General features: G+C 68.5%; 415 protein-coding genes, 3 tRNA genes and 6 pseudogenes (2 of these 424 cut by a window edge). 189 read left to right on the top strand and 235 right to left on the bottom strand.

Annotated elements, in window-relative coordinates; genetic code table 11:
- The 4 genes from ROP_RS29640 to ROP_RS29625 form a co-directional block, all read right to left on the bottom strand.
- A protein-coding gene (locus tag ROP_RS29640) for a serine hydrolase domain-containing protein (protein WP_015889707.1) crosses the window boundary here: on the bottom strand, positions 1-712 show its 5' portion. 497 nt of this gene lie to the left of the window's left edge; the window shows 712 of its 1,209 coding nt (coding positions 1-712); its start codon is at positions 710-712; its stop codon lies off the left edge, out of view.
- Positions 713-878: 166 nt separating this feature from the next.
- Positions 879-1,778, bottom strand: a complete 900-nt coding sequence (locus tag ROP_RS29635; RefSeq protein WP_005253670.1) for a restriction endonuclease — start codon at positions 1,776-1,778, stop codon at positions 879-881.
- A gap of 71 nt (positions 1,779-1,849) precedes the next feature.
- Complete coding sequence (locus tag ROP_RS29630) at positions 1,850-3,262, bottom strand: chloride channel protein (RefSeq protein WP_015889705.1); 1,413 nt, start codon at positions 3,260-3,262, stop codon at positions 1,850-1,852.
- Positions 3,259-4,890 (bottom strand): amidohydrolase, encoded by a 1,632-nt coding sequence (locus ROP_RS29625; protein ID WP_015889704.1) that lies wholly within the window; start codon positions 4,888-4,890, stop codon positions 3,259-3,261. The genes ROP_RS29630 and ROP_RS29625 overlap by 4 nt, the downstream gene beginning before the upstream one ends.
- A gap of 138 nt (positions 4,891-5,028) precedes the next feature.
- Here ROP_RS29625 and ROP_RS29620 point away from each other — a divergent pair, with 138 nt between their 5' ends.
- The gene (locus ROP_RS29620; protein ID WP_043825541.1) at positions 5,029-6,159 is read left to right on the top strand and encodes an NADH:flavin oxidoreductase; all 1,131 of its coding nucleotides are present in this window, start codon (positions 5,029-5,031) and stop codon (positions 6,157-6,159) included.
- Positions 6,160-6,167: 8 nt separating this feature from the next.
- On the opposite strand, the gene ROP_RS29615 is transcribed toward ROP_RS29620, so the two are convergent.
- Entirely contained in the window at positions 6,168-6,686 is a 519-nt protein-coding gene (locus ROP_RS29615; RefSeq protein ID WP_015889702.1) for an OmpA family protein, read from the bottom strand.
- 304 nt (positions 6,687-6,990) lie between these two features.
- Here ROP_RS29615 and ROP_RS43620 point away from each other — a divergent pair, with 304 nt between their 5' ends.
- Positions 6,991-7,128 carry a hypothetical protein gene (locus tag ROP_RS43620; protein ID WP_167315969.1) on the top strand — a complete coding sequence of 46 codons (138 nt, stop codon included), beginning with the start codon at positions 6,991-6,993 and terminating at the stop codon, positions 7,126-7,128.
- A gap of 325 nt (positions 7,129-7,453) precedes the next feature.
- Positions 7,454-8,698: an esterase/lipase family protein gene (locus ROP_RS29610; RefSeq protein ID WP_015889701.1), complete on the top strand. Its 1,245-nt coding sequence runs from the start codon at positions 7,454-7,456 to the stop codon at positions 8,696-8,698.
- A 6-nt stretch (positions 8,699-8,704) separates the two neighbouring features.
- Here ROP_RS29610 and ROP_RS29605 read toward each other — a convergent pair whose 3' ends face one another.
- Positions 8,705-9,475, bottom strand: a complete 771-nt coding sequence (locus tag ROP_RS29605) for a CPBP family intramembrane glutamic endopeptidase (protein WP_015889700.1) — start codon at positions 9,473-9,475, stop codon at positions 8,705-8,707.
- A 167-nt stretch (positions 9,476-9,642) separates the two neighbouring features.
- Here ROP_RS29605 and ROP_RS29600 point away from each other — a divergent pair, with 167 nt between their 5' ends.
- Positions 9,643-11,340, top strand: a complete 1,698-nt coding sequence (locus tag ROP_RS29600) for a fumarate hydratase (RefSeq protein WP_015889699.1) — start codon at positions 9,643-9,645, stop codon at positions 11,338-11,340.
- 60 nt (positions 11,341-11,400) lie between these two features.
- On the opposite strand, the gene ROP_RS29595 is transcribed toward ROP_RS29600, so the two are convergent.
- Positions 11,401-12,069: a L,D-transpeptidase family protein gene (locus tag ROP_RS29595; protein WP_043825537.1), complete on the bottom strand. Its 669-nt coding sequence runs from the start codon at positions 12,067-12,069 to the stop codon at positions 11,401-11,403.
- A gap of 55 nt (positions 12,070-12,124) precedes the next feature.
- Positions 12,125-12,934, bottom strand: coding sequence for a class I SAM-dependent methyltransferase (locus ROP_RS29590; RefSeq protein WP_015889697.1), 810 nt, complete (start codon positions 12,932-12,934; stop codon positions 12,125-12,127).
- Positions 12,935-13,064: 130 nt separating this feature from the next.
- On the opposite strand from ROP_RS29590, the gene ROP_RS29585 reads away from it, so the two are divergent.
- The gene (locus ROP_RS29585; RefSeq protein ID WP_015889696.1) at positions 13,065-14,459 is read left to right on the top strand and encodes an acyl-CoA dehydrogenase family protein; all 1,395 of its coding nucleotides are present in this window, start codon (positions 13,065-13,067) and stop codon (positions 14,457-14,459) included.
- A 10-nt stretch (positions 14,460-14,469) separates the two neighbouring features.
- On the opposite strand, the gene ROP_RS29580 is transcribed toward ROP_RS29585, so the two are convergent.
- The 6 genes from ROP_RS29580 to ROP_RS29555 form a co-directional block, all read right to left on the bottom strand.
- Complete coding sequence (locus ROP_RS29580) at positions 14,470-14,820, bottom strand: hypothetical protein (protein ID WP_015889695.1); 351 nt, start codon at positions 14,818-14,820, stop codon at positions 14,470-14,472.
- A gap of 25 nt (positions 14,821-14,845) precedes the next feature.
- Entirely contained in the window at positions 14,846-15,415 is a 570-nt protein-coding gene (locus tag ROP_RS29575) for a mismatch-specific DNA-glycosylase (protein ID WP_015889694.1), read from the bottom strand.
- Positions 15,412-16,401, bottom strand: a complete 990-nt coding sequence (locus ROP_RS29570; protein WP_015889693.1) for an SDR family NAD(P)-dependent oxidoreductase — start codon at positions 16,399-16,401, stop codon at positions 15,412-15,414. The genes ROP_RS29575 and ROP_RS29570 overlap by 4 nt, the downstream gene beginning before the upstream one ends.
- 6 nt (positions 16,402-16,407) lie before the next feature.
- Positions 16,408-18,336: a molecular chaperone HtpG gene (gene htpG, locus ROP_RS29565; protein ID WP_015889692.1), complete on the bottom strand. Its 1,929-nt coding sequence runs from the start codon at positions 18,334-18,336 to the stop codon at positions 16,408-16,410.
- Between the two features lie 106 nt (positions 18,337-18,442).
- Positions 18,443-18,655: a DUF4287 domain-containing protein gene (locus ROP_RS29560; protein WP_015889691.1), complete on the bottom strand. Its 213-nt coding sequence runs from the start codon at positions 18,653-18,655 to the stop codon at positions 18,443-18,445.
- A 10-nt stretch (positions 18,656-18,665) separates the two neighbouring features.
- Positions 18,666-19,004 (bottom strand): type II toxin-antitoxin system death-on-curing family toxin, encoded by a 339-nt coding sequence (locus ROP_RS29555; protein WP_015889690.1) that lies wholly within the window; start codon positions 19,002-19,004, stop codon positions 18,666-18,668.
- 1,080 nt (positions 19,005-20,084) lie between these two features.
- On the opposite strand from ROP_RS29555, the gene ROP_RS29550 reads away from it, so the two are divergent.
- A complete protein-coding gene (locus ROP_RS29550) occupies positions 20,085-21,740 on the top strand; it encodes an alkaline phosphatase D family protein (protein ID WP_015889689.1) in 1,656 nt (551 codons plus the stop codon).
- Here the strand turns inward: ROP_RS29550 and ROP_RS29545 are convergent.
- Positions 21,734-22,204, bottom strand: coding sequence for an SRPBCC family protein (locus ROP_RS29545; protein WP_015889688.1), 471 nt, complete (start codon positions 22,202-22,204; stop codon positions 21,734-21,736). The genes ROP_RS29550 and ROP_RS29545 overlap by 7 nt on opposite strands.
- A gap of 138 nt (positions 22,205-22,342) precedes the next feature.
- Here ROP_RS29545 and fusA point away from each other — a divergent pair, with 138 nt between their 5' ends.
- Together fusA and ROP_RS29535 are read left to right on the top strand one after the other, a co-directional pair.
- On the top strand, positions 22,343-24,376 hold the full coding sequence (gene fusA, locus ROP_RS29540) for an elongation factor G (RefSeq protein WP_015889687.1): 2,034 nt from the start codon (positions 22,343-22,345) through the stop codon (positions 24,374-24,376).
- Between the two features lie 124 nt (positions 24,377-24,500).
- Complete coding sequence (locus tag ROP_RS29535; RefSeq protein WP_043826880.1) at positions 24,501-24,887, top strand: hypothetical protein; 387 nt, start codon at positions 24,501-24,503, stop codon at positions 24,885-24,887.
- 7 nt (positions 24,888-24,894) lie between these two features.
- Here ROP_RS29535 and ROP_RS29530 read toward each other — a convergent pair whose 3' ends face one another.
- On the bottom strand, positions 24,895-25,938 hold the full coding sequence (locus ROP_RS29530) for a helix-turn-helix transcriptional regulator (protein ID WP_015889685.1): 1,044 nt from the start codon (positions 25,936-25,938) through the stop codon (positions 24,895-24,897).
- 86 nt (positions 25,939-26,024) lie between these two features.
- Here ROP_RS29530 and ROP_RS29525 point away from each other — a divergent pair, with 86 nt between their 5' ends.
- Genes ROP_RS29525 through ROP_RS29515 form a run of 3 tightly spaced genes read left to right on the top strand, consistent with a single transcriptional unit; the run spans position 26,025 to position 27,814 of the window.
- On the top strand, positions 26,025-26,486 hold the full coding sequence (locus ROP_RS29525) for a hypothetical protein (RefSeq protein ID WP_015889684.1): 462 nt from the start codon (positions 26,025-26,027) through the stop codon (positions 26,484-26,486).
- Entirely contained in the window at positions 26,483-26,887 is a 405-nt protein-coding gene (locus ROP_RS29520; protein ID WP_015889683.1) for a DUF1304 domain-containing protein, read from the top strand. Before ROP_RS29525 ends, ROP_RS29520 begins: the two co-directional genes overlap by 4 nt.
- 57 nt (positions 26,888-26,944) lie before the next feature.
- Entirely contained in the window at positions 26,945-27,814 is an 870-nt protein-coding gene (locus ROP_RS29515; protein ID WP_080512534.1) for a cutinase family protein, read from the top strand.
- 3 nt (positions 27,815-27,817) lie between these two features.
- Here the strand turns inward: ROP_RS29515 and ROP_RS29510 are convergent, their stop codons facing one another.
- Complete coding sequence (locus ROP_RS29510; RefSeq protein WP_015889681.1) at positions 27,818-28,345, bottom strand: winged helix-turn-helix transcriptional regulator; 528 nt, start codon at positions 28,343-28,345, stop codon at positions 27,818-27,820.
- Positions 28,346-28,406: 61 nt separating this feature from the next.
- Between ROP_RS29510 and ROP_RS29505 the strand changes: the two genes are divergently transcribed.
- Positions 28,407-29,807, top strand: a complete 1,401-nt coding sequence (locus ROP_RS29505) for an MFS transporter (RefSeq protein ID WP_015889680.1) — start codon at positions 28,407-28,409, stop codon at positions 29,805-29,807.
- Here the strand turns inward: ROP_RS29505 and ychF are convergent.
- A complete protein-coding gene (gene ychF, locus ROP_RS29500; protein WP_015889679.1) occupies positions 29,797-30,876 on the bottom strand; it encodes a redox-regulated ATPase YchF in 1,080 nt (359 codons plus the stop codon). The two genes, ROP_RS29505 and ychF, sit on opposite strands and share 11 nt — an antisense overlap.
- Positions 30,877-30,923: 47 nt before the next feature.
- Complete coding sequence (locus ROP_RS29495; protein WP_015889678.1) at positions 30,924-31,331, bottom strand: CD225/dispanin family protein; 408 nt, start codon at positions 31,329-31,331, stop codon at positions 30,924-30,926.
- Between the two features lie 120 nt (positions 31,332-31,451).
- On the opposite strand from ROP_RS29495, the gene ROP_RS29490 reads away from it, so the two are divergent.
- From ROP_RS29490 to ROP_RS29475, 4 genes are all read left to right on the top strand, one after another.
- Complete coding sequence (locus ROP_RS29490; RefSeq protein WP_015889677.1) at positions 31,452-33,029, top strand: FMN-binding glutamate synthase family protein; 1,578 nt, start codon at positions 31,452-31,454, stop codon at positions 33,027-33,029.
- A 126-nt stretch (positions 33,030-33,155) separates the two neighbouring features.
- Entirely contained in the window at positions 33,156-35,459 is a 2,304-nt protein-coding gene (locus ROP_RS29485; protein ID WP_015889676.1) for a carbon starvation CstA family protein, read from the top strand.
- A complete protein-coding gene (locus ROP_RS29480) occupies positions 35,452-35,643 on the top strand; it encodes a YbdD/YjiX family protein (RefSeq protein ID WP_043826878.1) in 192 nt (63 codons plus the stop codon). The genes ROP_RS29485 and ROP_RS29480 overlap by 8 nt, the downstream gene beginning before the upstream one ends.
- A 77-nt stretch (positions 35,644-35,720) precedes the next feature.
- A complete protein-coding gene (locus tag ROP_RS29475; protein ID WP_015889674.1) occupies positions 35,721-36,932 on the top strand; it encodes an AI-2E family transporter in 1,212 nt (403 codons plus the stop codon).
- Between the two features lie 7 nt (positions 36,933-36,939).
- Here ROP_RS29475 and ROP_RS29470 read toward each other — a convergent pair whose 3' ends face one another.
- On the bottom strand, positions 36,940-39,921 hold the full coding sequence (locus tag ROP_RS29470; RefSeq protein ID WP_015889673.1) for an AAA family ATPase: 2,982 nt from the start codon (positions 39,919-39,921) through the stop codon (positions 36,940-36,942).
- Positions 39,918-41,099 carry an exonuclease SbcCD subunit D gene (locus ROP_RS29465; RefSeq protein ID WP_015889672.1) on the bottom strand — a complete coding sequence of 394 codons (1,182 nt, stop codon included), beginning with the start codon at positions 41,097-41,099 and terminating at the stop codon, positions 39,918-39,920. Before ROP_RS29465 ends, ROP_RS29470 begins: the two co-directional genes overlap by 4 nt.
- 294 nt (positions 41,100-41,393) lie before the next feature.
- Between ROP_RS29465 and ROP_RS29460 the strand changes: the two genes are divergently transcribed.
- On the top strand, positions 41,394-42,263 hold the full coding sequence (locus tag ROP_RS29460) for a DUF6542 domain-containing protein (RefSeq protein WP_015889671.1): 870 nt from the start codon (positions 41,394-41,396) through the stop codon (positions 42,261-42,263).
- Positions 42,264-42,291: 28 nt separating this feature from the next.
- On the opposite strand, the gene ROP_RS29455 is transcribed toward ROP_RS29460, so the two are convergent.
- On the bottom strand, positions 42,292-43,302 hold the full coding sequence (locus ROP_RS29455) for a 4-hydroxy-3-methylbut-2-enyl diphosphate reductase (RefSeq protein ID WP_015889670.1): 1,011 nt from the start codon (positions 43,300-43,302) through the stop codon (positions 42,292-42,294).
- Between the two features lie 142 nt (positions 43,303-43,444).
- Between ROP_RS29455 and ROP_RS29450 the strand changes: the two genes are divergently transcribed.
- The 3 genes from ROP_RS29450 to ROP_RS29440 are packed head-to-tail and all read left to right on the top strand — an operon-like array spanning position 43,445 to position 45,565.
- Positions 43,445-44,077 (top strand): lipid droplet-associated protein, encoded by a 633-nt coding sequence (locus ROP_RS29450; protein WP_015889669.1) that lies wholly within the window; start codon positions 43,445-43,447, stop codon positions 44,075-44,077.
- On the top strand, positions 44,074-45,330 hold the full coding sequence (xseA, locus tag ROP_RS29445) for an exodeoxyribonuclease VII large subunit (RefSeq protein WP_015889668.1): 1,257 nt from the start codon (positions 44,074-44,076) through the stop codon (positions 45,328-45,330). The genes ROP_RS29450 and xseA overlap by 4 nt, the downstream gene beginning before the upstream one ends.
- 4 nt (positions 45,331-45,334) lie before the next feature.
- Entirely contained in the window at positions 45,335-45,565 is a 231-nt protein-coding gene (locus ROP_RS29440) for an exodeoxyribonuclease VII small subunit (protein ID WP_015889667.1), read from the top strand.
- A gap of 15 nt (positions 45,566-45,580) precedes the next feature.
- Here the strand turns inward: ROP_RS29440 and ROP_RS29435 are convergent, their stop codons facing one another.
- A complete protein-coding gene (locus ROP_RS29435) occupies positions 45,581-46,150 on the bottom strand; it encodes a DUF4245 domain-containing protein (protein WP_015889666.1) in 570 nt (189 codons plus the stop codon).
- Positions 46,151-46,339: 189 nt separating this feature from the next.
- Between ROP_RS29435 and glpX the strand changes: the two genes are divergently transcribed.
- Entirely contained in the window at positions 46,340-47,380 is a 1,041-nt protein-coding gene (glpX, locus tag ROP_RS29430; protein WP_015889665.1) for a class II fructose-bisphosphatase, read from the top strand.
- A gap of 97 nt (positions 47,381-47,477) precedes the next feature.
- Positions 47,478-48,881: a class II fumarate hydratase gene (locus ROP_RS29425; protein ID WP_015889664.1), complete on the top strand. Its 1,404-nt coding sequence runs from the start codon at positions 47,478-47,480 to the stop codon at positions 48,879-48,881.
- 61 nt (positions 48,882-48,942) lie between these two features.
- Here ROP_RS29425 and ROP_RS29420 read toward each other — a convergent pair whose 3' ends face one another.
- Entirely contained in the window at positions 48,943-49,800 is an 858-nt protein-coding gene (locus ROP_RS29420; protein WP_015889663.1) for an acyl-ACP desaturase, read from the bottom strand.
- 156 nt (positions 49,801-49,956) lie between these two features.
- Between ROP_RS29420 and ROP_RS29415 the strand changes: the two genes are divergently transcribed.
- A complete protein-coding gene (locus tag ROP_RS29415; protein ID WP_015889662.1) occupies positions 49,957-51,570 on the top strand; it encodes a serine hydrolase in 1,614 nt (537 codons plus the stop codon).
- A gap of 27 nt (positions 51,571-51,597) precedes the next feature.
- Positions 51,598-52,029: a limonene-1,2-epoxide hydrolase family protein gene (locus ROP_RS29410; RefSeq protein WP_015889661.1), complete on the top strand. Its 432-nt coding sequence runs from the start codon at positions 51,598-51,600 to the stop codon at positions 52,027-52,029.
- Between the two features lie 74 nt (positions 52,030-52,103).
- Here the strand turns inward: ROP_RS29410 and ROP_RS29405 are convergent, their stop codons facing one another.
- The 3 genes from ROP_RS29405 to ROP_RS29395 all read right to left on the bottom strand — a co-directional run bounded on the left by ROP_RS29405 (position 52,104) and on the right by ROP_RS29395 (position 56,363).
- Positions 52,104-53,471, bottom strand: a complete 1,368-nt coding sequence (locus ROP_RS29405; protein ID WP_015889660.1) for a PhoH family protein — start codon at positions 53,469-53,471, stop codon at positions 52,104-52,106.
- 309 nt (positions 53,472-53,780) lie between these two features.
- Positions 53,781-55,076 carry a serine hydroxymethyltransferase gene (gene glyA, locus ROP_RS29400; RefSeq protein ID WP_015889659.1) on the bottom strand — a complete coding sequence of 432 codons (1,296 nt, stop codon included), beginning with the start codon at positions 55,074-55,076 and terminating at the stop codon, positions 53,781-53,783.
- A 66-nt stretch (positions 55,077-55,142) separates the two neighbouring features.
- Positions 55,143-56,363: a hypothetical protein gene (locus ROP_RS29395; protein ID WP_015889658.1), complete on the bottom strand. Its 1,221-nt coding sequence runs from the start codon at positions 56,361-56,363 to the stop codon at positions 55,143-55,145.
- A gap of 169 nt (positions 56,364-56,532) precedes the next feature.
- Here ROP_RS29395 and coaA point away from each other — a divergent pair, with 169 nt between their 5' ends.
- The gene (coaA, locus tag ROP_RS29390; RefSeq protein ID WP_005238987.1) at positions 56,533-57,465 is read left to right on the top strand and encodes a type I pantothenate kinase; all 933 of its coding nucleotides are present in this window, start codon (positions 56,533-56,535) and stop codon (positions 57,463-57,465) included.
- A gap of 41 nt (positions 57,466-57,506) precedes the next feature.
- On the opposite strand, the gene ROP_RS29385 is transcribed toward coaA, so the two are convergent.
- Positions 57,507-58,274, bottom strand: coding sequence for an isoprenyl transferase (locus tag ROP_RS29385; protein ID WP_015889657.1), 768 nt, complete (start codon positions 58,272-58,274; stop codon positions 57,507-57,509).
- Between the two features lie 161 nt (positions 58,275-58,435).
- Between ROP_RS29385 and trhA the strand changes: the two genes are divergently transcribed.
- Positions 58,436-59,104, top strand: a complete 669-nt coding sequence (gene trhA, locus ROP_RS29380) for a PAQR family membrane homeostasis protein TrhA (RefSeq protein ID WP_015889656.1) — start codon at positions 58,436-58,438, stop codon at positions 59,102-59,104.
- A 3-nt stretch (positions 59,105-59,107) separates the two neighbouring features.
- Here trhA and ROP_RS29375 read toward each other — a convergent pair whose 3' ends face one another.
- The 3 genes from ROP_RS29375 to mca are packed head-to-tail and all read right to left on the bottom strand — an operon-like array spanning position 59,108 to position 62,333.
- Positions 59,108-61,123, bottom strand: a complete 2,016-nt coding sequence (locus tag ROP_RS29375; protein ID WP_015889655.1) for a thioredoxin domain-containing protein — start codon at positions 61,121-61,123, stop codon at positions 59,108-59,110.
- Positions 61,124-61,140: 17 nt separating this feature from the next.
- On the bottom strand, positions 61,141-61,458 hold the full coding sequence (locus ROP_RS29370; RefSeq protein WP_015889654.1) for a hypothetical protein: 318 nt from the start codon (positions 61,456-61,458) through the stop codon (positions 61,141-61,143).
- On the bottom strand, positions 61,455-62,333 hold the full coding sequence (mca, locus tag ROP_RS29365) for a mycothiol conjugate amidase Mca (protein ID WP_015889653.1): 879 nt from the start codon (positions 62,331-62,333) through the stop codon (positions 61,455-61,457). The genes ROP_RS29370 and mca overlap by 4 nt, the downstream gene beginning before the upstream one ends.
- 190 nt (positions 62,334-62,523) lie before the next feature.
- On the opposite strand from mca, the gene ROP_RS29360 reads away from it, so the two are divergent.
- Positions 62,524-62,949 carry a DUF4307 domain-containing protein gene (locus ROP_RS29360; protein WP_015889652.1) on the top strand — a complete coding sequence of 142 codons (426 nt, stop codon included), beginning with the start codon at positions 62,524-62,526 and terminating at the stop codon, positions 62,947-62,949.
- 227 nt (positions 62,950-63,176) lie between these two features.
- A complete protein-coding gene (gene greA, locus ROP_RS29355; RefSeq protein WP_005238978.1) occupies positions 63,177-63,671 on the top strand; it encodes a transcription elongation factor GreA in 495 nt (164 codons plus the stop codon).
- Positions 63,672-63,746: 75 nt separating this feature from the next.
- Here greA and ROP_RS29350 read toward each other — a convergent pair whose 3' ends face one another.
- Positions 63,747-65,096 carry an NlpC/P60 family protein gene (locus ROP_RS29350; protein WP_015889651.1) on the bottom strand — a complete coding sequence of 450 codons (1,350 nt, stop codon included), beginning with the start codon at positions 65,094-65,096 and terminating at the stop codon, positions 63,747-63,749.
- A 146-nt stretch (positions 65,097-65,242) separates the two neighbouring features.
- Positions 65,243-67,135 carry a YecA family protein gene (locus ROP_RS29345; protein WP_043826876.1) on the bottom strand — a complete coding sequence of 631 codons (1,893 nt, stop codon included), beginning with the start codon at positions 67,133-67,135 and terminating at the stop codon, positions 65,243-65,245.
- Positions 67,136-67,298: 163 nt separating this feature from the next.
- Between ROP_RS29345 and ROP_RS29340 the strand changes: the two genes are divergently transcribed.
- Both ROP_RS29340 and ROP_RS29335 read left to right on the top strand, forming a co-directional pair.
- Positions 67,299-67,490 carry a hypothetical protein gene (locus tag ROP_RS29340; RefSeq protein ID WP_015889649.1) on the top strand — a complete coding sequence of 64 codons (192 nt, stop codon included), beginning with the start codon at positions 67,299-67,301 and terminating at the stop codon, positions 67,488-67,490.
- Positions 67,491-67,515: 25 nt separating this feature from the next.
- Positions 67,516-68,286 carry an FAD:protein FMN transferase gene (locus tag ROP_RS29335; protein WP_015889648.1) on the top strand — a complete coding sequence of 257 codons (771 nt, stop codon included), beginning with the start codon at positions 67,516-67,518 and terminating at the stop codon, positions 68,284-68,286.
- A gap of 7 nt (positions 68,287-68,293) precedes the next feature.
- Here ROP_RS29335 and ilvA read toward each other — a convergent pair whose 3' ends face one another.
- The 4 genes from ilvA to ROP_RS29315 form a co-directional block, all read right to left on the bottom strand.
- Complete coding sequence (gene ilvA / locus ROP_RS29330; RefSeq protein ID WP_015889647.1) at positions 68,294-69,526, bottom strand: threonine ammonia-lyase; 1,233 nt, start codon at positions 69,524-69,526, stop codon at positions 68,294-68,296.
- Between the two features lie 71 nt (positions 69,527-69,597).
- On the bottom strand, positions 69,598-70,770 hold the full coding sequence (locus ROP_RS29325) for a cystathionine gamma-synthase (RefSeq protein ID WP_015889646.1): 1,173 nt from the start codon (positions 70,768-70,770) through the stop codon (positions 69,598-69,600).
- Between the two features lie 21 nt (positions 70,771-70,791).
- Entirely contained in the window at positions 70,792-71,319 is a 528-nt protein-coding gene (locus ROP_RS29320) for a hypothetical protein (RefSeq protein ID WP_015889645.1), read from the bottom strand.
- Between the two features lie 87 nt (positions 71,320-71,406).
- The gene (locus tag ROP_RS29315; RefSeq protein ID WP_005238969.1) at positions 71,407-72,792 is read right to left on the bottom strand and encodes a cystathionine beta-synthase; all 1,386 of its coding nucleotides are present in this window, start codon (positions 72,790-72,792) and stop codon (positions 71,407-71,409) included.
- Positions 72,793-72,927: 135 nt separating this feature from the next.
- Between ROP_RS29315 and ROP_RS29310 the strand changes: the two genes are divergently transcribed.
- Both ROP_RS29310 and ROP_RS29305 read left to right on the top strand, forming a co-directional pair.
- The gene (locus ROP_RS29310) at positions 72,928-73,935 is read left to right on the top strand and encodes an SGNH/GDSL hydrolase family protein (RefSeq protein ID WP_043825527.1); all 1,008 of its coding nucleotides are present in this window, start codon (positions 72,928-72,930) and stop codon (positions 73,933-73,935) included.
- Between the two features lie 108 nt (positions 73,936-74,043).
- Entirely contained in the window at positions 74,044-75,261 is a 1,218-nt protein-coding gene (locus ROP_RS29305; protein ID WP_015889643.1) for an acetyl-CoA C-acetyltransferase, read from the top strand.
- A 65-nt stretch (positions 75,262-75,326) separates the two neighbouring features.
- On the opposite strand, the gene ROP_RS29300 is transcribed toward ROP_RS29305, so the two are convergent.
- The 3 genes from ROP_RS29300 to ROP_RS29290 form a co-directional block, all read right to left on the bottom strand.
- Positions 75,327-76,181 carry a Bax inhibitor-1/YccA family protein gene (locus tag ROP_RS29300; RefSeq protein ID WP_193384873.1) on the bottom strand — a complete coding sequence of 285 codons (855 nt, stop codon included), beginning with the start codon at positions 76,179-76,181 and terminating at the stop codon, positions 75,327-75,329.
- A 163-nt stretch (positions 76,182-76,344) separates the two neighbouring features.
- Positions 76,345-77,487: a class I SAM-dependent methyltransferase gene (locus tag ROP_RS29295; protein ID WP_015889641.1), complete on the bottom strand. Its 1,143-nt coding sequence runs from the start codon at positions 77,485-77,487 to the stop codon at positions 76,345-76,347.
- A gap of 1 nt (position 77,488) precedes the next feature.
- Positions 77,489-78,196: a nitroreductase gene (locus ROP_RS29290; RefSeq protein ID WP_015889640.1), complete on the bottom strand. Its 708-nt coding sequence runs from the start codon at positions 78,194-78,196 to the stop codon at positions 77,489-77,491.
- A gap of 103 nt (positions 78,197-78,299) precedes the next feature.
- Between ROP_RS29290 and ROP_RS29285 the strand changes: the two genes are divergently transcribed.
- Genes ROP_RS29285 through ROP_RS29275 form a run of 3 tightly spaced genes read left to right on the top strand, consistent with a single transcriptional unit; the run spans position 78,300 to position 83,478 of the window.
- Positions 78,300-81,797 carry a serine/threonine-protein kinase gene (locus ROP_RS29285; protein ID WP_015889639.1) on the top strand — a complete coding sequence of 1,166 codons (3,498 nt, stop codon included), beginning with the start codon at positions 78,300-78,302 and terminating at the stop codon, positions 81,795-81,797.
- Between the two features lie 58 nt (positions 81,798-81,855).
- The gene (locus ROP_RS29280; protein WP_015889638.1) at positions 81,856-82,584 is read left to right on the top strand and encodes a flavodoxin family protein; all 729 of its coding nucleotides are present in this window, start codon (positions 81,856-81,858) and stop codon (positions 82,582-82,584) included.
- Between the two features lie 24 nt (positions 82,585-82,608).
- Positions 82,609-83,478: a class II glutamine amidotransferase gene (locus ROP_RS29275; RefSeq protein ID WP_015889637.1), complete on the top strand. Its 870-nt coding sequence runs from the start codon at positions 82,609-82,611 to the stop codon at positions 83,476-83,478.
- 5 nt (positions 83,479-83,483) lie between these two features.
- On the opposite strand, the gene ROP_RS29270 is transcribed toward ROP_RS29275, so the two are convergent.
- Both ROP_RS29270 and ROP_RS29265 read right to left on the bottom strand, forming a co-directional pair.
- Positions 83,484-84,533: a ferredoxin--NADP reductase gene (locus ROP_RS29270; RefSeq protein ID WP_015889636.1), complete on the bottom strand. Its 1,050-nt coding sequence runs from the start codon at positions 84,531-84,533 to the stop codon at positions 83,484-83,486.
- A gap of 181 nt (positions 84,534-84,714) precedes the next feature.
- Positions 84,715-85,476: an SDR family NAD(P)-dependent oxidoreductase gene (locus ROP_RS29265; RefSeq protein WP_015889635.1), complete on the bottom strand. Its 762-nt coding sequence runs from the start codon at positions 85,474-85,476 to the stop codon at positions 84,715-84,717.
- A gap of 113 nt (positions 85,477-85,589) precedes the next feature.
- On the opposite strand from ROP_RS29265, the gene ROP_RS29260 reads away from it, so the two are divergent.
- Positions 85,590-86,363: an SDR family oxidoreductase gene (locus ROP_RS29260; protein ID WP_015889634.1), complete on the top strand. Its 774-nt coding sequence runs from the start codon at positions 85,590-85,592 to the stop codon at positions 86,361-86,363.
- 76 nt (positions 86,364-86,439) lie between these two features.
- Here ROP_RS29260 and ROP_RS29255 read toward each other — a convergent pair whose 3' ends face one another.
- Genes ROP_RS29255 through ROP_RS29230 form a run of 6 tightly spaced genes read right to left on the bottom strand, consistent with a single transcriptional unit; the run spans position 86,440 to position 92,071 of the window.
- Positions 86,440-87,252 carry a MaoC/PaaZ C-terminal domain-containing protein gene (locus tag ROP_RS29255; protein ID WP_015889633.1) on the bottom strand — a complete coding sequence of 271 codons (813 nt, stop codon included), beginning with the start codon at positions 87,250-87,252 and terminating at the stop codon, positions 86,440-86,442.
- Between the two features lie 2 nt (positions 87,253-87,254).
- On the bottom strand, positions 87,255-88,433 hold the full coding sequence (locus ROP_RS29250) for a lipid-transfer protein (RefSeq protein WP_015889632.1): 1,179 nt from the start codon (positions 88,431-88,433) through the stop codon (positions 87,255-87,257).
- Positions 88,430-88,861: a MaoC family dehydratase gene (locus ROP_RS29245; protein ID WP_015889631.1), complete on the bottom strand. Its 432-nt coding sequence runs from the start codon at positions 88,859-88,861 to the stop codon at positions 88,430-88,432. Before ROP_RS29245 ends, ROP_RS29250 begins: the two co-directional genes overlap by 4 nt.
- The gene (locus tag ROP_RS29240) at positions 88,858-89,970 is read right to left on the bottom strand and encodes an acyl-CoA dehydrogenase family protein (protein ID WP_015889630.1); all 1,113 of its coding nucleotides are present in this window, start codon (positions 89,968-89,970) and stop codon (positions 88,858-88,860) included. The genes ROP_RS29245 and ROP_RS29240 overlap by 4 nt, the downstream gene beginning before the upstream one ends.
- A complete protein-coding gene (locus tag ROP_RS29235) occupies positions 89,970-90,908 on the bottom strand; it encodes a bifunctional MaoC family dehydratase N-terminal/OB-fold nucleic acid binding domain-containing protein (protein ID WP_015889629.1) in 939 nt (312 codons plus the stop codon). The genes ROP_RS29240 and ROP_RS29235 overlap by 1 nt, the downstream gene beginning before the upstream one ends.
- The gene (locus ROP_RS29230) at positions 90,905-92,071 is read right to left on the bottom strand and encodes an acyl-CoA dehydrogenase family protein (RefSeq protein ID WP_015889628.1); all 1,167 of its coding nucleotides are present in this window, start codon (positions 92,069-92,071) and stop codon (positions 90,905-90,907) included. The genes ROP_RS29235 and ROP_RS29230 overlap by 4 nt, the downstream gene beginning before the upstream one ends.
- 139 nt (positions 92,072-92,210) lie before the next feature.
- On the opposite strand from ROP_RS29230, the gene ROP_RS29225 reads away from it, so the two are divergent.
- Positions 92,211-92,651: a nuclear transport factor 2 family protein gene (locus ROP_RS29225; RefSeq protein ID WP_043825524.1), complete on the top strand. Its 441-nt coding sequence runs from the start codon at positions 92,211-92,213 to the stop codon at positions 92,649-92,651.
- Here the strand turns inward: ROP_RS29225 and ROP_RS29220 are convergent.
- Genes ROP_RS29220 through ROP_RS29210 form a run of 3 tightly spaced genes read right to left on the bottom strand, consistent with a single transcriptional unit; the run spans position 92,635 to position 96,423 of the window.
- Positions 92,635-93,522, bottom strand: coding sequence for an LLM class F420-dependent oxidoreductase (locus tag ROP_RS29220; protein ID WP_015889626.1), 888 nt, complete (start codon positions 93,520-93,522; stop codon positions 92,635-92,637). The genes ROP_RS29225 and ROP_RS29220 overlap by 17 nt on opposite strands.
- A gap of 13 nt (positions 93,523-93,535) precedes the next feature.
- Complete coding sequence (locus ROP_RS29215) at positions 93,536-95,203, bottom strand: AMP-binding protein (protein ID WP_043826874.1); 1,668 nt, start codon at positions 95,201-95,203, stop codon at positions 93,536-93,538.
- Between the two features lie 26 nt (positions 95,204-95,229).
- Entirely contained in the window at positions 95,230-96,423 is a 1,194-nt protein-coding gene (locus ROP_RS29210) for an NADH:flavin oxidoreductase (protein WP_015889624.1), read from the bottom strand.
- 154 nt (positions 96,424-96,577) lie between these two features.
- Between ROP_RS29210 and ROP_RS29205 the strand changes: the two genes are divergently transcribed.
- The gene (locus ROP_RS29205; RefSeq protein WP_015889623.1) at positions 96,578-98,239 is read left to right on the top strand and encodes a class I adenylate-forming enzyme family protein; all 1,662 of its coding nucleotides are present in this window, start codon (positions 96,578-96,580) and stop codon (positions 98,237-98,239) included.
- A gap of 71 nt (positions 98,240-98,310) precedes the next feature.
- On the opposite strand, the gene ROP_RS29200 is transcribed toward ROP_RS29205, so the two are convergent.
- From ROP_RS29200 to ROP_RS29175, 6 genes are all read right to left on the bottom strand, one after another.
- A complete protein-coding gene (locus ROP_RS29200; protein ID WP_015889622.1) occupies positions 98,311-99,126 on the bottom strand; it encodes a mycofactocin-coupled SDR family oxidoreductase in 816 nt (271 codons plus the stop codon).
- A gap of 22 nt (positions 99,127-99,148) precedes the next feature.
- Positions 99,149-99,799, bottom strand: coding sequence for a PaaI family thioesterase (locus ROP_RS29195; protein WP_015889621.1), 651 nt, complete (start codon positions 99,797-99,799; stop codon positions 99,149-99,151).
- Positions 99,796-100,668, bottom strand: a complete 873-nt coding sequence (locus ROP_RS29190; protein ID WP_015889620.1) for a MaoC/PaaZ C-terminal domain-containing protein — start codon at positions 100,666-100,668, stop codon at positions 99,796-99,798. The genes ROP_RS29195 and ROP_RS29190 overlap by 4 nt, the downstream gene beginning before the upstream one ends.
- 1 nt (position 100,669) lies before the next feature.
- The gene (locus ROP_RS29185) at positions 100,670-102,871 is read right to left on the bottom strand and encodes an acyl-CoA dehydrogenase (protein WP_015889619.1); all 2,202 of its coding nucleotides are present in this window, start codon (positions 102,869-102,871) and stop codon (positions 100,670-100,672) included.
- Between the two features lie 23 nt (positions 102,872-102,894).
- On the bottom strand, positions 102,895-104,058 hold the full coding sequence (locus ROP_RS29180; protein WP_015889618.1) for a steroid 3-ketoacyl-CoA thiolase: 1,164 nt from the start codon (positions 104,056-104,058) through the stop codon (positions 102,895-102,897).
- Between the two features lie 187 nt (positions 104,059-104,245).
- Positions 104,246-104,857 (bottom strand): TetR family transcriptional regulator, encoded by a 612-nt coding sequence (locus ROP_RS29175; RefSeq protein WP_015889617.1) that lies wholly within the window; start codon positions 104,855-104,857, stop codon positions 104,246-104,248.
- Between the two features lie 184 nt (positions 104,858-105,041).
- Here ROP_RS29175 and ROP_RS29170 point away from each other — a divergent pair, with 184 nt between their 5' ends.
- Positions 105,042-106,580 carry an FAD-dependent oxidoreductase gene (locus ROP_RS29170; protein WP_015889616.1) on the top strand — a complete coding sequence of 513 codons (1,539 nt, stop codon included), beginning with the start codon at positions 105,042-105,044 and terminating at the stop codon, positions 106,578-106,580.
- On the opposite strand, the gene hsaA is transcribed toward ROP_RS29170, so the two are convergent.
- Positions 106,581-107,747, bottom strand: a complete 1,167-nt coding sequence (gene hsaA, locus ROP_RS29165) for a 3-hydroxy-9,10-secoandrosta-1,3,5(10)-triene-9,17-dione monooxygenase oxygenase subunit (RefSeq protein WP_015889615.1) — start codon at positions 107,745-107,747, stop codon at positions 106,581-106,583.
- A gap of 167 nt (positions 107,748-107,914) precedes the next feature.
- Between hsaA and ROP_RS29160 the strand changes: the two genes are divergently transcribed.
- Genes ROP_RS29160 through ROP_RS29150 form a run of 3 tightly spaced genes read left to right on the top strand, consistent with a single transcriptional unit; the run spans position 107,915 to position 110,140 of the window.
- Positions 107,915-109,078: a Rieske 2Fe-2S domain-containing protein gene (locus tag ROP_RS29160; protein WP_015889614.1), complete on the top strand. Its 1,164-nt coding sequence runs from the start codon at positions 107,915-107,917 to the stop codon at positions 109,076-109,078.
- Positions 109,056-109,310, top strand: coding sequence for a hypothetical protein (locus ROP_RS29155; RefSeq protein ID WP_015889613.1), 255 nt, complete (start codon positions 109,056-109,058; stop codon positions 109,308-109,310). The genes ROP_RS29160 and ROP_RS29155 overlap by 23 nt, the downstream gene beginning before the upstream one ends.
- A 38-nt stretch (positions 109,311-109,348) precedes the next feature.
- Positions 109,349-110,140: an SDR family NAD(P)-dependent oxidoreductase gene (locus ROP_RS29150; protein WP_015889612.1), complete on the top strand. Its 792-nt coding sequence runs from the start codon at positions 109,349-109,351 to the stop codon at positions 110,138-110,140.
- 6 nt (positions 110,141-110,146) lie between these two features.
- Here the strand turns inward: ROP_RS29150 and ROP_RS29145 are convergent.
- Positions 110,147-110,930, bottom strand: a pseudogene (locus ROP_RS29145) (SDR family NAD(P)-dependent oxidoreductase).
- 220 nt (positions 110,931-111,150) lie between these two features.
- Between ROP_RS29145 and ROP_RS29140 the strand changes: the two are divergent.
- Positions 111,151-111,966: an alpha/beta hydrolase gene (locus tag ROP_RS29140; protein WP_043825520.1), complete on the top strand. Its 816-nt coding sequence runs from the start codon at positions 111,151-111,153 to the stop codon at positions 111,964-111,966.
- 70 nt (positions 111,967-112,036) lie between these two features.
- Positions 112,037-113,263: a low temperature requirement protein A gene (locus ROP_RS29135; RefSeq protein ID WP_050785239.1), complete on the top strand. Its 1,227-nt coding sequence runs from the start codon at positions 112,037-112,039 to the stop codon at positions 113,261-113,263.
- Here the strand turns inward: ROP_RS29135 and ROP_RS29130 are convergent.
- The 9 genes from ROP_RS29130 to ROP_RS29090 form a co-directional block, all read right to left on the bottom strand.
- Positions 113,260-114,105: a DUF427 domain-containing protein gene (locus tag ROP_RS29130; protein ID WP_015889607.1), complete on the bottom strand. Its 846-nt coding sequence runs from the start codon at positions 114,103-114,105 to the stop codon at positions 113,260-113,262. The two genes, ROP_RS29135 and ROP_RS29130, sit on opposite strands and share 4 nt — an antisense overlap.
- 66 nt (positions 114,106-114,171) lie before the next feature.
- Positions 114,172-115,326, bottom strand: coding sequence for an alpha/beta hydrolase family protein (locus tag ROP_RS29125; protein WP_015889606.1), 1,155 nt, complete (start codon positions 115,324-115,326; stop codon positions 114,172-114,174).
- A complete protein-coding gene (gene bphC / locus ROP_RS29120; protein WP_015889605.1) occupies positions 115,323-116,234 on the bottom strand; it encodes a biphenyl-2,3-diol 1,2-dioxygenase in 912 nt (303 codons plus the stop codon). The genes ROP_RS29125 and bphC overlap by 4 nt, the downstream gene beginning before the upstream one ends.
- Positions 116,235-116,321: 87 nt before the next feature.
- Complete coding sequence (locus tag ROP_RS29115) at positions 116,322-117,500, bottom strand: acyl-CoA dehydrogenase family protein (protein WP_015889604.1); 1,179 nt, start codon at positions 117,498-117,500, stop codon at positions 116,322-116,324.
- Positions 117,501-117,540: 40 nt separating this feature from the next.
- The gene (gene dmpG / locus ROP_RS29110) at positions 117,541-118,599 is read right to left on the bottom strand and encodes a 4-hydroxy-2-oxovalerate aldolase (RefSeq protein ID WP_015889603.1); all 1,059 of its coding nucleotides are present in this window, start codon (positions 118,597-118,599) and stop codon (positions 117,541-117,543) included.
- Between the two features lie 36 nt (positions 118,600-118,635).
- On the bottom strand, positions 118,636-119,541 hold the full coding sequence (locus ROP_RS29105) for an acetaldehyde dehydrogenase (acetylating) (protein WP_197535779.1): 906 nt from the start codon (positions 119,539-119,541) through the stop codon (positions 118,636-118,638).
- A 7-nt stretch (positions 119,542-119,548) separates the two neighbouring features.
- Positions 119,549-120,334, bottom strand: a complete 786-nt coding sequence (locus ROP_RS29100) for a 2-keto-4-pentenoate hydratase (protein WP_043826873.1) — start codon at positions 120,332-120,334, stop codon at positions 119,549-119,551.
- On the bottom strand, positions 120,334-122,037 hold the full coding sequence (locus ROP_RS29095; RefSeq protein ID WP_015889600.1) for an FAD-binding protein: 1,704 nt from the start codon (positions 122,035-122,037) through the stop codon (positions 120,334-120,336). The genes ROP_RS29100 and ROP_RS29095 overlap by 1 nt, the downstream gene beginning before the upstream one ends.
- Positions 122,034-122,909: an alpha/beta fold hydrolase gene (locus tag ROP_RS29090; RefSeq protein ID WP_015889599.1), complete on the bottom strand. Its 876-nt coding sequence runs from the start codon at positions 122,907-122,909 to the stop codon at positions 122,034-122,036. The genes ROP_RS29095 and ROP_RS29090 overlap by 4 nt, the downstream gene beginning before the upstream one ends.
- 197 nt (positions 122,910-123,106) lie before the next feature.
- Here ROP_RS29090 and ROP_RS29085 point away from each other — a divergent pair, with 197 nt between their 5' ends.
- Positions 123,107-123,643 carry a flavin reductase family protein gene (locus tag ROP_RS29085; protein ID WP_015889598.1) on the top strand — a complete coding sequence of 179 codons (537 nt, stop codon included), beginning with the start codon at positions 123,107-123,109 and terminating at the stop codon, positions 123,641-123,643.
- A gap of 192 nt (positions 123,644-123,835) precedes the next feature.
- Here the strand turns inward: ROP_RS29085 and ROP_RS29080 are convergent, their stop codons facing one another.
- Positions 123,836-124,729: an IclR family transcriptional regulator gene (locus tag ROP_RS29080; protein ID WP_015889597.1), complete on the bottom strand. Its 894-nt coding sequence runs from the start codon at positions 124,727-124,729 to the stop codon at positions 123,836-123,838.
- A 199-nt stretch (positions 124,730-124,928) separates the two neighbouring features.
- Between ROP_RS29080 and ROP_RS29075 the strand changes: the two genes are divergently transcribed.
- Both ROP_RS29075 and ROP_RS29070 read left to right on the top strand, forming a co-directional pair.
- A complete protein-coding gene (locus tag ROP_RS29075) occupies positions 124,929-125,825 on the top strand; it encodes a TIGR03619 family F420-dependent LLM class oxidoreductase (protein WP_015889596.1) in 897 nt (298 codons plus the stop codon).
- Complete coding sequence (locus tag ROP_RS29070) at positions 125,822-126,304, top strand: nuclear transport factor 2 family protein (protein ID WP_015889595.1); 483 nt, start codon at positions 125,822-125,824, stop codon at positions 126,302-126,304. The genes ROP_RS29075 and ROP_RS29070 overlap by 4 nt, the downstream gene beginning before the upstream one ends.
- A gap of 62 nt (positions 126,305-126,366) precedes the next feature.
- On the opposite strand, the gene ROP_RS29065 is transcribed toward ROP_RS29070, so the two are convergent.
- On the bottom strand, positions 126,367-127,830 hold the full coding sequence (locus tag ROP_RS29065; protein WP_015889594.1) for an MFS transporter: 1,464 nt from the start codon (positions 127,828-127,830) through the stop codon (positions 126,367-126,369).
- Between the two features lie 244 nt (positions 127,831-128,074).
- On the opposite strand from ROP_RS29065, the gene ROP_RS29060 reads away from it, so the two are divergent.
- From ROP_RS29060 to ROP_RS29040, 5 genes are read left to right on the top strand one after another with little or no spacing between them, the layout of a single operon-like run.
- Positions 128,075-129,013, top strand: a complete 939-nt coding sequence (locus ROP_RS29060; protein WP_015889593.1) for a 3-oxoacyl-ACP reductase — start codon at positions 128,075-128,077, stop codon at positions 129,011-129,013.
- Positions 129,010-129,753 (top strand): SDR family NAD(P)-dependent oxidoreductase, encoded by a 744-nt coding sequence (locus ROP_RS29055; RefSeq protein WP_015889592.1) that lies wholly within the window; start codon positions 129,010-129,012, stop codon positions 129,751-129,753. The genes ROP_RS29060 and ROP_RS29055 overlap by 4 nt, the downstream gene beginning before the upstream one ends.
- A 22-nt stretch (positions 129,754-129,775) precedes the next feature.
- The gene (locus ROP_RS29050) at positions 129,776-130,609 is read left to right on the top strand and encodes a mycofactocin-coupled SDR family oxidoreductase (protein WP_015889591.1); all 834 of its coding nucleotides are present in this window, start codon (positions 129,776-129,778) and stop codon (positions 130,607-130,609) included.
- 54 nt (positions 130,610-130,663) lie between these two features.
- A complete protein-coding gene (locus ROP_RS29045; RefSeq protein WP_043826871.1) occupies positions 130,664-131,203 on the top strand; it encodes a MarR family winged helix-turn-helix transcriptional regulator in 540 nt (179 codons plus the stop codon).
- 16 nt (positions 131,204-131,219) lie between these two features.
- The gene (locus tag ROP_RS29040) at positions 131,220-132,191 is read left to right on the top strand and encodes a helix-turn-helix domain-containing protein (RefSeq protein WP_015889589.1); all 972 of its coding nucleotides are present in this window, start codon (positions 131,220-131,222) and stop codon (positions 132,189-132,191) included.
- Here ROP_RS29040 and ROP_RS29035 read toward each other — a convergent pair.
- The gene (locus ROP_RS29035; protein WP_043825514.1) at positions 132,174-132,608 is read right to left on the bottom strand and encodes a hypothetical protein; all 435 of its coding nucleotides are present in this window, start codon (positions 132,606-132,608) and stop codon (positions 132,174-132,176) included. The genes ROP_RS29040 and ROP_RS29035 overlap by 18 nt on opposite strands.
- A gap of 170 nt (positions 132,609-132,778) precedes the next feature.
- Between ROP_RS29035 and ROP_RS29030 the strand changes: the two genes are divergently transcribed.
- The 3 genes from ROP_RS29030 (at position 132,779) to ROP_RS29020 (ending at position 134,487) form a co-directional block, all read left to right on the top strand.
- Entirely contained in the window at positions 132,779-133,219 is a 441-nt protein-coding gene (locus tag ROP_RS29030) for a hypothetical protein (RefSeq protein ID WP_015889587.1), read from the top strand.
- Positions 133,220-133,317: 98 nt separating this feature from the next.
- Entirely contained in the window at positions 133,318-133,689 is a 372-nt protein-coding gene (locus ROP_RS29025) for a hypothetical protein (RefSeq protein ID WP_043825512.1), read from the top strand.
- A 12-nt stretch (positions 133,690-133,701) separates the two neighbouring features.
- Positions 133,702-134,487: a class I SAM-dependent methyltransferase gene (locus tag ROP_RS29020; RefSeq protein WP_015889586.1), complete on the top strand. Its 786-nt coding sequence runs from the start codon at positions 133,702-133,704 to the stop codon at positions 134,485-134,487.
- Positions 134,488-134,496: 9 nt separating this feature from the next.
- Here ROP_RS29020 and ROP_RS29015 read toward each other — a convergent pair.
- From ROP_RS29015 to ROP_RS28990, 6 genes are all read right to left on the bottom strand, one after another.
- Positions 134,497-134,570 (bottom strand) — tRNA-Leu (locus ROP_RS29015).
- Between the two features lie 50 nt (positions 134,571-134,620).
- A complete protein-coding gene (locus ROP_RS29010) occupies positions 134,621-135,565 on the bottom strand; it encodes a Ppx/GppA phosphatase family protein (RefSeq protein ID WP_015889585.1) in 945 nt (314 codons plus the stop codon).
- On the bottom strand, positions 135,562-136,116 hold the full coding sequence (locus ROP_RS29005; protein WP_015889584.1) for a DUF501 domain-containing protein: 555 nt from the start codon (positions 136,114-136,116) through the stop codon (positions 135,562-135,564). Before ROP_RS29005 ends, ROP_RS29010 begins: the two co-directional genes overlap by 4 nt.
- The gene (locus ROP_RS29000) at positions 136,113-136,835 is read right to left on the bottom strand and encodes an FtsB family cell division protein (RefSeq protein WP_015889583.1); all 723 of its coding nucleotides are present in this window, start codon (positions 136,833-136,835) and stop codon (positions 136,113-136,115) included. Before ROP_RS29000 ends, ROP_RS29005 begins: the two co-directional genes overlap by 4 nt.
- Before the next feature lie 33 nt (positions 136,836-136,868).
- Positions 136,869-138,155: a phosphopyruvate hydratase gene (gene eno / locus ROP_RS28995; RefSeq protein WP_015889582.1), complete on the bottom strand. Its 1,287-nt coding sequence runs from the start codon at positions 138,153-138,155 to the stop codon at positions 136,869-136,871.
- A gap of 195 nt (positions 138,156-138,350) precedes the next feature.
- Positions 138,351-139,121 carry a lytic transglycosylase domain-containing protein gene (locus ROP_RS28990; protein ID WP_015889581.1) on the bottom strand — a complete coding sequence of 257 codons (771 nt, stop codon included), beginning with the start codon at positions 139,119-139,121 and terminating at the stop codon, positions 138,351-138,353.
- A 246-nt stretch (positions 139,122-139,367) separates the two neighbouring features.
- Between ROP_RS28990 and efeU the strand changes: the two genes are divergently transcribed.
- The 3 genes from efeU to efeB are packed head-to-tail and all read left to right on the top strand — an operon-like array spanning position 139,368 to position 142,742.
- Entirely contained in the window at positions 139,368-140,303 is a 936-nt protein-coding gene (efeU, locus tag ROP_RS28985) for an iron uptake transporter permease EfeU (protein WP_015889580.1), read from the top strand.
- A gap of 16 nt (positions 140,304-140,319) precedes the next feature.
- Positions 140,320-141,459: an iron uptake system protein EfeO gene (gene efeO, locus ROP_RS28980; protein WP_015889579.1), complete on the top strand. Its 1,140-nt coding sequence runs from the start codon at positions 140,320-140,322 to the stop codon at positions 141,457-141,459.
- A gap of 2 nt (positions 141,460-141,461) precedes the next feature.
- Complete coding sequence (efeB, locus tag ROP_RS28975; protein ID WP_015889578.1) at positions 141,462-142,742, top strand: iron uptake transporter deferrochelatase/peroxidase subunit; 1,281 nt, start codon at positions 141,462-141,464, stop codon at positions 142,740-142,742.
- Here efeB and ROP_RS28970 read toward each other — a convergent pair.
- The 26 genes and pseudogenes from ROP_RS28970 to ROP_RS28850 form a co-directional block, all read right to left on the bottom strand.
- A complete protein-coding gene (locus tag ROP_RS28970) occupies positions 142,735-146,703 on the bottom strand; it encodes a bifunctional diguanylate cyclase/phosphodiesterase (RefSeq protein ID WP_015889577.1) in 3,969 nt (1,322 codons plus the stop codon). The two genes, efeB and ROP_RS28970, sit on opposite strands and share 8 nt — an antisense overlap.
- A gap of 159 nt (positions 146,704-146,862) precedes the next feature.
- Positions 146,863-147,009 carry a hypothetical protein gene (locus tag ROP_RS43245; RefSeq protein ID WP_158306519.1) on the bottom strand — a complete coding sequence of 49 codons (147 nt, stop codon included), beginning with the start codon at positions 147,007-147,009 and terminating at the stop codon, positions 146,863-146,865.
- 44 nt (positions 147,010-147,053) lie between these two features.
- The gene (locus tag ROP_RS28965) at positions 147,054-147,893 is read right to left on the bottom strand and encodes a glycoside hydrolase family 16 protein (RefSeq protein WP_015889576.1); all 840 of its coding nucleotides are present in this window, start codon (positions 147,891-147,893) and stop codon (positions 147,054-147,056) included.
- A 56-nt stretch (positions 147,894-147,949) separates the two neighbouring features.
- Positions 147,950-150,058 carry a hypothetical protein gene (locus ROP_RS28960; RefSeq protein WP_015889575.1) on the bottom strand — a complete coding sequence of 703 codons (2,109 nt, stop codon included), beginning with the start codon at positions 150,056-150,058 and terminating at the stop codon, positions 147,950-147,952.
- Positions 150,051-150,887, bottom strand: coding sequence for a glycoside hydrolase family 16 protein (locus ROP_RS28955; protein ID WP_015889574.1), 837 nt, complete (start codon positions 150,885-150,887; stop codon positions 150,051-150,053). The genes ROP_RS28960 and ROP_RS28955 overlap by 8 nt, the downstream gene beginning before the upstream one ends.
- On the bottom strand, positions 150,880-151,551 hold the full coding sequence (locus ROP_RS28950) for a DUF998 domain-containing protein (protein ID WP_015889573.1): 672 nt from the start codon (positions 151,549-151,551) through the stop codon (positions 150,880-150,882). Before ROP_RS28950 ends, ROP_RS28955 begins: the two co-directional genes overlap by 8 nt.
- Positions 151,552-151,553: 2 nt before the next feature.
- Entirely contained in the window at positions 151,554-152,795 is a 1,242-nt protein-coding gene (locus tag ROP_RS28945) for a hypothetical protein (protein ID WP_015889572.1), read from the bottom strand.
- Positions 152,782-154,152 (bottom strand): lipopolysaccharide biosynthesis protein, encoded by a 1,371-nt coding sequence (locus ROP_RS28940; RefSeq protein ID WP_015889571.1) that lies wholly within the window; start codon positions 154,150-154,152, stop codon positions 152,782-152,784. Before ROP_RS28940 ends, ROP_RS28945 begins: the two co-directional genes overlap by 14 nt.
- 2 nt (positions 154,153-154,154) lie before the next feature.
- The gene (locus tag ROP_RS28935) at positions 154,155-155,930 is read right to left on the bottom strand and encodes a serine aminopeptidase domain-containing protein (RefSeq protein ID WP_015889570.1); all 1,776 of its coding nucleotides are present in this window, start codon (positions 155,928-155,930) and stop codon (positions 154,155-154,157) included.
- The gene (locus ROP_RS28930; protein ID WP_015889569.1) at positions 155,920-157,230 is read right to left on the bottom strand and encodes a glycosyltransferase family 2 protein; all 1,311 of its coding nucleotides are present in this window, start codon (positions 157,228-157,230) and stop codon (positions 155,920-155,922) included. The genes ROP_RS28935 and ROP_RS28930 overlap by 11 nt, the downstream gene beginning before the upstream one ends.
- Positions 157,227-158,177 carry a glycosyltransferase family 2 protein gene (locus tag ROP_RS28925; RefSeq protein ID WP_015889568.1) on the bottom strand — a complete coding sequence of 317 codons (951 nt, stop codon included), beginning with the start codon at positions 158,175-158,177 and terminating at the stop codon, positions 157,227-157,229. Before ROP_RS28925 ends, ROP_RS28930 begins: the two co-directional genes overlap by 4 nt.
- 6 nt (positions 158,178-158,183) lie before the next feature.
- Complete coding sequence (locus tag ROP_RS28920; RefSeq protein WP_015889567.1) at positions 158,184-159,011, bottom strand: glycosyltransferase family 2 protein; 828 nt, start codon at positions 159,009-159,011, stop codon at positions 158,184-158,186.
- 298 nt (positions 159,012-159,309) lie between these two features.
- Positions 159,310-160,176 (bottom strand): MazG family protein, encoded by an 867-nt coding sequence (locus tag ROP_RS28915; protein WP_015889566.1) that lies wholly within the window; start codon positions 160,174-160,176, stop codon positions 159,310-159,312.
- A 4-nt stretch (positions 160,177-160,180) separates the two neighbouring features.
- Complete coding sequence (gene mfd, locus ROP_RS28910) at positions 160,181-163,828, bottom strand: transcription-repair coupling factor (protein ID WP_015889565.1); 3,648 nt, start codon at positions 163,826-163,828, stop codon at positions 160,181-160,183.
- A 119-nt stretch (positions 163,829-163,947) separates the two neighbouring features.
- Positions 163,948-166,383 (bottom strand): glycosyl hydrolase 2 galactose-binding domain-containing protein, encoded by a 2,436-nt coding sequence (locus ROP_RS28905; RefSeq protein WP_015889564.1) that lies wholly within the window; start codon positions 166,381-166,383, stop codon positions 163,948-163,950.
- Between the two features lie 32 nt (positions 166,384-166,415).
- Positions 166,416-167,381, bottom strand: a pseudogene (locus ROP_RS28900) (DUF1839 family protein).
- Positions 167,378-168,328 (bottom strand): amino acid--[acyl-carrier-protein] ligase, encoded by a 951-nt coding sequence (locus tag ROP_RS28895; protein ID WP_015889561.1) that lies wholly within the window; start codon positions 168,326-168,328, stop codon positions 167,378-167,380. Before ROP_RS28895 ends, ROP_RS28900 begins: the two are co-directional and overlap by 4 nt.
- On the bottom strand, positions 168,325-169,530 hold the full coding sequence (locus ROP_RS28890) for an acyl-CoA dehydrogenase family protein (protein ID WP_015889560.1): 1,206 nt from the start codon (positions 169,528-169,530) through the stop codon (positions 168,325-168,327). The genes ROP_RS28895 and ROP_RS28890 overlap by 4 nt, the downstream gene beginning before the upstream one ends.
- Entirely contained in the window at positions 169,527-169,769 is a 243-nt protein-coding gene (locus tag ROP_RS28885) for an acyl carrier protein (protein ID WP_015889559.1), read from the bottom strand. Before ROP_RS28885 ends, ROP_RS28890 begins: the two co-directional genes overlap by 4 nt.
- The gene (gene acpS, locus ROP_RS28880; RefSeq protein ID WP_015889558.1) at positions 169,766-170,203 is read right to left on the bottom strand and encodes a holo-ACP synthase; all 438 of its coding nucleotides are present in this window, start codon (positions 170,201-170,203) and stop codon (positions 169,766-169,768) included. Before acpS ends, ROP_RS28885 begins: the two co-directional genes overlap by 4 nt.
- Before the next feature lie 196 nt (positions 170,204-170,399).
- Positions 170,400-171,830 (bottom strand): sugar transferase, encoded by a 1,431-nt coding sequence (locus ROP_RS28875; protein ID WP_231869007.1) that lies wholly within the window; start codon positions 171,828-171,830, stop codon positions 170,400-170,402.
- 297 nt (positions 171,831-172,127) lie between these two features.
- On the bottom strand, positions 172,128-173,972 hold the full coding sequence (locus tag ROP_RS28870) for a putative bifunctional diguanylate cyclase/phosphodiesterase (protein ID WP_015889556.1): 1,845 nt from the start codon (positions 173,970-173,972) through the stop codon (positions 172,128-172,130).
- A gap of 14 nt (positions 173,973-173,986) precedes the next feature.
- Complete coding sequence (locus tag ROP_RS28865; RefSeq protein WP_015889555.1) at positions 173,987-176,110, bottom strand: Rv1355c family protein; 2,124 nt, start codon at positions 176,108-176,110, stop codon at positions 173,987-173,989.
- The gene (locus ROP_RS28860) at positions 176,107-176,883 is read right to left on the bottom strand and encodes a hypothetical protein (RefSeq protein WP_015889554.1); all 777 of its coding nucleotides are present in this window, start codon (positions 176,881-176,883) and stop codon (positions 176,107-176,109) included. Before ROP_RS28860 ends, ROP_RS28865 begins: the two co-directional genes overlap by 4 nt.
- 192 nt (positions 176,884-177,075) lie before the next feature.
- Positions 177,076-177,501, bottom strand: coding sequence for a hypothetical protein (locus tag ROP_RS28855; RefSeq protein WP_015889553.1), 426 nt, complete (start codon positions 177,499-177,501; stop codon positions 177,076-177,078).
- 8 nt (positions 177,502-177,509) lie between these two features.
- Positions 177,510-177,962 (bottom strand): GyrI-like domain-containing protein, encoded by a 453-nt coding sequence (locus ROP_RS28850; RefSeq protein WP_015889552.1) that lies wholly within the window; start codon positions 177,960-177,962, stop codon positions 177,510-177,512.
- A 350-nt stretch (positions 177,963-178,312) separates the two neighbouring features.
- Here ROP_RS28850 and ROP_RS28845 point away from each other — a divergent pair, with 350 nt between their 5' ends.
- Genes ROP_RS28845 through ROP_RS28830 form a run of 4 tightly spaced genes read left to right on the top strand, consistent with a single transcriptional unit; the run spans position 178,313 to position 182,050 of the window.
- The gene (locus tag ROP_RS28845; protein WP_015889551.1) at positions 178,313-179,569 is read left to right on the top strand and encodes a class I SAM-dependent methyltransferase; all 1,257 of its coding nucleotides are present in this window, start codon (positions 178,313-178,315) and stop codon (positions 179,567-179,569) included.
- A complete protein-coding gene (locus tag ROP_RS28840) occupies positions 179,569-180,354 on the top strand; it encodes a glucose-1-phosphate cytidylyltransferase (RefSeq protein WP_015889550.1) in 786 nt (261 codons plus the stop codon). Before ROP_RS28845 ends, ROP_RS28840 begins: the two co-directional genes overlap by 1 nt.
- 3 nt (positions 180,355-180,357) lie before the next feature.
- Positions 180,358-181,008 carry a PIG-L deacetylase family protein gene (locus tag ROP_RS28835; RefSeq protein WP_015889549.1) on the top strand — a complete coding sequence of 217 codons (651 nt, stop codon included), beginning with the start codon at positions 180,358-180,360 and terminating at the stop codon, positions 181,006-181,008.
- Between the two features lies 1 nt (position 181,009).
- Positions 181,010-182,050, top strand: a complete 1,041-nt coding sequence (locus ROP_RS28830) for an NAD-dependent epimerase/dehydratase family protein (RefSeq protein WP_015889548.1) — start codon at positions 181,010-181,012, stop codon at positions 182,048-182,050.
- A 19-nt stretch (positions 182,051-182,069) separates the two neighbouring features.
- Here the strand turns inward: ROP_RS28830 and ROP_RS28825 are convergent, their stop codons facing one another.
- A complete protein-coding gene (locus ROP_RS28825) occupies positions 182,070-182,636 on the bottom strand; it encodes a dTDP-4-dehydrorhamnose 3,5-epimerase family protein (RefSeq protein WP_043826869.1) in 567 nt (188 codons plus the stop codon).
- 62 nt (positions 182,637-182,698) lie between these two features.
- On the opposite strand from ROP_RS28825, the gene ROP_RS28820 reads away from it, so the two are divergent.
- Positions 182,699-183,817, top strand: a complete 1,119-nt coding sequence (locus ROP_RS28820; RefSeq protein ID WP_015889546.1) for a transferase — start codon at positions 182,699-182,701, stop codon at positions 183,815-183,817.
- A 36-nt stretch (positions 183,818-183,853) separates the two neighbouring features.
- Here the strand turns inward: ROP_RS28820 and ROP_RS28815 are convergent, their stop codons facing one another.
- Complete coding sequence (locus ROP_RS28815; protein WP_015889545.1) at positions 183,854-185,908, bottom strand: heparinase II/III family protein; 2,055 nt, start codon at positions 185,906-185,908, stop codon at positions 183,854-183,856.
- Positions 185,909-186,106: 198 nt separating this feature from the next.
- Between ROP_RS28815 and ROP_RS28810 the strand changes: the two genes are divergently transcribed.
- Together ROP_RS28810 and ROP_RS28805 are read left to right on the top strand one after the other, a co-directional pair.
- Positions 186,107-187,372 carry a phenylacetate--CoA ligase family protein gene (locus ROP_RS28810; RefSeq protein WP_231869006.1) on the top strand — a complete coding sequence of 422 codons (1,266 nt, stop codon included), beginning with the start codon at positions 186,107-186,109 and terminating at the stop codon, positions 187,370-187,372.
- Between the two features lie 72 nt (positions 187,373-187,444).
- The gene (locus tag ROP_RS28805; RefSeq protein ID WP_231869005.1) at positions 187,445-188,767 is read left to right on the top strand and encodes a putative glycoside hydrolase; all 1,323 of its coding nucleotides are present in this window, start codon (positions 187,445-187,447) and stop codon (positions 188,765-188,767) included.
- A gap of 57 nt (positions 188,768-188,824) precedes the next feature.
- Here the strand turns inward: ROP_RS28805 and ROP_RS44350 are convergent, their stop codons facing one another.
- Genes ROP_RS44350 through ROP_RS28775 form a run of 5 tightly spaced genes read right to left on the bottom strand, consistent with a single transcriptional unit; the run spans position 188,825 to position 197,232 of the window.
- Positions 188,825-190,756: a glycosyltransferase gene (locus tag ROP_RS44350; protein WP_015889542.1), complete on the bottom strand. Its 1,932-nt coding sequence runs from the start codon at positions 190,754-190,756 to the stop codon at positions 188,825-188,827.
- Complete coding sequence (locus ROP_RS40570; protein WP_015889541.1) at positions 190,753-193,026, bottom strand: glycosyltransferase; 2,274 nt, start codon at positions 193,024-193,026, stop codon at positions 190,753-190,755. Before ROP_RS40570 ends, ROP_RS44350 begins: the two co-directional genes overlap by 4 nt.
- Complete coding sequence (locus tag ROP_RS28785; RefSeq protein WP_015889540.1) at positions 193,023-194,093, bottom strand: glycosyltransferase family 4 protein; 1,071 nt, start codon at positions 194,091-194,093, stop codon at positions 193,023-193,025. Before ROP_RS28785 ends, ROP_RS40570 begins: the two co-directional genes overlap by 4 nt.
- Entirely contained in the window at positions 194,090-195,598 is a 1,509-nt protein-coding gene (locus tag ROP_RS28780) for an O-antigen ligase family protein (RefSeq protein WP_015889539.1), read from the bottom strand. The genes ROP_RS28785 and ROP_RS28780 overlap by 4 nt, the downstream gene beginning before the upstream one ends.
- Complete coding sequence (locus tag ROP_RS28775) at positions 195,595-197,232, bottom strand: hypothetical protein (RefSeq protein ID WP_015889538.1); 1,638 nt, start codon at positions 197,230-197,232, stop codon at positions 195,595-195,597. The genes ROP_RS28780 and ROP_RS28775 overlap by 4 nt, the downstream gene beginning before the upstream one ends.
- Positions 197,233-197,285: 53 nt before the next feature.
- Between ROP_RS28775 and ROP_RS28770 the strand changes: the two genes are divergently transcribed.
- The 5 genes from ROP_RS28770 to ROP_RS28750 are packed head-to-tail and all read left to right on the top strand — an operon-like array spanning position 197,286 to position 204,149.
- Positions 197,286-198,662, top strand: a complete 1,377-nt coding sequence (locus ROP_RS28770; protein WP_231869004.1) for a nucleotide sugar dehydrogenase — start codon at positions 197,286-197,288, stop codon at positions 198,660-198,662.
- A gap of 2 nt (positions 198,663-198,664) precedes the next feature.
- Positions 198,665-199,705, top strand: coding sequence for a glycosyltransferase family A protein (locus ROP_RS28765; RefSeq protein ID WP_015889536.1), 1,041 nt, complete (start codon positions 198,665-198,667; stop codon positions 199,703-199,705).
- A gap of 26 nt (positions 199,706-199,731) precedes the next feature.
- A complete protein-coding gene (locus tag ROP_RS28760; RefSeq protein WP_231869003.1) occupies positions 199,732-201,258 on the top strand; it encodes an oligosaccharide flippase family protein in 1,527 nt (508 codons plus the stop codon).
- Positions 201,259-201,289: 31 nt separating this feature from the next.
- Positions 201,290-202,807 (top strand): GNAT family N-acetyltransferase, encoded by a 1,518-nt coding sequence (locus tag ROP_RS44345; protein ID WP_015889534.1) that lies wholly within the window; start codon positions 201,290-201,292, stop codon positions 202,805-202,807.
- Between the two features lies 1 nt (position 202,808).
- Positions 202,809-204,149 carry a glutamate-1-semialdehyde 2,1-aminomutase gene (locus tag ROP_RS28750; protein WP_015889533.1) on the top strand — a complete coding sequence of 447 codons (1,341 nt, stop codon included), beginning with the start codon at positions 202,809-202,811 and terminating at the stop codon, positions 204,147-204,149.
- A 90-nt stretch (positions 204,150-204,239) separates the two neighbouring features.
- Here the strand turns inward: ROP_RS28750 and ROP_RS28745 are convergent, their stop codons facing one another.
- Together ROP_RS28745 and ROP_RS28740 are read right to left on the bottom strand one after the other, a co-directional pair.
- Positions 204,240-204,881, bottom strand: coding sequence for a ScbR family autoregulator-binding transcription factor (locus ROP_RS28745; protein WP_015889532.1), 642 nt, complete (start codon positions 204,879-204,881; stop codon positions 204,240-204,242).
- A 112-nt stretch (positions 204,882-204,993) separates the two neighbouring features.
- Positions 204,994-205,608 (bottom strand): TetR/AcrR family transcriptional regulator, encoded by a 615-nt coding sequence (locus tag ROP_RS28740; RefSeq protein WP_231869072.1) that lies wholly within the window; start codon positions 205,606-205,608, stop codon positions 204,994-204,996.
- Positions 205,609-205,846: 238 nt separating this feature from the next.
- Between ROP_RS28740 and ROP_RS28735 the strand changes: the two genes are divergently transcribed.
- The 14 genes from ROP_RS28735 (at position 205,847) to ROP_RS28665 (ending at position 220,866) form a co-directional block, all read left to right on the top strand.
- A tRNA-Gln gene (locus ROP_RS28735) sits at positions 205,847-205,917 on the top strand.
- A gap of 76 nt (positions 205,918-205,993) precedes the next feature.
- Entirely contained in the window at positions 205,994-207,496 is a 1,503-nt protein-coding gene (gene glmU, locus ROP_RS28730; RefSeq protein ID WP_015889530.1) for a bifunctional UDP-N-acetylglucosamine diphosphorylase/glucosamine-1-phosphate N-acetyltransferase GlmU, read from the top strand.
- Entirely contained in the window at positions 207,493-208,473 is a 981-nt protein-coding gene (locus tag ROP_RS28725; RefSeq protein WP_015889529.1) for a ribose-phosphate diphosphokinase, read from the top strand. The genes glmU and ROP_RS28725 overlap by 4 nt, the downstream gene beginning before the upstream one ends.
- Positions 208,474-208,544: 71 nt before the next feature.
- Positions 208,545-209,180 carry a DUF2461 domain-containing protein gene (locus tag ROP_RS28720; RefSeq protein WP_015889528.1) on the top strand — a complete coding sequence of 212 codons (636 nt, stop codon included), beginning with the start codon at positions 208,545-208,547 and terminating at the stop codon, positions 209,178-209,180.
- Positions 209,181-209,334: 154 nt separating this feature from the next.
- On the top strand, positions 209,335-210,009 hold the full coding sequence (locus ROP_RS28715; protein WP_193384872.1) for a hypothetical protein: 675 nt from the start codon (positions 209,335-209,337) through the stop codon (positions 210,007-210,009).
- A 43-nt stretch (positions 210,010-210,052) separates the two neighbouring features.
- Complete coding sequence (locus ROP_RS28710; protein ID WP_015889526.1) at positions 210,053-210,439, top strand: hypothetical protein; 387 nt, start codon at positions 210,053-210,055, stop codon at positions 210,437-210,439.
- A gap of 54 nt (positions 210,440-210,493) precedes the next feature.
- On the top strand, positions 210,494-211,714 hold the full coding sequence (locus tag ROP_RS28705; RefSeq protein ID WP_043825498.1) for a cytochrome P450: 1,221 nt from the start codon (positions 210,494-210,496) through the stop codon (positions 211,712-211,714).
- Positions 211,711-212,304: a TetR/AcrR family transcriptional regulator gene (locus tag ROP_RS28700; RefSeq protein WP_015889524.1), complete on the top strand. Its 594-nt coding sequence runs from the start codon at positions 211,711-211,713 to the stop codon at positions 212,302-212,304. Before ROP_RS28705 ends, ROP_RS28700 begins: the two co-directional genes overlap by 4 nt.
- 574 nt (positions 212,305-212,878) lie before the next feature.
- Positions 212,879-214,942 carry an acetate--CoA ligase family protein gene (locus ROP_RS28690; protein ID WP_015889523.1) on the top strand — a complete coding sequence of 688 codons (2,064 nt, stop codon included), beginning with the start codon at positions 212,879-212,881 and terminating at the stop codon, positions 214,940-214,942.
- Positions 214,943-214,976: 34 nt separating this feature from the next.
- Complete coding sequence (locus ROP_RS28685; RefSeq protein ID WP_015889522.1) at positions 214,977-215,807, top strand: SDR family oxidoreductase; 831 nt, start codon at positions 214,977-214,979, stop codon at positions 215,805-215,807.
- Complete coding sequence (locus tag ROP_RS28680) at positions 215,804-217,237, top strand: aldehyde dehydrogenase family protein (protein WP_015889521.1); 1,434 nt, start codon at positions 215,804-215,806, stop codon at positions 217,235-217,237. The genes ROP_RS28685 and ROP_RS28680 overlap by 4 nt, the downstream gene beginning before the upstream one ends.
- A gap of 63 nt (positions 217,238-217,300) precedes the next feature.
- Positions 217,301-218,461, top strand: coding sequence for an acyl-CoA dehydrogenase family protein (locus ROP_RS28675; RefSeq protein WP_015889520.1), 1,161 nt, complete (start codon positions 217,301-217,303; stop codon positions 218,459-218,461).
- Between the two features lie 90 nt (positions 218,462-218,551).
- The gene (locus ROP_RS28670; protein ID WP_015889519.1) at positions 218,552-220,153 is read left to right on the top strand and encodes a thiamine pyrophosphate-binding protein; all 1,602 of its coding nucleotides are present in this window, start codon (positions 218,552-218,554) and stop codon (positions 220,151-220,153) included.
- Positions 220,154-220,230: 77 nt separating this feature from the next.
- The gene (locus tag ROP_RS28665; protein ID WP_015889518.1) at positions 220,231-220,866 is read left to right on the top strand and encodes a TetR/AcrR family transcriptional regulator; all 636 of its coding nucleotides are present in this window, start codon (positions 220,231-220,233) and stop codon (positions 220,864-220,866) included.
- A gap of 77 nt (positions 220,867-220,943) precedes the next feature.
- Here ROP_RS28665 and ROP_RS28660 read toward each other — a convergent pair whose 3' ends face one another.
- The gene (locus ROP_RS28660) at positions 220,944-222,413 is read right to left on the bottom strand and encodes a cytosine permease (protein WP_043825492.1); all 1,470 of its coding nucleotides are present in this window, start codon (positions 222,411-222,413) and stop codon (positions 220,944-220,946) included.
- Positions 222,413-222,574 carry a hypothetical protein gene (locus ROP_RS43600; RefSeq protein ID WP_043825489.1) on the bottom strand — a complete coding sequence of 54 codons (162 nt, stop codon included), beginning with the start codon at positions 222,572-222,574 and terminating at the stop codon, positions 222,413-222,415. Before ROP_RS43600 ends, ROP_RS28660 begins: the two co-directional genes overlap by 1 nt.
- 129 nt (positions 222,575-222,703) lie before the next feature.
- Between ROP_RS43600 and ROP_RS28650 the strand changes: the two genes are divergently transcribed.
- Together ROP_RS28650 and ROP_RS28645 are read left to right on the top strand one after the other, a co-directional pair.
- Entirely contained in the window at positions 222,704-224,104 is a 1,401-nt protein-coding gene (locus ROP_RS28650; protein ID WP_015889516.1) for a flavin monoamine oxidase family protein, read from the top strand.
- Positions 224,105-224,220: 116 nt separating this feature from the next.
- Entirely contained in the window at positions 224,221-225,096 is an 876-nt protein-coding gene (locus ROP_RS28645) for a cyclase family protein (RefSeq protein WP_015889515.1), read from the top strand.
- Positions 225,097-225,106: 10 nt separating this feature from the next.
- On the opposite strand, the gene ROP_RS28640 is transcribed toward ROP_RS28645, so the two are convergent.
- The 5 genes from ROP_RS28640 to egtA form a co-directional block, all read right to left on the bottom strand.
- On the bottom strand, positions 225,107-226,300 hold the full coding sequence (locus tag ROP_RS28640) for a PQQ-dependent sugar dehydrogenase (RefSeq protein WP_015889514.1): 1,194 nt from the start codon (positions 226,298-226,300) through the stop codon (positions 225,107-225,109).
- A gap of 73 nt (positions 226,301-226,373) precedes the next feature.
- Complete coding sequence (gene egtD / locus ROP_RS28635; RefSeq protein WP_015889513.1) at positions 226,374-227,348, bottom strand: L-histidine N(alpha)-methyltransferase; 975 nt, start codon at positions 227,346-227,348, stop codon at positions 226,374-226,376.
- Positions 227,345-228,091 carry an ergothioneine biosynthesis protein EgtC gene (gene egtC, locus ROP_RS28630; protein WP_015889512.1) on the bottom strand — a complete coding sequence of 249 codons (747 nt, stop codon included), beginning with the start codon at positions 228,089-228,091 and terminating at the stop codon, positions 227,345-227,347. The genes egtD and egtC overlap by 4 nt, the downstream gene beginning before the upstream one ends.
- 1 nt (position 228,092) lies before the next feature.
- Entirely contained in the window at positions 228,093-229,397 is a 1,305-nt protein-coding gene (egtB, locus tag ROP_RS28625; protein ID WP_015889511.1) for an ergothioneine biosynthesis protein EgtB, read from the bottom strand.
- Positions 229,397-230,611 (bottom strand): ergothioneine biosynthesis glutamate--cysteine ligase EgtA, encoded by a 1,215-nt coding sequence (gene egtA, locus ROP_RS28620; protein WP_015889510.1) that lies wholly within the window; start codon positions 230,609-230,611, stop codon positions 229,397-229,399. The genes egtB and egtA overlap by 1 nt, the downstream gene beginning before the upstream one ends.
- Positions 230,612-230,756: 145 nt before the next feature.
- On the opposite strand from egtA, the gene ROP_RS28615 reads away from it, so the two are divergent.
- The 3 genes from ROP_RS28615 to ROP_RS28605 all read left to right on the top strand — a co-directional run bounded on the left by ROP_RS28615 (position 230,757) and on the right by ROP_RS28605 (position 233,984).
- Entirely contained in the window at positions 230,757-231,932 is a 1,176-nt protein-coding gene (locus ROP_RS28615) for an aminotransferase class V-fold PLP-dependent enzyme (RefSeq protein ID WP_015889509.1), read from the top strand.
- Between the two features lie 40 nt (positions 231,933-231,972).
- Positions 231,973-232,377, top strand: a complete 405-nt coding sequence (locus ROP_RS28610; protein WP_015889508.1) for a PPOX class F420-dependent oxidoreductase — start codon at positions 231,973-231,975, stop codon at positions 232,375-232,377.
- Positions 232,378-232,511: 134 nt separating this feature from the next.
- Complete coding sequence (locus ROP_RS28605) at positions 232,512-233,984, top strand: FAD-dependent oxidoreductase (RefSeq protein ID WP_015889507.1); 1,473 nt, start codon at positions 232,512-232,514, stop codon at positions 233,982-233,984.
- A 6-nt stretch (positions 233,985-233,990) separates the two neighbouring features.
- On the opposite strand, the gene ROP_RS28600 is transcribed toward ROP_RS28605, so the two are convergent.
- Positions 233,991-235,193, bottom strand: coding sequence for a helix-turn-helix domain-containing protein (locus tag ROP_RS28600; protein ID WP_015889506.1), 1,203 nt, complete (start codon positions 235,191-235,193; stop codon positions 233,991-233,993).
- 294 nt (positions 235,194-235,487) lie between these two features.
- On the opposite strand from ROP_RS28600, the gene ROP_RS28595 reads away from it, so the two are divergent.
- Together ROP_RS28595 and pth are read left to right on the top strand one after the other, a co-directional pair.
- Complete coding sequence (locus ROP_RS28595) at positions 235,488-236,114, top strand: 50S ribosomal protein L25/general stress protein Ctc (protein WP_015889505.1); 627 nt, start codon at positions 235,488-235,490, stop codon at positions 236,112-236,114.
- Between the two features lie 108 nt (positions 236,115-236,222).
- Positions 236,223-236,795, top strand: a complete 573-nt coding sequence (gene pth, locus ROP_RS28590) for an aminoacyl-tRNA hydrolase (RefSeq protein WP_015889504.1) — start codon at positions 236,223-236,225, stop codon at positions 236,793-236,795.
- 58 nt (positions 236,796-236,853) lie between these two features.
- Here the strand turns inward: pth and ROP_RS28585 are convergent, their stop codons facing one another.
- A complete protein-coding gene (locus ROP_RS28585; protein ID WP_015889503.1) occupies positions 236,854-238,488 on the bottom strand; it encodes a fatty acyl-AMP ligase in 1,635 nt (544 codons plus the stop codon).
- Positions 238,489-238,710: 222 nt separating this feature from the next.
- Here ROP_RS28585 and ROP_RS28580 point away from each other — a divergent pair, with 222 nt between their 5' ends.
- Entirely contained in the window at positions 238,711-240,414 is a 1,704-nt protein-coding gene (locus tag ROP_RS28580) for a peptide chain release factor 3 (protein ID WP_015889502.1), read from the top strand.
- A gap of 21 nt (positions 240,415-240,435) precedes the next feature.
- On the opposite strand, the gene ROP_RS28575 is transcribed toward ROP_RS28580, so the two are convergent.
- Positions 240,436-241,341 (bottom strand): 5-dehydro-4-deoxyglucarate dehydratase, encoded by a 906-nt coding sequence (locus tag ROP_RS28575; RefSeq protein ID WP_015889501.1) that lies wholly within the window; start codon positions 241,339-241,341, stop codon positions 240,436-240,438.
- A 52-nt stretch (positions 241,342-241,393) separates the two neighbouring features.
- Complete coding sequence (locus ROP_RS28570; RefSeq protein WP_015889500.1) at positions 241,394-242,473, bottom strand: ABC transporter ATP-binding protein; 1,080 nt, start codon at positions 242,471-242,473, stop codon at positions 241,394-241,396.
- 176 nt (positions 242,474-242,649) lie between these two features.
- Here ROP_RS28570 and ROP_RS28565 point away from each other — a divergent pair, with 176 nt between their 5' ends.
- On the top strand, positions 242,650-243,474 hold the full coding sequence (locus ROP_RS28565) for an NAD-dependent epimerase/dehydratase family protein (protein ID WP_015889499.1): 825 nt from the start codon (positions 242,650-242,652) through the stop codon (positions 243,472-243,474).
- A gap of 40 nt (positions 243,475-243,514) precedes the next feature.
- On the opposite strand, the gene ROP_RS28560 is transcribed toward ROP_RS28565, so the two are convergent.
- Entirely contained in the window at positions 243,515-244,696 is a 1,182-nt protein-coding gene (locus tag ROP_RS28560) for a hypothetical protein (protein ID WP_015889498.1), read from the bottom strand.
- 57 nt (positions 244,697-244,753) lie between these two features.
- On the opposite strand from ROP_RS28560, the gene ROP_RS28555 reads away from it, so the two are divergent.
- The 7 genes from ROP_RS28555 (at position 244,754) to ROP_RS28525 (ending at position 251,951) form a co-directional block, all read left to right on the top strand.
- The gene (locus ROP_RS28555) at positions 244,754-245,866 is read left to right on the top strand and encodes a hypothetical protein (RefSeq protein WP_015889497.1); all 1,113 of its coding nucleotides are present in this window, start codon (positions 244,754-244,756) and stop codon (positions 245,864-245,866) included.
- Between the two features lie 239 nt (positions 245,867-246,105).
- The gene (locus tag ROP_RS28550) at positions 246,106-247,068 is read left to right on the top strand and encodes a carbohydrate ABC transporter permease (RefSeq protein ID WP_015889496.1); all 963 of its coding nucleotides are present in this window, start codon (positions 246,106-246,108) and stop codon (positions 247,066-247,068) included.
- Positions 247,069-247,073: 5 nt separating this feature from the next.
- Positions 247,074-247,955 (top strand): carbohydrate ABC transporter permease, encoded by an 882-nt coding sequence (locus tag ROP_RS28545; RefSeq protein WP_015889495.1) that lies wholly within the window; start codon positions 247,074-247,076, stop codon positions 247,953-247,955.
- Positions 247,956-247,957: 2 nt separating this feature from the next.
- Entirely contained in the window at positions 247,958-249,304 is a 1,347-nt protein-coding gene (locus ROP_RS28540) for an ABC transporter substrate-binding protein (RefSeq protein ID WP_015889494.1), read from the top strand.
- Positions 249,305-249,331: 27 nt separating this feature from the next.
- A complete protein-coding gene (locus ROP_RS28535) occupies positions 249,332-250,492 on the top strand; it encodes an enolase C-terminal domain-like protein (RefSeq protein WP_015889493.1) in 1,161 nt (386 codons plus the stop codon).
- A gap of 72 nt (positions 250,493-250,564) precedes the next feature.
- Positions 250,565-251,362 (top strand): IclR family transcriptional regulator, encoded by a 798-nt coding sequence (locus ROP_RS28530; protein ID WP_050785144.1) that lies wholly within the window; start codon positions 250,565-250,567, stop codon positions 251,360-251,362.
- 97 nt (positions 251,363-251,459) lie between these two features.
- Entirely contained in the window at positions 251,460-251,951 is a 492-nt protein-coding gene (locus tag ROP_RS28525; protein ID WP_015889491.1) for a hypothetical protein, read from the top strand.
- Between the two features lie 19 nt (positions 251,952-251,970).
- Here ROP_RS28525 and ROP_RS28520 read toward each other — a convergent pair whose 3' ends face one another.
- The 13 genes from ROP_RS28520 to ROP_RS28460 all read right to left on the bottom strand — a co-directional run bounded on the left by ROP_RS28520 (position 251,971) and on the right by ROP_RS28460 (position 263,535).
- Positions 251,971-252,648 (bottom strand): pyridoxine/pyridoxamine 5'-phosphate oxidase, encoded by a 678-nt coding sequence (locus ROP_RS28520; protein WP_043826859.1) that lies wholly within the window; start codon positions 252,646-252,648, stop codon positions 251,971-251,973.
- Between the two features lie 38 nt (positions 252,649-252,686).
- Positions 252,687-253,100 (bottom strand): VOC family protein, encoded by a 414-nt coding sequence (locus ROP_RS28515; protein ID WP_043826858.1) that lies wholly within the window; start codon positions 253,098-253,100, stop codon positions 252,687-252,689.
- 46 nt (positions 253,101-253,146) lie between these two features.
- Positions 253,147-253,623 (bottom strand): nuclear transport factor 2 family protein, encoded by a 477-nt coding sequence (locus ROP_RS28510; RefSeq protein ID WP_015889488.1) that lies wholly within the window; start codon positions 253,621-253,623, stop codon positions 253,147-253,149.
- 466 nt (positions 253,624-254,089) lie between these two features.
- A complete protein-coding gene (locus tag ROP_RS28505; RefSeq protein ID WP_015889487.1) occupies positions 254,090-255,874 on the bottom strand; it encodes an ABC-F family ATP-binding cassette domain-containing protein in 1,785 nt (594 codons plus the stop codon).
- Positions 255,874-256,809, bottom strand: coding sequence for a 4-(cytidine 5'-diphospho)-2-C-methyl-D-erythritol kinase (locus ROP_RS28500; protein WP_015889486.1), 936 nt, complete (start codon positions 256,807-256,809; stop codon positions 255,874-255,876). The genes ROP_RS28505 and ROP_RS28500 overlap by 1 nt, the downstream gene beginning before the upstream one ends.
- Before the next feature lie 138 nt (positions 256,810-256,947).
- Complete coding sequence (locus ROP_RS28495; RefSeq protein ID WP_015889485.1) at positions 256,948-258,090, bottom strand: RNA-guided endonuclease TnpB family protein; 1,143 nt, start codon at positions 258,088-258,090, stop codon at positions 256,948-256,950.
- Positions 258,091-258,203: 113 nt separating this feature from the next.
- Complete coding sequence (locus ROP_RS28490) at positions 258,204-258,857, bottom strand: urease accessory protein UreD (protein WP_015889484.1); 654 nt, start codon at positions 258,855-258,857, stop codon at positions 258,204-258,206.
- A 2-nt stretch (positions 258,858-258,859) separates the two neighbouring features.
- Positions 258,860-259,546 (bottom strand): urease accessory protein UreG, encoded by a 687-nt coding sequence (gene ureG, locus ROP_RS28485; protein ID WP_015889483.1) that lies wholly within the window; start codon positions 259,544-259,546, stop codon positions 258,860-258,862.
- Between the two features lie 33 nt (positions 259,547-259,579).
- Positions 259,580-260,212: an urease accessory protein UreF gene (locus ROP_RS28480; protein WP_015889482.1), complete on the bottom strand. Its 633-nt coding sequence runs from the start codon at positions 260,210-260,212 to the stop codon at positions 259,580-259,582.
- On the bottom strand, positions 260,212-261,933 hold the full coding sequence (locus tag ROP_RS28475; protein ID WP_015889481.1) for an urease subunit alpha: 1,722 nt from the start codon (positions 261,931-261,933) through the stop codon (positions 260,212-260,214). Before ROP_RS28475 ends, ROP_RS28480 begins: the two co-directional genes overlap by 1 nt.
- Entirely contained in the window at positions 261,930-262,244 is a 315-nt protein-coding gene (locus ROP_RS28470) for an urease subunit beta (RefSeq protein WP_015889480.1), read from the bottom strand. Before ROP_RS28470 ends, ROP_RS28475 begins: the two co-directional genes overlap by 4 nt.
- 8 nt (positions 262,245-262,252) lie before the next feature.
- Positions 262,253-262,555, bottom strand: a complete 303-nt coding sequence (locus tag ROP_RS28465; RefSeq protein WP_015889479.1) for an urease subunit gamma — start codon at positions 262,553-262,555, stop codon at positions 262,253-262,255.
- A 137-nt stretch (positions 262,556-262,692) separates the two neighbouring features.
- Positions 262,693-263,535 (bottom strand): YdcF family protein, encoded by an 843-nt coding sequence (locus tag ROP_RS28460; protein WP_015889478.1) that lies wholly within the window; start codon positions 263,533-263,535, stop codon positions 262,693-262,695.
- Positions 263,536-263,760: 225 nt separating this feature from the next.
- On the opposite strand from ROP_RS28460, the gene ROP_RS28455 reads away from it, so the two are divergent.
- Together ROP_RS28455 and ROP_RS28450 are read left to right on the top strand one after the other, a co-directional pair.
- On the top strand, positions 263,761-264,729 hold the full coding sequence (locus ROP_RS28455) for a helix-turn-helix transcriptional regulator (RefSeq protein WP_015889477.1): 969 nt from the start codon (positions 263,761-263,763) through the stop codon (positions 264,727-264,729).
- 107 nt (positions 264,730-264,836) lie between these two features.
- Positions 264,837-265,271, top strand: a complete 435-nt coding sequence (locus ROP_RS28450; protein WP_015889476.1) for a hypothetical protein — start codon at positions 264,837-264,839, stop codon at positions 265,269-265,271.
- 100 nt (positions 265,272-265,371) lie between these two features.
- Here the strand turns inward: ROP_RS28450 and ROP_RS28445 are convergent, their stop codons facing one another.
- The 4 genes from ROP_RS28445 to ROP_RS28430 all read right to left on the bottom strand — a co-directional run bounded on the left by ROP_RS28445 (position 265,372) and on the right by ROP_RS28430 (position 268,989).
- Positions 265,372-265,575, bottom strand: a complete 204-nt coding sequence (locus tag ROP_RS28445) for a cold-shock protein (RefSeq protein WP_015889475.1) — start codon at positions 265,573-265,575, stop codon at positions 265,372-265,374.
- A gap of 247 nt (positions 265,576-265,822) precedes the next feature.
- On the bottom strand, positions 265,823-266,713 hold the full coding sequence (gene rsmA, locus ROP_RS28440) for a 16S rRNA (adenine(1518)-N(6)/adenine(1519)-N(6))-dimethyltransferase RsmA (RefSeq protein ID WP_015889474.1): 891 nt from the start codon (positions 266,711-266,713) through the stop codon (positions 265,823-265,825).
- Between the two features lie 10 nt (positions 266,714-266,723).
- On the bottom strand, positions 266,724-267,851 hold the full coding sequence (locus tag ROP_RS28435; protein ID WP_015889473.1) for a resuscitation-promoting factor: 1,128 nt from the start codon (positions 267,849-267,851) through the stop codon (positions 266,724-266,726).
- A 22-nt stretch (positions 267,852-267,873) separates the two neighbouring features.
- Complete coding sequence (locus ROP_RS28430; protein WP_015889472.1) at positions 267,874-268,989, bottom strand: resuscitation-promoting factor; 1,116 nt, start codon at positions 268,987-268,989, stop codon at positions 267,874-267,876.
- A gap of 241 nt (positions 268,990-269,230) precedes the next feature.
- Here ROP_RS28430 and ROP_RS28425 point away from each other — a divergent pair, with 241 nt between their 5' ends.
- Both ROP_RS28425 and ROP_RS28420 read left to right on the top strand, forming a co-directional pair.
- Positions 269,231-270,700, top strand: a complete 1,470-nt coding sequence (locus ROP_RS28425) for an amino acid ABC transporter substrate-binding protein/permease (protein ID WP_015889471.1) — start codon at positions 269,231-269,233, stop codon at positions 270,698-270,700.
- The gene (locus tag ROP_RS28420; RefSeq protein ID WP_015889470.1) at positions 270,697-271,467 is read left to right on the top strand and encodes an amino acid ABC transporter ATP-binding protein; all 771 of its coding nucleotides are present in this window, start codon (positions 270,697-270,699) and stop codon (positions 271,465-271,467) included. Before ROP_RS28425 ends, ROP_RS28420 begins: the two co-directional genes overlap by 4 nt.
- Positions 271,468-271,517: 50 nt before the next feature.
- On the opposite strand, the gene ROP_RS28415 is transcribed toward ROP_RS28420, so the two are convergent.
- Positions 271,518-271,958 carry a DoxX family protein gene (locus ROP_RS28415; protein WP_015889469.1) on the bottom strand — a complete coding sequence of 147 codons (441 nt, stop codon included), beginning with the start codon at positions 271,956-271,958 and terminating at the stop codon, positions 271,518-271,520.
- A gap of 138 nt (positions 271,959-272,096) precedes the next feature.
- Positions 272,097-272,939: a TatD family hydrolase gene (locus ROP_RS28410; RefSeq protein WP_015889468.1), complete on the bottom strand. Its 843-nt coding sequence runs from the start codon at positions 272,937-272,939 to the stop codon at positions 272,097-272,099.
- 36 nt (positions 272,940-272,975) lie between these two features.
- Here ROP_RS28410 and ROP_RS28405 point away from each other — a divergent pair, with 36 nt between their 5' ends.
- From ROP_RS28405 to ROP_RS28395, 3 genes are all read left to right on the top strand, one after another.
- A complete protein-coding gene (locus ROP_RS28405) occupies positions 272,976-273,869 on the top strand; it encodes an SDR family oxidoreductase (RefSeq protein WP_015889467.1) in 894 nt (297 codons plus the stop codon).
- 53 nt (positions 273,870-273,922) lie between these two features.
- Entirely contained in the window at positions 273,923-275,482 is a 1,560-nt protein-coding gene (gene metG, locus ROP_RS28400) for a methionine--tRNA ligase (protein WP_015889466.1), read from the top strand.
- Between the two features lie 107 nt (positions 275,483-275,589).
- A complete protein-coding gene (locus tag ROP_RS28395; RefSeq protein WP_193384871.1) occupies positions 275,590-276,765 on the top strand; it encodes a DUF2786 domain-containing protein in 1,176 nt (391 codons plus the stop codon).
- 15 nt (positions 276,766-276,780) lie between these two features.
- Here ROP_RS28395 and rsmI read toward each other — a convergent pair whose 3' ends face one another.
- Entirely contained in the window at positions 276,781-277,611 is an 831-nt protein-coding gene (rsmI, locus tag ROP_RS28390) for a 16S rRNA (cytidine(1402)-2'-O)-methyltransferase (RefSeq protein WP_015889464.1), read from the bottom strand.
- 74 nt (positions 277,612-277,685) lie between these two features.
- Here rsmI and ROP_RS28385 point away from each other — a divergent pair, with 74 nt between their 5' ends.
- Positions 277,686-279,194 (top strand): dolichyl-phosphate-mannose--protein mannosyltransferase, encoded by a 1,509-nt coding sequence (locus ROP_RS28385; RefSeq protein WP_043826856.1) that lies wholly within the window; start codon positions 277,686-277,688, stop codon positions 279,192-279,194.
- A gap of 61 nt (positions 279,195-279,255) precedes the next feature.
- Here ROP_RS28385 and ROP_RS28380 read toward each other — a convergent pair whose 3' ends face one another.
- The 4 genes from ROP_RS28380 to ROP_RS28365 all read right to left on the bottom strand — a co-directional run bounded on the left by ROP_RS28380 (position 279,256) and on the right by ROP_RS28365 (position 282,643).
- The gene (locus ROP_RS28380) at positions 279,256-280,887 is read right to left on the bottom strand and encodes a BCCT family transporter (RefSeq protein WP_015889462.1); all 1,632 of its coding nucleotides are present in this window, start codon (positions 280,885-280,887) and stop codon (positions 279,256-279,258) included.
- A gap of 90 nt (positions 280,888-280,977) precedes the next feature.
- Positions 280,978-281,409 (bottom strand): DoxX family protein, encoded by a 432-nt coding sequence (locus tag ROP_RS28375; RefSeq protein ID WP_015889461.1) that lies wholly within the window; start codon positions 281,407-281,409, stop codon positions 280,978-280,980.
- 48 nt (positions 281,410-281,457) lie between these two features.
- On the bottom strand, positions 281,458-281,832 hold the full coding sequence (locus ROP_RS28370; protein WP_015889460.1) for a GntR family transcriptional regulator: 375 nt from the start codon (positions 281,830-281,832) through the stop codon (positions 281,458-281,460).
- Positions 281,833-281,959: 127 nt separating this feature from the next.
- The gene (locus tag ROP_RS28365; protein WP_015889459.1) at positions 281,960-282,643 is read right to left on the bottom strand and encodes an NAD(P)H-binding protein; all 684 of its coding nucleotides are present in this window, start codon (positions 282,641-282,643) and stop codon (positions 281,960-281,962) included.
- Between the two features lie 97 nt (positions 282,644-282,740).
- Between ROP_RS28365 and arsC the strand changes: the two genes are divergently transcribed.
- Positions 282,741-283,088 (top strand): arsenate reductase (glutaredoxin), encoded by a 348-nt coding sequence (gene arsC / locus ROP_RS28360; RefSeq protein WP_015889458.1) that lies wholly within the window; start codon positions 282,741-282,743, stop codon positions 283,086-283,088.
- Positions 283,089-283,156: 68 nt separating this feature from the next.
- On the opposite strand, the gene arcA is transcribed toward arsC, so the two are convergent.
- A complete protein-coding gene (gene arcA / locus ROP_RS28355; protein WP_015889457.1) occupies positions 283,157-284,374 on the bottom strand; it encodes an arginine deiminase in 1,218 nt (405 codons plus the stop codon).
- 107 nt (positions 284,375-284,481) lie between these two features.
- Here arcA and ROP_RS28350 point away from each other — a divergent pair, with 107 nt between their 5' ends.
- Complete coding sequence (locus ROP_RS28350) at positions 284,482-285,012, top strand: FABP family protein (RefSeq protein WP_015889456.1); 531 nt, start codon at positions 284,482-284,484, stop codon at positions 285,010-285,012.
- 42 nt (positions 285,013-285,054) lie between these two features.
- Positions 285,055-285,534, top strand: a complete 480-nt coding sequence (gene soxR, locus ROP_RS28345) for a redox-sensitive transcriptional activator SoxR (protein WP_015889455.1) — start codon at positions 285,055-285,057, stop codon at positions 285,532-285,534.
- Between the two features lie 3 nt (positions 285,535-285,537).
- Here soxR and ROP_RS28340 read toward each other — a convergent pair whose 3' ends face one another.
- The gene (locus tag ROP_RS28340) at positions 285,538-286,032 is read right to left on the bottom strand and encodes a DUF2505 domain-containing protein (protein ID WP_015889454.1); all 495 of its coding nucleotides are present in this window, start codon (positions 286,030-286,032) and stop codon (positions 285,538-285,540) included.
- 168 nt (positions 286,033-286,200) lie between these two features.
- Here ROP_RS28340 and ROP_RS28335 point away from each other — a divergent pair, with 168 nt between their 5' ends.
- Genes ROP_RS28335 through ROP_RS28325 form a run of 3 tightly spaced genes read left to right on the top strand, consistent with a single transcriptional unit; the run spans position 286,201 to position 291,375 of the window.
- Entirely contained in the window at positions 286,201-287,655 is a 1,455-nt protein-coding gene (locus tag ROP_RS28335) for a wax ester/triacylglycerol synthase domain-containing protein (RefSeq protein WP_043825467.1), read from the top strand.
- A gap of 17 nt (positions 287,656-287,672) precedes the next feature.
- Positions 287,673-289,931, top strand: coding sequence for a glycerol-3-phosphate 1-O-acyltransferase (locus tag ROP_RS28330; RefSeq protein WP_015889452.1), 2,259 nt, complete (start codon positions 287,673-287,675; stop codon positions 289,929-289,931).
- A 4-nt stretch (positions 289,932-289,935) separates the two neighbouring features.
- Entirely contained in the window at positions 289,936-291,375 is a 1,440-nt protein-coding gene (locus tag ROP_RS28325; protein WP_015889451.1) for an HAD-IB family hydrolase, read from the top strand.
- An 18-nt stretch (positions 291,376-291,393) separates the two neighbouring features.
- Here the strand turns inward: ROP_RS28325 and ROP_RS28320 are convergent, their stop codons facing one another.
- Positions 291,394-291,696, bottom strand: coding sequence for a hypothetical protein (locus tag ROP_RS28320; RefSeq protein WP_015889450.1), 303 nt, complete (start codon positions 291,694-291,696; stop codon positions 291,394-291,396).
- Positions 291,697-291,856: 160 nt separating this feature from the next.
- Between ROP_RS28320 and ROP_RS28315 the strand changes: the two genes are divergently transcribed.
- Positions 291,857-292,486, top strand: a complete 630-nt coding sequence (locus ROP_RS28315; RefSeq protein ID WP_015889449.1) for a hypothetical protein — start codon at positions 291,857-291,859, stop codon at positions 292,484-292,486.
- A gap of 50 nt (positions 292,487-292,536) precedes the next feature.
- A complete protein-coding gene (locus ROP_RS28310; protein ID WP_015889448.1) occupies positions 292,537-294,552 on the top strand; it encodes an ABC transporter ATP-binding protein in 2,016 nt (671 codons plus the stop codon).
- Positions 294,553-294,555: 3 nt separating this feature from the next.
- Here the strand turns inward: ROP_RS28310 and ROP_RS28305 are convergent, their stop codons facing one another.
- A complete protein-coding gene (locus ROP_RS28305; protein WP_015889447.1) occupies positions 294,556-295,395 on the bottom strand; it encodes an SDR family oxidoreductase in 840 nt (279 codons plus the stop codon).
- 139 nt (positions 295,396-295,534) lie between these two features.
- Positions 295,535-295,678 carry a hypothetical protein gene (locus ROP_RS43595; RefSeq protein ID WP_005561362.1) on the bottom strand — a complete coding sequence of 48 codons (144 nt, stop codon included), beginning with the start codon at positions 295,676-295,678 and terminating at the stop codon, positions 295,535-295,537.
- A 643-nt stretch (positions 295,679-296,321) separates the two neighbouring features.
- On the opposite strand from ROP_RS43595, the gene ROP_RS28300 reads away from it, so the two are divergent.
- Positions 296,322-296,738 (top strand): helix-turn-helix domain-containing protein, encoded by a 417-nt coding sequence (locus tag ROP_RS28300; RefSeq protein WP_005238699.1) that lies wholly within the window; start codon positions 296,322-296,324, stop codon positions 296,736-296,738.
- Between the two features lie 132 nt (positions 296,739-296,870).
- Complete coding sequence (locus tag ROP_RS28295) at positions 296,871-298,289, top strand: glucose-6-phosphate dehydrogenase (protein WP_015889446.1); 1,419 nt, start codon at positions 296,871-296,873, stop codon at positions 298,287-298,289.
- A 22-nt stretch (positions 298,290-298,311) separates the two neighbouring features.
- Here the strand turns inward: ROP_RS28295 and ROP_RS28290 are convergent, their stop codons facing one another.
- The 8 genes from ROP_RS28290 to ROP_RS28255 form a co-directional block, all read right to left on the bottom strand.
- Complete coding sequence (locus ROP_RS28290) at positions 298,312-299,325, bottom strand: hypothetical protein (RefSeq protein WP_015889445.1); 1,014 nt, start codon at positions 299,323-299,325, stop codon at positions 298,312-298,314.
- Entirely contained in the window at positions 299,325-299,825 is a 501-nt protein-coding gene (locus ROP_RS28285) for an ImmA/IrrE family metallo-endopeptidase (protein WP_015889444.1), read from the bottom strand. The genes ROP_RS28290 and ROP_RS28285 overlap by 1 nt, the downstream gene beginning before the upstream one ends.
- 2 nt (positions 299,826-299,827) lie before the next feature.
- The gene (locus tag ROP_RS28280) at positions 299,828-300,814 is read right to left on the bottom strand and encodes a hypothetical protein (RefSeq protein WP_015889443.1); all 987 of its coding nucleotides are present in this window, start codon (positions 300,812-300,814) and stop codon (positions 299,828-299,830) included.
- A 504-nt stretch (positions 300,815-301,318) separates the two neighbouring features.
- Positions 301,319-301,391, bottom strand: a tRNA-Ala gene (locus ROP_RS28275).
- A 97-nt stretch (positions 301,392-301,488) separates the two neighbouring features.
- The gene (gene glpR, locus ROP_RS28270) at positions 301,489-302,229 is read right to left on the bottom strand and encodes a divisome protein SepX/GlpR (RefSeq protein WP_015889442.1); all 741 of its coding nucleotides are present in this window, start codon (positions 302,227-302,229) and stop codon (positions 301,489-301,491) included.
- A 319-nt stretch (positions 302,230-302,548) separates the two neighbouring features.
- Positions 302,549-303,184, bottom strand: a complete 636-nt coding sequence (locus ROP_RS28265; RefSeq protein ID WP_015889441.1) for a GNAT family N-acetyltransferase — start codon at positions 303,182-303,184, stop codon at positions 302,549-302,551.
- 19 nt (positions 303,185-303,203) lie between these two features.
- Positions 303,204-304,463, bottom strand: coding sequence for a molybdotransferase-like divisome protein Glp (glp, locus tag ROP_RS28260; RefSeq protein ID WP_015889440.1), 1,260 nt, complete (start codon positions 304,461-304,463; stop codon positions 303,204-303,206).
- 19 nt (positions 304,464-304,482) lie between these two features.
- Complete coding sequence (locus ROP_RS28255; protein ID WP_015889439.1) at positions 304,483-305,403, bottom strand: UTP--glucose-1-phosphate uridylyltransferase; 921 nt, start codon at positions 305,401-305,403, stop codon at positions 304,483-304,485.
- Positions 305,404-305,508: 105 nt separating this feature from the next.
- Here ROP_RS28255 and ROP_RS28250 point away from each other — a divergent pair, with 105 nt between their 5' ends.
- From ROP_RS28250 to mscL, 4 genes are all read left to right on the top strand, one after another.
- Entirely contained in the window at positions 305,509-306,087 is a 579-nt protein-coding gene (locus ROP_RS28250) for a 5-formyltetrahydrofolate cyclo-ligase (RefSeq protein ID WP_015889438.1), read from the top strand.
- A 104-nt stretch (positions 306,088-306,191) separates the two neighbouring features.
- Positions 306,192-306,500 carry an FmdB family zinc ribbon protein gene (locus ROP_RS28245; protein ID WP_015889437.1) on the top strand — a complete coding sequence of 103 codons (309 nt, stop codon included), beginning with the start codon at positions 306,192-306,194 and terminating at the stop codon, positions 306,498-306,500.
- 98 nt (positions 306,501-306,598) lie between these two features.
- Entirely contained in the window at positions 306,599-307,282 is a 684-nt protein-coding gene (locus ROP_RS28240; protein ID WP_015889436.1) for an SAF domain-containing protein, read from the top strand.
- A gap of 83 nt (positions 307,283-307,365) precedes the next feature.
- On the top strand, positions 307,366-307,833 hold the full coding sequence (gene mscL, locus ROP_RS28235) for a large conductance mechanosensitive channel protein MscL (protein ID WP_015889435.1): 468 nt from the start codon (positions 307,366-307,368) through the stop codon (positions 307,831-307,833).
- Between the two features lie 67 nt (positions 307,834-307,900).
- Here the strand turns inward: mscL and ROP_RS28230 are convergent, their stop codons facing one another.
- The 11 genes from ROP_RS28230 to mrf all read right to left on the bottom strand — a co-directional run bounded on the left by ROP_RS28230 (position 307,901) and on the right by mrf (position 318,373).
- The gene (locus ROP_RS28230) at positions 307,901-308,614 is read right to left on the bottom strand and encodes an MspA family porin (protein WP_015889434.1); all 714 of its coding nucleotides are present in this window, start codon (positions 308,612-308,614) and stop codon (positions 307,901-307,903) included.
- 84 nt (positions 308,615-308,698) lie between these two features.
- On the bottom strand, positions 308,699-309,319 hold the full coding sequence (locus ROP_RS28225; protein WP_015889433.1) for an MspA family porin: 621 nt from the start codon (positions 309,317-309,319) through the stop codon (positions 308,699-308,701).
- Between the two features lie 251 nt (positions 309,320-309,570).
- The gene (locus ROP_RS28220; RefSeq protein WP_015889432.1) at positions 309,571-310,284 is read right to left on the bottom strand and encodes an MspA family porin; all 714 of its coding nucleotides are present in this window, start codon (positions 310,282-310,284) and stop codon (positions 309,571-309,573) included.
- Between the two features lie 65 nt (positions 310,285-310,349).
- Complete coding sequence (locus tag ROP_RS28215; protein WP_015889431.1) at positions 310,350-310,970, bottom strand: MspA family porin; 621 nt, start codon at positions 310,968-310,970, stop codon at positions 310,350-310,352.
- An 803-nt stretch (positions 310,971-311,773) separates the two neighbouring features.
- Positions 311,774-312,334 carry a MogA/MoaB family molybdenum cofactor biosynthesis protein gene (locus ROP_RS28210; protein ID WP_015889430.1) on the bottom strand — a complete coding sequence of 187 codons (561 nt, stop codon included), beginning with the start codon at positions 312,332-312,334 and terminating at the stop codon, positions 311,774-311,776.
- A complete protein-coding gene (locus ROP_RS28205) occupies positions 312,334-313,818 on the bottom strand; it encodes a S1C family serine protease (protein ID WP_015889429.1) in 1,485 nt (494 codons plus the stop codon). The genes ROP_RS28210 and ROP_RS28205 overlap by 1 nt, the downstream gene beginning before the upstream one ends.
- A gap of 129 nt (positions 313,819-313,947) precedes the next feature.
- Positions 313,948-315,426 (bottom strand): sensor histidine kinase, encoded by a 1,479-nt coding sequence (locus ROP_RS28200; RefSeq protein ID WP_043825464.1) that lies wholly within the window; start codon positions 315,424-315,426, stop codon positions 313,948-313,950.
- Positions 315,426-316,112, bottom strand: coding sequence for a response regulator transcription factor (locus ROP_RS28195; RefSeq protein ID WP_005238656.1), 687 nt, complete (start codon positions 316,110-316,112; stop codon positions 315,426-315,428). Before ROP_RS28195 ends, ROP_RS28200 begins: the two co-directional genes overlap by 1 nt.
- 67 nt (positions 316,113-316,179) lie before the next feature.
- The gene (locus ROP_RS28190; RefSeq protein ID WP_015889427.1) at positions 316,180-316,788 is read right to left on the bottom strand and encodes a trimeric intracellular cation channel family protein; all 609 of its coding nucleotides are present in this window, start codon (positions 316,786-316,788) and stop codon (positions 316,180-316,182) included.
- Between the two features lie 68 nt (positions 316,789-316,856).
- The gene (locus tag ROP_RS28185; RefSeq protein ID WP_015889426.1) at positions 316,857-317,111 is read right to left on the bottom strand and encodes a type B 50S ribosomal protein L31; all 255 of its coding nucleotides are present in this window, start codon (positions 317,109-317,111) and stop codon (positions 316,857-316,859) included.
- Positions 317,108-318,373, bottom strand: coding sequence for a ribosome hibernation factor-recruiting GTPase MRF (mrf, locus tag ROP_RS28180; RefSeq protein WP_015889425.1), 1,266 nt, complete (start codon positions 318,371-318,373; stop codon positions 317,108-317,110). Before mrf ends, ROP_RS28185 begins: the two co-directional genes overlap by 4 nt.
- 97 nt (positions 318,374-318,470) lie before the next feature.
- On the opposite strand from mrf, the gene rpmB reads away from it, so the two are divergent.
- From rpmB to rpsR, 4 genes are read left to right on the top strand one after another with little or no spacing between them, the layout of a single operon-like run.
- Positions 318,471-318,707, top strand: coding sequence for a 50S ribosomal protein L28 (gene rpmB, locus ROP_RS28175; RefSeq protein ID WP_015889424.1), 237 nt, complete (start codon positions 318,471-318,473; stop codon positions 318,705-318,707).
- Positions 318,707-318,874: a 50S ribosomal protein L33 gene (gene rpmG, locus ROP_RS28170; RefSeq protein WP_015889423.1), complete on the top strand. Its 168-nt coding sequence runs from the start codon at positions 318,707-318,709 to the stop codon at positions 318,872-318,874. The genes rpmB and rpmG overlap by 1 nt, the downstream gene beginning before the upstream one ends.
- Positions 318,875-318,886: 12 nt before the next feature.
- Positions 318,887-319,192, top strand: coding sequence for a 30S ribosomal protein S14 (gene rpsN / locus ROP_RS28165; protein ID WP_005259913.1), 306 nt, complete (start codon positions 318,887-318,889; stop codon positions 319,190-319,192).
- A 9-nt stretch (positions 319,193-319,201) separates the two neighbouring features.
- Positions 319,202-319,456: a 30S ribosomal protein S18 gene (rpsR, locus tag ROP_RS28160; RefSeq protein ID WP_005238639.1), complete on the top strand. Its 255-nt coding sequence runs from the start codon at positions 319,202-319,204 to the stop codon at positions 319,454-319,456.
- A gap of 61 nt (positions 319,457-319,517) precedes the next feature.
- Here rpsR and ROP_RS28155 read toward each other — a convergent pair.
- Both ROP_RS28155 and ROP_RS28150 read right to left on the bottom strand, forming a co-directional pair.
- Positions 319,518-319,844 (bottom strand): annotated as a pseudogene (locus ROP_RS28155) (DUF305 domain-containing protein); the annotation flags it as partial.
- A 123-nt stretch (positions 319,845-319,967) separates the two neighbouring features.
- The gene (locus ROP_RS28150) at positions 319,968-321,020 is read right to left on the bottom strand and encodes a serine hydrolase domain-containing protein (RefSeq protein ID WP_015889421.1); all 1,053 of its coding nucleotides are present in this window, start codon (positions 321,018-321,020) and stop codon (positions 319,968-319,970) included.
- 141 nt (positions 321,021-321,161) lie between these two features.
- Here ROP_RS28150 and ROP_RS28145 point away from each other — a divergent pair, with 141 nt between their 5' ends.
- The 5 genes and pseudogenes from ROP_RS28145 (at position 321,162) to ROP_RS28125 (ending at position 327,555) form a co-directional block, all read left to right on the top strand.
- Positions 321,162-322,091 carry an AEC family transporter gene (locus ROP_RS28145; RefSeq protein WP_015889420.1) on the top strand — a complete coding sequence of 310 codons (930 nt, stop codon included), beginning with the start codon at positions 321,162-321,164 and terminating at the stop codon, positions 322,089-322,091.
- Positions 322,092-322,105: 14 nt separating this feature from the next.
- Positions 322,106-322,570, top strand: coding sequence for a hypothetical protein (locus tag ROP_RS28140; RefSeq protein WP_015889419.1), 465 nt, complete (start codon positions 322,106-322,108; stop codon positions 322,568-322,570).
- 1 nt (position 322,571) lies between these two features.
- A pseudogene (locus ROP_RS28135) lies at positions 322,572-322,757 on the top strand (MFS transporter); the annotation flags it as partial.
- A gap of 200 nt (positions 322,758-322,957) precedes the next feature.
- Positions 322,958-326,140, top strand: coding sequence for an NAD-glutamate dehydrogenase domain-containing protein (locus ROP_RS28130; RefSeq protein WP_015889417.1), 3,183 nt, complete (start codon positions 322,958-322,960; stop codon positions 326,138-326,140).
- Between the two features lie 53 nt (positions 326,141-326,193).
- A complete protein-coding gene (locus tag ROP_RS28125) occupies positions 326,194-327,555 on the top strand; it encodes a flavin monoamine oxidase family protein (RefSeq protein WP_015889416.1) in 1,362 nt (453 codons plus the stop codon).
- A 24-nt stretch (positions 327,556-327,579) separates the two neighbouring features.
- On the opposite strand, the gene ROP_RS28120 is transcribed toward ROP_RS28125, so the two are convergent.
- The gene (locus ROP_RS28120) at positions 327,580-329,106 is read right to left on the bottom strand and encodes a PucR family transcriptional regulator (RefSeq protein WP_015889415.1); all 1,527 of its coding nucleotides are present in this window, start codon (positions 329,104-329,106) and stop codon (positions 327,580-327,582) included.
- A gap of 289 nt (positions 329,107-329,395) precedes the next feature.
- On the opposite strand from ROP_RS28120, the gene ROP_RS28115 reads away from it, so the two are divergent.
- Together ROP_RS28115 and ROP_RS28110 are read left to right on the top strand one after the other, a co-directional pair.
- On the top strand, positions 329,396-330,634 hold the full coding sequence (locus ROP_RS28115) for an MFS transporter (RefSeq protein WP_015889414.1): 1,239 nt from the start codon (positions 329,396-329,398) through the stop codon (positions 330,632-330,634).
- Between the two features lie 17 nt (positions 330,635-330,651).
- Positions 330,652-332,298, top strand: coding sequence for an amidohydrolase (locus ROP_RS28110; protein WP_015889413.1), 1,647 nt, complete (start codon positions 330,652-330,654; stop codon positions 332,296-332,298).
- Between the two features lie 9 nt (positions 332,299-332,307).
- Here ROP_RS28110 and ROP_RS28105 read toward each other — a convergent pair whose 3' ends face one another.
- The gene (locus ROP_RS28105) at positions 332,308-332,931 is read right to left on the bottom strand and encodes a TetR/AcrR family transcriptional regulator (RefSeq protein ID WP_193384869.1); all 624 of its coding nucleotides are present in this window, start codon (positions 332,929-332,931) and stop codon (positions 332,308-332,310) included.
- 104 nt (positions 332,932-333,035) lie between these two features.
- Here ROP_RS28105 and ROP_RS28100 point away from each other — a divergent pair, with 104 nt between their 5' ends.
- From ROP_RS28100 to ROP_RS28065, 8 genes are all read left to right on the top strand, one after another.
- The gene (locus ROP_RS28100) at positions 333,036-334,466 is read left to right on the top strand and encodes an APC family permease (protein ID WP_015889411.1); all 1,431 of its coding nucleotides are present in this window, start codon (positions 333,036-333,038) and stop codon (positions 334,464-334,466) included.
- Entirely contained in the window at positions 334,466-336,139 is a 1,674-nt protein-coding gene (locus tag ROP_RS28095; protein WP_015889410.1) for an amidohydrolase, read from the top strand. The genes ROP_RS28100 and ROP_RS28095 overlap by 1 nt, the downstream gene beginning before the upstream one ends.
- Positions 336,140-336,265: 126 nt before the next feature.
- A complete protein-coding gene (locus ROP_RS28090) occupies positions 336,266-337,696 on the top strand; it encodes a gamma-aminobutyraldehyde dehydrogenase (RefSeq protein ID WP_015889409.1) in 1,431 nt (476 codons plus the stop codon).
- Positions 337,697-337,748: 52 nt separating this feature from the next.
- The gene (gene gabT / locus ROP_RS28085; RefSeq protein WP_015889408.1) at positions 337,749-339,089 is read left to right on the top strand and encodes a 4-aminobutyrate--2-oxoglutarate transaminase; all 1,341 of its coding nucleotides are present in this window, start codon (positions 337,749-337,751) and stop codon (positions 339,087-339,089) included.
- Positions 339,090-339,170: 81 nt separating this feature from the next.
- Positions 339,171-341,129: a primary-amine oxidase gene (locus ROP_RS28080; protein ID WP_015889407.1), complete on the top strand. Its 1,959-nt coding sequence runs from the start codon at positions 339,171-339,173 to the stop codon at positions 341,127-341,129.
- Positions 341,122-342,576, top strand: a complete 1,455-nt coding sequence (locus tag ROP_RS28075; protein WP_015889406.1) for an NAD-dependent succinate-semialdehyde dehydrogenase — start codon at positions 341,122-341,124, stop codon at positions 342,574-342,576. Before ROP_RS28080 ends, ROP_RS28075 begins: the two co-directional genes overlap by 8 nt.
- 34 nt (positions 342,577-342,610) lie before the next feature.
- Positions 342,611-343,501: a universal stress protein gene (locus ROP_RS28070; protein WP_015889405.1), complete on the top strand. Its 891-nt coding sequence runs from the start codon at positions 342,611-342,613 to the stop codon at positions 343,499-343,501.
- Positions 343,502-343,567: 66 nt separating this feature from the next.
- Complete coding sequence (locus tag ROP_RS28065) at positions 343,568-345,148, top strand: APC family permease (protein WP_015889404.1); 1,581 nt, start codon at positions 343,568-343,570, stop codon at positions 345,146-345,148.
- Here the strand turns inward: ROP_RS28065 and ROP_RS28060 are convergent.
- Positions 345,108-345,719: a TetR/AcrR family transcriptional regulator gene (locus ROP_RS28060; RefSeq protein WP_015889403.1), complete on the bottom strand. Its 612-nt coding sequence runs from the start codon at positions 345,717-345,719 to the stop codon at positions 345,108-345,110. The genes ROP_RS28065 and ROP_RS28060 overlap by 41 nt on opposite strands.
- A gap of 191 nt (positions 345,720-345,910) precedes the next feature.
- Here ROP_RS28060 and ROP_RS28055 point away from each other — a divergent pair, with 191 nt between their 5' ends.
- Together ROP_RS28055 and ROP_RS28050 are read left to right on the top strand one after the other, a co-directional pair.
- Positions 345,911-346,891: a nitrilase-related carbon-nitrogen hydrolase gene (locus ROP_RS28055; RefSeq protein ID WP_015889402.1), complete on the top strand. Its 981-nt coding sequence runs from the start codon at positions 345,911-345,913 to the stop codon at positions 346,889-346,891.
- Complete coding sequence (locus ROP_RS28050; RefSeq protein ID WP_015889401.1) at positions 346,891-347,922, top strand: agmatine deiminase family protein; 1,032 nt, start codon at positions 346,891-346,893, stop codon at positions 347,920-347,922. The genes ROP_RS28055 and ROP_RS28050 overlap by 1 nt, the downstream gene beginning before the upstream one ends.
- A 39-nt stretch (positions 347,923-347,961) precedes the next feature.
- Here the strand turns inward: ROP_RS28050 and ROP_RS28045 are convergent, their stop codons facing one another.
- From ROP_RS28045 to ROP_RS28035, 3 genes are all read right to left on the bottom strand, one after another.
- Positions 347,962-349,935 (bottom strand): vWA domain-containing protein, encoded by a 1,974-nt coding sequence (locus ROP_RS28045; RefSeq protein WP_015889400.1) that lies wholly within the window; start codon positions 349,933-349,935, stop codon positions 347,962-347,964.
- Entirely contained in the window at positions 349,935-351,320 is a 1,386-nt protein-coding gene (locus ROP_RS28040; protein ID WP_015889399.1) for a sigma 54-interacting transcriptional regulator, read from the bottom strand. The genes ROP_RS28045 and ROP_RS28040 overlap by 1 nt, the downstream gene beginning before the upstream one ends.
- Before the next feature lie 154 nt (positions 351,321-351,474).
- Complete coding sequence (locus ROP_RS28035) at positions 351,475-351,786, bottom strand: hypothetical protein (protein WP_015889398.1); 312 nt, start codon at positions 351,784-351,786, stop codon at positions 351,475-351,477.
- A gap of 199 nt (positions 351,787-351,985) precedes the next feature.
- On the opposite strand from ROP_RS28035, the gene ROP_RS28030 reads away from it, so the two are divergent.
- Positions 351,986-352,951 (top strand): alpha/beta hydrolase, encoded by a 966-nt coding sequence (locus ROP_RS28030; protein ID WP_015889397.1) that lies wholly within the window; start codon positions 351,986-351,988, stop codon positions 352,949-352,951.
- Here the strand turns inward: ROP_RS28030 and ROP_RS28025 are convergent, their stop codons facing one another.
- The gene (locus ROP_RS28025; protein WP_043825463.1) at positions 352,952-354,043 is read right to left on the bottom strand and encodes an N-acetylmuramoyl-L-alanine amidase; all 1,092 of its coding nucleotides are present in this window, start codon (positions 354,041-354,043) and stop codon (positions 352,952-352,954) included.
- 205 nt (positions 354,044-354,248) lie between these two features.
- Positions 354,249-355,115 carry a DUF559 domain-containing protein gene (locus ROP_RS28020; protein ID WP_015889395.1) on the bottom strand — a complete coding sequence of 289 codons (867 nt, stop codon included), beginning with the start codon at positions 355,113-355,115 and terminating at the stop codon, positions 354,249-354,251.
- Positions 355,116-355,518: 403 nt separating this feature from the next.
- Between ROP_RS28020 and ROP_RS28015 the strand changes: the two genes are divergently transcribed.
- Positions 355,519-355,752: a hypothetical protein gene (locus ROP_RS28015; RefSeq protein ID WP_015889394.1), complete on the top strand. Its 234-nt coding sequence runs from the start codon at positions 355,519-355,521 to the stop codon at positions 355,750-355,752.
- A gap of 55 nt (positions 355,753-355,807) precedes the next feature.
- On the opposite strand, the gene purH is transcribed toward ROP_RS28015, so the two are convergent.
- From purH to ROP_RS27995, 4 genes are all read right to left on the bottom strand, one after another.
- On the bottom strand, positions 355,808-357,364 hold the full coding sequence (gene purH / locus ROP_RS28010; protein WP_015889393.1) for a bifunctional phosphoribosylaminoimidazolecarboxamide formyltransferase/IMP cyclohydrolase: 1,557 nt from the start codon (positions 357,362-357,364) through the stop codon (positions 355,808-355,810).
- Positions 357,357-358,037: a phosphoribosylglycinamide formyltransferase gene (purN, locus tag ROP_RS28005; RefSeq protein WP_015889392.1), complete on the bottom strand. Its 681-nt coding sequence runs from the start codon at positions 358,035-358,037 to the stop codon at positions 357,357-357,359. Before purN ends, purH begins: the two co-directional genes overlap by 8 nt.
- Positions 358,038-358,092: 55 nt before the next feature.
- Positions 358,093-359,658, bottom strand: a complete 1,566-nt coding sequence (locus ROP_RS28000) for a cell division protein PerM (protein WP_419789317.1) — start codon at positions 359,656-359,658, stop codon at positions 358,093-358,095.
- Positions 359,659-359,769: 111 nt separating this feature from the next.
- The gene (locus ROP_RS27995; protein WP_015889390.1) at positions 359,770-360,831 is read right to left on the bottom strand and encodes a DUF5336 domain-containing protein; all 1,062 of its coding nucleotides are present in this window, start codon (positions 360,829-360,831) and stop codon (positions 359,770-359,772) included.
- Between the two features lie 126 nt (positions 360,832-360,957).
- Here ROP_RS27995 and ROP_RS27990 point away from each other — a divergent pair, with 126 nt between their 5' ends.
- Entirely contained in the window at positions 360,958-361,584 is a 627-nt protein-coding gene (locus ROP_RS27990) for an IMPACT family protein (RefSeq protein ID WP_015889389.1), read from the top strand.
- Positions 361,585-361,644: 60 nt separating this feature from the next.
- On the opposite strand, the gene sucD is transcribed toward ROP_RS27990, so the two are convergent.
- The 3 genes from sucD to ROP_RS27975 form a co-directional block, all read right to left on the bottom strand.
- The gene (sucD, locus tag ROP_RS27985; RefSeq protein WP_015889388.1) at positions 361,645-362,547 is read right to left on the bottom strand and encodes a succinate--CoA ligase subunit alpha; all 903 of its coding nucleotides are present in this window, start codon (positions 362,545-362,547) and stop codon (positions 361,645-361,647) included.
- A 15-nt stretch (positions 362,548-362,562) separates the two neighbouring features.
- Entirely contained in the window at positions 362,563-363,732 is a 1,170-nt protein-coding gene (gene sucC / locus ROP_RS27980) for an ADP-forming succinate--CoA ligase subunit beta (RefSeq protein WP_015889387.1), read from the bottom strand.
- A gap of 169 nt (positions 363,733-363,901) precedes the next feature.
- Positions 363,902-365,851: a hypothetical protein gene (locus tag ROP_RS27975; protein ID WP_043825462.1), complete on the bottom strand. Its 1,950-nt coding sequence runs from the start codon at positions 365,849-365,851 to the stop codon at positions 363,902-363,904.
- Between the two features lie 231 nt (positions 365,852-366,082).
- On the opposite strand from ROP_RS27975, the gene ROP_RS27970 reads away from it, so the two are divergent.
- Positions 366,083-367,144 carry a M23 family metallopeptidase gene (locus ROP_RS27970; protein ID WP_015889385.1) on the top strand — a complete coding sequence of 354 codons (1,062 nt, stop codon included), beginning with the start codon at positions 366,083-366,085 and terminating at the stop codon, positions 367,142-367,144.
- Between the two features lie 78 nt (positions 367,145-367,222).
- Here ROP_RS27970 and pcrA read toward each other — a convergent pair whose 3' ends face one another.
- Entirely contained in the window at positions 367,223-369,706 is a 2,484-nt protein-coding gene (pcrA, locus tag ROP_RS27965; RefSeq protein ID WP_015889384.1) for a DNA helicase PcrA, read from the bottom strand.
- A 273-nt stretch (positions 369,707-369,979) separates the two neighbouring features.
- Here pcrA and ROP_RS27960 point away from each other — a divergent pair, with 273 nt between their 5' ends.
- Complete coding sequence (locus ROP_RS27960) at positions 369,980-370,276, top strand: chorismate mutase (RefSeq protein ID WP_005238528.1); 297 nt, start codon at positions 369,980-369,982, stop codon at positions 370,274-370,276.
- A gap of 36 nt (positions 370,277-370,312) precedes the next feature.
- Here ROP_RS27960 and ROP_RS27955 read toward each other — a convergent pair whose 3' ends face one another.
- Positions 370,313-371,767 carry an NAD-dependent succinate-semialdehyde dehydrogenase gene (locus tag ROP_RS27955; RefSeq protein ID WP_193384868.1) on the bottom strand — a complete coding sequence of 485 codons (1,455 nt, stop codon included), beginning with the start codon at positions 371,765-371,767 and terminating at the stop codon, positions 370,313-370,315.
- Between the two features lie 69 nt (positions 371,768-371,836).
- Between ROP_RS27955 and pgi the strand changes: the two genes are divergently transcribed.
- A complete protein-coding gene (gene pgi, locus ROP_RS27950) occupies positions 371,837-373,489 on the top strand; it encodes a glucose-6-phosphate isomerase (protein WP_015889382.1) in 1,653 nt (550 codons plus the stop codon).
- Position 373,490: 1 nt separating this feature from the next.
- On the opposite strand, the gene ROP_RS27945 is transcribed toward pgi, so the two are convergent.
- Positions 373,491-374,270 carry an FAD:protein FMN transferase gene (locus ROP_RS27945; RefSeq protein WP_015889381.1) on the bottom strand — a complete coding sequence of 260 codons (780 nt, stop codon included), beginning with the start codon at positions 374,268-374,270 and terminating at the stop codon, positions 373,491-373,493.
- A 105-nt stretch (positions 374,271-374,375) separates the two neighbouring features.
- Here ROP_RS27945 and ROP_RS27940 point away from each other — a divergent pair, with 105 nt between their 5' ends.
- Complete coding sequence (locus ROP_RS27940; protein ID WP_015889380.1) at positions 374,376-375,635, top strand: hypothetical protein; 1,260 nt, start codon at positions 374,376-374,378, stop codon at positions 375,633-375,635.
- A 3-nt stretch (positions 375,636-375,638) separates the two neighbouring features.
- Here the strand turns inward: ROP_RS27940 and ROP_RS27935 are convergent, their stop codons facing one another.
- Together ROP_RS27935 and ROP_RS27930 are read right to left on the bottom strand one after the other, a co-directional pair.
- Complete coding sequence (locus ROP_RS27935) at positions 375,639-377,003, bottom strand: NAD(P)/FAD-dependent oxidoreductase (protein WP_015889379.1); 1,365 nt, start codon at positions 377,001-377,003, stop codon at positions 375,639-375,641.
- 9 nt (positions 377,004-377,012) lie between these two features.
- On the bottom strand, positions 377,013-377,765 hold the full coding sequence (locus ROP_RS27930; protein WP_015889378.1) for an SDR family oxidoreductase: 753 nt from the start codon (positions 377,763-377,765) through the stop codon (positions 377,013-377,015).
- Positions 377,766-377,853: 88 nt separating this feature from the next.
- Here ROP_RS27930 and ROP_RS27925 point away from each other — a divergent pair, with 88 nt between their 5' ends.
- From ROP_RS27925 to ROP_RS27910, 4 genes are all read left to right on the top strand, one after another.
- Positions 377,854-379,287, top strand: a complete 1,434-nt coding sequence (locus ROP_RS27925; protein ID WP_015889377.1) for a dihydrolipoyl dehydrogenase family protein — start codon at positions 377,854-377,856, stop codon at positions 379,285-379,287.
- 63 nt (positions 379,288-379,350) lie between these two features.
- Positions 379,351-380,880 carry a carboxylesterase/lipase family protein gene (locus tag ROP_RS27920; RefSeq protein WP_015889376.1) on the top strand — a complete coding sequence of 510 codons (1,530 nt, stop codon included), beginning with the start codon at positions 379,351-379,353 and terminating at the stop codon, positions 380,878-380,880.
- Positions 380,841-382,343 carry a carboxylesterase/lipase family protein gene (locus ROP_RS27915; protein WP_050785142.1) on the top strand — a complete coding sequence of 501 codons (1,503 nt, stop codon included), beginning with the start codon at positions 380,841-380,843 and terminating at the stop codon, positions 382,341-382,343. Before ROP_RS27920 ends, ROP_RS27915 begins: the two co-directional genes overlap by 40 nt.
- 101 nt (positions 382,344-382,444) lie before the next feature.
- A complete protein-coding gene (locus ROP_RS27910) occupies positions 382,445-383,338 on the top strand; it encodes an SDR family oxidoreductase (RefSeq protein WP_015889374.1) in 894 nt (297 codons plus the stop codon).
- 6 nt (positions 383,339-383,344) lie between these two features.
- Here the strand turns inward: ROP_RS27910 and ROP_RS27905 are convergent, their stop codons facing one another.
- A complete protein-coding gene (locus ROP_RS27905) occupies positions 383,345-383,722 on the bottom strand; it encodes a VOC family protein (RefSeq protein WP_015889373.1) in 378 nt (125 codons plus the stop codon).
- A gap of 145 nt (positions 383,723-383,867) precedes the next feature.
- On the opposite strand from ROP_RS27905, the gene ROP_RS27900 reads away from it, so the two are divergent.
- Positions 383,868-384,965, top strand: a complete 1,098-nt coding sequence (locus ROP_RS27900) for a CaiB/BaiF CoA transferase family protein (protein WP_015889372.1) — start codon at positions 383,868-383,870, stop codon at positions 384,963-384,965.
- A 47-nt stretch (positions 384,966-385,012) separates the two neighbouring features.
- Here ROP_RS27900 and ROP_RS27895 read toward each other — a convergent pair whose 3' ends face one another.
- On the bottom strand, positions 385,013-386,497 hold the full coding sequence (locus ROP_RS27895; RefSeq protein ID WP_043825456.1) for a PLP-dependent aminotransferase family protein: 1,485 nt from the start codon (positions 386,495-386,497) through the stop codon (positions 385,013-385,015).
- 62 nt (positions 386,498-386,559) lie between these two features.
- Here ROP_RS27895 and ROP_RS27890 point away from each other — a divergent pair, with 62 nt between their 5' ends.
- Positions 386,560-386,745, top strand: coding sequence for a hypothetical protein (locus ROP_RS27890; protein WP_015889370.1), 186 nt, complete (start codon positions 386,560-386,562; stop codon positions 386,743-386,745).
- A 101-nt stretch (positions 386,746-386,846) separates the two neighbouring features.
- A complete protein-coding gene (locus ROP_RS27885; protein WP_015889369.1) occupies positions 386,847-387,383 on the top strand; it encodes a methylated-DNA--[protein]-cysteine S-methyltransferase in 537 nt (178 codons plus the stop codon).
- Between the two features lie 459 nt (positions 387,384-387,842).
- Here the strand turns inward: ROP_RS27885 and ROP_RS27875 are convergent, their stop codons facing one another.
- Positions 387,843-389,132 carry an adenylosuccinate synthase gene (locus ROP_RS27875; protein ID WP_015889367.1) on the bottom strand — a complete coding sequence of 430 codons (1,290 nt, stop codon included), beginning with the start codon at positions 389,130-389,132 and terminating at the stop codon, positions 387,843-387,845.
- A gap of 218 nt (positions 389,133-389,350) precedes the next feature.
- Here ROP_RS27875 and ROP_RS27870 point away from each other — a divergent pair, with 218 nt between their 5' ends.
- On the top strand, positions 389,351-390,004 hold the full coding sequence (locus tag ROP_RS27870) for a hypothetical protein (protein WP_015889366.1): 654 nt from the start codon (positions 389,351-389,353) through the stop codon (positions 390,002-390,004).
- Positions 390,001-390,774, top strand: coding sequence for a site-2 protease family protein (locus tag ROP_RS27865; protein ID WP_015889365.1), 774 nt, complete (start codon positions 390,001-390,003; stop codon positions 390,772-390,774). Before ROP_RS27870 ends, ROP_RS27865 begins: the two co-directional genes overlap by 4 nt.
- A gap of 32 nt (positions 390,775-390,806) precedes the next feature.
- Here ROP_RS27865 and ROP_RS27860 read toward each other — a convergent pair whose 3' ends face one another.
- Positions 390,807-391,778 (bottom strand): helix-turn-helix transcriptional regulator, encoded by a 972-nt coding sequence (locus ROP_RS27860; protein WP_015889364.1) that lies wholly within the window; start codon positions 391,776-391,778, stop codon positions 390,807-390,809.
- Positions 391,779-391,841: 63 nt separating this feature from the next.
- Here ROP_RS27860 and ROP_RS27855 point away from each other — a divergent pair, with 63 nt between their 5' ends.
- Positions 391,842-392,303, top strand: coding sequence for a pyridoxamine 5'-phosphate oxidase family protein (locus ROP_RS27855; RefSeq protein WP_015889363.1), 462 nt, complete (start codon positions 391,842-391,844; stop codon positions 392,301-392,303).
- Between the two features lie 3 nt (positions 392,304-392,306).
- On the opposite strand, the gene ROP_RS27850 is transcribed toward ROP_RS27855, so the two are convergent.
- The 4 genes from ROP_RS27850 to ROP_RS27835 form a co-directional block, all read right to left on the bottom strand.
- Positions 392,307-392,711: a hypothetical protein gene (locus ROP_RS27850; RefSeq protein WP_015889362.1), complete on the bottom strand. Its 405-nt coding sequence runs from the start codon at positions 392,709-392,711 to the stop codon at positions 392,307-392,309.
- 67 nt (positions 392,712-392,778) lie between these two features.
- On the bottom strand, positions 392,779-393,705 hold the full coding sequence (locus ROP_RS27845) for a cation diffusion facilitator family transporter (RefSeq protein WP_015889361.1): 927 nt from the start codon (positions 393,703-393,705) through the stop codon (positions 392,779-392,781).
- A gap of 72 nt (positions 393,706-393,777) precedes the next feature.
- Positions 393,778-394,845: an FUSC family protein gene (locus tag ROP_RS27840; RefSeq protein ID WP_080512589.1), complete on the bottom strand. Its 1,068-nt coding sequence runs from the start codon at positions 394,843-394,845 to the stop codon at positions 393,778-393,780.
- A gap of 64 nt (positions 394,846-394,909) precedes the next feature.
- A complete protein-coding gene (locus ROP_RS27835) occupies positions 394,910-395,326 on the bottom strand; it encodes a DUF3151 domain-containing protein (protein ID WP_015889359.1) in 417 nt (138 codons plus the stop codon).
- A gap of 138 nt (positions 395,327-395,464) precedes the next feature.
- On the opposite strand from ROP_RS27835, the gene ROP_RS27830 reads away from it, so the two are divergent.
- The gene (locus ROP_RS27830; protein WP_015889358.1) at positions 395,465-396,610 is read left to right on the top strand and encodes an Rv0361 family membrane protein; all 1,146 of its coding nucleotides are present in this window, start codon (positions 395,465-395,467) and stop codon (positions 396,608-396,610) included.
- Positions 396,611-396,669: 59 nt separating this feature from the next.
- On the opposite strand, the gene fbaA is transcribed toward ROP_RS27830, so the two are convergent.
- Positions 396,670-397,704, bottom strand: a complete 1,035-nt coding sequence (fbaA, locus tag ROP_RS27825; protein WP_015889357.1) for a class II fructose-bisphosphate aldolase — start codon at positions 397,702-397,704, stop codon at positions 396,670-396,672.
- Between the two features lie 153 nt (positions 397,705-397,857).
- Here fbaA and ROP_RS27820 point away from each other — a divergent pair, with 153 nt between their 5' ends.
- Positions 397,858-398,640 carry a VTT domain-containing protein gene (locus ROP_RS27820; protein ID WP_050785139.1) on the top strand — a complete coding sequence of 261 codons (783 nt, stop codon included), beginning with the start codon at positions 397,858-397,860 and terminating at the stop codon, positions 398,638-398,640.
- 25 nt (positions 398,641-398,665) lie between these two features.
- On the top strand, positions 398,666-399,331 hold the full coding sequence (locus ROP_RS27815; protein ID WP_015889355.1) for a DedA family protein: 666 nt from the start codon (positions 398,666-398,668) through the stop codon (positions 399,329-399,331).
- A 124-nt stretch (positions 399,332-399,455) separates the two neighbouring features.
- Here ROP_RS27815 and ROP_RS27810 read toward each other — a convergent pair whose 3' ends face one another.
- The 4 genes from ROP_RS27810 to ROP_RS27795 all read right to left on the bottom strand — a co-directional run bounded on the left by ROP_RS27810 (position 399,456) and on the right by ROP_RS27795 (position 403,328).
- The gene (locus ROP_RS27810; protein ID WP_015889354.1) at positions 399,456-400,811 is read right to left on the bottom strand and encodes an LLM class flavin-dependent oxidoreductase; all 1,356 of its coding nucleotides are present in this window, start codon (positions 400,809-400,811) and stop codon (positions 399,456-399,458) included.
- Between the two features lie 67 nt (positions 400,812-400,878).
- The gene (locus tag ROP_RS27805; protein WP_015889353.1) at positions 400,879-401,997 is read right to left on the bottom strand and encodes a glycoside hydrolase family 76 protein; all 1,119 of its coding nucleotides are present in this window, start codon (positions 401,995-401,997) and stop codon (positions 400,879-400,881) included.
- 34 nt (positions 401,998-402,031) lie between these two features.
- Positions 402,032-402,724 (bottom strand): TrmH family RNA methyltransferase, encoded by a 693-nt coding sequence (locus ROP_RS27800; protein WP_015889352.1) that lies wholly within the window; start codon positions 402,722-402,724, stop codon positions 402,032-402,034.
- Positions 402,725-402,728: 4 nt separating this feature from the next.
- Entirely contained in the window at positions 402,729-403,328 is a 600-nt protein-coding gene (locus ROP_RS27795) for a hypothetical protein (RefSeq protein ID WP_043825451.1), read from the bottom strand.
- 114 nt (positions 403,329-403,442) lie between these two features.
- On the opposite strand from ROP_RS27795, the gene ROP_RS27790 reads away from it, so the two are divergent.
- Positions 403,443-403,889 (top strand): hypothetical protein, encoded by a 447-nt coding sequence (locus ROP_RS27790; protein ID WP_015889350.1) that lies wholly within the window; start codon positions 403,443-403,445, stop codon positions 403,887-403,889.
- Here the strand turns inward: ROP_RS27790 and ROP_RS27785 are convergent.
- Positions 403,873-404,601, bottom strand: a complete 729-nt coding sequence (locus tag ROP_RS27785; protein ID WP_015889349.1) for a lysoplasmalogenase — start codon at positions 404,599-404,601, stop codon at positions 403,873-403,875. The genes ROP_RS27790 and ROP_RS27785 overlap by 17 nt on opposite strands.
- A gap of 102 nt (positions 404,602-404,703) precedes the next feature.
- On the opposite strand from ROP_RS27785, the gene ROP_RS27780 reads away from it, so the two are divergent.
- A complete protein-coding gene (locus ROP_RS27780) occupies positions 404,704-405,345 on the top strand; it encodes a ScbR family autoregulator-binding transcription factor (RefSeq protein WP_015889348.1) in 642 nt (213 codons plus the stop codon).
- Position 405,346: 1 nt separating this feature from the next.
- Here ROP_RS27780 and ROP_RS27775 read toward each other — a convergent pair whose 3' ends face one another.
- Positions 405,347-405,643, bottom strand: a complete 297-nt coding sequence (locus tag ROP_RS27775; RefSeq protein WP_043825448.1) for a hypothetical protein — start codon at positions 405,641-405,643, stop codon at positions 405,347-405,349.
- Positions 405,644-405,885: 242 nt separating this feature from the next.
- Here ROP_RS27775 and ROP_RS27770 point away from each other — a divergent pair, with 242 nt between their 5' ends.
- Positions 405,886-407,154: a benzoate/H(+) symporter BenE family transporter gene (locus ROP_RS27770; protein ID WP_015889346.1), complete on the top strand. Its 1,269-nt coding sequence runs from the start codon at positions 405,886-405,888 to the stop codon at positions 407,152-407,154.
- 4 nt (positions 407,155-407,158) lie between these two features.
- Here the strand turns inward: ROP_RS27770 and ROP_RS27765 are convergent, their stop codons facing one another.
- The 3 genes from ROP_RS27765 to ROP_RS27755 are packed head-to-tail and all read right to left on the bottom strand — an operon-like array spanning position 407,159 to position 408,685.
- Positions 407,159-407,656 (bottom strand): DUF1992 domain-containing protein, encoded by a 498-nt coding sequence (locus ROP_RS27765; protein ID WP_015889345.1) that lies wholly within the window; start codon positions 407,654-407,656, stop codon positions 407,159-407,161.
- Positions 407,657-407,672: 16 nt separating this feature from the next.
- Positions 407,673-408,317 (bottom strand): SRPBCC family protein, encoded by a 645-nt coding sequence (locus ROP_RS27760; RefSeq protein WP_015889344.1) that lies wholly within the window; start codon positions 408,315-408,317, stop codon positions 407,673-407,675.
- The gene (locus ROP_RS27755; RefSeq protein ID WP_015889343.1) at positions 408,314-408,685 is read right to left on the bottom strand and encodes an ArsR/SmtB family transcription factor; all 372 of its coding nucleotides are present in this window, start codon (positions 408,683-408,685) and stop codon (positions 408,314-408,316) included. Before ROP_RS27755 ends, ROP_RS27760 begins: the two co-directional genes overlap by 4 nt.
- A gap of 150 nt (positions 408,686-408,835) precedes the next feature.
- Between ROP_RS27755 and ROP_RS27750 the strand changes: the two genes are divergently transcribed.
- The 4 genes from ROP_RS27750 (at position 408,836) to ROP_RS27735 (ending at position 412,655) form a co-directional block, all read left to right on the top strand.
- On the top strand, positions 408,836-410,383 hold the full coding sequence (locus ROP_RS27750; RefSeq protein WP_015889342.1) for a flavin-containing monooxygenase: 1,548 nt from the start codon (positions 408,836-408,838) through the stop codon (positions 410,381-410,383).
- A complete protein-coding gene (locus tag ROP_RS27745; protein WP_015889341.1) occupies positions 410,380-410,835 on the top strand; it encodes an SRPBCC family protein in 456 nt (151 codons plus the stop codon). The genes ROP_RS27750 and ROP_RS27745 overlap by 4 nt, the downstream gene beginning before the upstream one ends.
- Positions 410,836-410,919: 84 nt before the next feature.
- Entirely contained in the window at positions 410,920-411,360 is a 441-nt protein-coding gene (locus tag ROP_RS27740; protein ID WP_043825445.1) for a MarR family winged helix-turn-helix transcriptional regulator, read from the top strand.
- A 32-nt stretch (positions 411,361-411,392) separates the two neighbouring features.
- Positions 411,393-412,655 carry an MFS transporter gene (locus ROP_RS27735; RefSeq protein ID WP_043825443.1) on the top strand — a complete coding sequence of 421 codons (1,263 nt, stop codon included), beginning with the start codon at positions 411,393-411,395 and terminating at the stop codon, positions 412,653-412,655.
- 57 nt (positions 412,656-412,712) lie between these two features.
- On the opposite strand, the gene pyrE is transcribed toward ROP_RS27735, so the two are convergent.
- The 6 genes from pyrE to ROP_RS27705 form a co-directional block, all read right to left on the bottom strand.
- Positions 412,713-413,243 (bottom strand): orotate phosphoribosyltransferase, encoded by a 531-nt coding sequence (pyrE, locus tag ROP_RS27730; protein ID WP_015889338.1) that lies wholly within the window; start codon positions 413,241-413,243, stop codon positions 412,713-412,715.
- Positions 413,244-413,263: 20 nt separating this feature from the next.
- Positions 413,264-414,058, bottom strand: a complete 795-nt coding sequence (locus ROP_RS27725) for an SDR family NAD(P)-dependent oxidoreductase (protein WP_015889337.1) — start codon at positions 414,056-414,058, stop codon at positions 413,264-413,266.
- A 67-nt stretch (positions 414,059-414,125) separates the two neighbouring features.
- On the bottom strand, positions 414,126-414,971 hold the full coding sequence (locus tag ROP_RS27720; RefSeq protein WP_015889336.1) for a hypothetical protein: 846 nt from the start codon (positions 414,969-414,971) through the stop codon (positions 414,126-414,128).
- 112 nt (positions 414,972-415,083) lie between these two features.
- Positions 415,084-416,034 carry a hypothetical protein gene (locus ROP_RS27715; RefSeq protein ID WP_015889335.1) on the bottom strand — a complete coding sequence of 317 codons (951 nt, stop codon included), beginning with the start codon at positions 416,032-416,034 and terminating at the stop codon, positions 415,084-415,086.
- Between the two features lie 144 nt (positions 416,035-416,178).
- On the bottom strand, positions 416,179-418,731 hold the full coding sequence (gene clpB / locus ROP_RS27710) for an ATP-dependent chaperone ClpB (protein ID WP_015889334.1): 2,553 nt from the start codon (positions 418,729-418,731) through the stop codon (positions 416,179-416,181).
- A 167-nt stretch (positions 418,732-418,898) separates the two neighbouring features.
- Positions 418,899-419,981 carry an alpha/beta hydrolase gene (locus tag ROP_RS27705; RefSeq protein ID WP_050785138.1) on the bottom strand — a complete coding sequence of 361 codons (1,083 nt, stop codon included), beginning with the start codon at positions 419,979-419,981 and terminating at the stop codon, positions 418,899-418,901.
- A 149-nt stretch (positions 419,982-420,130) separates the two neighbouring features.
- Between ROP_RS27705 and ROP_RS27700 the strand changes: the two genes are divergently transcribed.
- Positions 420,131-421,351, top strand: coding sequence for a globin domain-containing protein (locus tag ROP_RS27700; protein WP_050785137.1), 1,221 nt, complete (start codon positions 420,131-420,133; stop codon positions 421,349-421,351).
- A gap of 60 nt (positions 421,352-421,411) precedes the next feature.
- Positions 421,412-422,164: an FAD-binding oxidoreductase gene (locus ROP_RS27695; RefSeq protein ID WP_015889331.1), complete on the top strand. Its 753-nt coding sequence runs from the start codon at positions 421,412-421,414 to the stop codon at positions 422,162-422,164.
- Between the two features lie 9 nt (positions 422,165-422,173).
- Here the strand turns inward: ROP_RS27695 and ROP_RS27690 are convergent, their stop codons facing one another.
- Positions 422,174-423,340, bottom strand: coding sequence for an FAD-binding oxidoreductase (locus tag ROP_RS27690; RefSeq protein WP_015889330.1), 1,167 nt, complete (start codon positions 423,338-423,340; stop codon positions 422,174-422,176).
- A gap of 111 nt (positions 423,341-423,451) precedes the next feature.
- Positions 423,452-425,029: an AMP-binding protein gene (locus tag ROP_RS27685; RefSeq protein WP_015889329.1), complete on the bottom strand. Its 1,578-nt coding sequence runs from the start codon at positions 425,027-425,029 to the stop codon at positions 423,452-423,454.
- Positions 425,030-425,203: 174 nt separating this feature from the next.
- Here ROP_RS27685 and ROP_RS27680 point away from each other — a divergent pair, with 174 nt between their 5' ends.
- From ROP_RS27680 to ROP_RS27665, 4 genes are read left to right on the top strand one after another with little or no spacing between them, the layout of a single operon-like run.
- The gene (locus ROP_RS27680) at positions 425,204-425,698 is read left to right on the top strand and encodes a CinA family protein (RefSeq protein ID WP_015889328.1); all 495 of its coding nucleotides are present in this window, start codon (positions 425,204-425,206) and stop codon (positions 425,696-425,698) included.
- A gap of 58 nt (positions 425,699-425,756) precedes the next feature.
- On the top strand, positions 425,757-426,164 hold the full coding sequence (locus tag ROP_RS27675) for a ChaB family protein (protein ID WP_015889327.1): 408 nt from the start codon (positions 425,757-425,759) through the stop codon (positions 426,162-426,164).
- Positions 426,161-427,342, top strand: a complete 1,182-nt coding sequence (locus ROP_RS27670) for a zinc-dependent alcohol dehydrogenase (RefSeq protein WP_015889326.1) — start codon at positions 426,161-426,163, stop codon at positions 427,340-427,342. Before ROP_RS27675 ends, ROP_RS27670 begins: the two co-directional genes overlap by 4 nt.
- A gap of 26 nt (positions 427,343-427,368) precedes the next feature.
- Positions 427,369-427,932, top strand: coding sequence for a type 1 glutamine amidotransferase domain-containing protein (locus ROP_RS27665; RefSeq protein WP_015889325.1), 564 nt, complete (start codon positions 427,369-427,371; stop codon positions 427,930-427,932).
- A 16-nt stretch (positions 427,933-427,948) separates the two neighbouring features.
- Here the strand turns inward: ROP_RS27665 and ROP_RS27660 are convergent, their stop codons facing one another.
- Positions 427,949-429,136 carry a sensor histidine kinase gene (locus tag ROP_RS27660; protein WP_015889324.1) on the bottom strand — a complete coding sequence of 396 codons (1,188 nt, stop codon included), beginning with the start codon at positions 429,134-429,136 and terminating at the stop codon, positions 427,949-427,951.
- 1 nt (position 429,137) lies between these two features.
- Positions 429,138-429,764 carry a response regulator gene (locus tag ROP_RS27655; RefSeq protein WP_197535778.1) on the bottom strand — a complete coding sequence of 209 codons (627 nt, stop codon included), beginning with the start codon at positions 429,762-429,764 and terminating at the stop codon, positions 429,138-429,140.
- A 260-nt stretch (positions 429,765-430,024) separates the two neighbouring features.
- On the opposite strand from ROP_RS27655, the gene ROP_RS27650 reads away from it, so the two are divergent.
- Both ROP_RS27650 and ROP_RS43585 read left to right on the top strand, forming a co-directional pair.
- Positions 430,025-430,501, top strand: a complete 477-nt coding sequence (locus ROP_RS27650) for a hypothetical protein (RefSeq protein ID WP_015889322.1) — start codon at positions 430,025-430,027, stop codon at positions 430,499-430,501.
- 47 nt (positions 430,502-430,548) lie between these two features.
- On the top strand, positions 430,549-430,695 hold the full coding sequence (locus ROP_RS43585) for a hypothetical protein (RefSeq protein WP_167315968.1): 147 nt from the start codon (positions 430,549-430,551) through the stop codon (positions 430,693-430,695).
- A gap of 88 nt (positions 430,696-430,783) precedes the next feature.
- On the opposite strand, the gene ROP_RS27645 is transcribed toward ROP_RS43585, so the two are convergent.
- Genes ROP_RS27645 through dnaK form a run of 4 tightly spaced genes read right to left on the bottom strand, consistent with a single transcriptional unit; the run spans position 430,784 to position 434,892 of the window.
- Positions 430,784-431,191, bottom strand: coding sequence for a heat shock protein transcriptional repressor HspR (locus ROP_RS27645; RefSeq protein ID WP_015889321.1), 408 nt, complete (start codon positions 431,189-431,191; stop codon positions 430,784-430,786).
- Positions 431,191-432,378: a molecular chaperone DnaJ gene (gene dnaJ / locus ROP_RS27640; RefSeq protein WP_015889320.1), complete on the bottom strand. Its 1,188-nt coding sequence runs from the start codon at positions 432,376-432,378 to the stop codon at positions 431,191-431,193. The genes ROP_RS27645 and dnaJ overlap by 1 nt, the downstream gene beginning before the upstream one ends.
- 22 nt (positions 432,379-432,400) lie before the next feature.
- Positions 432,401-433,051: a nucleotide exchange factor GrpE gene (gene grpE / locus ROP_RS27635; protein WP_015889319.1), complete on the bottom strand. Its 651-nt coding sequence runs from the start codon at positions 433,049-433,051 to the stop codon at positions 432,401-432,403.
- Positions 433,048-434,892 carry a molecular chaperone DnaK gene (dnaK, locus tag ROP_RS27630; protein ID WP_015889318.1) on the bottom strand — a complete coding sequence of 615 codons (1,845 nt, stop codon included), beginning with the start codon at positions 434,890-434,892 and terminating at the stop codon, positions 433,048-433,050. Before dnaK ends, grpE begins: the two co-directional genes overlap by 4 nt.
- 273 nt (positions 434,893-435,165) lie before the next feature.
- On the opposite strand from dnaK, the gene ROP_RS27625 reads away from it, so the two are divergent.
- On the top strand, positions 435,166-435,732 hold the full coding sequence (locus tag ROP_RS27625; protein ID WP_015889317.1) for a hypothetical protein: 567 nt from the start codon (positions 435,166-435,168) through the stop codon (positions 435,730-435,732).
- Between the two features lie 19 nt (positions 435,733-435,751).
- Here ROP_RS27625 and ROP_RS27620 read toward each other — a convergent pair whose 3' ends face one another.
- The gene (locus tag ROP_RS27620; protein ID WP_231868998.1) at positions 435,752-436,012 is read right to left on the bottom strand and encodes a hypothetical protein; all 261 of its coding nucleotides are present in this window, start codon (positions 436,010-436,012) and stop codon (positions 435,752-435,754) included.
- A 302-nt stretch (positions 436,013-436,314) separates the two neighbouring features.
- Here ROP_RS27620 and ROP_RS27615 point away from each other — a divergent pair, with 302 nt between their 5' ends.
- Complete coding sequence (locus ROP_RS27615; protein WP_015889315.1) at positions 436,315-436,857, top strand: DinB family protein; 543 nt, start codon at positions 436,315-436,317, stop codon at positions 436,855-436,857.
- 67 nt (positions 436,858-436,924) lie between these two features.
- Here ROP_RS27615 and ROP_RS27610 read toward each other — a convergent pair whose 3' ends face one another.
- The 4 genes from ROP_RS27610 to ROP_RS27595 are packed head-to-tail and all read right to left on the bottom strand — an operon-like array spanning position 436,925 to position 442,395.
- A complete protein-coding gene (locus tag ROP_RS27610) occupies positions 436,925-439,189 on the bottom strand; it encodes an alpha-galactosidase (RefSeq protein ID WP_015889314.1) in 2,265 nt (754 codons plus the stop codon).
- Positions 439,186-440,121 carry a carbohydrate ABC transporter permease gene (locus tag ROP_RS27605; protein ID WP_015889313.1) on the bottom strand — a complete coding sequence of 312 codons (936 nt, stop codon included), beginning with the start codon at positions 440,119-440,121 and terminating at the stop codon, positions 439,186-439,188. Before ROP_RS27605 ends, ROP_RS27610 begins: the two co-directional genes overlap by 4 nt.
- Positions 440,121-441,044, bottom strand: coding sequence for a carbohydrate ABC transporter permease (locus ROP_RS27600; RefSeq protein ID WP_015889312.1), 924 nt, complete (start codon positions 441,042-441,044; stop codon positions 440,121-440,123). Before ROP_RS27600 ends, ROP_RS27605 begins: the two co-directional genes overlap by 1 nt.
- A gap of 55 nt (positions 441,045-441,099) precedes the next feature.
- Positions 441,100-442,395, bottom strand: coding sequence for an ABC transporter substrate-binding protein (locus tag ROP_RS27595; RefSeq protein WP_015889311.1), 1,296 nt, complete (start codon positions 442,393-442,395; stop codon positions 441,100-441,102).
- Positions 442,396-442,624: 229 nt separating this feature from the next.
- Between ROP_RS27595 and ROP_RS27590 the strand changes: the two genes are divergently transcribed.
- From ROP_RS27590 to ROP_RS27560, 7 genes and pseudogenes are all read left to right on the top strand, one after another.
- Positions 442,625-444,703 carry a beta-galactosidase gene (locus ROP_RS27590; RefSeq protein WP_050785136.1) on the top strand — a complete coding sequence of 693 codons (2,079 nt, stop codon included), beginning with the start codon at positions 442,625-442,627 and terminating at the stop codon, positions 444,701-444,703.
- Entirely contained in the window at positions 444,700-445,506 is an 807-nt protein-coding gene (locus tag ROP_RS27585; RefSeq protein ID WP_015889309.1) for a DeoR/GlpR family DNA-binding transcription regulator, read from the top strand. The genes ROP_RS27590 and ROP_RS27585 overlap by 4 nt, the downstream gene beginning before the upstream one ends.
- A complete protein-coding gene (galT, locus tag ROP_RS27580; RefSeq protein ID WP_015889308.1) occupies positions 445,493-446,659 on the top strand; it encodes a galactose-1-phosphate uridylyltransferase in 1,167 nt (388 codons plus the stop codon). Before ROP_RS27585 ends, galT begins: the two co-directional genes overlap by 14 nt.
- A complete protein-coding gene (gene galK / locus ROP_RS27575; RefSeq protein ID WP_015889307.1) occupies positions 446,656-447,846 on the top strand; it encodes a galactokinase in 1,191 nt (396 codons plus the stop codon). Before galT ends, galK begins: the two co-directional genes overlap by 4 nt.
- 28 nt (positions 447,847-447,874) lie before the next feature.
- Complete coding sequence (locus ROP_RS27570; RefSeq protein ID WP_015889306.1) at positions 447,875-448,957, top strand: ABC transporter ATP-binding protein; 1,083 nt, start codon at positions 447,875-447,877, stop codon at positions 448,955-448,957.
- Positions 448,958-448,971: 14 nt separating this feature from the next.
- Positions 448,972-449,965 (top strand): annotated as a pseudogene (gene galE / locus ROP_RS27565) (UDP-glucose 4-epimerase GalE).
- Between the two features lie 27 nt (positions 449,966-449,992).
- Positions 449,993-451,312 (top strand): DUF2252 domain-containing protein, encoded by a 1,320-nt coding sequence (locus tag ROP_RS27560; protein WP_015889303.1) that lies wholly within the window; start codon positions 449,993-449,995, stop codon positions 451,310-451,312.
- Between the two features lie 91 nt (positions 451,313-451,403).
- Here the strand turns inward: ROP_RS27560 and tnpA are convergent, their stop codons facing one another.
- Entirely contained in the window at positions 451,404-451,820 is a 417-nt protein-coding gene (gene tnpA / locus ROP_RS27555; RefSeq protein ID WP_015889302.1) for an IS200/IS605 family transposase, read from the bottom strand.
- Positions 451,821-451,842: 22 nt separating this feature from the next.
- On the opposite strand from tnpA, the pseudogene ROP_RS41535 reads away from it, so the two are divergent.
- Positions 451,843-452,916: pseudogene (locus ROP_RS41535) on the top strand (RNA-guided endonuclease InsQ/TnpB family protein); the annotation flags it as partial.
- A gap of 159 nt (positions 452,917-453,075) precedes the next feature.
- Here ROP_RS41535 and ROP_RS27545 read toward each other — a convergent pair.
- The 3 genes from ROP_RS27545 to ROP_RS44890 form a co-directional block, all read right to left on the bottom strand.
- Positions 453,076-454,572, bottom strand: a complete 1,497-nt coding sequence (locus tag ROP_RS27545) for a dynamin family protein (RefSeq protein WP_043825433.1) — start codon at positions 454,570-454,572, stop codon at positions 453,076-453,078.
- Positions 454,569-456,413, bottom strand: coding sequence for a dynamin family protein (locus tag ROP_RS27540; RefSeq protein ID WP_015889300.1), 1,845 nt, complete (start codon positions 456,411-456,413; stop codon positions 454,569-454,571). Before ROP_RS27540 ends, ROP_RS27545 begins: the two co-directional genes overlap by 4 nt.
- 170 nt (positions 456,414-456,583) lie before the next feature.
- Positions 456,584-459,985, bottom strand: a complete 3,402-nt coding sequence (locus ROP_RS44890) for an IniB N-terminal domain-containing protein (RefSeq protein ID WP_043825430.1) — start codon at positions 459,983-459,985, stop codon at positions 456,584-456,586.
- A gap of 358 nt (positions 459,986-460,343) precedes the next feature.
- Here ROP_RS44890 and ROP_RS27530 point away from each other — a divergent pair, with 358 nt between their 5' ends.
- Positions 460,344-461,373: the 5' portion of an Hsp70 family protein gene (locus tag ROP_RS27530; RefSeq protein WP_015889298.1), read on the top strand. 818 nt of this gene lie beyond the right edge of the window; 1,030 of the gene's 1,848 nt are visible here — the first part of the coding sequence; the start codon lies at positions 460,344-460,346; the stop codon falls past the right edge of the window.

The following is a 461,373-nucleotide window of genomic DNA, read 5'->3' as shown; positions in this document are numbered from 1 at the left end:
ACGTCGCTCCCCACGGAACACCGAACGGGTTGATGTGCGGAAAGGTCCTGGCGATCCGGTCGCGTTCGGGCAGCGGCACCTCGTACCAGAATTCCTTCACCCCGAGCGGCTCGGCGACCTCCGTCCGAACGAGGTCCGTGAACGGTGTTCCGGCCGCACGGGACGTCAGTTCGGCGACGAGCGAGCCGAACGTCACCGCGTGATAGCCGGGGACCTTCAGCCTGCGCTGGTCGGGGGTCGCGGCGGCCAGCGCGGTGCTGACCAGCGAATGGTCCATCAGGCTCAGCGGGCCGGGCACGAGTCCGCGGACCCGGTGCAGCCCGGCGCGGTGCGACAACAGCTCACGGACCGTGATCTCATCCTTGCCCTCGGCGGCGAACTCGGGCCAGTACCGCGCCACCGGCGCGTCGTAGTCGATGATCCCGCGACTGGCGAGTCGGTGCAGCACGGTGGACGCGACGCCCTTGCCGGTGGAGAACGTGAGGGTGACGGTGTCGGCCTGCCAGAAGGTGTCGCGGCTCGACCACCCCGCCCATACGTCGACGACGGGTTCGCCGTGGAGGTAGACGGCCAGCGCGCCGCCGCCCTGGCTGCTGTCGCGGAAGAGTCCGAAGAACTGGTCGACGAGCATCCCGAATCGCCGGTCCGCCGTCATTCCGGCGGGCGGCTGCGCCCCGTGGCCCTTCAACGGCCACGGCGTCGTGGTCGTCATAGCGACTTCCCTCGATCGTCTTTCACGTCGATGACATGTGCATTTAACTTCCTATTTACACAGGGGAAGACGCCGGTGGCACCGCTTCAGGGCCGGTGTGATCGCTTCGTGGCCATACCGCAACGGGAAAGAGTGTCCGGGCCCCGGGACGGTGACACGACGCTGATCATTTCGGCTCGAGGGAGTGGAAGTAATCGGACCTGACCTCGACGTCCTCGACGAGACGGGTGGTGGTCTGAACCCCGAGTGAATGCTCTTTCAGCAGGTCGCAGAGCCGGTCGCCGTCGATGAGGTCGATCGGCGGGGCACCGTCCCGCTTGGACTCCGTGCGGGCGTCGCCGGTGAAGGTTCCGGTCGTGATGAGCAGGCCCTTCTCGCCGCGACCCGCCATGGCGCCACGGAAATCGCGCACCGCCCCGGCCCCGACACTGCCGCTGTAGCGCTTGCACTGGAAGAACACGGGGAAGCTGAGCAGCGACAACTGGTACACGCCGAGCCCCTCGATGTCCCCGTCACCGCCCCGACCGGTGACGGATGCGCTCGAGAATCCGGCCTCCCGCAGCAACCGCTGGGTCAGCCGCTCGAACGCGGGCGGCGACATCTTCAGGACCGTGTCGAGCAGCAGATCCTTCCAGTCCGCGTCGTTCTCGGCCTCCGCGATGTTGGCGTCCGGTTCGTCGTTCCTCCGGGATGCGGCCTTCGCGGATTTGCGGGCGGCATTCTTCTTGCGGTTCTCGGCGGAGAATTCGGCGTGCAACGGGCGGATCTCACTCTCGGCCACCTCGCGGCCCTTCTCCGTCACGCTCCACACCCCGCGACGGCTGTTGGTGAGCAGACCCATCCCCTTGAGATAGGTGCGGGCCCACGCCAGCCGGTACTCGATCTCGGTGCTGGGACCGTCACCGTGCAGCACGCCCTGCACGTCCGACGAAAGACCTTCCCGCTCAACGACTGCGCTGTCGAGCTCCTCGTTGGACGCCGAACCACCGAGAGCAATGGCAGCCTGAAGCGCTGGCCAGAGGAGGTCGACGTACTGAGGAACGTGAACAGTCATGGCCACAAGCATGCCCGAATCCTCCGGGCACTCCGCACACGGACCCGAATCCTCCGGGCACTCCGCACACGGACCCGGCCCGATCACCCCGGCGAACCCTGGGCGAGCCGAGCCACCGCCCGGTTCTCGAGCTGCGCGCGGTAGATCGTCTTCCCCGATCGGCGCACGATGAGATAGGAGAGTCCGACGGCGATCATCCCCGGCACGAGCACGCCGATGCTTCCCGTCATCTCCGCGACCATCAGCATGACCGCGAGCGGGGCGCGGGCGATGCTCCCGAAACACGCCATCATGCCGACGATGACGAAGGGCGCCGGATTGTCGGGAACCCCCGGGGCGATAGGTTCCAGCAGTCGCCACACCGCGGCACCGGTGAACGCCCCGATCACCATGCCCGGGCCGAAGATGCCGCCCGATCCGCCCGATCCGATGGACAGCGACGTCGCGAGGATCTTCGCGAACGGCAGCAACAGCACCACCCACAGCGGGATGGCCGCGAGGTCGTCGCGGGCCATCGACTGCTGGATCCAGCCGTATCCGCTGCCCAGCACCTCCGGTAGCACCAGCGCCATCAGGCCGACGAGCAGCCCGCCGACCGCCGGCTTGACGATCCGGCTGCCCGGCAGACGGTGGGTGAGGTCGACGGCGGTGTAGAACGTCCCGCTGTACAGCAACCCGATCAGGCCGCCGAGCACACCGATGAGCGCGAACCACACCAGCTGCGCCGGAGTGTCGAAGACGTAGTCCTGGGCGGCGTACCCGAACAGCGGCCCGAAGCCGAGGAAGCTGCCGAACACGGTGTAACTGACGATCGACGTGACCAGCGCCGGCACGAGCACCTCGAAGTCGAAGTCCTCCTTGTACGGGATCGTGCAGCACAGCACGGCACCACCGAGCGGGGCGCCGAAGATGGCGCCGATCCCGGAGCCGATGCCGATCGCCACGGCGATGCGGCCGTCCCGCGGGGACAGGTTCAGCCTGCGGGCGAGGAGCGATCCGAAACCCGCCGAGATCTGCGCGGTGGGTCCCTCCCGGCCACCGGACCCGCCGGACCCGATCGTGATCGCCGACGCAACCAGCTTCACCAGCACGACGCGGACGCGGATCATACGGGGGTCCCGGTGCACGGCCTCGATCGCCGCGTCGGTGCCGTGCCCCTCGGCCTCGGGCGCCAGGGTGAACACGAGGATGCCGGACACCAGTCCGCCCAGGCACACCACGAGCGGAATCGCCCACGGTCTCGTGAATTCCCTGCTGCCGCCCGCGCCGCCGTCACCGGCCGCGGTCGGCGGGTGGTAGCCGCCGATGTCGACGATCAGCAATTGCGTCGCCTCCGACAGCGCGACGTAGAACACGACCGCGCCGAGCCCGGCGACGATGCCGATCACGACACCGAGGACCAGCCATTTGCGGGTGTAGCCCGCGGAGCGGATCCAGGCGCCGGCCGACGCCCCGATCGACCGCAGAGCCCGCGACCCGGACCCCACCCGGGTCACGCCAGCTTTCCGAAGACCGTTCGACCCTCCAGGATCGTGGCGAGCACTTCGAGGTCCGCGATGTCGTCGGGATCCACCAGAAGCGGATTGGCCGACAGCACGACGAGATCGGCGTGCAGCCCGGGGACGATTGCCCCGATCGCGTCCTCGCTCCGGAGGTGCCACGCCGAGTTGATCGTCTCCGCGCGCAGGGCGTCCGGGACGGAGATCCGCTCCTCGGGAGCGAGCACCCGCCCCGACCGGGTGCGGCGGGTGACGGCGTCGGCGATGTTGCGCAGCGGGTTGGTCGGGGTCACCGGGCCGTCGTTGTGGAACGAGATCCGCTGGCCCGCCGCGATCGCGGAAGCTGCAGCGGCCCAACGTGCTCCGCGTTCGGGACCGAACAGGTCGTCGACGAGCACGTCGCCCCAGTAGTAGAGGTGGTCGACGAACAGGCTGCACGTGACGCCGAGTTCGGTCGCACGGCGGAACTGCTCCGGGGTCATCGCCCCGACATGCTCGAGGCGCAGTCGGTGATCTTCCCGCGGCGAGTCGGCGAGCATCCGCTGCCACGCATCGAGGACCAGGGTGACCGCGGCGTCACCGTTGGCGTGGCAGGAGATCTGCCAGCCGTTCTCGAAGTACGGCTTGCTGATCTCGAGAATCTCGTCCTCGGTGTAATTGGCCTCGCCGCGCGATCCGGCGAGGCCGAGCGACCGGGTGACCTCCGTGTCGAGGTACGGGAAACTCGTGGCCGCGTTGCCCACCCACGGCGAGCCGTCCGACCAGATCTTGATACCCACCTGGCGCAGCAGGTCGTCGCCCACTCCGGGTGACACGTCCGTGGAGCGCTCCGGATTCGACATCTCGTACAGCCGCAGCCGGGTGGTGAGACCACCGGACCGGGCGATCGCGGTCAACGCGCTCCGGAAGCGGGGGTCGAATGCCATCTCGCTGGCGGTGGTGATGCCCGCCGCGTTCATCCGCGCGCATTCCGCGGCGAGGAGTTCCGGCAGCCGGGCGGACGCACCGGCGAGGATCGAGGCGGCCACCGCCATCACCGCGGGTGCCTCGAACGCCGAACCGTTCAGATCACCCGACTCGTCGCGGCCGAAGCTGCCGCCTTCCGGGTCCGGTGTCTTCCCGGACAATCCGGCGTCCCGTGCGGCGACGTCGTTGAAATACGCAACGTGACCGGTGTTGTGCAGGATCACCAGGGAGGTGTCGGGAGCGACGGAGTTGAGCCATTCCCGGGACGGTTCCGGCAGCCCCTTCTGGAGCAACGGGTCCCAGCCGTTGAGCACGGCGCCGTCGGGGTGCTCGTCGACGGCGCGGCGGACGGCGTCGACCACCTCGTCCGCGCCGGCGATGGTCACGGGCCGGATGTCCACGACCGGTTCGCCGAGCAGCACCGCCGAGTTCAGCGGGTGACCGTGCGCCTCGATGAACCCGGGGAGGATGCAGGCGCGGTGCAGGTCGACCGCGATCGTTGCCGGTCCGATCAGCGGAAACACCGCGGCGTCGTTGCCGACGGCGGCGATCCGCCCGTCCCGCACCGCGACCGCCCGAGCGCGTGGCGCGGCGTCATTCATGGTGACGACGTCACCGAACAGCACCAGATCGGCAGGTTTTCCGTCGTTCGTGCCCATCAGTGCACCCTCCCGTCAGACCGGGCGCGGGCGAGTGCCCTTGCGCCGGCAGCGAGTGTCGACTGTGACTTCAGATTACAACTACGCAGCAGGTCATATGCAGGAATAGTGCGTACCCGCGACCGGTTACAGACAGGCATGACCGAAACACCGCTGCCCGTGGACGGCCTCTTCGAGCCGTTCGCCGTCAAATCCCTCCAACTCCGGAATCGCTTCGCGATGGCGCCCATGACCAGGGCTTTCTCCCTCGACGGCATTCCAGGGGAGGACGTGGCGGCGTATTACCGGCGGCGCGCGGCGGGCGGGGTCGGCCTCGTCATCACCGAGGGGACGTACATTCCGGACCCGGCCGCCGGATCCCACACCCGGGTGCCGCTCCTCTACGGCCAGGACAGCCTGGCGGGCTGGAAGTCGGTGGTGGACGCGGTCCACGATGAGGGCGGGCAGATCATTCCGCAGCTGTGGCATCTGGGCGTCGAACGCGGCCCGCAGCCCCGCATGAACCCCGAGGTGACGACGGCCAGCCCGTCCGGAATCGCCCTGGACGGAACCCGTCTGGGACGCGAGTTCACCGGGCCCGACCTCGACGCGCTGCGCGAGGCCTGGGTGGCGGCCGCGGTCAACGCGCGTGACGTGGGCTTCGACGGCATCGAACTGCACGGCGCCCACGGCTACCTGCTCGATCAGTTCCTGTGGGACCGCACCAACGTCCGCTCCGACGGATACGGCGGATCCCTCGCAGCCCGCACCCGCTTCCCGGTCGAGGTGGTCGCAGCGATCCGCGAGGCCGTCGGGGACGACTTCGCTATCGTCTACCGGTTCTCGCAGTGGAAGTCGAACCACTACGACTCGCGCATCGCGCAGACTCCGGGCGAGCTCGCGGCCGTCCTCGCACCCCTCGTCGACGCCGGCGTCGACGTGCTGCACCCGTCCACCCGCAGGCACTGGGAACCGGCCTTCGCCGAGTTGTCCGGCGAGGACGGAGAACTCGGCCTGGCCGGATGGACCAAACGGCTGACGGGACTGCCCACGATCACGGTCGGATCGGTGGGTCTCGACGACGTGTTCACGACGGCCTTCACTTCGGACGGCGCCTCGAACACCGCCGGCATCGACCGGTTGCTCCGGCAGTACGAGAACGGCGAGTTCGATCTCGTGGCCGTCGGCCGCGCACTGCTGTCCGATCCCGAGTGGGTCCTCAAACTCCGCGACGGCAGGACCGCCGAGCACATCCCGTACAGCAACGAGCACCGGGCGGTCCTGCACTGACCGCCCGGTCAGCTGTCCTCGACGGTGATCTCCACCTGATCGACGTTCACTCCTTCGGGTGGATTCGCCGTGCCCTCGGTCGAGATTCGGCTCTTGTCGACACCCTGCGCCTCGAGAGCGTTCGCGACGGCCTGGGCGCGCTGGTCGGCCAGGAGTTCGGCGGCCGCCTCGTCCGTGTTGCTCGCGTACGCCTCGATCTCGATCTTGCTGTCGCCGGCCTTCATCGCGGCGGCCACCGCCTTGATGGTCACGTCCGAGATGGCATTGAGTTCGGCGGTTCCCGACTCGAATCCGATCGGGACCGCCGCGATGGCCGAGTTGATCGCGTTCTGGGTGGCCTCGCGCGCGGTATTCACGGCGGACGACGCCGTGGCCTGCACACTGCTGATCGCGCCTTCCACCCGATCGGACGGGGAGGACGTCGTCGTGGTCGCGATCGGAGCCTCGTTCGAGTCGTCTGAACAGCCGGTCACGCCGAGCAGCGCGAGGGCCGCGACCGCGATGCCGGTGACGATGGTCTTGCGCATGATGGTTTCCCCTATACGTCCGTATGTCCGGAAAGCGCTACACGTCGTGGGACGAGGATAGCCCCGCCCGCGCCCCTCGAAGGTGGGATTCGGACACGGCCCGTCCTCCCACATAGTGGGATTCATCGGACGGATGTGAATCCGGACACAGGCTTCTCACCTGCCCGGAGACCCGTTGGTTCGCCTTCCGTTTCAAAATGGTTAAACCCACGGATTGCGATCTCATTTCAATAACGGTAGGAATGAATCCGGCGCCCGCTCAGCGCCGACATAAATGCCCACAACCGAGCAAGGAGTTAAACGCATGGATCTCGCCTTCCTGTCCGAATTCTTCTCCGCCTTCTCCGACCTCGCCGGTGCCCTGGACTTCTTCTCGGGTTCCGCCGACGCAGTGGGCGGTGGCGCAGACGCCGCAACGGCGGCCGCAGCCACGCTCGGCTAGCATTTACGCTGGCACAAGGCTTGAACACCCGCGACGGGGTTCGTGCGCCCAGGCGCACGGACCCCGTCGCGGTGTTGTCGGAAGCATAATGGTCGCCTCAATCACGTATCTATCACGATGAATAATTCCGTGCGTGAACATGTTCATTATCCACGCCACCAGCATTTACGCCGGAATTGGTCGGTCGACCAAATGTCTCTCCATTCGCAAGATCAACTTTTCCGTTTCACCGTTGGTTTATTCGCGAAATAATCCTGTGCGCTGCATATTCTCGACATCTCACACCACGCGCACATCCCAGTGCACATGCGTACACTCAAATCTCGTGACCGACCCTCAGATCCGACGCCGCTCCGAGGTGCGGGCACTCGCCCGGCTGGCTCTCGACGAAATCGGGTCCGCCGCCGCCGGCATCGGCAGCATCCACCGCGCCGTCTCGGACCGCGTCTTCGCCGGAGCACAGCTCGGCGTCGGCGCCCACGTCCTCCCCGCCAAAGTGCTCCACGACGAGATCTCCGGCGCCGTGTACGCACTCGTCGCCGACACCGCCCGACTCGGCGGCTCCGTCGCAGGACGGTTCCTCGACCTCCCGTCCACGGAGAACGTGCCGCCGTCCCAGACGCGCCGTGGCGCCCGGGTCATCGCCGCGATCCAGGGGCTGATCGGCGACGTACTGGAATCGGACGGATCCGTGCTCGCCGAACCCCTGGCGATCCGGGTGGACGGTGCCGCGCTCCCACCGGACGAGTCCACGCTCGCCGACGCCTTCCCCCGTGCCCACCCGCGCATCGTCGTCTTCCTGCACGGACTCGTCGAGACCGAGGACGCGTGGTCGCTGGGCGGCCGTCCCACGTACGGCGAACGACTCGAGACGGACCTCGCCTGCACGGCGCTGCAGATCCGCTACAACTCCGGCCGGCACATCTCCGACAACGGCAGGAGCCTGTCCGACCTTCTGGACACGGTCACCGAGCACTGGCCGGTGGAGGTCGAGTCGATCGCACTCGTCGGGCATTCCATGGGCGGCCTCGTCGCCCGCAGCGCCTGCCGAATCGCCTTCCTCGACGACCGGCCGTGGGTGCGGCGGGTGCGGCAGGTCGTGAGTCTCGGCTCACCGCACCTCGGCGCCCCGCTGGAGCAGGCCGTCCACTATGCGAGCGCCGGCCTCGCCGCACTGCCCGAGACCCGCGCGATCTCCGGCCTCCTGCGCCGAAGGAGCGCCGGCATCCGGGATCTCAATCAGGGTTCGCTCGTCGACGAGGACTGGCGCGGTCGCGATCCGGACGCACTCCGTGCCGCGGCCGTCAGCGAGGTCCCCCTCCTCGACGGCGTGACGTACTGCTTCGTCTCCGCGACCGTCACGCGAAGCCCGAGACATCCGCTGGGCCGCCTGCTCGGCGACGGCATGGTGCTCGTGCCGTCCGCGTCCGGGCGGAACCGGACCCGGATGATCGGCTTCCGCAACGAGGACGGCATGCATCTGGGGTCCGCGAACCATTTCACGATGCTCAACCACGAGTCGGTGTACGAGAAGCTGCTCGAGTGGCTGGGTGCCCCGGAGGCCGGCTGACCCAGCTCAGGCCATGGTCGTGTGCCACACGACGGCGGCGGCGAGTGCACCGGCGCCGTTCAACGACCAGTGCAGCGCGATGGGCGCGATCAGACTGCCGCTGCGGCGCCGGAGCCAGGTGAACACGACACCCGCGGCTGCGGTGGCGACCACCGCCGCGAGGATGCCGAGCACCTGCCCGGCCACGCCGCCGCCGAGAAAGCTCGACAGTCCCTTGTTGCCCGACGTCAGTCCCAGCGAGGACGCGATGTGCCACAGACCGAACATCAGCGATCCCGCCGCGAAGACGCCGCGGGCGCCGTACACGCGGTCGAGGGTGCCGTGCAGCACGCCGCGGAACGCGAGTTCCTCGGGAATGACGGTCTGCAGCGGGATGACGATCATCGACGCGATCAGTGCGCCGGAGAGGGTGGCGTACCGGTCGGCCATGAAGAAGGGGCGGGTGATCGGCAGGGCGGCACCGATCGCGACGACGCCGATGACGAGGCCCATCGCCGCGAGGGCGTACAGCGACCCCTTGCGCCAGTGCCGAGGCGAGAGGCCCAGTTCGGCCCAGCCGAGTCCGCGGCGCCGGGTGAGCACGAGCAGCACGACAGCGGCGATGGGGACGGTCGCGATGCTGGCCCACGCGGTGGTGAAGTGCGCGATCAGATTCGTGGCCGCGAGGACGACCACCACGATCGCGATGTCCAGGTAGGCGTGCAGTACGGGCCGCTTGGCACGTGCACCGGACTTCTCGTCGTCGACGGCTCCGGCGTACTGGACTGGGAGGGTCATTCGGCCGGCCGATCTCGTTCCGTGTTCAAGCATCCAGTCAAGTGTACGGATTTGTTTGTGAAAACCCTGTGACAGCCGCCACAACACGGGGCCCGGCCTCTGCCGCCTCACGAACCCGCGTCTAGCCTGAAGACGAACTTCACACAACCCGCTGTCCAGGAGATAGAATGGCCGACTTCCTCTACGAGGACTTGCTGCCGATCGGTGAGGACCCCACCGAATATCGGCTGCTGACCACCGAGGGGGTGTCGACTGTCGAAGGACCGGGCGGCCGCACCTTCCTGTCCGTCGAGCCCGAGGCGCTGCGCCTGCTCACCGAGACCGCCCTCCACGACATCTCGCATTATCTGCGCAGCGATCATCTGACGCAGCTCGCGAGCATCCTCGACGATCCCGAGGCGTCGGGCAACGACAAGTTCGTGGCACTCGATCTGCTCAAGAACGCCAACATCTCGGCCGCCGGTGTCCTGCCGATGTGCCAGGACACGGGCACCGCGATCGTCATGGGCAAGCGCGGCCAGCACGTCCTCACCCCCGGCGACGACGAGAAGGCCGTCGCGCGCGGCGTCTACGACGCCTACACCCGGCTCAACCTGCGGTACTCGCAGAACGCGCCGATCACGATGTGGGACGAGAAGAACACCGGCAGCAACCTGCCCGCCCAGATCGAGCTGTACGCCGACACGGCGACCGGTCACGAGAACACGTACAAGTTCCTGTACATGGCCAAGGGCGGCGGCAGCGCCAACAAGTCGTACCTGTTCCAGGAGACCAAGGCGATCCTGAACCCGGACGGCATGATGCGGTTCCTCGAGGAGAAGATCCGCGCCCTCGGCACCGCGGCCTGCCCGCCGTACCACCTCGCGATCGTCGTCGGTGGCACGTCCGCGGAGTTCGCGCTGAAGACGGCCAAGTACGCGTCCGCGCACTACCTCGACGAGCTCCCCAACGAGGGCGCGATCACCGGCCGAGGCTTCCGCGACCTGGAACTCGAGGAGAAGGTGCTCGAACTGACCCGTCAGATCGGCATCGGCGCACAGTTCGGCGGCAAGTACTTCTGCCACGACGTCCGCGTCATCCGGCTCCCCCGCCACGGTGCCTCGCTGCCCGTCGCTCTCGCCGTGTCCTGCTCGGCGGACCGCCAGGCCAAGGCGAAGATCACCCCCGAGGGCGTCTTCCTCGAGCAGCTGGAGTTCAACCCGGGCCGGTTCCTCCCCGAGGTCACCGACGCCCAGCTCGACGCCGAGACCGACGGCGTCTCCGGCACCGGCAAGGGTGCCGCCGTGAAGATCGACCTCACCAAGCCGATGCCCGAGATCCTCGCCGAGCTGTCGAAGCATCCGGTGAAGACCCGGCTGTCGCTCACCGGCCCGCTCGTCGTCGCCCGCGACATCGCCCACGCCAAGATCAAGGAACGCCTCGACGCCGGCGAGGACATGCCGCAGTACTTGAAGGACCACCCGGTGTACTACGCCGGTCCCGCCAAGACCCCCGACGGCATGGCGTCCGGGTCCTTCGGCCCCACCACCGCCGGCCGGATGGACTCCTATGTGGAGCAGTTCCAGGCCGCGGGCGGCTCCATGGTGATGCTCGCGAAGGGAAACCGGTCCAAGCAGGTCACCGACGCCTGCAAGTCCTACGGCGGCTTCTACCTGGGGTCCATCGGTGGTCCCGCGGCGCGTCTCGCCCTCGACTGCATCAAGAAGGTCGAGATCGTCGAGTACGAAGAGCTGGGCATGGAGGCGGTCTGGAAGATCGAGGTCGAGGACTTCCCCGCGTTCATCGTCGTCGACGACAAGGGCGAGGACTTCTTCGCCGGCGTGTCCACCCCCACCCTCACCATAGGCAAGCGCCCCGGCCTGTAGGCGGCTCCGCCGCCCGTGCGCCTTTTTGGTAGCTGGAGCTACCAAAAAGGCGCACGGGCGCTACGCGCCTACCGCGATCTCGATGACCGGATTCTTCGCCGGGTCGAGTCGGCCGAGGAGGGTGATCAGCGTGTCGCGGTCGATGGCGACGCACCCTTCGGTGGTGGTGCCGTCCGTGACGTGCAGGAACATCGCCGAGCCGAGGCCGGGGACGCGGGCGGCGTTGTAGCCGATCGCGAGCGCGTAGTCGTAGAGCGGTCCGGCCGAGTAGAGGTTCTCGCTGTTACCGCCGGGGCTCGCGTCCTGCCGGACGTGCGTGTTGTACGTCGGTGAGAGAGGATTCGAATCCCACCAGTCACGCCGATCCGCCTGGAAGTACGGCATCGCCGTCTCCGGTGCGGGCTGTCGGCCGAACGCCTGCGACAGCGGGAAGACACCGGCCGGCGTGCGGGTGGAGAATTCGTTCGCCGCGCCGATTCCTTCCGCGCCGACATCGGCGGCGACGGGACCGGCGAACACCTGCCACGTGCCGTCCGAGCGTCGTTCCCAGGCGGTCAGTTCGGCGCTCACCGACCCGGCCGACGGGGCGTAGACGGTGATCACCTGGTCCGACACTCCGGAGAAGACCGCCCGGTCGGGGGCCGCGGAGGCGCCGGGTGCGAACAGCAGCCCGATCAGAAGCACCATCAGCCCCGGCAACCACAGTCGACCCACGCGCAACGTCAGCATGGGGCGAGTGTTCCATTCCCGGGCGCGCGTCGCGAGATTTTCGTCTCGCGCCGCTCTACACGCGGCAGAGGATCTCGCTGTGCAGGAGCGCGAACCAGCCGTCGTTCTCCCGCACCCATGCACGCCAACCGGCCGCGATGCGGTCGAGGTCTGCCTCGGTGGCGAGCCCCAGCGCGAGCGCCCGGTCTGCGTAGGCCGATCGGAGAGAGCGGTCGGCCCACGACCCTCCCCACCACTCGCGATCCTCGTCGGAGGAGAAACACCAGGTGCTCGCCGTGGTCGCGACGTCGCCGAGACCGGCCTCGTGCGCCCATGCCCGCAGGCGGCGGCCGGCGTCCGGTTCACCGCCGTTCGCCCGGGCGACGGCCGTGTAGAGCGTCAGCCATTCGTCGAGTTCCGGTGTCGGCGGAAACCACGTGAACGTGCCGTAGTCCGCGTCGCGGGCGGCAACGATCCCGCCGGGTTTGCACACCCGCTTCATCTCGCGCAGTGCCTGCACCGGATCGCCGACGTGCTGCAGGACCTGATGCGCGTGCACGACGTCGAAGGTGTCGTCGGGGAAGTCCAGCGCGTGGACGTCCGAGACGACGGCCGCGACGTTCACGATTCCCCGCCTGGCGAACTCGTTCCGCGCGAGCGAGAGCGCCTCGTCGTCCTTCTCGACGGCGGTGACGACTCCGGGCGCGAGAAGTCCGGCGAGGTCGGCGGTGATGGTGCCCGGCCCGCACCCGACGTCGAGCAGCGTCATGCCCGCGCGCAGGTGCGGGAGCAGGTAGCCGGCGGAGTTCTCCGCGGTGCGCCATCGATGGTTCCGCAACACGGACTCGTCGTGGCCGTGGGTGTAGACCGTCTCGTCGGCGTCCATACCTCGACGCTAGCAACTCCGATCAGATAATGGGATTGCCATCCCATTGCTCAGGATTCTGTGATCGACGGTTCTCGCAGGCCGTGAGTGTTACGTTGTTGCACACCAACACGGCCACCGAGGGACTGCCATGACTTTCAGCCTCGCGCTCACCCCCGCGCAGAAGGACCTCGTCGAGCGGACGCACGCATTCGCTGAGAACGTGATCCGGCCGGTGGCCGCCGAGCACGACCGCGCGCAGGAGTTCCCGTGGGACGTTCTCGAGAAGGCCGCGGAAGAGGGTTTCTACAGTCCACTGTTCTACCGCGATCTCATCGGCGACCCGACCGGTCTGTCCCTCCCCCTGTTCATGGAGGAGCTGTTCTGGGGTTGCGCCGGAATCGGGCTCGCCGTCGTGATGCCCGCGCTGGCGCTGTCGTCGATCGGGCAGGCCGCGACGCCGGAGCAGATGCTGCGCTGGGCACCGGAGTGCTTCGGCGAGCCCGGCAACCTGAAACTCGCCGCACTGTGCATCTCGGAACCCGAGGGCGGCAGCGACGTCCGCAATCTGCGGACCACCGCGACGCGCGACGGCGACGACTGGGTCATCGAGGGCCACAAAATGTGGATCGGCAACGGTGGCATCGCCGACGTGCACGTCGTGAACGCCACCGTCGATCCGGACCTCGGACACCGGGGGCAGGCCCTCTTCGTGGTTCCCGGCGGCAGCCCGGGTATCGAACTCGTCCGCAAGCTCGACAAGCTGGGCTGCCGCGCGTCGCACACGGCGGAGCTGAAATTTCATCGGGTGCGGGTGCCCGCCGACCACCTGCTCGGCGGCGACGACAAACTCCAGCACCGCATGCGGAAGGCCCGTGAGGTGCAGGAGGAGGTGGCCACCGGCGCGCCGCGGCGGAAATCGGCCACCCTCGGCACGTTCGAGCAGACCCGACCGATGGTCGCGGCTCAGGCGCTGGGCATCGCCCGCGCGGCACTCGAGTACGCCACCGAGTACGCGAATCGACGGGAGGCGTTCGGCGGTCCGATCATCGACAACCAGGGCATCGCCTTTCCGCTGGCCGACCTCGCGACGCAGATCGACGCCGCACGACTACTGACGTGGCGGGCGTCGTGGATGGCGGCGACGGGCGTGGAGTTCCGTCACGGCGAGGGATCGATGGCGAAGCTCGCGGCATCGGAGGTCGCGGTGAAAACCACCGAACGTGCGCTGCAGACGATGGGCGGGTGGGGGTACATCAGCGACCACCCGGTGGAGAAGTGGTACCGGGACGCCAAGCTGTACACCATCTTCGAGGGCACCAGCGAGATTCAGCGGATGGTGATCGGGCGTGCACTCGGCGCCGCGGACGGCGCCCCGCCGCTGCACTTCGATCAGCCGACCGAGGGATCGGCGTTCAACCGCCAGTTCGGCCGGGGCACGTCCGTGCGCACGAAGGCCGGCGAGTTCGCGATGTCGGTGAAGGACCGGATGCCCGAGTCCGCGCAGCGGCTGGCGATGAAGATTCTTGCCCCACCGAAGAAGTGAACGGGCCTGATCAGGTCCAGAGGGCGGCCACCAGCACGGTGACGATGCCCAGCCCACCGACCACGTGGGCGAGGTTCGGGCGCTCCTGCCCTCTTTTCTGCTTGCCCCGGCCGATCTCGGCGAGCGCCACCACCACCAGCGAGAGCACGAGCTTCACACCGATCTTGATGTGGTTGTAGTCCTTGTCGAGCGCGGCCTCGCCGAGCCCGACGAGGATCAGTCCCGTCACGAACTGGAGCCTCGCACCCCACACCATCACCTCGGAGATCCGCGGCGCCGCGAGCACCGCGAAATAGCCGCCGACGAGGGCGGCCATGCCGAGCAGGTGGCAGACGAAGAGGAGGTTGTAGACGACGGTCATCTCCGCAGCCTAGCGACCTGCCCGGTCAGCTCGAGACGATTCCGGCCTCGATCGCCGCCTCCCGGTACGACGCGGCGAGAGTGGCGACGGTTTCGTGGGCGTTGAGACCGCTGGGATTGGGTACCAGCCACAACTCCGCGCCCTCGAGCGTGCGCGGTTGCTTGCCCTTCTTCGCTGCACGCTCCCCGAATGCCGTGCGATAGGCGGTGATTCCGGCGACGGCCACCACCCGGGGAGCCGTGTCGCGGACGACGCCGCGCAGGCGTTCGGCGCCGACCGCCAGTTCCTCACCGGTCAGCTCGTCGGCCTTTGCCGTGGCGCGCGGGGCCAGATTGGTGATGCCGACGCCCCGCTCGATCAGGTGATCGCGGTCCGCGTCCGACATGCCCGCCGTCGGGTCGATCGGTCGCTCGATGATGCCGGCGCCCAGCAGCGCCGGATAGAAGCGGTTGCCCGGACGTGCGAAATGCGCTCCCGTCGCGGCCGTCCACAGTCCCGGATTGATGCCGACGAACAGCAGGCGGCATCCCGGTCCGATGAGGTCGGGAACCTCGGCGTCCCGGAACGATTCCAGTTCCGCCCTCGTGAAACTCACAGCCGGCCGGCCTCGATGAGCCCGGCAACGGTGTCGGCCAGCGTCTCCACGGAATCGCGGTACTTCACACCCAGTTCGCTCTCGCTCGGACTGTCGTCGGTGTCCGGCATCCGCGTGTAGTACTCCATGGCGGCCTCCGAGACGGGCGTGTCGATGGAGACGAACCGGTCGATCACGTCCACCAGCCTGCCCACCAGGCGCAGCGCGGAGTCCGGCACCGGGTACACACCCATCCGTCTGCCGGTGATCGTGGCGAGCATCCCGGCGATCCCGGCGATCGGGATCCGGGGACCACCGAGCATGAACCGGCGGGCGCCGCTCCCCTGCCGGAGGAGGGCGGCGTGCGCCGTGGCCACCTCACGCACGTCGACCATCGTCCATGCGGCACCTCGCCCGGGCAGACCCCGCAGGTGGACCGCGGCCTCGACTGCCTGGGCGGCCTCACCGAACTGGTTCCCCGCGGGCGGGCCGACGATCATGCCCGGGTAGGTGATCGCGATGGGTGCACCGTCGGCCTGCAGGTCACGCGCGTACTGCTCGACGCGCGCCTTGCTTCGGCCGTAGGCGTCGGAAGGCCCGCACACCGGAAGGTCGGGGGTGAGGAGCCGGGCCCCCGGCTGGAACAGGGCGGCGATACTGGAGACGTAGACGATCGGGTCGAGGCCGAGTTCGACCGCGGTTCCCAGCACGTTCTGTGCGCCGGCGAGATTGGTTTGCAGCATCTCCTCCGCGCGCCGCGGGTCGACCGCGACCACGGCCGCGGCGTGGATGACGGCGTCGCAGCCGTCCAGGGCACGCCGCACGGACGCGGCATCCGTGATGTCACCGACCACGTGATCGGACGTGTCGAGCCCGAGCGCCGCCGCACTGGTCACGAGGCGAGCAGGATCCCGCACGAGGAAGCGCACCCGGTGACCGGCGTCCACCGCCGCCTTCGCGCTCCACGCCCCGACGAACCCTGTTCCCCCCGTGACCAATACCAGCAAGGGGACTTACACCGTCCTGGCGAGACGGTTGGCGAGCATCGTGGTGAACCGGGCGGGATCGTCGAGTTCGCCGCCCTCGGCCAGCAACGCCATCCCGTAGAGAAGCTCCGCTGTCTCCCCCAGCGCAGGATCCTCGTTACGTTCGCCGTGAGCCTCCCGCAGCCCGGTGACGAGCGGGTGGGAGGGGTTGAGCTCGAGGATGCGCTTCGTGGTGGGCACGGGCTGCCCGGACGCCCGGTACATCCGCTCGAGTGCCGGGGACATACTGAACGCATCGCCGACGATGCAGGCCGGTGACGTCGTCAGCCGCGTCGACAGCCGCACCTCCTTGACCTGCTCGCTCAGCGCGTCGGCCATCCAGGAGAGCAGGCCGGCGAAGTCCTTCTCCTGCTCCTCCCGCTCCGACTCGTGTGCCTTCTTGTCTTCCTCGGTGTCGAGATCGACCTCACCCTTGGCGATCGACTGGAACGACTTGCCGTCGAATTCGGGAACCGCTCCGACCCACATCTCGTCCACGGGATCGGTGAGCAGCAGCACCTCGAAGCCCTTGGCGCGGAAGGCCTCCATGTGCGGGGAGCTCTCGAGCAGCTGCCGAGATTCGCCGGTCGCGTAGAAGATCTGCTCCTGGCCGTCCTTCATCCGCGCCACGTAGTCCTCGAGCGAGGTCAGCTCCTCCTCGCTGTGGGTGGACGCGAACGACGAGATACCCAGCAGGATGTCCCGGTTGTCGGTGTCCGACATCAGGCCTTCCTTGACCGCGCGGCCGAACTCCGCCCAGAACGTGCGGTAGTCGTCGGGCCGCTCGGCCTTCAGGTCCTTGATCGTGGTGAGGACCTTTTTGGTGAGCCTGCGGCGGATGGCACGGATCTGCCGGTCCTGCTGCAGGATTTCACGAGAGACGTTGAGAGAGAGGTCCTGAGCATCGACCACACCCTTGACGAAGCGGAGGTATTCCGGCATCAGCTGGTCGCAGTCGTCCATGATGAAGACGCGCTTGACGTACAGCTGCACACCCGTCTTCCCGTCCCGCATGAACAGGTCGAACGGCGCGTGGGACGGGATGAACAGCAGGGCCTGGTACTCGAACGTGCCCTCGGCCTTCATCGGGATGACCTCGAGCGGCTCGTCCCAGGCGTGGGCGATGTGCTTGTAGAACTCCTTGTACTCGGCCTCGGACACCTCGTCCTTCGACCGCGCCCACAGTGCCTTCATCGAGTTGATCGTCTCGGACGTGGTGGTGACCTCGTCCTCGCCGTCGCCCTCTGCCGGGACGGTGCGCTCGACGTCCATCCGGATCGGCCACGCGATGAAGTCGGAGTACCGCTTGACGAGTTCCTTGACCTTCCGTTCCGACGTGTAGTCGTGCAGGTGATCCTCGGCGTCCTCGGGCTTGAGGTGCAGGGTGACGGAGCTGCCCTGCGGGGCGTCGTCGACGGCCTCGATCGTGTACGTGGCCTCGCCGCTCGACTCCCAGCGGGTGGCTTCGCTCTCGCCGGCCTTCCGCGTCAGCAGTGTCACCTTGTCTGCGACCATGAACGTCGAGTAGAAGCCGATGCCGAACTGTCCGATCAGTTCCTCGGACGCGGCGGCATCCTTCGCTTCGCGCAGTTTGCGGCGCAGATCCGCGGTGCCGGACTTGGCCAGCGTGCCGATGAGGTCGACGACCTCCTCGTGGGACATGCCGATGCCGTTGTCACGGACGGTGAGTGTGCGGTTCTCCGCGTCGACCTCGATCTCGATGTGCAGATCCGACGTGTCGACGTCGAGGTCCTTGTTGCGGAACGCTTCGAGCCGCAACTTGTCCAGCGCGTCCGAGGCGTTGGAGATGAGCTCCCGCAGGAACGAGTCCTTGTTGGAGTACACCGAGTGGATCATGAGGTCCAGGAGCTGGCGGGTCTCCGCCTGGAACTCCAGTTGTTCGATTTTCGTGCTCACTTCGATTCCCTTCGACAGCAGAACCCTCGACACCAGATTCGTCGTCGGAATGATAGCCCGCGGCCGAACTCCGGATTCATCGCGGCGAGCTACCGCCGGTGACCCGTCAGCCGGCGGCGTCTTCCTTCAGGGTGTGCGCCACCAGCGCGTTGGCATGACCGTGACCGAGCCCGTGTTCGGACTTCAGCCAGCTCACCAGCTCCATGTGCTTGGTCAGCTCGGACGAACGGATCAGCGTCTGCCACTCGCTGATCGGCCGTCCGTACTTCGCCTCGATCGACGGAAAATACGACGCGGGACCCTTCACTGGTTCAGCCATGCGCGACAGGCTAGCCGAACCCTCCGACACGTACTGTCCGACAAGCATCTTCGGGGTCATAGGCCGGATCTTCGGGAGCGTCCAGATCGTAGCCGTTCAAGCCATGGAACACCTGAACCGCCAGCCAGGACAACCTCTTGTCTCCATCGACGAGCGCGTGCATTCTCGTCAAGGACTCCAGCAAGACGGCAGCCTCGTCATGTATCGACGCGTACGCATCCTCTTCGCGCAGGGAGGTCTGCGGACGATGGGCCGCCGAATCGAGCGGCCCGAGATTCCTGATGGAAGCGACACTCAGATCTTCGGCCAGCGAGAGCAAGTCCTCGAGAGTGAGATAGCTGATTGTCACTGGGCGAGGCGGTCCAGCAACGCGGCGTACCGGTCGCGGCCGCGACGGGACAGCGCACGAACCTGCTCGTCTGGGTATGCCGAGCAGCAGCCTCGACGATCGCGCGGACAGTCGCTTCCTGCTTACTTACGCCTCGAGCGTCAGCAAGAAGTACTAGCGCGCGTTCCTGCTCCTCCATCAGTCGCAGTGTCACGGCCATGAAGTCATGCATACCAGATTGGTAGCACGCCGGCTCTGTGATCAATTCCTTGGATGCAAAACTCCAAAACTGCCTTCGCCGTCGTTCGGGAACAACCTTGCAAGCTTCCTGTCGGTCACATCTGTCAACATATGCGCGATTGACCACGTCCCATCTTTCGGAACGTTTGGGGGAATTTATGTCATACGAGTGCGAATGCGGACGTACGCCACCGGCGGACTACGAATACTGCGGGTGCGGTTCAATAAATCCAGCGTTTACCTCCGTCGCTGTCGTTGCGCCACCGACCCTCCACTTCGGATCTCACAACGACGGCATACAGGCTGGTAACGACATCACGGTAGGGGGCGGCTTCATCGTCGGGAAGTCCCCGAGAGATCCGTTCGAACACCGAACCGAGGTATCGCCGTTGCCATAGTGGATCTGAACCTCGATCACAGCAACTATTTCGCGACTCTCACAGCCTCGACTGTCGTGGCCTCGATCGGATTTATCCTGGCAGTCAATTCCACATTGAGCGCGAAAGGCTTTCGACCCTTCCGGTTCGGCTTACCGGGCTGGGCCCTCGAAAGAGACACAGAGGGCAAACTTTTCTCACAGTTCCGAAGGCCGCCCGCTGCCTCTGGTGCCCAACCGAAAGTGACATGCGGCTCCAACCTCTGGAAGGTCGGTCGGAGCGGAATTGGGTCTGCCCCAAAAACCCTGTTCATCGTCAGATCGGATTCGACTTCACCCAGCTATCAAGACGCGACACCGTGTAGCCGGAACAAGCGCCTGCCCGAACCACTCTTCTATGGACAGAAGCCCCCTCGCCGTCGCGCGGGGGTCGTAGGCTGATCGCATGTATCGGTCACGCGCGAATTTTCCGGTCCGGTGACGTCGTGGCGGAGCTGATTCTGGGACCGCTGCTCAGGCATGTCGGCACGTGCGATGCGACGCTGTGGGTCGAGACGTCCGAGGCGTGCACCGTCCGGGTGCTCGGCCACGAGGAACGGACGTGGAATGTCTCGGGCCACCACTATGCGCTCGTCGTCGTGGAGGGTCTGGAGCCCGGATCGAGCACGCCGTACGAGGTGACCCTCGACGGCCGCCCGGTGTGGCCGTTGCCGAACGCAGGTCCGTCCCGCATCCGCACCCTCGGCGAGGACGACGATGCGCTGGTGCTGGCGTTCGGGTCGTGCCGGTTCGCGACGATGTCCACGACGGAGGACAACCGGCATCTCGGCGCCGATGCCCTGGACGCGTACGCGGTGCGGATGGCCGGACAGTCGCCCGAACAGTGGCCGGACGCCCTGTTGCTGCTCGGCGATCAGGTGTACGCCGACGAACTGTCCCCGGAGACGGAGGCCCGCGTCGCGGAGATCCACGACGTGAAGGAGCCACCCGGTCCGCAGGTGCGCAATTTCGAGGAATACACCTGGCTCTACGCCGAGTCGTGGTCGGACCCCCAGGTGCGCTGGCTGATGTCGACGGTGCCCACCTCGATGATCTTCGACGACCACGACGTCCGGGACGACTGGAACACCTCCGAGTCCTGGCGCGACGAACTCGAGGCGACGTCGTGGTGGGAGGAGCGGATCGTCGGCGCTCTGTCCTCGTACTGGGTCTATCAGCACCTCGGGAATCTGGCGCCGAGCGACCTCGCCGAAAACGAACTGTTTCAACGGGTCCGGAAGGACGGCGGCGACGTCGAGCCGATGCTCCGCGAGTTCGCGTCCGCCGCCGACGAGGAGGCGGACGGGGCCAAGGGCACGCAATGGTCGTATCGACGGGACCTCGGCGTCGCGAGGCTCCTCGTCATCGACTCGCGGTGCGGTCGCGTCCTCGCCGACGGTCGCCGCGAGATGGTGTCCGACCCCGAATTCTCGTGGATCGAGCGTCAGACCGAGGGCGACTACGACCATTTGCTCGTCGGAACGTCACTGCCGTGGCTGCTGCCGCGCGCCCTGCACGACCTGGAATCGTGGGACGAACGTCTCGCCGGCGGATCGCGTGGTCCGCGCGTGGCGGCCTGGGCGGAGAAGATCCGCCGGGGTGCCGACCTCGAGCACTGGGCGGCGTTCCGCGATTCGTTCGACCGCCTCACCCGCCTCTTCGCCGAGGTCGGACGTGGCGACAAATCAGGCCCCGGTGGCCGGGCGCCCTCGACCATCTCGGTGCTGTCCGGCGACGTCCACCACGCCTACGCCGCGCAGGCGCACTACCCCGAACCGCTGCAGTCACTGGTGTATCAGCTGACGTGCTCGCCCCTGCACAACTACGTACCGGCCGCCATGAAGGTGACGTTCCGGATATCGTGGCGGCGCGCCACCGAGCGGACCGTGCGCTTCGTCCTGAGCCGGGTGTCGCGGGTGCCGCCCGTCCCCCTCGACTGGTCCAAGATCGCCGGGCCGTTCTTCGGCGATCAGGTGGCCACCCTCCACCTGAAGGGAAGGTCGGCCCGCCTCGTGATGGAACAGGCCCGTAACGACCGCGACGGCACACCGCGATTCAAGACCATGACCGACCTCGAACTGGCGAAAAGAACGGGCTACTGACGCTGTTCGGCCGCCGCCTTCAGCTGCGCGAGCCCCTTCTCGAAGTCTTTGCCCACCATCTTGTCCATCGGGAAGACGACTCCCACGATCCTGAAGAAGAGGTTGTTCTTGCCGGTCATCTGCCAGCGGACGGTGGTCCCGGCGCCGTTCGGTTCGAGGAGGAATGTGGTGACGTTCTCCGCCTTGAAGGGTTTGAGGAATGTCAGGTCGAGCACGACCTTCGAGCCGGGCACCGACTCCGTGATCACCATCGATCCGGCACCCGCCTTGCGGTTGCCCTCCCAGGCGTAGGAGGCGCCCACTCCCGAATCCGGGCCGGAGTACGTGCGCTTCAGATCGGGATCGACGTCCTCCCACGGCGACCACGACTGCCACTGCCGGAAGTCGTCGAGAAGTGGCTGAACGACATCGGGGCTCGCATCGATGACGGTGGAACGTTCGACGAGGAACTCGGCCGAAGCCATGCGGTCTCCATTCGATGTGGGGTGTGGCGGACCGAGGTCGCGACCACCTCTTCACGTGGAAGATAACGCCTCGCCACCGGTCGCGCGCGCGGTATCGTCGGGAGCGACCCATACGACAGTGCTGTGGTGGGGGTGGCAGTGACGACCGAGACGGATCTGATCCGCAATATCGCTCTGGTGGGACATCAGGGCAACGGGAAGACGACGCTCGCGGAGGCGATGCTCTTCCGCGCCGGTGTCGTCACGCGCCCCGGCCGTGTCGAGAGCGGTAACACCGTGCTCGACACCCAGCCCGAGGAACACGACCGCACCCAGTCGCTGACGCTCGGGTTGGCCTCGTTCTCCTGGGGCGACTACCGGATCAATCTTCTCGACCCGCCGGGCTACGCCGATTTCGCCGGCGACGCGATGACGGCGCTCCGGGTCGCCGACGTCGCCGTGTTCGTGATCGACGGGGTCAGCGGTCTGCAGGTGAACGACGAACTGCTGTGGCAGGCGGCCGCCGAGCGAGCCATCCCCCGCATTCTGTTCGTGAACAAGATGGACAAGGAGCGGGCGTCGTTCGACGCCGTTTTGGCGGGGATCCGCGACCATTTCGGGTCCGGAGTCGAACCGGTCGACCTGCCCGTCGGTGAGGCCTCCGCGTTCACCGGCGTCGCCGACCTGCTCACCGAGCACGTCATCCTCTACGACAGCGGGTCCGCGAACACGAGCGACGAACTGCCCGCCGACATTGCCGACCGCGAACACGAACAGCACGAGCACCTCGTGGAAGACGTGGTCGAGATCGAGGACGACCTGCTCTCGAAGTACCTCGACGGCGAGGACATCTCCGTGGCCGAACTCGAGCACGCTCTCCGCGCGGGTTTCGCCGCGGGGTCGCTGTGGCCGGTGCTGTGCGGGTCGGCCGTCGACGCGATCGCCGTCGACCGGTTGCTCGACTTCGTCTGCCGGATCGCGCCCGCACCGTCGGAGGTCCCGGGCACCGAGGTCCGGGGTGACGGGGACCGTGTCGCCGAGGTGCGGTGCGATCCCTCCGGCGATCCACTCGCGTACGTCTTCAAGACGCAGACCGACGAATACGTCGGGCAGGTGGCGTTGGTGAAGGTCCTCTCCGGCACCGTGCATGCCGACGACGTCCTCGTCAACCAGCGCACCGGCGCGAAGGAGCGCCTGCACAATCTCCTGCGTGTCCTCGGCAGCAAGCACACCGCGATCGACACCGCGGAGGCCGGCGACATCGTCGGCGCCATCAAACTCACCGATGTCGCGACGGGTGACACTCTCGCGCCGATCGGCTCGTCGCTCACCGTGCCGCCGATCGTGCACCGACGCCCCGTGTACGGGATCGCGGTGGCCGCCGAAAGTGCGGGCGACGAGGACAAACTCGCGACTGCCCTGGCCGAACTGGTCAGCGATGATCCGACGCTGGAAGTGTCGCGCGACAGCGAAACCCACCAGACGGTGGTCCGGGGTGCCGGCGACGTGCACGTGCAGGTGGCGCTGACCCGGTTGAAGCGGCGGTATGGCATCACACTCCAGACCGAACCGGTCAAGATCGCCTATCGCGAGACGCTGCTCGCCCCGGTGGAGACGGAGGGTCGTCACAAGAAGCAGAGCGGCGGGCACGGCCAGTTCGGGGTGGCGACGGTCCGGTTCGAGCCGCTCCCCCGGAACGAGGGCTACGACTTCGTCGACGAAACCCGCGGCGGTGTGATTCCCAAATCGCTCATTCCGGCGGTCGGCAAGGGCATCGCCGAATCGATGGGACGCGGTGGCCGGCACGGGTTTCCGCTCGTCGACCTGCGGGCGACGGTGCTCGACGGCAAGCATCATTCGGTCGACTCCGACGACTTCAGCTTCCGGATGGCGGGGGCACTCGCTCTCCGCGCCGCCATCGACAAGGTCGGCACCCTCGTCCTCGAACCGGTCGACCACGTCGAGGTCACGGTGCCCACCGCGCTGCAGGGCGACGTGATGGCCGATCTCGGGCGACGACGCGGCCAGATCGAGGGCACCGAACCGGCGGGCGACGGCGAGGTCACGGTCATCGCCTCCGTCCCGACGAGCGAGATCACCGACTACCCCGTCGCTCTACGCTCGATGACGCACGGGCGGGGCCGCCTCGCGTTGGAATTCAAGTGCTACCAGGAGCGACCCGAACCCCGCTGACAGTGTCCTTCCAGCGTGCACGCAGCGTTCTCCCAGCTTCCCGCGGTGTAGTGGTGTCTCACTCACAGAGGGAAGGGCATCGATCATGCGTTCACAATTGGTTCGCGGCATCGGTGGAGCGGCGATGGCAGTAGGTCTCGCATGTTCCGTCGTCGCGTGTAGTTCGGGCGAGTCCTCGTCCGGCACTTCGTCGACCGGCTCCGCCGGCACCGCCGTGCAGGGCAGCTCCGCGGAGGGCGGCGGCGCCCCTGCGGCGATGAGCAACGAACTCCAGGCCTGCCTCGAGGAGAACGGCGTGCCCGCACCGCCCGAGCAGACCGGCGGCGGGGCACCGGGTGCGATGACCCCGCCCAGCGGCGAGATGACACCGCCGGACGGCGGCGCCGGTTCCGCTCCGCCGCAGGGTGGGGCGCCGGACGAGTCGTCCGCACCTCCCGGGGTGGACAGTTCGACGTGGGCGGCGGCGCAGGAGGCCTGTTCCTCGCTGGCGACGGGCACCACCGGGTCGTGAGCGGCCGCTAGGTCTCGCGACCGGTCCGCAGCCGCGCGGCGAGTTCCGCCCGGCTGCGGACCCCGGCCTTCGCATAGACCGATTTCAGGTGGTCCTGGACGGTGTTGACGGTGATGCCGCGACGGTCCGCGATCTCGGACGTCGCGTAGCCGGCCAGCACGTCGGCGCACACGTCACGCTCGCGTGCGGTCACCGCGTACGCCGCGAGCAGCAGTCCGGTGAGCTCGTCGTCGGCGGCGGGTTCCAGGGTGACAGCCGTCTGCGGTTCCGCGCCGCCGGTCAAAGCCGTGGCGCGCACCAGGATCCAGCCGCCATCCGCGTCGCGGACACGGGCCTTGAAGACGCCGGAACTGCTCGACTTCGCCCCGAACGTCGCGGCCCGCAACACCACGGTCAACCTGCCGGGGGCCACGTCGTCGAAGCGGTCCCGCCAGCCTCGGGCAGCGGCCGTGAGCGCAACCGGTTCGCCTGCGGCATCGGTCAGCACCACCGCCGGACCCTGGTCGCCGGTGCCGGACACTGTCGGAATGTGCACGGACGCGGCCCGCGTCGCGACCGCGAGACCGGGCGCCACGAGCGAGAGGAACTCGAGTTCCCGGTCGGTGAAATCAGGTCCGGACCGCACGAATCCGGCTGCACCCCAGCACACCCCGTCGACGCGGAACACGATGCGGACCTCACTGCCGAGCCCCATCGGCGCCCACACCGCGCCGTGCCGGAGACTGTGCGCGACCTCGGCCGGAGGCAGGTCCGAGGCCCGGGCGACAGTCCGGCCACTGCGGGCGAGTTCGGCGAAGGTCCCCGGGTCGTCACCGTTGTACTCGGATTCGGCGAGCAGCGGTTCGAACTGCTGCGGGATCCGGCTGCGCCCGCTCGTCATCGAACTGATCGCGAGTGTCTCCGGGTCGAGCATCGCCCAGCACGTGAGGTCGCTCCGCACCGTCTCACCGACCAGTTCGATGGCGCGCTCGTGCAGCTGCGTGACGCCGGCGCCCTCTCCCGCGAACGCGAGCACCTCCCGGCGCAGCTTCTCCGCCCGAACTTCCAGCATCAACCCAGTATGCGCTGGTCAGAGGGGCACCACCATCCCAGATTCCTGGGATGGGCACCCTGTTGTGCGCGTCATAGCGTCGCAGTATGTCCACTCACGTTCACGTAGTCAGAGCAGGCGACGGCCGGCGCCTCACCGTGCCGGACGCCGACATCACGGTCCTGGTCGGCGGGGGTCACGTCGGCGGGGCATACGAAGTGTTTCTCGTCGAAGCACCCCGCAGGACGCCCGGCCCTCTCCACGCGGAACCGTGGTCGAAGTCGTATCACATGCTGCGCGGCCGGATTCTCGTCCAGGCCGGGGACACTGGATACGAGCTCGCGCCGGGCGAGACCATCGTCATCGAGGCGGGGACGATCAATACGTTCACGGTCCTCTCCCCGACCACCGCCTTCCTCCTCGTCGTCGCCGGGGCCGCCAACAGTGGCTTCTTCGCCGAACTCGACGCGGTCGGGCACGGCCACCGGCCCGAGGATGAGCCCCGAATGCTGCACGAGGTCGCGGACCGCTATGGCGTCGCGCTGGCGACCGGGGCGGGTGCATCATGATCGTCGTCGCGCAGATCGCCACCCTGGTCGCCGCCGCGGTGCACCTGCTGGCGTTCGCGTGGGAATCGCTCCTGTTCCGCAGACCGTCGGTGCACGAGGGCGTCTTCCGGATTCCGGACAGCGACGTGCCCGCCGCCCACCTGTGGGCGTTCAACGTCGGGTTCTACAACCTGTTCCTCGGTTCCGGAGCAGTCGCCGGCGTCGCGCTCTGGTGGGCCGGTCACGACGTTCAGGGCCGCACGCTCGTCGTCTACACCTGCCTGTTCATGTTCCTGGCCGGCCTCGCCCTGGCCGCGTCGGATCGCATGGCGCTCAGCAGGCCGCGCGGCGACGGCGTCGTCGGCGCGCTGTCACAGAGCGGGCCGCCTTTGGTGGCGCTGATCGCGCTGGCGGTCGGGTGATAAGGATTGCCAGGAACTTCTCAGGATCGGCCGATCGAATCCTTATCGTCCGTCGGCATGATGGACGTCATGCCCCTGGTGACCCTTCTCGCCGTCGGTGGTACCGGTGAGTCCCACCCCGATGACCACCGGCGCCACGTCTCCGGGCTTTTGCGTGAGGTCACCGACGCCCTCGACGACCGTTTCGCATGTCGGTGGGTCGGCTATCCGGCGTCGTACGGCCCGGTCGCCGCGGGCGGGCTCAGCTACCGGCAGAGCACCGAGGTCGGAGTCCGCCGGTTGATCGACGCCATGGAGGACGTTCCCGGACCCGTCATGCTGATCGGGTACTCGCAGGGATGCACCGTGATCCGCGAGGTGCTCGGGCAGATCGCCACCGGCGCCCTGCCCGCCGGCAACCTCGCCGCCGTGGGTCTCGTCTCCGACCCCGAACAGCCGGCGGGAGTGGTACCGGCGTGCCGCGGGCGCGGAGTCGCGGGCGTCGGCGCACCGATACCCGAGTCGGTACCGGTGCAGTGGATCGCGCACCCGGACGACATGATCTGCAATGCCAGCGAGGACAGCTACGTCCGCGACATCGCCGACCTCACCCGGTGGATGTCGTTCCGCTCGCTGCGGACGTGGCTCTCCCAGACGTGGGAACTGATCCGCAGCAACAGCTTCCAGAATGCGACCAAGACACGCTTCAGCCCACGGCAGTGGCGCACCGACCTCGGCCGGCTGCGGACCGCGATGATCGAGGTACTCGGTTACCTTCCGCCGCGCCTCACCTTTCGCGGTGTGCGCGTCGTCAACGCGCGCGGCGGGCGGCACATCGCGTACGCCAGCGAACCACTCGACGCGAGCGGACTCACCGGATGTCAGATCCTCGCCCAGTGGCTGCAGGTGCGGGCGACGTTCGAACCACCACTGCGCGTCGCGGCGTGACGGTCAGGCATCGCTGCGGGGCCGCAGCGGGGTGAGCATCCTGCGGGGTTCCCGCAGGGCCACGGCGACGGCGTCGTTGCGAGGGTGGACGGCCTCCCCCGGCCCAGGTGCGACGACGAGGTCTTCCGGTCCCGGGATCGTGCCGCAGCCGGGGCACCGCCCGAAACGGTCGAGTTGGGTCCCGCATTCGGCGTGCGAGAACACCCGGCCGGGGTAATTGCCGGGCGACACGTACTGATCGCCCCACTGCGAGAGCGCATAGATGCTCGGCCACAGCGCCTTTCCGGCCTCGGTGAGTTCGTACTCTGGATGACCGCGTCCAACGCGGACGAGGACTCCGGCCTCGACGAGGGCGGCCAGCCTATCCGTCAGGACGGCGCGGGAGATGTCGAGGTGGGCGAGGAGATCACTGAAGCGGCGGACGCCGTAGAAGCAGTCGCGCAGCACCAGCATCGTCCACCGCTCGCCCACCACCTCGAGCGCGCGAGCAAGGTTGCAGTTCTGCTGCGAGTACCCGGTTCCCAGTGCCACTTCCCCATGCTACCGCAGCCTGGTCTTGTCACCAGACCAAAATAGTTCTAAGTTCAGTCTTGTGAACAGACCAACTGCGGTTGCCCCGGCGATCTCCACACACTCACCCCGCCCGGGCACCACGCTGTCCGTCGCGTCGCTCGGCACGTTCGTCGCCCTGGTCGCGTTCTGTGCCCCACTCGGCAACATGCCCACCGTCGCCGCGGCGTTGTCGGCAGGCCCCGCGGCGCAGACGTGGATTCTCAGTTCGATGAGCGTGGGCCTCGCCGCAGTCCTGCTGACGGCGGGCGCACTCGCCGACGACTACGGCCGCCGCCGGGTGTTCCATTGGGGCGCCTGGCTTCTCGCACTGGGCGCCGTGGTCGGCGCGGTCAGTTCGGAACCCGTCCTGTTCATCCTCGGACGACTGGTCCAGGGTGTGGCGGGCGCAGCGCTCATCGCGGCCAGCCTCGGAGCCGTCGCCCACGCCTTCACCACACCGGCGGCGCGTGCGACGGCGAGCGGAATCTGGGGCGCGAGCGTCGGCGCCGGCATCGCCGTCGGTCCCGTGCTCGCGGGTCTCCTCGACCTCGCCGGATGGTGGCGCGGCCTGTACTGGGCACTCGCGGTCGCGTCGGTCGCGATCGGACAGGTCGCGACGCGTGCGCTGGCCGAGTCGCGGTCCGCCGTCCCGAAGCGGATCGACGTCCCCGGAGCGGTCACGTTGTGCGCGGCGATGGTTCTGGTCCTCGTCGCCCTGGTCGAAGGCCGGCAGGGCAACACCGCCGCGACCGTGTTGTGCGGTGTCGGCGCCGCCGCATTCACCCTTGCGTTCGTGGGCGTCGAGCGGCGGCGTCCATTCCCGATGCTCGACCTCGCGTTGTTCCGCCGCCGCGACTTCCTCGCCGCCACCCTGGCCGCACTCGCGACCGGGGCGGGCATCATCGGTCTGATGTCGTTCGCGTGTACGTTCCTGGTCAAGACGATGCACGTCAGCACACTCGCCGCGGCCGGCGTGATCGCGCTGTGGTCGGGCACGAGCGTCGTGGCGTCACTGCTGGCGCGGACACTCCCCGCACGGCTCGCCGGCTCACCGCAACTGGTCATCGGACTCGCCGGAGTCGGCGTCGCCATGCTCACGATGACGGGACTCTCCCCCGAATCGTCTCTGCTGCGACTCGTCCCGGGACTGCTGCTCGCCGGCGTCGCCAGCGGCCTGCTCAACGCCGGCCTCGGCCGCCAAGCCGTCGCCAGCGTCCCCGCCGACCAGGGCGGCCTCGGAAGCGGAGCCAACAACACCGCCCGCTACCTCGGCTCCTCCATCGGCGTCACCGTCGTCAGCATCATCGCCCTCGACCCCTCAGGCACCATCGACGGCATGGTGACGGGATGGAACCATGCCGCCGTCGTAACAGGGCTGATCTCACTCCTCGGCGCAGGCGTCGTCGCAGTTCTCGTGCGGGGAGACGCGGTCAGACGTTGAAGCGGAACTCCACCACGTCGCCGTCGGCCATGGTGTAGTCCTTGCCCTCCATGCGGACCTTGCCTGCGGCCTTGGCGGCGGCCATGGATCCGGCGGCGACGAGGTCGTCGAAGGAGACGATCTCGGCCTTGATGAAGCCGCGCTCGAAGTCGGTGTGGATGACGCCGGCGGCCTGCGGGGCGGTGTCGCCCTTGTGGATGGTCCAGGCGCGGGATTCCTTGGGACCTGCGGTGAGGTAGGTCTGCAGGCCGAGGGTGTGGAAGCCGGTGCGGGCGAGGGCGTGCAGGCCCGGCTCGGACTGCCCGATGGAGTCGAGCATCTCCTGCCGGTCCTCTTCGTCCAGTTCGAGGAGTTCCTGCTCGACCTTGGCGTCGAGGAACACGGCATCGGCGGGGGCGACGGAGGCGCGCAGTTCGGCGACCTTCGCCTCGTCGGTGAGCACCGACTCGTCGGCGTTGAACACGTACAGGAACGGCTTGGTGGTGAGCAGGCTCAGCTCGCGCAGCAGCGTGAAGTCCAGCTTGTCCTTCGCGCTGAACAGGGTCTTGCCCGAGTCGAGGACTTCCTGCGCCTTCAGCGCCTCCTCGTGGATGGGCTTGAGCTCCTTGTTCTTCTTCGCTTCCTTCTCCAGCCGCGGCAGGGCCTTCTCCAGGGTCTGCATGTCGGCGATGACGAGCTCGGTCTCGATCACCTCGATGTCGGACGCCGGGTCGACGCGGCCGTCGACGTGCACGACGTCGTCGTCGTGGAACACGCGAACCACCTGGCAGATAGCGTCGGCCTCGCGGATGTTGGCGAGGAACTTGTTGCCGAGGCCGGCGCCCTCGGAGGCGCCCTTGACGATGCCGGCGATGTCGACGAACGACACCGTGGCGGGCAGGATGCGCTCGGAACCGAAGATCTCGGCGAGCTTGGACAGCCGCGGATCGGGCAGTTCCACCAGGCCGACGTTGGGTTCGATGGTCGCGAACGGGTAGTTCGCGGCCAGCACGTCGTTGTTGGTCAGCGCGTTGAACAAGGTGGACTTGCCGACGTTGGGCAGTCCGACGATTCCGAGGGTAAGGCTCACGGTCGTTGGATTCTACGGCGTCGGCGCCGGATCAACGACCATCGCCCTCACCAGCTGTTGGTATTGCTGTTCGCGACGAGGGCGATGATCAGGATGGCGTACCCGATCACGAAGACGACGATCAGCGCCACCCAGATCCACAGGGCGATCTTGCCGAGTGCCTTGGCGCGGTCGGACGCGTACTGGGCGCCCTGGTAGTCGCCCATCGCCCACTTCGGGTAGACGTCGTGGACGTGGTTGAACGCGGCGAACGCGAGCGGCCAGAAGAAGAGAACGGCGGCCACCGCCCACCCGGCATTCGACGGCGGCAGCGGCGGCGGCCCGTACTGCCCCGGGTACGGCTGCGACTGCGCCGGTTGTTGCTGCTGCGACGGGTACTGGTAACCGTAGGCGCCCGTGTCCCCCGGCTTCGGCGGCACCGGATTGCTCGACGATTCCGGATTGATCTCCGACATGACATCCCCCTGATGTGACAGCTGACCTCGTGCCTCCACTATCCCACCCTCTCCCCCACGTGAGTGGGAAAGTGCGCCGGAGTACGCGTCGGCACTCACGTGAGGTTCTAGTCTCAGCACGTGACCCGATGGTTGATCGTCCTCACGCTATGGATCCTCGGCCTGGGCGCTCTCGCCCTGACCGTCGGTGTGGCCACCGGATGGTGGTTCGCCGCCCTCCTCCTGCTCGCGGCGGCCGCCCTGGGCACGTGGGACCTGCTGCAACGGCGGCACAGCATCCTGCGGAACTACCCGGTGCTGGGGCACGCGCGATTCCTGCTGGAGAAGATCCGCCCCGAGATCCAGCAGTACTTCATCGAATCGTCCACGGATGGAACGCCCTTCGACCGCGACACCCGCGACCTCGTCTACGAGCGCGCCAAGGGCACGCTCGCCGAGGAGCCGTTCGGCACCGAACGGGACGTCCACGCCGTCGGCTACGAGTTCATGGTCCACTCGCTGCGCGCACGTATGGCCCCGCCCGAAGCGCCGACCGTGCGCCTCGGCGGCCCCGACTGCGAACAGCCCTACGACATCGCGCTTCTCAACGTGTCGGCGATGAGCTTCGGCTCGCTCTCCGCCAACGCCATCGAAGCCCTCAACGCCGGGGCCGCGCGCGGCGGGTTCGCGCACGACACCGGCGAGGGCGCGATCAGCCCCTACCACCGCAAGCACGGCGGCGACCTGATCTGGGAGATCGCGTCCGGCTACTTCGGCTGCCGGACCGACGACGGCCGCTTCGACCCCGCCAGATTCGCCGAGCACGCCGCTCTCGAGCAGGTGAAGGCGATCTCGATCAAACTGTCGCAGGGCGCGAAACCCGGGCTCGGCGGTGTGCTGCCCGGCGCGAAGGTGTCGCGGGAGATCGCCGAGACGCGCGGCGTGCCGGTCGGGAAGACGGTGATCTCCCCGCCCGCGCACACCGCGTTCTCCACCCCGAACGAGCTCATCGACTTCATCGTCACCCTGCGAAAGCTGTCCGGCGGAAAACCCGTCGGGTTCAAGTTGTGCGTCGGATCGCGCATCGAGTTCCTCGGCATCTGCAAGGCCATGCTCGAACGCGACGTCACCCCGGACTTCGTCATCGTCGACGGATCCGAAGGCGGAACCGGTGCGGGTCCAGTGGAATTCGAGGACAACATGGGCATGCCCCTCACCGAAGGGCTGATGCTGGTGCACAACGCGCTGACCGGCACCGGCCTGCGGGACCGCGTCAAGATCGGCGCGTCCGGGAAGGTGGCCAGCGCATCCGACATCGTCAAACGGATCATCCAGGGGGCCGACTTCACCCTGGCCGCCCGCGCGATGATGTTCGCCGTCGGGTGCATCCAGGCGCAGATGTGTCACACCAACCGCTGCCCCGTCGGGGTGACCACGCAGGACCCGGCCCGGACCCGCGCACTCGACGTCCCCGACAAGGCGGCCAGGGTGTTCCGGTTCCAGAAGTCGACGGTGGCAGGCGCCCGTCAGATGGTGGCGTCGATGGGTCTCGACAGCTTCGACCAACTGACACCAGCGATGCTCAACCGCCGGATCGACGGCGTCACCACCCGCACCTACGCGGAACTGTACGAGTGGCTGATGCCCGGCGAGCTACTCGAGGACCCGCCGTCGGATTGGCTCACCGACTGGATCGATGCCGACTCGACTCGCTTCTGACGTCGTTTTTTCGTCGAACCGAACGTCGGCGCAATAGGGTGACGGGGGCCACAAAAGATGTGGCACCTGTCGACGGCGTCGCCCCTGGCACACAATGACGACGGGGACGCCGGGAAGGAGTTCGCGATGGCCCTGAGAGCCGCCCCCGAATCCGAGGTCGAGTACCTGAAGACCGATCCGGATCTGCCGCCGGTCGGCGTCGTGGACCGCACCCCGATCTCGCCGGCGGCGCGGATCACGTTCGCCGTCCTCGGCCTTCTCGGCGGCATCGCCTGGGTGATGATCGCGTTCGTCCGCGGCGAGAACATCAACGCCGTCTGGTTCGTGGTGGCCGCCGTCTGCACCTACCTCATCGCCTACCGTTTCTACGCGCGGATGATCGAGCGCAAACTCGTCCAGCCCCGTGACGACCGGGCCACCCCCGCCGAGATCCTCGAGAACGGCAAGGACTACATGCCGACGGACCGGCGGGTGCTGTTCGGTCACCACTTCGCCGCCATCGCCGGCGCCGGCCCCCTCGTCGGCCCCGTCCTCGCCGCCCAGATGGGCTACCTGCCGGGCACGCTGTGGATCATCATCGGCGTCGTCTTCGCCGGGGCCGTCCAGGACTTCCTCGTCCTGTGGATCTCGACGAAACGCCGCGGCCGCAGCCTCGGCCAGATGGCCCGCGACGAACTCGGCGTCGTCGGTGGCATCGCCGCCATGATCGGCGTCTTCGTCATCATGATCATCCTCATCGCGGTGCTCGCGCTCGTCGTCGTCAACGCGCTCGCGGAGAGCCCGTGGGGTGTCTTCTCCATCGCCATGACCATCCCGATCGCCCTCTTCATGGGCGTCTACCTGCGGTACCTGCGCCCGGGCAAGGTCGCGGAGGTGTCGCTGATCGGCGTCGTGCTGCTGCTCCTCGCCATCGTCTCCGGTGGCTGGGTGGCCGACACCGGCTGGGGCGCCGACTGGTTCACGCTGTCGAAGGTGACCATCGCCTGGCTGATGATCGCCTACGGTTTCGCCGCCTCCGTGCTGCCCGTGTGGCTGCTCCTCGCTCCGCGTGACTATCTGTCGACGTTCATGAAGATCGGCACGATCGTCCTGCTGGCGATCGGCATCCTGGTCGCGCAGCCCGCCATCAAGATGCCCGACGTCACGACGTTCGCCATCCAGGGCAACGGTCCCGCCTTCGCGGGCTCACTGTTCCCGTTCCTGTTCATCACGATCGCGTGCGGCGCGCTGTCCGGCTTCCACGCCCTCATCTCCTCCGGTACGACGCCCAAACTGCTGGCAAAGGAAAAGCAGATGCGGCTGATCGGATACGGGGGCATGCTCACCGAGTCGTTCGTCGCGATCATGGCGCTCGTCACCGCGTGCATCATCGACCAGCACCTGTACTTCGCGCTGAACGCGCCGGCCACCCTCACCGGAGGCACCCCCGAAACGGCCGCGACGTATGTGAACAGCCTCGGACTGTCCAGCCCGAACATCTCCGCAGACACCCTCTCGCAGGCCGCGGCGGGCGTCGACGAGGAGTCGATCATTTCGCGCACCGGCGGTGCCCCGACGCTCGCGTTCGGCATGTCGGAGGTGCTCAGCCAGTTCCTCGGCGGCGCCGCCCTCAAGTCGTTCTGGTATCACTTCGCGATCATGTTCGAGGCGCTGTTCATCCTCACCACCGTCGACGCCGGTACCCGGGTCGCCCGGTTCATGCTGTCGGACTCCCTCGGCAACTTCGGCGGACCCGCCCGCAAGTTCAAGGATCCGTCGTGGCGCATCGGAGCGTGGGTGTGCTCGCTCGCCGTCGTCGGACTGTGGGGCGCCATCCTCCTGATGGGCGTCACCGACCCGCTCGGCGGCATCAACACCCTCTTCCCACTGTTCGGCATCGCGAACCAGCTGCTCGCCGCGATCGCCTTGACGGTGGTCCTCGCCATCGTCATGAAGAAGGGCCTGTTCAAGTGGGCGTGGATTCCGGGCGTTCCCCTCGTCTGGGACCTGATCGTCACGATGACCGCGTCCTGGCAGAAAATCTTCTCCGGCAACACCTCCGTCGGCTACTGGTCCCAGCACGCCGCGTTCAAGGAGGCGAAGGAAGCAGGCAAGACCAGCTTCGGATCCGCCAAGACCCCCGAGGCCATCGACGCCGTCATCCGCAACACGTTCATCCAGGGCACCCTGTCGATCGTGTTCGCCGGCCTCGTCCTCATTGTCGTGGTGGCCGGAGCGCTCGTGTGCCTCAGGGCGTTCCGGGCCGGTGGACTGCCGACCACCGAGGCACCCGAGGAACCGTCGAAGATCTTCGCACCGGCCGGGTTCGTCACCACCGCCGCCGAGAAGGAACTCGACAAGGAATGGAACGAACTCATCGCCTCGGGCGCGGTCCGCGCACCCGGCGCGGCACACACCCACACGGACAGGGCACACCATCATGATGAATAGGGTCGTGGGGGCCGTCCGGACCGCCTGGTGGTGGACGGGAGCACTGATGGGCGACCACGACTACAGCAGGTACGTCGAGCACCTCCGCCGCCACCATCCGGATGCCGAGGTGCCCAGCGAGCGGGAGTACTGGCGAGCGCGCTACGCGGACGCCGACGCCAACCCGGGCGCCCGCTGCTGCTGACCGCACCGTGCCGTCCCCGCGTTCCCCAGTACTGTCAGTACTGATCGGCTGAGCAGACACGGCAGGGAGGACCATCTGTGACGGAGAAGGAAGCCCCGGCACCGTCCGGGAGCACGATCACGAAGCCGGACCGCGGGCACCTCATCGGGTTGGGTGCGATGTGGCTGGCCAAGTGGTCGCTGGTCCTCGTGGCAATCGCGCTGGGCGCGTTGCTGTTCGGATGGATCATCGAGAAGCTGTGGGTGATCGTCCTCCCGGTGCTGCTGGCGGTCGTGGTGTGCACGGTGCTGTGGCCGCCGACGCGGGCGATGACGAAGCGGCGCATCCCACCGGCGGCGGCCGCCGCGACGACGCTCGTCCTGTTCATCGCCGTCGTCGCCGGGATCATCGCCGGCATCGTGCCGTCCGTCGTCAGGCAGGCCCCCGAGCTGGCCAACAAGGCCACCCAGGGCATCAACCAGGTGCAGGACTGGTTGAAGGGCCCGCCGATCAACCTGCAGGACGATCAGATCGACCAGGGCATCCACACGATCATCGTGAAGGTCCAGGAAAGTGGAACGGTCATCGCGTCCGGGGTGTTCACCGGTGTCAGCACCGCCAGCTCGCTGCTCATCACGCTCGGCCTGGTGCTGGTGCTGTCGTTCTTCTTCATCAAGGACGGTCCCCGGTTCATCCCGTGGCTGCATTCCGTCAGCGGTGGTCGCGCCGGCCGTCACCTCGAAGAGGTGCTGGGCCGCATGTGGGACACGCTCGGCGGGTTCATCCGCACGCAGGCTCTGGTCGCCCTCGTCGACGCCGTCTTCATCGGCGCCGGACTGCTGATCCTCGGTGTTCCGCTCGCACCGGTCCTCGCGATCCTGACGTTCATCGGTGGCTTCATCCCGATCGTCGGTGCATTCGTCGCCGGCGCGCTCGCAGTGTTGGTCGCGCTGGTCGCCAACGGTCTCACCACCGCGGTGATCGTGCTGATCATCATCCTCGTGGTGCAGCAGATCGAGGGCAACGTGCTGCAGCCCGTCCTCCAGAGCAAGAGCATGAAACTGCACGCCGTCGTGGTTCTGCTCGCCGTCACCGCCGGTGGCTCCGTGTTCGGGATCGTCGGAGCCTTCCTCGCGGTGCCCGCAGCCGCCGTCGCCGCCGTGGTGGTGCGCTACATCGGTGAGCAGATCGACGAGCACAGCGCCGAAAGCAACATCCCCGACGCCGTCGCCGCGAACGAAGACCTCGACGACGCCGAACGGGAGGGCGTCACCGTCGACGAGGCCGCCGTCTCGTCCAAGCCGGACTGACCGACGGTCAGCCGGCCACCACCTCCAGGGTGGAGCCGGTGCGTCCGCGGATCACGTGCAGCCTGCTCGGGATCCGCTGACGCATCTCGTCGACGTGACTGACGATCCCCACCACCCGGCCGCCGTCGCGTAGCTCGTCGAGGACACCCATCACCGAGTCGAGGGTGTCCGCGTCGAGGGTGCCGAATCCCTCGTCGATGAACACCGTGTCGAGCACGACCCCACCCGACTCGGCCGCCACCACGTCGGCGAGACCGAGCGCCAGCGACAACGACGCCAGGAACGACTCGCCACCGGACAGGGTCTTGGCCGACCGCACCACCCCGGTGTAGTCGTCGCGGATGTCCAGTCCCAGACCGCCGCGGCGGCCTCGCGGACCGGCCTCGTCGCTGTGGACGAATTCGTAGCGCCCGTCCGACATCCGGCCGAGCCGCGCAGACGCCGACACCGCGACCTCTTCCAGCCGGGCCGCCAGCACATACGACCGCAGCGACATCTTCCTGGCGTTCTGACCCCGGCCCGCGATCACCTCCGCCAGCGCGGCCAGTTCTTCGTGTGCGGCCTGCACCGGGGCAATCGCCTCGGCGGTCTGGTCGAGGTGCCCGACGTACCGTTCCAGATCGAGCAGTCGGCGCTCGGCGTCGGACGCAGCCGCGACGGCGACGTCCACGAGCTCCGCCGCCGCGTCGTGCGCGTGCTGGACGGCCGCCAATTCCACCGGTTCCGCGTCGGCGACAGCGGCGACCTCAGGGTCGTCGAGCACGCGGCGCGCCCCCACCTCGGCGTCCCGCGCCGCCGTGAGGGCAGCCTCGATCTCACTCCGGCGGGCAGCCGTCCGGACCGCGGCCAGGGCGTCGTCGATGCTGCCGAAACCGGCGTCCCCGGCGAGCGCGTCGGCCTTGGCCGCGAGTTCACGGGCCGCGGACTCGGCGCCGGCTCCGGCGTCCCGCGCGTCCAGCAGTTCCGACGCCGCCTCGGCGAGGGTGTCGAGGCGTGCGCGCCGATCCTCGACGCTCGGGTCGTCGCCCGACGCCCGATTCACCCGGGCGCGAATCTCGCCGAGCTGCGTCGTGCTCGCGGTGATCCTCTCGGCCACCGTGGCGGCGTCGGCACCGACCCCCCGCGACCGTTCCTGCAGCCGGCGCTCGCGGTCCCGCAGTTCGGTGAGAGTCGCGGACCGGCGCTCCACCTGGTCGCCGAGCGCAGTCGCCTCCCCCACCGCCGCCTCCGCGGCCGAGAGTGCCTGCGCGAGTTCGTGCGCTTCGCCGTCGCCACCGCGCTGCACGAGCACGTCGATCGCGCGCTCGGCCGCGCCCAGGTTCTCGGTCGCGGTCGTCAGCGCCGCCGCAGCTCTCTGCTCCGCCGCACGCGCGTCGTCCTCGTCGGCCTTCGTGACCGACAGATCGGACGGTTCGGCGGGCCGCGGGTGCTCGGGTGAACCACACACCTGGCACGGGACACCGTCCGCGAGCGTGCCCGCCAGCTCGGCGGCCATGCCCGCGATCCGACGTTGCAGCAGGTCGAGCCAGTGTTCCCGCGCGTCCTGATGCCGCTCCCGGGCCTCGTGCACCGCCCGTTCGAGCCGATCCCGCTCGACTCGGCGGGTGCGCAGATCCGCCGCAGCGGAGGCGGCGTCGGCTGCGCGGTCCCTCGCGTCGACGAGTCCGGGCAGCGCGGCGCGGGCCTTCTCCGCCGAGTCGAGCGCCTTCTCCGCGTCCCGCAGCGCGAGCGGCAGCTGGTCCCGCTCCCGCGACAGCGCGTCAGCGGCCTCGGTGAGTTCGATCTGCCGGGCCCGCAACTGCTCCACCTCGACGGCGAGCCGTTCTGCGGCAACGGATTCGGCGAGTGCCCCGTCGAGGCGCACGATCTCGTCACGCCAGGTGCGGATACCGGCCCGGATGCGTTCGCGTTCGTCCGCGGTCGGCGGCCAGGACAACTCCGCGACGAGGTCGGCGCCGCCCACCGTCGCGCGCAGTCCGGCGGTGATCGTCCCGACATTCCGCGCCGCTGCGGCGGCGTCGGCCCGGGCGGCGTCGGCGTCCCGCACCGCCGCCGCGACGGGATCGGCCCGGCGCGCATCCGCCAGTTCGGCGGCAAGTACGGCTCGCTGGCCGGCACCCGACGCGAGGGCGTCGAGTTCGATCTCGGCTCGCCGCCTGCGGTTCTGCAGTTCGAGGACGCGGCGCGCCTCCGTGAGCGCGTCGCGGGCACCCGCCGCCCGGCGCCTGGCCTTCTGCAGCTCGTCCGCTGCGAGGTCGCGGGTTTCGCGCGCCTCGTCCTCGAGCTTGTGGGCCCAGGTCACCGGATCGGCGTCGGCGCCGCCCTCGATCCCGGCGGCGGTGGCGACCCTCGCGAGCAGCACGTCGACGGCCCGCTGGTGCTCGTCGAGTTCGTGGGCGCTGGTGCGCCTGCGGTCGAGGAACCATTCCTCCACCGTCCCGAATCGGGTGGTGTCGAACAGCCGTTCCAGCAGCTGACCGCGCTCCTCTGTGTCGGCGCGCAGGAACTTCGCGAACTCGCCCTGCGGCAGCAGCACCACCTGGAAGAACTGGTCGGCGCTCATGCCCATCAGCCGCCCGACCTGGTCGGCGATGTCGGGGATCCGCGACAGGTTCTCGCCGCGACCGTCGAGCCAGGTCAGCGTGGCCTTCGCGTTCTCCTTGATCGTGCCCGACCCACGACGCTTGGGCCGCTCGAACTCCGGGCTGCGGACGAGCCGCAGATGCCGGCCGGCGATCGTCGCCTCGAGGGTCACCGTCGGGACGGATCCGGTGGGCGCGTGATCGGACAGGAGGCGCTTGCCCTCCTTCCGCGCTCCGGGCACGGTGCCGTACAACGCGAACGCCACCGCGTCCAGGACCGTCGTCTTTCCGGCCCCGGTATGACCGTGCAGCAGAAACAGCCCGTCGGCACCGAGCCGATCGAAGTCGACTTCCACGGATCCGGCGAACGGCCCGAAGGCTTCGACCTCCAGTCGATGCAGCCTCATGCCGTCTGTTCCAGCGCGACCTCGGCGGTGTCCTCGCCGGCCCGGTCGGCGAACCCGAGGGCTGCCTCCACCAGCCGGATCTCGCCCGTCGACGGTTCGCCGCGCACATCGGTGAGGAAGCTGCGGGCGATCTGCAGATCACTGCGCCCGTGCACCTTGTCCCGGTACCGCAGATCGTCGGCGCCGTCCGGGCGTTGCCACTCCAGGTGGACGGCGAACGGGAACCGGGTCTGCAGCGAGCGCATGGCGTCGACCGGACGTTCCGGGTCGGTGAGCACCGCCGACACGTAGCAGTCCTCGGCGTCGCGGAAACTGTCGTCCTCGAGCAACTGCTGCACCGTGCCGGTCAGCTGCTTCAGACCGCGGACCACCGGCAGATCGACCCGCTCGACGGAGTGCAGGCCGTCGGCGTCGAGATCCACCAGGAAGACGGCCTTGCCGTGGGTGCGCTCACCGAACGAGTACGGCAGCGGCGAACCCGAGTACCGGATGTTCTCGGTGAGGGTCTGCGGGGAGTGGAGGTGGCCGAGCGCGACGTAGTCGGCCCCGCCGAACGCGGAAGCCGGCACGGTCTCGACGCCGCCGACGGAAATGGACCGCTCCGACCCGGTGGCCTCCGCCCCCACGACGAACGCGTGGGCCAGCACGACCGATCGGGTGCGCGGCGCGTGCTCACAGCGCACGGCGAGGTCGGTGCGGACTCGGTCCATCGCGGCGTCGAGGATCTCGGCGTGCGACCGGGCGGCAGGCACGTCGAGTTGGACGCGTGTGATCTCGGGCTCGAGATACGGAATGCCGTAGAACGCGACGGGTCCGTGCGCGTCCTCGAGCACGACGGGCGCGCCGATCCCGGCGACCGTCGTCATGAGGTGCAGCCCACCCGCCCGGGAGAACGCGGCACCCGCGCCGAGGCGCGCAGCGGAATCGTGGTTGCCGGACGTGGCGACGATGACCGCGCCCGCGTCGCGGATGGCTTCGAATCCGCGGTTGCACACGGTGACGGCGTCCGCGCTGGGGATCGACCTGTCGTACACGTCGCCGGGAACGACGACGACGTCCACACGCTGCTCGGCGACGAGAGCGGCGATCGCGTCGAGCACACGGGCCTGGTCGGCGAGCAGGTCCACCCCGTGGAACGTGCGTCCGATGTGCCAGTCCGAAGTGTGCAGGATCCTCATGTCCCGAGACGGTAGAGCACCGTGCCGACAACCTCGAAGACCTCGCCCGCGTGGCGTCCGGCCGAAGCGACTGTCGGTGGGCGGGTGCACCATGAGTCACGTGAGTCACGCGCCGATGGAGTCCCGGGTCACAGTCTCCGCCCGCGAGCTCCACGACCTCGACGTCTTCGACGGCGACGCTGCCGAGGTCAGCGCCCTCGATTCGTGCCCGCAACACACAAATCTCCAGGATCTCTCGGGCTCCACCGGTCACGCCAACGGAGCTAGCCGACGAGTTGCCGCTACTGTCGTTGTGTGTCTGCAACCCAACGTGCTCGCTCTGGGGTGCCGCTCGACAGGCGGTCGATTGTCCCTACGGTCCCCGGTCTCCCCTGGTGGGGTGTCATTCTCCTGGCCGTCGGAGTCACCTTTGTCGGATTCGCTGTCGATGCGGCTCGTGGCACCGAACTCACGGCGGCGTTCTCCACTTTCTACTTCCTCGGCTGTGTCCTCGCCGTGGCCGCTGCCGGCAACCGTGCGCTGTTCACCGCGATCGTCCAGCCGCCGCTGATCCTGTTCGTGGCGGTGCCGCTCGGCCAGAGCCTGATCGCGGACGAGAACAGCACCGCGCTCAAAGATCTGGCGATCAACGTGGCGTATCCGCTGGTCAACCGATTCCCGGTGATGCTCGCCGCCACCGTGGTAACACTGCTGATCGGTGGGCTCCGCCTCTTCCTGCTGCAGCAACGCAAGACCGGTCCCGCGCGGACCTCGGAGCGTCGCCGTGCGCAGCGGGCGCCGCGCACCGCCCGCCCCCGGCTCGCAGCCGAAGAGTCGGAGCAGGCCCCGCCGCCGCGGCGCCGGGCGCGGGACAGGGACGGGGTCAGGGACACCGCAAGGGACGCTGCACGGGAGCATCCCCGATCGGCGCGGCGGGCGGCCACACCGCCACCCCGCCGCTCGTCCTCGTCGGGCGGGCGCACGGCACCCCCACCACCCATGGTCGACCGGGCAGCGCAGGCACCCCGTTCGGCGCCGCCGCGGACCACGCAGGCACCGCGCTCGGTCCCGCCGCGGACCACACCGCGGCCGCGGCCCAACCCCGACGTGCCTGCCCACCCCATTCCGCAGGTGCGCTACCGCGACCGGTACGAGCCGCCGTTCGAGTCGGAGCAGCCCCGCTAGAGCGGGAACAGCCCCGGTAGCGGACCGATCAGGTCCGCGCGGCGCGAAGCTCGCGCGGCAGCGCGAAGACCAGCGTCTCGTTGGCCGTGGTGACCGGCTGGACGTCGTGGAATCCGTGCTCGTCGAGCAGATCGATCACCCCCCGCACCAGGATTTCCGGGACCGACGCACCCGACGTGATCCCGACCGTCCGGACGCCGTCGAGCCAGGCCGGATCCACTTCGCGGGCGTAGTCGACCAGGTACGACGCCTTCGCGCCCGCACCCAGCGCCACCTCGACGAGACGAACCGAGTTGGAGGAGTTGCGGGATCCGACGACGATGACGAGATCGCATTCGGGGGCCATCGCCTTGACCGCGACCTGACGGTTCTGGGTGGCGTAGCAGATGTCGTCGCTCGGCGGGTCCTGCAGACTCGGGAAGCGCTCCCGCAGGCGGGCGACCGTCTGCATCGTCTCGTCGACGCTCAACGTGGTCTGCGACAACCAGATGACCTTCGATTCGTCGCGGACCGTCACGGCGTCGACGGAATCGGGGCCGTCCACGAGTTGCACGTGATCGGGGGCCTCGCCGGCCGTGCCCTCCACTTCCTCGTGGCCCTCGTGGCCGATGAGGAGGATGTCGAAGTCGTCGCGGGCGAACCGCTTGGCTTCCTGATGGACCTTCGTGACCAGCGGGCACGTGGCGTCGATGGTGCGCAGATTGCGGGCCGCGGCCGACTCGTGGACCGCAGGAGACACGCCGTGCGCGGAGAACACGAGCAGCGCACCCTCCGGAACCTCGTCGGTCTCGTCGACGAAGACCACGCCCTGGTCGCTCAGCGTCTCGACGACGTGCCGGTTGTGGACGATCTCTTTACGCACGTAGATGGGGGCGCCGTGCTTCTCGAGCGCCTTCTCCACCGTCTCGACGGCGCGGTCGACGCCGGCGCAGTAGCCGCGGGGCTCCGCGAGCAGTACGCGCTTCTCGCCGTCGGCACGCGACGCTCCCGAATCTGCCGAACGTGTGATACCCACATTGAGTGGAACAGCCGAAGACATGGCTCCAGACTACGGGTCACCCCGGACGGACGACACTTTCGCGGGGCCTCGGCGGGGTAGTGTGCGCATCGTCGCACCGAAGTCGTCGACACTGTAAGCACGTCGGCTACCCAAACGTGCCGTTGTCAGGCAGGCTGTGGGAATGATTCGTCCCCCGTTCATGGCGCGCGTCGCCGCTGGAATCGCCGTCACGGCCGTCGAAGAGGCCAGGAAACTACCGACAACCGCGGCGACCCTGCCCATGACCGCGGTCAGCCAGGTGCTGCAGACCACGATGCGCGTTCAGCAGTCCATGACGGCGCTGGCCATCAAGGGCGACCAGGCCTTCGCACTGATCAACTGGACCCACGACGACGAACAGCCCGTCTGGGCCGTCTTCGACGAGGACGTCGAACCGGCATCCGGCGCCGACGGCGCCGCCGAGGAGCGATCTGCCGGACCGGGCCGGTTCGCGCTGTACTCGCTGAGCCCGCAGGACGACGGCGCACCCGAGAAGATCACGGCCCCGAAGGCAGCACCCGTCGCCACCAACGGCGCCGCCACCACGAAGCCGGCGAGCACGAAGCCCGCCGCCGCCAAGCCCGCCGTCGCCGAACCCGAGATCGCCGTCGTCCTCGACTACGGCACGCTGACCCTCGCCCAGTTGCGGGCGCGTCTGCGCAGCCTGTCGGTCGAAGACCTGACGACGCTGCTGGACTACGAGAACGCGACCCTGGCCCGCGCGCCGTTCCAGACCATGCTGACCAACCGCATCACCACCGCCAAGGCCAAGTGACCTCCGCACAGCCCCGCGCAGCCAGTACCGCACCGAGCACCGCCGAGCAACCCTGGCCGGTCCGCACCGTGTCGGCCAAGGTCGCACAGTGGATCGACCGACTCGGGAGTGTCTGGGTGGAGGGACAGATCACCCAGATCAACGCGCGTCCGGGCACCCGGACGGCGTTTCTCGTGCTGCGAGATCCGTCCGTCGACATGTCGCTGTCGGTGACCTGCTCCCCGCAACTGCTGCAGAACTCCCCCGTCCCGCTCACCGAGGGCAGCCGGGTGGTGATGTTCGGCAAGTTGTCGTTCTACACCGGCCGCGGGTCGGTCTCGTTGCGGGTCACGGAGATCCGCGCGATCGGGATCGGCGAACTCCTGGCCCGGATCGAGCGGTTGCGCGCGCTGCTGGCCGCCGAGGGTCTGTTCGACCCTCGGCTGAAGCGTCCGCTGCCGTTCCTGCCCGGCACCATCGGGTTGATCACGGGACGCGCCAGCGCCGCCGAGCACGACGTCCTCAGCGTGGCGCAGCGCCGCTGGCCCGCCGTGCGCTTCGAGGTGCGCAACACTCCGGTGCAGGGCGCGACCGCGGTGCCGCAGATCCTCGACGCGCTGAAGGAGCTGGACGCCGACCCCCACGTCGACGTGATCATCCTCGCGCGCGGCGGCGGCAGCGTGGAGGACCTGCTGCCTTTCTCCGACGAGACCCTGTGCCGCGCGATCGTCGCGTGCACGACCCCGGTGGTCAGCGCCATCGGGCACGAGCCGGACAGTCCGCTCAGCGATCACGTCGCCGACCTGCGGGCCGCGACACCGACGGACGCCGCCAAGCGGGTGGTGCCGGACGCCGTCGCCGAGCAGGCACTCGTCGGCGAACTGCGATCGCGGAGCGCGGCCGCCCTGCGCAACTGGGTGCAGCGCGAGTCGCACCTGATCTCCCAGCTGCGGAGCAGGCCGGTCCTCGCCGACCCGGTGCGCGCACTCGACCACCGGTCGGACGAGGTCGAGCGACTGCGCGAGGCCGGGCGACGCGACATCAGCCGGGCGATCGCCGTCGAGGGCACCACGATCGAACACCTCCGGGCACGGCTGACGACCCTCGGACCCGCCGCGACCCTGGCCCGCGGCTACTCCGTGGTCCAGCGGATCGTGCCGGACGGCGACCCGGAGGTACTGCGTTCGATCGACGACGCCCCGCCGGGCACCCAGATTCGCGTTCGAGTCGCCGACGGCGCAATCCGCGCCGCGGTGATGGGAAAGGACAAGTAGGAACATGAGCAACCCCACCGGAAACGACACCGACATCGCGGAGCTCGGTTACGAGGCGGCCCGCGACGAACTCGTCGACGTGGTCAAGGTGCTCGAACAGGGCGGCCTCGACCTCGACGCGTCACTCGCGTTGTGGGAGCGGGGCGAGGCGCTGGCCAAACGCTGCGAGGAGCACCTCGCGGGGGCCCGCAAGCGCGTCGAGACCGCGCTCGCCCATGCCGAGGACGAGGGCTGATCCTCGCCCCCGCAGTCAGGCAGCGAGGATCGGGGCGTCGGCCGCGGCGGTGGTGAGCTGCTCGAACGCCTCGGGTGGCGCGCTGCCCGTGACGAGGAGCCGGACGTCGCCGAAGTCGGACACCCAGATCGGCTCGACACCCTCCCCGCCGTACACGATCCAGCTGTGACCTGCGACGTCCTCGGTGCCCGTCGCCGTGCGCGGACCACCCGCGACGAACGGCACGAGCACCGTCTCGACGGCGTTGCTCTGCGTCAGCTGGATGTAGCGGCCGGCCTCGGTGATGAATCCGACGGTGCTCGAATCACCGCCGCCGTCACCGCTGACGATGCTGCGGCTACCCGAGTTGGGCGTCCAGCCCTCCGGCGTCTCCGGCTTGCGCACCGGGAACGGCAGGTCCTGCGCGTCGTACTTCAGCGCCGCGTCCACGTCGAAGCTGGGAATCGGGCCACTCGTCGGACCGCCCGGGCTGAACGTGCACTGGCTGGCGATACCCGCGATCAGCACACAGAACAGGACAAGGGGTACGAGCGACCACACCATGTCGCGGTTGTTGTGCAGGATGCGGGGTTTATCAGATGCCACGCCCACCAGTATCCAGGGTCGGTCCCGGAACAACGATTCTCGGTCCCGTGAATCGCGCCCCAGCAGCGCACGTCACACTTCTTTCTGGGAGAATCAGCACCGAGATCCACCCGACAATCGGCGGCCGACGGCCACCGACACAGCGTCGGCGTACAACGTCGACCGTGACTGCACCAGGAGGCACTGCCCATGACGGCTAGCACCACTTCGAGTCGCCGCGAGGCCCCGGACCGAAATCTTGCTCTGGAATTGGTCCGAGTCACCGAGGCTGGTGCGATGGCTGCCGGTCGCTGGGTCGGCCGTGGCGACAAGGAGGGTGGCGACGGCGCCGCCGTCGACGCCATGCGCCAGCTCGTGAGCTCGGTCTCGATGCGCGGCGTCGTCGTCATCGGCGAGGGCGAGAAAGACGAAGCGCCGATGCTGTTCAACGGCGAAGAGGTCGGCAACGGTGACGGACCGGACTGCGACTTCGCCGTCGACCCGGTGGACGGCACCACCCTGATGTCGAAGGGCATGCCGAACGCCATCTCCGTTCTCGCGGTCGCCGAGCGCGGCGCGATGTTCGACCCGTCCGCGGTGTTCTACATGGAGAAGATCGCCGTCGGACCGGACGCGGCCGATGTCATCGACATCACAGCCCCCGTCGCCGAGAACATCAAGCGGGTCGCGAAGGTCCGCAAGGCGTCGCCCTCCGACGTCACGGTCTGCATCCTCGACCGTCCCCGGCACGCCCGGCTGATCGAAGAGGTCCGGGACACCGGAGCGCGGATCCGCCTCATCTCCGACGGTGACGTCGCGGGTGCGATCGCCGCCGCGCGTCCGGAGTCGGGCACCGACATCCTGCTCGGCACCGGTGGCACGCCCGAGGGCATCATCGCCGCCGCCGCCATGCGCTGTATGGGTGGTTCGCTGCAGGGCCGGCTGGCCCCGACCGACGACGCCGAGCGGCAGAAGGCCATCGACGCAGGCCACGACCTGGACCGCGTGCTGACCACCGAAGATCTCGTGTCCGGTGAGAACGTCTTCTTCTGCGCCACCGGCGTCACGGACGGCGACCTGCTCCGCGGTGTCCGCTACTACGGCGGCGGCGCCTCGACGCAGTCGATCGTGATGCGGTCGAAGTCGGGCACCGTCCGCATGATCGACGCGTACCACCGTCTGGAGAAGCTCCGCGAATACTCGTCCGTGGACTTCACGGGCGAGGACGGCGCCATCCCGCCGACGTTCTAGGCGCTCCGCGCTCGTGCGCCTTTCCGGTAGCTGCGGCAACCGGAAAGGCGCACGGGGAGCACCCCCACGACGCGCTCGAAAGTGGCATGTTTGACGCATGACCGAGAGCAACGAGCAGCAGTACCGGATCGAACACGACACCATGGGCGAGGTGCGGGTGCCCGTGGATGCCCTGTGGCGCGCGCAAACTCAGCGCGCGGTCGAGAACTTCCCGATCAGCGGTCGAGGCCTCGAACGCACCCAGATCCGCGCGATGGGTCTGCTGAAGGCAGCCTGCGCGCAGGTCAACAAGGATCTCGGCCTCCTCGACGCCGAGAAGGCGGACGCCATCATCGCCGCGGCGGGCGAGATCGCCGAGGGCAAGCACGACGACCAGTTCCCCATCGACGTCTTCCAGACCGGTTCGGGCACCAGTTCCAACATGAACGCCAACGAGGTCATCGCGTCGATCGCAGCGGCGAACGGTGTGGTCGTCCACCCCAACGACGACGTCAACATGTCGCAGTCGTCGAACGACACCTTCCCCACCGCGACGCACGTCGCGGCCACCGAGTCGGCGGTGAAGGACCTGCTTCCCGCCCTCGACCACCTGCGTCTGGCCTTGCTCGACAAGTCCACCGAGTGGAAGACCGTCGTGAAGTCGGGCCGCACCCACCTCATGGACGCCGTGCCGGTCACCCTCGGTCAGGAGTTCGGCGGGTACGCCCGTCAGATGGAGGCGGGGATGGAGCGGGTGGTGGCCTGCCTGCCCCGGCTCGGTGAGCTGCCCATCGGCGGCACCGCGGTGGGGACGGGGCTCAACGCCCCCGACGGATTCGGCCCGAAGGTCGTGGCCGAGCTGGTCACGGCGACGGGCATCGACGCCCTGACCCCGGCAAAGAACAGTTTCGAGGCGCAGGCCGCCCGTGACGGTCTGGTGGAGGCGTCCGGCGCGTTGCGCACGATCGCGGTGTCCCTGACCAAGATCGCCAACGACATCCGCTGGATGGGGTCGGGTCCGCTCACCGGTCTCGGCGAGATCCGTCTCCCCGACCTGCAGCCGGGCAGTTCGATCATGCCCGGCAAGGTCAACCCGGTTCTTCCGGAAGCCGCCACCCAGGTCGCCGCACAGGTGGTCGGCAACGACGCCGCCGTCGCCTGGGGCGGGGCCGCGGGTGCCTTCGAACTCAACGTGTACATCCCGATGATGGCGCGGAACCTGCTCGAATCGCTGACGTTGCTGGCCAACGTGACACGGCTGTTCGCCGACCGGTGCGTCGTGGGGCTCGTCGCGAACACCGAGCACCTCAAGACCCTGGCGGAGTCGTCGCCGTCCATCGTGACGCCGCTGAACTCCGCGATCGGGTACGAGGAGGCGGCGGCGGTCGCGAAGCAGGCGCTGAAGGAGAAGAAGACCATCCGCGAGACCGTCGTCGACCGCGGTCTGATCGGCGACAAGCTGAGCGAGGAAGAACTCGACAAGCGTCTCGACGTGCTGGCGATGGCGAAGGTGAAGGACTGACCCTACTGACGCGAGAGGGCCCGCACCCGAAACCGGGTGCGGGCCCTCTCGCGTCGACGTCCTACAGCAGCGCGGACAGTGCGTCGCGGGCCTTCTCGCCCTCGGTGCCGAGGTCGGTGCGTCCGGCGATGTTCCACGAGCGGAGCAGCGGGGCGAACACCTTCTCCCCCTGCTGGGCGGGGTCGTAGATACCGGCCTCGGCGAGCACCGCGGTGCTGTCGGTTCCGCCGGGCAGTGCCACGCTCGGCACGTCGAACGCGGCGATCCGCGAAGCGATGGCGCGCATCGTCTGGTCGGGGACCAGCTCGAACGCGGCCTCGACGAGGTTGCGGTAGAACAGCGACTGCAATTCGTCGTCCGAGGCCAGCCGCTCGGCGATCACGGCCACCAGCGGGTCCTCGCCGAGTGCCGCCGTGTTGTGATGACGCACGGCCGCGGCCTTCTCCTCGAACGCGGAGTTCGCGAGCATCTCGATCAGATGCATCGGCGGCATCGCGTAACCGCGGACCATCTCGTCCATCCGGGCGCGCTCGAGTGCGACGGGATCGACGGCACGCGTCACCATCAGGTAGTTGCGGAGCACGATGGAGTGCCGGTTCTCCTCCGCGGTCCAACGGCCGACCCAGCGCCACCACGGGCCCACCAGGGCGAGGTGCTTGGCGATCTCACGGTGGTATGCGGGCACGTTGTCGGCCACCAGCACGCCGACCGTCAGCGCGAGCGCCTCGACGTCGCTCAGGGTCGACTGATCTGCCGACCAATCGGTTCCACCCATGAACGCGAAGTTCTTGCCCTGGTCCCAGGGAACCAGATCGTGCGGCTGCCAGCCATCCGCCTCGGCGATGTGACGTGTGAGGTTCTCGTCCACCACCGGGGCCAGCTCACTGAGCAGCTGCGAGTCGTTTTTTTCAATCGGCATCCGCACACCGTAGCGTCCGCGACCCGGAGCCGGGTCGACCACCGGTGGATTCGACGTGAACAACGCCGGTGTTGTGACGAAAACAGCCAGGTCATGGGCTTGTCATCGCTAGGCTGACAGTTCACAGCTGCCCCGGGCCCGAGCAGAGGATCACCAATGCGCAGACTTCGGAACCTGACGATACTTCTCGCGGCACTCGCCCTCGGCGGGTCACTCGTGACCGGTTGCGGCTCCGACGCGGACGATGCGGGCTCCTCCGACGCGTCCGGCGCGAACCCCACCTCGGAGTCGTCCGGACCGCCCAACCCGGCCGCCTTCTCGGGCGTCGACATCCCCGACGGCCGGATCGACGAGGCCGTGGGCCGTCTCGACGAACTGGCGAACGAGTTGATGGAGAGTTCGGGACTGCCGGGCATGGCGGTCGCCGTCGTCCACGGCGGGCAGACCGTCTACGCGAAGGGATTCGGGGTGCGCGAGGCGGGCACCGATCAGAAGGTGGACGCCGACACCGTGTTCCAGCTGGCGTCGATGTCGAAGCCGGTGGGGTCGACCGTGGTGGCCCGTCAGGTCGATGCCGGAGTCGTCGGCTGGGACACCCCCGTGGTGTCGAAGCTGCCCGGTTTCGCCCTCGCCGACCCGTGGGTCACCGAGCACGTCACGGTGGGCGATCTGTACTCGCACCGGTCGGGGTTGCCCGATCACGCCGGCGACCACCTCGAGGACCTGGGCTACGACCAGCAGCAGGTGCTCGACAAACTCCGGCTCGACCCGCTGAACCCGTTCCGGATCACCTACGACTACACCAACTTCGGTCTCACCGCGGCGGCCGAGGCCGTCGCGGCGGCATCGGGGACGGATTGGGCGACCCTCTCCGAGCAGGCAATATACGGGCCGCTGGGGATGTCCTCCACGAGTTCGCGGTTCGCCGACTACGAGGCCCGCAGCGACCGCGCCGTCGCACACCAACTCGTCGACGGCAAGTACGTCGCCGATGCGGTGCGCAACCCGGACGCGCAGTCCCCCGCGGGCGGGGTGAGCTCGTCCGTCAACGACATGGGCAGATGGCTGGCAATGCTGCTGGCCGACGGAACGTTCGAGGGTAAGGAGATCGTGTCGCCCGAGGCGCTGCAACCGGCGGTCAGTCCTCAGATCGTGTCCAGCCCACCGCGTTCGATGGACAGCCGTCCGGGATCGTACGGGTACGGGTTCAACGTCTCGACCACGTCGGCCGGCCGGGTCTCCCTCAGCCACTCCGGCGCATTCCAACTCGGGGTGGCGACGAACTTCGTCGCCATTCCGTCCGCCGACGTCGCGATCGTCGCCCTGACCAACGGGTCACCCATCGGAATCCCCGAAACCCTCACCGCCGAGTTCGCCGACCTCGTCCAGTACGGCGAGATCCGCGAAGACTGGAGATCGTTGTACCGGCAGGCCATCTCGCCGATGCTCGACCCCGAGGGCAGCCTCGTCGGCCAGACGGCACCAGCGAACCCGGCGCCACCGCAGCAACCGCTGCCGACCTACGCGGGCACGTACGACAACCCGTACTGGGGCCCCGCGATCGTGACCGAGAGCAACGGCGCGCTGTCGCTCGGGCTCGGACCCGCCGGGCAGACGTACCCCCTGACCCATTGGGACGGTGACACCTTCACCTTCACGCTGAGTGGGGAGAACGCCCCGCCCGGAACCATCTCGAAGGCCACGTTCACCGGCAACGACGTCACACTCGAGTACTACGACACGGAAGGCCGGGGGACATTCGTCCGCTGAGCCGACACAACCGACGGGGAGAAGATCATGAGCACGAACTCGCATGCACCGACGGGAACCGATCGCACGGACACGGCGGACGTCGAGGTGGTCCGGGCATTCCTGGACGCCCTCGTCGCCGGCGACCCGGACACCGCGCAGCAGTATCTCCACGACGACATCGTGTGGCACAACGTGTCGCTGCCGAAGATCCGCGGCATCGGGGCCGTCATGCGGATCTTCCGCGGAATGAGCCGTCCCGGTTTCGGTTTCGACGTGCGCCTGCACCACATCGCGGGCGACGGAACGGCCGTCCTGACCGAGCGCACCGACGTACTGATCTACAAGCGGCTGCGCAGCGAATTCTGGGTGTGCGGCACGTTCGAGATGAGGGACGGCAAGATCGCCGTCTGGCGCGACTACTTCAGTAACCGGGATGTCCTGTGGGGCACCCTCAAAGGCATCGTGCGCGCGTTCTGACGAGTCCGCCCGATGTCACCTCGGTCTGATCGGACCGTCGCGACATCGGGCGGATCACGCTGCGGGGCAGGCGCCTACGGCGTCGGCCCGAACTCCTCCAGCATCTCCGTCACGAGCGCCGCGATCGGCGAACGCTCACTGCGCGTCAACGTGATGTGCGCGAACAGCGGGTGCCCCTTGAGCTTTTCGATCACCGCGGCCACGCCGTCGTGACGTCCGACCCTCAGGTTGTCGCGCTGCGCGACGTCGTGAGTGAGGACCACCCGAGACCCGGTACCCAGCCGGGACAGCACCGTGAGCAGCACGTTGCGTTCCAGCGACTGCGCCTCGTCCACGATCACGAACGAATCGTGCAGCGACCGTCCGCGAATATGCGTGAGCGGCAGCACTTCCAGCATGCCGCGGCTGATCACCTCGTCCATCACCTCGGTGCTGGCCAGTCCGTCGAGGGTGTCGAAGACCGCCTGGGCCCACGGGCCCATCTTCTCGCTCTCACTGCCCGGCAGATAACCGAGTTCCTGGCCGCCCACCGCGTAGAGCGGCCGGAAGACAACGACTTTCCGCTGAGTGCGACGCTCGAGCACCGCCTCCAGCCCCGCCGTCAACGCCAGCGCCGACTTGCCGGTGCCCGCCTTGCCCCCCAGCGACACGATGCCCACACTGTCGTCGAGCAGGATGTCGAGGGCGATCCGCTGCTCCGCCGAACGTCCGTGCAGGCCGAACGCTTCGCGCTCCCCGCGCACCAACTGCACCCGCTTGTCGGCGTTCACCCGGCCAAGCGCACTCGACGAACCACCCAGCAGCCGAATACCCGTGTGGCACGGCAGCTCCCGGGCCTCCTCCAGGTCGACGACGCCTTCGGAGAACAGTTCGTCGATCGACGACGATGCCACATCCATTTCCGTCATGCCCGTCCACCCGGACGGAACGACGTCGTGGGCGTGGTACTCGTCGGCGGGCAGGCCCACCGCACCGGCCTTGACCCGCAGCGGGATGTCCTTGCTGACCAGGACGACGTCACCGCCCTCGGCCTCGAGGTTCAACGCGCAGGCCAGGATCCTGGAATCGTTGCTGTCCGTGCGGAATCCGACCGGCAGAACCGACGGGTCGGTGTGATTCAACTCGACCTGCAGGGTTCCGCCCTCCGTGCCGATCGGCACGGGCTGGTCGAGTCGGCCGTACTCGAGACGGAGGTCGTCGAGCATGCGCAGCGATTCTCTTGCGAACCATCCCAACTCGTGGTGATGCCGCTTCCCTTCGAGCTCGCTGATCACGACGAGGGGAAGCACCACGCGGTGCTCGGCGAACCTGGTGACGGCCCAGGGGTCGGACAGCAGTACGGAGGTGTCGAGCACGAACGTACGCACTGCAGAATCCGAAGATTTCCTGGGGGCGACGGACGACTGTCCGGCGCGGGCTGAGACGGAGCGTGAAGCAGTCACGTTGGCTCCTAGGTCTGCGCGGCACCCACGCAAACTCGGTTCGCTGGACCGGTCCGTCCCTGGTGTGTCACCACACGAGGGCCGGGCGCCGGCCCCCTCGCACTGAGTGTGTCAGCCACGATCAGGACCTCCCGTACAAGCAACTTCCCCGCTGCCTGTTACCCCCGACGGTACAGCCGAACACGCCGATCGGCTGACCGAGCGGCGGGCGTGTCGGTGAACATCGCGTTACGCGGAGAAGGCGCTCCGCGCCCGTGCGCCTTTCTGGTCGTTGGAGCAACCAGAAAGGCGCACGGGCGGCGGAGCCGCCTAGATCAGGCGCCAGTCCTCGAGACCCTCGTACAGCGGGAAGTCGGCGGCGAGCTTCGACACGCGGGACTTCAGCGTCTCGACGTCGGACGCACCGGCGAGCGCGGTGCCGATGATGTCGGCGACCTCGGTGAACTGCTCGTCACCGAATCCGCGGGACGCGAGCGCGGCGGTGCCGATCCGGAGGCCGGACGTGACCATCGGCGGGCGCGGGTCGAACGGCACGGCATTGCGGTTGACGGTGATGCCGACCTCGTGGAGGAGGTCCTCACCCTGCTGGCCGTCGAGCTGGGAGTTGCGCAGGTCGACGAGCACGAGGTGCACGTCGGTGCCGCCGGTGAGGACGCTGACGCCCTTGTCCACGACATCCGAGCCGGTCAGGCGCTCGGCGAGGATCTTCGCACCGGTGAGGGTGCGCTGCTGACGGTCCTTGAACTCGTCGGTGCCCGCGATCTTCAGGGACACGGCCTTCGCGGCGATGGCGTGCATCAGCGGCCCGCCCTGCTGGCCGGGGAACACGGCGGAGTTGAGCTTCTTCGCCCACTCCTGCTTGGCGAGGATCAGACCGGAGCGGGGTCCGCCGAGCGTCTTGTGGACGGTGCTGGACACGACGTCGGCGTAGGGCACGGGCGACGGGTGCAGCCCGGCCGCGACCAGGCCGGCGAAGTGCGCCATGTCGACCCACAGGTACGCCCCGACCTCGTCGGCGATGGACCGGAACGCGGCGAAGTCCTCGTGCCGCGGGTACGCGGACCAGCCGGCGACGATGACCTTCGGCTGGGCGGCGACGGCGATCTTGCGGACCTCGTCCATGTCGATGCGGTGGTCTTCCTTGCTGACCCCGTACGACTCGACGTCGTAGAGCTTGCCGGAGAAGTTCAGCTTCATGCCGTGCGTGAGGTGACCGCCGTGCGCCAGGTCGAGGCCGAGGAGCTTCTCACCCGGGTTCATCAGGGCCATCAGGACCGCTGCGTTGGCCTGTGCGCCGGAGTGCGGCTGGACGTTCGCGAAGTCGGCGCCGAACAGTTCCTTCGCCCGGGTGCGGGCGAGGTCCTCGACGACGTCGACGTGCTCGCAGCCGCCGTAGTAGCGGCGTCCCGGGTACCCTTCGGCGTACTTGTTGGTGAGGACGCTGCCCTGCGCCTGGAGGACGGCGCGGGGAACGAAGTTCTCCGAGGCGATCATCTCCAGCGTGTCGCGCTGACGGGCCAGCTCACCTGCCATGGCCTGGGCGACTTCGGGGTCGAGTTCGGCGAGGGGGGCCGTGTTGACGTCGGTACCGGGCACAGCGGTCATCGAGGAATCTCCAAGCTGGATGCGGAAACGAATGCTCCCAGTCTACGAACTACCCGTGAGGACTTCCTAACCGCCCGCGGTGAGGTATCCCTCACCGGCACGCAGGACGCTGGGGACGAGGGGCTCGTCGAGCAGCCGCCGGAACCGTTCCGACCGCTCCGCGCCGACCGGCACCTCGGCCAGCCAGCCCCCGAGCAGGCGGTACCCCTCCACGTAGGTGCTGGTGTAGGCCCGCCACAGCGGCGAGGACAGGAAGCGCAGCGACTGCCGGGCCCGCTCGGGGGTCGACAGGCTCCACCGCTGCAGGAACGCCGCGACGTCGTCGTGGCTGCGGCCTTCGTCGTGCAGCATCATCGCCGCGTCCTGCCGTACCCCGAGCAGCTGTCCGGACGCGCCGGACAGGCGCTGCGCCTGCTCACCGTCGAATCGCAGACCGAGGTCGGCGTAGATTTCCTGCGCCCACAGCCCCCAGTCGGACCCGACGATCGCCTCGAGCGCGAGGTCGGCGAGGCCCTCGGCCATCAGGCACTGCGGGGTGTTGACGACGAACAGCGTCTGCTCGAGTTGTCCCGCGCCGACCAGTCCGGCCTCCTTCCGGCAGTGCTCGGTGTGGTGACCCGGGTACGACTCGTGCGCGATCAGCCGCGGCAGGTTCGCCATGTGCTGCTCGAGATCGGAATTGATCGCGACCTTCGAGCGGTAGTCGCCGAGGTAGTAGTTGAACCCGGACCACGGTTTGTCGCCCACCACCTCGTACTCCACCACCTCGGACTCGGGCAGCGCGTAGTGCTGCCGCACCAGGTCACGCAGGGCGCTCGAGAAGGCGTCCACACATTCCTGCAACCGGTCGGCGGGAATCGCGTCCTTCGCCCGGTGCACCCGGATGCGTTCGGCCAGCGGTCCCGGCCCGGGCAGCACCGCGTCCATCTTCCGGTGCGCCTCGCGGTACTGCTCCTCGTCGCCGCGTTCGATCCGGACGTCGAAGTACGCCTCGACCTCGTCGACGAAGCCCACGTCGTCACCGGCGAACTTGCGTCCCGAGCATTCGAGCGCGCGCAGGTGGACGTCGAGGAACCGCGTCCGCTCCTCGGACAGCCCGGCCGACGGCAACTCCGCGCGGAGGTTCGCCGCCGTGCGCGCGAGGTCCCGCGGATCGGGCTTCGGCGCGTTCTCCACCTGCCTGCGCAACGCGGGATCGCCGGTGTACGCGTCGACGAATCCTTCCTCCAGCCGGTCGAAACCCAGCCCGAGCAGCAAGTATTCGCGGACGAACGAATCGGATTCCATGCCGTCCGACCTTAGTCGCAGACGCGTCTGCCCGACCCGCCGACAGCGCAGCCTGTGGCACCAAGCACAATCCGACTATGCAACCGCTACTCGCCAGCGCGACGACGACGGCAGAGATTCTGGGCATGTGCCGCTCACTCCCCCTGGTACCCGAGTGTGAGCGGAACTGATGGCGCGGACGAGCGAGTCCAGTCCGTACGTCGAATTCGACCGGAAGCAGTGGCGCACACTGCGTAAGTCGACGCCGCTCGTCCTCACCGAGGAAGAGCTGTACGGACTGCGGGGCCTCGGCGAGCAGATCGACCTGGAGGAGGTCGCGGAGGTCTACCTGCCGCTGTCGCGTCTCATCCACCTGCAGGTCGCGGCCCGGCAGCGACTGTTCGCGGCGACCGCGACGTTCCTCGGCGAGAAGCATCCCGACCAGCAGGTGCCGTTCGTGATCGGCGTCGCGGGCAGCGTGGCGGTGGGCAAGTCCACCACGGCGCGTGTCCTGCAGGCGCTTCTCGCGCGCTGGGAGCACCATCCCCGTGTCGACCTGGTGACGACGGACGGGTTCCTGTATCCGACGGCCGAATTGAACCGTCGCGGGATCATGCACCGCAAGGGCTTCCCCGAGAGTTACGACCGACGCAAGCTGCTGCGGTTCGTCACCGAGGTGAAGTCGGGGGCCGAAGAGGTGGCCGCACCGGTCTATTCGCACATCTCGTACGACATCATCCCCGGCCAGTATCACCTGATCCGGCAGCCGGACATTCTCATCATCGAGGGTCTCAACGTGCTGCAGACCGGTCCCCGGCTGATGGTGTCGGACCTGTTCGACTTCTCGATCTACGTCGACGCCCGCATCGAGGACATCGAGAACTGGTACATCCAGCGGTTTCTGGCGCTGCGGAAGACGTCGTTCTCCGATCCCGACGCGCATTTCCACCACTACGCCGGACTGTCCGATCGGGACGCGACGTCTGCCGCGCAGGAGATCTGGCACAACATCAACCGGCCGAATCTGGTGGAGAACATCCTGCCGACGCGTCCCCGCGCGACACTCGTGCTCCGCAAGGATGCGAATCATTCGATCAACCGGCTGCGGCTCCGCAAGCTGTAGGTGAGCGGCGAAGTGTGTTCCGGCACGCTTCGCCGCTCACGTCAGACGCCGAAGCGGCGGTGCCGGGCGGCGTAGTCGCGCAACGCCCGGAGGAAGTCGACGCGGCGGAACTCCGGCCAGTACGCCTCCGTGAACCAGATCTCGGAGTACGCGCTCTGCCACAGCAGGAACCCCGACAGCCGCTGCTCCCCCGACGTGCGGATGACGAGGTCCGGGTCGGGCTGGCCGGACGTGTAGAGGTGGCCGTCGATGCCGTCGACGGTGATCGATTTCACGAGTTCGTCGCCCGCCAGTCCGGCGAGAAGTTTCTCGCTGAGCAGCGACTGCACGGCGTCGGCGATCTCCTGGCGGCCGCCGTAGCCGATCGCGACGTTGACGTGGGTGCCGGTGCGACCCTCGGTTCCGGCGGCCGCGTCCCGCAGGCGGCGGGACTGTTCGGCGGGCAGCAGGTCGAGGGCGCCGACGATCTTGACGCTCCAGTTCTTGTCCGGTCCGGAGATTTCCTCGACGACGTCCGTGATGATCTCGAGCAGCGTGTCGAGTTCCTCGGGGTCACGGCGCAGGTTCTCGGTGGACAGCAGGTAGATGGTGGCCATCTCGATGCCCGCGGCGTCGCACCAGCCGAGCATCTCGGAGATCTTCAGGGCGCCCATGCGGTGGCCGTGGCTGACGTCCTCGAAGCCGTTCTCCCGGGCCCACCGCCGGTTGCCGTCGCACATCACGGCTATGTGCCGGGGGTGCTGCAGACCGTCGAGCCGCTTCAGTAGCCGACGCTCGTAGATGCTGTACAGCAGTCCTCGCGCACTCACCTGGAGATCACCATGACACGCAAGACTACGCCGCAGCCGAAGGTGATCCGCGACGGCCGTCACACAGCGCACGACATCCTGCTACCGACGGGTACGCTCTCACCACAAGCTAACCTACGGTTGCGTAGGTTAGCGCCACGCACAGCGAGAAGAGGTGTTCGGTGACCGCTTTCGGCCTCGACGAATTGCCCGTCAAGCCCCGAATGCGAGGGTGGATCCACCTGTGGGCGTTCGGCGTCTCCGTGATCGCCGGCCTCGTCCTCGTCACACTGTCCGGTACCCAGGTGTCCGGGGAAGCGGCGCTCGCCACCGCCGTCTACAGCCTCACGGTGTGCGGGGTGTTCGGTGTCAGCGCGACGTACCACCGCATCCACTGGAGCACCGTCTCGGCCCGCACGTGGATGAAACGCGCGGACCACTCGATGATCTTCCTGTTCATCGCGGGCAGCTACACCCCGTTCGCGGTGCTGGGTCTTCCGGCCGAGACGGGCCGGACGCTGCTGATCGTCGTGTGGGCGGGGGCACTCGCCGGCGTCGCACTGAAGATGCTGTGGCCGACGGCGCCGCGCTGGGTCGGGGTGCCGCTGTACCTGCTGCTCGGCTGGGCCATCGTCCCGGTGGCACCCGAACTGACGCACGAGGTCGGCGTCCTCCCGATGCTGCTGCTGCTGATCGGCGGCATCCTGTACTCGGTCGGGGCGATCCTCTACGCCACCAAGTGGCCCAACCCGTGGCCCACGACGTTCGGGCATCACGAGTTCTTCCACGCCGCCACCGTCATCGCGGCGCTGTGCCACTACATCGCGGTGTGGCTGGTGGTGTTCCGGTAGGGACTACCGGCTCATCGCGGCGGCGAGACCCTCGACCGTCGACACCGGGCGGTCGCACACGAACCCGCGGCACACGTACGCCGCCGACGCGCCGCCGACCAGCGGCCGGTCGGCGAGCAGCGGCGACGAATCCGGTTGGCCGCCGACCACGACGGCACCGCCGGGAGCGAGCCGGCGCGCCTCCCGCAGCAGGGCGGAATCACCGTCGGCGGCCACCGCCACCTGGATCGGGCCCCGCACCGAGGCCTCGGCCACCGCGAGCCAGTGCCCCGCCGATCGCGGTGCGCGTTCCAGCAGCAGCGCCACCCGGTCGAGCGATGCGGCGGCCGCGGTCGCGTACCGGCCCGAGGCGTCCACGTCGGCCACCGCGGAGGCGGTGAGCAACGCCTCGGCCAGGCACGACGCCCCGGCCGGCGTCGCACCGTCGACCGGGTCGCGCGGACGGGTCACGAGGGTTTCGGCGTCGTCGGCGGTGTCGAACCAGCTGCCCGGACGCTCGTCGTCGGCGAAATGGATCAGGGCGCGATCGAGCAGCGACTGCGCGTGCGCCAGCCACTCGGCGCCGCCGGTCGCCTGATACAACGCGAGCAGCCCGGTCGCCAGGCAGGCGTAGTCCTCCAGCACCCCGGCCGAGTCGCCCACCGACGCTCCCAGGGACGCCCGCCGCAGACGACCGTCCACGACGTGCAACTCCAGCACCGCACGCGCGCACTCGGCGGCGGCGTCCACCCAGTCCGGTCTGCCGAGTCCGGCGCCTGCTTCGGCCAGTGCGGTGATCGCGAGGCCGTTCCAGGCGGTGACCACCTTGTCGTCACGGCCCGGCTGCGGCCGCGTCGCACGCCGGGCGAGCAGCGTGTCCCGGATCCGGCGCATGCGGTCCCAGTCGTCCGGGTCGCGCGAGAGCTGCAGCACCGACGCGCCCGCCTCGAACGTCCCGTCCGCGGTCACGGCGAACACCCGGGCCGCCCACTCCCCGTCCTCCGATCCGAGGACCTCGACGAGCTGCTGCGGGGTCCACACGTACGTGAGTCCCTCGACGCCCTCGGTGTCGGCGTCGAGGGCGGACGCGAACGACCCGTTGTCCGTGCGCAGATCGCGCAGCAGGAACTCGACGGTCTCCTCGGTGACGCGGAGGGCCATCTCCGAGCCCGTGCGCCTGCCCAGGTGCGCGTAGGCGCGCAGCAGCTGGGCGTTGTCGTAGAGCATCTTCTCGAAGTGCGGCACCACCCACGCGGCGTCGACCGAATAGCGGGCGAAACCACCACCGAGCTGGTCGTAGATGCCGCCGCGCGCCATCGCCGACGCCGTCCGCGACACGACGCCGAGCACATCCGCGTCACCGGACCGCTCGTACGTGCGCAGCAGACCTTCCAGCAGCGCGGACGGCGGGAACTTGGGGGCTCCCCCGAACCCGCCGCGTTCGGCGTCCTCGTCCCGCAGCACGGTCCCGGCGGCCGCGTCCAGCAGGGCCGCGGTCACCCGGACCTCACCCTCGGGGATGCCGCCGGCTCCGCGCCGCAGTTCCGCGACCACCGAGGCGGCCGCGTCGTCGACGTCGCCGCGGCGGTCCCGCCACGTGTCTGCGATCGCGCCCAGCAGTTGGGTGAACGACGGCATCCCACCACGCGGCTGGGCCGGGTAGTAGGTGCCGCAGTAGAACGGGGCCCCGTCCGGGGTGAGGAAGCACGTCATCGGCCAGCCGCCCTGGCCGGTCATCGCGACGGTGGCGTTCATGTAGACGGCGTCGAGGTCGGGTCGTTCCTCACGGTCGACCTTGACGCACACGAAATGCTCGTTCATCAGCGACGCCACCTGCTCGTCCTCGAAGGACTCGTGGGCCATCACATGGCACCAGTGGCACGCCGAGTATCCGATCGACAGCAGGATCGGGACGTCCCGCTCCCGCGCCCAGGCGGTCGCCTCCGGACCCCACTGCTGCCAGTGCACGGGGTTGTCCGCGTGCTGTCGCAGATAGGGGCTGGTGGACCCACCGAGCGTGTTGTGTTCGCGCGGGTCCATGTCCAGCTCCTGTTCGACTACTTCTGCAGGTTCGGCGGGGTGTCCGTGGGCTTCGGCGGTTCGGTCTTCCCCGCGCCGCCGTGGATCGCACCGCGGTCGGTGCCCTCGTCCACTTCCTGGTCCGGCTCCGGGTGTTCCGGCTCGAACGTCTCGGGCAGGTTCTTGAGTTTCTTGTTCATCGAACGCACCAGCAGCACCACGCCCGCGAGCAGCGCGAGAATGACGACGAGGCCGATGGGCGACGCCTTGCCGAACTCGGGACCGGACGGGGTGCTCGGCGTCTGCGCCAAGACGTCCGCCGCGCCGGCCACGAGGTGCACCGTCAACGCATTCACTGCTGTCCGTCCTCGTGGATGCCCGCGAACAGATCGCTCTCCGGGATGGAGGTGGTGACCCGGGTCTTGGCCAGCTCGAATTCCTCGGTCGGCCAGATCTTCTGCTGGATCTCGAGCGGAACCGCGAAGAACGAGCCGTTCGGGTCGATCTGCGTCGCGTGCGCGCGCAACGCGTCGTCACGCTGCGGGAAGTAGTCGCCACACGTGATCTGGGTGGTGACGCGCGCCATCAGATCACCCTGCTCGGTCTTCCACTTCTTGAGCCACTCGGCCATCGGGAACTCTTCGCCGCGGCGGTCGTACTCCTCCTGGAACTGCAGGAGACGTTTCCGGATGAAGCCGTGCGAGTAGTAGACCTTCTGCACCTTCCACGGCTCACCGGCGTCCGGGAACTGCTCCGGGTCGGCGGCGGCCTCGTAGGCGGCCATCGACACCTCGTGGCACCGGATGTGATCGGGGTGCGGGTACCCGCCGTTCTCGTCGTACGTGGTCATGACGTGCGGACGGAACTCGCGGATGGCACGTACCAGCGCCTCGGTCGACTCCTCGAGAGGAACGAGCGCGAAGCAGCCCTCCGGCAGCGGCGGCTTCGGGTCGCCCTCCGGCAGGCCGGAGTCCACGAATCCCAGCCACTGGTGCTGGACGCCGAGGATCCGCGCGGCCTCGGCCATTTCCTCGATGCGCACCTCGTGGATGCGGTCCCGCACCCCGGGCACGTCCATCGCGGGGTTGAGGATGTCGCCACGTTCACCACCGGTCAACGTCACGACCTTCACTTCGTTGCCCTCTGCGGCGTAACGGGCCGTTGTCGCGGCACCCTTGCTCGACTCGTCGTCGGGATGCGCATGGACGGCCATGAGCCGGAATCCGCTCACGTATTCGTTCACCTCAACTTCGCCAGTAGCCGTTGCCGGCTTGTCCGTGTCGCGCGCTCTCGCCTCCGCCATCGCTGACGGCGCACCGACGCACGTCCTCTATAGTTCCACCCGAGAGTTCCGCTTGCAGCCGTGCCCCCGCTCGAGTGCTGTGAGTTACGTGGAACCGGAGCGGTACGAGAGTTGAGAGATGACGAGAACGCTTCCCCCGGGCCGATACACAGCCGCGGCAAAGCCCGCGCGCCCGAAGCGCTGGCTCGTGTGGGCGCTCTCCGCGGCGGTCGTCGTCGTGGGCGTGATCGTGGCGCTCGTCGCTTACGACAAGTTCGCCGTCTCCGAGATCGACAGTGAAGCCACGTCATTCGATCTGGTGAGTGATTCGCAGCTCGACATCACGTTCACCGTCACCCGGGAGGATCCGTCCCGGGCCGCGGTGTGCATCGTCCGCTCCCGGTCCAAGGACGGTTCCGAGACCGGCCGGCGCGAGGTGTACATCGCCGGCGGCGACAGCCAGACGGTGAAAGTCACCGCTCCCGTCTACACGTCGCGCCCCCCTGCGATGGGCGACATCTACGGCTGCAGCCTGGACGTTCCGGCGTATCTGACCGGCGGCTGACCCGAGCGCAGCCGAGCGACCGTTCGGCTTATTCGGGGTTTGCGCTCCCCGATCGTGCTAGAATCGCCTGGTACACGGTTCCGGTTTGGAACCGTGTATTGCTGCATTGGCGGCAAGGCGGAAGACGAACGGCCCCGGCCGTCGAATCCCGCCGAGCCGTTGATCACTGCTGTTGCAGTGGTCTGTCGAGGGAGCCCGGCGGCTCCAACTACGAGGGAGTGATCGAGATGACCGAGACCCAGGTGACCTGGCTGACCCAGGAGTCACATGACAGGCTCAAGAGCGAACTCGACCAGCTCATTGCCAATCGTCCGGTCATCGCCGCCGAGATCAACGAGCGTCGCGAAGAGGGCGATCTGAAGGAGAACGGTGGCTACCACGCGGCCCGCGAAGAGCAGGGTCAGCAGGAGGCGCGCATCCGTCAGCTCCAGGAACTGCTGAACAGCGCGAAGGTCGGCGAGGCCCCCACCCAGTCCGGTGTCGCACTGCCCGGTTCCGTGGTGAAGGTCTACTACGACGGCGACGAGAAGGACACCGAGACGTTCCTGATCGCGACCCGTGAAGAGGGTGCCCGCGACAACAAGCTCGAGGTGTACTCGCCCAACTCTCCGCTGGGTGGCGCACTGCTCGAGGCGAAGGTCGGCGAGACCCGCGAATACACGCTGCCCAACGGCAGCAGCATGAAGGTGACGCTCGTCAGCGCGGAGCCTTACCACAGCTGATCTCGGATCAACCGCCGAAAACTCCGGTCCGGGCCCAGTGCCCGGGCCGGAGTTTTCTGCATCGACCCCTGCCGATCAGAAGACCCGGCGGGCCTTCATGTCGGCGAACACGGGACCGATGCGCACCACGTCTCCCGTCGTCGGGGCGTGCAGCATCTGGCCGTTTCCGACGTAGATCGCCACGTGACCCGGCCCACCGGACTGCCAGTTGCCGAACAGCAGGTCTCCCGGCCTGGCCTCCGACAGCGGCACCTCCACACCGACACCCCACTGCGTTTCCGACGTGCGGGGCAGTTTGACGCCGGTGGCGGCGTACACCGCGAACGAGGTCAGCCCCGAGCAGTCGAACCCGCCGCCGGACGGTCCGTTGATGTTGCCGCCGCCCCACACGTACGGCAGGCCGATGAACCGCATGGCCGCCTCCACGACGCGGCTCGTGTCGCCGGCGGCCGCACCGTAGAAGAACGGCGACAGCATCCGCGCGAACGACTCCTCGAGCGATCGGATGCGCGCGACGTACGGCTGCGTTTCGTGCTCATAGTCGAACTTTCCGGCGGGCATGCCCCCTGCGGTCCGGACCGCACCCCCACCGGCGTTGTACGCGGCGATCGTGAGGTCGAGGGTGTCGCCCTTGACCACGCCCTCCTTCTTCCACCCGTCGATCTGCCCGAACAGGTCGCACAGCATCTGCCCGGACGCCATCATCGGGTCGGCGACGCCGTTGATGTCCACCTTGCCGTCGCCGTCCGCGTCCTTGCCGTACCGGGCCCAGGCTTCGGGCATGAACTGGCCGGGGCCGCGGGCACCCGCCCGGGACACCGGTGAGGTCGCGCCGTAGCGGAACCCGTTCTCCACCGAGTACAGGGCCGCCAGCGTCGGGGGCTTGATGCCCTCGCACAGCGATCCGGCCTTGCGGATCCACGGCGCGAAGACGGCGATGGCGCCGACGGGCGCGAGCGAGACACCGGGAAACCCGGCGGGCACGGACGGGATCAGCGATCCGAGACCACTGATGAGGGCCGGGACCCCCGGCAGTGCGGCGAGGCCCCCGATCGCGGTTCCGACGTCGGGGGCATTCATCACGGGGGGCTGGTCGAGCGGGCCGTCCGGCAGGACCGGCAGCGGCACCGGGGCGGGCGGCGGCGCCGCCTCGACGGCGGGTGGCGGCGGGATGTAGGGGTCGGTTGCCTGCTTCACGACATCCGAAGCCTGGGCCACCATCTGCTCGGCCTGCACGCGGGCCGGTTCCGGGAGGGTCGACAGTGCGTCGTTTACTTGTTTCTGAACGTCGGGTGAGGCCTGCTCGACCACCTGAATTGCTTCTGCTGCTTGATCTTTCACCGGCTGCGGTATGTCCGCTCCCTGAACGATGGCCCCCGCTGCGGTGGTGATCGCCACGATGATCGCCGCTGCATCAACTGACATACGTGCGCTCCTCCTCCTCGGTGCACCTAACCGAGTGAGTTCACGTTACGACGGGGCACAGCCGATGCGAGGCGATTCTGCGGGATTGATCCGTTTCCTACCGTGACCTGCGGGAGAACGGCACCCGGCGAATTCCGTCGCCTCGATCACCCACTCACCGGCGCGAATCGTTCGCTGAGGATCTCGACCAGATCTGCCGGATCCGTGGTTTCGTCGTCCAGCGCCGCGAGGAGCGACGGGCGCCGATCCTGCGAGATCGGTTCGATTCCCCCGAAGATCTGCCACGTGTCCCCCGCCGGGACGACGCGGGCACAGATCATATTCCCGACGTGCAACATGCGGCTCGCGGTGACTTCCCTGATGTCGCGACGGTCGCCGGTGCGCAGGTCCCGCAAGGTCAGACCCTCGCCTGGCCGGACCTCCTCCACCTCGTGCAGCGACCGTTCGACTTCCTGCCACTGTCGTGCGAGTGCGAACTCGTCCGGGGGCAGCAAGTCGCCGCGGCATTCGACGAAGTCGGCGAACGCACCGCCCTCGAAGAGTGCGACATCGGTTACCAGAGGGTCCTCCAACGCCTGGAACAGCGCTGCGTCCCCGGCCCAGAACTCCGACCGGATTTCGGCGTACTCGACGATCTGGTCCCGCCAGCCGAGTTCCTGCGCGTGCAACTTCGCTTTCTGGTACAGCCACGCGGCCCGCTCGGACAGAGCATGGTCGCCCTTGCCGAGGTGGCACGTCTTGTACTTCCTTCCCGACCCGCACCAGCAGGGATGGTTGCGGCCCAGCCCCGGCCGCGGCGTGGGCTGGAAGTGTTCGAGGACCGCGTGCAGCGGCTCCGCGTCCCCGGCGGCCATCCGGTTCAGTAGCGACAGCCCGCGGACGGCATCGCCGCGGTCCGAGGCGAAACGGGCAAGGTCGAAGAGAGCGAGATCGAACGCTCCGTCCAGGACGAGAGCGTGTCCGTAGTGATCTTCGGCCTGTGTCGGGAAGCCCTGCATCTCGGTGGCCCTCCCGGCGATCCACGACGCGGCGGCTTTCACTTCGCGCGGTCCCGACGCGAGCAGCCGCTGCGCGGTGAGCAGGAGCACCTCGGGATCGATGTCCAGGTCGAACAACTCCTGAGCGGCGACTTCCATGACCGCCGGATCGGCGAGGGCTGTGTAGAGCTCCGGCCTCGCGAAGAACGTCGCCTGGATGTCCTCTTCCCCGTCTTCCTCGAGCGCGGTGGCCAGCGACACGAGCGTGGCGACGGCCAGCGCGGCATCCCTGGGCACTCCGAGCTCGTCGCCGTAGACGCCGACCATCAGGTCTCGGCCGTAGGCCTCGAAATCGAATCCGCGAGGGGCGACGAGTTGCCCGGAGCGGTCGAAGCCGGCGGCCTCGACTATGTCCGCCAACGGCAGCCCCGGCACGGTGAACGCCGCCGGATCGTCGACCAGCAGATGCCAGACCTCCTCCTCGAGATCGATCACCACACTCTCGCGCAGCCGGCGAGTGAGCCGCAGCGCAAGCTCGGGAGCGTCGGCAACCGGCCCGCCGACGAAGTCGAGGCGCACCCCGCTGTCCGTGGCGATCATCGCCAGAAGATCCCCGGGAGAACGGTGCGCGAGGGTGCCCCGGGGAAGGGCGAGCACTTCGTCGTCCGACCAGTTCGCGCTTTCGCCCCCTCTCGCGGCGAGTTCGTTGGCCTCGTCATCGAGGAACACGACCTCGAAGCCGTCGACGTCGGGCTCCCCGGATGCGAGGTGCAGGAGTGAGCCGTAATCATCCGGCTCCACGACGTCGGCTGCGATCTCCTCCGCAGTGAGGCGATGCGTGAGGACGCGTCCCGCGAGCAGAACGTCGAGCGCCACCTTCCGGTCGTCGGGGAGGATTCCGAGAAGCGGCGCGTCGAACTCCTCCACGTATTCGATCAGCTCGTCGACACCTCCCCAGCCTGCATCCGCAAGCGCGACCGTCAGCTCCCGGTCGGACAGGGGGCCTCGTTCCCGCAGCAAACCCAGAGCGGCATCGAGCAGTTCGTCATGGTCCGCGATCACGGATCCGATCGTAGTGACGACTCCGTCACTGCGGTGGCTGTCGGGCACGACTGCACACAACCGCAGGCGACACGCCGGGGACACCCTGCACGACTGCGCACTGGGCGCGGAGAGCCAGATTCTTCCCAGGTTGTTCTAAGGTTCGTCGGGGAAGCTGGTCGGCATGAGTGAAGACCGACGGAATTCCCGACTGCTTCCCGTTCGCCGCGTGTTGGCGGCAGCCGGAATCGCCGGACTGGTCGCCGGTGGCGGTATGGCGGGGGCCGCGGATCCCGCGACCCCCGATTCGACGGTGGCAGCGCCCCTCGTCTCGGCCGGATTCGGCGCACCGGACGCCGTGTCCAGCGGTTCCTGAGATCCCGCCACCGGAGAACCTCCACATGACCAGCGCACGGAGCGCAACCGAATGGTCCACCTGGGGTGTGCACGCGCGGATCGTCGTCACCGATCCCGATGCCCTGAGTTCGGCGTCGAACCTGATCCGCGGTTACCTCGCGGCCGCCGACGCCGCCGTCAACCGGGACCGCGCCGACGCCGAGATCCGCGCGCTCGACGAGGGCCCGAACACGGTGACCCCGATGTTCGCGCGGTTCCTCACCGACGCCCTCGCCGCAGCGCGCACCACGGACGGCGCCCTCGACCCCACGGTGTCGGCGCCCGCACTCCACTCGTGGCGGTCGATCACCGTCGACGGCACCGAGGTCACGCTCCCCGCCGGGGTGGAACTCGACCTGACGGCCACCGCGCGGGCCAGTTCCGCCGACCACTGTGCGTCGACGACGGCGGAGTTGCTCGGGTGCGGCGTCCTGGTCGCGCTCGGCGGCGACATCGCCACGGCCGGGACCACACCGCCGGGCGGCTGGCAGGTCCAGGTCCAGGATCTGCCGGGCGATCCCACCTGCCAGGTGTCGATCCCGTCCGGTGCGGGCGTCGCGACCGCCAGCACCGTCAAGCCCCTGCACCCCGACTCGATCTCGTTGTGGCGCACCGTGTCCGTAGTGGCTCAGTCGTGCACCACCGCGCACGCGTCGAGCACGGCGGCCGTCGGGATGGGCGGCGGCGCGATCGACTGGCTCACCAACCTGGAGTTGCCGGCCCGGCTGGTCGATCAGGAGTTCCGGGTGATCACCCTGGGCGGCTGGCCGAGCTAGGTCCGGCCTACTCCTGCAGGCGGACCGCGTACCGGGCCTCGCGCAGGGCGTCCAGGAGATCCTGCCGGTGTCCGGGACCGCGGGTCTCGACGGTGAGGAACACCTCCACCTCGTCGAGGGCGAGCGCGCCGCCGGTGCGGGAGTGGACGACGTCGACGACGCTGGCGCCGTTGCCGCTGATCACGCCGAGGAGGCTGACCAGACCACCCGGTCGGTCCGGGATGGTCACGTGCACACCGAGATACCGGCCGGCGGCGCGGAGACCGTGGTTGACGACGTGGGTGAGCAGCAACGGGTCGATGTTGCCGCCGGACAGCACCGCGCACACCTTGCCGGTGAGCCCCAGCTCTTCGGTGGAGCAGCTGATCAACGCGGCCACCGCCGCCGCGCCCGCGGGCTCCACGATGAGCTTCGCGCGTTCGAGGCACAGGAGCAGCGCCCGGGACAGGGCGTCCTCACTGACCGTGACGATGGCGTCGACCTGGGTGCCGACGTGGGCGAACGGCACGTCGCCGGGGCGGCCGACCGCGATGCCGTCGGCCATGGTCGACATGGTCTCCAGGGGAACCGGGCGGCCTTCGGCCAGCGACCGCGGCCAGGCCGCCGCCTGCTCGGCCTGGACGCCGACGATCCGCACGTCGGGGCGGGTGGCCTTCACCGCCGCGGCGATGCCCGCGATCAGGCCACCCCCGCCGGTCGGGACGACGATCGTGCCGACGTCGGGTTCCTGCTCGAGGATCTCGAGTCCGACGGTCCCCTGCCCGGCGACGATGTCGACGTGGTCGAACGGATGGATGAGGACGGCGCCGGTCTCGTCCGCGAACGCCTTCGCGGCGACGAGCGCATCGTCCACGGTGTCGCCGGTGAGGTGGACGGTCGCGCCGTACGCCTTGGTGGCGACGAGCTTCGGAAGGGGTGCGCCGGTGGGCATGAAGACGGTGGACGGGATGCCCAGTTCGGTCGCCGCCCACGCCACGCCCTGCGCATGATTGCCGGCACTGGCCGCCACCACCCCGCACGCCCGTTCCGCGACCGACAGATTCGCGATCCGGTTGTACGCGCCGCGCGGTTTGAAAGATCCTGTGCGCTGCAGATTCTCGCATTTCAGCGACACTGTGTGCCCGCATCGTTCCGACAGCGCCCGGGACGCGATCACCGGTGTCCGGCGCATGACGGGGTCCAGCAGCTTACGAGCTGCTCTGATCTGATCCAGCGTGACAGGCTCCACGCGGGCCAGCATAGGCCTTCGGCCCGTGCGCCTTTCTGGTTGTTCCAGCTACCAAAAAGGCGCACGGGCGGCGGAGCCGCCTGCTACTTGAGCGCCTGCTCGATGTCGCCCACCAGGTCGGCGGCGTCCTCGATGCCGACGGACAGGCGCACCAGGTCGTCGGGGACCTCGAGGAGCGAACCTGCGGTGGAGGCGTGGGTCATGGCGCCCGGGTGCTCGATCAGTGATTCGACGCCGCCGAGCGATTCGGCGAGGGTGAAGATCTCGGTGCGCGAGCAGAAGTCCAGGGCGGCCTGCTTGCCGCCGGTGAGGCGGACCGAGATCATGCCGCCGAAGCGGCGCATCTGCTTCTCGGCGATCTTGTGGCCGGGGTGTGACTCGAGTCCGGGGTAGATCACCTGCGACACCGCGGGGTGCCCGGTGAGCAGTTCGACGACCTTCTCGGCGTTGTCGCTGTGCCGCTCCATCCGCAGCGAGAGGGTCTTGATGCCGCGGAGGGTGAGGAACGCGTCGAACGGTCCGGGGACCGCGCCGGCACCGTTCTGCAGGAACGCGAACGCCGTGTCGAGTTCTTCGTCGTTGGTGATCAGGGCGCCGCCGACGACGTCGGAGTGTCCGCCGATGTATTTGGTGGTCGAGTGCAGCGCGATGTCGGCGCCGAGTTGCAGCGGCTGCTGCAGGTAGGGCGAGGCGAACGTGTTGTCGACGACGATCTTCGCGCCGGCCTCGTGCGCGATGTCGGACAGCGCCTCGATGTCACCGATGTTGAGCAGCGGGTTGGTGGGCGTCTCGACCCACACGAGCTTGGTGTTGGGACGGATCGCGGCCCGGACCGCGTCCACGTCGGACACCGCGGCGGGCGTGTACTCGATGCCCCACTGGGTGAAGACCTTGTCGATCAGGCGGAACGTTCCGCCGTAGGCGTCGTTGGGGATGACGAGGTGGTCGCCGGGGCGGAGCGCGGCACGGAGCAGGCAGTCGGTGGCGGCCATGCCCGAGCCGAAGGCGCGACCGTACGTGCCCGATTCGAGGGCGGCGAGGTTGGCCTCGAGCGGTCGTCGGGTGGGGTTGCCGGTGCGGGCGTACTCGAATCCGTTCCGCATGCCGCCGACGCCGTCCTGCGCGAACGTCGAACTGGCGTAGATGGGGACGTTGACGGCACCCGTCTGCGGGTCCGGGTCGAATCCTGCGTGCACGGCCTTGGTGGAGAACCCCTGCCAGCTGATGTTGTCCGCTTTGCTGCGCTGCTCACTCATGGCCCCCAGCCTAGTGGGGACCTAATTCTCCAGATACTCCGCGATGGCGAAGGCGGCGTCGAGCTTGGTCGCGTCGCTGACGGAGGGGTCGAGCGCGTTGACGATGATGCTGTGCCGGGGTGTGAGCAGGGCCATGGCCACGACGTCGAGGACCACCCCGCCGAACCCGGCGGAACGGGGGTCGGCGACGACGTTCGTCCCGTTCCGCATCTCGACGATGACGGCAGGATCGGTCACCTGCGGCCTGACCGACGCGGTGATGGTGCTCAGCACGTTGGTCGGCCCCTTGGACCACGAGCAGGTCGGATCGGTCGATCCGGGGAGGACCGCCTCGGTGAGATGCGGCCGGTCCGAGACGAGCCGTCCGAGCGCCTTCGTCAGCGCGGCGCAGTCGGCGGACACGGGCGAACCCGGCGACGACACCGAGCCGACGTCGGCCGACGCAGGCTGTGCGACGGCCGCACCCTCGATACTGTTCCCGCATCCGGCGGCGGCGAACCCGAGCACGGCGACCGGGACCACCAGGACACGACGCAGACGAGTACTCATTGTGAACTCCCCCTCATGGACACCGGACCGGCACCCCGCTGTGCACCGTACGTTCCGTGCGCAGCAGGGACCAGTCCGGCGTGTCGGTCAGGAGCCCGCGCTGAGGAAACCGAGCAGGTCGTGACGGGTGATGACACCGGCGGGCTTGCCGTCGTCGACGACCATCAGCGCGTCGGTGTCGCCGAGCGCCTTGGTGGCGGCCGACACGGGCTCGCCCGAACCGATGAGCGGGAACGGCTTGCTCATGTGCTTCTCGACCGGATCGGCCAGGTGTGCGCGTCCCTCGAAGACGGCACTGAGCAGGTCGCGCTCGGTGACGCTGCCGGCCACCTCACCGGCCATGACGGGCGGCTCGGCGCCGACGACGGGCATCTGGGACACCCCGTACTCGCGGAGGATCTCGATGGCGTCGCGCAGCGTCTCGGACGGGTGGGTGTGGACGAGGTCCGGGAGTTCGCCGGACTTGCCGCGCAGCACGTCGCCGACGGTCTTCTCGTCCGGCTTGCCGTCGAGCGGGGTGCGGAGGAAGCCGTAGGACGCCATCCACTTGTCGTTGAATATCTTCGACAGGTAGCCGCGGCCACCGTCGGGCAGAAGGACGACGATGACGGCGTCGGGGCCCTCACGCTTGGCGACCTCGAGCGCGGCGACGACGGCCATGCCGCAGGAGCCGCCGACCAGCAGGCCCTCCTCGCGGGCGAGACGACGGGTCATCTCGAAGGAGTCGGCGTCGGACACGGCGATGATCTCGTCGGGGATCGACGGGTCGTACGCGGTCGGCCAGAAGTCCTCGCCGACGCCCTCGACCAGGTACGGACGGCCGGTGCCACCCGAGTACACGGAGCCCTCGGGGTCGGCGCCGATGACCTTGACCTTGCCGCCGGACACCTCCTTGAGGTAGCGACCGGTGCCAGTGATGGTGCCGCCGGTGCCGACGCCCGCGACGAAGTGGGTGATCTTGCCGTCGGTGTCGGCCCAGATCTCGGGGCCGGTGGTCTCGTAGTGGCTCTGCGGGCCGCCCGGGTTGGAGTACTGGTTGGGCTTCCAGCCGCCGGGGAGTTCGCGGGCGAGCCGGTCGGAGACGCTGTAGTAGCTGTCCGGGTGCTCGGGCGCGACCGCCGTGGGGCACACCACGACCTCGGCGCCGTAGGCCTTGAGGACGTTCCGCTTGTCTTCGCTGACCTTGTCGGGGCAGACGAACACGCACTTGTATCCACGCTTCTGGGCCACCAGCGCGAGGCCGATGCCGGTGTTGCCGGACGTGGGCTCGACGATGGTCCCACCCGGCTTCAGCTCGCCCGACGCCTCCGCGGCGTCGATCATCTTGACCGCGATGCGGTCCTTCGAGCTTCCACCCGGGTTGAGGTATTCGATCTTGGCTGCAACGGTCCCGTGGTTCTCACCGATGACGGAAGAGAGCTTGACGAGAGGGGTGTTGCCGATCAGGTCGACGACGTGTTCCGCGATGCGCATGCCTCCATGCTCCCAGATGCCCTGATCCGATGCTCACAGACGTCCGGCACGGGGGCCCCGATCCGACTAGATTGGTGCCGACGCAGTCCGCTGGAACCCGTGAGATGAGCACCAGGTAGCGGAAAGGTGAGACCAGTGCCCAAGAGGACCTGGCAGACCGGAGTGAAGGCCGGCGCCGCGGCTGTCGTGGCAGGTTCGAGCGCGGGCACGCTGTCATGGGCGGCGTACTCCTATCTGATGTCGCAGGCGACGGCGGCCCGCGGCGTGATCGGGCGCAACGTCGCCAAGCCGCCGGAAGCCGACGGCGTCTACTCCCCCGGCGCCACGGCGCCCGAACGCTGGCTGCGGACCACCCCGTACGACGTCCATCTGATGATCTTCGGCGACTCCACGGCCGCCGGAGTGGGGTGCCTGTCGGCGGAGGAGGTGCCCGGCGTGCAGATCGCTCGGCGCCTCGCCGACGAGACGGGGAAGCGGATCCGGCTGAGCACCAAGGCCATCGGCGGCGCCACGTCCCGCGGGCTCAGCGGGCAGGTGGACGCGATGTTCGTCGCCGGGCCGCCGCCGGACGCCGCGGTGATCCTGGTCGGCGCCAACGACGTCACGGCCAAGAACTCCATCCGGGCGTCGGCGCGCAGGCTCGGCGAGGCCGTCGAACGCCTCCGCGCCCACGACTGCGCGGTCGTCGTCGGAACCTGCCCCGACCTGGGGGTGGTGACGGCGATTCCACAACCCCTGCGGACCGTCGTCCGGACGTGGGGACTGCGACTGGCCCGCGCGCAGGCGGCCGCGACCAGCGCGGCGGGCGGCCACCCGGTGGCGCTGGCCGACCTGCTGGCCCCCGAGTTCCTGGCGGCTCCCGACCGGATGTTCTCGTCCGACCACTTCCACCCGTCGGCGGCCGGCTACGAATTGGCGGCGATCCAGATCGTGCCCGTGCTCGCGACGGCCCTGGGCCTGTGGCACGGCGGCCCCCTGCCCGATCTGCCCGAGGTGTCGGAGGCCGCGGAATCACGCAAGCTGTCGATCCGGATGACGGCCTCGCTCAACCGTTTTCTGTGGCGCCGCGATGTTCGGCGACGCGTACCCGCCCGACTCGACGAACTCCTCGCGATCGAGGAGGCCGCCGCGACGGGTCGCTGAGTGAGATGGCGATGTCCACGCGCTCTGCCGGCGACGTAAGTTGTCGGGAAGGCCACAGAACGGGTGGTCTGAACCAGTCAGACCCCCGCAGTTGACAAAGGAGTTTTCATGCCCGAGGCAGTCATCGTCTCCGCAGTACGCTCACCGATCGGCCGAGCCATGAAGGGCTCGCTCAAGACCATCCGCCCGGATGATCTGACGACGCAGATGGTGGCCGCGGCGCTGGCGAAGGTTCCGGAACTCGACCCCACCGAGATCGACGACCTGCTTCTCGGGTGCGGCCAGCCCGCCGGACAGTCGGGCTTCAACATCGCCCGCGTCGTCGCGGTGGAACTGGGTTACGACTTCCTGCCCGGCGTCACCGTCAACCGCTATTGTTCGTCGTCGCTGCAGACCACCCGCATGGCGCTGCACGCGATCCGGGCCGGCGAGGGCGACGTCTTCATTTCCGCCGGTGTCGAGTCGGTGTCGAGCTTCGTCACCGGCAACGCCGACGGCCTGCCGAACACCAAGAACGAGCGGTTCGCCGACGCCGAGGCGCGCACTTCGAAGCTCGCCGAGGGTGGAGTCGCGTGGACCGACCCCCGCGAGAACGACCAGATCCCCGACGTCTACATCGCCATGGGCCAGACCGCCGAGAACGTTGCCTCGGCCACCGGGATCACCCGCGAGGAGCAGGACCACTGGGGCGTCCGCTCACAGAACCGGGCGGAGGAAGCGATCAAGAACGGCTTCTTCGAGCGGGAGATCACCCCGGTCACCCTCCCCGACGGCACCGTCGTCAGCACCGACGACGGCCCGCGCGCCGGCACCACGTACGAGGGCATCAGCCAGCTGAAGCCGGTGTTCCGGCCCGACGGCACCGTCACCGCCGGCAACGCGTGCCCCCTCAACGACGGCGCCGCCGCGCTGGTCATCATGTCCGACACGAAGGCCAAGGCGCTCGGGCTGACCCCGCTCGCCCGGATCGTGTCCACCGGGGTGTCCGGACTGTCGCCCGAGATCATGGGCCTCGGCCCGATCGAGGCCGTCAAGAAGGCACTCGCCCTCGCGGGCAAGTCCATCTCCGACATCGACCTGTTCGAGATCAACGAGGCGTTCGCGGTCCAGGTGCTCGGCTCGGCCCGCGAACTGAAGATCGACGAGGACAAGCTGAACATCTCCGGCGGCGCCATCGCCCTCGGCCACCCGTTCGGCATGACCGGCGCCCGCATCACCAACACCCTGCTCAACAACCTGCGTGAGCAGGACAAGACGTTCGGCGTCGAGACCATGTGCGTCGGCGGCGGACAGGGCATGGCGATGGTCCTCGAGCGCCTGAGCTAGGCCTCCGGGCTCGTGCGCCTTTCTGGTAGCTGCAGCAACCAGAAAGGCGCACGGGCGCGAAGCGCCTAGTCGCTGTTGAAGTAGCTCAGCAGTCGCAGGATCTCGACGTACAGCCACACCAGGGTGACGGTGAGACCGAATGCGACGCCCCATGCTGCCTTCTCCGGCGCCTGGGCGCGGATCAGCTGGTCGGCGGCGTCGAAGTCCAGCAGGAAGCTGAACGCGGCGATGCCGATGCAGACGAGGCTGAAGATGATCGCGAACGTGCCACCGTCGCGGAGGCCGAGGCCGCCGGGGGTGAAGAAGCTGGCGATCACGTTGCCGAGGGCGAGGACGACGACACCGATAAGGGCGCCGATGATCATCCGCGTCAGGCGGGGGGTGACCCGGATGGCGCCCGTCTTGTAGACGACGAGCATGCCGAAGAACACGCCGAACGTGCCGAGCACGGCCTGACCGATGAGCGCCGCACCGCCGACTCCGCCGAAGGTGACGTCGGTGAACATGAACGACAGCGCGCCGAGGAACAGGCCCTCCGCGACCGCGTAGGCGAGGACGATGCCCGGGTTGTCCATCTTGCGGCCGAACGTGGCCACGAGCACCAGCACGAGACCGACGAGGCCGCCACCGATGACGAGCGGGGCCGCGAGGTTCGCGTTGTTGCTCACCAGGAAGTAGGAGATGATCGCCGACACCGTGAGCACGCCGAGCGTGACGCCGGTCTTGGTGACGACGTCGTCGATGGTCATCGAACGGTGGTCGGGACCCGTCCGGTAGGGCTCGGCCTGCGTGTACTGCGGCTGACCGAACTGCTGTGTGACCTGCGCGGCACCGGCCGTCGTAGATCCGAACGAGGCGTATCCGCCGCTGCCCTCTTGTTTGGGCAGGTTGCGGAACACCGGGTTACTGGTGGTGCGCACCGTGCACATCCCTTCTCGTGGCTCGCCGGGTGGATCCGGATGTCTTGTACGTTGAACGTCCGGCACCCGCCGCAAGTTCCCGTTCGTCGCTTCCGGGTCGGACAATTCGGACTCTACCGGTGCCGCCGGGACACTCGCCAGACGAGGCCGGTCGGCGTGGCGGTCAGGCCACCGACCGGGTGACGGTGAACTTGGGGTTTCGCCCGACCACGTCGGTCCTGCCGACGAGCCGCTGCAGCCGGCCCCGGTATCCGAGGTGGGAGTTGTACACGGTCCACAACTCGCCGCCGGGCCGGAGCACGCGGCCTGCTTCGGCGAACATCTTCGACGCCCCACCGGTGTGGACGGCTGCCCCGACGTGGAACGGCGGGTTGCACAGGACGACGTCCTGACTGTCGGTCGCGAGACTGGACATGGCGTCGTCGCGCAGGGTGGAGATCCGCCCGTCGAGCCCGTTGGCGCGGGCGGTGGCGGCGGCCGACGCCACCGCCGCCGACGACTGGTCCGTCGCGATCACCGACACCTCCGGGAGGAGCCGGGCCAGGCTGACGGCGAGAATGCCCGTTCCGCAGCCGAGGTCCACCGCGGCGCGGGCCCGGGGGTTCACCCGGGGCAGGAAGTCGAGGAGATATCTGGTCCCGATGTCCAGTTTGGGACCGGCGAATGCGGCCCCGTAGGAGACGACGTCCAGCCCGATCTCGGCGAGGTGATCGGTGACGGGGTACGTCTGCTGCGCCGCTTCCCGCGGTCCGCGCGCGATCAACACCCGCGACTTCTGCCTGCCGAGGGTCGCGCGGACTTCGGAGAACGACCGCCCGAGGACGTCGTTCATGGCGGTGGAGATGTGCTTGTTGCGTCCGCCGGCGTAGACGACGACGGACGGGTCGGCGTGACGCGCGATCGACTCGGCGACCTCGGTGAGTTCGCCGAGGCTCCGCGGCAGTTGCATCAGCACGACCGTCGCGCCCGCGAGCAGTTCCTCCCCGAGCGCGCAAGACCGGTAGCGGTCGGCGAGCCCGACGGTCGCGGCGTTGGCGGCCAGGGCCAGTTCGCCGGTCAGCGGATCCTGGTGCACGCGGATTCCGGTGGCACCGTGCGCCGCCGCGGCACCGAGGGTGAGCGCGCCGTAATGGTCGCCGATCACGGTGAGCGTCCCGGGAGGCGCCGTCGGCAGGGCGGCCGCGGCCTCGTCGAGGATCAGCCGGTCGGCGGCGTCGACGGCGGTCAGATTGGGGGCCTCGACGTCGGGACGGCGACGCAGCCGGGAGAACAGGTCGTCCCGGTCGAACACTTCGGAGTCGAGCACGTTACCGGGACACCCACTGCGCGACGTGGGCGACGGGTTCCCGGTGGGTGCGGAATCCGTTGACGGGGTTCTCGGTGTCGGGGTATCCGAACGAGATCGCGCAGACCACCCTGCGGTCCTCGTCGAGACCGAAGAACTCGTGGATGAACCGCGAGCTTCCCGCGACGGCGGCCTGCGGAATGGTCGCCACTCCGAGGCTCTGCGCGGCGAGCAGGAACGTCTCGACGTACAGGCCGCAGTCCACGGCGCCGTACGTGCCGAGCGCTTCGTGGGTGGTGACGATCGCGACGTGCGGCGCCCCGAACAGGTCGAAGTTCTTCATCGTCTGCTCGGCGGACGCGGCCCGGTCGCCGGGGGCGATCCCGACGCTGGCGTACAGCTGCATCGCGCACTCGCGGCGACGCAGTTTGTGCTCGCCCACGTATTCGCGGGGCCAGTCGAAGTCGGACTCCTGCGGGTGGGTGCGGACGTACTCCGCCAGCCCGGCGCGGAACCGTTCGGTGCCCTCCCCCTCGGTGATCGCGACCTGCCACGGCTGCGTGTTGCACCACGACGGCGTCTGCTGGGCGAGCTCGAGGATCCTCTCGATCACGTCGTGCGGCACCTGCTCCGGCAGGTATGCCCGGCAACTGATTCGCGCGTCGAGGAGCTGGGCCAGGGTGCGCTCGGCCGGAGTCGTGTCCGCCGTCGCAATGCCGGTATCCGTCACCGTCGAATTCTCCTCGGGTCTACTCGTTCTCGAACACCGCTCTCCGTGTCGCACGACCGCGATATGCTGGCGTCAGTGCACCGAGAAGGTGATTTCATTGAGTGTGCCACGACACCCGGAAAGCAGTTCCGGGCCGACCGACTCGGATCCGCAGGCTACCAAGCGGATCGTCGTGACCGACATCGTCGCGGAGCTGTCTTCGGAAGGATTCGACGACGCCCGCGAGATCGGCCGGGGAGGGTTCGGGGTCGTGTACCGCTGCCTCCAGACGGCCCTCGACCGCACCGTCGCGATCAAGGTGCTGTCCTCCGATCTGGACGGCGAGGACCGGGAACGTTTCCTGCGCGAGCAGCGTGCGATGGGAAAATTGTCGGGACATCCGCACGTGGTCGACATCCTGCAGTCCGGGGTGACGCGCAGTGGCAGGCCGTACATCGTGATGCCGTATCACCAGCGCAACTCGCTGGACGCCTGGATTCGCCGTGAAGGGCCGCTGCCGTGGAGTGAAACGCTGCGCATCGGCGTGAAGCTGGCGGGCGCCCTGGAGACGGCGCATCGCCTCGGCACCCTCCACCGTGACGTGAAGCCCGCGAACATCCTGCTCACCGGATACGGCGAGCCGCAGCTCACGGATTTCGGCATCGCGCGCGTCTCGGGGGGCTTCGAGACCACGTCGAGCATGATCACCGGTTCGCCGGCGTTCACGGCCCCGGAGGTCCTGCGCGGCGACCCGCCGTCCGCGTCCTCCGACGTGTACAGCCTGGGCGCCGCCCTGTTCTGTCTGCTCACCGGGCATGCCGCGTTCGAGCGGCGTAGCGGGGAGCGGCTCGTCGCGCAGTTCCTCCGCATCGCGACGCAGCCCGTTCCGGACCTGCGCGGCGAGGACATTCCCGACGACGTGTGCACGGTCATCGAGCGGGCGATGTCCGAGGAACCGACCGACCGCCCGGAATCGGCGGCGGCGTTCGGCCAGGAGCTGCGCGACATCGAGCGCAGGCACGGTCTCGACGTCGACGAGATGGCGCTTCCTGCCGCGGCGGACGAGTTTCCGCGCACCGAGCACAGTTCGACGCCGACCACGGAGTCCACGTCGTCCGGGCGCAGTCGCAGTTACCGGCGCCGATCCGGCGCCACCCCGCCGAGTGCCGCCGCCCGCTTCCGGCCGCCGACCCCGATGCGTTCCCTGGTGGCGCGCACCCGCCTCCTGGATCTGCTCCGGCTGGGTCAGCGGAGGCGGCTGACGCTCATCCACGCACCCGCCGGGTTCGGGAAGAGCACCGTGGCGGCCCAGTGGCGCGACGTCCTCATCGAGGACGGCGCCGCCGTCGCCTGGCTGACGGTGGACAACGACGACAACAACGTCGTGTGGTTCCTGTCCCACCTCGTCGAGGCGATTCGCCGGGCCGAGCCGATGCTGGCCGACGAGCTGGGGCAGGCGCTCGACGAGAACGGCGCCGACGCGGAGCGGTACGTACTGACGTCGCTGGTGAATCAGGTCCACGACAGCAGGCGCCACGTGGTGGTGATGATCGACGACTGGCACCGTGTCACCTCATCGGACACGATCGCGGCGATGGACTTCATCCTGGAGAACGGCTGCCACCATCTGCAGATGGTGGTGAGCAGTCGAAGCCAGGCGGGGCTTCCGCTGGCCAAGATGCGGGTACGCGACGAACTCGTCGAAATCGACTCCGTGGCTTTGCGTTTCGACCTGACGGAGTCGCAGCGGTTCCTGGTCGACCTCGGCGGACTGCACCTCGACGACTCCGACGTGGAGGCGTTGGAGGAGACCACGGACGGGTGGGTGGCGGCGCTGCAACTGGCTTCGCTCTCGCTGCGCGATCGCGAAGATCCCGGCGACCTCATCCGGCACATGTCGGGCCGCCACCACGCGATCGGCGAGTACCTGGCGGAGAACGTGCTCAGCACTCTCGAGCCTGCGCTGCTCGACTTCATGCTGGACACGTCGATCACCGAGCGGGTGTGCGGCGAACTCGCGTGCGTGCTGGCGAACGTCACCCGTGGTCAGGCCCTGCTCGAGCAGGTCGAATCGCGCGACCTGTTCCTGCGCAGCCTCGACGAGGACCGGGAGTGGTTCGAATACCACCACCTGTTCGCCGAATACCTCCGTCGACGGCTGGAGCGCGATCACCCGTCGCGCGTCCCGGATCTGCACCGTGCGGCCGCGCACTGGTTCGCCGATCACCACTACGTCAGCGACGCAGTGGATCACGCGCTGGCGGCGGGCGACCGCGACGTGGCCGTCGCGGTGGTCGAGGAACAGGGCATGTACCTCGTGGAGCATTCGCGGATGGTCGCGCTGCTCGGCCTCGTCGACAAGCTGCCGCAGTCGCTGGTCGAGTCCAGTCCCCGCATCCAGATCGCGGTGGCGTGGGCGAACATCCTGTTGCAGCGGGTGGCGCCGGCGCTGGGGGCGCTGTCGCTCGTCGCGTCGAGCCTCGAGTCCTCGGCGCTGAGCGAATCCGAGCAGGCGGACATCCGGGTCGAGGGCGACATCGTTCGCGCCGTGATCGCGGTGTCGTCCGACCGCATCGCCGGCGTACCCGACCTCATCGCGGAATGCCTGGCCCGGCCGGAAACGCTACGCGCGTGGGTGGTCTCGGCGGGGTCCAACCTCGCGTCCGCGGTCGCGATCGCTCAGTTCGATTTCGTGGAGGCGCGCCGCCTGCAGGAGTGGGCCACCGGCTACCACCAGCGGACCATCGGACCGTTCAGCAAGATGTACGGCTACTGTTTCGCCGGTATCGCCGCGCTGGAGCAACTCGACATCACCGCCGCCGAGGACAACTTCCGGCTGGCCGTGCAGACCGCGACGAAATCGATCGGTTCGCACTCGCACGCCGCACGTCTCGCGGGGGCGCTCCTCGGCGAGCTGATGTACGAGCTGGGCCGTCTCGACGAAGCCGAACGACTTCTCGACGAGAGCTACGAACTCGGACCGGAGGCGGGCATAGTCGATTTCATGATCGCCCGGTTCGTCACGGGCGCCCGGCTGAAGGCGGCACGCGGCGACGTCGTGTCCGCCGCCCGGCACCTCGACGAGGGGGCGTCGGCGGCGGCGTCCCTGGGACTCCCCCGGCTGCGGGCCCGGGTCGAGAACGAGCGGGTCCGGCTCGGCCTGCCCGCGTCGCCGCAACCGCCACCCACTGCCGGGAAACCCACCCGGGAACCCGATTTCGGTTTTGCCGAGATCATCGCGCAGCTCGACGACGCCACCGAGATCCGGAAGCAGGCGGCGGTCGAGCCCGACGTCGCGTGTCGCCGCGCGCAGGAGTGGGTGCGCCGGGTCGAGCAGGAGCGCAGGCCGAGGGCGGCCATGCAGGCCAATCGCCTGCTCGTCGCGTGCCTCGTCGCGGCGGGACGGGTCGACGACGCGAAGCCGGTGCTGGCGTCCATCGCCGCGACGTGTGCGCGAATCGGCTTCGTGCGCTATCTGATCGACGGCGGGCCGCGCATGGTGCCCGCGCTGACGGCGCTCCTCGAGGACCGGCTGGCGGGCCGTTGGCCGCCCGACTGGCCGGAGGTTCCGGCGGAGTTCCTGGCCGCCGCACTGGAGACGGCGACGCCGATCGAGAGTTAGTCGCGACCTCTCGCCGCTTCCGCCACGAAGAGGAACCGCCGCGGCATATCGTGGACTGATGACCGATCCATCGCCGCAGGACGGGCCACGGTTCAGTGGTCTGCGTGCCTTGTTCGTCAACTGCACCCTCAAGCGGTCACCCGATGTGAGCAACACCCAGGGGCTGATCGACCGCAGTGTCGGTCTGATGGAAAAGGAAGGTGTCTCCGTCGACCAGTTCCGGGCGGTGGACCACGACATCGCGACCGGCGTCTACCCGGACATGACCGAGCACGGGTGGCCGAGCGATGAATGGCCACAACTGTTCCGGCGGGTGCTGGACGCCGACATCCTGGTGCTGGCGGGCCCGATCTGGCTCGGCGACAACGGTTCCGTCACCAAGCAGGTGATCGAGCGGCTGTACGGGTGCTCGTCGCTGCTCAACGACCACGGCCAGTACGCGTACTACGGGCGCGCCGGTGGTTGCCTGATCACCGGCAACGAGGACGGAGTCAAGCATTGCGCGATGAACATCCTCTACAGCCTCCAGCATCTCGGATACGTGATCCCACCGCAGGCCGACGCAGGATGGATCGGCGAAGCGGGCCCCGGACCGTCGTATCTCGACGAGGGGTCCGGCGGCCCGGAGAACGATTTCACCAACCGCAACACCACGTTCATGACGTACAACCTGATGCACGTCGCCGCGATGTTGAAGACGGCAGGCGGGTTCCCCGTGTACGGGAATCAGCGGTCGGAGTGGGACGCCGGTTGCCGCCCGGATTTCGCCAACCCGGACTACCGCTGATCCGTCCCACCCGAGAGGGAAGTCATGTGCCGATTGTTCGGTTTGTCCGCCGCCCCGCACCGCGTTCGCGCGTCGTTCTGGCTGCTGGACGCCCCGGACAGCATGGCGCAGCAGAGTCACCGCGAGCCGGACGGCACCGGACTCGGCACGTTCGCGGAGGACGGGACGCCGGTGGTGGAGAAGCAGCCACTCGCCGCCTACGAGGACGCGGAGTTCGCGCAGGAGGCGAAGCACCGGTACTCGGCCACGTTCGTCGCGCACATCCGTTTCGCGACCACGGGTGAACTGCTTCCGCAGAACACGCATCCGTTCACCCAGGCGGGTCGCGTGTTCGCCCACAACGGCGTGGTCGAGGACCTGCCGAAGCTCGAGGCGGAACTGGGCTCCGATCTCGCTCTCGTGCACGGCGACACCGACTCGGAACGGGTCTTCGCCCTCGTGACCCGCGAGATCGGCCGCAACGGCGGCGACGTCACGGCCGGCATCACCGCCGCCGCCCGGTGGCTGGCCGACACCGTGCCGATCTACGCGCTCAACATCCTGCTGACCACTCCCGGCGAGTTGTGGGCGCTGCGCTACCCCGACACCCACGACCTGCTCTTCCTCGAACGGCGCGCGGGCGGTCCGAGCGGTGGACGGCACCTCCAGCACGCGAGCACGCCCGGCCGGATCCGGGCCAGGTCCGAACATCTCTCCGAGCGTCCGGCGGTGGTCGTCGCGAGTGAGCAGATGGACGAGGACCCCGGATGGACGCCGCTGCGGTCCGGCGAACTACTGCACGTCGGCCGCGACCTCGCCGTCACCCGCGACGTGATCGTCGACCACCCGCCGCGGTACCCGATCCGCCTCGAAGACCTGGGCGCCCGCGCGGCGGCGGCGCAGACGGAGAAGTGACAGGCTCAGAATTCGATCCGCAGGTGCTCGCTGACGGGGCGGGCCTGGCAGGCGAGGATGTACCCGCTCGCGATGTCCTCGGGGTCGAGAATCGACGCGTTGTCCATGTCTACCTCACCCTCGACGACTGTGCAGGCGCAGGAACCGCATTCACCCTCGCGGCAGGAGTACGGGACGTCGAGTCCCTTCGAGAGCATGACGTCGACGAGCGTCGCCGTGCGTGGCCAGCTGAGGTTGTGCGCCTCGCCGTCGAGTTCCACCTCGACCGTCGACACCTCTCCCGTATTCGGCAGTTCCTCGACGACGACCTCCGCGAACGGGTCGCCCGACAGCGACGTGAACACCTCGGCATGCACCCGGTCTCGCGGGACGCCGGCGAGTGCGAGCGCGTCGTGGATCGCGTCCATGAACGGCCGCGGTCCGCAGAGGTAGGCCCGGTGGTCCCGGAACCGGTCCGACAGGTTCGCCAGCTGGCGCGGCGTCGGCAGGCCCTGCACGCTCTCGAGCCAGTGCACGACGGTCAGCCGATCCTCGTGGCGGGCGGCGAGGTCCCGCAACTCGTCGGCGAAGATCACCGACGTCTCGTCCCGATTGGCGTAGACGAGAACGACTTTCCCGTCGCCTTCACTGAGCGCCGATTTGAGGATCGACATCACCGGGGTGATTCCGCTGCCCGCGGCGAACAGGATCAGGTCTTCGTCCAGGCTGGCGGGTGTGAACACCCCGGCGGGAGGGAGAACCTCGATGCGGTCGCCGACGCCGACGTTGTCGCACAACCAGTGCGACCCGTACCCGCCTGCGGTGCGTTTGACCGTCACCTTCGGCAGCGCGTCGGTGAACGGCGAACTGGCCAGCGAATAGCACCGGGCAACCGACCCGGTCCGATCGCTCGGGATCCGCAGGGTGAGGAACTGCCCCGGCTTGTACGCGAATTCGTGCCTTCGCTCGTCCGGGACGTCGAACACCAGCGACCGGGCGTCGGACGTCTCCTCCACGACGGCGGCCACGGTGACCACTACTGATCGCGAACTGCGTGGTGTTTCAACGGTCGTCATCGCGACGGTGCCCTCTCGGTACGGTAATTCGATCCTGCCGAAACTAGTGCAGATCGGCGGCGCCGGCCGCAGGCCTTCCCGCTGGGCGGGACCTCGACCGTCGCCGTCATCCCCAGCGGGACTGCCCGCCGTCATCCCCAACGGGACTGCCCGCCGTCAGCCCCAACGGGACTGCCCGCCGTCAGCCCCAACGGGACTGCCCGCCGTCCAGGGGGATGGTGGCGCCGGTGAGGTAGCCGGCGTCCTCGCCGACGAGGAAGACGACAGCCCGGCCGATGTCGGATTCGGGGTCGCCGACCCGGCCCAGCGGGATGCCCGCCACGAACTCGGCCGCCTCGTCCGGGTTGGTGTCCATCCACCGCGCGAGCGCCGGACTCTTCGCGTGCGGGGCGACAGACAGCACCCGGATACCGTCCCGGCCCCACTCGCAGGCCGCCGACCTGGTCAGCGAACGCATGCCCTCCTTGATCGAACCGTAGGCGCCGTAGTTGCTCGCGTCCCAGCGCACCGCCGCCGACGTGACGAGGTTGACGATCACGCCGCCGCCGCGCGAAACCATGTGCGGGTGGCACGACTGCATCATGCGCAGCGTCGCGAGCGGTCCCGTCGCGAACGACCGCTCGTACTCCTCGTCGATCACCGACAGGATCGGTCCGGGTCTGCAGTCGTTGGCGTTGTTGACCAGGATGTCGACGCCGCCGAACGCGTCCACGGTCCGCTCGACGGCGGACGCGATGTCCTCTCGCCTGCTCACGTCGCACACCACCGGTTCGCTGCGGGCACCGAATTCCTCGAGCATCCGGCAGGTGCCGTGCAGTTTCGATTCCGTGCGCCCGGCGACGGCGATCGCCGCACCCTCCTTCGCGAGGGCCAGGGCAATGCCCTGTCCGATCCCCTGCCCCGCACCCGTGATCAACGCAACCTTGCCGTCGAGCTTGCCCATGTCCACTCCCGTTCCCTTACTATCAAACCAAGCAATTGCTTGGTGCTTCTTAGTTGCCGTTCCCCGCCGAGCGCCCGGGTCTTCCCGCGCTCCTCACTCCGAAGGTCTCCCCCGTGACTCCTCCCACTCCCCTCGATTTCAGTGACCGCTCCGTCGTCGTGACCGGCGGAACCAAGGGCATCGGTTTCGTCGTCGCCGAAGCGTTTCTCGCCGCGGGCGCAAACGTGCTCGTCTGTGGCCGATCCGAGCCCGACCGCCTACCCGCGCACGGTGACCGCACCGCCGCGTTCCGCGCCACCGACGTCCGCGACCACGCCGATGCCGCCGCACTCATCGACGAGGCCGTCACCCGATTCGGCCGCCTCGACGTCCTCGTCAACAACGCGGGCGGGTCGCCCGACGCCGACGCCGCGACCGTCTCGCCGCGGTTCGTCGAGAAGATCGTCGCGCTGAATCTGCTGGCGCCCTTCACCGTTGCCCAGGCGGCCAACGCGGTGATGCAGGGGCAGTCCGACGGTGGCGCCATCGTGAACATCGGCAGCGTCTCCGCCCACGACCCGCAGCCGGGAACCGCCGCGTACAGCGCCGCGAAGGCGGGCCTGCTCGTGCTGACGAAAGCGCTTGCGCTCGAATGGGCTCCGAAGGTCCGGATCAACCACATCACCACCGGCCTCATCCGCACGGAGAGTGCCGCCGCCGTCTACGGCGAGGACGGCGGCGCCGCCGTCACCCGGACCCTGCCGATGGGCCGGATGGCGGTGCCGTCCGATATCGCGGACGCCTGCCTGTTCCTCGCGAGCGCGCAGGCGTCGTACGTCAACGGCGCCGATCTCGCGGTACACGGCGGCGGCGAATACCCCGCACGGTACCTCGCGACGCACTCCTGACGTCTCCGCCAAATGTCACCTCGGCCCAGTTGAACTGCACCGGTGTGACATTCGGCGGCACACGGTAGGTGTGCGGTCAGCCGAACGCGGCGCGGGCGCCGGCGATCACCGGGCGGTCGCCGGCGACGAGTTCGAACGACGCATCACCAGCGTCGCCCCACGCCCGCAGGGACGGCGCGTCGCCCGGGTACACCGGTGCCGCGAACCGCCCCTCCAGCCGGACGAGGTCGGCCGGGTGCACGCCCAGCTCCCGCGCCAGCGCCACCGTGCTCGCGGCGAGGGTGCACAGCCCGTGCATGATCGGCCGCGGCTGCCCGATCCGCTCGGCCGCCGCCGGGTCGATGTGGATGTGGTGCCGGTCCCCGGTCAGCCGGTACAGCGCCGCCTGATTCTCCGCGGTCCGCAGAACCGTCTGTACCACCGGTTCGCCCTCGGGCCGTGACGGTTTCGCGGGACCGCGGTCGCCGCCGAACCCGCCGGCCCCGGGCGCGAACAGCGACCAGGTGGCGACGAAGAGCTCGGACTCGACGCGCACGTCGAACACGGCCGCCGAGCCTTTGTCCCACACCTCCCCGACCGACGCCGACAACGCGATCTCGCCGCGCCGCGGGAGCGGTGCGAGCACCGTCAGTTCCTGCGAGCCGTGCAGCGCCGTCTTCGTGTCGAAGGCGCCCCGCGACCCCAGTTCGTCCGGCGCCCACTGGGCGAGGGTGAGCGCGAACGTGGGCAGCACCCGCAGGCGCTCCTCGAAGACGAGGTCCAGTTCGGTGGCCCGCGCACCCACCGACAGCGCGTACAGGATGGCGTCGCGCTCGTCGTAACTCACGGTGCGCGTGCCGAGGTCCTCCCCTCGCCATGCTCCGGCAGTCGTGCGCTCGGTTGTCGTCATGATCAGTCCTCTCTGCCCAGGATCAGGCCGCTGGTGGGCACGGCGGTGCCCGCGGTCACCAGCACGTTGCCGATGCCCTCCGGTTGTGTCGTCGACGTTCCGCGGATCAGGCGGACCGCCTCGGCGATGCCGTTCACGCCGTGTAGATAGGCCTCGCCGATCTGCCCGCCGTGGGTGTTGGACGGGAGACGGCCACCGATCTCGAGGTTGCCGTCCCGGATGAAGTCCTTCGCCTCGCCGGGGTCGCAGAACCCGAGCTCCTCGAGTTGCGGGAGGACGAGCGGGGTGAAGTGGTCGTAGAGGATGGCCGCCGAGATGTCGTCCGGCGCGAGGCCGCTCTGTCCGTAGAGTTGCCTGCCGACGAGGCCCATTTCGGGGATCCCGGTGATGTCGGGCCGGTAGTAGCTCGCCATCATGTGCTGGTCCTTGCCGGACCCCTGCGCGGCGGCCTTGACGATCGCCGGGGTGGTGCGGAGGTCCTTGGCGCGTTCGGCGGAGACGACGACGAGGGCCTGGCCGCCGTCCGTTTCCTGGCAGCAGTCCAGCAAGTGCAGTGGTTCCGCGATCCACCGCGACTGCTGGTGGTCGTCGAGGGTGATGGGCCGCCCGGAGAACCAGGCGGCGGGGTTGACGGCGGCGTGCTTGCGGGCGACGACCGCGACCCGGCCGAAGTCCTCGCTCGTGGCGCCGTATCGATGCATGTACCGGCGGGCGAACATCGCCACCCACTGGGCGGGCGTCGACAGTCCCTGCGGGGTCAGCCAGGCGTACGCGGCACGGTCGGCGGTGCTGTCCATCGGACGGTCGTGCTGCCCGAGTCCGTACCGCACCCCGGACCGTTCGTTGAACGCGCGGTAGCAGACGACGACGTCCGCGATCCCCGTGGCGACGGCCATGGCCGCCTGCTGGACGGTGGCGCACGCGGCGCCGCCGCCGTAGCCGATGCGGGAGAAGAACTTCAGCTCCCCGATGCCCGTGTTGCGGGCGACGAGGACCTCCCCGTTGGTTTCGGCGGTGTACGTGGACAGTCCGTCGACCTCGGACGGGTCGATGCCGGCGTCGGCGAGCGCGGCGACGATGGCCTCGCACGCCAGTTGCAGTTCGCTGCGCCCGGAGTTCTTGGAGAATTCGGTAGCGCCGATGCCGACGATGGCGGCGGCACCCGACAGAGGGCTGGTCACCGGTTACCTCCCGCGGTCCAGGCGACGACGACGGTGCCGGATGTGTGGTCACCGAGACTGTTGGCGCCGCGGATCTTCACGGTGACGAGGCCGTCGTCCTTCGCGACCACCTCACCGGTCAGGGACATCTCGTCGCCGGGGTAGTTGGGGGCGCCGAGCCGCACCGTGATGCGGCGCAGCGACGCGTGCGGGCCCGCCCAGTCGGTGACGAACCGCCCCACCAGTCCGTTGGTGGTGAGGATGTTCATGAACACGTCCTTCGATCCCCTCTCCACCGCGAGCGAAGGGTCGTGGTGGACGTCCTGGAAGTCGCGGGTGGCGAGGGCGGTGGCGACGATCAGGGTGCGGGTCAGCGGAATCACCGACTCCGGCAGCCGGTCGCCGATCTGCACGGTCTCGTAGGTCGGGGCACCGAGCGTCGCGGTCATGCGACCACCTCGACGCCGGCCGCCAGGAGTGCACCCAGACGGGCCAGGTCCGAGGAGGCGCCGCCGAGTGTGGCGGCGAGTTGTTTGCCCCACAGCAGGTGCCGGTGCACCGGGTAGTCGGTGTCGACGCCGATTCCGCCGTGCACGTGCTGGGTGCGGTGCACCACTCGCTGGCCGCCGTCGGTGGCCCACCATTTCGCCACCAGCACGGCGGTCCCCGGATCTTCCCCGTTCGCGAGGAGCCAGACGGCCTGCCACAGTGTGACGCGCATGGCCTCGAGGTCGATGTAGCAGTCCGCGAGCTGATGGGTCACGGCCTGGAACGTCGCGAGCGGGCGGCCGAACTGGGTGCGTCCGTTGAGATACGTGACGGCCCGGCGCACCGCGCCTTCGCCCACGCCCAGTTGCAGGGCGGCGACCGCGAGTTCCGCCCGGTCGAGCAGCCACCGCACCGCGGTGCCGTCCGCCGGGCCGAGCGGCTCCGCCGGAGCCGCGTCGAACGTGACGTTGGCGCAGATCTCGTGGGTGGTCGACTCCGCCTGCTGCGCAGTCACTCCCACGGCTCCCCGCTCCACCAGGAACAGCCCCGGACCGGTGCCGGTGGCCGCGGTGACGAGGAGACGTTCGGCGACATGCGCCACCGGGACCGCGGCCTTGGCACCGTGCACCTGCCAGCGGCCGTCCACCTCGCGCGCCGTCGTCGACGGCTCGCCCGGGGTATTCGGTCCGAACTCCTCGAGCCCGACGGTGAGAATCCGGCTGCCGTCGGCAGCCGACGGCACAAGCGTTTCCCGCTGCTGCCGTGTCCCGAACTCGCTGACGGCCAGCGCTCCGAGGACGTGCGGCCACACCGGAACCGGCGCGACGTGCCTGCCCTGCTCCTCGAGCAGGACGCACAGTTCCGCGAGGCCCGCGCCCCCGCCACCGAGGTTCTCGGGCAGGGCGATACCGAGCAGCCCGGTGGTGGCGAGTTCGCGCCACAGTTCCCGGTCGATCCGGTCGGCGGTCGACTCGATCTCCTTGATCCGCTCGGGTCGCGACCTGGCGGCGAACACGTCGGCGGCCAGTCCGCGCACCGCCTCCTGCTCCTCGCTGAATGTGAAGTCCATCAGTTCTCCTCCAGTGCTGCGGGCCGGAACGCCGGAAGCGTCAGTTCCGGGTCCGCGTCGATCCAGTCCAGTTCCACCGGCATCCCGATGTGCACGTCCCCGGGCTCGACGCCCGTCATGTTGGCGATCAGCCGGGTGCCCTCCTCGAGTTCGATCACCGCGACGATCAGGGGGTAGTCGAAGGCGTCGATCTGCGGATGGTGATTGACGACGAACGTGTAGACGGTGCCCCGCCCCGACGCGTCGACGGTGTCCCATTGGGTGGAGCGGCACTCCCCGCACATCGGTCCGGTCGGGTGCCGCAGCACACCACAATTCGTGCACCGCTGGATGACGAGGCGGTGCTCGCGGGCGGCCGCGAACCAGAAGGCGTTGTCGTCGTTGAGGGCGGGCCGCGGGCGTAGCGGCCGCGGGGCCGGGTGTTCGGCGGGCCGGAAGCGCAGTGTCCGCCACCGCTGGGTGCCGACGATCTCGCCGTCGCCGTTGCGGTACGTCTTGAGCGTGGTGACGAAGTGGCCGGCGCCGAGCCCGGTCCGCTTCTCCGCCGACACGGACTCGACCACCTCGGTCATGCTCACCCGGTCGCCGGGGCGGAGTTCGGCAAAGAACTCCTGATCGGAATCCGTGGCGACGACCGACGTGAATCCCGCCTCGTCGAGCGTGTCGATCAGTTCCGTCCACACCGTGGACGGGTCGGCGCCGGACATCTTGTCGGCGTACGTGCGCATCGTCCACACCTGCAGCATCTGGGCGGGCGCGACGGCACCGGCGCGGCCGACGGCGCGTGCGGCGACGTCGTCCAGGTAGACGGGGTTCGTGTCACCCATCGCCTCGGCCCAGTGCCGGATCATGGGAGTGTTCACGGGGTCCGGACCCCAGGTGGCCGGGACGATCGTCCGGCCCTCGAAGGCGCGCAGCCGGGTGAGGAGTTCGCTCATTTCGCCCTCTTCTCGCGGACGAGTCCGAGGCCGAGGGTCCCGACCATGTCGCGGAGCACCTCGTTGACGCCGCCGCCGAACGTGTTGACCACACTCTGCCGGGAGATCTGTTCGATCTGACCGGCCAGGATCGCGCCCGGCGAGCCGGGCCGCAGCCGTCCGGCGGCGCCGAGGATCCCGAGCAGAGTGCGGTAGACGTCGACGTGGGTTTCGGTGCCGTACGTCTTGGTGGCACCGGCGTCGGCTCCCGACAACGCATCCCGCGCGACCGCGGCGGTCATCTTCCAGTTCAGCAGTCGCATCGCCTCGAGCTTGGCGTGAGTGCGCGCGAAGTCCGCCTGCACCCACGGGATGTGGAGTGCACCGTTCTGCGTGGCCCAGTCGAGGACCTGCTGCCACAGGCCGAGCGTGCGTCCGCCGAGCGCCGCGAGCCCGATGCGTTCGTGATTGAGCTGGGCGGTGATCAGCTGCCACCCGCCGTCGACGTCGCCCACGACGTCCTGATCGCCGACCCGGATTCCGCTGTAGTAGGTCGACGTGACCGTCAGCCCTCCCACCGTGGAAATCGGCGACCAGCTGAAACCGGGATCGTCCGTCGGCACGATGAGGATCGAGATGCCCTGGTGCTTCGGGGCGTCCGCGTCGGTGCGGCACGCGAGCCACACGTAGTCGGCGGTGTTGGCGCCGCTGGTGAAGATCTTGTTTCCGTCCACCACCCACGAGTCGCCGTCGCGCACGGCCCGGGTCTGCAGGGACGCGAGGTCGGTGCCCGCCTCCGGTTCGGTGTACCCGATGGCGAACACGATGTCGCCGGCGAGGATGCCGGGCAGGAACCGCGCCTTCTGCTCCTCGGTGCCGTACTTCATCAGCGTGGGCCCGACCGTGTTGACGGTGACGAACGGGAACGGCAACCCGGCCCGCTGGACCTCGTCGAAGAACACGAACTGGTCGCCGATCGACCTTCCCTGACCGCCGTACTCCACCGGCCAGCCGACGCCCAGCCAGCCGTCCTTGCCCAGCAGCCGCACGATGTCGCGGAAGTGCTCGCCGCCCACACCTTCCTCACCGGCGACGCGCCGCGTCTCCTCCGGCAGCAGCGCCGCGAAGTAGGCGCGCAACTCCCGCCGGAGTTCCCGCTGCGCGGGCGATTCTCTCAGATCCATCGGCGATCTCCTCATGCCTGTGCGTGGCTGTCGCCACCTGTGTTCTGGACGCTAACCAGCGCTCCACGGCCTCACCGCCGATGTCTCGGTGAGCGGGAGAGGGTTGTCGCCGATGACGAATGTCCGCTGGAATGGTCGGATGGCCACCGGATTCGCTCTCACCGAACTCACCGCCCGCTACGCGCGGGCCGTCGACCGGCGCGAGGCGGCGACGCTCGCGGCGCTGTTCGACACCGACGCGACATTCGTCCTTCCCCCCGCGCTGACGGGCACCGGCGCGGCAAGCGAACTCCGCGGCAACGTGGTGCTCGCAGCCGCCGTCGTCGACGCGGTCTCGCATCTGCAGTCCACCCGGCACGTCGTCCACCAGCAGGTGATCGACGTGGACGGGTCGACGGCGTCGGGCGAGACGTACTGCACGGCGCATCACGTCTATGCGAGTCGAAACGGCTGCCGCGACAACCGGATCGCGTTGTGCTACCACGACCACTACGTGCTCGGCGACGCCGGCTGGACGTTCTCCCGGCGCGAGCTGATCGTCGACTTCAGCGAGGACGTGCCGGTCACCGTGCCGGACTGAGTCCCAATCGCGCCGCGCAGGCGGCCATCTCGTCGACGACCTGGCCGAGAGACTGCGCGTGCCGGGACGCCGAGAGCACCAGCCGGCCGGCGCCCAGTTCCCGGGACCGATCGAGCCGGGCCTCGTCCAGCCGCGGCAGCGTGGCGCCCAGCACGAGGTCGACGTCGGCGGGGTCGCGTCCGGCGTCCGCTGCCGCCGCCCGCATCCGGGCGATCGCCCCGTCCAGGTCGTCGCCGGCCAGGCCGAGCGGCTGGAACCCGTCACCGAGTCGTCCGGCCCGGCGCGCGGCCGCCGGGCTGTGTCCCCCGATATAGAGCGGCACGCCCGACTCCCGGCGCGGTTTGGGCCAGCTGTGGGCGCCCGAGAAGGAGAAGTGCTCGCCCGCGAAGTCGACCGGGCCGGTGCCCGACCACAGCGCCCGCATCACCGCGATCGCCTCGTCTGCGACGGACCCGCGCCGGTCGAAGTCGCCGCCGCAGGCCTCGATCTCCTCGCGCATCCAGCCGAGACCGAGGCAGATGCGCAGGCGCCCCGCGGACAGCCGGTCCAGGGTGGCGAGGCGTTTCGCCAGCACCACCGGGTGGTGATTGGGCAGGACCAGCACTCCCGTCGCCAGACCCAGGGTCGTCGTTGCCCCGGCGACGAACGACAGCAGTTCCAGCGGGTCCGGGAGGCTGCAGTCGTCAGGCAGGTGCGACTTCCCGGTGGGCGAGTATGGATAGTCGCTCGTCGTGTCGGCGATGACGACCGAGTGCTCGACGGCGGAGATCTCGTCGAATCCCAGTGATTCCGCGGCCCGGGCGAATTCGAGTATCCACTCGGGCTCGCCCGCCCGTCCCAGTTCGACGGGAATCACCACACCCAGTTTCATGTCACCCTCACCGTCACACGTGCAGGAATCGTTGCCGGCCGTGCGTGTGGAACTCCTGCTCCAGCGCGGCCTTCTCACTGTCGGTCATCTCGTGGTACTCGGGAACGCCGCGTCCCACCCACCGGAAGATCGGATCCTCGCACCGCCAGCCCTGCTCCTGCAGCGTTCGTTTGAGCACCTTGTTCGAGCCGGTCACCGGCAGGTTCGTCGACACCCGCACGAATCGTGGTGCGGCCTTCGTGCCCAGGTCGGCCTGGTCGGCGAGGAACGCGGCGAACTCCGCCGGATCGAAATCGGTCCGGTCCGACACCTCGACGGCGGCCATCACCTGATCGCCCGACCGCGGGTCCGGGACGCCGTACACGCCGGTGGCGATCACCTTCGGAAGGCGACGCAGAATCCGCTCCACCATCAACGCCGACGTGTTCTCCCCGTCCACGCGGATCCAGTCGCCCTTCCGGCCTGCGAAGTAGAGGAAGCCGGCGTCGTCGACGTACCCGAGGTCGCCGGTCCAGTACCAGCCGTGCCGGATGCGGTCCGCGACCGCATCCTCGTTCTTGTAGTAGCCCTCGAACCGTGCAGCGCCGGCCTTGTCGATCATCTCGCCGATCGCCTCGTCGGGGTTGAGCACGCGACCGTGCTCGTCGAGCCGCGCCCGGGCTTTCTCCACCCGGGTGTCCGGGTCGACGATGACGATGTTCTCGTTCGCCGGCCTGCCGAGCGCGCCCTCGGGGGCGTTCGGGTCGAGCGTCACCGAACCGGCGCCCTCGCTCGAGCCGTACCCCTCGTACAGTTCGGCGCCGAACCGTCGGACGAATTCGGTCTTGTCCTCCGGGGACGCCTCCGTCCCGAACCCGCGGACGAGCGTGTTGTCCCGGTCGTCGGGTTGCTCGGGTGTGGCCATCAGGTACGCCAGCGCCTTGCCGACGTACGTGAAGAACGTGGCGCCGAAGAACCGGACGTCGGGCAGGAATCCGGACGCGGAGAACTTGCGGGGCAGGCAGACGGTGGCGCCGTTGGCGAGAGCGGGCGCCCACAGGGCCATCAGCGCGTTGCCGTGGAACAGCGGCATGCAGCAGTAGTCGACGTCCTCGCGCACGTGTCCGTATTTGGCGGTGTTCGCGTAGGCCAGCCGGGCGAGGCGGCCCTGACTGCACCGCACCGCCTTCGACGTGCCGGTGGTTCCGGACGTGAACAGCAGCAGAAACAGCGTCGACGCGTCGACCGCGGGGTCTTCGACCGGATGCGCGACCGCGTGGGCCGCGACGAGTTCGGCGTAGGCCGGGTCGTCGACGAGCAGGAAACGGTCCCCGGACAGCCCGAGGTCGAGGGCAGCGAGCTGGGCCATTCCCGCGGTGTCCGTGACGATCAGCTGACAGTCGACGTACCGGATCTCGGCCTCGAGTTCCGCCCCGCGGCGGGTGGGGTTGATGCCGACGACGGTGGCTCCGGCGAGTGCCGCGCCGCCCAGCCAGAACAGGAACTCGGGGGTGTTCTCGAGCAGGACGCCGATGTGGAACGGACCGCCCCGCCGCAGCGAGGACGCGACGGACCCGCGGGCCGCACTCGCGCGCACCACCTCGTCCCACGTCCAATCCTGTTCGCGGGTACGGACTCCCAGTCGGTCGTCGCCCCGGCGGTCGAGCAGCATCCGGGCGATCGTGGTGCGTTCCAATTTCAACTCTCCTGTCGAGACGGCCTGCACGCTCACTGCGCTCGGAGCACGCAGTGGGTGCCACCGTAGATAGCCGTCATGCACTTGTTGCAGTGAATGCACAGACCGGGGTTGTGGTTGTCCTGCGTGATGCGGTTGACGAGGTCGGGCTCCCGCAGCAGTGCCCGTGCGACGGCCACGAACTGGAAGCCCTCCTCCATCGCCAGGTCCATGGTCGCCTTGCCGGTGATGCCGCCGAGCAGCACGAGCGGCATCGTCACGGCGGCCCTGATCTGCCGGGCGTCGTCGAGGAGGTAGGCGTCGCGGTAGGGGTATTCCTTCAGGAAATGCTTGCCGACCAACCGGATTCCCAGTTTTGTCGGCTGCGGCATGACGGCGGCGAACTCGCGGAGCGGCGCGTCGCCCTTGAACAGGTACATCGGATTCAGCAGCGAACTGCCCGCGGTGAGCTCGAGCGCGTCGAGTGACCCGTCCTGTTCGAGCCACTGCGCCACCTGGATGGCCTCGTCCACCCAGAAGCCGCCGGGCACGCCGTCGTCCATGTTCAGTTTCGCGAGAATCGCGATCCTGCCGCCCACCGCCTCGCGCACGGCCCTGGCGGTCTCGAGCGCGAAGCGGGCGCGGTTCGCCAGGGATCCGCCGTACTCGTCCGTGCGCTTGTTGACCTTCGGGCTGAGAAACGAGCTGATCAGGTAGTTGTGGCCGAAATGGATCTCGACGGCGTCGAACCCCGCGTCCACCGCACGGCGGGCCGCGTGGGCGTGCGCCTCGACGATCCGGGTGATGTCGGCCGCGGTGGCCGGCTTCGAGAAGTTCTGCGTGGTCATCCGGAACGCGCGGGACGGGCCCAGCGCCGGGTGCCCGATGTACTTCGCGGCCGCGACCGGTCCCGCGTGACCGATCTGCGCCGACACCGCCGCGCCCTCGGCGTGGATGGCGTCGGTCAGCTTCCGTAGGCCCGGCATCGTCTCGTCGGTCCATTGGATCTGGCCGGGCGACGTCCTCCCGTCGGGGGCGACTGCGCAGTACGCGACCGTCGTCATCCCGACGCCCCCGGCGGCGGGTTGCCGATGGAATTCGATGAGTTCGTCGGTGACCAGACCCTTCGGGGTCAGGCCCTCGAACGTCGCGGCCTTGATCACGCGATTACGCAGGGTGATCGGCCCGAGCCTGGCCGGGGCGAGCGGATCGACCTTCACTGCGGGCGGGTCGAGATCTATCGTCATATGAGTTCCTCCAGCTGCGATTCGCTGTCGAACGTAACGGCGCCGGGATGTCACGGATCGTGGCAGTCTCGCTGAGTGGTAACCACGTCCGGGCGCCCGTCACGGCGTGCCATGTTGTGTCGGTACGAGTGCCCGAGGACGAAAGGTCGCCCCGATGACTGCCCCCACAGATCCACAGTTGCACCTGGATCAGGTGATGTCCCGTCTCACCGGACCCGGTGGACGTTTCGAACTCGTCGAGGAGCCGGTGCTCGGCACCCGGATGCCGGTGATGAAGCACCGCGGGCGCTCGGTCGGCGAACTCCTCACCACCTCGCTTCGGTGGGGCGACCGCGACTACCTCGTCACCGCCGACCGCCGGCTGTCGTACACCGAGCACGCCGCCGCGGTCGCGGCCCTGGCGACGGCGCTGCGTGAGGAGCACGGCGTCGGCAAGGGCGATCGGGTGGCGATCCTGGCCGCGAACACCCCCGAGTGGGTGGTCGCGTTCTGGGCCACACAGGTGCTCGGCGCCATCAGCGTCGGATTGAACGGCTGGTGGGTTCCGCGCGAGGTCGAGTACGGGCTCGCCCACAGCCGTCCGACCGTGGTGATCGCGGACGCGAAACGCGCCGAGACACTCGCCGCCGTCGGCACCGAACTCCCCGTCCTCACGATGGAACAGGATCTGCCCGCGATCTTCGCGCGGTACGCCGGTTACCCGATGCCGCACACCGACGTCGACGAGGACGATCCGGCCGCCATCCTCTACACCAGCGGCACGAGCGGCAGGCCCAAAGGCGCGTTGCACTCGCAGCGCAACATCCTGGCCGTCGTCGACTACCACCGCTTCAGCGACGCCGTGGTCGGCGAATTCAGCGGGCGGCCCGTCGATCCGGCGATGCCCAGCCCGCTCCGCTACCTGCTGACCTCTCCCCTGTTCCACATCGCGAGCCTGCACAATCTGGTGATTCCGCGGCTGGCGACCGGTGGTGCCGTCGTCATGCACCAGGGTGGATTCGACGTCGACGCCGTGCTCCGTCTCGTCGAGCGGGAACGCGTCACCAACTGGGGTGCGGTGCCCACCATGGCGTCGCGTCTCGTGGAGCACGACCACCTCGACCGGTACGACCTGTCGTCGCTCACGTCGTTCTCGCTGGCGTCCGCACCGTCGTCGGTCGCGTTCAAGGAACGGCTGCGCGAGAAGGTGCCGTTCGCCCGCAATGCGCTCGTGGACAGTTACGGACTCACCGAGTGCAGTACCGCGATCGCCGTCGCCACCGCGCCCGAACTCGAGCAGTTCCCGGGCACGCTGGGGCGCCCGATCCTCACGGTGAGCATGGAGATCCGCGACCCGTACGGGGAATGGCTGCCCGACGGCGTCGAGGGTGAGGTGTGCGTCCGCAGTCCGTTCGTGATGCTCGGCTATTGGGAGGACGAGGCCGCCACCGCCGCCGCGATCGCCCCCGGCCGCTGGCTCCGGACCGGCGACTACGGACTCGTCGAGAACGGTCGTCTGCGGCTCACCGGGCGTCGCTCGGACCTGATCCTGCGGGGCGGCGAGAACGTGTACCCCACCGAGATCGAGCAGTGCCTCGACGAACACCCCGACGTGCTCGAATGCGCGGTGATCGGGACGCCGCACCAGGATCTGGGGCAGGAGGTGGCCGCCGTGGTGGTGTTGCGACCGGGTGCCGCGACCACCGAGGCGGAACTGCGGGACTACGCGGCCGAGCGACTGTCGTATTTCAAGGTCCCGACGCGGTGGCGGATCACCACGGATCTGCTGCCGCGCAATGCCACCGGCAAGATGATCCGGCGCGACATCACCGTGTGAACGCCGAATGTCACAGCGGTGCAGTCGAACTGCACCACTGTGACATCGGGCGAGTGCAGAGCCCGCGGACCTCAGCGGATGAGGTTCCCCATATCGACGGGAATCTGCGCCCCGGTGATGTACTTCGCTTCGTCGGAACACACCCACGCGACGACGGCGGCGACGTCCTCCGGCTGGGTGATGGTGTAGGGCAGCGAGTTCTGGTAGATCGAGCCGAGCGTCGACGCGTACCGGGCGATCAGCGGGTGCAGGTCGCGCATCTTCATGCCGGTGTCGACCCCGGCCGGGTGCACCGTGTTGACGCGGATGCGGTGCTCCCCGAGTTCGTTCGCCATCGTCTTGGCGAGTCCGGTGATGCCGTGCTTGGTGGCGACGTAGTGCCCGGTGAACGGGGTGCCTTTCAGCCCGGACACCGAACTGGTGAAGACGACCGCCCCGCCCTCACCCTGCTCGATCAGGTACGGAATCGCCGCCTTCGCGGTGTGGAATGTTCCGGTGAGGTTGACGTCGACCGTCTCCTGCCACTGCTCGGCGGTGATCTCCCACGACAGTGCGCCCGAGCAGATGCCCGCGTTCGCGATCACGACGTCGAGGCGGCCAAGCCGGTCGATGCCGTCGGCCAGTGCCCGCGAGAGGCCGTCGAAGTCACGCACGTCGGCGGTGGCCGAGACGATCCGCCTGCCGGTCGCCTCGACGAGCCGGACCGTCTCGGCCAGGTCTTCCTGTGTCGCACCGGGGTAGGGAGTGGACGCGAATTCGGCGCAGGCGTCGATCGCGATGATGTCGGCGCCCTCGGACGCGAACCGGACGGCCTCGGCGCGGCCCTGCCCTCGGGCGGCGCCGGTGACGAAGACGACCTTGTTGTCGAAACGGTGCGGTGAGGTCACGGTCTGCTCCTGATCGGGGTGATCATCGTGGGCGGGGCATGGTCTTGTCGACGAACAGTCCCTCGACGGAGACGCACACCTGGCCGTCCGCGGTCCGGATGTCGCCGGCGGTGGTGATCTTGCGGCCGTCGACGGAGATCAGCTTCCCGGTGAGGGTGAGCGGTTCGAACAGTGGCGTCGGGCGGTGGTAGCGGGTGCTCAACTGCGCTGTCATGCCCGCCTTTCCACTCCAGGCGTTGGCGACGCCGAGGACGTGGTCGAGCAGCAGCGCGGACACGCCGCCGTGGACGTGTCCGGGCGGGCCCTGGTACGGGATGGTGAGGGTGACGGTGCCCCGGACCGATCCGTCGGACAGGCCCTCGAGGACGAGGGGCGGCGCGAGCGCGTTCTCGGGTCCGGTGACGGGGTCGTGCCGAGTGACGCCCTCGCCGTTCCACATGTCGATCAGCCGCTCCGCGACGGCAGGGGCATGTTCCTCGAGGTGTTCGGCGATGCTGTTCAGCTCCTCCGCGACGCGCTCGAGGTTGGCGTTGCCGCGGTCGGTGCGCAGCAAGGCGTCGACCACGCGGCGGGCGGCCCCGGTCGCCCGGTCGACGGCGGAACCGTCGGGTGGCGACGTCAGCACCGTTCCCGGCGCACTGTTCTCGAACGTGGGGTGCGTACCGACGCTCATCCGCTCACCTCCATCGTCGCCTGGGTCAGCACCGGTTGCCCGGCCCGGTCGGGGCACGTCGCACAGAGAGTGAGCCGGTCACCCTCCTGCCAGACCGCGGTCTCGACGGTGTCGCCGGGATACAGCGAGCCAGCAAACCGCACCGCGTAGTGGCGCAGTCGCGTGGGATCGCCGCCCAGCACGCCGTCGACGACGGCCTTGCACACCACACCGTACGACGCGAGCCCGTGCAGGATCGGCCTTTCGAACCCGGCCGCGGCCGCGAACGCGGGGTCCGCGTGCAGCGGGTTGAGGTCGCCACTGAGCCGGTACAGCAGCGCCTGCGCCGTCCCGGTGTGGGACACGAGCACCTTGTCGGGCGCACGTTCGGGGATCGTGGCCACCGACTCGGGTCCCGGGGAGCCGCCGAACCCGCCCTCATCGCGGGCCCAGATCTGCATCCCCGTGGTCCACAACGGGTTCCCGCCCGAGTCGGTGGCCGTCTGTTCGAGCACGATGACGGCGGCCTTGCCCTTGTCCCACACGCCGGACACCCGCGAGGACAGCCGGGCCGTGCCTGCGGCGGGGATCGGCGCATGCACGGTGAGCGACTGCCCGCCATGCAGGATTCTCCGCAGATCGATGTCGATGCCGGGCAGGCTCAGCCCGGCCTGCGGTGCGTCGCCCGCCGAGATCCCCTGACCCGCCACCAGCGCGAACGTCGGGAGCACCCGCAGATCCTTCTCGTACACCCAGCGCAGTTCCGCCGGGTCCAGGGCGTTCTCGCCGGCGCCGAGTCCGAGGTGGTAGAGCATCACGTCGCGTTCGGTCCACGACACCTCCCGGACCACCGGGTCGGCGGTCAGCGCCGCATTCACGTCGATTGCCATGTCAGGCCACCGCTCCTTGCCCGGGCTCTGGGTCGCGGGGCAACCCCAGCAGCCGTTCGCCGATGATGTTGAGCTGGACGTTGGTGGTGCCGCCCGCGATCGACATGCACTGCGAGTTCAGGAACATCTGTGTGTCCGACGTGCGGGGCCGGTCGCCGAGCAGCGCCCGCGGGCCGGCCCAGTCCATCGCCACCTCCCACACCTGCTGGATGTGTTCGACGCCGAGCAGTTTCGCGACCGACGACTCGGCGCCCGGCTGCCCGCCCGCGATCGAGCGGAGGGTGGTGCGCAACCCCATCAGCCCACCGGATTGTGCGTCGCAGAGCACCTTGCCGAGTACGGTCAGCTGCTCGTCGTCGATGCCGCCGGGCAGTTCACCGGCCAGGGTCAGCAGTGCCTCGCCACCGGACCCCAGCGAGGAGTCGTGCGACAGTGACACGCGTTCGTTGGCGAGGGTGGTGCGGGCCAGCTTCCAGCCGTCGCCCGGATCGCCCACGAGGAGTTCGTCGGGGACGAAGACGTCGTCGAGGAACACCTCGTTGAACAGTGCTTCGCCGGTGATCTCCCGCAGCGGCCGGATGTCCAGACCCTCGCTCGCCTTCATGTCGATCAGGAAGTACGACAATCCCTTGTGCTTGGGAACCGAGGCGTCGGTGCGGGCGAGGCAGATTCCCCAGTCCGCGTCCCGGGCCATCGACGTCCACACCTTCTGCCCCCGCAGCACCCAGCCGCCGTCCACCTTCGTGGCCCTGGTGGTCAGGCCGGCGAGGTCCGATCCGGCGCCGGGTTCGGAGAACAGCTGGCACCAGACGAGGTCGCCGCGCAGCGACTGCGGCACGAAGCGCTGCAACTGGTCGTCGCTGCCGTGCGCGATGAGTGTGGGCACCACCCAGTTTCCGATGATCATGTCGTGGGGCTTCAGTGCGGCCGCGCGCAGTTCCTCCGCGATCACGAGTTGTTCCACGGCGCCCGCTCCCCTGCCCCAGGGTGCGGGGAGGTGCGGTGCGGTGTAGCCCTTCTCGGCCAGGTACGTCCCGCGTTCCTCCTCGCACAGCGACGCGGCGGCCGCGAGTTCCGCTCGGATGCCGGCCCGGAGGCCGGCGGCCTCGGGTGGAAGATCGATGCCGAGCACCCGCCGGGCACCGCCCAGGGTCGCGCGGGCCACGCGCCGCCGCCAGAACGCGGTGGACCCCAGCAGGATCCGCAGCGACTGCGCTCGGCGCAGGTACAGGTGGGCGTCGTGTTCCCACGTGTAGCCGATGCCCCCGAGCACCTGGATGCAGTCCTTGGTGACCGAGAACGCCGACTCGGGCGCGGTGGCTCCGGCGACCGCGGCGGCGAGTGACGCCTCCGCCGCGCCCGTTCCGGGATTCATCGCGCGGGCCGCGTCCCAGGCGCACACCCTGGCCTGCTCCGCCAGGCCGAGCATCCGCGCCACCCGGTGCTTCACACCCTGGAACTGGCCGATGGGACGGCCGAACTGCCTGCGCACCCTGGCGTAGTCGGCGGCGGTGGTCACGGCCCAGTCGGCGACACCCGACGCCTCGGCGGCGAACAACGTGGCGGCCAGATCGAGGACGCGCTGCGCATCGATTTGCAGGACGTCGGCGTCGGCGATCTCGAGTCCGGTCACCGCCGCGGTCGCGTTGCGGCGCACCACGTCGTGGCTGGGCAGGTCGGTCACGCCCAGGCGGTCGGGGGTGAGCGCCACGAACACGGTGTCGTCGCCGTCCGCGGCCGCGAGCAGGAACAGGTCTCCCACCTGCCCGCCGAGGACGTACCCGGACTCGCCGTCCAGTGTCACTGCTCCGCCGTCTCGGACGAGGCGCAGCGAACCCGGTTGCAGCGCCACCGCGCCGAGGGTCGTACCGTCGGCCAGTCCGGACAGCTCACCCGCGCGCCCGGATTCGTGCAGAACGGCGCCGAGCAGCACGGTCGGTAGAAAAGGTCCGGGCAGCAGGACCCGGCCGAGTTCCTCGGTGACCACAGCCAGTTCCACCAGCCCGCAGCCCGCTCCGCCTGCCTCCTCCGGCAGGTGCAGTCCCAGTACGCCCAGTTCCGCCAACGACGTCCAGAACGACGGTCGCTGCTCGGTCTTGGCCTCGACGGCCTCCCGGAGCACGTCCGGGGTCACGGTCCGCGTGGCCCAGCCTCGCACCGAGTCGCGGAGGTCGCGCTCTTCTTCGGTCAATCCCATTGTCATGTCGGCCTCGATCGTTCGGGGGTTCAGATGCGTTCGATGATGGTGGCGGTGGACAGCGCTCCACCGGCGCACATCGTGACGAGTGCGGTGGCGGTGTCCGAGCGCTCCAATTCGTGCAGCGCGGTGGTGATCAGCCGGGCCCCGGTGGAGCCCACCGGATGCCCGAGGGCGATGGCGCCGCCGTTGACGTTCACCTTCGACAGGTCGGCGCCGTGCACCTGCGCCCACGACAGCACGACCGACGCGAATGCCTCGTTGATTTCGACGAGATCGATGTCGCCCAGCGACATTCCGGCGCGGTCCAGGACCATCCGCGTCGAGTCGATCGGCCCGTCGAGGTGGTAATAGGGGTCGGAGCCGACCATGCCGGACGCGACGATCCGCGCGCGCGGCCGCAGGCCGAGTGCGCGGGCACGGTCCTCGTCCATGAGCAGAACGGCGGCGGCCCCGTCGCTGATCTGGGACGAGTTGCCCGCGGTGTGGATGTGGCCGTCGATCACCGGCTTCAGCGCCGACAGGGCCTCGGCCGTCGTCTCCCGCAGGCCCCCGTCCCGGGTGATCACCGCGGATTCACCGGTGGGTGCGCCCGCCCTGTCCACGACGGGGGCGGTGACCGGCACGATCTCGCGGTCGAATCGTCCTTCCGCCCAGGCCTGTGCGGCGCGTCGTTGCGATTCGAGGCCGAGGGCGTCGACGTCGCCGCGCTCGAGTCCGCGCAGGTCGGCGATCCGCTGCGCGGACGTGAACTGGTCGCCCATGTCGATCGACCAGTCGCCGGGGTACGGGTTGCCCGTTTCCGGCGTGGCGGCCTGGCCGAGGAACACCCGGCTCATGGCCTCGACGCCGCACCCGATTCCGGCGGAGATCTGGCCGGACGCGATCAGACCCGCCACGACGTGCACGGCCTGCTGGGACGATCCGCAGGCGCAGTCGATCGACGTGGCCGCCGTCGTGTACGGCAGTCCCGCGTGCAGCCACGCCTGCCGGGTCACGTTGTTGGACTGCTCACCGGCCTGGGTGACGCATCCGCCGACGATCTGCCCGACGTCCTCCGCGGCGAGACCGGCCCGTTCGACGACGCCCCGCTGTACTGCGCCGAGCAGTTCGACCGGATGCAGTCCGGACAGCGCCCCGCGCCGCCGCCCGATCGGTGTCCGTGCCGCGTCGACGATGACGGCGTTGCCCATGTTCCGCTCCCTCTGTGTTCTCCGGCTCGCGAACGCGTCCGCGGCCCATTTCTGGAATTTATTCTATTTTTGAGGAGACATCAATGCCCTTCGTCTCGCGAAGGACCGTTCGCGGCCCGGCTCAGACGTCAGGAATGAATGTCACCTCGGGAACGCCGACGAGGCGACCCCGGTGCCCGGCGGGCGGTCAGCGGTGCGACAGACCGACCAGCAGCAGGTCGCACGCCTTGCGGATGTCGGATTCGGCGTCGGGAATGGTGACCCGGCCGTTGAGGCACGACTGGATCACGCCGAACCACAACTGCACCAGCAGGCGCAACGCGGTCAGGTCTTCCTCCGTCGGGTGTTCGATCCCGGCGGCGTCCAGCATGATCTGCCGGAACGCGCGGTCGACCTTCCCCGCGTCCGGCACGGACGCGACGTTGGCGGTGCTCGTGGACTGGATCATCGCCGTCGAGAGCGCGGGCCGGCGCAGCAGACCCCGGGTGGCCCGGACCAGGACGTTGTACACCGCGTCCTGCGGCGATTCCCCAGGAGGCGCGCTCTTCTTGAAACCCCGACTCATCTGCTCGATCTGATCGACCATCACTGCGACGAACAGGTGCGTCTTCGACGGAAAGTACCGGTACAGCGTCCCGATCGCGACACCGGCGCGCTTGGCCACCTCGTGCATCTGGACGCGGGCGATTTCCTTCTCGGTCGCCAGTTCTACGGCGGCCTCGAGCATGCGGACGTGGCGGGCCCGCTGTTCCTCCGAACTCGGTTCGGCAGCGTCCCGCACCTCGGCGATTCTCGGCACCCTCGATCCCCCTTCACTCCGCACACAGCCCCGGATCCGCTGTCGATTCTCGCACTGGATCGGCAAAGCTTCGAATTTCGTCCGGTGAGTGGGACCGCACGTGCCGCAGGTCCCCCGGATGCGATTGCGTGAACCCCACGACTGGACCGCCAGTCACCACAGACCATCAACGGAGGAAACGACGATGCAGGACTGGACAACCGAGTGCGACGTGCTGGTGGTCGGTTCGGGGGGCGGCGCCCTGACCGGCGCGTACACGGCCGCTTCGCAGGGTTTGCGCACCCTCGTCCTCGAGAAGACCCCACTGTTCGGTGGCACGTCCGCGTACTCGGGCGCCGCGGTGTGGCTGCCGGGTACCGCCGTGCAGGAGCGTGCCGGTATCGGCGACTCCACGGACAAGGCGCGCACGTACCTGCGCGCAGTGGTGGGCGACGAGGAGATCGACCGCCAGGAGGCGTACGTCACCACCGCACCCGAGGTCGTCGCACTCCTCGAATCCGATCCCCACATCGAGTTCGAGTGGCGCGCATTCCCCGACTACTACAAGGCACCCGGCCGGATGGACTACGGTCGCGCGATCAACCCGCTCGATCTGCCGAGCGACGAGGTCGGGGAGCTTCGTGAGGTCATCCGGCCGGAGGCCGACGTCGACCGGGCAGGCGAGCCGCATCCCGAGGGAACGCTGAACGGGGGGCGCGCCCTGATCGGCCGTCTCCTCATGGCCCTGTACGGCACCGGGCACGCGGAACTGCGCACCGAGACCGCGGCCCGCTCGCTGATCGTCGAGGACGGCCGGGTCGTCGGCGCCGTGGCGACGGACGCGGCCGGTGAGACGATACGCATCCGGGCGACGCGCGGCGTGCTGCTCGCGGCGGGCGGGATCGAGGGCAGCGCGGCCCTGCGCACCGAGAACGGAACGCCCGGCCGTGCGGAGTGGAGCATGGGCCCGCGTGGCGCCAACACCGGCGACCTCCTGAAGGCGGCGGTGGAGGCCGGTGCCGACACCGCGCTGCTCGACGAGGCGTGGTGGTGCCCCGGCGTCGAACTTCCGGACGGCTCGGGCGCTTTCATGGTGGGCGTGCGAGGCGGAATCCTGGTCGACAGTTCCGGCGAGCGATACCTCAACGAGTCGCTGCCGTACGACCAGTTCGGCCGCGCGATGATCGAACACGGAAGCTCCTCGTCCTACCTCGTCTTCGATTCGAAGGAAGGCGGTCCCGTGTTGCCTGCCATCTCCATTCCGAACATCTCCGCCGAGAAGCATCTCGCGGCGGGCACCTGGGTGTCGGCGGACACGATCGAGGAACTCGCCGAGCAGATCGGCGTCCCCGCAGACGCTCTGGGCCGCACGGTCGAACAGTTCAACGACTTCGCCAAGCACGGCGTCGACGAGGCATTCCACCGGGGAGAGGATCCGTACGACAACTTCTTCTGCCCTCCCGGAACGGGTGCGGACGCCCCGCCCAACCCGGCGCTGAGCCCGGTGTCGCAGGGCCCGTTCCACGCGGCCCGCATCGTGCTCAGCGACCTCGGCACCAAGGGCGGGGTCCGGACCGACGCCGACGCCCGCGTCCTGCGCGCCGACGGCACGGCCATCGACGGACTGTATGCGGCCGGCAACACGAGCGCGTCACTCAGTGGCCGCTTCTATCCCGGACCGGGTGTGCCGCTCGGTACCGCAATGGTGTTCTCCTACCGGGCCGTTCAGCACATGCGGAGCTGACTACACGAGGTTGTCCTCCACCGGGAGTCCGAACGCGCCCCTGCCGAACAGGGCGAGGGCGCGTTCGGGCTCGTTGGCCACGTGCGCGCTGCCCGCGTGGGCGTCCCGCCAGGACCGTTCGATCGCGTTGCCCCGGAACAGCGAACTCCCGCCGGCGGTCTTGACGAGCAGGTCGATCGCCTCGAGGGCCCGCTCGGTGGCGCGGACCTGATCGCGGCGCACCCGCAGGCGCAGACCCATGGGGAGTTCCGCACCGGCCTCGGCCAGTTCCCACAGTTCCCGCACGTTGCGGTCCATCTGCAGGATTGCGGCATCGATCTCGGACGCCGCCCGCGCGACCGCGACCTGCGCGAACTGGTCGTCGACGAATCTGCCGCCACCGAGGCTGAGCCGCACCCGTTCCCGCATGAACGTCAGATAGCGTTCGTAGCATCCGGCGACGACGCCGACCCCGGGCGCCGCGACGGCGGTGGTGAAGAGGGTGGCGAACGGCAGCCGGTACAGGGGCCCCCGGTTCACCTTCTGCCCGGATCCGCGCAGTTGCGCCGTCTCGTAGTTCCTCTTGATCCGGTAGTCGGGAACGAAGACGTCCTCGGCGCTGATCTCGTTGCTGGCCGTGCCGCGCATTCCCACCACGTCCCACACGTCGTGGATGCGGTAGTCCGACCGCGGCACCAGCGCGGTCATGAAATCGACCGGGCGGCCCTCGGTTCCGACGACCATCGCGCCGAGCAGCGCCCACGACGCGTGCTCGCAGCCCGAGGAGAAACCCCAGTCGCCCGTCAGCCGGTATCCGCCGTCGACCGGCACGAGCCGCCCGACGGGTGCGTACGCGGACGACACCAGCACCGAATCGTCGTGGCCCCACACGTCACGTTGCGCCCTGTCGTCGAACAGGGCCAGGTGCCACGGGTGCACACCGAGCACGGACGCCAGCCAGCCCGTCGACCCGCACACCCCGGACACGGCGCGCACCACCTCGTAGAAGTGCACCGGATTGCTCTCGGTGCCGCCGTATCGCCTCGGCTGCAGCATCTTGAACATTCCGGTGTCGCCGAGTTCACGGATCACCTGCTCGGACACCCGGCGCGACTCGTCGACCTTGTCCGCGCACTCCGCGATCATCGGCAGCAGTGCACGGACCGATCTGAGGACCTCGTTCGTCATCTGTCGGAGGGTAGGGCGATCGCACCGGCGCGTGGACAGGCGTCTCGCTCAACGGGAAACACCCGTCCGCCGGACGGTCCCGTCCAGTGGGACCACACGATGCGGGCCGTTTCCGCTCACTTAGCGTGCAGGGCACCGCACAAGCCGAGGAGAGGACGGGACGCATCGTGACCACCCAGCAGTCCGAGACAGTCGAGGTACGCGAAATCGACCCGGGCGCAGCACCCACCCGATTCGCCCGTGGATGGCACTGCCTCGGATTGTCCGAGGCGTTCCGGGACGGCAAGCCGCATTCCGTCGAGGCGTTCGGCACCAAGCTCGTCGTCTTCGCCGACAGTGCGGGCGATCTCGCCGTGCTCGACGGCTATTGCCGGCACATGGGCGGCGATCTGAGCCGGGGCACCGTCAAGGGCGACGAGGTGGCGTGCCCGTTCCACGACTGGCGGTGGGGAAGCAACGGCCGGTGCAAGAAGATTCCGTACGCGCGCCGGGTGCCGCCGCTCGCGCGGACCCGGTCGTGGCACGCGCTGGACCAGGACGGGATGCTGTTCGTGTGGAACGATCCGGAAGGCAATCCGCCGCCGGCGGACGTCACGATTCCCCGCATCGACGGCGCGCTCGACGACGAGTGGACGGACTGGGTCTGGTATCGGACCACGGTCGACACCAACTGCCGCGAGGTGGTCGACAACATCGTCGATATGGCGCACTTCTTCTACGTGCACTACTCGTTCCCCACCTATTTCAAGAACGTCTTCGAGGGCCACGTCGCCAGCCAGTTCATGCGCGGGCAGGCCCGCGAGGACATGCGCCCACACGCGTCGGGTCAGCCGAAAATGCTCGGAAGCCGCTCGGACGCCACCTATTTCGGACCGTCGTTCATGGTCGACGACCTGACGTACCGATACGAGACGCACGACGTCGACTCCGTCCTGATCAACTGCCACTACCCCGTCAGCGCCGACAAGTTCGTGCTGCAGTACGGCATCATCGTCAAGAAGTCGAAGGACCTCGACGGCGACGCCGCCACCGAGATGGCGAAGGGCTTCGGCACGTTCATCGCGAAGGGCTTCGAACAGGACATCGAGATCTGGAAGAACAAGACCCGCATCGAGAACCCGCTGCTGTGCGAGGAGGACGGCCCGGTCTACCAGTTGCGGCGCTGGTACGAGCAGTTCTACGTCGACGTCGCCGCGGTGACCCCGCAGATGACCGAGCGGTTCGAGTTCGAACTCGACACCACCCGCCCCGTGGAGTCGTGGAAGCGCGAAGTGGAAGCGAATCTCGCCCGGAAGGTCCGCGAAGCCGATGCAGCCGCTGCAGTGCACTGAGTGCGGCGCGCGGGTCCTGGTGCAGAAGAACAGCTGGGAACACACGTCCGTCCAGTGGGACGACACCGCCCGCGCGCACTGCCGCGAGATCGGCACCACCGGCGACGGCCGGCCCGGTACTCCCCGCAAGGAGTGCGCGGCGCTGACCGCGTCGATCACACGAGCGGTGGAAGCAGGTGCGGTCCCGGTGCGCGATCCCGGCCCGGTCCCGACTCCTGTCGTCGTCCACTGAAACTCGTCGCACCTGAACCATTTCCGAGAGGACACAACATGATCGACACCGGACACTACGGCCCGTGGGCCGTGATCGCGGGCGGCTCCGAGGGTGTGGGCGCGAGTTTCGCCGAAGAACTCGGCAAGGCGGGAATCAATCTGGTCCTGATCGCCCGCAAGCCCGGGCCGCTCGAGGAGACCGCGGACAAGGTCCGCGCGCACGGCGTCCTGGTGCGCACTCTCGCGCTCGATCTCCTCGACCCGGACGCCCTCGACCGGATCCGCACGGCCACCGACGACGTCGAGGTGGGCCTGCTGATCTTCAATGCCGGCGCCAACAGCTACGGGCACGAGTTCGTCAGCGGAGACCTCGCCGGGTTCCAGCGGGTCATCGACCTCAACATCACCTCTCAGCTGCACCTGTCGCAGCATTTCGGCGTGAAGATGAAGGACCGCGGCCGGGGCGGGATCGTGCTGGTCGGTTCGCTCGCCGGGTACCTGGGTTCGGAGGACCAGAGCATCTACGCCGCGTCGAAGGCGTTCGGCCGGGTCTTCGCGGAAAGCCTCTGGCTCGAACTCGCACCGTTCGGAGTGGACGTGGTCGAACTGGTCCTCGGCGTCACCCGCACGCCGGCGATGGTCCGGGCGGGGCTGAACTTCGATCTTCCCGGGATGAACGTCGCCGAGCCCGAAGACGTTGCCCGGGAGGGTCTCGCACACCTCGCCGACGGCCCGGTGTGGGTGGCGAGCGGCAATTACGACGCGGCGCGCACGCGGAGCGGTTTCCCCCGAGGCGCACTCGTGCGCGGTGCGGCCGAGGGCATGCGGAAGCTGCTGGGCCGCAGGTAGCGTGCGTCAGAGGGTGGTGACCAGTCCCCCGTCGATCACGAATCGGACCCCGTCACGTTGCCGGCCCGGTCACTCGCGAGAAACGTCACGAGATCCGCCACCTCGTCGGGGCGGGTGAACCGGCCCGTGACGGACTGCTTCGCGACGCTTTCCGCCACCGCCGCCGGATCGCCGCCGCCTGCGCGCGCCACCGTGGCGGCCACCCCGTCGTCCCCGAGCCACAGTGCGGTCGACACCGGACCGGGACTGACGGTGTTCACCCGAATACCCAGCGGCCCCATCTCTTTCGACAGCGCCTTCGAGAAGTTGGTGAGCGCCGCCTTGGATGCGCAGTAGTCGATGACGGTGGGTCGGGCAGGAAACTGTTGACCGAACTGGTGGTCACGATGCTGCCCCGGCCTGCCGCGATCATCGGGGGCAGAGCGGCCCGGATCGTCCGCACCGCCGACATCAGGTTGAGATTCATCGTCGTGATCCAGTCCGCGTCGGTCACGTCGAGGAATCCGGTGAGTCTCGGGTGGGCGGCTCCGACGTTGTTGACGACGACACCGAGACTGCCGCGTGCGGTGGCGGCGGCGACGAGTTCCGCCGGGCCGGCGGGCGTCGACAGGTCGACGCTCACCGCCTCCACGGATCCTCCGCGGACGAGTTCCTCCAGTTCCGGACCGGGCGAACGCGCGCCCGCCACCACGAAGGCGCCCTCCGCGGCGAGCGCGCGGGTGATGGCGAGCCCGATACCCTTGCTGGCTCCGGTGACCACGGCGACGGTGCCACTCAACGCGAGATCCACGGGATTCCTCCTGACCAGTGTGCACACGAGCAGAACGCCCCCTCCGGTCACGCTAGCCGAAATGATGCCGACCGCGCTGCGGGCGAGTAATCTCAGCCACGAAGGGCCAGGCCACGGCGTCGCCTGTCGTACCGCACTGCTTCGTGCCGGACGACTGTTCCTGGCGCGCAGGACCCTTCACCCTGACCACTGTGTTCCGTCCTGACCCGGGAGACGAGTGATGCGACTTCTTCGACTTCGAACCGCCCTTGCCGCGTGCGCGGTCGCGGCTGCGGGAACACTCACCGTGGGAGCCGGACCGGCCCTCGCCCAGGATCTGCCGACGGTGGTGCTGGTACACGGCGCGTTCGCCGACACGACCAGTTGGGATGCGGTGGCGGCGAACCTCCGCGGTCGAGGATACGAAGTCGTGGTTCCGGACAACCCGTTGCGCGGGCCGGCGTACGATTCCGCCGCCGTCGAGAAGGTGCTGGCGGACATCCCGGGGCCGGTGGTGCTCGTCGGTCACTCGTACGGCGGCGCCGTCATCACCAACGTGCATTCCCCGAACGTCGAGGCTCTCGTGTACGTGGCGGCGTTCGCCCCGGCGCAGGGTGAGCCGGTGATGCTGAACCTCGACCCGATCCGGTTCCCCGGCAGCCAGTTGCTTCCGCCGGTGCTGCAGGTGAAGGTCGTCGACAACGATCCCACCGGGATCGCGGGCAGGAACCTCGACGGCTACATCAACCCGGCCGACTTCCATCGGGTGTTCGCACCGGACGTGTCCGACGCCACGGCCGCCGAGATGCTCGCGCACCAGCGGTCGGCGGCGCTGGTGGCAAACCTCGAACCGAGCGGGCCGCCCTCGTGGGCGTCTACTCCGAGCTGGGCCATGGTCGCTCAGAACGATCAGGTGATTCCGGCGGCGTCCGAGCGGTTCATGGCCACCCGGGCGGGGGCGCAGATCACGGAGATTCCCGCGTCGCACGCCGTCCTCGTGTCTCAGCCTGCCGCCGTCGCCGACCTCGTGGTCCAGGCAGACCAGGCGACCCCGTAGCTTCCCCGCCGTGAACTCGCCCGAACGATCGGCACCGGACACCGGGAGCCTCGCCCACCGCGTCCAGAAGATGGTCGGACGAGATCCTCACGAGGAACACCGTGCGGCAACACCGTTGGAGTTGCTGTTCGATCTCACGTTCGTCGTCGCGTTCGGTGTTGCGGGCAATCAGTTCGCGCACCTCCTCGCCGAAGACCACGTCGCCGCCGGGCTGGCGGGATTCTCGTTCGCGATGTTCGCGATCATCTGGGCGTGGATCAACTTCTCCTGGTTCGCCTCGGCCTACGACACGGACGACTGGATCTACCGGGTCACCACCATGATCCAGATGATCGGCGTCGTCATCCTGGCACTCGGCATGCCGCCGATGTTCGCGTCCATCGACCGTGGAGTCGAACTCGACAATTCCGTGATGGTGTCCGGGTACATCGTCATGCGGGTGGCGATGGTGTTCCAGTGGTTGCGCGCCGCCCGGCACGACCCCGACCATCGTTCCGCGGCACTGACCTATGTCACGACGCTCGTCGTCGCGCAGATCGGCTGGGTCGCCCTGGTGATCGCGCCTCTCACCGTCGAGTACGCGTTCGGTCTCGGCGTGATACTCATCCTCTTCGAGATGAGCGGCCCCGTCATCGCCGAACGATTCAAGGGTGGAACACCCTGGCACGCACACCACATCGTCGAGCGTCACGGCCTGCTCGTGATCATCACGCTGGGCGAGGGTGTGATCGGCACGGTGACCTCGCTGTCCGCCGTGGTCGATCACCAGGGCTGGACACTCGACGCGATACTCGTCGCGGTCGCGGGCATCGGGCTCACGTTCGGACTGTGGTGGGTCTACTACACGCTCCCGTCGGCGGAGATACTCGAGGTGTACCGCAATCGGTCATTCGTGTGGGGATACAGCCACATCGCCCTGTTCGCGTCCCTGGCCGCGGTAGGGGCTGGGCTGCACGTGGCCGCCTACTACATCGAACACGCCTCCCACCTCGGCGCGACGGCGACGGTGCTGTCCGTCGCCGCGCCCGTCGCGATATTCCTCCTCGGCGTGTATCTGCTGTACACGTATCTGTTGCGGGTTCCCGACCCGTTCCACATCCTGCTCCTCGTGCTGACTGCGGCGACGATCGCGCTCGCACTCGTGCTGGCGGCGCAGGGCGTGTCGATGGCGTGGTGCCTGATCGTGGTGATGCTGGCACCGGTCGTCACCGTCGTCGGATACGAGTTGCTCGGGCACGCGCACGAGACCCGGGCCCTCGAGATCGCACTCGGACGCGCCGACTCGGGTGCCCGCTAGGACCAGGGAGTCACCGGCCGCCGCCGGGCCACACCGTCGACGACCAGATCGATGCGCTCGTCGAAGAACGCCACGAGGCCCCGCACTTCCGACGCGTCGACGAGGGGCTCGTCGTAACGCCAGGCGATGTCGTCGAGAACGCCGTCGGCAGTGACGACGGACGAGTAGGCGGCCTCACCCTTGTAGGCACAGTAGGTCGTCGTCGCACTCGGCCGCAGGTCCGCGACGACGTCTTCGGGCGGCAGGTAGTAGCGGACCGGCAGCATCGTCTCGAACAGCATTCTCGCCCGCCGGGTGTCGGCGAGGAGCGTGTCGCCCAGCATCACCCGGATGTGCCGGGACGTGCGGCGGACGTCGATGCGCTGGAACGGGTCGTGCGGATGCCCGACGATCTCGTCGTCCTCCTCCAGCCAGCGGTCGAATCCGTCGAAATCGAGCACCACGTAGCCGCTCAGGTCCGGGTCGCCGGGCAGGAAGCCCGCCGCGGATCGTGCGCTGTCGCCGGATGTGCGGATGGCAACCGTCACGCCCTCCGTGCTGCGCACGGAGAACGGCACCCGCGGGTCGAGCACCGGCATCGTCGTCACGTCCGGCAGGGCGAACCCGACGTCGGCCGGATCCGGCTGCACCGCGCTCGGTGGCTGCGGCTCCAACGCCGCGGCAATGTCCTCCGCCGGCACCGCATAGGTGGGGACGATGCGCCGCGGTTCCCAGACCAGAACCGCGCGGACGCTGTCGACCACCGTGGTCCCGTCCAGCACGGCGCGGATCCGTTTCGCCGTCGGCTCGTAGCGAAGCTCGCGCAACTGTTGTCCGATGGTGTCTCGACGTCGCAGGCCCATGAGTTCGAGACTAGGCCTCGTCAGCGGGTCGGCGCACTGTCGACGGCCGTGCGGTCGCGGGCATCCTCAGCGAGCGAGGATCCCCGCGACGAACTCCTGCGCGTCCTGCTGCGAGGCGCCGATCGTCCCGCGGTGGTCGACGTCCACGTACGTCCGATACGTGAGTTCGTTCCCGTTGTCCTGCAACGTCTTCACCATCAGATCCGTCGACGGTTTGCTCACCACCCGGTCGCCGGAGCTCTGCGTGACCAGCGTCGGCACCTGCACGTGCACCCGCGACGGCTCCTGCCGCACCAGGTAGTCGGTGAGCGGTCCCAGGTCGGCGTCGGGACGGAACACCTGATCGGCGGGCACGGGTGGGACCTTCCGGATGTCATCGATGCACCCCGTCCGCGCCGCCGTCAGCAGCGGTTGGGCCTGCTCCGTCAGCAGCGCCGACGGGTCGATGGTGGGGTCCGCGGCCTGCGCGCCGAGCAGGATCAGCGGGAGGAACGCCTCCGCCGCCTCGATACCCGGAACACCCGAGCGGAAGTACTGCGGCGTCTGATCGAGCCCGTTGCCGGGGGCGATCGCCACGGCGCCACCGAGTTCCAGTTCCGGGGCGCGATCCCCGGCCTGGGCCGCGGTGAACAGTGCCGCCTGCCCGCCCTGGCTGTGACCGATCACGAACCACGTCGCGCCGACGGCCGGATCCACCTCACGGGCGGCGCGGACGATGTCCACCACCGCGTTCGCCTCGGTGTCGCCGTTGATGTACGGGTGGATACCCGGCGTGCCCAGACCCTGATAGTCCGTGCTCACCACCGCGTATCCCTTGGCGACCCAGTCGTCGAGGGACGCGTTCACCCCGGACAGATATCCGTGGGCGGGGCCGCCTGCGAAATCCGCGGACGGGGCGCAGGCGTCCGCGACTCCGGTCGTGCCGTGCGCCCAGCTGATCACCGGGTACCCACCCTCGGGTGCCGGCGTGCGGGGAATCGCCACGGTACCCGACACGACGACCGGGTCGCCGTTGCCGTCCTGCGACGCGTAGGTGATCACCTCGTTCCGCGCGGCGCTCGGCAGCGCCGGACCGTCGGCGACGGCCCGGGCCGACAGGAGCTGTCCCGGTCGGGGCGCGGCCGGGTCCGTCACCGTCTCGGATGCCGCACTGGAACAGGCACTTCCACCGAGGAGGACGAGCGCGGCCACCACGCCGATGCGGGCGCGCGACGCCGTCACGAGAACGCCGCCAGCGGCTCGGAACCCGACCAGTCGTGGCCCCAGTAACTGTCCGCGGTGATCTCCTCGGCGGTGTAGTGCGTCTCGTCGACGAGCATGCCCTCGGTGCCGAACTCGAGGTCCCAGCCGCCGGGGGCGCGCACGTAGAACGACACCATGCGGTCGTTGGTGTGGCGGCCGAGCGTCGACGAGATCGAGAAACCGAGCTTGCCGAGGCGGTCGAGTGCCTGGCCGACGGCGTCGAGTGTGTCGACCTCCGTCATCAGGTGCACCATTCCGGGCTCGCCGCTGTGCGGCGCGGGGCACAGTGCGAGGCTGTGATGACGCTGGTTGACCCCCATGAACCGGACGCGGCGGGCCGGTCCAGGGGCGTCGGCCGGCCCGAGGCGGATCGCCCCGCGGGGCAGGAAACCCAGCACCTCGGTGTAGAACGTGTAGGCCTCGTCGAATGCCGGCGTCGGGAGGACGACGTGCCCCAGCCCCTGCGCGCCGGTGACGAACCGCCCGCCGTGCGGGGTGACGACGGGACCGTGGTCGAGCACCGGTCCGAAGAACACCTCCACCCGCGTGCCGGACGGATCGTCGAACGCGATCACCTGCTCGGCGTCACGGTAGCGCGACTCCTCCTCGGACAGGACATCGACCGCGACGCCCGACTTCTCCGCCTCCTCGCGCACGCGCTGGAGGGCGAACTGGTCGCGCACCTCCCAGCCCACGGCGAGCGCCTTGTCCGTGTCACCGGGGAGGACGATCAGCCGTGACCGTCGTTCGTCGACGCGCAGGTACAGTCCGTCGGGCTCGGGTCCGGAGCCCTCGGCCATGCCCAGCCCGTCCACCACCAGCTCACGCCAGCGCGGCACGTCCTTCGTCTGGATCCGCAGGTATCCGAGCCCTCGAATCTCTGTCATGTGCAGTCCTTTCCTGGAAGCGGCTCCGCCGCCCGTGCGCCTTTCTGGTTGCTGGAACTACCAAAAAGGCGCACGGGCGCGGAGCGCCTAGATCATGGAGCGGTGGATGCCCTGGGGTTCGCCGCCGAGCTGGGTGAGTGCCGAGGAGTGGAAGATCGAGCCGGGCACGTGGATGGCGTGGGAGAGGCCGGCGTGGGCGTCGCGCCAGAAGCGCTGCATGGGTGTCTTCAGTTGGAGCGCACCGCCACCGGAGCGTGCGAAGATCTCGTCCACGGCGCGGACCGCCCGCCAGGCGGCGGCGGTCTGGGTGCGACGACCGATCGACCGCAGTTCGAACGACACCTCACGACCCTTCTCGGTCATGTCCCAGAACCGGTCGACCGTCTCCAGGATCGCCGCGCGGGACGCCGCGATCTCCGCGGCCGCCTCGCCGATGGCGAACAGCACGTACGGGTCTTCCTTGATCGCGGTGCCGGAGACGGTGATGCGTTCGCGTTGCGCGTTCAGGTGGCAGGCCAGCGCACCCTCGGCGATGCCGATGAGCGAGGACGTGATGCCGAGCGGGAAGATGCACGAGAACGGGAAATTGTAGAGCGTCTGGGTGCGGCCGAACTCCTTCGGCGCGGACCCGTCGAACACCCTGTCTGCCTGCAGCGTCCGGTGCTGCGGGATGAACGCATCCTTGACGATCAGGTCCTTGGATCCGGTGCCGCGCAGTCCGACGACGTTCCAGCTGTCCTGGTCGATGTCGTAGTCCGAGCGCGGGAGCAGCACGTGCAGGATCTTCGGCGGCATCACCCGGTTGCCGTCCCGGTCGCCGACCGCGGCGCCGATCATCACCCACCCGCAGTGGTCGGTGCCCGACGAGAACGACCACCGCCCGTTGAGGACGTAGCCGCCGTCGGTCGGCACGGCCACGCCCATCGGCGCGTACGGCGACGCCATCCACATGTCCGAGTCCGCGCCCCACACCTCGTCCTGGGCCGTGCGGTCGAAGAACGCCAACTCCCACGGGTGGACGCCGACGATGCCGCTGACCCAGCCCGCGGCCCCGTCGATGGCGCCGATGCCCATCGCGGTCTCCGCGAACTCGCGCGGGTGGGATTCGTAGCCGCCGTACTCCTTCGGCTGCAGCATCCGCATCACACCGGAATCGCGCAACCGCTTCGCGGACGTGTCGGACAGGCGCATCAGCTTGTCGCCCTCGGCGCCTTCCGCGCGGATCTCGTCCGCGTACTGTTCGATCCTGTCAAGAACCTGGCCCATGATGATCTCGGCTTTCTGGTGTCGGTACCCGGCGGAACGCCTAGGCGGACTTCTTCTCGGCGACTGCGGTTTCCGCGGACTTCCGGTCCGCGAGACCGAGCGCGATCTCGATCAGCTGGTCCTCCTGACCGCCGACCAGCTTGCGCCGGCCGGCCTCGATGAGGATCTCGGCACCGGACACGCCGTACCGGCTGGCGTGCGAGTCGGCGTGCTTGAGGAAGCTGGAGTACACCCCCGCGTAGCCCATGGTCAGCGACAGCCGGTCGAGCAGGCAGTCGCCGTCCATGATCGGCCGGACGACGTCCTCGGCGGCGTCGATGATCTTCAGAGTGTCGATGCCCGTGCGGATTCCGAGTTTCTCGGTGACGGCGGCGAACGCCTCGACCGGGGTGTTGCCCGCTCCGGCACCGAAACGCCGGGTGGAGCCGTCGATCTGCAGGGCGCCGGCCTCGACGGCGAGCACCGAGTTGGCGACCCCGAGGCCGAGGTTCTCGTGCCCGTGGAAGCCGACCTGTGCGTCGTCGCCGAGCTCCGCGACGAGGGCGGACACGCGGTCGCTGACGGCGTTCAGGATCAGCGCCCCGGCCGAGTCGACGACGTAGACGCACTGGCAGCCGGCGTCGGCCATGATCCGGGCCTGCTTCGCGAGGACCTCCGGCGGCTGGCTGTGCGACATCATGAGGAAGCCGACCGTCTCCAGCCCGAGGTCGCGGGCGAGCCCGAAGTGCTGCACGGAGATGTCGGCCTCGGTGCAGTGCGTGGCGATGCGGCAGATGCTCGCGCCGTTGTCCGCGGCCTCGCGGATGTCGGACCGGACACCGAGTCCGGGGAGCATGAGGAACGCGATCTTCGCCTGCTCCGCGGTCTCCACGGCGGCCTTGATCAGCTCCTGCTCCGGGGTGTGGCTGAAGCCGTAGTTGAACGAGGAGCCGCCGAGTCCGTCGCCGTGGGTGACCTCGATGACCGGGACCCCGGCGGCGTCGAGCGCCCCGACGATGGAGCGGACGTGTTCGACGGTGAACTGGTGTCGCTTGGCGTGGGAGCCGTCGCGCAGCGACGAGTCCGTCACCCGGATGTCGAGATCAGCACTGTAGGGCATCGGGATTCCTCCGAAGTGTGAGTGGGGCGGACGCGCTCAGACGCTCGCGCCGAGGATCTGCGTCGCGAAGCTCTCGCCGACCTTGGTGGCGGCGGCGGTCATGATGTCGAGGTTGCCGGAGTAGGGCGGCAGGAAGTCGCCCGCGCCCTCGACCTCGAGGAAGATGCCGACCCGGGCGAGTCCGCGGCTAATCGGCGTCGGGTCGTCGAATTGGGGTTCGGCGCGCAGGCGGTAGCCGGGGACGTACGCCTGCACGGACGCCGCGACGTCGTGGATGGACGCGGTGATCGCGTCCCGGTCGGCGTCAGCGGGGATGGAGCAGAACACGGTGTCCTTCATGAACATCGGCGGTTCGGCCGGGTTCAGGATGATGATCGCCTTGCCCTTCTTCGCCCCGCCGATCGTCTCGATGCCGCGGCTCGTGGTGATCGTGAACTCGTCGATGTTCGCGCGGGTGCCCGGGCCCGCGGACGGCGAGGCCACGCTCGCGACGATCTCGGCGTACGCCACGTCGGTGATCCGGGAGACGGCGTGCACCATGGGGATGGTCGCCTGGCCGCCGCACGTGATGAGGTTGACGTTCGGCGCGGTCCGGTGCTCGCCCATGTTCACGGCGGGCACGACCGCGGGTCCGAGCGCGGCGGGGGTGAGGTCGACGGCCTGGATGCCGAGTTCCCGGTAGCGTGGGGCGTTCGCCCGGTGGACGTACGCGGACGTGGCCTCGAACACGATGTCGGGGCGCTCGTCCCGGGCGAGCAGCCAGTCGACGCCCTCGGCGCTGGCGATCACACCCCGGTCCGCGGCGCGCTTCAGCCCCTCGCTCTCGGGGTCGACGCCGATCATCCAGCGGGGCTCGATGATCTCCGAGCGGAGGAGTTTGTACATCAGGTCGGTGCCGATGTTGCCGGATCCGACGATCGCGGCGAGAGCCTTGGTCACAATTGTCGCCTTACTTGAATTCTACTGATACGGAACCGATGTCACTGAATTCGGCGCGGAACAAGTCGCCGGGCCGGGCGTCGATCGCGCGGGTGCACGAACCGGGCAGGATCACATGACCGGCCTCCAGTCGCACCCCGAAGCTCGCGACCTTCCGCGCCAGCCAGGCCACGGCCTTCGTGGGATTGCCGAGCACCGCCGACGCCTCACCCCGCGCGATCTCCTCGTCGCCCCGGAAGAGCACCGCGGAGATTCCGCCGATGTCGACGTTCGCCGGTTCCACCCGGCCGGCGCCGAGGATCACCCCGGCCGAGGACGCGTTGTCGGCGATCGTGTCGGCGAGCCCGATCTTCCAGTCCGTGATGCGGGAGTCGATCAGTTCGATACTGGGAACGATGTATTCGGTGGCCGCGAGCACGTCCGCCTCGGTGCAGCCCTCCCCCGGCAGCGTCTCGCCGAGGACGTATCCGATCTCCACCTCGATGCGCGGGTAGCAGAACCGCGCGGTGTCGATGGGGGTCCCCTCCGCGTACACCATGCTCGACAGCAGATGTCCGTAGTCGGGCTCGTCGACGCCCATCATCTTCTGCATGACCTCCGACGACAGCCCGACCTTGTGGCCGTACACCGTCTCCCCCGCGGCGAGTCGTTCGCGGATGTTCAACAGCGCGATCTCGTAGGCGTCGACGACGTCGATGTCCGGGAACACGGTGGTCAGCGGATCGATGGGCGCGCGGTCCCGTTCGGCGTTCCGCAGCAGGTGGGCGGCGGACAGTCTCTGCGCGTCGCTCAGCATCACGCCACCCCTCCCGCACGTGAGCGCTGAAGTGTGTTCCGGGACTCTTTGCCACTCACGTGGGCGGCGTGCTGCGCGGCGATGTAGCCGAACACCATGGCGGGACCGATGGTCGCGCCGGCGCCGGCGTATTCGTTGCCCATCACCGACGCCGACGTGTTACCGGTGGCGTACAGGCCGTCGATGACGGAACCGTCCTCGCGGAGCACCCGCGCGTCGGCGTCGGTGACGAGGCCGCCCTTGGTGCCGAGGTCGCCGGCCTCGCAGCGGATCGCGTAGAACGGTCCCTGCGTGATCTCGTCGAGGCACGGGTTCTTCATCGTCGGGTCGCCGTAGTACCGGTCGTACGCGCTGTCGCCGCGGCCGAAGTCCTCGTCCTTACCGGTGCGGGCGAATCCGTTGAACCGGTCGACAGTCGCGACGAGGGTGTCGGCCTTGACGCCGATCTGCTCGGCGAGGTCGCGCAGCGTGTCGGCCTTGTGCACGACACCCGAGTCGTAGAAGCCCTGCGGGAACGGCACACCCGGCAGCACCTGCGCGAACGGGTACCGCGACTTCGCCTTGCCGTCCATCACGAACCACGCGGGGACGTGCCCGCCGGCGAGCTGGTCGTGCACGAAGTTCACGTACGGCGACGATTCGTTGGTGAAGCGTTCGCCCCGGCCGTTCACGATCACCGACGGCGGAATGCACCGCTCCGACACCAGCGGGATCACGGCGCCCATCGGGTGCAGCACCGACGGCATCCACCACGCGTCGTCCATCAGATCGACGGCCGCGCCGAGTTTCTGGCCGGCGACGATGCCGTCGCCGGTGTTCTCCCGCGCGCCGGCGCTGACGTCCGGGACGCCGTGCCTGGGCAGGTACTTCGCGCGCATGTCCTGGTTGTGGTCGAACCCGCCGGTCGCGAGCAGCACACCGCGACGGGCCCCGATCCGGACCGCCTGTCCCTCGCGCTCGGCGAGCACACCGACGACCGCTCCGGCGTCGTCGACGATCAGTTCCGTCATCGACGTCTTCAGCCACAGCGGCACTCCGGCGTCCGCGAGGACCATCCGCATCCGTGCGACGAGTGCGCGTCCGCCGGTGGCCATGTGGCGTCGGCGGATCACGTTGGACGCCACCCGCCACGCCGCGACCAGTGACGCCTTGCGGCCCTTCCACGTGCGCTTGACCATGGCGAGGTCGTGGTAGTCCTTGGACGTCACCCACAGTCCGAGTGGGCCCTTCATGCTGTTGGGACGCTGGAACCGCTCGTCCTCCCTCAGCGCGCGGGTGTCGAACGGCAAGCATTCGATGGTGCGCCCGAGCGGTCGGCCGCCCTCGTACTCCGGGTGGTAGTCGGAGTAGCCCTTCACCCAGTACAGCTTCATGTGCGGGCTGCGGTCCAGGAGTTCCATCAGCTCGGGACCCTTGTCGACGAACGCGTCGAGCCGGTCGGCGGAAACGGTTCCCTCGGTGATGATGTCGAGGTAGCGGCGGATCGATTCGCGGGAGTCGACGACGCCCTTTGCGCGCAGCGTCGGAGCGTTGGGTATCCAGATGCCGCCGCCGGAGATGGCGGTGGATCCGCCGAACGTCGCCCCCTTGTCGATGACGAGGGTGTCGAGTCCGCGGTGCGCCGCGGTGATCGCCGCGGCCATCCCGCCGCCGCCGCTGCCGACGACGAGGAAATCGACTGTGCAGTCGAAGCTTTCGGTCATCGCCCGCTGCCGTCCTTGCGGAGCAGGAAGGCGAGGACGGCACTCTCGAACGCCGTCTTCTGCTCGATCATCGCCCAGTGCCCGCAGTTCGGGAACACGTGCAGTTCCGCCTTGGGGATCGAGCGCATCGGGATGATCGCCATGTCCAGTGGGCTCACCCGGTCGTCGCGACCCCACGTCAGCAGCGTCGGCGCCGTCACCTTGTGCAGCTGGGCCCAGTACGGGGTCGCATCGGACTCGAGTGCCGCCTTGGCGCCCGCCGCGAACGCCGCCTTGCTGTACATCTTGCGGGCACTGGCGAGGGTCTCGGGGTCGGTGGCCTGCGTCCACCGTTCCTCGATCAGTTCCTCGGTGACCATGGTGGGGTCGAACACCATCGAGTGCAGCCACGCGATCAATCGTTCCCGGGTGGGATCGTCCGTGAACTCCATCAGGAGGTTGATGCCCTCACCGGGACCGGGGCTGAAGAGGTTCCTGCCGATGCCGCCGATGGTGATCAGCTTGGCGACCCGGTCGGGGTGCGCGATGGCGAACTGGGTGCCGACGATGCCGCCCATCGAGTTTCCGAGCACCGCCACCTCGTCGAGTCCGAGCCCGTCGAGGAAGCGGAGCACTGCGTCGCCCGCGGTGAGCATCGGGTGGCCGCCGAAGTCGTCGCTGACCCCGAACCCCGGGAACTCCAGGATGAAGGTGCGGAAGTGCTCGGCGAAGACGCCGAGGTTGCCGCGGAAGTTGCGCCACCCCGTCACGCCGGGGCCGGAACCGTGCAGCAGCAGCAGCGGCGGACCGTCGCCGGCCTCGTGGTAGCGAAGCACGCCGAGGTCGGTCTTCAGCTCCTTCAGGGTGCCCTCGTAACTCGAGTCAGTCGTCATGGTCGATCACGTTGCCAGCGAGTTCCCGGCTCGGACAGGAGCGATCCCGGTCAGCGAGACACCGCCCAGCCCGGGTGCGGTCCGGGCGGGGACTTCCGCTGACCGAGACGGCATCTCGTGACTGTTTCGGGGTGTCCCTAGCCTCGGGGGAGTTCGTCGAATCGGTCGGCGACGCAAGAGCAATCGGAGGCCGTCTGATGTCACCCGAACCGGCCGAGGCCCAGCCCGGAACACGCCGGGACGCACCGTCACCGGACGAGATGCGCCGCGCCCTGGGCCAATTCGCCAGTGGGGTCACCGTGGTGACCGGCCTCGACACGGCGGGCCCGGTGGGGTTCACGTGCCAGTCGTTCGCGTCGGTGTCGCTGGAGCCGCCGCTGATCCTGTTCTGCGCCGACCACCGCGGGCGCGCGTGGCCGCGCATCCGGCGGTCGGGGCGGTTCACGATCAACGTGCTGCGCGAGGACCAGACGGACGTCTGTGCCCGCTTCGGTTCGAGCCGGGGCGCCAAGTTCGACGGGCTCGCGTGGGAGCCGTCGCGGTGGTCGACGCCGTCGCTGCCGGGGGTCCTGCTGCGCGTGCACGCGGACGTGCAGTCGGTGCACATCGCCGGCGATCACGACGTCGTGATCGGACGGGTCCGGGAACTCGAATCGGTCAGCGAGGAGCGTCCGATGGTGTTCTTCCGCGGCGGTTTCGGTCTCGACGCGGCTCCGCTGCCCGTGCGCGGTTGACGAGTCCGGAGACTCGTCAACCGCGCCAGGGCGTGTCTACCAATCCCTCTCGGATGCACCTGGCGAACCAATCGTCGTCCGGCAAGGCGAAGGAGAAGCCGATACCGGGGTTGTATCGGGGCCGACGACAACGCAGCAGGGCGGCGATTGGGCGCCAGGAGCGCCGAATGGGGATTGGTAGACACGCCCTAGCTACAGCCACTGGCCGGACTGCACCGCGAGGAGCTGGTCGAGGGTCTCGGTCGACCACGAGCTGTCCGGGATTTCCGGGGTCCGGCGGCCGCGACGGGGTGTGCCCAGTTCGGGGTGCAGCGTCCGGGTGACTTCCCGGGCGGCGTCGACGACGAGCGGGGCGACGCGTTCGAGTTGGACGGTGCGCGCGTCTCCGCACAGCGAGATGCCGGCCACCGGCCCGTCGGCGCTGCGGATCGCGACGCCGACGCAGCCGATTCCGCGGACCGCTTCCCCGCGCTCGAAGGCGAGACCGCGGCGCTGCCGGATCCGGTTGAGCTCCTGGTGCAGCGTGGACAGTTCGGTGATCGTGCGGTCCGTGCTCCGGCTGAGCCGCGGCCCGTACATGCCGTCCACCTGCTCCGGGTCGACCCACGCGAGCATCGCCTTGCCGCCCGCCGTCGTGTAGGCGGGAACGCGCCCACCCACCCGGGACGGCAGAGCCGCGGCCATCCGCCCGCCCACCTTGTCCAGGTACACGCTCTCCGCCCCGTCCAGCACGGCCAGGTGCACCACCATCCCGGTCTGCATGTGCAGTTCGTGCAGCAGCGGGGCCGCCGCGGCCCGGACCTGGCTGTGCCCGTTGTCGCCGCCGCCGAGCCCCATCGCACGCCGTCCGAGGCAATAGCCGAAGCTCGCGTGATCGACCCAGTCGAGACGGACGAGCTGATCCAGGATGCGGTGCACCGTGGACCGCGGCAGGCGGGTGCGGCACGCCACTTCTTCGAGCGTCAGGCGCGACGTCCGGCCGTCGAACGCGTCGAGGATCAGCGTCATCCGCTCCACCATCGACGGCGGCAGATCCTTCTTCGCAGCGGGTACCGACAGTGCATCATCCGAATCGACGACAGTCATCGACGCCTCCAAATATCCTGGTCACACGCATGCGTCCGACAAAAACTGAAATGAATTCTTAAAATACTAACAGCCGCGCCCGCCGCGGGGAAGGAATCGGACCACGCCGCGTCCGGTCACCGGGAATGCCCGCGCACCCCGCGGGTGCCTCCACTACAACGGGGACCACAGACGACCCCGAGAGCGGAGTTACGAACAGATGCACATAGGAATCGCGCCGCCCATCGTCATCGCGCACCCCGCCGTCCGGGCGGTCTGGGAACTCGGCGCCGGCATCGCGGAGTTGACCGCGATCGCCCGGACCGCCGACCACCTCGGCTACCACCACCTCACCTGCAGCGAGCACGTCGCCGTGCCCACCGACGTCGCCGTGGAGCGCGGCGGCACCTACTGGGATCCGCTCGCGACCCTCGGGTTCCTCGCCGCCCACACCGCGACCATCCGCCTGGCCACGCAGGTCCTGGTGCTCGGCTATCACCACCCGCTCGAGATCGCCAAGCGCTACGGCACGCTCGACGTCGTCAGCGGCGGGCGGCTCGTGCTGGGCCTGGGTGTGGGCAGCCTGCGCGAGGAATTCGATCTGCTCGGCGCGCCTTTCGACGACCGGGGCGCCCGCGCCGACGACGCCCTCGCCGCGCTGCGTGCGTCCCTGTCGCAGTCCCGGCCCGAGTACCACGGCCCGTTCTACGACTTCGGCGGCGTCGTCGTCGAACCGCACGCCGTCCAGCCGCGGGTCCCGCTGTGGATAGGCGGACGCACCCTGCGGTCCCTACGCCGCGCGGCAACGCTCGGCGACGGCTGGGTGCCGTTCGGCCTGTCGCTCGACGAGTTGTGCGCGCTTCTCGGCAAGGTCGATCTCCCGGAGACTTTCGAGGTGGTCCTCAGCGCGGGCGCACCACTCGATCCGATCGGCTCCCCCGACACCGTGTCCCGCGCACTCGAACGACGGCGCGAGGCCGGCACGACCGTCGTCAGCGCCACCCTCGCGTCCACGAGCGCCACCCACTACTGCGAGCAACTGGACGCCCTCCGGCAGCTGGGCGAGACACTCGGCCTCTCCTTCCGCACCCCCACCGAAGACAGGATCCGCCCATGACCGGCACCGAAGAACTCGTCCGCGCACTCACCGATCGCGTCACCCTCCTCGAGGACAAGCTCGCCATCCTCGAACTGATGACCGCCTACGGCCCCGCCATCGACAGCGGTTCGGCCGACGCGGTCGCCCGGCTGTGGACCGAGGACGGCGTGTACGACGTCGACACCGGGGTGCTGCGCGGGCATGCGGCGATCACGGCGATGGTGCAGTCTCAGGCACATCAGGGCTGGATCGGCGGCGGCTGTGCGCACATGCTCGAGCCCGGGCACGTGCGCGTCGACGGCAACACCGCCGTCGCAACGTGCAAGTCGCAGTTGATCGTTTCCGACGAGAACGGGTTCCGGGTCCACCGGATCACCGCGAACCGGTGGGAGCTCGCCAAGATCGACGGCGAGTGGAAGGTGACCCGCCGCGTCAATCGGCTCCTCGACGGTCGGGAGGAGGCACGCGCGCTGCTCGCCGAGGGTGTTCGTGCCTGACTGCGACAAAGATGCGAGGCCCGCAGGTGCTGCGGGCCTCGCGTCGTCCGAGCGGACGAAGGTCAGGCGACCATCTCCGACGTGGGCGCGGCCACGTCCGCGGGACGGTCGATCTTGTTGCGGGTGAGCAGAAGTCCCATCACCGCGGCCAGCAGTCCGGCGACGGCGAGCGTGAAGAAGGCGTAGACGAATCCCTTCTCCGAGTACTGCGCGGCGCGGCCCACCAGCACGACGCCGGGGATCGCGACGATGGCGATCATCACCTGGCTGCCGATCGCACTGCCCAGCGAGCCCGACAGGTTGAGCATCCCGCCGGCGATCCCCTGCGTCTGTGCTGGCACGGTGCGCATGATGAGGTTCGGCAACGTCGCCGACGCGGAACCGAGTCCGAGACCGATCACCAACTGCCCGAACATCATCTGGACGGTCGAGTCGTGCAGGGTGGCGAGCAGGACCGAGCCGAGCGCGAGGGAGGCGCCGCCGAACACCAGAACCGGCGCCGGGCCGATGCGCCGGGTGAAGTACCCGCCGACCGGACCGGCGATCATCGACACGACACCGGTGGGAACGGTGTAGATCGCGACGGCGAGAGCGGTGACACCGAAACCGTAGCCGAGACCGAGGCCCGGATCGGTCATCACGAACATCGGGATGAGCATCGAGTGGCTCACCAGGACGAACTGGACGAAACCGCTGGCTGCCAGGGTTTTCGCGACAGGGCCGTGCCGGAGCATCTGCAGATCGATGAGCGGTTCCTTCGGCGTGCGCTCGTAGACCAGCCAGCCGGCGAGAATGGCGAGACCGCCGCCCACGCACAGCAGCGTCTGCGGGGCCGTGTAGCCCCACGCGGTGGCCTTGCCGATGCCGAACAGCAGCACGAACGCGCCGAGCCCGAGGATGAGGGCGCCGAGCACGTCGAGCTTCGACTTCGTCCGCAACGTGGTTTCGGGAACGAAGATCGCGACCGCGATTCCGACGACCGCCACGTGGGCAAGTTGCGCCCAGAACACGCCGGTGTAGCCGAAGTGGTCGATGAGGTAGCCGCCGATGATCGGGCCGAGGATGGTGCTGGCTCCCATGCCCGTGGCGACGAATCCGACGGCCACCGGAATGATCGACGGCGGCAGGATGTCGCGGATCAGCCCGTAGGCGAGCACGAGGATGGCCATGCCCGCACCCTGGAGGCCACGACCCACGAGGAACAGTTCGAAGTTGGGAGCCAGCGCACCGAGGAGCGATCCGGCGCCGAACACCGCGGCCGACGCGAGCATCATCCGCTTCTTGCCGTAGATGTCGCCGAGCTTGCCGACGAGCGGTGTCGACGCGGCGAGCATGAGGGTGACGATGGTGATCACCCAGCCGACGTTCGCGGTGCCGAAGTGTTTCGCGATTTCCGGCAGCGCCGGGGTGACGAAGTTGTAGGCGAGTGGGATGACCTCGACCAGAAGGATGATCAGGGCCAGCAGGGCGAACGACTTCCCGCGTGAGAGCGGTGCGCGCTCCGCCTCACCTGGGGACAGGGGCATGTTATGCATATGTGGCTCCGGGGGATTCGAGAGGATCAGCACGCCCAACCTGACATGCCGTCCAGTGACGCCGACCACAGTTCCCACTCACCGAGACCTGCCCGCAGCCGGTGTCGTCGACGGTCAATTCGCAGGATAAGTAGAAAACATTCCTGCACTAAGCTCCGCATGAGTAGTGACTGATCAGTAGTTCATGCGATAGAACTAGAATGAAATCTAATTTTCTTCGCGATCAGGAGTTGCCATGACGGAATCACTCAGCCTTACCGGACGCACCGCCGTCGTCACCGGCGCGGGAGCAGGCCTCGGCCGCGCCGAAGCCCTCGCACTCGCGGCCGCCGGAGCCGCGGTCGTCGTCAACGACATGGGCGACGGCGCACACGAGGTCGCCTCCCAGATCACGGCGGCGGGCGGCCGGGCTGTCGCCGTGACCGGTGACGTCTCCGACTGGGCGCTGGGCTCACGCCTCGTCGACGAGGCCGTCAGCGCGTTCGGATCGATGGACATCCTCGTCAACAACGCCGGAATCCTGCGCGACAAAATGATTTTCAACCTCGCCGAATCCGACTGGGACGACGTCATCCGCGTCCACCTCAAGGGGCACGTCGCCACGTCGCGGGCCGCGGCCGTGCACTGGCGTGCGGCGAGCAAGGCCGCCGGCGGCCCGGTGTACGGGCGGGTCGTCAACACGTCGTCGGAGGCGTTCCTGTTCGGATCCGCGGGGCAGCCCAACTACTCGGCCGCGAAGGCCGGAATCACCGCGCTCACCTTGTCGACGGCGCAGGGCCTGTCCCGCTACGGGGTGCGGGCCAACGCGATCTGCCCGCGCGCCAGGACGGCCATGACCGCCGACGCGTTCGGCGAGAACCCGGCCGACGCGGGCCTCGACCCCCTGTCTCCCGAACGGGTCGCCACCCTCGTCCACTACCTGGCCTCTCCCGCCTCCGACGAGATCAACGGACAGGTGTTCGTCGTATACGGCAAGATGGTCGCGCTCATGGCGGCGCCGAAGGTCGAGAACTGCTTCGACGCAGCGGGTTCCGCGTTCTCACCCGAGGAGCTCGACGGTCTCCTCACACCGTACTTCGCCGGCCGTGGGCCGTACGAAAACTACGCCGCGTTCAGCGTCGCCGAACTGGAGAAGGTCGCGCTGGCGACCGGTGACCCGGCCGGTGTGCGATGAGGCTGCACGGAAAGACGGCGATCGTGACGGGCGGCGCCGGCGGGATCGGACGGGCCGTCACGACCGTGTTCGTCCGCGAGGGCGCGAACGTCGTGTTCGTCGACATCGACGACGAACGCGGCCGGGACCTCGAGCGGGAACTCGGACCGGCCACCCGGTTCCTGAATACCGACATCTCCCGACGCGAGTCCGCCGAGCAGATCCGGGACGCCGCGGTCGACGCGTTCGGATCGGTGGACGTACTCGTCAACAACGCCCACGCGTCACGCCAGGCACTGCTGATCGACCACACCCAGGAGATGTTCGACCTCTCGTTCCAGACGGGGTTCTATCCCGTGGTGCACCTGATGCAGGCCTGCTACGAGCAGTTGAAGGCGGCGAACGGTTCGGTGATCAACTTCGCGTCCGGGTCCGGACTCGACGGGATGCCCACCCAGACGTCGTATGCCGCCGCGAAGGAAGCGATTCGCGGGGTCAGCCGGGTGGCGGCCAACGAATGGGCGGCAGATCAGATCCGGGTCAACGTGATCTGCCCGTTCGCCGCGACCGAGGGCGTCCTCGCCTGGCAGGAACGGTTCCCCGACCGCGCCGCCGCCTCCGTCGCGAAGGTTCCGCTGCAGCGCATCGGCGACCCCGAGACCGACATCGCACCCGTCGCCGTGTTCCTTGCGTCCGACGATTCCCGATACATGACCGGCCAGACACTGATGGCGGACGGCGGCAGCATCAAGCTGCGCTGATCCGCCCGGACAGGAGAACGAGATGAACGACTTCCAGGGCCGAGTCGCCCTGATCACCGGCGGCGCCCGCGGCCAGGGCCGCAGCCACGCGGTCGCACTGGCGGAGCGCGGGGCAGACATCGTGCTGTGCGACCGCTGCGAGGACAGCGCGGCGGTGAACTACCCCCTCGCGACTGCCGCCGATCTCGACGAGACCGCCGAGATGGTGCGTGCCACCGGGCGCCGATGCCTCACCGCCAAGGCCGACACCGCCGACCGGGCCGCGATGGACGCACTCGTCGCGGAGGCGGAATCCGAATTCGGGCGCATCGACGTCGCGGTCGCGAATGCCGGCGTCTCCGTGGCCGCCCCGGTGCAATCGCTCACGCAGGAACAGTGGTCGGAGGCGATCGGTTCCAACCTCACCGGCGTCTTCAACACGGTCGGAGCGGTGGCGCCCGGCATGATCGAGCGCGGATACGGTCGGATCGTCACCATCTCGTCGATGTTGGGCCGGGCCGGCAGCACCAACATGGCGGCGTACTCGGCGTCGAAATGGGGCGTCATCGGGCTCACCAAGAGCGCCGCGCTCGATCTCGCCCCGCACGGCATCACCGTGAATGCGATTGCGCCGGGCAACATCTCGACCCCCATGATCCACAACGACGCGCTCTACCGGATGATGCGCCCCGATCTCGACGCGCCCGCAGCCGAGGACGTGGAACCGGTGTTCCGCAGCCTGCACGCCCAGCCCGTCGCCTGGCTGGACCCCTTCGAGATCACCCGCGTCGTGCTGTTCCTCGCCGCCGAGGGCAGCGCACACATCAGCGGTACCGCGCTGCCCGTAGACGCCGGCAATGCCGCCCGCGGCCTGTGAGTACTTATTAACCGTCCGACGTTGACAAGTACTCACGGGCGTTAATCTGTGGTCATGCCCGAGGAGACGACCGACCAGAGCAACCTGGACTTTCTGTCCTTCGTGGACTTTGCCGTCGGCAAGACCGTCGACGAGCTGCCCGGCGTCGACCCCGTCTCCATGCGACTGGTTCTCGCTCTGCACCGGGTGACGAGCGCACTCGTCTACGACCTCGAGGCGACGGTCCACCGGCCGAGCGGGTGGAGCTGGCCCGGGTTCCGGGTGCTGTTCGTGTTGTGGCTCGCGGGACCGTGCGAGTCCAAGCGGGTGGCGTCGCTGTCCGGGATGAGCAGGTCGGCGGTGTCGGCCCTGGTCAACACACTGGAGCGGGACGGTCTGGTGACACGCCAGCCGTCCACCGGCGACCGCCGCGCCGTCGACCTCGACCTGACCGACGCCGGGCGCGAGGCCATCGTCAGTACCTATTCCACTCACAACAAGCGCGAGCAGGCATGGACCGGGGCGCTGACACCGTCGGAGCGGCTGACCCTGATCGGGTTGCTCGAGAAAATGGCGTCCGGAACGGCGGCACACGAAGCCATCACACGCAGTTGAAGCAGGTGCACCGGCCATGAGCAGTCTCATCCGCCCCGGCGACCAGCGCCTCGTCTCGTTCGACGAGTTCCGCGAGTCGGTGAGCGACGCGTTCGTACCCCTCGAGATGACGTCGGCCGACCACGACGACTTCCGCGGCGTGGTGCGCGGCGCGACGGTCGGGGCAGTCCGGATCAGCGAGGTCACGGCCGCCCCGCACGTCATTCGGCGCACACCGCGGATGATCCGCGCCGCCAACCCCGACTACTTCAAGCTCGGACTGCAGGTGGGCGGCTGCTGCGTCCTCGCCCAGGACGGCCGGGAAGCTGCGCTCACCCCGGGTGACTTCGCGATCTACGACACGACCCGCCCGTACCAGCTGTCGTTCGACGACCGGTTCCGGATGCTGGTCGTGATGTTCCCCCGGCACCTCCTGCGCGTTCCGCCCGACGGCATCGCGCAGCTCACCGCGCGCCGGGTGTCGGGCAGGCAGGGGCTCGGCGCCGTCGTCACGCCGCTGTTGCGCGGACTCGGCGAGCAGATCGCCGACGCCTCCCCCACCGTCGCGCTGCATCTCGGCGATGCCGTTCTCGACCTGGTCGCGGCTGCGTTCGCGGAGCAACTCCACCTCGCCGACGGGCCGATTCCGCTGTCGCGCGGGGACGAACTGCACGCCCGAATCACCGCTTTCATCGACGAGCGACTTGCCGACCGGGAGCTGGGCCTGCAGTCGATCGCAGCCGCCCATCACATCTCGGTGCGGCACCTGCAGAAGATGTTCGAAGCCGAGGGCGACACGGTGAGCGGATGGATCCGGCGACGGCGACTCGAGCAGTGCCGTCGAGATCTCGCCGACCCCCGAAACCGTGAGTTGCCCGTTTCGGCCATCGGCGCCCGCTGGGGTTTCGCCGACGCCGCCCACTTCTCCCGGCTGTTCAAGGCCGCCCACGGAGCGACGCCCGGCACCTATCGCGCCGCGGCCACCCCGCGCTCACGTGAGGAACCGTGACCTCAGTTCCGCGAAGAACGCTGCCGACAGCCGTGTGAAGTCGTCGGCGCCCACCCGAATCGGATCGCCGATCTCGAGCTTCAGGACGGACCCACCGGGAACGTATGCGAGGACGTTGATGCCGCGCAGGACGCCGCCGTTGTTCATCAACGAGTCGGCAATGATCTCGACTTCGTTGAGCGGGTTCCCGTCCTTGCCTGTCACCGCCCGGACCCGGTGGACGAAGTAGCGGTCCAGCGCGAGGACCATGTTGCCGAAGAACAGGGGCTCGAAGTCCTCGAGTGAAGCGAAGACCTTCTTGCCCGTGACCTCGCCTGCGATCGCTCCCGTCAGCGACGTGTACACCGCGAGTTGCTCCGCGACGGACGCCTCGGCGTGATCGATCTCTTCCTGCGTGTAGTTCTTCCGTCCGAGCACTTCACCGTCTCCTTCGATGCACCGGGTGCCGGATCGACACGCTGAGAACTCCCAGACCAGCAGTGTTCCACCTTTCACATCCCAGCGGATCCGGGTTGGAGGTGCGATACTCCCGGTGGCTCCTGGCTCGTACCAAAACCGGCAACCGAGAAGTCCGGAAGGATGCACCGATGAAGGTCACGATCGCACGAACCGCAGGAATTGCCGCCGCAGTCACCGGCGTGGGTCTACTCGCCGCACCCTCGGCCTCCGCGGCACCCGAGGACCTCACCGTGGATATCGCGGTCGACGGCAACGCGATAGTCATGGACGTCGCGTACGACGTCCCCGGCGCCGTGGTGTGTGTGCTGAACGCACTCCCCGTCGGCGGGACAGTGCCGGCCGTCGCCGGACCCACCGTGGTGATGGGTGAGGACGACGGCGAACTGCGGGCCACCGTCGATCCCGGCAAGTACACGGTGCAATGGTCCTGCTCGAGCATCCCGTCGTTCGAGCAGTGGGGCACCGCTCCGCCGCTGACCAACGGCACCGAGGATCCCGTCGAGGTCACCGTCACCGACACGTCCGGGCCGGGCGGCGGAGGCTCGTCCGGCAGTCCGTTCGGCAGCTGACTACCGCGCGGTAGGCAATTCTGGGCGAATGCGTAACGAAACCGACGTGAGCGGGGATTGACAGTACGGAATCCCGCAACGGACAGGAACCCTCCGCCATGGCTACCGTCACGCACATCGATATCGCTCGCGCCCGCCGCTCCCGTCGGGTTCTCTTCATCGGAAACCCCACCCGGTACAAAGAGGTGTCGCACTGGGCGATGGTCAAGCAGTGGATGGTCGTCCACGGACTCGAGCCTGTCCGGAAGTTGGATGGCCCCGCGCTCTGCGCGATCGTCACCGAGGACGTCCTCGACGGCATCGGCTCACCGCAGGACGCGCAGGCGATCCAGAATGCCCGTGAACAGGGCATACCGTGTATCAGCGTCCACGACAGCACCCAGATCTGGCAGGCCACGGCCCGCGTCCGCGCATCCATTGCGCGATCCGGGGGCGGCGCACACTCGAGCCCGCACCACCAGGGCGCCTGAGGCCGGGCCGTCGTGGTCGACTGGGACGGCGAAGGCTACGCCGACGTCGGCGCACTCCAGCGGGCCGTCGCGGAGAACACGATCGCCGAGCTCACCCTCGCGGGCACTGAAACCGTGCTCGACGTCGGGTGCGGCGACGGGTCCGTCACGCTCCGGATCGCCGATCGACTTCCCCGAGGTTCGGTGGTCGGAGTGGACGCGTCGCCGCGGATGATCGAGAAGGCGCGATCGAGGGCGGTACCGGACGGAGCCCGCGCCGAGTTCCGGATCGCCGACGCGCTCGACCTCCCCTTCGACGACGACTTCGACGTCGCGGTGTCGTTCAACGCCCTGCACTGGGTCCCCGACCTTCAGGGCGCGTTGGCCGGGATCGCCCGCAGCGTGGTGGCGGGCGGACGTGTGATCATCCAGATGGTGTGCGCGAGCCCGCGGACCAGTGTCGAAGACGTCGAGATGGCGGTGTCGGCGCGTCCGCGCTGGGCAGAGTTCTTCACCGGCTTCACGCCGCCGTACATCCACATCGAACCGGAGCAATTCCGCGACCTCGCGCGGGACGCGGGACTCGACACCACCGATCTCGTCGTCCGCGACGTCGAATGGGACTTCGGTTCCCGGGAGGAATTCACCCGGTGGTGCACCGTCGGATCCACCGACTGGACCGCGCACCTCGACAACGCAGATGTCCCCGCATTCATGAACGACGTCGTGCGCGAGTACGAGCAGATCTCCGGACGTCCGGGGCTGTTCCTCTTCACCCAGATGCGGGCGGAACTCATCCGGACGCCGAACCGCCCGTAGGCCATTACGTGCCCCCAGTCGGACTCGAACCGACACTTGGCGGATTTTAAGTCCGCTGCCTCTGCCAATTGGGCTATAGGGGCTGTCGGTCGCCGAGGGTGTTGCTCGGCGACCGTGCGCAGATCACCCTAGCTCAGGCGATCGACAAGGCGATTCCGTCCAGGATGTCGTGTTCGCTGACGACGAGTTGGTCGATGCCGGCATTCTTCTCGAAGGCGTCGGCCAGCACCTCGGTCACGATTGCTCCGCCGCCGATGACGTCGACCCGACCGGGGTGCATCGGTCCGAGCGCGGCGCGTTCGGTGTGGGTCATGGCGATCAGCGAGTTGCAGACCTCCCGCAGTCGCGGCAGTGGGATGCGCGAGAGATGCACCTGTTCGGCGTCGTACTCGGGCAGCTCTTTGGCGACCGCGGCGATCGTGGTCATGGTGCCGGCGACGCCCACCCAGGTGTGTGCCTGTTCGACGGGGACACGGGCGAAGGCCTCGTCGAGACGCTGCTGCGCGAAGGCGCGGGCCTCCTCGACCTGTGCGGGCGTCGGCGGATCGTCGTGGAGGCAGCGCTCGGTGATGCGCACGCATCCGATGTCGGTGGAGAACGCTGCGTGGACGCCGGACTCGTCGCCGAGCACCACTTCGGTGGAACCGCCGCCGAGGTCCACGACCACGAACGGCCCCTGGGAGGGATCGAGTTCCCCGACCGCCCCGTTGAACGACAGCCGTGCTTCCTCGTCGCCGGTGATGACCTCGGCCCCGGAGCCGGGTATGACGGCGCCGAGGACTTCGCGGGTCATCGAGAAGAAGTCCTCGCGATTCGACGCGTCGCGGGTGGCGGACGTGGCCACCATGCGGACTGCGGTGGCGCCTGCGTCGGCGATCATTCCGGCGTACTCGGCCAACGCGACGCGGGTGCGTTCGATGGCCTCGGGCGCCAGCCGCCCGGTGGCGTCGACGCCCTGCCCCAGCCGGACGACGCGCATCTCGCGGCGCACGTCGTGCAGTGCGCCCTGCTCGTCGACGTCGGCGACGAGGAGGCGGATGGAGTTCGTGCCGCAGTCGACGGCGGCGACCCGCGTCACTGCTCGGGACTTTCGATGTCGTCGATGCCGGGCCAGTCCGCGGGAATCGCGGTACCCCTCAGCTTTCCGCCTGCCGCGGACGCGGCGAGAGCCACCGACTCGTCGCCGAGCGGGTTGACGCCCGGCCCCTTCGCGAGCGAGTGGGCCATCAGCACGTGCAGGCACTTGACGCGCTCCGGCATTCCGCCGCCGGTGAAGTCCGTTCCCAGGGGTTCGATGGCGTCGCGCTCGGCGAGATACGACTGGTGGGCGCGCAGGTATGCGGCCGCGAGTTCCGGGTCCTGCCCGAGACGTTCGGTCATCTCCCGCATCACACCCGCGGACTCCTGCCTGCTGGCCTCTGCGGTCAGGCGCGGGTCGGTCAGGTAGTACAGCGTCGGGAACGGCGTTCCATCGGGAAGTTTGGGCGCGGTCTTCACGACGCCGGGTGTGCCGTCGGGACTGCGGTACGCGATCTCGAGCACTCCTCGCGGTTCGCGGCCGAGTTGGGCGGCGACGGCGTCGAGGTCTTCCTGCGGCACGGGGCTGGACGGGTCGGACGAAGTGGTCACCCGGTGGGTTCTCCTGGTTCTGGCGGTACGGGCGGCGGCACCACGGGGGGCGCCGGAGCCGGTGCCGGCTGCACCTCGGGCGCGGCCGGCGGTTCTGAAATGGTCTTCCACAGGTCGGAGTACCAGGGGCCCGCCATCTCGGCGTCCTTCTCCTCCGGCTTCTCCGGCTCCTTGTAGTCGCCGGGCAGCTGCACCTGGAACGGGGTGTCGCCGGGCTTCACCCACCGGAGCCGTCCCCGTGCCTGCGCCTCGATGTAGGCGGGGTCGGAGTAGCGCTCCTCGAGGATCCGCAGTTCCCGCAGATCCTTCTCGAGTTGAACCTGCTCCGCCGCAATACGATCCGCTTCACCACGCTGGGTGAGGTAGTTGCGCAGCGGAACCGCGAGGGTGAGGGCGAGAAGCAGCACGACCATGACGAGGACGAGCGCCTGGCCCGTCGACAGCCCGAGGATCGTGTGCTCGGACCGCGGTATGCGGGCGGCCCCGGTCGCGCCCACCCGCCTCGGGCGGGCGCGACCGGGGAGCACCTTGCCGGTGTCGGTGCTGTCGACGGCGTCAGGTTTGCCGTCGGCCTGCCCCGGCGCCGTCGACTTGGTGGTGCGGGGGCGTCGCGCTCCGGGAGCGCCCTCCGCGCGACTTCCGCGGGCCCGTTCACCACGCCCGGAGCCGCGGCCGCCCGGACTCGCTCCGGACGACCGCGGCCTGCCGCGCTGTGCCACCTACCCCAACACCCCTAACTCGACTGTCTTACGTCAGCCTTCGAATGCGAACCGCGGAAACGCGACCTCGCCGGCGTAGCGGGCGGCGTCGCCCAGGTTCTCCTCGATGCGCAGCAGCTGGTTGTACTTGGCGACGCGCTCGCTGCGCGCGGGAGCGCCGGTCTTGATCTGACCGCTGCCCACGGCAACCGCGAGGTCGGCGATGGTGGTGTCCTCGGTCTCGCCGGACCGGTGGCTCATCATCGTCTTGTAGCCGTTGCGGTGCGCGAGGTCGACGGCGTCGAGGGTCTCGGTCAGCGTGCCGATCTGGTTGACCTTCACCAGCAGCGCGTTCGCGGCGCCCTTGACGATGCCCTCTTCCAGACGCTCCGGGTTGGTGACGAACAGGTCGTCGCCGACGAGCTGGACCTTGTTGCCGATCTGATCGGTCAGGGCGACCCAGCCGTCCCAGTCGTCCTCGTCCAGCGGGTCCTCGATGGACACGATCGGGTAGGCATCGACCAGTTCGGCGTAGAACGCCGCCATCTCGTCCGCGGTCCGGTTGCTGCCCTCGAACTTGTAGCCGGTGCCGTCCGTGTAGAACTCGGTGGCGGCGACATCGAGTGCCAGCGCCACGTCGGTGCCCAGCACCAGGCCGGTCTTGCCGACGGCGAGGCTGATCAGGTCCAGCGCTTCCTTGGTGCCCGCGACGTCGGGAGCGAAGCCGCCCTCGTCACCGAGACCGGTGGCCAGGCCCTTCTCCTTCAGCACCGACTTGAGGGCGTGGTACACCTCGGCGCCCCAGCGCAGCGACTCCTTGAACGTGGCGGCACCGATCGGGGCGACCATGAACTCCTGGACGTCGACACCGGTGTCGGCGTGCGCGCCACCGTTGAGGATGTTCATCATCGGGACGGGCAGGACGTGGGCGTTGGGGCCGCCGACGTAACGGAAGAGGTCGAGACCGGACGACTCGGCGGCCGCGCGGGCCACTGCCAGGGACGCACCGAGGAGCGCGTTGGCGCCCAGACGCGACTTGTCCGGGGTGCCGTCGGCGTCCAGCAGCGCCTGGTCGACGGTCCGCTGCTCGGTGGCATCGATCCCGATGATGGCCGGAGCGATCTCGCTCAGGACGGCCTCGACGGCCTTCTCTACACCCTTGCCGTTGTAGCGGTCGCCGCCGTCACGCAGTTCGACGGCCTCGTGCTCACCGGTCGAGGCACCCGAGGGAACCGCGGCGCGAGCGAAACTTCCGTCGTCGAGCAGCACCTCGACCTCCACCGTGGGGTTACCACGGGAATCGAGGATTTCACGGGCTCCGACCTGCTCAATGATGGACACTTGCTGATTCTCCTTATATGGGCTTCGCACTGTGCACCGACCGGTCCGATCGTGCCAGGACACCAGATCGTGCCAGGACACAGCGTAACGGCACACCGAAAGCGGCGCGGGATGGCGCGCCCCGCCGACGGCGATCCGCGCGCGCGACACCTATCGATGTGACGTCGATCAGGTCACGAAGCGGTGGTGGGAGGATTACGGGCGCACTCCGACCGAGTAGGCGGACGCGCGGTCGCGCACCAGGGTGAGGTACTCCCCCGACAGGTTGTAGGCCATCAGAGCCGACTGCCAACCGTCCGGTGAGGTGAGGTCGCCGCCCCGCTCGCAGAGGTAGCGGGCGGCGGTCAACGCCGAGTCGTCGATGTTGTCGGCGTCGGCCACGCCGTCACCGTTCGCGTCGACACCCCACCTCTTCCACGTCTCGGGAATGAACTGCAGGGGACCCATGGCGCGGTCATGCACCGGGTCGCCGTCCATCGCCCCGCCGTCGGTGTCGGGAATCTCGGCGACGCCGGGTCCGCCGTCGAGGGGAATGCCCCGGATCTCGGGCGCGACTTCTCCGGTGGGCCCGACTGTCGAACCGGCGTGTGTGCCGTGCCTGCTCTCGACGCTGGCGATGCCGGCGAGGGTGGTCCACCCGATCCCGCACCCGGGTTTCGTCTCGGCCATCACCGCCGACGCGTAGCCGTACGCCTCGAGCGCGGTATTTCCGACGCCGATCGAATCGGCCAGTCCGGCGGACCACTCGTGCAGTTGATCCGCGGACCGCCCCGGTGCGTTGATGTCGATCGGCGGGGTCGCCGCGCCGGGCCCGGGTGGGATGCCTTCCGGTATGGCGACCCTCGGTTGCTGCTCCCGCGAGCACGCGCCGTAGGCGAGAACCACGACCACCGTCGCCGCGAGCAGAGCGAACAGCGGTCCGGGCCATCGGGAACGACGTTTCGGCAGTGCGGGATTTCGGGTCACGACTCCATCATCCATATCGACCTCGCCGGCCCCGGCCGGGCGATACGACCCCCACCCCGAAATCGGGTCACGGCACGGCAACACACCTAAGGTAAAGAGTTGTAAAAGTGCTGGTGAGGGGTTCTTCGGACGCGCTCACCCGGTGTATGTTTTGCACAGGGCTAAGGTTCGCCTTGCCTACCGTAAGGTTGCCTACCCAACCTTGCCGATCACTTGTGCTCGACCTCGCCTCGATCAGGAGTGTGTATGTCAGTTCTCGCCGCAGGGACCGCGCCGTCGATCGCCACCCAGCTGTTCGGCAGTGGACTGATCGGTCTGCGCGAGGGCCTCGAGGCGGGCATCGTCGTCATGATCCTCGCCGCGTTCCTCGTGAAAGCCGAACGCAAGGACGCACTCAAGTGGGTCTGGCTCGGAGTCGGCATCGCCGTGGCAATGGTGGCGGCGATCTTCCTCGTCATCCACTACGGAACGTCCACCGTCACCGGACTGACCGCCGAGATCATCGCCGGCGTCGCGTCCCTCGTCGCGGTCGCGATCGTCACGACCATGGTGCTGTGGATGCGGAAGGCCGCACGGACCATCTCCCACGACCTCAAAGCCGGGATGGAGAAGGCTCTGGTCGCCGGTCCGGTCGCGGTACTCACGCTCGCGTTCTTCGCCGTCGGCCGAGAAGGTGTCGAGACCGCGCTCCTCATGGTCGGGTACGCCGAGAACACCGCGGGCAGTGTGTGGCCCCTCGTCGGCCTTCTGCTCGGCATCGTCGCGGCGGCCGTCCTGACCGTTCTGCTGTACATCGGCGCCGTCCGCCTCGACTTCGCGAAATTCTTCAAGTACACCGGCGTCTTCCTGATCATCGTCGCCGCGGGAATCCTCGGGTACGGCATCCACGCACTGCAGGTCGGCGGCGTACTGCCCGGTGGTTCCGCACTCGCGTTCGACATCTCCGGTGGATACGACGCGTCCAGCTGGTACGGCACCGTCCTCGCCGGCATCTTCAACTTCCGGCCCGACCCGACCGTCCTGCAGGCGGTCGCCTGGGTCGTGTACGTCGTCGTGGTCCTGTTCCTGTTCCTCCGGCCCGTGTCCGCACCCAAACGCGCACCCGAGCCCTCCGCATCCCAGACGGCCTCCGCGGCCCCCGAGCGCACTGCCTCCCCCTCACCCGACGAAACAGTTTCGTGAAAGGCAACTTCCGCCCATGAAGACCATGCGCCGATCCACCTTCGCCCTCGCCTCGGTCGCCGTGCTGCCGCTGGCCCTCGCAGGCTGCACCGAGAAGTCGACCGCGAGCACCGACGACATCACCGTCACCGCAAGCGACGAGACCTGCGACGTCAGCGCCGACTCCGGCACCACCGGGAACAGCACGTTCCAGGTCACGAACAACGGCAGCAAGGTCACCGAGTTCTACGTGTACGCCGAGGGCGACCGGGCGATGGGTGAGGTCGAGAACATCGGTCCCGGGCTCACCCGCCAGCTCATCGTGTCACTCCCCGAGGCCGGCACCTACCAGCTCGCCTGCAAGCCCGGCATGGTCGGCAACGGGATCCGTCAGGAGTTCACCGTCACCGGCGATTCGATGAGCGCCTCCGACGAGAGCGGGCAGCTTGCCGAGGCCGCCGACGGCTACCGCCGCTACATCCGCAGTCAGGTCGTCGCCCTGCAGGACACCACGCAGCAGTTCGTCGACGCCGTGAAGTCGGGAAACATCGAGCAGGCCAAGGCCCTGTTCCCCGTCTCCCGCACCTACTACGAGCGCATCGAGCCCGAGGCGGAGAGCTTCGGTGAGCTCGACCCCAAGCTGGATCTGCGGGAGGCCGACCTCGAACCCGGACAGGAGTGGACGGGCTTCCACCGGCTCGAGAAGGATCTGTGGGTGACCGGCCCCCAGCCCGACACCAACGCGATCGCCGACCAACTCGTCGTCGACGTCCAGTACCTCGCCGACCAGGTGAACGCCGAGGACTACACGATCGACCCCACCAAGATCGCCGGCGACGCCCAGGGGCTGCTCGACGAGATCTCGACGTCGAAGATCACCGGCGAGGAAGACATCTTCTCGCACACCGACCTGTGGGACTTCCAGGCCAACGTCGACGGCTCGCAGGCCGCGGTCGCCGCACTGCAGCCGATTATCGAAGAACGCAATCCGGAACTGGCCGCGAACATCACCCAGCGTTTCGCGGACCTCGATGCCGAACTCGCTCAATACCGACAGGGTGACGGGTTCGTCTTCTACGACACTGTCAACGAACAACAGCGCCAGGAACTGTCGCGCAAGATCGACGCCCTTTCGGCCGACGTCAGCCAGGTTCAGGGCGTAGTAGCAGGCGCATAATCATGACTGATCCAACCGGTTCGACCGACACGACCACCACGGTGGACGAGCGCAAGGGCATGTCCCGACGACGTCTGTTCGGCGCCGTCGGGGCGGGAGCCGCCCTCGCAGGGGCAGGCGCACTCGTCGGGCGCGCCACCGCCGCCGAACCGCCGCTGACGCACGGCGACGTCGTCGCCTTCCGGGGCGAACACCAGGCAGGCGTCGTGACGCCGGCGCAGGACCGGATGCATTTCGTGGCGTTCGACGTCACCACGAAGTCGCGGGAGGAACTCGAGGCGCTGCTGAAGAAGTGGACCGTGATGGCCGAGCGGATGACCGCCGGCGAGCAGGCCACCCCGGACGGGGCCATCGGCGACGGCCTCTACGTTCCGCCCAGCGACACCGGGGAGGCGCTCGGCCTGGCGGCGTCCCAGCTGACGCTGACCATCGGGTTCGGGCCCTCCCTGTTCGACGACCGGTTCGGGTTCGCGTCCAAGAAACCCGCGGCGCTCGAAGAACTTCCGCACTTCCGGGCAGACAACCTGGACCCGGCGCGCAGCGGCGGCGACATCGCGATCCAGGCGTGCGCCAACGACCCGCAGGTGGCCGTGCACGCCATCCGCAATCTGGCGCGCGTCGCGTTCGGGACGGCCTCGGTCCGCTGGTCGCAGCTCGGCTTCGGCCGCACGTCGTCCACGTCGACCACGCAGGACACCCCGCGGAACCTGTTCGGGTTCAAGGACGGAACCAACAACATCAAGGCGGAGGAAACCGACGTCGTCGACGAGAACGTCTGGGTGGCCTCCGGCGACGACCAGGCGTGGATGGGCGGCGGCACGTACCTCGTGGCGCGGCGGATCCGCATGCTCATCGAGCAGTGGGACCGCACCGTGCTCGGCGAGCAGGAACGCGTGATCGGACGGTCCAAGGGCAGCGGCGCTCCCCTCAGCGGCAAGGCAGAGTTCGACGAACTCGACCTCGACTCCAAGAAGGGGCACGACCCGGTGATCGACGTCGACGCCCACGTCCGGCTGGCATCCGCACAGGAACTCGGCGGCATCCAGATCCTGCGTCGCGGATACAACTTCACCGACGGATCCGACGGTTTCGGCCACCTCGACGCCGGACTCTTCTTCATCGCGTACTGCCGCAACCCGCAGGAACAGTTCGTGCCGATGCAGCTCAACCTGTCCCGGAGCGACGCGATGAACGAGTACATCCAGCACGTCGGTTCCGCCCTCTTCGCCTGCCCACCCGGACTCGCCGAGGGGCAGCACTGGGGGCAGGGTCTGTTCACGTAGCGGTACGCCCGCCGACCGATCGAAGATCGAGTTGGTCGGCGGGTAGCGGACGGCCGTGGTAGTGCCCCTGGGTGATGTCGCAGCCGTATCGACGCAGGGCCCGCAGAGTGGCCTCGTCTTCGACCCCTTCGGCGACCAGAGACGCACCGAGGCTGTGCGCGAGCTCCACCGTCGAGCGCACGATCGCGACGGAGCGAGGGTCGCTGGCGAGGCGCGCCACGAAGACCCGGTCGAGTTTCAGCTCGTCGACGGCCAGGTCCTGCAGATACGCCAAGGACGACCAGCCGGTCCCGTAGTCGTCGATCGACAGTCCGATCCCCAACGCCTGCAACGCCTCGACCACCCTTCTGGCGCGCATGTAGTCGGTCATCAGAACGCTTTCGGTGATCTCGAGGATGAGCGCGTCGGCGGGTAACCGAAAGTCCTGCAGAAGCCGGTCGATCTCGGCGACGAGGTCGGCGTCGAGCAGATTCGTCACCGACAGGTTCACTGCGACGGTCAGCGATATCCCGCGATCGAGCCAGTTACGCGCTTGACCGAGCGCAAGCTCCAGCACCCTCGTTGTCAGCGGGCGCATGAGTCCCGACTGTTCGGCATGTGGAAGGAACTGATCGGGCAGGAGCAGGCCGTGGCGAGGGTGCTCCCATCGGACGAGAGCCTCGACGCTGTGTACCTGCCCATCGCACGCACTGACCTTGGGCTGGTAATAGCACGTGAGCTCGCCACCGGCGATCGCCGTGCGCAGCTCCGCGACGGACTGCCGCTCGTCGATGCCGTGTTGGTACTCGGTGGCGTCGTACACCGCGATCGGAGGGTGCGCGAACTTGGCGCGATACATCGCTACGCCGGCACGGTGCAGCAGATCTTCGGGATTCGTGCAGTGTTGCGGGCAGAGAGCGAGCCCGATTCTCGCCTCGACGTGAAACGTGAACTCGTCGAAGTGGAACGGCTCACGCAGTACGTCCAGGAGACGACCGGCCAGCGCACGAGCCGCCGTGATGTCTGCCTCGGCAGGCAGCAGGACAGCGAACGCGTCTCCGCCGAGGCGGGCAGGCACATCCCCCGGCCGCACCGACCGGGCGAGCCGGTCCGCTACCTGGCACAGCAATTGGTCGCCCACGTGGTGTCCGTAGGAGTCGTTCACGTCCCGGAAGCGGTCCAGATCCATGAGCAGCAGACCCGGGCCCCGAAGGGGGGCGTATTCGGCCGGCCGTGCCACCCGTTCGAGGTATGCAGCGGTCAGCGCGGCCACGATGGCCCGTCGGTTCGCCAGGCTGGTGAGGTCATCGGTCCTCGCCTCCCGGTGGCTGTCCGCCAGGACGACGACTTCGCGAAACGTCACCGCGAATCGGGCGGCGACCGCGATGAGGCTGAGCGCCGCCAGTACCACCGCGAGCCGCGGCAGCCGCGCATCGTGGTCGAGAACGAGCAGCCCCACCGCAACAGCGGTGCACACCAGGGGGGGAACCCAGATGGCCAGTCCCGGCCGTCGACCGGATCGATGTCGGCCGGACGCCCGCCAGCTGGCCGCGGCCACCAGCACCGCGGCGGCATGCGGAAGCGCATCGATCCACGTCCCCTCCACGTAGCTGTCGGCGCCTCGGAACAGGTAGACGGTGTCGGCCACCGCGAACAGCATGAAACCCGCGACCAGCAGCACCCACCGTTGCTCGGCACGCCACCCCAGCACCGCGAGTGCCCCGACAGCGAGGGCCAGCAGCAGCACGTCTCCCACCGGATAGGCCAACCCCACGATCACCGCTGCGGGTGGTTCGCCGGCCACCGAGTCGATCGGGCTGAATGCGAGCGCCGCGGCCAGCGCCCCCAGAGTCAACCCCGCGGTGATGGCGTCCAACCAGATCTCGGCGGGCAACCGCCGTGCTCGCGCGCGCAGGAGCAGGACCAAACCGGCATACACGAGGGGGTAGAACGCCAATTTCAACACATCGGCCACTGATGGCGACTGGCCGTCGGGCACCCACACCATCGCCACGAGATCGCCGACGCACCAGCTCGTCAGCCCCAGCGCGATCAACCACCACGCCCGGCGCTCCACCGGTACACACCACGCACGAGCAGCGACGAGAAGGGCGGCCGACAGCGCCAGTCCGTCGTAGAGCGCCTCCAGGAGCACGATCCCCTTCGTCTCCTGATCACCCACTCCCACCGAGATCTCGTACAGAACCGCACCGATCAGCAGCATTCCGACCGCCACCACGACACGGCATCGCGACCGATCGGGCGGCGACAACCACTTCGCCCGACCCGGTCGCGGTTGGTTGCGCACCGAGCTCGAGCCGGGCGCGCCGGCACTCCCCCCAGCAACCTGATTCGGGGAGGGCGATGCGTTCGCTTCCCGTCCTCCGGCGACGAGGACGGTGGTTGCCGAGTTGCCGGTGTCGGGATCTCGGCCGATCTCACCGGCGGCCGGATTCGGCACGAATCTGCGCAGGCATCCCCCGCCACAGCGTTTCGCCGCGTACATGGCGAGGTCCGCCTGTTTGAGCAGGCCCTCGGTCGTCACGCCCATGACCTCGGATGTGGCGATGGTCAAGCCGATGCTGGGACGGATGGCGAGGACGACACCGTCGATGATGAAGGGCGGGACGAACGCCTCCAGCACCCGATCCGCAGCCGTCAGGGCATCCTCGACGCTCCCTTCGACCAGCGCCGCGAACTCGTCGCCGCCGAGACGGGCCACCGTGTCGGTGCTGCGCATGCACCCGGTGAGTCGTTCGGCGACGCGGATCAGCAGCTCGTCCCCGGCGGGGTGGCCGAGTCTGTCATTGACCGTCTTGAAGTCGTCGAGGTCCATGCACAACACAACGATCGGTATCAATCCGCGGCGCTGCCGCTGTACGGCTTGGTCCAGCCGGTCGAGAAACAAGGCGCGGTTCGCCAGTCCGGTCAACCTGTCGCGAAACGCCTGCCGGGCCACGGTGAGTAACAGACGCCGGTTCTCGGCCAGAACGATGAACTGCCGTGCCAGCAGGGCGAACACCAGAACCATGATCGCGGCGGGAATCGGGCCGGAGCCCAGACTGGGTAACTCCCGCTGCAGGCCGACCGCAACGGCCAGCAGCAACGGAACGTAGGGCAACCACAGTCGAGCCCGGGACGGGGTCTGCGCCGGAACCGGTTCGAGTGGCGGCTCGCGGGTGCTCGACAGCGCCGCCAATGCGCAGGCGACGAAGGCGGCCACCCAGCCCACGTCCGTCACACCGCCGTTCCGGTACGTCCCCAGCGCGGTCAGGTAGGACACTGCGCTGGCGGACAACGCCATCAGAATGACCCCGACGCACAGCAGTCCCAGGGTCAGCCGTTGCCCGGCCCTCGCCCGGGTCAACACGACGATTGCCATCGTCGCAATCACCAGGTCCGCAACGGGATAGGCGAGAGACAACACGAGGGCGAGGGGGGTGTCACTTCCGGCGCGGTACACGCTTCCCAGCACGGTCACCCACGACACCACGAACAGCGAACCCGCCACGATCAGACCGTCCAGGATCAGAGTGGTACGGGACTGTTCACTGCTGCCTGCGGGAAACAGCAACAACGCCGCGCAGGCGCCGATCGGAAACAACAGGTAAGCCGCAGCCGCCGCGGAGGGGAACGGTATTTGATCACTTCCCTGTCCCACCACGTAGTAGCACCAGATGGCTTGGCCGACCGACCAGGCCGCGAGCCCACCAGTCAGTGCCAGCCAACTGCGGCGCCGACCACCCCGCCCTCTCCAGGCCGCCCACGCGGCACATCCGGTCGCGACGAGAGCGAACACCAGTAGGCCCACGTCGGCAACGACGATGGTGGCGAACGCGCCACCCCACCGCTGCCACAGCGCCAGCGCGAACAGCAGGGCAGGCACCGCGAGCACGGCGGCGATCAGCCACAGAGCGCCGCTCCACAGGACGGCCTTGGCACTGGGTGTCGTCCCCATCCGTTCGGCCGTTCGATGCCCCATCACCACCACCCGAACTGCCGCCGACCGTCACCGCATAGTTGGATTCAAAGTTTCCAGAAGTCCATCTTCGCACGATAAACATGCTGAAATATAGTCCATAAACAGACCTGTGGTATGTTTATGGACTGCTGCAGGACACACGCACACCCGATGCGGCGGCTACCGGCCGAGGAGTTTGCGGATCAACCCGGAGAACGAGCGCCGGAAACGCGGGCAGTCGCAGATGGCGCAGGACGTCCCCGCACGGTAGTGCTCGTGAGCGGCGAAGGGATGGCCGCAGCGGCACTCGGAGTTCGACTCGCCCATGAAGCCGATTCTATTCACACCGGAAATTGCGTTTGTTCCGGGCGCTACTGAGAGAACCGCACCCAGTCCACCAGCATCGTGGCCGGGAAGCGTGTCGACGAAGTGACCGGGCCGGGCCAATTTCCGCCGACGGCCACATCGAGCAGCAGGTAGGCCGGGGCGTCGAACACCCAGCGTTCCTCGGGTCGGAGGTCCGCCGTCGTGACAGTGCCGACGATGTTCCCGTCGATCCCCACCGAGATGCGGCCGGGCGCCTTGATCAGCGCGTAGTCGTGGAACCCTGCGCTGAGGTTCGCGCCGATCGAACCGTCCGTGGAGCGCTCCCAGTGCCCGCCGCCGACGGTCGGACCGTGAACGCCCGCGTGGTACCGCGAACCGTCCCCGATCACTTCGAGGATGTCGATCTCTCCGCAGGCAGGCCACCCGACGCTGTTGATGTTGCTCCCCAGCGTCCAGAACGCCGGATGGATCCCCGGGCCGGACGGCACCTGTATCCGAGCCTCGATCACGCCGTACGTGAAGTCGAACTTTCCGCGGGTCACGAGCCGCGCCGAAGTGAACCCGCTACCGTTTCTGCGCGCCTCGACGACGAGGCGGCCGTTGCCGTCGAGCCGCGAATTCTGCCGGGAATCGGTGTAGACCTGTTTCTCGTTGTTGCCCCACCCGCCGCCTCCGAGGTCGTACCCCCAGAACGTCGGATTGGGCGCGGCATTCGCGGGTCCGTCGAATTCGTCGCTGCCGATCACGGTGTATCCGGAGTAGGCGGCCCGGACACCTCCGCCGACGGGTGCGGCGACGGGCACCGCCGGGGTGAGGGACAGCGCGCACAGCGCCACCGAGCACGTCAACGCCATCTCGAACATGGTCGAGCGCATCCGCTGCATGCGCCGATGCTAGGCGCCCACCGCGGCCGTTCGTGACCGAATACGCCAGTCGGCCGCTACCGTCGCGGCCCCGTGTAACGGAAGATGGCGCTGTCGACGTCCTGCGCATACACGGACCAGTCGGGGCTCGACCGCAACTGGTCCTCGAAGTTGTCGACGGATCCGTCCGGTAGATAGCCGTAGTAGCGGATGGCGGCGGTGCCCTGAGTGTTGAACACGAGATACGTGTCGCCGTCGCGTTCCGCCGCGTCCGCGGTGAGCATCTCGATCTGACCGCCGTGCGGGAAACCCTCCAGCAGGGCCGGGGGCAACGCCAGCAGGGGTTGATCGAAATCCTTGTCGACGACGGCGAACTTGATGTAGTCGGCGCTCACCCGGGTGGGCAGACCTGCGGGATACAGGGACATGATTTTCGCGGGTGGCTGTTCGTTCGCGAGGATGTCCTCCGCGAACGTCACCTGGGACTGATATCCGACGACCAGCGACCACAACCCGTAATAGCCTTGCAGGCCCGCGAACGTCATGTACGCCAGTCCGCTCGCGAGTCCGACGGGAACGGTTCGGCGGAGCAGTGCGGACCGGAACCTGGTCGTGAGCGCGTCCGCGAGGATCGGTGCGATGAGAATCGCGCATCCGGGCACGGCGTAGAGGTAGACCCGGAAGATCGCCTCACCGCCGTAGCTCTGTCCTGCCAGCAGAGCGAACGAACTGAACGCCATGACGGTCGCGACCCAGGCGGGACGTTTGCTGCGCCAGAGGAGGATCGCGCAGACCACGGCAAGCAGGATGATGCCCGCGGACAGGGAACGGCACACGGCGGAGGTGAAGATCTTCCCCACCGTGCCGACCGCGGTCACGTTGCTGGCGGCGTTGTCGACCGGGTTGAAACCGGACAGCAGGCCGTACGGTGCCACGATGTCGAGCCGCGGCACGAGATAGGCGACGAGGATCGCGAAGTAGGGCACGGGAAGCCACCACGGACGGATCTTCCGCGTCACCGCGAGGGCCGCTGTCACGCCGAACAGCCAGTAGGGGGTCAGCTGGTGGGTGGGTACCAGGGCGGCGAAGACGAGGATCGACAGGTATGCCGCGGAACGGTGCTCCGTCGACACCACGAGCAGAGCCACCACACCCAGCGCCATGACGAGGGCGACGGCCTGCGGCGAGAAGTAGTCCTGTCCCACCCAGTTGGCGAGTTCCGCCACCATCGCGGCCGTCAGTGCCACCCGCATGTCGAACCCGAGGAGCCGGGCGATCGCGGCGATCACGACGGCCAGCAACACGTGGATCACCGGCGCGAACCAGTGGGCGACGGCCATCATGTCCGCCGACGTGATGTCACCGAACCACGCGAATGCGGTGAAGAAGGCCGGCCACTCGCCGTAGATGTCGACGCCCTTGGGCGGCAGTGTCTGGAACTGCTGGATGTAGTCGACCACGCCGAGGTGTTTGTACGTCCACCCGTAGATGGGCACGTCGGTGACGAGTGTCGGGGTGAGCCTTTCCACCATGATCACGCCGAGCACCGCCACGACAGCGGTCCCGACGGCCCTCGTGCGGAGAGCCCAGACGAACGCGCCGAGCATCATCAGCGTGCACACCACCAGCCCGGGCCCGCTGCCGGCGAACAGCAGACCGAACTGTGAGTACCCGCCGGACCCGAGCCCGAAGAGCACGGCCACCCACAGCACCAGGGCGACGGCGACGAGGATCAGCGGCCGATTGCGGCGGGCAGCGTGCGCCCACTGCGACAGGCGAAACCGCGCCTGCCGCAGGGTGACCACGCGAACCGGGTCGGCGCCGGTGTCGTGCCAGCGATGCCGCAGGGCGGACGCGACGACGGCCAGGACCATCACCAGCAACAGTCCGGTGGCGGGCCAACGATAGAACCAGGCCAGGACGGTGGTGGCGGCAGTCACCACGGTCAGCCCGAGGACGGGGACGGCCGCGACCGATGCGGCGACCGGCATCCGCAACCACGTCACGATCGCGAGACCCGGGCCGCTCAGCACGAACACCGTCAGCAGCACCGCGCTCACCGGGGACGGGAGCGGTGCGAGCGATGTCAGTCCCGCGACCGCCGAGGCCAATGCGGCGACGTCGTAATACCGGGACAATTCCGGGGTTCTCGTGTCGACGCGCTCCGCCGCGAGGAGATCACTCATCGGTCACCTTCACCCAGTCGACGAGCATCGTGGCCGGAAATGTGGTGTCGGCCCCGGCGTCACCGGGCCACCGTCCCCCGACAGCGACGTTCAGCAACAGGGAGAAAGGCTTGTCGAACACCCACTCCTGTCCCGGGTCCAGATCCGCACGCGAGAACTCGCCCGTCGTGGCGTCGTCGATTCCGAACGTGATCCGGTCCGGTGACCGCTCCACCCAGTAGTCGTGAAAATCGTCCGACACATTCTCGCTGCCTTCGACATTCAGGCTCCAGGGGGTGCCGTCCGCGGACGGGCCGTGCAGCGCGCTGTGGGTGAACGACGCGTCGTTGATCGTCTCGATCACGTCGATCTCCCCCGACTGGGGCCAGCCCACGCGGTCGACGTCCGTACCCAGCAACCAGAACGCGGGGTGCAGGCCCTGCCCCGTCGGCAGCTTGATGCGGGCCTCGGCGCGCCCGTACTGAAATGCGAAGCGGTCGAGGGTGACCAGGCGTGCGGATGTGTAGCCCGATCCGTCCCGGCGGGCTTCGATCACGAGCCTGCCGTCGCCGTCGAGGCGGGAATTGGCGGGATCGTCCGTGTAGACCTGAGCCTCGCCGTTTCCCCAGCCTCCTCCCCCGATTGCGTGTCCCCAGACGCGGGGGTCCGGCAACGTTCCCGCGGTCCCGGCGAAATCGTCGAACAGGAGCACCGACTCGCCCTTCCCGGAGGCCTGCGCGACATCGCTCGACGCGTACCACCCGGTGGCGCCGATGCAGGCGAGCGCGAGGAACACCGTCGCCGACGACAGGGCACGGGCTCGGCGTGGACGGTTCAGCTGTCTATGCACCGGTGGTGTCTCCGACCCGGACGGCAGCCGAACGTCGAACCGACTGCAGCTGCGTCACGAGGTGGACGCACACGACGAACCCGAGAATCGCCGAGTACGCCGCGACCCGTTCGATGCCGCCGACACCCAGACCGAGGTCCCAGGAGTACGTGAAACAGAAGTATCCGACCAGTCCGAGCACCCCCAGCGCGACCGCGGCGTACGTTGCCGGACCCGGCATCTGAGGCCACACGGTGAGTGCCGTCGTCAGCGTGAAGAGACTTCCGAAGATGAGGAACAGTGTCGCGCCGAGCGAATGAATCTCCCAGTGCGTGTTCGACGGCGCGAGGCCGACGACTGCTCCGCCGATTCCGGCCACCACGAGGAACACCACCGGTACGAGTGGAAGCACGCGTTCGATGCGGTACCAGAGAACGGCGGCGACCACATAGGCGACACCGACCACGACGAAGGATGCGTCCATCAGCAGCGATGTCCTGCTGCACGGCGCGGTGCCGTCGGTGCCGCAGTACGGGACACCGAGGTCGCTGACGAAGTTGGCGGAGTAGCTGTAGTGACCGCGCCAGGTTCCGGCGACGAGGAATTCGACGACGAAGAACTGCAGCACGGCAACGGTGAGGTACAGCGGAGTTCGCTTCGATGTCTCCAGGACGTGTGAGGGCATGGCTAGACAATCCTTCGAGACAGGAGAGACAGTGGGTCGCACAGGGCGTCCGCGAGTGCGTCGCGGACGAGTTCGGGGTCGAAGACGTTGTCGTGCAGGGACGCCGACACGTCGAGTTCCGGGCCACGGCGCACCGAGGTGAAGACGATCGACGCCGGATCGGCCGGTTCGCTCAGCGCGGTGACGAGACGCCGGCCGGGCTCGTCGGTCCAGTCGAGGTCGGCCAGCAGCGCGGCCTCCCCCATGTCGGAGTACACGAGCCTCGCCCGGGGTGTCGCCGCGACGTGCGCGGCCGCAGTGTGCGGGATGCCGGCGCGCACGCGCCTGCGGAACTTGGCGATGCTGAGTGCGAGCGAGGCGAGCGGCCTGCCCGACGCCGTGGCCTGTGTGATCACCGCGCTCATCTCGGCGGCGTCACCGGGGTCCGGCACCGCGAACCGCACTCCGGCAGCGAAATTTCCGTTCACCGTCGCACCGTCCGGGAGATAGCGCCGGCAGTCGAAGAGGACGTCGACCTTGTCGTCGATCGTCAGACCACGACTGCGCATCGCCCGCGCGACTGCCGCGAACAGCAACGACGACACCGACGCCCCGGGCAGTTCCCGATCCCGCCAGCGCCGGAGTTCCGCGGCGGTTCCCGGCACCGCGGACTCGACGACCGCAGTGGGCGACCTGCGCCAGGGCACGACCTCGACGGGGCCGGCCGCGGGTGTGACGGAGGGCCGGGATTCGAGGAGCCGAGCGACACGGGACGGTGAGGTCGCGAAGGCCCGGGTCAACGCGCGCGCGAGCGGCAGTGCGCTGTCGCGTGTCCGGGCCCATTCGGGGACCGGTGTCCCGCTGCGTCCACCGGCGACAGCACGGACGAGTGCCAGCGCGAGCCGGCCGTCACCGAGTCCGTGCGAGATGTCGAGCAGAAGAAAGTCACCCGCGACCGCGACGTTCAGTGGATTCGCGGACGCGCCCGCACGCGCCAGCCGGGTCAGTAGCCGAGGGACTTCCTCCCGGGTGCACGGCCCGAGTTGCCGCACGGTCCCGAGGAAGTCGTGCGGTCGGTGCTCCCACCGGCGTGACTCGGTGGTCGGGACGAGCCCGATCGGGGTGTGGCGTCCACCGGCGTGCGCGAGCCCGGTCAGCGTGTCCCGGATCTCGCCGATGCTCGGCAGGCGGACCGGACCGATCGCGGTGATCATCCGGCTGCCGCTGCGCATCAGGTCGCGGGAACTCGCTCTATGCGTCGACATCGGAAGCCTGCCATTTCGGTTTCGGGTTCGCGCTCTTCGCGAGCCACCGCTCCCACTTGGCGCGGTTCTGGAGCCGGCGAAGCCAGGAGATGAGCGGTCCGGCGAGGATCACGGCGGTGAGTGTCTCGGCGGCGAGATACGCCCAGCCCACTCCCGCGACGCCGACAGACGCGCTGAAGACCAGGCTGCCGACGATGATCACCACTGTGGCCAGGCACTGGGTGACGACGGCAAGGGTCAGCCGGCGATACACCCGTGCGAGACCGTCGTAGACGGCGCCGATGACGGCGAGGGGCACGAACACGGCGGCGAGATGGAGCAGGGGCGTTCCTTCCGCACGGTATTCCGGACCGATGAATCCGAGCGCCAACGGCGCGACGAAGGCCAGACCGAATCCGCCCACCACCGCGATCACGGCGATGGTGCGGACGAACCGGCGGGACAGGCTGACGATCTTGTCCGGATGCGCGGCGGCCTCGGCCACGAACGGACCCACCATGAGGTTCACCATGATGTAGAGGGCGCTGACGATCGACCACGTCACTGCGAAGTACGCATTCGCCGCGGTACCGACCCGGGTGACGACGATCAGCGGGACGACGAGCGGAGCAACGGCCCCGAGCGCCGAAATGCCGTACGAGGAAACGAAGTACACCCCGAGTTCCTTGTTCGACGGCAGCGCCGGCACCTGCCGGTATCGAGGATCGGACCGGATGCGCAGCCCCATCGACGTCAACAGGACCACCACTGCGATCGCCGCGGTGACTCCCCAGGACGCGACGATGGCGAGCGCCGACCCCGACCCCGCGAGCACCACGACCGCCAGTAGTTTTGCCACCGCGTGGAAGACGTTCTTCGATGCCGCCCAGCGGGCGACGCCCAGGCCGGAGACGGTCTGGTCCTGGAGGGCGAAGAGCGCGAGGACGACGACGAACACCGGATAGATCGCGATTTCCAGGTTGTTCTCGAACAGCGTGTCCCGCGGGCCGAGGACGATGAGCCCCACAGCCGACACGAAGGCCAGGGTGGCCACGGCGGCGAAGCCCTTGATCAGCAACGGTCCCGCGCGGTGACCGGCCACCGGCAGGAAGCGCTCGAACATCGAGCCGAGACTGAGATTCGACAGCGTCGACAGCATGATCGCGGTCGAGATGAGCGCGGACGCCACCCCCACCTGGTCGGCGGGGAACAACCGCGCCGCCGCGCCCCAGAAGGCGAGGCCGAGCACACCGGTGACGACACTCGACAGCATCAGTGCCATCGAGTTGAGTTGCAGATTCCGCCCCGCGGAGCGCGGGGGCTGCTCGGCGCGGTGTTTGGCGTGTAGGTGCGACTGCGTCGCTGCCGGGGCTCCCATGATTATCCCGCCAACTCCGGCCGGGAATCGTCACGGTCGTCGTCGACCCGGTTCACGGTCAGTTCGCCGAGAGCGGTGGCGAGGACGTCCCGCATGACCCTGTCCCGCAGGGCGGTGCTGTACAGCGAGTGATCGCCGGACGGGTAGGTGACCAGGCGTCCGTTCCAGCCGGCCCGCCGCAATCGGCGAAGGCTGCGCTCGCCGTGGTTCTCGACGAACGCGGCGTAGTCGATCGGTGAGAGGAGGACGGTGGTGTGCACGCCGCGCTCGTTCAGTGGGGCGAGCATGACCTCCGGCACCTGCAGCAGCCCGGCCCGGCCGAGCCACAACCAGCCGCGGTACGGCACCCACAGCCGCAGGTACTTCTTCGCCGTCGCCGCGTGCCGGTGGAGCAGTGCGAGTACGCGACCCTTCAGCGAATGGTGATCGGCACTCATCGTCGACTGCTTCACGAACGCCTTACGGGTGATGGTCCAGTCCGCCATGTTCACCAGGACCACCGCCCGGACGGGGCGCCGGAGGGCGGCGTAGCTCGAATTCCATGCCCCCGAGCACATCCCGGCGAGCACAATCTTGTCGGGCTGCGCACCGCTGACGGAGATGATGTCGACGGCGTCGTCCCGGGATTCGTCCGTGTAGATGGTGGTGCATTCGCCGTGCTGCACCAGGCCGGTGTCGCCGGTGCCGCGCCGATCGAAGCGAACGCTGACGATCCCGTGTGCCGCCAGCTCGCGCGCGGTCTCGGCCCACAGCCGGACCGGGCCCACGCGGTGCTCGTTGGCCGTGCCGTGGAAGATCACCGTGGGTTCCGCAGCACCGGGCGTGGCCGCGACGAACGTGCGGATCGTGAAGAGTTCGGACGCTCCGGCGAACTCCAGCGTCTCGACGACCTGCCTGCCGTCGACGGTCCGATCCACCACGGCGCTGGCACGGAGTTCGAGTGCGACACTGTCGCAGTGGTCGCCGAAGGATGCGGACATCCATCCGGCGATCCGATCGGCGTCGCCGAACGGGAGCCGGACCGCGAAATCTGCCGGTTCGAGGAACGATTCGTAGTCGTGGACGGTGAACGTCTCGGCATTCCAGGCTTCGACGGTCTCACGCGTCCCGACGGAATCGACCTCGCTCTCGCGCAACGCCATCAAGACCTTCGCGCCGGGCGGCGGGGTTGCCGCTCGCAGGCTCATCGCCGACAGCGCCGACGCCGCCGCCGGTGCGAGCACCGCGCCGATCAGGGTGACCCGCGGATCGTCCGTGTCCTCCGCGCCGACCACCATCTGGTGGAGCGCGGTCTGCTTGCGCAGGTAGCCGCGACCACGCACCACCGGATCCCACAGGGTCACGGCCCGCACCGGAGCGCACGTCGCCGCGACCTGCGCGGCGAGCAGCGCGCCGACCCGGAGACCGACCAGCCCGATGTCCATGACGCCGCAGCTGCGGACGTACTCGACTGCCTTCCGGATGCTGTCGAGCCATCCGGCGACCGCGTCGGAATCGTCCTGGGCGCCGGGCGAATCACCGGTGCCGCGGTAGTCGAACCGCAGCACCAGCAACCCGCGGGCGCGTAATTGCTGCGCGAGATACACCAGTGCGCGATACGAGTCGACCTGTTCCTTGCCGATCGGCGGGCAGAGGACGACGGCACCGCGGCACCGGCCGTCGGCGGGAAGGTCGACGACGCCGAAGAGCGGCGCGTCTTCCGGTCCGAACCAGGTGCCGAACCGGGTGCCGTCCGAGCGGCCCGCCGGTGCGCTCGGGTGCCGGGAATCAGACTGCATCGTCACAGTTCACCCCTCGCATCGGCGCCGGATGTCGGCCCTCGACCCGGGCCTTCAGATACGCGAAGGGGCCACGCGCAATGGACCGGAGCTCGGTGACTCCGATCCCCTCGGGGAGTTCGCCGGCGAGACCGTCCGGCGGGGTGGCGACGCGGGACATCTTGCGCGACAGACGAAGGAAGGTCGGTGCCTGCCGGACGGCGATCCGCAGCGCGAGCCAGGCGGTGCGCGGATCGAGAGCGACCTTCGCGAGCCAGGCTCCCAGCCCCAGCCCGTAGCCGCGGGCCTGGACGGCGAGCGCCTCGTTGTCCGCTCGGTGCCGATGCCACACGACCGCCGCCGGCCGGTACGCCAGCTGCCGCCCGGAGTGCAGCACCCGGAAGAACATGTCGAGGTCTTCGCCGCCGTCGGTGGGGGCGCCCGCCCCGAGTGCCTCGTCGAAACCGCCGATCTCGAACACGGCCCGCCGGTCGACGGCGAAGTTCGCGCCGGTGCCGTAGATCCCGACCTGGAACGGGAAGAGCGGCACGTCGGCCGGCGGATTCGCAATGTCGAACAACCTTGGCACGCAGGAACTCGCCCATCCCACCCGCTGATCGAAGTACGCCTGCGCGGGCGTGCGGATCTCCCCGCTGGGGACGATTCCGCACACGCACGCGACCGCGTTCCCGGCCCGGAAGCCGGCCACGAGTTCGGTGAGCCAGTACGGGTCGACCACCACGTCGTCGTCGGTGAAGGCGACGATCTCCGTCCACGCCGCGCGGATTCCCGCGTTCCGCGCCCGGGACAGCCCGGGCCGCGGTTCGGTCACGACCCGCACCCGGGGGTCGCCGAGCTCGGCGACGTACCGCTGGGTGGCGTCCGTACGGGATGCGTTGTCGACCACGATCACCTCGTAGCCGGAATGGTCGAGCGACAGGATCGACTCCAGCGCAACCTTCAGGCTGTCGACCCGGTCGCGGGTGCACACCACCACCGTGACGGAGGGGCCGGGTCCGGTGGCGGTCGCGGCGCTGTCCCGTGCCACCTCCGGAGCGAGTTCAGCCAGTGCGCGGCGCAATTCGCGGGTGTCGAGTCCCCCGTCCTCGACGTCCACCTCGATGAACCCCCGCAGGGCGCGGTCTTCCCGCACGAGCAACCGGGCACGCCGGTAACCCTCGGCCCGGTCGAGCCGGTACTCGGTGTCCGCCCGCACGGGACCGCGCAGTTCGCCGACCCAGACGGCGCCGTCCCACGTCGGCGCGTGATCGCTCACCAGCGCCGGCACCAGGTCGATCCGGCGGTCGAGAGTTCCGGTCATGCCGTCACCCGCTTCGATCGCAGACCGAGGAGACCTCGGACGTATCCGGCTGCGGTCACCGTGAACCCCGCGACCACGGCACCCGCTCGGAACAGTCCGCCGTGCCGGGGGGACACGATCCCCGCGACGACGGCTCGCGGGAGTACACGTGCGGTGTACGCCCGTTCGCTGCTGAGCGCGTCGCCGGCCCCGACGAGATCGGAGACCAGCGCTTTCGACATGCCCTCGTGGTAGCAGCGCGAGAGGAAGTAGCGGAACGTGGTGCGGTCGTCGCCGACGCGGTGCACCACCTTCATCGCGGGGTCGAACAGCAACTGCGCGGTGGGCTGGTGATGTCGGATCCGGATGCAGAGTTCGGTCTCCTCGCACCCGACCGGCGTCTTCCCGACCCTGCCGATTCCGTCGCTGAACCCGTCGACGGTGTCGAAGACCGCGCGCCGCAGAGACATGTTGCAGCCGATGAAGTTCCGCACCGGTTCGATGCGCGTCGGCTGGCCGACGTAGCTGCAGCCGACAACCCAGTCGAACTCGGCGGGCATCCACACGGGGCGGTCGGCCGGCCACGCCGGACTGGCGAAACCGCCGACACCGAGCACGTCGGGATCGGAATAGTGGGCGGCGGACACGCGATACCAGTCGGGCTCGGCGCGGGCGTCGTCGTCGAGGAACGCGATCATGTCCCCCTTCGACGCGCGGACGCCGGTGTTGCGGGCGCCGGACAGACCCTTCGACTCGGAATTGCGCAGCACGCACACGCGGGGTTCCGGCGCGAAATGCAGTTCGGCACGGGAGAACAGCTCCTCCGAATGATCGATCACCAGCAGCACCTCGAGGACCGGCACACTCTGGGCGAGCACCGAGTCGACCGCGGCGCACAGATCGCTCCACCGTTCGGTGGTGTAGGCGCAGATGACGACGGAGCAGGATACGAGCGTGGACACCGTCACGGCCGCTCAGCCCTGCGGGACCGGCGCCGGGGACAGGTGCGCTGCGGTCGTGCGCTGTTCGCTCCTGATGGTGCGCAGCACGCGGAGTCCGTCCCGGACCGCGTTCAGGTTGCTCTCGCCGTGGATGCGATCCTGCTCGAAACTCGGCACCTCGGTGATCTTCAGGCCCGCGTTGGCGACCCGCACGTTGATCAGGGTCTCGATCTCGAACCCGTCGCCCCACTGCGCCTCGGACGCCTCCACCGGGGGCAGTGCCATCACCGGGACGTGGTGACGCCAGAAAGCGTTGTAGCCGTAGCACAAGTCGCTGAACGCGGCCCCGAACTTGAGGTTCACGATGGCGTTCAGTGCCTTGTTTCCGAGCTTCCGGCTGAACGTGATGTCCGAGCTGCCGCCGCCGTCGGCGAAGCGGCTCCCTTTCGCGAAGTCCGCGCCGGCCACGAGGGCACCGACGAACAGCGGAATCTCCGCCGGGTCGGTGGAGCCGTCGGCGTCGATCATCACGATGATGTCGCTGGTCGCGGCGCGGAAGCCGCAGGCCAGGGCGTTGCCCTTGCCTTTCCGGCTCTGCGTCACGAATGTCGCGTCCGGCCAGAGGCTCCGCGCCACCTCCACGGTGTCGTCGACGGAATGGCCGTCCACGAAGACGATTTCGTCGATGCCGGCCGGCATGCGTGCGGCGACGTGGGGAAGGTTCCTGGCTTCGTTCATCGCGGGCACGACGACGGTGACCGTCGGGCGGCCGGGCGCGCGGTCTCCGGCGCCGGCCTCGTCGATGTCGTGCGCGTCTGTCTCGTCGGAAGGTTCCAGGCGGTCAGGCGTGTACAGGCTCATGTGTCCGTCTCTCATCGTCGGGCAATCGACTCGGCCCGGAAGCATCACAGGTTCCCCTGTGGGTACCTGCCCTCGCCCGACCGGGGGCTCGAATACCCACTACGTGCAGTGCGCGAAGCCCACAAACACCCCCGACGAAGTACCTGACAGTGCTCCGAGACGCGTGTTTGCAACCAACTGGTCTTCTATGCGCGCTTTAAACTACCTCAGGTTTGTTTTTCGCGCACTACCAACACGAAGGTGATTCATCCCTCAGTTACATTTTGGCAAACTCGGGCGATGGAGCCGATCGCTTGCATCAGGACGTCCAGTAACCGAGCCAGTCCGCGGCGGCGAGTTCGGTCTTCCCCGCCGCGCGCGCAGCATTCTCGGCCGCGCGGATACGGGCGATGAGGTCGTGCGTCGCCGCCTGCAGCCGCGACTCGGCGGCGACCACCGCCGCGCTGTCGGCCGTGATCTCCGCCGGCACCAGCTCGGACGGCAACCCCGCCTTGCTCGCGCGGGCCACGACCTTCGCCGCCAGCGACGCCGCCGGCTGGCTCATCGCGATGCCGTCGAGGCAGGAGCTGCGGGCCTTCTCCGCCGCCTTCCGGATCTCCCACGCCCGTTCCTGCTCGGCGATGTCGATCGGGCCGACGACGTCCTCGCCGAGATGGGGGCTGCGGTGCACGAGCTTCGCGACCAGGGTCGCGGCGACGTCGTCGACGTCGAAAGTGCCCGCGGCCGAGGCGATGCGTGAGTGGAACAGAACCTGCAGCAACAGATCTCCGAGCTCTTCGCGCAGGTCTCCGGGCACGGCGGACTCGATCGCGTCGAGGACCTCGTACGTCTCCTCGACGAGGTAGTGCGACAGCGTCCGGTGTGTCTGCGTCACCTCCCAGCCGCCGTAGCTCCACAACCGGTCCATCACCTCGGCGGCCTCGACGAGGTTGTCGCCCGGGACCTTCGGTGCCGCGACGACGCGGGAACCCGACGCGACCCAGTCGCGCACGGTGGGATGGTCGGGATCGGTACTGATCAGGACGGCGGCGCCGGGTGCGGCGGACAGCAGCGCCCGCACGGACTCGGGTACCTCGTCGGTGAATTCCACGCCGTCGCCGACCAACCCGATGGCTTCCATCGGGACGGTCGTGGGCCGCAACGGGTCGAGCAGGACCACCGTCATCGGGTCAGGCCTCCATCACCACGGACCCGGCGGCCTTGCCGTCCAGCGCGAGCACCAAATCCGCGATGTACTGCAGCAACTCCACGTCGCGCACCCGCTCCGCGCCGATCCCGCCCGAGCCTGCCCGGGGCAGCGGCAGCTGCACCATGCCGGTGGTGGCACGGTACTGCGCACTCGGGTAGATCCGCTTGAGACGCAACTGCTTCGAGTCGGGCAGTGCCATCGGCGAGATCTTCAGCTGCGTGCCGACGACGGCGATCTCCTCGAGCCCGTACTCGCGGGCCAGCAGCCGCAGTTTGGCCACCGACACCAGCCTGCGGACCTCCTCGGGGAGGGGGCCGTACCTGTCGACGAGTTCGTCCACGACGGCGGTGATGCCGTCGAGTTCGGTGGCGGCCGCGAGCTTGCGATACCCCTCGAGCCGGAGCCGGTCGCTGGTGACGTAATCCGGCGGGATGTGCGCGTCGACGGGCAGGTCGATGCGCACTTCCTTCGGGGCGTCGTCCGTGGTGATCGGCTTTCCGTCCGCGGCCGCGCGGAACGCCTCGACGGCCTCCCCCACCAGTCGCACGTACAGGTCGAAGCCGACACCGGCCACGTGACCGGACTGCTCGGCCCCCAGCACGTTTCCGGCACCACGGATCTCGAGGTCCTTCATCGCGACTGCCATGCCTGCGCCGAGGTCGGAGTTCTGCGAGATGGTCGCGAGCCGGTCGTAGGCCGTCTCGGTCAGCGGCTTCTCCGGCGGGTACAGGAAGTACGCGTAGCCGCGTTCCCGGCTACGGCCGACGCGACCACGCAACTGGTGCAGCTGCGACAGGCCGAGGGAATCGGCGCGTTCGACGATCAGCGTGTTGGCGTTGGAGATGTCGAGACCGGTCTCGATGATGGTGGTGCACACCAGCACGTCGTAGTCGCGTTCCCAGAAACCCTGCACGGTCCGTTCGAGGGTGTCCTCGTTCATCTGTCCGTGTGCGACGACGACGCGCGCCTCGGGCACGAGTTCGCGGATGCGCTGGGCCGCCTTGTCGATCGAGCTGACCCGGTTGTGGACGTAGAACACCTGCCCGTCGCGGAGCAGTTCCCGTCGGATGGCGGCGGCCACCTGCTTGTCGGCGTACGCGCCGACGTAGGTGAGGATGGGGTGCCGCTCCTCCGGCGGCGTGAGGATCGTGGACATCTCCCGGATGCCCGCCATGCTCATCTCCAGCGTTCGCGGGATCGGCGTCGCCGACATGGTGAGCACGTCCACGTGGGTGCGCAGCGCCTTGATGTGCTCCTTGTGCTCCACACCGAAACGCTGCTCCTCGTCGACGATCACGAGGCCCAGGTCTTTCCACCGGACCGCGGTCTGCAGCAGCCGGTGCGTGCCGACCACCACGTCGATCTCGCCGTCGGCCATGCCCGCGACGATCTCCTTGGATTCGCCCGCATCCGTGAAGCGGGAGAGCCCGCGCACCTTGACCGGGAACGCCGCCATGCGCTCGGTGAACGTCTGGAGGTGCTGCTGGGCGAGGAGCGTCGTCGGCACCAGCACCGCCACCTGCTTGCCGTCCTGCACGGCCTTGAACGCCGCCCGCACCGCGATCTCGGTCTTGCCGTAGCCGACGTCGCCGATGACGACGCGGTCCATCGGGACGGCCTTCTCCATGTCGGCCTTGACCTCGCTGATGACGGTCAGCTGGTCATGGGTCTCGGTGAACGCGAACGCGTCCTCCATCTCCTTCTGCCACGGGGTGTCCGGGCCGAACGCGTGACCGGGCGCGGCCTGCCGTGCCGCATACAGCTGGACGAGCTCACCGGCAATCTCCCGAACCGCCTTGCGCGCCTTGCGTTTGGTGTTGGCCCAGTCGGAGCCGCCGAGCTTGCTGAGCGCGGGCAGCTCACCTCCGACGTACCGCGACAGCTGGTCGAGCGACTCCATCGGGACGAACAGCCGGTCGCCCGGGTGGCCGCGCTTGCTGGCGGCGTACTCGATCACGAGGTACTCGCGCCGCGCGCCGCCGATGGTCCGTTCGACCATCTCGACGAACCGCCCGATGCCGTGCTGGTCGTGCACCACCATGTCGCCGGCCGTCAGGGCCAGCGGGTCCACCTGGTTGCGGCGCTTGGCCGGCAGCCGCCTGCCGTCGCCGACCGCGGCCACCCGGTTTCCGGTGAGATCGGACTCCGTGACGACGACGAGTCCGGGGGTGGTGTCGCCGCCGGGGAAGACCAGGCCGTCGTGCAGCGACCCGCGCAGCACCCCGACCTGACCGCGAGCGGGCTCCGAACCGGGCGTGAGTTCCGCCGCGGGCACCTCGGCCTCGCGGAGACGCTCGAGCACGCGGTGCGCGGTACCGGCGCCTGCGACGACGATGACGGCCCGGCCGCCCGTGCTGACGTGGGCGCGCAGGCTCACGAACAGTTCGGACAGCAGCTCGTCGGAACCGCGGACCTGGGGTGCCGGCGTGATCGCCAGCTCCAGTTCCTCACCGCTTCCGGACGCGAGCGGGCTCAGCGTCCACCACGGCAGACCGGCGGTCTCCGCGGATTCGCGGACCTGGCTCAGCGTCCGGTAGGCGGAGGCGCCGAGGTCGATGCCGTCGCCCTTCAGCACCGACGTGTCGAGGGGGGCGGCGCCGCCGATCGAGGCCGCCGTCCACGACGCCTCGAGGAACTCCTGACCGGTGCGCACCAGGTCGGTGGCGCGGGTCCGGATCTTCTCCGGATCACACAGGAGCACGTGCGCGCTCTCGGGCAGCACGTCGGTGAGCAGTTGCAGCTGCCCCGGCCGCAGCACGGGCAGCAGTGCCTCCATGCCTTCCACCGGGATGCCGGCCGACATCTTGTCGAGCATCTCGACGAGCGCGGCGTCGGCCTGGTTGTCGACTGCGAGCTGCGCGGCCCGGTCGCGGACGTCCTCGGTGAGGAGCAGCTCGCGGCACGGCGGCGCGATCACGGCGTCGATGTCGAGTTCGGCGAGCGACCTCTGGTCGGCGACGGAGAACGCGCGCAACTCGGTGACCTCGTCGCCCCAGAACTCGACGCGCACCGGATGATCCGCGGTGGGCGAGAACAGGTCCAGGATGCCGCCGCGGACCGCGAACTCTCCGCGCTTGCCGACCATGTCGACGCGGGTGTACGCCATTTCGACGAGCCGCTGGATCAGCCCGTCGAAGTCGTGCTCCACGCCCACCCGGAGCGTGACGGGTTCGATCTCACCGAGACCGGGCGCCATGGGCTGCACCAGTGAACGGACGGTGGTGACGACGACCTGGAGCGGGGCGCCGTAGGAGCGGTCGTCGGGCCGCGCGAGCCTGCGGAGCACCTCCACCCGGCGACCGACCGTGTCGGCGCTCGGCGACAGCCGCTCGTGCGGCAACGTCTCCCACGACGGGAACTGCGCCACCGCGTCGCCGATCATCTCCTGCAGTTCGGCGGTGAGGTCGTCGGCCTCGCGACCGGTCGCGGTAACCAGAAGCAGATGCGTGCGCTCGGCGAGGGCCGCGGCCACGAACGGCCGGGCGGGTGCGGGCGCGACGATGTCGAGGTGACGCCGCCCGAGGGCCTCGGTCACCTGCGCGACGACGGCGTCGCCCAGCGCGATCTTCGCCAGTCCGGCGAGCGGGGTGTCGGACGAGGGCTCGGCAGCGATGAGCGGGGAAGACAACGACGCACTCCTGAGCAGTGATGACGAACTGCCGGCGAACAGCTCGGGCCGGGACGAGCGGCCAGTTGCGGACTGAGCCAGCCTAGTCGATATCGCATATCGACGGACCGGGGTCCGGATCAGGTGGAGGCCCGCACGACCGCGGCGACGCTCACCGAGTTCAGCGCCCGCACCTGCCCGGTCACCGCCTCCGCCGCCCCGGTCCTGCGCACCGGCACGATCCGGGTGCCGCCGGGCGGCAGATGGAACCAGGAGTCGGCCGGTTCGAATCCGCCGAGTTCGAGGTGGACGTACTGCGCAGCGCCGTCGGTGGCGACGTCGACCACCCAGTTGCCGGGCGCCGTCTCCCGGGCCACCGCCGTCAGGCCGACGGTGCGTTCGAGGGCGCGCGCGGGTCCGCCGAAGAGGTGAACGGACTCGGCGACGACACCGTCGTCGGTGGACAGGGTGACGGTCACGCTCTCGTATCCGCGGGGACCGAAACGATGAACGTGCGTGGCGTCGGTGAACCGCCCGAGCACCGTGTCGAGCGACCACCGGCGGGCCGTGTGCGCGGCGACGGTCACCGGTTCGGTGACCTCGAACGCCGGCGCACCCGTGCGGGTGTGCACCTGCACCCGCAACTCCCCCGCGACCGTGCGGGCGGAGTCGTTGACCGCGTCGATGCGCAGCCCGTCCATCCCGTCCTCGCCGAGGAGGACCGCAACGGGCTGAGCCAGCCGCCGCAACACGAACCACGGCGCCTTCGGCCGGCCGTCGGAGTCGAGCAATCCCCACCCGGCGCCGGGTTCGAGGTCGCGGAGCGCGAGCACCAGCGCGCCGTCGCATCCCGAATCCGGCCGGCGCCAGTATCCGAGAGCCGCCGCGAAGGCCTCGCACACGGCGGCGCGACCGAGGGCCAGGTACCGCTCGGGGTCACTCCAGCGGACCGTCGACGGCTCCTCACCGAACAGCGTCCGCACGTAGTGATCGCGGACATCCTCGAAATCCCAGGACGCCCCGTTGTCGCGGGGCACGGCGGCCTTCCACCGCGGGTGGTGGCCAGCGGCGGCGAGGCTGCCGAACTCGGTCTCGATCGTCACGTCCGACGGGGGAATCGAGAATGCGAGGCATTCGGCGGCGAACCGCACCCCGGCCTGGCGGACGTCGGACGGCGGCTGCCGATACCCGCCGATTCCGAAGTAGTGCGCGACGCCCATTCCGACGTGGGTCGCGAGCGCGTCGCCGCCGGGTGCCGCGGACGGGGACGACGACACCGGCACCACCCCCGGCGCGATCCGCGCGACCACCGCCGGGATCACGTCGTGCACCGCCGCGATGTGCGGCGCGGGGAGTCCGAGCATCGTGGGTTGCTGTTCGGTTTCGCTGCCGCCGCTGAACACGGCGAGCGCGGGGTTTCCCGACAGCGGTCGCAGCACCGCCTCGATCTCCGCGGTCAGCAGGTCCAGGAACGGCTCGTCGTCGGGCGGGTCGAACGTCGACAGCATCGCGTCCTGCCACACCAGGACGCCGAGTTCGGCACAGTCGTCCCAGAACGCGGCGTCCTCGTACAGCATCGTGCCCGGCACCCGGACCATGTTGAGCCCGGCCTCGACCACCCGCTCGAGGGTCTCCCGCGTCTGCGACCGGCCGCCCAGCCCGATCGGATCGACGGGGATCCAGACGGCCCCGCGGCAATACACGTCGACGCCGTTGACCGCCAGCCGGAACCCGCCGTCGCCGCGCGCCGCACTCACGGTGCGGAATCCGACCGCACCCAGGTCGACCACGTGCTCGCCGAACGCGATGCTCAGCGGATACGTCACGGGGGCGCCGTGGGTGTGCGGCCACCACAACCGGACGTCGGGGATGCGCAGGCGAGCGCGCACGTCCTGCGCGCCCGGGCCGGCTTCGACGACCGTCGCCTCCCCGGTGACGTCGCCGAGCCGGACGACGGGAGGCGGGCCTGCCGAGCCGTGCACGCGCACGGTGAGATCCAGCACGCCCGTCCCGTCCTCCACGGAGGTGACCACGTGGCGGTCCGACAGCACCGGCGCCGTGCGGTCGTGGAGTCGCACCGGCCGCCACGGCCCGACCGGGGCGGGCACGCCACCGAAGACCGGCGCGCGACCGAGCAGGCTCGTCCGCACCCAGCGCAGCCCCTGCGCGCTCACCAGCGACGATCGCCAGCGACCGCGGGGCCGACGGCGGCGCAACGCCGCGTCGAGCGACGGGAATCGGATCGCCAGCGTGACCGTGCCGGGCCGAGAGTCCACGTCGGCCGAGGCGGGCACGAACATCGACTCCGAGGACAGGACGAGGTCGTCGCCTGCCCACACTTCCGCGTGCGAGGCGAGTCCGTCGAATTCGAGCCGCCACGGATCCGGGCCGCCGCCGGACACCTCGGTGACGAACCACCAGTCCACCGCATCGGTCTGCACCGCGCGCGACGCCGCGACGCCGTCGGCCGCCCGGATCGCGCCGGCCGCCGTACCCGGAACCTGCGCGGGATACCACGGGCCCGGCACACCCGCCAACCCCGAAGGATCGGTGACCGTACCCGGTTCCGTTGCCACGCAACGCCACCGGGCGCCGGCGAGTAGATCCACTACGCGCGTCCGACCACGCGTGCCACGCCGTCCACCGACCGTTCCCACGTCTCGGCCATGCCGTCGAGTTGCGCCGACGGGTCGACGGTGCGTCCGCGAGCGGCCCGCGCCATCTGGAACTGCACGCTCTTCGCGCCCTGCGCGACCTCCCGGAAGCCGGGCGCGAACGCCGCGGCCCCCGCGAACCCGTTGCGCTCGAGGTACTCGCAGACGTCGGCGGCGAGTTCCGCGGTGGCACCGCACTGCCGCAACACCCCGAACGTCCACAGGTGAAACGTGTCGATGCCCGCGCCGCGGATCCAGGGCACGTCGGCGACCACCCGCTCACCGAGAGCGCGCACCGGATTTCCGTCCGGTCGCGTCGCGAGATGATGCCGCAGCACGGCGTCGAAGCGACCCGGCCGGTACTCCGGGTCCCCGTCGAACCGGACCTGCTCGACGTACGGCGTGAACGTCGCCGATCCGGCGAGATCGAGTCCGAACAGCCCGCGGAAGTCGTCCCCGGTCAGCCGGTGGTACCCACTGTTGTGGAAGTACTCGAGCACACCGGCCTACCGGTCGATGAAGTTCGCGACGATCGTGGTCTTGGTGTGGCTCTCGCGGTAGCCGGTGCCCACCGTGTCCGGGAGCCAGTGCGCATCCACCTCGACGGTCGACAACATCCCCGCCGCGAGATTGTCCTCCACGTGGTCGAGGACACCGCGCCAGACGTTCATCTCCCCCACATCGATCCCGTACAGGGCGAACAGATCCTCGGGCTTGAACTTCAGGAACGTCCACTGCGATCCGTCGAACCGGGCGCCGAATGCGCACGCGGCGGCGGGCACCGGATCGAGCCCGAGCGAGTGGAGTACCTCCACCCACAGGTCGAGGTAGCAGTTGGTCTCGGTCCAGGTCCGTTCGCCGGAGTGGATGGGGTGCGGTTCGTAGCCGTCCGGCGAGATGTCGATCAGCCGGGACGTCACAGCGACATCCGGGATTTCACCGCGCTCGGCCAGCGCGACGGGTCCAGGCCGTGGGTCCGCAGCATCGCGAGCGCGATGCGTTCCATCCCGAACCCGACGCACGCACTGTGCGCGACACCGCCGTCCGCGGTCGCGATGTCGAACGTGACACCGAAATGGTCCTGATGGCAGTTGCACGACACGACCGCGGTTCCGTCGTCGAGGTCGCCGTACAAGCGCACCGTCAGCTCGGTCTTGAGGTTCTCGTCGCGCTGGTTGGCGGCGAGCATGCGTCCGGCCCTGCCGAAGAACGGATCGTTGGCGATCACCGGTGTCGCGTCCAGCCACAGGTCGGACAGCACCTCCAGCCCGCGCTCGATCCACGAATCACGGTGGTTCGCAGCCTGGTCCGCGGTGCCGATCCGCACGAACTCGTGCATCCGGAACGCCTGCATGCGCGCGGGATCGAACGCGGGCTCATGCCGGAAGCAGTAGCCGTACACGTCGAGGAGCGCACCGCCGTCCGGCAGCACTCCCGTGAACATCGGGTACGCCGGATGGCAGGCCGCCGACACCAGCATCGTGTCGGTCGGCTCGAGCCACCGGTCCCAGCTCTCCCCCTCGGCGCGGGCCGCCAGCAGTTGCGCGTGCTCGGCGTTGGTGCCGGTGAACGTGTTGACGGCACCGGTCAGATTGGGGAACGACGCGATGTAGTCGGTCCGCTCGAAACTGGTGCGCGGGAACACCGGCGGAAACCGGAATCGGGCCGCGGACGCGCCCGGGCCTGCTGCCCGCACGACCGCGTCGATGCCGTCGACGATGTCCTCGAACAACCCCGACCGTCCGTACAGGCCGGCGACGGACGTGTCCACCAGGAGTCCGGCCCCCAGCAGTTCCGCCCGGAACGCGCGCCGGGCGCGCTCGAGTTCGCTCGTCTCTTCCTGCTCCACTGCGATATCCGTGCTCATATCGTCCCCCGGTATGCGGTGGCCATCTGCGCCGAGTTGGCCATGATTCGATCGTTGTTGACCATGACGGCCGCACCGTGCGCATCGCGCAGGTGCCGGCCGAGCGAGTATTCCGTGTCTTCCCGGTAGCCGGCGATCCCACAGATCAGCATGGCCCTGCCGACGAGGTCGACGGCCAGGGTCGACGCCGTGACCTTGAGGTTGTTCATCGCCAGCGAATAGCCCACGCCGCCTGCGACTTCGGACTCCGGCGAATCGGCCGGAGCCGCGTCGGCATCGTCGAAGCGGCCGGCTGCCGCGAATACGACGTCCGCGAATTGCTGATGCACAGCCGCGGCCTCGGCGAGGCGCAGGGCTGCGGGCGAGGCCACACCCGGCTGCTTCCGCGCGGCCACCCGCACGTACCGGCGTGCCTTCTCCACCGCGGCGTCGGCGATGCCGAGCCACACCGCCGACCACACCGAGTGCGACACCGGAAGCATGGTCGCCGCCGAGATCTCCGAGTAGGGATCGGCGACGACGAGATCCGGGGTGGTGGTGGCCCGTAGCACGAACCCGGGACTGCAGGTTCCGCGCAGCCCCAGCGTGTTCCAGTCACCGGTGCGCTCGAGCGTCACGTCGGCACGCCGGCAGATGACGAGCGCCTGGTCGCTCGGCGGGCTGTCGGGGGTGCGCCGAGCGGTCACGAGGATCGCGTCGGCGTACTCGCCGTAGGAGATGACGGGGGCGTTCTTGACCAGCGACACCACTCCACCGGACCGCTCCACCGCGCACGTGCTGCGGCGGACGTCGCCACCGATACCCAGTTCCGTGGTCGCCGACGCCAGCAGGTACTGACCGGCGACCGCGTCGCGCAGGAAACCGGCGACGCCGTCGCCGCCCGGATGTCGTACGAGCGAGAGGATCTGGGTCTGGTGCATCGCGAAGATCATCGCCGTCGCGGCGCACTGGCGGCCCAGGACCCGGGCGATCGCGCACAGGTCCCGAAGTGTCGCGCCTTCACCACCCAGCTCCCGCGGGACGGCGCACGAGAGCAGACGCTCGTCCCGGAGCGCGTCCACCGCCTCCTGCGGAAAGCGCGCGTCACGATCGACGTCGACGGCCCACCGCGCGGCCACCTCGGCCACTCTCGCGGCCCGTGCCGACGGTCCGGAAGACCTGGCGGACTCGATCCCCGTGTCGCCCGCGAGGGCGGTGCTCATGCCACGCCGAGTTCGACGAGCGCGCCCCGGATGGAATCGACGCTCGCGAACGTGCTCTTACGCAGCAACTCGTCGGGAAACTCGATGTCGAACGAATCCTCCAGCGCCAGCATCACGTTGACGCTCGCGTGGGACGTCAGACCGAGCTCGTAGAGATCGGCGCCGACGGCGATGCTCGCGGCGTCGACGGACAGCCGGGCGTGGTCACCGAGAACCTTGCGGATGGTGTGCTCGCTCATGGGTGGCGTTCTCCTTCGTGATCGGGGGGCGTGCCCAGCCGGGACGCGGTGACCATCGCGATCGCGACGTCGGACTCGTGCGAGATCGAGACGTCGAACCCGCCGAGCCCCTGACGCTCGGCGAGTGCCGATGCGTTGCCGGACAGCCGCACTCCGCATCCGCCCCAGCTCTCGCGCCGGATCTCGATGGACTGCCACGGCAAGGCGACGTCGCCGGGACGCAGCACCTTGACCACGGCTTCTTTGGCCGCGAATCGGGCGGCCAGCCGTTGGACCCGCGCCGGTCCTGCGCAGGTTTCCAATTCGTGGGGTGTGAAGATTCTGTTCAGATAGCGGTCGCCGAATCGCTCGACGCTGCTTCGCACGTGCTCGACCGTCATCACGTCGCACCCGATGCGGGACCCCAGGATCGACGAGACCGAACCACCAGACATCGATCCCCCTGCTCCAGTCTTCGACGGTCCCGCATTCCGCACGGGAAGCCACTCTCCCAGCGACTCTTCAGCAAACCCTTCGAGAAGTTACCGTACTTTGGCAATTCAAGACAAGAGGTACTGCAGTGTGGGCATAAACATACCCTGAGTCCGTAACGCTGTCGTGCCGAATCGAAGCGACGGAGGTGAGAAGTCGTCAATAGGCGCCGTCGGGCCTCAGCACAGCCCGAATCGTCTTCCACAGGATCAGCAAATCCAGGGTGAAGGTCCAGTTCTCGACGTAGTGCAAGTCGGCGCGGACCGACTCCTCCCAGCTGAGGTTGCTCCGGCCGCTCACCTGCCACAGCCCCGTCAGCCCCGGTTTGACGAAAAGACGCCGCCTCGCGCCGTCGTCGCCGTACCGCGCGACCTCGCATTCCAGCGGTGGACGTGGACCCACGAGGGACATACTTCCCGTGACGACGTTGAACAGTTGCGGCAGCTCGTCGAGGGAGTAGCGGCGGATGAACCTACCCACTCGGGTCACGCGCGGGTCGTCGTGGAGCTTGAACAGCACGCCGGCACCCTCGTCGAATACCGCGAGCTCGCGGAGTCGCCCTTCCGCACCCACCACCATGCTGCGGAACTTGTACATCGTAAATACCTCGCCGTCCCGGCCGACGCGGGTCTGCTTGAACAACGCGGGACCGCGACTGCTTGCGCGGATCGCCCCGCCGATCGCGAGCAGGACGGGTGCGATGGCGACGACGAGCACGAAGGCGAAGACCCGATCGAGGACATTCTTGATCACCCACGCCGGGCCCGAGTACGTCGGCGCACTCAACTGCATCAACGGAACTCCCGCGACGGGGGCGATATGCAGACGCGGTCCGACGACATCCATGAGCACGGGCGCGATCAACAGATCGGTTCCGGTGCCCTCCAACTCCCAGCTCAGCCGCTCGGTGCGAGTCGGGGTCCAACCACTGGAGGGCAGTACTGCGATCGCCTGGAAAGAATGCAGTCTGGTGATACCGACGATGTCCTTTTCCGTGCCGATCACGGGAGTGTCGTCGATGGCGAGCGGAAGCTGTTCACCCGGTCTCACATCGGCAAGGCAGATCGCATCCACGCGCCACCCGGCCTGCGAGATGTCCGGCGTGCGCTTGATCAATTCGAGCACTTCGTCGATGTCTCCGGCCACGAGGACAGACCGCAGGTAGTCCCCCGAGCGCCGGCGCCTGCGCAAACCTTGCCTCAGCGCGTAACGCCCGAGCACCGACAGCGCTGCTGCGAGCGGGAGAGCGCCGAACACCCACGAGTGCCCGTTCGCGGTACCCAGCGCATACCCGGCAACGGCCGTTACCGCGATCACCCATACGTACGCTCGTCCCACTCGGCGGAACTCCTCGGCACCGCTGCCGAGAATGCGTGGATCCCACGCATGTGCCAACGCCAGGCACAGCATCGCCAGGACGGGAACCGCGACTGCGACCGCGAGACTCCCGGCCCACGTCCAGAGCGGGATCTGCCGGTAGACGACGGTGACGAACAGGTCGGCGGCGAGGACGCTGAGTAGATCGGTGCAGATCGCGACATGGGAGTACGACCGCTCCCAGGACGGCCGCGGCGAGGGTGGATCGGGCACGGTACGACCGGGAATGGTCGGCACCCCCGCCGCCCTACGGCCGTGTACGCATTGGGATCTGATGAGCAGTTGAGTCCGCTCGGACACGCTCAGTGCCTCGAAATCGCTTCCACATTCGCACATTGGTCAAACCCATGTTCGGTACCCGCCCGCCACCGCGTCGATCCGATCGCGCCGTGGAGTTGATTACTACCACTCAAAACATACTCTAGGTCTGTTATAGCTGCAATCGAATGTCTTCAATTATCATAATTGGAGCAAACCGAACTTTCGGTACGGTTGAATCGCGGGCAGCCGCTACATTCCGACCTCGATAGCCCCCGCCGCCAGCAACTTGCCGATCTCCTCCGCCGAGACCGGGCGGCTGAACAGAAACCCCTGCGCCCGATAACATCCCATGTCCAGAAGTTGCCGCGCCGACTCCACGTTCTCGACGCCCTCCGCCACCAACTCCAGGCCGAACGACTCGGCGAGGCCGATGATCGACTTCACGATCGCCCGATCCCCTGGGTTGGTGTCCAGGTTCATCACGAACCCCTTGTCGATCTTCAGCGTCCCCACCGGCAGGGCCTTGAGATGACTGAGGGAGCTGTATCCGGTGCCGAAGTCGTCGATCGCCACCTCCACATCCATCGCGTGCAGCCCCTCGAGCGCCTCACGCGTCCAGGTGAGATCACTGAGCACCGCGTTCTCCGTGATCTCCAGGCACAGAGCGCCCTTCCGGAGGTCGAACTCCGCCAATGCATCTCTGACGACGTCGAGAAAATCGAGACCGGCCAACTGCCCCGGCGAGACGTTGACGGCAAGAGCCAGATCCAGCTCGGGAGCCTGCGACCGCCAGTCGGCCCACTGCCGGCAGGCCTTCCTGATCACCCAGCGTCCGAGCTCCCCCGCCACGTTCGTCGCCTCGGCGACGTCGATGAACGAGCCCGGCTGCAGCAACCCGAGCAGCGGATGATTCCACCGCACGAGGGCCTCGACCCCGATGATCCGGCCGGTCCGCAGGTCCACCTCGGGCTGGTATTCGAGAAACAGCGACTCGTCCGCGATGGCCGCACGCAGACTGAGCTCGATCATGTTGCGTTTCTCGCTCTCCTCCTGCATCTCGTCCGTGAACACGCTGATGGCGTTACCGCCCTTGGTCTTCGCAACCATGACGGCCTGGTCGGCCTGGCTGAGGAGCGAACTGGTGGTGGCCTTGCCCGGACACCCCGCCGCGACGCCGATGCTGACACTGCGGCTGACCACCTCGCGGCCCAGACGCACCCGTTCGGTCACGACGTCGCGGATGTGCTGCGCCCGCACCTCCGCCTCCTCGAGACCCACCGATCCCCCGAGCACGAGCACGAATTCGTCGCCGCCCAGCCTCGAGACGAGGTCGTCGGCGTCGCTGGTCGACCTGAGCCGGTCCGCGATCGTCGAGATGAAACCGTCGCCGGCCCCGTGGCCGAAAAAGTCGTTGAGGGGTTTCAGGCGGTCCAGGTCGAGGAACAGGATGGCGACGGGCCCGGGTTCGGACGACGCGAGGCGGGTGTCCAGGTGGTGGTAGAGGGCGCGCCGGTTGCTGAGTCCGGTGAGGGAATCGTGGTCGGCCGAGTAGCGCAACTGCTCCTCGACGACGATGCGGGCCTGGACCTGCGCGAGCAGGGCGGCGATCGCCTTGAGGACGTCGAGTTCCGGCGGGGTCCAGTCGCGGTCGCCGAACTTGATGAAGCCGAGCGTGCCCGTCGTCGTCTCACCGGACAGCAGCGGAACGGCGGCAAGCGACACCTGCGGCACCCCCGACGCCTCGCGGACACGTTCGTTGTAATCCGGACCGGACACCTCCGGCCGGAAGATGGCCACTTCCTTCTGGTGCTCGATCTGGGCGAAGGTCGGATCGGCATCCTTGAAGTACACGACGCCGAGTGGGTCGGGGTCGGGGATGAAGGGTCGAAGGGGGTATTCCGCGACCAGGACCGTCGCCGCGATCTCGTGGTCGGTGAACCGGAGAAAACTGGTATCGACCTCGAAGTGTTCCACGAGATCCTGCAGCACGCGGGTGGCCACGGCCTTGAACGAGACCGCGTCGACAGGCGTGAGCCGGGACGCCACGGTTGTCACCAGGGTCTCGAGCTTTTCGGTTTGCTTCTCGGTGTTCACGGGCCCTCCTGTCGTTACGATATCCGCCTTCGCACCCGGTCGGCGCGGCGCTCGCTCCGAACCGACGGGCCCGGCGCATGGCTGAGCCGTAACACCATGGCGAGCGCCTCACCTGCCTTCGCTCCGACGACGTCGAACAATTCTTCCCGCAGCCTCTCCAATGGTGCCGCATACCGCGGTGAGAGTTGTTCGAGTTCCGCACTTTCCACACCATAGAGAAACACCGGCGAAATCGGCTGGACGGCGAGGCCGAGCGCCTGCGCGTGGATCCACACGCTTTCCGTCGCCTCACCGCCGCGCACGTAGTCCCGAGAGGCTGTGCCCGGAATCGCAATGACCGCGACCGCCGAGCTCGACGCGATCCGGTCCGCGGTGGACTTACCGAGCGCCCGACCGGCGTCCTGTGCGCCGAGTCGTTCCATCACCTCGGGTCTCCGCAACAGCGCGAGCGTCGACAGTTCTGCCGAATCGAGTTCCAGCGCGCGCACGTCGATGCCGGTGTCGACCGAATCCCGGGGTGGCCACCGCAACTCGCCGATCATCTCGCGGTGCAGGGTGGGTGTGAGGAAACGGATGCGGTCCGACTCCGCCAGGATGGCGCCGATCGCCGCGATGTCGTCCCGGTCGGTGACCAGGCAGAGGCGGGCGCCTTCGCGAGCCGCGGCCTCCGCGAGAAGGCCGGCCTGCGAGTCGTCCAACGGCCGGGGAACGCCCAGCCTGCGGTTGGTGGTCCGGTCGAGCATGTGCTCGTAGCGGTCACTGAGTTCCCGGTCGTTCCCGCTGCCGAACGTCATGGTGGCGACGGGAAGCCCCGCATCGCCGGCGTGGACCGTCACGGCGCCGAGAAGCCCGGCGGAGGACGCGGCGATCCGGGCGTTGTGCAGCGCGGCACCGACCGCGACGCAACTGCCCCGGTACCCGACGTCCATGGCCGTCGTGTGCTCCGGAGCCAGGGAGATGGTCAGTCCCGCGTCGTCCGCCGCGATCGTCCACGGCTGGACGTTGCCGCCGGACGGCGCGCGGGCCGCGGCATTCACGACGGTATCGACGGCATCCTGTGGCAGGGCCGCAGCCCGGTTCACGGAACCGTCCGGCAGGTCCTGCGGCAGCGGTGGATCGGCGAGGGCATCGAGATGCTCGTCCAGATCCATCCGGCACCGACCCGACGCGAGCGGCTGCCCGAGCCCGATGCGCCGCACGGCCGCCGCGACCTCCGCCCCACCGAGCACTACCTCACCCCCGAGCTGGGGCCACGTGGAGATGGTTTCGTCCACCTCCACCAACGACGCCGCCATCGTCGCCGACAATTGTCCGGCATCGAGAATCTGCAACACGAGCGGAATCTTGTCCCGCGAGCCGAGACCCGCCAGCGATTCCACGTCGACATCACCGATCACGCCGTGGAACACGGGTCGATCGGGTTCGGCGTCGAATCGTTCGACGTCCAGCAGACCCCGGTCACTGGTCGCCATCAGCACCGGCAATCCCCGGCGCCGGGCCTCCCGCCGCAGGGACACCTTGACGTCGAGGGAGTCGCATTCGTCGATCACCACGTCCGTGCCGTCCAGAAAATCGGCCACCGATTCGACGTCGACACCGTCCTTCCATAACGTCACAGTGACGTAGGGATCGATCTCCGCGATATGGCGGGCGGCGACCACGGCCTTGTTGACGCCGAGGTCCAGAACGGTGCCGGGAACCCGGTTCAGGTTGGACAGCTCGAGGGTGTCGAAGTCCGCGAGCCGCAACCCGCCGCACGCGCCCTCCAGCGTGAGGGCCAGCGCGACCGCGTGCCCGACGCTGAGACCGACGATCCCGACGGTGACGCCCCTGAGACGTTCCTGCTCCTGAGCGGTGATCTTGTTCCGATTCCGGTCCAGCCGCAACAGCCGGAACGACGTGGGACCGAGCAGACGCACCACGGTCCTTCGCCACGAGTAGTACGCCCACACAGGAGCCTCGTCCAGCACACCGGGGTCCGGCACGGGAACCAGGGAACGCAGAGCGTCCCGCTGATGGTCGAGTCGATCGACGAAGACTACCGCGGGGTCGCGGCGGAGGCGGTCGAGTACCGCCGCGTCCCCGGAGTGGCCCTCGTCGAGCAGCAGTGCGGTGTACTCACCGTGGGCTTCGTTCACGAGACGCTCCGCATCGGCCGGACGACGTCTCCTCCCGTCCCCGTCGCGATGGCTGCCGACGGCGTCGGTCGAGACGTCGTGAGTAACAGTTGGGCCAGCTGCATGGTTTCGGCGCGGCCCCGACGCCTACTCCGATCCCACCACATCAGCCGCGTCTCGTAGCGGTCATCCGGATAGGGCACGGGAGCAATATGGTCGGCCACGACCCCACCGGTGGTTCGCCACGTGTCCAGAACGTGGGATGCAGCGGTCGCGAGCATGAACTGAACGTCGAGCAGATCCATGGAGAAGGTGGCGAAACGGCCCAGTGCGGCGACGAGTTCACCCCGCCGAGCAGCGCTGCCCGACACCCACGCACCCTTCGCCTCCACGACTCCGAACGGCAGCCGGTCCTCGATCATTCGCCGAACGGCGGGAGCTCCGGCGTCGGTTCCCCACTCCGTGATCGCATGTGCCTGATCAGCGACAAGATACGGACCCTGGGCGCGGACGCCCGCTGCGACCGAGCCGTCCGGATCGATGGCCACGATGAACAGCGCGGTGGTGTCGCCGGCCTGGATCCGGCGGTACTCGAGCGCCTTCTCGGCGCCGTACTTGCGATAGCCCGCCAAGGCACCCTCGAGATAGGCTTCCCACAGAGTCGGCTCCTCCTCGGGCCGGGCGACGACGAAGCGACACTCCGACCGCGGATCCCACGCACTCAGAGTTCGATCGAGTAAGGTCTCGGTCGACCGTGTGTCGACCTGCGGACGCGACAGCTGTTCAACTGGCATTGGCTTTCCCATCGGAGTCGGTGCGGCAATTCCGGGGACTCACGGGTTACGTAAAGACCCCAAGAACTGGACACACGAACCCGGTCACAGCCCCGCGGCTACTCATTTTCCGCGTTTACGCCGGATTTGTCACCTGTGACGCCAGAAATGGGCTCGAAAACAAACTTCAAGTCGGTAATTGTCGATCTGCAATTAGGCGAGGGAAATAAACAGTTCCACATTGTTCGGGGCGCGGAAGACCTCGAGCTCCTCCGCGTAGGCGCGCTCGATGCGCCCTTCCTTCTCGGCCAGCTCGGCCTGGATCCACACGTCCTCGATCGGGTCGGACGAGCGCCCGTCGGGGGTGAACTTGGCGAAATAGCCGGCCGGGACACGCACCAGCACGTCTCCGATGGCGAGATGAGCGAGGTCGACACAGCGGTATCCGACCACCGCCGTCCACCCCAGGTCCGGTACTGCGACATAGACGGTGGCGAGTTCCTCGACGCCCCGCTGCCGGACGCGCTCGCGCGTGAACTTCATCAGATCGGTCGCGTGCGCCGACGAACTGAGTTCCGTGCGCGGCAGAACCAGTCCCCCGAAGTCGGCGGACTCACGCTTGACGATCTCGAAACTCATTGCGGCCCCTACCTCGTGACGGGTGGCACTATCGCCACATACAAATCAATCCCGAAGGCATGTGGGTAGAACTCGAAGTCGCCAGTGTAGGACCGCTGAATCTGATGCGATTCTTCCGCGTCGCGAATCTGCCCCCAGAGCGCATCGAAGAGGTCGGGAAAGGTCCCGACCGAGGAGAACTTCGCATAGGTTCCCGCAGGAATCCGCGATACCAAGTGCCCGCGTGCGACCTGTTCGATCGAAGTGCACTCGTAGCCCACGATTTGCGTGTAGTACGAGTTGATCTCGGGAGCGTGGTCGACATAGGCCGAAGCCAGCGGCTTGTCCACGTTCTGCGCGAGAAGGGTCGACCAGGTCCTTTCCAGATCCTTGTCACGCGCCTTCCCCAGCGCCCTTTTCGGACTGCGGACGGCCAGTCCGGCGACCAGAGTCTCTTTGCGTTCGACTATGACGAATGGCATCGGGCACCCCCTCCGACGTCGTCGTCACTCAGAGCCTGCAACTGCAATATCGTTCGCCCACCGACAATTCGGCGATGAAGTTCAACCATACCTCGTTACGAATCCGCAGTCCCGACCATTCACCCCGGTGAGTGCCGGAAACTGCAATTGCCTAACCCATTTATCCACCCATCTCGAGTAGATAAATGAAGGATAAGTAGTAGTTTTAAAGCCTTGTAACAGACCTCAAGTTGGTTTTGCTCTTGTTTACCTCACCTCGATGTGGTTAATTGGAGGAATCGAGTACCCCTGGTGTGACGCATCCAACAGTCGGCGTCGCGACCGGGGATCGGGGCGAAGGGAGGCTGCCCATGCTCTGCCGACTGTGCAAATCCGACAGGATGCGCAGCATCCTGGATCTGGGCGCGACCCCGCCCTGCGAACTCTTTCTGACCGAACCGGCCCTGGACGCTCCGGAAGTCACCTACCCGCTGCACCTCCGGCTGTGCGAAGACTGTTTACTCCTGCAGATCCCCGCGCTGATCACTCCGGAGGACACCTTCACCGACTACGCGTACTACTCCTCGTTCTCGGACTCCTGGGTCGAACACGCGCGGCTGTTCGTGGACTCGACAGTCGCCAGGCTAGGACTCGACCACACGTCGTCGGTCGTGGAGGTGGCGAGCAACGACGGCTATCTTCTGCAACACTGCGTCGCCGCCGGGATCCGGTGCCTCGGAATCGAACCGTCGCACAACGTCGGCGCGGCGGCCCGCGAGCGCGGAGTGCCCACCCTCACGGCATTTCTCGACGAGGACCTCGCCGCGCGGGTCCGGACGGAACACGGACCTGCGGACCTCGTGGTCGCGAACAACGTCTTCGCCCACGTTCCCGATCTTCTCGGATTCACCCGGGCCCTTCGCGCGCTCGTCGCAGACGACGGATGGCTGAGCATCGAGGTTCACCACGCACTGAATCTCGTCGGCCTCGCACAGTTCGACACGATCTACCACGAGCACTTCCAGTACTACACGGTGTTGTCCGCCACCCGCGTGCTCGCAACAGCAGGCCTCGCCGTCGTGGACGTCGAACTGCTGGACACCCACGGCGGATCGATTCGGATCTGGGCGCGTCCCGACGGCGCCGGCGGCGTGCCGACCGGCCGCGTCGACGCGGTGTTGCGCCAGGAGGAGGCAGCCGGGCTGCATGGTGCCGACGGCTACCTCGGACTCGAACCGCGGGCGAGGTCCGTGCGTCAGCAATTGCTCAGGTTCCTCCTCGACTGCCGGTCACAGAACAGGAGAGTCGTCGGCTACGGGGCTCCCGGCAAGGGGAACACACTGCTGAACTACTGCGGAGTACGTCCCGACCTCCTCGAGTACACGGTCGATCGGAATCCGTACAAGCACGGTCGGTACACGCCGGGCACCCGGATCCCGATCCTCGATCCGCAGCAGATCGAGAAGGACCGGCCCGACGTCGTCCTCGCGCTGCCCTGGAATCTCGAGACCGAACTGACCGAACAGCTGCGATTCATCGCCGAGTGGGGCGGTGAGCTGGTCTTCCCGCTCCCCTCCCTGCACGCGGCAACATTTCAACCCGACAGCGGGGCAAGGAGGCTCACGTAATGAAAGTTGTCCTGTTCTGTGGCGGTTACGGCATGCGGATGCGCAACGACCGCAACGACGCCATCCCCAAGCCGATGCAGATGGTCGGCCCCCGGCCCCTGCTATGGCACGTGATGCACTACTACGCCCACTTCGGGCACAAGGAGTTCATCCTCTGCCTGGGGTACGGCGCCGAGGCCATCAAAGACTTCTTCCTCGACTACCGCGAAGCGGAATCGAACGACTTCGTGCTCCACGCCAACAAGATCGAGCTTCTCAATTCCGACATCAGCGATTGGTCCATCACGTTCGTCGACACGGGCCTCGAATCGGCAATCGGTGAGCGACTGCGCCGCGTACGACGGTATCTCGACGGCGACGAGTACTTCCTCGCGAACTACGCCGACGTGCTGACCGACGCTCCCCTCGACGACGTGGTCGCGAAGTTCCACGAATCCGGTGCGGCAGCATCGATGCTCGTCGTCCCGCCGCAGTCCTCCTTCCACTGCGTGAACGTGGCCGAGAACGGGGAGGTGAAGGAGATCATTCCGGTCAGTCAGCTGCCGGTCTGGGAAAACGGCGGGTACTTCGTTCTCAGCGATGAAATCTTCGACCTGCTCCCACCGGGCGGTGACCTGGTAGCGGATGTCTGCGAGACCCTGGCGGGCGAGGGGCGCTTGTTCGGATACCGGCACGACGGCTTCTGGAAGCCGGCGGACACCTTCAAGGAGCGTGCCGAACTCGACGCCAACTATTCGAAGGGCATCCATCCGTGGATGGTGTGGGAGCAGGAGGCGGTGTCATAACCCATGTTCGACCTCCACGCCCCGCATGTCGCCGAGATCGCGGTTCTCGGCGCACACTGCGACGACATCGCGATCGGGATGGGCGGGACGCTGCTGACTCTGTCGTCCGCGTCTCCGGGTCTTCGGGTACGCGCGCTCGTGCTGTCGGGCAACGACTCCCGGAGAGAGATCGAGGAACGTCACGCGCTCGCCGCACTGTGCCCCGGCGCGGACATCGAACTCGACGTCCTCGACGTTCCGGACGGGCGCGCGCCCGCGTATTGGGAACCGATCAAGACTGCACTCGAGGGATTCCGGCGACGGTGTGAGCCCGACATCGTGTTCGCGCCGCACCGCGGGGACGCTCACCAGGATCACCGGTTACTGGCCGAACTCGTGCCGACCGTGTTTCGGGACCATCTCGTGCTGGGATACGAGATCCTCAAATGGGAGGCCGACACCCCCCAGCCCACCGTCTTCCACCCGCTGATACGGGCGGTCGCGGAGGAAAAGTGCCGGGTTCTGCTCAAGCACTACCCGTCCCAGGTCGACCGCGACTGGTTCGACGAAGAAGCGTTTCTCGGCGTGACCCGGCTTCGGGGTGTGCAGTGCCGGCGGCTGTACGCCGAAGCGTTCGTCCTCGAAAAGACGACCATCCGATTCGGAAGGACCTGACATGAGAGTGCTCCTCACCGGACACCAGGGTTATCTGGGTTCGGTCATGGTCCCGGCGCTGCGAGCAGCGGGTCACGACGTCGTCGGTCTCGATTCCGGGCTGTTCGCCGACTGTCTCCTCGGTCCCGCCCCTGCCGATCCCCCGTCCGTGGATGTGGATCTGCGGGACGTGACGGAGGCCCACCTGGCCGGGTTCGACGCGGTGATTCACCTTGCCGCCCTGTCGAACGACCCTCTGGGTTCACTTGCCCCCGACGTCACCTACGCCATCAACCACCACGCGTCGGTTCGCCTGGCAAACATCGCGAAAGATGCTGGGGTGAAACGATTCCTGTACGCATCGACATGTTCCGTGTACGGCTCGGCGGGCGAGGACCTGGTGACCGAATCGGCCCCCCTCCGTCCGCTCACCCCGTACGCGGAAAGCAAGGTCCGCGTAGAGGACGACGTGGCCGGCATCGCCGACTCGGGGTTCTCACCGGTCTTTCTGCGAAACGCGACCGCGTTCGGGTTCTCGCCCCGCCTGCGTGCGGACATCGTTCTCAACAACCTCGTCGGGGTCGCCACTCTGACCGGCACGGTGCGAGTGCTGTCGGACGGCACGCCGTGGCGTCCACTCGTCCATGCGCGCGACATCGCCGCCGCGTTCTGCGCCGCACTGGTGGCGCCGACGGGCGCAATCCATTGCCGCGCCTACAACGTGGGCATCGAAGCCAACAACGTCACCGTCGCGCAGATCGCGGACGCGGCCGCCGCCGCGGTGCCGGGGTCGACGGTCGCCCTCACCGGCGAGACCGGACCGGATCCACGGTCCTACCGCGTCGACTTCAGCGCTATCAGAACCGCATTCGAGGGATACGCACCGCAGTGGACCGTCGCCGACGGCGCGGTCGAGCTGTACGAGAACTACGTGCGATGGGGTCTCACCGACGAGCTGTTCACCACCCGGTTCACCCGGTTGGCCCACCTGCAGGGATTGCGGGGGTCGGGCGTGCTCGACGAGTCACTGCGGTTCCTCCGAATCGGGGCCGGTCATGCCTGACATCGTCACGCCGTTGCCGTCAGAGTCGTCGCAGCAAATCCTCCCAGCTCCCCGCCGAGGCATCGCGTGGGCTCGTGGCGGACACGGGGAGCGGCCACTCGATACCGAGGCTGCGATCGTCGTAGGCCACCGCGAGGTCCTCGGTGGGATCGTGACCGCGGTCTATCCGGTAGCACACGTCGCAGTCGGTGAGGGCCTGGAAACCATGGAGGAATCCGGCAGGCACGAACAGATGCGAGAAGGTCTCGTCGTCGAGCCTGAACGCCTGTTTCCGGCCGAACGTCGGAGACGTGCGCCGCACGTCCACGAGCACGTCGTAGATGGCTCCGCGCGCACAACGCACGAGCTTGGCCTCGCCGTCCCCCGATCTGCAATGCATGCCGCGGATCACACCACGTACCGATCGCGACTGCGAGTCCTGAACGAAGTCGGCCGCACGGACCACTCGGCCCGTCGAGGCGCGGCTCGCGACGGCGTCGTCGAAGATCTGCGCATCGAAGGTCCGCGTGAAGAGTCCGCGCCCGTCGCGGAACGGCTCGGGAGTGAAGAGCAGGACGTCGTCGAGTTCCGTGAGTTCCACGCGCACCACCCCATCGTGCCGCATCGCGGTGGGCGGGTCCGGCAATTCCGGAAGTCGGGGAGGTCACGATGATCTGCCGTGGATGCGCCGGATCCGACACTGTCCGGGTACTCGATCTCGGGGCTGTGCCTGCTGCGGACAATTTCCCGCCGAAGCGGTCGGCGATCGACTCGTGCGAGTCGGCTCATCCGCTGGCGATGGAGCTCTGTCTGCGGTGCGGCCTCGCCCAACTCGCGGAGGACGACACGACGCCCGAGGAACCGCACGGCATCGAGCCCCTGGCATTGCGGAACCAGGCCGCCGACGCCGTTCGGACGGTCGCGGTGTCGGGATTCCTGGACGGCGACACCGTCCTCGAGTTCGGCAGCCCGCACGGCGGCAGCTGGCTCGGACTGCTCGCGTCGCGCGGATTCTGCCCACCGCCCCCGGGGAGGCCCGCCTCGGTTGTCCTCGACTGCTTCGGACTCATGCATGAGGCCTGCCAGCGCTCGGCACTGAGAGAACGAGCGAACGCCACGGCGAGTGACGGTGTCCTTCTGCTCCAGTTCCACTCTCTCGCTGCCATAGTCACGCACGGACAGTGGAACGCGCTGCGGCACGGCCACTATGCGTACTACTCGTTGACCGCCCTGCAACGGATGCTCACGGATGTGGGGATGAGCGTGTCGCACGCGTGGGAGTTCGACCTCTACGGCGGCACCGTCCTGGTTGCCGCGCGGCACGGTGCCCGGCCGGCCACGTCGCATACGGTTCGCAGAATCCTCGCGGCCGAGAAGACACTGGGGGTGTGCGACCCCCGAGCACTCCGTCGTCTGCAGCTAGCTGCGGACGGTCATGCCAGCACGCTGCGTACCTGGCTCGCCACGATGGCCGATCGCGGGCAACGAGTCTACGCCTACGGTGCGGCGTCGCGGGCCGTGGCCTTGTTCAGCCGGGCAGGCGTCGACCATCGCGTGTTGTGCGCGGTCGCCGACGCGTCACCTGCGAAACAGGGCCGCCGGATGCCCGGCACCGACGTTCCCATCATCTCCCCCGGACAACTCCTGGACTCGAGTCCCGAATGGGTCTTGCTGACGCTGCCCGACCTTCTCCCGGAAGTTCGCCGCGACTACCCGGCGCTGGAAGGCAAGTGGATCACCGATCTCCCCTGCAACTACGAACACCGGGACGGCGTACGTCGCGGCTGAGGCACGTCGTCACCCCGGCGATCCGTGATCGCGGCATCACGCGTCGACTTCGACCACGACCTCGGCATCACTCTCGCGCCAACGCGCGACAATTCTTCGCTCGTCAAGGGTCACCCGGAGATTCGATATTCGCTCGTCGCGTCCACACAGTGGATTGAGAGCCGAGACGATCACTGCGGGCACCTCCCCCACGCAGTGTGCGCCGACCAGCCAGGACGGTTCTCGCGATTCCAGCCGGCGAGACCACCAGCCGAGCAGGGTGCCGCCGCGCACCTCGTCGCGCTCCAGTTCGCCGGTGCCCGCGTACAGAATCTGGAGGACGGGCGTGCCGCCTCGGCTGACCAGATGCTCGCTGCCCGTAGCGGAGACGTCGAGTTCCGGAGGCAGCGGCCAGGATGTGCACATCTCGTGGCTGCCCAGTCCGGTGATCAGATCGACGACCAGAATCGCGTGCCGGGTGGGCGGTGCGATGAGGCACCGGCGATGTACGACAGGGTCCGGCAGACGCACATAGCCGTCGTGCTCGGCGTCCACGATCCCTTTCGAGAGGTCGATCGACCGCATGCGCACACGGGCGTGCCTGGACCACAGGAAAGGGCCGCCGATGACCGACTGGTCGAGACCGTCGATGCACACGGTGGCGTGTGCTCGACTGCCGCGGTGCGCCGTCCGCCAGTCGGGATGCCCGTAGTAGCTTGCCGTACCGGGGTCCCCGACCAGTTCCTCACCCCCCACGCTCAGGGTCACAGCGAGGGCGTCGGCGTGACCGTGGGCCGCTGGCGAGAGATATCCCAACGGGCCGATGTCCATCGTCAGCCGGCGCTGGTGCGCGCGCAGCACCGCCAGGCCTCCGTCCGGGGCGATGAAGCTTGCCGTGCCGTCGAACCGCGGCCGTGTGGTCGGCCCCACTGGGTTCGCCGTACGCAACCAGGCCGACGACAGCGTCGCACGACCCGCGTTGCGGGCAATCACGTTGCCCGTCACCGCCGCGACGGCGCCGAGGTGGTCGCGTACGGTGCGGACTGGTTCGGCACCGAGCCGCACGGCGAAACCTTCGTCGTCGTCTCCGTAGCGGGGAGCCGGGTCGCCGTCACCCACGAGGGCGGCGAGGAAGAGCGCGCTCCGATCCAGCGCGTCGACGATCGCCGATGGCGGTCGGCCGCCTCGCAGGGCGACCGATGAGACCACGGTGAGCAGCAATTCGGCGGTGAATATCTGATACCCCACGGCCTGCTCGGCGCCGGCCCCGTCGGGCAGGATCTGCCGCGTCGCCTCGAGCGCGAGCGCACGAAGTGCAGTTGCCTCCCAGCGTGCGAGCGGAGCGACGTCGGGAAATGCGATGGCCGAGATCGCCAGCCCGGCCAGCTCACCCACGAGGTGATTGTTGGCGGAACTATACCGAGAGCGGTACTGCCAGCATCGTTTCGCGCTCTGCGCGAGCACCCTGACGATGTCGCGGAACCGCTCCGCCGTCAAGTCCGGCGAGTCCCGCAAACCCTGCAGTGCCACCACGATCGAGACTGCTCGGACACCGGCCTCGAACGCTCCCCTCCAGGCGATTCCGATCCCGGGCGGGTTCTGCGCTATCCACGAGTCGAGCTGGACGAAAGCCGCAGAGCTGTACTTGCGGTCACCGGTGAACAACCAAGCTTCGGCAAGCCAGGGAAGATGCTGCAGGCGGTTCAATTCCCAGATCCATTTCGGATCACCGGCGAACGTGCGGTGGTTGATCCGGCCCGCCGACACAGCGGGCCAGCGAACTCGTGCGATGGGGTCGTAGTGCCAGTCGATCGGCCGGCCGAGGTTCACTTCCGCATAGCTGAAGAAACCGAACCTGGAATCCATTACCTTGTCAGCGGCGGCAACGACATCGGCAACCCCGTGCGGGTGTTCGATCGCGATCCTCGCCGCTCGCTCGCGATCGAGAAGCACTGGACCACCTGTCCCCTCTCGAAACCGGCGCAATGCAGCTTCACCGTGCGGATCGCTCGCACCGAACAGTTCCCGATCAGTAGGCTCGTAGTACGTGACGATCGGCAGCAGGCTCCTGCCCGCCTGACCCGCGCGCCACGCGACCTCTCGGGGTGACATGGAACGCAGCCGGTGCAGATACCATGAAAGCCGTGTCACAGTCACCCCTCTCGGACGGGGACGGCGCGAGGACCACTCACTCTCTCCTCGCGGGAAACGATATGACGCTCGACACGAAAGCAGGATCAGATGGCTCCGCATGGATCTTTGCACAGCCTAGAACATCGCATCCGCCGCGCGCATCCCTTGCGTCCTGCGATGCGCCACTCGCTCGCCGAGTGGGAACGAGCGTCCGCCGCGGAAATTGTTCGGCGGCAGGAACGACGACTGCGGTGGCTGGTCCGGCTCGCGGCGACCGGCTCCCCCTTCTATCGCGAATGGTTCGACAGTTCCGGAGTCGATCCGCGCTCGATCCGTACGCTCGACGATCTGCGCCGTCTACCCCTCCTGCAGCGCAGCGATCTCGTCGAACGGCCCGAAGATTTCCGGGTCTACCCCCGAAAGTTGATGTGGCCGGCACACTCGAGCGGGACATCCGGGATGGCGGTCACCACATACCGGACGCCGGGGTCGTCCGCGTTCGAGCTGTCGATCCTCGAACGCCAGTGGAGCTGGTTCGGATTGCCGGCCGGCTCCAGGCGGGTAATTCTGCGAGGCAGCGATTTTGCCGCGGACCAGGCTGGTACGCCGGTGAAGCTGGTGCCGGGCGGCCGACAGCTCCTCGTGTCGAGTTTCCACCTGACACCGGAGTCCGTTCCGGACATCCTCGACGCGATCCGCGCGTTTCATCCGCACGCGGTGGAGGGATGGCCCTCCAGCATCGCGCTCCTCGCCGCGCTGGTGCGCGAGCGCGGCGAGACCGTGCCCGTGCAGGCCGTCATCACGTCGTCGGAGGTCATGAGCCGTGGCCAGCGGGAACTGATGAGCGACATCTTCGCGGCACCGGTCATCGACCACTACGGGCAGACCGAAAGGGTCATGATGGCGGGGGAATGCGAAGAGGGCAGCTTCCATGTATTCCCCGACTACGCAATCACGGAGTTGCTGCCGGTCGAGGGCACGCAACACACCTGGGAGATCGTGGGCACGCCGCTGCACAATTGGGGATTCCCACTCTTTCGGTACCGCACCGGTGACCGGGTTGGTCCCGCAGTCGACGATGCGTGTCCGTGTGGGCGGGCATTCGACCTGCTCGGCCCGGTGGACGGCCGAATCGAGGACGCATTCACCTCCGCAGATGGGCGTCCGCTCCCACTTCCCGGGACCGTCGTCGACGACCTCGAGGGGGTGCGCGAAGTGCAGATCGCGCAACTGGCAGCTGGGCGATTCGAAATCCGGATCGTCCCGGGAGCACGGTACGACGCCGACGCGACCGAGGCGCGCGCCCGCCGCAACGTGGAACGACTGTTCGGTCCGGGCCAGGAACTGACGATTCGCACCCTCACAGCGATCCCGCGCCCGTCGAGCGGCAAGCTGAAGCCCGCCGTCGTGGAGGGACCACCCCGCCGACGGGCGCTGGGATGACATACTGATTCTGTGCGCAACGCACGCGGTCCTCGGTGTTTCCGGTGGCCCACACGTCTTCACCTCGCACTGGTGACACTGGTCACCGCGAGTGTGCTCAGTGTGTCCTGCGACGCGCCCGCTCCCGCTCCCGCTCCCGAACCTGTCCGCTGCCCGCCCGCCGAGCCGCAGTCGCTGACCTCGCCCCGAACCGCCACGTACTACCTCGACCAGCACGTGCTTCCGCCCATCGAGGAGCTTGCCCGGTACGACGTGGTGATCATCGACCACGAGTGGGCCCACCGGTTGCCCAGATCCTTCTTCGACCAGCTGCGCATCGTCGACCCCCGTGTGCGCCTGCTTGCCTATGTGAACGTGGTGGACCATCCGGATCAGCTCGGCACCTACGATTACTGGGAACAGCGGTATGCGTTGTGGCAGTTCCAATCCTCGACGGAAAGCACTTTTCCCGAGCAATGGCTGGCCGGTACCAGCACGGGGTCACGAGTGAGCCAGTGGCCGAACACGCTGATGGCCAATCTCACCGACACCGCCCCGAGAGTCGACGGCCGGACGTACGCCGAGTACGCGGCGAACTGGGTTGTCGACCAGGTGTGGTCGACCGGACTGTGGGACGGCATATTTCTCGACGTGTGGGGTGACCGGATTTTCGGCGCCGACCACGACCGCTGGGACATCGACGGCGACGGCACCGACGAACCGGACGAGGAGATCTACGGATTCGGCAACCCCTGGGAACGAGGCGTTACTCGCGCCGAACAGCTGATGAGGGCGCGTATGCCCGGCGCGATCCTCGTCGCCAACGGCGACCGCAGTTTGCGCGACCAACAGCTCAACGGCCGCGTCTGGGAGAGCTTCGCCGATCCGTATGCCCGGACCGAACCGCTGGCAGACTTGGATCGCTATGTGGCTCTGAGCTCGGGTCAGGACCATCGCGTGCCGGGAGTCTCGGTCACAATCGACAAACGCCGCGCCGCGCCCGCGTCGCCACGCGAATTCCAGCGGGCGCGATACTTTCTCGCCGCGACGCTGATGCAAAACGGGTACTGGGCCCCGATGGGCGCAGACTACAGCGAGACTGTCTACTACGACGAGATGGACGGCGGTGGCCTCGGCAGGGGCTATCTGGGACAGCCGGTGATGGCGAATCCGTGTCCGGCCGCCCTGGACGGCTCCTACGCCGACGGATACGGCTCGCTGGGTGACGGCGTCTTCCGCCGCGATTTCGAGCACGGGACCGTTCTTCTCAACACCAGCGGAACGGCCCGGGAAGTGTCACTCGATCAGCCACTGAGGCGCCTGCGCGGCACCCAGGACCCCGTCACCAACAACGGAGAGACGGTGGAATCGGTTACCGTACCCGCGTATGACGGACTGTTTCTCGTCAACCCGTGATTTGGCTGCGACCGCGCCGGGGCGCGCGGAGGCGGCTGTTGCCGATTCCGACAGACATCAGCGGCGGGCGATGGCGTACACCGCAGGCGCCGCAAACTCACGCACCGGGCGGGTTCCGATCAGCGAGAGAAGCCGCCGGGGCAGGCGTGACGCGTACTTGAACCGGAGATAGCTGTCGGTGAGAAAGTGGATGTTCCGGAAATGCGGCCGCAGCAGCTCGGTCAGCTCGTGCTCCGAAAAGCCGGCGTGCGCGCCGAGCGCATTCTGGAACCGTCCGCCCAGCCGCGCCCTGTAGTCCGCGAGGTTCCAGCGGACCTTCTCGGCGGTGCTCGCCTCGAAGGAGCCCAGATACCCGACCATCCGATGCCGGTTCGGGGTGCCGACGTAGAGCAGTCCCCCCGGGCGCAGCACTCTGGCGAGCTCCCTCAGGCTTGCCGCCGGATCCGCGACATGCTCGATCACGTGGTGGTAGAAGACCGCATCGAAATTGCTGTCGGGAAAGGGAAGATCGAGGATCGAACCGGCTTGCAGCTCGAAGCCGGGTCTCCCGAAAGCAACGTCGGCGTCCCATGCCGGGTCGAGGTCGACGCCCACCAGCGACCCACCCATCCGCTGGTGAATGTAGTACGCCTCATGACCTTTGCCGCACCCGGCGACGAAGATGCGTGGAGCGGGCCCGAGGTCAACCATGGCCTGCGCGGTTTCGCAGAAGTGCCGGGCACCCGCGTGGGTATCCTCTTTCGGATCCGTGCTCGTCATCGCGGCGACGTCCTTTCCGATCGTTGAACTGCGCCGCCCGGTGATTCGTGGCAGCGCATCGTAGAAGTCGACAAGAGCACGACGCGACGTCTCCCATGAGAGGTCACGTTCAACCCTGGCACGGCCGAGTTCACCCATCCGGCTTCGGCGCTCCGGATCGCGTAGCAGCTCGTCGATTCCGGCAGCAAATGCCGCCTCGTCATTCGCAGGCACGTACAGCGCCGCCTCACCGGCGGACACCCGCGCCTCGGTGAGTTCGAAGGACACCAGCGGCCGGCTCATCGCCATGTACTCGACGACCTTGTTCATCGTCGAGACGTCGTTCAGGGGGTTGAACGGATCCGGGGAGAGGCACACATCCGCCGTCGACAGGCACCGCTGCACGAACTCGTCGGAGACTCTCCCGGTGAACTCGACGATCTCGCCGAGTCCGAGTTCCTCGCGCAGGTCGAGCAGATCTTCGAACGCATCCCCGCCACCCATGAAGACGAAGTGCACGTCCTCGCGTCCGATGTCGTTGCGCAGATGGGCAATCGCGCGAAGCGCATAGTCCACCCCGTCCTGCGGTCCCATCACGCCGAGATATGCCCCGAGGTACCGCCTGCCACGACGAAACGCCGCGTCCGGGGAGCGCCTGACGAACCGACCGAGATCCGGCGCGCTGCGCACGACCGTCACGCGACCCGGTGGCACTTTGCCGCGCTCGATGGCGATGCGCCGGTAGCTTTCGTTGGTCGAGATCACTCCGTCGGCTGCGGCGAAGGTGAGTCGCTCCAGCACTCTGGTCGCCCAGTGCAGTGCACGCGCGCGACCGGGAAACCGGGACAGGAACAACTCGGGTGACAGGTCGTGGTGGTCGAAGACGAACCGGGCGCCCCAAGGTCGTAATGACATCGCAACCAGGAACAGCAGGTCGGGCGGATTGCAGGCCTGTACCACGTCGATCGGATGCTCTCGCCGCACACGGTGGGCAAGTCGCACGGTATGAAACAACGCCGATCCGTATTCTCGGACATAGCCGATCGGGCCACCGCTCGCCGCGCGCAACGGATAGCGCAGGATCCGGACACCCTCGATCGTCACTTCGGACTCGCGATCCTGCTTGTTACCCATCGGGCAGATCACGGTGACCAGATAGCCGGCATCGACCAACGCGCGGCTTTCCTGCCATACCCTCCGGTCGAAGGGCACCGAGAGATTCTCGACGAGGATCATGACGTGGCGGCTCACTGCACACCTACCAGGTCGGCGAGCAGGCGCTCGAATCCCCTCGCCGTCAGTTCTATCCGATACTTCTGCTCCGCCCGCAGTCGCCCCTGCTCACCCAAGCGGGCTCGTAATCCGGGGTCGTCCGCCAGGTCCGAGAGCGCCCGCGCCAGGGCATCCACGTCGCCGACGGGGACCAGGTAGCCTTGCTCACCGTCGGTGATGACATCCCTCAGGGATCCGCAATCGGTGGATACGACAGGAAGTCCTGCGGCCATGGACTCGATCACCGTAACGGGCAATCCCTCGTGAACCGACGACAGGCAGGACACGTCCAAACCGGGCAGCAACTGCTGCACGTCCCGCCGGATACCGGTGAACCGTGTCCGGCCCCCGATTCCGAGACTGGATGCCAGCGAGCGGAGTTCCGCTTCTCGCTCGCCTCCACCGATCACGACCAGGCGCGCGGCCGGATGCGTCCGCGCCAGCACGGCGAAGGCTTCGAAGAGTACCTGGTGCGCCTTCTGCGCGCTGAGCCGAGCGACGATGCCCACTGCAAATTCGCCTCCGCTGAGCCCGAGGGCGAGTCGCGCTCGCTCGCGATCTCGCGCCCCCGGCGCCGGGGACAGCTCGATCCCGTTGGGGATGACGGCTTCGCGTGTGCGGCGCCAGGCGAAACGTCCAACGCCCTCCTCATTCCGCAGGTAGTCGCCCTGTCGCGGGGACAGGAGAACGAGCGCGTCGGACAAGAACAGGGTTTCGACGGCCCAGCGGGGAAGACACCGCTTCCCCACCGACGTCAGGTCCATATCGTGTGCCGCGACGAGGTTCGCCGGAACCCCGCCGAGCCGCGCCGCGATTCGCCCCAGCGCCAATGCCGCGCGGTGATGGTGCGTGACCAGCACCGCATCCGTGTGATCTCGCCGAAGACTGTGAATCAGTCTCGGCAGTGTGTGCAGGTCGTACCGCCCCTGCCGCCCCAGCACCTCGACCTCGAAGCCCGCATCGCGGAACTCGTCGGCAAGTGGACCGGCCTCCCGCAGGCAGATCAGCCGTGGCCGCACCAGCGCCGGATCGAGGTGCCGGAACACGTTGAGCATGAGGATCTCCACCCCGCCGACGAAGGTCAGGTCCAGGATCAGGCTGAGCCGGATCGGGCTTCGGGACGCGCGACGACCGACGACGTCCTCGAGTGCCCCCTCCGCTTCGCGGATACTGGCGGCAATAGCGAACTCGGATTCCACCCGAGCCCGTGCGGCGCGGCCCATCCCGCGACGCATCGACGGCTCGGACAGGACCCGCAGGAGCGCGTCGGCAAGTTGCCGCGGCCTGTTCGGCGGCACGAGGAATCCGGTGACTCCGTCCGCGATCATTTCGGGAACCCCACCGACCGCGGTGCACACGGCGGGCCGCCCGGCCGCCATGGCCTCGAGCAGCGCCATGGGAAAGCACTCGATGGTGGACGAACTGAGAACGAACACATCCATCGAGCGGAGCAGAACTGCGCCGTCGGAGCGAGAACCGGCGAAAACCACGTTGCCGGCGATACCGAGCCTTACTGCCAGCTCCTCCAGGTCGTGCCGTAGCGCACCGTCACCGACGATCAGGAACTTGGCATCCGGCATTCTTTCGATCACCATCTGCGCCGCGGCCAGCAACGTTGCGTGGTCCTTCTCCGGCCGCAGTGCGGCGAGTATGCCGACCACTGGTTCTCCGTGCCCGATTCCGAACTCGGCCAACGGCCCCTTGTCATCCCTCGGATCGAAATGCGCGGGATCGACTCCGTTGTGAATGATCCGCACCCGGTGTGCCGGACAGTGCAATTCGTCGACAAGGTAGGGAATCTGCGCTTCGGCCACACCGAAGTAGGCAGAGGTGACCGGGCGGAGCGCACGGTCGGCGAGCCGCCTGACCAGGCTCCGGGGTTCGATGTCGCCACAGTTGTGAACCCACACAACTACGTGACGGACCCGTGCCAGCGTGGCCGCGATCCGACCCAGCGTCTCGGCATTGTACCCACGCACGATAACGACATCCGTTGCGGTGCGACGCATCTCACGCACGAGGTCGACGATGGTCGATACAGCCTGACGTTTCGATCGATGGAGTGCCCGCGCCGGAATCGCACCGGCGTCGAGCGCCGCGAACAGCTCGCCCTCACGGCCGAGGCAGATCGCCCGGGGTTCGAATCGGTTTCGGTCCATCTGCGGAAGCAGGGTGGCGACGTGGCGCTCCGCACCTCCCACACCGAGGTCTGGCACCACATACAGAAGCCGGAGCGGGCGGTCGGTCATCGTCGGACCTGCCGGTAGATCGCGTCGAATCGACGCGACACCACTTCCACATCGAAATCCGCCTCGACGCGGCGAAGCGCGGCCGACCCGAGCGTCCTGCGCTTGTCGTGGTCGCACAGAACACGACGCAGGGCGGACACCAGCGCATCGACCTCCCCGGCCGGGACGAGCACTCCGCAACTGTCGTCGATCAGGTCCGGTATACCGCCGACATCGCAAGCGACGACGCACAGCCCGCGCGCCATCGCCTCGAGAACAGCCATCGGCTGACCTTCGTTGCGCGATGGCAGTACAAGCACCTGAGCGGTCTCCAGCAGGTCGTCCACCGCATCCGACCCGATCCACCCGAGCACGTTCACACTGTCGTTCAGAGCGAGCTCGGCGACCCTTCCCCGCGCCCGCCGCAGCTCACCGTCGCCGGCGATGGTCAACCGGATTCCGGCGCGGTCCAGTCCGTCCGCGAGAAGTTTCGCCCACGCGTCGAGCAGAAGGAACGTTCCCTTGCGGTCGCCGATCTCCCCGAGGAACACGGCATGGACAGGCTCGGCCTCGGTCGGCTGTGTCACCGCGGTGTGAGGACGGACCGCGTTGGGGACTATGATGATTCGAGCGCCCGGTGCGATTGCCTCGAGGCGATCCGCCCAGCCACTACCCAGAGCGACGACAGCGCTCGCGTGGGTGAGGGTCGTCCGGATGGCCCATTGCACGATGCCCGGTGATCGGCGGAAGAAGCTGTGGAACTCGGCTCCGTGGACGTGGAGAACAACGGGGATCCGAGCCGCCCGCGCGATCCAGGCCAGGATGGCTTTGCGCGCGAAGCTTCCGTATGAGGCGGTGTGGAGGTGCACGACGTCCGGCCTGTGGAACACGAGAGCCACCACGAAGCCAGCGGCGCCAGTGGCGAAGGCCGAGAGCCGCATTGCGATCGACCCGTCTCGGTGGGTGACGATGTGTCGGATCTCCCAGTCGGTCCACAGCCGGGTCTGCCGGATGGTGCGAACGAAGGTCGCCACACCCCCTCGTGTCGTCGTGCTCGTCGACACCCACAGCGCCCGTTGCCCGGTCATGTCCGCACCGATTCTGTCCGACTGCCGGCCGATTCCGGCACCCGACCGTGAGGAAGCCGGTCGGCGAACCCGATCGCAACTCCCGCCAGCAACATCACGATTGCGTTCGGGAAGTCGAAGAATCGCAGATCCACCGTCAGTCCGGTGACGACGAGCACGACGAACGCCATGATCGCCACGAACGCCAATCGACGCCCACACAGCCCCTCGGCAGGCAGCACCCGATAGGCGTGAATCAGTTTCACGCAGACGAGCACCAGTACGACGAGCCACAGAACCAGCCCGATCAGCCCCAGTTCGGCGACGACGCCCAATTCGTTGAGGTGCGAGGCGATGCCGAATCCACGCACCCAGGGAGTGTCGGAGGACCATTGCGTGTGATGGTAGGTGTTGAGTGCCGTGAAGCGCCCCACTCCCCATCCCAGCAGTGGTTCCTCCCGGACTGCCCACACCGAGGTGGCCAGCGTGTTCAGCCGGTCGAGCAGTTCCCCCTCCGATCCCACCCCGCCGGCCTGCCGGTCATCGCTGGTGAAGGTCGACCAGTTCGTGGCGACCGCGAGCACGGAGACGACAATTCCACTCACGAACCCGGATCGAAAACCCCTGGCGTACAGTGCACCACCTACCAGAACGATGGCAAATGCCAGCCAGACCGCTCTGGTGTGCGTGAGATAGACACTGTAGGCGCAGGCCAGCGCGACCGCGGCGGCGACGATCCTGCGCCATCGTGGTTCAGTTCGTTCACCGGCGAGAACCATGGCCACGATGAAGCCCATGACGAGCACCAAGCCGTTGACCACCGGCTGGTTGAAGATCCCGACGGCGCGCCCCTCCCACGCCGGCGCATCGACGATGTAACTCGGCCACACGAGCGCGGCCGGACCGCGCAACTGCATGATACTGACCGCTGCGGAGTACGCGCCCAGCCCCAGGACCATCCACAGCAGTCGGCGGACGGCGGACTCGCGGTCGAAAACGAACCGCCCCACGAAGTACAGGGCGAACGGAATCACTGTCCCGGTCATGATGAACCGCGACACCGCGAGGTCCTCACCGGTCGTCGGAACGATCGCCGGGTACGGGTGCGAAGTGACCATCGAAGCAATGTTCCAGAGCACGTACAGCACCATGGCTGCTTCGAGGGCACCCACTCGAGGTACGCGGCATCGCTGCCGGGCGATCCCGATCGCCACGGAGCCGATCATCCCGGTGAACGCCAGCATGAAAGGGTCTACCGGGAAGATCGGGGGCAGGGCGAGTCGCAGGAACGTCGCGAGCAGTAGGAAGAACACCGCGAGCACCGGATCGCGCAACCCGAGATAGACCATCGCGGCACCGACTCCACCGAGCAGCATGACCATGCCGAATCCGTTCGGGGCGCGCGCCACGAGACCGAGCACGACGAGAGCGCCGGCCACCGATGCGGCCCATGGCAACCACCGGCGCCGCGACCTGCCTGGCACAAGGCCGTCGCCGGAGACGATGCGGTCGAGCACGACACTCATGGTCGATGGTCGCCGTTCGAACTCGGGGGCAGCGCGTCGGACAGGACCGCGGACGAGAGGTGAAGTTCGTCGGCTACACCCACCGGAGCAGGCTCCGTTGGAACAGCTGTGCGGCGTAGAATCTGCTTTTCCTCCATCGGATTGGTGTGGTCCGAGCTGGATTCTGTCCGGGACTTGCCCAGTGTGAGGCGGATGCCGGAGATCTTGTGCTTGAAAAACGCCTTGACGGTGCCGTGGGGGGACGAGCCAGAGGTGTCCGACACGTCCGCGTTCGTGTGGGGATCGATGATGACGGCGCCCAGCAGTGTCACGCCCGCCTGGGTAAGGAGCCGGCAGGCCTCCTTGGCATCGGCCGTGTGAGCGGTTGTCTTGTCGATGACCAGCATTGTGCGATCAACGCCCGCGCACACCACTTGCGACTCGGCCGCGTCGACAATCGGCGGGGTCTCGACGACTGTCAGATCCGCAGCGCGGCGTCCCAGCGCCACGAGGCCGGCGAACCTGCTCCGGGTGAACAGCGAGTACGAATCACCCTCCCGAGCACCGGGGCCCATCACTCGCATATGCCCTGTCGGCCCCGCCTGCAGGAGTTTTTCGACCGAAATGGAATGCGTGTTCCGGAGGACGTCGCCGACACCCGCGGGCTCGCCGTCGGTATCGGAGCCGCGCAGATCGGCCCGCACGAGCAGCGTCCACTCTCCCTGAATCGCCCGATACTCCGCGATGGCCTTCGCGACCTGACCGGTACCGTCGGTTGCCCGGGGGGCGGTGACGGCGATCGTCGCCGGTCTGGGAAGATCTGCCATCCCGACGATGGTCGCGAGTTGTTTGAACCGCTGCTCCCGCAATCGATCGGCGGCTGCGGAACCGCCGGGTGGAATTTCTGTCAGGGTGTCCACGCCGAGGTGATCGCGGATCTCGTCACGGCTTGTCAGCCGGTTCTCCACGCCGGCGAGCGCGAGCGCCGCGACCCCACCGAGGACGAGTCCACCGAACAGCGCGAGCACCAGATTCCGTGCCGTGCTCGGGGCGGTCGCGACCACTCCCGCCGAGGACTGGAGAATCCGCAATTGGCCCGTGGTATCCGCCTGAAGTTGGCTGATTCGGTCCTGAATCCCGTTGGCGGACGCGGTGCGCAGTGCGGTCTCGGGACCCTCCGGGGGAAGTGAGCCGAGGGCCGTAAGGTCCTCGTTCCTCTCGAATTCGAGATCCTCGATCGCGCGATCGCGGCCCGATCGCCAATTCGCGTTGAAATCGTCGCGAAATGCCTCGGCCATTGCTGCCGCGGAGGATTCTGCGGTCGAACTGTCGTCCGAGGTCGCTTCGATGATGACCATCGGACCCGATGCCGCGGTGCCGGCCTCGAAAGTGACGTCGTCGGGAATCCCCGCAGCGACACGAAGCCTGTCCTGATACGGCAGATAGTTGAAAGTATCCGCGTAGCCGCGAGCGAGGGCGACGTCCTGCTCCGGCAACCGGGCTTGGGAGTCGATCGTCAGAACGGATTTGCCGGTGTACGAGGTGCCCGCACCGAGGGACGTGTAGATGGCCCCGAGCACCGCTAGGGCCGCGATGCACGCGACCACCCACTTGCGACGCCAGATGTGTTCGATGTGGACCCGCAGCGCGTCCATCGACTGCCTCCCCGTTTGTTCTCTCACTAAAGCAAACCACAGGTCTGTTTCTCTTGTCTATTAAAGACTTCACGACTAAATTTAGGTCGATGAACCACAGTGAACGGCAGGTATCACTGAGCATCTTCGGGTTGGGTTACGTCGGTTGTATATCGGCGGCCTGCCTGGCCTCACGCGGTCACTCGGTCATCGGCGTCGACTCCAACCCGCTCAAGACCGAATGCTTGCGTCGGGGCGACGCCCCGGTTGTGGAGGAGCGAATCGGCGAACTGATCGCCGAGGGCGTGTCATCCGGACGACTCACGGTGACGGAAGATCCGGCCCAGGCCGTCCACGACACCGACGTCACGATCGTCTGCGTCGGCACCCCCTCAACCCACGGCGGTGGCCTGTCCACTCAGTATCTCGAGCGCGCCACCGAGCAGATCGGCTCGGCTCTGGCGCGCAAGAACGGTCGGCACACTGTGGTCTATCGCAGCACCATGGTTCCCGGCACCTGCGAGAATCTACTCATCCCCTTGCTCGAACGATCCTCGGGCAAACGGGCCGGGCTCGACTTCGGGGTGTGTGTGAACCCGGAGTTCCTCCGCGAAGGCACCAGCGTGCGCGATTTCTTCGAGCCGCCCAAGATAGTCGTCGGCGAGAGCGACGAGGCCAGCGGCGGCCTGGTGATGGATCTCTACGATGGGCTGGACGGTCCGCGGTTCCGCGTGCCCATCGCCGTCGCCGAAATGTGCAAGTACGTAGACAACTGTTTCCACGCACTGAAGGTGACATTCGGCAACGAAATCGGGGCCCTCTGCACATCGTTCGGGCTCGACTCGCACGCGGTGATGGATGTGTTTCTCGCCGACACGAAATTGAACATCAGCCCCGCCTACCTCTATCCGGGGTTCGCGTTCGGCGGTTCATGCCTACCCAAGGACCTGAGAGCCCTGGTTCACGCCGCGCGCCAGGCGGACCTCGACCTCCCCGTGCTGGCAAATGTGCTTGTGTCCAACGAGACCCAGTTACGCCGTGCCGTGGATCTCGTGACCTCGCTCGGCCGCCGCCGAGTCGGGATCTTCGGTCTGTCGTTCAAGGCCGGCACGGACGACCTGCGTGAGAGCCCCATCGTCGAATTGGCCGAGAGGCTCATCGGCAAAGGCTACGACGTCAAGATCTACGACGCGAACGTGGCGCTGTCGCGATTGATGGGCGCCAATCGGTCCTATCTCGACGAGCGTCTTCCCCACATCGGCGGAGTCCTCACCGACGACGTCGACGACGTCCTCGAACATGGCGAGGTGCTGATCGCCGGATCCAGAGACCCGGCGGCGGTCGCTGCCATCGATCGGGCCGCCGAGCATCAGACCGTCGTCGATCTCGTCCGGCTGCCCTCGGCCGCACAGCGGCGCGGCCGGGCGAGCTACCTCGGTATCGGTTGGTAGCCGTGCGGAGCGCCCGGATCGACCCCACGTTCAGTATCTTGACCACTGCGTACATGACGGAACCGTACCTGGCCGAGACGATCGAGTCGGTGCTACGCCAGACGCGCACCGACTGGGAACTGATCGTCGTCGACAACGGGTACTCGGACGAGATGGCGCGGATCGTGTCGTCCTATGCCCGGCACGACACTCGAATCCGCTTGATTCGGCAGGAGAATCGCGGAGTCGGAGGCGGCGTCGTCGCGGCGGCGGCACGCGCTCGGGGCCGGTTCTTCTGCGTGCTCAACAGCGACGACCTCTTGATGCCCGAGTTCTGCGAACGCGTGGGAGCAGTAATCGACGCCGAGCCCGGTGTCGACGCCGTCGGCTGTGACGCCGAATTGTTCGACGACCGCACCGGCGACCTGATCGGTACACACCAGCGTTCGATCGGTTTCAAGAAGCGGCCGGTTGTGCGGCACCGTCTCACCTGGACCGAGGCGCTCGCGGGTCGGATTCCCTACTACACAGGGGCGGTCCGGCGCGAGGCATGGTCAGCCGTCAGGGGGTACGAATCGAGCACGGCCACGCCCGAGGTTGAGGAGGATGTGGTGCTGTGGCTGTGCCTCGTCGATGCTGGATTCGACGTCCGGCTGCTCCCGGATCGGCTCTGCAGGTTCCGTCAACGGGAGAACTCCCTCTCCCACGACCCACTCCAGACAGAGGCGTTCGAGCAGCGCCTCGAACGGTCGTTCACAGTGGTGGCACAGGCGTCCGGCACGCCCGGGAGTCTCGCCGCGGCCGCGCCTGCGGTGCGGCGGCTCAGGTACAACCAATCACTTCGTCGCGCACGCTGGGCTTTCACGGACGGTGACATCTCCGCGGCGCGCACGGCCGCAAGGGACGCATTCGAACACCGTCACACCGCACGGGCGGCGGTGGTCGTCGCTTCACTGGCCCTCGCCCCCCGAACCCTGCGTAGCCTCCATCCGGCCAAGCAACGACTCACCTACACACTGAGGCGAACCACCGGACGTCTCACCGCCGCGGGCCGGCGAGCGTGAAAACGCCCGGCGGGAGCAACGCCTCGATGGCCGAGCACAGCGGCGGATTGGCCCGGACGCTTCGACGAGGTGCCGTCATGTCCGGCGCCGGGCTGATCATCACCCAGGCGGTGGCCATCCTCCAGACTCTCGTGCTCGCACGGCTGCTCACCCCCACGGAGGTCGGGATATTCGCTGCCGGGACAGTTCTGACGGTTCTGCTGATGGATTTCGCGGGCGGCGCGCTCACCCAGGCCCTCATCCAACGTCAGCACGACGTCGAGGACGCCGCTGACACCGTCTTCTGGGTCACACTCGGCACGGGACTGCTTGCGAGCGTGGTCGCTCTGGTGACGGCGCCACTGATGGGGCACCTCTTCGACAATGCCCTTGTCACGCTGGTAGCGGCCGCGACGTCGGGAACGATGCTGATGCACGCAGCCACCAGCGTGCCGGACGCCCTGATGCAACGACGCTTTCAGTTCTCGCGTCGGCTCATCGTCGACCCTGCGGTGGCGATCAGCTTTGCGGCGGTCTCCATCTCCCTCGCAACGCTGGGATTCGGCGTGTGGTCGCTGGTGTTCGGCTACTACGCTTCACTGGCGGTGTGGATCGTGGCAAGCTGGTGGCTTGCCAAATGGCGACCGGGCGGCGGGCGCGTCTCCTACGGACTGTGGCGGGAAATGGCTGTGTTCGCCTTTCCGTTGCTGCTGGAGGTCGTCGTTGCCAGAGTGCGTGACGCGGTCGAGTTGGTACTCATCGGCCATCGGCTGAACGAGTCGGCCCTCGGCAACTATCGCTACGGCCGGAGGATCGCCATGTTCCCCGGCATCGCCGTCGTCCAGATTTGTTCGTATGTTCTCTTCCCTGCGTTCTCGCGCATCTCGGACGACCCGGTCCGGTTCAAATCCGCCTTTCTTCGTGCCCTCGGCTGGATCTGGCTGGCCGCAGTTCCCACAGCCGCCCTCATGGTCGCGTTGGGCGAGCCACTCACTGTGCTGCTGCTCGGCGAACCCTGGCGCGGTGCCGGGGTGGCTTTGGCCGCGATGGCCGGTTTCGGGCTCGGCGAGGCGATGAACTCGGTGAGCTCGGAATCGATGAAGGGGGCCGGCCGCGCAGATCGCATCAACTGGATGATCCTGGCGGGCGTGCTGACCGGCCTTCCGCTGCTCGTGCTGTTGCTTCCCCTGGGGTTGGCCGGTGTGGGGATGGCGATCTCGGCGTCTGCGATCATCGTCGGCATCACGGGTCTGGGCCTGGCCCGCTCGGTGGTCGGGGTGTCGATTTCCGAGATCGCTGCGCGGATGGCGCCTCCGCTTCTCGCCTCGATTGTCGCGTTCGCCGTCATCGCACCGCTGGAGCGCTTCGCGGTGCACGCCGACCGGCTGCCGGTCCTGCAGGGTATCGGAATGATCTGCCTGGAGGGTGCGTTGTTCGCGCTCGTCTACCTCGCGGTCCTGCGGGTTCTGGCCCCGTCGATCTTCGCCGAGGGGGTACGTGCCGCCCGTAGAGTTCTCGACCGCATTCCGGGCGTGCGGACCAGCTCGGGCGCGAACCAGACCCCTAACCCTTGAGTTGGATTCGACACGGCGAGAGCAGGTACCGATGGATGCTCCACGATCCCGGGTCGCGCTGGTCGCGGCCGGCAAGCTCTATCTAGGGTCACTACGGCAAATTCCTCGCGGCCCACGCACCCGTGTACCACGAAGCCTCGGCCCACTCATCGTCGCCGGGCACAGTCTGGCACTGCGCCCGCCCCGACTGTCGGATGCGTCGTCGTGGCGAGAGATCCGGCTGCGCGACAAGCAGATGATCGAATCGTTCTGGGTCACCTCCGAGCTGAACTGGACGGAGCGTCATACCGACGTGTCCTGGGTACGCGAATGTCTACAGATGCGCCGGGCCGCACGCGCCGGGCACGCGCTTCCCCTCGTCATCGAGATCGACGGACAGTTCGCCGGTCAATGCAACCTCGAGCGGATCGACATGTACTCACGAACGGCGGAGGCAGGAATCTGGCTCGACTCACACGCGTCGGGCAAGGGAAATGCCACGGCGGCGGGAGCGCTGCTGCTGGACCACGCCTTCGGCGAACTCGCCCTACAGCGAGTCACAGCCCCGATCCGCATCGACAACGTCGCGACGGCACGAGGCGCGGAACGATTGGGATTCCGACACGAGGGAACGATGTCCGGTTTCCTCGACGTCGGCGGTCGGATCGAAGACCACGAACTCTGGGCCATGACGCCGAAACTCGCTCCGCCGGGTGGATTCGTCCACGCTCTTGCGACACAGCACGTCGTTGACCTTCCTCCGCGCGATCGCCACATGGGTTCGGTGCGGCGCGAGCGAGCATTGCCCACTCCGCCCGGATCGAGAGCGGTTCTCATGACCGTCGGGCGGTACCATCTTCGAGCCTTCCGTCGGATCGATCTCCACCACAACATATTCCGCCGATCGCATTCCTCCTCACGGCTACGTCTCGGCCCGACAGCTGTCGACGGAACACAGGTGGTGCTTCGTCCACCTCGCCTCTCCGATGCCTCGGCCTGGAGCGAGATCCGGCTGCGTGACCGAGGGCTGATCGAACCGTTCTGGGTCACCTCGCCCCAGAGCTGGACACAGCGCCATACCGAAACCATGTGGGTGCGCGAATGCTTGCTGATGAGACGCGCAGCCAGGGCCGGGCACGCGCTTCCCCTCGTCATCGAGATCGACGGGCAGTTCGCCGGTCAATGCAACCTCGAGAGGATCGACCAACCCTCCCGGACCGCGGAGATGGGGATCTGGCTCGACTCTGAAGTGGCGCACAGGGGCGTGGGCGCTGCAGCGACCAGCCTGCTTCTCGAGCACGCGTTCGACGCGCTGCGAATCCACCGCATCACTGCCCCCGTCTGCACGGGCAACGTTCGAGCCGCACATCTGATGCAGCGGGTAGGCATGAAACGGGAAGCGACCATGATCAGCTTCCTCGACGTCGGAGGACAGCGCCGTGACCACGATCTGTGGGCGGTGACATCAGAGCACTACGCGTCACCGCCGAGCACCACCCCCGACCACGGCACGCAGCGGATCTCGACCTCACCCGGCCGCGACCCGGCAGGTGGACGATCGGAGCGATGACATGACGATCCACAGAACCTTCACCCGCTCCAACGAGATGCAGTCGCGACTTCACGAACTGATCCCCGGTGGCGCGCACACGTATGCTCGCGGTCCCGACCAGTACCCGGAATACATGGCGCCGGTCCTCGTGGGCGGATCAGGCGCTCACGTCTGGGACGTGGATGGGAACAGTTTCGTCGAGTATGGCATGGGTCTGAGATCCGTGACCCTGGGCCACGGATACCGACCGGTGGTCGATGCGGTCGTCTCGACGATCGCCGACGGTACGAACTTCAGCCGCCCGACCGCCCTCGAACTCGTGGCAGCGGAGGAGTTCCTCGAACTGGTTTCCGGAGCCGACATGGTCAAGTTCGCCAAGAACGGGTCGGACACGACGACCGCCGCCGTTCGCCTCGCTCGCGCTGCGACCGGGCGCGACGTGCTGGCGGTCTGCCACCAGCCGTTCTTTTCGGTCGACGACTGGTTCATCGCCTGTACTCCCATGAATGCCGGGATCCCAGCCGAACACGCGCAGCGGATTGTCCGGTTCGAGTACAACAACCTCGACTCACTGGAGCGGGTTCTGACCGCTCACAGCGTGGCGGGCGTGGTCCTCGAGGCGGCTACCGCCACCGCCGAGCCCGCGCCCGGATTCCTCGAGGGTGTTCGCCGGCTGTGTGACAAGCACGGCAGTCTGTTGATTTTCGATGAGATGATCACCGGCTTCCGGTGGTCGCAACGCGGCGCACAATCCGTGTACGGCGTGCAGCCGGACCTCTCGTGTTGGGGAAAGGCGATGGGTAACGGCTTCCCCATCGCCGCGCTGGCAGGTCGACGTGAATACATGGAACTCGGCGGAATCCGGACCGGCGAGAAGCGAGTCTTCCTACTGTCGACCACGCATGGACCCGAGACCGGCGCGTTGGCCGCGTTTCGCGCCGTGGTCCGCGCGTACGCCGACGAGGATCCCATCGGCCGGATGGAGGAGGCGGGACGAGCACTCGCAGACGGTGTCAATGCTGCCGCCGAGAACCTCGAACTGAAGGGATATGTTCAGGTGATCGGACGCCCGTCCTGTCTGCTGTTCGTCACGCGCGGCCCCGATCTGCAGCAGTCGCAGGAATACCGAACACTCTTCCTTCAGGAGATCCTCTCCCGCGGCGTGCTGGCCCAGTCATTCGTGACTTCGGCAGCACACACGGAATCCGATATCGACCACACGGTCGATGCGGTGTCGGCGGCGCTCGAGGTCTACCGACACGCCATCGAGTCGGGAAGCACTGCAGGCTATCTCAGTGGACGACCGGTGGCGCCGGCACTCCGGGCACGCGCCGCGCCGCGCCGGATCGATTACACATAAGCGCGTCGAGCACGCTTGCGAGGTCGGCAGTCGGCACCCCTCCCGCTCGCCGGCGTGATCCGACACCCCGGTTGCTGCGAGAAGGTCGGCTCAGCGCAACAAGCGCCGCGAGGCGAACTGCCGGAAGTACACGAGCTTCGACGGCTCGACCAGACCGGGAAGGATGAAGTACCACACCCGCTCCATGCGACGCGGAAGGTCGTCGAAGGCGCCCGTCGCGGTCGCGACGACATGGGCCCCCAGCAGCGACCCCAGCAGGAAGGTGGACAGCGTTTCGGTGGAGACGTCGTCGTCGGCGAGGATGTCGCCCTCCTCGACTGCGCGGGTGACGAGTCGTTCGAAACCCTGCTGCCACGAGGCCACGACGTTGCCGTGCGTCCCCTGGTAGTCGCCGATCTCGTGCTGCAGTCGCAACATCGCCGCGACGATCGGATCGGAACTCGCGGCCTCGATCGCCACGTAGGACAGGGCGATGAGCGCCTCCAGGGCCGGCGTCGGCCCGTCACTGACGGACGTCATCCCGGCGGTGAGACGGATCTGCCCCTCGTCGATGACGCCGCGGGCGAGGTCTTCCTTGGAACTGAAGTGGAAGTACAGCGCACCCTTGGTCACGCCCGACTGCTCGATGATCTCGTTGAGACCCGCGTTCGCATAGCCCAGCCGCAAGAACACGTCGGCCGCCGCCATGAGGACCGAAGCCCGAGTTACCTCTGCTCGAACCTGTCTCGCCATCGACTGCCTCCCGAACAACCCCCCCGACGGGGCGCAAACTCCAGCGAACCCTAGCACTTGACAGGCTCAGCCCTCCGGAAGTTGAACCGCGAGTCGGAAAACGAGAACACGTTCACAGCGGAGTCGAGCGCGGCAGATCGGCACCCAGCTGCGGATCGGCCTCGAGATTGGTCAGCCCGTTCCAGCACAGGTTGACCAGGTGCGCGGCGACGACCTCCTTCGGCGGCGTCCGCTCGTCCAGCCACCACGTCGCGGTGGTGGACACCATCCCGACCAGCGCCTGGGCGTAGAGCGACGCCAGATCCGGGTTGAACCCACGGCGCGAGAAATCGCCGGCGAGGATGTGCCCGACCTGGCCGATGGCCTCGTTCAGCAGGCTCGAATACGTTCCGTCCGGCGCCGCCACCGGCGAGTCACGGACGAGGATGCGGAATCCGTCGGTGTGCTCCTCCACGTAGGTCAGCAGCGCCAGCGCCACCCGTTCGACCCGGATCCGGGAGCGGTTCTGCTTCAGCGACGACGTCACCATCTCCAGCAGCCGCGACATCTCCCGGTCCACGACCACGGCGTAGAGGCCCTCCTTGCCGCCGAAGTGCTCGTAGACGACCGGCTTGGAGACGTGCGCCCGCTGTGCGATCTCCTCGATGGACGTGGCCTCGTAGCCGCGCTCGGCGAACAGGGCACGACCGATCTCGATCAGCTGCTCCCGGCGTTGCGTTCCGGTCATCCGGGTACGCACGGCCCGCTCGGGGGTCGCGTCCACGTCCGTGGGTCGGGGCACCGGGGCACCATCCTTTCCTGACACTCGCGCCGACGAAGCGCCGCGGGCAGCGCGGAAACACTGCAGGTAGCACCCACTCTATCGGGGCGTCCGAGACAAATTTCGGCAGCGGTTCGACGGGCGGCGGGTCGGCATGCGAGGATTCTCTCGCGCAAACGGGCGTGACACCCCGTGTGTGTGGCAATCCGCCGTAGTGTAATGGCAGCACCTCTGATTTTGGTTCAGATAGTTCAGGTTCGAGTCCTGGCGGCGGAGCAGAAGCCTGCAGAGCGAATTCTTGCAGGTGGAGCTGTCGAGAACAGCAAGAGCAGAACGACCCAGAGGGAGCTTCATGCCAGTGCAGACCGCCGTGGTCGTCCTCGCCGCCGGCGCGGGAACTCGGATGCGGTCGAAGACCCCCAAGGTGCTGCACACCCTGGGCGGACGCACGATGCTGGCGCATTCTCTGCACGCAGCCGCCGAGGTCGATCCCGCGCACCTCGTGACTGTCGTCGGTCACGACAAGGAACGGGTCGGCGCCGCCGTCGGCGCCCTCGAGACCGAGCTGGGTCGGCCGATCACGGTCGCCGTGCAGGAAGAACAGAACGGCACCGGGCACGCGGTGGAATGCGGCCTGTCGGCTCTGCCCGCGGATTTCCGCGGCACCGTGCTGGTCACGGCCGCCGACGTCCCGCTGCTCGACGGCCACACCCTGCACGCTCTCGTCGACGAGCATCGCAGCGAACCCACCCCCGCGGCTGTGACGGTGCTGACGTTCACCGCTCCCGAGCCGACCGGCTATGGACGCATCGTCCGGCTACCCCACGACGGCGAGATCGCCGAAATCGTGGAAGAGGCCGATGCCACCGAGGAACAGGCGGCCATCACCGAGGTCAACGCGGGTGTGTACGCGTTCGACGCCGAATTCCTGCGTACCGCGCTCGGGCAGCTCAACGCGAACAACGCGCAAGGCGAGCTGTACCTGACCGACGTCGTCAAGATCGCCCGCGCGTCGGGCGCCCCCGTCTTCGCCGCCCACCTGTCGGACTCGGCGAAGGTCGCGGGAGCCAACGACCGCGTCCAGCTGTCGAGGCTGGCCGCCGAGCTCAACCGCCGCACCGTCGAGAACTGGATGCGGGCCGGCGTCACCGTCGTCGATCCGTCGACCACGTGGATCGACGTCGGTGTGACGCTCGGTCGCGACGTCACGATCCATCCGGGCGTGCAGCTGCTCGGCACCACCACCGTGGGCGAGGACGCCGTGATCGGTCCCGACACCACCCTCACCGACGTGTCGGTGGGAGACGGAGCCAGCGTCGTGCGGACCCACGGCTCGGAATCGACCATCGGCGCAGGCGCCACCGTCGGCCCGTTCTCCTACCTGCGGCCCGGCACCGTCCTCGGTGCGTCCGGCAAGCTCGGCGCTTTCGTCGAGACGAAGAACGCCGACATCGGGGCGCACTCCAAAGTTCCTCACCTGACATACGTGGGCGACGCCACGATCGGCGAATACAGCAACATCGGTGCGTCGAGCGTGTTCGTCAATTACGACGGCGTCGCCAAGAGCCGTACGGTGGTGGGGTCGCACGTCCGGACCGGGTCGGACACCATGTTCGTCGCTCCGGTACAGGTCGGTGACGGTGCTTACACCGGCGCCGGCACGGTGCTGCGTTTCGATGTACCACCGGGGGCACTCGCGGTCTCCGGCGGGAAGCAGCGCAATATTGACGGCTGGGTGCAGCGGAATCGGCCCGGTACGCCCGCCGCCGAGGCGGCGTCCGCCGCGGGACCGCACCACAGTTCAGATCTGCACGAAACCGAGAAGCAAGATTTAAAGGATGGCATAGAGCAGTGACCGCGAATTGGATCGACAACCAGAAGAACCTGATGCTGTTTTCTGGTCGCGCGCATCCGGAGCTGGCCGAGCAGGTGGCGAAGGAACTCGACGTGCGGGTCACCCCGCAGACTGCCCGTGACTTCGCGAACGGCGAGATCTTCGTCCGTTTCGAGGAATCGGTCCGCGGCTCCGACGCCTTCGTGCTGCAGAGCCACCCGGCCCCGCTGAACACGTGGGTTATGGAACAGCTGATCATGATCGACGCACTCAAGCGCGGATCGGCCAAGCGCATCACCGCGATCCTGCCGTTCTACCCGTACGCCCGCCAGGACAAGAAGCACCGTGGTCGTGAGCCCATCTCGGCTCGCCTGATCGCCGACCTCCTGAAGACGGCCGGCGCCGACCGCATCATCACGGTCGACCTGCACACCGATCAGATCCAGGGCTTCTTCGACGGCCCCGTCGATCACATGCACGCCCAGGGGCAGCTCGCCGAGTACATTCGCGGCAATTACGGCACCGAGAACATCGCCGTCGTCTCGCCCGACTCGGGTCGTGTCCGGGTCGCCGAGAAGTGGGCCGACACCCTCGGCGGCGCGCCGCTGGCGTTCATCCACAAGACGCGCGATCCGCTGGTTCCCAACCAGGTGAAGTCGAACCGCGTCGTGGGTGACGTCGAAGGCCGCACCTGCATCCTGATCGACGACATGATCGACACCGGTGGAACCATCGCCGGCGCCGTGAAGATCCTCAAGGAGGCCGGTGCGGGCGACGTGATCATCGCCGCCACCCACGGTGTCCTGTCCGATCCGGCGGCCGAGCGCCTCGCCGCGTGTGGTGCGCGCGAAGTCATCGTCACCAACACGCTCCCGATCGACGAGTCGAAGAAGTTCTCGACTCTCACGGTGCTGTCCATCGCGCCGCTGCTCGCGCGCACCATCAAGGAAGTTTTCGAGAACGGCTCGGTCACGTCGCTGTTCAACGGCAACGCCTAGGCGCTTCGCGCCCGTGCGCCTTTCTGGTCGCTCCAGCTACCAGAAAGGCGCACAAGCGTAGCCTTGCCCGTGTGTTCACCGGGATCCCCACCGCTGCTCTCGACTTCTACGAGGACCTCGAGGCAGACAACAGCAAAAGCTTCTGGACCGCGCACAAGTCCGTCTACGACGACTCGGTGCGCGCGCCCATGACCGCACTGCTCGCGGAGCTCGAACCGGAATTCGGCGCGGGCAAGGTGTTTCGCCCCTACCGCGACGTGCGGTTCTCGAAGGACAAGACACCGTACAAGACCCACCAGGGCGGGTTCGTCGAGACGCGCCCGGGTGTCGGTTACTACGTGCAGATCGACGCGGCCGGGCTGTTCGTCGCGGGCGGCTTCTACTCGCACACCCCGGTCCAGGTCGGCCGCTTCCGGGACGCCGTCGACGACGACCGCAGGGGCCGTGAACTCGTCAAGCTCGTGAAGAAGGTGCGGTCGGCGGATTTCGAGATCGGCGGCGACGTTCTCAAGACCCGGCCGCGCGGCGTCGCCGAGGATCACCCCCGACTCGACCTGATGCGTCACAAATCGCTCACCGCCAGCCGGACGTACCTCTCCCCCGACTGGATCGAAACTCCCCGCGCCGCTGACGAAGTGCGCACCGCGTGGCGTTCGATGCGACCGCTCGTCGAGTGGCTGACCACCGTCATCGGTGCCGGGGAATGAAACTTACCGGTCGGGAAAGTATGTGTGGCACACAGCGTTTGCGGAGCCCTTCGGGGCGCCCCGGCATGATCTTCGTCACGCTCGGCCGCAGAACCGCAGGTCGTACTTACGGCGATGTGACCCGCACGCCCGAATTCCCCTACTGTGGCTCGTCGTGATCGACGCGCAGACTCTCTCCGGCCCTATCGATATCGCTGCAATTCGAAACGTCCGGCGTTGGTCGCCGGGAGCGTGCGTGTGGTGCGGAGACGACAACGCCGTGGAGATGTTCCGTAACGAACCTCGCTGTGGCACTTGCCGCGAGAAGGAATCGGTCATCGACGAGGCCCGCCGCTTCCTCGGCATGTACGGCCTGCGTCCCCTCGGTGGCACGCTGCAGTCCGACGACGACGAAGAGCGTGAGCACCGGGTCAACGCCCGCGATGCCCGCCGCGACCTCAACGAGATGAAGCTTGCGGAACTCCCCGACCCGGCGGCGGTCCGCAAGGCCCTGCGCCCCCGCGCGGCGAGCGTGGTGTCGGAGCCGCGCAGCACCGCGCATTCGGGAACGTCGACCGCGACCGCCTCGAGCCGTCCGAGCGCGTCCCGCACGTCGGCCACGCCGCCGGTCGCGCCGGTGCGGACCGACGCCGTCGACGTCGCGGCGCTGGAAAGCCGGGTCACGGGTCTGCTCGATCAGCTCTCTGCCATCGACGCTCAGATGAACCTCATCGGCGAACCGGCCGGCCTCGCCGCGCGGGCCCGGATCAGTGACCTCGAGAAGCAGCGTGCCACCGTGCTCCGCACTCTCGCGGCCCTCGAGAAGGCCCGGATCGCCGCGGGCCAGTAGGCCGCACTTCTCGGGCTGCGGCCGGGTGATACCCTCGCCCCTCATGCAGCCCGCCTCCTCACCCACCGCGCTCGTCATCGACGCGAAGAAGCCGCCGATGGGCCCGATGCTGGTGACGCCCAATGCCCGCATCAACGGTTATCCCGTGCCGCTTCGGTGGGGCCACAACGTCATTCCGGCGCCTGCCGGTGTGCACCACATCGAGATCGCGGTCCCGTGGATCTGGGAGCAGGGCAAGGCGCAGATCACCGTCGACAACCGGTACCACCCGGCTCCCCCGGTGTATTACGCGTCGCCATTCAGTAGTTTCAGCAGGGGCGCCATCGACCATCGGCCGGTGAAGAATCCCGGGCTGCTCGGGCTGCTGCTCATCCTCACTCCGGTACTCGTCCTGGTCCTCGCCGTCGTGGCGTTCGCCCTGTTCGGTTAGCGCGCCCGAGGTCGCGCCATTGACACTTCTGCCATTGTGTCTCACCATCGATACATGACCGCACATGTGTCGAGCGTCTCATTCGTACCGAGGTCCGGACAATCGTGGCGTGCCCCGTGGCAGATGTACGCCGACCTGCGCGACCACGATCCCGTCCACCACGTCGTTCCTGCCGACGCACCCGACAACGACTACTGGGTGCTGTCCCGGCACGCCGACGTCTACGCGGCGGCCCGGGACGCCGAGACGTTCTCCTCCGCCGCCGGCCTCACCACGACGTACGGCGAGCTGGAGAAGATCGGGCTGCAGGACAATCCGCCACTGGTGATGCTCGACCCGCCCGACCACACCGCGTTCCGGCGTCTCGTGTCGAAGGGGTTCACCCCGCGGCAGGTCACCGCCGTCGAGCCGGACGTCCGGGCGTTCGTGGTGGAGCGCCTCGACCGGCTGCGCGAAGCGGGCGAGGGCGACGTCGTGAAGGAATTGTTCAAACCGCTGCCGAGCATGGTCGTCGCCCACTACCTCGGTGTCCCCGAGGCGGACCGGGCGCAGTTCGACGGCTGGACCGAAGCCATCGTCGCGGCGAACGCGCAGGGCGACACACTGCAGGCGTCGGGGGCCGTCACCGATCTGATGGGCTACTTCACCACCCTGATCGAGCGGCGCCGCACCGATCCGGGAGACGACACCGTCTCGCACCTCGTCGCGAGCGGGATGGGTGCCGACGGCGATGTCGCCGGACTCCTCTCGATCCTCGGGTTCGCGTTCACGATGGTCACCGGCGGCAACGACACCACCACCGGGATGCTCGGTGGCGCAGTCCAGTTGCTCACGCACCACCGGGAGCAGCGGCGGGAGCTGATCGACCAGCCGGAGTTGATCGGCGACGCCGTCGAGGAATTGCTGCGACTCACGTCGCCCGTGCAGGGCCTCGCACGCACCACGACCCGGGATGTCGAGATCGCGGGCACCGTCGTTCCCGCGGGCCGGAAGGTGTTCCTGCTGTACGGTTCCGCGAACCGCGACCCCCGCCGGTTCGGACCCGACGCCGAGGACCTGGATGTGCGTCGCGGGCCGAAGCAGATCCTCACCTTCAGTCACGGCGCTCACCACTGTCTCGGTGCGGCCGCGGCCCGCATGCAGGCCCGCATCGCGCTGGAGGAACTGCTGGCCCGGTGCCCCGACTTCACGGTCGATATCGACGCCGTCGTCTACGCCGAGGGAAATTACGTGCGCCGGCCGACGAGCGTCCCGTTCCGGGCACGTGAGGCATGAACGCCGACTGGATGCGCGACGAACGCCCCCGCGTCGCCGCCGAGCGAATCCTCGACGTCGCCGCACGGCTGTACGTCGAGAACGGCATCGCCGCGGTCGGCATGGCGGACGTCGCCCGGGCGGCCGGCTGTTCGCGCGCCACGCTGTACCGGTATTTCGACAGCAGGCAGGCGTTGCAGCTGGCGTTCGTCCACCGCGAGGCCCGGCGCATCGGCGCGCTGGTCGCGGAAGAGGTGTCCGGAACGGGTGGTCCGAAGGGCGTGATCGTCGACGCGATGCTGACGGCGATCCGGCTGGTGCGCGCCGACCCGACGCTGGCCGCCTGGTTCCAGCTCGGCGACTCCGGGCTGGCGGCACAGATCGCCCATTCGTCGGAGGTCATCGAGTCGCTGGGCGCCGCCTTCCTGGGGCGGGCAGGGTTCACCGGCGAGGAGTCGTCCCGCAGGGCGCGGTGGCTCGTCCGCATCATCGTCTCCCTGCTCACCGTCCCGGGCGTCGACGACGCCGACGAACGCGCGATGCTCGAGCAGTTCGTCGCGCCCGCGCTGGCGGCACGCGATGCCGACGAACGGGACGCTCGTTCGATCTGACGCAACGAGCGTCCCGTTCGTCCGGGCTCGGGGGCGGGACCGTCAGCGCACCGCGCCGCGAGTCCGTACGTTCCGCCGGTGGTGGTGAAGCGCTTGGCCAGCCATCCGATGCCGCCGGCGAATCCGAGGACCAGAACCGAGGTCACCGCCCACGTGATCCAGCTGAGGTTTCCGGCAATCGTGACGACGACGCCGATCGCGAGGGCCAGCGTGGACGCGGGCGCCAGGATGCCGAGCGACACACCGAACACCGCCCAGGTCGGGAGGATTCCGCGCGGCAGTTGACCGTCCTCGGCGCCGGCGATTCCCGCCGAGGACGTCATCGCGTCCTCCGTGGTCGATCCATCGTGCACAGTCTTCATGAACACTCCTCGCGGATGGCAGGACACAGTCTGTCGAATAGTTGGCTGGTGGGCCAGTTATGAATCATCGTGAGGGCGATCACACCCGATGTCAAGGGTGAGCCGGCACCGAGGACCGGGTTGACAGCCACCGTGAGTGCCGCCACAATCTAAATTGACTGATGCGCCAGTTATCTATTTTCCGATCGACGCGAGATCGAGGAGAGTCCCCTATGACCACTGTGGTGGCCGAGTCCGTCGCACAACTGAGCGTGTTCTCCGACCCCGCGGCCGTAGCCGTCGTCGGCGCCTCCGCAGACCCCGCGAAGTGGGGCTACTGGCTGGCGAGCGGCGCCCTCACCGGCACGCATCGCCGCCGGGTCCATCTGGTCAACAGGAGAACCGACACCCTCCTCGGCCACCGATGCCATCCCAGCCTGTCCGCACTCCCCGAGGTCCCGGACCTCGTCGCATTGTGCGTGCCCGCGCCGTTCGTCTCGGACGTGGTGGACGAGGCACTCGCACTCGGCGTTCGCGGATTCCTCGGCATCACATCCGGTATTCCCGCCGAAGCCGATCTCGCGGCCCGGATCCGCAGTGCCGGAGCACGACTCGTCGGCACCAACAGCCTCGGCATCTACGACAGCGCCACCGACCTCTCGCTGGCGTGGGGGCGGTTCACTCCCGGTCCGCTCGCCATCGTGTCGCAGAGCGGGCAACTCGGCTCCGAACTCGCGACACTCGGCGCCCGGCACGGAGTGGGGGTCTCCCGGTTCGTCTCGATCGGCAACCAGTCCGACGTCACCGCCGCCGAACTGCTCGCCGACCTCGGCAACCACGATCCGACCCGGGTGATCGCCCTGTACCTCGAAAGCTTCAGCGACGGTGAATCACTGTTCCGGACCCTGCGCGCCCTCCGGGACACCGGACGGCCGACGCTACTGCTGACAGTGGGCGCCAGCGCGGCGAGCACTCGCCTCGCCCGTTCCCACACCGGGTCGCTCACGTCCGCCACCGATGTCGTGGACGCCGCCTGCCGCGCCGCCGGCGTGCTCCGGGTGCACACCCCGGACGAGTTGATCACCGTGGCCCGCGCCTTCCTCTCCACCACCGTTCCCGCAGGCAACCGTGTCGCCATCGTGGGCGACAGCGGCGGTCAGTGCGCGATCGCCGCGGACGTGACGAGCGCGAGCGCACTCACCGTTCCCGACCTCTCGCCGACCCTCACCGAAACCGTTGCCGCGCAGCTTCCGCCGGGTGCCGCGAGCAGCAACCCCGTCGACCTCGCCGGGGCCGGGGAGCAGGATCTGGGAAGCTATGCAAGCGTCGTCGAAGAACTTCTCCGCGCCGACGAGTCGGACGCGGTGGTGCTGACCGGATACTTCGGATGCTACGCACGGGACGCCCCCTCCCTCGCCGAGCGTGAAGCAGCCGTGGCCGAACGGATCGGACGGATGTCCGCCGAGACCGGCAAACCCGTCGTGGTCCACACCATGGCTCCGGAATCGAGTACCGCACAGGCGTTGTGGCAGCACGGCGTTCCCGTGTACGACACGATCGATTCCGCCGTCCGCGCGCTGTCCGGGCTGTCCCGTCTGCGCCCGCCGCGCCCATCGAACGCCCCTCCCTCCGAACCTGTTCCGCATGGCCGTCTCGGGACCGGATACTGGCCTGCGCGTGAGCTTCTCACCGCACTGGGCGTCACCTTCCCCGAGGGCGGAGTCGTACGCACCGCCGAGGAGGCAAGCGAACTGGCGGGTCGTCTACGGGCACCCTTCGTCCTGAAGGCGAGCTGGCTCGAGCACAAGAGTGAATCGGGCGGGGTCGTGGTCGGCATCGACGGCCCCGAACGGTTGCTGCGCACCTTCCACGACATGCACGCCCGGCTCGGCGACGGCGAATATGTGCTGGAGGAGCAGGACACCCGGCAGGACGTCGTGGAGATCCTCGTCGGCGGACGCCGCGATCCCGACCTCGGTCCCGTGATCGTGGTGGGGGCCGGTGGCACCGAAACCGAGGTACTCCAGGACATCACCCTCGAAGCCGCGCCCGTCGACCCCGGCGCTGCCCTCGCGATGCTCGAACGCCTGCGCTGCATGCCGCTTCTCCGCGGGTGGCGGGGACGCCCCGCCGTGTCCGTCGACGGCCTCGTCGAGGTGATCACCGCCGTGTCCCGGTTGATCTCGGAACGGCCCGACATCGCCGAGGTCGAACTGAACCCCGTCCGTGTCGCCCCGGGCGGAGCGCTCACGGTCGACGCGCTCGTCGTGGCCGCCGATCCGTCCCCCGCCCCGTGAGACCGCACCCCTCGACTGCAAGGAGAAGAATGCGATGACCCAGACCCACTCCCCCGCCCTCGTCCCGGACACGACCGACGAGTTCCAGGACCGCGTCGCCGTCATGACGGGTGGCGGATCCGGTATCGGACGCGCCGTCGCGGTGCGGTGGGCGGCAGCGGGCGGAACCGTCGTCGTCCTCGGTCGCAGACAGAACGCGCTGGAGGACACCGTCCGGTTGGCCGAACGCGCCGGAGGGAAGGCCGAAGCGGTGGTCTGCGACGTCCGGGACGCCGACGCCGTGGACGTCGCGATCGACGGGGTGGCCGATCGCCACGGACGCCTCGACGCGCTCGTCAACAATGCCGCCGGCAACTTCGTGGTGCCCAGCGAGGATCTCTCGCCGGGCGGGTGGAGGGCCGTCGTGGACATCGTTCTCAACGGCACCTTCTACTGCACCCGCGCGGCCGGCCGCCACATGCTCGCCGCCGGCCGCGGCACCGTCCTCAACACCATCGCCAGCTACGCCTGGCACGGTCATCCCGGCACCGTGCACAGCGCCGCGGCCAAGGCGGGGGTCGTCGCGATGACGCGCACCCTGGCCGTGGAATGGGGTGGTCGCGGTGTCCGGATCAACTGCATCGCACCCGGTCCGACCGAGACCGAAGGTGCCGGTGCCGCCCTGTGGCCCACCGAACAGGATCGCGCCCGGGTGCTGTCCAGCGTTCCCGCGGCCCGCTTCACGACGCCGGAAGAGGTCGCGGAATCCGCCGCCTTCCTACTGAGCGACCGGTCCGGATACGTCACCGGGGAGGTCCTCGTCACGGACGGCGGCCAGTGGCTCGGCAAGTCCGTGTACACGGATTCGCGAGCGGCGGCGCGATGACCACCACGATGCACACCGCGTGGGACCGCGATTCGATCCTCGTCGGCGGCGACTGGATTCCCGTCCCGGACGGCACGGACGTGCACGACCCGGCCACCGAAGCCGTGATCGGCAGGTCCGCCTCGGCCGGCCTTACCCACGTCGAGGCGGCGGTCGCGGCGGCACGCTCCGCCGGAACCACCTGGGGTGCAAGTACTCCCGAGCTCCGAGCCGCGACCCTCGAGAACCTCTGCGCCGAGCTGCGGGCCAGGAGGCAACTGCTCGTCGACACCACGGTCGCGGAGGTGGGAGCCCCGGTCACCGTGGCCGAGGACGCACACATCGACCTCGGCATCGAGATCCTCGAGTCGTATGCCCGGCTGGCCCGCGACCTTCCCTTCCGGGAACAGCTGGGTCATTCGCTGCTGCTACGGCGACCCGCGGGGGTCGTCGCCTGCATCACGCCGTGGAACTACCCCTTCTACCAGCTCGCGGCCAAGGTGGGGGCTGCTCTCGCGGCGGGATGCACCACGGTGGTGAAGCCCGCCGAGCTGACGCCGCTGTCCACCTACCTGTTCGCCGATGCCGCCCTCGCCGCAGGACTTCCCCCGGGCGTCCTGAACGTGGTGCCCGGCAGCGGTCGAACGGTCGGGGCGGCACTCGCCGGACATCCCGGCGTCGACGTGGTGTCCTTCACCGGTTCCACCGCAGTGGGCCGGGGCGTCGCCCACGCGGCCGCGGAGTCGCTGAAGCGCGCGTGTCTCGAACTCGGCGGCAAGTCGGCGAGCGTGGTGCTGGACGATGCCCCTCTGGCGGGGGCGGTCACCGCGACCGTCGACGCCGCGATGCTCAATTCCGGTCAGACGTGCAGCGCGTGGACCCGGCTCCTCGTGCCGCGCGACTGGTACGAGGAGTCCGTCGCGCTCGCCGCCGATCACGCCGACACACTGCGAGTGGGCGATCCCCGGGACCGCGCAACGCAACTCGGCCCGGTGATCTCCGCCGCGCAGCGACGATCGATCGCCGAGACCGTCGACGCCGCGATCGCCGGCGGCGCCCGACTGGCAGCGGGCGGCACGGGTCGTCCGGCAGGCCTCGGGCGCGGCCACTACCTGCGACCGACCGTGATCGCCGATGTCGGACCGCACGACCCGATCGTGCGTGAGGAGGTCTTCGGACCGGTGCTGGTCGTCCTCCCGCACGACGGCGACGAGGACGCGGTCCGGCTCGCCAACGACAGCGAGTACGGGCTCGGCGGGGCCGTGTGGTCGGCCGACCCGGAGCGGGCGCTCGGCGTCGCGGCCCGGATGGACACCGGTCAGGTCGACATCAACGGCGCCGCGTTCAACCCCGAGGCACCGTTCGGCGGCTGGAAATCCTCCGGGCTCGGCCGGGAGCTCGGCCGGGCGGGCGTCGAGGAGTTCACCGAGCTGACGTCCGTGCAGCGCTGACCCGCCGCACCCCACTCCACAGTCCCACCGACACAACCGTATTGGAAGCGAAGGAATCTGGATATGACCACCACCAACATCCCTGCCTGGCCCCTGACCGACGAGCAGAAGCAGATCATCGAGCTGTGCCGTGACTTCGCCCAGAAGGAGATCCGGCCCCGCGGACGGGAGGTCGACGAGGCGGATGTCGTCACCCCGGTCGACATCTTCGCCAAGGCAGCCGCGGTGGGCATCACCGACTTCATGATCCCCGAGGAGTTCGGCGGAGGCGGCATGGGCGACGTGTTCACCCAGTGCCTGGTGCAGGAGGAGCTCTGCTGGGGCGACCCCGGCATCGGAAACCTCGTGTGCTCCAACGGCTTCTTCTCCGACCCGATCATGGTGCTCGGCACGCAGGAACAGAAGAAGCAGTGGCTCGGACCGCTCACCGGACCGAACGCGCCGATGACCTCACTGGCCACCACCGAACCGGGATCCGGCTCGGACGCGGCGTCGATCGTCACGACGGCCGCATGCGTCGACGGCGGCTACCGGATCAACGGGCAGAAGGCGTGGATCTCCAACGCCGGCGCCGCCCAGTTCTACGTCGTGTTCGCGAAGACCGACCGCACGCAGCGGTCCGGTGGCGTGTCGGCGTTCCTGATCGAGAAGGGCGCCGAGGGAATGACGTTCGGTGAGCCGATGAAGAAGATGGGACAGCGCGCCATCGTGTGCCGTGAGATCTTCTTCGACAACGTGTTCGTCCCCGAGGAGAATCGTCTCGGCGCGGAAGGCCAGGGCTTCTACGGGCTGATGGGCACGTTCGACATCTCCCGTGTGGTGCTCGGGGCGGCCGCGGTCGGCGCCGCCCGCGCCGCCTACGAGTACGCCCTCGACTACGCCAAGTCGCGGAAGCAGTTCGGCGTGCCGATCATCGAACATCAGGCGGTCGCATTCCGGCTCGCCGACATGGCGACGAGGATCGAATCGGCCCGGCTGCTCGTCCACCACGCCGCCCGCATCATAGACAGCGGCGGGAACGCTCGCGGCATTGCCGCCATGGCCAAGTTGACCGCGTCCGAGACCGCCATGTTCGTCACCCACGCGGCCGTGCAGACGCTCGGCGGGTGGGGGTATTCCCGCGAGTACCCCGTCGAGCAGTGGATGCGCGACGTCAAACTGGAGGAGATCGAGGAAGGCACGTCCGACATCATGAAGCTCGTCATTTCCCGAAACCTGGACTGACAGGCGCGGGTGTGGGGCAGGGCACTGCTCCGCCCCACACCCGTTCGGCATCCGACCACGAATACCGCACAGCCCACTGGGAGGGCATTGATGACAAGCCAGAACGGCGGCCAGGCACTCGTCGCGGCCCTCGCCGCACACGGAGTCGACACGATCTTCGGAATACCCGGCACCCACAACCTGCCCGTCTACGCCGCCTTGACCGATTCGCCGATCCGCTCCGTCCTCACCCGGCACGAGCAGGGCGCCGGCTACGCCGCGGACGCTTATGCCCGGGTGACAGGCAAACCGGGCGTCTGCCTGACCACCACCGGTCCCGCCATCCTCAACGCGGCCGCCGCGGCGGCGCAGGCGTGGTCGGACTCGGTCCCCGTTCTGTTCCTCTCGCCGGCCCTGCCACTCACCCACCCCGGCCGCGGAAACGGCTACCTGCACGAGGTGAAGAATCAGCAGGCCGCGCTCGAGGCGATCGTCGCGTACAGCCACCGGGTGACGAGCGTCGCCGAGATTCCCCGGGCGATCGCCTACGCCTTCGCCGCCATGAACTCGGGCAGACCGCGACCGGTGCACATCGAGATTCCCGTGGACATCCTCGACGCGGAAGGGGACGCGGTGATCACGGCGCCGATCGAGGCGGCTCCGCTCGCCGCGCCGTTGCAGGCGGTCACCGAGGCCGCCCGGTTCCTCGCCGATTCGACGGCACCCGTGCTGATCGTCGGCGGCGGTGCCCGGTCGGCCGCTTCGCAGGTCCGTGCGCTCGCCGAACGTCTGTCTGCGCCGGTCCTCACGACGACCAACGGCAAGGGCGTTCTCGACGAGGACCATCCGCTGTCGGTCGGGGCCGGGGTCCACCACCCGTCCGTGCGTGCGGCGCTCGAGTCCGCCGACTGCGTCGTCGCGATCGGCACGGAGTTCGCGCCCTCCGATTTCTGGTTCGGCCCGGTCGATCTGGACCGCAAGCTGATTCGCATCGACGTCGACCCGACCTCGATGACCACGAACGCGGATCCCGCGATTCGCCTGCTCGGGGATGCCGCCGCGACCGTGTCGCAGCTACTCGACGTCGCGAAGATGCGCGAGGATCCCGATGCCCACGAGCGGGCCGCCGGACTCCGTCGCGATCTGCGCGCCGACGCCGCGGCCGAAGGAGCTCCGTGGCTGGACATGATGGCCGCGATCGCACCCGTCGTCGACGAATCCACGGTGATCGCCGGTGACAGCACCATGGCCTGCTACTACGGTGCGCTGTCGAACCTCACGGTGCACCGCCCCGGCGGGTTCCTCTACCCGACCGGACAGGGGACGCTGGGATACGGTCTGCCCGCGGCCGTCGGCGCCTCCGTCGCCGACCCGGACGCGCGGGTGCTGGCGATCCTCGGCGACGGCGGGGTGATGTTCACGCTGCCCGAGCTCGCGACCGCCGCGCAGCTCCGATTGCCACTGCCGATCGTCGTCGTCGACAACGGCGGCTACGGGGAGATCCGCAACGAGATGGCGGACCGCGGCGACACCGTCCACTCCGTGACGCTCGGCGGCATCGACTTCCCCGCCGTGGCGCGGGCGATGGGTTGTCACGGGCGAGCCGTGGAGTCGCCGGCAGAGCTGACGGAGGCGATCACCGCGGCGTTCGACGCCGATCGCCCGACCCTCCTGCACATCCGGGAGAACAGCAGGGCAACGCAGCAGATGTGACGGCTACGCTGGTTCGGCCGCACCCTCGACTACGGTTTCTGTAGACGAGCCGTCACATCCAAGGAGTTGAGAGCGCGATGCCACGCCCCAGCGTTGAAGCGGAACGTCGAGAACAGATCCTGCAGGCGACGTGTGAGGCCATCGCCGAACTCGGCTTCCGCGCGGTCCGGATCGCCGACGTCGCGGCACGGGCCGGGGTGAGCAACGGGACGATCCACTACTACTTCGAGTCCAAGGATGCGCTGCTGCATGCAGCGTTCCAGTTCAACTTCGAGCACTCGCTGGAACGGCGCCGATGGATCATGGAGAAGAGCGACGTCCCGCTCGTGCGACTCCACCGGCTGGTGGAGTCCTACCTTCCCGCCGGGCCGGAAACGATCACGGCCTGGCGAGTGTGGGTGGAACTGTGGGCGTCCGCCCTCGGCAACGTCGAATTGCAGGAGCTGAACGACACCGTCTACGGGGAATGGCGCGGGGTGGTCCGGGAAACCGTCGAGGCCGGTGTGGCGCAGGGCGCTCTCCGGGTGAACGATCCCGGGGCCGCCACCGACATGCTCCTCGGTCTTCTCGACGGCCTCGCCATCCAGGTGCTCACCGGCTCCACCCTCATGACACCGACCCGGATGCGGGCGGTGTGCGACGACTTCATCGACGCCATCACCGTCGACCGGCACCGGGTCGCGTCGACCACCGCCAAGCGCTCCGCGAAGTAGCTCGCGGCGGGCGAGCGTCGCGGTTCCGATGCGCAAGGGCGAGAACAGGTGCGGGAAGTGCTGCGACGTCATACCTCTCACCTTCCGCGGTCGGCGGCGGACCGGTTGTCGTAACCGCCGAGGCCGAGCGGCTGCACGAATGTCCTGGTCAGCACGAAGTGGAGCGTGCCCGCGACGAGGAACGCCGGAATCGATGCGGTGGTGTAGGGAAAGACCGCGGAGGGAATGTAGGTGACGGGATTGAGCAGCAGGGCGTACGTCGCCGCGCCGGCCGCCACGGAGACGAAGGCGAAGGCGTTCACACCGCGCCAGTAGCCGTAGCAGGAGCGCGCACTGGGCAGGTAGAGGTCGCGAATCCGCAACACACCCCGGCGCAGCAGGAAGAAGTCGACGATCTGGACGGCGCACAGCGGTGCCACGAGAATCGCGCCCCAGGACAGGAATCGGCCGTAGTTGTCGTAGACGGCCGAGGGGAAGAAGACGAGGATCGCCGCCGGTCCGAGGATGAACGCCACCAGCACCGGCCAAGGAGTGCCGCGCAGAAGCTTCCCGCCACCGCCCTTGAGCGCCACCATCGACGCGTAGCCCTGGGAGAGGATGGCGGTGACGTTGGCGAATCCGATGACGATCAGGGCCAGGACGCCCAGTACCACTCCAGCGAGGGGGATCATCCACTCCGTCGGATCCTCGATGTTCAGGGCCAGCGCGGCGAAGACACCGACCACCGCCGCGGCCACGGACGCGGCGAACAGTCCGAGCCAGTTCGGCCAGAAGGCCGCACGTGGGCTGCGGGTGAGCCGGGCGAGATTTCCGACGTTCGGCCACCACGCGAACCCGCCGGCGATGTTCAGTTCGATCGCGACCATGAAGCTGGTGTGCGGATCGGTTTCCGGGTCGAGCGGTGGCAGGCTCGCCAGTTCGGACCAGGACCGCTTGGTGAACACCATGACGAGGACCCCGACGATGATCACCACGAGGACGGGCGCGATCACCCGGCACACGGACTCCACCGACACCGGCCCCCGGGCCAGGACGAGCCACGACATGGCCACCGCCACCAGCCCCAGCACGCTCACCGCCGCACCGGTCCGGGAGACCTCGACCCCGAAGACGTTGTCGATGACGGTCACCAGGCCGTGCCCGAACATGATGGCCAGCACAGCCGACCAGGCCGCCGCAAAGAGCGTGGACATCACGACCATCACGATGCGGGCGCCGTTGCTGCCGAACACACTTCGCAGTCCGACGAACTGCTCGATCCCATACTTCGCCGACGGCAGGCACGGTGCGAGGGACACGAGGAAGACACTGATCGCGTAGCCGATGACGATGCTCGCGATCGCCTGTACCGCACCGACGTAGTACGCCACGGCGGCGCCCTGCAGAAATGCCCAGGTGGCGACCGCCAACCCGATGTTCACCGCCGAGTAGTCCCAGAAGCCCCAGATCCGTTCCCCCGGCACCAGCGGCAGTTCGTTGAGTGTGGCGTCCGTGCCGCCGGCACTTCCCACGGATGTGCTGCGGTCCTGCCGCTGCCCCTCCAGCATCAGTACCCCCACCAGAGTAGGACGGTGATCGTGAAAACGATCCCGGCGATCGCCACCGCGACGTCGCGCCACGGGAGGTCGGGCAGGATCATCCCGCCTCCGTCGGGGGATTCCAGTAGGAGTAGTCGCCTCTCGAGTTCCTGTTCGAATGCGTCGTCCACGCGATCCTCATTTCTGATTGGCGGGCCAGTTATAATGAGTCTGTGGCACGGCTCACACCGTGTCAACCCTCGAATTCCGGCGCAGCAAACGAGAATTGAGTATTGACTGGCGAGCCAATCAAGAACAGGATGCTGGTCATGAAGCAAACGAAGGAACACCTGCCCACGCTCCCGGCCCGCATAAATACCGCCGTGGTCGGTGCGGGGTACGCCGGACTGTCCGCCGCCCTCGCGCTGCACGACGACGGGATCGACATCGTGGTCCTCGAGGGTTCCACCCGGGTCGGCGGCAGAGTATGTTCCGAGCGGCGGCGCGACGGTGTCGTCGTCGACCACGGCGGGCAATGGGTCGGTCCCACCCAGAAGCATCTGCTCGCTCTCGCCGACCGCTTCGGTTGCCCCACCTTCCCCACGTACAACACGGGCGAGCACATCGAACTGTGGCCCGACGGCACACGACGGCCCTACACCGGCGCGGGTCCCGACGGCGGCCCCGGCATGACGGAATATCTCGCCGCCGCAGATCGCATCGATGAACTCGCGAGAACCATCGACCTCGACGACCCCACGGCCACGCCTCACCTCGAGCTGTGGGACAGCGAAACCGTCCACTCGTACTTCGACCGGACCGTGGCGAACGAAGACGCCCGGCGCCGCCTCGCACTCGCGGTCGAGGGCGTGTGGTCGATCGAACCCCGCGATCTGTCGCTGTTCCACCTGCTGTTCTACGTCGCGTCGGCGGGCGGATTCGACCAGCTGATGGAAACCGAGGGTTGCGCGCAGGAGCGCCGATTCCGGGACGGCGCGCAGTCCACGGCGCTGGCCGTCGCCGGCCATCTCGGCGATCGGGTCCACCTGGACACGGCCGTGCGCCACATCGAGCAGACGCCCGACGGCGTCCGGATCGAGACGACCCGGGGGACGGTGCTCGCCGATTCGGTCGTCATGGCGCTTCCGCCGTCGGCCACCCGAGGTGTCACCTTCGATCCCCCGCTGCCGGTTTCGCGGACACGATGGGTCGAACGCAGCCCGATGGGCGACGTGGCGAAAGTTCATGCGGTCTTCGACACCCCGTTCTGGCGTGCCGACGGACTGTCCGGCCAGGCCACGATCTACGGTGACCGCCACGTCGGAGTCGTGTTCGACAACTCGCCCGAAGACGCCGGGACCGGTGTGCTCGTGTGCTTCGTCTACGGTGACCGCCAGCGGTCCTGGTCGGCGCTCTCCGACAGCGACCGCCAGGCAGCAATCATCGACACCCTGGTCGAACTGTTCGGCGACCGCGCCGCGTCCCCGATCGACTACACCGAGAAGATCTGGCCCCAGGCCCCCTGGGTGCGAGGCGGATACGCGGCCAGCCCCACCCCCGGCACCTGGTTCGCACACGGCCGCAACGGCTGGCGTGCGCCCACAGACCGTATCCATTGGGCCGGTTCGGAGACCGCGAGCGTCTGGAACGGCTACATCGACGGGGCCATCTCCTCCGGAATGCGTGCGGCCGAGGACATCCGGAAGCAGCTCTCCCACTGAACCAAAGGGACGCTCGTTCGATCTGACGCAACGAGCGTCCCGTTCGTCCGAGGCGAGAGCGGCGCGGCGGGCCCTATGATGTAGCGAACCGCGACCGGCCGGCGAAGGAGCTGCGTATGTGCTCGCCCCGCATCATGACTCATGTCTACGGAACCATCGAGAGTCGCGGCGCCCCGATCGGCCGACGGTCGTTGTTCGGCGCCCTCGGCGCGGCGGCCCTGGGGGCGACGGTCGCACCGGCGAAGGCAACCGCTGCCCCGGCGCCGGGGGCAGCGCTCGTCGATCTCACTCACACGCTCACACCGAACTTTCCGGTGTGGCCCGGCGCCCAGCGGTTCGCGATGCGGGCGGTGGCGCGGATCGGTGACGCCCCGGCCCCGTTCGGTTCCGTCGGGATCGGCACTCCCAGCATGTTCTACAAGAACGAACTCCGGTACGACGAGCACACCGGCACTCACGTCGACGCCCCGGCGCACGCGAGCGTGAACGGCCTCACCGTCGAACAGATTCCACCCCACGACCTGGTGGTTCCTCTCGCCGTCGTGGACATCTCGGGCCGGGCGCGCGACGACAGCGACACACTTCTCACCCGGCAGGACATCCTCGACTGGGAATCCGATCACGGGCCGCTCCCCGACCGCTGCCTGGTGGCGATGAACTCCGGCTGGGATGTCCGCGCCGCGCAGCCCGCGACGTTCACCAACCAGGACGTCGCGGGTGTGCAGCACACCCCCGGATTCGATCCGGACGCCGTGGAGTTCCTCGTCCGCGAACGCGACATCGTCGCGCTGGGATCGGACACCCTCAGCATCGACGCGGGACGGAGCACCGTGTACGGAGCGCACCTCGCGGCGCTCGGTGCCGGGAAGTACGCGGTGGAGGCACTCGCGAACCTGTCGCGACTCCCCCCGTCCGGGGCCACCGTGATGGTCGGCGCCCCCACGCACGCGGGAGGGTCCGGCGGACCGTGCCGGACCCTCGCCTGGTTCTGAGGGATGCGGGTCAGCCCTGAGGCGTGACCCGCAGCACCTGGTCGGTGGAACCGTTGTCCGTGGTGACGAGCAGCGAGCCGTCGGCGGTCGGGGTGACGGACCGGAGGCGGCCGTACTGGTTCTGCAGGCCGAACGTCTGAGCCGTCACCGTCTGCCCGTCCGCGGACAGGCGGAGGAAGATCAGTTGCTGCGACTTGAGTCCGCCCATGACGAGGGCGCCGTCCCACGGTCCCCATCCGGCGCCGGTCACGAACGCGCCGCTTCCGGTCGCCAGGGTACTGCTGCCCGAACTCCATGCCGCGGCAACGGCTCCGGGCACCCGCACCGGGTCCGTCATGGGCACTGTTTCGTCGTAGATGCCGGGAATCCGGTCGGGCTTGTATCCGTAGTTGCCGCCGGCGACCAGGAGGTTCACCTCGTCGTCCCGTGACGTTCCCTGATCGACGGCGTAGATGCGGCCCGTTCCCGGCTGCTGTGCGAGACCCTGCGCGTTCCGGTGCCCGAGGGTGTACACGGGGCTCGCCGGGTCCGGATTTCCGGCAGCGGGAGTGCCGTCGGCGTTGATGTGGAGAGTCTTGCCGCCCAGCGAGTTCGGGTCCTGCGACACGGTCGGCTGCGCCGTGTCGCCGGTGCCGACGAACAGGGTGCCGTCGGCGGCCACCAGGATCCGGCAGCCGCCGTGACGTCCTTCGTTGACGGGGATCCCGGTCAGGATTGCGTCGCCGCGGGTCAGCGCCGTCCATCCGGCGTCGACGGTCCACGACTGAATTCGGATGTCGGTGACACCGCCACCCTGGAAGCCCTGGCAGGTGTACAGGGTGCGGGACTGCGCGAAGTCGCTCGCGAGTGCGATTCCCATCAGCCCGGTCTCGGACTGTGCGTAGAGGTCCGCGAGATCGGCGGTGACCGGTCCGGTACTTCCGTCTGCACGCCGGACGAAGAACCCGCCCGAGCGCTGACCGGTGAGAACCGCGCCGTCCGGAGCCTGCACTGCGTCCCACGGATGGTCGAGTCCGTCGAGGACAGGCGTGACCGTCAGCGCCGGAAGGGTGTCTTCCGTGGGCACTCCCGGGCCGTCGCTGCCCGAGCCGAGGCTTCCCGTGTCGAACGGAAAGGACAGCGGCTGAGCGGATGCCTGCGCGGCGGGGAGACCGATCACGGCGGTGGTGGCGAGAGCGAGGACAGCGAGCTTCGGTGGACGCACAAGTTCTCCTCGGGTCGTTGACGCGCTACGCGGCAACTATAAGCGCGCCGACGCCCGAAGTTGATCTTGTCGGTCACCTCCGCGCGGCGCACACCAGCGCGAAGCGCTCGTCGGGGTCGGTCCAGACGCGGTCGACGCCGAATCCGGCCTCCGCCAACTCCCGCCGGACACCGTCGAGGGTGAACTTGGCGGAGATCTCCGTCCTCAGCTGCTCCCCCGCGGCGAACTCGACGTCCAGATCCAGCTCCCCGATGCGAATCGACATCGCACGCTCCGCCTCGAGCCGCATCTCGATCCACTCGTTGCCGGCGTCCCACAGCGCGACGTGCCGGAACTCGTCCACCGGGAAATCCGCATCGAGCTGCGAGTTGAGTACTTGCAGCACATTGCGATTGAACTGGGCCGTCACCCCGGCGGCGTCGTCGTACGCGGGGACGAGAACGGCGGGATCGACGACCAGCCCGACACCGAGGAGGAGATGCTCGCCGGGTTCGAGCACGTCGGAGATCCCGGAGAGGAACTCCGCGCGCTCCGCGGGCACCATGTTCCCGAGCGTGCCCCCGAGGAACGCGATCGTGCGGCGACCACCGCGCGGAAGGTGGTGCAGCGACTCGGTGAAGTCGCTGACGACGCCGCGCACCGTCAGATTCGGGAACTCCGTGCCGATCTGCTCCGCCGCACCCTCGAGCGCGGACACCGACACGTCCTGCGGCACATACGTGTGGAGGGTTCCGCGTCGGGTGCCGGCGTGGAGCAGCAGCCGGGTCTTCTCCGAGGACCCGGATCCGAGTTCCACGAGAATCTCCGGCGCCGCGACCTCGGCGAACTCGCCCGAAAAGCGTCGCAGCAGTTCCCGTTCCGTCCGCGTCGGGAAGTATTCGGGCAACGCGGTGATCTGCTCGAACAGCTCGCTGCCGCGGGCGTCGTAGAAGTATTTGGGCGGCAGCCACTTCGGGTTCGACGTGAGCCCGACGGTGGCGTCCTTGCGGAGTGCGGCCTTCAGCTGTTCGGGCTGCAGGTACACCTCGAGGGTCGGTGTGGTGGTCATCGTGCTCCCATCTCGAGCGGGGTGACGATCAGGTGTCCGGCGCGTGCGCTGACGAAGTGCCGGTCCGGAATCGATTGCCATGCGGGGTCGTCGTCGTAGGGTTCGGACATCACGATGGCCCGTTCGTCGTCGACGAGCACCGACAGCGAGTGATGCCAGGTGGTGGCCCACAGTTCCGTGCCGTTGCCCAGCAGCAGATTCAGGCGCGAGTTCGGGGCCGCCGCGACGACGGACTGGACGAGCGAACTCATCGCCTTCTCGGGGTCCTGCTCGCCGAGCGCCCGGCGCAGGAGCAGCCACAGCGCGGCCGAATCGGTCGGCGCCTCGAGTTGCAGCAGATCGCTCACGGGCAGTTCCGCGGCGAGCCCGGCGAGCGACTCGGGCCAGCCGCGCACCACCCCGTTGTGGCTGAAGGCCCACGTGTCGTCGGCGAACGGTGCGCAGGCCGTGTGCTGCACCGGCATACCGACCGTCGCCGACCGGGTGGCGGCCACCACGGCGTGGGAGCGGATGTTCGGCAACGTCTCTCGTACGACGGGATCCGACCAGAGCGGCGCAGCGCTGCGGTAGCGGGAGAATCCGTCCGCGCCCCACCATCCGACGCCGAACCCGTCGGCGTTGATGGTTCCGCCGCCCCTCATGTCGCGCGGTGCATACGACTGGCGCAGCAGTGAGTTCTCGCCGCAACCGACGAGGTCGCCCACTGATCGTTCCGGTCCCAGATAGCCCAGGTGTCGGCACATCTCAGCGGTCGTCCCCCGGAAGGTCCCGGGCACAGCGGAATCCGGCGAAGATCTGCCTGCGGATCGGGTGGTCCCAGTTGCGGAACGTCCCCCGGCAGGCCACTGGATCGGTGCCGAACGAACCGCCGCGCAGCACGCGGTAGTCGCCGCCGTAGAACACCTCCGAGTACTCGCGGTACGGGAACGCCGAGAAACCGGGATAGGGCTCGAAGGGCGACGACGTCCACTCCCACACGTCGCCGATCAGCTGATGCACGCCGAGCGGGGACGCCCCCGACGGATATGCCCCGACCACCGCGGGTCCGAGGTGACGCTGCCCGAGGTTGGCCAGCGACGCGTCGGGTTCATCGTCGCCCCAGGGGAATCGGCGTGAGGCGCCGGTGAACGGATCCCACCGCGCCGCCTTCTCCCATTCGGCTTCCGTCGGCAGCCTCTTGCCCGCCCAGCGCGCGAACGCCTCGGCTTCGAAGAAGCAGACGTGCACCACCGGTTCCCGGGGATGTATCGGCTCAGTGACCCCGAACCTGCGACGCCACCAGGTTCCGCAGCCGTCGTTCTCCCAGAACTGGGGTGCTTCCAGGCCTGCGTCGAGGCGATGTGCCCATCCCCGCTCGCTCCACAACTCGGGGCGCGCGTAACCACCGTCGTCGACGAACTCGAGGTAGCGGGCGTTGGTGACGGGGACGGCGTCGATCACGAAGGCCGGAACGTACACCGCATGTGCGGACCTCTCGTTGTCGAGCGCCCACGGATCGTCCGACGTTCCCATCGTGAATTCGCCGGAGGGAACGACCACTTCGTCCTCGGCGATCGCCCCGTCGACACGGGGCGCGCTCTCGGCGGTCAACACCGCCGCACCGGAACGCAATTGATGGGTGGCGAGCATCGTCTCGGCGTGCTGCTGCTCGTGTTGCGCGATCATGCCGAACGCGAATCCGTGCGCCTCGAGCGGGCGGCCCCGAAACGTGCTGCGGTCGAGGACGTCCCACGCCTTGTCTCGAACGGTGCGTACGTATTCCCTGGCCTCGTCCGGGTTCAGCAGCGGCAGCGACGGCCGGGAGTTCCTCGAGTGTTTGAACGCGTCGTACAACTCGTCGATGTCGCGGCGAACGGGTTCACGGCCGCCGACGTCCCGCACGAGCCACAATTCTTCCTGATTGCCGATGTGCGCGAGATCCCACACGAGCGGGCTCATCAGAGGCGAATGCTGCGCGACGAGGTCGTCCCCGTCGACACAGTCCGTCAAGCCGGCGGTGCGCTCCCGTGCCCGGGTCAGCACCGTCTCGATCTTCTCGCGGGTACCCATCAGCGTTCCTCGCTCGGGGCCTGGCCCCGGCAACATCGTTCGGCGGCGGCATCGAGCAGTCGGACGAATTCGGGGTCGGGCGAGTACGCCGCCGCCAGCGACAGCAGAGCTGTTGCCGCAGCGCGTAGTTCGAGGTCGGCCAGGCCGAACTCGGCCGCGTCCCGCCAGCGTTCCGCGGTGGGCAGTGCCGCGGCGAGCGCCTCGGCCATGGCTCCCGGCCCCGACAGCAGTGCGTCGATCGCCGCGATCGGGACCCGCCACTGGTCGCCCGGTTGCGCGTCGAGGTAGCGCACCTCGAGATGCCCGGCGGCGCGAACGGGCGGAAACAGGGTGGTGAGGTGATAGTCGAGGTCGGCGGACGTCGGGCGCCCGATCATGTCGTCCAATGCCCCCTCGGCCCAGTCCGCGAAAGTCGCGCCGTCGGGTGCCGTCCAGTCCGGTCCGTCGTTGCGGATGCACAGGAGCGGCACGTCCAGCACCCACGCCGCGTAGTCCGCGCTGTGCGGGGTTCCGGTGGTGCGCGGCGAATCGAGTTCGAGCCACGTCCGCATCCGCTGCGACGCCCACTGCCCGTCGGGTACCCCGTAGAGCCGCGGTGAACACGCGAAGGCCGCGATCAATGCGGGTCCGACCGCATGGAGTAGGTGCCACCGCGTCTCCACCGCAACCGGATCGGCTCCGGCGTCCACGCTGATCTGGGTGGCGGCGGTGTTGCACATCATGAGCTTCCCGAAGGGCCCGATCCCGGTGAAGCGGGATTCCATGGCGCAGTATCGCGGCGACTGGAGGAGTCGCTGGGCGGGCCTGCGTGTGTCTGCGGCTTCGGCAGACATGAGGATCGAGCGGGACGACAACAATTTCGCGAGAACCGCCTGATCGGCGGCGAGATAGTCGCACAATTCGCGTGCGGAGTGATATGGAGCGCTGGACAGTTCGATCTGTCCGCCGGGTTCGACGGTGACGGCGCTGCCGCCGGGAAGGAGCCGAGCGGGGGAAGCGGGATCGATGGTTCGGGGAGTGTGGGGGCCGAGAGCTTCGGCGAGAGCGGCGAGGTCGGGACGCAGGTATTCCGGCAGTTGCGCGGTGAGCCACTCCAATTCCGCGCCGATCAGCTGCGGTGGCCCCAGCTTGAAGCACACACCACCCAGATATGCCTCCGCCGCCGGCCGCGACGTGAGACACGTTGCTTCGACGGACTGAACTGCAGTAGCCATTCGACCCTCCCCTTCGGGCGCCGCCTGAACGTCGTTATCGACATTAGAGCGCCTCGGCCGTCGATGCACGCCCCATCGGCATACTTTTCGAGGAACCTCCCGGGTACGTTCGAGTCCATTCACCGAGAAACGGGAGGTATCGGACATGCTCGATCTCGAGCAGGCGCGACGGGACACCCCGGGGTGCCTCGACAAGGTGTTCCTGGACAGCGCGGGCTCCTCACTTCCCCCGGCCCCGGTCCTGGACGCGGTGTTCGCGCACCTGCGCCGGGAAGCCGACGTCGGCGGCTACGTCGCGGCCGCGGAACGAGCCGACGATCTCGCCGGCGTGAAGTCGTCGCTCGGCCGCCTGATCGGGGCGAGCGCCGACAGCATCGCACTGGTCGACAGCGCCACCACCGCCTGGAACGACTTCTTCCACGCCGTCCCGCTCCACGCCGGCGACCGGGTGCTGATCTCGGAGGTCGAGTACGCCAGCAACGCCATCGCCGTCCTGCAGAGGGCCCGGTCGGTCGGCGCGACGGTCGACGTGATTCCCAGCGACCCCACAGGCCAGATCGACGTCGCCGCCCTCGGGACGCTCCTCGACGACCGGGTCCGTCTCGTGTCCCTCGTGCACGTGCCCACCAACGGCGGCCTGGTCAATCCCGTCCGCGACGTGACGGAACTGGCACACGCGCACGGCGCGCTCGTGCTGCTCGACGCGTGCCAGTCCGTCGGCCAGATCGCGGTCGACGTGGGCGAACTGGGCGTCGACGCTCTGTCCGCCACCGGCCGCAAATGGCTGCGCGCGCCGCGGGGCACCGGCTTCCTGTACGTCCGGCCGGAGCTGGCAGCGACGCTCGAACCGGCCGCCCTGGACCTGCACAGCGCGGAGTGGACCGCAGCGGATGCGTACCGCCTCGCGACCGATGCCAGCCGGTTCGAGTTCTGGGAATGCGACGTCGCCGCCCGGCTCGGACTCGGGGTGGCGGCCGACTATCTCCTCGCCCTCGGAGTGGACGAGGTCGAGGCGGCGGTGGCGGCAGGGGCCGAGCACCTTCGGTCGGGGCTCGCGGCGATCCCCGGCGTCACCGTGCGCGACCTCGGCGCCCGCCGGTGTGGAATCGTCTCGTTCACCGTCGACGGGTTCGACCCCGGCGACGTCCGGAAACAGCTGGCCTCCCGCGACGTCACCGTCACGGCCAGCCTGCGCGGTTCGACGCTGCTGGACATGAGCGCCCGCGGACTGGACGCCGTGGTGCGCGCGTCACCGCACTATTTCTGCTCCCCCGCGGATCTCGACCGGTTCCTCGCCGAGGTCCGGACACTCGCTAACTAGCGCAGTACGCTGGAATGCACCCGAGATTCAGGACTTCGCGATGACTGACCAGGGATCACCGGCGTTGCCGCGCTTCGCCGCGGAGAAGGTCGTGCAACTGCAGACGCGCAAGCGTGACGGCTCGTGGGTGGATACTCCGGTCAACCTCGCCGTGAAGGGTGATCGGGCGTACTTCCGCACCCCGGGCCGGGCGTCCAAGAACAAGCGGCTGCGCAATTTTCCGGAGGTCCGAATCCGCCCGTGCACGTGGTCCGGGAAGCCCACGGGTCCGCCGGCGCAGGCCACGGCGCGACTGCTGTCCGGTGAGGAGGCGCGGGTCGCGGGCGCGCTGATCGACGAGAAGTATCCCGTGGTGCAGCGGATCGGGGTTCATCTCGCGCACCGGCTGTTACGCACGCAGACGCTGCACTACGAACTCACGGGCGTCACGGACCTACGGGAGTAATCGGGCACCCGCGGCCCTCCCGGAACCGACATCCCACTGACCGGGAGATGCTCCGAGCCCTGTTTTGTAACAGGTTACAGTCTGGGAGTTACCCACGTCACACTGCGCCTGTGACCGCCCGAGAGGACATTCCCATGGCCGATGCCACACCGATCCGCCCCCGGTCCGCAGCAGAAGTAGCCGAGTGGGACTACGAGGCCGACGTCGTGGTCGCCGGCTACGGCATCGCCGGTGTGTCCGCCGCCATCGAGGCGGCACGCGCCGGCGCCGACGTTCTCGTTCTCGAGCGCACCAGTGGGTGGGGCGGCGCCGCTGCGCTCGCGGGCGGATTCATCTACCTCGGCGGTGGCACCCCCCTGCAGAAGGCGTGCGGGTTCGAGGACACCCCCGAGAACATGAAGACGTTCATGATGGCGGCGCTCGGCCCGGGCGCCGACGAGGAGAAGATCACCGACTACTGCGAGGGCAGCGTCGAGCACTACAACTGGCTCGTCGACTGCGGCGTTCCGTTCAAGGAGAGCTTCTGGGCCGAACCCGGCTGGGAGCCCCCGTTCGACGACGGTCTCATGTACTCCGGCGGCGAGAATGCGGCACCCTTCAACGAGATCGCCACCCCCGCGCCGCGCGGGCACGTTCCGCAGATGGACGGCAAGCGGACCGGCGAGAAGGGCGGCGGCTACATGCTCATGAAGCCGCTCGTCGAGACCGCCGAAAAGCTCGGAGTCCGAGCCGAATACGACATGCGGGTCCAGACGCTGATCACCGACGACACGGGGCGCGTGGTCGGGATCCTCGCGAAGCAGTACGGCAAGGAGGTCGCCGTCCGGGCACGCCGGGGCGTCGTCCTCGCGACCGGCAGCTTCGCCTACAACGACAAGATGATCGAGGCCCACGCGCCGCGCCTCATCGGAAGGCCCGGCGCCGCCATCGAGGAACACGACGGCCGGTCGATCCTCATGGCGCAGGCGCTCGGCGCCGACCTCGCGCACATGGACGCCACGGAAGTGGCCTTCGTCTGCGACCCTCAGCTGATCGTCCGCGGCATCCTCGTCAACGGGCGGGGACAGCGGTACGTCCCCGAGGACACCTACTCCGGCCGCATCGGCCAGATGACGCTGTTCCACCAGGACAACCAGGCGTTCCTCGTCATCGACGAGGCCGCGTACGAGGAGGGGTCGGCGGCGACCACCGCCACCCCCTTCCTGCGGGTGCAGCCGAAGTGGGTGGCCGAGACCGTCGAGGAACTCGAGTCCGACATGGGCCTGCCCGCAGGCGCACTCCAATCGACCGTCGAGGTGTACAACAAGCACGCAGCCGAAGGGTCGGACCCGCTGCTGCACAAGAAGTCCGAGTGGGTGAAGCCGATCGGCACGCCCGTCGCCGCCCTCGACCTGCGCGGGTTCACGCTGGGCTTCACGCTCGGCGGACTGCGCACCAGCATCGATTCCGAAGTGCTGCACGTTTCCGGCGAACCCATTCCCGGCCTCTTCGCCGCCGGACGGTGCACGTCCGGGGTGTGCGCCGGCGGCTACGCGAGCGGCACGTCCCTCGGCGACGGCAGCTTCTACGGCCGCCGCGCCGGCATCAGTGCAGCGAAGCAGCCCTGACCGGACCTAACCCACGCGCCGGACGGTCACACCGGCCGCGAACCGGTACGGCTGGGTACTCAGGACCGCGCCGAGACTCTTGCGCAGACGCGAGACCTCGGCGCGGACCGCCACCACGTGGTCGCGGTCGCCGAACAACGCTTCGCTGAGCATGGCGGCATCGACACCCGCCGGTCCCGCCGCCGACAGCACCCGCAGGATCTGTGCGTGCCGCGGCGAGAGCGCCCGCGTCCAGTTGACGTCACCCCGCACCGTCACCTGCGGCGCATCGCCGAGGTCGAGTTCCAGTTCGATGGCCGCCCCCTCGACGCGTCGGCGCACCAGCCAGCCGTCGCCGAGCGGTTCGGGCACACACAACCCGAGCCCCGGGACGAGCAGCGGCTTGTCGAGGCTCGGCACCGCGACCCGCTCCGGCGCCGCGATGCCGCTGGCCTCCGCGACCCACCCGTGCTTGTCGACGACCAGCGCCGGACCTCCCGCCGACGCGAGCAGCGGTGCCGCCCGGCCGCGCAGCCTGTCCAGTTGCGCCGTGTGCTCGCGCCACAACGTCGCCTCGGCCAGGCGCACCGCGGTGCGGACGAGCGCGACGGTGGTGGGGTGGACGGACATCGCCGACCCGCTGATGTCGACCACGCCGAGGATCTCGCCGGTGCGCGGATCGTGCACCGGCGACCCGGTGCAGGACCAACCGTGGTGCGTGGGCGCGTAGTGCTCGGCCGAGAACAGCTGCACCGCAGCATCTTCGATCAGCGCCGTGCCGATCGCATTGGTGCCGACGGCCTGTTCGGCCCAGCGTGCACCCTCCGTGAACCCGAGCGCGTCGGCCGCTTTCCGGACCCCGCGGGATCCCTCCCGCCACAACAGGACACCGTCGGCGTCGGCGACGACGACGATGAAATTCGCGTCTTCCGCGACCTGCGTCAGCGTGCTGCGCAACTCCGGGAGCACGGTGCGCAGTGCCGTGCGGGTGCGCCGCGCCTCGATCTCGGAGAAGTCGGCCGGCTCCACGTCGGCGCAGTGGTCCGGGCTCACACCGCCCGCCTGCAGACGGGACCACGACCGCGCCACCACGTCCCGCGGCAGCGCCGGCGGGACGTGTCCGGACAGCACGGCGTCGTGCACCCGGCTGAGGAGCCGCGCATGACGCGGCAGGTCCACTCCGGTGGCCACTGCGGTCAGCCGGTCGGCGGTCGGACGTTCAGCGCTCACACGGGCGAGGCTACCTCGGCGTTGTGAGCCACACCACTGTCCGCCGCCGCGGCGGCGCTCCGATGCCCGAGCGGCCGTCCGAGGACACCCGATTAGCAGGTCAGCGGGCCATCCGGTAGAGTTCCATAAGTTGTCTCGGCGAGGGTGAACCAGAAGTTCCGATTGGCTGGCTCACCGTGATCGACGCGGCTACGGCTCTGCTCGAGCGTTTCGCTCCTGGCCGTCGCGCGTTCGTCCCTCGCCGACTCGAACCGCCCGCCAGTTACCACCGTGAGTTGTAGGAGCCGTTTCACCATGTCTGACGAAAATCGCCTCGTAGCCGCCGTGCGCACCGAGTTCGGCAAGGGCGCCGCCCGCCGCGCGCGCCGCGACGGCCAGGTCCCCGCGGTCCTGTACGGCCACGGTGAGGACCCCCGCCACCTGAACGTGCCCTCCCGCGAATTCGCCGCCATCCTGCGCGCGCACGGCACCAACGCCGTCCTGACCCTCGACATCGACGGCAAGGAGCAGGTCGCGCTCACCAAGTCGGTCGTGGTTCACCCGATCCGCAACTACATCGAGCACGCCGACCTCCTCGTCATCAAGAAGGGCGAGAAGGTCACCGTCGACGTTCCCGTCGTCGTCACCGGTGAAGCCGCTTCCGGCACCCTGGTCGCGCAGGATGCCGCCACCGTCTCCCTCGAGGCCGACGCGCTGCACATCCCCGAGCAGATCGAGGTTTCCGTCGAGGGCCTCGAGGTCGGCACCCAGATCCTGGCCAACCAGCTCGAGCTGCCCAAGGGCGCGACCCTGCAGGCCGACGAAGAGCTGCTCATCGTCAACGTCGTCGCAGCCCCGACCGCTGCCGACCTCGAAGAGGAGACCGGCGAAGCCGAGGGCGAGACCGCCGCGGCTCCGGCCGAAGAGGGCGCCGAGAGCTGATCCTCTCGCAACCGCACTGATGTCGGCGGCGCGTCGTCCCGGATTGTCCCGGGGTGACGCGCCGCTGTCGTCTGACACGACCCCCTCACGCACGGAAGGACCCTGTCGGTGAGTGAAGACACCGCCCTGGTGGTGGGTCTGGGCAACCCCGGACCGCAGTACGAGAAGACCCGGCACAACGTCGGCTTCATGGTGGCCGGCGTGCTGTCCGCGCGCATGGGTGGCAAGTTCAGCGCGCACAAGAAGAGCGGCGCCGAGATCGTCCAGGGCCGGCTCGAAGGTCGTCCGACGATCCTCGCCAAGCCGCGGTCGTTCATGAATCTGTCCGGGTCCGCCGTCGCCGGGCTGGCCCGGTTCTTCTCCGTCGACCCGGGCAACATCGTCGTCATCCACGACGAACTCGACCTCGACTTCGGGACCATCCGCCTCAAGCAGGGCGGCGGCGAGGGCGGGCACAACGGTCTGCGGTCCATCTCGCAGTCGCTCGGCACGAAGGACTATCTGCGCACCCGCGTCGGGATCGGCCGTCCCCCCGGACGGATGGATCCGGCGTCGTACGTGCTCAAGCCGTTCTCGTCGGTGGAACGCAAGGAACTCGACCTCGTCTGCGAGGAATCCGCCGACGCCGTCGAACTGGTCCTGCGCCTGGGCCTCGAGGCCGCGCAGAACCGCCTGCACTAGGCGCTTCGCGCCCGTGCGCCTTTCTGGTTGTCCCAGCTACCAAAAAGGCGCACGGGCGCTACGCGCCTACGATGTTCGCCGACGTGGCGCGGCGGAGTTTGCCCGACGACGTCTTGGGGATGCTGCCGGGGCCGAGGACGGCGACGGTGCGGGGTCGCACACCGACCTCGGAGAACACGGCGTGCACGACCTCGTGCTCGATGCGCTTGACCGTTTCGGGGTCCTGGTAGTCGTTGGTCTCGACCGCGACGGCGAAGCTTTCCCGTTTCTGCCCGGCGTCGAGGCGGACGGCCACGGCATTGCCGGGACGCACTCCGGCGACGGTGCCCGCGGCCCGCTCGATGTCGGTCGGGTAGATGTTGCGGCCGCCCATGATGATGACGTCCTTGACGCGACCGCACACGACGACGAGGCCCTCCTCGGTGAAGTAGCCGACGTCGCCGGTGTTGAGCCAGCCGTTCGCGTCCTGCGCGGGCTTGTGCCCGTCGAGGGTGATGTATCCGGGTGTGACGGCCTTGCCTCGGACCTCGATGATGCCGACGCCGCGGGTCGGGAGCAGCTCCCCGTCGGTGTCGACGACGCGTCCCTCCAGGTTCGGCACCATCTTCCCGAGCGTCGCGAGGGCCCGCGCGTTCGGCTTGTTCGACGGGACGGCACGCTGCATCGCCTCGAGCAGGTCCGGGTCGACGCGGTCGAGGACCTGACCCTGGTCCGGATCCGGGATGGAGACGGCGAGGGTGGTCTCCGCCATCCCGTAGACGGGGGCGAGCGCGGACGGGTTCAGCCCGAACCGGGCGCCTGCCTCGGCGAGCGCGTTCATCGTGTCGGGGTCCACAGGCTCGGCGCCGTTCCACATGTACCGGACGGTGCTGAGGTCGACGGCGCCGTCCTCCGCCTGCTTGAGACGGCGGGCCAGCAGGGAGTACGCGAAGTTGGGGGCGGCCGTCACGGTGCCCTGGTACTTGCCCATCAGTTCCGCCCACAGCAGCGGCGTGCGGAGGAAGTCCATGGGGGTGATGCTCACGACCTCCGCGCCGACCTGCATCGGCACGCTGAGGAATCCGACCATCCCCATGTCGTGGAACAGCGGCAGCCAGCTGATCATCACGTCGTCCTCGATGGAGAACTTGATGCGGTCGATCATGGCGTACGCGTTGGTGTAGAAGTTCTCGTGCGTGATCTGCACGGCCTTGGGCGAACCGGTGGAACCGGACGTGAGCTGCTGCAGCGCGATGTCGCTCTCGAACGTCTCGACCGGGTCGATGGCCGTGCCCTCGTTCAGCTCGGTCACCGTCAGCACGGTGATGCCACGTTCCTCGAGCAGCGGCTTGGCGGCGTCGAACGGCGCACCGAGGATGACGGCCTTCGCATCGATCATCGTGATGACGGTTTCGGTGTCCTTGGCCCACACCGCCAGATCGGTGCGCGGCGTCGGCTGGTGCAGCATCGTGACGGATGCGCCGCGCATCCAGGTGGCCTGGCAGGAGGGTGCGATGTCGACGGGCTGACCGGCGAGGATGCCGATGGCGTCGCCGTGAGCGATTCCCGCGTCGGCCAGCGCCCCCGCCATGTGCCGCGCGGCCTTGTGGATCTCGCCCCACGGCTGTCGCAGAGGCGCGTCGGGCTCACCCGTGTTGAGACCGCGGGTGCTGCTCGCCGCGGTCGCGTACATCTCGTCGGTGAACTTGCTCACTGTATTCCTCCTGCACATACGGGTGTCCGAAAGAAGAAACGGTGAACTCCGGAGCGCCCCGACGACTCACTGGTTAATACGTGACCGGCCGCCGATCGTTACTCGTCCCTGGATGCGCGCCCGCGGATGTGACTGCTGCGTGTTCGCCTCCGGCACCCGAGTAACCTGGTATGCGGCCACACGGCCTTCCCGCACGCATCCCGTCCCCCGAGAGGTTCTTCGTTGACTACCCCGTCCGACTCGGCCGACACCATTCCAGCCGAGGCGGCGCCTGCCGCCGCGACCGCCGCACCGGAGGGGAAATCCGAGAAGGGTGTCCGGGCCGAGGCGTCGCGTCGCCGCACTTTCGCCGTGATCTCACACCCCGACGCCGGTAAGTCGACGCTGACGGAGGCGCTCGCGCTGCACGCGAAGGTCATCTCCGAGGCGGGTGCCGTGCACGGCAAGGCGGGCCGCAAGTCGACGGTGTCGGACTGGATGGAGATGGAGAAGGCCCGCGGCATCTCCGTCAGCTCCACCGCGCTGCAGTTCAACTACCGCTCCACCGAGGCGTCGGCGGACGAGCCCGTCGACAACGTGATCAACCTGGTGGACACGCCCGGCCACTCCGACTTCTCGGAGGACACGTACCGCGTCCTGACCGCGGTCGACGCCGCCGTCATGCTGATCGACGCCGCGAAGGGTCTCGAACCGCAGACGCTGAAGCTGTTCCAGGTGTGCCGTCACCGCGGAATCCCGGTGATCACCGTCATCAACAAGTGGGACCGGCCCGGCCAGACGCCACTGGAACTTCTCGACGAGATCCAGGAACGCATCGGGCTGACCCCCACTCCCCTGTACTGGCCCGTCGGGATCGCCGGTGATTTCCGGGGACTGCTGCGGCGCGGCGAGGACGGTGCCCCGCGGGAGTACATCCGCTTCACGCGCACCGCCGGTGGCGCGAAGATCGCCCCCGAAGAGGTCATGGACGCCGACGCCGCCCTCGCGAAGGAGGGCTCCGAGTGGGAGACCGCCGCGGAGGAGAGCGAACTGCTGTCGGCCACCGGTCAGGACCACGACCAGGAACTGTTCCTCGGCGGTCAGACGTCGCCGGTCATCTTCGCTTCGGCGATGCTCAACTTCGGCGTCCGCCAGATCCTCGACACGCTCGTCGAGCTGGCACCGCCGCCGCGCGCCCGGGAGGACGTCGACGGCACCCCCCGCGATGTCGCCGACCCGTTCAGCGCGGTCGTCTTCAAGGTCCAGGCAGGCATGGACACCGCGCACCGCGACCGGCTGGCGTTCATGCGCATCGTGTCGGGTGTCTTCGAGCGCGGCATGGTGGTCACCCACGCCCAGACCGGTAAACCGTTCACGACGAAGTACGCGCAGACCGTCTTCGGCCGAGAGCGTTCGACCGTCGAATCGGCGTACCCCGGCGACGTGGTGGGACTCGTCAACGCCACCGCGCTCGCCCCCGGCCACACCCTGTTCTTCGAGAAGAAGGTGGAGTTCCCGCCGATCCCGTCGTTCGCGCCGGAGCACTTCTCCATCCTGCGGGCCGAGAGCGCAGGCAAGTACAAGCAGTTCCGGCGGGCAGTCGATCAGCTCGACTCCGAGGGTGTCGTGCAGATCCTCCGCAACGACCTGCGCGGCGACGCCTCGCCCGTCATGGCCGCCGTCGGCCCCATGCAGTTCGAGGTGGTCGCGGCGCGGATGAAGGCCGAGTTCAACGTCGAGGCCCGCATGGAACCGCTGGGGTACGCGCTGGCGCGGCGCACCGACGCCGAGTCGGCCGACGAGCTGAACCGTCAGCGCGGTGTCGAGGTGTTCACCCGCTCGGACGGGGTCATGCTGGCCCTCGTCAGCGACAAGTGGCGGTTGCAGTACATCCAGAAGGAGCTGCCCGACCTCACGCTCGAGCCACTCGTCGCCGCCGCCGACTAGCGGACCGGGTGATCGAGGGCGCTACTGCGCCAGCACCTTCCGTCCCGCCGCCACGATCTGCTCCAACGCGTACCGGTGCTCGGCGCTGGCGTCGACCAGCGGCGCCCGCACCGAACCGGCGTCGAGGCCGGTGAACGTCACGCCCGCCTTCACGAGCGCGACCGCGTATCCGGGGGTGGTGTCGCGGAGCCGCACCAGGGGATGGAAGAACTCGCGGTTGAGCGAGTCGACCAGTTCGGTGTCGCCGTCCTCGAGCGCGCGGTAGTAGGCGAGCGACACGTCCGGGGCGAAGGCGAACGTCGCCGACGAGTACAGGGTGACGCCGATGCTCCGGTAGGCCTGCTGCGAGACCTCGGCCGTCGGGAGGCCGTTGAAGAACTGAAACTCTTTGTCGCCGAGAGAATCACGCAGCGTACGCACGATTCGCGACGTCAGGTCGAGGTCGCCGACACCGTCCTTGAACCCGATGACCTTCGGCAGTCGCGCGACCGCGAGAGCGCTCTGCTCGGTGAATTGGCCGTTCGCGCGGTGGTACACGATGACCGGGAGATCACTCGACTCCGACACCTGCCTCACGTACTCCACGAGGCCGTCGGCGGGGGCTCCGACGAGGTAGGGCGGCAGCAGCAGGATGCCGTCCGCTCCCGCGTCCGCCGCGGCGGCCACGAACTGTTTCGCGACGGGCAGCGCGCCTCCGGCGCCGGCGAAGACCGGGACCCGCCCGTCGGTGGCCGTGACCGCCGTTTCCACGACGGTCCGGAACTCGGCCGTGGACAGTGCGTGGAATTCGCCGGTGCCGCACGCGGCGAACACTCCACCCGGCCCGGCCGCGACACCGGATTCGATGTGCCGTGCCAGCGCGGGCAGATCGACGTCGCCGTTGCGGTCGAACGGGGTGACAGGGAAGAACAGAACTCCGTCGAGCATGGTGTGCTCCTTGATCGATGTGGTGGGGTGCTTGGGGAGAATCGGGGCGCCGCTAGTCGACGAGCCGTTCACCGGTGACGGTGGAGAACAGGTGTGTGCGCTCGGCCGCGTACGACAGCGTGATCACCTCTCCACGCTTCGGTGGGATGCGACCGTCGGCGCGGACGACGACGGTCTGCTTGCGCCCGTGAATGTCCGCCTGGCCGTAGACGTATGCGTCGGCGCCGAGTTCCTCGACGACGTCGATGGTGACATCGAGCCCGCTGCCCGTGGTGATCGCGAGATCCTCGGGACGCACACCGAGCGTGACCGAGTGTTCCCCGATCCCGGCTATCGACGCACGTGGAACGGGGACCACGGAGCCGCCGAAGCTGACGCCGCCGTCGACGAGGGGAAGTTCGAGCAGGTTCATCGCGGGCGAGCCGATGAACCCGGCGACGAACACGTTGTCCGGGTGCTCGTACATGCGGCGGGGAGTGTCGCACTGCTGAAGCACTCCGTCTTTGAGTACGGCGACGCGGTCCCCCATCGTCATGGCCTCGACCTGATCGTGCGTCACGTAGACGGTGGTGGTGGCGAGCCGGCGCTGCAGCGCCGAGATCTGCGCGCGGGTCTGCACCCGCAGCTTGGCGTCGAGGTTGGACAGCGGCTCGTCCATCAGGAACACCTGCGGTTTGCGAACGATGGCGCGCCCCATTGCCACCCGCTGCCGCTGACCGCCGGAGAGGGCCTTGGGCTTGCGGTCGAGGAACTTGGTGAGGTCGAGGATCCTGGCGGCGTCCTGGACGCGCCGCTTGATCTCCGCCTTGTCCTCGCCGGCGATCCGGAGGCCGAAGCCCATGTTCTCCCCCACCGTCATGTGCGGGTAGAGGGCGTAGTTCTGGAAGACCATGGCGATGTCCCGGTCCTTCGGCTGGAACTCGGTGACGTCGTTGCCGCCGATGGCGATCGTGCCCTTGTCCACGTCCTCGAGTCCCGCGAGCATGCGCAGGGACGTCGACTTCCCGCAGCCGGACGGTCCGACGAGGACGAGGAACTCGCCGTCGTCGATGTGGAGGTCGAGGTGGTCGACCGCGGCCTTGTCGCCGCCGGGGAACAACTTGGTGACGCCGTGGAATGCGACTGTTGCCATGATGGTGGGAGGTCCCTTCACCGGCAGGAACGTGCCGGACGATCCGAATGGGGAGTGTGAAGCCGCACCGACTTGTTCACGTATGTGAATCTTTGCCACACTGGTGACTTCAGTTCGAAGTATGTACTACCGTGATGTGCATTACAAGACTTACCCCCAGAGAGGTACGAGAAGACATGACCGACACCGCCTCGCGTCTACTGATCACCGGCGCCGCAGGAAACATGGGCAAGATGCTGCGGCCCTTGCTCCGCAAGCCCGGCCGCACCCTCCGCCTGTTCGACATCGCCGACATCACGGACATCGATCCCGAACACGAGGAGTACGTACAGGGTTCGGTCACCGACCGCGCCGCCGTGGCTGCCGCGGTCGACGGCGTCGACGCCGTGCTCCACCTGGGCGGACTCAGCACCGAGGACTCGTGGGAAAACATTCTCTCCGTCAACGTCGACGGCACCCAGGCAGTGTTCGAGGCCGCCGTCGCACACGGCGTGACACGGGTGATCGCGGCGTCGAGCAACCACGCCGTGGGCTTCTGGACACACGCGGAGGCCGGCGGCAACCCACTGCCCGGCGATGTTCCGCCGCGCCCGGACGGGTTCTACGGCTGGAGCAAGGCAGCGGTGGAGGCGCTCGGCCGGCTGTACCACGACCGCTTCGGCATCGACGTCGTCAACCTGCGCATCGGCTCGAGCTTCGACCGGCCGCCCAATTACCGCGGACTCGCGTCCTGGATGTCGCCCGCCGACACCGCCCGGCTGATCGAGGCCGCCCTGTCCGACTCCGCCAAGGGATTTCACACCGTGTGGGGCATCTCGCGGAACACCCGCAGCTGGTGGTCGGCCGCAGAGGGCGCCGCCATCGGATACGAACCCCGCGACGACGCGGAGATGTTCGCCGACGAGTTCCTCGCCGACCACGAGTGGACGTTCGACGACCCGATCCTCCAGCGCGTCGGCGGCGCGTTCTGCGACCACCCGCTCGGGCAGCGGATGCGGTGACGGCTCGGGGTGGGCGCCGTGCGCGCCCACCCCGACCGCGTCAGACCGAGAAGTCGCCGACGATGCGGCCCAGCGCGTCGAGCTGTACCGAGTTGACCAACCCGAGGTGATACAGGTGCAGCTCGTTGGCTCCGGCCGCGACCGTGGCCGCGACGTGACCGCTCACGTCGTCGAGGTTCTTCGGTGGCAACACCGACACGTAGGCCCCGACGTCGACGCCGTCACCGACCATCGCCCTGGTTGCCTTCGTGACGGCGACGGTCTCCGCAGTTCCCGGCCAGGCCGAGACGAGCACGGCATCGACGTCTTCCGCAGCGGCGGACGTCAGCGCCGGCGAAGGCCCGGTCTTCCAGGGGTTCGGGTGGCCGTGCAGCGTGACGCGGGCCGACGGAATCTCGGCCCGCACGGCGCCGAGCACCGCAACCCGGAGCGCATCGGCCTCCGCATGGCGCACGGACAACACCGCCTCGGCCTCCGCCTCGTCGAGGACGTCGGTGATCGCGGCATCCGGAGCGAGCGTGCCCATGGTCAGCGCATCCACGCCGGCACGCAGTTTGGCAGCCAGTTTGTCCGGATCGACGCCCCGATCCGCCCACAGTGCCCGTTCCCGTTCGGTGCAGCTGATCGACATCAACGTGTCGCCGATTCCCGGATAGGCGCCGTCGGTCTTCTCGTGCGGGCCGACGTGCGCGATACCCAGTTGCCCGCAGGCTTCGATCGACACACCGTGCAGGTCGAGGCCGCGCACCGCCTCCGCCGCGAGGGTGCGGGCGTACCGGACGATGTCCGGGTGCCCGGGCGCGAGGGCGTAGGGGTAGCGGTCCCCGAAGCAGTTGACGACGGTGGCGCCGGGATGTGCATGCCCGAGAACAGTGCTGTGGGACAGCACGATCCACGCGTTCACCCCGATGCCCGCGTCGATCAGGATTCGAGCCGCATCGGCGAACGCGTCCTCGGATCCGGCCCAGGTCGCCGCCCTGGCCGTGACGGCATGGCCGTCCCACGCAGCGGGTCGGATGGGCCGGTACAGCGCGGCGTGGTGGGCGTCGACCACCTTGTGGGCCGGATGCAGCGGCGTTGCGGCGCGGGTCGAGTGGTAGCTGGCGGCGAGCGAGATCTCGGCGACCCCGAGGGCGCGCGCGCGGTCGACGAAGTGCGGATCACCGAGCACGTCCCACGGATAGGCGTGCGCGACGATGCGGTCGACGGTTCTTTCGGACATGTGAAAACCCCTCGGCAGTTCGACAACAGAATTCGGTAGACAAGACGGAGTTCACACATGGGAACACACCCTTCGCCCCACTGTCCACGATCGACCGCCGCCGAGCGGCGTCGCGACGCCGTTCGCGACGTCCTCGGCGTGACCGGCGAACAGGCGGCGATCACACCCGACGTGCGGTACGGCAGGTCGTGGACCCGAGACGGCGTCGCCGGTCGCGAACTCACCTGGGCAGCCGGCGACGGCGGTCCCGACACCGCGGCCTGGCTCCTGCGCCCCGACCGGCCCGCCGGGACCGCGACACGTCCCGCAGTCCTGCTGATGCACGCCCACGACGGCGTGAAGTTCTACGGCAAGAAGAAGGTGGCCGACGGCCCCGACGGAATCCCGCCGGGCGTCGCCGAACTCCGGGCACGGGGGTACGACGGCCTGGCCGTCGCAACCGGGTTGGTGCAGGCGGGTTTCGTCGTACTCGTGCACGACGTCTTTCCCTGGGGAAGCCGGCGCGTGCCCTGGCCGGAACTGCCGGACCGCGCCAGGTCGGCGGGTTTCACCGCATGCCCGCCCGGGTCCGACACCCCCGAGGTTCGCCGGCGCCGATACGAGGCGGCGGCCCGCGAGCACGAGAACGGCCTCGCGAAGGCGGCGACCCTGACCGGCACGTCGCTCGCCGCCAAGGTCGTCGCCGAGGATCTTCGGGCGCTGAACGTTCTGCTCGCGACCGAGGGGGTCGATCCGAACCGGGTGGCCGCGGCGGGATTCTCGGGCGGCGGGGCTCGCGTCGCCCACCTCCTTGCGTGTTCGACCCGCCCGCGAGCAGGGGTGATCACCGCGATGATGAGCACGTTCGCGGACGTCGCGGACGGGAAGGCGGACGATACGACGTGGCTGATGATCACGCCGGGCCTGCCTGCGGTGTGCGACTGGCCGGACGTCGCCGCATGCGCTGCGCCGCGGCCGCTACTGGTCCAGTTCGCGCGGGACGATTCCCACTTCGGCCTGCGGGGGATGCAGGACTCCGAGAGCCTGCTGCGGCGCGCGTACGACGGGTCCGGGGAGCTGACCACGCAGTGGTTCGCGGGCGGGCACCGATTTTCGGCCGACATGCAGGCCGAGGCCGCCGACTGGATCCGGCGCAACGTCCAGCCGATCACGCTTGACAGGACCTTGTGACTGCCGTCATAGTGAGTTCGACAATTCACATAGAGAACGTGAGTTCACATACATGAACGGACGAACACACCGCCACCGGGCCCCGCACACATCGGGCACTCCGAGTAGGCCGGAGACCGTCGTCGTTCCCGTCACCTTCCCCGCTGACGCGCCACCGTCGGCGATCTCGCGTCAACAGCAGTAGCCACAATCCCCCCGACCCGCCGGCACGACCGGCACCGAACCTCGGAGCGTGCACCATGGTCACCACCACCACCTCCCCCAGGCCAGGAGGGCGGTCCGCGGCGGCGGAGCCGGCCTCTCCCGGCCGCATTCGCCGCAGACCGGCCTGGCGCCGGGCCGCCGCCCCGTACATCCTGATCGCGCCGGTGGTCATCCTGCTGGCAGTCTTCATCTTCTACCCGGTCGGCAGCGTCTTCTACTACAGCTTGCAGTACTACAACCCGACGACGCCGTGGGACAACGGTTTCGCGGGCCTCGACAACTTCCGGCTGATGTTCGCCGACTCCCTCTTCTGGACCAGCCTGGTCACCACCGCGAAATGGGTGGGATTTCAGGTCGTGTTCCAGCTGATCCTCGGCCTCGGGCTTGCCCTGCTGGTCAACGAGGTGTTCCGGGGTCGCGGCCTGGCACGCGCCCTGGTGTTCTCCCCCTGGGCGGTTTCCGGAGTCCTCACCACCGGCATCTGGCTGCTGATCTACAACCCGTCCACGGGCCTGTTCAAACTCCTCGGCAACATGGGCATCGGAGACGGCACCGCCGCACCCATCGCCGATCCGGACACCGCGTTCTGGGCGACAGGCGTCGCGGAACTGTGGCGCGGCGTTCCGTTCTTCGCCATTCTCATCCTGGCCGAGCTGCAGAGCGCCCCCAAGGACCTGTACGAGGCTGCCAACGTGGACGGCGCCAACCGCTGGCAGCGGTTCCGCTTCGTCACGCTCCCGCATCTGAAGGCCGTCATCATCTTGTCGACGCTGCTGCGCGGTGTGTGGGAGTTCAACAACGTCGATCTGCTCTACACCCTCACGGCGGGCGGCCCGGCCGACGTCACCACGACGCTCCCGCTGTACGTCTCGCAGCTCGCGACCACCGCCCAGGACTTCGGATACGGCTCGGCACTCACCACGGTCGCATTCGTGATCCTGCTGTTCTGCTCGATCCTCTACTTGCGCCTGAGCAAGTTCAACAGTGAGAAGGTTTGACCGCCGTGACCACCATCACCGATCGTCCCACCACCGCGCTGCCCGAGCCGGACACCACCGGGAAGCTGCGGGTGCGCCCGAAGAAGCCGCGCCTGTTCAGCGTCGGACTGCCGCTCGCCCTGTACCTGTTGTTCACCCTCGTGCCGTTCTACTGGATGATCGTGTTCGCGTTCCGGCCCGCCGGATCGAACTCGATGCTCCCCTGGCCCCTCACGTTCGAGCACTTCGACACCGTGTGGAACACCCTCGGTTTCAGCTTCTTCTTCAAGAACAGCCTCATTGTCGCCGCGTTGTCGCTCGTCCTGACGACCTTCGTCGCGCTGGCCACCGGATACGCGTTGGCCCGCTTCAAGTTCCGCGCCAAGGTCCCGTTGGTGATGGCCCTGCTCTGCAGCCAGTTCGTGCCCGGCGCCATGCTGCTCATCCCGCTGTTCCAGGTGTTCCGCGAGATGAATCTCGTCAACAACCTGACGGGACTCATCGTCGCCGACACCGTGTTCCAGCTTCCGCTCGCCGCCATGCTCATGGCAGGTTTCATCGCGCAGATCCCGGTGGAACTCGAAGAAGCGGCGATGGTCGACGGCTGCTCGCGCCTGCGCGCGTTCCGCATCATCATGCTGCCGCTGCTGCGGCCCGGCCTGATCGCCGTCGGATCGTTCGCCTTCATCGGCAGCTGGAACAACTTCCTGTTCGGCCTGATGTTCATCAGCAGCCAGGAGAAGTTCACGCTGCCGGTCGGCCTCAGCTACACCATCGGCTCCTACAACGTCGACTTCGGGGTTCTCGCCGCGGGCGGTCTCATCGCCGCGGTTCCGGTGGTCGCCGTCTTCGCCGTCATCCAGAAGTACCTCGTCCAGGGCCTGAGCGCCGGCGCCGTCAAGGGCTGATCATGACTTTCGAAAAGAGGATCCACATGAACCGGCGCACGCTCCTGCGCTCCACCCTGGTCGGGGCGGCGGCCACGCTCGTGCTCGCCTCCTGCAGTTCCGAGACCTCGCTGCCCGACGGCGCCCTCGGCGATCCGAACAACGCCCAGCTCACGTTCTGGGACAATAACGCCGGACCGGACCGCACTCCGCTGTACGAGGAGCTCATCCGCCGGTTCGAGGCCGCGAATCCCGGCATCGACATCCAATACGTGGGCCTTCCGTCGGACAGCGCCCAGCAGAAGTACCAGACCGCACTCGCCGGCGGCTCGGCACCGGATCTCGGCATCGTCTCCACCGCCTACCTCGCCCCGCTCGTCGCCCAGGACGCGGTCATCTCACTCGACGACTTCATGGCGGCGTCACCGCAGCGCGACGAGTACGACGCCGGGATTCTCGAGTCGGCACGTGAATCCGGTGGCGGCGAGCATCTGTTCGGTCTCCCCTACACCAGCAACAACGCCACCCTCTGGTACCGCGCCGACTGGTTCGCCGAGGCGGGGATCGAACCGCCGGACACCTACGACGAATTCTTCGAGGCCGCGAAGGATCTGACCGACAAGGACGACGGCCGTTACGGATTCACCATTCGCGGCGGCGCCGGATCGATCTACCCGCTGCTGCAGTACATGTTCGCCAGCACCGGAATCGAGAGCTTCTTCGAGAACGGCGAGTCGACGCTGAACCGTCCCGAGATGGTCGACGCCATCGAGCGCTTCGCCGCGCTCTACGACGTCGCCACCCCGACCGCCGACGTCAACAATGGCTTCCCGCAGATGGTCGCGAGCTTCGGCGGCGGATCGGTGGCGATGATGCAGCACAACCTCGGCTCGCTGAGCAACCACGAGAAGGCACTCGGCGACAAGGCCGGCGCCGTGGCCCTGCCGCGTAACGAAGACGGAAAACGCACCGTCATGACCGACCCGTTCCCGTCCTACACCGTGTTCAAGAGCAGCAAGCACCAGGCCGCGGCGTGGAAGTTCCTCGAGTTCATGACGTCCCAGGAATCGCAGGCGTACTGGAACGAGCGGGTCGGGCAGATCCCGGTCAACAAGGCCGCCCGCTCCGCCCCGGAATTCGCGAGCATGCCGTCGGTGCAGGCCGCGCTCGCGGCGCTGGACGACCCGAAAACCGTGCTGGTCACGCCGCCGGACTACCTGCCCGACTTCGGCAAGATCGTTCAGGTGCAGATGCTCGGCCAATGGCAGAAGGTGCTCATCGGGCAGCTCAGCGCGCAGGACTTCGCCGACGACTTCGCCGAGAAGCTCGATCGCTCCATGGCCAAGTACGTTGCCCGCCAGGGCAAATAAGACATTTCGAAGAGGAAGCGAATCATCATGTCCAGCGTGATCACAGAAGTCGCCGTGCAGGTTTTCAAGACGGAGGCACGCACCTCGGTCGACTCGTACGGTCATCGCCATCCCGGTCCGTCCGTGCCCACGACCGGGGCGCTCCTGCGGATCACCGACTCCGACGGCGTCAGCGGGTACGTCCTGGGCAAGCCGAACTACCTTCGGCAGGACCAGGTGGAGCAGCATTTCCGGCCCGTCCTGATCGGCTCCGACCCGCTGGCGCGGGAAGCGGCGGACAAGAAGTGGGCGATCCGGCAGCGCACCCGGGCGGTCGAGCTTCCCGAACACACGTGCAGCTACCTGGACCAGGCGCTCTGGGACCTCGCGGGCAACAAGTTCGACACCCCCGTATGGAAACTGCTCGGCGGCGCGCGCACCGAGGTCAAGGCGTATGCCAGCACCATGTGCGGTGACGACATCGACGGCGGCCTCGCCACCCCGGAGGATTACGCGAACTTCGCCGTCGAGCTGAAAAAGCGTGGCTACCAGGGCATCAAACTGCACACCTGGATGCCTCCGCTTCCGGGCTCGCCCAGCCTGAGCCGGGACATCGACGCGTGCGCCGCGGTTCGCGACGCCGTCGGCGAAGACTTTTCGCTGATGCTCGACGGGTACCACTGGTACTCACGCACCGATGCCCTGAGACTCGGGCGTGAACTGGACCGGCTGAAGTTCGACTGGTTCGAGGAGCCGATGGACGAGTTCTCGCTGCGCTCGTACAAGTGGCTCGCCGACCAGATCGACACCCCGGTGATCGGACCCGAAACGACGCCGGGCAGGCACCGGTCCCGTGCCGACTGGATCGCGAACGACGCGTGCGACATCCTGCGCGTCGGCGCCATGAACGGCGGTGGCATCACGCCTGCTCTGAAGACGATGCACATGGCCGAGGGCTTCGGCCTCGAGTGCGAGATCCACGGCAACGGCGCCCCCAACCTCGCGCTCGTCGGCGCCGCCAACAACGTCCAGTGGTACGAGCGCGGCCTTCTGCACCCGCACGTCGACTACGACTGGGTGCCGCCGCACCTGAAGTCCATCGTCGACCCCGTCGACGAGAACGGCATGGTGGCGATGCCGCAGCGACCGGGCCTCGGCGAGGACATCGATCTCGACTACATCGCGGCCAACCTCGTCGCGGAGTACTGAGTGCGCCCCCTCGCCGGCGCCGGACCCGGGTCAGTAGGTGATATCGCGTTCAGAATGAGAGATAGTGTCTTCATGGTGACAGAAGACGCGCGTGGGGCGGCCCCGGAATCCCAACCGGTCAAATCCGCCGAACGCACCATCCACATCCTCGAGACGCTCGCCGCGTCGCCGACCCGCATGAGCCTCGGCGAGCTGCAGGAGGCGTGCAAATATCCGCGCTCGAGTCTGCACGCGCTGCTGCGCACGCTCAAGGATCTGCGGTGGATCGAAGCGGACGAGTCGGGTTCCCGTTACGGCATCGGCACCCATGCGCTGCTCACCGGCACGTCGTATCTCGACAAGGATTCGGTCGTGTCGCGGGCCGCGGCGGTGCTCGAGGCGCTCCGGTCGGAAGTCAGCCACACCGTCCACTTCGCGCGACGCGACGAGGACAGCGTCATCTATCTCGCCAGCCGCGGATCGAAGGTCGAGGTTCGGCGGATGCATCGCGTCGGCCGAAAGCTGCCGTGCCACGTCACCGCACTCGGGCAGGCCCTGCTCGCCGAGCTCACCACCGGCGAGGTCCGGGAAATGCTTCCCGCGAAACTCGAGCGCTTCACCGACAACACCATCGTCGACCTCGACGACCTCGTCACCGAACTCGGCGAGGTCCGCAACCGCGGGTGGGCGCTCGAACGGGAACAGGGCACGGTCGGCGTGGTGTGCATCGCCACCGTGGTGCCCTACCGAATCCCCGCCACCGACGCCCTCAGCGTGTCCATGCCCGCCGAGGTCGCGTCGTACCCGGGTGAGCTGGAGCGGATCGCCGGCGTGCTGACGAGGCACGCCTCCGCGTGGGCCCGGGAATTGAGGGCGGAAGGCGTTCGCTGACGCGACGGTTCCGCGCTGCTGGTAACTTTCACTGCGAATCGAGCACACTGACGGGCTTTGCGCGGTACCCGTTTGGCCACGAGCAGGAAGCGACACGATGGAAAACGGCATTTCCACGAACGGATCGGGCAGCAACGGGTCGGCGGCGGAGTCCCCGTTCGCCGAACCGGGCATGGGCGGACTGACCGGCAGCAGCAACGGCAACGGCAAGTCCTCGACCAGCTCCGCCGAGACGTTCACCTTTCCCCTGCCGACGCGCAGCTCGGGTTCGCACAGCACCGAGGAACCGTCCGAGGCCTCCGACACGACGGCGTCGCTGGAATCTCGTGGACGCACCGTCATGCGACGCAACGCGATGGGAGTGGCAGCCGTGCGAGTCGCGGGCCGTCTTGCACACACCGAACTGCTCGAGGAGCACCTCGCGTCGGCGAGCAGTCACTCCGCCGATCCCACCGTGGACGCCGACGAACTGCTGGCGCTGCTCGGCGAGTACCTCGTCGCGGCCGGATTCGAACGCCCCGAGATCCACGCGAAGCTGAACGGCCAGTCGATCGTCGTCGACCTGCGTTCGCCCTCGACCGCGCGCTGACTCCTGCCGCGGGGCGCAGTCAGGGCCACAGCACCTCACGGACCCACCGGTCCGACTCGCGGCGGTAGAGCCGGCGCACGTGTCTGCGCCCGGCGTCCGCCTGCCAGAACTCGACACGGTCCGGGACGATGCACCATGCCCGCCAGGTCTCCGACACGTAGCCGGGGTCGGCCTCGATGCGGGTCACCGCCGCCGCGACTGCGCGTTCGTACTCGGCGGGATCGCCGAGCACCTCGCTCTGCCTGCTGGCGGCCGCCACGGCCCGTGCGGTGACCGACCGTTCGCGGAAGTCCCGCGCCGACAGTGCCGGATCCCCCTCGACCACGGTTCCGCGCACCCGCACCTGCCTGCCCTGCTCGCGCCAGTAGAACGACAGTGCCGCAACGGGATTCACGGCCAGGTCACGACCCTTCGGCGAACGGGTGTCGCCCGAGAACCAGAAGCCCTGCTCCGTGACGTCCTTGAGGAGCAGGAAACGCGCGTCCGGATTGCCGTCCGCGTCGACGGTCGACAGCGCAGCGGCGTGCGGTTCCGGAACCCCGGCTTGCGCGGCTTCCTCGATCCAGTCGAGGAACAGCGCCGACGGGGTGTCCGGCACTGTGTCGACGGGCGCAGGTGTCCGGCCGCCGAGTGCCGGCAGGGCGCGGATCCACGCGCGGGTGTCCGGAAACGACGAACGTTCGGGTGCAGGCGGCATGTTCGGCATGTGCCGACAGTAGCCGCGGCCCCAATCGTTCAGTCGGGGACGGCCGGATCGGCGGGCCCCACCAGCATCCAGCGGTGACCGAACGGATCGATGAGGGTGGCGTTGCGGTGTCCGTGGCCCTCCGAGATCCACCGCTCCACGGTGCCGCCGGCGTCGCGGGCACCCACCAGCACGGCGTCCGGGTCGTCGACGGACAACATCAGGCTCACGGACGTCGAACCGGACTCCGGCGCCGTCAGACCCATCTCGGGAAATTCCTCGGCGAGATAGATCATGCCGGTCGGCAACCGCAGTTCCGCATGACCGACCCGGCCGTCGTCCATGACGATCGGCTCACCCACCACCCGGGCTCCGAACACCTTGGAATACCATTCGATCGCCTCGACACCGCGCCGCACCGTCAGGTACGGCAGCGCGCCGGGAACGGGAACTTCCGGCGACATCGTCACCTCCCAGTGTCCGTGGTGCGTCGAGTCCCAGTGTGCCCCCTCAGGCGGACGCCGGAGGTTGCAACATCGCCCACTTGTTGGAAGTGAGCCGGAAACTCGGGAAATCGGACAGCGCCGCAACCGATTCCCAGGTGCGTTCGTATCCGGTGTGTGTGATCCGCCAGTTGCCGTCGGCGCACCGGAGGTAACGATCGTGATAGTAGGCGGACCCGCGCAGCAGCATCCCGTCCTCGGGAATCAGCGTGGTGTCCGCGAGGAACCACACGCCGACCGCGGTGTCCCCGGTGACGGTGATTTCGGGTTGGCCGCACTGATGCTCGGTGATGACGTGGGTCCCGAGGGTGTTCTCGAGGAAGGACACGAACGAATCACGGGAGTCGAACGTGAGGTATTCGCTGTACGTCGCGGTGACGTCGGGGACCATCGTGTCGGCGAACTCCACCCACGACTTCGTGTCGAGTGCACGTGAGTAACGGTGCTTGAGCTGCTCGATCTGTTTGATCGCTTCGAGATCCATGACCCCCGCCTCCTGTGCAGCGACATGCAAACCCTGGACTGCAGATTAGTCCGAGAATCTGCAGGTTCGCGTTGGATTCCCCCGTTTTGCCCGGATCATGCATATTCAGGCCGTGATCCGGGACACGAAAAGGTTACGAAATGACTGCATGACCTGCGCTCCGGCACGCATTCCATCATACCTTAGGCTAGCCTCACCTGACAGCAGCGCGAACATGTCAGTACTTCGGCGGATTAATCTGACGAATTCTGTTGCCGCACAGCACTTCACGGGACGACTTCCGCAGATTACTGTAACCCGGAGACCACAAATACCTCGGCCCGCGCTACCCTGACGCCGACTGGTTGACTCTGCAGTCGGGCACCGATCCGGGGTCGCTGGGCCGGGAGTCGGCGCCGGGCCGCCCGCCCGCCTTCGACCGTGGGGCGATCCGGAGCCGGCGGAACTCACGTCGGCGGCGCCGGAGCTAGTCCAGCTCGGCGGCCAGCTCCATCCACTGCTCCTCGGTGGCTTCCTTCTCCGCGACGACCTCTTTGAGCTCGGCGTCGAGCTTCTGCAGCTTGTCGGGGTCGGTGGCCGCCTCGGCCAGCTTCTCGTGCAGCTTCCGTTCCCGATCGTCCAGCTTCGCCACGGCACGTTCGAGACGCGACAGTTCCTTGCGCGCGGCACGGTCGGCGGCCCCGTCCCGCACCTGCTTGGGCGCGGAAGCACCGGTCGCCGTCGACGCCACCGACGGCGCGCCGACGTCGACCATCTTCGCCCGTCGGCGCAGGTAGTCCTCGATGCCGCCGGGCAGGTTGGTCAGCTTGCCGTCGCCGAACAACGCCCACGTCGAGTCACAGATGCGTTCGATGAGGTACCGGTCGTGACTGATGACCACCATCGTGCCCGCCCAGCCGTCGAGGATGTCCTCGAGTTGCTGCAGGGTGTCGATGTCGAGGTCGTTGGTCGGCTCGTCGAGCAGCAGGACGTTCGGCTCCGACATCAGCACCCGCGTCAGTTGCAGGCGGCGACGCTCACCACCGGACAGGTCACCGACCGGTGTCCGCTGCCGGGCGGGGGTGAAGCCCAGACGTTCGGCGAGCTGCCCGGCCGAAATTTCCTTGTCGCCCAACGTGATCCGCTCGGCGACCTCCTTGACGGCCTCGAGCACCCGCATGTTCGTCGGCAGGTCGTCGAGTTCCTGGCGCAGCCAGCCGATGTGCACGGTCTGACCCTGGACCCGCTTGCCCGACGCCGGGGCGATCTCCCCGGCGAGCGTGCGCAGGAGCGTCGTCTTGCCGGAGCCGTTGACACCGACGAGGCCGACGCGCTCGCCCGGGGCCAACCGCCACGTGAGGTCGTCGACGAGCACCCGCCCGTCGGGCGTCTCCAGGCGCGCATCCTCGAGTTCGATGACGACCTTGCCGAGCCGGCGCTGCGCGAACGACGCCAGCGCCACGTTGTCGCGGGGCGGCGGCACATCCGCGATCAACGCCTCGGCGGCCTCGATCCGGTACTTCGGCTTGGACGTGCGGGCGGGCGCGCCGCGACGCAACCAGGCCAGTTCCTTGCGGGCGAGGTTGCGGCGGCGTTCCTCGGCCGCGTCGGCCTGCCGGGAGCGCTCCGCCCGGGCGAACACCCAGTCGTTGTACCCACCCTCGTAGCTTTCGACCCTGCCGCCCACCACTTCCCACGTGCGGTTGGCGACGGTGTCGAGGAACCACCGGTCGTGGGTCACGACGACCAGCGCGCTGCGACGGGTGACGAGATGCTCCGCCAGCCACTGCACACCCTCGACGTCGAGGTGGTTGGTCGGCTCGTCGAGCACCAGCAGATCGAGGTCCTGGACGAGCGCGGCCGCCAGTGCGACGCGTCGCCGCTCACCACCCGACAGTCCGTCGACGGTCGCCTCGAGACCGAGGTTGTCGATGCCGATGCCGGCCAGGATCGACCGGATGCGGGCGTCGCCCGCCCACTCGTGGTCGGCCACCCCGAGCGGTCCGAGCACCACGTCGCCGACGCTCGAGCCGGGTGGCAGGACGCCGCGCTGGGTCACGACCGCCATCCGCAGTCCGCCGACCCGGCTGACCCGGCCGGAATCGGGCGACTCCACCCCGGCGAGCACCTCGAGCATGGTGGTCTTGCCGCCGCCGTTGAGGCCGACGACGCCGATGCGTTCGCCTTCCTGCACTCCGAGAGATACCGAATCGAGCAGCGGCTTGATGCCGAAGGACTTCGATACCTGCTCGAGATTGATCAGATTCGCCATCAGTGCGATCCCTCCGCCGCGTCGTTGATTATTCGGGCGCCGGGTACGGGTCCGCTGGCAACCCGCACCGTGCGACACACCCCCGCACCAGCGAGTTCTGCACTGACTCGGACCGCGGCATCCGCGTCAGCACATAGAAAGGCACAGGTCGGGCCGGATCCGGAGACGATTCCGGCCAGCGCGCCCGCCGCGACCCCGGCGCGTAGCGTCCGCCGCAGACCCGGGTTCAGCGACAGCGCGGCCGACTGCAGGTCGTTGCCCAGCAACGGGGCCAGCGTCGCGGCGTCGCCCGTTGTCAGGGCGTGCATCAGGTCCTCGGGGCCGCCGAGTCGCGGCGGATTCCCGTCGGCACGCAGCCGGTCCAGCTCCCGGAACACCGTCGGTGTGCTCAAGCCGCCCTTCGCGAGCGCGAGCACCCAGTGGAACGTGCTGCGGGAGAGCACCGGCAGAAGTCGCTCGCCGCGTCCCGTCCCGACCGCGGTGCCGCCGTGGAGGGAGAACGGCACGTCGCTGCCGAGTTTCGCGGCGAACCCGTCGAGTTCCTCCCGCGACAGGTCGAGCTGCCACAGGGCGTTCAGACCGACCAGCGTCGCTGCGGCGTCGGCGCTGCCGCCGGCCATCCCGCCGGCCACCGGGATGCCCTTGTCGATCGCGATCTCGACGTCCGGTCGCCGCCCCGATTCGGCGGCGAGCATCTCCGCCGCCTGCCACACGAGGTTTCTGCTGTCGGTGGGCACGACGCGGGCGTCCTCACCGCGGACCTTCACCGACAGCGTCTCCGCCGGGACCACCGACACCGTGTCGCCGAGCGAGAGCGCCTGGAACACCGTCTTCAGCTCGTGATAGCCGTCGTCGCGCAGGTCCCCGACGGCCAGATGCAGATTGACCTTGGACGGCGCCCTGACGACGACGGGGCGAGGAACGACGGAAAGCACAAGGGTAGAGCTTAGGCGCTCCCGGTACGGGTGCGGAAATGCGCACCTTGACGTCCTCTCAGCCGTGAACGACCGAGATTCCCCCCCGGGACTCGCGTCTCGAGGTTCCTGTTTCACCGACAGTTGCCTCCCCACACCTTAGGTGCGGGGCGGTCTCACACCATCTCCGCAGGCTGCCACCGCCAGTCCGACGGCCAAAATATTCCTCGCCGCATTCACATCGCGGTCATGGACGACGCCGCACCTGCACGTCCACTCCCGCACATCCAACGGCATCGCCGAGACGACCTCCCCGCACACCGAGCAGGTCTTCGACGACGGATGAAACCGGTCGATCGCCACCACCCGCCGCCCGTACCAGTCGGCCTTGTACTCGAGCATCGGCCGGAACTCGGACCACCCCGCATCCGAGATCGCCCGCGACAACGACCGATTCTTCACCATGTTCCGCACACTCAGATCCTCGATGGCGATCACTTGATTTTCGCGCACCAGCCGAGTGGAAAGTGTGTGCAGATAATCGCGGCGCCGATCCGCGATGCGGCCATGAATCCTCGCGACCGTCAGCCGGGCCTTGGCCCGGTTACGGGATTCCTTCTGCTTCCTGGCGAGCACCCGCTGCGCCTTCGCCAACCGCGCACGGTCCCTGCGCTCGTGACGCGGGTTGGGAATCTTCTCCCCCGTCGACAGGGTGTAGAGGCTCGTGATCCCGGCGTCGAGCCCGACCACCCGATCAGTCCGATCGAGTTCGGGAATCGTGTCCTCGACGAGGATCGAGATGTGATACTGGCCGCGAGCGTTACGGGACACCGTCACCCGCGACGGTGTCGCCCCCTCCGGGAGCGGCCTCGACCCTCGAATGTCCAGCGGTTCGGACTGCTTCGCCAACCGGATCTGCCCGCCGCGGAAGGTGAAGCAGTTCGAGAAGTAGGTCGCCGACTCCTTCGACCGCCCTTTCCTCTTGAATTGCGGGAAGCGGGCCTGTTTGCGCCAGAACTTGTCGAACGCGCCCTGCAACTGTCGCAGCGACTCCTGCAACGGTCCCTTCGACGGCTCCGACAACCACGCGGTCTCCGCCTCCCGCTTCCATCCGGTGAGCATCGTCGAGGTATCCGCGTAGCTCACCCGCCGCCCCTCCTGCGACCAGGCCTGCGACCGCTCGGCCAGCGCCCGATTGTAGACATATCGAGTGCAGCCGAAAGTTCGAGCTAGCTGATCCGCCTGCACCGCAGTCGGATAGAAACGGTACTTGAACGCCCGCTTCACCACCTTCCCCGCCATGACCGAAGACACTAACCCCACGGTCCGACACAACCAGATCGGCGATCCCGGACCACAAGGACCGGGTGTGCGCCGAAAGGCTCACGGATCACGCACTTTGCCGCTCACCTGCGTCACAAGTGCGGGCCGAGCCGGGTGGTGAGACTGCCGCCGCGCGCCAGGGGCAGACGGCTCCGCGCCGACCGGATGTCGCCCGTGACGTCCGCGGGCCGATCGTCCGGGTACCGCAGTTCACTCGTGACGGCCGCCGGGCCGTCCAGGACGTCGTGCGAGACGGTGCCGACGCCGAGTTCCAGCTGGTGCCGGAGCAGCGGAAGGGCGCCGAGATCGGCGTTCGTGACCCCGACCCAGCGTCCCGTCGTCTCCCCGGCCCGCCCGATCTGCACCCGCTCACGCAACAACAGGGTGGAAGACTCCGCGAGTGAGACGGTCGTCTCCACGCGATGCTCCGCGCCGCCCGCGATCACCGTGGGTTCGAGCGCGCAGTCGAGCACGGCGTCGTCCTCGACCTCCACCGACCACTGCGCCGTGGACAGCACACGACCCCGGCCGGGCAGGGCAAGGGACGCCGCGACGCTGCGCAGCGTCAGCCGGGCACCCGGCAGCACCCGGACGGTGACGTCCCAGTGGTCGCCGCCGAGCGGGGTCGCGGCGGTGCCGATCACGTGGACCGTGTCGCGGCCGGTGATCCGCGCCGCCAATCCCCCGACCGCGGAGATCCGCGGACTGCGGTCGGGGGACGCGAGGATCGTCAGTTCGGTGCGCACTACTAGTGCACGTCGGCGAGGATGCGCACCTGCTCACGCACCCATGCCAGCGCCGGTCCGGACGACGGGTCCTCCGTCAACGAGATCAGCGCGGTGGGCCTCCCCTCGCGGACCTGCTCGGCGTCGCGGCGCATCACCGCGAGGTCGGCGCCGACCATCGGGGCGAGGTCGGTCTTGTTGATCACGAGCAGATCCGAGAACGTCACACCGGGGCCACCCTTGCGGGGAACCTTGTCACCGCCGGCGACGTCGACGACGAAGATCTGCACGTCGATCAGTCCGGAGGAGAACGTCGCGGTGAGATTGTCGCCGCCCGACTCGACCAGGATCAGGTCGAGCGGCGGGTTGGCCGCGATCAGGTCGTCGATGGCGTCCAGGTTGGCGGTGATGTCGTCGCGGATCGCCGTGTGCGGGCAGCCGCCGGTCTGCACGGCCGCGATGCGTTCGTCCGGCAGCACGGCGTGGCGGCGCAGGAAGTCCGCGTCCTCGGTGGTGTAGATGTCGTTGGTGAGCACGGCCAGCGACAACTCTTCGCGCAGTTGCCTGCAGAGCGCGGCGACGAGCGCCGTCTTGCCCGACCCGACCGGACCCCCGATCCCGATGCGGACCGGTTCCCCCGCCACCCGGACCCGCCGAGGACGGTCGTGGTGGTGGTCGTGCGGTTCACCGTCGATGAAATGTGGTGGCATGGTTGATTTCTCCTTACTGGGTACGGCGGGGTGTCACGACACGAACAGGGGGCGATCCCGCAGAACGTGCCGTTCGGCGACGACGTCGAGGAACGGGTCGGACACGCTCGACAGCCCGGTCACGCACTGGTCGGCGATGTCGTCGCACAGGTCGGCCAGCGCGAACGTGCACGCGGCGACCTGCGCGGGGTCGAGAGCGAGCAGACGCTGCGCGGCGATCGCGGACCCGGTCATGGTGGTGTACACGAAGACCAGCGCGGCCTCGCGGGGCCCGACCGCCGTGACGGATCCGACCACCCCGGAAATCACAGGCAGGTGCGGACGCATCCCGACCGGCGACCAGTCGTGCCCGGTCCAGGTGGTGCGGGCCAGCCGCAGCAGACCTCTCCCCTGCGCCCGCGACGACGACCGCGCCGCCGGGGACGGGGTTCGCGCATCCATCTCGGCGTCGGCGCGTTCGGCGGTGAGACGGCCGGCGCACACCGCCGCGGTGACCGATCCCCCGACGAGCCCGGCGGTCCGGATCCGTCGCCGCAGGAACGCCTCCATCGTGGCGACGTCGCGGACGACACCGCCGGCGACGGCCTCCTCGATGCCGCCCGAATGCACGTGACCGCCCGTGGGCAGCCTCGAGTCGGCGAGGGACATCAGGTGAGCGAGGCGCATCAGAACAGGAAGTATCGCTGGGCCATCGGCAGTTCCGCCGCCGGCTGCTCTTCCCACACGTCGCCGTCGATGCGGACCGTGAACGTGTCCGGGTCCACCTCGATCCGCGGCTGCGCGTCGTTGCGGGGCATGTCGGCCTTGCCCCGCGACCGCACGTTCGCGACCGGCACCAGCCGACGGCTCAGGTCCAGCCGATCCGCCAGTCCGTCCTCGAGCGCGTGCGGTGCGACGAAGTGCACGGACGTGGCGGCCGCCGCCTTGGGCGCCGCCCCGAACATCGGGCGCGGAAGCACCGGTTGCGGAGTCGGTATGGACGCGTTGGCATCTCCCATGGCGGCCCACGCGATCATCCCGCCCTTGATCACCGCGTGCGGCCGGACACCGAAGAACGCCGGATCCCACAGCACCAGGTCGGCGAGCTTGCCGACCTCGACCGATCCGATCTCGTCCTCCAGCCCGTGCGCGACGGCGGGGCAGATCGTGTACTTCGCCACGTAGCGTTGGACGCGCTGGTTGTCGGCGCCGTTGTCGCCTGCCAGGAAACCCCGTCGGCGCTTCATCACGTGCGCCGTCTGCCACGTGCGCAACACGACCTCGCCGATGCGTCCCATCGCCTGCGAGTCGCTGCCGATCATGGAGATGGCGCCGAGGTCGTGGAGCAGATCCTCCGCCGCGATGGTGGACGGCCGGATGCGGCTTTCCGCGAACGCCAGGTCCTCCGGGATCTTCGGGCTCAGGTGATGGCACACCATGAGCATGTCGAGGTGCTCGTCGAGCGTGTTGACCGTGTGCGGCCGGGTCGGGTTGGTCGAACTCGGCAGGACGTTCGCGTGCGCGGCCACCGTGATGATGTCCGGCGCGTGGCCGCCGCCCGCCCCCTCCGTGTGATAGGCGTGGATCGCCCGGCCGGCGATGGCCGCGAGAGTGTCCTCGACGAAGCCGGCCTCGTTCAACGTGTCCGAGTGGAGGGCCACCTGCACTCCCGCAGCGTCCGCGACGGTGAGGCACGCGTCGATGGCCGCCGGAGTCGAACCCCAGTCCTCGTGCAGCTTGAACCCGGAGACGCCGCCGCGCAACTGCTCCCACATCGACTCGGAGCTGACCGTGTTGCCCTTGCCGAGCAGGGCGATGTTCATCGGCCAGCCGTCGAGCGCCTCCAGCATCCGGGCGGTGTGCCAGGAACCGGGGGTGACGGTGGTGGCCTTGCTGCCCTCGGCGGGGCCGGTGCCGCCGCCGATCATCGTCGTGATGCCGCCGCCCAGCGCCTCGTCCATGATCTGCGGGCAGATGAAGTGCACGTGGCAGTCGATACCGCCTGCGGTGAGGATCTTGCCGTTGCCGGCGATGATCTCGGTGGACGGCCCCACCACGAGATCGGGGTGGACGCCCGACATCGTGTCGGGGTTGCCCGCCTTGCCGAGCGCGACGATGCGTCCACCCCGAATACCGACGTCCGCCTTGATGATTCCCCAGTGATCGACCACCACGACCCCGGTGATCACCGTGTCGGGCGCACCCTCGGCGCGGGTCGCCCGGCCCTGGCCCATGGACTCGCGCAACACTTTTCCGCCACCGAACACCGCCTCGTCACCGGCCAGTCCGGGCCCGCCGCCGCGGTCCTCGGTGATCTCGATCAGGAGGTCGGTGTCGGCGAGCCGGATCCGGTCGCCCGTGGTCGGGCCGAACAACTCGGCGTACCGGGCGCGGCTGAGATCGGTCATGACGCGTCCAGCTTCCCCGGAGGAGTGAGGCTCAACCCGTGCACTTCCCGGGTTCCGCGCAGCGGCACGAGGACAACCGTCTGCGCGATACCGGGTTCGAAACGCACCGCGGTACCCGCCGGAATGTCCAGCCGCAGCCCGTGGGCGGCGGACCGGTCGAACTGCAGGGCGTGGTTGGCCTGCGGGAAATGAACGTGGCTCCCGACCTGAACCGGCCGGTCACCGGTGTTGACCACGTCGAGTTCCGTGCGGGGAGCACCCTCGTTGAGCTCGATCACACCCTCGGCGCAGAAGACTTCACCGGGAATCACGGCCACCCCTACGCGATCGGATCGTGCACGGTGACGAGCTTCGTGCCGTCCGGAAACGTGGCCTCCACCTGCACGTCGTGCAGCATCTCGGGCACGCCCTCCATCACGTCGGCGCGGGTGAGCACCTCCCGGCCGGAGACCATCAGCTCCGCCACCGACCGGCCGTCGCGGGCCCCCTCGAGGAGGTGATCCGTGATGAGGGCCACGGCCTCAGGGTGGTTCAACACGAGGCCGCGTTGCCGGCGCCTGCGCGCGAGTTCCGCGGCGTAGCTCAGGAGCAGACGCTCCTGCTCGTGGGGCGACAAGCGCATGTGTCCTCCTGCGGTCGGTGCGTCGCAATACTGCCACGAACTGCGCACTTCCACCGCCCGGACCGGCCGGCGTTCCCACCGCCGAAACACTCGTGACACGTACCCGTCACAGCAAGCCGTGGCGGGTACGAGTCACGTCAATAGCTGGCGGGGATGCCGAACACCCTGATCGCGTCGCGATACATGCCGAGTTGCTGGTCCTTGGTCAGGGGCATGAATTCGGCGATCAGCTGGCCCGCGCTGGTGACCGCGCTCATCGCCCCGACCACCGGCAGTCCGGCGACGTTGAAATCGACCGTTGCCCTGCGGATGTGGTTGGCCGACGTCACGAGGATCGCGCCGCCGGCACCGAGCGAGCGGGCGAGCGGAACCGAGTTGAGCGCGTTGCCCACCGTCGATCCGGCGCGATGCTCGGGGTGGATGCGGTCTGCCGGAACACCGTGCGACCGCAACCACCCCTCCATCGCGGCGGCCTCGGTGATGCCGTTCTGCGGGTTGCCACCGGTGACGATGATCGGCGACATCGGCGAGACCCACGACTGGACCATCGCGGCCTGCAGCCGGTTGACCAATTCCGGCCGCATCGTGCCGTCGGGGAGCAGACCGAATCCGAGGACGATGATCGCGGTGGACGGCCCCTGGATCGCCGGGAGCGGGTTCGGCGGTGTGAACGAGGCGATTCTGATCGCGTTCAGCATTCCGTCGACGCCGGCGCGCATACCGCCGTCCGCCGCGCCGAGCCGGGCGAGCGCGGCCTCACGGGTGATCAGATCGCCCGCGGCGTCGGCGTAGATGGCCTGCAACGCCAGCGCATTCGTGTCGCCGGGCTCTCCGGCGACCGCGCCGCCGATGTCCGCGAGGGCACCACGGGTGTCCCCCGCGGCGAATCTGCCCTGCGCGCTGTTGAAGAGGTCGGCCGCCGAGGCGGACGCCGTCGCGGTGGTCGAGACCGCCAGCGCCAGGCAGAAGGCGCTGGTCATGACTGCGGCGAGCAGCGCCCTGACCGCCGAAGTGATGGGTCGAGCACGGAAGTGCGTCACACTGAGACCTTTCCGTCGGATTTCACGATTACTCATGCGATGGTCCGTGGAGCGTCGGCGCCAGTGTAGTGACACTCGTGGGGCTGGTGGGAAAATCGTTACTTACCGTTATCTCGCGTAGATAGAGGACAGAAGATGTCCTCTATCAATGGCATCCTGGGGCGCATGCGGGAAACTTCGGCACGACTCCTCCGGCTGCTCTCCCTGCTCCAGACCCGAAAGGACTGGTCCGGGGCAGAACTCGCCGACCGGCTCGGCATCACCCCGCGCACGGTCCGGCGCGATGTGGAGAAACTCCGCGACCTCGGCTATCCGGTCGACGCGACGGTGGGGGTCGGCGGTGGGTACCAACTCGGCGCCGGCGCGGAGATGCCGCCACTGCTGCTCGACGACGAAGAAGTACTGGCCGTCGCGCTCGGCCTCCAATCCGGCGCCACCGGCTCCGTGGTCGGCATCGGCGAGGCGTCGATGCGGGCACTCACCAAACTCCGGCAGGTGATGCCGTCCCGGCTGCGGCACCGCCTCGAGGCGCTACAGGTCGATGTTGTCCACCGCGAACCCGCGAAGAGCGCCGTCGACGCGCAGGTCCTGTCGGCCGTGGCGTCGGTGTGCCACAACCACGAACGCCTCCGCTTCGACTACCGCACCCACGACGGCGCCGAAAGCCGACGCGAAGTGGAACCGTACCGGCTCGTGCGGTCCGGACTGCGCTGGTACCTCGTCGCCTGGGACCTCACGCGCGAGGACTGGCGGTCGTTCCGGGTGGACCGCCTGACACCCAAGATCCCGACCGGACCGCGGTTCACGCCCCGCGAACTGCCGCCCGGCGGCGCCGCCGAGTTCGTCGCACGCGGGATCAACCGGGCCGTGACCCGGATCCGCGCCCGAGTGCTGCTGCACGCGTCGATCGACGAGATGGCGGTCCTGGTGCACGAAGACTGGGGAACACTCGAAGAAATGCCCGACGGCCGGTGTGCGGTGGCGCTCGGCGGCGACTCCGTGCCGTCGATAGCCAACTGGCTCAGCGCATTCGGCGTCGACTTCACCGTCCTCGACCCCCCTGAGCTGCGCGAAGAGTGCCGACGGGTGGGTGAGCGTCACCGCCTCTTCGCCGACCGCTACGGTAACGCCTGACCGAGACGCCGTTCAGCCGTCACCGCGGACCGAAACTCCCGTGGAACCGAACGGTCCAGCGCGGCGTCCAACCAGGTGACGACAACGAAAGGCCGGGGTAGTCGGGGATGCAGCACACGATTGTCGAGGAGGGGCGCGCGCGGGCGCCTGCGGGGGCGGGAACAGTCGGGAAAGTGCTCGTCGGGGGCCATCTGGCGCTCGGGGGCGCGACGGTGGTGATCATGGCGTTCTCGTTGGCGTTCGTGTGCACTCTCGACAACGGAACCCAGCCGTGGACGTGGCCGAGCAGGTATTCGACGGCCTGGTTCGTCGCCGCGGCCATCGCGGCCACCACGCTGTGGGCTCTCTTCGTGACGGGCATGGTCGTCTTCTCGTCGCGACCCCGGCGGGCACTCGGCACGGCCACCCTGTTCGTCGCCGCGGCCCTCGGAGCCGCCGCTGTGGTCGGGTTGTTCGGGTCGTCGGAAAATTCCGCGCTCGCACTCTGGCTGGTCTGCGCGATGAATCTCGGGTACCAGGCCGCGCACCTCAGATCGGCGTAGCGGCCGACAGCGTCTGAAGACGAGACAAGGCCCCACTCCCTGAGGAGTGGGGCCTTGCTCGAACGTCATGTCCCGGCGAACCGGGAAGTCATGGCCGTTCTCAGATCACGGAAACGCCGGTGGCCTGCGGGCCCTTGTTGCCCTGGCCGATCTCGAACGAAACGCGCTGGTTCTCCTCGAGCGTGCGGAAGCCGCCGCTCTGGATCTCCGAGTAGTGGACGAACACGTCAGCGCTGCCGTCCTCGGGGGCGATGAAGCCGAACCCCTTCTCGGAGTTGAACCACTTCACGATGCCCTCTGCCATGTAAATCTCCTCTAACACAGTAACTTCTTCAGGTAACCGGCTCGGTTACCAGGGTCATTGACACGACCGCTTACGACAATTCCTGTGGAGGACGTCCAAACGCTCGCAACCATCGATTTGCGAGCGTGGGAAACACAAACACAAAACTTACGACCTCCAATAGTGAACCACACATTCGGTCGGTTGTCTCCCCCAGGTGCGCTTCGCGCCCGTGAGTACTTGTTAACCGCCCGCGGTTAACAAGCACTCACGGGTGGGTGGCGGCGAGACGCACGAAGGCGGCGGCGTCGAGGGTCTCGCCGCGGGAGGACGGTGGGATGCCCGCCTCGAGCAGCCGTCGCTCGGCCTCGGCGGGCGATCCCGCCCATCCACCGAGAGCGGCGCGTAAAGTCTTGCGGCGCTGAGCGAAAGCCGCATCGATGACGGCGAACACGCGGCGGCGGTTCTCGTCGTCGACCGGCCACGGCGGTTCGGCGTACCGGTCGATGCGGACGAGACCCGACTCGACCTTCGGCACGGGCCAGAACACGGCGCGACCGACAGCCCCCGCGCGGCGGACGGCGCCGAAGAAGTTGGCCTTCACGCTCGGCACACCGTAGATCTTGCTGCCCGGCGAGGCCGCCAGGCGGTCGGCGACCTCGGCCTGCACCATCACCAGAGCGGTTCGCAGACTGGGCAATTCGGAGAACAGGTGCAGCAGCACGGGCACCGCCACGTTGTACGGCAGATTCGCGACGAGCGCAGTCGGTTCGCCCGGAATCTCGGAAGGCTTGACCCTCATCGCGTCCGCGCCGACGACGGTCAGCCGGTCCGCGAGGTCCGGGGCACGATCCGCGACCGTGACCGGGAGGCGGGCGGCGAGGTTGGGGTCGATCTCGACGGCGATCACCCTGTCGACGACGTCGAGCAGCGCCAGCGTCAGCGAACCGAGCCCGGGGCCGACCTCGAGGACCGTATCCTCACGTCCCACCCCGGCGGTCGCGACGATGCGCCGGACCGTGTTGGCGTCGTGCACGAAGTTCTGCCCCAGCTGCTTGGTGGGGCGCACTCCGAACTCCTCGGCGAGCGCGCGCACCTCTGCGGGGCCGAGCAGTGCGGCTTGACCTCGGGCGGCGGGGGGTACTTCGGCGTCGGACACCAGCCGAACTTTAACGCACGCCGAGCCTGCCCGAGCACGTCGGCCACGCTCCCCAGCCCTGCGTCTTCTGTGTTTTGGAGGCGACGGCGATCTGCTCCTCGCGGGTGGCGAGGTCGGCGCGCGGCGCGTATTTGAGGCCGCCCTGGCGTTCCCAGGTGTTCTGGTCGAACTGGACGCCGCCGAAGAATCCGTTGCCCGTGTTGATGGCCCAGTTGCCGGTGGCCTCGCACTGCGCGAGCGCGTCCCAGACCGATCCGTTCTCGACCGGCGGAACCTCGGTGCCCGGCTTCGCGCCGACCCGGATCACCTTCGGCTGAGCCGGCGTCGTGACCGTCGCCGACACCTGGTTGCGTCCGACTTCCTTGCCGTTGACGGTATTGACCGCGAACGTCACGTCCTGGACGCCCGGCACTCCGGGATTCTCGACCACAGTGCGGCTCATGTTCATCGTCGGGTCCTCGATGCGCTGCTCCTCGGGAGGCAGCGGCAGCGTCTCGACCTTCGCCTCGGTGCGGTCGCGGGTGACCGTGACGTCCATGCCCTCGGCCAGCGGGGTGTCCGCCGCCGGGACGACGGTGTCGGCCTGCTCGAGCGGCGCGCCGTGCGCGGCCAGGAACTCCCCGACCGTCGGCGCCGCCATGCGCACGTCGGTGACCGGAAGCGCACCGTCGGCGAGCTTGACGACGAGCGGGTTGAGCACGTCGAGCGCCGCACCGTCGAGCGGAAGCCGCTGCGAACGGGACGCGGACACGTGCACGTCCTCGCCGAGATCGAACTGCTTCAGCGCGTCCTCGACGGTGAGGGCGGTGGTCCACACCGTCTTCGGCTGCCCGTCCACGGACAGCGACACCTCGCGCGCGCGGCGCAGGACCACGGTGTCCCCGTCGGACAGCGTCGCGTCGCGTTCCGGAGCCACCACGTCGCGGTCGCTGATCGAGTACCCGGCGTCGGCCAGGGCGGCGTCGACGCTCGTGGTCATGGTGCTCAGCGAGGTCGTCTCGCCGTCCACGTCGAGGGTGACGTTCTTGTGCCGGACCACGGCCATCACTCCGCCGGCGATCAGCGTGGCGAGAAGCAGGGCCACCACTGTGTACAGCAGCGGCGAGCGGGCCGAGTTGATCTTCGCGAACGGCGACATCGTGTTCCTTTACTTCAGATCGTCAGCGGAGTCCGAGCTTGCTGGTACAGGCGGGCCAGGCACCCCAGCCCTGCGCCGCCTGGACCTTTTCGGCGACGGAGATCTGCTGTTCGCGGGAGGCGAGGTCGGCGCGGGATGCGTACTGGGTGCCGCCGAACGCCTCCCAGGTGCTCTGGGTGAACTGCAGTCCGCCGAAGAATCCGTTTCCGGTGTTGATGGCCCAGTTGCCGGTGGCCTCGCAGTGCGCAATCGAATCCCAGGTGGAGGCGTTGGAGATGGCGAGCTCCTTCACACCGACCTTGACGAGCGCAGGCGCGGGCTCGCGGAGCACCGTCGAGCTGAGCTCCTGGCGGCCGGCCTCGACGCCGTTGACCGTCTTCACGGATGCGGTGACGGTGCGCTCGCCGGGAACACCGGGGTTCTCGACGACGGTCTTGCCCTTGTCGAGCGCGGGATCGTCGACGCGGTTCTCGGGCGGCGCGATGGGCAGCGTCTCGGTGCGGGTCTCGGTGCGGTCGCGGGTCACGTGGATCTCGGCGCCTTCGACGACGGGGGCGTCGGCCGGGGGCACGACGGTGTCGGCCTGTTCGAGCGGGGCGCCGTTGGCGGCGAGGAGTTCGCCGACGGTGGGAGCGGCCAGGCGGACGTCGGTGAGCGGGGCGCCGCCGTCGGCGACCTTGACGAGCTTGGCGTTGACGACCTCGAGCGAGGTGCCCTCGAGCGGCAGGCGCTCGGAGCGGGATGCGGAGACGTGGACGTCGTCGGCGAGTTCGAACTGCTTCAGCGCGTCGTCGACGGTGAGCGCGGTGGTCCAGACGGTCTTGGGCTGGCCGTCGACGGTGAGGTCGATCTCGCGGGCGCGCCGCAACACCACCGTGTCGCCGTCGGAAATCGAGGCATCGGCGGCGGGAGCCACGGCGTCGCGCTCGCTGACGGTGTATCCGGCGTCGTCGAGCGCGCCGCTCACATCGGATGCCATCGTGCCGAGCGAGACGGTCTCGCCGTCGACGTCGAGCGTGACGGTCTTGTGCCGTGCCACCGCCAGCGCACCGCCCACGACGAGCGTCGCGAGCAGGGCCGCGACGACTACGTAGAGAAGGGGCGATTTGGCGTTGTTGATTCTGGCTACAGGCGACACGTGAGTTCCCAAGGCTGGCGGACGTTTGATCACGGTACGGTAACGAATCGGCGATGGTCTGGCAACTTTGCCGCTACGACCTGCGTCCCAGATCACGAAAAGGTTGAGATCGGGGACGGTTTTCGATTTGCCGACAATCAGACGCTTCTGGTCCGGACCACCCACGAAACGCAGTATCTTGCGACATGCACCAAGAAGCCCGGAAGCGACCGGGCGTTACTGACAAGAAAGCTGGGGTTCCGTGCGCAGCAGATCCGATCGACTTCTGAGACTCGTCAGACGTCCGAGAGTGCCCGCGGTGATCGCCGCGCTGACGCTGCTCGTCACACTCGTCGCGCCCGGTATCGCCGGCGCGCAGCAGCCCGCTCCGGGCAACGACTACACCATCGCCACCGACATCACGTTCGCCCCGTTCGAGTTCCAGGACGAGAGCGGCAAACTCGTCGGCATCGACATGGACCTCCTCGCCGCCATCGCCGAGGACCAGGGGTTCACCTACCGGGTCAACGCCGTCGGATTCGACGCCGCGCTACAGGCAGTCACCGGCGGCCAGGCCAACGGCATGATCGCCGGCATGTCGATCACCGACGCTCGCAAGGCGACGTTCGACTTCTCCGACCCCTACTTCGAGTCGGGCGTGCAGATGGGCGTGCTCGAGTCGAACGACTCGATCACCTCCTACGAGGACCTGCGCGGCAAATCCGTCGCCGTCAAGAACGGCACCGAGGGCGCCACGTACGCGGAATCCATCAAGGACCAGTACGGGTTCACCACCAAGTACTTCGCCGACTCGTCGAGCATGTTCGACGAGGTCCGCACAGGTAACTCGGCGGCCGTGTTCGAGGACTACCCCGTCCTCGCCTACGGCATCAAGCAGGGCAACGGGTTCAAGACCGTCACCGACAAGGTTCCCGGCGCCAGCTACGGATTCGCCGTCGCGAAGGGCCAGAACGCCCAACTCCTCCAGGAGTTCAACGCCGGTCTCGCCAACCTGAAGGCGAGCGGCCAGTACGACGAGATCCTCGACACCTACCTCAACGCCGACGCCTCCGACGACGACAACTCGATCCTGGGCCTGATCAAGAGCACCTACCCGCTGCTGCTCGAGGGCCTGTGGCTCACGATCGTCCTCACCGTGGTCTCGATCGCCATCGCACTCGTGCTCGGCGCCATCTTCGGCCTGTTCCGGGTGTCGACCAACATCGTCCTGCGCGGAATCGGCACCACGTACGTGGACGTGTTCCGCGGCACCCCGCTACTGGTGCAGGCGTTCTTCATCTACTTCGGCATCCCGGCGGCGCTGGACTTCCAGATGTCGGCGTTCACGGCAGGCATCATCACGCTGAGCCTCAACGCCGGCGCCTACATGGCCGAGATCGTGCGCGGCGGCATCCTGTCCGTCGACAAGGGGCAGATGGAGGCGTCGCGGAGCCTCGGCATCAGCTACCTGAAGTCGATGCAGAAGGTCGTGATGCCGCAGGCGGTGCGGACGATGATCCCGTCGTACATCAACCAATTCGTGATCACGTTGAAGGACACGTCGATCCTGTCCGTGATCGGGCTCGCCGAACTCACTCAGACCGGGCGGATCATCATCGCCCGCAACTTCCAGTCCTTCAACATGTGGCTGATCATCGGCGTGATGTATTTCATCATCATCATGGCGTTGACGAAGCTGTCGAACCGGCTCGAGAAGAGGATCAACCAGTGACCGAGACACCGGTGACAGAGAACACGGCCGAGACCGCCGACCCGAAGATCCGGGTGAAGGGTCTGAAGAAGTCGTTCGGCGACAACGAGGTCCTCAAGGGCATCGACGTCGACATCGCCAGCGGCGAAGTGGTCTGCGTGATCGGACCGTCGGGTTCGGGCAAGAGCACGTTCCTGCGCTGCCTCAACCGGCTCGAGGACATCACCGGCGGCAACGTCGTGGTCGACGGTTTCGACGTGAGCGACAAGAAGATCGACATCGACCGCGTGCGCCAGCACATCGGGATGGTCTTCCAGCACTTCAACCTGTTCCCGCACATGACGGCGATCGAGAACGTGATGCTCGCGCCGGTGCAGACCAAGCGGGCCTCCAAGGAGGAGGCCCGGGCGACTGCGGTCCGGCTGCTCGAGCAGGTCGGGCTGGCCGAGAAGGCGGACGCGAAGCCGGCGAACCTGTCCGGTGGGCAGAAGCAGCGCGTCGCGATCGCCCGGGCCCTGGCGATGAACCCGGACATCATGCTGTTCGACGAGGCCACCAGCGCGCTGGACCCCGAGATGGTGGGCGAGGTGCTGCAGGTGCTGCGCGACCTCGCGAAGGGCGGCATGACGATGGTCGTGGTCACCCACGAGATGGGCTTCGCCCGCGAGGTGTCCGATCGGGTGATCTTCATGGCCGACGGCTATGTGGTGGAGGAGGGAACTCCGGAGCAGATCTTCGGCGACCCGCAGCAGTCCCGCACGCAGGACTTCCTGAACAAGGTCCTCTGACACGTGAGCGGCGAAGCGTGCCGGGGCACACTTCGCCGCTCACCTGGGGGTCAGACGGTGGCCGGTTCCTTCGCGGCCCACGGCAGCTTGTCGCCGAGCAGTCCGTCGACACCGAAGCGGCCCGATCCGACGACGGCGAGCAGCAGCGACGCGGCGCCCAGGGCGAGCACCAGTTCGTAGCCGCCCTCGCTCGCGAAGATTCCCTTGTCGACGTGCACGAGGAAGAAGGCGCCGAGCATGTCGAGGAAGAGCAGGATTCCGACAATCGGGACCGCGGCGCCGACGATCAGCGCGATGCCGCCGATCAGCTCGATCCACGTCGCCAGGAACGCCGAGACGCCGGGAAGCGGCACTCCCATGGCCTCGAATCCGGCGGTCTGCGCGTCGAGTCCGTTGGTGAAGGCCTTCTGCCATCCGTGCGCGAGGAAGATGACGCCGATGCCCACGCGGGCCACGAGAATTCCCAGGTTTCGAACTGCGGGGTTGTTCATGGATGTGCCTTTCATCGAGGTGTCCCCGCGCGACCGGGACGACCATTAGTTGAACAGGCAACGATCCTAAATCGCCTAAGTTGAATCTTCAACTTAGGGCTCTCGGCCCTGTGCGCGCTTGACGAGTCCAGGGACTCGCTAACCACTCACGGGCCGGAGGCCATACACACGCTCGGCGGTCGCGGTGGACGCCTTCGCCAGGTCGTCCGGGTTCTCGCCGCGGATCTCGGCGAGCGCCCGGACCGTGTACGGCAGGCAGTACGGCTCGTTGGGAGCGCCCCGGAACGGGTGCGGGGTGAGGAACGGCGCATCCGTCTCGACGATCAGCTGGTCCGACGGCACCAGCGGCGCGGCCTCCCGGAGGGCCTTCGCGTTCTTGAAGCTGACGGTGCCGGAGAAGCTGAGGACGTAGCCGGCATCGATACACTCGCGCGCCATGTCGGCGTCCGAGGAGAAGCAGTGGAAGATCACCGTCTCCGGCGCCCCCTCCTCCCGCAGCACCTGCAGCAGCGCCTGGTCGGCCTCCCGGTTGTGGATCATCAGCGTCTTGCCGAGCCGCTTCGCGAGGTCGATGTGCCAGCGGAAGCCCTCGGTCTGCTCGGGGACGGTGGCGCAGCCGTCGAGCTTGCCGGGCCAGTAGAAGTCGAGTCCCGTCTCCCCCACCGCAACCACCCGCGGATCCCTGGCGAGCCGCTCGATCTCCACCCTGGTCGCGTCGTCGAGCACGTTCGCCCGGGTCGGGTGAATGGCGACGGCCGCGTAGACGCGGGGATCCCAGTGCGCCGCGTCGACGGCGAACTGGGCGGCCGCCAGGTCGTCGGCGACCGTGACCACCCGCTCGACCCCGACCGCGGCAGCCCGGTCGACGATCGCCGTGACACTCGCGGCGTCCGAGGCTCCACACGCGTCGAGGTGGGTGTGCGAGTCGACGAGCGGGAACAGCGGCGCGGGGGCTTCCGGGGCGGGACGGTCTTTGCTCATGCGGACATTGTCGACGCCCGCCGCCGCGCATGTCACATGCGGTACCTTCGCCCCGACGGGGAGGGAGCCGTGTCCATGACTTCGAGCTCGATGAACGGCCGCGTGATCGCGGTGACCGGCGGTGCGAGGGGAATCGGGAGGGAAATCGCCCGACAGCTGGCACTGGCCGGTGCACGGGTCGCGATCGGTGACGTCGACGGCGCCGCGGCCCGCCGGACCGCGGACGAACTCGGCCGGGCGGGCGGGACGGTGGAGGGCCTCGAACTGGACGTCACCGACACCGGGTCGTTCGCCTCGTTCCTCGCCGCCGTCGAGGATCACTGGGGACCGATCGACGTGCTCGTCAACAACGCGGGCGTCATGTGGGTCGGAAGGTTCGACGAGGAACCCGAATCCGCGACGGACCGGCAGCTCGCCGTGAACCTGCACGGGGTCATCCGGGGAGTGCGTCTGGCGGCCCCGGCGATGCGTGAGCGCGGCCGCGGTCAGATCGTCACGGTGGCGTCGGCGGCGTCGAAGGTCGCGCCGCCCGGCGAGTCGACGTACGCCGCCACGAAGCACGGCGTCCTCGGCTATCTGACCGGTGTCCGCGAGGAACTGCGCGGGTCGGGGGTACACATCTCGGTGATCATGCCCGGGGTCGTCGACACCGAACTCGCGGCCGGGACGGCGACGGGCGCGGCGCGGCTGCTGTCGCCGGCCGACGTCGCGAAGGCGGTGGTCGCGGTGATCCGGCGTCCCCGGTTCGAACTGACCATCCCCCGGTACGTCGGCCCGCTGGTCCGGCTGGTCACCGTCTTTCCGCAGTTCGCCCGCGACTTCGCGGTCCGGCGGATGGTTCCCGACCAGGTGCGGTCCACGGACAAGTCGGCCCGCGCAGCGTACGAGTCGCGCGCCGTCGCCGACGAGGACGGCGCCGGCCGGGACTAGATCCCGAATCTGCGCGTCACGAAACGGCGGCGCGCAGATAGAGTGGTCGCACCATGAATGCTGCTGATTCCACCGCCTCGCGGCCACCTTTCTATCTGACGACGGCGATCGCGTACCCGAACGGCGTCCCGCACATCGGCCACGCCTACGAGTACATCTCCTCCGACGCCCTCGCACGGTTCAAGCGCCTGGACGGGTTCGACGTCTACTTCATGACGGGAACCGACGAGCACGGTCTGAAAATGCAGCAGACCGCGGCCAAGGAAGGCATCGACGTCCGCGAACTCGCCGCGCGGAACTCGGATGTGTTCGAGGCCATGGACAAGACGCTGAACATCTCCTTCGACCGGTTCATCCGCACCACGGATGCCGACCACGAGGAGGCCAGCAAGGCGATCTGGCAGAGGATGCTCGAAGCCGGCGACATCTACCTCGACACGTACTCGGGCTGGTACTCGGTCCGCGACGAGGCGTTCTACACCGAGGCCGAGACCACGCTGCAGGAGGACGGTTCGCGCCTGTCCACCGAGACGGGCACCCCGGTCGAGTGGACGGAGGAGTCCACGTACTTCTTCAAGCTGTCCGAGTACCAGGACAAGCTGCTCGCCCTCTACGACGAGAACCCCGACTTCATCGCGCCCGCGACGCGGCGCAACGAGATCGTCAGCTTCGTCAAGGGTGGCCTCAAGGACCTGTCGATCTCCCGCACGACGTTCGACTGGGGCGTTCCGGTGCCCGGACACCCCGAGCACGTCATGTACGTGTGGGTCGATGCGCTCACCAATTACCTGACGGGCGCCGGATACCCGGACACGGATTCCGAGCAGTTCGGCAAGTTCTGGCCGGCGAACCTGCACATCATCGGCAAGGACATCACCCGGTTCCACACCGTGTACTGGCCTGCGTTCCTGATGTCGGCGGGAATCGAGTTGCCGAAGCGCGTCTTCGTGCACGGATTCCTCTACAACAAGGGCGAGAAGATGTCGAAGTCGGTCGGCAACGTCGTCGACCCGGTCGCCATGGTGGAGCAGTACGGCCTCGACGCGGTCCGCTTCTTCCTGCTCCGCGAGATCTCCTACGGCCAGGACGGCAGCTACAGCCACGAGGCCATCGTCACCCGGATCAACGCCGACCTGGCGAACGAACTCGGCAACCTCGCCCAGCGTTCGCTGTCAATGGTCGCGAAGAACTGCGACGCCCAGGTTCCGACGCCCGGTGCGCTGACCGACGACGACACCGCGATGCTCGCGCAGGCGGATGCTCTGCTGGAGCGGGTGCGCGCCGAGTACGACGTCCAGGCTCTGCACCTCGCTCTGGAGGCGATCTGGTCGGTCCTCGGCGAGACCAACCGGTACTTCTCCAAGCAGGAGCCCTGGGTTCTGCGCAAGACGGACCCCGAGCGCATGGCGACGGTGTTGTACGTGACGCTCGAGGTGGTCCGGATCGTCGGCATCCTCGTGCAGCCGGTCATGCCGGACGCCGCGGAAAAGATCCTGGACCTGCTGGGCCAGAAGAGCGACGCGCGGCAATTCAGCGACCTTCCGGCGCGCATCGTGGCGGGCACACCGCTGCCTGCGCCTTCGGGTGTGTTCCCGCGTTACGTGGAGGACTGATCCGCGCGGGGTCCGATCTTGTCGGACCCTGCATGCACACTCTCCCCATGACGCCGAATAGAACATACATTCGATCTCTTCCCGGTGCATTCAGGAACGGAGCGCGCGTGTTCGACGACGAAGTGAGCCCCCAGGCCGCGGCGGCGGTCCACACCCTGATGGGCGAGTTGTCGGCCGCGTACGAGCGCGGGTGGCAGCCCGCCGACGTCCTCCATCTGGCGCGTAGATCGAAGGAGCCGTCCGACGCGGCGCTCGCGGCGGCTGTGGTGCTGCACGAGTCGGAGCGCACGCGCGCCGCGCACCGGGCGCCGCGGGACTGGGTGGAGCAACTCCGCACCATCGGCGAGCAGTACCCGGGCGCGTCCCACCTGGCGGCACGGGTTCCGGTCGACGGTCCCGACGTTCGCGCGCTGGCCGCCGGGTTGCTGTTCGAGGACCCGTATCACTCGGTCTACCAGCTCACCGACCTGTCGCTGTCGTGGACGAATCTGCCCGGCTGGACGGTGCTCACTCCCCCGCCGTCGACGTGGCCGGTCGTGCGGGTCGCCGACCCGGTGGCGGCGATGCCCGGCGAGACCGAGGCCGACGCGAAGGTGCTCAACAGGATTCGCGGGCTCCTGGCCAAGGCCGAGGCCACCGATTTCGCGGAGGAGGCGGAGATCTTCACCGCGAAGGCGCAGGAGTTGATGACGCGCTACGCGATCAGCGCCGCCCTCCTCCACACCCAGAACGGCGCCGGCAACACGGCGGTGCACAGTCGCCGTATCCACCTGGAGAATCCGTACGTCAAGGAGAAGGTGCACCTTCTCACCGAGATCGGCGACTCCAACCGGGTGCGCACCGTCTGGTTCAGCTCCCTCGCCATCGCGACCGTGGTCGGCACCCCCCTCGACCTCCAGCAGGTCGACATGCTCTTCACCTCGTTGCTGGTGCAGGCCACGCGCGCAATGCAATTCGCGGACGCCGACAGTCGCGGCGGTTCGCGCACCACGTCATTCCGGAAGGGGTTCCTCGCCGGTTTCGCCAGTCGCATCGGGCAGCGGTTGCGCGACGCCGACAGCCGGGCCACGGCCGACGCCGCCGACGAGGCGTCGATCCCCGTCGCCGATCTGCTGCCGATCCTGGCCACCAAGTCCGAGGCCGTCGACGCCGAGTTCGACCGGCTGTTTCCGCGGACCAAGAAGGCCCGCGGCAGGGCCGTCGACGCCAACGGCTGGTACGCCGGGCAGGCGGCCGCCGACGACGCCTCGCTGGCGCCCGGGGAGCGCGCCCTCCGGCGGTAGCGGCCCGCCGGACGCCTAGTCCTTCCGGGACGCCAGCACCGTTTCGTAGAGTTCCCGCTTCGACACGCCGGTGGTGGCGACGAGCGCGCACGCGTCCTTGAGCCGGGTGCCGTCGGCGACCAGTCGCTCCACCTCGTCGACGAGGTCGGCGGGGTCGGATGCGACGAGGGTGGCGCCCTCCACCACCACGGTGATCTCGCCGCGGACACCCTCGGCGGCCCACTCGGCGAGTTCGGCGAGGGTGCCGCGGCGCACCTCCTCGTACGTTTTGGTCAGTTCCCGGCAGACGGCGGCGCGGCGGGTGCCGCCGAGCACGGCGGCGGCGTCCGCGAGGCAGTCGGCGAGCCGGTGCGGCGCCTCGAAGAACACGCAGGCGCGTTGCTCGGTGACCAGGGCCTGCAGCCACGTCTTGCGCTGGCCCGGCTTGCGGGGCGGGAAGCCGTCGAAACAGAACCGTTCGACCGGCAGCCCGGACAACGCGAGCGCCGTCGTCACCGCCGACGGTCCGGGCAGGCACGTCACCGCCAGATCCTCGGCCACGCACGCCGACACCAGCCGGTATCCGGGGTCGCTGACCGACGGCATGCCGGCGTCGGTGACGAGGAGAACGGTCTTGCCGGACGCGACGTCGGCGACGAGCGCGGGCAGCCGGGCCGTCTCGACCTGGTCGTAGAAGCTGACGACCTTGCCGGTGATCGTCACGTCGAGCGCGGAGGCGAGGGCCTTGGTGCGGCGGGTGTCCTCGGCGGCGACGACGTCGGCCGTCCCGAGCGCCGCACGCAGCCTCGGCGACGCGTCACCCACATCCCCCATCGGTGTTGCGGCGAGCACTAGGCGACCAGTCATGACCCACAGCCTACGATTGCGGCGTGACGATGCTGACGGACGAGCGACCGACGCCCTCCGCACGACAGCCGTCCATGGTCGGACCGGCGCCGCTCGTGCCGCCTCCCGACTTCGGTCCCGTCGACCGCGCCCGCGGCTGGGTGGTGACCCTGTTCGTCACGGCGATCGCGGCGATCACCCGGTTCACGATGCTCGGCTACCCGACCGACGCGGGCACTCCCGTGTTCGACGAGAAGCACTACGCGCCGCAGGGCTGGCAGGTGCTCACCGGCGGCTGGCTCGAGGACAACCCCGGCTACGGGCTGGTAGTGCATCCGCCGATCGGCAAACAGCTGATCGCGATGGGCGAGGCGGTCTTCGGCTACAACGGCTGGGGCTGGCGGTTCGCCTCGGCCGTGGCGGGCACGATCATGGTTCTGCTGGTGATCCGGATCGTCCGCCGGCTCACGCGGTCCACTCTGATCGGCGGGCTCGCCGGGGTCCTGCTGGTCGCGGACGGGGTGACGTTCGTCTCGTCCCGGCTCGGCATGCTCGACATTTTCCTGGCGCTGTTCGCGGTGGCCGCGCTCGGCTGCCTGATCGTGGACCGCGACCAGGTCCGCGAGCGGATGGCCCGGGTGTACGCCGAGGGCCGGATCGGCGACAGCGAGTGGGGTCCGCGGCTCGGTGTGCGATGGTGGCGGTTCGGTGCCGGGATCATGCTGGGTCTGGCGTGCGGGACCAAATGGTCGGGCGTCTACTTCATCGTGTTCTTCGGGCTGCTCAGCGTCGCCTTCGATGTGTCGGCCCGGCGCGCCTACGGGGTGCGCCGCCCGTGGTTCGGCGCCGGCGTCCGCGATATCGGCCCCGCGCTGTACGCGCTGGTCGCCGTCCCGCTGTTCGTGTACCTCGCCAGCTACTGGGCGTGGTTCGCCAGCGAGACCGGTGTCGACCGCCATGCCGTGGGCAACGAGATCGGGACGGGCGGCACCTGGTCGTTCGTGCCGGCAGCGCTGCGGTCGCTGTGGTACTACAGCGGCAACGTCCTCGATTTCCATTCGGGTCTCACCAATTCGGCGGGCAACCATCACCCGTGGGAGTCGAAGCCGTGGACGTGGCCGATGGGTCTGCGCCCGATGCTGTACTACTTCGCCGAGGGTGATCACGTCACCGGCTGCGGTGCGTCGAGTTGCGTCAAGGCCGTCATGCTCATCGGGACGCCCGCCATGTGGTGGCTGGCGCTGCCGATGCTCGCGTGGGCCCTGTGGCAGTCCGTGGTGCGGAAGGACTGGCGGTACGCCACCGTCCTCACCGGCTACGGCGCCGCGTTCCTGCCGTGGCTGACCACCCTGGACCGCCAGATGTACTACTTCTACGCGGTGGCGCTGGCGCCGTTCATGGTGATGGGTCTCGCACTGGTACTGGGCGACGTCCTGGGCAGCGCGAAGGCGTCGTTCGAGCGCCGCACCACCGGCCTGCTCGCCGTCTGTCTCTATGTGGGGCTGGTGGTCGCCAACTTCATCTGGTTGTGGCCGATCCTCACGGCCGTTCCGATCACCCCGGAGACGTGGCAGCACCAACTGTGGCTGCCGAGCTGGCGTTGACACCGCAGCGAGTCGAGCCGTCCGGGTCCCGCGGGACCCGGACGGCTCGCAGACTGTTCCTCTAGCGGGACGAGATCCGGTCGCGACGACGCTTCGCCGCCACTCTCCGCATCTCCCTCCGCATTTCCCGGCCGTCGACAATCATCTGATCTCGGGACAGATCCTTGTAGAGCGAGAAGCACAACCCGATCATCACGAGGACGAACGGTGCCGCAGCGATGATCGTCATCGTCTGCAGTCCGTCGAGTGCAGTGTCGCCGCCGGTCCACAGGATCAGCGCGGCGACGCCACCGGTGAGCACACCCCAGAACACGACCACCCAGCGCTGCGGTTCCAGTGAACCGCGCTGCGACAGGGTTCCCATCACCATCGATGCGGCGTCGGCGCCGGAGACGAAGAAAATCCCCACGAGGACCATCACCAGGACGGTCGTGATGCCGGTGAGCGGCAGGTGGTTGAGCATCCCGAACAGCTGACCCTCCTGGGTGTCCTGGCCGGCGAGGTCGATTCCGTCACGCTGCTCGCTGATGCCCGCACCGCCGAAGATCGCGAACCACACGAGGCTCACGGCGCTCGGCACCACGATCACGCCGACCACGAACTGCCGGATGGTCCGGCCACGGCTGATGCGGGCCAGGAACATGCCGACGAAGGGGGTCCAGGAGATCCACCACGCCCAGTAGAAGATGGTCCACGAGGACAACCATTCGCCGGTCGCCGGATCGGACGACGCGCCGGTGCGGGCCGACATCTGCGCGAGCTGCGCGGCGTAGGCGCCGATCGTCGTGGGCAGCAGGTTGAGGATCAGGACCGTAGGTCCGACGACGAACACGAACAGCGCCAGGACGACGGCGAGCACCATGTTGGTGTTGGAGAGCCACTGGATTCCCTTGGCGACGCCCGACACGGCCGAGGCCACGAACGCGAGGGTCAGCAGGGCGACGATCGCGACCAGCAGGAACGTGCTGACCTCCGACATCCACCCGACGACCTGGAATCCGGAACCGATCTGCAGTGCGCCGAGACCCAGCGAGGCGGCGGTCCCGAACAGCGTCGCGAAGATCGCGAGGACGTCGATGAACTTGCCGATCGGTCCCTCGGCGCGGCGGCCGAGGAGCGGAATGAACGCGGAGCTGAACAGCTGCTTGCGACCCTTGCGGTACGAGCCGTACGCGATCGACAGTCCGACCACCGCGTACATCGCCCACGGGTGCAGGCTCCAGTGGAACATGGTGGTGGCCATCGCAGTTCCGATGCCACCGCTGGAACCCGGAGGGGGTGTCACGTAGTGCGCGAGCGGTTCGGCGACACCGAAGAACATCAGTCCGATGCCCATTCCGGCGCTGAACATCATCGCGATCCAGCTGACGGTCCGGAACTCGGGCTTCTCGCCGTCCTTGCCGAGCGGAATGTGGCCGAACTTGCTGAACGCGAGCCACAGTGAGAAGAGGACGAACCCGGACGCCGACAGGACGAACAACCAGCCCATGTCGGTGACCAGCCAGTCGAGCGCCTTACCAGTCGTGGTGTCGAGATTGTCGGGGGCCACGAGCCCCCAGACGACGATTGCCGAGACCGCGGCGGCGGCGGCGGAGAACACGACGTGGTCGGTGCGAACACCGACCCGTTTGAGCCCTCCGCCGACGGCCGCGCCAGCGGTCTCGGAACCTTGATCAGGCAGATCAGTATTCATTGCCATGAACAACTACGTTGGTCATTTTCGGTGGCAAAAGCAAGCTAGCCCACCGCTTCACACCGAATCGAGACCCACTGAGCGGTATCGTTACGCTGCGGTTTTGCCCCATCCCGAGCCTCTTCCGAGGAGCCCGTCGATGCTGAGGCCTCCGGCGCCGATCACAGCGAGAAGCAGCGACCCGACGCCGAGTGCGACGACGAGTTCGTACCCGCCGTCCGCGACGAACACTCCCTTGTCCGCGTGCACCAGAATCAGCGCCCCGAGCATGTCGAGGAACAGCAGGACTCCGGCGATCGGTGTGGCGACGCCCACCATGAGAGCAAACCCACCCGCGAGCTCGATGGTGGCGGCCGCAACAGCCGAGATGTCGGGCCGCGGGACGCCCATGTCGGCGAACGACGCCTGGGTGGCCTTCACTCCGTAATCGAAGAACTTCTGCCAGCCGTGCGCGACGAAGATCACGCCGAGCCCGATCCGGGCGATCAGTAGTGCGAAGTCACGGAAGAGTGCAGAAGCCATACCGAGCGTCTACCTTTCTGAGGTCTCACCTTCTGGATGGCACCGTACTCAATCGGCGCCGCGGAGAGCGGACTGCACGAAGCCGAGGATCTCCTCGTCGGACACCCCCAGCTTCCGCAGTTCCTGCACATAACCGGTTGCGGCCTTCTCAGCCCCGGCGCGGATGGGGTCACCGCCGCTCGCGATGAATGTGCCCTGCTTGCCCCGGGTTTCGATGACACCCTGCTCGCCGAGCTCCCGGTACGCCTTGGCGACGGTGTTCGGTGCGAGGCCGACCTCGACGGCCAGCGCGCGCACCGTGGGGATCTTCGTCCCCGCGATCAGTTGCCCGCTGCGCACCTGCTCGATGATCTGCAAGCGCAACTGGTCGAACGGGGCGGTCGAAGAATCGGGGTCGATGTCGATGTCCACGGCCGGCGCCACCTCCGTTGTTCCACGCGTTGTATCAGACCGTAGTTGCGCGGTTGCGGCGCCGCAACGGTTGCACCGCGGCGACGGCCTCGGTCACACCCCGGCGACGGCCTCAGTCACACCCCGGCGACGGCCTCGGTCACACCGCGGCGACGGCCTCAGTGATCGGCGTGGGACCGGACGTCAGCATGAGCGTCTTCTTCGCCGTGTCCGGGTGGTCCAGGAGCGCCGCGACCACCGCTGCGACGTCGGCACGCGTGACGGTGCCGCGTTCGAGGGGCGGCGCGGTCAGCGTGACGTGACCGGTCGCGTCGTCGTCGAGGAGACCGCCCGGACGGAGAATCGTCCAATCGAGGTGGGTGCGGGCGCGCAGATCTTCCTCGGCGGCCGTCTTCGCGACCAGGTAGGCGGCGAACACGTCGTCGGTGCCCTCGGGGATCGGCTCACCCGCCCCGAACGAGCCGACCTGAACGAATCGCCGTGTCCCCGCCTTCTCGGCGGCGTCGGCGAGCAGGACCGCGGCACCGCGGTCGACGGTGTCCTTGCGGGCGATTCCGCTGCCCGGACCGGCACCCGCCGCGAACACCGCGGCGTCCGCACCGGCGAGGGTCTTCGCGACGTCGTCCACGGTCGCCGCCTCCAGATCGATCACCACCGGTTCGGCGCCGAGTGCCGCGACCTCGTGCTCGTGGTCGGGGTTGCGGATCAACGCGACCGCACGGTCGCCGCGGGCGGTGAGAATCTTGATGAGGTGGCGGGCGATCTTCCCGTGTCCACCCGCGATGACGATGCGCTGCGGAGCCGCGTCCCGGTGCTCGACCATGATCGATCTCCCTCTTGTGTTCGACTGTTCACGATGTACTACCCGGGTTCAGCGCTCGGTGCGGGCGCATTTGTTCCCCGGGTGCAGAATGTCGGATATGGCGAACACCGCGACCATCTACCACAACCAGCGCTGCAGCACGTCCCGCACCGTCCTCGGACTGATCCGGGACGCGGGCATCGAGCCGACCGTCGTGAAGTACCTCGAGACCCCGCCCTCGCGGGACGGATTGCGCAAACTTCTCGACGACGCCGGCCTGAAGCCGAGCGAGGCGATCCGCAAGAAGGAGGCCGTGTTCAAGGAACTCGGGCTCGCCGAGGCGTCCGAGGACGAACTGCTCGAAGCGATGGTGGACAACCCCATCCTCATCGAGCGACCGATCGTCGTGACGAACAAGGGCACCGTCCTCGCCCGCCCGGCCGCGAAGGTCGGCGACATCCTCTAGGCCCTCCGGGCTCGTGCGCCTTTCTGGTTGCTCCCACGACCAGAAAGGCGCACGGGCGGCGGAGCCGCCTACAGCGGGTCGCGGGCCACCGGACAGGACATGCAGCGGGGCCCGCCGCGACCCGACCCGAGTTCGGAACCGGCGATCCGCAGTACCTCGATGCCCGAAGCCTCGAGCCGGGCGTTGGTCTCGACGTTCCGTTCGTAAGCGACGACGACGCCGGGTGCGAGTGCGAGCGTGTTGTTTCCGTCGTCCCACTGTTCGCGCTCGGCGGTGACGTTGTCGAGTCCGGTGTCGATGACGCGCAGCTTCCCGATGCCCATGGCCTCGGCGGCGGCGCTCAGGAACGGGTCGGCGCCGCGGATCGACACGCCGTTGTCCTCGCGGTGAATGGTGAACGCCGACAGCGTGTCCTGGATGATCGGGTACATCACTACGGCGTCGTGGTCGACCATCGTGCACACGGTGTCGAGGTGCATGGACGCCCGGGCCTGTGCGATGGGCACCACCAGTACGGTGTGCGCCAGTTCGTCCTCGAAGACGCTGCGCGCCAACGCCTCGGCCCCGGCCGGTGTGGTGCGCTCCCCCACTCCGACGGCGACGACGCCGGGCGCCAGGAGCAGGACGTCGCCGCCTTCGACGGGGGCCGTGTGGGATTCGTACGCGCGCCGGGCGCCGCGGAATCGCGGGTGGTGGGCGTAGATGATGTCGGTGAGGGACGTTTCGCGGACACGGGCGGGCAGTGCCAGCGACGTGATCGCGACACGCGGTCCGATCCAGAACGACGAGTCCCGGGTGAAGAGCAGGTTCGGCAGCGGGTCGATGACGAAGTCGCCGCCGTGGTGCATGCGGCGAACCAGCGAGGCCGTGTTGGCGGCGACGGGAAGTTCGTCGAAGGTCATGCCCGCGGTGAGGATGGTGGAGAGTTCGGGGGCCGGGACGCCGCGGAGGTGCGCGGCGAGTTCCTGCGCCAACGTGTGGCCCAGCTTCCGGGGGTCGACGGCGGCGCCGATGCCCTGGATGCGGGCGGCTCCGCTGGCGCCGAGTGTCTCGGCGAGCAGGTCGGACAGCAGCAGGACCTCGACGCCGCGGCTGCGCAGCAGGTCCGCGAACGCGTCGTGTTCCTCCTGGGCGCGGTCGACCCAGGGCAGTCCGTCGAACAGCAGTTGGTCGTTGTTGCGGGGTGTGAGCCGCTTCAGTTCGTCCCCGGGGCGGTGCAGGAGGACGGCACGCAGCTGCCCGACTTCGGAGTTGGCCCCCAGCGGTGCAGAACCGGACGCGTTCATGTCTAGACGGTAATGCCGGTGGACCCGGCAGGCACGCTCAAACGCGCCGCCGCCGACCGTGTCCCTCGGCCCCGCAGGCGAGTACCGTGAAGCGGCGGAGGTATCTCATGGACGAGAACTCGACTCTCTCGCCGGCGCACCCGGATGCGACGGCGAGTTCGTCTGCGACCGCACCACCGGCCCCGTCCGTGCCGTCCGCCCTGGCGCCGTTCGCCGGCCTGTGGCGCGGCGAGGGCGAAGGCGCGTACCCGACGATCGACGACTTCGCGTACACCGAGGAGATCGAATTCTCCCCCAGCGGTAAACCGTTCCTGGCGTACCGGTCTCGGACACGGGAGGCGGGCACCGGCCGGCCGCTGCACTCGGAGTCCGGGTATCTGCGGCTCGTCGCCGAGGACGAGGCCGAGTTGCTCGTCGCCCAGCCGACCGGGTTCACCGAGATCCACCGCGGTCAGATCCGGGAGGGCATCATCGAGTTGTCGATGGTGGCGCTGAGCGCGTCCCCGGACGCCAAGCCGGTGCACAGCATCCGGCGGCAGTTGTCGGTGCGCGGCGGCGACCTCACGTACGACGTGTGGATGGCGCACGACCTGACTCCGCTCACCCATCACCTCCACGGTCATCTCCGCCGCGACTGACCTCGAGTATTGTTCAGGTAACCCCGTGAAAGGTTGCCTGTCGTGGAGATGCCCGAGTGGAGAGCGAAGGAACTGACGCCGGGACAGCTGTCGGAACGAAGTGGCGTCGCGGTGTCGGCGTTGCATTTCTACGAACGCGAGGGGCTGATCACCAGCAGGCGGACGTCCGGCAACCAGCGTCGCTATCGCCGGGACACGCTGCGGCGGGTCGCGTTCATCCGCATCGCCCAGCGGGTCGGGATTCCGCTCGCCGAGATCCGGGACGCCCTCGCGACCCTCCCCGAGGGCCGCACCCCGAACCGCAAGGACTGGGAGAAGCTGTCGACGCGATGGCACGCCGATCTGGATCAGCGGATCGAGCAGTTGATCCGGCTCCGCGACAACCTGACCGGGTGCATCGGCTGCGGATGCCTGTCGCTGGGTAGTTGCGCGATCGTCAACTCCCACGACCGGCTGGGCACGGCCGGACCGGGCGCCCGCACGCTGGACGTCGAACTGGACGACCCCGCGCCGGGGGCGTGAGCGTCAGCTGTCGCCGAGCCACTTCTCGATCGCGTCGCGGTCCTGCCCGACCATGTCGCCGACGAGCTTCCTGATCAGGGATTCGATCTGCCCTCCGACCAGCGGAATCTTGACCTGCACCGTTCCGGTGAGGCCGAGGACGGTGACGTCGCCCGACGCGCGGAGCACCGACGCGCCCTCGATCTGCACCGGGATGCCGGTGGAGCTGCCGGTGATCCGGCCGTCGGCGTGGTCGCCGTCGAGGGCGCCCCACTGGTCGGCGCGCTCGACCTTCAGTTCGCCCGTGACGACCTTGCGCACCAGCCCGGGGAGGGAGGACGCGCCGATCGTGTCGCGCATCGTCGCGGTGAGCGTGCCGGGGCCGCGGCTGTCGTCGAGGGTGAGTTTGTCCGGCGCCTCCTCGAACCGGTGTCGCCAGAACGCCGGGTCCGTCAGTGCCGCGTGCACCCGGTCGATCGGGTACGCGACCTCTTCGGAGTAGTCGAAGCTTTTCGCCATGACGGCAGCCTACGACAACTCCGTGAGCGGCGAAGGAGTCCAGCGACTCGTCAGCCACGCGCGGGCGCGGAGCGCGAATCCGCCGGAACCAGGGACGCGATCTGCGAGGCGGGTCCACACTGGAAAAGCAGCAGCTGAGGGCAACTCGAGCAACGAATGAGGGTGGGCATGGCCGACGGCGAACCTCTGATACCACCGAGTGCCGTCGACGTGGATTTCTCCGACGTCGCCTGGGGAGCGGACCGCACGATGTCCGACTTCGAGACCGGAATGTGGCGGATGGAGGAGGTGCAGCCGAAGCTGCGCTCCCCGATCGTCGCGGTCGACGTCCTGGACAAACCGCCGGACTGGGAGCGGCTCGTGCGCGCCCACGAATGGGCGTCGCACATGGTGCCGCGCATCCGGATGCGGGTGGTGGAGCCGACGTTGCGGCTGGGCAATCCGATGTGGTCGGTCGACCCCGAATTCGACCTCGACTACCACCTGTCGCGGGTGCGGCTGCCGGAGCCGGCGACGTTCGACCATGCGCTGCGGATGTGCAGGCACCTGGCGACCGAACCGTTCGACCGCGCCCGGCCGCCGTGGAGTGCCATGCTCATCGAGGGACTCGACGACGGCCGCGCCGTCTACGTGGTGAAGACGCACCACAGCATCACGGACGGGCTCGGCGGAATCCAGTTGATGACGCTGCTGCACAGCAGGCGTCCCGAACCGTCGCCGGACAAACCGGATCGGCCGGCACCGTTGCCGGAGCAGATGTCGGGCGGCGGCGCTCTGCTCGAACAGGCGCTCGACAACGTGCGCAGCGCCCCGGGCCGCCTCGGCGGCCTGATCCGTGGCGCGGTGCGGACGGCGATGACGGTCGTCGGCGACCCCGTGGGCAGTGTCACCGAGGTCGCCGGTTACGCGAACTCGATCCGCAGGGTGGTGACGCCTCCCCCGTCGACGGGCTCGGACCTGCTGCGCGACCGCGGGCTCGGGCGCTGGTTCGGGGTTCTGGAGGTGAGCGTCGACGAACTGCGTTCCGCTGCTCACGTCGCCGGCGGATCGTTGAACGACGCGTACGTGGCGGCGCTGCTGGGCGGATTCCGCCGCTATCACGAGTCGTTCGGCTACGACCTCGCGACGATTCCGGTGGGGATGCCGGTGAGTATGCGTTCGGCGTCGGATCCGACCGGGGGCAACCGGTTCGCCGCCGCCCGGTTCGCCGGTCCGGTCGGTGAACGCGACCCGATCGAACGGATTCGGAAGGTCCGCGCGATCATTCTCGGCCTGCGCCAGGAACCGGCGCTCGGGCTGCTCGATTCCGCCGCCCCCATCCTGGTCCGGATCCCGACGGTGGTGCTGGCCAACTGGTACCTCTCGCAGTCGACGGGCCTCGATCTGCAGGCCAGCAACGTCGCGGGCGTGCCCGTGCCCGTGTATCTGGCGGGTGCCCGGATCGAGCGGATGTTCCCGTTCGGCCCGGCTCCCGGCTGCGCGGTCATGGCCACCCTCGTCTCCCACGTCGGCACGTGTTGCATCGGTGTCAATCTCGACACCGCCGCCGTGACCGAACCGGCGCGGTTCATGTCGTGCCTGCAGGAGAGTCTCGACGAGATCGTCGAACTCGGCCGCGGGTGAAGGGAAAGGCTGGCGCGATGGACGAGCAGACGGCACGGCCACGGGTCTATCTCATCGAGACGATGAGCGAGATGGAGGACGACGTTCTCCGCACGTGGCTGGAGCGGCAGGCGAACGACTCGGGTCAGCCACCGCCGACCGTCCGCGTCACCGACCAGGCACTCGCCGATCTCGCTCGGCGGAAGGACGATCCGCTGCTCACCCCGCTCCGGGTGGTGTGGCTACCGAAGGAGACCCACCCGGACGGCGCACAGCGGTTGCGGGAGACGCTCTCGCTGCGCGATCCGCTGCATCCCGGCCAGAACATGCAACGGCGGGTGATGCGCGACGACCCCGCCCGGTGCCAGGTTCTGGAGGGCGACCCGGCCCCGCTCAGCGACCTCGAACGCCGGCTCGCCGAGAACGGCGGTGGGTCCCTTCCGGATTTCATCCGCCGCCAGGCAGCGCTGACCCTCGAGCGGGCCGAGCGCACGGTGCTGGGCACGCAGTACAAGGTGTCGAGGTTCGTCGTCGACGAGATCACCGACGCCAGCCGGTACCACGACGGCACCCACGACCTGTCGGCCCAGTTGAATCTTCCCGTCGCCGAGGTGGATCGCCGCGCCCGCGGCGCACTGGACGAGATGGTGGCCGCCCAGAGCCGGCGGGCCATCGCACTGTGGGACCAGTTGGGCCGCTACTTCTCCCGCGCGTACCGCCTCGACGTCGACACCACCCGGCTCGACCAACTGCGGGAGCTGAACAAGGAACATTCCCTGGTGTTCCTGCCCAGCCACCGCTCGTACCTCGACCCCCTGGTGCTGCGGCCCGCGCTGCTCGCGAACGACCTTCCGCTCAACCACGTGATGGGCGGGCTGAACATCAATTTCTGGCCGATCGGACCGATCGGCAAGCGCAGCGGCACCGTGTTCATCCGCCGCAAGATCGAGGGCGACGAGATCTACAAGTGGACGCTCCGCGAGTACATGCGCTACCTGCTCACGAAGCGGTTCAACCTCGAGTGGTACATCGAGGGCGGGCGCAGCCGCACCGGCAAACTGCGGCCGCCGCGGTTCGGCCTGCTCAACTATCTCGCGAAAGCGTTCCAGGACAGCGGGATGTCCGACGTCTACCTCGTCCCGGTGTCGCTGACCTACGACCAGCTGTACGAGGTCGGGGCGATGGCGGCGGAGGCGCACGGCCAGGCGAAGAGCAAGGAGAGTCTGCGCTGGCTCTTCGGATACGTTCGGGCGCAAGGTCAACGGCACGGTGTCGCGCACGTCAATGTCGGCAGGCCGATGTCTCTGGCGGACTACCTCGGTCAGGAGGACGACCTGCGACTGGCGGTGCAGAAGACGGCGTTCGAGGTGTGCCACCGCATCAACGAGGTCACCCCCGTCACGGCGTCGTCATTGGTCATGCTCGCGTTTCTCGGCATCGAGGACCGCGCGCTCACCGTCGCCGAGGTCGGCGCCATCCTCGGGCCGCTCGTCGACTACATCACGGCGCGCTCGCTGCCGACCGCGGGCGACGTGGATCTGACGGACCCGCAGGTGATCCGCAAGGCGGTGCGCACCCACCTCGACTCCGGGGTCCTGAAAAGCTTCGACCAGGGCAGCGAGCGGGTGTTCTACCTCGGACGCGATCAGCATCTCGTGGCAGCGTTCTACCGCAACAACACCATTCACTTCCTGGTGATGCGGGCGATCGCGGAGATGGTGCTGCGCGCCGCCGTCGATCAGCAGTTCACCGACCCTCTCGAGGACGGATGGAATGCGGCACTCCGCATCCGCGACCTCCTCAAGTTCGAATTCTTCTTCAGCGAGAAGGACAGCTTCCGGAAGGAACTGCGGGCCGAACTCGACCTGATCGACCCGGCGTGGCAGTCGAATCTGGGTGACCCCCAGCATGCGGCGAACCTGTTGTCCGGGATGCGCATTCACCTGGCCCACCGGGTCCTGCAGCCGTTCCTGGAGGCGTACGCGGTGGTCGCGGCACAGCTGCTTCGCACTCCCGTGGACCGGAAGTTCGACGAGAAGGCATTTATGACGGCATGCCTCGCGCTCGCCGAGCAGCGAAGGCTCCGGCAGCAGATCGGGAGCAGCGAGTCGATCTCGGCCGAACTGTTCACGACCGCGCTCAAGCTGGCACGTAACCGGGGACTGGTCGAACCGAACGCCGAGAACATGGCGGCCCGGCGGGTCGAGTTCGAGGCCGAACTCCAGACCTTGATCGACCAGGTGCTCCGCATCCGGGCCATCGCGCACGAGAATCTCGACCAGATGGGTGGTAGGTGAGTCGATGAGCGATCTCCGCAGTCTCCACGACGACATCGCGGCTGCCGTTCCGGGTCCGGCCACCCTCGCGGCGTTCGACCTGGACGGCACCTTGATCAGCGGGTACTCCGCGAGTGTCGTCTACCGGGATCGTTTGCGGCGCTTCGACATCAGCGTGGCCGAGCTTCTCCGCACCACGAACGCGGCGGTGGAGACTCGCTTCCGGGGCGCCGACGTCGGCAACCTGATGCGCATCGGCGTGGAGAGCCTGGCCGGGCGCATGGAGGACGAGATGCAGGAGTGGGGGCAGCGCCTGTTTCGCCAGGAGATCGCGAGGATGATCTTCTCGGAGGTCCGTGGCCTGCTCGCCGCACACCGGCACGCCGGTCACCGCGTGGTGATGGCCACGTCCGCCACCCCGTATCAGGCGTTGTCGGTGGCCGCGGACCTCGACATCGACGCCGAGGACGTGCTGTGCACGCGGCCCGCGATCCTGGACGGGATGCTCACCGGCAAGCTCGAATCGCCGCCCCTGTGGGGACAGGCCAAGGCCGACGCACTGCGCGAGTACGCCGACAAGCACGGCGCCGATCTGGGCGACAGCTTCGCGTACTCCAACGGCGCCGAGGATGTTCCGATGCTGAAGTCGGTCGGACATCCCGTGGCGCTGAACCCCGACCGCAAGCTTGCGGCCACCGCACGGCAGAACGGGTGGCCGTCGGTGAATCTACGACCCCCCGAGAGCGGCGCCGACCCGATGTCGATCGCCCGCACCACCACCGCGATCGGCGTCCTGATGGGTGCCGCGGCGTTCGGCGTCTCCGCGGGCCTGCTCACCCAGAACCGGCAGACCGGCGCCAACCTCGTCGGTAGCTTCGGACCGGACCTCGCGCTCGCGATCTGCGGAATCAACGTGCGCATCAAAGGCAAGGAGAACGCGTGGTCGGCCAGGCCCGCGGTCTTCATGTTCAATCACCAGAGTTCGCTCGACCTGCTGGTGATCGGCAGCGTCATCCGGCGCGACGTCACCGGCGTCGCGAAGAAGGAGGCCGCGCGCGACCCCCGGTTCATTCCCGTGGGCGCCCTCCTCGACGTCGCCTACATCGACCGGGCCGACAGCACGAAGGCGCGGGCGGCCCTCCTCCCGGCCGTGGACAAACTGCAGTCCGGCATCTCCATTGCGATCGCCCCCGAGGGCACCCGTTCACCCACCCCGCGCCTCGGCAGGTTCAAGAAGGGCGGATTCCACCTGGCGATGCAGGCGGGAGTGCCGATCGTGCCGATCGTCATCCACAACGCCGGCGAACGGATGTGGCGGAACTCGCTCGTCGCGCACCCGGGCACCGTCGACGTCGACGTCCTCGAGCCCGTACCGACCGACGACTGGGACCTCGCGGATCTCGACCGGCACGTCGACGAGGTGCGCACGCTGTTCGAGGACTGCCTGCACGCCGGGCATCGCTGAGAATCCTTCGAAGAAACTCTATGTTCCGGCCTTCACACTGCCGGTGAAGAAGAACGGTGCCGTGGTGCCGAAGCAGAACACGGTCACGTTCGATCCTGCCGCGAATCCATCCAGCCTTCCGACGCCTGCCCGGAGACCGAAATTCGAATCCAGCGCGAAGCAGTTCCAGCTTTCTCCCCGCGGCACCGTGACGCTGATCGCGCCTGTGCCGCCTGCGCTGAGGACGGGTGCCGCCGTCGCTGTGCCCCCTCCCGCGCCGACGAGCATCACCGGAGCGATGACGGCCGAAGCAATTGCCGCGCGGAGTGCGATCTTGGTCATTGTGCTCACCTTCGATTTCCCGAGGATCCCCGACCTATTACGCATATCGCACCGACCCCCTCGAGAAGTTTCACAACCCGCGTAGTCGACTACGCGCGACGGTTCGCCGGCCGCACGGGAGAGTGAGCGTACGCCGTGGAGGGTCGATTGGAGCGGGACGATGAGCGAGACCGAGAACACCGAATCTCTCGAACGCAAAACTGTGCGGGGCCGAGATTTTCGGCTCAGCATGCTCATGGCCTCGATGGCCGTCGTCGGCACTCTGATCGGTTCCGTGTCCGGCGGGGCGTTCACTCTGCTGAACACGTCGAACCAAGTAAAGGCGACGATGAGCCAATCCGAGAACGAGTTCCTGCGGACGCAGCGGCAGAAGATCTATTCGGAACTCCTGACCGCCGCCAACGAGGTGCGCAACACCTCGGGTTCCGTCTCGATGGCGTTCGACCGCTTCGACGGGCCGATCCTGCTGGCCACCGTGCAGGCCGTCATCACACCGCTGCACGACCAGCAGGTCGTGTTCACCTCGAAATTCGCGGCGGTGGAGTTGATCGGATCCGCACCGGCGGTGGAACCCGCGCGACGGATGATGGTGGAGTATTCGGCCGCAACCGAGGCTGCCGGCTGGCTGACCCTCGACCTCGCAGAAGACGACATCGTGACCGCGGACGCGCTGTCCACCCGCCAGCAGGACTTCGTCGACCATTTCCAGGCCGGGATCAGCGCGCAGGAAGACTTCCTCACCGCAGTGCGAGGCGAACTCGGCATCCCCGAGCACGGTGACCGGCCGTAACCGGACTTAATCGGCTCGCCAGGACTCTGCTCGGTGGGCACGATGGGGAGATGTCCGCGACCGGTCCCATATCCATGCAGCGGGCGCCCGAGCCTTCGCTGCTCCCCCGCATCTGGGCGCTCCTCCGCCCCTACCGCGGGTGGCTGGTGCTCGTCGCGGCCGCGATCGTCGTGTCCGCACTGCTCGGCATCGTGAATCCTTTCCTCACGAAGGCGGTGTTCGACCGTGCTCTGTTCCCTACCGACGACAGCGGTGTGCATCTGACGCTGCTGCTATGGCTGGTGGTGGCCATGATCGTGGTGACGCTGGCGGGTTCGGTGATCGGCGTCGGCCAGAGTTACCTCACCACCAGGGTCGGCAACCTGTCGATGGCGGATCTGCGGGAGCGGCTGTTCGCCCATCTCGAAAAGATGGAACTGGCCTTCTTCACCTCCACCAAGACCGGGTCCATCCAATCGCGTCTGGCCAACGACGTCGGTGGGGTGCGCTCCGTCCTCACGTCCACGGCGTCGAGCATCCTGTCCAACGTCGTCACGGTCGCGGCTTCTCTCATCGCGATGCTGCTGCTGTCGTGGCAGCTGACGCTGCTCGCGGTCGCATTGCTGCCCGGTTTCGTCTATCTGCAGCGGCGGGTCGGCGCCCGGCGGCGGGTTCTCGCGCGCAAGACGCAGGAGTCGTTGTCGGACATGACCGCGATCACCGAGGAAGCACTGAGCGTGTCCGGTGTGCTGCTGACGAAGGTGTTCAACCAGGCCGACACCGAACTCGACCGGTATCGGACCGAGAACGCCCGGCAGACGGAACTTCAGGTGCGCCAGGCCATGACGGGCCAGGGCTTCTTCGCCGTCGTGAGCTCGTTCATGGCGATCACCCCCGCTCTCGTCTACCTGCTGGCCGGGTACCTCGTCAGCGGCGGTTCCGCGGCCCTCTCGGCGGGCACACTCGTCGCGTTTTCGACCCTGCAGGCCAGATTGCTGCAACCGCTGGTCTCGCTGATGCGGGTCACTCTCGACGTCCAGACGTCGATGGCGTTGTTCCGCCGCATCTTCGAATACCTCGATTTGCAACCCGCGATCGTCGACCGGCCGGGCGCCGTCGAGTTGCCCGCGGACTCACCCGGGCGAGTGGAATTGGACGACGTGTACTTCGCGTATCCCGCGCCCGTCCGGCTGGCCACCGCGGATCCCGACCCGGTGGCGCTGCGCAGCCTGGGCCGAGGCGGGGGCGGCGGCATGCGCGGCGTCGCGACCGTCGCATCTCGGCTCCCGGCCGTGGCGGCGCCCGAAACCGCACCGGCGGAACGTCGCAGCCGGCGCTGGGCGGTCGCGGGCACGTCGCTGGACATCGAACCCGGTCAGCTCGCCGCGTTCGTCGGACCATCCGGCGCAGGCAAGACCACGCTCTGCTACCTCGTGCCACGCCTGTACGAGGTGGACAGTGGCGCCGTCCGGGTCGACGGCCACGACGTGCGCGATCTGACCATGAGTTCGCTCGCCGAGGCGGTCGGAATGGTGACCCAGGACCCGTATCTGTTCCACGCGTCCATCGCGGACAACCTTCGGTACGCCAAGCCGGACGCGACGGATACCGAATTGCACGCCGCCGCCGCGGCCGCCAACATTCACGACCGCATCCTCGGGTTCGACGACGGCTACGACACCCTGGTCGGGGAAAGAGGATTCCGCCTGTCCGGCGGCGAGAAGCAGCGCCTGGCCATCGCCCGGGTGCTGCTGAAGAATCCTCGGGTTCTGATCCTCGACGAGGCGACGTCCGCGCTCGACACGGTCTCCGAACGACTCGTCCAGCGTGCCCTCGGCGAGGTGATGCGCGGACGCACCACCCTCGCGATCGCGCACCGACTGTCCACGATTCAGCACGCCGACGTGATCTTCGTGATCGACGAGGGAACGCTGATCGAACGCGGCACGCACACCGAACTCCTTGCGCGACACGGGTTGTACGCGCGTCTTCACGCCGAACAGTTCGGCGCCGGGCAGGTCGAGTGCCGGTGCACCGACGGCGTCCGATTCACCGACGGCACCGTGCTCCGCGCCGGCGAGGCATAGCCGCTACAGGAACTTGCTGAACTGGTCGTTCGCCCGCTGCATCACGAAGTCGTACGGCGGCGAGAACTTGCGGGCCCACCAGTAGCCGAATCGGATGTCCGGCGACGTGTACACCAGGTACCGGTCCTTCTTGATGCCGGCGAGGATACAGGATGCCACCTTTTCGGGCGTCACAGCGCGCTTCTCGAAGCGGTGGATCGCCTTCTGAATACGCGGATCCTCGCGGTCGACGCCTGCGATCTCGACGGTGCCCACCAGCGGCGTCTTGACCGCGCCGGGCACCACGAGGCTCACGCCGATGCCGTGCCGTTTGAGGTCGAACCGCAGCACCTCGGAGGCTCCGCGAAGCCCGAATTTGCTTGCACTGTATGCCGCATGCCACGGAAGCGCCAGGAGTCCGGCGGCGGACGAGACGTTGACCAGGTGGCCGCCGCGGCCCGCCCGCACCATCGGGGGGACGAAACTCTCGATGATGTGAATCGGACCCATCAGATTGACGTCCACCATGGACTTCCAGTGCCGGTGTTCGAGATTCTCGACCGTCCCCCACGCGGAGATGCCGGCGACGTTCATCACGACATCGAGGCTGCCGAACTGCTCGTGGACATCGGCGGCGAACGCGGCAACCGCGTCGTAATCGGACACGTCGAGCGCACGCGAGAAACTGACGGTGCCCCCACCGCTGCCGACTTGCTCGACTGTCTGAGCCAGGCCGACTTCGTTGATGTCGGTGAGGAACAGTTCGGCGCCCTCGGCCGCGGCCGCGAGGGCGGTTGCCTGCCCGATTCCGCTACCTGCACCCGTGATCAGGCACTTCTTGCCGTCCAGCGTTTTGATCGCCATAGCCGTGTGCGCCCCCGTCGTCACCGATCCGTGTCGGCTGGAAGTCTACGCACGCAATCTGATTGCGCGCACGCAACTGCGGGGCGCATTTGCCCGGGAGAGACGCGAACCGGCCCTCGGCGGGCCGGTTCGTGACGGTTCACAACCGCTGAGTCATTTCTTCCTGATAGGTACGAATCGTCCTCTCGATCCCGTTGGCGTCGTCGTCGTTTCCTCGGTGCCGGGCGTCGTCGGCGCGCTCGCGCAGAACTCGAATCGCCTTCCGAAGCTCGGCGTCACTCATTCTGTGTTCCATATCACAATCATCCCCGACGGCTTCGATTTTGACCAGACTCGGAGGTCCGCCACCGCTACCGAACCCCACCTGAGCTGGACAATCGTCCAGCTCGCCGAGGCGCGTCCACATTCGACACGCAGCGGCCGAGGGGCGGGATGGCGGCGCGCGGCCCGCCGCCCGTGCAGAAGCCTCTACTTCACAGTAGTGTTCACCAAGCCCCGCGGGCCGCGAGCGACCTCCGGACGTTGCGATGCGCAACGCAACACATCAGCCCTGAACAGGGACGATAGGCACGTCGACCCCACGAAGCACACCCCTGCAACATTGCCAGCAAACTCTCAGTGATTGAAATGGCAACCATGCAGTCGCGGCCCCGAACGCGCGCGCCGACGCGGGTTCAGCTTCGCCCACATCGGCGCCCCCCTTGAACTTTCAACGGTAGACCGCGTGTGACGAGCGCAGAAAGCGCTCAAAAAGCCGACGATCCTCGACTGGGCGACGCGCGGTGATTGAAACATATATGAGATAAGCCACGCTCGATCGAACGGCGTTTTGGCCCTATGTTCGTGAGTTATCAATCGGTTATCATCATGGTACGGTGTCGTTCACACGACTGACGCGCGCACGAGAGAGGACCCGGCGGCTCACAATGGCAGATTTTGCTGCGCGGTTGAACAAGCTTTTCGACACGGTCCACCCTCCGGGACGTAAACCGCATACCAACGCTGAGGTCGCTGCGGCGCTGATCGCAGACGGACATCAGATCTCGAAGCCCTACATCTCCCAGCTCCGATCGGGACAGCGCACCAACCCCTCCGACGAGACGGTCGCGGCATTCGCCCGCTTCTTCAAGGTGAAGCCCGACTACTTCTTCAACGACATCTACGCCGCGAAGATCGACCACGATCTCGAGCTTCTCTCGCAACTCCAGGGATACGGACTCCGCAAGCTCTCCAGCCGCGCGTTCGACCTCTCCGAAGAGTCACAGAATCTGCTCACCACGATGGCCGAGAAACTCCGCGCCAGCGAGGGGTTGCCGGAGGTTCCGCCGGACGCGTCCCGCTGATCGCGAGAACCGTTGGGCGGCAACGCGTTCGCCAGGAGTGACACCCGGTGTCCGCCCGGGCCCGAGACGCCGTACCCGACGACACCGCCGGATTGCCCTGCCCGGCGTGCCTCCGTGGCGCATGATGGAGCAATGGTTGACAGACCGCAGCTCGGTCCCACGATCTTCGTCCTCTTCGGTGCCACCGGAGACCTGTCCAAACGCATGGTCCTCCCCTCGTTCTTCCAACTCGCCCTCTCGGGGCTCCTGAACTCCGAGTGGATGCTGATCGGCACCGGGCGGGGAAACGTCTCCGACGATCAGTTCCGCGACCACGTGCGCGACGTCGTGAACCAGTTCGGAGTGCCGCACGACGACGCCGACTGGGATACCTTCGCCCGGCGGCTGAGATTCGCCGGCGGCGGATTCACCCCGGACGACCCGGGAACGCTCCCCGCGGCCGTGCAGCAGGCACGGCAGGACCTCGGCGCGGCAGATGCGCAGTTGGTCCACTACCTGGCGCTGCCACCGAGTACGTTCGCCGACACCACCCGTGCGCTCGGCGTTCACGATCTGGCCCGGGGCGCACGGGTCGTGTACGAGAAGCCGTTCGGGACGTCCCAGGAGGCGTTCGTCGAACTCGACGAGGCCGTGCACCAGGTCCTCGACGAGAAGCAGATCTATCGGATCGACCACTTCCTCGGCAAGGAGAGCACCCAGAATCTGCACATCCTGCGCTTCGCCAACGGGATGATCGAGGGCGTCTGGAACCGCGAACACGTCGAGCAGATACAGATCGACGTGCCCGAGATCCTCGACATCGACGACCGCGCCCGGTTCTACGACGCCACCGGCGCCGTCCTGGACATGCTGGTGACGCACCTGTTCCAGGTCGCCGCCGAGATCGCGATGGAACCGCCGGAGACATTGGGCCCCGACGATCTCCAGTCCGCACGGGAATCCGTCATCGGGGCGTTCCGGCCCCTCGATACGGCAGACGTGGTGCTCGGCCAGTACGAGGGGTACCGCGACGTCGACGGTGTCGCGGACGATTCGACGACCGAGACGTTCGTCGCCGCCCGGCTGTGGGTCGACACGGCCCGCTGGCACGGCGTGCCGTTCCTCCTGCGCACCGGAAAGATGCTGGGCGTCAGCAAGCAACGGGTGAGCCTGGTCTTCCGCGGTCCCCGGGGCCCGCTCACGGACATTCCGCCGGACGGCGCAGTTCTGACCTTCGACCTGTCCGGAGACGGCGAGATCGACATCTCGATGGTGGTCAAGGAACCCGGACCCGACGACAGCCTGTCGGTGGGCCACCTGGGGCTGCCCCTCGACACGGTGCCACTCGGCCACGCACTTGCACCCTATTCGCGGCTCATCCTCGACGTACTGCACGGCGACCGGTCGCTGTTCACGCGCCCCGACGGCCTGGCCCACGTCTGGACCGTCGCCGACGCGCTCCTGCGGGACCCTCCCCCGGCCAAACCGTACCCCGCCGGATCCATGGGGCCGCCCGAGGCCGAGGACCTCGCCGCGCCCTGCGGTTGGCTCGTCACCGGATCGCCGGACTGACCGGCTTCGGGGGCCGCTCCGGCTAGTCTGCAGCCGAGTCGGCGGTCTCCGCCGTCGCCGGAGCCGGGGCCGACGTGCCGAACTCGGCGTACGCGCCCGCGAGTTCGAGCACCCATCGGCGCGGCGACATGCCCGGGGGCGGCGCGATCCATTCGGTGTCGAGGACGTCCGAGGCGATCGGGTCGTCGATCCAGCGCGCGAGAATCCGGGCGCGCTCGGCCGTCGATTCCGGAAGTTCCTGTTCGTCCGTGTCGAGCATGCCTGCACCGGCCTGCAGGTACAGCGCGTCCATGACATCGGCGACGGCGTCGGACGCGCGGAGAACGGTGGTGCTGCCCTTGCCGTCGCCCTCGACCACTTCGGGGAACCGGGTGACGAGCACCGAATGCAGAGTGTCCATGCGGCGCAGGTCCTGCCGTGCGCGCAGCCAGGTTTCGACGAGCACCCACACGGTGCCGACCGACACGATCACGGCAGCGACGGTGTACGCCGGCGACGAGCCGACGACCCACGTCTGCCCCGACAGCTCACGCACCAGTCCCACGACGGCTGCCGTCAGCACCGTCGCAGATCCGACGACGATCAGCGAGATTCCCCGCCCGAGCGGCGTCCACGCGACGTGCCGGACCCCGGTCACGACCACCGCGGTCAGCGCGATCACGATGAACACCAGCGCGGGAGCGGGAATTCCACCGGCAAGCCCGATTCCGAGCACGACGGCGAGGGTGTAGACGATCACGGCAACCGCACGCAGCGCCGGACGCGGAAGTACCGGCCACACGGAGACCGCGCCGACCGCACTCGCGGCGGCGAACAACGTCCACGCCAGTTCGAGGACGATTTCCGACAGCCCGGCCGCCGGGGCGACCGTGTCTACGCGACCGGCGACGTCCGGGACCGCCAGCGTCGAGGCGATCGCGGCGCTGAACACCGCCACCACCATCGCCACGCGCAGCGGCGTCGGCTGACGCGCGGCGACCCGGCCGATCCTGGCACCCGCCGCCGTCCAGACGACGAGTGCAACCAGCCAGCCCATCAGCCGATCGCCTCGTCGTACCGGAGCACGGACACGGGAGTACCGCGCCCCCGCATCGTCTTCAAGCGAATGAGCAGCATCGACGCGAACGTCTCGGCCTCCCACTCGGCCACCTCGTCGGCCGGCGGTTCGTCTCCCCGCCGCCGCGACCGCTGGCTGAGCATGTAGGCGATCAGGTCGTCCCCGGCTTCGAGGGTCGCGGCCACGATTTCCGCTCCCTCGTGCCGAAACACGATGTGACCCAACTCGTGCGCGAGCGTGCGGTCGAGGTCCGGCAGGCCGGGCGCCAGCACGATCACGTCCCGGTCCGGGTATGCGCGCCGCTGACCGCAGACCCCCGGTGCCATCGGCTTCGTGAAATCGAGTTCGATTGAACGCTGCCGTTCGCGGGCAACCGCGTCCACCACGTGCCGGAGTGTCACTGCCTCGGCCCTGGCCGCCGCGTCACACACCGCGTCCACGGCCGCCGCCACCCGGCGATGAGATCTGTTCGCCCCCACGACTACACCCCTCCATTCGAAGCGGGCGGGAAGAATTCCGCCCGCACGGCCGCGATGCGCGCCTGTTGTGCGCGAGCACCCTTGAAGGTCAGCGCACCCGCTCCGCCGGCGCAGCACAGCAGCACGCCGACCCCACCGAGAACGGTGATGGCAGGCAGCGGCTCACTGTGGACCACCGGAACCATGCCCGGCGGCGCTGCGGCCGGATCGCCCTGGGCGGGCGCCTGCGCGGCGGGCGACTGTGCGTCGCTGCCCGGGGCCTCCCCCGCGGGCCGGTCCCGGGGCGCGGAATCCGTAGCACCGCGCGCACCCGGTCCTGCCGGACCGGACCCTTCCGCCGGTGCTCCCCCCGAAGCCGGGGGCGCGGCAGCGTTCTCGGAGCCCGGGCCGGCAGTGTCCTCGGAGCCGGGGGCGGCGGTGTCCTCGGAGCCGGGGCCGGCAGCGTTGCCGGAATCCGGATCCCCCGAATCGTCGCCTCCGGACGTATCCGGGCGCAGGACCTTCGGTTCGGCCGGGGGCGGCAACGTGATCGGACGAGGCGGGGCGACCACGACCCGTGACGTCGAGGGTGTCGACGTCTCCGTGGGCTCGGCGGTCCCGGACGGCTCCGTCGTCTCGGATGGCTCCCAGGTCTCGGACGGCTCGGCCGTCTCGGTGGGCTCGGCCGTCTTGGTGGGCTCGGCCGTCTTGGTGGGCTCGGCCGTCTTGGTGGGCTCGGCCGTCTCGCTGGGTTCCTGTGTCTCGCTGGGCTCTCCGCCACCGCATCCGCGCCGGCTCTCGCACGGTGGATGCGGATGATGGGGCTTGCCGCCGCCGGGGGACCCTGTGGAACCGTCTTCGCAGCGACCACCGTCGCATTCGTGGTATTGGGGGCCGGCTACGGCGTCGGACGGGAACGCCGAAACGGTGATCCAGGCGAGCCCGGACAAGAAGGCCAGAGCCAGCCCGACCACGGTCAGCCTTCGAAAGACACGACGCGCGCTCACCATGCACCCCCCTCGTATTCACGACACGACTCCACGTTCACGGCGACGTCGCCGCAGTCATGGTAACGAGCGAATCGAGCGGAGGTGCTGGTGGTGCCGGTGTCGGGGAACCGGCACCACCAGCGATGCCCGAGCCAGGTGGGACTCGGGCAGCTTCGGAGAACCCCTACGGGCTCGGCGTTGCGGCCTGGAGGTGCGGATCGGTCGGCGCCGGCATGCTGTCGATCAGCCGGTCGGAATTCACAGAACGTTCACCAGCAACATCGTCGCGGTGATGGTCGCGACCACCGTCGCCGGCTCCAGGAACTTCGAGATCTTGCGTATTGCCTGCATGTATTCCGCCCCGTGCGATCGACCCCTTGATGACCTACCGACAGTAGACAGCATACAGTTACCTTTTGGCAAATTTCGGACCCAGTGTCGGGTCCCGAACCTGCGACGACGGCGCACCGGGCCGGAACACAGAAGAGGCACTCCCTCCGGATGGAGTGAGTGCCTCTTCTGGGGTGGAGCTGAGGGGAATCGAACCCCTGACCTCTTCGATGCGAACGAAGCGCGCTACCAACTGCGCCACAGCCCCGCGCGGATCCTGCGATCCGCTCGGCAAACTCTAGCAGGCAACCCGCGGAGGGAACGAATCGCCTGCACCGACGCGGCTTTCGGCCCGGATCGGAGGACTACTCACCAGCGGCCCGGCGCATCGTCGCCTGCTGCATCGGCTCGTCGTCGAAGTGCTCGAGATGATCGAATTCAGGGTCCCCGTCATCCACCTCGAGGACGACGGCACCCGGACGACGCAGCCGGGCGGGAATGAGCCGGAGTTCCTCGTCGCTGCGGGACTCGACGCCCAGTCGCGAGCGGTTGAGACGTGCCGTCCGCCGACGACGGATCTCCTGCTCGATCTGGACCTGCCGGCGCAGGTACGCCATGTAGGCGACGAGACCGGCCACACCGGCCGCGAACGCCCACCACATCAGGGGCGAGATGATCAGCCCGAGCGCCGCCGACATGATGGTCGCGAACACCAGCCCGAGAAGCGATCGCTGCCGAAATCCGTAGCGAGCCTCGCGCGCGATCGCGTCGGCCTCGGGATCGAAGCCGCCACGTCCCCGGCGCACGGGCACGTACTCGCCGACCGGGGCCCGTTCACCGTCGAAATCGTCTTCTTCTGCGTGAGTGTCCACAAGGTCCTCCGCGTCGTAGCCGTAGTGGTCCGGTTCCGGTTGCCAGTACGGGTCGCTGCGGTGCCCTGCTGCGGGTCCACGCTGCACGGGACGTTCGTCGCCGCGGTGCAACACGCGCGTCGCGAGTGCTGCGTCACTGGTTTGCCGAATTCGGGGGCGGTTGTTCACCAGCATCGGGACCAGGACGAAGAGCCACACGAGGACGAGCCCGATCCAGAGAAACGAGTTCGGCATTCGGCGACCTCCTCCCAATCGTCTACCAGCATGGATACCGCTGTTGACCCATCCAGGCTAACCGCATGAACACGCACATCTTCGCAGACGCGCCGATCTCACCATACTCAGGTGTCACATGCGTAACGCGAAAATGTGGTGCCCGACATGCCCCGAGCGGGCGGAGGAAACGATCGGGCAAAGACTCGCCGAAAGTGGAGTCCCGGTAAGGGAGCTTTGATACCGTCAGATAACTGCCGCGTAGCTGGACGTTTGTCCATGTCCGATTCGGCGGGCGAATCCGGGGGTTCTGCCGGTCACGCTCCGGCGGCGCCGGCGATCACGCCCAGGTGGCTTTGCCACTCCGCACGAGCGAATCCGCCACCGTGCCGGGCACGTCCTCGACGGTCATGCCGACCAGAATGTGGTCACGCCACTGCCCGTCGACGTCGAGATAGCGCGCGAGCAGACCTTCCTCACGGAAGCCGACGTTGCGGAGCACCGCCTGGCTCGCCAGGTTCTCCGGTCGCACGGTGGCCTCCACGCGGTGCAATCCCACGGGGCCGAAGGCATGATCCAGTCCCAGCGCGAGCGCGCCCGTGGCCACGCCGAGCCCGTTGACGTCGCTGGCCACCCAGTAACCGATCCACGCGGAGCGCAGGGCACCCCGCACCACGTTTCCGATCGTGATCTGGCCGCAGAAATTGCCGTCGAGTTCGATGGCCATCGGCAGCATCCGGCCCTTCCGCGCCTCCGAACGCAGACTGCTGCACAGTCCCGGCCATCCCGAAATATGGTGGCGCGCTTCCCAGGGCGCCTCCCCCGTTGGCTCCCACGGTTCGAGGTGCGCGCGGTCGCGGGTGCGCAGACGGCTCCACGCCGCCGCGTCACGCAACCTGATGGCGCGGACAGTGACGACCCCACCCTTCACCCGCAGGGGCCCGAGATGCGGCGGCCAACCGGGATGCTGTGTCATGTCGTCTCACGCCGAGTCATCAGCCACGCTGCGCCAGGAACGCCACGTCCACCTGGTCACCCGTCCGCACCTCGGTGATCTCGGGTTCGATGAGAACGAGGCAGTTGGCCTCGGCCAGCGTGGCGAGCAGGTGCGAGGACGCGCCCGGCGCCCCGCCGAGAGCCTGGACGAGGTACTCCCCCGTGGCCTCGTCGCGCATGAGCTGACCGCGGAGAAAACCCTTGCGGTTCTCGATGGACGTGATGGGTGCGACGGTGCGGGCCGTGACGACGCGGCGCATCGGCTGCCTGCGACCCAGTGCGATGCGGATGAGCGGGCGCACCATCACCTCGAACACCACCAGGGCGCTCACCGGATTGGACGGGAGCAGGAACGTCGGAACCTCGTCCCGTCCGAGCTGGCCGAAACCCTGGACCGATCCCGGATGCATCGCGACGCGGTCGACCTCGAGGTTTCCGAGATCGGCGAGCGCGTCCCGCACGTCCTCGGAGGCGCCGCCGCCGACCGCACCCGCGATGACGACGATCTCGGACCGGATCAGCTGACCCTCCACCACCTCGCGCAGACGACGCGCGTCGGCGTTGGCGATCCCGACCCGGTTGACGTCGGCGCCGGCGTCGCGGGCGGCGGCGGCCAGCGCGTAGGAGTTGACGTCGTAGACCTGCCCGGGTCCGGGGGTCCGGTCGACGTCGACGAGTTCGCCACCGACCGAGATGACCGAAAGCCGGGGCCGGGGATGCACGAGCACCTTGTCGCGCCCCACCGCGGCCAGCAGCCCCACCTGGGCGGCGCCGATGATGGTGCCCGCCCGGACGGCGACGTCGCCGGGCTGCACGTCGTCGCCGGCGCGGCGCACGTAGTCGCCGGAGCGGACCGGTTTGTAGATCTTGACGCGGGCGCGGCCGCCGTCGGTGCGGTCGAGCGGGAGGACGGCGTCGGCGAGCGTCGGGAGCGGAGCTCCCGTGTCGACCTTGACCGCCTGGCGGGGCTGCAACCGGATCGGCTGCCGCGAACCGGCCGTCACCTCGCCGACCACGGGAAGGGACAGTTCCACGGGTGCACCCTCGTCGTCCCGGATGTCTGTTCCGGCGGCCTGCACGTCGACGCTACGGACGGCGTAACCGTCGATGGCAGCCTGGTCGAACCCGGGCAGCGGCCGCTCGGTGACCACTTCCTCGGCACACAGCAGCCCCTGGGCTTCGGAGATCGCCACACGGACCGGCCGCGGCGCCACCGCGGCGGCGGTCACGATCGTCTGTTGCTCCTCGACCGACCGCAAGTTCTTGCCTCCCGAGCTTCTAGGATTCCGTCCGCTTCAATCGGTCGATCAGCCATTCTCGCAACGACGGGCCGTACTCTTCCATGTCCAACGCAAAGTCAACCGCAGCACGGAGGTAGCCGCCGGGATTTCCGAGATCGTGTCTCGTGCCCCGGTGCACGACGACGTGAACGGGGTGGCCTTCCTTGATGAGGAGGGCAATGGCGTCGGTGAGCTGGAGCTCGCCGCCGGCGCCGGGTTCGATCCGCCGCAGCGCGTCGAAGATGGCACGGTCGAGGAGGTAGCGACCGGCGGCCGCGAACGTCGACGGGGCGTCCTCGATGGCGGGCTTCTCGACCATTCCGGTGACCTTGAGGACGTCCGGGTTGACGGCGTCGGGCACCGTTTCGACCTCGAAGACGCCGTACGCGCTCACCTGGTCCTTGGGGACGTCGATGGCGCAGAGCACGGTCCCGCCGCGCTTGCGGCGGACCCGGGACATCGTCTCGAGCACGCCGCGCGGCATCACCAGGTCGTCCGGGAGGAGCACGGCGATGGCGTCCTCGTCTTCGTCGAGGACCGACTCCGCGCAGCCGACCGCGTGGCCGAGGCCGAGGGGCTGGTCCTGGACGACGGACTCCACCTCGAGCAGGCCGGGAGCCTTGCGCACCTTTTCGAGCAGGTGGTACTTGCCGCTGGCCTCGAGCTTGCTCTCGAGCACGAGGTCCTCGACGAAGTGGGCGACCACTCCGTCCTTACCGGGCGACGTGACGATCACGAGCCGGCCGGCACCCGAATCGGCAGCTTCTCCGGCCACGAGTTCGATACCGGGGGTATCCACGACCGGGAGCAGCTCTTTCGGCACGGTCTTGGTCGCGGGAAGGAATCGCGTCCCCATTCCCGCTGCGGGCACGACAGCCGTGCGAAAGGCGCTGGCGGTGTGCGGGGCGGCGTCTGTCATGCCCACACCTTAACTGTGCGGACCTACCAGTCAGTCACCAAGATCCTGTCAGCTACCTCCCGATACCTGCCGGAGGCGCTCTCCGGCCGGCTCTAAGGTTGGGACATGCGCGCACGGACGAAAGACGAGTGGCGGCAGCTGGTGCTCACCGGGCGGCGGACGCGGACCCCCGAGCTCCGCACCGCCGAGGACCAGGCGATTGTCGCGCTCGTCACACAGGAAGTCACCGCTGGATCGACCGTCTGCGCCTACGTCCCCACCGCGCTCGAGCCCGGGTCGGTGGACTTCCTCGACGCCCTCCGACGGGTCGCCGGACGCGTCCTCGTGCCCGTCACCCGCGGTCCCGGCCCGCTCTACTGGTCCGAGTTCACGGGCGCGGACAGTCTCGCCGCCGCGAGTTACGGCCTGCGCGAGCCCACCGGACCGGTGCAGGAACCCGGCGAGATCCGTTCGGCCGACACTATTTTCGTCCCCGCCCTGGCCGTCGATCGACGGGGCGTGCGACTGGGCCGCGGCGCGGGCTTCTACGACCGGACGCTCGGACTCGCCGCGACCGGCGCGCGGTTGATCACCGTGGTCCGCGACGAGGAACTGGTGTCCGAGCTACCCGAGGACCCCCATGACGTCCGTATGGGGTGGGCGCTCACACCCGGCTCGGGACTGGTTCGCCTCGGCGACGAGTGACGGCGGCGGCACCCCGAGGAATACTTCTCTGATTAGCGTTGTTGGCACTGTCGGCTGTAGAGTGCTAAAACCTGCGGTTTGACTACACAGTGCGGAGGAACCCAGTGCCCACCTATTCATACGCGTGTACGGAATGCGACAACCGTTTCGACATCGTCCAGTCGTTCAGTGATAACTCCCTGACCGTCTGCCCCGCGTGCTCGGGCAAGCTTCGCAAGCTGTTCAACTCCGTCGGCATCGTCTTCAAGGGCAGCGGCTTCTACCGCACCGACAGCCGCGGCACGTCCGGCGCGGCCAGCGAGCCGGCCAAGACCGATTCCGCTCCCGCCGCCAAGTCGGAAAGTTCGTCGACGGCCTCGTCCAGCTCGACGAGCACCGCGACCGCCGCACCGGCCAAGGCTGCTGCCAGCTAGTTCTCGCACTTCCGCGGGGTTATCCACAACTTCTCGTCCATCCACAGGCGGGTCCGTTCGGCGTACCGACGGGCCTGCCTGTCTTCTAGCGTCGGACCATGTCGTTCGACCGCGCACACCGAAGCCTGAGCCCGTCCTGGGCCGACCGGCTGTCGGATCTCACCCATCCCGGCTGGGCTCGCACAGTCGTCGCCAGACGCATCCTGGCCGCCGCACTCGTCTGCCTCGCGCTGGCCCTCCTCGCCCGCGGGGACCCCGGCTCCGCCCGCTCCGCGGCCGTGGTGGCCGCGCGCGATCTGCAACCCGGAGTCGTCCTCACGAAGGCCGACGTGGAACTGGTCGAACTCGAGGCCGGGAGCCTGCCGGACGGGGCCGTCACCGCCGTGGCGGACGTCGACGGACGCACCCTCGCCGGACCGACCCGCGCCGGCGAAACCCTCACCGACGTCCGCGTACTGGGCCCGCGACTGGCCGCTGCCGCAGCAGGCATGGACGACGCACGCATCGTCCCCGTCCGGCTCGCCGACCCCGCTGTCACGGAACTCCTGCGTGAGGGCGATCGCGTCGACGTGCTCACGGTCGACCCCGACACACCATCGAATCCGGACCGGCGGCCCGGAGCCACCGTTCTCGCGTCCCGTGCCGTGGTCGTGCTCGTGACTCCGTCCGAGAACGGACGTGACCAGCGCGAACGGGTGGTGATGCTGGCGCTTCCGGCCTCCGACGCCACGACGGTGGCCGCAGCGTCCCTGACGAGCGCGATCACCGTGACCTTTCAGTGACCCGTCATGCCGAGCCGCGCTGATCTAGGCTTTTCCGGGAGACAGTGCTGGATGACTTGCCACCCACTCGAGGAGACGTCGACATGCTCAAGGGATTCAAGGACTTCCTGCTCCGGGGGAACGTCCTCGACCTCGCCGTCGCGGTCGTAGTCGGAGCTGCGTTCACCGCCATCGTCACATCGTTCACCAACAACGTGATCAATCCGTTGATCGCCGTTGCGGGCGGCGCCAACGACCTGGGCTGGGGTTATCAGATCCTCGCCGACAACCCGGCCACCTTCATCAACATCGGTGCCGTCATCACTGCCGTGATCAACTTCGTGATCATCGCCGCGGTCGTGTACTTCATTCTCATCGTCCCGGCCAACGCCGCGAAGAAACGGTTCATCACCGAACCCGCAGACAAGAAGGCCAGCGAGGCCGACCTGCTGATCCAGATCCGCGACATCCTCGAGGCGAGCCTCCAAACCGACGGGGCGGCAGCGAGTTCCGATGGAGCGCACGCCATGCCCGCGGAGAAGGCGGCGAAGCTCGAGCAGACCCGCGAATAGCGGTCGACGACTCCGGGCCCGTGCAGCAGCTGCGTGCACGGGCCCGGAGTTGTTGGTGGAACGATTATCAGCCGAGGCTGAAGGGCTGTCCCCACAGGGTGACGGTGCCGTCGACCGACTCGGTCGAGACCGCAACCTTGACGTAGGAGCGAGCCTGCGCGTAGCCGGCGCAACCCGAGACACCGAACGTCTCGTCCGAGTAGGTGAAGCCACCGCTCTTGCCGGTGAACTTGAAGCTGCTCTTGTACGCCTCGGCGCCGTAGCTGTCCTCGTACTCGATGTCGAGGATCGGCACGTTCTTCGCCTCTCCGGGTCCGATGCTGATGCCGCCGGAGGTGCTCGACGAGGTCGACTGGTCGATGCCGGCCGGTGTGACCACGCCGGTATCGGGGTCGGTCGCCTCGGCGCGGGGCGCGAAGCCAACGCCCGCCTCGCCGCCCGCTTCGCCACCGAAGTTCAGCTGGCACGCCACGATGTAGCCGGCATCGATGGTGCCGCCCTTGGCGGTGCCACCGTCGAGGGTGACGTCGATCGTGCCCGACGCCCACACGTTGCGATGCAGTGGCGTCGAACCCATCGACGGGCTGATGTTCGCGGAGTTGCCGGTCGTGCGCACGGTCACCACGGTGCCGTCGAGCAGCGTCTGGGTGATGGTGCCGTCCTGCAACGGAACGAAGGTGTCGGCGTTGGCAGCACCGGTCGAGAAGAGGCCGATCGCAATAGTGGCCGCGGCGACCACGCCGGCAGCCTTGGCGCCGTGGCGCAGGGTCTTGCTGTTCATTGTTCCCCTCTAGGGTTTCTTACAGGTGGGCACACCCGCGGCAGCCCACAGGATTCGAAAAGATTGGTTGTTCCTGCGCGGCGATCAGCCGATGCTGAACGGCTGCCCGTAGAGGGTCGACTTGACGTAGTGGTTGCCCGGGATCTCGAGGACGGTGTACGCACGGGCCTGGGCGTAACCGCCGCAGCCCTGAACCTCGATCTGCGTGTCGCGGTACTGAATCGCGGACACACCCGGCTTCAGGTCCGTCTTCGACTTGACCTTCGCGAACTTGACCTCACCCGGGGCGATCGGCACGCTCAGCGAACCCGACAGATCCAGGCCACCCGACGACAGGCTGCCACCGAGGCCACCCTCGAGACCGGTGATGTCGGCCTGGCAACCCACGATGTAACCGGTGGTCAGCGTTGCGCCTTCCTCCGGGATCTCGCCACCGAGCTCGGCGAACACGTCACCCGAAACCCAGGCAACGCGGCCGGCACCGTTGGCGGCCAGCGACGGCGAAACCAGAGCACTCTCGGCGTTGCGGGCGATCTTGGCCGTGACGCTTCCCGCGTTGACGACCTTTTCGCCACCCGGCAGCGGCACGAACGTGTCGGCGTTGGCGGCGCCGGTGGACATCAGGCCGAGGACAACAGCCGCGGCAGCACCGAGGCCGGCAACGCGGGCTCCACGGCGCAGGCCTGACTTACGGATCTCGCTCATTCTTTCCCCTCATCAGGTACCACCTACCCGAGAGTTCGGTTAGGCAGTCTTTACCTCTTGACGGGATAAAGTTAGCTGAAACAACGTACAAATGTTATAGCTACGTGTCCGAATCTGCCTCCGCCCCAGCCCCCGTGTCCGAACTGTGACATGCGTAACAGCGCATAGAGCGAGGTTGGGGGCGTACGGAAGTCCCGTACGCCCCCAACCTCGAGGTATTACATTGTTCAATTTTTTTTCGGCGTCGTGGGTCAGCCGAGGCTGAAGGGCTGTCCCCACAGGGTGACGGTCCCGTCGACCGACTCGGTCGAGACCGAGACCTTGGCGTAGGAGCGGGCCTGCGCGTAGCCGGCGCAACCGGACACACCGAACGTCTCGTCCGAGTAGGTGAAGCCACCGCTCTTGCCGGTGAACTTGAAGCTGCTCTTGTGAGCCTCGGCGCCGTAGTCGTCGGTGTACTCGATGTCGAGGATCGGCACGTTCTTCGCCTCGCCGGGTCCGATGCTGATGCCGGCGGAGGTGCTCGACGAGGTCGACTGGTCGATGCCGGCCGGTGTGACCACGCCGGTATCGGGGTCGGTCGCCTCGGCGCGGGGCGCGAAGCCAACACCCGCCTCGCCGCCCGCCTCGCCACCGAAGTTCAGCTGGCACGCCACGATGTAGCCGGCATCGATGGTGCCGCCCTTGGCGGTGCCACCCTCGATGGAGACGTCGATCGTGCCCGACGCCCACACGTTGCGGTGCAGCGGCGTCGAACCCATCGACGGGCTGATGTTCGCGGTGTTGCCGGTCTGGCGCACGGTCACCACGGAGCCGTCGAGCAGCGTCTGGGTGATGGTTCCGTCCTGCAACGGAACGAAGGTGTCGGCATTGGCCGCACCCGTGGAGAAGAGGCCGATCGCGACGGTGGCCGCGCCGACCACGCCGACGGCCTTGGCGCCGTGGCGCAGGGTCTTGCTGTTCATTGTTCCCCTCTAGGGTGAATGTCGCTTACGCGAGAAGTCGTGAATTGGGGTCTGCTTACGAGCGATCAGCCGATGCTGAACGGCTGCCCGTAGAGGGTCGACTTGACGTAGTGGTTGCCCGGGATCTCGAGGACGGTGTATGCGCGGGCCTGGGCGTAACCGCCGCAGCCCTGAACCTCGATCTGCTGGTCGCGGTACTGAATCGCGGACACACCCGGCTTCAGGTCCGTCTTCGACTTGACCTTCGCGAACTTGACCTCACCCGGGGCGATCGGCACGCTCAGCGAACCCGACAGATCCAGGCCACCCGACGACAGGCTGCCACCGAGGCCACCCTCGAGACCGGTGATGTCGATCTGGCAACCCACGATGTAACCGGTGGTCAGCGTTGCGCCTTCCTCCGGGATCTCGCCACCGAGCTCGGCGAACACGTCACCCGAAACCCAGGCAACGCGGCCGGCACCGTTGGCGGCCAGCGACGGCGAAACCAGAGCGCTCTCCGCGTTGCGGGCGATCTTGGCCGTGACGCTTCCCGCGTTGACGACCTTTTCGCCACCCGGCAGCGGCACGAAGGTGTCGGCGTTGGCCGCACCCGTGGACATCAGGCCGAGGACTACAGCCGCAGCGGCACCAAGGCCGGCAACGCGGGCTCCACGGCGCAGGCCGGTCTTTCGGTTCTCGCTCATTCGTTCCCCTCATCAGGATTCTGCTGGTTCCCAGTCACGACCTTCGAGACTGAGGAGTGGTCCATGTCGGGCCCAGCGCAGTATCCAGAGCTGTGATGTCCGCAGAGTGAACTACGGATGATCACAGCTCGATAACCGCGCTGAAGACGAAATCACTGACGAAGCGTCAGAGTTCCGACTGGGCAACGGCACATCGACCCTGCCCTCCATCTCCAGTACTGACTCGCCGAGGACAGTAACCGGCAGGTGGTTGCCTAAGCAATTAATTCCTGCCGAAACAGAATCGTGATGTATGCCACACCCCGAAACGTGTCCAACGTGTGGGATTTGCGAGAGAATTCCGACCATTCGTCGACTCTGTGACCAGCAGGTTCACTGGCCGTTCACGTTAAGTTCGGTAACGTTTACATTCGGTTCACGAGCTCGAAGGATGTCTGTTCTGACCGAAATGCGAAGCCTGAAAGAACGCCGGGTACGGCACTTCCCCCAGGGGAATTACACCCCGGTCCATAGCACAAAAACTCACGTTGATCGCTACCCACGACCGCAGATCACGATTTGCTTAAGGTGAGGGTTTCGAAGGTAACTACCCGTGATGTGGGGGGCGTTGACGGCGCAGCCATTCGTCGCTGGTGGACTCGGAGGAGGACCCTTCCCCGGGTTCGCGTTCGTCCGCGGTGGTGCCGGGGAGAACCTCCCCGAAGATGCGCTCGAGCCGGGCCCTGTCGATCGGGGCCCGGCTCGGAACTGCCTGCTCGTCGGGCTCGCTGTGCGAACCCGGCTCGTCGGAACGAGAAATCGTCTCAGCCTTCCAGACCGGACAATTCGGAGATCACATGGGACGCAAGCGGCGTCAGGGTGGCCATGCCGTCCCGGACCGCGGCGCGCGAGGAGGCGAGGTTTACCACGAGTGTGCTGCCGGACACGCCGGCGAGCCCGCGGGAAAGACCGGCATCCAGCGAACCGGCGGCGAGACCCGAAGACCGGAGGGCCTCCGAGATTCCCGAGATCTCGCGGTCGAGGACCTCGGCGGTGACGTCGGGAGTGACGTCGCGGGGCGACACCCCGGTGCCGCCGACGGAGACGACGAGGTCGACGCCGCCGATGACGGCGGTGTTGAGCGCGTTGCGGATCTCCACCTCGTCGGCCGCCACCGCGACGATGGCGTCGACGATGAAGCCGGCCTCGTTCAGCAGTTCCGTCACCAGAGGCCCGATGGAGTCCTTGCCGTCACCGTGAGCGGTGCGGTCGTCGACGATTACCACCAGCGCGCGGCCGGCCAGCGAGGCTTCGATGTCCATGGTCCCTACCGTAGTGGCCCCGTTCAGAACGGACTCGACCTGCCCGAGAATCCCCGTGTTCATCAGCGGCCGCCCTGTTCGGCGGTTCCGAGCGTGACGTCGACGGTCTTGGAATTCGATCCGTTCCCGTCGGTGTAGGTGATGGACACGTTGTCTCCCGGTGCGTGTGAACGGATGGCGGCGATGAGTGCGTCGCCGCTGGTGATGACCCGGTCGTCGACCTTGGTGATCACCGAGCCCTTCGGAATTCCCGCCTTCTCCGCCGGACTGCCCGACGTGACCTCGACGACGGTGGCACCGTTGGCGGCGTCCTGCGACGGGACCTGGATCCCGATGACGGCCTGGGTTGCCTTGCCCGTCTTGACCAACTCGTCCGCGATGCGCCGAGCCTGGTCGACCGGGATCGCGAAGCCGAGACCGATGGAGCCGCTCTGCTCGCCCGCGCCGGAACCGCCGATGCTCGCGATGGCGGTATTGATGCCGATCAACTGACCGTCCATGTTGACGAGGGCGCCGCCGGAGTTGCCCGGGTTGATCGCCGCATCCGTCTGCAGGGCGTCGATGACGGTGTTCTGGTTGCCGGACTCCCCGCTGGTGGACACCGGGCGGTTGAGCGCCGAGATGATGCCCTCGGTGACGGTCCCGGCGAGCCCGAGGGGCGAACCGATCGCGACGACCTGCTGTCCGACCTGCACGTTGCCCGAAGTGCCCAGCTCGATCGGAGTGAGGTCGGTCTTGCCGTCCACCTTGATGACCGCCAGGTCGGATACCGGGTCGGCGCCGACCAGCTTGGCGTCGGCCGTGCTGCCGTCCGAGAAGGCGACCGTCAGCTTGCCGCCCTTGGCGGCCGCGCCCGCGACGTGATTGTTGGTGAGGATCATGCCGTCGGACGAGATGACGATGCCGGACCCCTCGCCGCCGGAACCGCCTGCCGTGGCCACCTCGATCTGGACGACGCTGGGGACCACCTTGTTCGCGACCGCCTGCACCGATCCTGCCGGTGCATTCGCGGCCGGGGTCGCGGTGTTGTTCTTGGGGGCGTCGAGGGAGTTGGTCACCGCGGCGCCGCTGCCGTTCCGGTCCGTTGCCAGGGAACCCACGACGCCACCGATGCCACCGCTGACGAGGGCCAGCGCCACAGCGCCGACCACGATCGCCGTGCGCGCGGGACGCTTGGTCGCGGTCGCCGTCGATCCCCCGCCGGGCTGTCCGGGCCCCTGCAGGCCGGGGAACGGGCCCTGAGGCGTCCCGGGCTGCCCGGCCGCATGCTGGGCGCCGGGATGCCCCGGAGCGCTGTGCTGTGGGTGCCCGAACTGCTGGGTGGGCTGCGGCGCACCGTACGGGTTGCCCTGGGGATACCCGGCGCCATAGGCCTGCTGACCCGCCGGACCGCCCGCCGGGTTGTGCGGAGTGGTCGGGAACTGCTCGGTCGGGTGGTACCCCTGCGCCGGCGGCTGCGGGTGGGCCGGCTGGTCGGGGCGCCCGCCCCGGTCGCCACCGGCGTTGTCGCGGCTGTCGCCGTCGTGACTGTGTCGATCCTCGGTCATCGCATCACTTCCATCTCCCGCGACCACCCGCAGGGGCAGTCGCACCGTCTCTGTCCACGAGAGTGCCCGGTGGGACTGAGAAGGTCCTGAGACCGGCCTTTGAGTTAGCCGAGACCTCGAGCTTCGAGACTATTCCGCTTCGGGTTCACCCGGAAGAACGATGCGGATGAGCGCACCGCCCCGCTCCGAGACGTCCACCGCGATCGTGCCGCCGTGCTTGACCACCACCTGCCGGACGATCGCCAGCCCGAGCCCGGATCCGGGCATCGAGCGCGACGCCGTGGACCGGTAGAAGCGGTCGAACACCAGCTCCCGGTCCTCCTCGGGAATACCCGGGCCCGCGTCGTCGACCGTCAGCTCGAGCAGCCCGTCGCCCGCCGGTTTCATCGCCACCCGCACCTGCTCACCGGTCGGACTCCACTTGGCCGCGTTGTCGAGGACGTTGAGCACCGCCCGCGACAATCCCGCGTGGTCGCCGTAGACGAACCAGGGCACGGTGACGGCAGTGAAGTCGATCTCGTTGCGCCGGCGTCGCGCGCGCTCGAGGCTGCGGTCCACCACTTCGCTGAGATCGACTCTCTCGAAGACGGTTTCCGGCGCGTCCTCGCGGGCGAGGTCGACGAGGTCGCCCACCAGCTGCGAGAGTTCCTCGATCTGCGCCACCACGTCGGTGCGCAGTTCGGCCATGTCCTCATCCGGGATGTGCGGCGCGCCAGGACGACTCGACGCGATCAGCAACTCCATGTTGGTGCGCAGCGACGTGAGCGGCGTCCGCAGTTCGTGTCCCGCGTCGGCGACGAGCCTGCTCTGCCGCTCCCGCGATTCCGCGAGCGCCCTCAGCATGGTGTTGAAACTTTCGGTGAGCCGGGCGAGTTCGTCGTTGCCCGTCACCGGCATCGGCGTCAGGTCGTCGGTCCGGGCCACCCGTTCCGTGGCGGCGGTGAGCCGGGCGATCGGACGCAGACCGGTGCGCCCCACCGTCGTTCCGGCGGCGGCCGCGAGGACCACCCCGCACCCGCCGACGATGAACAGAACCCACGCCAGCCGGTCGAGCACCGCGCCCGTCGGCGCCAGCCGCTGGGCGATCACCAGCGTGCTGCCGTCCTGCGTGCGCTCGGCCAGTACCCGCTGGTTGTCGGCCGTGCGCAGGGACGTTTCCTGCTCGCCGCGCGCCACCGACAGCTCCGGCTCGCCGATCGGCACGTTGGAACCCGGAGGCGTGTACGTGTCGAGGTCCGGAAAGATCAGCGCCACACTGATGTCCGTCGTGTACAGCGTCGCGCCCGCGATATAGCGCGGATCGAACGTCACGAGGTTGCTGTCGATCAGCGCCGACGCGCGGTTCCGCAACTGGTTGTCGACATCGGCGTACAGGGCCCGCGACACCACGGCGTACGCGGCGATCGCCATCACCGCCACCGCGATGGCCACCACGGACGCGGCGAGCAGCGTCACCCGCCACCGCAGCGACACCGACCGCGTCAACGGCATCGGAGGCCGCATCTCGGGCGGTAACGGGATCGGTCCTGTGGTGTGCCGGGACATGTGGTGCGTGTCGTGCTTCGCCGCCCCAGACTTCGCGGCGGTTCGGTGGAACGGAACTGCCATCACGGAGGAGTCTCCCGCAGCACGTAGCCGACCCCGCGCACGGTGTGCAGCAGGCGGGTCTCTCCGTCCGCCTCCGTCTTGCGACGCAGATACCCGACGTAGACCTCGAGCGCGTTGCCGGACGTCGGGAAGTCGTAACCCCACACCTCCTCGAGAATGCGCCCGCGGGTGAGCACCCGGCGAGGATTGGCCATCAGCATCTCGAGGAGCGAGAACTCGGTGCGGGTGAGGCTGATGGACCGCTCGCCGCGCGTCACCTCACGGGTGACCGGGTCGAGCGTGAGGTCCTCGAACGTCATCTTCTCCGAATCGATGCCCGGCTCCGGAGCCGCGCGGCGCAGCAGCGCACGTAACCTGGCCAGCAACTCCTCGAGGGCGAACGGCTTCGGCAGGTAGTCGTCGGCTCCGGCGTCCAGGCCCGACACCCGCTCCGACACGGAGTCGCGCGCCGTCAGGACGAGAATCGGCAGGTCGTCGCCGGTGCTCCGCAACCGGCGGCACACCTCGAGACCGTCCAGGCGCGGCATCATCACATCGAGCACGAGCGCGTCGGGGCGCGCGTTCGCGACCTTCTCGAGAGCATCGATACCGTCGACGGCCAGTTCCACCGAGTACCCGTTGAAGCTGAGAGACCGCCGTAGGGACTCCCTCACGGCGCGATCGTCGTCGACCACCAAAATGCGCATACCCGACAGTTTGGCCCGATCAACTGAGATATGTCTGAGAAGGGACCTCGACACGGGTTGTCGCCGGTCACTCGAGGACGCGCGGACCCGGCAGCCCCCAGTTCCGCCACAACGCCACCAGCCGCAGCGCGGACGCGAACACCGTCCCCACCACCAGCGCCACATCGGTACCCGAACCCCACTCGCTCACCGCGACGACCAGCGCCGAGCCGAGCAACGCCGGCACCGCGTAGAAGTCCCGCTGCAACAGCAACGGGACCTCGTTCACCAGCACGTCACGCAGGATGCCGCCGCCGATCGCCGCCGTACCGCCGATGAGGCACGACGCCAGCGGACTCGCCCCGTGGTCGAGCGCGATCACCGCGCCCGTGCTCGCGAACAGGCCCATCCCCAGGGCGTCCAGCACCAAAATCTCCCGGCGGAGCCGCCCGACAGTCGAATGCAGGAAGAACACCAGCAACGACATGCCGAACGACGTGCCGAGGTTCGGCCAGCTACCCAAGGACGTCGGCGGATGGATGCCCAGCAGGACGTCGCGAACGATGCCGCCACCGAGAGCGGTGAACACACCGACCACGCACACACCGAAGATGTCCAGGCGCTTCGTCACCCCCACCAGGGCGCCCGACGCCGCGAACACCGCGATGCCCACCAGTTCCAGGATGTACAGCAGCACCCGCCAAGGTTCGCACGCGATGCCTCCGGCCTGTGAGTACTTGTTAACCGCCGGCGGTTAACAAGTACTCACGGGCGCTTGCGCACTCCATAGCGGCGTTCGAACTTCTCGACGCGGCCCGCGGTGTCCATCACGCGCTGCGCGCCGGTCCAGAACGGGTGCGACTCGCTGGTCACGTCCACGACCACCAGCGGATAGGTGTTGCCGTCCTCCCACACGGCAGTGCGGTCGCTGGTGAGCGTCGACCGTGTGAGGAACGTGGTTCCGGTGCTCGCGTCCTGGAACACCACGGGGTGGTAGTCGGGATGGATTCCTGGTTTCATTCGTGTCCCTCTCTCGATTCGGGTTCTGCGTAGGGTGATTCGCTGCTCTCGCAGGGGTCTTCGTGGAACTGTCCGAACGGGTCGGGCCACGACTGCCATGCGGCTTCGTCCGCAAGTTCGTCGTCGGTGACGAGCGCCCACTGCAGCGTGCGGTCGATCTCGGTGGGGTCCGCGGCGTGCACCAGCACCACCATCGAGGTGTGCCGGTCGCCGAAGCGTTCGTCCCAGCACAGCGCTGCCATCGCGCGACGCGCGACCCCGGCCTGTTCCTGTTCCTCCGGGGTCATGGCGGCCAGCCAGCGGTCGGCGCTTGCCACCCGCAGTCCCCCACCGGCCGACTCGAGCCACAGCGCCTCGTCCGGCTGCGTCGCGACCCACACCCGTCCGCGCGAGGTGACGACGCCGTCGAGGAGCACGTCGACGGCCTCGTGCAGTCGTTCCGGATGGAACGGCCGGGTGGCGGTGAACTCGACGAGCATGACGCCGCAGTCGTGGGACAGCGGCGGCTGTCCACGCAGCAGCGGTGAGTGGGCATGGGACGGCTCACCACGCCGTGCGCCGGCCGGGATGTCGAGGAGCAGTCGCTCGACGTCGGGGGTGCCCCCACCCCAGCTGATCGGTGCGCCCGGTGCGAGCCGGGCCAGGACGGCGTGGAGCCGGGCCTGCTGCCACCCGTCGCCGGCGCTGCCCGACACGACGAGGGCGTCGGCGAAGTCCACCTGCCCGACCGCCACCTGCGCCACGGTCCGGTCGTCGTCCAGCGCGTCGTCGCCGGTGGCGTCGGCGAGCCACGACCCCGCGTCGAGGCAGGTGACGACGCCGTCGACACGCACGTCCCGCGACGCCGGACCGTCGATCTGCCCCACCACACCGGACACCGACACGTGCTCGACCGCCCAGCACACGGCCTCGGGTTCGAGCCCGCGGTCGAGGTGCAGCACGATGCGCTGCACCGAACTGCGGGTGTGCAGGCGGCGGATCAGCGGGAGGAGGTCCTCGCGCAGCGTGCAGGAGATGCAGCCGTGTGCCAGTTCGAGGATGCGGAGGCGCTCACGCGGCGCCCCCGACTCCAGCGTGGTGACGGTGCGGCGCACGACGCCTTCGTGCACGAGGTCGAGGTCGTGATGCACGACGACGGTGCCTTCGCGGAGGAGCGAGCGCGCCGCTTCCTCGGCGGGGCCGCTCCAGCCGGAAACCAGGATCAGCGGCGTCCGGCCGTCGAGTATCTCGTTCACGAGCACCCTTTCGATAACGATTGTCATTACGTGGACAGAACGCTACATTGGAATCTCGCCGTTGTCGAAAATGATTGTCATCACCCTCTCGCGCAGTAGTCGCGGAGGGCAGAGAGGAACGCCCATGTCGGCGCACTGCCAGGTGACCGGACGCAAGCCAGGATTCGGCAAGTCCGTGTCGCACTCCCACAAGCGCACCAACCGGCGCTGGGACCCGAACATCCAGAAGAAGACGTATCTCCTGCCCAGCGAAGGCAGGCGGATCACCCTCACGCTCTCCGCGAAGGGCATCAAGACCGTCGACCGGGACGGCATCGAAGCCGTCGTCGCCCGGATCCGCGCCCGCGGGGAGAAGGTCTGATGGCCGGCCGCAACGAAATCCGCCCGATCGTGAAACTGAAGTCGACGGCGGGCACCGGATACACGTATGTGACCCGCAAGAACCGCCGCAACGACCCCGACCGCCTGGTGATGAAGAAGTACGACCCGGTCGCGCGGAAGCACGTCGATTTCCGAGAAGAGAAGTAGAAGACACCGCAGATGGCAAAGAAGTCGAAGATCGCGAAGAACGAGCAGCGCAAGATCGTCGTGGCGCGCTGGGCCGAGCGCCGCGCGGAGCTGAAGGAGACCATCCGCCGACCGTCGAGCAGCGAAGACGAGCGCGCGGAGGCCCGCGCGGCACTGCAGCGTCTGCCCCGCGACGCGAGTCCGGTACGATTGCGCAATCGAGACGCTGCGGATGGACGTCCGCGCGGCCACCTGAGGAAGTTCGGGCTCTCTCGCGTGCGTGTTCGCGAGATGGCGCACCGCGGGGAGCTGCCAGGCGTCCACAAGTCGAGCTGGTAAAGGAAGAAGATGGCAGTCAAGAGAGCACCGTCGAAGAAGCCGCGTCCCGTCGAGGGCCGCAAGCCCAAGAAGAACCCGTTGTTCGCGGCCAAGATCGAGTACGTCGATTACAAGGACATCAACCTCCTCCGCACGTTCATCTCGGACCGCGGCAAGATCCGCAGCCGCCGCGTCACGGGCCTGACTCCGCAGCAGCAGCGTCAGGTTGCCGTCGCCGTCAAGAACGCTCGCGAGATGGCCCTGCTGCCCTTCACGAGCCGGTAACGCGAACAGGCACCGAAAAGGCCGCGTAATCCTCGGGTTACGCGGCCTTTTGCTGTGCCGGTCAGCCGAGCAGGGCCTGCATGTCGGCGATCTCCCGCTGCTGGGCGGTCACGCTGCCGGTGGCCATCTGCTTGGCGTCCGGGTTCTGGCCGTCGGCGAGTTCGGTGTTCGCCATCTCGATCGCGCCCTCGTGGTGCTCGATCATCATGGTCAGCCATTGCCGGTCGAATTCGGCGCCCGACAGTGCCGTCAGGGCACCCACCCGATCGGCCGACATCATGCCGTCGCCGTGGTCCGTGCTGCCGTGGTCCATGTCGGCCCTCTCCAGTGCCTGCGCGTGATGCGGGTACATCCCGTTCAGGAACGCGATATCGGCGTCGTCGAACCGCACCGGATATACCCAGCGGGGGTACCCAGGTGAGTGGCAAAGCGTGCCCGCGGACACTTTGTCACTCACCTGGGGGACGCCGGGCAGGTGAGTGGCAAAGCGTCCCGGGGGACGCGAAAACACTCACATGGGGGTGTGCGCGAGGATCTCCAGGCCCTGCTGCTCGAGTCCGCCGATGGTGTCGGTGAGGATGACGAGCCCGCGGTCGTTCGCGCGGTCGAGGACGACGGTGCACTGGAAACCGCCCGTCGCGCCGCCGTGCAGCGTGTAGTCCCGGCCCTCGAACGGGACGATCGACCACGTCAGCGCCCGGTAGTTGTCGCCGACCCACCGCGGGTCCATGGCCGTGCCGCCCGGGACCGTGCCGCCCAGCAGAGCCCGGACGTACGTCGACATGTCGTTCGCCGTGGACCGCAGCCCACCGGCCGGCGCGTAGGCGTCCAGCGGCCACGGGTCCTGCGACCGGTGCAGGACGTCGAATCCGCGGGTGACGTCCGCGGGCAGGTCGGCGCCGGTGAGCGGCATCCACGACTGCGACAGTCCGAGCGGGACGAGCATGCGCTCGCGGAGCAGCGACGGGTAGTCGGTGTGCGCGGCCGCGGCCAGCGCCTGGCCGAGCAACGCGAAGCCGACGGTCGAGTACGAGTAGCTGCCGCGAGTCGTGAGCGGCGCCGACCGCAGTTGCTGCAGCAGGGTGTCCCGGTCGTAGGTGAACGGGTTGGACGCGACCACCCAGTGCCCGACGGCGACCAGGGTGTCGGTGCTCATCGGGAACTGCGCCAGCCCGGACGTGTGGGACGCCAGCTCGAGCAGCGTCACGTCGCCGACGGGCGCGCCCTGCAGCGGCAGCAGCTCTCCGACCTTCGTGTCCTCCCGCACCTCACCCCGCGCGACGGCATCGACGAACAGTTCGGCGGTGAACGTCTTGGTGACGGAACCGATCTCGAAGTCGGTGTCCTCGGTGGCCCCGAAGTTCGCGAACCGGGTGCCGGACGCGTCGATGTACGCGACGCTCGCGTTCTCGCGGTAGCTGCGCCCGAGGACCTGCCCGGCGAGCGCGATCAGCGCCGGGTCGCCACTCGACGGTGGGGCCAGCGCCGACACGACGGGCGCGGCACCCCAGGCGAGGGTCCAGGCGCAGATCAGCGCGCAGAAGGCGGTCGTTCGACGCAGCATTGCGACTCCTCGAGCGCGACGGAACGCGCATACAGACGATCTCCCCGACCGGAGGCAATTGTGACCCACCAGCATGCCGAGCACTAGACTTCGGAAGGTTTGCCGACAGGAGGCATCCCTGTCGAGGAGGTGCCCCGCAGCGTGTCGGGAGTGGTTGCGGGATTCACCGTCATATTCGTGATCATCGCGATCGGCTACATTCTCGGCCGGCGCGGGACACTGGGAGCGGAGGGCGAGTCCGTCCTGGGCAGGCTGGTGTTCTTCGTCGCCACACCGGCGCTGCTGTTCGATTCGCTCGCATCGTCCGACCTCTCCGTGATCTTCTCGCCCACACTGGCCGTCGCGGCTGTCACGGCATTGACGGTCGGCGCACTGTACATGGTCGTCGCGAGGGTGTGGCTACGCAGGCCCCTTCCGGAACTGACTATCGGCGCGCTGTCGTCCTCGTATGTGAACTCCGCGAATCTCGGCATTCCCATCGCGGTCTTCGTCCTGGGGGACGCCTCGTTCGTGGCGCCGCTGCTGCTGTTCCAGATCATCGCGTACTCCCCCATCGCCCTCACCATCCTCGACGTCACCACCCTCCGGCGCGGCGCGTCGCGACTCGACACGATCACCGCCCCGTTCAAGAACCCGATCGTCGTGGCGGGCGCGGCCGGACTACTGATCGCACTACTCGGCTGGACGCCACCCGAGGCCCTGATGCAACCGTTCCGGCTCATCGGCGGCGCGTCGGTGCCGGGTGCGCTGCTCGCGTTCGGCATCTCGCTGTACGGGGTTCGGGTGCTGGAGAAGGGGACCAGTCCGCGGCGGGACGTGGCGCTGGCGTCGGTGCTCAAGATCGTCGTGCAACCGGTGCTGGCCTACCTGATGGCGCGGTACCTGCTCGGGCTGGACGGCCACGAACTGTTCGCCATCGTGGTGGTGGCGACGCTGCCGACGGCACAGAACGTCTTCGTCTACGCCAGCCGGTACGGGGTGGGAACGGTCATGGCGCGGGACACCGCATTCGTCACGACTCTGGCCGCGATTCCGGGGATTGCGCTGGTCTCCGGCCTGCTCGCCGGATGAGGTTACCGTGGCTTATGCGCGTACTCGCCCTCGCTGTGCTGGCCTGCCTCGCCGTCGCCGGATGCGGGTCCGGTTCGAGCACCGACGAACCGACGATCCCTCCGGAGATCGCGTCCGCAGTGGATCCCAGCCCGACCAATCCGTCGTCGGGGATGCCCATCCCCTCCGAGGTGCCCGGCGAGGACTTCGGCACCGTCTTCGAACCGCGCCCCGACATCGTCCGGGCGAATCCGACGCCGTTCGAGTCGTGGTCCCGCGCGGACGGCAACAAGGTGGCGATCCACTTCGTCACCGGGACCCCGGAATGTTATGGCGCCGACGCGGCCGTCACCGAGACCGACACCACCGTCACGATCTCGCTGCGCACCGGCACCCTCCCGGAGGCGGCCGACAAGATGTGCATCCTCGTCGCCGTGTTCGGCACCCTCGAGGTCCAATTGCAGGCGCCGCTCGGCAATCGTCAGGTGATCAACGGTTGACCTGGTGAAACACTGGTTTCTCAACGTCTGCGTCGCCACCGCTCTCCTCCAGGCCGTCTACCACGCCGTCCGCGTTCTCGTCTCCTACCGCGTCCTCGCTCTCGGCGGCGACGCCGTCAGGATCGGCGTCGTCACCGCCCTATTCTCGCCGGCGCCGCTGCTCGTGGCCGTCCGGATCGGTTTCGCGTTCTCCTGGTGACGTTGCTGCTGATCCCCGCCGCCCGTGAGTACTTCGTAACCGCCCGCGGTTAACGAGTACTCACGGGTGCCGAAACGTCGCGTCCACCGACGCACGACGCTCCACTTCGTCGGATGTGGCGTGCGTCTCTCCTCGACACACTGGTTTCCAGTCACGCGTTTGTCAGATCAGGGGTCAGGAGCCACACGATGAGCTATACCGGTGTCATTCCGAGCACGACCGACACACCCGGTCCACGCCGGGACGAGGCCGCCGTGTCGAGCGCGGTCCTGGCGTCCGGAGGAACCACCCCGCGGCTGCGTTTCGTCGAGTTCGCGGATGCGCGGCCCGAGCCGGCGGCCGTGATGGTGTGGCCGCAGGGCACCCCGCTGCTCGCGGAACTGGTGGCACTGTTCGCCGACCTCGGGTTGCGGGTGGCGTCCCATGAACAGCTGCCCGAAGGCGAACCCGGCGGCCCGCTGGTCCACCGGTTCGACTTCAGCGCCGGCGACTTCGCCTGGGATGCCGAGACTCCCGGACTGCTCTCCGACGCGTTCGAGGCCGCGGCCGCCGGACATCTGGAGGTCGACGGGTTCACCCGCCTCGTTGCCGCGGCGAACCTGACGTGGACGGACGCCGTCCTGGTCCGGGCGGCGTGCCGTTACCTCCGGCAGGTGGGGCTGGGGCTGTCGGAACCGAACATCGTCGCGATCCTGTTGCGGCACAACGATTTCGTGCGCGGGTTCCGCGACCTGTTCACCGCCCGATTCGATCCGGCCGTCGCCGGCTCCGATCGCGACAGCGCCGCAGCGAACGCCGAGCGCGCGCTGCGGGAGGCGATCGACCGCACCGCGACGATGGACGAGGACCGGCTGCTCCGCGGACTGCTGTCGTTCACCTCGGCAGTGTTGCGCACCAACTGGTTCCGTCACGACCGCACGATCAGCGCCGCTCCCGCGGCGTTCAAGATCGACCCGTCGCTGTTGTCGCTGTCCGCGGCCGTGACGCCGTACCGGGAGATCTTCGTGCACTCGCCGATCGTCGAGGGCAGCCACGTCCGCAGCGGCCCGGTGTCGCGCGGCGGCCTGCGCTGGTCGGACCGCAAGGACGATTTCCGCACCGAGGTTCTGGGTCTGATGAAGACGCAGCACGTGAAGAACTCGCTGATCGTTCCGATGGGCGCGAAGGGCGCGTTCGTGGTGCGCACCGAGACGACCCCGGACGCCGTGCGGGCGGCGTACACGAGCTTCATCGACGGACTGCTCGACGTCACCGACGACATCGTCGACGGCGAGGTCGTGCATCCCCGCGACACCGTGATCTACGACGAGTCCGACCCGTATCTGGTGGTGGCGGCAGACAAGGGCACAGCCCGGTTCTCGGATCTGGCCAACAGCATCGCGACGCGACGCGGGTTCTGGCTCGGTGACGCGTTCGCGTCCGGCGGGTCCGCCGGCTACGACCACAAGGCGATGGGCATCACGGCGCGCGGCGGATGGGTTTCCGTCCGCAGGCATTTCGCGGAGATGGGCAAGAACGTCGACACGGACGCGTTCACCGTGGTCGGCATCGGCGACATGTCCGGGGACGTGTTCGGCAACGGCATGCTGCTCAGCCGCGCCATCCGGTTGGTCGGCGCGTTCGACCACCGGCACATCTTTCTCGATCCCGAACCGGATTCCGAGGCGTCCTACCGCGAGCGCGAACGCCTCGCATCGGTGCCCGGCAGCAGCTGGGACGATTACGACCGCAGCCTCGTCTCGGCGGGTGGCGGTGTGTGGCCGCGGACGGCGAAGAAGGTCCCGCTGTCGCCGCAGGTGCGTGAGCGTCTCGGCGTGACCGCGACCGAACTCCCCCCGCACGAGGTGGTGAAGGCGCTGCTGACCGCGGACGTGGACCTGCTGTGGAACGGCGGAATCGGCACGTACGTCAAGGCATCCACCGAGGGGAACGCGGACGCCGCCGACCCGGCCAACGACGCCGTCCGGGTGGAGGCGGCCGACGTGCGCGCCGCGGTGATCGGCGAGGGCGGCAACCTCGGTCTCACCCAGCGCGCCCGGATCGAGTACGCGCTGAACGGCGGCCGGATCAACGCCGACTTCATCGACAACGCCACCGGCGTCGCCACGTCGGATCGGGAGGTGAACCTGAAGGTCGCGCTGGACGCGGCCGTCGCGGTGGGCGAACTCCCCGCGGCGGAACGGAACACGCTGCTCGCCCGGGTCCAGGACGAGATCGGCGAATCGGTGCTCGCCGACGCCGCCTCGCAGACTCTCGCGATCAGCCTCGCCGAGGTCCACGCCCCGTTCCTGCTCGGACGCCACGAGCGGCTGATCGAGAACCTCGAGCGGGACGCCGGGATCAGCCGGGCCGCGGAGGTCCTGCCGTCGGCGGCGGAACTGTCGGCGCGGCACCGCGCGGGCCAGGGTCTGGTACGGCCGGAGATCGCGGTTCTGCTCGCGCAGTCGAAGAACCTCGTCGTCACCGAACTGCTCGCCTCGCCCGTGCTCGACTTCGCGGTGTTCGACGGTGTGCTCGCCGACTACTTCCCGGCCCCCATCCGCGAACGCGTCCCCCGGCAGATCAGTGGGCACCGGCTCGCCCGGGAGATCGTGGCCGTCATCGTGGCCGGCGACATGATCGACCGTGTCGGACCGGGCCTGATCCACCGGTTGGAGGAGCGGCTCGGCGTCGGCACCCCCGAGATCACCGTCGCGTACGCGGTGGTGCGGCAGGTGTTCGACATCGACCGCCTGTGGAACGAGGTCCTCACGCTGCCCGGCGCGTCGCACCGGACCCGGCTGAACCTGCACTTCGGCATCCAGGACCTGATCGAGCGCACGACGTCGTGGCTGCTGCGGCACCGCACCGCGGGCACGGACGCGCAGGAGCTGATCGAGCGTTTCGCGAAGCCGGTCCAGGAACTCGCGGCCGCGCTGCCCCGGCTCACCGGTGCGCCCGCCCAGGACCTGGGCACGTTGCGGATCCTGGCACAGGCCTTCGCCCTGGAGACCACCGCGCAGTCGCTGGATCTGCCGATCACCCAGGTGGCCGAGACGTACCGCGAATTCGGCCGTGTGGTGGGCCTCGACTGGCTGTCGGAACGGTTCTCCGTCGGCGAGACCGGGACCGCCTACTGGGAGGCGATGGCCGGAGCCGTCCTCGTCGACAACCTTCAGGAGCACTGGCACGGCCTGATCGGCCTCGTCCTGCGCGGCGCCTCGCCCGCCACGACCGCCGCCGACGCCGTCGCCCACTGGCTCACCGAACACACCACCGCCGCGGACCGCCTGGCCCGGATGCTCGGCGAACTGCGCAGCCTCGACCGCGTGGACAACTCGGGCATCTGCGTCATCGACGCCGAACTGTCACTCGCGCTGACCCGCTGCTGAACCAGAACCACCTTTCACGAACCGATCAGCACTTCAACCAAAGGAGCTCGAAAGTGCCTACTCTCCAACGTGATGTCGCCATCGTCGGCGCAGGACCGTCCGGCCTGGCCGCAGCGACGGCGCTGCGTAAGGCGGGGTTGTCCGTCGCCGTGCTGGAGGCGCGCGACCGCGTCGGAGGCCGCACGTGGACCGACACCATCGACGGCGCGATGCTGGAGATCGGCGGTCAGTGGGTCTCCCCCGACCAGACGGCGCTGATCTCGCTGCTCGACGAACTCGGCCTCGAGACGTTCGACCGGTACCGGGAGGGCGAATCCGTCTACATCTCGGCCGCGGGCGACCGCACCCGCTACACCGGTGAGTCGTTCCCCGTCGACGAGACGACCCGCAAGGAGATGGACCGGCTGGTCCAGATCCTCGACGATCTCGCCGCGCAGATCGGGGCCGAGGAGCCCTGGGCGCACCCGCTGGCCCGCGAACTGGACACGATCTCGTTCAAGCACTGGCTGATCGAGCAGTCCGACGACGCCGAGGCCCGCGACAACATCGGCCTGTTCATCGCCGGCGGCATGCTGACCAAGCCCGCGCACTCGTTCTCGGCGCTGCAGGCCGTCCTCATGGCCGCGTCCGCCGGATCGTTCTCGCACCTGGTGGACGAGGACTTCATCCTCGACAAGCGGGTCATCGGCGGCATGCAGCAGGTGTCGATCCGGATGGCGGCCGCCCTCGGCGACGACGTGTTCCTGAACGCCCCCGTCCGCACCGTCCGGTGGAGCGAGGACGGCGCGGTCGTGCTGGCGGACGGCGACATCCGGGTGGAGGCCTCCCGCGTGATCCTCGCCGTCCCGCCGAACCTGTACTCCCGCATCTCGTACGACCCGCCGCTGCCGCGCCGCCAGCACCAGATGCACCAGCACCAGTCGCTGGGACTGGTCATCAAGGTGCACGCCGTGTACGAGACCCCGTTCTGGCGTGCAGACGGCCTGTCCGGCACCGGATTCGGCGCCTCCGAGGTCGTGCAGGAGGTGTACGACAACACCAACCACGAGGACACCCGCGGCACCCTCGTCGCGTTCGTGTCGGACGAGAAGGCCGACGCGATGTTCGCACTGAGCGAGGAGGAGCGCCGCGCCACCATCCTCGGCTCGCTCGCCCGCTACCTCGGGCCGAAGGCGGCCGAGCCGGTGGTGTACTACGAATCCGACTGGGGCTCCGAGGAATGGACCCGGGGCGCGTACGCCGCGAGCTTCGACCTCGGTGGCCTGCACCGCTACGGCGCGGACACCCGCACGCCGGTCGGACCGTTCCACTTCTCCTGCTCGGACATCGCCGCCGAGGGTTACCAGCACGTGGACGGCGCCGTCCGGATGGGTCAGCGCACCGCCGCGGACATCGTCGCCCGCCTCGGAAAGTAGTCCCGTCCGGTCATCGCCCGGCAGTCACGACTGCCGGGCGATGATCGCGAGCAGCAGTTCGGCGCGTACGCGCGCCACGTCCAGCCTGCAGTCGATCAGCGATTCGATCCGCGCCATGCGACTGCGCAGGGTGTGCCGGTGCACGCCCATCGCCGCCGCCGCCGACTCCCAGTGCCCGTTCGCCTCGAGGAACGCCCGCAGCGACCCCAGCAGTTCGGTGCCGTTGGTGCGGTCGTAGTCGTCGATCGGCGAGATCATCGTGTCCGCCAGCGAGTTCAGCACTTCCCGCGTCGAACTGAACGCGAGCAGCGCGCTGCCGGTCAGCGCGGCGAACTCCAACGGATCCGCCCCCGCCTCGGCGGCCGACGCGGCCAGTTGGGACTGTTCGATGGCCGCGACGAGTGCGGCGACCTCCCGCCGTCCGCTCAGCCCGGCCCGGATCGCCTTCCGCTCCGGCCCGGACAGGGTGCGCAGCATCGCCCGCGCGAAGTCGGCGTCGTCGGTTCCGCGCAGCAGAACGGTGACCCGCGCATCGTGCCGGCGCGAGAACAGTTGCCGTCCGGCCTTGTTCATGGCCACCGCGACCGCCGACTCCGCCCGTTCCGCGAGCGCGGACGTCTCGGCCACGACCGTGAGTCCGCGGACCATGCCCTCGGCGTCCGCGGCGTGCCGGATCTGCGACCACGCGGGCGCGAGGTCGCGGTCCTCGGTGAGCAGCAGGCCGAGGGCGTGCGAATTGAGCCGGTTCTGCGCCGTCCGGAGCCGCACCGGCTTCTCGAAGTCCAACGCGAGCAACGAGTTCGCGTGACCGAGCAGGATCTGGTCCACGTGACTGAGCGCGGTGGGACTGATCACGGCGAGATGGCCGTGCGGGGTGCTGCCGACGCTGATCTGCTGCACCGTGATCGACGCGCCCGAGCGCGCGAGCGACACGCTGCTCGACGCCCCACCGGTGCCCGCCTCCAGCACGTCCCGCAGTTCCCCCAGCACATCCTCCGCGGGCTGCGCCGGATGTGCCTCCAGCACCCGGCCGGACAGGTCGAGGAGCAGGACCGTGGACGACGTGGCGACGGCGAGTTCGCGCACGGTGGCGCCGGTGCCGCCCTGGATGACGGCGCGGGTCATCCGCGGTTGCGCCCGGGACGCGCGCAGCACCGCCTCGTACTCCTGCTCCGCGAGACGGTTCATCACTCTCTTGACGACAGCCGCGAACGGGGTGGGCAGCGGGATCTCGAGCAGCGGCAGTCCGATCTCGTCGGCGACGACCACCAGGTCCTCGGGCACCTCCGGATGGGAGAGTCCGGTGCCGAACCCGACCGCCGCCACCCCGGCCTCGCCGAGTCCACGCAGGTACCGCGCCCGGTCGGCAGCCGTCAGCGGAAGCCGGATACCGGTGGTGAGGAGCAGTTCGCCGCCGGAGAGCCAGCGGAAAGGGTCCTGCAGTTCGGTGGTGTGGGCGAACGTGATCTCGTTGCCGAGACCGGCGGCGCCACCCTTCAGTTCGAGAGCCAGGTCCGGCTGGGACAACATCCAGCGAACGGGAACGGTCATGTCGGCTCCTGCGCAGTGTGCGGTCGGGTCCGTGCCACCCTGACCGGTCGGAATCGGGACAGCGCTGGACAAGTTGGCCAGCTGAGCACGGACGACTACTCCATTGTGTCAGACGCCGACCTCGAACAACGCCGGAACGCAACATTAACGAATGAAGTTCGTTTGCCCCCTTGCGCCCGGGACGCGCCCTCCGCATACTTAACGAATCACATTCGCTAAGTGACCCACGTCTCACGCGGGCCGCCACCCGAGACCCGGAGTTGTCGTTGTCCCACCCCAGGAATCCCACGTGACCGCCGCCGTCCGCGTCCCCCTGACCCTCGGCCGCGGTATCGCCACCTTCAGCGTCTTCGTCGTCGGCTACATCACGGCCAACCTCATCCCGCTCATGATCATCGCGATGGTCGACGACCTCGGCATCACCCAGACCGTCGCCGGCGCCGTCCTCACCGGCTCGCTGCTGGCCACCGCGCTCGTCTGCCTCGCGACCACTCGGTGGGCGGCCGGCCGCTCACGCCACCTGCTCGGCCGCGTCAGCCTCGTCGTGATGGCCGCCGGTTTCGGCGTCGCCGCCGTCATCCACTCCCCGCCGATCGCGTGCGCCGCCATCATCGTCGGCGGGATCGGCGCCGGCGGCGCGGTCGCGGTCGGCGGGGCCGCCCTGGCCGCGCTGAACAACCCGAACCGGGTGTCCGGGATCAACGGGCTCGTCAACCGCACCGCGGTCACCGGAGTCCTCGCACTGATCCCGATCCTCGGCCTGCACATGACCAATGCGTTCGGGATCGTCGCGGTGCTCGCACTGGCGACCGTGTTCACGATCACCTGGCTGCCGTCCGCTCCCGCCGTCGACGACGACGAGCCGAGCGCGGCGCACACCCGAACCCCGTTGCCCGAGGGCGTCACCGAGAAGAAGCTGGCCGTCGCCGGCTTCTCGCTCCTCGTGATGTTCGCGGTCTGGGCGATCGGCGAGGACTCGCTGTGGGCGGTGTCCGGCATCATGGGCGCCGAACACGCGTCCCTGACCGAGCAGCAGATGGGTCTGGCCCTCAGCCTGTCCACCGCGGGCGGAATCGGCGCCGCCCTCGTCCTCACGGCGCTCGGTTCGCGCCTCGGCCGCACCGTCCCCACCGCCGTCCTCCTCGGACTCGGCGCGGTCCTGAAACTGGGCTCGTGCCTGGCCACCGATTCGACGACGTATCTGGTGCTCATCATCGCCTGGAACACGGTGTATGCCGCAGCCTTCATCTACGTGGTGGCCATCGCCGCGGCGCTGGACTCGTCCGGCCGCTGGTCCGCCCCACTCCTCGGCACGTATCTGGTGGGATCGGCGTTCGCCCCGCTCTTCGGCACCCTCGTGACCGGCGCCGTCGGATACGTCGCGTTCGGCTTCGTCCTGGCGGGCATCAGCCTCGTCCTGCTCGTGCCGATCGTCTGGATCGCCCGCCTGTCGACGCGCACCGAGCAGGCCTCCTCGTCACCCGGACAGGATCCCTCTGCCCGGTACACCACCTCGGTCGTCGTCTGACGGAAAGCGAGAACACCATGAACACGGACACGACCCACTACCGCGGCGGCCGGATCTTCACCGCCGCCGAACCGGCCTGGGCCGAGTCGATGATCGTCCGGGGCGAGCGCCTCACGTACGTCGGCGACACCGCGACCGCCGACACGCTGTCGGGCGACGCCCGCGTCGTCGACCTCGGCGGGGCGTTCGTCCTGCCCGGCTTCATCGACGCCCATACCCACCTGCTGATGATGGGGCAGGCCCTGCAGAAGGTGGACCTGCAGAGCGCCGCCGACCTGAGCGACATCCAGGACCGCATCCGCCGGTTCGCCGCCGAGAACCCGGACGCTCCCCGGATTCTCGGCCGCAGCTGGCTGTTCTCCGCACTCGACGGGCACCCGCCGACGCGGCAGATGATCGACGCGGCCGAATCCGACCGCCCCGTGTACCTCGATTCCAACGATGTGCACTCGGCGTGGGTGAACACCGCCGCGCTGCGCGAACTCGGCATCGACGCGAACACCCCGGACCCGATCGGCGGGCGCATCGAGCGCGATCCCGTCACCGGCGAGGCCACCGGCATGCTGTTCGAGACGGCGGTGACCCAGATCGTGTGGCCCGCCCTCGCGAAGGCGATCAGCGACGACGAACGGGACGCCGCCCTCGCGGCCGCCTTCGAGCAGTATCTCGCCGACGGCGTGACCGGGGCGGTCGACATGGCGCTCGGCGCGGACGAGGTCGCGGCGCTCGAACGCGCACTGGCCGCAGGCGGCGGGACGCTACCGCTCCGGGTGGCCGGGCACTGGCTCATCGAACGAACCGATTCGGACGAGGACAACGTCCGCCAGGTGCACGAGGCGGCGGCGCACCAGCAGCGCCTGCAGGGCCCCTGGCTGCGGATGGCCGGGATCAAGGTCATCATCGACGGCGTCATCGACAGTTGCACCGCCGCGATGAAGGAGCCGTATTCGGACGGCACGAACGCCGAACCGATCTGGGACCTCGCCTCGCTGGCACCGGTGGTCGCCGCGGCCGACGCCGCGGGACTCCAGGTGGCGATGCACGCCATCGGTGACGAGGCGTCGGAGATCGCGCTCGCCGCGCTCGAACATGCCATCGCCGCCAACGGAGTTCGCCCGCGCCGGCACCGGATGGAGCACCTGGAGACGATCACGGAGGACAACGTGCAGCGGCTCGCGCGGCTCGGCGTCGTCGCCTCGATGCAGCCGGTCCACGCCGATCCCGCGATCCAGGAGAACTGGCGGGCGATGCTGGGCGACCACCGGGTCGAGCGGGCGTTCCCGTGGCCCGAGATGACGGCGGCCGGCGCCGTCCTCGCGCTGGGGTCCGACGCCCCCACCGCACCGCATCCCCCGCTGCCCAACATGTACATCGCGACTACCCGCAAGTCCGCGATCGATCCGGCGCTCGCACCCAACCTGCCGGAGTACGCGCTGCCGATGGCGGACGCGCTCGCGCACGCCACCCGCGACGCCGCCTACTCGTGCCGCTGGGACGACCTCACCGGTCAGCTCGTCGAGGGCAAGGCCGCCGATTTCGTGGTCCTCGACGGGGATCCGTTCACCGCGGGCGCCGATTCCCTGCTCACCGCGCGGGTGCAGCTGACCGTGGTGGCCGGTTCCGTGCGCCACGAAGTGGAGGTGGCAGGCAGCCACCACGGATAGCCGTCCCGTTCAGCCCCTCTCGGCTGCGGCGTCTTCCGTGACGCCGCAGCCGATCTGTTCGCAGAATCCCAGCATGGCCGTGCGCGCGACGTCGACGGTGATGAGGCTGTTGCCCCCGACGATGTGCAGCCCGTACGCGTCCTCGAGCGCCACCAGGTTCATGGCCGCCTGGTCGATGTCGCCGCGCACGGCGAACTCCCCCGCACCGTGCCCGTCGCCGAGGATGGCCCGATACGTCGCCAGCTGTCGCAGATACATCTTCTGGACCAATTCGTCGTGCAGCGCCGAAGTGCCCGTCATGAAGTCGAATTCGTAGAGCAGCCGCATCAGGGTGTCGTCGGGTCCGCTCGGCAGTCCGGCGTCGATCGCCGTGCGCAGCTTGGCCGCGTACGACGACTGCGCGGCCACCGCCTCGTCCCGGAGGTCGCAGTAGCGCTCGGTGCCCGCCCGATGCGCCTCGGCGAGAAGCGAATCCAGATCGTCGAAATAGTAGAGCAGCGCACCCCGTGTCAGGCCCGCCCGTTTCGCGACGTCGGTCAGCGACAGCGACCTGAGCCCGTGCGCGGATCCCGCCTGCAGCGTGGCCTCGATGAGTTCGGAACGCCGCTGCTTCTGAGTGTTCGGTCGCGCCATGCCGTTGACACTAGCGGACGTGATCTGTGACACTCGGCCCAGTTGTTTGACGGATCCGTCAAAAAACTATTCGCTCCTCGTCCCCTCCCCGAACGGACAACCCCATGGACCAGACCGCCCGGCCTCCGACCGTCACTTCCACCACCCCGTCCGGCACGTACGAGGCCTCGCTCTCCCGCAGCATCGGCGTCGGCGGAAACATCCTCATCACCCTGTCGTCGATCTCACCGGCGTCGAGTGTCTTCATCCTCGGCGGCTCGGCCCTCGCCCTGTTCGGCACCGGCGTCTTCTGGGCGTTTCTCGTCGCCGGCGTCGTCAGCATCCTGATCGCGTTCTGCTACGCCGAACTCGCCTCCGCGTATCCCGTTGCCGGCGGCGACTACTCGCTGGTGTCGCGGGCACTCGGCCCGGCCTTCGGCGTCGCGACGTTCTTCATCAGCCTCATCTCGCTGCCGCTGATCATCGCGGTCTTCGCCCTCGGGGTCGCCGACTACCTGGGAGTCGCGATCCACGGACTGTCGCCGCAGCAGACCGCGCTGGTCGTGGTCGTGATCACCACCGTGACCGCGTGTTTCGACATCCGGACGAACGCCTGGCTCACCGGGGTCTTCCTCGGCGTCGAGATGGCGGCGCTGGGCCTGCTCACCGTCCTCGGCTTCGTCCACATGGAGCGGCCGCTGACGAGCCTGCTCAGCCCGGAGGTCCTCGACCCGGCCACCGGCACCCTCGCACCGCTCGCGATCTCCGGACTGATGCTGGCCGTCACCCAGGGCATCTTCGCGTACAACGGGTACGGCGGCGCCGTCTACTTCGCCGAGGAGACCAAGAACGCGGCCCGCTCGATCGCGAAGGCCGTCATCTGGAGCGCCGTCATCACCGTCGCCACCGAACTCGTTCCGCTGATCGCGATCATGGTCGGCGCCCGCTCCCAGACCGAACTCTTCGGCTCCAGCCTTCCCGTGGAGGCCTTCCTCACCGAACGCGCCGGTCACGCCGTCGCGATGGTGGTTCTGCTCTCGATCGCCCTCGCCGTGATCAACGCCATCATCGCGATCACGCTGCAGGCGGGCCGGCTGCTCTACGCCGCCGCTCGCGATCGCGCCCTGCCGCAGACGGTCGCGGCGCCGCTGCAGGCCGTCAGCACCAAGGGCCGTGTCCCCGTGCTCGCCACCGTCGTGATGGGCGCCATCGCGTTCGCCGCGTGCTTCGTCCCCCTGGACGTGCTGCTCACCGCCACCGGGTCGACCCTCATGTTCACGTACCTGTTCATCGCGCTGGCCGCGATCAGACACCGCCGCGGCGGAGAAGCCCGCGCCGGCTACCGCATGCCGCTCTGGCCCCTCGCCCCGGGAATCTGCATCGCCGCGCTCGGCCTCGTCTTCGTCGTCACCCTGCTCGACCCGGAGCAGTGGCTCAGCCTCGGCATCTCGCTCGGACTCGTCGCCGCCGGCTTCGTCTACTACGCCCTGTACCTGCGACCGCGCAAGAACACCCACCTGCTGCTGCTCGACGCCGCCCCCGAGGAGATCTGCTGATGCTCGACCTACTGCTGAACAACGGCGTCGTGCGCACGTTCGACGCGCCCGGCCGGGCCGAGGCCGTCGGCATCGCGGACGGCCGGATCCGGTACGTCGGGACCACCGAGGACGCCCCGCCCGCCCGGCGGACCATCGACCTGCGAGGCCGGCTGGTCACCCCCGGCATCATCGACAGCCACAACCACCTGCTCCTCGGATTCGACCCCGACGCGGTGAGTCTCGAAGGCGCACAGGACCTCCCGGAGGTCCGGCGGCGGATCGGCGCGCACGCGGCCGCCCGCCCCGACCTCGACTGGATCTGCGCCGAGAACGCCGTCTACTCCGTGGTTGCCGGGCGCCGGCCGAACGCCGACGACCTCCGCGGCGTCACGGACCGCCCGGTGTTCATCACCACCTACGACCAGCACTCGGTGTGGCTGAACGACGCCGCACTGCGGAGGCTCGGCATCGACCGCGGCACCCAGATTCCCTGGGGAAGACCGGAATTCGACGACAACGGCCTGCCCACCGGCTGGGTCACGGACTTCTACACCAGCGCGATGACGCGGGCCGGCCTGGCCGGTCTGCAGCGCGACATCCCGATGTACTCCCCCGACCGCCGCTATCGTCGGATCACGTCCAGCCTGGAGATGGCGACGGCGAGCGGAATCACCACCGTCGTCGAACCGCAGGTCCCGCTGGCCGAACTCGACCTGATGTACCGGGCACGCGCCGAGGGACGGATGCAGTCGCGGGTGATCACCGCCCTGTTCCACCCGGTCGGCGCCGACGCCGCGTTCCGCCGGGACCTGCGGGAGGCCGTCGACGGCGCACCGGTCGACGACATGCTCCGGCTCGGGCCGGTCAAGCTGTACGCCGACGACGTGATCGAGCCGCACACCGCCGCGATGCTGTCCGACTACGCGAACCGGCCGGGTCATCGCGGAGCGCCGAGCCTGCCGCCGCAGGAGTTCACCGCGATGCTCACCGAACTCGACCGTCTCGGCTTCCAGACGCACACGCACGCGACCGGCGACTGGGGCATCCGGCTCGCGCTGGACTCGATCGAGCACGCCGCCCGCGTGAACGGCACGACCGACCGGCGGCACGGCATCGTCCACGTCGAGTGCCTCCACCCCGAGGACCTTCCCCGGTTCCGGGACCTCGGTGTGGTCGCGGCGATGCAGCCGCGGCACTGCTCGCCCGACCTCGTCGCGGGGACGTGGATGGAGAACGTCGGCGAGGACCGGTGGGACCGGGCGTGGCGCTTCCGTTCGCTCGCCGAGTCGGGGGCGGCGCTGGCATTCTCCAGCGACTGGCAGGTCGGGGAGATGGATCCGCTCGTCGGCCTCTACTCCGCCCTCACCCGCTCGGGTCTGGACGGCTTGACCGACTGGACCCCACGCGAACGGATGGACCTGGATTCGGCGTTGCGGGCATACACCCGCGGCGGCGCCTGGGCCTGGCACGCCGAGGACGAACTCGGCGTGATCCGACCCGGCGCCCACGCCGACCTGGTCGTCTGGTCGGCGGACCTGTACGCGCTCGAGCCCGGACAACTCCTCGGCGAGCGGGCCGACCTCACCCTGGTCGGCGGCGAGGTCGTGTACGACGCCGCCGTCGCGAGCGTCCCCGCGGACGTGCCGTTCGCCGGTTCCGGCGCGGCCGGCCACACCTGCTCGCACGGGTGACGTCCGGGTTGGACAACTCGGCGCGGCGGGGGGCGCGTCTTTCACCATTTTGTCAGCTGCCTCCGGCTTGTGAGACAGCGCACACTTGTTTTCAGATGTTTCGAACCACGAGAGGAACCGGTACCGATGTCGATCGACGTACTCGAGAACTACATCAACGGTGAGTTCGTCGCCTCATCCGCGACGGAGACGCTGGACTTGATCAATCCTGTGGACGAGAGCGTCGTCGGGCGGGCGCCCGTCTCCACCAAAGCCGATGTGGACGCGGCCGTCGAGGCCGCCGAGCGGGCCTTCGTCTCGTGGGGCAAGACCACACCGAGCGTGCGTCAGACCGCGTTGCTGAAGCTCGCCGACGCGATCGAGGCGCACAGCGACGAACTCGTCGAGGCCGAGTGCCGCAACACCGGGCAGCCCAAGCAGGTCATCGCCGACGAAGAGATCAAGGTCGGCGCCGACCAGCTCCGCTTCTTCGCCGGCGCGGCCCGCATGCTCGAGGGCAAGGCCGCCGGCGAGTACATGGACGGCTTCACCTCCTACGTGCGCCGCGAGCCGATCGGCGTCGTCGGCCAGGTCACCCCGTGGAACTACCCGTTCATGATGGCCCTGTGGAAGATCGGCCCCGCGCTCGCGGCCGGCAACACGATCGTCCTCAAGCCCAGCGACACCACCCCCAACAGCACCCTCGTCCTGGCCCGGCTGACCAAGGGGATCCTCCCGGACGGCGTCTTCAACGTCGTCCTCGGCAACGGCGAGACCGGCGCCACCCTCGTGGAGAACCCCGCCCTCGGACTGGTGTCGATCACCGGATCCGTGCGGGCCGGCATCGCCGTCGCCGTCTCCGCCGCCCGCCAGCTCAAGCGCGCCCACCTCGAGCTGGGCGGCAAGGCACCCGCGATCGTCTTCGGCGACGTCGACATCGAGAAGACCGCGAGCGGCATCGCCGAGGCTGCCTTCTTCAACGGCGGCCAGGACTGCACCGCCGCCACCCGCGTCCTCGTCCACGAGTCCATCCACGACCAGCTCGTCGACGCCCTCGTCCGCAAGGCCGAGACCCTCAAGCCCGGCCTACCCGACGACCCGGACACGTTCTACGGCCCGCTCAACAACGTCAACCACTTCAACGCGGTCAGTTCCAAGATCGCCGACCTCCCCGCGTCCGCGAAGATCGTCACCGGCGGAAAGCGTTCCGGGGAGCAGGGATTCTTCTTCGAACCCACCGTGATCACCGGCGTCGACCAGCGCGACGACATCGTGCAGGAGGAGACGTTCGGTCCGATCCTCACCGTGCAGAGCTTCTCCGACGAGAAGGAGGCCGTGACCCTGGCCAACGACGTCCGGTACGGTCTCGCGTCGAGCGTGTGGACCAACGATCACGGCGTCACGCAACGACTTTCCGCCGCACTCGATTTCGGTGCCGTCTGGATCAACTGCCACATCCCGCTGGTCGCGGAGATGCCGCACGGCGGATTCAAGTACTCCGGATACGGCAAGGACCTCTCCGGCTACGGCGTCGAGGACTACACCCGCATCAAGCACGTCATGAGCTCGAACGACTGACGTCGCACCCACCGATTCCCATCCACGTCACGACCCTGAGGACTGCACCATCATGAACGACATCCAGTACCGGCTGCCGCAGAAGCGCGCCCTGGTCACCGAGCTCCCCGGCCCGAAGTCGGCGGCCCTCACCGCTCGCCGCCGCGCCACCGTGGCCGCGGGCGTCGGCTCCAGCGTCCCCGTGTACGCGGCGGATGCCGACGGTGGTGTGGTCGTCGACGTCGACGGCAACTCCCTGATCGACCTCGGCTCGGGCATCGCGGTCACCAGCGTGGGCGCGTCCGATCCGGCCGTCGCCGAGGCGGTGCGAGAGCAGGTCGGGCACTTCACCCACACCTGTTTCATGGTCACCCCGTACGAGGGCTACGTCCGCGTGGCGGAGGAACTCGCCGCCCTCACCCCCGGCGACCACGAGAAGCGCACCGTCCTGTTCAACTCGGGCGCCGAGGCGGTGGAGAACGCGATCAAGGTTGCTCGCCTCGCCACCGGCCGCGACGCCGTCGTCGCGTTCGACCACGCCTACCACGGTCGTACGAACCTGACGATGGCCCTCACCGCCAAGTCGATGCCCTACAAGGCCCACTTCGGTCCGTTCGCGCCCGAGGTGTACCGGCTCCCCATGTCCTACCCCTACCGGGACCAGGACGGACTGACCGGCGAGCAGGCCGCCCAGCGCGCCATCAGCCAGATGGAGAAGCAGATCGGCGCCGATTCACTCGCGGCGATCATCATCGAGCCGATCCAGGGCGAGGGCGGATTCATCGTTCCCGCCGAGGGATTCCTCCCCACCCTGGTGAACTGGGCCCGCGCCAACGGCGTCGTGTTCATCGCCGACGAGGTGCAGACCGGTTTCTCCCGCACCGGCGCGTGGTTCGCGTGCGAGCACGAGGAGATCGTCCCGGACATCATCACGATGGCCAAGGGCATGGCGGGCGGCATGCCGCTGTCCGCGATCACGGGCCGCGCCGAACTGCTCGACAAGGTGCACCCCGGTGGACTGGGCGGCACGTACGGCGGCAACCCCGTCGCGTGTGCCGCTGCGCTCGCCGCGCTCGACAGCATGCGGAAGTTCGACCTGCCCGCTCGCGCACAGCACATCGGCGACACCGTCCTGCCGCGGCTGCGGGCCCTCGCCGCCGAGGTCGAGGTCATCGGTGACGTGCGCGGACGCGGCGCGATGCTCGCGATGGAGTTCGTCAAGCCCGGCACGAACGAGCCGGACGCCGAACTGACGAAGGCCATTGCCGCCCACGCGCTCGCACAAGGTGTCATTCTGCTGACATGCGGTACGTACGGCAACGTCATCCGACTGCTTCCGCCGCTGGTCATCGGCGACGACCTGCTCGACGACGCCCTCACCGTCATCGAGCAGATCGTGCGCTCGCTCGTCTGACCCGTGCGCCTTTTCGGTAGCCACCACAACCGAAAAGGCGCACGAGCACGAACTGCCCACCCCACGACCAGAGGAGACATCATGACCCGGACGACCACCGGCACGTTCCATCCTCTGGACCCGTTGGGGGCGGACGAATTCGCGCAGGCCGCGGCCGTCCTCGCCCGGGAACACGGGGTCGGGGACGGCTGGCGGTTCGCGTCGATCGAACTCGCCGAACCGGGCAAGGCCGCGGTGTCGGCGTTCGACACGTCGGGCACCGTCCCGGACCGCCGGGCGCTCGTCGTGTGCTTCGACCGCGCAAGCGGAGACACCTACAAGGCACTCGTCTCGCTGACGGGAGACAACGTGGTCTCCTGGCAGCACATCCCGGACGTCCAGGCGAATTTCACGGTCGACGAATGGGAGGAGGCGGACGCCTTCCTCCGCGCGCACCCGGACGTGATCGCAGCGCTCGCGAAGCGCGGGGTCACGGACATGAGCCTGGTGTTCATGGACGTCTGGACGTACGGCGACGCGGTGACCCCGGAGAAGTACAAGGGCCGCAGGCTCGGCTGGTCGGACACCTGGGTGCGGGCGTCCGAGGGCGCCAACCCGTATGCGGGCCCGGTCAACGGTTTCCACTGCGTCATCGACGTCAACAAGATGGAACTGCTCGAGATCGAGGACACGTTCAGCGTCGAACGTCCCGAGGTCATGGGCGAGTACGTGCCCCGGCACATTCCGGAACGGATCCGCGCCGCGAGCACCCGGCCGCCGTTGAAGCCGTTGGACATCGTCCAGCCGGAGGGACCGTCGTTCACACTCGAGGGCAACAAACTCGAATGGCAGAACTGGTCGCTGCGGGTGGGGTTCAACTACCGCGAGGGCATGACCCTGCACGCGGTGACGTACAACGACAACGGCCGGGTGCGTTCGATCGCGAACCGGATGTCGTTCGCGGAGATGGCGGTGCCGTACCGCGACACCAGTCCCGACCACTACCGTCGCACCGCCTTCGACATCGGCGAGTGGGGCATCGGGTTCATGACCACCTCCCTCACCCTGGGCTGCGACTGCCTCGGCGAGATCCGGTACCTCGACGCCGTCCTCCACGACAGCAAGGGTGTGCCGTTCACGATCGAGAACGCGATCTGCATCCACGAGGAGGACAACGCCGTCCTCTGGAAGCACGTCGACCACGACGGCGCCGAGGTGCGCCGCATGCGGCGGCTGACGGTGTCGACGCACGTGACGGTCGCCAACTACGAGTATCTCGTCTACTGGCGGTTCTACCAGGACGGCAACATCGAGTGCGAGGTCCGTGCCACCGGGATCATGGTGGTCAGCCACTTCCCCGAAGGTGGTGAGCACCCGAGCGGGACGCTCGTCGACAACCGCACGTACGCGCCGTTCCACCAGCATTTCCTGGTCGCCCGGCTCGATCTCGACGTCGACGGCACCGAGAACACGGTGTACGCGACCGAGACCGAGATCGTGCCGATGAGCCCGGACAATCCCCTGGGTCTCGCGCTGCGGCAGAAGAACACCCCGCTGCGGACCGAACTCGAGGGCCGCCAGGACTTCGACTGGCAGAGCCAGCGGGCGTGGAAGGTCGTCAACGACAACACGACCACCGGGCTCGGCACCGCCCCCGCCTACAAACTCGTTCCCGGCAGCGCGATCCCGTCGATGTTCGACCCGGCGTCACCGATCTTCCAGCGCACCGGCGCGATCGGCCACACCGTCTGGGTGACCCCCAACTCCCCCGACGAACGCTGGCCCGCCGGGGAATTCGTGAACCAGAGCAAGGTCGATCACGGACTTCCCGCCTGGACCGCGGCCGACCGCCCGATCGAGAACACCGACGTGGTGCTCTGGTACACGTTCGGGATCCACCACATTCCCCGGCCGGAGGACTGGCCGATCATGCCCGCCGACACCGTGTCGTTCTGGCTGAAACCGGCTGGATTCTTCGACCGCAACCCCGCCCTCGACGTCGCCCCCACCCCGGAGGCGTGCGATCACCACCATCCCCACCACGAGGACTCCGATGACTGATTTCGAACGGCTCCGCGCCACCCTGCCCACCGGTCTGTGGATCGACGGCGCCCAGACCGACCCGATCGACGGCGGCACCTTCCCGGTGTACGACCCGGCCACGGGAACCCTCATCGCCGACGTCGCCGACGCCGGCGGCAAGGACGCGATGCGCGCACTGGACTCCGCCGCGGCGGTCCAGGAGGAATGGGCAGCGACCGCACCCCGGCAGCGGTCGATCATCCTGCGCTCGGCGTGGGAGAAGGTCATCGAGCGCACCGACGACCTCGCACTGCTCATGACGATGGAGATGGGCAAGGCGCTGCCGGAAAGCCGCGGCGAGGTGAACTACGGCGCCGAGTTCCTGCGCTGGTTCAGCGAGGAAGCCGTCCGCATCCAGGGCCGCTACACCACGTCGCCGTCGGGCAGCGGACGGATCATGGTCACCAAGGTCCCCGTCGGACCCACCCTGGCCGTCACCCCGTGGAACTTCCCCCTCGCGATGGGCACCCGCAAGATCGGCCCCGCGCTCGCCGCCGGCTGCACGATCATCGTCAAGCCCGCCGAGGACACCCCGCTCACCATGCTGCTGCTCGCCGAGATCTTCGCCGAGGCAGGCCTGCCCGCCGGGGTTCTGTCGGTGCTGCCCGCGTCGAACGCCGCCGCCGTCACCGAACCGCTGCTCGCCGACCCGCGACTGCGGAAGGTGACGTTCACCGGATCCACCCGCGTCGGCAAGATCCTCATCGAGCAGTCCGCCCAGCAGGTTCTGCGCACGTCGATGGAACTCGGCGGCAACGCACCGTTCGTCGTGTTCGACGACGCCGACATCGACGCCGCCGTCGAGGGCGCGATGGCCGCGAAGATGCGCAACGGCGGCGAGGCCTGCACCGCCGCCAACCGCCTGATCGTCGCCAACTCGGTGCGCGAGGAATTCACCACCAAGCTCACCGACCGGATCGCCGCGCTCCGCGTCGGACCCGGCAGCGAGGACGGCACCAACGTCGGTCCCCTCGTCAACGAGAAGCAGCGCCGCAACGTGGCCTCCCTCGTCGACGACGCCGTCGCCGCGGGCGCCCGGGTCCGCACCGGCGGCAAATCCGTCGACGGTCCCGGCTACTTCTTCCAGCCCACCGTCCTCGACGAGGTGCCCGCGAACGCGCGCATCGTCCGCGAGGAGATCTTCGGACCCGTCGCCGCGATCACCGGATTCGACACCGAGGCCGAGGGCGTCGCCGCCGCCAACGACACCGAATACGGTCTCGCCGCGTACATCTACACGCAGAACGTCGAACGCGCGTTCCGCGTCGCCGACAAGCTCGAAAGCGGCATGGTCGGCGTCAACCGCGGAGTGATCTCCGACGTCGCCGCACCGTTCGGCGGAGTCAAGCAGTCCGGACTCGGCAGCGAAGGCGGCACCGAAGGCATCGAGGAGTACCTCGAGACCAAGTACGTCGGCTTCGCGTAAACCACCCGCCCCGAGACAGATCGGAACCCTCACCATGCGATTGGTCGTTGGATATCTCGCCACTCCCAGCGGGGAGGACGGTCTGGCCCTCGGGGCGCAGCTCGCCCGTAGTCTCGGCGCACAGCTCGACATCTGCATGGTTCTCCCGCCGGACCGGACGGTCCCGGCGAGAGTTCCGGCAGAGACCGGCTACGACGACATCCTCGCCTCCCGTGCCCAGCGCTGGCTGGACGAGGCGAAGTCGTCGGTGCCGAGCGACATCGACGTGGACGTCCACCTGAGCTTCCACGATTCGTTCGCCCAGGGTCTCATCGACGAGGTGTCCCGGCTGGGGGCGCAGGCAATCGTCCTCGGCGCCGCCGGGGACGGCCTGCTGGGGCGGCACTCCGTCGGCTCCGTGTCGACGGAACTGCTGCACTCGGCGCACGTTCCGCTGGCCCTCGCGCCCCGCGGCTATCGGCATTCCTCCGCGAAGAAAATCCGCGAGGTGACGTGCGCGCTCGGGACCCGGACCGGGGCGGATGTGCTGCTGCGGACGGCGGTGCGGACGTGCGAGCGGATGCAGACCCCGCTCCGCCTCGTCTCGCTCGTCGCACTCGACCCGCAGAACGATCTACGCGATCACCGGGACACCCCCGGCGACGTCCGCGACCGAGCCGTCGCCCACGCGCAGAGCACCCTCGAAGAGGCGAAATCCGCCCTTCCCGAAGACTTTCCCGTATCCGTCACGATCGCCGACGACTCCTCCGTGGAATCGGCGGTCCGCAAACTCGAGTGGCAGGACGGCGACCTCGTCATGGTCGGCTCCAGCCGGCTCGCCCAACCTCATCGACTGTTCCTGGGATCCACCGCGGCCAAGATGCTCCGCGTCCTGCCGGTGCCCATGGTGGTCGTCCCCAAGCAGGAGTTTTCAGGCAGTGAGTAAGCAGTGAGTAAACCGTCCGCGACACCCGCCCCGGATCCACGATCGTTCCCGACCGGAGGTTCAGACATGACGAACAGCGAAGGCGCACCGGCCTCGGCCGGCGTCGCCGTGAGCACCAAGGGCCTGGCCACCGGTGCGGTCGGGACGTTCTCCGGGGCGATCCTCGGAATCTCCTCCGTGGCACCGGGTTACACGCTGACGGCCAGCATCGGGCTGATCGTCGCCGCCGTCGGGCTGAAGATGCCCGCCATCTTCATCGCCGGGTTCATCCCCATGTTCCTCACGGCGTACGCCTACCGGGAACTCAACTCCGAATCCCCCGACTGCGGTGCGTCCTTCACCTGGTCGACGAAGGCGTTCGGACCGTACGTCGGGTGGATGTGCGGCTGGGGCATGGTGATCGCCACGATCATCGTGCTCTCGAACCTGGCGGCGATCGCGGTCCAATTCTTCTATCTGTTCATCGCGAAACTGTTCGACGCCCCGAGCATCGCCGATCTCCCCGGCAACAAATTCGTGAACGTCGGTACGACGCTCGTGTTCATCGCCCTCGCCACCTGGATCGCCAGCCGCGGCATCACCACCAGTGAGCGCCTGCAGGTCGCGCTCGTCGGCTTCCAGATGGTCCTGCTCATCGCGTTCGCGGTGGTGGCACTGGTTCACGTCGGCAACGGCGACGCCCCCGCCGGACTCTCGTTCGACCTGAGCTGGTTCAACCCGTTCACGGGGCTGGCCCTCGGCGCGTTCGTGATCGGCCTGACCGGTTCCATCTTCGCGTTCTGGGGCTGGGACACCTGCCTGACGCTGGGCGAGGAGTCGAAGAACCCGAAGAAGACCCCCGGTCGCGCCGGACTGCTGTGCGTCGCGACGATCCTGCTGACCTACCTGCTCGTGTCGGTCGCGGCGATGATGTACGCCGGCGTCGGCGAGGACGGTCTCGGCCTCGGCAACCCGGACAACTCCGAGAACGTGTTCGGCGCCCTCGCCGATCCGGTTCTCGGCAACTGGGGCGGCATGCTGCTGTTCCTCGCGGTGTTCGTCTCCTCGGTCGCGAGCCTGCAGACCACGTTCCTGCCCGCGGCGCGCACGATGCTGGCCATGGGCGCCTACGGCGCGTTCCCCAAGAAGCTCGCCGAGGTGTCCCCGCGATTCCTGGTGCCGTCCTTCGCGACCGTCGTCGCCGGGGTGGTGACCGCGGTCTTCTACACCGTCGTCACGTTCCTGTCCGAGCGCACGCTGCTCGACACGATCGCCGCGCTGGGCATCATGATCTGCTGGTACTACGGCATCACCGCGTTCGCCTGCGTGTGGTACTTCCGGGGCAGGTTGTTCACCAGTGTGCGCAACGCCGTCTTCCGGTTCGCGTTCCCGCTGCTCGGCGGTCTGATGCTGTTCGCCGTGTTCGTCATCTCGATCGACGAGAGCATGGACCCGGAGAATGCGAGCGGTGCGTCCATCGGCGGCATCGGGCTCGTCTTCTTCCTCGGGTTCGGCATCCTCCTCCTCGGCGCCGTGCTGATGATGATCATGCGCTTCCGCAGTCCCGCATTCTTCGAGGGCAAGACCCTCACCCGCGACACCTCGGCGTTGCGGGACGAGAGCGACCTCACGGCTCGTTCGGAGCCTGCGCCACCAAGCCAGCGATAAGCGTCCGCAGCCCGAACTCGAAAGCTGCATCGGCCCGTCCGGGGTTCGGCCCGGACGTGGCCAGGGCGGCCCGCATGGACTCGTTCGCCTCCGGGGCGGTCGCCCAGACCACCTCGGGTGCGGCGAGGTCCAGCGCCGACCCCAGCACGAAACTGTCGACCGTCGTGATGGCGTGCAAAATCTCCTCGGGCGTGAAGCCGCCGTCCGAGAATGCCTGAGCCAGAGCGTTGTACAGAGCGAATGCCACACCGGACTGCACTGTGTGCGCGGTGAACAGAGGAATCAGCCGAGGATGCTCGGCGTAGTTGCGCCGATATTCGCGCGCCAGGCCGGCCACCGTCTCGCTCCACTTGCCGTCGGGGTCCGCCACCACGATGCCCGCCATCATGCGGGCACGCATCAGTTCGATGATCTCCGCCCTCCCGGACACGTGGTTGTACAGCGAGGAGGGCCGCACCTTCAGCCGTTCGGCGAGACCCGGCATCGTGAAATCACCCGTGAGGTCCACCATGCGCATGGCGGCTTCGGTGATGATCTCCGGCGACAGCAGTCGCTGCGATGGCCGTGGCATGGGTGCCCTCCTGGTCGGTGTGCGTGACCGGCGACGCGCGCCTCGGCGCCGCCGTAGCGGCGACCAGGGCGGATACCGAAGGAATCGAAATCGTCGCTCCCCGCCCCTTGATCGCCGAGCATTTACCCACCATACTTAACGAATCCAATTCGTTTTAGGCGCTCGCCGAACCGGACATCCGAGGAACCACAATGTTGACGATCACCGCCCTCACCCCTCCCGAGTCCCTGGCGCGGACCCGCGAGACCGCACGCACCCCACTCCGCGTCGGACTCGTCCAGCACCGCTGGCACGAGAACGAGCAGGATCTGCGGGCCGAACTCGACGCGGGCATTGCCGAGGCCGCGAAGCTCGGGGCGCGCGTGGTGTTTCTCCCCGAACTCACGCTGAGCCGGTACCCCGCCTTCGTCGAAGGCGGCGAGAACCCCGGCCGCAACGCGGAGGACCTTCTCACCGGGCCGACGTTCACGTTCGCCGCCAAGGCCGCCGCCGAACACGGCGTCCTCGTCCACGCGTCCCTGTACGAGCGCAACGACTCCGAGGACGGCGTGCAGTTCGAGGACGGGCTCGGTTTCAACACCGCCATCCTCGTCGCCCCCTCCGGAGAACTGCTCGCGCGCACCCGCAAGCTGCACATCCCCGTCACCGCCGGCTACTACGAGGACACCTACTTCCGCGGCGGCCCCGCCGAGAACCCGTACCCCGTCCACAGCCCCGACGCGCTCGGCGGCGTCAAGCTCGGACTGCCCACCTGCTGGGACGAATGGTTCCCCGAGGTCGCCCGCGCCTACTCGCTCGGCGGCGCCGACATCCTGGTGTACCCCACCGCGATCGGCTCCGAGCCCGACCACCCGCAGTTCGACACCCAGCCGCTGTGGCAGCAGGTGATCGTCGGCAACGGCATCGCGAACGGCACGTTCATGGTGGTACCCAACCGCCACGGCGGCGAAGGCCTCATCACGTTCTACGGCTCGTCGTTCATCTCCGACCCCTACGGCCGCATCCTCGCGCAGGCCCCCCGCGACGAATCCGCGGTGCTGGTCGCCGACCTCGACCTCCAGCAGCGCGAGGACTGGCTTGCGCTGTTCCCGTTCCTGGCGACCCGGCGCCCGGACACGTACGGCGTCCTCACCGAGCCCGTCGACCACGCCGCCCCGTTCGGGAGGAACTGATGACCTGGCGCATGCCCGCGGAAGGCGAACTGCACGAACGCACCTGGATGGCCTATCCCAGTGAGGGCTACTCCCTGGGCGACACCCCCGAGGAGCACCACGAGGCCCGCACCACCTGGGCCGAGGTGGCGCACGCGGTCGCCCGATTCGAACCCGTCACCGTCGTCGTCGACCCCGGCCAGGTAGCGGCGGCGAAGAAGTATCTCTCCGCCGACATCGGCATCGTCGAGGCACCCCTGAACGACGCCTGGATGCGCGACATCGGACCCACGTTCGTGCTGTCCGAGGACGGACGCCTCGGCGGCGTCGACTGGATCTTCAACGGCTGGGGCGGCCAGGACTGGGCGCAGTGGGACAAGGACTCGAAGATCGGTGCCCTGGTGGTCGAGCGGTCCGGGGCCGAACTCGTCGACTCGCCGATCGTCAACGAGGGCGGCGGCATCCAGGTCGACGGCCTCGGCACCGTCCTGGTCACCGAGACCGTGCAACTCGACCCCGGCCGCAACCCGAACCTGTCGAAGGCCGACATCGAGGCGGAACTCGCCCGCACGATCGGTGCCACCAAGGTGATCTGGCTGCCGCGCGGACTGACCCGCGACTCCGACACCTACGGCACCCGCGGGCACGTCGACATCGTCGCCGCCATCCCGTCGCCGGGCGTCGTCCTCGTGCACGACCAGCGCAACCCCGAACACCCCGACTTCGAGGTCAGCAAGGCCGTCATCGACGTGCTGAAGCAGACCACGGACGCCCGCGGTGAGTCGTGGGAGATCATCACCGTCCCCGCGCCGCAGATCCTGCGCGACGAGGAGGGCTTCGTCGACTACAGCTACATCAACCATTTCGTCGTCAACGGCGGCGTCATCGCGTGCAGCTTCGACGATCCCGCGGACGAGGAAGCGGTCGCGATCCTGTCGGCCGCCTACCCCGGACGCACGGTCGTGCCGGTCGACGCCCGCCCGCTCTTCGCCCGCGGCGGCGGCATCCACTGCATCACCCAGCACCAGCCAGCGTGTGCTTCGCACCCGTGAGTACTTGTTAACCGCCCGCGGTTGACAAGTACTCACGGGCTAGCGCCTGCGACGCATGTAGTCGCTCACGACCGCGGCGCCGAGACCGTCCAGACCGGGCGCCACGACGCGACCGCCGACGCGCTCGGCCATCCGGTCCACCACCCGCGCGAGACCGGGATCCTCACCGAGCCGGAAGAACGTGACGTGGGCGCCGAGCCGGGCGAGGGTGTCGAGTTCCCGGACCGTCAGACCGAGGGTCCGGGCGCTCGGCGGGTAGTCGAAATAGGCGAACCCGTCCGGCTCCAGATGCGCGGTCGGCTCACCGTCCGTCACGATCAGGACCACCGGCTGGGCGTTGGGGTGCCGACGCAGATGCCGGGCGGCCAGCAGCAGCGCGTGGTGCAGGTTGGTGCCCTGGTCCCAGGCGCCGTCCAGGCCCGCCAACTCCGACGGCGTCAGCACCTGCGCGTGCCGCCCGAACGAGATGAGCTGCAGTTCGTCGCTGCGGAACCGTGTGCTCACCAGGTGATTCAGCGCGAGTGCGGTGCGTTTCATCGGCACCCACCGCCCCTCCATCACCATCGAGAACGACGTGTCGACCAGCAACGCGACCGCCGCCTGCGTCCGCTGCTCGGTCTCCATCACCTCGACGTCCGCGACGGACAACCGGACCGGCACGCGACCGCGTTCGGCCGGATCGGACGACGCCCGCAGCACCGCGTTGGTGATGGTGCGCGTGACGTCCCACGGCTCGGTGTCGCCGAACTCCCACTCGCGGGACGCCCCGGTCGGCTCCCCCATCGCCCCGGCTCGGCGCGTCTCCCGTTGCCCGCCCCGTGAAGACAGTTGCTGCGCCACGTCCCGCAGTGCCGTCTGGCCGAGTTGACGCATCGCCTTGGGCGACAGCCGCCATTGACCGTCCGCGCCGCGATCGAAGAAACCCTGGTCCCGCAGGGCCTTCTCGAGTTCGGCGAGGGTCTGCGCATCCGCCGCCGCCTCGTCGCCCAGTTGCCGGGCCAGGGCCTCCGCGTCGATGTCGTCGAGTTGCGCACCCGCGTACTGCTGCGACAGTTGTTCGGCGAGCGACTCGAGTTCCGCGATGTCCTGCAAGGCCCCGGTGCCCTCGCCGAGACCCATGCCGTCGTCGCCGCGGAACCGCTGCGCGCCCTGCCAGTCCTCGCCGGGGCGCGCGGCCTGCAGGTGCTGGTCGAGGCGGTCCAGCTGTCCTATCAGCGACGGGTCGCCGAATGCCTGTTGCGCGAGCGCGTCGAGTTCGTCGCGCTGTTCCTGCGACAGCGAGTTCCGCAACCGCTGCGCCGCCGCCGCGCGCTGCGCCAGCGAGTCGAGCAGTTCCTCGACGTTGCGCGGGTTCTCGGGGAAATATTCCCCGTGTTTGTTCATGAACTCGTCGAACTGCTCCTGGGTGTCCTCGCCGCGGGAATGCTTGTCGAGCAGGTCGTTGAGGTCTTCCAGCATCTCGCGGATCGCCTGACGGTCCGCCTCGGTAGCACCCTCGAGCGCCTGCTTCATGCCGGCGAACCGCTGGTCCAGCACCTCGCGGCCCAGCAGGTCGCGGATCTTCTCGTAGTCGGCACGGGCTTCGGAACTGCGCCAGTCGTAGCCGGCGAGTTCCTGCACGGCCTGCGCGGTGGACGGCGACAGTTCCTCGAGGCGCATCTCGGAGAACCGGGCGTCGTCGTCGAGCGCGCGGGCCAGGGTCTTGCGTTCCTCGAGCACCGCGCGGTCGAGGAGTTCCCGGACCTCTTCGAGGGTGCCGTTCAGGTTGTTCCGCTTCAGCAGTTCGCGGCGCCGCCGATTGGCCTCGGCCGCAAGCTCGTCCAGCCCGCGCATGTCCCGGTTGCCGCGCCGCAGCATCTCGCGCAGCGCCTGCCGAGGCGAACTGCCCGCGAACACGTCGTCACCGATCGCCGCGAGGGCCTCGCGCAGGTCCACCGGCGCCGCCAGCGGATCACCGCCCTCGTACGGCCCGTACCGCGCATTGTGCGGCCCGCGTTCCGCCTTGCGGGACATTACGAATACACCGTCTGCCCGTTGATGTCCGGGTTCTTGGAGATCCGCCGCGCCAGGTACAGCCCCTCGAGCGCGAACTCGGCCGCCGCGGCCCGCTCGCCGTCGGACTCCGCGCCCAGACGCTCGGCGAGCACGTCGAGGACCTCGAGTTCGGGCAGTTCGTTCAGCAGTGCCTTCGCCGTGATCCGTTCGCCGGTGACCACCGGGTCGCCCTGCTCGACGGCATCCACGAGTTCGGCGAGGTCGATGCCGCCGAGCCGGGTGCGGACCGTGTCGGCCGTCGCCCGCCGGAGCAGGTGCTCGAGCACCTCGATCTCGCGTCCCTCCTCACCGGATTCGAATTCCACCTTGCCCCGCAGCACGTCGACGACGGTCTCGAGGTCGACCGGCCGCGCGACCGGGTCGGCCTCACCGAGCACCGCGCCGCGATGCACCGCAGCCGCACTGACGGTTTCGGCGCCGGCCACCGCGAAGCGGGCGGACACCCCCGACCGCTGATCGACCGACGTCGACTCGCGGAGCAGCCGGGTGAACCGGGCCAGGATCTCGAGAAGATACTCGGGCACCTCTGCGGTGAGGTGCGCCTCCTGGAGGATGACCGCGACCTCGTCGTCGAGACGCGTCGGGTAGTGCGTCCGGATCTCCGCGCCGAACCGGTCCTTCAGCGGGGTGATGATGCGACCGCGGTTCGTGTAGTCCTCCGGGTTCGCACTGGCCACCATGAGGACGTCCAGCGGTAGCCGGAGGGTGTACCCGCGGACCTGGATGTCGCGTTCCTCCATGACGTTGAGCAGCGACACCTGGATGCGTTCGGCGAGGTCGGGCAGCTCGTTGATGGCGACGATGCCCCGGTGCGCGCGGGGGACGAGACCGAAGTGGATGGTCTCCGGGTCGCCGAGACTGCGGCCCTCCGCGACCTTGACCGGATCCACGTCGCCGACCAGGTCCGCCACCGACGTGTCGGGGGTCGCGAGCTTCTCCGAGTACCGCTCACTGCGGTGCCGCCACGCGACGGGCAGGCTGTCACCCAATTCCTGCGCCCTGCGGATCGATGCCGGGGTGATGGGCTCATAGGGATGCTCCCCGAGTTCGGAACCGGCGATCACCGGGGTCCATTCGTCGAGGAGCAGATTGAGGGTGCGGAGGAGGCGGGTCTTGCCCTGGCCCCGTTCGCCGAGCAAAACCACATCGTGACCTGCGATGAGTGCTCGTTCGAGCTGGGGTTCCACCGTCTCTTCGAAACCGACGATGCCGGGCCACGGATCGCGGCCGTCGCGGAGCGCCGCGAGCAGGTTCTCGCGGATCTCTTCCTTGACGGTGCGTTGAACGTGGCCCGACTCGCGGAGCTCGCCGACGGTGGAAGGTCTGTGTTCCGATGACGTCACCACTCCACGCTACGAGGGTTCGGGCGAATCGGCACGCGGTTAACGGTCACCGGCCCGCACCGGACCGCCCCCGCGGGCCGCGGGAGCCGTTCGCGGATCGTGCCCGCACGTGCGGATTCTTCGCCGTCGCGCGCGTCCGGTCCCGCACGTCCGCCTACGCGGCGACCTCGTACGAGGACGCGGCGTCCAACTCGCGCCACGCGGCACGGTAGCGCTCGACGGTCACCGGATCGGCCTCCGCCAGAAGCGAGTCCAGCAGGAGTCGCGGATCGCCGCGCCATGCCCGGACCACGTTCGCGACCGCACGGTTGGAGAACAGACCCGACCCGGTGAGCGCAGACACCCACTCGTCGATCGCGCCCCGGTGAATCCGCTCGACGGCCTCCCGGCGGAACCCGCCGTCGACGAAGTCGAGGGAGAACATGGCGGCGACGAAATCACCGGTGGTCAACTGTACGACGTTCATGATGCGGCACCTTTCTGGAGTCGGGAGCTCTTCTCGGACGTAATCCGTTGGAACAACTGGTGATGCAAACGCTAATCGCCGATTGTGTGAGTTCTGTGATGCTTCTCTGAGATCTCGGCCGCGATGCCCGCCCGGCGCTCAGCGCTGGAGTGCGGCGGCTGCGGCGACTGCGCGCGGCGTGAACTGGTAGACAGTCCCCATGCCTGACACCGAGATCACCTTCGCCAGCGGTGCCGTCACCTATTACGGCAGCCTCCGAACGCCCGCCGACGCGAACGGGTCGGCGCCCGCCGCGCTGCTCCTCGCCGGCAGCGGTCCCACCGACCGCAACGGCGACAGCGCCCTGCTCCCCGGTGACATCGGAACCCTGCGTCACCTCGCCGACGTGCTCGAACAGCACGGCATGTCGAGCCTGCGCTACGACAAGATCGGCAGCGGCGACACCGCGCTCGGCCCGTACGAGGTGGACGAGGTCGGCGGTCTCGGCTTCACCACCTTCGTCGACGCCGCGTCCGCAGGCCTGGACTTCCTGGCCGCCCAGCCCGGGGTCGACCCGTCACAGCTGATCGTCATCGGGCACAGCGACGGCGGACTCGTCGCCCTCGCGCTCGCCACCGCGGAGAACGAGTCGCGGGTGCGCGCCGTCGGTCTGCTCGAACCGCTGAGCGTCCGGCTCCTCGACCTGCTCACCACGCAGATCCACGGACAGCTCGACGCCGTCGTCGGCGCCGGACAGCTGCCGGTGGAGCTGGCCGACGAACTGCGGCTCGCGCTCGCGGACACCGTCGAATCGCTCCGCACGTCGGGCACGATCCCCGACGACCTGCCGGAACCCCTGCAGAACGCCGGGCTCGTCCACGCCAACGCCAAGGCCCTCGCAGAGGAGGACGCGCTCGACCCCCGGGCACTGGCCGGCCGGCTGCCCGCCGGTTTCCCGGTGCTCACCAGCTGCTCCGCCAAGGACATCCAGGTGCAACTCGCGGACGTCGACGGCCTGAACGACGCCCTCGCGCACACCGCGCTGACGCCGGTGCGGATGACGAACGCCAACCACGTCCTCAAGGACGTCGGCGACCGTCCGTCCACCGGGCCGGATTACGTGGAACCACTGCCCTACTCGGCGGAGTTCACCGGACCGTTCGCCAGGTGGATCGCGTCGCTGTGATCAGTTCCCGCCGGCCCCGGTGATCACGGCCAGCAGCGTGCTCGCCAGATCGGACACGAGCCCGAGGTTCTTGTCGTTGACGAGGTCCTTCAGCCCGTCCAGCCCCTCGACCTCGAGCAGCGGCGCGAGCATCTCCATCAGCTCGGACAGCTGCGCCGAGTCCGGCGCCGTCGACTTCGGTGCCGCCTTCGGGGTGGTCGCCTTCGGGGTCGTGGTGGTGGCCGACGACGCGCTGTCCTCGCTCGCCTCGGGTATGGTGGTCGCGGCCGGCGCCGCGGCCAGCTCCTGGGCCGGTGCCGCCTCCGACCCCGTCAGCAGGTAGGTGACGATGCCGGTCGTGATGGTGATGGCGTGCTTCAACTGGCCGTCGGAGCTCTCGAGCTGCGCGGAGTCCTCCTTGTTGGACCCGTTGCCCATCTCGACGAACACCAGCGGAACCTGGGTCAGTGCGGGCCCGGCCACGTCGGCGCGGGTCTGGAGGCCGTCGTTCACGCCCGCGTAGTTGGCGGGAACGAAACCGTCGGACTTGTAGGCGTCACGCATCATCTTCGACGCTTCGAGCCCGCCGCCGGACTGCGCCGCGTCCGCCTTCTCGTCCGGGATGGGCAGCGACGGGATGATCATGTGGAACCCGTGCTTGCTCGCGTCCTCACCCTGCGCCGTCGAGTCCGCGTGAATGCTCACCGCCAGATCTGCGTTCGATTCGCTTGCCGCACGAGCTCTTTCGTCGATGCACCCGCCCCAGCCGGTGTCGTCCTGACGACTCAGGACGACCTTCGCGCCGAGGCTCTCGAGGCTGCTCTTGACCAGCTGGGAGACGTTCCAGTTGATGGTGTGCTCGGGCACCCCGCCCAGCGACGTCATGCCGCTCGTCTGGCAGTCCTTGGTGTTGCCCCGGCCGTCGTTCACCTGCTGCGTGAGGTCGTGGCCCTCGCTGGAACCCTGATGCCCGGGGTCGAGGAACACCGTCATCCCGGACAGTTCGGTGCCGGTCGCCGTGGCCGCGGGTTCCGCCGACACCTGAGCAGGGATGAGCACGGACGCACCCAGGACGCAGGCGCCGAGGCCGGCCTTGATCGCAAAACGGTTCATACGGGGATGGGCGCACCGTCGCAGTCCGGGCGCCACTCTCCTTCCACAGGTGCCACTCGAGTCACATCAGCCCCGAGTGAATCAGCTGCACCGCGCGTTCGTGCTGCTCGAGTCCGGATCGAAAGCAACCTGTAACCAAAGTGGTGGGATTCGAATGCGCAGTTCCGTGGGCAACCGTCGAGTGAGCGTCTGCGGTTCTGCGCATTCACACCGGGGCGCCTGCCTGCCGCAATCGGTCCCGAACCCGCGCGACGATCGCCTGCGGTCGTCGGCGCAACTGCTCCGCGTTCACCCGCACCACCACCCATCCGAGTTCGGCCAGCCGTTCCAGGCGCTCGATGTCCCACGTGCGCTGGCGCTCGTCCGACCAGTGCTGCTCGCCGTCGTACTCGACGAGCACCTTCCACCCGACCCAGCCCATGTCTGCTCGGGCGAAGATGCGACCGGACCGGTCCGCGATCGGAATCTGAGTGGTCGGTGCGGGCAGCCCACCTCGAATCAGGACGAGGCGAGTACGCGTCTCCGGTGGGGACTCGGCACCGGGATCGAGCAGCGAAACGACCTCGCGCAGCGACGCCAGTCCGCGTTCGCCCCGATGTCTGCCGGCCACCCCGGATATCTCCGCCGGGCGCAGTCCGGTGTCGTGGCAGAGGGCGTCGAGTACCTCGACGGCCCGGTCGACGGGCAGCCATCTGCCCAGGTCGAATGCGGTGCGCGCCGGGGTGGTGACCAGCATCTCCCCCACTCGGCACACTTCGTCCGGAAGCAGGGCGTCAGCGCGCACGTCGATGCCGTCGACAGATCGCCGGCTGCCTCGCCTGATGAGCGTCGCCGGCTCGCCGCCTCCGATCCACCGGGTTCCGTGCACTGCGGCCGCGGAGAATCCCGCGAGGACCGCTTCGCCGTTCGCCCACAGCCAGGCGGCGCGTGCGCGTGAGAGCGCTGTCACCTCGACGCTTCTGTGCACGTACACGTCTCGATGCAGACGCCGGAAGGTCCGTAACCCGTGGCGGGTGAGCCGCCCGTCTCGTAGCGCTTCCGACCCCCGGAACGGCCGCTGAACTTCCCCCATCGTCGAATCCTGACAGTTCGGCACCTGCCTGCGGCCCCGAATTCCGGGTCTGTGGACAACCTGTGCGGCGATCCACAGAAGCGTCGATGCGCAGAATTGCAGGTGAACATCGCGTACAACGCGCTCGGATCCGCCCAGTGACCGGATAATGGAAGTGCAAACCCTCAACCGGTGCTGTACGGTCATCTACCAACCAGCAACGACACACAGAGAGGTACGGCCATGATGCAGCTTCACGCGCTCTTCGCATCCGTACCCGCCTGGCGTCGATGCTCCGCCGACAAGCACATCTCCAAGTACGGCGCACCCCGAGAATGTTGAGACTCAACCAAGTCGTTCTCGGGCACCCAGGGCAAACCCCTCGGGTGCCTTTTCTTTTACCTTTCACTTTCAGGAGCACCACATGAAACTTCGCATCAACCAGCTGTCCACCTCTCCCCCGTATCTGGACCTGCCGGACGACCTCACCGGATACGCCGTCACCCTCGACCTGTCGCACTGCGACGCCGCCCACGAGGCCGGCCTGGGGGCACTGATCAGCGAGGTCCGCAGTCGCGGTGCGGCCCGCGTGGTCATCACCGGTTCGCCGCGCGAACTCGAGGGCACCGGCCGCACACACGGGGCCGCAGCGGCCTGACAACGCAGAACGGGCCCCGGCGCGATGCCGAGACCCGTTCGAGAGTTGCCGAACGCTAGTGCGCGAAGTGCCGCGCACCCGTCAGGTACATGGTGATGCCGGCTTCCTTGGCCGCATCGATCACCTCGTTGTCGCGGACGGAACCACCCGGCTGCACGACTGCCTTGACACCGGCGTTCGCGAGGACCTGGAGTCCGTCGGGGAACGGGAAGAAAGCGTCCGACGCGCCCACCGACCCGACCACCCGGTCACCGGCCCGCTGCACCGCGAGGTGCGCGGAGTCGACGCGGTTGACCTGGCCCATGCCGACCCCGACCGACGCGCCGTCTGCAGCGAGCAGGATCGCGTTGGACTTCACCGAACGGCACGCGCGCCACGCGAACTCGAGATCCTTCAGGGTCTGCTCGTCCGCGGCGTCGCCGACGGCGAGGGTCCAGTTGGCGGGATCGTCGCCCTCGGCGTCGAGCACGTCGCGCTCCTGGAGGAGCGCCCCACCGGACACGGGACGCAGTTCGATTCCCGTCGCGGTGGGCGCCTGCGCGAGGAGGACGCGGACGTTCTTCTTGCGCTGCAGCACGCCGAGCGCGCCGTCCGCGTACGACGGGGCGATGATCACCTCGGTGAAGATCTCGGCGACCTGCTCGGCCATCTCGACGGTGATCTCGCGGTTCGCGGCGATGACTCCGCCGTATGCGCTGACCGGGTCGCAGGCGTGTGCCTTGCGGTGCGCCTCGGCGATGTCGGCTCCGACCGCGATGCCGCACGGGTTCGCGTGCTTGATGATCGCGACCGCCGGCTCACTGAAGTCGAATGCCGCACGCCACGCCGCGTCGCCGTCGGTGTAGTTGTTGTACGACATTTCCTTGCCGTGCAGCTGCTCGGCCTGGGCCAGACCGGCCGGGGCGGCGGAGTTCACGTAGAGCGCCGCGGCCTGGTGCGGGTTCTCGCCGTAGCGCAGGACGGCCGAGCGGTCCCAGGTGGCGCCTGCCCACTCGGGGAACTGCGAGTCGCCGCTGTCCACCAGCGTGGACGTCATCCAGCTCGCGACCGCGACGTCGTACGACGCGGTGTGCTGGAACGCCTGCGCTGCGAGGGCTGTGCGCTCGGGCAGTGTGAAACCGCCGTCCGCGATCGCGGTCAGCACGTTGTCGTAGCGAGCGGGATCCACCACGACGGCCACCGACGGGTGGTTCTTCGCGGCGGCACGCACCATGGACGGACCGCCGATGTCGATCTGCTCGACGCATTCGTCGGGCGTCGCACCCGAGGCGACGGTCTGGGTGAACGGGTACAGGTTCACGACCACCAGCTGGAATGCCTCGATGCCGAGTTCCTCGAGCTGCGCGAGGTGCTCCGGCTTCCGGGTGTCCGCGAGGACACCGGCGTGCACCCGCGGGTGCAGGGTCTTGACGCGGCCCTCGAGGCACTCGGGGAAGCCGGTCAGCGCCTCGACGGGGGTGACCGGGATGCCGGCGTCGGCGATCTTCGCTGCCGTCGACCCTGTCGACACAAGCTCGACGCCTGCCTTGTGCAGGCCCGTAGCCAGTTCGACCAGACCGGTCTTGTCGTAGACGCTGACGAGCGCTCGGCGTACTGCCTTGCGTTCACTCACTGGGGATCACGGCCTTTCGTCCATCGGAAACAACTCCACGGGTGGCGACAGCGGCGATGACCTCCGCCAGCAACCGTCGCTCCACAGTCTTGATGCGTTCGTGCAGGGTCGACTCGTCGTCGCCGTCGAGCACCGGAACGGGTTCCTGCGCCAGGATCGGGCCGGTGTCGACCCCCGCGTCCACGAGGTGGACCGTCGATCCCGACACCTTGACGCCATAGGCCAGCGCATCCGGGACCGCGTGCGCACCGGGGAAAGCGGGCAGCAACGCGGGGTGCGTGTTGATGATGCGACCGCCGAAGCGGTCCAGGAAAGCGGGGCCGAGGATCTTCATGAATCCCGCGGACACCACGAGCGACGGCTGGTGTGACGCGACGGCCTCCGTCAGCGCGACGTCCCAGGTCGACCGGTCCGCGTGGTCGCGGAGCCCGATCCGGAAGTGGGCGATGCCCGCGGACTCCGCATGCCGGATGGCGTCGCAGTCGCGGTCGACGCCGACGGCGACGATCTCGGCGGGATACCCGTCGGCGTGTGTCGCGTCGATCAACGATCTCAGGAGGGTTCCCGCACCGGAGGCGAGTACCACGATCCGCGCCGGCGCGGATCCGACCGGCGAAGCGGTCGTGGGCCCCAGGTGGTCACGCGAGGAAGTCAGCGCTCTACTCCTGAACAATCGAAAGGCCGGGTGTATCGAAAGGGGGCGGTCGCATCGTCGACCGACCAAGAGCCTAGTCGCTGGGGGTTGCGGGCCCTCGGGGCAGGTCGGCTTCCGGGGCCTCGCCGGAGTTCCCGGACCCGTCGGATTCAGCCGCCGACGCGTCTTCCTCGACCTCGGCATCCACCACGACCTCGGCGTCGGCCTCGGTGTCCTGCGGTGCGACGGGGGCCGCGGGCACTTCCGTGTCGTCGACGAGTTCGGCTTCGAGCACCCGGCCGGGTGCGGCCTCTCCCGGCACCACCCGCTCCTCCGTGATCGGGGCGGCGATCGCCGGAACCTCCTCCGCACCGGGGAGATGCGGTTCCTCGTCCTCCGCGTCGGCTTCGTCGTCGGCGCCCCGGCTCCGATGCCACGCGACGACCACTGCCGTCACCGCGCCCGCGAGCCCGAGCCACGCGAACGTGAGCAGCCCGAACGCCCACCAGTTCAGATCGACCGTTCCGAATGCGCCGAGCCTGCCGCCGGACACGAGACCGAGCACCGCCGTCACCACACCCACACCCGCGGCGGCGGTCAGCACGGTGAACAGCGCTTCCTGCCCGGCGACGCGACGCCCGCAATCGCGTCCCAGCATCACACCGATCAACAGCGGAATCACCAGCAGCGCCGGCCAGGCGCCCCCCGACACCCCATCGGGAACCGCGCCGAGCAGCGGCAACGGTGGCAGCGACCCACCCACGTTCCCGAACACGCTGACCGAGACGTCCCCGATCTGCGCGGTCCCGCCCAGGACGGCGGCCGAGGCACCCACCACCACGTTCGGCAGGTACAGCACCGACAGGATCGTCAGTCCGAGCGATCCGACGAAGCCGTCGCCGTCTTCGAGCAACGACCCGACCGTGGACCACTCCATCAGCAGCGAGATCGTCACCATCACCGCGCCGGCACCGAGAATCGCCATCATCGCGCGTAGTCCCGGCCGCACCGCGTCCCGGACCCACGACGGAAACTCCGCACCGACTGTCGGCCACATCGCGACCGTCACGCCGATCCCCGCCGCGAGCAGGTGCACCGACAGCACCCACCCGAACGCGGCGAGAGCGTTCGGGGAGGACAGCGGGATGACCGCCGACGCGTCCGCGATGACGGCGAGGGCGATGGCCGTCACGACCAGCGGCCCGGCCACCGCCGCGCCGATCACCTGCAGCGCGTGCCGCCGTGAGGACGCCGGATGCACCACCGCCGCGCACCCGCGGGCGACCACCCACACCATCCCCGCCGTCGGGATCAGCGGGAGGACGCCGAGCGACGTGCCGTCGATCGTCAACGGCACCTGGTGAATCGCCAGCCACGACGCCGCGATGGCACCGAACGTTCCCGTGAGGTCGCTGTTCGCCGCCACCAGCGTGACGACGATCAGCGCAGACAGCAGGACGACCGTGACCCCCGCGGGCCGGAACGCGACCGCCAGCAGCGCCCGCATCTCGTCGGCGTCGGGCACCGGACGCTGTCGCGGTGCTCGCCGCTCGTCATCACGGACGGCTCGCCGCTCGTCATCACGGACGGCTCGCCGCTCGTCATCACGGACGGCTCGCCGTCGTGCACCCTGTGCGACGCGTTGAGCGCGATCAACCAAAGAACTCATCCCCTCGAGAGTGGCACTCCGACGCCGCGACAGCGGTCAGGCGCGCCGCACAGAAGTGGCCTCCGACCAGGTTCGGTCAGAGGCCACCCGCCGGCTGGACCGCTACTTGTCGTCCCTGTCGGCGCGCGTGTCGAACGCCTGAGTGGGCGCGCTGTACCCCTCGGATTCGGACTTCTCGGCCGATTCGGCCGGCTTCGCCTCGGTGGATGGCTGCTCGCCGTACTCCAGAGTGCGCTCCACGGGCGAGGACTCCGGCTGCGAGCCGTACGCCGGCGCCGCGTGCTGCGCCGATCCGTAGCTGGTCCCGGCCGGGTACTGCGAGCTGGGCGTCCCGGTGGGCTGTGACGGCGTCGACGGCGTCGAATACCCCTGGTACTGCGGCTGCTGGTAGGCGGTGGTCGGGGCGTCGTACGACGCGGATCCGGCACCCGCGCCTGCTGCGTAGCCCGGCTGCTGGGACTGCCCGTAGCCCTGGGTGTAGCCGGGCTGACTCTGCGAGGGCTGGCCGTAACCCTGCTGGCCGTAGCCAGGCTGGTTCTGCTGCCCGTAACCGGGCTGCGATTGGCTCTGCTGCCCGTAACCCTGCGGGGGGCTCTGGCCGTAACCCTGGGGTTGCTGTCCGTACGACTGCTGCGGGCCCTGCCCGTACAACCCCTGCGGGGCGCTCTGGCCGTACCCCTGCTGCGCCTGGCCGGGCTGACCGAAGCCCGCGGCCGCGGCGGGCCGGGGCGCAGGCTGCTTCAGGACGCCGATGTCGAACAGCACTGCCGCCACGGCCACGGCCGACTGGATGAAACCGAGAACGAGGATCAGGATTGCGCCCCAACCGGAATCCGCGTCGACGTTGAGGAAGACGAACAACGCGACGACCCAGCCCGCGACGGACGCCGCCGCTGCGGCACCCGCGTAAGACTGCTTCGGAAGGAGGGACGCCGCCGCGAGCAGACCACCGAGGAACAGCAGTCCGAGCCCGTCCGTGTTGGCTTCGAACGAGTTCACGGACTCCCGCGCCAACGTGGCATACGGCGCGAATCCGAGCAGCAGGTTGAGGACACCGAGAACTGCGACACCGATCAGGAGGAAGAAGCCCAGGCCTTTCGATTCTCCCCCTGCAGTCGGTTGCGCGGGCGGACCGTAATTCGGCCCTCCGGGCGTGAACGTCATGACTTCTCCTAGTCGACAAGTGGTCGTCTGCGTGCGCTCTTCCGACGCTAGCGTACGGATACCCGTCGGTCACTGCTGTCGGTCGCGGCGTGCGGTGCCGGGAGCGGCGCAGGAGACAATGGTCCGGTGCCGTACACCCTCGCTCCCCGCACCGCCGATCTCACCGCCCTGACGGAGGTGAAGCACTCACGCTTCATCGCGGCCCTGCGGCGGATCGAGGACACCGAGGCGGCGCAGGCCTTCGTCCAGGATCGACGCAGCGCGTATCCCGATGCGGGGCATCATTGTTCGGCGTTCATCGTCGGCAACGGGCCCAGCGACCGGGTCGAGCGAGCGAACGACGACGGCGAACCCGGTGGCACCGCGGGCATTCCGATGCTGCAGGTACTCAAGGCCCGCGACCTCGTCGACGTCGCGGTCGTCGTGACCCGGTATTTCGGGGGAATCAAGCTGGGGGCGGGCGGGCTGGTGCGCGCCTACTCGGGCGCGGTGGCCGCCGCGGTCGATGCCGCACCGCTCGTGCGGAGGGAACGTCGCCACCTGCACACCCTCGCCGTCGGCCACGCAGAGGCGGGCCGGGTCGAGTCGGAGTTGCGGGGGCGGGGCGTGGTCGTGGTGGACACGACGTACGCGGAATCCGCGGTCCTCACCCTCGCGGCGAGGGACTCGGCGGAGCTGGCCGATCTGGTCGCTGCCGTCACGTCGGGGACGGGGACACTCGATCCGGCCGGGGAGATGTGGGTCGATGCCTGAACGGCCCGTGCGCCTTTCCGGTCGCCGGAGCAACCAGAAAGGCGCACGAGCCCGAAGGGCCTACGCCTGGACGGTCAGGCTCTGCAGGATCTCGCGAGCGAGCGCAGCGGTCTCGGACGGCGTCTTGCCGACCTTCACGCCGGCAGCCTCGAGGGCGTCCTTCTTGGCCTGCGCGGTGCCCGAGGAACCGGACACGATGGCGCCTGCGTGGCCCATGGTCTTGCCCTCGGGGGCGGTGAAGCCCGCGACGTAGCCGACGACCGGCTTCGTGACGTTCGCCTTGATGTAATCGGCGGCACGCTCCTCGGCGTCGCCACCGATCTCACCGATCATCACGATGACCTTGGTCTCGGGGTCCTTCTCGAACGCCTCGATGGCGTCGATGTGGGTGGTGCCGATGACCGGGTCGCCGCCGATGCCGATGGCGGTGGAGAAGCCGAAGTCACGCAGCTCGAACATCATCTGGTAGGTCAGCGTGCCCGACTTGGACACGAGGCCGATCGGGCCGCTGCCTGCGATGTTGGCGGGGGTGATGCCGACCAGCGACTCGCCCGGGGTGATGATGCCGGGGCAGTTGGGTCCGATGATGCGGGTCTTGTTGCCCTTGGACACGTTGTACGCCCAGGCGTACGCCGAGTCCTGCACGGGGATGCCCTCGGTGATGACCACGAGCAGCGGGATCTCCGCGTCGATGGCCTCGACGATGGCGTCCTTCGCGAAGGCCGGGGGAACGAACGCGATGGAGACGTCCGCGCCGGTCTTCTCGATGGCCTCGGCGACGGTGCCGAAGACGGGCAGCTCGACGCCGCCGTCGTGGGTCACGGTGGTGCCGGCCTTACGGGCGTTGACACCGCCGACGACCTGGGTGCCGGCCTTGAGCATCAGCGCGGTGTGCTTCGTGCCCTCGCCGCCGGTGATGCCCTGGACGATGACCTTGGAGTCCTTGGTCAGGAAGATAGCCATGTGATTTAAGTCCCTTTACTTTGCGGCGAAGGCCAGCTCGGCGGCCTTGTCGGCAGCCTCGTCCATGGTTCCGACGACCGTGACCAGCGGGTGGGCGGCCTCGGCGAGGATACGACGACCCTCTTCGACGTTGTTGCCGTCCAGGCGGACGACCAGCGGCTTGTTGGCCTCGTCACCCAGCGTCTTCAGGGCGCCGACGATGCCGTTGGCGACCGCGTCACACGCGGTGATGCCACCGAAAACGTTCACGAACACGCTCTTGACCTGCGCGTCGTTCAGGATGACGTCCAGGCCGTTCGCCATGACCTCTGCGGAGGCGCCGCCACCGATGTCGAGGAAGTTGGCGGGCTTCACGCCACCGTGCTTCTCACCTGCGTACGCGACGACGTCCAGGGTCGACATGACCAGGCCGGCGCCGTTACCGATGATGCCGACCTCACCGTCGAGCTTGACGTAGTTGAGGTCGTTTTCCTTGGCCTTGAGCTCGAGCGGGTCGGTGGCGTCCTTGTCCTCGAACGCCTCGTGGCCGGGCTGACGGAACGCGGCGTTCTCGTCCAGCGTGACCTTGCCGTCGAGCGCGAGGATCTCGTCGTTCGGCGTGCGGACGAGGGGGTTGACCTCGACGAGGAGAGCGTCTTCCTTGATGAAGACCTCCCACAGCTTCTGGATCGTCACGGCCGCTGCGTCGAGCACCTCGGCGGGCAGCTTTCCTGCCTCGGCGATGCTGCGCGCGAACGCGAGGTCGACGCCCTTGACGGCGTCCACGGGGATCTTCGCGAGTGCGTCGGGGTTCTCCTCGGCGGTGACCTCGATCTCGACGCCACCCTCGACCGAGCACATGGCCAGGTAGGTGCGGTTGGTGCGGTCCAGCAGGAAGGAGATGTAGTACTCCTCGGCGATGTCACTCGCCTCTGCGACCAGCAGCTTCTTGACGACGTGGCCCTTGATGTCGAGTCCCAGGATCGCCTCGGCGTTGGCCTGTGCTGCGTCGACGTCGGCGGAGTACTTGACGCCACCCGCCTTGCCGCGCCCGCCGACCTTGACCTGCGCCTTGACCATCACGGGCTTGCCGATTTCTTCGGCAATCTCGCGTGCGCCGGCCACCGTGTCGGTAACACGCCCAGCCGAAGTCGGCACCTCGTGCTTGGCGAAGAGTTCCTTCGCCTGGTATTCGAAGAGATCCATCTGCTCACCGTCTCGTCTGCGTTGACACCCGCTCGAGGGGTAGGAGCGGGTCTGTTTTGGACTTTAACCAGTTGCCGGGCCCGGTCTGCGCCCGCGTGTCTGCTATGTGGTCCACATCACGCGATATCACGTACTGAGGCGGGCCTCACCGCTGCAAACGGGGCGGACCTCACCGATTTCTGCGGCGAGAAGTGAGGGCCGCGGCAGCCGCAATCAACACTATGCCCACCGATGCCGGGACGACACCGGCCCCCATTTCGGGGTCGGTGACCCGGGCGACGGTCAGCGGCCACGACACGAGGTATACCCCCACGGCAACGGCCGAACCGAGCAGCAACGCGACCGCCCTGGCGGGCCGGGCACGTGAGGCAACTATCACTGCGAGAGCGACCGCGACGCCGAGCAGCACGCGCCCCCACACGTCGAGATTCCAGGGGACCTCGGCGAACGACGCGGGCGCGTACGCGTCACCGCGTGCGTCCGTCCCGTGGAAGAGCGGCAGCCCCAGTCCGACGAACGCGGCGACGGCACCGAGGCCGCCGACGGCGAGGACCGCGATCGAGGTGGACGGCTCCTCGGACGTGTCGATCTCCTCACGTTCCGCCGAGCCGGCGAACCACGTCAGCACCCCGGTGACACCCGCGGTGACGGCCGCGCACCACAGCAGCACGGCGCCGATTCCGGCGCCGATTCCCGGCACGTCGGTGGCGAGCACGACGGACTGCGACACGGCGGCGACGGAGTACGGAATCGTCACCCACAGCACCCCGACCGCGGGTCGGACGGCGGACGCGAACTCCGACAGCAGCAACCAGACGCAGCCGACGGCGAGAACGAGGGCGGCGACGAGCACGACCCGGGTGGCATAGACGTCGGGGCGGGCCGTGTCGCCGGGGATGTCGAGGACGGGGAGCAGCGCCCCGGCGGCGGCCAGCACGGCAGTGACGATTCCGGTGGCCCCGGCGGCGACGTGCCATCGCGCGATCCGGGCGCGCGCCGCGGCGGCCTCGGCTCGCAGCGCCGCCTTGGCGACACCCTTCGCGGACGGGGTGACCGCCCCCTGCTTCGCCGGGCCGCCGAGTGCCGACACGGTCGGCGAGGCGGCGAGCGCGCTCAGGATCCTGCTGTCGCGGGTCCGGTCGATCATCGGGATGCAGACGCCGACCAGTACCAGGACGCCGGCGCCGACGGTCCCCCACACCGCGCCGGGACCGGGCTGGATTCGTTCGCCCGCGGCGAGCCCCGCGACCAGGCGGGTCCCCACCACGCCGAGTACGGCCAGGCCGGCGCCGACGAGGGCGCCGGACGCGACGGGCGGCGAGATGGACGCCAACGCGGAGGCGACGACGATCAGGACGGCCGCCGCCAGGATCCCGGCGCCCGCGGACGCGGCGAGGTCCGACTCGACGACGGTCGGGACGAGGATCACGGGGTCCTCGGAAACGAAGGCGGGAGCGAACAGCGCGCCGACGAGGACGGCGGCGGCGACCACCACGACGGCGGACGACAGGAACCCGATGCGGGCGCCCGTCGCGCGACCGACCTGCTCGGAGCTGCGGGCATCGCCGTAACCGTCCATGAGTGAGGCCCGGTGGACGGCAACCATGCCGAGCAGCCCCGCGAAGGCGATCAACGCGTGCCCGGCGAGCGCGGCGTAGGCGCCGGGCCCGGCGGCCAGCTCCGCCGCCGTTTCGGGCCGGAACAATTCGAGCCGGTTGGCGTCGATGGCGTCGGACCACAGCTGTGCGTCGAGGACGGCGGCGCCGACGGACACGGCGCCCGCACCCGCCAGCAACGCCCCCGCCACCGCGGTGCGCCGGGCGAGAACCGCGGGAACGGCCAGAACCGGTGCCGCGACGGCGAAGACGGCGGCCGACACCGCCGCCGCGCCGATCGCGGACGGCGATGCCGCTCCGTCGACCGCGTGGACGGCCTGCAGGAGAGGCGCCGACGCCACCCCGAGACCGCCGACGAGACTCAGCAGGACGGCGAGCACGGTCCCCCGGCGCGCGCGGACGGGATCGGGCTCGTCGACGGCCGTCACACCGGTGCCGCCGGACGAAGGAATGCGTTCGGGCTCGGCCCTGCGCCCGTCCGGGGATCGAGTTGATGACGCCACAGGCCGACGCTAGCGCTTACCCACCGCTTCCCCCGGGTTGTGACACGCCTGCGCGGCAGCGAGATTGAACCGAGACGAACAGTGGGTTCGACGTTTCCCCAGCTCAGTTTGTGATGCCCGTCACATGTAGCCGTTCCTCTGCGTTACAGGTTGCGCGCATCGCAACCGTTTCGTTACCGTCGCCAAGGTCTAAGTCACAGGCAGGTCACGAGCAGGAGGACGGACGGGCGTATGCACCATCGCAGCCAGTTCACGGCCAGCCGTTTTGTGAGTCACCACGATGACGAGTTGCGGGGTCACAACGACGAAGTCGCGTCCACGTATCCCCCAAGGTCGGTCGAGCATTACCCCGAGACCGATAGTTCTGAGATTTCCAGCATGTTCTTCCGCAGTTCGCAGTCCACCCGCTCCACTTCCGACAGCGTCGACCCCGGCAACGGCGTCGAGACCGTCGACACCGAGTCCGAGATCCCCGGCTTCATCCCCCGCAGCGGTTCCGAGTCCTTCGAGGGCGCACCCTCCCACTCCCGCCGCGGAGCCCACCGCATCCCGACTCCCCCCTCAGCTCTCAAAGGCCGCGCCGCGGTCCTCGCAGTCGCAGCAGGCGCCGTAGTCGCCGCAGGCCAGGCCGCAGTCACCAGCGGATCGTCCAGCTCCTCCGATCACTCCGAGGTCGCCCTCGCCAGTGACGAGTCGAGCGCCATCGGAACCACCGCGGAGCCGCAGGCAGCGCAGTACTCGACGGTCGCCGACACCGCCGCCGCCGATTCGAACGCCCCGCAGGTCCTCAACATCGCGAACCCGACCGACCTGTCGCAGTTCAGCAACCTGCTCGCCAAGGGACAGCGTTTCAGCGAAGAGCGCGCCGCCCGCGAAGCCGCTGCCCGCCGCCCCCTGTTCGTCCTCCCCGCCGTGGGAACCTTCACCTCCAACTTCGGAAGCCGCTGGGGCACCCTGCACGCCGGCGTCGACATCGCCGCCCCCATCGGCACCCCCATCGTGGCCGTCGCCGACGGCGAGGTCATCGACTCGGGCCCGGCCTCCGGGTTCGGCATGTGGGTCCGCCTCAAGCACGCCGACGGCACCATCACCGTCTACGGCCACATCAACACCTCCACCGTCACCGTCGGCCAGAAGGTCATGGCGGGCGACCAGATCGCAACCGTCGGCAACCGCGGTTTCTCCACCGGCCCGCACCTGCACTTCGAGGTGCACCTCGCCGGCGAGAACAAGATCGATCCCCTGCCGTGGCTGGCCTCCCGCGGCATCAGCCTCGGCCCCGAGATGGACTGACCCTCTCGACACACCCCCCGAACACACAACGACTGCGGGCGCATGCAATGCATGCGCCCGCAGTCGTCTGTCGTGTCTCTACAGCTTGACCATCGGGACGCCACCGATCAGCATCAGCCGGACCTTGCCCGCGCTGCCGAAATCGATGGTGACCGTCGCGGTCGGCCCGGCCCCCTTGGTCTCGAGGACCGTGCCGAGGCCGTACTTGTCGTGGCTGACCCGGTCGCCGACCGCGAGAACCAGGTTGTTGTTGCGGGAGCGCGCGGCGCCGAAGCTCGGGGTGCTCGACGACCCGCCGCCGTAACCGGACCCGCCGCCGAACCCCTGCCCGTATCCCGATCCCCGCGCGCGGCCACCGCCGATCGCACCACCGGAACCGAGACGGGGGCCCGGGTCCTCGCGGCGCCAGTGCACGAGATCCGACGGGATCTCCTGCAGGAACCGCGACTCCGGGTTCTGGATGGGCTGGCCCCACGCCGACCGCATGACGGCCCGAGTCAGGTACAGCCGCTGCCGGGCACGGGTGATGCCCACGTACGCGAGCCGCCGCTCCTCCGACAGTTCCGTGGGGTCGCCGAGCGCCCGCATGTGCGGGAACTGGCCGTCTTCCCACCCGGTGACGAAGACGACGGGGAACTCGAGACCCTTCGCGGTGTGCAGCGTCATCAGCGTGACGACGCCCTCGTCGTTGTCGGGCAGCTGATCGGAGTCCGCGACGAGAGACACCCGTTCGAGGAACGCGGCGAGGGAACCGGGGTCGGGTTCGCCGTCCCTGGCGTCGACGTCGCCGTCCTCCGGCGGTTCGACGAGTCCGGCGGCGTTCCGCGCGTCGGAGCTGAACTCCCGCGCCACGCTGACGAGTTCGTTGAGGTTGTCGAGGCGCGCCCCGTCCTGGGGGTCGCTGCTCGCCGCGAGTTCCGCGCGGTAGCCCGTCCGCTCCAGGACCGCCTCGACGACGTCGCCGATGTCGCCGAGCTGGTCGGGGACGATGTCGTCGGCCGTGGTCTCGGGTGGCATCAGCACCCGCAGCCCGTCCATCAGCTCGAGGAACGACGCGATGGCCTTCTGGGAGCGGGTGTTGAGCAACCGCACCCGGCCCTCCCCACCGTCCCGCAGCGCCTCGGCGAAGCTGATGCCCCGCTGTTCGGAGTGGACGGCCACGCACGCCTCCGCGCGGTCGCCGATGCCGCGGCGCGGGGTGTTGAGGATCCGGCGCAGGCTGACGGTGTCGTCCTCGTTGGCGAGGACCCGGAGATACGCGACGATGTCGCGCACCTCCTTGCGCTCGTAGAACCGCACGCCGCCGACGACCTTGTACGGAACGCCGAGCCGGATGAAGATCTCTTCGAGCGCGCGGGACGAGTTGTTGGTGCGATAGAACACCGCGACGTCACCGAACTTGGCATCTCCCGAATCGACGAGCTTGTCGATCTCGGACGCCACGAACGACGCCTCGTCGTGCTCGTTGTCCGCGACGTACCCGGTGATGAGCTCGCCCTCGCCCGAATCGGTCCACAGCCGCTTCTCGCGCCGGCCGGTGTTCTTCGAGATCACCGAGTTGGCCGCCGACAGGATGTTCTGGGTGGAGCGGTAGTTCTGCTCCAGCAGGATGGTGCGGGCGTCCGGGTAGTCGCGCTCGAACTCCTCGATGTTGCGGATCGTGGCGCCGCGGAATGCGTAGATCGACTGATCCGCGTCACCCACCACACACAACTCGGCCGGGGCGACCCGGTGATCCGCGTCCTCGCCGTCCGCGGTACTGCCGACCAGCTCGCGCACCAGCATGTACTGGGCGTGGTTCGTGTCCTGGTATTCGTCGACCAGCACGTGGCGGAACCGCCGGCGGTAGTACTCGGCCACCTGGGGGAACGCCTGCAGCATCGCGACCGTCTCACCGATCAGGTCGTCGAAGTCCAGTGCGTTCGCCGAGCGCAACCGCTGCTGGTAGTGGCCGTACACCTTGGCGATCAGCCGGGGCAGTTCCGCCGGATCCTTGTCGGCGTCGGCGCTCGCCTGCTCCGGGTCGACCAGTTCGTTCTTCAGATTCGAGATGTGCGTGGCGAGGAGTCGCGCCGAGTAGCGCTTGGTGTCGATGTTCAGATCCTTGGAGATCATCGTCAGCAGTCGCCGCGAATCGTCCGCGTCGTAGATCGAGAAGTTCGAGTTGAGGCCGGGAAGCAGCGCCGCCTGGGCCCGGAGGATCCGCACACAGCTCGAGTGGAACGTGGACACCCACATGCTGTTGGCCCGGGGCCCGACGAGGTGGGCGACGCGCTCCCGCATCTCCGCGGCGGCCTTGTTGGTGAACGTGATGGCCAGGATCTGCCCCGGCATCACCCCCCGCTCGGCGAGCAGATAGGCGATGCGGCGGGTGAGCACAGCCGTCTTACCCGAGCCCGCGCCCGCGACGATCAGCAGCGGAGATCCGGCGTGCACGACCGCTTCCCGCTGCGGTGGATTGAGGCCTTGGAGGAGCGCGTCCGACCCGGTGCGCGCCGACGCGGCGGTGTGCGGAGTCGACTCGGCGCTCAGGGGAGAAGCGGTGCCGGAGATAGTGTTCATCAACTATCCAACTTACCGGCGTGTACCGACAGCGTCACAGCGGCTTGGCCTGCGCGGGGCCGCCATGGCAAACTGGTACACATGTTCAGTCCGCCGTCGCGCCCCCTGTGGCGATTTTTTTACGGGTACCGGCCTCCGGTGCCCGTGAACTGAACAGCTCACGAGCCCCGAGGTCCGCACCGGATCCGGGGCTTTTTTCGTCAAATGAGCCTGGATCGGTAACGACTCGAGCCACAACAACGATCCAAGTTCTGACAAGAGGGAGACGAACCAATGAGCACTCAGACCGTCGCTTCAGCCGCCAAGGAAACCGCTGTGCCCACCAGCGAGGCCGAGATCGAGGTTCTCCGCCAGGAGATCGACAAGCTCGACGCCGAGATTCTCGCCGCGATCAAGCGCCGCGCCGAGGTCTCGCAGCTCATCGGGCGCACCCGGATGGCGTCCGGCGGTCCCCGCCTCGTCCACAGCCGTGAGATGAAGGTGCTCGAGCGGTTCAACGAGCTGGGCCAGGAAGGCCACACGCTCGCCATGCTGCTGCTGCGTCTCGGGCGCGGCCGCCTCGGTCACTGAGTTTCCCGAAGCGGCCGCCTCCCCTGACGGCGGTCGTCACGGTTCGAGTGCCACGTACTTGGTCTCCAGGTACTCCTCGATGCCTTCACTGCCCCCTTCGCGCCCGAAGCCCGACGCTTTGACGCCGCCGAAGGGGGCAGCGGTGTCCGAGATGACTCCGCGGTTCACCCCGACCATGCCCGATTCGAGGGCGTCGGCCACCCGGAGCGCACGATCCAGATCGCGGGTGAAGATGTACGCCGCCAGGCCGAACTCCGTGTCGTTGGCCGCGGCGATCCCCTCCTCCTCGGTGTCGAATCCGGCGATCGCGACCACCGGACCGAACACCTCCTCCTTCAGGATCCGGGCCTGGGCGGGAATCGCGTCCAGCACCGTCGCCGGATAGAAATAGCCGGGACCTTCCGGGGCCACGCCACCGAGCCGCACCCGGGCACCCGCGCCGACGGCGTCCTGCACCAGTTCTCCGACCTTCTCGAGCTGGTCCGCGTTGATCAGCGGGCCGAGGGTCGTGTCGGGATCGGTCCCGGGTCCGAGCTTGTACGAGGACAGCTTGTCGACGAGTTTCGCGGTGAACTCCTCCCGCACACTGTTCGCGACGTGGAAGCGATTGGCCGCGGTGCAGGCCTCGCCGCCGTTGCGCATCTTGGCGAGGAGGGCGCCCGCCACCGCCTTGTCGACGTCCGCGTCGTCGAAGACCACGAAGGGCGCGTTCCCGCCGAGTTCCATCGACGTCCGCAGCAGTCCCTTCGCCGACTTCTCGACGAGCATGCGGCCCACCCCGGTCGAGCCCGTGAACGTGAGCTTCCGCAGTCGCGGGTCGTCGATCAGCGGACCGGTCACCTCGCCGGACTTGGACGTCGGCAGCACGGACAGCACGCCCTTCGGCAGTCCCGCGTCGGCCATCACCTCGGCGAGGAGGAGCATCGTCAGCGGGGTCTCGGAGGCGGGTTTGACGATCATCGTGCAGCCGGCGGCCAGGGCCGGCCCGATCTTGCGGGTGCCCATCGCGAGCGGGAAGTTCCACGGCGTGATCGCGAGACACGGCCCGACGGGCTGCTTGGTCACCAGGATGCGCCCGTTCCCCGCGGGTGCCGGGGTGTAGCGTCCGGCGATACGCACGGCTTCCTCGCTGAACCAGCGGAAGAATTCGGCGCCGTACTTGACCTCCGCCGCGCTCTCCGGCAGCGCCTTGCCCATCTCCAGCGTCATCAGCAGCGCGAAGTCGTCGGCCCGGGCGGTGATCTTCTCGAACACCGCGCGCAGCAGTTCCCCACGTTCGCGTGCAGGTGTCGCCGCCCACTCCCGCTGTACCGCGACCGCGGCGTCGAGCGCCTTCATCGCGTCGCCCGGACTGGCGTCCGCCACCTCGGTGAGGGCGTCACCGGTCGCCGGGTCGAAAACGGTGAATGTGGCGCCGTTCTCGGCGTCACACTTCTCGCCGCCGAGGAAGAGGGTGGTGGGGACGGTTCGCATGAGTTCGACTGCATCCATGATGTCCATCATGCGCCGCACCGAAGTTCACACGGAAGTTTCGACGCGCGGGCATTAAGCTCGAATCTCGTGAGCTCAGACATCACCGGAACCGCTGCCTGGCAGAAATTGCGTGATCATCACGCTCAAATTCAGTCCGTCCATCTGCGAGAACTCTTCGAGAAGGACCCGGCACGCGGCCAGGAACTCACCGTCTCCGCGGGCGACCTGTTCATCGACTACAGCAAGCACCGCGTCGACCGCGACACGATCGGGTTGCTGCTCGAGTTGGCGCGCAGCGTCGACCTGGAGGCCCGCCGGGACGCGATGTTCGCGGGCGAGCACATCAACACGTCCGAGGACCGCGCCGTCCTCCACACCGCGTTGAGGCTTCCCGCCGACGCGTCTCTCGTCGTCGACGGGCAGGACGTCGTCGCCGACGTCCACGAGGTCCTCGATCGCATGGGCGATTTCACGGATCGGGTCCGGTCCGGTGAATGGCGGGGCGCGACGGGCGAGCGAATCAAGACCGTCGTCAACATCGGTATCGGCGGATCGGATCTGGGTCCGGTGATGGTGTACCGCGCGCTGCGGCACTACGCCGACGCCGGCATCAGTGTCCGGTTCATCTCCAACGTCGACCCCGCCGACCTGGTGCGCAGCCTGAGCGGCCTCGACCCGGCCACCACCCTGTTCATCGTGGCGTCCAAGACGTTCTCGACCCTCGAGACGCTCACCAACGCCACGGCCGCCCGGCGGTGGCTGCTCGGCGGCCTGGGCCTCGGAAACGAAGCGGTTGCAAAGCATTTCGTCGCCGTCTCGACCCACGCGGACCGGGTGGCGGAGTTCGGCATCGACACGGCCAACATGTTCGGATTCTGGGATTGGGTCGGCGGCCGGTACTCGGTCGATTCCGCCATCGGACTGTCGGTGATGGCGGCGATCGGCAAGGAGCGTTTCGCGGAGTTCCTCGCCGGCTTCCACGCCGTCGACGAGCATTTCCGGACGGCGCCGCTCGAGGAGAACGCGCCGGTCCTGCTCGGGCTCATCGGACTCTGGTACTCGAACTTCTTCGGCGCCGAATCCCGTGCGGTGCTGCCGTATTCCAACGATCTCGTGCGGTTCCCGGCCTATCTGCAGCAGCTGACGATGGAATCCAACGGCAAGTCGGTGCGCGCGGACGGCTCCCCCGTCCCCGCGTCCACCGGTGAGATCTTCTGGGGCGAACCCGGGACCAACGGGCAGCACGCCTTCTACCAGCTCCTGCACCAGGGCACGCGGCTCGTGCCGTCCGATTTCATCGGTTTCGGCGAGCCCACCGACGACCTGCCCACCGCCGACGGCACCGGCAGCATGCACGACCTGCTGATGAGCAACTTCTTCGCGCAGACGAAGGTCCTGGCGTTCGGCAAGACTGCCGAGGAGATCGCGGCCGAGGGCACACCCGAAGATCTGGTGCCGCACAAGGTCATGCCCGGTAACCGGCCCTCCACCACGATCCTCGCGCCGAAGCTCACGCCGTCGGTGATCGGGCAGCTGATCGCCCTGTACGAGCACCAGGTGTTCGTCGAGGGTGTCGTGTGGGGCATCGACTCGTTCGACCAGTGGGGTGTCGAGCTCGGCAAGACCCAGGCCGTGGAGCTGCAGCCGGTGCTCACCGCCGCGGAAGAACCGGCCGCGCAGAGTGATTCGTCGACGGACAGCCTGGTGCGCTGGTACCGCCGTCAGCGCGGACGGGCCTGATTCACCAGCTCTCGGTGGTGTAGACCCGGCCCGAGCGGTCCACCAGCCGGGCACGCAGCTCGTGCTGTTCGATCCACCGGATCGCGCCGATGCCCCGGGCGAGGGCGGCGACGCTGGCCGCGTACGCCCAGAGTGCGTCGTCGGCGATCACCGTCACCGTCTCCCATTCGGTGGCGGTGGGTGGTTCGGTGACCGGCGGCCCGACAGCCGTCGCCATCGCCGTCCCGTTCACCAGTTCGACCTCGCCGTCGCCGGGCACCGGGATCTGCCAGCCGCCGGCGGGACAGTGTCCGGCCGTCGCGATGACATCGCCGATGCGCACGGCCGCCCCGCACTCGAGCTGGCGGGCGACCAGCTCCGCCGCCCGATCCACCGTGTCGGCCTTGGCGGTGTCGGTGATGTCGAACGACGCGCCCCACGGGGCGAACACGACGTCGTCGTCGATCTGGACGTCGAGGAAACTGGGTTCCGGATGCACGGTCGGGATCAGGTCTTCGTCGGGAGATTCGGTGGCGAGCGGGTTCACCACCCCGTCGGTCATCCGGGCAGCCCACAGCGCCGAACGCAGCAGTGCCGACATGCGCCTGCTGACCTTGACCGGCGCGCCCTGCGACAGGTTGACGGCGTGGATCTCGGCGTCGCCGCGGTGGAGGTCGCACACCGATTCGGCCTCGTCGATGACGGCCGCGATCAGCGCTGCGGCCTCCGGAAGGGCGGCACCCTCGGTGACGTCGACTTCCACGACGGAACCCCACACCTTCCATTTCTCGACGCTAACCATGGTGTTCTCCGTGTGCGGTCCCGTACAGCGCTGCACTTCCAGTATGCGCCGGCTGTCCAGAGGCCGACCTGCGGCGACCGACGCGACCGGTCGTACACTTCGCTGGTGAGCGCCCGATTGAGCGTCGTCGACGAGATGTTCCTGCGCACCCACCGGGGGTGGGGAACGCCGATCGTGATGCAGGGACTGTGGCGCACCGACGGCCGGGTGGACGACGCGACACTCGAATCCCTGATCGCCGACCTCGCGCGGGGACCGCTGGGCAGGCGGGTGGTGCGTCCGCGGGTTCCCGGCGCGCGGCCCCGGTTCGAGCCGAGCGCGGACGCCTTTCCCGTCGAATACGCGGAGATCGACGCCGGGGCGGTGCTGGCGTGGGCGGACGAGCAGGCCTCGTTGCCGGTGGACCCCGAACGCGGTCCCGGCTGGCGTCTGGCCTGCGCACGGCCGGCCGGCGGGGGCACGGTGCTGTCGCTGGTGTGTTCCCACGTGATCGCGGACGCGCGCGGACTGGCGGCTGCGATCGCAGTGGCCCTGCGGGGCGGGCGGCCGACATACCCCGGGGGCGGCGCGGGCACCGTCGCGGACGTGTGGGACGCCACCCGGCTGGCCCGCCGCGTGACGGAGGGGACGGCCCGTGCGGTCGCCGGTCTCGCGGTGAGCGGGTCCCGCCGCGCGGAATTGCGCCGCTTCCTGCACGTGAGCGGCAAAGCGTCCCCCGGCACACTTTGCCGCTCACCTGTGGGGGCGGTGCTGGACCTGGACGCCGATCGGTGGGACGCCGCCGCCGATCGGGCAGGCGGCACCCCGAACAGCCTGTTCCTGTCGGTGGCCGCCGAGGTGGCGCGACGGGACGGCGAGACCCGGCCGCTGACGATCAGCGTGCCCATGGACCTCCGCGGCAAGAGCGACGCGCCGGACACCGCCAACTCCGTCGCCATGGTCGAGGTCCTCGTCTCCCCGCGGGACACGGTCGCCGACGTGCGGGCGGCGAGTCGCGCCGCGTTCTCCGCACCCGCGATGACCAGCCCCGCCGGTTTCCCCGAGGAAATGCTGCAACTGGTACCCGACCGCGTGGCGCACGCCCTCACCGGCAACCCCGGCGAGCGGGACGTGCTGTGTTCCAACATCGGACCGCTGCCCGACGCACTCGCCACGATCGGCGGTCACCGGGCGACCGGCATCGCCACCCGCGCCGTGCACCCGGGTGTCGTGACCAGCCGCACGCGGCTGTCCGCCTATCTCAGCCGGTTCGGCGGCAACTACACCCTCGCGCTCGAGTCGCTGGACAGCCCGGACCGCGCGGCGTTCCACGAGAGGGCAGGCGTCGTCCTCGCCCGGCACGGGCTCACCGCGCGGGCCTGGTGAGGACTACGACTCGATCGGGAGATCGGTGTACGGCTGCCGCGCCGACTCCGGATCGCCGTACGTGATCGCCCGTTCCCGTCGTGTCCGCGACGCCAGCGTGACCGCCCAATTGAGCAGGGTGCCGAAGCGGTTGCGGTACCCGGCGAGGAACGCGATGTGGATGGCTCCCCAGGACACCCAGCCCAGGAACCCGGACATCCGGATCGGGCCGGCCTGGAGCAGCGCATGCCTGCGGGCGATGTAGGCGGCGCTGCCGAGGTCGCGGTACTTGAAGGGCTTGCGGTCGGGTGTTCCGCCCTCGACGGTGCGGGCGATGCATCCTCCGACGTGCCTGCCGCCCTGCATCGCGACCTCGGCCACGCCGGGAAGGTCGTTCAGCGACATCAGGTCGCCGATCACCCACACGTTCGGGTGGCCGGGCACGGTGAGGTCGGGTTCGACGGCGATGCGCCCGCCCTGAATCTGCTTCACCCCCAACGCCTCCGCGAGGGCGCCGGCGAACGGCACGGCCTCGACGCCCGCGGTCCACAGGATCGTGCGGACCGCGTACCGCTTCTTGGTGTGGGCCGGATTCTTGGCCGTCGTCTCGATGCTCGTCTCGCAGACGTTTGTGACGTGCACACCGAGGTGCGTCTCGACGCCGACCTTGTCGAGGGTCCGCTGCGCCGCCGCCGACAGTTTCGGGTTGAACGACGGGAGAACGCGGTCGCCGCCGTGGAACAGCAGCACCCGCGCCTCGCAGGGGTCGATGGACTGGAACTCGTTGGCGAGGGCGTGCATGGCGAGTTCCCGGATCTGGCCCGCCAATTCGACTCCGGTGGGTCCCCCGCCCGCGACGGCGAACGTCAGCCACGGCCTGCGCTCCTCCGCGGTGGGCAGCGATTCGGCCATCTCGAAGGCGCAGATCAGTTTTCGGCGAATGGCGAGTGCGTCGTCGAGGGTCTTCATCCCCGGCGCCCACTGGATGTACTCGTCGTGTCCGTGGTACGCCTGCCGCATGCCCGCCGCGACGATCAGGTAGTCGTAGGGAAGTTCGAACGTGGATCCGTCGAAGCGGCTGGCGGTCAGGACCCGGCTGACCGCGTCGATCCCCTGCGCCTCGCCGAGGGCGACGTGAACGTTGCGGACCCCGCGCAGCAGGTGGCGCAGCGGGCTGCTGATCTCTCCCTCGGACAGCAGGCCCGTCGCGCACTGGTACAGCAGCGGCTGGAAGACGTGGCTGGTTCCGCGGTCGAGCAGGGTGACGTCCACGTCGACGTCGCGCAGCCGACGGGCCGCGTAGATGCCACCGAACCCTCCCCCGATGATGACGACCCGCGGTCGCGAACGCTGCAGGCCGAGGGACGAGGACTCCTGGGCGGTCGTCATAGGTCAGTCCTACACGAACCGGGATGTCCACGCATGAGGAAGGAACCGCAACGCGAGGTCGATTCCTCGCCACTTCGCCCCCGGCAGCGCTGCGCGGCTCGTCTCCTTCTCGATGGCCGACACCATCGCGTCGACGCCGTCGTCGAGGGTTGCCGTCAGCGCGGAACTGTCGCCGGCCTTGCTCGACATGTCGGTGGCGATGTATCCGGGGAGCAGGGTGGTCACCGCGATGGGGCTCTTCGCCAGTTCCGCGGTCAGCGCCTCGCCGAGGGCCGAGACCCCCGCCTTGCTCGCCGAGTACGCCGCCTTCGGCCCGGGCAGACCCCGGTCGGCGCTGATCGAGGACACGAGCACCAGGTGCCCGGAGTTCTGCTTGCGGAAGATGCCCAGCGCCGCCTCGCACTGCGACAGAGCGCCGACGAAGTTGGTGCGCGCGGTCGCGAGATTGGCGTCGGCCCGGCCCGTTCCGATCCTGGCCCCCTTGCCGAGACCGGCGTTGACGACGACGCGGTCGAGTCCGCCGAGTTCGTCGCGCAGTTCGCCGAACACCCGGACCACGGCGTCGTGGTCGGTGACGTCGAGTTCGCGGACGGCGACGGCGATCCCGGGATGCGACGCCTGCAATTCGTCCCGCACGGCCTCGAGCCGATCGATCCGGCGCGCGCACAGCGCGAGGTCTCGTCCCTGGGCCGCGAACCGGCGGGCCATCTCCTCGCCGAGCCCGGAGCTCGCCCCCGTGATGAGAATCTTCTGCCGTGTCATCCCGACACAGTATCTACTCGGCGGTAACAACGCGGGAGGCCCGCCGGAACCTCTGACATCGCGCACCGACCGGCTTACGGTTACAGGTATGACTGACTCGGGGAGCGGCGCGGAAGAGTTCGATGTCATCGTGATCGGCGGCGGCCCCGCCGGTGAGAACGCGGCGAGTTACGCCATCGCCGGCAGCGAGCGCACCGCGGCGCTGATCGAGCACGAACTCGTCGGCGGGGAATGCTCCTACTGGGCCTGCATGCCCAGCAAGGCGCTGCTGCGGCCGGGCGAGGTCCTCGGCGCGGCCCGCAACATGCCCGGAGTGACCGCCGGTCCGCTCGACGTGGACGCCGTGCTCGCACGCCGCGACTCGTTCACCAACAACCACGACGACTCGTCGCAGGTGATGTGGGCCGACTCGGCGGGGATCGACGTCATCCGCGGATCGGCACGCATCACCGGGGACCGCACGGTGACGGTCGGCGATTCCCGCCAGTTGCGCGCCCGGCACGCCGTCGTGGTCGCCACCGGGACGACCGCCACGGTCCCGGACACCCCCGGTCTGCGGGCGGCATTGCCGTGGATCTCGCGGGACGCCACCAACCTGAGGGAGATCCCGCGCCGGGTCGCCGTCGTCGGCGGCGGCGTCGTGGCCTGTGAGAGCGCAACGTGGCTGCTGGACCTCGGTGCCGAGGAACTGACGATGGTGGTCCGCGGCCGGGGGCTGCTCCCGAAGAACGAGCCGTTCGCCGGGGAGCGGGTTGCCCGCATGCTGGAGAAGAAGGGTGCGCGGATCCTGTTCGGCGCGGACCTTCGCGGTGTCGAACGGGCCGAACCCCGGGACACGGGGATCGGCCGCATCCACGGGGGCCCGGTGACGCTGGACGTCGCGGGTCAGGACCCACTCGTGGTCGACGAGATCGTCGTCGCGACCGGGCGCACGCCGGCAACGTCGTCGCTGGGCCTCGACGCGCGACTGCTGGACTCCCGCGGATACCTCACCACCGACGACCATCTGACGACGGCCTACGAGTGGTTGTATGCGGTCGGCGACGCCAACGGTCGCGCGCTGCTCACCCACATGGGCAAGTACCAGGGCCGCGTGTGCGGAGACGTGATCGCCGCCCGCGCGGAGGGCAGACCGCTGGACGGGTCCCGATTCCGGGCCACCGCGGACCACGGGCAGATCCCCCAGGTGGTGTTCGCCGATCCGGAGGTCTCGGCCGTCGGGATCACCGAGCAGGAGGCGCGCGACGCCGGCGTGGACGTCGAGACCCTGGAGGTCGACATCGCCGTCGCCGGCTCGTCCCTGTCCCGCGACGATTTCAGCGGTCACGCCAAACTCGTCGTCGATCGAGCCACCGACACCCTGGTCGGCGCGACGTTCGCGGGCACCGATGTCGCCGAACTCGTCCACGCCGCCACCGTCGCGCTGGTCGGGAAGGTGCCGCTCGACACGCTGTGGCACGCGGTCCCGTCCTACCCGACCGTGAGCGAGGTGTGGCTGCGGCTGCTGGAGGCGCGGCGCTGACCCGAACGGAGCCCCACGGGCGATGACGGCGTCTCCCCAGGCGGTCTCCGTATAGTCGCCGGCATGGCGTCTGACACTCTCACGACCGACACACTGGTGAGGACGACCGCAGGGGTGGTCCGGGGCCGGCGCGTCGGCGACCTCGTCGCGTGGCGGGGAATTCCCTACGCCGCTCCCCCGGTGGGTCCGCTGCGGCTGCGCGCACCCCGGCGGGTCACGCCGTGGTCCGGGGAGCTCGATGCCACCGAGTTCGGCGACGCCGCCGTGCAGCACAAGAAGTTCACCGCGCTCCGGCCGGGCAAGTACCAGCCGAGCAGCGAGAACTGCCTGACGCTCAACGTACTGGCCACGCCCGGCAGGTCCGGGGCGCGTCCGGTGATGGTGTTCATCCACGGCGGCGCGTACACGCTGGGCATGTCGGCCACCGCGCTCTACGGCGGCCACTCCCTCGTCCGCCGCGGCGACATCGTGTACGTGTCGATCAACTACCGCCTCGGATCGCTCGGATACCTCGACTTCACCCAGTTCTCCACCCCCGAAAGACCTTTCGACTCCAACCTCGGCCTCCGCGACCAGGTCGCCGCACTCGAATGGGTACAGCGCAACATCGCCGAATTCGGCGGCGACCCCGACAACGTCACCCTCTTCGGCGAATCCGCGGGCGCCAACGCCGTCACCACCCTGATGACCACACCCGCCGCGAAAGGCCTCTTCGCACGGGCGATCTCGGAGAGTTCCGCGCCCGGCCTCGTCACGACGGCGGACCGGGCCGCCCGGTGGGCATCCGACTATGTGACGCTGCTCGGAGCCGAACCCGGCACTGCCGCAGAGGCGCTCACCTCGTCGCCCGTCGGCGCGCTGGGCCGCGCCGGGAACCGCCTCGGCGCGAAGGTGCTCTCGGAAACGCCGGGACTGCACCCGTTCGGACCCGTGATCGACGGCGACTTCCTGCCCAAGCCGCCGCTCGACGCGTTCGCCGACGGCTCGGCGCACCGGGTTCCGCTGATCATCGGCACCAACGCCGACGAGGGCACCCTGTTCCCGAGATTTCTCGACGCCCTGCCGACCGACCCCGACCGGATCGGGCGGATGTTCGCCCTCACCGACCCCGCCGCCGAGGCACGCGTCACCGCGGCGTATCCGGGCTACCCGGCGCCGGACGCCGCCGTCGACCTGGGCGGCGACCTGACGTTCTGGAGGCCGTCCATCGAACTGGCCGAGGCCCACTCCGCGTACGCCCCCACCTTCGGTTACCGCTTCGATTTCGCGCCGCGTGCGATGAGGTGGCTCGGCCTCGACGCCACGCACGGGTTCGAACTGTTCGCCGTGTTCGACGTCGCCGACACTCTGATCGGCCGCGCCCTCACCCTGCCGGGCGGACGACGCGGCCTGAAGGACGTGACGGATAATGTGCAGCGACACTGGCTGCACTTCGCTTCGCGGGGAACACCGTTGGCGTCGTGGCCGAAGTACGACACAGACCGGAGGGCAACACTCGTGTTCGACACCGTCACCACCGTCCAGGACGACCCGCGCCGGGAGCGCAGGCTGGCATGGGAGGGGTATACGGGCTACCACGGGCAGGGCCTGTGAGCGCTCTCGAAGTACACACCGATGCCGGCGCCGTCGGAGGGCGCCGGATCGACGACCTGGCAGCGTGGCGGGGCATCCCCTACGCCGCTCCCCCGGTCGGGCCGCTGCGATTGCGGGCCCCGCACCCGGTCGAACCGTGGTCGGGAGTCCGGCGGGCCTTCCACTTCGGATCCCCCGCGCCGCAGGGCAGCGAGACCGACGAGGACTGTCTCACCCTCAACGTGCTCGCACCCAGTTCCGCATCGAGAACGCCGCGACCGGTGATGGTGTTCATCCACGGCGGCGCCTACTCCGGCGGGACCTCCTCCTCGTCGCTCTACGGCGGCCACTCCCTCGTCCGCCGCGGCGACATCGTGTACGTGTCGATCAACTACCGCCTCGGATCGCTCGGATACCTCGACTTCACCCAGTTCTCCACCCCCGAAAGACCTTTCGACTCCAACCTCGGCCTCCGCGACCAGGTCGCCGCACTCGAATGGGTACAGCGCAACATCGCCGAATTCGGCGGCGACCCCGACAACGTCACCCTCTTCGGCGAATCCGCGGGCGCCAACGCCGTCACCACCCTGATGACCACACCCGCCGCGAAAGGCCTCTTCGCACGGGCCATCGCCGAGAGCCCGCCGGTGGCCTCCGCCTACCACCCCGACCGGGCGGCGCGGTGGTCGCGCGAATTCCTCGAGATCGCCGGGGTCCCGCTCGCCGAGGCCGCGACGTGGCTCCAGACCGCCGACCCGGCCGACTTCGTCGCGGCGGGAACGACGCTGGCGCACCGCGGCGCCGACGAGGAACCCGGAACCCGCGCGTTCGCGCCCGTCGTCGACGGCTTCTTCCTTCCCACCCACCCGCTCGACAGTTTCGCGACCGGATCGGGGCATCCGGTTCCGCTGATCATCGGCACCAACCGCCACGAGGGCCGGGTCTTTCCCCGGTTCCTGAACATCCTGCCCACCGATCCCACCCGGATCGACAAGATGTTCTCGCACGTGGACGCGTCCGTGAAGGAGCGGGCCATCGCCGCCTACCCCGGCTATCCCGGTCGGCGGGCGGCCGCGGACCTCGGCGGCGACGTGACGTTCTGGGAACCGTCCGTCCTGTGCGCGCAGGGCCACACGGCCGTCGCCCCGACCTACAGCTACCGGTACGACTTCGCACCCCGGTTGCTGCACGTCCTCGGGCTGGGCGCCACCCACGCCACGGAGTTGTACGCGGTGTTCGGGTTGACCGGGCCGTGGGCGTGGTTGCTCACCGTGCTCGGCGGACGCCGCGGGCTGCGGGCCGCCACCGACACCGTCCAGTCGCACTGGCTGCATTTCGCCCGGCACGGCACGCCCGCACCGGGATGGCCGCGCTATTCGCCGGAGCGCCGGGAGACGCTCGTCATCGACGGCACGAGCAGGGTGGAGAACGATCCACTCGGCCGGCGCCGGCGGGCGTGGCTGGGCTACGAGCACCGGCGTTAGCCGGACCCCGCCGCGACCGCGGTCGCGCCGTCGGGCCGTTCCCCGCCTTCGCCCCTCCGCGTTGCCCTACTCTCGTAGAGACCTGCATTCGGGAGGCGAGAATGACCGAGTCGAACGACCTCGCAGGCCGCACCATGGTGGTCACCGGCGCCACCTCGGGCCTCGGCCTGGAGACCTGCCGTCAACTGGCGCACCGCGGCGCCACCGTCGTGCTGGTCGGCCGGGATCACGACAGGATCGACGCGGCGATCGCCGACCTGTCCGAAGGCACCGGCCACGACAGGCTCAACTCCGCGCTCGCCGATCTGTCCTCGCTCGACCGGGTCCGCAAGCTGTCCGGGGAGCTCCTGCATCGGTTCCCGCGGATCGACGTGCTGGTCAACAACGCGGGTGTCGACTTGGGACAGCGCCGGCTGACGGTGGACGGCATCGAAGAGACGTTCGCCGTCAACTACCTCGCGCCGTTCGTGCTGGCGACGACCCTGGCTCCGGCGATGGCGCGGGCGTCGACCGCCGACGCCGCCGGTTACCGGCGCCCGTCGCGCATCGTCGACGTCAGTTCGTCGGGGCATCGCGGCGGCAGCATCGACTTCGACGACCTCGACGGCGCGAAGGACACGTTCCACGGCCAGCGCGCGTACAACAACTCCAAACTCGCCCTGACCCTGTTCACCCGCGAATTGGCGCGGCGGTCCGATCCCGCGAGGCTGGTCGTCAATTGCGCCGACCCCGGATTCGTCCGCGGCACCGCACTCGGACGCGGTCTGCCGTTCGGCCACCAGGTGGTCGGCACACTCCTGACACCGTTCATGGCCGAGGTCGCCAAAGCAGCGGAAACCACGGTGTGGACCGCCACCGCGACGGAGAGCGGCAAGTTCACCGGCCGATACATCAAGGGCTGCAAGACCGTTCAGCCCAGCAAGGACGCACGGGACGCCGAACTCGCCGCGCGGCTGTGGGCCGCTACCGAGGCACTGCTCGCCGGTCGCGGCTGACCCTCGTCAGTTCGGTTCCTCGAAGAGCGACAGCACATTACCGTGCGGATCCCGGAACCACGCGACCCGGATGCCGTCCGGTGCGAGCCAGGCCGCGTGCTCGTCCTGATCCATCCCCGGATACTCGGTGAACTCGATGCCCTTGCTGCGCAGCGAGTCGACGACCTCGTTCAGATCGGCGACCTTCCACCCCAGCACCGTGTACCCGGTGTCGGCCTTCGCCTGCACCAGCGTGACCCGGAGCAGGGCACCGTTGCAGTCGACGGCCAACGCGAACTCGTCCCGCGAGACGCGCGTCAGCCCCAGGGTCTCCACGTAGAACATCTCCGAGACGTCCAGGTCGGTGCTGGCCACGAAACTCACGAGCTCACCCTGAAGACTCATGAATCAACTGTGCCCCGCGGACCCGCGGACAGGCAAGAGTGCGGGGTCACCCGCGGCGGTATCCCGTGACCCGGGGCACACGGCCCGGCGATCGCAAGTTAACGTCGATTCGACAGGTCGTCTCGCACCGGAATGAGGAACTCGCGTGTCTGCTCCAGTTTCAGAGAAGAAGGGCCCCCTCGCGGGCATTCGCGTCGTCGAATTCGCCGGCCTCGGACCGGGGCCGCACGCCGCCGCCCTCCTGGCCGATCTCGGCGCCGACGTGGTCTGCGTCCAGCGTCCCGGCGTGATCCCGCCGGACGGTCCGTACGACCAGATCCAACGCGGTCGCCGCGTCGTCGAGGCCAACCTGAAGGACCCCGAGCAGGTCGAGAAGGTCCTCGGGCTCATCGAACGCGCCGACGTCGTGATCGAGGGTTTCCGTCCCGGCGTCACCGAGCGCATGGGCCTGGGCCCGGACGTGTGCCTGAAGCGCAACGAGCGCCTGGTGTACGGACGGATGACGGGCTGGGGCCAGGAGGGTCCACTGGCCAGCGCCGCCGGCCACGACATCAACTACATCTCGCTGACCGGTGTCCTGCACGCCATCGGCCGCAAGGGTGAGCGTCCGGTGCCGCCGCTGAACATGGTCGGCGACTTCGGCGGTGGGTCGATGTTCCTGATCTTCGGGATCCTGTCGGCGCTGGTGGAACGCCAGTCGTCCGGCAAGGGGCAGGTCGTGGACGCGGCGATGGTCGACGGCGCGCTGGCCCTGTCGCACATGATGTGGGCGTTCCGCGGCCGCGGCGTCTGGTCCGACGAGCGGGGCGTCAACCTGCTCGACACCGGTGCGCCGTTCTACGACACGTACGAGACGTCGGACGGCAAGTACATGGCCGTCGGCTCGATCGAGCCGCAGTTCTACGCCCTGCTGCTGCAGGGCCTCGAACTCGACCCCGCCGAACTGCCCCAGCAGATGGACATGTCGGCGTGGCCGCAGATGAAGAAGGTGTTCGCCGAGAAGTTCCTGTCGAAGACCCGCGACGAGTGGGCGGCCGTCTTCCTCGGCACCGACGCCTGCGTGTCGCCCGTGCTGACGTTCGCGGAGGCGCCGTCCAACGAGCACCTCGCCGCCCGCGGGTCACTGATCGAACTCGACGGCGTCACCCAGCACGCCCCGGCGCCCCGGTTCTCCCGCACTCCCGCAGGCGCTCCCACCCCGCCGGCCCGCGAGGGCGTCGACATCGACACCGTCTGGACCTGACACGTGAGTGGCAAAGCGTGTTCCGACACGCTTTGCCACTCACGTGCTCAGACGACGAGGGACGGTTCCGCGAGCTCACGATCGACGGCCAGCGTCTCGTACGCTGCCGCGATACCGTCGACGCCGCGGCGCAGCTCGTCGGACGTCCGCGCGTACGGCAGCCGGACGAACCGCTCGAACGCACCCTCCACCCCGAACCGCGGCCCCGCCGCCAGCAGCACCCCGAAGTTGGGGGCCGTCGCCGCCAGCGCCGTCGACACCGGCGCGGGCATCCGCAGCCACAGCGACATCCCACCCGAACCGATGGTCGGGATCCAGTCCGGCAGCCGGTCGGCGAGGGCGTCGAGCATCGCGCTCCGCTGTTCCCGCAACTCCGCGCGGCGACGCGCGAGGACGAGTTCGTCGTCGGAGAGCAGACTGGCTGCCGCCAGCTGATCCATCACCGGCGTGCCGAGGTCGACCGCCGCGCGGGCGCCGGCGAGCCGGGTGATCAGCGCCGGATCCGCGCGGATCCAGCCGACGCGCAGCCCACCCCAGAACGACTTGGCCGCCGACCCGATCGTCACGACCTCCGACTTCGCCGCCCCTTTGCCGTACGCCGCGACCGGGCCGGGTGACGGCTCGTCCAGCCACAGGTCGACCATCGTCTCGTCCACCACCAGCGTCATGCGGGTGTCGCGCGCGATCCGCGCCAGCTCGGCCCGCCCGGATGCGTCCAGGCACAGCCCGGTCGGGTTGTGGAAGTCCGGAATCAGGTACGCCATCCGGGCCGCGGTCTGCCGGGCGGCGCTGCGGATTCCGTCGAGATCCCACGCGCCGGACGCACCGCCCTCCGGCCGGACCGGCACCGGGACCGGACGCGCACCGACCCTGCGGATCGCCTCCAGCGCGTTGGGGTACGTCGGGTGATCGACCAGCACCCGCTCCCCCGGCGCCGTCAGCACGTTGAGGAGCAGCCGCAGCGCGTGCTGGGCACCGGACGTGACCATGATCTGCTCGGGCGAAGTCTCGAGTCCCCGCGCCCGGTATCGGGCCGCGATCACGTCCCGCAGCGCGCCGATCCCCACCGGCTCCATTCCGTGAGTCGGAAGGAACTGCGGAAGTGTTTGCAACGCATAGGCGTAGGCCTGCTCGACCGCTTCGGCGGGCGCGGCCATCGCGGCATAACTGAGGTCGACCACCGCACCGTCGGACCCCGGCTGGTGCGCCCGGAACATCAGCCCGTTCTGCCGCGCCCCGAGCGGCAGCGCGACCGTGCTGCGCGACCCCTGCCTGCTGATGAGATACCCCTCGTCCCGCAGCACCGAATACGACGACGTGATCGTGGTCCGGCTCAACTCCAGCACCGATGCCAGTTCGCGTTCGCTCGGCAACGCGACACCCAGCGGGATGCGGCCGTCGTGCACGAGCAGGCGGATGCTCTCGGCCAGCGCCCGGTAGGCCGGTCGCGCCGCCGAGCGGCGGCCGCTGTCGTCCTGCCAGTTGCCGAGGTCCCTGGCCAGGGACCGTGCTCCGAGTACCCGAGTCATCATGCAGTCCAGTATCACCCCCTTGGCTATTCAACTCCAAGCCAGTTCTCGCGAAGCTCGGATCCATGACCACATTCATCACGCTCCTGTGCATGGCCCTCCTTGCCGCGGCGGTTGCGCATTACGGCCCGAAAGAGGGAGGTAAGGGCGCGTTCCGTCTGGAGCAGTTCCGAATCGGCGCCCCTCTCGGCGGCATATTCCCCGACCAGCCGAGCAGTCCAGAAGATCCGGACTGGACCTCCCCCAGGTGAGTGCGAAAGTGTGCCCCGGCACACTTTCGCACTCACCTGGGAGGCGGCGCGACGGCGGCCGTCGGACGGTATACGTCGGAGGCCGGAGGCATACTGGGCTGGTGACCACAGGAATCGCCCTGTTCGACACCGCCCTCGGCACGTGCGCCATCGCATGGCGGGCCGCCGGGATCGTGGGTGTGCAATTGCCCGAAGGTTCACCCGAGTCCACCCGGCAGCGGCTCGAACACTGTTTCCCGGACGCGGTGGAGCACCAGCCGCCCGCGCCCGTCCAGCAGGCCATCGACGGAATCCGCGAGCATCTCGGCGGCGCACTCGACGATCTGCGGTGGATCGACCTCGACTTCGAGGGGGTCCCCGAATTCGACTGCAACGTATACGACATCACCCGCGCGATCGACCCGGGCACCACCCTCACCTACGGCGACATCGCGGCGGAACTCGGCAAGCCCGGCGCCGCACAGGCCGTCGGTCAGGCCCTGGGCCGCAACCCGCTGCCGGTCGTGATCCCGTGCCATCGCGTCCTCGCCGCCGGTGGGCAGGTGGGTGGCTTCTCCGCCGGTGGCGGCACCCTCACCAAACGCGAATTGCTGGCCCTCGAGCACACTCCCGGTTTCGACGACCCGGTGCTGTTCTGATCGGCGCCTGCGGGTCGCCGACGAGTTCGCGCGCCATCGCGGCGGCCGCGGCCATCCTGTCCCTGTCGGGCACCCGGAGGGTCCGCACGACCCGCTGATCCGTCCCGCTCACGCCGGCACATCCCAGCACGAATGCCTGCCCGCCAGCGAAAATCGCACGTTCCACCGTATGGACGAACGCATCCATGGTCGACCGTGGATCACCCTCGAAGACCCAGACACCGAGATCCGTCGACACCACCGCCACGCACCGGCCGGCGTCCGCCGGGTCGTGCCCGGAACCGAACGACTCCAGGACGGTGGCCGCTGCGTGGAAGCTGTCATACCACCGGCCAGGAGACGTCCGCGTGCTCGCTTCGACAGTCCTGATCATCGGCTCGAATGTATCGCGGATCGCCGAATGTCGCACCGATTGAATTCAACTCGGCCGATGCCACATTCGGCGCCGGGGAAGCCGGGCTACCGCACCACGTCGCGACGGACGATGGTCTCGTCGCGGCCGGGGCCGACGCCGATGCAGGAGATGTACGCACCCGACAGTTCCTCGAGGCGCAGGACGTAGTTCTGCGCGTTCTTCGGAAGCTCCTCGAACGTCCGGGCGTGGGAGATGTCTTCCCACCAGCCGGGCATTTCCTCGTAGATCGGCTTCGCGTGGTGAACGTCGGTCTGCGACATGGGCATCTCGTCGTGCCGCACACCGTCGACGTCGTAGCCGACGCAGATCGGGATGGTGTCGAGGCTGCTGAGCACGTCGAGCTTGGTGAGGAAGTAGTCGGTGATGCCGTTGACACGCGTTGCGTAACGGGCGATCACGGCGTCGAACCATCCGGTGCGCCGGGCACGGCCCGTGGTGACACCCACCTCGCCGCCGGTCTTGGCGAGGTATTCGCCGTTCTGGTCGAACAGTTCGGTCGGGAACGGGCCCGAACCGACGCGCGTGGTGTACGCCTTGAGGATGCCGAGCACCGTCGTGATCTTGGTGGGGCCGATGCCCGAACCGACCGCTGCGCCACCGGACGTCGGGTTGGACGACGTCACGTACGGGTAGGTGCCGTGGTCGACGTCGAGAAGCGTGCCCTGCGAACCCTCCAGCAGCACCGTCTCGCCGCGTTCGAGTGCCTCGTTGAGTTGCAGACGCGTGTCCGCGATGCGGTGCTTGAAACCGTCGGCCTGCTCGAGCACCTCGTCGACGACCTGCTGCGGGTCGAGGGCCTTGCGGTTGTAGATCTTGACGAGCACCTGGTTCTTGAACTCGAGTGCCGCCTCGACCTTCTGGGTGAGGATCTTCTCGTCCAGCACGTCCTGCACGCGGACGCCGACACGCGCCAGTTTGTCCTGGTAGCACGGCCCGATACCGCGGCCGGTGGTGCCGATCTTCTTGGCCCCGAGGAAGCGTTCGGTGACCTTGTCGATGGCCACGTGGTACGGCATGATCAGGTGCGCGTCCGCCGAGAGCAGCAGGCGGCTGGTGTCCACGCCCCGCTGGTCGAGTCCGGCGAGTTCGGTGAGCAGCACTCCCGGGTCCACAACGACACCGTTGCCGATGACGTTCGTCACTCCCGGAGTGAGGATTCCGGACGGGATGAGATGCAGTGCGAACTTGTCGCCGTTGGGGAGTACCACTGTGTGTCCGGCGTTGTTACCGCCCTGGTAGCGCACCACCCACTGCAGGCGTCCGCCCAGTAGATCGGTAGCTTTGCCCTTGCCCTCGTCGCCCCACTGGGCGCCGATCAGGACGATTGCCGGCATGACGTTGTCTCCTACGGTCGACGTACAGTCGTATCCGACTGCGTGGTCCTGCCGTTCGTAGGCAGTGGCCGGGGGAACAGTCTAGCCGAGGGCCCGGAGAACAGACCCCACAGTACGGCCGGGGAGCCCAACTCGGGCGTGCCACTAGGATGATCCGAAAGGGAAGCTGCGGAAATCGCGGCGGGACATCCGGGCGAGGAGTGGCGTTGACCCCCGTAGTGCTCATTTGCGGCGACGCGCCGCTTCCCCTACCTCTGGGCTCCATTTCCGCCTCGAGCGCACCCACCGTTCCGGACAAGGACGACTTCGACGAGGTCTTCTCCAAGCTGCAGGTGGTCGCGGATCCACGGCTGATCGTGGTGGGCAGCGACGCCGCCCTCGCGGCCACCCTGACCCGGCTGATGCGCACCGAACGGCTGCACATCGAACTCGCCTACGTCGCGGAGCACCGCTCGGAGGCGACGGAGGCCTACCACCTGTCCGCGGGTGCCCGCGGCGCCCGCACCGCGCTGAAGGGGACGGCCAGACCGGTCCCCCTGATCCGCGACGACGCGGGGATCGCGCTCGTCGGATGCGCCACCGTCACGGGCCCGGACGGCGGTCCGCTCGTCGGCGAGGCCTACGTCGACGACACCCGGTTGTTCTCGGGGACGACGACGAACATGAACGTCACCCCGACCCCGCGGATGCCCGGCCTGCGCGCGTCGGTCGAGCCCCGTAGGCGCTGGCTGCCGCGCCGCTGGGTCGAGGGTCGCGCCGTGCAACTCGGGTCGCCCGCCGCGGCCCTCACCCGCGACGGCGTGCCGAACCCCCGCGACGTCAAGCGTTCGACGTTCTACCGCCACGACCAAGAGTGGCTGCTGGTCCGATGAACCTGCCCAGGGCGCGGACCACCGCGGTCCGTCCCAGTCCGGTCTTCCTGCTCGTCGTCGCGGTCGCGGTCGCCGGCGGTGTGCTCGCCTGGCGTGCCGAGCGGGAATCGGTCCTCGGGCACGTCGGAGTGTTCCTGCTGGTGGTCGCGGGATGGGTGGTGACGCTCTGCCTCCACGAGTTCGCACACGCGTACACGGCGTGGCGGCACGGCGACACCGACGTCGAGGTGCGCGGCTACCTCACGCTCAACCCGCTGAAGTACAGCCACCCGCTGCTGTCGATCGGCCTGCCGGTGCTGTTCATCGCGCTCGGCGGGATCGGGTTGCCCGGCGGCGCCGTGTACCTGCGCACCGGACTGTTCCCGCCGAAGGTGCAGGCCCGGGTGTCACTCGCCGGGCCTGCCGTGAATCTGGTGTCGGCGATCGTCCTCCTCGCGGTGATCCGCTGGTTCGGACTCGGCGGCGACCACCTGGTGTTCTGGACGGGTCTGAGCTTTCTCGCCTTTCTGCAGGTGATGGCGACCGTACTCAATCTCCTGCCGGTGCCCGGACTCGACGGGTACGCCGCCCTGGAGCCGTTCCTGCCGCCCCGCACCCGCAGGTCCGTCGACCAGTTCAAACCGTATGGGCTGCTGATCCTCGTGGCCTTGCTGTTCGTGCCGTCGATCAACGTGGTGTTCTTCGACTTCATCTACCGGCTGTTCGAACTGTCCGGGGTGCCGGAAATCTACGCGCAGTACGGCAACTACCTGATGCGCTTCTGGCTGTGAGTACTTTTTAACCGCGGGCGGTTAACAAGTACTCACAGGTGCGGAGCACCCACATTTCGGCGAGCGATCGCCTCTCCCACCGCGCGCAGCGATTCCCGCAGCGACTGCGGCTGGAGTACTTCGACTTCCCCACCGAGTGCGGTCAGCTGGTCGAGGGCCACGTCCTCCGCCTCGAGCAGCAGGTCGACTGCGACCCAGCCGTCGTCGTCGGGCGGGCCGGGCTCGACTCGAGCGGCCTCCACCCCGACCACCCGGCGCAGCCGGCGCCACGCCGCGGGCGAGAGCCGCACCCGGCACCGGAATCGCAGGAGCGCACGGTCGAATTCGGCCACCGAGGCCGTCCACCACGCACCCAGATCGAAATTGCCGGGCCGCACCGCCGCCTGCGTCAGCACGGTCGCGTCACTGATCCGCGACACGCGGTACGACAGCGTCCGACCCCGATGCTGCGCGACGAGATACCAGACGCCGGCCTTCGCCACCAAACCCAGCGGGTCGAGTGTTCTTGCCGTCGAACGGTTCCCCTTGCGGTAGCGAATGCCCAGTCGCCGCCCCTCGAGCACCGCGGACGCGACCACCGGGAGGTCGCCGTTGTCGCGTGGCCCGTCGAACCAACCGGGAGCGTCGACGTAGAGCCGGTCCCGCCACAGCTGCGCCCCGGCCCGCAGCGGGACCGGCAACGCCCCCAGCAACTTCGACTGCGCCGCCGCGGTGACGTCGCGAAGACCGAGATCGTCCGCGATCGACGGGACCCCGAGCAACATCAACGCGGACGTCTCCTCCCCCGTCATGCCGCCGAGTTTCGACTGCCAGCCGTCCAGCAACCGGATCCCGCCTCCCGGTCCGCTTTCCGTCCACAACGGGACCCCCGCCGCCGACAAGGCCGTGACGTCGCGATACACCGTGCGGACCGAGACGCCCAGCTCGTCCGCCAGTTGCTGAGCGGTGGCCCCGCGACTGCCCTCCAGCCGCAGCATCACCTCGACGAGCCGACTCGAACGCATCCTCCGAGTCTAGAGAAAATCCCTGACAGTAGATGTCAGGGGTAGGGGCGCACACTGGTCGGCATGACCAACTGGACGCAGTTCGAGACCGAAGCACCCGACCTCGCCAAGGCCGTCGCCGCGCGCTTCGAGGCGCACAAGCACCACGTGCTGGCGACGCTCCGCAAGGACGGCTCGCCGCGGGTGAGCGGCACCGAGGTCGAGTTCCACGAGGGCGCACTGCTGCTCGGCTCGATGGTCGGCGCGCGGAAAGTGCAGGACCTGCAACGCGATCCGCGGTACTCCCTCCACAGCAACCCCGGTCACCACACGATGGAGGGCGGCGACGCCAAGATCAGCGGCCGCGCCCGGGAGATCCTCGGCGAACGGAAACTGCAGATCCTCAAGCACTACCCCGACGAGATCCCCGAGGCGGACGTCTTCGAACTCGACCTCGACGAGGTGGTGCACACCACCGTCGACGGCGAACATCTGTACGTCGACCTGTGGCGGCCGGGCGCCGGGGTCACCCGGTTCACCAAATGACGGTCACTGCGTGACGGCGAATCCGAATCCGAGGGTGCAGGCGGCGAGAGGCCCCTTCGGGCCGTCCGGATCGTAGGTCCCGCCGGGAATAAGATGGGCGGTGAAGCCCGGGAGTTCCTTATCGACACCGTCACCGTTCGTCAGCGGCCCGGACGTGCCGATCGTCGGTGCCTGGCCGATGTTCAGGTAGGTCACCTGGGCGTCGGTGGTCGCATCTGTCGGCCCCTCGAACTCCCACTCGACCTGGTTGCCCTCCTTCTCGACATCCAGTGTCGCGGCCGGCTTGCAGTTCGCCAGCGGATCGGGCATGAACGGCGCGGCGGAGGCGGCGGCGGGTGCTGCGAAGAGGGCGGCCGCACCGAGTGCGGCGATGGCGGCGGGTCGTGCGAACGCTGCGAGAGTGGACATGGTGTTCCCTTCCGTGAGTCGTCCCACAACGATTTCCCGCCGCGATACCGGACGAAACAGACAGGGTCTACCAGGTGACGTTCTCGGCGCAGTGCCGTCCGTTGGCGGTGGACTCGACCTGCACGGTCGCGTGCGACAGGTGGTGGCTCTCGAGGACGGTCCGAGCCGCCTCGAGGACGACGGACGAGTCGGCGTCGGTGGTGAGGTGGACGGTGGCCACGTCCATTCCGGTGGTGAGGGTCCACACGTGGAGGTCGTGCACGCCGGTGACTCCGGGTAGCGCCTCGAGGTCGGCCTGCACCGATTCCACGTCGACGTCCTCCGGTGAGGCCTGGGTGAGGATGCGCAGTGACGCGGCAGCGAGTTTCATCGCCCGCGGCACCACCCACAGCGAGATGAGGACACCGACGATGATGTCGGCGTAGCTCCAGCCGAACGCCAGCACGACGCCGCCGGCGATGAGCACGCCGACGCTGCCGACGGCGTCCGCGAGCACTTCGAGGTAGGCACCGCGGACGGCCAGGCTGTCCTTGGAATCGGCGCGCAGCATGAGCATCACCACGAGGTTCGCGGCGAGACCGACGGACGCGGTGAGGATCAGCGCCATGCCGGGAAGTTCGGGGGCGTCGCCGATGCGGGAGATGGCCTCGTAGAACACCCAGATCGCGACGGCGAGCAGCATCGCGGCGTTGGCCATGGCCGTGAGCACTTCGGCGCGGTGCCAGCCGAAGGTCCGGGCGGCGGTGGCACTGCCCTTGCGAGCGAGGAGGAGGGCGACGAGGCCCATCGACATTCCGACGACGTCGGTCAGCATGTGCCCGGCGTCGGCGAGCAGCGACAGCGAGTTGACGGTCAGACCGACGACGACCTCGAGGACCAGGAACGCGAGAAGGATGACGAGGGCGATCACCATGCGGCGGATCCGCCCCCGTGACGGGCCTACCTCACCGGCACCTTGTGTGTGGCCGTGCGAATGTCCGTGACCGACTCCCATGCGTGAGCCTCCTCCCGAGTTGTGCCGATCATATGCGTACATGCGCATATGTTCAACAGCGCGCTCGGGAGGTCAGAGTTCGGGACGATACGCCGGTTTCTCCACCGTCGGCGGCAGGGTCGCGATGGCCGAGATGCGTTTCAGCCCTGCGACCTGCAGAAGGTCGACGGTCAGCGACCGGATCTGCGCGAAGACGACGGTGGCCGACAGGCCCGCGTTCTCCACCAGTTCGGGTTTCAACCCGGACGCCACCGACCGCAGTACCCGCGCCGCCTCGGCCTGGTCGGGTTGCTGACCGGGGTCCGCGAGCGCCATCTGCCGAAGGGTTTCCAGCGCGTGGGCGAGCTTCTCCACCTGGTCGACGAGCCGTGGGTTGAGAATCTCGTCGTCACGCACCAGCGTGAGCGACCGCCGTGCCAGCACCCTGATATTGCGGAGCGCGTTGTCGAGTGGGTCCGCGGCCGCGGTGAGTCGCTCGAGCCTGCCGCGGGTGTTCCAGTACAGCGGCGAGATGCGGCTGATCTCGCGGCCGCCCGCGAGGTGGGTCCGCAGCGTATCGATGGACGCCTGCGTTGCCCGCGCCTTCTGCAGCGCCTCCTCGATGGGCTTGTCGTCGTTGGCCACCAATCCGTCGGCCACCAACTGCATCACCTCGGACGCCGTCCCGAGGACGTTCGCGGCGTACTTGCGCGCCCGCCCCACCGGATGCGTGGGAATCAGTGCGACGACGGCGATGCCCACCAGACCACCGGTCAGGGCGTCCACCATGCGGTTGATTCCCGCGGCGCCGCCGGGAGGCAGCAGCGTCGCCACGAGCACCGCGGAGTTGCCCGCCTGCATCGAGAAGATCGGTCCGCTGTTCAGCAGGACCGCCGCGGACATCGCCAGCATGACGACGAGGGTGATCTGCCAGGTGCCGCTCCCGATGACGGAGACGATGAGGTCGCCGACCCCGATCCCGATCGTGACACCGGCCACCAACTCGACGGAACGACGCAGGCGGGCGCCGAGCGACAGCCCCAGCGACACCACCGCGGCGATGGGTGCGAAGAACGGCGTCGTGTGACCGATCACCACCGTCGCCACCCACCACGCGGCACCGGCCGCGATCGCGCACTGCAGGATGGGCAGCGCCGACACCCGCAGTCGGTGGACCGAGGTCTTCAGCCCGTCCCGGCCGCGGACTTTCGCCGTGCTGAGGGCGTTAACCGACGCCAAGCGCTTCGGCGGCTCGGGGATCGCAGTCCTCGAGCAGGTCGAGGCACCGCGCGTACTCGTCCGTTTCGCCGATCGCCTTCGCCGCCTTCGCCAGGACGGCGACGCAGCGGAGGAAACCGCGGTTGGGTTCGTGACCGTAGGGAACGGGGCCGAAACCCTTCCAGCCGTTGCGACGCAACTGGTCCAGGCCACGGTGGTACCCGGTGCGCGCGTAGGCGTAGGCCGTGATGGTCTGGTCGGCGTCGAGGGCGGCCTCGGCCAGGTAGGCCCACGCGATGGATGCGGTGGGATGGGAGGCTGCGACGGAAGCCGGATCCTCGTGGTTCAACAGGGCCGACTCGGCCTCGTCGTCCCCGGGAAGCAGCGTGGGCTGTGGTCCGAGAAGGTCACCGAAAGACGTCATGCGCCTATTGTGCCCCCGCCGCGGCGACGTCTGTGCGTCGGCCCGCGTCCGCGACGCGCCCTGGCGTGGTCTCCGATGACTCGCGATGTCGTTAGGCTGCCTCCAACGTTCATTTCTCTGCAGACCGAGGGGCAGCGCGTGCAGGACCCGAAGAAAGACGAATCGACTCAGAAGCCGGCCACGGACGCATCGTCCGGTCCGGCCGCGGCCGACACCACCGCAGGCAAGGCCGACGCGACCGCGAAGCCTGCGAAGTCCTCGCAGCCTGCCCAGGCCGAGAAGCCCGCGCAGGCCGCAAAGGCGGCGCAGGACGTCAAGCCGGCGCCGGACGCCGAGCCCACCGCACCGAAGTCGCCCGAGCCGAAGCCTCCACAGAAGAAGACCCCCGAGCAGGCGGCGGACAAGCCCGCCGAGCCGCAGTCCCCACTGCCCAAGCCGCCGGCACCGCGCCCGCAGGCAGCGAAACGGGAGGCGAAGGCGTCCGAGGCGGCCACGACGGCGATCCCCACGCAGGCGGGCGCACCGTCCACGCCCGAGGCCGCGACGGTGAAGATGCAGCGCCCGCCGGCCGCCCAGAACCCGAAGCCACAGGGGCAATCGAAGCCGGCATCCGACGCGGAGACCGTCGCCATCCCCATGACGCCTCCGCCGCCCCGGCCCGCCGCCGCCCCGGCTAATCAGTCTCGGCCGAACCCGGCTCAGCCGCCCCAGAACTCGCGCCCCGTTCCCCCGCCGCCCGCTCCCCCGCGCCCGGCGCCCGCACCGCCGAAGGCCGCGCCGCAGCGGGTGCTGCCACCCCAGCAGAGCGCGCCGCAGCGCGTCGCCGCGGCCGAGAAGCCTGCGAAGAAACACGGAAAGGCATGGCTGTTCGCCGCGATCGCCGCGGGCGTCATCGTCGTCGCCGCCATCGCGGTCGCCGGGATCGTGGTCTACAACAACAACCAGGCCGAGAACTCACCCGAAGCTCAGGTGCAGGGAACGATCGACACGTTCGTCGCTGCCCTCGCCCAGGGTGACCTGGCGACGCTGCGCACCAGCACCTGCGGCAGCCTCGCCGAGTACTACCAGGGCATTTCCGATCAGGATTTCGCCGAGGTCCACCAGGTCGCGGTGACGCAGCAGAACATTCCGGTGGTCGGCGGCGTCGACGCGGTGCAGATCACCGGTGACACGGCCATCGCCCAGGTGAAGGCCCACACGGCCGCCAACCCGAGCGAGCAGTCGTGGCGCACGTTCAACCTCGAGAAGGTCGACGGCACCTGGAAGATCTGCGACCCCCGCTAAACGACTGTGCGCCTTTCCGGTAGCTGCAACTACCGGAAAGGCGCACGAGCGCGAAGCGCCTATCCGGAGACGGAACGTCCCGCGGACTTGAGGTCGTTGCAGGCCTCGATGACGCGGGCCGTCATGCCGGCCTCGGCCTTCTTCAGGTAGCTGCGGGGGTCGTAGACCTTCTTGTTGCCGACCTCGCCGTCGACCTTCAGCACGCCGTCGTAGTTGGCGAACATGTGGCCCACGATCGGGCGGGTGAACGCGTACTGGGTGTCGGTGTCGACGTTCATCTTGACGACGCCGTAGTTGAGCGCGGCCTCGATCTCCGACTTCAGCGAGCCCGATCCGCCGTGGAAGACGAAGTCGAACGGCTGCGAACCGTCGGACAGGCCGAGCTTCGCGGCGGCGACCTTCTGGCCGGTCTCGAGCACCTCGGGACGCAGCTTCACGTTGCCCGGCTTGTAGACGCCGTGCACGTTGCCGAACGTGGCAGCCAGCAGGTACTTGCCGTTCTCGCCGGTGCCGAGCGCGTCGACCGTCTTCTCGAAGTCCTCGGGCGAGGTGTAGAGCTTGTCGTTGATCTCGGCTTCCACGCCGTCCTCTTCACCACCGACGACACCGATCTCGACCTCGAGGATGATGTTGGCTGCCTTCGCCTTCGCGAGGAGCTCCTGGGCGATCTCCAGGTTCTCGTCGATCGGAACGGCGGAACCGTCCCACATGTGGGACTGGAACAGCGGGTTGCGGCCGGCCTCGACGCGCTGGCGCGAGATCTCGAGGAGCGGGCGGACGAACGTGTCCAGCTTGTCCTTGGGGCAGTGGTCGGTGTGCAGGGCGATCGTGACGTCGTACTTCGCGGCGATCACGTGAGCGAACTCGGCGAGGGCGACCGCACCGGTCACCATGTCCTTGACGCCGAGGCCCGAACCGAACTCGGCGCCACCGGTCGAGAACTGGATGATGCCGTCACTGCCGGCGTCCGCGAAGCCCTTGATGGCGGCGTTGATGGTTTCGGAAGAAGTGCAGTTGATGGCGGGGAAGGCAAAGGAGTGCTCCTTGGCCCGACCAAGCATCTCGGCGTAGACCTCGGGAGTCGCGATTGGCACGGCGGCAGTCCTCCATAAAGAGTCGATTTCGGCGCGCGCGATCAGCGCAGCGCGCGATGTGGTCCTTGCAGTATGGCAATACCGTTAGCGTACGTCTCCCGGTGGCTGTCGTGGCACCTCGATTCGGCCCTTCGCCACCCCGGCGGAAACTCCATGACCTGCAGTATTCCGACAGTCGGGGAATACGCCGGTACGCTGAGGGCCGTGATTGTGCAGGCAGCATCGGATTCCGTGACCAACCTCGCGTTGTTGCCGGGATTCCTCGACCCCGTGAACCTCCTCAACTCCTTCGGCACCTGGGTGCTCGTCGGACTTCTCCTGGTCGTCTTCATCGAGTCCGGTTTGCTGTTCCCCCTGCTCCCCGGCGACTCGCTCCTCTTCACCGCGGGACTCATCGCAGCGTCGAAGTCGACGGAGATCGAACCGTTCGCTCCCCTCTGGGTGCTCCTGGTTCTGATCCCGATCGCCGCGATCCTCGGCGACCAGGTCGGCTACTTCATCGGCATCAAGGGCGGGACCGCCCTGTTCAAGTCCGACGACGCGCGGTTCTTCAAGAAGAAGTACATCGACGAGTCGCACGCCTTCTTCGAGAAGCACGGCCCGATCACGATCATCCTGGCCCGGTTCGTCCCGATCGTGCGCACGTTCGCGCCGGTCGTCGCGGGTGCGTCGCGGATGAAGTACTCGCTGTTCCTCACGTACAACATCGTGGGCGGCATCCTGTGGGGCGCCGGCGTCACACTGCTCGGCTACCTGCTCGGTCAGATCGAGTTCATCCGCGACAACGTCGACGTCATCTTCCTGCTGATCGTCTTCGTGTCCGTCCTGCCGATCATCGTCGAGGTGGGCAAGCGCATCCTGAAGTCCCGCCAGAACGACAGCGCCCCGGCCGAGGACGCACAGCCCGTCACCACCCCCACCGATCCCACCTCCTGAAACCGATCGGGGTAGCGCACTGACGATGGTCACCACGGCAGCAGGCAGTTTCGGGCCTCTCGTCTCGGCCGGTCCAGCGCTGGTCTGGGTCGTCGTCCTCACGTTCGTGTTCATCGAGTGCGCCGTGATTCTGGGCCTGTTCCTGCCCGGCGACTCGATGCTGATCACCGCCGGGATCGTGCTGGCCAATCACGCCTCCGGCACGGGCCACGTGTGGGCGCTGTCGGTCGGCGCGATGATCGCCGCCATCTGCGGAAATCAGGTGGGATACGTCATCGGTCACCGCACCGGCAACCGCATCCACGCCCGCAAGGGCGGGAAGTATCTCAACTACACCAATCTCCACAAGGTGAATGTCCTGCTGGAGAAGCACGGATTCTGGGCAGTCCTCGTCGCCCGCTGGATTCCGTGGATCCGCACGCTGTGCCCGCTGGTCGCCGGTGCGGCCAAGATGAACCACACCAAGTACACGATCGCCAGCAGCATCGGCGCCGTGTTCTGGGCGCCGGTGCTGCTGCTCATCGGCTTCTACTTCGGCTCGTTCCTCGACCGGGTGTCGTGGCTGATGCCTGCGGTGCTCGTCGGGATGGTCACGCTGCTGGTGATCGGCACTGGCCTCGGGGTGTGGCACTACCGGCAGGAGATGGCGCGGCCGCCCGAAGACGTGGCCGTCGAGGAAGTCCTCGACTAGCACCGCGCGTTCCCTCCGGCGGCCGCCCACGCCCACGCCCGATGTCACATTCGTCTAGTCGAACGGAACGAATGTCACATCGGGCGCGGAAGATGATCGGTGTGGGCGAGACCTCGTCCCGCGACTACTGCGCGACGGCGCCCGGCACCTCCGCGTACTGGCTCTCGGGGCGTGGCAACCCGAAGTGGTCGCGCAGCGTGGTGCCCGCGTACTCGGTGCGGAACAGTCCGCGCTCCTGCAGGATCGGGACCACCTTCTGCGCGAACATCTCGAGACCGCCCGGGTAGTACGGCGGCATGACGTTGAAACCGTCCGCGGCACCCTGGGTGAACCATTCCTCGATGGTGTCGGCCACCTGCACCGGCGTTCCGACCACCACCCGGTGACCACGCGCGCCGGCGAGGCGGTGCAGCAGTCCGCGCAGGGTCGGGTTCTCCCGCTCGACGATGCCGGCGATCACCTGCAGACGGCTCTGCTTGTTGTCCGTGACGTCGCCGGCGTCCCCGAACAGTCCGGCGGGCACGGGGGCGTCGAGATCGAGGTGCCGCACGCTCGAACCGGTGAGACTCTCCAGCTGGGCGATTCCGTACTCGGGCGAGGTGAGTTCGTTGAACTCCCGCTCCAGCTCACGCGCCTCGGCCTCGGTGTCGCCGAGGAACGGGCTGATGCCGGGGAGGATCTTCACGTGCTCCGGGTTGCGGCCGAACTGCAGCGCACGCTGCTTGACGTCCGCGTAGAACGCCTGCCCGTCCGACAGCCGCTGGTGCGCGGTGAAGATGGCCTCGGCGTACTGGCCCGCGAACGCGCGACCCTCGTTGGACGCACCCGCCTGCACCAGCACCGGGTATCCCTGCGGCGAGCGCGGCGCGTTGAACGGACCCCGCACCCGCAGGTGGCGTCCCACGTAATTGATCTCGTGGATCTTCGACGGGTCCGCGTAGATGCCTGCGGCCTTGTCGATGCGGATGGCGTCGTCCTCCCAGCTGTCCCACAGCTTGACGGCCGCGTCGACGAACTCCCGCGCCCGCGCGTAGCGGTCGGCGTGGTCCGGGTGGCTGGGCAGCCCGAAGTTGGCGGCCGCCACCTCGGTTCCGGTGGTCACGATGTTCCAGCCGGCCCGGCCGCGGGAGATGTGGTCGAGGGACGCGAACAGCCGCGCGAGGTTGTAGGGCTCGAAGTACGTCGTGGACGCGGTCGCGATCAGCCCGATCCGTTCGGTGGCCGTCGCGATGGCCGTCAGCAGCGTGATCGGCTCGAGCGCTCCCGCTGCGCCGTGCTCGACGTCGCTGCGCAGCGCGGGGCCGTCGGCGAAGAAGATCGCATCCAGCTTCGCGGCTTCCGCGGTCCGTGCGATCTCCTGGAAGTAGGAGACGTCGTACAGCCGCTCGGGCGTCGTGAGCGGGTGGCGCCACGCCGACTCGTGGTGCCCGGCCGGGTAGATGAACGCGTTGAGACTCAGCTGCCGCTGTTGATCTGACATAACGAACTGTCTAACAGCGCCGAATCCGGGGCGATACGGTTATTTTTCGCGTGATTCGAACCGTCGCCTAGCGTCGTGGGTACCCCGCGGCGGACACCGTGTGCGCGGCCTCCATCAGCATCCAGCCACCGAGCTGGACGGACATGTCGCGTTCCGGGATCCCGGACGAGCGCACGGTGCCCCCGGTGAACGTGGCGATTCCCCCGCCCAGCCCCGGTAGCTGCGCCTGCTCGGTCCAATCGTGGCCGAACAGCGGCTGCCCCTCGATCTGCAGCCGGTTCTCCCACGCCGATTCCGCGGAGGTCAGCACGAGCTGGGCGGCGATCTCCCGTGCCCGGATGTCGGCGGGCGACTCCCACGGCAGCATCACCGCGGTCAGCGCCAGATACCGCGCGAGGATCCCGTTGAACAGGCCCCCGTCTCCCCCACCGCCGCCGTCGATGACGCCGTGGGGTGCGAGATGCTCGTCGATGGCGTCGACCAGCCGATGGGTCCGGTTGCGGTGCCGCGGCGAACCGAGGCGCACGGCGAGTTCGGTTTCGAGTCCGAGCACCACACCCTGACAGTAGGAGTAGATGTTCCGTTCGATTTCGCCGCCCGGGTGGATGCCGTCGACGATCAGGTTGGTGCGCACGTCCCGCAGCGTGTCGTCGATCCAGTCGGCCGTGGCCTGGGCGCGCCACAGCTTTCCGGTGCGGGCCAGCATGATCCCGGCGGGCCCGTTGGCGGGTGCGTTGTAGAAATTCGAGCCCTTCCGCCACGGGATGCCGCCCCCCGCCTCGGGCGCCCAGGCGTCGAACAACTGGGATTCGAGCGCCTGCACCGCACTTCTGTTGTCTATGAAGTGCATTCGCTGGGCACGTTCGAGGGCGATCCCCAGCCAGGCCATGTCGTCGTAGTAGTTGTTGGTCCAGCCCGACACGTTCCGGAGACGGTGGCTGCGCGCCAGTTTCACGATGCGACGACGACGGCGCGGCGTGGGGTCGCGTTCGAGTGCGTCGACGGCGCAGTCGAGCAGGTGGGCCTGCCACCAGTAGTGCCAGCTGAAGAACAGCCGTTCGCGCCGCACCGCCGGCCAGGCGACGACGCCCAGGGTGGTGCCCGGGAGCGCCCACAGCCGGCGAAGGTGCCTGCTCACCACCGCTTCTTCAGCGGCGTCCGCGCGCGCCGACCACGAGTCCTGCATAAGAGTTGATCTTGCCTATTCGCCGGGGGTTCCGCTACCACGCACGGTCGAGGTCGGCGTGCTGACGAACCCACGCATGCATGGCGATTCCCGCGGCGACGCCCGCGTTGATGCTGCGGGTGGAACCGAACTGGGCGATCGACACCGTCATCGCCGCAACCCCTTTCGCCTGGTCGGTGACTCCCGGCCCCTCCTGGCCGAACAGGAGCACGCAGTCGCGGGGCAGGTTCGCCGTCTCGAGCGGCACCGACCCGGGCGTGTTGTCGACGGCCACGATGGTGAGATCCCTCTCACGTGCGAAGTCGACGAGTCCGTCGACGTCCGGGTGGTGGAGGACATGCTGGTACCGGTCGGTGACCATGGCGCCGCGCCGGTTCCAGCGTCGACGTCCCACGATGTGGACCGCCGCCGCGGCGAATGCGTTCGCGGTGCGCACCACCGTCCCGATGTTCGCGTCGTGCCCGAAGTTCTCGATGGCCACGTGGAGCGGGTGACGACGGCTGTCGATGTCCGCGACGATCGCCTCCCGCGTCCAGTACCGGTAGGCGTCGACCACGTTGCGGCGATCGCCGCCGGCCAGCAGTTCGGGGTCGTAACGCGGGTCGGCAGGGACCGGGGTGTCGTGCTCCTCGGTCCACGGGCCGACGCCGTTCGGGTTCTCCCCCCATTCGGTGGGACCCGTCTCGGCGACCTCGGCCTCCACCGGGCCGGTCTCGACTCCGCTCACGACGTCAGAACGTCTTGTTCGAATCGGGGGCGACGGTGAATCCGTGCGACGTCTCGTCGTTGGTGCACGTGACGGCCGTGGCGGTGGTGCCGCAGGTGTAGCCGAGCTTGGTCAGTTTCGAGCCGGCGGGCAGGGCCGCGTCCGGTTCGTCGCCGCCCGACGTGTAGACGAGGCCGCCGGCACACATGAACGACGCCTCGCCGTCGTTCTCGACGCGGATGCCGTGACCCCAGTCGACCATGCAGTCGTCCGGACGCGGGGGCACCGGGGTCGTCGACCCCTGGCAGCCTGCCTCGGTGCGGTTCGGCAGCTTGATGATGCCGCACTGGAACCCGCCGTCCGGAGACGTGAAGAAGTACGACTCGTTGTGCTCGTACGGGACGTCGACGAGCGTCGTGGTCGGCGCCTCCGTCGTCGTCGGCGGCGGCGCGACGGTCGTGGTCGTGGTGGTCGGTGGAACCGTGGTCGTGGTGGTGGTCACAGAGGCCGCGGCCGTCGTCGTCGACGTCGGCGGAGCCACCGCGTCCGAGGACCCACCACACCCTGCGAGCATCATGGCCGAGCCAATGCTCAGACACACCAACGACACCCGACGCCACGCCATACGGCCACCTCCACACACGCTTACCTGCTGCCGACACTGCACTCTAACGGCAGTGCGGCGACGGGGCCGCTTCGGCGAGGCCGGGACGGGTTAATCTGGAGGTGGAGGCTATCGATGAATCATCAGCGCATCGTGCGGACGGTCTGCTTCGTCACGGTCGGCTACGTCATCGTCCTCGCCGTCTGGCTGGGATGGTTGATCCAGCACACCCCGCCGGCCACCATCCCGTACCAGATCATGGGATTGGTCGCGGCCTTCGGCTCGGCGCTGGGATTCGGGATGATGGCGGCCGGGCGGCCCAGCCGCGCCAACCGCAAACTCGAACGGCACGGACTCGAGGGCTGGGCCCGCATCGAGCACGTCACCCCGCTTCGCCGCACCCCGGACGACGGAGAACTCACCGAACTGGACCTCCGGCTGACCGTGCCCGGCTCGGAGAGTTACGCCGGACGCGTGGTCTACGAGGTACGGCGGGAGAACGCGACCCGATTCGTGCCCGGCGAGACGATCACCATCCTGGTGGACCCGAACGACCGGGACCACATCATGCTCTGCCCGTGATTCGATGCCGCCCGAGCGCGAGCATGCCCTCGACGAGCATCAGCTGGGCCGCGGCGTAGCTGGCGAGGATCAGCCCTTCGGCCGCGGCCCTGCCCCGTTCTCCCCGGATGACCAAGCGCCGCAACACGATCAGGCCGTCGGAGGCGGTGAACAGCAAACCGCCCACGCCGAGCCAGCTGCGTCGGTCGGCTCCCGGCACGGCCACCTTCGCGACGATGTCGGCGCCGGGCGCGAGGGACGGATCGGCCGAGAGGCTCGACGTGGTACCGAGTAGCGAGCCGTACGCGGTCAACGGTGCGGCGACCTCCTTCGCGCGCCCACGGAGCAGCGCCGCCGCCCCTGCCCACCCCGAGAGCCGGGGCAGCAAGGCCGGCACGGTGGGACGGGCGCCCCGGCGCAGCAGCAGCGCGGAGTAGGCGACCTGCATGACGGCGAACGAGGACGCGCCGCGCACGAGACGGGCGTCGTCGTCGGGGTCGATCATGAAGACGTCCCCCACGGTCGCGGCGGTGAGCCCGGCGAGGAGAAGCGCGACGTCGGCGGGGTCGGTGCCCGCGCGCCTGCGCAGCACCCGGACGGCGAGCGCGGGCGCGATCAGTGGTTTCGCCGCGCGCTGCAGCCGCTCCCGCCCGGTGACGGCTCCGACCACGGTGGCCAGCGTCGCACCGGCGAACACCGCGTGCTCGGCACCCCAGTTGTTCTTCGACTTCACGTCTTCCTCCCACGCTTTCGGATGTGCCGAGGTTACCGGTCCGAACAGTGGTTGACTGGAGAGTGGATGTCACGGAGACTCCGCGATTGTGAGGCACAGGTGATGGCAAAACAGGCGCGCGCGGCGGCCACCCGCCATCAAGTATTGGAAGGTGCGGCGCTGAGCTTCGAGAAGCTCGGGTACGGCGGCGCGAGCCTGAGCGGCATCCTCTCCTACGCCGATGTCACGAAGGGCGCCTTGTACTTTCATTTCGAGTCCAAGGAGGCGCTGGCCTGGGCGGTGATCAAGGAACAGCACGCGATGGCGATGCTGGCGGCGCAGCGCGTGCTCGCGACGGCGCAGTCACCGATGGAGGCGATCCTGTTGTGCGCCAAGGAGATGGCACGCCAGCTGCTGACCGAGCCGATCGTGCGGGCGGGTGTGCGACTGACCCTCGAGCTCGGGACGTCCCGCGGCCCGGCCACCGATCCGTACATCGACTGGACCGACACTCTCGTCGCACTCGCGGGCAAGGCGCGGGAGGCCGGGCAACTGCGCGCGACCGTCGATCCCGCGGCGCTGGCCCGTTTCCTGGTCAGTTCGTTCACGGGCATGCAGTTGGTGTCCGAGGCGCTGACCGGGCGTGCCGACCTGTACGAGCGGCTGGCCGACATGTGGGACCTGCTGCTGCCCTCGATCGCGTCGCCGGACATGCTGCCGCGCCTCCTCGAACTCGCGGCACTGCGCGACGACGTCGCGTCCTGACTCAGACGCCGGTCTGGGCAGGTTCCGCGGGGACGTCCGGCGCCGGATGCGGCAGGTCGAGCGGATGCGACTGCGTCGGCGCCGGCTGGACGACGGCGATGCGGGCGCCGTCCGGAATCGCATCGACGGAACAGATGGTTCCGAAGACGCCGAGCCCGCCGAACAACGCCAGCAGGCCGTAGGCCAGGAACGTCGACGTCCGCTCGACAGCTGATCGTGGTTCACCGGCCAGTGCCGTCGTGGTGCGCCGCGAGTACACGGCCCTTCGCTCTCGGGGATTTCGGCTGAGTTCCACCATGTGGCCCTTCTTCGCATGATCAGTCGTGCGGATGGTGTCGGGTCGACGCTTACGAGTCTGTCGTGGCGGCGGCCGGGTGTCGCTGCCCCCAGGGATGGAATGCACTCCACCCAGGGTTCGACGGCCCGGCCGGGAACGCCGGGCTGTGGGTGGTTATGATCCGGACCACACCATTTGTACGCATAGCGGGGCTTCTGTCCGCTTTGCGTACATCGTGAGCATTGCCCGAGCAGGAAGGCCTCATGACGACCACCGAGGAACCGGCCCGCAGCGAAGACGCGCAGGCGCGCCCCCCTCGCTTCGAACGACCGCCGTGGCCGCCCGCCGGCCCCCGCCGCCTGCTCCGCGACCTCGGCGGCACCTACGCCGCCAACGGGCTGATCGGGCTGATCTTCTCCGCGACCGGTCCCGTGGCCGTGATCCTGGCCGCCGGTTCCGCGGGCGGACTGTCGCCCGGGCAGATGGCGTCGTGGATCTTCGGCGTCTTCTTCCTCAACGGCATCCTCACCGTCCTCGCCAGCTGGCTGTACCGTCAGCCGCTCGCGTTCTTCTGGACGATCCCCGGCACGATCATCGTCGGCGGCTCGCTCACCCACCTGTCGTGGCCGGAGGTGCTCGGGGCGTTCCTCGTGACCGGGCTCCTGGTCCTCGTCCTCGGCCTGACCGGGCGGGTGCGCCAGGTCATGGCGATGCTCCCGATGCCGATCGTCATGGCGATGGTCGCCGGCGTCTTCCTGAAGTTCGGCACCGACCTCGTTCACGCCGTGGGAACCGATGCGGCCGTGGCCGTTCCGATGGTCGTCGCCTTCGTCCTCCTCGCGTCCCGCGCCGCGCTCGGCCGGTGGATGCCCCCGATCCTGGGCGCCCTGCTCGTCGGCGCGGCCGCGGTCGCGGTCACGGGCCGCTTCCACCCCACCGGCACTGGCACAGCGTGGATCGCGGCGCCGATGTTCCAGGCTCCGCAGTTCACCTGGCAGGCGATCGCCGAACTGGTCGTCCCGCTGGCGATCACGGTCATCGTCGTGCAGAACGGTCAGGGTGCAGCCGTGCTGACGTCGGCCGGCCACAAGCCGCCGATGAACGTCGGCACCGTCCTGTGCGGGGTCTGGTCCCTCGCCACCTCCGCCGTCGGAGCCGTGTCGACGTGCCTGACGGGGCCGACCAACGCCCTGCTGGTGGCGTCGGGGCAGCGCACCCGGCAGTACACGGCGGCCGTCGTCTGCGGATTGCTCGCCGTGGTCGTGGGCCTGTTCGCCCCACTGTTCGTTCAGCTGATGCTGGCCACCCCGGCCGCGTTCGTCGCGACGCTCGGCGGTCTGGCGATGCTCCGGGCGCTGCAGGGGTCGTTCGTCGCCGCGTTCAGCTCCCGGTACACGCTCGGCGCGCTCGTGACGTTTCTGGTGACCGTCTCGAACGTGCAGTTCCTCAACATCGGGGCGGCCTTCTGGGGACTGGTCATGGGACTGCTCGTGTCCCGGGTGATGGAATCGGGTGACTTCCGGACGGGATGATCCGTCACCGTCCCCGCCGCCACCACCGCCTGCCCGCTCGGGACGGGTCCGGTGCCGGTTCCGGGGGCGATTCCTGCTGCGGCTTCCGCACGTACTGCTTCTGCCGGCGCCAGGTCGCGACGACCTCGTCCGCGTCGACCGGGCTCACCGGGATACGCGGGCCGGACGGCGCCCGCAACCACTCGACGATCTGCAGGTTGAGCTGCGCCACCACGTCCCGCACCGCCTGCTCGGACGGCATTCCACGGATGGTGTCGGGCAACCGCTCGATCTCCCTGCGCAGTTGCAGCGGCGTGGGGAGCAACGAATCGGTCGGCAGATTCTCGCGCCGGAGGTAATTCTTGACCCACCACAGTTCGTCGTCGACGTCGCCCCCCGGAATCGGCTTGCCCGAGCCGGGGAGATTGTCGAAGTCGCCGCGCTCCTGTGCGAGCCGGATCTGCTTGTCGATCCAGTTCTCGAAGCTCACCCCGGGAGGCTTACGCTCGGTCACGCACGCCATTCTTCCAGGACCGAGTTCAGCCCGCCTCGGCGTCGGCTCCCGTGTAGAACGCGGTCGTACGGTCGCCGGCCGCGGTCGCCGCGGCCTCCGGAGTCCCGAACGCGATGCTCGCGTCCCTCCACTTCGCGCTACTGGCCGTGACGAACTCCCGGCCCTCGTCGCTGACCGACCAGGCCTCGCTCTCCTTCGGGTCCATCGGCTCCCCCGGTCCCAGGTGCAGGAACAGCCCCAGGACGCCGAGCTCCCAGCCGACACCGGTCGCCCCCGGACCGTATTCGTCCCAGAACTTGTCGTCGACGTGCGCCGTGTGCCGCAGCTCGAAACGGGTGCCCCCGCCCGGGTCCGCGGTGAAGGACACGTCGATCCAGCTGACGTCGCCGCCGTACTCCCAGGTCGCGGTGAATCCGTTCGGCGGATCACACGTCAGGATCTCACCGCCGGCGTTGCCTTCGAGCTGGTAGCGGCCGTGCAGGCGCAGGTCGCCCGTTACCGGCATGAACCACCGCGGGATTCGCTCGGCGTCCGTGCAGGCGTTCCACACCTCCTCCACCGTGGCGTCGTAGGCGCGTCCGATCGTCACGGTGCGGGCCTCACCCGCCTCGAGCGTCCGGCTGCCCACCGACCGGCGTACCGCGTTGATCTGCTGCGTCACATCGATCATCGATCGCTCCCTTGCGTCGGGTCTGTTCCGTCCCCGCCGGACGGTCGTTGCTTGCGGCGCCCCCGCGCGATCTCCGTGGCCAGTGCGTCGAGCCGCGGCGTCCAGAAGCGCCGGAACTGGCCGAGCCACGCGTCGATGTCGCGGAGCGGTTCGGTCTCCACCGCATACAGCCGTCGCGGACCGTCGCGTCGGACGGTGGCGAATCCGTTCTCCCGCAATACTTTCAGATGTTGAGACACGGCAGGTTGCGAGATTCCGAACTCGGCACCGATGACGTCACTGACCGCACCGGACGTCTTCTCGTCGTCCGCGATCAGCTCGAGAATCCGGCGGCGGACCGGATCACCGAGTACGTCGAAGGCGTGCACTCGATTTATATTTCAGCCTTTGCTTATATAAGTCAAGACGCAAACGATCGGTGAACACTTGCCAAGGCGCCTCGCTCCTTTTACTGTGACACCACGTCTCAGTTAAATGGACTGACGGCGAACGTTCCGGATCCGCCCCAGGAAAGCGACATGACAGCGACCACCCCCGAGCACGCCGCAGCACCCGAGAGCAGCGGAGACGAGCGGCACCTGCGCGTCGTCGTGATCGGCGCCGGCCTGTCCGGGATCGCCGCCGCCGTCAAACTCGAACGCGCGGGCATCACGGATTTCGTCGTCCTGGAGAAGTCCGATCGCGTCGGCGGCGTGTGGCGCGAGAACACGTACCCCGGATGCGGTGTCGACATTCCGGCACCGGTGTACTCGTTCTCGTTCAACCCCAACCCCGGATGGCGCAGCAACTTCGCACTCCAGCCGGAACTGCTGTCCTACATCGAGCGCACCGTCGCCGAGTTCGGCCTGCAGTCGAGGATCGCGATGCACACCGAACTCCGCGAGGCCGTGTGGTCGGACGAGCGCCGACGCTGGATCCTCGACACCAGCCGGGGCACGATCGTCGCCCAGCACGTGATCTTCGCGGCGGGCCCGATCACCGAACCCAGCACTCCCGCGGTCCCCGGCATCGACGGATTCGGCGGCGACATCTTCCACTCGGCCCGCTGGAACCACGACGTCGACCTCACCGGCAAGAAGGTCGCGGTCGTGGGCACCGGCGCGTCCGCGGTGCAGTTCATCCCCGAGATCCAGCCGGACGTCGAGGCGCTGTACGTGTTCCAGCGGACTCCGGCCTGGGTGGTGCCCCGCCTGGACTTCCCGTTCCCGCGGATCGCGCAGTGGGTGTTCGCGCGGGTCCCGACGACGCAGCGCGCGCTGCGGCAGATCCTCGACATCGTCCTGCGGACGCTCACCTGGGCGATGCGCCGGGAACGCACCGCCCGGCTCCTCAACCCAATCGGTACCCGCTGGCTCGCCCGGCAGGTGCCGGACCCGGCGCTGCGCGCGGCCCTGACCCCGGACTTCACACTCGGATGCAAGCGCCTCCTGCTGTCCAACACGTATCTCCCGGCACTGACGAAGAGCAACGTCGAGTTGATCCCGCACGCCCTCACCGAGGTCGACGGCCGCGTCGTCGTCGGCGCCGACGGCACCCGCCGGGAGGTCGACGTCCTCATCTTCGGCACCGGCTTCGACGTGAGCCACCCGCCGATCGCGAGCCGGATCCGCGGGCGCGACGGGGCGCTGCTGTCGGAGAAATGGTCGAAGAGTCCCGAGGCCTATCTGGCCACCACGACACCCGGCGCACCGAACGCGTACATCATGCTCGGCCCGAACATCCTGGTGTACAACTCGTTCCTCGGCCTGGCCGAGACCCAGCTCGACTACGTGATCGACGGAATCACCCAGGCCGAGCGGCAGGGCATCGAAGTGCTCGAGGTGCGTGAGAAGCCGTTCCGCCGGTTCAACGACGCGGTGCAGAAGGGCCTGGAGCCGACCGTGTTCAACAACGGCGGGTGCAGCAGCTACTACCTCGACGCCGACGGCAGGAACTTCGCAGCGTGGCCGTGGTCCACCGGGTCCCTGCGCCGTCGCCTCGCCCGCTTCGATTTCGAGAACTACGCCGTCCGGCCGTACCGGACACAGCCGTCCCGCGCCCCTCACCCGTCAGGAAAGTCACGATGATCGAGATCCATCACACGGCCGTCGCCGGCGCGCCCGTCGCGGGCGCCTTCGACTACGTCGACGACTATCGCCACGTCCCGTCCTGGATGTTCGGGATCACCAAGTTCGATCCGATCGGTGAACAGGATCGGGGGCTCGGGGCCGTCTACGACGCCGCGATGAAGATCGGCCCCAAGACTCTCGGTTCGGTCGTGAAGGTCACTGGGTGGGAACGGAATTCGCTGATCGAGCTCGAGTCGATCGATGGCCTCTACACCCACTCGCGGTGGCAGTTCGACGCCGTCGGCGAGACCGAGACCCGCCTGACGGTCGATTTCCGCTACGACCTGCCCGGTGGGCTCGCGGGCAAGGCGCTCGGCAGGATCATCGAGCCCTTCGTCGCGCAGGCGATCCGCAACACCGACGCCACGCTGCGGCGCCAGGTGGAGGAAGTCGCCCGCCGGTCGGCCTGACCCCCGGCTGTTTCATCCTCGTGTGACAAGTGGAACAGCCGGCGCCTGTATACATAGATAGTTAGCCTATGTAACATGTTTTCCATGGACGACGACACACGGCTGCACAGCCTGCTCGTCGACCTGGTCACGAATTCTCACCGATTCACCAGGCTCGCGAGCTCCTTCGGATCCGAGGACCATCCCCGGCCGTGGACACGTGCCCTCGCCCTGCTCGACGACCACGGCGAACTCCGCATCAGCGAGTTCGCCCGCATCGACCGCTGCTCGCAACCATCCGCGACCGCCCTGCTCCAGAAGCTCGCCGATCGCGGATACGTGGCCCGCCGCCCCGATCCGGACGACGCCCGGGCAGTCCGGGTGTCCATCACCGACCTCGGACGCGACTGGCTGACCGTGGCCCGCAACGAAATCGCGGGCGCCCTCGCCCCGCACTTCGCGGACCTCGAACCCGGGCAGCTGGAACGACTGACGCAGGGACTGTCCGAACTGCGTTCGATCGTCACGTCGCCGGCGCGCGCCTGACGACCCATCCACCCCGAAACACATCGAAGGAGGTGGCCGTGAGCACCACGACCGCAACCGTCACGAACAGCAGCGAGGCGCCACCGAGCCTCCTCCACCAGCCGAAATCGGTGTGGGCCGTCGCCTTCGCCAGCGTCATCGCGTTCATGGGCATCGGGCTCGTCGACCCCATCCTCAAACCGATCGGCGAACAACTGAACGCGACCCCGTCCCAGGTGTCGCTGCTGTTCACCAGCTACATGCTGGTCACCGGTGTCGCGATGCTCATCACCGGCGTGGTGTCGAGCCGGATCGGCGCCAAGAAGACCCTCCTGACCGGTCTCGCCGTCATCGTCGTGTTCGCGGCGCTGGCCGGAAGCTCCGGCACCATCGCCCAGATCGTCGGCTTCCGCGCCGGCTGGGGACTGGGCAACGCCCTGTTCATCGCCACCGCACTCGCCGCCATCGTCGGCGCGGCCAGCGGCGGCGTCGCGCGGGCCATCATCCTCTACGAGGCCGCGCTGGGCATCGGCATCGCCGTCGGCCCGCTGGTCGGCGGTGTCCTCGGCAACATCAGCTGGCGCGCACCGTTCTTCGGCGTCGCAGCCCTGATGGCCGTCGCGTTCATTCTGATCGTCGTGATGCTGCCGTCCGCCCCCAAGCCGGAACACCGCACGTCGATCGCCGCACCGTTCCTCGCCCTGCGCCACCGCGGCCTGCTCACCGTCGCGATCACCGCGCTGCTCTACAACTACGGCTTCTTCACACTGCTCGCGTACACGCCGTTCCCGCTGGACATGGGCACGTACTCGATCGGATTCATCTTCTTCGGCTGGGGCCTCGCACTGGCCGTCGCGTCGGTGTTCCTCGCCCCGCGCCTGCAGCGGCGCTTCGGCACGCTACCGATGATGATGGTGGCCCTCGCGCTGTTCGCCCTCGACCTCGCCATGATGGCCGCGTTCACCGACAACAAGACCGTGCTCATCGTCGGCGTCGTGCTCGCCGGGCTGTTCCTCGGGGTCAACAACACCCTCATCACCGAGACCGTGATGATCTCCGCCCCCGTCGAGCGGTCGACGGCGTCCGCGGCCTACAGCTTCGTCCGCTTCGTCGGCGGCGCCGCCGCACCGTGGGTCGCAGGCAAGCTCGGGGAGAGCAACATCCACCTGCCCTTCTGGGTCGGCGCGGTGTGCACCGCCGCCGCGATCCTCGTCCTCGCGACCGGCCGTAAGGTCCTCGCCCACGTCGACGAGCACGATCCCGCACCACACAGCGTCGACGAGGCACTGGCCGTCACGGCAGGCGACGCCGACTGACTCGCTGACGTGAGTGGCGACGTGTGCCCCGGCACGCTTCGCCACTCACCTGTGCGGTCAGAGGTTCAGGTCGGGGAGGCCGAGGAGCGAACGGTACTCGAGACCCTCGGCCGCGATGACGTCGCCGGCCCCGGTCGCCCGGTCGACGACGGTCGCGACACCCACGACGATCGCCCCCACGTCGCGCAGCGCCTTCACCGCGGTGAGCGGCGAGTTGCCCGTGGTCGTGGTGTCCTCCACGACGAGTACGCGCTTGCCCACGACGTCCGGTCCCTCGATCTGCCGCTGCATCCCGTGCGCCTTCGCGGCCTTACGCACCACGAACGAGTCGATCGGCCTGCCCGGAGCGTGCATCACGGCCATCGCCACCGGGTCTGCGCCCATCGTCAGCCCGCCGACTGCGTCGAAATCCCAGTCCGCCACCAATTCACGCAGCAACTTCCCGATCAGCGGGCCCGCCTCGTGATGCAGCGTGGCGCGGCGAAGGTCCACGTAGTAGTCGGCTTCCTTGCCCGAAGACAACGTCACCTTGCCGTGCACAACAGCCAGCTCGCGCACCAACGCGGCCAGATCCTCGCGATCACTCATGCCCGAAACCCTACCCACCTCTACGTGCGGGCACGCCCCCGGCCGAACACGTTGGTCAGCCGCCGGACCAGACTCTTCGGGACGAGACGCCCGGCGGTCGTCAGCACCTTGTACTGGAGGCCGGGAACGCTCACGACCTTGCCGTCCTCGAGATCGGCCAGCGACGCCGCGACGACCTGGTCGACGCTCAGCCACATCGCATTCGGAATCGAACTCATCTCGATGCCCGCGCGCTCGTGGAACTCGGTGCGGATGAATCCCGGGCACAACGCCTGGATCCGCACACCCGTGCCGCCCAGCCCGTTCGCCAGACCCTCGGAGAACGAGATCACGTACGCCTTGCTCGCCGAATACGTCGACCCCCGCCCGGACAGCAGTCCCGCGACGCTCGCCACGTTGATGACGGTGCCGTTCGCCGCCGCGATCATGCCGGGCAGCGCCGCGCGGGTCAGCTGCATGACGGCGGTGACGTTCACGTCCAGCTGGGACTGCAACAGCTCGGGCGTCGCGGTCCAGAATTCGCCCGACGTACCGAATCCGGCGTTGTTGACCAGTACTTCGACACCCTTCCCGAGGCGTTGCGCCACCTCCTCGCGCCCGGACGCCGTCGCCAGATCGGCCTGCAGGATCTCGGACTCGGTGTCGAACAGCGCCTTCATCTCGTCGGCGAGGGCGTGCAGGCGGGTGTCGTCACGCGCGACGAGCACGAGGTCGTAACCGAGGGACGCGAACTTCCTCGCGAAACCGGCACCGAGCCCCGACGTCGGGCCGGTGACGAGGGCAACAGGTCGGGCTGAGCTGGGGGGCGTCGACATACCGGTGACGGTAGCAAGGCGCTGCGCGCCTGTGCGCGGTTAACGAGTCCAGGGACTCGTCAACCACTCACGAGCGCGGAGCGCCCGGCGGCGGCGTCGGACGCTTCTGCGGCGTGGGACGCGCTTGGGGGGCGGGGCGTCCCTGCGGTGCCGGACGTCCCTGCGACGCTGGGCGTCCCTGCGGTGCGGGGCGCGCTTGTGGCGAGGGACGTCCCTCCGGTGCGGGGCGTGCTTCCGCGGGGGCGCCGTCACGCAGTCGAGGCCTGCTCGGGTCGTGATGGCCACGGTCCAATCCGCTCGGCTCGGTGACCGGGGGCAGGACGTGCAGGATGCCGGACAGCCGGGCGACGGCCTCGATGGCCGAATCCCACTCCCGGCCGCTGCTGCCGATGGGCAACGAACCGAGGGTCCACTCGCCCTCGCTCCACAGCATGTTCACGTGCGGCGGCACCGACTCGGTGAACGCCACCATCCGCTGATCGCAGACCCTGCGGGCGATCTCGAGGTCGGTGGCGAACACGACGCGCGGTCCGATGGCGCCGAGCAGGTCGAGGTCCGAATCCTTCGGCGGCGGGGTGGACTTGAGGCGGAGATCGATGTCGACGTCCGAACCCACCCGGCGGCGCACCGCGACGATGGTCGCGGTCTCCTCGAGGTCGAACAGGATGAAGGACTCGCCGCGGCGTTCGCCCTTCACCACGTCGATGGCGCTGAGGTATTCCTGCTTGGCCAGCGCGGCCCGATGGAACTGGGCGGGCAGCCGCTCTTCGACGTTGTCGTACGTGTAGCCCTGGGCCTTGGCCCAGATCTGCCGCACCCGGCCCGTCTGATCACGACGCGAGCGATCGAAATAGAGCAACGCGCACGCGCCTGCGAGTGCGATCAACGCCAGTAAGAACCACATTCCGGTCATCGTTGATCAGCCTAGCGAGTCGAGGGCGTAACGAGGGTAGGCGGTACCGGGACACCCCGTGTCGGTTTTGACCGAACCGGTTCGAGGGCCGTGTCCGCCGCCACGGGTGGGCCTAGTTGCCACCGAGCTTGGGCAGCTCGGTGCTGATGATCGTCTCGGCCATCATCGTGCCGTTCTCGACCTTCGTCCCCTGCACCATGACGGTGAACCCGGGCTTCAGATCGGCCACCGTGGTGCCGTCGAGTGCGATCACGTTGGTCTGCGCGTTGGTCTGGACCGTCAGCTTCGAACCGCCGAGGGCATCGAGGGTGAGCGTGGTGCCGTCGTTGGTGCTGATCGTCCCGAACGCGGCACCCGCAGCCCCGATGGCCTCGCCGATACCGCCGGGAAGTTGATCGAGCGGCGACTCGGAGGTCGTCGACGGCGGCGCAGTCGTCTTCGGCGGTGCAGTGGTGGCCGGCGGACGGGACGTGGTGGGACCCGCCGCGGTGGTGCTCGACGAGTTGTTCGGCGCCGTCGTGAACAGGGCGACACCGAAGCCGATGACCGCGATCAGCAGCAACGCGGCGGCCGCGGCGGCGATCCACGTGCCGATCCGGCGAGGCTTCTTCTCCTCGGTGGCCTCCGCGACCGGCGCCTGGTACTGCGATCCCGGGTACTGGCCGTTCGGGTACTGGGCGTTCGGATACTGCCCCGTCGGGTACCCGCCCTGGTACTGCTGGGCCTCGTAGGGCGGATACGCCTGCGTGGCGTTCGGCGGCGGAGCCTGCTGGTCGAACCGCGGGTCGTAGGCCGGGTACGCCTGCGTCGGATTGGGCTGGTTCTGCCCGTACGCCGCGGTCGGGTCGGACGTGTAGAACTGCTCGGTCGGCCCGGCGGCGGTGCCCAGGTATTCGGTGCGATGGCCGGACGAGCCGAGGTGCTGGGTCGGCTGGTCCTGCCGCGACCACGCCTGGGTGGGGTCCTCGTCACGAGCCGGTGACGCCGAATCGTCGGTCGTCCACGACTCGGTACCGTCGTACGCGCGCTCCTGCGGGGTGCGCGGATCGTCGGGGTTCGTCATGATCGGCCCCTCCCTCGGGTTCGTGTGGCCGGTGTCCTGCGGTTACGGACCGTCCAGGGTAGCGGCGAAACTTAAGACGGCACTGTGAAAACACACGTGAGTGGCACGGCGTGCGGGAGCACACCGTGCCACTCACGTGGGGGGTCAGCCGAGGACGAGCGCGTCCCCGGTCTCGGACACCTTCACGGGGACCGTGTCGCCGTCCTTGACGTCGCCGGCGAGCAGCAGCTTCGCGAGCTGGTCGCCGATCGCCTGCTGGATCAGCCGGCGCAGCGGCCGGGCCCCGTACATGGGGTCGTAGCCGCGGACGGCCAGCCAGAAGCGGGCCGAGTCGGACACGTCCAGCGTCAGCCGCCGCGCCGCGAGCCTGCGGGACAGCTGGTCGAGCTGGATGTCGACGATCGACTCGAGCTGCTCCTCGGTGAGCGGTTCGAAGATCACGACGTCGTCGAGCCGGTTGATGAACTCCGGCTTGAACGCGTGCCGCACCGCATCCATCACCTGCTCCCGCGATCCGCCCGCACCGAGGTTGGACGTGAGGATCAGGATGGTGTTGCGGAAGTCGACCGTCCGCCCCTGACCGTCGGTCAGCCGGCCTTCGTCGAGGACGGCGAGCAGGATGTCGAAGACGTCAGGATGCGCCTTCTCCACCTCGTCGAACAGCACCACCGTGTACGGACGCCGTCGCACGGCCTCGGTGAGCTGCCCGCCCGCCTCGTACCCGACGTATCCGGGCGGCGCGCCGACGAGCCGGGCCACCGAATGCTTCTCGCTGTACTCGGACATGTCGATGCGGACCATGGCGCGCTCGTCGTCGAACAGGAAGTCCGCGAGGGACTTCGCGAGTTCCGTCTTACCGACGCCGGTGGGTCCGAGGAACAGGAACGAACCGGTGGGCCGGTTGGGGTCGGCGACGCCGGCGCGGGCGCGGCGGACCGCGTCCGACACGGCGACGACGGCCTCTTCCTGACCGACGACCCGCTTGCCGAGCTCGGATTCCATCCGCAGCAGCTTGGCGGTCTCGCCCTCCATCATGCGGCCGGCGGGGATGCCGGTCCACGCCGCGACCACGTCGGCGACGTCGTCGGGACCCACTTCCTCCTTGAGCATGACGTCGCCGTCGGCGGCGGCACCGGAGTCGCGGGCGGCCTGCTCGAGTTCCTTCTCGAGCTGCGGGATCCGCCCGTAGCGCAGTTCCGCGGCCCGGCCGAGGTCGCCGTCGCGTTCGGCGCGTTCCTCCTCGCCGCGAAGCGTCTCGAGCTGCTCCTTGACCCCGCGCACGGAGTCGATGGCCTGCTTCTCGTTCTGCCAGCGGGTGGTCAGCTGATTGAGCTTCTCCCGTTCGTCGGCCAATTCCTGACGCAACTTCTCGAGCCGGTCCTTCGACGCCGCGTCGGATTCCTTCTGCAGCGCCATCTCCTCGATCTCGAGGCGGCGGACGATGCGCTCGACGGTGTCGATCTCCTCGGGTCGCGAATCGATCTCCATCCGCAGCCGGGACGCGGCCTCGTCCACGAGGTCGATCGCCTTGTCCGGCAGGAACCGGGACGTGATGTACCGGTCGCTGAGGGTGGCGGCGGCGACGAGCGCGGAGTCGGTGATGCGCACACCGTGGTGCACCTCGTACCGCTCCTTGAGCCCGCGCAGGATGCCCACGGTGTCCTCGACGGACGGTTCGCCCACCAGCACCTGCTGGAAGCGGCGTTCGAGGGCGGCGTCCTTCTCGATGTACTTGCGGTATTCCTCGAGCGTGGTCGCGCCGACGAGCCGCAGCTCACCGCGGGCGAGCATCGGCTTGATCATGTTGCCGGCGTCCATCGCCGACTCACCGGTGGCACCCGCACCGACGATGGTGTGGAGTTCGTCGATGAACGTGATGACCTGACCGGCCGAGTTCTTGATGTCGTCGAGGACGGCCTTGAGCCGTTCCTCGAATTCGCCGCGGTACTTGGCTCCGGCGACCATCGATCCGAGGTCGAGGGAGATCACCGACTTGCCGCGCAGCGATTCGGGGACGTCGCCCGCGACGATGCGCTGGGCCAGCCCCTCGACGATGGCGGTCTTGCCGACTCCGGGCTCACCGATCAGCACCGGGTTGTTCTTGGTGCGGCGGCTGAGGACCTGCACGACGCGGCGGATCTCGTTGTCGCGGCCGATCACCGGGTCCAGCTTGCCGTTGCGGGCCAGGGCGGTGAGGTCGGTGGAGTACTTCTCGAGCGCCTGATACGTGCCCTCGGGATCCGGGCTGGTGACGCGCGCGCTGCCGCGGACGGTGGTGAAGGCGTCACGCAGCGCCTCGGGGGTGGCGCCGTGCCGCCTCAGAATCCCGGCCACGTCCGACTCGCCCGACGCCAGTCCGACCATCAGGTGTTCCGTCGACACGTATTCGTCGTCGAGTTCGGTGGCGAGATGCTGCGCGGTCGTGAGTGCGGCGAGTGCCTCGCGGCCGAGCTGTGGTGTCGTCGTGGCGCCCGTCGTCTTGGGCAGCCGGTCGACGAGATTCTGCGCTTCACGATGAATCTCGGCGGGGTCGACGCCGACCGCCTTCAGGAGCGGGGCGGCGATGCCGTCGGTCTGGTCGAGCAAGGCCACGAGCAGATGCGCGGGCCTGATGTCGGGATTCCCGGCCGACGACGCCGACTGGAGCGCAGCGGTCATCGCGGCCTGGGTCTTGGTGGTCGGATTGAACGAGTCCACTGGTCACCTCTTCTGGCGTTGTAGAGCGGTTCGCCGCCGGGGGCCGACTGGCACGTGGCGACGCTGTCATCTTCTTAACGCGCGAAGGGTTGAGTCTGTTCCGCTCAACTTTGGATTTTTTCCGGTACCCCCATCTTCCCGCCCGAGACGCCCCGCGGGGCGGGAAATCAGGCCCCGATCGCGGCCGCCATCATCGGCCAGGACGCGGAGAGGTCGTCACGCCAGTACCCCCACGAGTGCGTGCCCACCGGCCGGAGGTCGACCGTCGCCGGAATGTCCAGGGCGCGGAGTTTCTCCGCGAGCCGCATCGTGCAGTCGTTGGTGACGGCCTCGATGACACCGCCGACCACGACCTGCGTCGCAAGGGCGCGGCGGTCGCCGCCGACGGTCCGGGCGTCCAGGGTGTCGTACGGTCCGGGCAGCCCGCTGCCGTTGGAGATGTAGAGAGTGGTCCCCCGGAGTTTCTCGGCGTTGACGTAGGGGTCGTTCGCGACCCACAGCGGATCGTTCGGCGACCCCCACATGTTCTCCGGGTTGCCGCCGAAGTCCGCGACGGTGATCTCGACGAACCGGCGGGCCACCGGATCGCTCGTCATCGCGCACCCGCTGTACGCCCCGACGCTGCTGTACAGCCCGGGCCTGGAGATCGCGAGGTTGAGCACGCTGGTGGCCGACATGGACAGCCCGGCGATGGCGTTCTTGCCGGTCGTGTCGAGCGCCGAGTCGACGATGGGCGGCAGTTCCTTCGTCAGGAACGTCTGCCACTTGTTCCGCCCGAGTTCGGGATCGTCCCGCTGCCAGTCGGCGTAGTAGCTGGACTGGCCGCCGAACGGGATGACCACGTTGACGTCCTTGTCGGAGAAGAACTTCTCGACGTCCGCCTTCTGCTCCCAGCCGAATTGTTCGGAGTTCCCCTCGACCCCGCCGAGCAGGTAGACGGTGGGGCGCTTCCCGGACGCGGCCCGGATGACCCGGACGGTGACGTCCTTGTCCATGGCCGTCGAGTGGACGGTGAAGTTCATCTGCGAGTCGCCGACCGGGGTGACCTCGACCAGCCGCGAACCGTCGGGCGCCTCGACGGCCGTGATCGACTCGATCGTCGCGCGGGGTTCCGCGGAAGCGATCGTTCCGACGCCGGACGCCGTCAGGGCGCCGACCGCCAGCGCCACGGCGACCGCGCGTCGAACCGAGCCGGCGCTGCGTACCCCCTCGCGAAACCGACCCCGATCCCGCGCATCGCCAACTCTCATGGAGCCCCCCTCGGTAACCCGGTCCGATTATCGATGCACATCGTGCCCTGCCGGTGGTCACGGCTCAATAGCGACCCGCCCAAATGCCGGGGCCGGAGGCCCGGCCTGCCGCCGCCGTAACCCGGAGTCCCGTGCGGAGGACGGCTAGAATGCGGGTGTTCGAATCAGCAGGCACGGAGGCAGGGGACGGCTTGACACGAGATTGCCTCGACCCACTCGTGATTTCGCGTCTGCGCGCCAGCTTTTCGTCGATCGTGTCCACCGAACACGGACACAACCGGCTCACCACCACCTTCTACGCCACTCTGTTCGCCGAACACCCTGAATTCCGCGCGCTGTTCCCGGCCGCGCTGGATCAACAGGCTCACCGGCTGTTCCAGGCGCTGCAGTACGTCATCGACAACCTCGAGGACGAGGACCGGGTCCTGGGTTTCCTCGGCCAGCTCGGCCGCGACCACCGCAAGTACGGCGTCGAGGCCAGGCACTACTTCGCGTCCGGTCACGCGCTGCTGGTCGCCGTGCAGAGCTCGTTCACCCAGGCCATCTGGACGCCGTCGCTGACCGCCGCCTGGACGGAACTGCTCGACCTCCTCCTCCACACGATGGCAGACGCCGCCGACAACGACGACCTGCCCGCCGCCTGGGGCGCCACCGTCGTCGACCACGAACGCCGCCTCGACGATCTCGCGATCGTCCGCCTCGAGACCGACTCCCCCATCCCCTACGGGGCGGGTCAGTACCTGAGCGTCCAGATCCCGCAGCGTCCCCGGATGTGGCGGTACCTGTCGGCGGCCATCCCCGCCAACCCGTACGGACAGCTCGAATTCCACGTGCGCCGCGTGTCGGGCGGGTGGGTGAGTCCGGCCATCGTGAACGAGACGCAGGTCGGCGACCGCTGGTTGCTCAGTTCGCCGCTCGGCGGGCTGGAGGTGGACCGCGACAGCGGTCAGGACGTCCTGATGATCGGTTCGGGGACGGGCATCGCACCGCTGCGCGCCCAGGTGATGGAAATGGCGATGCGGTCGAACAATCCGCGCGTCCACATGTTCGTGGGCGGCAAGTACCCGTGCGACCTGTACGACATCGAGACCCTGTGGCACCTGTCGCTGAGCAATCCGTGGCTCACGGTGGTGCCGGTCTCCGAGGAGGACGAGGACCCGTGGTGGCACACGATCCCCGCCCCCGAGGCGCCGCCGGGGTTGCATCAGCGACTCCAGGGTCAGCTGGGCCGGGTGGTCGCCCGGTTCGGTTCGTGGGCGGACCGGCAGATCCAGATCTCCGGCTCGCCGGCGATGATCAAGACCACCGTGTACGCCCTGCAGGGCGGGGGCACCCCGCCCGAGCTGATCCGCCACGACCCCCTGATCTAGCCGCGCAGCCAGTCCCTGCCCATCCGCCATCCGGTTCGACCGTCGGGAGAGCATCACGCCATGCAAGCCACGCAGACCACCTGGACCAGCACCGTCGTCGAACATCACCGACTGCGGCACGACCTCGCCGTCGTCCGGCTCGTCGGTGACTACGTCCCGTTCCAGCCGGGACAGTACGTGGACGTGAGCGTGCCCCAGAACCCGCGGCTGCTGCGCAGGCTCTCCCCCGCCCTTCCGCCGTCGCGGGACGGCAAGCTCGAATTCCACGTCCGGACGGTGCCGGGCGGCTGGGTCAGCGGCGACATCGTCACGGCAACCTCGCCGGGCGACCAGTGGCAGATCCTCGAGCCGCGCGGCACGATGTCGGTCGACGAGGACGGACCGGACGTCATCATGATCGCCGGCGGCACCGGACTGGCCCCGTTCCGGTCGATCCTGCTGGACCTGTCCCGCAGGCCGAATCCGCCGCGGGTGTTCCTGTTCACGGGCGATCGGACGCCGCGTGATCTCTACGCGTCCGACATGCTGTATCTGCTGCTGCAGAACCTGCCGTGGCTCACCGTCATTCCGGTGGTGGAGAACGTCGCCGATCCCGACTGGACCGACGAGTGGTACGAGCGCACCAGAGTGGACGTGGGGTTCACCGAGGACGATCTCATCGAGGGCTCGCTGCCCGACGTCGTCACGTCCTACGGCGCGTTCACCGAGCACCAGGTGCTGGTGTGCGGTTCGGCGGCGATGGTGCGCGCCACCCTCGACCGTCTCCGTGACACCGGGACACCCACCGAGAACATTCAGTTCGACCCGTACTGAGCCGTCCGATCAGTAGGACGGGTCGTGCCGGATGTTCTCCGGCGGCGTGCCTGCCGCGTGCAACCGGAACTTGGTGGTGTTGATCATGGCCTCGGAGCCGACGAGCTGGATGTCGCGCTCGGCCCACGTCCCGAAATCGGCCACGACCTGCCCGACCTTGCCGGTCAGCCGGCGGTGCATGCCGGGTATCGCGGCGCTGCTCGGTCCCGTGTACCACCACGGGTCCTCGTCCTCCTCGGTGACCGGGACGACCGTCAGCCACGGATTCTGCTCCGCGAGCGCCCACAGCGTGCCCAGGTCGTAGAGGTCGCAGGGGTACCGGCCCGCGAAGAAGAGGTGGACGCGCCGGTCCTGGCCGCGCTGCGACATCTGGAGGATCTGCGCACGCAGCGGGGCGATGCCGGTCCCCGATCCGATCATCAGGATGTCGCGGCCGTTGTCGTAGCGGATTCCGAGGTCGCCGAGCGGGGACCCGACCACCCATCGCTCGCCCACGAGTGTCTGGGTGACGATGGCGGGACTCACCCAGCCGCCCGACACCCGGCGGACGTGGAATTCGATGATGCCCTGGTCGTTGGCGGGGTTCGCCGGCGACAGGTACCGCCACATCCGGGGCCGGGACGGCACCTGCACACTCACGAACTGGCCCGCGGTGTACGTCATCGGCTCGTCGAGTTGCAGTCGGATGATCGAGACGTCCTTGCGGACCTGCAGGTGCTCGATCACCGTCGCGCCCCACGCCGGCGGGCCGCTCTCGGCGTTGGCCGCGTCCATCATGGTGGCGGCGACGACGGCGAGGACGTCGCGCCACGCCTGCTCGAGTTCGTCGGTCCACGGTTCGGTCGAGGGGAACTGCTCGACGGCGGCGATCAGCGAGTTGCCGACGGCGACGTAGTGCCTGTCCTCGATTCCGTACTTGCGGTGGTCGCGGCCGAGCTGGGCGAGGTAGGCGAGGATCTGCCGGGAATCCTCTTCGAGCCGCTCGATCACGTACTGGACGGCAGAGATCAGCCGGTCGCGTTGCTCGTCCATGGCGGCGGGGAAGAAGTCGCGGGCTTCGGGGTACCGGGCGAACAGCAGGGCATAGAAGGACCGCGACAGAGCCTGGGGGCCGTCCGGCACTGCCGCGATAGCCTTGAAACTCGACCGGACCAGCGATATTGCCTGTGAATCCACCGCGCATCCTCGTCACCGACCGAACGCGGCCCCGCCGCGAAGTACTTGGGCAGACTATAGGCGTGTACGCCACGCCGCAGACCAGGTCCCTTGTTTCTCGCCCCGGCCGTGCTATCCGACCGCTCGGTCTGCACTTTCCCAGTACCGGGAGCGCAGCGCCTTCTTGTCCAGTTTGCCCAGCGGGGTCAGCGGCAGGGTGTCGACGAAATCGATCGACTTGGGGGCGTGCACCGATCCCTTCGCGGCCCGCACCCGTTCGACGAGTTCGGCGGCCTCGACCGTCTGTCCCGCCCGCAGCACCACGCACGCCTTGACGGCCTCGCCCCATTTCTCGTCCGGGACGCCGACCACCGCGACCGAGCCGACGGCGGGGTGCGCCGAGATGACGTCCTCGATCTCCCGGGGGAACACGTTGAATCCGCCGGTGACGATCATGTCCTTCTTGCGGTCGACGATCGTCATGAAACCGCCCTTGTCCTTGCGCGCGACGTCGCCGGTGTGCAGCCATCCGCCGCGGAACGCCTCGGCGGTCTCGTCGGGCTTGTTCCAGTACCCCTTCATGACCAGTGGGCCGCGGACGCAGATCTCGCCGAGTTCGCCCTGCGGGACCTCGTTCAGGTCGTCGTCGAGCAGGGCCACGTTCAGCCAGGGCACGGGGCGTCCGCACGTGGCGAGGCGGCCGGGGTCGTCCGGCAGGTGTTCTTCCTTCCGCAGCACCGCGATGGTCATCCCGCATTCCGTCTGCCCGTAGAACTGGAAGAAGATCTGGCCGAACTTCTCGATGCCCTCTTTCAGCCGGGCCGGCGACATCGCCGACGCGCCGTAGAACAGCGTCTGCAGGCTGGAGACGTCCCGCTTCGGCAGGTCGGGATGGTCCATCAGCAGGTAGATCATGGTGGGGACGAGCATCGTCGCGGAGATCTTGTGCTTCTCGATCGCCTCGAGGACGGCGCCGGGTTCGAACGCGGGCAGCACGATCAGTGCGCCGCCGCGCAGCAGGGTGGGAATGAAGAAGGCGGCGCCGGCGTGCGACAGCGGCGTGCAGATGAGAAAACGCGGCTCGTCGGGCCACTGCCATTCGGCCATCTGGATCTGGTTGAGAGTCGCGCCGGACTGATAGGAGCCGACGACGCCCTTCGGCTTGCCGGTGGTGCCGCCGGTGTAGACCATGCTGCTGTTGTCGTCGGCGGCCACGTCCGCCGCGCGCAGGCGCTGCGGGGTGAACGTCTCGGCGAGGGCCAGGATGTCGGTACCCACCTCGGACGGCCCCAACGACAACACGTTCTCGATCGATGGCGACTGCGCCACCAGTTCGGCGGCGCGCCCCTCGAAGGCGGTCGGATCGAAGATCAGCGTCTGGATCCCGGCGTCGCCGACGATGTACAGGTGGTCGTCGAGCGAGCCCATCGGGTTCAGTGCGCTGGCGCGGCATCCGGAGATCATGGTGGCGCCCATGCTGATGAGCACCTCGGGCCGGTTCTTGGAGAGCATGGCGGTGCTCGTTCCCTTGCCGATCCCGAGCGAAGCCAGTGCCTGCGCAAAGCAACTGATCTGATCGCGCATCTCACCGCCGGTGAGAACGACGTCGCCGAGGTAGAGCGCCGGCTTGTCGGCATTGCGCTCCAGTGCAGTGATGAGGAGGTCTGCAGCGAAGGCGGGCCGATGCAGATCTGCGAACTCGTCGGTCATCTGTGATCCTTCTACTCCCGCAAGGCCGGGGTGCGTCGTCCGGCGGCCTGGATTTTCTGTGTCCTGGGTCACCGACACCCTAACCGGAAACCGGGAAAACTGAAACCTGTTCCACTCTCTTCGTGGGTGCCGGCCGCCCCTCCCGGCCGGGTTCCGTCCGCTAACGTGACGCCCATGACTCCGCAGGATCGGCGTGCAGAACGGATCTCGACGGCGGCTCGGAAGGCACACGTCTTCCTCGCGACGGCGGAATCCCTCACCGGCGGGCAGATCTCGTGCATTCTCGGCGCCGCGCCCGCGTCCTCCGACTGGTACCGGGGCAGCGTGGTCGCCTATTCCAGCGAAGTGAAACACCGGGTGCTGAAGGTGCCGGACGGTCCCGTCGTCAGCGAGGCCAGCGCCCGCGCGATGGCGGGCGCGGTCGCGGAACTGCTCGGAGCGGACATCGCCGTCGCGGTGACCGGCGCCGGCGGACCCGACCCTCAGGACGGGCAACCCCCGGGCACCGTCTGGTTCGGGCTCTTCACCGACGGCCGCATCGACACCGCGATGCACCGCTTCGACGGCGAACCACAGGACGTCGTGACCGCCACCACCGAACACGCACTGGCCCTGCTCGAACAGGCACTGGCCTCGATCCCGGGCCGCGTACCTCCGCCCGTCGCGTAGATCTCCGGGAGTCGGGTATTCGTCCGTGAGGGCACCGCCAAACCCGAGGAGGATTTCCGTGCCGAAGACCACCGACAGCGGCAAGCCGAAGAAGAGCGAACTCCCCGAAACCCTGAAGAAGTCGTCCGAGAAGGCGCAGCGCACGTTCGCCAAGGTGTACGACTCCGCGATGGACCAGTACGGGGACGAGGAACGAGCACACCGCGTCGCGTTCGACGCTCTCAAACACAGCTACGAGAAGGTCGGCGACCACTGGGAGGCCAAGGCGGAGAAGGGCCCCTCGGACGAACGCGCGGAGAGCGGCGGCCCGAACCCGTCCGGTGAGACCGCCGAGGGCGTCGACGCCAACGCGAGCAAGGAGCACCTGATGCACCTCGCGCAGAGACTCGACATCCACGGCCGTTCGACCATGACCAAGGACGAACTCGTCGAGGCCCTCGTGAAGGCGAATCGGAGAGCCCGATGAGAGCCGTCACCTGGCAGGGCAAGCGGAAGGTCAGCGTCGACACCGTGCCCGACCCGGTGATCGAACAGCAGACCGACGCGATCGTCGAGATCACCACCACCAACATCTGCGGTTCCGACCTGCACCTGTACGAGGTGCTCGGCGCGTTCATGAGCGAGGGCGACATCCTCGGGCACGAGCCGATGGGCATCGTCCGCGAGGTGGGGTCCGAGGTGACCGACGTGAAGGTCGGCGACCGGGTGGTCGTCCCGTTCCAGATATCCTGCGGCAGTTGCCACATGTGCGACCGGAAACTGTTCACCCAGTGCGAGATCACCCAGATCCGGGACGAGGGCATGGGTGCGGCACTCTTCGGATACTCGAAGCTGTACGGGAGCGTGCCCGGCGGTCAGGCGGAGTATCTCCGGGTGCCGCACGTGAAGAACACCCACATCAAGGTTCCGGAGGGGCCACCGGATTCACGGTTCGTGTACCTGTCCGACGTGCTGCCGACGGCATGGCAGGCCGTCGAATACGCGAACGTGCCCGAGGGTGGCTCCGTCGTCGTTCTCGGGCTCGGCCCGATCGGCGACATGGCGGCACGCATCGCCGCGCACAAGGGTTTTCGCGTCATCGGCGTGGATCTCGTGCCCGAGCGTCTCGCCCGCGCGAAGGCGCGGCAGATCGAGACGGTCGACCTCAACGATGCCGGGAGCGAACTCGGCGACGTCATCCGGGACCTGACCGACGGCCGCGGTCCCGATTCCGTCATCGACGCCGTCGGCATGGAGGCGCACGGCTCCCCCGGTGCGAAACTCCTGCAGCAGATCACCTCGTTCCTGCCCGACGCCGTCGCGGCCCCGCTGATGTCGACGGCGGGGATCGACCGCCTGCACGCCCTGTACTCGGCCATCGACATCGTGCGGCGCGGCGGCACCATCTCACTCAGCGGGGTGTACGGCGGGATGGCGGACCCGATCCCGATGCTCACGCTGTTCGACAAGCAGATTCAGCTGCACATGGGCCAGGCCAACGTCAAGCGGTGGGCCCCGGAGATCCTGCCCCTACTCACCGACGCCGACCCTCTGGGTGTCGACACGTTCGCCACTCACGAACTGCCTCTCGATCACGCACCGCACGCGTACGAGATCTTCCAGAAGAAGCAGGACGGCGCGGTGAAGATTCTCCTGAAGCCGTAACACTTTCTCGTCGAAAGGAATCGCCCATGACACCGACAGACACGCTGCGCGGCCGGAGGGTCGCGATCCTCGCCACCGACGGCGTCGAAGAAGTCGAACTCGTCGAACCCCGCGCCGCGGTCGAGAAGGCCGGCGCGCAGGTGCGGCTGATCTCGCTGTCCCCCGGCAAGATCCAGGCGATGAACTCGGACGTGAACGAGGCAGGCACCTATGCCGTCGACGCCGTCGTCGGCGACGTGTCCGCCGCCGACTTCGACGCGCTGATCCTGCCGGGCGGCACCACGAACCCCGACCACCTCCGGATGGACGAGTCCGCGGTCGGATTCGTCCGCGACTTCGTCAATAGCGGCAAACCCGTGGGCGTGATCTGCCACGGACCGTGGACGCTCGTCGAGGCCGACGTCGTCCGCGGCCGCACGCTGACGTCATATCCGAGCGTGCGCACCGACATCCGCAACGCCGGCGGGACCGTCGTCGACGAGGAAGTGGTGGTCGACAACGGATTGGTATCGAGCCGCAACCCCGGCGACCTCCCCGCGTTCTGCGCGAAGATCGTCGAGGAATTCGCCGAGGGCCGCCACCCGCGGTGATCCAACCGCCGTGTGGTCAGCCGGCATCCGGAACCGTCACCACCACCCGGGTGCCCGATCCGGGCGAGGACGTGACGTCGAAGGTGCCGCCGAGGCTCTCGACCCGCACGGTGTGCGACGCCAGTCCGATGTGTCCCTGCGCCACCCGTTCCGGGACGACGGCGGGATCGAATCCGGCGCCGTCGTCGGCGACCGTCAACGTGATCCGCCCGCCGGCACGGGAGAGCGCGAGTTCGACTTTCGTGGCGCGCGCATGCTTGGTGACGTTGGTGAGCAGTTCCCGGGCCACCCGGTAGAGCAGCTCCTGACAGTCGGGGTGACCGACGTCGTCGAGGCTCACCGACATCTCCATCTCACCGCGCCGGCAGAACAGGTCCGCGAGTTCCCGCAGCGCCGCGGTCAGGCCCAGCTGCGCGAGAACCTGAGGATGGAGGGTGGTGACGGTGGAGCGCAACTGCGCCGCGGTCTCGCGGAGGGCGGATTCGGCGGCGTCGAGCAGCGCGTCCGGGTGCCGCTCCCGCGCCTCCTCCACATCCAGCCGGGCAGCCAGCACATTCTGCAGGGGCCCGTCGTGGAGGTGCTCGGCGAGCTGCCGCCGCTCGCGTTCCTCGGCGCCCATCGATTCCGCGACCAGCTGCCTGCGCACGTCCATCAGCGAGATGACCGTCGCGGAACGCCGCATCAGCACATACGACAACGCGGTTGTCGCGGCCGCGAGCCACAACAGGAAACCGAAATAGAGGTACACCTCGTCGGGGAAGCCCACGAGGTCGTCGCGTTTCGAGTAGACGATCCACACCACCTGGTACCCGACGGCGGTGCAGACCCCGACGATCGCCGTCAGCTTCGGCCGGTACTGGAACGCCACCGAGATCGGCAGCAGGAAGAACACCGGCAGCAGCACGGACGTCGCGCCGCCCGACACGACGCACAACGCCAGCACCGCGGAGACGTCCGCGGCGGTGGATACCCAGCCCGCCCACGGACCGACGTCCCGAACGAGTACGAAGATCAGCCAGCCGAGCGCAATCAGCGCATATCCGCTCAAGAGCCCCGCGAACACGTCGGACTGCCAGTGCGTCACGCTGATCACCGGCCCGAGCAGCGCCATCAGCCCGATCAGCGGTAGCCGGAGAATGGCGGTCACCCGGACCGCCTCGGTGGTGTAGCGACGGACTACGCGACTCCGGGACGTCTCGCGCACGTCACTCCAGCAAACCGCGTCGCATGGCCTCGGCCACGGCGGCCGCGCGGTCGCTCACCCCGAGCTTCTCGTACAGACGCTGGACGTGGGTCTTCACCGTCGACGGGGCCAGGTACAGCTCACCGGCGATCGTGGGGATGCTCTGGCCGCGTGCGATGAGGGCCAGCACCTCCTTCTCCCGGCCGCTCAGCACCGGCCCGGCCGGTTCGCTGCGGCGACGCACCTCGCCGGCCAGTCCGACGGCGAGGGAGGCGGGCAGGACGTCGCGGCCCTGAGCGCAGTCGAGGACGGCCTTCACGATCTCCGCCCGCGTCGACTCCTTCGGCAGGAAACCCGCCGCCCCCTCCTGCAACGCGTGGTACACGATCGCCGACTCGTCGTGCGCGGACAGCAGCAGCACCCGGGTGGCGAGTTCGGCACGCCGCACGGCCGCCGCCACCTGGGAACCGTCCAGTTCCGGCATCCGGTAGTCGAGCAGGGCGACGTCGGGGGCGAGCTCGCGGATCAGGGCGAGCGCCGCGGCGCCGTCGTCCGCCTCGCCGACCACCTCGATGTCGCCGCTCGCGAGGAGGGCACGCACGACACCGTCCCGGAAGATCGGGTGGTCGTCGCCCACCACGACCCGCACGGCGCTCACGGCGCGGTCCGAACCGGGTCGAAGTCCATTGCTCACTTTCTCACGAGACCGAGCCCGCGCGGAGCACTTCGCGGCGCCGGTGTCCCCCGATCGGAGGACACCGGTTTCATCCCGCCCTCGGTCCTGTCGGTGGACAGACGACGGCCCACATTCGCGACATAGTTGATGCACACCGGAAAACGGGGAGATCGGATAACGAAAACCCCACGGCCCCAGACGTTCCCCTCGTTCCCACCACAGGAGAAGCCATCATGCGCACCAACGCCCGTCGCCGCGTCGCACTCTTCATCGCACTGCCCGCCACCGCACTGGCCGTCACCGGATTCGCCGTCGCGGCCGCCGGGGTCGCCACCGCAGGCACCATGCCGACATCGGGACCGACGATCGCGATGACGATCAGCAACGACACCGACCTGCCGATGGTCCTCGCGGGATCGTCGAACCCGTACGGGCAGTGGATTCAGGCGCCGTCGGACTACCTCGCCCCGCACAGCAGCCAGATCGTGAAGGCGTACTCCAACGACCCGAACGGCGTCGAGGTGGACGCCACCTACTCGCTGCCCGGTGGCGCGCAGGCCGTGTTCCGCGCCGACAACTACAACTACACGACCGATGTGGACGGGACCCGCATCGACGGCAACTTCGGCCACGGCTACGGCATCAGCAGCTGGATCGACTCGGGCTACCCGAACATGAACGCCGGCTACCACCTGTACGGACAGCCCTGATCGACGACACCGACCATCCAGCACATCCCCGACGAAAGGCCGAGGACATGTTCACGAACGTCACCGACACACCCACCCCCACCGTCTCCAAGGCACTGTGGAGCACCGCGGAGATCAAGGCACGTCTCGAGCAGATGGACATTCCACGCTCACACACCCGCCGCGGGCCCCGCTGGGGCAGCCGCGACCGATGAACCGGGGGACGGGGGCACGGTGTCGCACTGATCCACTCCGACAGGGTCGGTGCGACACCGGTTCCGGTGCACACGGCGGAACCGGCCGTCAGCGCTGGTGCCGCGGCTTCCACACGACGAGCGCGTTGCTCCGCGGGATCGGCACCAGGTCGCGCCGGTAACCGGCGTGGACCTTCGCGATCTCCTCCGCCAACTCGCGAACCCGGTGCTGCAGAGCCTCCACCTGATTGGTGAGTTCGATGATCCGCTTGATCCCGGCGAGATTGACGCCCTCGTCCTGGGAGAGGCGCTGCACCTCGCGGAGCAACGCCACATCCCGCGGCGAGTAGCGCCGCCCGCCACCGGACGTGCGGTGCGGGATGACCAGCCCGAGCCGGTCGTAGTTGCGCAACGTCTGGGCGTGCATGCCCGCGAGTTCCGCGGCCACCGAGATCACGAAGATCTGGGCATCCGGATCAACCGCGGTTTCGCGTGGATCCTCGGTCGTGTCGCTCATCAGGCACCAGCCCACCCGGCCCTCGGATCGAATCCGCTGGCCTTCTCTGCTTCCAGATAGGTCTTCAGTGCTTCGGTGGCCGGGTCGTCGAGCTTCTGCGGAACCGCGACCTTCACCGTGACCAGCAGGTCACCTGCGCCACCGGCACGCTTGGGGACTCCCCGCCCGCGGACGCGCAGGATCCGGCCGTCGGCCGTGCCCGCCGGAATCTTCACACCGACCCGGCCCTCCAAGGTGGGGACGGAGACGGTGGTGCCGAGCACGAGCTCACCGTAACTGACGGGGACGACGAGGGTGAGGTCGTCGCCGTTGCGGCCGAACACCTTGTCGGGTTTCACCCGGACCGTCACGAACAGGTCGCCGGACGGCGCGCCGCGCAGGCCCGCCTCGCCCTGGCCCGCCAGCCGGATCTTCTGTCCGTCACTGACACCCGCGGGGACGCGGACGGTGATGGTGCGGGTCCGGTTGGTGACACCGTTGCCGTGGCACACCTCGCACGGCGAGTCGATGATGGATCCGGTGCCGCGGCAGTCGTCGCACGGCTCACTGAACCCGAACGCGCCCTGGTTGCGGCTGACGATCCCGGTCCCGTTGCAGCGCGGGCAGACTCGCGGGCTGGTGCCCGGCTTGGCGCCGCTCCCGTGGCAGGTGGTGCACGGCGACGGGCTGGTCAGCCGCAGCGGAACCGTGACACCGAGCGTGGCCTCGCGGAATTCGAGGGTCGTCTCCGTCTCGACGTCGCTGCCACGGCGGGGACGGTTGGTGGTGCGAGTCGCGCCGCCACCGGCTCCGGCGCCGCGATTGAACAGGCCGCCGAAGATGTCGCCGAGGCCGCCGTCACCGGCCGCCGCACCGCCGCCACCGAACAGGTCGTTGATATCGAACCCGCCCTGGCCGAAACCGCCGGCTCCGGGGTTGAATCCGCCGCCGCCCTGACCGAAGCCGCCGCTCGCGAACAGCCGCCGCGCCTCGTCGTATTCCTTGCGCTTGGCCGGATCGGACAGCACGGCGTGTGCTTCGCTGACGGACTTGAATCGCTCCTCGGCCTTCGTGTCGCCGGGGTTCGCGTCGGGATGCAGGTCGCGGGCGAGCTTGCGGTACGCCTTCTTGATCTCGTCCGCGGATGCGTTGGACGAGACGCCCAGCTCCTTGTAGAAGTCCTTTTCGATCCACTCCCGCTGGCTCACTGGGCGTCTCCTCCTCTCGCTCTTACTCTTGTTCCGACGCGGCGGGCTTCGCCGCCCCGCCGGGGGTGTTCGCGTCGGCATCGCCGGCGCGGTCGATCACAGCTACCATCGCATGCCGCAGGACGCGATCACCGAATTTGTAGCCCTTTCGCATCACCGTGCCGAGAACGGGGTCGTGACCCTCGCCCTCGTGCTGCACTGCCTCGTGCAGCGCCGGATCGAATGCGTCGCCCTCGGCACCGAACTCGCTCAGGCCGAGCGAGGTGAGGGTGCCGGTGAGCTTGTCTGCCACACCCTTCAGCGGCCCCGAGTCGAGGTCGCCGTGGCTGCGGGCGCGGTCGAGGTCGTCCAGCACCGCGATGAGCTCACCGACGACGGACGCTTTCGCGTTCGCGATGTCGGCCTGCTTGTCGCGCTGGACGCGGCGACGGTAGTTCGCGTACTCCGCCTGCAGTCGCTGCAGGTCGGCGGTGCGCTCCGCCAGCTCGTCCGTCTCCGGTGCCGCCGTCTCCGACAGGGCCCCTTCGTCCACCGAGCCGGGCTGCGGAGCGGCGGCGGTGCCCGCGAGGGGCTCCACTACCGGTTCCGCGTCCCGTGTCTGACCGGTCTCGGGGTCGATCTTCCGCTTGTCCACGAAAGTGACCGGTTCCTGCTCGGTGTTGTCGGACGTCACTTCTTCTCCGCGTCGGACGGCTCGTCCACGACCTCGGCGTCGACGACGTCGTCGGCACCGCTCGCGCCGGAGCCGTCGGTGTTGGCGGCCTCTTCGGCGGCACTGGCCTCGTAGATCGCCTGGCCGAGGGCCTGCGACTCGGTGGCCAGCTTCTCGACCGCGGTCTTGACGGCCGCGATGTCGGTGCCTGCGAGAGCGTCGTTGGCTTCCTTGATGGCAGCCTCGACCTTCTCCTTGACGTCGGCGGGCACCTTGTCCTCGCTGTCCTTGATGAACTTCTCGGTCTGGTGCACCAGCGACTCTGCCTGGTTGCGGACCTCGGCCTCCTCGCGGCGGGCCTTGTCTTCCTCGGCGTGCGCCTCGGCGTCCTTGACCATCCGCTCGATCTCTTCCTTGGACAGACCGGAGCCGTCCTGGATCTTGATCGTGTTCTCCTTGCCCGTGCCCTTGTCCTTCGCGGTCACGTGCACGATGCCGTTGGCGTCGATGTCGAAGGTGACCTCGATCTGAGGCACACCACGCGGGGCGGGCGGCAGGTCGGCCAGCTCGAACGAGCCGAGCAGCTTGTTGTGCGAAGCGATTTCGCGCTCACCCTGGAACACCTGGATCTGCACCGAGGGCTGGTTGTCGTCAGCCGTGGTGAAGGTCTCGGAACGCTTGGTGGGGATGGTGGTGTTGCGCTCGATGAGCTTGGTCATCACGCCGCCCTTGGTCTCGATGCCGAGGGACAGCGGGGTGACGTCGAGGAGCAGCACGTCCTTGACCTCGCCCTTGAGCACGCCGGCCTGCAGGGCGGCGCCGACGGCGACGACCTCGTCCGGGTTGACGCCCTTGTTGGGCTCACGGCCACCGGTCAGCTCGCGCACCAGGTCGGAGACGGCGGGCATACGGGTGGAACCACCGACGAGCACGACGTGGTCGATGTCCTTGACGGCGATGCCGCTGTCCTTGATCACGGCCTGGAACGGCGCGCGGGTGCGGTCCAGGAGATCGGACGTGATCTTCTGGAATTCGCTGCGGGACAGCTGCTCGTCGAGGAACAGCGGGTTCTTGTCCGCGTCGACGGTGATGTAGGGCAGGTTGATCGACGTGCTCTGCGAGGAGCTCAGTTCGATCTTCGCCTTCTCGGCGGCCTCACGCAGACGCTGCAGGGCCATCTTGTCCTTGGTCAGATCGATGCCGTTCTGAGCCTTGAACTTGTCGACGAGCCACGTGACGATACGCTCGTCCCAGTCGTCACCACCGAGGTGGTTGTCGCCGGACGTGGCGCGAACCTCGACGACGCCGTCGCCGATTTCGAGCAGCGAGACGTCGAAGGTGCCGCCACCGAGGTCGAAGACCAGGATGGTCTGTTCCTTGTCGCCCTTGTCGAGACCGTAGGCCAGAGCGGCCGCGGTGGGCTCGTTGACGATGCGCAGGACGTTGAGGCCGGCGATCTGGCCGGCTTCCTTGGTGGCCTGACGCTGCGCGTCCTCGAAGTACGCGGGGACGGTGATCACGGCGTCCGTGATGTCCTCACCCAGGTAGGCCTCGGCGTCGCGCTTCAGCTTCATGAGCGTGCGCGCGCTGATCTCCTGCGGCGTGTACTTCTTGCCGTCGATCTCCACGTTCCAGTCGGTGCCGATGTGGCGCTTGACGGAGCGGATGGTGCGGTCGACGTTGGTGACGGCCTGGTTCTTGGCGGGCTGGCCGACCAGCACCTCGCCGTTCTTGGCGAAGGCGACGATCGACGGGGTGGTGCGTGAGCCTTCGGCGTTGGCGACCACTACGGGCTCGCCGCCTTCCAGCACAGACACGACCGAGTTCGTTGTACCGAGGTCGATACCGACGGCACGAGCCATAGTGTTCCTCACTTTCGTTCTGCAGTCCTGTGGGCAGGTTGTTCAGTACTGAACTGCGATGTTGGCGCTTGGTGAGCGCCCTCCGCTCAAGTTTGCACTCCGACACCGTCTGGAGTCAATTCGAACTTGAGTCGAGCACGCTCAATCTTGTCGTAAGGCTCAACGGAGGGGTGAGGAGATTTGTTCCCGGCCGCCCGGATCTTCGTTCGGCACCGCCGACACGGGCCGTGCGCGTCGGCCAACCTACAGGCCACCGGTCGATAGGATCGCAGCGTGACGACACCCGAACAGCCGCCACGCCGGCCGGCACCGCCGCGACCCGTACCGCCGCGCCCGGAGTTCGCGGTCACCCCGCTTCGCGCCGCCCCCACCGACGCCACCCCGAAGGCCGTCGCCGTGTCGCTGTCCGCCTGGGTGGGGTCGTTCGTCGTTCTCGCCGGCATCGCGGGGGCCATCGCCCTCGACCTCGGCGCCGTCCGCGACGCCCTCGAGGCGTCGGTAGCCGCGGACAATCCCGGGGACTCCGCGACGGACATCACCGACACGGTGAACCTGACGCTGATCGGCAGTGGCGCCATCGCGGTCGTGCTGATCCTCCTCGGACTGCTGGGCATACAACTGCTGCGCGCCCGGAAGACGGCGGGGCGGATCACCCTCGCCGTCGTCGGTGTCCTCAGCGCCGCAGGCGGGGTCGGCCTCTGGACCCTGCTGTCCGACGCCGGGGACGCGACCGCCGGAGTGCTGCAGTGGGCGCCGCTCGCCTACAGCGCCCTCGTCGCGGTGGGAGTGCTCGCCCTGTTCGCTCCCGGTGTGTCGCCGTGGCTGCGCCCGAGTCGCTGACCGGAGTCACCGATCGCACTCACACCTCGCACGGCGCGGTGCTGCCGTGGAATTCCGGGTCCGGGTCGTATTCGCGATTAGATGTGCCGGAGTATTCGGGGTCGGGGTCGTATTCGTCGTTGGTCGTCCCCGTGACGTCGGGGTCCGGGTCGTACTCGTCGTTGGTGGTGCCCTCGTAGGAGGAGTTGCAGGCCGGGTGCGCCGCGGCGGTCTGGGTCACGGACGCGGCACCGAACACGAGAGCCACGGCTGCCAGTGCGGTCATCGTCGTGCGGATCATGATGATTCCTTTCATCGGTGGGCTGAGCGGACGGAGAAGGACACTTCCCTTGCCACTGCAGAGCCGCGCTCCACGACTTCGTGGCGCGTCACCGAGGGGTACCCAGATCGAGGCGCGTGAAAAGTGTTCCGGGGAGCGGCCGGGTACCGGCGCCGGGAAGGGAAGTTCCATACCGAGAATCCTTCTCGCCGGGCACTTTCCGCACATCCAGGAAGGCACCCAACTCGGACCCCGAGAGAAACCTGAGAAGGCCTTCCTAATGAGGACCGTTTCTGACCTCAATCGCTTCTATCGTTCTTCTCATGACCACTTCGCAGAAGTCCCCGGCCACCGGTGAGCGCGCCGACCTCCTCCAGATCCTGCAGGAGCAGCGAGCCACCCTGCTGATCACCGTCCGCGGCATCGACGACGAACAGGCACGGCAGCGCTCGACCGTCAGCGACCTGACGCTCGGCGGACTGATCAAGCACGTCCTGCACACGGAAAAGCACTGGGTCGAAACCATTCTCGAACCCGACGAGAACGCGGAGTTCGACATGGAATGGGCGATGGAGAAGTACTACATGCGCGAAGACGAAACCCTCGACGGACTGCTCGCCGAGTACGCCGAGGTGGCCCGCGCGACGGAGACCGCCGTGGCCGGTCTCGACGACCTCGACGTGCTGATCCCCCTGCCCACCGCACCCTGGGCGCCCGAGCGGCAGTGGTGGACGATCCGCCGCACCCTGCTCCACATCATTCGGGAGACCGGCCACCACTCCGGCCACGCCGACATCATCCGGGAATCCCTCGACGGCGGAAACACGACCATGACGATGGGCGCCGACGCGGGCATGGAGTTCTGACCCACCCGATGAACAGACGAGAACGCCTCACCGGGTTCCGGTGAGGCGTTCTCGTCTCGGCGTTCGGCTATGCCTCCTCAGTCACGGACAGCACGATCACGTCGTCGGGGAAGGACGCGGGCGTCTGCAGACCCGCGACTTCGAGGGCCCGGCCCGTCATCGCGACGCCGGAAACCTCGCTGCCCGCGGACAGTCCGTCGGCGCGTCCGCCGCCGGGCGGCGTGGTGACGGTCGGCTGACCCTGCGGCGGCACGTTGAACCACGCGGGCGGTTTCAGGCCCTCGTCCGGTTCACCCGCGAAGACGGGCCGCACCCGGTACCGCCGGTCGGGGTCGAGGCCGGGCAGGGTGAACCGGCCCCGCGGGGACACCTCGGACCGTCCGAGGTAGGCGAGGAAGAACAGCGCCTCCGACCGGTCGTCCGCGACAGCGCCATAGACCTGCAGGGTGGGGTCGATCTCGTCGGCGCGCACCATCTTTCCGGTGTGCAGGAGTTCGCGGTGCCGCTTGTGCAGGTCGATCCACACGGCGAGTTCCGCGTTCTCGTCGTCGGTGGCGGTGGCCAGATCCCACTCGATCCCCAGGTGCCCGTACAGCGCCGTGCCCGCCCGGAACGACAGTCGGTGATACCTGCCCGTCGTATGGGAGGTCCCGGACGCGATGTGTGAGCCGAGCAGTTCGGGCGGAAGCAGTTGCATCGTCCACCGATTCATCTGCTGGCGTTCGAGCGGATCGATGCAGTCCGACACCCACACGCGGTCGGTGCGTTCGAGGATGCCGAGGTCTACCCGCGCGCCACCCGACGAGCAGGATTCGATCTCCAGTCCGGGGAAGCGGCGCTTCAACTCGTCCATCAGCCGGTAGGTCGCGAGCGTCTGGTCGTGGACCCCGGCACGCCCGTGCGGGGCGGTGCCTGCGTCGATCAGGTCGCGGTTGTGGTCCCACTTGATGTACGCGATGTCGTATTCGGCGAGAATCGCGGACATCCGCTCCAGGATGTGGTCGTACGCCTCGGGGATCCCCAGATTGAGCACCTGCTGGTTCCGGGACGGCACCGGCGTCCGCCCGCCGGTCGCCATGACCCATTCGGGATGTTCCCGCGCGAGATCGGAATCGAGGTTGATCATCTCCGGTTCGAACCACAGGCCGAATTCCATGCCGAGCGAACGCACGTGATCGATGATCGGGTGCAGTCCGTCCGGCCACACCGTCTCGTCGACGTGCCAGTCCCCCAGCCCCGCCAGGTCGTTGCGCCGGTGCCGGAACCAGCCGTCGTCGAGCACGTACCGCTCGACGCCGAGCTTCGCCGCTCGATCCGCCAGGTCCGTCAACCGGGCCAGGTCGTGGTCGAAGTAGACGGCCTCCCACACGTTGATCGTCACCGGGCGCGCACGCCGTGGGTGCGTGGGCCGCGACCGGAGGTAGTCGTGGAAGCGGTGCGCCTGGGCGTCGAGCCCGTCGCCGTACGCGCCGTAGATCCAGGGCGTTTCGTAGCTCTCCCCGTCCGCCAGCCGGACCTCGCCGGGCAGGAGCAGTTCGCCGCCGCCGACCACCTGGAATCCGGTGAAGAGCCGTTCGGCGTAGTGGCGATGGTTGCCGCTGAATGCGACGTGGGTGCCCCATACCTCGCCGCGCGCGAACCCGAAACCGGGCACGCCGACGGACAGCACCGTCGCGGCGTCCGGACCGGTGCGACCCTTCCGACCTTCGCGCTCGTGGATCCCGACCGTGAGTTCGCTGCGCTGCGGGACGCGTTCCTTCCCCCACCGGCCGGCGAAGTCGAGGATCTCCCGGGCCTGCGGCGGCACCGGGAACGCGAGCTGGAGATCGTCGAGGACGTAGAACGAATTCCCCGTGTTGGTGACCTCGGCTCGCGCCCGCAGGAGGCCACTCGGCAGCAACTCGATGTCGAGGACGAGACCGAGGTCGGCGACGGCGTCGCGCGCGGTGACCCGGACGGTGCCCGCACCGGCCGAGACGAGTTCGGGGTCCGGTGAGGGCCGGTGCTCGGCCCCGCCGACCGTGAGTGTGGCGGTCGTGAACAGCGGCGACCAGTCGGCGGCGTCGCGGTGACCGGCGATGCCGGGCTTGCCCACCCACCCCGTGTGGTGTTCGGGGAGGACGGCCAGCCGCACCGGGAGGTCGACCACGTTGCCCGCGAGGGGCTCGATGTTCGCCTGCGCCAGAGCCTCGACGTCGGCAACGGTCAGCTCACCGAGCGCCGCCCCCCAGTGGACGATCGCCGGCAACCTGCCGTCGGTGACATCGAGGACAACGGACACACCCGCCGAGGTCAGATGAACGTAACTGTGCGGTGAGGCGATAGCACTCACTTGTTGGCTCCCATCGTGAGTCCGGAAACGAAATGCCGCTGCAGCGCGACGAATACGAGCACTGTCGGTAACGCGACGAGCACCGATCCGGCGGCGAGCAGGTTGGTGTCGGTGAAGAAGCTGCCCTGCAGGTTCTGCAGCGCGGTGGTGACGGGCAGCTTGTCGCCGCTGACCATCAGGGCGAGGGCCCAGAAGAAGTCGTTGTAAATCCAGGTGATCATGAGGGTCGCGAGTGCGGCCAGCGCCGGACGGCACAGCGGGAGCACCACCTGCCAGTACTGGCGGAACAGTCCGGCCCCGTCTACCGTTGCCGCCTCGAGCAGTTCGGGGGGAACCGTCTTCATGTAATTGCTGAGCACGAACACGCAGAATCCGGTCTGGAACGCGACGTGCACCAGGATCAGACCCCAGTAGCTGTCGTACAGCGAACCCGACGAACTCATCCAGTACGGCAACGGTATTGCGTTGTACAGCCGGAACAGCGGCGTCAGCAGTGTCTGTTGCGGCAGCAGATTGCCCGCGATGAACACCGCCAGCATGATCACGTTGAACTTCCACGGGAACCGGGCCAGCACGAACGCGGCCATCGACCCGATGAACAGGATCAGCAGCACCGCCGGGATGGTGATGAGCATCGAGTTGAGGAAGTAGTGCGGAATTCCGCCGACCTCCCACGACTCGGTGTAATTGCTGAGCGTGAAGCCGCCGACCGACAGATAGCCGTGCGTGAGGACGTAGTCGTAGTCGCGGAACGAGTTGTACAGGGCCCACAGCAGCGGGAAGATCCACAGCAACGCCAGGGCCGTGAGCAGGAGGTACATCGCCGCGTGCGCGGTACTCAGCCGGCGCCGGTTGGCCACCGCGGCCTTGTTGCGGGGCCCGTTCCGGTGGACGGGCGCGCTGTGGTCGGCGAGGGGTGTCGTCATGGTCATCAGTCGTCGCTCCGCATCACGATCCAGAGATAGAGGGCAATGAACACCAGCGAGATCACGAGCATGATCGTCGCCAGGGCCGAACCGAAACCGACCCGGCCCGCTTCACCGACGACGTTGGCGGTGACGAGGGCGGAGATCAGTTCGAGTCCGTTGCGGCCCTTGTTGATCACCCACACGAGGTCGAAGGCGCGCAGGGCCTCGATGACGGTGATGACGATGATCAGCAGGTTGGTGGGTTTCATCAGGGGGAACACGATCCGGAAGAACGTGCGGACCGGCCCGGCACCGTCCATGAGCGCGGCTTCGCGCACCGACGGGTCGATGGCCTTGAGGCCCGCCAAGTACAGCAGCATGATGTACCCGGTGTGCCGCCAGCTCGCAGCGACCATGACGGCCCAGATGTTGACGTCCGGGTTGCCGAGCCAGTCGACGTCCGTGCCGAGGATGGTGTTGAGCACCCCGCCGTCGGTGGAGTAGATCAGCTGCCACACGAACCCGACCAGTGCCATCGACAGCACCACGGGGATGTAGAAGATGCTCTGGTACAGCCGGCTTCCCTTCAGTCCCCGGTCGAGCAGCACGGCGAGGAAGATGCCGAGGATCGTCGGGAAGACGAACAGGAACGCGAGCCACAGGACATTGTTGTGGAGGGCCTGCTGGAACGGCGGGTACGCCTGGACGGCGTCGACGTAGTTCTGCGTTCCGATCCACTCGATGGTGGACGTGCCGCCGATGCCGTCCCAGCGGGCGAACGACAGGATCACCGTGAACACGGTGGGAATCCACACCAGCCCCATCACGATCGCGGCGGGCAGCCCGAGCATCACGGCGATGGTCCACCGGTCGCTCCGGCTGCGCCGGATCTTCGGCGCCGGGGTCCGGGTCTCGGTTCCGGTCTGGGGAGGAACTGTGCTGGTCATGAATTCACCTGACCTGTCGGGACGGCGGGGATGGTCGTTGTCTTCTCGTGTGCGTTCATTGGCCGAACACCGCCGCCTTCTGTCGCTCGATGCTGCGGACCAGGCCGTCCACGTCGTTCGGGTTCCCCAGGAACTGCTGCATCGCCGGAATCATCACGACGGACGCGAAATCGGGCCGGGTGTCACGGTCGAGGAACTGGGTGATGGAGCCCGCGCCCTGCACGAGAGCGGCCGACTTCTGCACGAGCGGAGGGAAACCCGACAGGTCCGCGTCGCGGTGCGCCGGGATGGCCTGGGGGTCCTGCTTCGCGTAGGCGACGGCGGCGTCGGCGCTCGTGAGGAAGGAGAGGAACTGCTGCGCCCCGGCGAGGTTCCGCGGGTCCTTGCGCATCATGAAGCCGTCCATGGGTGCCTCGACCGCCGAAGAGCCGACGGCGGAGTCGATTTCAGGAAACGGGAAGAAGTCCAGGTCGTCCCGGTCCGGTCCCGCGGGGAAGCTCTGTGCGACGAACATGCCGGCCACCAGCATCCCGACTTCCTTGTTGAGGAGGGCCTGCTGCGCCTCGGACATCTTGCGGCCCAGCGGCTGCGGCTGGTGGAACGGGAGGATCTCGCGCCAGGTGTCGAACACCGACCGGACGCGGTTGTCGGTCCAGCTCACGTCGCCGGCCAGGAGCGAGCGGTGGAAGTCGACTCCGTTGAGGCGCAGATCGAGGTAGTCGAACGTGCCGAACGGCGACCAGCCGTCGCGGACCCCGAACCCGATCGGGGTGAGCCCGTCGGCCTGCATGCGCTTCGACAGGGCCACCCAGTCGTCGAACGTCTTCGGCGGCGCGTAACCGCGCTCCCGCCAGAGGCTGGGACGGTAGAACACGGCCCACGGGTAGTAGAAGAACGGGATCAGGTACTGCCTGCCGTCGGTTCCGGTGGACGCCTCACGGAAGCTGTCGCTGAAACCACCTCCGTGCGGTTGCCACACCGAGCTGACGTCGTCGACGAGGCCCTTGTCCGCGAAGTACTTCATGCGGTATCCCGACATCCAGGTGAAGACGTCGTCCGGGGTGCCCTGCAGGTAGTTGTTGACATTCTCCTGGAACGACGTGGAGTCGACGGAGTTGATCCGTACGGTGCCCCCGGTCTGCTGCTGGAACATCCCGACGACGTCCTTGACGCCGAGTTTCGCGTTCTTGTCCGACAGCCGCGATCCGAGGGTGATCACATGGGGATCGACACCGCCCGTGCAGCCGGACAGCAGGCCCGCCGTCGACAGGGCGCCCGCGGCGCCGAGCGCGGCCTTGAGAAAGGTGCGCCGGGAGGGTTGCCACGTGTGCGGCAGCGCGTTTCGGTTCATGGTGCCCTTTTCGATTGAGTACCGGGTGGGCGGAGTCGCTCACCACCTGATCGAAATCGAACAACTTCGATCACATCGCGGTGATGTCGTCTCACGCCCTGACGTGATGCACGTTACAAAATCACGCCCCAGCGCGCATTGTCAACTGCATCAGAGCGCTTTCACCTGCGGAAGTGCATAAATGTTCATTCATGTTGACTTTTGAGCGGGGATCCGACAGATTGTGAGCATGCACACAGCGAGCGACTCCGGCGGGCGGCACCTGAGGTGGCCGACCCGGGGCATTTCCTTCGGCGGGGACTACAACCCCGAGCAGTGGCCGGAAGAGGTCTGGCAGCGCGACGTCGAACTCATGCGCGAGGCGGGCGTCGACTTCGCGACCGTCGGCGTGTTCTCCTGGGCGCGGCTGCAGCCCACCCCCTCCACCTGGGACTTCGGCTGGCTCGACCGCGTCCTCGACCTCCTGGACGGCGGTGGCGTCCGCGTCGACCTGGCCACCGCCACCGCGTCCCCGCCACCGTGGCTCACGGCCGCGCATCCCGAGATCCGGCCCGTGGACGAGCGCGGCTACCGGTACGAGATCGGCAGCAGGCAGACGTGGAGCCCCAGTTCGCCGATCTACCGCGAGCACTCCCTCGTCCTCGTCGAGAAGATGGCCACCCGCTACGGCGACCACCCGGCGCTCGCGCTCTGGCACGTGTCGAACGAACTCGGGTGCCACAACTCGCGCTGCCACTCCCCCGACAGCGCGCGGGCGTTCCGGCGGTGGCTGCAGCGGCGCTACGGCGACCTCACCGAACTCAACCGGGCGTGGGGCACGACGTTCTGGAGCCAGCACTACGGCGACTGGGACGAGGTGGTGCCACCGTCCGCGAGCACGACCTTCGGCAATCCCACGCATCTTCTGGACTGGCGCCGGTTCTGCTCGGACGCCCTGCTCGATCAGTACCTCGCCGAGCGGGAAGTGTTGCGGCGTATCACCCCCGACGTGCCGGTCACGACGAATTTCATGGTGGGCATGGGCTCGCCGCAGTCGCTCGCCGGCGACATGAACTATGCACAGTGGGCGCCCGAGCAGGATCTGGTGTCGACCGACCACTACCTGGTGGGGCCCGCGGCGGGCGACGGCGCCGCCCACCACCGGCTGTCGTTCTCCGCCGACCTGACCCGCGGCATCGCCGACTCACGGCCGTGGCTGCTGATGGAACATTCGACGAGCGCCGTCAACTGGCAGCCGGTCAACCGGGCGAAGGCACCCGGCGAGATGCTGCGCAACTCCCTCGCCCACGTCGCCCGCGGAGCGGACGGCATCGCCTTCTTCCAATTCCGCGCCTCGCAGGCCGGCGCCGAGAAGTTCCACTCGGCCCTGGTTCCGCACGCGGGCCCCGACTCCGCCCGGTGGCGGGAAGTCGTCCAACTCGGCGCCGTGCTGCGCCGCCTCGAACCGGTGGCCGGCAGTCGCGTCGAGGCGCCGGTGGGGGTGCTGTTCGACTGGGAGTCGCAGTGGGCGTGCGAGCAGGACGGCCACCCGTCGCGGCTGATGCAGCCGATGACGATCGCCGAGCAGATGCACCGCGCATTCGCCGGAGTGACCTGCGACGTCGTCCCCCCGGACGCCGACCTCGACCGCTACTCGGTGCTGGTGGTGCCCGCGATGTATCTGTGCAGCGACGGGGACGCCGCGCGCATCGAGGCAGCCGCCCGCGCAGGCGCCCAGGTGCTCGTCACCGCATTCTCCGGGATCGCGGACCGTGACGACCACGTCCGGCTCGGCGGCTACCCGGGTGCGTTCCGAGACCTGCTCGGCGTCCGCGTCGAGGAGTTCTTCCCGCTCGGCGCCGACGAGACCGCCGCCCTCGACGACGGCACCTCGGCCCGCACCTGGACCGAGTACCTCACGGTGTCCGAGGACGTGGACGTCCTCGCCCGCCACGCCGAGGGACACCTGCAGGGCGTGCCCGCCGTCACCCGGCGCTCCGTCGGCGACGGCGCCGCCTGGTATCTCGCGACCGTCCCCGACCCGCGCGGACTGGAGAGAATCGCCGAATCGATTTGCTCCGCAGCCGGTCTCGCACTGCACACCGGGCAGCACTCCGACGTCGAGATCGTCCGCAGGCGGGGCGAGCACGGGTCGTGGCTGTTCGTCCTCAACCATACGAACGAGAAGGTGACCGTCGACGTGTCCGGCACCGACCTCGTCACCGAACGGGTCGTCGACGGACCCCTCACGCTGGAACCGGGCAACTGTGCTGTGATTCGCGAAGACGGCGCCGGCACCGGCGCCCCGACCCGGAAGGCGGACGCATGATGCTCGCTCGGCAGCGCCAGCAGGTGATCCTCGACGAGGTCACCGCCCACGGTGCGGTGAAAGTGGTCGACCTCGGTGCGACGCTCGGGGTCTCCGACATGACCATCCGGCGCGACATCAACGAACTCGTCGAGCAGGGTCTGGTCGAGCGGGTGCACGGCGGGGTCACATTGCCGCGGTCGGCGAGTGTCCACGAACCGGGATTCTCGGCGAAGTCCGAACTCGACCGCGAGGCCAAGCGGGCCATCGCCCGTGCCGCCGCCCGGCTGGTGCGTCCGGGCACGTCGGTGGGCATTTCCGGCGGCACCACCACGCACGCCCTGGCCCGCGAACTGCTCGACGTTCCCGACATCACCGTCGTCACCAATTCGCTGCCCGTCGCCGACGCGTTCCACGAGGGTGGCCGCGACGACCAGACCATCCTCCTCACCGGCGGTCAGCGCACCCCGTCGTTCGCCCTCGTCGGGCCGCTCACGGTCGCCGCCCTGCGCGGGATCCACGTGGACATGCTGTTCCTCGGCACGCACGGCATGGGGATCGACTCGGGGCTGACCTGCCCCAATCTGATGGAAGCCCAGACCAATCAGGCGCTCGTCGCGTCTTCGCGCCGGGTCGTGGTGCTCGCCGACCACACGAAGTGGGGTGTGACCGCGCTGGCCAACACGATCCCCCTGTCCGACGTCGACATCCTCATCACCGACGCCGGGCTCGAGCGCGCCGCCCAGGAATCTCTCGCCGATCACGTCGGCGACCTCGTAGTGACACGGGAAAACTTGGAAGGATCCACCGATGACCGTGCGTGACGAACAGGATGCGCGGGAAGCCCCCGCGCGGGTCCGGATGCGCAAGACCCGGACCACCCTCGCGGACGGCCGCGAACTCATCTACTTCGACGACTCCGAGCCGTACGTGTCGGGCGGCGCCACCCGCGAACTGGTGGATTCCCGCCCGCTGCCGCCGGCGGTGTCGCAGTCGCAGATGCGCTTCGACGTACTCACCGGGGAATGGGTGGTCATCGCCGCCCAGCGGATGGACCGCACGTTCCTTCCGCCGCCGGACGCGTCGCCACTCGCCCCGAGCCGGCCGGGCAAGGCGCCCACCGAGATTCCGGCCGACGACTACGACGTGGTGGTGTTCGAGAACCGTTTTCCCTCGCTGGCGACGGCCGCCGCCGAGCAGGATCTCCCCGACTGCGTCGACGGAGAAGCGTTGTGGCCGCTGGCACCGGGCGCGGGCAGGTGCGAGGTCGTGTGCTTCACCAGCGACCCGGATGCCGCGTTCGCCACCCTGAGCGTCGACCGGGTCCGCACCGTCGTCGACGTCTGGGCCGACCGCACCGCCGAATTGTCGGCACTGCCCGGGGTGCGGCAGGTGTTCTGCTTCGAGAACCGGGGCAAGGAAATCGGCGTCACCCTCACCCATCCGCACGGCCAGATCTACGCCTACCCGTACCTGCCACCCCGCACGGACGCGCTGATCCGGCGCTCGCGCGAGCACTTCGAGAGCACCGGGCGGCTGCTACTCGCCGACGTCCTGGACGCCGAAACACGGTCCGGCAGGCGGGTGGTCCTGGCCGGCGAGCACTGGACCGCGTACGTTCCCGCGGCCTCGCGCTGGCCGCTGGAGGTGCACCTCGCACCGCACCGCGACGTCCGAGACCTCACCGAACTGACCGACAACGAGCGGGACGAACTCGCGGAGGTGTATCTCGAACTGCTGCGGCGGGTCGACCGCTTCTTCGACGGCGTCGACGCCGTGCCCTACATCGCGGCCTGGCACCAGGCGCCGGTCGGCGAGGACCGCCCGCTCGGGCGGCTGCACCTGCAACTGTTCTCGATGATGCGATCGCCCGGCCGGATGAAGTACCTGGCCGGCTCCGAATCCGGGATGGGGGCTTGGGTCAACGACACCACCCCCGAGCGCATCGCCGACCGGCTGCGGGAGGTGGCGTCGTGAGTGCGGCGCGCTGGGTCGATCCCGTCGACGTACAGAATGTCGCGGGAACGGCGGAAGCGTTGTTCCGCAGCACGTTCGGCGGCGCCGCGGACGGCGTCTGGGCGGCGCCCGGCCGGGTCAACCTCATCGGCGAGCACGTCGACTACGCGGGCGGGCTGGTGCTGCCGTTCGCCCTCCCCTACGTCACCGTGGTCGCCGTCCGCGTGCGCGAAGACGGGATACTGCACGCCGTGTCGACGCACACCGGCGAGTCCTGGCAGGGCCCGCTCGCCGACGTCGCCCCCGGCCACCCGTCCGGCTGGGCCGCGTACGTCGCCGGAGTCGTGTGGGCGCTGCGCCGGTCCGGACATCTCACGGCCGGAACGGGTTTCGATGTGGCAGTGCATTCGACGGTCCCCGTCGGCTCCGGGCTGTCGAGTTCGGCCGCGCTCGAGTGCGCGTTCGCGCTCGCCGTCGCCGATCTCGCCGGGCTGCCCACGGACGAGTCCGGCCGCCGGCCGCTGATCGCCGCCTCCATCCTCGCGGAGAACGAGATCGCCGGTGCGTCCACCGGCGGCATGGACCAGTCGGTCGCGATGCTCGCCCGGCCCGGCCACGCGCTGCTGCTCGATTGCCGGGACGGCGCGAGCAGGCACGTCCCGCTCGACTTCGAATCCGCGGGCGCCCGGCTGGTGGTCGTCGACACCAACGCGCCGCACCGGCTGGTCGACGGCCGGTACGGCAACCGGCGCGCCGCCATCGAGAAGGCCTGCGCCGACCTCGGTGTCGCCACCCTCCGTGACGTCGCCGACGCCGACGCCGCCGTCGCCGCACTGAGTTCCCCCGCGGCGCAGCGGGCCCGGCACGTGCTCGGCGAGATCCGGCGCGTCACCGAGGTCGCCGGCCTGCTCGACCGCGGCCGGATCGCCGACCTCGGTGACGCCCTGAACCGCTCGCACGCCTCTCTGCGCGACGACTACGAGGTCAGTTCCGTCGAACTCGACTCCGCAGTCGACGCCGCGCTCGAGGCAGGCGCCTGGGGAGCGCGAATGACCGGCGGCGGCTTCGGCGGTTCCGCGATCGCCCTCGTCCCCCTGGACCGGGTCGACGCCGTCGCCGAGAACATCGTCCGCCGGGCCGAATCCGCGTCCCTGCCCACACCGCAGTTCCTGTCCGCCGAGCCGTCGGGCTCGGCATCCCGACTCTGATATCCCCTTCCACGACCAGGAGAAGACCATGGCACGAGTCACGTACGACGCGGCGACCAAGATGTACCCCGGCTCGGTCGTGCCGGCAGTGGATTCGTTGAACCTCGACATCGAGGACGGCGAATTCCTCGTCCTCGTCGGACCGTCCGGCTGCGGCAAGTCGACGTCGCTGCGGATGCTCGCCGGTCTCGAAGATGTCGACTACGGCGCCATCCGCATCGGCGAACGCGACGTCACCGCGCTCGCACCGAAGGAACGGGACATCGCGATGGTGTTCCAGAACTACGCGCTGTACCCGCACATGACGGTCGCGAAGAACATGGGGTTCGCGCTCGAGATCGCCGGCATGGACAAGACCGAGATCGCCCGCCGCGTCGAGGAGGCCGCGAAGATCCTCGACCTCGGCGACTACCTGAACCGCAAGCCGAAGGCACTGTCCGGTGGGCAACGCCAGCGAGTCGCGATGGGCCGGGCGATCGTCCGCAACCCGCAGGTGTTCCTCATGGACGAACCGCTGAGCAACCTCGACGCGAAACTCCGGGTGCAGACCCGCACCCAGATCTCGCTGCTGCAGCGCCGACTGGCCACCACCACCGTCTACGTCACCCACGACCAGGTGGAGGCCATGACGATGGGCGACCGCGTCGCCGTCATGAAGGCGGGCGTCCTGCAGCAGTGCGCGAGCCCGAAGACGCTGTACGACAAGCCCGTGAACAGTTTCGTCGCCGGGTTCATCGGCTCACCGGCCATGAACCTCTTCGAGGTGGACGTCGTGCACGGCGCCGCCCGGATCGGTTCGCTGTCGACGCCGATCGAGCGGTCGGCGCTGGGCGCCCTCGGCACCGGCCGGGTCGTCGTCGGCATCCGCCCGGAAGCGTGGACCGTGTCCGACCAGGGCACCACCGTGAAGGTCGACGTGGTGGAGGAACTCGGCGCGGACGCCTACATCTACGGGCGCATCGTCCGCGACGGCGAGCTCGGCGGCCACGACATCGTCGCGCGCGTCAGCGACTCCCCCTCCCCGGCCAAGGGTGACGTCATCCGGCTGGCGCCGGACCCCGCCCGCCTGCACTTCTTCTCGCCCACCACCGGTGCCCGGCTCGGCGACTGACCAGAAAGGGAACCGTGAAACTTCTCGTCACCGGCGGCGCCGGTTACGTCGGCAGCGTCTGCGCCCAGCGGCTGCTCGAGTGCGGCCACACGGTTGTGATCGTCGACGACCTGTCGACCGGCAACGCGGACGCGGTGCCGGCGGGAGCGGAATTCCTCGAGGACGACGTCGCGAGCGCAGCCCACCGACTTCTCGGCGCCGGGGATGTCGACGGCGTGCTGCATTTCGCCGCCCGCTCCCTCGTCGGCGAGTCGGTCGAGACGCCGGAAACGTACTGGCAGGCCAACGTCGTGAAAACCCTGACGCTGCTGGAGGCGATGCGCTCGTCCGGTTCCGGCCGGCTGGTGTTCTCCTCGACGGCAGCAACCTACGGTTCGCCGGATTCCGTGCCGATCACCGAAGACGCACCGACCCGGCCGACCAACCCGTACGGCGCCACCAAACTGGCAATCGACCACGCGATCACGTCGTACGCGCACGCCCACGGGCTGGCGGCGTGCAGCCTCCGGTACTTCAACGTCGCGGGCGCGTACGCCGGGCTCGGCGAGAACCGTGTCGTGGAGACTCACCTGATCCCGCTGGTGCTGCAGGTCGCTGCCGGGCACCGGGACGAGATCTCGGTGTTCGGCACCGACTGGCCCACCCCGGACGGCACCGCCGTCCGCGACTACATCCACATCCGCGACCTGGCCGAGGCGCACGTCCTCGCGCTCGAGTCCTCACGGCCCGGAACTCACCGGATCTACAACCTCGGCACCGGCGCCGGGTTCAGTGTGCGGGAGGTGATCGCGTCGTGCGAACGTGTCACCGGGCGGGCCGTCGCCACCCGGGACGCCCCCGCGCCGAGCCGGGGATCCGGCGGTACTCGTCGCGTCCGGCGGCCGGGTGCAGGCCGAACTGGGCTGGCAACCACGACACACCGGCCTCGACGAGATCGTTGCCGATGCCTGGGCGTATCTGCAGTCGCTGGGCGAGCGGCAGCGCTACCGTGGTTCGGTGCGGTCGTGACGGGTGTGCCGCGGGAAGGAGGCCGGTGTGGACGACACCGATTCCACGAGGCAGAGGCAGATCGTGGAGGTTCTCGACGAGGCCTTCGCCGACCTGATGGAGGCGGATCCCGGCGCGTTCCGCACCAAGTTCCGGAAGATGGCCGCCAACCCGTTCGCCTTCTACCGGGGCAGCGCCTGCCTGTTCTACGACGATCTGCGGACCTTCGACGATCCGTGGGCGGACGAGCGCACCGGTCGCGTGTGGATTCACGGCGACCTGCATCTGGAGAACTTCGGCACGTACATGAACTCGGAGGGGACGCTCGTCTTCGACGTCAACGATTTCGACGAGGCGTACGTGGGGCACTTCAGCTGGGATCTTCGCCGCTTCGTCGCGAGCCTGGCCCTGATGGGGTGGCAGAAGGCCCTTCCCGAGAGCGATGTCCGGGCACTCGCCGAGACGTACCTGCGCAGTTACGTCGAGCAGGTCCTGCAGTATGTGCGGGAAGAGGCGGACGAGGCGTTTGCGCTGCGCCTGGACAATTCGCGCGGCGCCATTCACGACCTTCTGCTCAGCGCGCGTCTCGCCACCCGGGTGAGCCTGCTCGAGTCGGTCACGGTGCTCGAGGACTACGACCGGCACTTCCGCCGCGGTCGCGGGGTCCGCGAACTGGAGGAGGCGGAACGCGCCACGGTGTGTGAGGCGGTGGAGACGTACGTCGACAGGGTGCCGCGCAGCAAGCGGTCCACACGCCCGGTGTTCTACCGGATCAAGGACGTGGTGGGGCGGAAGGGCTTCGGGATCGGCAGCGCCGGCCTGCCCGCATACAACGTGCTCATCGAAGGGGCGAGCCAGGCGCTCGAGAACGACATCGTGCTCTCCCTCAAGCAGGGTAACGTCGCCGCTCCGAGCCGGATCGTCGACGAGTCCGGTGTGCGGGAGTACTTCGAACACGAGGGTCACCGCACGGTGGTGAGTCAGCGCGCCCTCCAGGTTCACACGGATCCGCTGCTCGGGTACACGGAGATCGACGGCGCCGGCTTCGTCGTCGCCGAACTCTCCCCGTACGAACTGGACCTCGACTGGTCCGACCTCACCGAGCCCGAGGACATCGCGCCGCTGCTCGAAGACCTCGGCCGGGCGACGGCGAAAGTGCACTGTGTCTCCGACGAGGACAGCGACCAGACCCTGGTGACGTTCCAGACCGAGGACGCGATCCGGAGCGTCGTCGACGGCAGGCTGGACGAGTTCGTCGGTGAGATCGTCGACTTCGGCATCGACTACGCCGAGGTGAGCCGCAAGGATCACCAACTGTTCGTGGACGCGTTCCGGGCGGGTCAGATCAAGGGTGTCTCCGCGACGTAGCTCGGCTACCAGGTTGTGGGCCGGTGCTCCGCCGTTCGCGGTGGGGGTGAGGCGCATGCGGGAGGGCCCTTCACGTCCGGGCGTGTCCTGGCTAGGCGGGCCGGTGCTGCTGCTCGATGTATTGGCGGAGGATGGAGATCGGGGCACCGCCGACCGACCCCGCGAAGTATGACCCGGACCACAGCCGTTGCGCACGCCAGTAGTGCCGCACCAGTTCCGGGAACTCCTGCCGCATCCGCCGCGAGGACACGCCCTTGAGGCTGTTCACCAGCCGCGACACGGCGACCTTCGGAGGGAAGTTCACCAGCAGGTGAACGTGGGTGGCTTCGCCGTTGAATTCGACCAGCTCGCATTCGAAGTCCTCGCATACTGCTCGCATGATCTCCTCCATCCGGCTCAGATGCTTGTCGGAGAACACCCGATGCCGATATTTCGTCACGAAAACCAAGTGAGCATGGAGAGCAAAAGTACAGTTCCTGCCAGTACGTATATCGTCATACTCAGACATAAACCAATGGTACTGTCGTGGTGTGCAGCTGCGATACCAGTTCCGCTTGTACCCCACTCCGGGGCAGCAGACGGCGCTGGCTCGGGCGTTCGGATGCGCCCGAGTGGTGTACAACGATGCGCTCGCAGCGCGGGAGCAAGCCCGTCGGGACGGGCTGCCGTACCTCGCGGACGCCCAGCTGTCGCGGGCGTTGACCGACGCGAAGAAGAGCCCGGATCGGGCATGGCTGGCCGAGGTGTCGTCGGTGGTGCTCCAGCAAGCGCTGGCCGATCTGAATTCCGCGTACCGCAACTTCTTCGCCTCCATCACCGGCACGCGCAAAGGGCCGAGACTCGGATCGCCGCGATACCGGTCCCGCCACGATCACCGACAGTCGATCCGGTTCACGAAAAACGCGCGATTTCAGATCACGGACGGCAGCAAACTGCGGTTGCCGAAGATCGGGGACGTGGAGGTGCGCTGGTCCCGGGGGTTGCCGTCCGAGCCGTCGAGTGTGACCGTGATCAACGATGCGTCGGGTCGGTACTTCGCGTCATTCGTGGTGGTGCTCGACGACGAACCGATGCCGGAGCTGGACACCGACGTCGGTCTCGATCTCGGATTGGCCACGTTCGCGGTTCTATCGAACGGGAAGGTTGTCGACTCCCCGAAGTTCTTCCGCCGCGCCGAACGTCGGCTCCGCAAGGCACAACAGAATCTGTCCCGCAAGCAGAAAGGATCGAAGAACCGGGCCAAGGCCCGCATCACGGTTGCCCGGGCACACGCGAAGATCCGCGACGCCAGACTCGACTTCGCGCACAAGCAATCCACGACGATCATCCGCGAGAACCAAGCGGTGTACGTCGAAAACCTGTGCGTGAAGGGGCTGGCACGGACCCGGTTGGCGAAGTCGGTGCACGATGCCGGATGGTCGATGTTCACCCGATTGCTCGAGGAGAAGGCCACCCGGTACGGGCGGCACTTCTTGAAGGTCGATCGGTGGTTCCCGTCGTCGCAACTGTGCTCGGCGTGCGGGCGGATCGACGGCCTCAAGCCACTGTCGGTGCGCTCGTGGACCTGCCTGTGCGGAGCCGAGCACGATCGGGATCTCAATGCAGCACGAAACATTCTCGCCGCCGGACGGGCGGAGAGGCTAAACGCCTGTGGAGCGCAGGTAAGACCGGAACGTGTTCCGGCGCAGCGCGGCGAAGCAGGAACCCACCGAGAGCGCCAAGCGGCGCTGGTAGGAATCCCCGGCCTTAGGCCGAGGAGGGCGTCAAAGGCGGACGGTGTTCAGTTCCTCCAGAACACCCTCCGCGCTGCGGGCCGCGACGGTGCAGGCCCTCGCCGTGAACTGGTCGAGCAAGGGGTGCCGTGCCCGTTCGCGCCACTTCCGCACCGCGGCGAGCGCCCGCATCCGCTGCAACTCCACGGAGTCGTCGCCGTCGGTGCCCAGTCGTTCCGGGATCTCGATTCCGAACCCGCCGATCAGGCGCTGCAGCTCGGCGACGTCGTCGGCGGGCAGTCCCACCTCGGTGGACCGCAGCCGCCCGAGCAGGCGCAGTTCCTGGAAACCGTGCACGTCGGACAGCAGCCGTTCGGCCGACATCAGGATGTCGCTCGCCCCCGGCAGCGGATGCGCGGTGAGGACCCGCTTGAGCGCCACGAGCGCCGAGTGGGTCTTCAACTGATCGGCCCGCTGCCCGAACTGGATGTCGATCACCTGACGCAGTTCGTCGAGCCCGCTGCGTTCCACCAGTTCGGCCGCCAGCGTCGGCGAGTCCTTGGTGCCCAGCCGGATCAGGGTGACGGCCATCCGGATCCCGAAGAGCCCGAAGCGGTCTGCCAGCTGGGCCCGCATCCGCGCGTCCACGGGCAGCGGACTGTCCTCCCGCGCGAACCGGTCGGCCGACAGCATCGCCAGGTTCAGATCGTCCACCGGGACCTCGGCGAGGTGCTGGAACGCGGCGAACTCGGCCTGTCGCATCGTGCGGGCACCGAGCGCCAGCAGACCCGCGACGGGGACGACGGCCTGGCACAGCCCGGTCCGTTCGAGTTCGCCCGCGAACCGGGACGCCACCTCCTTCGCCGACATCATGGCGTCCAGCCGGCCCGCCCCCACCTCGTCGGCGCGCGACACGACACCGACCACGCCGAGTGGCCCCGACTCGTCGCCCACGTGGTCGCCGATCTGGCCGAGGAACTGGACGTCGGTCGCGTTGAGGGTGCGCAGCAGGTAGACCACGGCGTCGGCGCCGGACGCCTCGTTGTCCGGGGTCAGCATCTCGAGGGTGCGGGCCGAGACGTCCCGCGACAGCGAGGACGTGCCGGGGGTGTCGATGATGGTCGTGTGCGCGAGCGCGGACGACGGCCACTCCACATCGAGGCGGTCCACCTGATCGGCGGTGAGGTGGCCCAGGTCGAACGTGAGGTGTCCGTCCCGGCGCAGCACCGGCACGTTGGCGGAACGCTGTGCCCCGGTGCCCGGCTCGGGCTGGTACCACGCCGTCACGGTGGGCGTCGACCCGCTGCGGTACCAGGTGACGACGCGGGTGCACTCGGTCGCGTCGGTGGGCGCGATGTCCTGCCCCACCAGGGAATTGAGCAGCGTGGACTTGCCCGCCTTCAGCGAGCCGGCCAGCGCCACCCGCAGCGGCTGTTCCAGTCGCCGGGCGCATCCGCCCAGCTGATCCCGGATGTCGGGACTGCCCGCGTACAGCCGGCGAGCGGACGCGATCAGCGCGCGGGCTTCGTGCAGCGGCGCGGCGCTCATGCCGTGACCGCTCCCGCGTCGCCCGCGACGAGTTGCGCCGCTTGCTGTTTCAGTGCGGACGCGACGTGCAGATCCTTCTCGAGCTGCGCGATGCGGCGGGTCCGTTCGGTGGATTCGAGGTTCGCCGCCTCCTGCGCGGCCCGCAGCGACTCGTTGATCGAACGCAGCGCCTGCTCGGCGATGGCGGTGAAATGATCGCGCAGCAGCCGCTGGATCGACCGGAGCCGATCCTTCGACTCCTTGCCGACCTGGAAGCTGGCGTCGTCGGCGAACCGCCGGATCGCTGTCTTCGCCTCCGCCCGGCGCTTCAGGATCCGGCTCTCCCGGTCTTCCCGGTACGCCTTGGTGCCCAGCAGGACTCCGGCGCCGATCGAGATCGGATTGACCAGGGCCATGCCCATCATGGTGGTGATCAGACCGAACATGAGGACGCCGCCGTAGGACCCGCGCATACCGACGAGGACCTTCTGCGTGATGCCGATGCGTCCCGCCTCGAGGTCGGCGAGCGAGGCCACGGGTTCGAGGACCCCGTCCACGTCGGCGACGTCCAGATGCGGCAGTTCGACGGAACCGGTCTCCGCGAAATGCTGCGCGACCACCTCGGCCAGCCAGAGGGCGCGGTCGTGCGCCCAGACGAAGTTGTCGCCGATCGCGGTCGCGAACTCCTGCTCGAGCCACTGCCCCAGCGCGTCCCAGTCCTTGCCGGGGTCGCCCTCGTCGACGGTCTCCTCCGCCTCCCGGGTGACGCGGCGCAACCGGTCCCGCAGGTCGTGGTCGATGTCCGCGGCGAGGTCGGCGATGCCGTCGCCGAGCGTCTGCTGCCACAGCGACGTCTTCTTGTGGAGTTCCTCGGCGGCGGCCTTCGCCTTCTGCAGTTCCGCCACCGCGGCGGCGCCCTTCGCCGGATCACGCAGGGCGGCAAGCTCGCTGCCGATCCCCAGGGTGAGGTGCTCGGCCGCCGACGACACGTCCAGCGACACGGCCCGGCGGGTGTTCGCCTCGGCCCGGGCCACCACCCGGTCGCGCAGGAAGGCGTACAGCTCGACGAAACCGGATTCGGTGTTGAGTTCCTCGTCCTGCAGTCGCAGCGCGTGCGAACGCAGCACCGACGAGATCGGGATGAGCGGAACGTCGAGGCCCGCGCGCGCGAGGTGCCCGCGGTCGGCCTCGACGATCTCGCGCCAGTGCGGGTACAGGTCGGTCTTGCTGATCAGGCACGCCACCGACGGGCACAGGCTGGTGACCTGACGGATGAAACCGAGCTCCGGTTCGGTGAATTCCTGGCTGGCGTCGGACAGGACGAATACGGCGTCGGACGCCGGAATCAGCCCGAGTGTGCTCGCGGCGTGCGGGTTGCCGGCGCCGCCCACCCCGGGTGTGTCGACGAGGACCAGCCCGTCGGCGAGAAGTGGACTCGGGACGTTGACCTCCACCCGCAGCACCTCACGGCCCCCGGCGCGGGGCGAGGCCGGGGTGATGCCGTTCAGCTCGTCGAGGGGCAGGGGCACCCGGATCGGGTCGGCACCCGGATCGGCGAGGACGAGTTCGGCCGACGCGGTCTCCGCATTCTGGACGACGGTGGGGATCGCGGTGGTCTCGTCGTCCCCCACCGAACACACGGTGAGATTGAGCAGGGAATTCACGAACTGGCTCTTGCCCTGCTTGAGCGGCCCGACCACCACGATCCGCATCCGCGGGTCCTGGACGCGGGTCCGGGCGGAGTCGAGGCGCTGCGCCAGGTCGCCGCGACCGAACCGCTTCGCCACGCCCAGGGCCTGCTCGAGCAACGCCGTCATCGACTGCGACCCGGCTGGACTCTTCTCGGCGGCTGCACTGTCCATGAGCTTCGTTGACCCGCAATTCTTCCGACCTCGTGCGGGCACCTGTTCGGCGCCCCGACACCCGACTGTGGAAAACAGCCCCGCACGCATAACGCGTCCGGGGCTGATTTCGTTACATCGTACGGCGGTCCCGGCCGCCCCGTCTGGGGGATGCCGGAACCGCCGTTTCATCACGGCTCGAGGTGATCGACCACGCCCGTGACGTCGTGCGAAAGGTCCACCGAGGAGTCGGTGTCGCCGAACAGCGAACCGTCGGTGTCCGCGTGCAGGCCCGAGTCGGCGCCGAACGCGTTGTCCGCGTCGATCGACGACCAGGTGTCGGCCCCGGTGTCGACGGCACCGCCCAGGGTGGATCCCAGGCCGCCGGCGATCGAACCGGTGGTGTCGGCGACGGCGCCGCCCACCGCTCCGAGGTCCGCGGAACCGTCCGTGCCGGCGTCCGCGGCGGCATCCGCGCCGGCGGAAGCGCCACCCGCGACCGATCCACCGGCGGATGCTGCGCCGTCGAGAGCGCCACCCACAGCGGCTCCCCCGTCGACCGCACCGTCGACCGCGCCACCGACGGCACCGTCGACCGCGCCACCGACGGCACCGTCGAGGGCGCCGCCGACCGAGGTGCCGAGCGATCCGAGACCACTCACGCCACCGGACAATCCGGCGCCGAGGTCGGCGGCCGCGTCGGTGGTGGCGTCCAGGCCACCGGTCAGACCTGCGGTGGCGTCGACGGCGCTGTCCACGCTGCCTTCGATTCCGCCGGCCACGTCGCCGCCGATTCCGGCAGCGGCGTCCACGGTGCCGCCGAGGCTTCCGCCGACGTTCGCGGCCGTGTCCAGGGCGCCACCGACAGTGCCGCCCAGGTTGGCCGCCGTGTCCAGGGCGCCACCGAGGTTCGCGTCCAGGCTCGCACCGGCGTCGGCGACCGCGCCGACCGAGGCGCCCGCCTCGCCGACCGCGTCCACGGCACCGCCGACGCTGCCGGTCAGTGCGGAGCCGAGGCCCGCACCGGTGTCGAAGATTCCGCCGAGACCACCGGTGAGGCCGCTGGTCAGACCGGCACCCAGGCCACCGGCCGTGTCCAGTCCGCCGACCAGGTTGGTTCCGAGGCTGCCGCCCAGGTCCGCTCCGGCGTCGGCAACAGCACCGACACCCGCCGCGACACCGGCCCCGATGCCGGCCGCAGCGTCCGCGCCGCCCGCCACCCCGCCGCCGACGGCACCGCCGACGTTGCCCGTGACGTCGCTACCCACGTCGAGCAGTCCGCCCAGCGCACCGTCGATGCCGCTCGTCAAGCCACCCGCGAGTCCGGTGCCCGCGTCGAGCGCACCGTCCAGGGCGCCACCCACACCGGCCGCCGCGTCGAGTCCGAGATCGGCGTCCAGGGCGGAGTCGAGGTCGAGCCCGCCGCCGGCCTCCAGCGCCGTCTCCAGTGCGGAACCGAGGGTCGCGCTGAGGTCGCCGTCCGCTCCGAGGACGCCGCCGAGTGCGGTGCCCAGCGTGCTGCCGATGCTGCCTTCCGCACCGAGGACGCTGTCGAGGTCGAGAGCGCCGCCGGTCTCCAGCGCACCGCCGAGCACTCCGCCGAGGGCCGCGCCGAGATCGGCGCCCGCGGCGCCACCGGCACCGAACGCACCGCCGAGCACGCCACCCAGGTCGGTCGCGCCGCCGAGGTCGATCCCGCCGTCCGCACCGAGCACCGCGTCGAGCGCCGCGCCCAGACCGGCGGTCGCGTCACCGTCGACTCCGAGGGCGCCGCCGAGCGCACTGCTGATCGTGGTTCCCAGATCGGCACCGGTGTCGAGGACACCGCCCAGCCCGAGGCCGCTCTCCAGCGCGCCGCCCAGAACCGTTCCCAGGTTCGCCCCTGCCTCGCCGCCCAGACCGAGGGCACCGCTCAGCGCCGTCGTCAGCTCCGATGTCAGTTCTCCGCCGAGGCCGAGGTCGCCGCCCAGACCGAGGTCCAGTCCGCCGTCCAGCAGGCCACCGAGGTCGATGCCCGTCACGCCGCCGGCACCGAGCGCGGCGTCGAGGGTGCTGCCCAGTTCGGCGGCCAGGCCACCGTCCAGGCCGAGGGCGCCGCCGAGGACCGTGCCGAGTGCGGCATCCAGTCCGAGACCGCTGTCGAGTGCACCGGACAGTGCGCCGCCGAGGCCGCCGTCCAGGTCGAGCGCGCCGCCGAGCAGACCGCCCAGGGCTCCACCGAGATCACCGCTGACGTCGCCGCCGGCGCCGAGGACACCACCGAGGATGCCGCTCAGCGCACCACCCAGGCCACCTTCGGCACCGAGCACGGCACCGAGGTCGAGTCCGCCACCGGCACCCAGGACCGCGTCCAGCGCGGTGCCCAGACCGGCGGTGAGGTCGCCGCCGACTCCGAGTTCGCCGCCGAGCAGACCGCTCAGCGCGCCGCCGAGGCTGCCGCCCGCACCGAGGATCGCGTCGAGGTCCAGTCCGCCGCCCAGGTCCGCGATCGACCCGAGCGTCGCGCCGAGCGCGCCGCCGAGGTCTGCGCCGAGGTCGCCGCCCGCACCGAGGACACCGCCGAGCGCGCCACCGAGGACCGCGCTGAGGTCGGTGCCGAGGACACCACCGAGCGAACCGGCGACGTCGCCGAGCAGTTCACCGCCGAGCAGGCCGTCGAGGGTCGCACCCAGTCCGCCGCCGGCGCCGATCGCCGCGTCGAGGGCGCCGCCCAGCGCGCCACCGAGACCGGCGTCCACACCGAGCACGCTGCCGAGGGTCGTTCCGAGCACGCCGCCGAGGTCGAGGCCGGCTCCGAGTCCGGCGAGGATGTCGCCGTCCACGCTGCCACCGAGGTCGACGACGCTTCCGAGGGCGGCACCGAGAGCCGCACCCAGGTCGGCGCCGAGGTCGCCGCCGATCGACAGTGCGGGCGCGAGGATCCCGGTGAGACCACCGGCCACGTCGACCACCGGCAGGGCCGTGATCGCCGCGGTGAGGGTGGTGGCGAGCTGCGCGGTCAGGTCGGTGCCCAGTCCGAGCGCTCCCCCGAGGGCTCCGCTGATCACGGCACCGAGGTCGAGGGCGCTGCCGAGGTCCAGGCCACCGGTCAGGGAGAGTGCCGCGTCGAGGGCCGCACCCAGCGCGGCACCGAGCTGCGCACCGATCTCGCCGCCGATTTCCAGCGCGGCGCCGAGCGCGGCGCTCAGACCGGCCGCCAGTTCTGCGGCGAAGTCGAAGTCGCCGCCCAGGCCGGCGCCCAGACCGAGGCCTGCGCCGGCGCCGATTCCGACCGCACCGCCGAGGCCGCCGCCGAGACCGAGGCCGCCGCCGAGACCCCCGCCGAGGGCGCCACCGACACCTGCGCCGAGACCGCCGGCGACGTCACCGGCGACATCCGCACCGGCGTTCACGATCGCGGCCAGGTCGGCCCCGCTGCCTGCGAACAGTCCCGACTCCGCGACCAGGGGAGCGACGGAGACGATGTCCGCGTGGCTCACACCCTGCAGGCCGGCGGCGCACAGCGCGTCGGCCGGGTTGGCGCAGTAGGCCGCCGCAGCCTGCTCGTCGCGAAGAAGGCCGAGGATGAAGTCGAGGACGGCGTTGGTAGCCATGGCAATCTCTCCTGTGGTCGAGGTTCGGGGAGTTCGGGTGGCCACCACAACTGCTGTGACGGCGAGTGAAATACACGTTATGGATCGGCGGCCCCCTTCCCAACGGGGCGGCGCCCCCTACTCGCGGACCCCGGCATCGGGGATCTCCCACCGGGGGTCGGGCCCCCGCCGTTAGGGGATAGGGGGGCATTAGGGGCTCGGCCCCGTAACTGCCGTCGACCTGCGCATCGGCGTAACGAAACGGCCGCCGCACGCGACAATTCGAGTGACCACGACGGCCCCGGCCGTCACATACGACGGCGGTACCGTCCGTCTGACACAGGCGGCGTGACGCCCGCCCGGACCACAGGAGTGGAACATGGCTGCAGCGCTCGGCATCGGTGTCGGATCGGTCAATACGGTGGCCGCCGTCGACACGGACGGGGCGAGCGTGACGGATGCCGCCGACCTCACCGTCCTGTCCCGTGCGAGTGTTCTGCACCTCTCCCCCGACCGCGCACCCGTTCTCGGCGGCGACGGCGGCGAGCCGGATGCGGTGATGGTGTCCGACTTCGCGAACCGTGTGGGCGACCCGGTCGGGATCCTCACCGACGACGGCTCGACCTACTCGGGCGAAGACCTCGTGGCCACCGCCGTGAGCTGCATCGTGCACGAGGCGGCGTCGGGCAGGCACGGTCTCCCGGCCACCGTCGTCGCCCACCCGACCGTCTGGCCGCCGTACACCGTCGGGGTCCTCGCCGAGGCGCTCGAGCAGGCCGGCGTCGCGGACGCCACCCTCGTGTCGGAGGCGCAGGCGGTGATGACGTGGCTCGAACGGACCCGCGGCACCCTCGGCGACGCGTTGACCGTCATCTACGACCTCGGCGGCACCTCACTCGACATCACCCTGTTCCGTTCGGACGCACACGGCACCGAGACAGGCGTCCTCGGCAAGCCGGTGCGGTCCGAGGACTTCGGCGGCGCCCACTTCGACCACGCCACCATGCAGTACGTCCTCGGCAACGTCGCCGAGGAGTTCGGCGACATCGACCCGTTCGCCCCCGACACCGTCGCCGCGCTGACCCGCCTGCGGACCCGGTGCACCGCGGCGAAGGAGGCTCTGTCCTCCGACACCGAGGCCACCATCGGCATCGAACTGCCCGGCATCTCCACCGACGTGCGGCTGGTGCGCTCGGAACTCGAAGACCTCATCCGCGAACCGCTGCAGGACTCGGTGACGCTGGTCCGCGAGAGCATCCACGCCGCCGGTCTCGAATCCAGCGAGGTCACGCAGGTGGTGCTCACCGGCGGCAGCGCCGCGATCCCGCTGGTCGCCGAACTCCTGTCCGCGGAACTGCGGGTTCCCGTCGTCGCGGCCGAACGTCCGGGCCACACCGCGGCCCTCGGTG

The sequence above is a fragment of the Rhodococcus opacus B4 genome (assembly GCF_000010805.1).
In the GTDB taxonomy this organism is placed as follows: Bacteria; Actinomycetota; Actinomycetes; order Mycobacteriales; family Mycobacteriaceae; genus Rhodococcus_F; species Rhodococcus_F opacus_C.
Note: the sequence above shows the minus strand (reverse complement) of the source record. Positions and strands in the feature narration are given on the sequence as shown.

Coding starts and splice junctions, on each gene's coding strand:
- ROP_RS29070 (WP_015889595.1), top strand. CDS start 125,822: ATGACCGGCACCGAAGAACTCGTCCGCGCACTCACCGATCGCGTCACC.
- ROP_RS28945 (WP_015889572.1), bottom strand. CDS start 152,795: ATGTCGACGCATAGAGCGAGTTCCCGCGACCTGATGCGCAGCGGCAGC.
- ilvA (WP_015889647.1), bottom strand. CDS start 69,526: ATGCTGGCCCGCGTGGAGCCTGTCACGCTGGATCAGATCAGAGCAGCT.
- ROP_RS28450 (WP_015889476.1), top strand. CDS start 264,837: ATGCAGCACACGATTGTCGAGGAGGGGCGCGCGCGGGCGCCTGCGGGG.
- ROP_RS29585 (WP_015889696.1), top strand. CDS start 13,065: ATGACTTTCAGCCTCGCGCTCACCCCCGCGCAGAAGGACCTCGTCGAG.
- ROP_RS27775 (WP_043825448.1), bottom strand. CDS start 405,643: ATGGTGGAACTCAGCCGAAATCCCCGAGAGCGAAGGGCCGTGTACTCG.
- ROP_RS29455 (WP_015889670.1), bottom strand. CDS start 43,302: ATGTCTTCGGCTGTTCCACTCAATGTGGGTATCACACGTTCGGCAGAT.
- ROP_RS28670 (WP_015889519.1), top strand. CDS start 218,552: ATGACAAGCCAGAACGGCGGCCAGGCACTCGTCGCGGCCCTCGCCGCA.
- ROP_RS29620 (WP_043825541.1), top strand. CDS start 5,029: ATGACCGAAACACCGCTGCCCGTGGACGGCCTCTTCGAGCCGTTCGCC.
- ROP_RS28185 (WP_015889426.1), bottom strand. CDS start 317,111: ATGAAACCAGGAATCCATCCCGACTACCACCCCGTGGTGTTCCAGGAC.
- ROP_RS29595 (WP_043825537.1), bottom strand. CDS start 12,069: ATGCTGACGTTGCGCGTGGGTCGACTGTGGTTGCCGGGGCTGATGGTG.
- ROP_RS29410 (WP_015889661.1), top strand. CDS start 51,598: ATGAGCACGAACTCGCATGCACCGACGGGAACCGATCGCACGGACACG.
- ROP_RS29415 (WP_015889662.1), top strand. CDS start 49,957: ATGCGCAGACTTCGGAACCTGACGATACTTCTCGCGGCACTCGCCCTC.
- ROP_RS27920 (WP_015889376.1), top strand. CDS start 379,351: ATGGCGTCTGACACTCTCACGACCGACACACTGGTGAGGACGACCGCA.
- ROP_RS29525 (WP_015889684.1), top strand. CDS start 26,025: ATGTCCACTCACGTTCACGTAGTCAGAGCAGGCGACGGCCGGCGCCTC.
- ROP_RS28950 (WP_015889573.1), bottom strand. CDS start 151,551: ATGCCCTCACACGTCCTGGAGACATCGAAGCGAACTCCGCTGTACCTC.
- ROP_RS28705 (WP_043825498.1), top strand. CDS start 210,494: ATGACCGCACATGTGTCGAGCGTCTCATTCGTACCGAGGTCCGGACAA.
- ROP_RS28850 (WP_015889552.1), bottom strand. CDS start 177,962: ATGCCATTCGTCATAGTCGAACGCAAAGAGACTCTGGTCGCCGGACTG.
- bphC (WP_015889605.1), bottom strand. CDS start 116,234: ATGACAGAGATTCGAGGGCTCGGATACCTGCGGATCCAGACGAAGGAC.
- ROP_RS28675 (WP_015889520.1), top strand. CDS start 217,301: ATGACCACCACCAACATCCCTGCCTGGCCCCTGACCGACGAGCAGAAG.
- ROP_RS28455 (WP_015889477.1), top strand. CDS start 263,761: ATGCGGGAAACTTCGGCACGACTCCTCCGGCTGCTCTCCCTGCTCCAG.
- ROP_RS28940 (WP_015889571.1), bottom strand. CDS start 154,152: ATGGGAGCCCCGGCAGCGACGCAGTCGCACCTACACGCCAAACACCGC.
- ROP_RS29320 (WP_015889645.1), bottom strand. CDS start 71,319: ATGAGTACTCGTCTGCGTCGTGTCCTGGTGGTCCCGGTCGCCGTGCTC.
- ROP_RS28280 (WP_015889443.1), bottom strand. CDS start 300,814: ATGGTGAGCGCGCGTCGTGTCTTTCGAAGGCTGACCGTGGTCGGGCTG.
- ROP_RS28350 (WP_015889456.1), top strand. CDS start 284,482: ATGGACGAGAACTCGACTCTCTCGCCGGCGCACCCGGATGCGACGGCG.
- ROP_RS29545 (WP_015889688.1), bottom strand. CDS start 22,204: ATGGCTTCGGCCGAGTTCCTCGTCGAACGTTCCACCGTCATCGATGCG.
- ROP_RS29150 (WP_015889612.1), top strand. CDS start 109,349: ATGATCGACACCGGACACTACGGCCCGTGGGCCGTGATCGCGGGCGGC.
- ROP_RS29155 (WP_015889613.1), top strand. CDS start 109,056: ATGCAGCCGCTGCAGTGCACTGAGTGCGGCGCGCGGGTCCTGGTGCAG.
- ROP_RS28815 (WP_015889545.1), bottom strand. CDS start 185,908: ATGTCACCCCGAGAGGTCGCGTGGCGCGCGGGTCAGGCGGGCAGGAGC.
- ROP_RS27680 (WP_015889328.1), top strand. CDS start 425,204: ATGACTCCGCAGGATCGGCGTGCAGAACGGATCTCGACGGCGGCTCGG.
- ROP_RS28315 (WP_015889449.1), top strand. CDS start 291,857: ATGAGCGAGACCGAGAACACCGAATCTCTCGAACGCAAAACTGTGCGG.
- ROP_RS28895 (WP_015889561.1), bottom strand. CDS start 168,328: ATGAGCACGGATATCGCAGTGGAGCAGGAAGAGACGAGCGAACTCGAG.
- ROP_RS27545 (WP_043825433.1), bottom strand. CDS start 454,572: ATGAGCGCCGCGCCGCTGCACGAAGCCCGCGCGCTGATCGCGTCCGCT.
- ROP_RS27605 (WP_015889313.1), bottom strand. CDS start 440,121: ATGACCATGACGACACCCCTCGCCGACCACAGCGCGCCCGTCCACCGG.
- ROP_RS28685 (WP_015889522.1), top strand. CDS start 214,977: ATGACCCAGACCCACTCCCCCGCCCTCGTCCCGGACACGACCGACGAG.
- ROP_RS44345 (WP_015889534.1), top strand. CDS start 201,290: ATGGATGCTCCACGATCCCGGGTCGCGCTGGTCGCGGCCGGCAAGCTC.
- ROP_RS28810 (WP_231869006.1), top strand. CDS start 186,107: ATGCGCCACTCGCTCGCCGAGTGGGAACGAGCGTCCGCCGCGGAAATT.
- ROP_RS29615 (WP_015889702.1), bottom strand. CDS start 6,686: ATGCGCAAGACCATCGTCACCGGCATCGCGGTCGCGGCCCTCGCGCTG.
- dnaK (WP_015889318.1), bottom strand. CDS start 434,892: ATGGCTCGTGCCGTCGGTATCGACCTCGGTACAACGAACTCGGTCGTG.
- ROP_RS27770 (WP_015889346.1), top strand. CDS start 405,886: ATGACGACCACCGAGGAACCGGCCCGCAGCGAAGACGCGCAGGCGCGC.
- ROP_RS29535 (WP_043826880.1), top strand. CDS start 24,501: ATGGCAGTAGGTCTCGCATGTTCCGTCGTCGCGTGTAGTTCGGGCGAG.
- ROP_RS27805 (WP_015889353.1), bottom strand. CDS start 401,997: ATGCAGGACTCGTGGTCGGCGCGCGCGGACGCCGCTGAAGAAGCGGTG.
- ROP_RS29375 (WP_015889655.1), bottom strand. CDS start 61,123: ATGGACCCGCGCGAACACAACACGCTCGGTGGGTCCACCAGCCCCTAT.
- ROP_RS28150 (WP_015889421.1), bottom strand. CDS start 321,020: ATGCTGCGTCGAACGACCGCCTTCTGCGCGCTGATCTGCGCCTGGACC.
- ROP_RS27860 (WP_015889364.1), bottom strand. CDS start 391,778: ATGCGTTCGAGTCGGCTCGTCGAGGTGATGCTGCGGCTGGAGGGCAGT.
- ROP_RS28740 (WP_231869072.1), bottom strand. CDS start 205,608: ATGACCGGAACGCAACGCCGGGAGCAGCTGATCGAGATCGGTCGTGCC.
- ROP_RS28025 (WP_043825463.1), bottom strand. CDS start 354,043: ATGAACCGTTTTGCGATCAAGGCCGGCCTCGGCGCCTGCGTCCTGGGT.
- ROP_RS28205 (WP_015889429.1), bottom strand. CDS start 313,818: ATGACCGAGGATCGACACAGTCACGACGGCGACAGCCGCGACAACGCC.
- ROP_RS28475 (WP_015889481.1), bottom strand. CDS start 261,933: ATGACCGATCTCAGCCGCGCCCGGTACGCCGAGTTGTTCGGCCCGACC.
- ROP_RS27955 (WP_193384868.1), bottom strand. CDS start 371,767: ATGGATGCAGTCGAACTCATGCGAACCGTCCCCACCACCCTCTTCCTC.
- ROP_RS28340 (WP_015889454.1), bottom strand. CDS start 286,032: ATGGCGAAAAGCTTCGACTACTCCGAAGAGGTCGCGTACCCGATCGAC.
- ROP_RS28325 (WP_015889451.1), top strand. CDS start 289,936: ATGAGCGATCTCCGCAGTCTCCACGACGACATCGCGGCTGCCGTTCCG.
- ROP_RS28225 (WP_015889433.1), bottom strand. CDS start 309,319: ATGAGCGAGATCCGTAAGTCAGGCCTGCGCCGTGGAGCCCGCGTTGCC.
- ROP_RS28700 (WP_015889524.1), top strand. CDS start 211,711: ATGAACGCCGACTGGATGCGCGACGAACGCCCCCGCGTCGCCGCCGAG.
- ROP_RS28935 (WP_015889570.1), bottom strand. CDS start 155,930: ATGCAGTCTGATTCCCGGCACCCGAGCGCACCGGCGGGCCGCTCGGAC.
- ROP_RS28855 (WP_015889553.1), bottom strand. CDS start 177,501: ATGAGTTTCGAGATCGTCAAGCGTGAGTCCGCCGACTTCGGGGGACTG.
- ROP_RS28130 (WP_015889417.1), top strand. CDS start 322,958: ATGAGCTATACCGGTGTCATTCCGAGCACGACCGACACACCCGGTCCA.
- ROP_RS28555 (WP_015889497.1), top strand. CDS start 244,754: ATGGGAACACACCCTTCGCCCCACTGTCCACGATCGACCGCCGCCGAG.
- ROP_RS28250 (WP_015889438.1), top strand. CDS start 305,509: ATGCGCGCACGGACGAAAGACGAGTGGCGGCAGCTGGTGCTCACCGGG.
- ROP_RS28665 (WP_015889518.1), top strand. CDS start 220,231: ATGCCACGCCCCAGCGTTGAAGCGGAACGTCGAGAACAGATCCTGCAG.
- ROP_RS27925 (WP_015889377.1), top strand. CDS start 377,854: ATGACTGACTCGGGGAGCGGCGCGGAAGAGTTCGATGTCATCGTGATC.
- glpX (WP_015889665.1), top strand. CDS start 46,340: ATGACGGCTAGCACCACTTCGAGTCGCCGCGAGGCCCCGGACCGAAAT.
- coaA (WP_005238987.1), top strand. CDS start 56,533: ATGGCGCGGACGAGCGAGTCCAGTCCGTACGTCGAATTCGACCGGAAG.
- ROP_RS29255 (WP_015889633.1), bottom strand. CDS start 87,252: ATGACGACAACCGAGCGCACGACTGCCGGAGCATGGCGAGGGGAGGAC.
- ROP_RS27795 (WP_043825451.1), bottom strand. CDS start 403,328: ATGGCGTGGCGTCGGGTGTCGTTGGTGTGTCTGAGCATTGGCTCGGCC.
- pyrE (WP_015889338.1), bottom strand. CDS start 413,243: ATGAGTGATCGCGAGGATCTGGCCGCGTTGGTGCGCGAGCTGGCTGTT.
- ROP_RS28080 (WP_015889407.1), top strand. CDS start 339,171: ATGACCCGGACGACCACCGGCACGTTCCATCCTCTGGACCCGTTGGGG.
- ROP_RS28195 (WP_005238656.1), bottom strand. CDS start 316,112: ATGCGCATTTTGGTGGTCGACGACGATCGCGCCGTGAGGGAGTCCCTA.
- gabT (WP_015889408.1), top strand. CDS start 337,749: ATGAACGACATCCAGTACCGGCTGCCGCAGAAGCGCGCCCTGGTCACC.
- glpR (WP_015889442.1), bottom strand. CDS start 302,229: ATGCCGAACTCGTTTCTCTGGATCGGGCTCGTCCTCGTGTGGCTCTTC.
- ROP_RS27665 (WP_015889325.1), top strand. CDS start 427,369: ATGACACCGACAGACACGCTGCGCGGCCGGAGGGTCGCGATCCTCGCC.
- ROP_RS28090 (WP_015889409.1), top strand. CDS start 336,266: ATGTCGATCGACGTACTCGAGAACTACATCAACGGTGAGTTCGTCGCC.
- ROP_RS29515 (WP_080512534.1), top strand. CDS start 26,945: ATGATGGACGTCATGCCCCTGGTGACCCTTCTCGCCGTCGGTGGTACC.
- ROP_RS28460 (WP_015889478.1), bottom strand. CDS start 263,535: ATGACCAGCGCCTTCTGCCTGGCGCTGGCGGTCTCGACCACCGCGACG.
- ROP_RS28405 (WP_015889467.1), top strand. CDS start 272,976: ATGCGGTACCTTCGCCCCGACGGGGAGGGAGCCGTGTCCATGACTTCG.
- ROP_RS27790 (WP_015889350.1), top strand. CDS start 403,443: ATGAATCATCAGCGCATCGTGCGGACGGTCTGCTTCGTCACGGTCGGC.
- ROP_RS29495 (WP_015889678.1), bottom strand. CDS start 31,331: ATGTCGGAGATCAATCCGGAATCGTCGAGCAATCCGGTGCCGCCGAAG.
- ROP_RS27815 (WP_015889355.1), top strand. CDS start 398,666: ATGGTCACCACGGCAGCAGGCAGTTTCGGGCCTCTCGTCTCGGCCGGT.
- ROP_RS29480 (WP_043826878.1), top strand. CDS start 35,452: ATGAATAGGGTCGTGGGGGCCGTCCGGACCGCCTGGTGGTGGACGGGA.
- ROP_RS28780 (WP_015889539.1), bottom strand. CDS start 195,598: ATGAGTGTCGTGCTCGACCGCATCGTCTCCGGCGACGGCCTTGTGCCA.
- ROP_RS27685 (WP_015889329.1), bottom strand. CDS start 425,029: ATGACCGACGAGTTCGCAGATCTGCATCGGCCCGCCTTCGCTGCAGAC.
- ROP_RS27850 (WP_015889362.1), bottom strand. CDS start 392,711: ATGTCCACTCTCGCAGCGTTCGCACGACCCGCCGCCATCGCCGCACTC.
- ROP_RS27760 (WP_015889344.1), bottom strand. CDS start 408,317: ATGATCGATGTGACGCAGCAGATCAACGCGGTACGCCGGTCGGTGGGC.
- ROP_RS27935 (WP_015889379.1), bottom strand. CDS start 377,003: ATGACGACCGCCCAGGAGTCCTCGTCCCTCGGCCTGCAGCGTTCGCGA.
- ROP_RS29060 (WP_015889593.1), top strand. CDS start 128,075: ATGACGGAATCACTCAGCCTTACCGGACGCACCGCCGTCGTCACCGGC.
- ROP_RS28535 (WP_015889493.1), top strand. CDS start 249,332: ATGTCCAGCGTGATCACAGAAGTCGCCGTGCAGGTTTTCAAGACGGAG.
- ROP_RS27865 (WP_015889365.1), top strand. CDS start 390,001: ATGAACCTGCCCAGGGCGCGGACCACCGCGGTCCGTCCCAGTCCGGTC.
- ROP_RS27705 (WP_050785138.1), bottom strand. CDS start 419,981: ATGAGAGTTGGCGATGCGCGGGATCGGGGTCGGTTTCGCGAGGGGGTA.
- ROP_RS27595 (WP_015889311.1), bottom strand. CDS start 442,395: ATGAACCGAAACGCGCTGCCGCACACGTGGCAACCCTCCCGGCGCACC.
- ROP_RS28710 (WP_015889526.1), top strand. CDS start 210,053: ATGCAGCCCGCCTCCTCACCCACCGCGCTCGTCATCGACGCGAAGAAG.
- ROP_RS27585 (WP_015889309.1), top strand. CDS start 444,700: ATGATGCTCGCTCGGCAGCGCCAGCAGGTGATCCTCGACGAGGTCACC.
- ROP_RS28380 (WP_015889462.1), bottom strand. CDS start 280,887: ATGAATACTGATCTGCCTGATCAAGGTTCCGAGACCGCTGGCGCGGCC.
- ROP_RS29085 (WP_015889598.1), top strand. CDS start 123,107: ATGTCACCCGAACCGGCCGAGGCCCAGCCCGGAACACGCCGGGACGCA.
- ROP_RS28575 (WP_015889501.1), bottom strand. CDS start 241,341: ATGCTCGACGGAGTTCTGTTCTTCCCTGTCACCCCGTTCGACCGCAAC.
- ROP_RS28970 (WP_015889577.1), bottom strand. CDS start 146,703: ATGGGGCATCGAACGGCCGAACGGATGGGGACGACACCCAGTGCCAAG.
- ROP_RS28965 (WP_015889576.1), bottom strand. CDS start 147,893: ATGCAGCGGATGCGCTCGACCATGTTCGAGATGGCGTTGACGTGCTCG.
- ROP_RS27540 (WP_015889300.1), bottom strand. CDS start 456,413: ATGGACAGTGCAGCCGCCGAGAAGAGTCCAGCCGGGTCGCAGTCGATG.
- ROP_RS29465 (WP_015889672.1), bottom strand. CDS start 41,099: ATGAGGATCCTGCACACTTCGGACTGGCACATCGGACGCACGTTCCAC.
- rpsR (WP_005238639.1), top strand. CDS start 319,202: ATGGCAGTCAAGAGAGCACCGTCGAAGAAGCCGCGTCCCGTCGAGGGC.
- ROP_RS27750 (WP_015889342.1), top strand. CDS start 408,836: ATGACAGCGACCACCCCCGAGCACGCCGCAGCACCCGAGAGCAGCGGA.
- ROP_RS29335 (WP_015889648.1), top strand. CDS start 67,516: ATGACCAGCGCACGGAGCGCAACCGAATGGTCCACCTGGGGTGTGCAC.
- ROP_RS28200 (WP_043825464.1), bottom strand. CDS start 315,426: ATGGCAGTTCCGTTCCACCGAACCGCCGCGAAGTCTGGGGCGGCGAAG.
- ROP_RS29450 (WP_015889669.1), top strand. CDS start 43,445: ATGATTCGTCCCCCGTTCATGGCGCGCGTCGCCGCTGGAATCGCCGTC.
- ROP_RS29225 (WP_043825524.1), top strand. CDS start 92,211: ATGGCCACCGGATTCGCTCTCACCGAACTCACCGCCCGCTACGCGCGG.
- ROP_RS28645 (WP_015889515.1), top strand. CDS start 224,221: ATGTGCTCGCCCCGCATCATGACTCATGTCTACGGAACCATCGAGAGT.
- ROP_RS27995 (WP_015889390.1), bottom strand. CDS start 360,831: ATGACGTTCACGCCCGGAGGGCCGAATTACGGTCCGCCCGCGCAACCG.
- ROP_RS28515 (WP_043826858.1), bottom strand. CDS start 253,100: ATGTCGCCGGAAGTTCCCGTTCCCGGCGCGCTGCCGTACCTGACGGTG.
- ROP_RS29100 (WP_043826873.1), bottom strand. CDS start 120,334: ATGCTGAGCGACGCGCAGAGACTGTCCGCCGCCCACCTGCTGCGGAAC.
- ROP_RS27820 (WP_050785139.1), top strand. CDS start 397,858: ATGACCTGCAGTATTCCGACAGTCGGGGAATACGCCGGTACGCTGAGG.
- ROP_RS29230 (WP_015889628.1), bottom strand. CDS start 92,071: ATGGATCTGAGAGAATCGCCCGCGCAGCGGGAACTCCGGCGGGAGTTG.
- ROP_RS29280 (WP_015889638.1), top strand. CDS start 81,856: ATGACCGATCCATCGCCGCAGGACGGGCCACGGTTCAGTGGTCTGCGT.
- ROP_RS28075 (WP_015889406.1), top strand. CDS start 341,122: ATGACTGATTTCGAACGGCTCCGCGCCACCCTGCCCACCGGTCTGTGG.
- ROP_RS28615 (WP_015889509.1), top strand. CDS start 230,757: ATGCTCGATCTCGAGCAGGCGCGACGGGACACCCCGGGGTGCCTCGAC.
- ROP_RS28100 (WP_015889411.1), top strand. CDS start 333,036: ATGGACCAGACCGCCCGGCCTCCGACCGTCACTTCCACCACCCCGTCC.
- ROP_RS29270 (WP_015889636.1), bottom strand. CDS start 84,533: ATGACGACCGTTGAAACACCACGCAGTTCGCGATCAGTAGTGGTCACC.
- ROP_RS27780 (WP_015889348.1), top strand. CDS start 404,704: ATGGCAAAACAGGCGCGCGCGGCGGCCACCCGCCATCAAGTATTGGAA.
- ROP_RS28860 (WP_015889554.1), bottom strand. CDS start 176,883: ATGCCAGTTGAACAGCTGTCGCGTCCGCAGGTCGACACACGGTCGACC.
- ROP_RS28505 (WP_015889487.1), bottom strand. CDS start 255,874: ATGGCGAATCTGATCAATCTCGAGCAGGTATCGAAGTCCTTCGGCATC.
- ROP_RS27650 (WP_015889322.1), top strand. CDS start 430,025: ATGCGCACCAACGCCCGTCGCCGCGTCGCACTCTTCATCGCACTGCCC.
- ROP_RS27930 (WP_015889378.1), bottom strand. CDS start 377,765: ATGACACGGCAGAAGATTCTCATCACGGGGGCGAGCTCCGGGCTCGGC.
- ROP_RS29520 (WP_015889683.1), top strand. CDS start 26,483: ATGATCGTCGTCGCGCAGATCGCCACCCTGGTCGCCGCCGCGGTGCAC.
- ROP_RS28220 (WP_015889432.1), bottom strand. CDS start 310,284: ATGAACAGCAAGACCCTGCGCCACGGCGCCAAGGCCGTCGGCGTGGTC.
- egtA (WP_015889510.1), bottom strand. CDS start 230,611: ATGGCTACTGCAGTTCAGTCCGTCGAAGCAACGTGTCTCACGTCGCGG.
- ROP_RS28830 (WP_015889548.1), top strand. CDS start 181,010: ATGAGAGTGCTCCTCACCGGACACCAGGGTTATCTGGGTTCGGTCATG.
- ROP_RS27895 (WP_043825456.1), bottom strand. CDS start 386,497: ATGATGACTCGGGTACTCGGAGCACGGTCCCTGGCCAGGGACCTCGGC.
- ROP_RS28525 (WP_015889491.1), top strand. CDS start 251,460: ATGGAAAACGGCATTTCCACGAACGGATCGGGCAGCAACGGGTCGGCG.
- ROP_RS28050 (WP_015889401.1), top strand. CDS start 346,891: ATGACCTGGCGCATGCCCGCGGAAGGCGAACTGCACGAACGCACCTGG.
- ROP_RS29530 (WP_015889685.1), bottom strand. CDS start 25,938: ATGCTGGAAGTTCGGGCGGAGAAGCTGCGCCGGGAGGTGCTCGCGTTC.
- ROP_RS29275 (WP_015889637.1), top strand. CDS start 82,609: ATGTGCCGATTGTTCGGTTTGTCCGCCGCCCCGCACCGCGTTCGCGCG.
- ROP_RS28065 (WP_015889404.1), top strand. CDS start 343,568: ATGACGAACAGCGAAGGCGCACCGGCCTCGGCCGGCGTCGCCGTGAGC.
- ROP_RS29025 (WP_043825512.1), top strand. CDS start 133,318: ATGGCTACCGTCACGCACATCGATATCGCTCGCGCCCGCCGCTCCCGT.
- ROP_RS29235 (WP_015889629.1), bottom strand. CDS start 90,908: ATGAGCGAACTCCTCACCCGGCTGCGCGCCTTCGAGGGCCGGACGATC.
- mscL (WP_015889435.1), top strand. CDS start 307,366: ATGCTCAAGGGATTCAAGGACTTCCTGCTCCGGGGGAACGTCCTCGAC.
- ROP_RS28840 (WP_015889550.1), top strand. CDS start 179,569: ATGAAAGTTGTCCTGTTCTGTGGCGGTTACGGCATGCGGATGCGCAAC.
- ROP_RS29600 (WP_015889699.1), top strand. CDS start 9,643: ATGGCCGACTTCCTCTACGAGGACTTGCTGCCGATCGGTGAGGACCCC.
- ROP_RS28255 (WP_015889439.1), bottom strand. CDS start 305,403: ATGACAGACGCCGCCCCGCACACCGCCAGCGCCTTTCGCACGGCTGTC.
- ROP_RS28520 (WP_043826859.1), bottom strand. CDS start 252,648: ATGCCGCCTGCACCCGAACGTTCGTCGTTTCCGGACACCCGCGCGTGG.
- ROP_RS27855 (WP_015889363.1), top strand. CDS start 391,842: ATGACCAACTGGACGCAGTTCGAGACCGAAGCACCCGACCTCGCCAAG.
- ROP_RS28415 (WP_015889469.1), bottom strand. CDS start 271,958: ATGAACAACCCCGCAGTTCGAAACCTGGGAATTCTCGTGGCCCGCGTG.
- ROP_RS28565 (WP_015889499.1), top strand. CDS start 242,650: ATGACCGACACCGCCTCGCGTCTACTGATCACCGGCGCCGCAGGAAAC.
- ROP_RS29115 (WP_015889604.1), bottom strand. CDS start 117,500: ATGGGCCAGGTTCTTGACAGGATCGAACAGTACGCGGACGAGATCCGC.
- ROP_RS28785 (WP_015889540.1), bottom strand. CDS start 194,093: ATGACCGGGCAACGGGCGCTGTGGGTGTCGACGAGCACGACGACACGA.
- ROP_RS29080 (WP_015889597.1), bottom strand. CDS start 124,729: ATGACTGTCGTCGATTCGGATGATGCACTGTCGGTACCCGCTGCGAAG.
- ROP_RS28465 (WP_015889479.1), bottom strand. CDS start 262,555: ATGCGCTTGTCGCCCCACGAGCAGGAGCGTCTGCTCCTGAGCTACGCC.
- ROP_RS29075 (WP_015889596.1), top strand. CDS start 124,929: ATGCACATAGGAATCGCGCCGCCCATCGTCATCGCGCACCCCGCCGTC.
- ROP_RS28300 (WP_005238699.1), top strand. CDS start 296,322: ATGGCAGATTTTGCTGCGCGGTTGAACAAGCTTTTCGACACGGTCCAC.
- rsmI (WP_015889464.1), bottom strand. CDS start 277,611: ATGACTGGTCGCCTAGTGCTCGCCGCAACACCGATGGGGGATGTGGGT.
- ROP_RS28055 (WP_015889402.1), top strand. CDS start 345,911: ATGTTGACGATCACCGCCCTCACCCCTCCCGAGTCCCTGGCGCGGACC.
- rpsN (WP_005259913.1), top strand. CDS start 318,887: ATGGCAAAGAAGTCGAAGATCGCGAAGAACGAGCAGCGCAAGATCGTC.
- ROP_RS28560 (WP_015889498.1), bottom strand. CDS start 244,696: ATGTCCGAAAGAACCGTCGACCGCATCGTCGCGCACGCCTATCCGTGG.
- ROP_RS29425 (WP_015889664.1), top strand. CDS start 47,478: ATGACCGAGAGCAACGAGCAGCAGTACCGGATCGAACACGACACCATG.
- ROP_RS28595 (WP_015889505.1), top strand. CDS start 235,488: ATGTCTGACGAAAATCGCCTCGTAGCCGCCGTGCGCACCGAGTTCGGC.
- ROP_RS27845 (WP_015889361.1), bottom strand. CDS start 393,705: ATGGGAGTCGGTCACGGACATTCGCACGGCCACACACAAGGTGCCGGT.
- ROP_RS29045 (WP_043826871.1), top strand. CDS start 130,664: ATGCCCGAGGAGACGACCGACCAGAGCAACCTGGACTTTCTGTCCTTC.
- ROP_RS29090 (WP_015889599.1), bottom strand. CDS start 122,909: ATGACGACTGACTCGAGTTACGAGGGCACCCTGAAGGAGCTGAAGACC.
- ROP_RS29130 (WP_015889607.1), bottom strand. CDS start 114,105: ATGGGCCTGCGACGTCGAGACACCATCGGACAACAGTTGCGCGAGCTT.
- ROP_RS28110 (WP_015889413.1), top strand. CDS start 330,652: ATGAACACGGACACGACCCACTACCGCGGCGGCCGGATCTTCACCGCC.
- ROP_RS29240 (WP_015889630.1), bottom strand. CDS start 89,970: ATGGACTTCACATTCAGCGAGGAGCAGGAGGCGGTGCGCGGACTGGCC.
- ROP_RS27765 (WP_015889345.1), bottom strand. CDS start 407,656: ATGGCGTGCGTGACCGAGCGTAAGCCTCCCGGGGTGAGCTTCGAGAAC.
- ROP_RS27600 (WP_015889312.1), bottom strand. CDS start 441,044: ATGACCAGCACAGTTCCTCCCCAGACCGGAACCGAGACCCGGACCCCG.
- efeB (WP_015889578.1), top strand. CDS start 141,462: ATGACTGATCCAACCGGTTCGACCGACACGACCACCACGGTGGACGAG.
- ROP_RS28480 (WP_015889482.1), bottom strand. CDS start 260,212: ATGCGCCTCGCTCACCTGATGTCCCTCGCCGACTCGAGGCTGCCCACG.
- metG (WP_015889466.1), top strand. CDS start 273,923: ATGAATGCTGCTGATTCCACCGCCTCGCGGCCACCTTTCTATCTGACG.
- ROP_RS43585 (WP_167315968.1), top strand. CDS start 430,549: ATGTTCACGAACGTCACCGACACACCCACCCCCACCGTCTCCAAGGCA.
- ROP_RS29325 (WP_015889646.1), bottom strand. CDS start 70,770: ATGAGTGAGCAGCGCAGCAAAGCGGACAACATCAGCTGGCAGGGGTTC.
- ROP_RS29265 (WP_015889635.1), bottom strand. CDS start 85,476: ATGGGCAAGCTCGACGGCAAGGTTGCGTTGATCACGGGTGCGGGGCAG.
- ROP_RS29135 (WP_050785239.1), top strand. CDS start 112,037: ATGGTCGGACGAGATCCTCACGAGGAACACCGTGCGGCAACACCGTTG.
- ROP_RS28215 (WP_015889431.1), bottom strand. CDS start 310,970: ATGAGCGAGAACCGAAAGACCGGCCTGCGCCGTGGAGCCCGCGTTGCC.
- ROP_RS29395 (WP_015889658.1), bottom strand. CDS start 56,363: ATGGAATCCGATTCGTTCGTCCGCGAATACTTGCTGCTCGGGCTGGGT.
- arsC (WP_015889458.1), top strand. CDS start 282,741: ATGGCGAACACCGCGACCATCTACCACAACCAGCGCTGCAGCACGTCC.
- ROP_RS28550 (WP_015889496.1), top strand. CDS start 246,106: ATGGTCACCACCACCACCTCCCCCAGGCCAGGAGGGCGGTCCGCGGCG.
- ROP_RS28310 (WP_015889448.1), top strand. CDS start 292,537: ATGTCCGCGACCGGTCCCATATCCATGCAGCGGGCGCCCGAGCCTTCG.
- mrf (WP_015889425.1), bottom strand. CDS start 318,373: ATGACAATCGTTATCGAAAGGGTGCTCGTGAACGAGATACTCGACGGC.
- efeO (WP_015889579.1), top strand. CDS start 140,320: ATGAAGACCATGCGCCGATCCACCTTCGCCCTCGCCTCGGTCGCCGTG.
- ROP_RS27910 (WP_015889374.1), top strand. CDS start 382,445: ATGACCGAGTCGAACGACCTCGCAGGCCGCACCATGGTGGTCACCGGC.
- ROP_RS29305 (WP_015889643.1), top strand. CDS start 74,044: ATGCCCGAGGCAGTCATCGTCTCCGCAGTACGCTCACCGATCGGCCGA.
- ROP_RS28290 (WP_015889445.1), bottom strand. CDS start 299,325: ATGGGCTGGCTGGTTGCACTCGTCGTCTGGACGGCGGCGGGTGCCAGG.
- ROP_RS28750 (WP_015889533.1), top strand. CDS start 202,809: ATGACGATCCACAGAACCTTCACCCGCTCCAACGAGATGCAGTCGCGA.
- ROP_RS29180 (WP_015889618.1), bottom strand. CDS start 104,058: ATGGGCAACGCCGTCATCGTCGACGCGGCACGGACACCGATCGGGCGG.
- ROP_RS43620 (WP_167315969.1), top strand. CDS start 6,991: ATGGATCTCGCCTTCCTGTCCGAATTCTTCTCCGCCTTCTCCGACCTC.
- ROP_RS28510 (WP_015889488.1), bottom strand. CDS start 253,623: ATGGATCTCGAAGCGATCAAACAGATCGAGCAGCTCAAGCACCGTTAC.
- ROP_RS28035 (WP_015889398.1), bottom strand. CDS start 351,786: ATGAACGTCGTACAGTTGACCACCGGTGATTTCGTCGCCGCCATGTTC.
- ROP_RS29095 (WP_015889600.1), bottom strand. CDS start 122,037: ATGACCGAAAGCTTCGACTGCACAGTCGATTTCCTCGTCGTCGGCAGC.
- ROP_RS29195 (WP_015889621.1), bottom strand. CDS start 99,799: ATGAGCGTCGGTACGCACCCCACGTTCGAGAACAGTGCGCCGGGAACG.
- ROP_RS27700 (WP_050785137.1), top strand. CDS start 420,131: ATGCGGGTGTTCGAATCAGCAGGCACGGAGGCAGGGGACGGCTTGACA.
- ROP_RS28240 (WP_015889436.1), top strand. CDS start 306,599: ATGTCGTTCGACCGCGCACACCGAAGCCTGAGCCCGTCCTGGGCCGAC.
- ROP_RS28095 (WP_015889410.1), top strand. CDS start 334,466: ATGCTCGACCTACTGCTGAACAACGGCGTCGTGCGCACGTTCGACGCG.
- ROP_RS28680 (WP_015889521.1), top strand. CDS start 215,804: ATGACCACCACGATGCACACCGCGTGGGACCGCGATTCGATCCTCGTC.
- ROP_RS29210 (WP_015889624.1), bottom strand. CDS start 96,423: ATGACGATAGATCTCGACCCGCCCGCAGTGAAGGTCGATCCGCTCGCC.
- ROP_RS28210 (WP_015889430.1), bottom strand. CDS start 312,334: ATGAACACGGGGATTCTCGGGCAGGTCGAGTCCGTTCTGAACGGGGCC.
- ROP_RS29140 (WP_043825520.1), top strand. CDS start 111,151: ATGCGACTTCTTCGACTTCGAACCGCCCTTGCCGCGTGCGCGGTCGCG.
- ROP_RS27875 (WP_015889367.1), bottom strand. CDS start 389,132: ATGCCGGCAATCGTCCTGATCGGCGCCCAGTGGGGCGACGAGGGCAAG.
- ROP_RS29040 (WP_015889589.1), top strand. CDS start 131,220: ATGAGCAGTCTCATCCGCCCCGGCGACCAGCGCCTCGTCTCGTTCGAC.
- pcrA (WP_015889384.1), bottom strand. CDS start 369,706: ATGAACACTATCTCCGGCACCGCTTCTCCCCTGAGCGCCGAGTCGACT.
- ROP_RS28890 (WP_015889560.1), bottom strand. CDS start 169,530: ATGAGCACCGCCCTCGCGGGCGACACGGGGATCGAGTCCGCCAGGTCT.
- ROP_RS28330 (WP_015889452.1), top strand. CDS start 287,673: ATGGACGAGCAGACGGCACGGCCACGGGTCTATCTCATCGAGACGATG.
- ROP_RS28015 (WP_015889394.1), top strand. CDS start 355,519: ATGAAACTTCGCATCAACCAGCTGTCCACCTCTCCCCCGTATCTGGAC.
- ROP_RS27670 (WP_015889326.1), top strand. CDS start 426,161: ATGAGAGCCGTCACCTGGCAGGGCAAGCGGAAGGTCAGCGTCGACACC.
- ROP_RS29050 (WP_015889591.1), top strand. CDS start 129,776: ATGAACGACTTCCAGGGCCGAGTCGCCCTGATCACCGGCGGCGCCCGC.
- ROP_RS27740 (WP_043825445.1), top strand. CDS start 410,920: ATGGACGACGACACACGGCTGCACAGCCTGCTCGTCGACCTGGTCACG.
- ROP_RS27615 (WP_015889315.1), top strand. CDS start 436,315: ATGACCACTTCGCAGAAGTCCCCGGCCACCGGTGAGCGCGCCGACCTC.
- ROP_RS29315 (WP_005238969.1), bottom strand. CDS start 72,792: ATGCGCATCGCGGAACACGTCGTCGACCTGATCGGCAACACCCCTCTC.
- ROP_RS29055 (WP_015889592.1), top strand. CDS start 129,010: ATGAGGCTGCACGGAAAGACGGCGATCGTGACGGGCGGCGCCGGCGGG.
- egtD (WP_015889513.1), bottom strand. CDS start 227,348: ATGACCACCACACCGACCCTCGAGGTGTACCTGCAGCCCGAACAGCTG.
- ROP_RS28690 (WP_015889523.1), top strand. CDS start 212,879: ATGACCACTGTGGTGGCCGAGTCCGTCGCACAACTGAGCGTGTTCTCC.
- ROP_RS28105 (WP_193384869.1), bottom strand. CDS start 332,931: ATGGCGCGACCGAACACTCAGAAGCAGCGGCGTTCCGAACTCATCGAG.
- ROP_RS27915 (WP_050785142.1), top strand. CDS start 380,841: ATGGGAGGGGTATACGGGCTACCACGGGCAGGGCCTGTGAGCGCTCTC.
- ROP_RS28570 (WP_015889500.1), bottom strand. CDS start 242,473: ATGGCAACAGTCGCATTCCACGGCGTCACCAAGTTGTTCCCCGGCGGC.
- efeU (WP_015889580.1), top strand. CDS start 139,368: ATGTCAGTTCTCGCCGCAGGGACCGCGCCGTCGATCGCCACCCAGCTG.
- ROP_RS44890 (WP_043825430.1), bottom strand. CDS start 459,985: ATGGCTACCAACGCCGTCCTCGACTTCATCCTCGGCCTTCTTCGCGAC.
- arcA (WP_015889457.1), bottom strand. CDS start 284,374: ATGAACGCGTCCGGTTCTGCACCGCTGGGGGCCAACTCCGAAGTCGGG.
- ROP_RS28335 (WP_043825467.1), top strand. CDS start 286,201: ATGGCCGACGGCGAACCTCTGATACCACCGAGTGCCGTCGACGTGGAT.
- ROP_RS27835 (WP_015889359.1), bottom strand. CDS start 395,326: ATGACGTCTTTCGGTGACCTTCTCGGACCACAGCCCACGCTGCTTCCC.
- tnpA (WP_015889302.1), bottom strand. CDS start 451,820: ATGTCTGAGTATGACGATATACGTACTGGCAGGAACTGTACTTTTGCT.
- ROP_RS29580 (WP_015889695.1), bottom strand. CDS start 14,820: ATGACCGTCGTCTACAACCTCCTCTTCGTCTGCCACCTGCTCGGCATG.
- ROP_RS43245 (WP_158306519.1), bottom strand. CDS start 147,009: ATGGGCGAGTCGAACTCCGAGTGCCGCTGCGGCCATCCCTTCGCCGCT.
- ROP_RS27590 (WP_050785136.1), top strand. CDS start 442,625: ATGCACACAGCGAGCGACTCCGGCGGGCGGCACCTGAGGTGGCCGACC.
- ROP_RS27715 (WP_015889335.1), bottom strand. CDS start 416,034: ATGACGAACCCCGACGATCCGCGCACCCCGCAGGAGCGCGCGTACGAC.
- ROP_RS27745 (WP_015889341.1), top strand. CDS start 410,380: ATGATCGAGATCCATCACACGGCCGTCGCCGGCGCGCCCGTCGCGGGC.
- ROP_RS28650 (WP_015889516.1), top strand. CDS start 222,704: ATGCTGGTCATGAAGCAAACGAAGGAACACCTGCCCACGCTCCCGGCC.
- ROP_RS29360 (WP_015889652.1), top strand. CDS start 62,524: ATGACGAGAACGCTTCCCCCGGGCCGATACACAGCCGCGGCAAAGCCC.
- ROP_RS29190 (WP_015889620.1), bottom strand. CDS start 100,668: ATGGCAATCGACGTGAATGCGGCGCTGACCGCCGACCCGGTGGTCCGG.
- ROP_RS28915 (WP_015889566.1), bottom strand. CDS start 160,176: ATGACGGTGGTCCTGCTCGACCCGTTGCGGCCCACGACCGTCCCGATG.
- ROP_RS29205 (WP_015889623.1), top strand. CDS start 96,578: ATGACTGCCCCCACAGATCCACAGTTGCACCTGGATCAGGTGATGTCC.
- sucD (WP_015889388.1), bottom strand. CDS start 362,547: ATGGCTATCTTCCTGACCAAGGACTCCAAGGTCATCGTCCAGGGCATC.
- rpmB (WP_015889424.1), top strand. CDS start 318,471: ATGTCGGCGCACTGCCAGGTGACCGGACGCAAGCCAGGATTCGGCAAG.
- ROP_RS27645 (WP_015889321.1), bottom strand. CDS start 431,191: ATGAGCGACACGACCGAGGATCCACGCGAAACCGCGGTTGATCCGGAT.
- ROP_RS28230 (WP_015889434.1), bottom strand. CDS start 308,614: ATGAACAGCAAGACCCTGCGCCACGGCGCCAAGGCTGCCGGCGTGGTC.
- ROP_RS28305 (WP_015889447.1), bottom strand. CDS start 295,395: ATGGCGATCAAAACGCTGGACGGCAAGAAGTGCCTGATCACGGGTGCA.
- ROP_RS29560 (WP_015889691.1), bottom strand. CDS start 18,655: ATGGCTGAACCAGTGAAGGGTCCCGCGTCGTATTTTCCGTCGATCGAG.
- ROP_RS29245 (WP_015889631.1), bottom strand. CDS start 88,861: ATGACCGCGACGCTCGGTGCCCCGACCTACGAGACCGTGCAGATCGGC.
- ROP_RS28660 (WP_043825492.1), bottom strand. CDS start 222,413: ATGCTGGAGGGGCAGCGGCAGGACCGCAGCACATCCGTGGGAAGTGCC.
- ROP_RS28920 (WP_015889567.1), bottom strand. CDS start 159,011: ATGAGCCTGTACACGCCTGACCGCCTGGAACCTTCCGACGAGACAGAC.
- ROP_RS28820 (WP_015889546.1), top strand. CDS start 182,699: ATGATCTGCCGTGGATGCGCCGGATCCGACACTGTCCGGGTACTCGAT.
- ROP_RS28385 (WP_043826856.1), top strand. CDS start 277,686: ATGGTCGGACCGGCGCCGCTCGTGCCGCCTCCCGACTTCGGTCCCGTC.
- ROP_RS29185 (WP_015889619.1), bottom strand. CDS start 102,871: ATGACAATGGGATTGACCGAAGAAGAGCGCGACCTCCGCGACTCGGTG.
- ROP_RS28930 (WP_015889569.1), bottom strand. CDS start 157,230: ATGACCGGAACTCTCGACCGCCGGATCGACCTGGTGCCGGCGCTGGTG.
- ROP_RS28760 (WP_231869003.1), top strand. CDS start 199,732: ATGGCCGAGCACAGCGGCGGATTGGCCCGGACGCTTCGACGAGGTGCC.
- ROP_RS28540 (WP_015889494.1), top strand. CDS start 247,958: ATGACTTTCGAAAAGAGGATCCACATGAACCGGCGCACGCTCCTGCGC.
- egtC (WP_015889512.1), bottom strand. CDS start 228,091: ATGTGCCGACACCTGGGCTATCTGGGACCGGAACGATCAGTGGGCGAC.
- ROP_RS29590 (WP_015889697.1), bottom strand. CDS start 12,934: ATGGACGCCGACGAGACGGTCTACACCCACGGCCACGACGAGTCCGTG.
- ROP_RS28070 (WP_015889405.1), top strand. CDS start 342,611: ATGCGATTGGTCGTTGGATATCTCGCCACTCCCAGCGGGGAGGACGGT.
- ROP_RS27725 (WP_015889337.1), bottom strand. CDS start 414,058: ATGTCGACGCCCCCCAGCTCAGCCCGACCTGTTGCCCTCGTCACCGGC.
- galT (WP_015889308.1), top strand. CDS start 445,493: ATGACCGTGCGTGACGAACAGGATGCGCGGGAAGCCCCCGCGCGGGTC.
- ureG (WP_015889483.1), bottom strand. CDS start 259,546: ATGCCACCACATTTCATCGACGGTGAACCGCACGACCACCACCACGAC.
- ROP_RS27970 (WP_015889385.1), top strand. CDS start 366,083: ATGCACCATCGCAGCCAGTTCACGGCCAGCCGTTTTGTGAGTCACCAC.
- ROP_RS27905 (WP_015889373.1), bottom strand. CDS start 383,722: ATGAGTCTTCAGGGTGAGCTCGTGAGTTTCGTGGCCAGCACCGACCTG.
- acpS (WP_015889558.1), bottom strand. CDS start 170,203: ATGTCTGGTGGTTCGGTCTCGTCGATCCTGGGGTCCCGCATCGGGTGC.
- ROP_RS29470 (WP_015889673.1), bottom strand. CDS start 39,921: ATGAGGCTGCATCGACTGGAGGTCGAAGCCTTCGGGCCGTTCGCCGGA.
- ROP_RS28140 (WP_015889419.1), top strand. CDS start 322,106: ATGCGCGTACTCGCCCTCGCTGTGCTGGCCTGCCTCGCCGTCGCCGGA.
- dmpG (WP_015889603.1), bottom strand. CDS start 118,599: ATGCCCTACAGTGCTGATCTCGACATCCGGGTGACGGACTCGTCGCTG.
- ROP_RS29440 (WP_015889667.1), top strand. CDS start 45,335: ATGAGCAACCCCACCGGAAACGACACCGACATCGCGGAGCTCGGTTAC.
- ROP_RS27695 (WP_015889331.1), top strand. CDS start 421,412: ATGCAAGCCACGCAGACCACCTGGACCAGCACCGTCGTCGAACATCAC.
- ROP_RS29170 (WP_015889616.1), top strand. CDS start 105,042: ATGCAGGACTGGACAACCGAGTGCGACGTGCTGGTGGTCGGTTCGGGG.
- ROP_RS28365 (WP_015889459.1), bottom strand. CDS start 282,643: ATGGTCGAGCACCGGGACGCGGCTCCGCAGCGCATCGTCATCGCGGGT.
- glmU (WP_015889530.1), top strand. CDS start 205,994: ATGCCAGTGCAGACCGCCGTGGTCGTCCTCGCCGCCGGCGCGGGAACT.
- ROP_RS28020 (WP_015889395.1), bottom strand. CDS start 355,115: ATGGGGGAAGTTCAGCGGCCGTTCCGGGGGTCGGAAGCGCTACGAGAC.
- ROP_RS28320 (WP_015889450.1), bottom strand. CDS start 291,696: ATGACCAAGATCGCACTCCGCGCGGCAATTGCTTCGGCCGTCATCGCT.
- ROP_RS28295 (WP_015889446.1), top strand. CDS start 296,871: ATGGTTGACAGACCGCAGCTCGGTCCCACGATCTTCGTCCTCTTCGGT.
- ROP_RS28445 (WP_015889475.1), bottom strand. CDS start 265,575: ATGGCAGAGGGCATCGTGAAGTGGTTCAACTCCGAGAAGGGGTTCGGC.
- ROP_RS28435 (WP_015889473.1), bottom strand. CDS start 267,851: ATGTCGCCGTTCGCGAAGATCAACTCGGCCCGCTCGCCGCTGCTGTAC.
- ROP_RS40570 (WP_015889541.1), bottom strand. CDS start 193,026: ATGACCGACCGCCCGCTCCGGCTTCTGTATGTGGTGCCAGACCTCGGT.
- ROP_RS27810 (WP_015889354.1), bottom strand. CDS start 400,811: ATGTCAGATCAACAGCGGCAGCTGAGTCTCAACGCGTTCATCTACCCG.
- ROP_RS27945 (WP_015889381.1), bottom strand. CDS start 374,270: ATGGTTAGCGTCGAGAAATGGAAGGTGTGGGGTTCCGTCGTGGAAGTC.
- hsaA (WP_015889615.1), bottom strand. CDS start 107,747: ATGACGAACGAGGTCCTCAGATCGGTCCGTGCACTGCTGCCGATGATC.
- ROP_RS29485 (WP_015889676.1), top strand. CDS start 33,156: ATGGCCCTGAGAGCCGCCCCCGAATCCGAGGTCGAGTACCTGAAGACC.
- ROP_RS29065 (WP_015889594.1), bottom strand. CDS start 127,830: ATGCCCCTGTCCCCAGGTGAGGCGGAGCGCGCACCGCTCTCACGCGGG.
- ROP_RS28495 (WP_015889485.1), bottom strand. CDS start 258,090: ATGGCGGGGAAGGTGGTGAAGCGGGCGTTCAAGTACCGTTTCTATCCG.
- ROP_RS28885 (WP_015889559.1), bottom strand. CDS start 169,769: ATGAGCGAGCACACCATCCGCAAGGTTCTCGGTGACCACGCCCGGCTG.
- ROP_RS28045 (WP_015889400.1), bottom strand. CDS start 349,935: ATGTCCCGCAAGGCGGAACGCGGGCCGCACAATGCGCGGTACGGGCCG.
- ROP_RS28835 (WP_015889549.1), top strand. CDS start 180,358: ATGTTCGACCTCCACGCCCCGCATGTCGCCGAGATCGCGGTTCTCGGC.
- ROP_RS29350 (WP_015889651.1), bottom strand. CDS start 65,096: ATGTCAGTTGATGCAGCGGCGATCATCGTGGCGATCACCACCGCAGCG.
- ROP_RS28530 (WP_050785144.1), top strand. CDS start 250,565: ATGGTGACAGAAGACGCGCGTGGGGCGGCCCCGGAATCCCAACCGGTC.
- ROP_RS28960 (WP_015889575.1), bottom strand. CDS start 150,058: ATGAGTGATCTCCTCGCGGCGGAGCGCGTCGACACGAGAACCCCGGAA.
- ROP_RS29340 (WP_015889649.1), top strand. CDS start 67,299: ATGAGTGAAGACCGACGGAATTCCCGACTGCTTCCCGTTCGCCGCGTG.
- ROP_RS29635 (WP_005253670.1), bottom strand. CDS start 1,778: ATGCTTGTGGCCATGACTGTTCACGTTCCTCAGTACGTCGACCTCCTC.
- ROP_RS27960 (WP_005238528.1), top strand. CDS start 369,980: ATGAGCACTCAGACCGTCGCTTCAGCCGCCAAGGAAACCGCTGTGCCC.
- ROP_RS28030 (WP_015889397.1), top strand. CDS start 351,986: ATGCCTGACACCGAGATCACCTTCGCCAGCGGTGCCGTCACCTATTAC.
- rpmG (WP_015889423.1), top strand. CDS start 318,707: ATGGCCGGCCGCAACGAAATCCGCCCGATCGTGAAACTGAAGTCGACG.
- greA (WP_005238978.1), top strand. CDS start 63,177: ATGACCGAGACCCAGGTGACCTGGCTGACCCAGGAGTCACATGACAGG.
- ROP_RS28060 (WP_015889403.1), bottom strand. CDS start 345,719: ATGCCACGGCCATCGCAGCGACTGCTGTCGCCGGAGATCATCACCGAA.
- ROP_RS28845 (WP_015889551.1), top strand. CDS start 178,313: ATGCTCTGCCGACTGTGCAAATCCGACAGGATGCGCAGCATCCTGGAT.
- sucC (WP_015889387.1), bottom strand. CDS start 363,732: ATGGATCTCTTCGAATACCAGGCGAAGGAACTCTTCGCCAAGCACGAG.
- ROP_RS29030 (WP_015889587.1), top strand. CDS start 132,779: ATGAAGGTCACGATCGCACGAACCGCAGGAATTGCCGCCGCAGTCACC.
- ROP_RS29625 (WP_015889704.1), bottom strand. CDS start 4,890: ATGGGCACGAACGACGGAAAACCTGCCGATCTGGTGCTGTTCGGTGAC.
- ROP_RS28775 (WP_015889538.1), bottom strand. CDS start 197,232: ATGGACGCGCTGCGGGTCCACATCGAACACATCTGGCGTCGCAAGTGG.
- ROP_RS28120 (WP_015889415.1), bottom strand. CDS start 329,106: ATGACCGTTCCCGTTCGCTGGATGTTGTCCCAGCCGGACCTGGCTCTC.
- egtB (WP_015889511.1), bottom strand. CDS start 229,397: ATGGGTACCCGCGAGAAGATCGAGACGGTGCTGACCCGGGCACGGGAG.
- ROP_RS29220 (WP_015889626.1), bottom strand. CDS start 93,522: ATGAAACTGGGTGTGGTGATTCCCGTCGAACTGGGACGGGCGGGCGAG.
- ROP_RS43595 (WP_005561362.1), bottom strand. CDS start 295,678: ATGAGTGACGCCGAGCTTCGGAAGGCGATTCGAGTTCTGCGCGAGCGC.
- ROP_RS27720 (WP_015889336.1), bottom strand. CDS start 414,971: ATGACCGGAATGTGGTTCTTACTGGCGTTGATCGCACTCGCAGGCGCG.
- ROP_RS29420 (WP_015889663.1), bottom strand. CDS start 49,800: ATGCCGATTGAAAAAAACGACTCGCAGCTGCTCAGTGAGCTGGCCCCG.
- ROP_RS28605 (WP_015889507.1), top strand. CDS start 232,512: ATGGCCGATGCCACACCGATCCGCCCCCGGTCCGCAGCAGAAGTAGCC.
- ROP_RS28265 (WP_015889441.1), bottom strand. CDS start 303,184: ATGACACAGCATCCCGGTTGGCCGCCGCATCTCGGGCCCCTGCGGGTG.
- ROP_RS27890 (WP_015889370.1), top strand. CDS start 386,560: ATGACCACATTCATCACGCTCCTGTGCATGGCCCTCCTTGCCGCGGCG.
- ROP_RS28745 (WP_015889532.1), bottom strand. CDS start 204,881: ATGGCGAGACAGGTTCGAGCAGAGGTAACTCGGGCTTCGGTCCTCATG.
- ROP_RS28410 (WP_015889468.1), bottom strand. CDS start 272,939: ATGAGCAAAGACCGTCCCGCCCCGGAAGCCCCCGCGCCGCTGTTCCCG.
- ROP_RS27620 (WP_231868998.1), bottom strand. CDS start 436,012: ATGATCCGCACGACGATGACCGCACTGGCAGCCGTGGCTCTCGTGTTC.
- glyA (WP_015889659.1), bottom strand. CDS start 55,076: ATGACCGCTGTGCCCGGTACCGACGTCAACACGGCCCCCCTCGCCGAA.
- ROP_RS28610 (WP_015889508.1), top strand. CDS start 231,973: ATGACTGACCAGGGATCACCGGCGTTGCCGCGCTTCGCCGCGGAGAAG.
- ROP_RS27570 (WP_015889306.1), top strand. CDS start 447,875: ATGGCACGAGTCACGTACGACGCGGCGACCAAGATGTACCCCGGCTCG.
- ROP_RS29605 (WP_015889700.1), bottom strand. CDS start 9,475: ATGACCCTCCCAGTCCAGTACGCCGGAGCCGTCGACGACGAGAAGTCC.
- ROP_RS28375 (WP_015889461.1), bottom strand. CDS start 281,409: ATGGCTTCTGCACTCTTCCGTGACTTCGCACTACTGATCGCCCGGATC.